The 454952-nt window shown below is 71.4% G+C and carries 435 protein-coding genes, 1 tRNA gene, 4 pseudogenes and 1 riboswitch (2 of these 441 running past the window's edge); of the genes and pseudogenes, 304 read left to right on the top strand and 136 right to left on the bottom strand.

Translation table 11 applies throughout. From position 1 onward, the window contains the following. On the bottom strand, positions 1-857 hold the 5' portion of the coding sequence (locus ABLE53_RS02740; RefSeq protein WP_348857060.1) for an acetoacetate decarboxylase family protein. It extends 31 nt beyond the left edge of the window; only the first 857 of its 888 coding nucleotides appear in the window; the start codon lies at positions 855-857; its stop codon lies off the left edge, out of view. 190 nt (positions 858-1047) lie between these two features. After that, positions 1048-1635, bottom strand: coding sequence for a TetR/AcrR family transcriptional regulator (locus ABLE53_RS02735; protein ID WP_348857059.1), 588 nt, complete (start codon positions 1633-1635; stop codon positions 1048-1050). Between the two features lie 215 nt (positions 1636-1850). On the opposite strand from ABLE53_RS02735, the gene ABLE53_RS02730 reads away from it, so the two are divergent. Further along, positions 1851-2783 (top strand): NAD-dependent epimerase/dehydratase family protein, encoded by a 933-nt coding sequence (locus ABLE53_RS02730; RefSeq protein WP_348857057.1) that lies wholly within the window; start codon positions 1851-1853, stop codon positions 2781-2783. A 189-nt stretch (positions 2784-2972) separates the two neighbouring features. Here ABLE53_RS02730 and ABLE53_RS02725 read toward each other — a convergent pair whose 3' ends face one another. From ABLE53_RS02725 to ABLE53_RS02700, 6 genes are all read right to left on the bottom strand, one after another. After that, on the bottom strand, positions 2973-4112 hold the full coding sequence (locus ABLE53_RS02725) for an ABC transporter substrate-binding protein (protein WP_348857056.1): 1140 nt from the start codon (positions 4110-4112) through the stop codon (positions 2973-2975). A gap of 47 nt (positions 4113-4159) precedes the next feature. Continuing rightward, a complete protein-coding gene (locus ABLE53_RS02720) occupies positions 4160-5026 on the bottom strand; it encodes an amidohydrolase family protein (RefSeq protein WP_348857055.1) in 867 nt (288 codons plus the stop codon). A 79-nt stretch (positions 5027-5105) separates the two neighbouring features. After that, positions 5106-6002, bottom strand: a complete 897-nt coding sequence (locus tag ABLE53_RS02715) for a substrate-binding domain-containing protein (protein WP_348857054.1) — start codon at positions 6000-6002, stop codon at positions 5106-5108. Positions 6003-6171: 169 nt separating this feature from the next. Next, positions 6172-6888: a GntR family transcriptional regulator gene (locus ABLE53_RS02710; protein WP_348857053.1), complete on the bottom strand. Its 717-nt coding sequence runs from the start codon at positions 6886-6888 to the stop codon at positions 6172-6174. Positions 6889-6928: 40 nt separating this feature from the next. Beyond that, positions 6929-7783, bottom strand: a complete 855-nt coding sequence (locus ABLE53_RS02705) for an amidohydrolase family protein (protein ID WP_348857052.1) — start codon at positions 7781-7783, stop codon at positions 6929-6931. A 23-nt stretch (positions 7784-7806) separates the two neighbouring features. Continuing rightward, complete coding sequence (locus tag ABLE53_RS02700) at positions 7807-8775, bottom strand: substrate-binding domain-containing protein (protein WP_348857051.1); 969 nt, start codon at positions 8773-8775, stop codon at positions 7807-7809. Positions 8776-9078: 303 nt separating this feature from the next. Between ABLE53_RS02700 and ABLE53_RS02695 the strand changes: the two genes are divergently transcribed. The 8 genes from ABLE53_RS02695 to ABLE53_RS02660 all read left to right on the top strand — a co-directional run bounded on the left by ABLE53_RS02695 (position 9079) and on the right by ABLE53_RS02660 (position 18517). After that, the gene (locus ABLE53_RS02695; protein ID WP_348857050.1) at positions 9079-9657 is read left to right on the top strand and encodes an SRPBCC domain-containing protein; all 579 of its coding nucleotides are present in this window, start codon (positions 9079-9081) and stop codon (positions 9655-9657) included. A 1-nt stretch (position 9658) separates the two neighbouring features. Then, the gene (locus ABLE53_RS02690) at positions 9659-10510 is read left to right on the top strand and encodes an HpcH/HpaI aldolase family protein (protein WP_348857049.1); all 852 of its coding nucleotides are present in this window, start codon (positions 9659-9661) and stop codon (positions 10508-10510) included. A 38-nt stretch (positions 10511-10548) separates the two neighbouring features. Further along, positions 10549-11640 carry an amidohydrolase family protein gene (locus ABLE53_RS02685; protein WP_348857048.1) on the top strand — a complete coding sequence of 364 codons (1092 nt, stop codon included), beginning with the start codon at positions 10549-10551 and terminating at the stop codon, positions 11638-11640. Then, positions 11637-13298: a thiamine pyrophosphate-binding protein gene (locus tag ABLE53_RS02680; protein WP_348857046.1), complete on the top strand. Its 1662-nt coding sequence runs from the start codon at positions 11637-11639 to the stop codon at positions 13296-13298. The genes ABLE53_RS02685 and ABLE53_RS02680 overlap by 4 nt, the downstream gene beginning before the upstream one ends. Positions 13299-13348: 50 nt before the next feature. Beyond that, positions 13349-14251 carry a hypothetical protein gene (locus ABLE53_RS02675; RefSeq protein WP_348857045.1) on the top strand — a complete coding sequence of 301 codons (903 nt, stop codon included), beginning with the start codon at positions 13349-13351 and terminating at the stop codon, positions 14249-14251. Between the two features lie 81 nt (positions 14252-14332). Beyond that, positions 14333-15454 (top strand): ABC transporter substrate-binding protein, encoded by a 1122-nt coding sequence (locus ABLE53_RS02670; RefSeq protein WP_348857044.1) that lies wholly within the window; start codon positions 14333-14335, stop codon positions 15452-15454. Positions 15455-15571: 117 nt separating this feature from the next. After that, entirely contained in the window at positions 15572-17353 is a 1782-nt protein-coding gene (locus ABLE53_RS02665) for an ABC transporter permease (RefSeq protein WP_348857043.1), read from the top strand. A 3-nt stretch (positions 17354-17356) separates the two neighbouring features. Continuing rightward, on the top strand, positions 17357-18517 hold the full coding sequence (locus tag ABLE53_RS02660; protein WP_348857042.1) for an ABC transporter ATP-binding protein: 1161 nt from the start codon (positions 17357-17359) through the stop codon (positions 18515-18517). Between the two features lie 41 nt (positions 18518-18558). On the opposite strand, the gene ABLE53_RS02655 is transcribed toward ABLE53_RS02660, so the two are convergent. Continuing rightward, entirely contained in the window at positions 18559-19281 is a 723-nt protein-coding gene (locus tag ABLE53_RS02655) for a GntR family transcriptional regulator (protein WP_425474832.1), read from the bottom strand. 396 nt (positions 19282-19677) lie between these two features. On the opposite strand from ABLE53_RS02655, the gene ABLE53_RS02650 reads away from it, so the two are divergent. The 4 genes and pseudogenes from ABLE53_RS02650 (at position 19678) to ABLE53_RS02630 (ending at position 23745) form a co-directional block, all read left to right on the top strand. Continuing rightward, positions 19678-20466: an ABC transporter ATP-binding protein gene (locus ABLE53_RS02650; RefSeq protein ID WP_348857040.1), complete on the top strand. Its 789-nt coding sequence runs from the start codon at positions 19678-19680 to the stop codon at positions 20464-20466. Beyond that, positions 20463-21685 (top strand): annotated as a pseudogene (locus ABLE53_RS02645) (DUF3500 domain-containing protein). The gene ABLE53_RS02650 and the pseudogene ABLE53_RS02645 overlap by 4 nt, the downstream one beginning before the upstream one ends. A gap of 84 nt (positions 21686-21769) precedes the next feature. Further along, complete coding sequence (locus tag ABLE53_RS02635; protein ID WP_348857037.1) at positions 21770-22822, top strand: ABC transporter substrate-binding protein; 1053 nt, start codon at positions 21770-21772, stop codon at positions 22820-22822. 47 nt (positions 22823-22869) lie between these two features. Next, positions 22870-23745 carry an ABC transporter permease gene (locus tag ABLE53_RS02630; protein ID WP_348857035.1) on the top strand — a complete coding sequence of 292 codons (876 nt, stop codon included), beginning with the start codon at positions 22870-22872 and terminating at the stop codon, positions 23743-23745. Between the two features lie 57 nt (positions 23746-23802). On the opposite strand, the gene ABLE53_RS02625 is transcribed toward ABLE53_RS02630, so the two are convergent. Then, positions 23803-24693: a methylenetetrahydrofolate reductase gene (locus tag ABLE53_RS02625; protein ID WP_348857034.1), complete on the bottom strand. Its 891-nt coding sequence runs from the start codon at positions 24691-24693 to the stop codon at positions 23803-23805. Then, a complete protein-coding gene (locus ABLE53_RS02620) occupies positions 24675-26189 on the bottom strand; it encodes a PucR family transcriptional regulator (RefSeq protein ID WP_348857032.1) in 1515 nt (504 codons plus the stop codon). The genes ABLE53_RS02625 and ABLE53_RS02620 overlap by 19 nt, the downstream gene beginning before the upstream one ends. 126 nt (positions 26190-26315) lie before the next feature. On the opposite strand from ABLE53_RS02620, the gene ABLE53_RS02615 reads away from it, so the two are divergent. The 4 genes and pseudogenes from ABLE53_RS02615 (at position 26316) to purU (ABLE53_RS02600) (ending at position 29485) form a co-directional block, all read left to right on the top strand. After that, the gene (locus ABLE53_RS02615) at positions 26316-27701 is read left to right on the top strand and encodes a hypothetical protein (protein WP_348857031.1); all 1386 of its coding nucleotides are present in this window, start codon (positions 26316-26318) and stop codon (positions 27699-27701) included. Beyond that, positions 27698-28576 (top strand): methylenetetrahydrofolate reductase, encoded by an 879-nt coding sequence (locus ABLE53_RS02610; RefSeq protein WP_348857030.1) that lies wholly within the window; start codon positions 27698-27700, stop codon positions 28574-28576. The genes ABLE53_RS02615 and ABLE53_RS02610 overlap by 4 nt, the downstream gene beginning before the upstream one ends. Next, positions 28573-28758 (top strand): annotated as a pseudogene (locus tag ABLE53_RS02605) (ACT domain-containing protein); the annotation flags it as partial. The gene ABLE53_RS02610 and the pseudogene ABLE53_RS02605, both read left to right, overlap by 4 nt. A 103-nt stretch (positions 28759-28861) precedes the next feature. Further along, the gene (gene purU, locus ABLE53_RS02600; RefSeq protein WP_348857028.1) at positions 28862-29485 is read left to right on the top strand and encodes a formyltetrahydrofolate deformylase; all 624 of its coding nucleotides are present in this window, start codon (positions 28862-28864) and stop codon (positions 29483-29485) included. Between the two features lie 124 nt (positions 29486-29609). Here the strand turns inward: purU (ABLE53_RS02600) and ABLE53_RS02595 are convergent, their stop codons facing one another. Both ABLE53_RS02595 and ABLE53_RS02590 read right to left on the bottom strand, forming a co-directional pair. Continuing rightward, positions 29610-29807 (bottom strand): hypothetical protein, encoded by a 198-nt coding sequence (locus ABLE53_RS02595; RefSeq protein ID WP_348857026.1) that lies wholly within the window; start codon positions 29805-29807, stop codon positions 29610-29612. 115 nt (positions 29808-29922) lie between these two features. Next, positions 29923-30630: a GntR family transcriptional regulator gene (locus ABLE53_RS02590; protein WP_348857024.1), complete on the bottom strand. Its 708-nt coding sequence runs from the start codon at positions 30628-30630 to the stop codon at positions 29923-29925. A gap of 394 nt (positions 30631-31024) precedes the next feature. On the opposite strand from ABLE53_RS02590, the gene ABLE53_RS02585 reads away from it, so the two are divergent. The 4 genes from ABLE53_RS02585 (at position 31025) to purU (ABLE53_RS02570) (ending at position 35206) form a co-directional block, all read left to right on the top strand. Next, positions 31025-31954 (top strand): LacI family DNA-binding transcriptional regulator, encoded by a 930-nt coding sequence (locus ABLE53_RS02585; RefSeq protein WP_348857021.1) that lies wholly within the window; start codon positions 31025-31027, stop codon positions 31952-31954. 134 nt (positions 31955-32088) lie between these two features. Continuing rightward, on the top strand, positions 32089-33432 hold the full coding sequence (locus ABLE53_RS02580; RefSeq protein ID WP_348857019.1) for a hypothetical protein: 1344 nt from the start codon (positions 32089-32091) through the stop codon (positions 33430-33432). A gap of 8 nt (positions 33433-33440) precedes the next feature. After that, positions 33441-34310 carry a methylenetetrahydrofolate reductase gene (locus ABLE53_RS02575; RefSeq protein WP_348857017.1) on the top strand — a complete coding sequence of 290 codons (870 nt, stop codon included), beginning with the start codon at positions 33441-33443 and terminating at the stop codon, positions 34308-34310. Beyond that, positions 34307-35206 (top strand): formyltetrahydrofolate deformylase, encoded by a 900-nt coding sequence (purU, locus tag ABLE53_RS02570; protein ID WP_348857015.1) that lies wholly within the window; start codon positions 34307-34309, stop codon positions 35204-35206. Before ABLE53_RS02575 ends, purU (ABLE53_RS02570) begins: the two co-directional genes overlap by 4 nt. A gap of 8 nt (positions 35207-35214) precedes the next feature. Here the strand turns inward: purU (ABLE53_RS02570) and ABLE53_RS02565 are convergent, their stop codons facing one another. Beyond that, positions 35215-36600 carry a DUF3500 domain-containing protein gene (locus tag ABLE53_RS02565; RefSeq protein WP_348857014.1) on the bottom strand — a complete coding sequence of 462 codons (1386 nt, stop codon included), beginning with the start codon at positions 36598-36600 and terminating at the stop codon, positions 35215-35217. 129 nt (positions 36601-36729) lie between these two features. Beyond that, the gene (locus ABLE53_RS02560; protein WP_348857013.1) at positions 36730-37185 is read right to left on the bottom strand and encodes a MarR family transcriptional regulator; all 456 of its coding nucleotides are present in this window, start codon (positions 37183-37185) and stop codon (positions 36730-36732) included. A gap of 74 nt (positions 37186-37259) precedes the next feature. Here ABLE53_RS02560 and ABLE53_RS02555 point away from each other — a divergent pair, with 74 nt between their 5' ends. Continuing rightward, on the top strand, positions 37260-38810 hold the full coding sequence (locus ABLE53_RS02555) for an MFS transporter (RefSeq protein ID WP_348857012.1): 1551 nt from the start codon (positions 37260-37262) through the stop codon (positions 38808-38810). A 40-nt stretch (positions 38811-38850) separates the two neighbouring features. Here ABLE53_RS02555 and ABLE53_RS02550 read toward each other — a convergent pair whose 3' ends face one another. Together ABLE53_RS02550 and ABLE53_RS02545 are read right to left on the bottom strand one after the other, a co-directional pair. Continuing rightward, positions 38851-39339: a DUF421 domain-containing protein gene (locus tag ABLE53_RS02550; RefSeq protein ID WP_348857011.1), complete on the bottom strand. Its 489-nt coding sequence runs from the start codon at positions 39337-39339 to the stop codon at positions 38851-38853. Between the two features lie 54 nt (positions 39340-39393). Then, positions 39394-39912, bottom strand: a complete 519-nt coding sequence (locus tag ABLE53_RS02545; RefSeq protein WP_348857010.1) for a hypothetical protein — start codon at positions 39910-39912, stop codon at positions 39394-39396. A gap of 192 nt (positions 39913-40104) precedes the next feature. Between ABLE53_RS02545 and ABLE53_RS02540 the strand changes: the two genes are divergently transcribed. Beyond that, the gene (locus tag ABLE53_RS02540; RefSeq protein WP_348857009.1) at positions 40105-40275 is read left to right on the top strand and encodes a hypothetical protein; all 171 of its coding nucleotides are present in this window, start codon (positions 40105-40107) and stop codon (positions 40273-40275) included. A gap of 28 nt (positions 40276-40303) precedes the next feature. Here the strand turns inward: ABLE53_RS02540 and ABLE53_RS02535 are convergent, their stop codons facing one another. After that, positions 40304-42403 (bottom strand): transglycosylase domain-containing protein, encoded by a 2100-nt coding sequence (locus ABLE53_RS02535; RefSeq protein ID WP_348857008.1) that lies wholly within the window; start codon positions 42401-42403, stop codon positions 40304-40306. Between the two features lie 189 nt (positions 42404-42592). Here ABLE53_RS02535 and ABLE53_RS02530 point away from each other — a divergent pair, with 189 nt between their 5' ends. Continuing rightward, positions 42593-43558 (top strand): FKBP-type peptidyl-prolyl cis-trans isomerase, encoded by a 966-nt coding sequence (locus ABLE53_RS02530; RefSeq protein ID WP_348857006.1) that lies wholly within the window; start codon positions 42593-42595, stop codon positions 43556-43558. Positions 43559-43615: 57 nt separating this feature from the next. Here ABLE53_RS02530 and ABLE53_RS02525 read toward each other — a convergent pair whose 3' ends face one another. Beyond that, positions 43616-44719, bottom strand: coding sequence for an LCP family protein (locus ABLE53_RS02525; protein ID WP_348857005.1), 1104 nt, complete (start codon positions 44717-44719; stop codon positions 43616-43618). A 137-nt stretch (positions 44720-44856) separates the two neighbouring features. On the opposite strand from ABLE53_RS02525, the gene ABLE53_RS02520 reads away from it, so the two are divergent. Genes ABLE53_RS02520 through ABLE53_RS02505 form a run of 4 tightly spaced genes read left to right on the top strand, consistent with a single transcriptional unit; the run spans position 44857 to position 47862 of the window. Beyond that, positions 44857-46362: an Ada metal-binding domain-containing protein gene (locus tag ABLE53_RS02520; protein ID WP_348857004.1), complete on the top strand. Its 1506-nt coding sequence runs from the start codon at positions 44857-44859 to the stop codon at positions 46360-46362. After that, a complete protein-coding gene (locus ABLE53_RS02515; protein WP_348857003.1) occupies positions 46362-46841 on the top strand; it encodes a methylated-DNA--[protein]-cysteine S-methyltransferase in 480 nt (159 codons plus the stop codon). Before ABLE53_RS02520 ends, ABLE53_RS02515 begins: the two co-directional genes overlap by 1 nt. A 46-nt stretch (positions 46842-46887) precedes the next feature. Beyond that, positions 46888-47433 (top strand): NUDIX domain-containing protein, encoded by a 546-nt coding sequence (locus tag ABLE53_RS02510; protein ID WP_348857002.1) that lies wholly within the window; start codon positions 46888-46890, stop codon positions 47431-47433. 27 nt (positions 47434-47460) lie between these two features. After that, entirely contained in the window at positions 47461-47862 is a 402-nt protein-coding gene (locus tag ABLE53_RS02505) for a RidA family protein (protein WP_348857001.1), read from the top strand. A gap of 16 nt (positions 47863-47878) precedes the next feature. Here the strand turns inward: ABLE53_RS02505 and ABLE53_RS02500 are convergent, their stop codons facing one another. Both ABLE53_RS02500 and ABLE53_RS02495 read right to left on the bottom strand, forming a co-directional pair. Then, positions 47879-48925, bottom strand: coding sequence for an LCP family protein (locus ABLE53_RS02500; protein ID WP_348857000.1), 1047 nt, complete (start codon positions 48923-48925; stop codon positions 47879-47881). Positions 48926-49005: 80 nt separating this feature from the next. Further along, complete coding sequence (locus tag ABLE53_RS02495; RefSeq protein ID WP_348856999.1) at positions 49006-49728, bottom strand: IclR family transcriptional regulator; 723 nt, start codon at positions 49726-49728, stop codon at positions 49006-49008. Between the two features lie 136 nt (positions 49729-49864). Between ABLE53_RS02495 and leuC the strand changes: the two genes are divergently transcribed. Next, positions 49865-51277, top strand: coding sequence for a 3-isopropylmalate dehydratase large subunit (leuC, locus tag ABLE53_RS02490; protein WP_348856998.1), 1413 nt, complete (start codon positions 49865-49867; stop codon positions 51275-51277). 49 nt (positions 51278-51326) lie between these two features. Then, positions 51327-51926: a 3-isopropylmalate dehydratase small subunit gene (gene leuD / locus ABLE53_RS02485; RefSeq protein WP_348856997.1), complete on the top strand. Its 600-nt coding sequence runs from the start codon at positions 51327-51329 to the stop codon at positions 51924-51926. A gap of 81 nt (positions 51927-52007) precedes the next feature. On the opposite strand, the gene ABLE53_RS02480 is transcribed toward leuD, so the two are convergent. Further along, entirely contained in the window at positions 52008-52439 is a 432-nt protein-coding gene (locus tag ABLE53_RS02480; RefSeq protein WP_348856995.1) for a GNAT family N-acetyltransferase, read from the bottom strand. Between the two features lie 30 nt (positions 52440-52469). Beyond that, positions 52470-52688 carry a hypothetical protein gene (locus ABLE53_RS02475; RefSeq protein ID WP_348856994.1) on the bottom strand — a complete coding sequence of 73 codons (219 nt, stop codon included), beginning with the start codon at positions 52686-52688 and terminating at the stop codon, positions 52470-52472. Positions 52689-52836: 148 nt separating this feature from the next. On the opposite strand from ABLE53_RS02475, the gene ABLE53_RS02470 reads away from it, so the two are divergent. Then, positions 52837-53712, top strand: a complete 876-nt coding sequence (locus tag ABLE53_RS02470) for an HU family DNA-binding protein (RefSeq protein ID WP_348856993.1) — start codon at positions 52837-52839, stop codon at positions 53710-53712. A 63-nt stretch (positions 53713-53775) separates the two neighbouring features. Here ABLE53_RS02470 and cofC read toward each other — a convergent pair whose 3' ends face one another. Then, positions 53776-54441 carry a 2-phospho-L-lactate guanylyltransferase gene (gene cofC, locus ABLE53_RS02465; RefSeq protein WP_348856992.1) on the bottom strand — a complete coding sequence of 222 codons (666 nt, stop codon included), beginning with the start codon at positions 54439-54441 and terminating at the stop codon, positions 53776-53778. A 62-nt stretch (positions 54442-54503) separates the two neighbouring features. Here cofC and ABLE53_RS02460 point away from each other — a divergent pair, with 62 nt between their 5' ends. Together ABLE53_RS02460 and ABLE53_RS02455 are read left to right on the top strand one after the other, a co-directional pair. Continuing rightward, positions 54504-55271 carry a lysophospholipid acyltransferase family protein gene (locus tag ABLE53_RS02460; RefSeq protein ID WP_348856990.1) on the top strand — a complete coding sequence of 256 codons (768 nt, stop codon included), beginning with the start codon at positions 54504-54506 and terminating at the stop codon, positions 55269-55271. Next, positions 55268-56272 carry an NAD(P)H-dependent glycerol-3-phosphate dehydrogenase gene (locus ABLE53_RS02455; protein WP_348856989.1) on the top strand — a complete coding sequence of 335 codons (1005 nt, stop codon included), beginning with the start codon at positions 55268-55270 and terminating at the stop codon, positions 56270-56272. The genes ABLE53_RS02460 and ABLE53_RS02455 overlap by 4 nt, the downstream gene beginning before the upstream one ends. A gap of 11 nt (positions 56273-56283) precedes the next feature. On the opposite strand, the gene ABLE53_RS02450 is transcribed toward ABLE53_RS02455, so the two are convergent. The 3 genes from ABLE53_RS02450 to ABLE53_RS02440 form a co-directional block, all read right to left on the bottom strand. After that, on the bottom strand, positions 56284-57726 hold the full coding sequence (locus ABLE53_RS02450; RefSeq protein ID WP_348856988.1) for a DHA2 family efflux MFS transporter permease subunit: 1443 nt from the start codon (positions 57724-57726) through the stop codon (positions 56284-56286). Positions 57727-57804: 78 nt separating this feature from the next. Further along, positions 57805-58875, bottom strand: a complete 1071-nt coding sequence (locus tag ABLE53_RS02445; protein ID WP_348856987.1) for a trans-sulfuration enzyme family protein — start codon at positions 58873-58875, stop codon at positions 57805-57807. Positions 58876-58889: 14 nt separating this feature from the next. Further along, complete coding sequence (locus tag ABLE53_RS02440) at positions 58890-59168, bottom strand: hypothetical protein (RefSeq protein WP_348856986.1); 279 nt, start codon at positions 59166-59168, stop codon at positions 58890-58892. Positions 59169-59333: 165 nt separating this feature from the next. On the opposite strand from ABLE53_RS02440, the gene ABLE53_RS02435 reads away from it, so the two are divergent. The 5 genes from ABLE53_RS02435 (at position 59334) to ABLE53_RS02415 (ending at position 64286) form a co-directional block, all read left to right on the top strand. Continuing rightward, positions 59334-60107: a sensor histidine kinase gene (locus ABLE53_RS02435; RefSeq protein WP_348856985.1), complete on the top strand. Its 774-nt coding sequence runs from the start codon at positions 59334-59336 to the stop codon at positions 60105-60107. Next, complete coding sequence (locus ABLE53_RS02430; protein ID WP_348856984.1) at positions 60104-60817, top strand: response regulator; 714 nt, start codon at positions 60104-60106, stop codon at positions 60815-60817. The genes ABLE53_RS02435 and ABLE53_RS02430 overlap by 4 nt, the downstream gene beginning before the upstream one ends. A gap of 68 nt (positions 60818-60885) precedes the next feature. Continuing rightward, a complete protein-coding gene (locus ABLE53_RS02425) occupies positions 60886-61623 on the top strand; it encodes an alpha/beta fold hydrolase (RefSeq protein WP_348856982.1) in 738 nt (245 codons plus the stop codon). Continuing rightward, the gene (locus ABLE53_RS02420; protein WP_348856981.1) at positions 61620-63134 is read left to right on the top strand and encodes a Mur ligase family protein; all 1515 of its coding nucleotides are present in this window, start codon (positions 61620-61622) and stop codon (positions 63132-63134) included. Before ABLE53_RS02425 ends, ABLE53_RS02420 begins: the two co-directional genes overlap by 4 nt. A 30-nt stretch (positions 63135-63164) precedes the next feature. After that, positions 63165-64286 carry a D-alanine--D-alanine ligase family protein gene (locus ABLE53_RS02415; protein ID WP_348856980.1) on the top strand — a complete coding sequence of 374 codons (1122 nt, stop codon included), beginning with the start codon at positions 63165-63167 and terminating at the stop codon, positions 64284-64286. A gap of 84 nt (positions 64287-64370) precedes the next feature. Here ABLE53_RS02415 and pip read toward each other — a convergent pair whose 3' ends face one another. From pip to ABLE53_RS02400, 3 genes are read right to left on the bottom strand one after another with little or no spacing between them, the layout of a single operon-like run. Next, positions 64371-65321 carry a prolyl aminopeptidase gene (gene pip / locus ABLE53_RS02410; protein WP_348856979.1) on the bottom strand — a complete coding sequence of 317 codons (951 nt, stop codon included), beginning with the start codon at positions 65319-65321 and terminating at the stop codon, positions 64371-64373. Further along, on the bottom strand, positions 65321-66277 hold the full coding sequence (locus ABLE53_RS02405) for a D-alanine--D-alanine ligase family protein (RefSeq protein WP_348856978.1): 957 nt from the start codon (positions 66275-66277) through the stop codon (positions 65321-65323). Before ABLE53_RS02405 ends, pip begins: the two co-directional genes overlap by 1 nt. 14 nt (positions 66278-66291) lie before the next feature. Beyond that, entirely contained in the window at positions 66292-66528 is a 237-nt protein-coding gene (locus ABLE53_RS02400; protein ID WP_425474831.1) for an Lrp/AsnC family transcriptional regulator, read from the bottom strand. 119 nt (positions 66529-66647) lie between these two features. Between ABLE53_RS02400 and ABLE53_RS02395 the strand changes: the two genes are divergently transcribed. After that, the gene (locus ABLE53_RS02395; RefSeq protein WP_348856977.1) at positions 66648-67607 is read left to right on the top strand and encodes a thiamine-phosphate kinase; all 960 of its coding nucleotides are present in this window, start codon (positions 66648-66650) and stop codon (positions 67605-67607) included. 101 nt (positions 67608-67708) lie between these two features. Here ABLE53_RS02395 and rpmB read toward each other — a convergent pair whose 3' ends face one another. Next, positions 67709-67894 carry a 50S ribosomal protein L28 gene (gene rpmB / locus ABLE53_RS02390; RefSeq protein WP_348856975.1) on the bottom strand — a complete coding sequence of 62 codons (186 nt, stop codon included), beginning with the start codon at positions 67892-67894 and terminating at the stop codon, positions 67709-67711. A gap of 204 nt (positions 67895-68098) precedes the next feature. Between rpmB and ABLE53_RS02385 the strand changes: the two genes are divergently transcribed. From ABLE53_RS02385 to ABLE53_RS02365, 5 genes are read left to right on the top strand one after another with little or no spacing between them, the layout of a single operon-like run. Continuing rightward, positions 68099-69712 (top strand): DAK2 domain-containing protein, encoded by a 1614-nt coding sequence (locus tag ABLE53_RS02385; protein WP_348856974.1) that lies wholly within the window; start codon positions 68099-68101, stop codon positions 69710-69712. A gap of 16 nt (positions 69713-69728) precedes the next feature. Continuing rightward, entirely contained in the window at positions 69729-71975 is a 2247-nt protein-coding gene (locus ABLE53_RS02380; protein ID WP_348856973.1) for an ATP-dependent DNA helicase RecG, read from the top strand. Further along, on the top strand, positions 71972-72538 hold the full coding sequence (gene rsmD, locus ABLE53_RS02375; protein ID WP_348856971.1) for a 16S rRNA (guanine(966)-N(2))-methyltransferase RsmD: 567 nt from the start codon (positions 71972-71974) through the stop codon (positions 72536-72538). The genes ABLE53_RS02380 and rsmD overlap by 4 nt, the downstream gene beginning before the upstream one ends. Before the next feature lie 22 nt (positions 72539-72560). Further along, on the top strand, positions 72561-73067 hold the full coding sequence (gene coaD / locus ABLE53_RS02370; RefSeq protein WP_348856970.1) for a pantetheine-phosphate adenylyltransferase: 507 nt from the start codon (positions 72561-72563) through the stop codon (positions 73065-73067). After that, entirely contained in the window at positions 73067-73792 is a 726-nt protein-coding gene (locus ABLE53_RS02365) for a class I SAM-dependent methyltransferase (RefSeq protein ID WP_348856969.1), read from the top strand. The genes coaD and ABLE53_RS02365 overlap by 1 nt, the downstream gene beginning before the upstream one ends. Here ABLE53_RS02365 and ABLE53_RS02360 read toward each other — a convergent pair. After that, positions 73779-74639, bottom strand: a complete 861-nt coding sequence (locus tag ABLE53_RS02360) for a lysylphosphatidylglycerol synthase domain-containing protein (protein ID WP_348856968.1) — start codon at positions 74637-74639, stop codon at positions 73779-73781. The two genes, ABLE53_RS02365 and ABLE53_RS02360, sit on opposite strands and share 14 nt — an antisense overlap. An 89-nt stretch (positions 74640-74728) precedes the next feature. After that, positions 74729-75748 carry a glycosyltransferase family 2 protein gene (locus ABLE53_RS02355; RefSeq protein WP_348856967.1) on the bottom strand — a complete coding sequence of 340 codons (1020 nt, stop codon included), beginning with the start codon at positions 75746-75748 and terminating at the stop codon, positions 74729-74731. Positions 75749-75925: 177 nt separating this feature from the next. Here ABLE53_RS02355 and ABLE53_RS02350 point away from each other — a divergent pair, with 177 nt between their 5' ends. The 9 genes from ABLE53_RS02350 to ABLE53_RS02310 all read left to right on the top strand — a co-directional run bounded on the left by ABLE53_RS02350 (position 75926) and on the right by ABLE53_RS02310 (position 85164). After that, positions 75926-76483 (top strand): YceD family protein, encoded by a 558-nt coding sequence (locus ABLE53_RS02350; RefSeq protein ID WP_348856966.1) that lies wholly within the window; start codon positions 75926-75928, stop codon positions 76481-76483. 77 nt (positions 76484-76560) lie between these two features. Continuing rightward, complete coding sequence (rpmF, locus tag ABLE53_RS02345; protein WP_192681317.1) at positions 76561-76746, top strand: 50S ribosomal protein L32; 186 nt, start codon at positions 76561-76563, stop codon at positions 76744-76746. Next, the gene (gene rnc / locus ABLE53_RS02340; RefSeq protein WP_348856964.1) at positions 76688-77488 is read left to right on the top strand and encodes a ribonuclease III; all 801 of its coding nucleotides are present in this window, start codon (positions 76688-76690) and stop codon (positions 77486-77488) included. Before rpmF ends, rnc begins: the two co-directional genes overlap by 59 nt. A 1-nt stretch (position 77489) precedes the next feature. Then, positions 77490-78425 carry a bifunctional DNA-formamidopyrimidine glycosylase/DNA-(apurinic or apyrimidinic site) lyase gene (gene mutM, locus ABLE53_RS02335; protein WP_348856963.1) on the top strand — a complete coding sequence of 312 codons (936 nt, stop codon included), beginning with the start codon at positions 77490-77492 and terminating at the stop codon, positions 78423-78425. A gap of 89 nt (positions 78426-78514) precedes the next feature. Next, positions 78515-79351 (top strand): DUF6576 domain-containing protein, encoded by an 837-nt coding sequence (locus tag ABLE53_RS02330; RefSeq protein ID WP_348856962.1) that lies wholly within the window; start codon positions 78515-78517, stop codon positions 79349-79351. Positions 79352-79605: 254 nt separating this feature from the next. After that, a complete protein-coding gene (locus ABLE53_RS02325) occupies positions 79606-81570 on the top strand; it encodes a glycosyltransferase family 4 protein (RefSeq protein WP_348856960.1) in 1965 nt (654 codons plus the stop codon). Positions 81571-81740: 170 nt separating this feature from the next. Next, positions 81741-82820, top strand: a complete 1080-nt coding sequence (locus ABLE53_RS02320) for a hypothetical protein (RefSeq protein WP_348856959.1) — start codon at positions 81741-81743, stop codon at positions 82818-82820. Continuing rightward, the gene (locus ABLE53_RS02315) at positions 82805-83824 is read left to right on the top strand and encodes a hypothetical protein (RefSeq protein WP_348856958.1); all 1020 of its coding nucleotides are present in this window, start codon (positions 82805-82807) and stop codon (positions 83822-83824) included. Before ABLE53_RS02320 ends, ABLE53_RS02315 begins: the two co-directional genes overlap by 16 nt. Next, positions 83824-85164, top strand: a complete 1341-nt coding sequence (locus tag ABLE53_RS02310) for a methyltransferase (RefSeq protein WP_348856957.1) — start codon at positions 83824-83826, stop codon at positions 85162-85164. Before ABLE53_RS02315 ends, ABLE53_RS02310 begins: the two co-directional genes overlap by 1 nt. A gap of 9 nt (positions 85165-85173) precedes the next feature. On the opposite strand, the gene ABLE53_RS02305 is transcribed toward ABLE53_RS02310, so the two are convergent. Together ABLE53_RS02305 and ABLE53_RS02300 are read right to left on the bottom strand one after the other, a co-directional pair. Beyond that, positions 85174-86337, bottom strand: coding sequence for a hypothetical protein (locus tag ABLE53_RS02305; RefSeq protein ID WP_348856955.1), 1164 nt, complete (start codon positions 86335-86337; stop codon positions 85174-85176). A 238-nt stretch (positions 86338-86575) separates the two neighbouring features. Next, on the bottom strand, positions 86576-87664 hold the full coding sequence (locus tag ABLE53_RS02300) for a hypothetical protein (RefSeq protein ID WP_348856954.1): 1089 nt from the start codon (positions 87662-87664) through the stop codon (positions 86576-86578). Positions 87665-87967: 303 nt separating this feature from the next. Here ABLE53_RS02300 and ABLE53_RS02295 point away from each other — a divergent pair, with 303 nt between their 5' ends. The 3 genes from ABLE53_RS02295 (at position 87968) to ABLE53_RS02285 (ending at position 90308) form a co-directional block, all read left to right on the top strand. Beyond that, positions 87968-88168, top strand: coding sequence for a hypothetical protein (locus tag ABLE53_RS02295; protein WP_348856953.1), 201 nt, complete (start codon positions 87968-87970; stop codon positions 88166-88168). 137 nt (positions 88169-88305) lie between these two features. Beyond that, positions 88306-89778, top strand: a complete 1473-nt coding sequence (locus tag ABLE53_RS02290) for a purine-cytosine permease family protein (protein ID WP_348856952.1) — start codon at positions 88306-88308, stop codon at positions 89776-89778. Next, the gene (locus tag ABLE53_RS02285; protein WP_348856950.1) at positions 89775-90308 is read left to right on the top strand and encodes a cysteine hydrolase family protein; all 534 of its coding nucleotides are present in this window, start codon (positions 89775-89777) and stop codon (positions 90306-90308) included. The genes ABLE53_RS02290 and ABLE53_RS02285 overlap by 4 nt, the downstream gene beginning before the upstream one ends. On the opposite strand, the gene ABLE53_RS02280 is transcribed toward ABLE53_RS02285, so the two are convergent. From ABLE53_RS02280 to ABLE53_RS02270, 3 genes are read right to left on the bottom strand one after another with little or no spacing between them, the layout of a single operon-like run. Continuing rightward, positions 90277-91131, bottom strand: a complete 855-nt coding sequence (locus ABLE53_RS02280) for an arylamine N-acetyltransferase family protein (RefSeq protein ID WP_348856949.1) — start codon at positions 91129-91131, stop codon at positions 90277-90279. The genes ABLE53_RS02285 and ABLE53_RS02280 overlap by 32 nt on opposite strands. Next, a complete protein-coding gene (locus ABLE53_RS02275; protein WP_348856948.1) occupies positions 91128-91796 on the bottom strand; it encodes a phosphotransferase in 669 nt (222 codons plus the stop codon). Before ABLE53_RS02275 ends, ABLE53_RS02280 begins: the two co-directional genes overlap by 4 nt. 48 nt (positions 91797-91844) lie before the next feature. Further along, complete coding sequence (locus ABLE53_RS02270) at positions 91845-93284, bottom strand: MFS transporter (protein WP_348856947.1); 1440 nt, start codon at positions 93282-93284, stop codon at positions 91845-91847. A 95-nt stretch (positions 93285-93379) separates the two neighbouring features. Between ABLE53_RS02270 and ABLE53_RS02265 the strand changes: the two genes are divergently transcribed. The 9 genes from ABLE53_RS02265 to ABLE53_RS02225 all read left to right on the top strand — a co-directional run bounded on the left by ABLE53_RS02265 (position 93380) and on the right by ABLE53_RS02225 (position 105906). Next, entirely contained in the window at positions 93380-94123 is a 744-nt protein-coding gene (locus ABLE53_RS02265; protein WP_348856946.1) for a TetR/AcrR family transcriptional regulator, read from the top strand. Between the two features lie 153 nt (positions 94124-94276). Beyond that, the gene (gene smc / locus ABLE53_RS02260) at positions 94277-97828 is read left to right on the top strand and encodes a chromosome segregation protein SMC (RefSeq protein ID WP_348856945.1); all 3552 of its coding nucleotides are present in this window, start codon (positions 94277-94279) and stop codon (positions 97826-97828) included. Positions 97829-97913: 85 nt separating this feature from the next. Next, entirely contained in the window at positions 97914-99902 is a 1989-nt protein-coding gene (locus ABLE53_RS02255) for a DUF6077 domain-containing protein (protein WP_348856943.1), read from the top strand. Between the two features lie 80 nt (positions 99903-99982). Further along, on the top strand, positions 99983-101026 hold the full coding sequence (locus ABLE53_RS02250) for a TylF/MycF/NovP-related O-methyltransferase (protein WP_348856941.1): 1044 nt from the start codon (positions 99983-99985) through the stop codon (positions 101024-101026). A 127-nt stretch (positions 101027-101153) separates the two neighbouring features. After that, the gene (locus tag ABLE53_RS02245) at positions 101154-101372 is read left to right on the top strand and encodes a hypothetical protein (RefSeq protein WP_348856940.1); all 219 of its coding nucleotides are present in this window, start codon (positions 101154-101156) and stop codon (positions 101370-101372) included. Between the two features lie 102 nt (positions 101373-101474). Continuing rightward, positions 101475-102224, top strand: a complete 750-nt coding sequence (locus ABLE53_RS02240; RefSeq protein ID WP_348856939.1) for a sulfotransferase — start codon at positions 101475-101477, stop codon at positions 102222-102224. A 114-nt stretch (positions 102225-102338) separates the two neighbouring features. Further along, entirely contained in the window at positions 102339-103262 is a 924-nt protein-coding gene (locus ABLE53_RS02235; RefSeq protein WP_348856938.1) for an NAD-dependent epimerase/dehydratase family protein, read from the top strand. Positions 103263-103414: 152 nt separating this feature from the next. Then, positions 103415-105154 carry a glycosyltransferase family 4 protein gene (locus ABLE53_RS02230; protein WP_348856937.1) on the top strand — a complete coding sequence of 580 codons (1740 nt, stop codon included), beginning with the start codon at positions 103415-103417 and terminating at the stop codon, positions 105152-105154. Further along, positions 105151-105906 carry a glycosyltransferase family 2 protein gene (locus ABLE53_RS02225; protein ID WP_348856935.1) on the top strand — a complete coding sequence of 252 codons (756 nt, stop codon included), beginning with the start codon at positions 105151-105153 and terminating at the stop codon, positions 105904-105906. Before ABLE53_RS02230 ends, ABLE53_RS02225 begins: the two co-directional genes overlap by 4 nt. 72 nt (positions 105907-105978) lie before the next feature. Here ABLE53_RS02225 and ABLE53_RS02220 read toward each other — a convergent pair whose 3' ends face one another. Continuing rightward, entirely contained in the window at positions 105979-108015 is a 2037-nt protein-coding gene (locus ABLE53_RS02220) for a phosphoadenylyl-sulfate reductase (RefSeq protein WP_348856934.1), read from the bottom strand. Positions 108016-108365: 350 nt separating this feature from the next. Between ABLE53_RS02220 and ABLE53_RS02215 the strand changes: the two genes are divergently transcribed. The 8 genes from ABLE53_RS02215 (at position 108366) to ffh (ending at position 118199) form a co-directional block, all read left to right on the top strand. Further along, positions 108366-109766 carry a serine/threonine-protein kinase gene (locus ABLE53_RS02215; RefSeq protein ID WP_348856933.1) on the top strand — a complete coding sequence of 467 codons (1401 nt, stop codon included), beginning with the start codon at positions 108366-108368 and terminating at the stop codon, positions 109764-109766. Beyond that, on the top strand, positions 109763-110548 hold the full coding sequence (locus tag ABLE53_RS02210; RefSeq protein WP_348856932.1) for a glycosyltransferase family A protein: 786 nt from the start codon (positions 109763-109765) through the stop codon (positions 110546-110548). The genes ABLE53_RS02215 and ABLE53_RS02210 overlap by 4 nt, the downstream gene beginning before the upstream one ends. 42 nt (positions 110549-110590) lie before the next feature. Beyond that, a complete protein-coding gene (ftsY, locus tag ABLE53_RS02205) occupies positions 110591-111754 on the top strand; it encodes a signal recognition particle-docking protein FtsY (RefSeq protein ID WP_348856931.1) in 1164 nt (387 codons plus the stop codon). 209 nt (positions 111755-111963) lie between these two features. Then, complete coding sequence (locus ABLE53_RS02200; protein WP_348856929.1) at positions 111964-113244, top strand: ammonium transporter; 1281 nt, start codon at positions 111964-111966, stop codon at positions 113242-113244. Continuing rightward, entirely contained in the window at positions 113241-113579 is a 339-nt protein-coding gene (locus tag ABLE53_RS02195) for a P-II family nitrogen regulator (protein ID WP_348856927.1), read from the top strand. The genes ABLE53_RS02200 and ABLE53_RS02195 overlap by 4 nt, the downstream gene beginning before the upstream one ends. A gap of 186 nt (positions 113580-113765) precedes the next feature. Next, positions 113766-114104, top strand: a complete 339-nt coding sequence (locus ABLE53_RS02190; protein WP_348856926.1) for a P-II family nitrogen regulator — start codon at positions 113766-113768, stop codon at positions 114102-114104. Between the two features lie 45 nt (positions 114105-114149). Continuing rightward, a complete protein-coding gene (locus ABLE53_RS02185; protein WP_348856925.1) occupies positions 114150-116363 on the top strand; it encodes a [protein-PII] uridylyltransferase in 2214 nt (737 codons plus the stop codon). 246 nt (positions 116364-116609) lie between these two features. Beyond that, positions 116610-118199, top strand: a complete 1590-nt coding sequence (ffh, locus tag ABLE53_RS02180; RefSeq protein ID WP_348856924.1) for a signal recognition particle protein — start codon at positions 116610-116612, stop codon at positions 118197-118199. Positions 118200-118212: 13 nt separating this feature from the next. On the opposite strand, the gene ABLE53_RS02175 is transcribed toward ffh, so the two are convergent. Continuing rightward, positions 118213-118569 carry a PPOX class F420-dependent oxidoreductase gene (locus ABLE53_RS02175; protein ID WP_348856922.1) on the bottom strand — a complete coding sequence of 119 codons (357 nt, stop codon included), beginning with the start codon at positions 118567-118569 and terminating at the stop codon, positions 118213-118215. Positions 118570-118626: 57 nt separating this feature from the next. Here ABLE53_RS02175 and ABLE53_RS02170 point away from each other — a divergent pair, with 57 nt between their 5' ends. The 5 genes from ABLE53_RS02170 to ABLE53_RS02150 all read left to right on the top strand — a co-directional run bounded on the left by ABLE53_RS02170 (position 118627) and on the right by ABLE53_RS02150 (position 124765). Further along, positions 118627-118995: an NYN domain-containing protein gene (locus tag ABLE53_RS02170; RefSeq protein ID WP_348856921.1), complete on the top strand. Its 369-nt coding sequence runs from the start codon at positions 118627-118629 to the stop codon at positions 118993-118995. A gap of 68 nt (positions 118996-119063) precedes the next feature. Next, complete coding sequence (locus ABLE53_RS02165; RefSeq protein WP_348856920.1) at positions 119064-120893, top strand: FHA domain-containing protein; 1830 nt, start codon at positions 119064-119066, stop codon at positions 120891-120893. Between the two features lie 183 nt (positions 120894-121076). Continuing rightward, the gene (locus ABLE53_RS02160) at positions 121077-123089 is read left to right on the top strand and encodes a glycoside hydrolase family 3 protein (RefSeq protein ID WP_348856919.1); all 2013 of its coding nucleotides are present in this window, start codon (positions 121077-121079) and stop codon (positions 123087-123089) included. Positions 123090-123174: 85 nt separating this feature from the next. Further along, positions 123175-124248, top strand: a complete 1074-nt coding sequence (locus tag ABLE53_RS02155) for an amidohydrolase family protein (RefSeq protein ID WP_348856918.1) — start codon at positions 123175-123177, stop codon at positions 124246-124248. A gap of 70 nt (positions 124249-124318) precedes the next feature. Next, positions 124319-124765: a hypothetical protein gene (locus ABLE53_RS02150; protein WP_348856917.1), complete on the top strand. Its 447-nt coding sequence runs from the start codon at positions 124319-124321 to the stop codon at positions 124763-124765. Here the strand turns inward: ABLE53_RS02150 and ABLE53_RS02145 are convergent. After that, positions 124762-125991, bottom strand: a complete 1230-nt coding sequence (locus ABLE53_RS02145; protein WP_348856916.1) for an MFS transporter — start codon at positions 125989-125991, stop codon at positions 124762-124764. The genes ABLE53_RS02150 and ABLE53_RS02145 overlap by 4 nt on opposite strands. 63 nt (positions 125992-126054) lie before the next feature. After that, entirely contained in the window at positions 126055-126933 is an 879-nt protein-coding gene (locus ABLE53_RS02140) for a VanW family protein (RefSeq protein WP_348856915.1), read from the bottom strand. Positions 126934-127157: 224 nt separating this feature from the next. Here ABLE53_RS02140 and rpsP point away from each other — a divergent pair, with 224 nt between their 5' ends. Next, complete coding sequence (gene rpsP, locus ABLE53_RS02135) at positions 127158-127664, top strand: 30S ribosomal protein S16 (RefSeq protein WP_348856913.1); 507 nt, start codon at positions 127158-127160, stop codon at positions 127662-127664. 5 nt (positions 127665-127669) lie between these two features. Then, positions 127670-127912 carry an RNA-binding protein gene (locus tag ABLE53_RS02130; protein ID WP_348856912.1) on the top strand — a complete coding sequence of 81 codons (243 nt, stop codon included), beginning with the start codon at positions 127670-127672 and terminating at the stop codon, positions 127910-127912. An 82-nt stretch (positions 127913-127994) separates the two neighbouring features. On the opposite strand, the gene ABLE53_RS02125 is transcribed toward ABLE53_RS02130, so the two are convergent. Further along, on the bottom strand, positions 127995-128432 hold the full coding sequence (locus tag ABLE53_RS02125; RefSeq protein ID WP_348856911.1) for a pyridoxamine 5'-phosphate oxidase family protein: 438 nt from the start codon (positions 128430-128432) through the stop codon (positions 127995-127997). 148 nt (positions 128433-128580) lie between these two features. Between ABLE53_RS02125 and rimM the strand changes: the two genes are divergently transcribed. From rimM to ABLE53_RS02090, 7 genes and pseudogenes are all read left to right on the top strand, one after another. Then, positions 128581-129132 (top strand): ribosome maturation factor RimM, encoded by a 552-nt coding sequence (gene rimM / locus ABLE53_RS02120; protein ID WP_348856910.1) that lies wholly within the window; start codon positions 128581-128583, stop codon positions 129130-129132. After that, positions 129129-129797, top strand: a pseudogene (gene trmD / locus ABLE53_RS02115) (tRNA (guanosine(37)-N1)-methyltransferase TrmD); the annotation flags it as partial. The gene rimM and the pseudogene trmD, both read left to right, overlap by 4 nt. A 93-nt stretch (positions 129798-129890) precedes the next feature. Then, the gene (locus ABLE53_RS02110; RefSeq protein ID WP_348857757.1) at positions 129891-130283 is read left to right on the top strand and encodes a GNAT family N-acetyltransferase; all 393 of its coding nucleotides are present in this window, start codon (positions 129891-129893) and stop codon (positions 130281-130283) included. Between the two features lie 216 nt (positions 130284-130499). Further along, positions 130500-130850 carry a 50S ribosomal protein L19 gene (rplS, locus tag ABLE53_RS02105; RefSeq protein ID WP_348856909.1) on the top strand — a complete coding sequence of 117 codons (351 nt, stop codon included), beginning with the start codon at positions 130500-130502 and terminating at the stop codon, positions 130848-130850. 35 nt (positions 130851-130885) lie between these two features. Next, positions 130886-131725 (top strand): signal peptidase I, encoded by an 840-nt coding sequence (gene lepB / locus ABLE53_RS02100; RefSeq protein WP_348856908.1) that lies wholly within the window; start codon positions 130886-130888, stop codon positions 131723-131725. Positions 131726-131742: 17 nt separating this feature from the next. After that, positions 131743-132489, top strand: a complete 747-nt coding sequence (locus ABLE53_RS02095) for a ribonuclease HII (protein ID WP_348856907.1) — start codon at positions 131743-131745, stop codon at positions 132487-132489. Between the two features lie 79 nt (positions 132490-132568). Beyond that, positions 132569-132877 (top strand): DUF2469 domain-containing protein, encoded by a 309-nt coding sequence (locus ABLE53_RS02090; RefSeq protein WP_348856906.1) that lies wholly within the window; start codon positions 132569-132571, stop codon positions 132875-132877. Here ABLE53_RS02090 and ABLE53_RS02085 read toward each other — a convergent pair. Both ABLE53_RS02085 and ABLE53_RS02080 read right to left on the bottom strand, forming a co-directional pair. Next, the gene (locus tag ABLE53_RS02085; protein WP_348856905.1) at positions 132874-134907 is read right to left on the bottom strand and encodes a hypothetical protein; all 2034 of its coding nucleotides are present in this window, start codon (positions 134905-134907) and stop codon (positions 132874-132876) included. The two genes, ABLE53_RS02090 and ABLE53_RS02085, sit on opposite strands and share 4 nt — an antisense overlap. Further along, complete coding sequence (locus ABLE53_RS02080) at positions 134904-135356, bottom strand: TadE family protein (RefSeq protein WP_348856904.1); 453 nt, start codon at positions 135354-135356, stop codon at positions 134904-134906. The genes ABLE53_RS02085 and ABLE53_RS02080 overlap by 4 nt, the downstream gene beginning before the upstream one ends. 178 nt (positions 135357-135534) lie before the next feature. On the opposite strand from ABLE53_RS02080, the gene ABLE53_RS02075 reads away from it, so the two are divergent. The 16 genes from ABLE53_RS02075 to ABLE53_RS02005 all read left to right on the top strand — a co-directional run bounded on the left by ABLE53_RS02075 (position 135535) and on the right by ABLE53_RS02005 (position 145933). Then, entirely contained in the window at positions 135535-136377 is an 843-nt protein-coding gene (locus tag ABLE53_RS02075) for an NAD(P)-dependent oxidoreductase (protein ID WP_348856903.1), read from the top strand. Positions 136378-136515: 138 nt separating this feature from the next. Next, complete coding sequence (locus ABLE53_RS02070) at positions 136516-136884, top strand: YraN family protein (protein ID WP_348856902.1); 369 nt, start codon at positions 136516-136518, stop codon at positions 136882-136884. 1 nt (position 136885) lies between these two features. Then, complete coding sequence (locus tag ABLE53_RS02065) at positions 136886-137839, top strand: ATP-binding protein (protein WP_348856901.1); 954 nt, start codon at positions 136886-136888, stop codon at positions 137837-137839. A 342-nt stretch (positions 137840-138181) separates the two neighbouring features. Beyond that, positions 138182-138403 carry a helix-turn-helix domain-containing protein gene (locus tag ABLE53_RS24760; protein ID WP_425474830.1) on the top strand — a complete coding sequence of 74 codons (222 nt, stop codon included), beginning with the start codon at positions 138182-138184 and terminating at the stop codon, positions 138401-138403. Then, the gene (locus tag ABLE53_RS02060) at positions 138400-138624 is read left to right on the top strand and encodes a hypothetical protein (protein WP_348856900.1); all 225 of its coding nucleotides are present in this window, start codon (positions 138400-138402) and stop codon (positions 138622-138624) included. Before ABLE53_RS24760 ends, ABLE53_RS02060 begins: the two co-directional genes overlap by 4 nt. A gap of 369 nt (positions 138625-138993) precedes the next feature. Then, positions 138994-141108: a phage/plasmid primase, P4 family gene (locus tag ABLE53_RS02055; RefSeq protein WP_348856899.1), complete on the top strand. Its 2115-nt coding sequence runs from the start codon at positions 138994-138996 to the stop codon at positions 141106-141108. Positions 141109-141656: 548 nt separating this feature from the next. Further along, positions 141657-141866, top strand: coding sequence for a hypothetical protein (locus tag ABLE53_RS02050; protein WP_348856898.1), 210 nt, complete (start codon positions 141657-141659; stop codon positions 141864-141866). Then, positions 141863-143164, top strand: coding sequence for a hypothetical protein (locus ABLE53_RS02045; RefSeq protein ID WP_348856897.1), 1302 nt, complete (start codon positions 141863-141865; stop codon positions 143162-143164). Before ABLE53_RS02050 ends, ABLE53_RS02045 begins: the two co-directional genes overlap by 4 nt. Then, entirely contained in the window at positions 143161-143445 is a 285-nt protein-coding gene (locus ABLE53_RS02040) for a hypothetical protein (RefSeq protein ID WP_348856896.1), read from the top strand. The genes ABLE53_RS02045 and ABLE53_RS02040 overlap by 4 nt, the downstream gene beginning before the upstream one ends. Beyond that, entirely contained in the window at positions 143438-143860 is a 423-nt protein-coding gene (locus tag ABLE53_RS02035) for a hypothetical protein (protein ID WP_348856895.1), read from the top strand. The genes ABLE53_RS02040 and ABLE53_RS02035 overlap by 8 nt, the downstream gene beginning before the upstream one ends. After that, positions 143854-144198 carry a hypothetical protein gene (locus ABLE53_RS02030; protein WP_348856894.1) on the top strand — a complete coding sequence of 115 codons (345 nt, stop codon included), beginning with the start codon at positions 143854-143856 and terminating at the stop codon, positions 144196-144198. The genes ABLE53_RS02035 and ABLE53_RS02030 overlap by 7 nt, the downstream gene beginning before the upstream one ends. A gap of 66 nt (positions 144199-144264) precedes the next feature. After that, the gene (locus ABLE53_RS02025) at positions 144265-144693 is read left to right on the top strand and encodes an Lrp/AsnC family transcriptional regulator (protein WP_348856893.1); all 429 of its coding nucleotides are present in this window, start codon (positions 144265-144267) and stop codon (positions 144691-144693) included. After that, positions 144690-144881 (top strand): hypothetical protein, encoded by a 192-nt coding sequence (locus ABLE53_RS02020; protein WP_348856892.1) that lies wholly within the window; start codon positions 144690-144692, stop codon positions 144879-144881. Before ABLE53_RS02025 ends, ABLE53_RS02020 begins: the two co-directional genes overlap by 4 nt. Before the next feature lie 95 nt (positions 144882-144976). Next, positions 144977-145162 carry a hypothetical protein gene (locus ABLE53_RS02015; RefSeq protein WP_348856890.1) on the top strand — a complete coding sequence of 62 codons (186 nt, stop codon included), beginning with the start codon at positions 144977-144979 and terminating at the stop codon, positions 145160-145162. An 8-nt stretch (positions 145163-145170) separates the two neighbouring features. Further along, on the top strand, positions 145171-145554 hold the full coding sequence (locus ABLE53_RS02010; protein ID WP_348856888.1) for a hypothetical protein: 384 nt from the start codon (positions 145171-145173) through the stop codon (positions 145552-145554). A gap of 145 nt (positions 145555-145699) precedes the next feature. Continuing rightward, positions 145700-145933 (top strand): hypothetical protein, encoded by a 234-nt coding sequence (locus ABLE53_RS02005; protein WP_348856887.1) that lies wholly within the window; start codon positions 145700-145702, stop codon positions 145931-145933. Positions 145934-145949: 16 nt separating this feature from the next. Here ABLE53_RS02005 and ABLE53_RS02000 read toward each other — a convergent pair whose 3' ends face one another. From ABLE53_RS02000 to ABLE53_RS01980, 5 genes are all read right to left on the bottom strand, one after another. After that, positions 145950-146681, bottom strand: a complete 732-nt coding sequence (locus ABLE53_RS02000; protein WP_348856886.1) for a hypothetical protein — start codon at positions 146679-146681, stop codon at positions 145950-145952. After that, positions 146678-146881, bottom strand: a complete 204-nt coding sequence (locus ABLE53_RS01995; RefSeq protein ID WP_348856885.1) for an excisionase family DNA-binding protein — start codon at positions 146879-146881, stop codon at positions 146678-146680. Before ABLE53_RS01995 ends, ABLE53_RS02000 begins: the two co-directional genes overlap by 4 nt. Before the next feature lie 199 nt (positions 146882-147080). Further along, on the bottom strand, positions 147081-147293 hold the full coding sequence (locus ABLE53_RS01990) for a hypothetical protein (protein WP_348856884.1): 213 nt from the start codon (positions 147291-147293) through the stop codon (positions 147081-147083). A gap of 56 nt (positions 147294-147349) precedes the next feature. Next, positions 147350-148636: a site-specific integrase gene (locus ABLE53_RS01985; protein WP_348856881.1), complete on the bottom strand. Its 1287-nt coding sequence runs from the start codon at positions 148634-148636 to the stop codon at positions 147350-147352. Continuing rightward, the gene (locus ABLE53_RS01980; RefSeq protein WP_348856880.1) at positions 148633-150207 is read right to left on the bottom strand and encodes a recombinase family protein; all 1575 of its coding nucleotides are present in this window, start codon (positions 150205-150207) and stop codon (positions 148633-148635) included. Before ABLE53_RS01980 ends, ABLE53_RS01985 begins: the two co-directional genes overlap by 4 nt. Before the next feature lie 21 nt (positions 150208-150228). Here ABLE53_RS01980 and ABLE53_RS01975 point away from each other — a divergent pair, with 21 nt between their 5' ends. From ABLE53_RS01975 to ABLE53_RS01965, 3 genes are all read left to right on the top strand, one after another. After that, positions 150229-150888: an ATP-binding protein gene (locus ABLE53_RS01975; RefSeq protein ID WP_348856879.1), complete on the top strand. Its 660-nt coding sequence runs from the start codon at positions 150229-150231 to the stop codon at positions 150886-150888. Beyond that, positions 150885-152054, top strand: a complete 1170-nt coding sequence (dprA, locus tag ABLE53_RS01970) for a DNA-processing protein DprA (RefSeq protein WP_348856877.1) — start codon at positions 150885-150887, stop codon at positions 152052-152054. Before ABLE53_RS01975 ends, dprA begins: the two co-directional genes overlap by 4 nt. A gap of 74 nt (positions 152055-152128) precedes the next feature. Continuing rightward, positions 152129-153028, top strand: a complete 900-nt coding sequence (locus tag ABLE53_RS01965; protein ID WP_348857756.1) for a tyrosine recombinase XerC — start codon at positions 152129-152131, stop codon at positions 153026-153028. A gap of 21 nt (positions 153029-153049) precedes the next feature. Here ABLE53_RS01965 and ABLE53_RS01960 read toward each other — a convergent pair whose 3' ends face one another. Further along, positions 153050-153700 carry a murein hydrolase activator EnvC family protein gene (locus ABLE53_RS01960; protein ID WP_348856876.1) on the bottom strand — a complete coding sequence of 217 codons (651 nt, stop codon included), beginning with the start codon at positions 153698-153700 and terminating at the stop codon, positions 153050-153052. A 415-nt stretch (positions 153701-154115) separates the two neighbouring features. On the opposite strand from ABLE53_RS01960, the gene rpsB reads away from it, so the two are divergent. The 5 genes from rpsB (at position 154116) to ABLE53_RS01935 (ending at position 158371) form a co-directional block, all read left to right on the top strand. Continuing rightward, on the top strand, positions 154116-155072 hold the full coding sequence (rpsB, locus tag ABLE53_RS01955; RefSeq protein ID WP_348856875.1) for a 30S ribosomal protein S2: 957 nt from the start codon (positions 154116-154118) through the stop codon (positions 155070-155072). Positions 155073-155122: 50 nt separating this feature from the next. Beyond that, positions 155123-155932 (top strand): translation elongation factor Ts, encoded by an 810-nt coding sequence (tsf, locus tag ABLE53_RS01950; protein ID WP_348856874.1) that lies wholly within the window; start codon positions 155123-155125, stop codon positions 155930-155932. A 162-nt stretch (positions 155933-156094) separates the two neighbouring features. Then, the gene (gene pyrH, locus ABLE53_RS01945) at positions 156095-156808 is read left to right on the top strand and encodes a UMP kinase (protein ID WP_348856873.1); all 714 of its coding nucleotides are present in this window, start codon (positions 156095-156097) and stop codon (positions 156806-156808) included. An 80-nt stretch (positions 156809-156888) separates the two neighbouring features. Further along, complete coding sequence (gene frr, locus ABLE53_RS01940) at positions 156889-157443, top strand: ribosome recycling factor (RefSeq protein ID WP_348857755.1); 555 nt, start codon at positions 156889-156891, stop codon at positions 157441-157443. A gap of 13 nt (positions 157444-157456) precedes the next feature. Beyond that, complete coding sequence (locus tag ABLE53_RS01935) at positions 157457-158371, top strand: phosphatidate cytidylyltransferase (RefSeq protein ID WP_348856872.1); 915 nt, start codon at positions 157457-157459, stop codon at positions 158369-158371. A gap of 4 nt (positions 158372-158375) precedes the next feature. On the opposite strand, the gene glpK (ABLE53_RS01930) is transcribed toward ABLE53_RS01935, so the two are convergent. Both glpK (ABLE53_RS01930) and ABLE53_RS01925 read right to left on the bottom strand, forming a co-directional pair. Next, positions 158376-159887 (bottom strand): glycerol kinase GlpK, encoded by a 1512-nt coding sequence (gene glpK, locus ABLE53_RS01930; RefSeq protein ID WP_348856871.1) that lies wholly within the window; start codon positions 159885-159887, stop codon positions 158376-158378. Further along, on the bottom strand, positions 159884-160633 hold the full coding sequence (locus ABLE53_RS01925) for an IclR family transcriptional regulator (protein WP_348856870.1): 750 nt from the start codon (positions 160631-160633) through the stop codon (positions 159884-159886). The genes glpK (ABLE53_RS01930) and ABLE53_RS01925 overlap by 4 nt, the downstream gene beginning before the upstream one ends. A gap of 241 nt (positions 160634-160874) precedes the next feature. Between ABLE53_RS01925 and ABLE53_RS01920 the strand changes: the two genes are divergently transcribed. From ABLE53_RS01920 to ABLE53_RS01875, 10 genes are all read left to right on the top strand, one after another. Beyond that, positions 160875-161744, top strand: coding sequence for an MIP/aquaporin family protein (locus ABLE53_RS01920; RefSeq protein WP_348856869.1), 870 nt, complete (start codon positions 160875-160877; stop codon positions 161742-161744). Positions 161745-161804: 60 nt separating this feature from the next. After that, positions 161805-163322, top strand: coding sequence for a glycerol kinase GlpK (glpK, locus tag ABLE53_RS01915; RefSeq protein ID WP_348856867.1), 1518 nt, complete (start codon positions 161805-161807; stop codon positions 163320-163322). 15 nt (positions 163323-163337) lie between these two features. Further along, entirely contained in the window at positions 163338-165056 is a 1719-nt protein-coding gene (locus ABLE53_RS01910) for a glycerol-3-phosphate dehydrogenase/oxidase (protein ID WP_348856866.1), read from the top strand. A 23-nt stretch (positions 165057-165079) separates the two neighbouring features. Beyond that, positions 165080-165628: a histidine phosphatase family protein gene (locus ABLE53_RS01905; protein ID WP_348856865.1), complete on the top strand. Its 549-nt coding sequence runs from the start codon at positions 165080-165082 to the stop codon at positions 165626-165628. After that, entirely contained in the window at positions 165625-166017 is a 393-nt protein-coding gene (locus ABLE53_RS01900) for a hypothetical protein (RefSeq protein ID WP_348856864.1), read from the top strand. The genes ABLE53_RS01905 and ABLE53_RS01900 overlap by 4 nt, the downstream gene beginning before the upstream one ends. Before the next feature lie 55 nt (positions 166018-166072). Beyond that, positions 166073-167374, top strand: a complete 1302-nt coding sequence (gene rlmN / locus ABLE53_RS01895) for a 23S rRNA (adenine(2503)-C(2))-methyltransferase RlmN (protein WP_348856863.1) — start codon at positions 166073-166075, stop codon at positions 167372-167374. Positions 167375-167414: 40 nt separating this feature from the next. Next, the gene (locus tag ABLE53_RS01890; RefSeq protein WP_348856861.1) at positions 167415-168206 is read left to right on the top strand and encodes a GNAT family N-acetyltransferase; all 792 of its coding nucleotides are present in this window, start codon (positions 167415-167417) and stop codon (positions 168204-168206) included. Positions 168207-168217: 11 nt separating this feature from the next. Beyond that, complete coding sequence (locus ABLE53_RS01885; RefSeq protein WP_348856859.1) at positions 168218-169003, top strand: GNAT family N-acetyltransferase; 786 nt, start codon at positions 168218-168220, stop codon at positions 169001-169003. A gap of 9 nt (positions 169004-169012) precedes the next feature. Then, positions 169013-169834 carry a GNAT family N-acetyltransferase gene (locus tag ABLE53_RS01880; protein WP_348856858.1) on the top strand — a complete coding sequence of 274 codons (822 nt, stop codon included), beginning with the start codon at positions 169013-169015 and terminating at the stop codon, positions 169832-169834. Between the two features lie 98 nt (positions 169835-169932). Continuing rightward, positions 169933-171114, top strand: coding sequence for a glycosyltransferase family 4 protein (locus ABLE53_RS01875; RefSeq protein ID WP_348856857.1), 1182 nt, complete (start codon positions 169933-169935; stop codon positions 171112-171114). 36 nt (positions 171115-171150) lie between these two features. Here ABLE53_RS01875 and ABLE53_RS01870 read toward each other — a convergent pair whose 3' ends face one another. Together ABLE53_RS01870 and ABLE53_RS01865 are read right to left on the bottom strand one after the other, a co-directional pair. Then, a complete protein-coding gene (locus tag ABLE53_RS01870; RefSeq protein ID WP_348856856.1) occupies positions 171151-172236 on the bottom strand; it encodes an LOG family protein in 1086 nt (361 codons plus the stop codon). Between the two features lie 10 nt (positions 172237-172246). After that, the gene (locus ABLE53_RS01865; protein WP_348856855.1) at positions 172247-173104 is read right to left on the bottom strand and encodes a serine protein kinase RIO; all 858 of its coding nucleotides are present in this window, start codon (positions 173102-173104) and stop codon (positions 172247-172249) included. Positions 173105-173306: 202 nt separating this feature from the next. On the opposite strand from ABLE53_RS01865, the gene ABLE53_RS01860 reads away from it, so the two are divergent. Beyond that, entirely contained in the window at positions 173307-175049 is a 1743-nt protein-coding gene (locus ABLE53_RS01860) for an alpha-amylase family glycosyl hydrolase (RefSeq protein ID WP_348856853.1), read from the top strand. Here ABLE53_RS01860 and ABLE53_RS01855 read toward each other — a convergent pair. Together ABLE53_RS01855 and ABLE53_RS01850 are read right to left on the bottom strand one after the other, a co-directional pair. Continuing rightward, a complete protein-coding gene (locus ABLE53_RS01855) occupies positions 175040-176422 on the bottom strand; it encodes an NAD(P)/FAD-dependent oxidoreductase (protein ID WP_348856852.1) in 1383 nt (460 codons plus the stop codon). The genes ABLE53_RS01860 and ABLE53_RS01855 overlap by 10 nt on opposite strands. Then, positions 176422-176892, bottom strand: coding sequence for an Lrp/AsnC family transcriptional regulator (locus ABLE53_RS01850; RefSeq protein WP_348856850.1), 471 nt, complete (start codon positions 176890-176892; stop codon positions 176422-176424). Before ABLE53_RS01850 ends, ABLE53_RS01855 begins: the two co-directional genes overlap by 1 nt. 185 nt (positions 176893-177077) lie before the next feature. On the opposite strand from ABLE53_RS01850, the gene ABLE53_RS01845 reads away from it, so the two are divergent. The 5 genes from ABLE53_RS01845 to ABLE53_RS01825 are packed head-to-tail and all read left to right on the top strand — an operon-like array spanning position 177078 to position 182950. Then, positions 177078-178283: a polyamine ABC transporter substrate-binding protein gene (locus ABLE53_RS01845; protein WP_348856848.1), complete on the top strand. Its 1206-nt coding sequence runs from the start codon at positions 177078-177080 to the stop codon at positions 178281-178283. Continuing rightward, entirely contained in the window at positions 178267-179406 is a 1140-nt protein-coding gene (locus ABLE53_RS01840) for an ABC transporter ATP-binding protein (protein WP_348856846.1), read from the top strand. Before ABLE53_RS01845 ends, ABLE53_RS01840 begins: the two co-directional genes overlap by 17 nt. Then, positions 179406-180263 carry an ABC transporter permease gene (locus ABLE53_RS01835; RefSeq protein ID WP_348856845.1) on the top strand — a complete coding sequence of 286 codons (858 nt, stop codon included), beginning with the start codon at positions 179406-179408 and terminating at the stop codon, positions 180261-180263. Before ABLE53_RS01840 ends, ABLE53_RS01835 begins: the two co-directional genes overlap by 1 nt. Then, on the top strand, positions 180260-181558 hold the full coding sequence (locus tag ABLE53_RS01830; RefSeq protein WP_348856844.1) for an ABC transporter permease: 1299 nt from the start codon (positions 180260-180262) through the stop codon (positions 181556-181558). The genes ABLE53_RS01835 and ABLE53_RS01830 overlap by 4 nt, the downstream gene beginning before the upstream one ends. Positions 181559-181561: 3 nt before the next feature. Beyond that, on the top strand, positions 181562-182950 hold the full coding sequence (locus tag ABLE53_RS01825) for an NAD(P)/FAD-dependent oxidoreductase (protein ID WP_348856843.1): 1389 nt from the start codon (positions 181562-181564) through the stop codon (positions 182948-182950). A gap of 172 nt (positions 182951-183122) precedes the next feature. Here ABLE53_RS01825 and ABLE53_RS01820 read toward each other — a convergent pair whose 3' ends face one another. Continuing rightward, the gene (locus ABLE53_RS01820; RefSeq protein WP_348856842.1) at positions 183123-184511 is read right to left on the bottom strand and encodes an aspartate aminotransferase family protein; all 1389 of its coding nucleotides are present in this window, start codon (positions 184509-184511) and stop codon (positions 183123-183125) included. A gap of 116 nt (positions 184512-184627) precedes the next feature. On the opposite strand from ABLE53_RS01820, the gene ABLE53_RS01815 reads away from it, so the two are divergent. The 7 genes from ABLE53_RS01815 (at position 184628) to ABLE53_RS01785 (ending at position 192398) form a co-directional block, all read left to right on the top strand. Continuing rightward, entirely contained in the window at positions 184628-186235 is a 1608-nt protein-coding gene (locus ABLE53_RS01815; protein WP_348856840.1) for an amidohydrolase, read from the top strand. 102 nt (positions 186236-186337) lie between these two features. Further along, on the top strand, positions 186338-187783 hold the full coding sequence (locus tag ABLE53_RS01810) for a gamma-aminobutyraldehyde dehydrogenase (RefSeq protein ID WP_348856838.1): 1446 nt from the start codon (positions 186338-186340) through the stop codon (positions 187781-187783). Positions 187784-187865: 82 nt separating this feature from the next. Further along, complete coding sequence (locus tag ABLE53_RS01805) at positions 187866-188948, top strand: ABC transporter ATP-binding protein (RefSeq protein WP_348856836.1); 1083 nt, start codon at positions 187866-187868, stop codon at positions 188946-188948. Next, positions 188948-190153, top strand: coding sequence for an ABC transporter substrate-binding protein (locus ABLE53_RS01800; protein ID WP_348856835.1), 1206 nt, complete (start codon positions 188948-188950; stop codon positions 190151-190153). Before ABLE53_RS01805 ends, ABLE53_RS01800 begins: the two co-directional genes overlap by 1 nt. A 3-nt stretch (positions 190154-190156) precedes the next feature. Then, positions 190157-191011 carry an ABC transporter permease gene (locus ABLE53_RS01795; RefSeq protein WP_348856834.1) on the top strand — a complete coding sequence of 285 codons (855 nt, stop codon included), beginning with the start codon at positions 190157-190159 and terminating at the stop codon, positions 191009-191011. After that, positions 191008-191808, top strand: coding sequence for an ABC transporter permease (locus ABLE53_RS01790; protein WP_348856833.1), 801 nt, complete (start codon positions 191008-191010; stop codon positions 191806-191808). Before ABLE53_RS01795 ends, ABLE53_RS01790 begins: the two co-directional genes overlap by 4 nt. Positions 191809-191903: 95 nt before the next feature. Continuing rightward, on the top strand, positions 191904-192398 hold the full coding sequence (locus ABLE53_RS01785) for a mycothiol transferase (RefSeq protein ID WP_348856832.1): 495 nt from the start codon (positions 191904-191906) through the stop codon (positions 192396-192398). Between the two features lie 71 nt (positions 192399-192469). Here the strand turns inward: ABLE53_RS01785 and gabT are convergent, their stop codons facing one another. After that, entirely contained in the window at positions 192470-193813 is a 1344-nt protein-coding gene (gene gabT / locus ABLE53_RS01780) for a 4-aminobutyrate--2-oxoglutarate transaminase (protein ID WP_348856831.1), read from the bottom strand. Between the two features lie 66 nt (positions 193814-193879). On the opposite strand from gabT, the gene ABLE53_RS01775 reads away from it, so the two are divergent. From ABLE53_RS01775 to ABLE53_RS01745, 7 genes are all read left to right on the top strand, one after another. Next, positions 193880-194986 carry a 1-deoxy-D-xylulose-5-phosphate reductoisomerase gene (locus ABLE53_RS01775; protein WP_348856830.1) on the top strand — a complete coding sequence of 369 codons (1107 nt, stop codon included), beginning with the start codon at positions 193880-193882 and terminating at the stop codon, positions 194984-194986. Then, positions 194983-196296, top strand: coding sequence for a M50 family metallopeptidase (locus ABLE53_RS01770; RefSeq protein WP_348856829.1), 1314 nt, complete (start codon positions 194983-194985; stop codon positions 196294-196296). The genes ABLE53_RS01775 and ABLE53_RS01770 overlap by 4 nt, the downstream gene beginning before the upstream one ends. An 18-nt stretch (positions 196297-196314) precedes the next feature. Beyond that, a complete protein-coding gene (ispG, locus tag ABLE53_RS01765) occupies positions 196315-197466 on the top strand; it encodes a flavodoxin-dependent (E)-4-hydroxy-3-methylbut-2-enyl-diphosphate synthase (RefSeq protein ID WP_348856828.1) in 1152 nt (383 codons plus the stop codon). A 146-nt stretch (positions 197467-197612) separates the two neighbouring features. Next, entirely contained in the window at positions 197613-198458 is an 846-nt protein-coding gene (locus tag ABLE53_RS01760; protein ID WP_348856827.1) for a GNAT family N-acetyltransferase, read from the top strand. A gap of 82 nt (positions 198459-198540) precedes the next feature. Continuing rightward, positions 198541-200292 (top strand): proline--tRNA ligase, encoded by a 1752-nt coding sequence (locus ABLE53_RS01755; RefSeq protein ID WP_348857754.1) that lies wholly within the window; start codon positions 198541-198543, stop codon positions 200290-200292. After that, positions 200289-201800 carry a succinyl-CoA:acetate CoA-transferase ScpC gene (gene scpC, locus ABLE53_RS01750; protein ID WP_348856826.1) on the top strand — a complete coding sequence of 504 codons (1512 nt, stop codon included), beginning with the start codon at positions 200289-200291 and terminating at the stop codon, positions 201798-201800. The genes ABLE53_RS01755 and scpC overlap by 4 nt, the downstream gene beginning before the upstream one ends. A 43-nt stretch (positions 201801-201843) precedes the next feature. Next, positions 201844-202548: an HAD family hydrolase gene (locus ABLE53_RS01745; RefSeq protein ID WP_348856825.1), complete on the top strand. Its 705-nt coding sequence runs from the start codon at positions 201844-201846 to the stop codon at positions 202546-202548. Positions 202549-202845: 297 nt separating this feature from the next. Here ABLE53_RS01745 and ABLE53_RS01740 read toward each other — a convergent pair whose 3' ends face one another. After that, entirely contained in the window at positions 202846-203268 is a 423-nt protein-coding gene (locus ABLE53_RS01740) for a ferritin-like domain-containing protein (RefSeq protein ID WP_348856824.1), read from the bottom strand. Next, the gene (locus tag ABLE53_RS01735) at positions 203265-203702 is read right to left on the bottom strand and encodes a hypothetical protein (RefSeq protein ID WP_348856823.1); all 438 of its coding nucleotides are present in this window, start codon (positions 203700-203702) and stop codon (positions 203265-203267) included. Before ABLE53_RS01735 ends, ABLE53_RS01740 begins: the two co-directional genes overlap by 4 nt. Positions 203703-203894: 192 nt before the next feature. On the opposite strand from ABLE53_RS01735, the gene ABLE53_RS01730 reads away from it, so the two are divergent. From ABLE53_RS01730 to ABLE53_RS01660, 15 genes are all read left to right on the top strand, one after another. Then, positions 203895-204734, top strand: a complete 840-nt coding sequence (locus ABLE53_RS01730; RefSeq protein ID WP_348856822.1) for a DeoR/GlpR family DNA-binding transcription regulator — start codon at positions 203895-203897, stop codon at positions 204732-204734. Next, positions 204731-206239 (top strand): rhamnulokinase, encoded by a 1509-nt coding sequence (locus ABLE53_RS01725; protein ID WP_348856821.1) that lies wholly within the window; start codon positions 204731-204733, stop codon positions 206237-206239. Before ABLE53_RS01730 ends, ABLE53_RS01725 begins: the two co-directional genes overlap by 4 nt. 147 nt (positions 206240-206386) lie before the next feature. Further along, on the top strand, positions 206387-207415 hold the full coding sequence (locus tag ABLE53_RS01720; RefSeq protein ID WP_348856820.1) for an autoinducer 2 ABC transporter substrate-binding protein: 1029 nt from the start codon (positions 206387-206389) through the stop codon (positions 207413-207415). Positions 207416-207480: 65 nt separating this feature from the next. Next, complete coding sequence (locus ABLE53_RS01715) at positions 207481-209031, top strand: sugar ABC transporter ATP-binding protein (RefSeq protein ID WP_348856819.1); 1551 nt, start codon at positions 207481-207483, stop codon at positions 209029-209031. Then, complete coding sequence (locus tag ABLE53_RS01710) at positions 209028-210026, top strand: ABC transporter permease (protein WP_348856818.1); 999 nt, start codon at positions 209028-209030, stop codon at positions 210024-210026. Before ABLE53_RS01715 ends, ABLE53_RS01710 begins: the two co-directional genes overlap by 4 nt. Next, positions 210023-211135: an ABC transporter permease gene (locus ABLE53_RS01705; protein WP_348856817.1), complete on the top strand. Its 1113-nt coding sequence runs from the start codon at positions 210023-210025 to the stop codon at positions 211133-211135. The genes ABLE53_RS01710 and ABLE53_RS01705 overlap by 4 nt, the downstream gene beginning before the upstream one ends. After that, positions 211132-211920 (top strand): class II aldolase/adducin family protein, encoded by a 789-nt coding sequence (locus tag ABLE53_RS01700; protein WP_348856816.1) that lies wholly within the window; start codon positions 211132-211134, stop codon positions 211918-211920. The genes ABLE53_RS01705 and ABLE53_RS01700 overlap by 4 nt, the downstream gene beginning before the upstream one ends. Then, the gene (locus ABLE53_RS01695; RefSeq protein ID WP_348856815.1) at positions 211917-212624 is read left to right on the top strand and encodes an HAD family hydrolase; all 708 of its coding nucleotides are present in this window, start codon (positions 211917-211919) and stop codon (positions 212622-212624) included. The genes ABLE53_RS01700 and ABLE53_RS01695 overlap by 4 nt, the downstream gene beginning before the upstream one ends. Next, positions 212621-214048, top strand: coding sequence for an FGGY-family carbohydrate kinase (locus tag ABLE53_RS01690; protein ID WP_348856814.1), 1428 nt, complete (start codon positions 212621-212623; stop codon positions 214046-214048). Before ABLE53_RS01695 ends, ABLE53_RS01690 begins: the two co-directional genes overlap by 4 nt. A gap of 23 nt (positions 214049-214071) precedes the next feature. Further along, positions 214072-215235: an L-rhamnose isomerase gene (gene rhaI / locus ABLE53_RS01685; protein ID WP_348856813.1), complete on the top strand. Its 1164-nt coding sequence runs from the start codon at positions 214072-214074 to the stop codon at positions 215233-215235. 2 nt (positions 215236-215237) lie between these two features. Then, complete coding sequence (gene rhaD, locus ABLE53_RS01680) at positions 215238-217292, top strand: bifunctional rhamnulose-1-phosphate aldolase/short-chain dehydrogenase (protein WP_348856812.1); 2055 nt, start codon at positions 215238-215240, stop codon at positions 217290-217292. Between the two features lie 5 nt (positions 217293-217297). Further along, the gene (locus ABLE53_RS01675) at positions 217298-218158 is read left to right on the top strand and encodes a sugar phosphate isomerase/epimerase family protein (RefSeq protein ID WP_348856811.1); all 861 of its coding nucleotides are present in this window, start codon (positions 217298-217300) and stop codon (positions 218156-218158) included. Positions 218159-218260: 102 nt separating this feature from the next. Continuing rightward, a complete protein-coding gene (gene rimP, locus ABLE53_RS01670; protein ID WP_348856810.1) occupies positions 218261-218746 on the top strand; it encodes a ribosome maturation factor RimP in 486 nt (161 codons plus the stop codon). Between the two features lie 9 nt (positions 218747-218755). Beyond that, positions 218756-219736: a transcription termination factor NusA gene (gene nusA, locus ABLE53_RS01665; RefSeq protein WP_348856809.1), complete on the top strand. Its 981-nt coding sequence runs from the start codon at positions 218756-218758 to the stop codon at positions 219734-219736. Between the two features lie 43 nt (positions 219737-219779). Next, positions 219780-220568, top strand: a complete 789-nt coding sequence (locus tag ABLE53_RS01660) for an acyl-CoA thioester hydrolase/BAAT C-terminal domain-containing protein (RefSeq protein WP_348856808.1) — start codon at positions 219780-219782, stop codon at positions 220566-220568. Between the two features lie 21 nt (positions 220569-220589). On the opposite strand, the gene ABLE53_RS01655 is transcribed toward ABLE53_RS01660, so the two are convergent. Then, on the bottom strand, positions 220590-221378 hold the full coding sequence (locus tag ABLE53_RS01655) for a glycoside hydrolase family 16 protein (protein WP_348856807.1): 789 nt from the start codon (positions 221376-221378) through the stop codon (positions 220590-220592). A 70-nt stretch (positions 221379-221448) separates the two neighbouring features. Here ABLE53_RS01655 and ABLE53_RS01650 point away from each other — a divergent pair, with 70 nt between their 5' ends. From ABLE53_RS01650 to ABLE53_RS01615, 8 genes are all read left to right on the top strand, one after another. Further along, a complete protein-coding gene (locus ABLE53_RS01650; RefSeq protein WP_348856805.1) occupies positions 221449-221793 on the top strand; it encodes a YlxR family protein in 345 nt (114 codons plus the stop codon). Between the two features lie 137 nt (positions 221794-221930). After that, a complete protein-coding gene (gene infB, locus ABLE53_RS01645; protein WP_348856804.1) occupies positions 221931-224771 on the top strand; it encodes a translation initiation factor IF-2 in 2841 nt (946 codons plus the stop codon). 73 nt (positions 224772-224844) lie between these two features. Continuing rightward, positions 224845-225309 (top strand): 30S ribosome-binding factor RbfA, encoded by a 465-nt coding sequence (gene rbfA / locus ABLE53_RS01640; RefSeq protein WP_348856803.1) that lies wholly within the window; start codon positions 224845-224847, stop codon positions 225307-225309. A gap of 9 nt (positions 225310-225318) precedes the next feature. Continuing rightward, positions 225319-226203, top strand: a complete 885-nt coding sequence (truB, locus tag ABLE53_RS01635; RefSeq protein WP_348856802.1) for a tRNA pseudouridine(55) synthase TruB — start codon at positions 225319-225321, stop codon at positions 226201-226203. Positions 226204-226278: 75 nt separating this feature from the next. Further along, a complete protein-coding gene (locus tag ABLE53_RS01630; RefSeq protein WP_348856801.1) occupies positions 226279-227217 on the top strand; it encodes a bifunctional riboflavin kinase/FAD synthetase in 939 nt (312 codons plus the stop codon). Then, positions 227214-228236, top strand: a complete 1023-nt coding sequence (locus ABLE53_RS01625; protein ID WP_348856800.1) for a hypothetical protein — start codon at positions 227214-227216, stop codon at positions 228234-228236. The genes ABLE53_RS01630 and ABLE53_RS01625 overlap by 4 nt, the downstream gene beginning before the upstream one ends. Before the next feature lie 40 nt (positions 228237-228276). Next, positions 228277-229470 (top strand): sulfite oxidase, encoded by a 1194-nt coding sequence (locus tag ABLE53_RS01620; protein WP_348856799.1) that lies wholly within the window; start codon positions 228277-228279, stop codon positions 229468-229470. Positions 229471-229527: 57 nt separating this feature from the next. Further along, positions 229528-230196, top strand: coding sequence for a hypothetical protein (locus tag ABLE53_RS01615; protein WP_348856798.1), 669 nt, complete (start codon positions 229528-229530; stop codon positions 230194-230196). 19 nt (positions 230197-230215) lie between these two features. Here the strand turns inward: ABLE53_RS01615 and ABLE53_RS01610 are convergent, their stop codons facing one another. Genes ABLE53_RS01610 through ABLE53_RS01600 form a run of 3 tightly spaced genes read right to left on the bottom strand, consistent with a single transcriptional unit; the run spans position 230216 to position 232789 of the window. Beyond that, the gene (locus tag ABLE53_RS01610) at positions 230216-230983 is read right to left on the bottom strand and encodes a L,D-transpeptidase family protein (RefSeq protein ID WP_348856797.1); all 768 of its coding nucleotides are present in this window, start codon (positions 230981-230983) and stop codon (positions 230216-230218) included. A 34-nt stretch (positions 230984-231017) separates the two neighbouring features. Further along, positions 231018-231659, bottom strand: coding sequence for a LuxR C-terminal-related transcriptional regulator (locus ABLE53_RS01605; protein WP_348856796.1), 642 nt, complete (start codon positions 231657-231659; stop codon positions 231018-231020). Beyond that, the gene (locus ABLE53_RS01600) at positions 231611-232789 is read right to left on the bottom strand and encodes a sensor histidine kinase (RefSeq protein ID WP_348856795.1); all 1179 of its coding nucleotides are present in this window, start codon (positions 232787-232789) and stop codon (positions 231611-231613) included. The genes ABLE53_RS01605 and ABLE53_RS01600 overlap by 49 nt, the downstream gene beginning before the upstream one ends. A 142-nt stretch (positions 232790-232931) precedes the next feature. Here ABLE53_RS01600 and ABLE53_RS01595 point away from each other — a divergent pair, with 142 nt between their 5' ends. From ABLE53_RS01595 to ABLE53_RS01580, 4 genes are all read left to right on the top strand, one after another. Next, positions 232932-235115 (top strand): MMPL family transporter, encoded by a 2184-nt coding sequence (locus tag ABLE53_RS01595; RefSeq protein ID WP_348856794.1) that lies wholly within the window; start codon positions 232932-232934, stop codon positions 235113-235115. 180 nt (positions 235116-235295) lie between these two features. Next, positions 235296-235571, top strand: coding sequence for a 30S ribosomal protein S15 (rpsO, locus tag ABLE53_RS01590; RefSeq protein WP_348856793.1), 276 nt, complete (start codon positions 235296-235298; stop codon positions 235569-235571). Between the two features lie 390 nt (positions 235572-235961). Beyond that, positions 235962-238208 carry a polyribonucleotide nucleotidyltransferase gene (locus ABLE53_RS01585; RefSeq protein ID WP_348856792.1) on the top strand — a complete coding sequence of 749 codons (2247 nt, stop codon included), beginning with the start codon at positions 235962-235964 and terminating at the stop codon, positions 238206-238208. Between the two features lie 10 nt (positions 238209-238218). Further along, positions 238219-239586: a M16 family metallopeptidase gene (locus ABLE53_RS01580; RefSeq protein ID WP_348856791.1), complete on the top strand. Its 1368-nt coding sequence runs from the start codon at positions 238219-238221 to the stop codon at positions 239584-239586. Positions 239587-239603: 17 nt separating this feature from the next. Here the strand turns inward: ABLE53_RS01580 and ABLE53_RS01575 are convergent, their stop codons facing one another. Together ABLE53_RS01575 and ABLE53_RS01570 are read right to left on the bottom strand one after the other, a co-directional pair. After that, the gene (locus ABLE53_RS01575) at positions 239604-240119 is read right to left on the bottom strand and encodes a class I SAM-dependent methyltransferase (protein WP_348856790.1); all 516 of its coding nucleotides are present in this window, start codon (positions 240117-240119) and stop codon (positions 239604-239606) included. Positions 240120-240200: 81 nt separating this feature from the next. Next, positions 240201-240773, bottom strand: a complete 573-nt coding sequence (locus tag ABLE53_RS01570) for a DUF4232 domain-containing protein (protein ID WP_348856789.1) — start codon at positions 240771-240773, stop codon at positions 240201-240203. A 39-nt stretch (positions 240774-240812) separates the two neighbouring features. Here ABLE53_RS01570 and dapB point away from each other — a divergent pair, with 39 nt between their 5' ends. Then, positions 240813-241556 (top strand): 4-hydroxy-tetrahydrodipicolinate reductase, encoded by a 744-nt coding sequence (gene dapB, locus ABLE53_RS01565; RefSeq protein ID WP_348856788.1) that lies wholly within the window; start codon positions 240813-240815, stop codon positions 241554-241556. Positions 241557-241584: 28 nt separating this feature from the next. On the opposite strand, the gene ABLE53_RS01560 is transcribed toward dapB, so the two are convergent. Then, positions 241585-241806: a hypothetical protein gene (locus ABLE53_RS01560; RefSeq protein WP_348856787.1), complete on the bottom strand. Its 222-nt coding sequence runs from the start codon at positions 241804-241806 to the stop codon at positions 241585-241587. 289 nt (positions 241807-242095) lie between these two features. On the opposite strand from ABLE53_RS01560, the gene ABLE53_RS01555 reads away from it, so the two are divergent. The 6 genes from ABLE53_RS01555 to ABLE53_RS01530 are packed head-to-tail and all read left to right on the top strand — an operon-like array spanning position 242096 to position 249872. Further along, positions 242096-243748: an ABC transporter substrate-binding protein gene (locus tag ABLE53_RS01555; RefSeq protein ID WP_348856786.1), complete on the top strand. Its 1653-nt coding sequence runs from the start codon at positions 242096-242098 to the stop codon at positions 243746-243748. A gap of 24 nt (positions 243749-243772) precedes the next feature. Continuing rightward, positions 243773-244726, top strand: a complete 954-nt coding sequence (locus tag ABLE53_RS01550; protein ID WP_348856785.1) for an ABC transporter permease — start codon at positions 243773-243775, stop codon at positions 244724-244726. Continuing rightward, on the top strand, positions 244723-245616 hold the full coding sequence (locus ABLE53_RS01545; RefSeq protein ID WP_348856783.1) for an ABC transporter permease: 894 nt from the start codon (positions 244723-244725) through the stop codon (positions 245614-245616). Before ABLE53_RS01550 ends, ABLE53_RS01545 begins: the two co-directional genes overlap by 4 nt. Positions 245617-245631: 15 nt before the next feature. Next, complete coding sequence (locus ABLE53_RS01540) at positions 245632-247458, top strand: gamma-glutamyltransferase family protein (protein ID WP_425474829.1); 1827 nt, start codon at positions 245632-245634, stop codon at positions 247456-247458. After that, the gene (locus ABLE53_RS01535) at positions 247442-249049 is read left to right on the top strand and encodes a dipeptide ABC transporter ATP-binding protein (protein WP_348856782.1); all 1608 of its coding nucleotides are present in this window, start codon (positions 247442-247444) and stop codon (positions 249047-249049) included. The genes ABLE53_RS01540 and ABLE53_RS01535 overlap by 17 nt, the downstream gene beginning before the upstream one ends. Continuing rightward, complete coding sequence (locus ABLE53_RS01530; protein ID WP_348856781.1) at positions 249030-249872, top strand: GntR family transcriptional regulator; 843 nt, start codon at positions 249030-249032, stop codon at positions 249870-249872. Before ABLE53_RS01535 ends, ABLE53_RS01530 begins: the two co-directional genes overlap by 20 nt. Here ABLE53_RS01530 and ABLE53_RS01525 read toward each other — a convergent pair. Next, a complete protein-coding gene (locus tag ABLE53_RS01525; protein ID WP_348856780.1) occupies positions 249835-250428 on the bottom strand; it encodes a DUF3043 domain-containing protein in 594 nt (197 codons plus the stop codon). The two genes, ABLE53_RS01530 and ABLE53_RS01525, sit on opposite strands and share 38 nt — an antisense overlap. Before the next feature lie 147 nt (positions 250429-250575). Here ABLE53_RS01525 and ABLE53_RS01520 point away from each other — a divergent pair, with 147 nt between their 5' ends. From ABLE53_RS01520 to ABLE53_RS01470, 11 genes are all read left to right on the top strand, one after another. Then, entirely contained in the window at positions 250576-251349 is a 774-nt protein-coding gene (locus ABLE53_RS01520) for a PspA/IM30 family protein (RefSeq protein WP_348856779.1), read from the top strand. Further along, a complete protein-coding gene (pspAA, locus tag ABLE53_RS01515; protein ID WP_348856778.1) occupies positions 251346-251624 on the top strand; it encodes a PspA-associated protein PspAA in 279 nt (92 codons plus the stop codon). Before ABLE53_RS01520 ends, pspAA begins: the two co-directional genes overlap by 4 nt. Positions 251625-251683: 59 nt before the next feature. After that, positions 251684-252613, top strand: coding sequence for a zinc metalloprotease HtpX (htpX, locus tag ABLE53_RS01510; protein WP_348856776.1), 930 nt, complete (start codon positions 251684-251686; stop codon positions 252611-252613). 10 nt (positions 252614-252623) lie between these two features. Continuing rightward, positions 252624-253214, top strand: coding sequence for a PspA-associated protein PspAB (gene pspAB / locus ABLE53_RS01505; RefSeq protein WP_348856775.1), 591 nt, complete (start codon positions 252624-252626; stop codon positions 253212-253214). A 209-nt stretch (positions 253215-253423) separates the two neighbouring features. Beyond that, on the top strand, positions 253424-254686 hold the full coding sequence (locus ABLE53_RS01500) for an efflux RND transporter periplasmic adaptor subunit (protein ID WP_348856774.1): 1263 nt from the start codon (positions 253424-253426) through the stop codon (positions 254684-254686). Next, the gene (locus ABLE53_RS01495; RefSeq protein ID WP_348856773.1) at positions 254683-255378 is read left to right on the top strand and encodes an ABC transporter ATP-binding protein; all 696 of its coding nucleotides are present in this window, start codon (positions 254683-254685) and stop codon (positions 255376-255378) included. The genes ABLE53_RS01500 and ABLE53_RS01495 overlap by 4 nt, the downstream gene beginning before the upstream one ends. Continuing rightward, on the top strand, positions 255375-256604 hold the full coding sequence (locus tag ABLE53_RS01490; protein ID WP_348856772.1) for an ABC transporter permease: 1230 nt from the start codon (positions 255375-255377) through the stop codon (positions 256602-256604). Before ABLE53_RS01495 ends, ABLE53_RS01490 begins: the two co-directional genes overlap by 4 nt. A 26-nt stretch (positions 256605-256630) precedes the next feature. Then, a complete protein-coding gene (locus ABLE53_RS01485; RefSeq protein WP_348856771.1) occupies positions 256631-257545 on the top strand; it encodes a DUF5666 domain-containing protein in 915 nt (304 codons plus the stop codon). Further along, positions 257542-259944 (top strand): efflux RND transporter periplasmic adaptor subunit, encoded by a 2403-nt coding sequence (locus tag ABLE53_RS01480; RefSeq protein WP_348856770.1) that lies wholly within the window; start codon positions 257542-257544, stop codon positions 259942-259944. The genes ABLE53_RS01485 and ABLE53_RS01480 overlap by 4 nt, the downstream gene beginning before the upstream one ends. 53 nt (positions 259945-259997) lie before the next feature. Continuing rightward, positions 259998-260723: a response regulator transcription factor gene (locus ABLE53_RS01475; RefSeq protein WP_348856769.1), complete on the top strand. Its 726-nt coding sequence runs from the start codon at positions 259998-260000 to the stop codon at positions 260721-260723. Between the two features lies 1 nt (position 260724). Continuing rightward, a complete protein-coding gene (locus ABLE53_RS01470) occupies positions 260725-262128 on the top strand; it encodes a sensor histidine kinase (protein WP_348856768.1) in 1404 nt (467 codons plus the stop codon). Between the two features lie 105 nt (positions 262129-262233). Here the strand turns inward: ABLE53_RS01470 and nadA are convergent, their stop codons facing one another. Next, on the bottom strand, positions 262234-263418 hold the full coding sequence (gene nadA, locus ABLE53_RS01465) for a quinolinate synthase NadA (protein ID WP_348856767.1): 1185 nt from the start codon (positions 263416-263418) through the stop codon (positions 262234-262236). 35 nt (positions 263419-263453) lie between these two features. Next, the gene (locus ABLE53_RS01460) at positions 263454-264320 is read right to left on the bottom strand and encodes a GNAT family N-acetyltransferase (protein ID WP_348856766.1); all 867 of its coding nucleotides are present in this window, start codon (positions 264318-264320) and stop codon (positions 263454-263456) included. Positions 264321-264355: 35 nt separating this feature from the next. Between ABLE53_RS01460 and ABLE53_RS01455 the strand changes: the two genes are divergently transcribed. Together ABLE53_RS01455 and erpA are read left to right on the top strand one after the other, a co-directional pair. Continuing rightward, positions 264356-265429 carry a glycerate kinase family protein gene (locus ABLE53_RS01455; protein WP_348856765.1) on the top strand — a complete coding sequence of 358 codons (1074 nt, stop codon included), beginning with the start codon at positions 264356-264358 and terminating at the stop codon, positions 265427-265429. A 102-nt stretch (positions 265430-265531) separates the two neighbouring features. Then, entirely contained in the window at positions 265532-265900 is a 369-nt protein-coding gene (erpA, locus tag ABLE53_RS01450) for an iron-sulfur cluster insertion protein ErpA (protein WP_348856763.1), read from the top strand. Between the two features lie 106 nt (positions 265901-266006). Here erpA and ABLE53_RS01445 read toward each other — a convergent pair whose 3' ends face one another. After that, positions 266007-266273, bottom strand: a complete 267-nt coding sequence (locus ABLE53_RS01445) for a hypothetical protein (protein WP_348856762.1) — start codon at positions 266271-266273, stop codon at positions 266007-266009. An 83-nt stretch (positions 266274-266356) separates the two neighbouring features. Here ABLE53_RS01445 and ABLE53_RS01440 point away from each other — a divergent pair, with 83 nt between their 5' ends. After that, entirely contained in the window at positions 266357-267340 is a 984-nt protein-coding gene (locus ABLE53_RS01440; RefSeq protein ID WP_348856761.1) for a carbohydrate kinase family protein, read from the top strand. Positions 267341-267343: 3 nt separating this feature from the next. Here ABLE53_RS01440 and ABLE53_RS01435 read toward each other — a convergent pair whose 3' ends face one another. Together ABLE53_RS01435 and ABLE53_RS01430 are read right to left on the bottom strand one after the other, a co-directional pair. Then, positions 267344-267580, bottom strand: a complete 237-nt coding sequence (locus tag ABLE53_RS01435; protein WP_348856759.1) for a sulfurtransferase TusA family protein — start codon at positions 267578-267580, stop codon at positions 267344-267346. Next, positions 267577-268716, bottom strand: a complete 1140-nt coding sequence (locus ABLE53_RS01430) for a cysteine desulfurase family protein (RefSeq protein WP_348856758.1) — start codon at positions 268714-268716, stop codon at positions 267577-267579. Before ABLE53_RS01430 ends, ABLE53_RS01435 begins: the two co-directional genes overlap by 4 nt. Positions 268717-268821: 105 nt before the next feature. Between ABLE53_RS01430 and ctaC the strand changes: the two genes are divergently transcribed. The 4 genes from ctaC to ABLE53_RS01410 all read left to right on the top strand — a co-directional run bounded on the left by ctaC (position 268822) and on the right by ABLE53_RS01410 (position 273338). Then, positions 268822-269805 (top strand): aa3-type cytochrome oxidase subunit II, encoded by a 984-nt coding sequence (gene ctaC / locus ABLE53_RS01425; protein WP_348856756.1) that lies wholly within the window; start codon positions 268822-268824, stop codon positions 269803-269805. Beyond that, positions 269806-271506 carry an aa3-type cytochrome oxidase subunit I gene (gene ctaD, locus ABLE53_RS01420; RefSeq protein ID WP_348856754.1) on the top strand — a complete coding sequence of 567 codons (1701 nt, stop codon included), beginning with the start codon at positions 269806-269808 and terminating at the stop codon, positions 271504-271506. A gap of 5 nt (positions 271507-271511) precedes the next feature. Further along, positions 271512-271928, top strand: coding sequence for a cytochrome c oxidase subunit 4 (locus ABLE53_RS01415; RefSeq protein WP_348856753.1), 417 nt, complete (start codon positions 271512-271514; stop codon positions 271926-271928). Positions 271929-272069: 141 nt separating this feature from the next. After that, positions 272070-273338, top strand: a complete 1269-nt coding sequence (locus ABLE53_RS01410) for a L,D-transpeptidase (protein WP_348856752.1) — start codon at positions 272070-272072, stop codon at positions 273336-273338. A 16-nt stretch (positions 273339-273354) separates the two neighbouring features. Here the strand turns inward: ABLE53_RS01410 and ABLE53_RS01405 are convergent, their stop codons facing one another. The 5 genes from ABLE53_RS01405 to ctaE all read right to left on the bottom strand — a co-directional run bounded on the left by ABLE53_RS01405 (position 273355) and on the right by ctaE (position 279018). Further along, complete coding sequence (locus ABLE53_RS01405) at positions 273355-274425, bottom strand: LLM class flavin-dependent oxidoreductase (protein ID WP_348856751.1); 1071 nt, start codon at positions 274423-274425, stop codon at positions 273355-273357. Positions 274426-274549: 124 nt separating this feature from the next. Then, positions 274550-276277, bottom strand: coding sequence for a cytochrome bc1 complex cytochrome b subunit (qcrB, locus tag ABLE53_RS01400; protein ID WP_348856750.1), 1728 nt, complete (start codon positions 276275-276277; stop codon positions 274550-274552). Further along, the gene (gene qcrA / locus ABLE53_RS01395; RefSeq protein ID WP_348856749.1) at positions 276274-277446 is read right to left on the bottom strand and encodes a cytochrome bc1 complex Rieske iron-sulfur subunit; all 1173 of its coding nucleotides are present in this window, start codon (positions 277444-277446) and stop codon (positions 276274-276276) included. The genes qcrB and qcrA overlap by 4 nt, the downstream gene beginning before the upstream one ends. Then, on the bottom strand, positions 277443-278321 hold the full coding sequence (gene qcrC / locus ABLE53_RS01390) for a cytochrome bc1 complex diheme cytochrome c subunit (RefSeq protein ID WP_348856748.1): 879 nt from the start codon (positions 278319-278321) through the stop codon (positions 277443-277445). The genes qcrA and qcrC overlap by 4 nt, the downstream gene beginning before the upstream one ends. A gap of 31 nt (positions 278322-278352) precedes the next feature. Next, complete coding sequence (gene ctaE / locus ABLE53_RS01385) at positions 278353-279018, bottom strand: aa3-type cytochrome oxidase subunit III (RefSeq protein WP_348856747.1); 666 nt, start codon at positions 279016-279018, stop codon at positions 278353-278355. 150 nt (positions 279019-279168) lie between these two features. On the opposite strand from ctaE, the gene ABLE53_RS01380 reads away from it, so the two are divergent. Then, positions 279169-279588: an Rv3143 family two-component system response regulator gene (locus ABLE53_RS01380; RefSeq protein ID WP_348856746.1), complete on the top strand. Its 420-nt coding sequence runs from the start codon at positions 279169-279171 to the stop codon at positions 279586-279588. Next, a complete protein-coding gene (gene trpD / locus ABLE53_RS01375; protein WP_348856744.1) occupies positions 279585-280613 on the top strand; it encodes an anthranilate phosphoribosyltransferase in 1029 nt (342 codons plus the stop codon). The genes ABLE53_RS01380 and trpD overlap by 4 nt, the downstream gene beginning before the upstream one ends. A 109-nt stretch (positions 280614-280722) precedes the next feature. On the opposite strand, the gene ABLE53_RS01370 is transcribed toward trpD, so the two are convergent. Beyond that, positions 280723-281001, bottom strand: a complete 279-nt coding sequence (locus tag ABLE53_RS01370; protein ID WP_348856743.1) for an Lrp/AsnC family transcriptional regulator — start codon at positions 280999-281001, stop codon at positions 280723-280725. Between the two features lie 9 nt (positions 281002-281010). After that, positions 281011-282831 carry a DEDD exonuclease domain-containing protein gene (locus ABLE53_RS01365; protein WP_348856742.1) on the bottom strand — a complete coding sequence of 607 codons (1821 nt, stop codon included), beginning with the start codon at positions 282829-282831 and terminating at the stop codon, positions 281011-281013. A gap of 167 nt (positions 282832-282998) precedes the next feature. Here ABLE53_RS01365 and ABLE53_RS01360 point away from each other — a divergent pair, with 167 nt between their 5' ends. Continuing rightward, positions 282999-284264 carry an NYN domain-containing protein gene (locus tag ABLE53_RS01360; protein ID WP_348856740.1) on the top strand — a complete coding sequence of 422 codons (1266 nt, stop codon included), beginning with the start codon at positions 282999-283001 and terminating at the stop codon, positions 284262-284264. 3 nt (positions 284265-284267) lie between these two features. Here the strand turns inward: ABLE53_RS01360 and ABLE53_RS01355 are convergent, their stop codons facing one another. Beyond that, positions 284268-285659, bottom strand: coding sequence for a hypothetical protein (locus ABLE53_RS01355; protein ID WP_348856739.1), 1392 nt, complete (start codon positions 285657-285659; stop codon positions 284268-284270). A 94-nt stretch (positions 285660-285753) separates the two neighbouring features. Between ABLE53_RS01355 and ABLE53_RS01350 the strand changes: the two genes are divergently transcribed. The 4 genes from ABLE53_RS01350 (at position 285754) to ABLE53_RS01335 (ending at position 289792) form a co-directional block, all read left to right on the top strand. Continuing rightward, on the top strand, positions 285754-285987 hold the full coding sequence (locus tag ABLE53_RS01350) for a hypothetical protein (RefSeq protein WP_348856738.1): 234 nt from the start codon (positions 285754-285756) through the stop codon (positions 285985-285987). 156 nt (positions 285988-286143) lie between these two features. Beyond that, positions 286144-286324, top strand: a riboswitch (cyclic di-AMP (ydaO/yuaA leader). A 12-nt stretch (positions 286325-286336) separates the two neighbouring features. Beyond that, on the top strand, positions 286337-287323 hold the full coding sequence (locus ABLE53_RS01345; protein WP_348856737.1) for a C40 family peptidase: 987 nt from the start codon (positions 286337-286339) through the stop codon (positions 287321-287323). Between the two features lie 283 nt (positions 287324-287606). After that, positions 287607-288584 (top strand): hypothetical protein, encoded by a 978-nt coding sequence (locus ABLE53_RS01340; protein ID WP_348856736.1) that lies wholly within the window; start codon positions 287607-287609, stop codon positions 288582-288584. Continuing rightward, positions 288581-289792: a M48 family metalloprotease gene (locus tag ABLE53_RS01335; RefSeq protein WP_348856735.1), complete on the top strand. Its 1212-nt coding sequence runs from the start codon at positions 288581-288583 to the stop codon at positions 289790-289792. The genes ABLE53_RS01340 and ABLE53_RS01335 overlap by 4 nt, the downstream gene beginning before the upstream one ends. 75 nt (positions 289793-289867) lie before the next feature. Here ABLE53_RS01335 and ABLE53_RS01330 read toward each other — a convergent pair whose 3' ends face one another. From ABLE53_RS01330 to ABLE53_RS01290, 9 genes are all read right to left on the bottom strand, one after another. Beyond that, positions 289868-290059, bottom strand: a complete 192-nt coding sequence (locus ABLE53_RS01330; RefSeq protein ID WP_348856734.1) for a Flp family type IVb pilin — start codon at positions 290057-290059, stop codon at positions 289868-289870. 309 nt (positions 290060-290368) lie between these two features. After that, positions 290369-291028 (bottom strand): response regulator transcription factor, encoded by a 660-nt coding sequence (locus tag ABLE53_RS01325; RefSeq protein WP_348856733.1) that lies wholly within the window; start codon positions 291026-291028, stop codon positions 290369-290371. Continuing rightward, entirely contained in the window at positions 291025-292605 is a 1581-nt protein-coding gene (locus ABLE53_RS01320) for a sensor histidine kinase (RefSeq protein WP_348856732.1), read from the bottom strand. The genes ABLE53_RS01325 and ABLE53_RS01320 overlap by 4 nt, the downstream gene beginning before the upstream one ends. Beyond that, positions 292605-293519: a type II secretion system F family protein gene (locus tag ABLE53_RS01315; protein WP_348856731.1), complete on the bottom strand. Its 915-nt coding sequence runs from the start codon at positions 293517-293519 to the stop codon at positions 292605-292607. The genes ABLE53_RS01320 and ABLE53_RS01315 overlap by 1 nt, the downstream gene beginning before the upstream one ends. A 1-nt stretch (position 293520) precedes the next feature. Continuing rightward, positions 293521-294507, bottom strand: coding sequence for a type II secretion system F family protein (locus ABLE53_RS01310; RefSeq protein WP_348856730.1), 987 nt, complete (start codon positions 294505-294507; stop codon positions 293521-293523). Beyond that, positions 294504-296090: a TadA family conjugal transfer-associated ATPase gene (locus ABLE53_RS01305; RefSeq protein ID WP_348856729.1), complete on the bottom strand. Its 1587-nt coding sequence runs from the start codon at positions 296088-296090 to the stop codon at positions 294504-294506. The genes ABLE53_RS01310 and ABLE53_RS01305 overlap by 4 nt, the downstream gene beginning before the upstream one ends. Positions 296091-296096: 6 nt before the next feature. Then, positions 296097-297278, bottom strand: a complete 1182-nt coding sequence (locus tag ABLE53_RS01300; RefSeq protein ID WP_348856728.1) for a CpaE/TadZ family protein — start codon at positions 297276-297278, stop codon at positions 296097-296099. A gap of 7 nt (positions 297279-297285) precedes the next feature. Then, positions 297286-298104 (bottom strand): Flp pilus assembly protein CpaB, encoded by an 819-nt coding sequence (gene cpaB / locus ABLE53_RS01295; RefSeq protein ID WP_348856727.1) that lies wholly within the window; start codon positions 298102-298104, stop codon positions 297286-297288. Between the two features lie 124 nt (positions 298105-298228). Continuing rightward, positions 298229-300052 carry an AMP-dependent synthetase/ligase gene (locus tag ABLE53_RS01290; protein WP_425474828.1) on the bottom strand — a complete coding sequence of 608 codons (1824 nt, stop codon included), beginning with the start codon at positions 300050-300052 and terminating at the stop codon, positions 298229-298231. A 153-nt stretch (positions 300053-300205) separates the two neighbouring features. On the opposite strand from ABLE53_RS01290, the gene ABLE53_RS01285 reads away from it, so the two are divergent. Genes ABLE53_RS01285 through ABLE53_RS01265 form a run of 5 tightly spaced genes read left to right on the top strand, consistent with a single transcriptional unit; the run spans position 300206 to position 304232 of the window. After that, positions 300206-300655 carry an SRPBCC family protein gene (locus ABLE53_RS01285; RefSeq protein ID WP_348856726.1) on the top strand — a complete coding sequence of 150 codons (450 nt, stop codon included), beginning with the start codon at positions 300206-300208 and terminating at the stop codon, positions 300653-300655. Next, positions 300655-301875, top strand: coding sequence for an ArsA family ATPase (locus ABLE53_RS01280; RefSeq protein ID WP_348856725.1), 1221 nt, complete (start codon positions 300655-300657; stop codon positions 301873-301875). Before ABLE53_RS01285 ends, ABLE53_RS01280 begins: the two co-directional genes overlap by 1 nt. Further along, a complete protein-coding gene (locus ABLE53_RS01275) occupies positions 301872-302246 on the top strand; it encodes a hypothetical protein (RefSeq protein WP_348856724.1) in 375 nt (124 codons plus the stop codon). The genes ABLE53_RS01280 and ABLE53_RS01275 overlap by 4 nt, the downstream gene beginning before the upstream one ends. Then, positions 302243-303190: an ROK family glucokinase gene (locus tag ABLE53_RS01270; protein WP_348856723.1), complete on the top strand. Its 948-nt coding sequence runs from the start codon at positions 302243-302245 to the stop codon at positions 303188-303190. The genes ABLE53_RS01275 and ABLE53_RS01270 overlap by 4 nt, the downstream gene beginning before the upstream one ends. 1 nt (position 303191) lies before the next feature. Next, positions 303192-304232, top strand: a complete 1041-nt coding sequence (locus tag ABLE53_RS01265; protein WP_348856721.1) for an ROK family protein — start codon at positions 303192-303194, stop codon at positions 304230-304232. Here ABLE53_RS01265 and ABLE53_RS01260 read toward each other — a convergent pair. Both ABLE53_RS01260 and ABLE53_RS01255 read right to left on the bottom strand, forming a co-directional pair. Then, positions 304180-304650 carry a hypothetical protein gene (locus ABLE53_RS01260; protein ID WP_348856720.1) on the bottom strand — a complete coding sequence of 157 codons (471 nt, stop codon included), beginning with the start codon at positions 304648-304650 and terminating at the stop codon, positions 304180-304182. The two genes, ABLE53_RS01265 and ABLE53_RS01260, sit on opposite strands and share 53 nt — an antisense overlap. Before the next feature lie 33 nt (positions 304651-304683). Next, positions 304684-305460 (bottom strand): alpha/beta hydrolase, encoded by a 777-nt coding sequence (locus ABLE53_RS01255; RefSeq protein WP_348856719.1) that lies wholly within the window; start codon positions 305458-305460, stop codon positions 304684-304686. A gap of 69 nt (positions 305461-305529) precedes the next feature. Here ABLE53_RS01255 and ABLE53_RS01250 point away from each other — a divergent pair, with 69 nt between their 5' ends. From ABLE53_RS01250 to ABLE53_RS01230, 5 genes are read left to right on the top strand one after another with little or no spacing between them, the layout of a single operon-like run. Then, complete coding sequence (locus ABLE53_RS01250) at positions 305530-306258, top strand: lysophospholipid acyltransferase family protein (protein ID WP_425474827.1); 729 nt, start codon at positions 305530-305532, stop codon at positions 306256-306258. Positions 306259-306314: 56 nt separating this feature from the next. Beyond that, the gene (locus tag ABLE53_RS01245) at positions 306315-306815 is read left to right on the top strand and encodes a flavin reductase family protein (protein WP_348856718.1); all 501 of its coding nucleotides are present in this window, start codon (positions 306315-306317) and stop codon (positions 306813-306815) included. Then, positions 306812-307669 carry an arylamine N-acetyltransferase family protein gene (locus ABLE53_RS01240; RefSeq protein ID WP_348856717.1) on the top strand — a complete coding sequence of 286 codons (858 nt, stop codon included), beginning with the start codon at positions 306812-306814 and terminating at the stop codon, positions 307667-307669. The genes ABLE53_RS01245 and ABLE53_RS01240 overlap by 4 nt, the downstream gene beginning before the upstream one ends. Next, positions 307666-308139 carry a GNAT family N-acetyltransferase gene (locus ABLE53_RS01235; RefSeq protein WP_348856716.1) on the top strand — a complete coding sequence of 158 codons (474 nt, stop codon included), beginning with the start codon at positions 307666-307668 and terminating at the stop codon, positions 308137-308139. The genes ABLE53_RS01240 and ABLE53_RS01235 overlap by 4 nt, the downstream gene beginning before the upstream one ends. After that, entirely contained in the window at positions 308132-309028 is an 897-nt protein-coding gene (locus ABLE53_RS01230) for a hypothetical protein (protein WP_348856715.1), read from the top strand. Before ABLE53_RS01235 ends, ABLE53_RS01230 begins: the two co-directional genes overlap by 8 nt. A 6-nt stretch (positions 309029-309034) precedes the next feature. Here the strand turns inward: ABLE53_RS01230 and ABLE53_RS01225 are convergent, their stop codons facing one another. Both ABLE53_RS01225 and ABLE53_RS01220 read right to left on the bottom strand, forming a co-directional pair. Then, complete coding sequence (locus tag ABLE53_RS01225) at positions 309035-309781, bottom strand: FGGY family carbohydrate kinase (RefSeq protein WP_348856714.1); 747 nt, start codon at positions 309779-309781, stop codon at positions 309035-309037. After that, the gene (locus ABLE53_RS01220) at positions 309778-310608 is read right to left on the bottom strand and encodes a DUF1028 domain-containing protein (protein WP_348856712.1); all 831 of its coding nucleotides are present in this window, start codon (positions 310606-310608) and stop codon (positions 309778-309780) included. Before ABLE53_RS01220 ends, ABLE53_RS01225 begins: the two co-directional genes overlap by 4 nt. A gap of 156 nt (positions 310609-310764) precedes the next feature. On the opposite strand from ABLE53_RS01220, the gene ABLE53_RS01215 reads away from it, so the two are divergent. Then, positions 310765-312435 (top strand): APC family permease, encoded by a 1671-nt coding sequence (locus ABLE53_RS01215; protein ID WP_348856711.1) that lies wholly within the window; start codon positions 310765-310767, stop codon positions 312433-312435. A 16-nt stretch (positions 312436-312451) separates the two neighbouring features. Here ABLE53_RS01215 and ABLE53_RS01210 read toward each other — a convergent pair whose 3' ends face one another. Then, positions 312452-313234, bottom strand: coding sequence for an endonuclease/exonuclease/phosphatase family protein (locus ABLE53_RS01210; RefSeq protein WP_348856710.1), 783 nt, complete (start codon positions 313232-313234; stop codon positions 312452-312454). 30 nt (positions 313235-313264) lie between these two features. Here ABLE53_RS01210 and ABLE53_RS01205 point away from each other — a divergent pair, with 30 nt between their 5' ends. Further along, the gene (locus ABLE53_RS01205; RefSeq protein ID WP_348856709.1) at positions 313265-313858 is read left to right on the top strand and encodes a hypothetical protein; all 594 of its coding nucleotides are present in this window, start codon (positions 313265-313267) and stop codon (positions 313856-313858) included. 87 nt (positions 313859-313945) lie between these two features. Beyond that, entirely contained in the window at positions 313946-315322 is a 1377-nt protein-coding gene (locus ABLE53_RS01200) for a class II 3-deoxy-7-phosphoheptulonate synthase (protein ID WP_425474846.1), read from the top strand. Here ABLE53_RS01200 and ABLE53_RS01195 read toward each other — a convergent pair. The 4 genes from ABLE53_RS01195 to pknB all read right to left on the bottom strand — a co-directional run bounded on the left by ABLE53_RS01195 (position 315319) and on the right by pknB (position 319643). Continuing rightward, positions 315319-315786 carry a GNAT family N-acetyltransferase gene (locus ABLE53_RS01195; RefSeq protein ID WP_348856707.1) on the bottom strand — a complete coding sequence of 156 codons (468 nt, stop codon included), beginning with the start codon at positions 315784-315786 and terminating at the stop codon, positions 315319-315321. The two genes, ABLE53_RS01200 and ABLE53_RS01195, sit on opposite strands and share 4 nt — an antisense overlap. A 36-nt stretch (positions 315787-315822) precedes the next feature. Beyond that, the gene (locus ABLE53_RS01190) at positions 315823-316650 is read right to left on the bottom strand and encodes a zinc-ribbon domain-containing protein (protein ID WP_348856706.1); all 828 of its coding nucleotides are present in this window, start codon (positions 316648-316650) and stop codon (positions 315823-315825) included. A gap of 74 nt (positions 316651-316724) precedes the next feature. Continuing rightward, complete coding sequence (locus ABLE53_RS01185) at positions 316725-317630, bottom strand: deoxyribonuclease IV (RefSeq protein ID WP_348856705.1); 906 nt, start codon at positions 317628-317630, stop codon at positions 316725-316727. A gap of 18 nt (positions 317631-317648) precedes the next feature. After that, the gene (gene pknB, locus ABLE53_RS01180) at positions 317649-319643 is read right to left on the bottom strand and encodes a Stk1 family PASTA domain-containing Ser/Thr kinase (protein ID WP_348856704.1); all 1995 of its coding nucleotides are present in this window, start codon (positions 319641-319643) and stop codon (positions 317649-317651) included. A 123-nt stretch (positions 319644-319766) separates the two neighbouring features. Between pknB and ABLE53_RS01175 the strand changes: the two genes are divergently transcribed. From ABLE53_RS01175 to ABLE53_RS01165, 3 genes are read left to right on the top strand one after another with little or no spacing between them, the layout of a single operon-like run. Continuing rightward, a complete protein-coding gene (locus ABLE53_RS01175; protein ID WP_348856703.1) occupies positions 319767-320141 on the top strand; it encodes an Rv2175c family DNA-binding protein in 375 nt (124 codons plus the stop codon). 13 nt (positions 320142-320154) lie between these two features. Further along, the gene (locus ABLE53_RS01170) at positions 320155-320652 is read left to right on the top strand and encodes a guanyl-specific ribonuclease (RefSeq protein WP_348856701.1); all 498 of its coding nucleotides are present in this window, start codon (positions 320155-320157) and stop codon (positions 320650-320652) included. A 16-nt stretch (positions 320653-320668) separates the two neighbouring features. Continuing rightward, the gene (locus ABLE53_RS01165; RefSeq protein WP_348856700.1) at positions 320669-321082 is read left to right on the top strand and encodes a barstar family protein; all 414 of its coding nucleotides are present in this window, start codon (positions 320669-320671) and stop codon (positions 321080-321082) included. Between the two features lie 18 nt (positions 321083-321100). On the opposite strand, the gene ABLE53_RS01160 is transcribed toward ABLE53_RS01165, so the two are convergent. After that, entirely contained in the window at positions 321101-322180 is a 1080-nt protein-coding gene (locus tag ABLE53_RS01160; RefSeq protein WP_348856699.1) for a polyprenyl synthetase family protein, read from the bottom strand. Between the two features lie 63 nt (positions 322181-322243). Between ABLE53_RS01160 and metF the strand changes: the two genes are divergently transcribed. After that, complete coding sequence (metF, locus tag ABLE53_RS01155) at positions 322244-323134, top strand: methylenetetrahydrofolate reductase [NAD(P)H] (RefSeq protein WP_348856698.1); 891 nt, start codon at positions 322244-322246, stop codon at positions 323132-323134. A 13-nt stretch (positions 323135-323147) separates the two neighbouring features. Here the strand turns inward: metF and ABLE53_RS01150 are convergent, their stop codons facing one another. From ABLE53_RS01150 to ABLE53_RS01140, 3 genes are read right to left on the bottom strand one after another with little or no spacing between them, the layout of a single operon-like run. After that, the gene (locus ABLE53_RS01150; RefSeq protein ID WP_348856697.1) at positions 323148-324467 is read right to left on the bottom strand and encodes a phytoene desaturase family protein; all 1320 of its coding nucleotides are present in this window, start codon (positions 324465-324467) and stop codon (positions 323148-323150) included. A 10-nt stretch (positions 324468-324477) separates the two neighbouring features. Then, a complete protein-coding gene (locus ABLE53_RS01145) occupies positions 324478-325071 on the bottom strand; it encodes a DUF4126 domain-containing protein (protein ID WP_348856696.1) in 594 nt (197 codons plus the stop codon). A 21-nt stretch (positions 325072-325092) separates the two neighbouring features. Beyond that, entirely contained in the window at positions 325093-325566 is a 474-nt protein-coding gene (locus ABLE53_RS01140; protein ID WP_348856694.1) for a YbaK/EbsC family protein, read from the bottom strand. Positions 325567-325648: 82 nt separating this feature from the next. On the opposite strand from ABLE53_RS01140, the gene ABLE53_RS01135 reads away from it, so the two are divergent. From ABLE53_RS01135 to ABLE53_RS01115, 5 genes are all read left to right on the top strand, one after another. Then, positions 325649-326197, top strand: a complete 549-nt coding sequence (locus tag ABLE53_RS01135; RefSeq protein ID WP_348856693.1) for a hypothetical protein — start codon at positions 325649-325651, stop codon at positions 326195-326197. Between the two features lie 161 nt (positions 326198-326358). After that, the gene (locus ABLE53_RS01130; protein ID WP_348856692.1) at positions 326359-326829 is read left to right on the top strand and encodes an SAV_6107 family HEPN domain-containing protein; all 471 of its coding nucleotides are present in this window, start codon (positions 326359-326361) and stop codon (positions 326827-326829) included. Positions 326830-326856: 27 nt separating this feature from the next. Next, a complete protein-coding gene (locus ABLE53_RS01125) occupies positions 326857-327579 on the top strand; it encodes a class I SAM-dependent methyltransferase (RefSeq protein ID WP_348856691.1) in 723 nt (240 codons plus the stop codon). Positions 327580-327597: 18 nt separating this feature from the next. Continuing rightward, positions 327598-328785 (top strand): DNA polymerase IV, encoded by a 1188-nt coding sequence (gene dinB, locus ABLE53_RS01120; protein WP_348856690.1) that lies wholly within the window; start codon positions 327598-327600, stop codon positions 328783-328785. A gap of 88 nt (positions 328786-328873) precedes the next feature. Further along, the gene (locus ABLE53_RS01115; RefSeq protein ID WP_348856689.1) at positions 328874-329254 is read left to right on the top strand and encodes a DUF3040 domain-containing protein; all 381 of its coding nucleotides are present in this window, start codon (positions 328874-328876) and stop codon (positions 329252-329254) included. 19 nt (positions 329255-329273) lie between these two features. On the opposite strand, the gene ABLE53_RS01110 is transcribed toward ABLE53_RS01115, so the two are convergent. Genes ABLE53_RS01110 through ABLE53_RS01100 form a run of 3 tightly spaced genes read right to left on the bottom strand, consistent with a single transcriptional unit; the run spans position 329274 to position 333898 of the window. Beyond that, complete coding sequence (locus ABLE53_RS01110) at positions 329274-331616, bottom strand: transglutaminase TgpA family protein (protein WP_348856688.1); 2343 nt, start codon at positions 331614-331616, stop codon at positions 329274-329276. Further along, the gene (locus ABLE53_RS01105) at positions 331616-332944 is read right to left on the bottom strand and encodes a DUF58 domain-containing protein (protein ID WP_348856687.1); all 1329 of its coding nucleotides are present in this window, start codon (positions 332942-332944) and stop codon (positions 331616-331618) included. Before ABLE53_RS01105 ends, ABLE53_RS01110 begins: the two co-directional genes overlap by 1 nt. A gap of 3 nt (positions 332945-332947) precedes the next feature. Beyond that, positions 332948-333898 carry an AAA family ATPase gene (locus ABLE53_RS01100; protein WP_425474845.1) on the bottom strand — a complete coding sequence of 317 codons (951 nt, stop codon included), beginning with the start codon at positions 333896-333898 and terminating at the stop codon, positions 332948-332950. A gap of 284 nt (positions 333899-334182) precedes the next feature. Between ABLE53_RS01100 and mraZ the strand changes: the two genes are divergently transcribed. The 6 genes from mraZ to ABLE53_RS01070 all read left to right on the top strand — a co-directional run bounded on the left by mraZ (position 334183) and on the right by ABLE53_RS01070 (position 340564). Then, positions 334183-334614 (top strand): division/cell wall cluster transcriptional repressor MraZ, encoded by a 432-nt coding sequence (gene mraZ / locus ABLE53_RS01095; protein WP_348856684.1) that lies wholly within the window; start codon positions 334183-334185, stop codon positions 334612-334614. 173 nt (positions 334615-334787) lie between these two features. Next, positions 334788-335765, top strand: a complete 978-nt coding sequence (gene rsmH, locus ABLE53_RS01090) for a 16S rRNA (cytosine(1402)-N(4))-methyltransferase RsmH (RefSeq protein WP_348856683.1) — start codon at positions 334788-334790, stop codon at positions 335763-335765. Between the two features lie 42 nt (positions 335766-335807). Beyond that, positions 335808-336311 (top strand): cell division protein FtsL, encoded by a 504-nt coding sequence (ftsL, locus tag ABLE53_RS01085; RefSeq protein ID WP_348856682.1) that lies wholly within the window; start codon positions 335808-335810, stop codon positions 336309-336311. Positions 336312-336452: 141 nt separating this feature from the next. Next, complete coding sequence (locus ABLE53_RS01080) at positions 336453-338261, top strand: peptidoglycan D,D-transpeptidase FtsI family protein (protein WP_348856681.1); 1809 nt, start codon at positions 336453-336455, stop codon at positions 338259-338261. Between the two features lie 64 nt (positions 338262-338325). Then, complete coding sequence (locus ABLE53_RS01075; protein WP_348856680.1) at positions 338326-338757, top strand: MarR family winged helix-turn-helix transcriptional regulator; 432 nt, start codon at positions 338326-338328, stop codon at positions 338755-338757. Positions 338758-338824: 67 nt separating this feature from the next. Continuing rightward, positions 338825-340564, top strand: coding sequence for an MFS transporter (locus ABLE53_RS01070; RefSeq protein ID WP_348856679.1), 1740 nt, complete (start codon positions 338825-338827; stop codon positions 340562-340564). An 18-nt stretch (positions 340565-340582) separates the two neighbouring features. On the opposite strand, the gene ABLE53_RS01065 is transcribed toward ABLE53_RS01070, so the two are convergent. From ABLE53_RS01065 to ABLE53_RS01030, 8 genes are read right to left on the bottom strand one after another with little or no spacing between them, the layout of a single operon-like run. Beyond that, positions 340583-341890 carry an ABC transporter substrate-binding protein gene (locus ABLE53_RS01065; RefSeq protein ID WP_348856678.1) on the bottom strand — a complete coding sequence of 436 codons (1308 nt, stop codon included), beginning with the start codon at positions 341888-341890 and terminating at the stop codon, positions 340583-340585. Positions 341891-341904: 14 nt separating this feature from the next. Beyond that, a complete protein-coding gene (locus ABLE53_RS01060) occupies positions 341905-343035 on the bottom strand; it encodes a branched-chain amino acid ABC transporter permease (protein WP_348856677.1) in 1131 nt (376 codons plus the stop codon). Further along, positions 343032-343964, bottom strand: a complete 933-nt coding sequence (locus tag ABLE53_RS01055; RefSeq protein ID WP_348856676.1) for a branched-chain amino acid ABC transporter permease — start codon at positions 343962-343964, stop codon at positions 343032-343034. Before ABLE53_RS01055 ends, ABLE53_RS01060 begins: the two co-directional genes overlap by 4 nt. A gap of 13 nt (positions 343965-343977) precedes the next feature. Beyond that, a complete protein-coding gene (locus ABLE53_RS01050) occupies positions 343978-344694 on the bottom strand; it encodes an ABC transporter ATP-binding protein (protein WP_348856675.1) in 717 nt (238 codons plus the stop codon). Next, complete coding sequence (locus ABLE53_RS01045; RefSeq protein WP_348856674.1) at positions 344691-345467, bottom strand: ABC transporter ATP-binding protein; 777 nt, start codon at positions 345465-345467, stop codon at positions 344691-344693. Before ABLE53_RS01045 ends, ABLE53_RS01050 begins: the two co-directional genes overlap by 4 nt. Beyond that, positions 345460-347025, bottom strand: coding sequence for an aldehyde dehydrogenase family protein (locus tag ABLE53_RS01040; protein ID WP_348856672.1), 1566 nt, complete (start codon positions 347023-347025; stop codon positions 345460-345462). The genes ABLE53_RS01045 and ABLE53_RS01040 overlap by 8 nt, the downstream gene beginning before the upstream one ends. Positions 347026-347027: 2 nt before the next feature. Then, positions 347028-347759, bottom strand: coding sequence for a nuclear transport factor 2 family protein (locus ABLE53_RS01035; RefSeq protein WP_348856671.1), 732 nt, complete (start codon positions 347757-347759; stop codon positions 347028-347030). A gap of 41 nt (positions 347760-347800) precedes the next feature. After that, the gene (locus tag ABLE53_RS01030; protein WP_348856670.1) at positions 347801-349246 is read right to left on the bottom strand and encodes a carotenoid oxygenase family protein; all 1446 of its coding nucleotides are present in this window, start codon (positions 349244-349246) and stop codon (positions 347801-347803) included. A 200-nt stretch (positions 349247-349446) separates the two neighbouring features. Between ABLE53_RS01030 and ABLE53_RS01025 the strand changes: the two genes are divergently transcribed. From ABLE53_RS01025 to ABLE53_RS00930, 20 genes are all read left to right on the top strand, one after another. Then, a complete protein-coding gene (locus ABLE53_RS01025) occupies positions 349447-350193 on the top strand; it encodes an IclR family transcriptional regulator (RefSeq protein WP_348856669.1) in 747 nt (248 codons plus the stop codon). Positions 350194-350227: 34 nt separating this feature from the next. Further along, the gene (locus tag ABLE53_RS01020) at positions 350228-351757 is read left to right on the top strand and encodes a UDP-N-acetylmuramoyl-L-alanyl-D-glutamate--2,6-diaminopimelate ligase (RefSeq protein ID WP_484555207.1); all 1530 of its coding nucleotides are present in this window, start codon (positions 350228-350230) and stop codon (positions 351755-351757) included. Between the two features lie 121 nt (positions 351758-351878). After that, positions 351879-352967, top strand: a complete 1089-nt coding sequence (gene mraY / locus ABLE53_RS01015; RefSeq protein WP_348856668.1) for a phospho-N-acetylmuramoyl-pentapeptide-transferase — start codon at positions 351879-351881, stop codon at positions 352965-352967. Next, positions 352949-354412, top strand: coding sequence for a UDP-N-acetylmuramoyl-L-alanine--D-glutamate ligase (gene murD / locus ABLE53_RS01010; protein WP_425474826.1), 1464 nt, complete (start codon positions 352949-352951; stop codon positions 354410-354412). Before mraY ends, murD begins: the two co-directional genes overlap by 19 nt. Before the next feature lie 25 nt (positions 354413-354437). Further along, positions 354438-355667, top strand: coding sequence for a putative lipid II flippase FtsW (gene ftsW / locus ABLE53_RS01005; protein WP_348856666.1), 1230 nt, complete (start codon positions 354438-354440; stop codon positions 355665-355667). A 13-nt stretch (positions 355668-355680) separates the two neighbouring features. Next, the gene (gene murG, locus ABLE53_RS01000; protein WP_348856665.1) at positions 355681-356766 is read left to right on the top strand and encodes an undecaprenyldiphospho-muramoylpentapeptide beta-N-acetylglucosaminyltransferase; all 1086 of its coding nucleotides are present in this window, start codon (positions 355681-355683) and stop codon (positions 356764-356766) included. Then, on the top strand, positions 356763-358202 hold the full coding sequence (murC, locus tag ABLE53_RS00995; RefSeq protein ID WP_348856664.1) for a UDP-N-acetylmuramate--L-alanine ligase: 1440 nt from the start codon (positions 356763-356765) through the stop codon (positions 358200-358202). The genes murG and murC overlap by 4 nt, the downstream gene beginning before the upstream one ends. Continuing rightward, entirely contained in the window at positions 358195-359025 is an 831-nt protein-coding gene (locus ABLE53_RS00990) for a cell division protein FtsQ/DivIB (protein ID WP_348856663.1), read from the top strand. Before murC ends, ABLE53_RS00990 begins: the two co-directional genes overlap by 8 nt. Before the next feature lie 221 nt (positions 359026-359246). Next, a complete protein-coding gene (ftsZ, locus tag ABLE53_RS00985; RefSeq protein WP_348856662.1) occupies positions 359247-360458 on the top strand; it encodes a cell division protein FtsZ in 1212 nt (403 codons plus the stop codon). A 24-nt stretch (positions 360459-360482) separates the two neighbouring features. Beyond that, the gene (pgeF, locus tag ABLE53_RS00980) at positions 360483-361199 is read left to right on the top strand and encodes a peptidoglycan editing factor PgeF (RefSeq protein ID WP_348856661.1); all 717 of its coding nucleotides are present in this window, start codon (positions 360483-360485) and stop codon (positions 361197-361199) included. Beyond that, complete coding sequence (locus ABLE53_RS00975) at positions 361196-361897, top strand: YggS family pyridoxal phosphate-dependent enzyme (protein ID WP_348856660.1); 702 nt, start codon at positions 361196-361198, stop codon at positions 361895-361897. The genes pgeF and ABLE53_RS00975 overlap by 4 nt, the downstream gene beginning before the upstream one ends. A gap of 39 nt (positions 361898-361936) precedes the next feature. Further along, complete coding sequence (locus ABLE53_RS00970; protein ID WP_348856659.1) at positions 361937-362443, top strand: cell division protein SepF; 507 nt, start codon at positions 361937-361939, stop codon at positions 362441-362443. Positions 362444-362571: 128 nt separating this feature from the next. Further along, positions 362572-363339: a DivIVA domain-containing protein gene (locus ABLE53_RS00965; protein WP_348856657.1), complete on the top strand. Its 768-nt coding sequence runs from the start codon at positions 362572-362574 to the stop codon at positions 363337-363339. Positions 363340-363788: 449 nt separating this feature from the next. Then, positions 363789-364217, top strand: coding sequence for a TraR/DksA family transcriptional regulator (locus tag ABLE53_RS00960; protein WP_348856656.1), 429 nt, complete (start codon positions 363789-363791; stop codon positions 364215-364217). Further along, entirely contained in the window at positions 364190-364783 is a 594-nt protein-coding gene (gene lspA, locus ABLE53_RS00955) for a signal peptidase II (RefSeq protein ID WP_348856655.1), read from the top strand. The genes ABLE53_RS00960 and lspA overlap by 28 nt, the downstream gene beginning before the upstream one ends. Further along, the gene (locus tag ABLE53_RS00950; protein WP_348856654.1) at positions 364780-365721 is read left to right on the top strand and encodes an RluA family pseudouridine synthase; all 942 of its coding nucleotides are present in this window, start codon (positions 364780-364782) and stop codon (positions 365719-365721) included. Before lspA ends, ABLE53_RS00950 begins: the two co-directional genes overlap by 4 nt. Continuing rightward, positions 365699-366199: a GNAT family N-acetyltransferase gene (locus tag ABLE53_RS00945; RefSeq protein WP_348856653.1), complete on the top strand. Its 501-nt coding sequence runs from the start codon at positions 365699-365701 to the stop codon at positions 366197-366199. The genes ABLE53_RS00950 and ABLE53_RS00945 overlap by 23 nt, the downstream gene beginning before the upstream one ends. 248 nt (positions 366200-366447) lie before the next feature. Next, positions 366448-370017 carry a DNA polymerase III subunit alpha gene (dnaE, locus tag ABLE53_RS00940; protein WP_348856652.1) on the top strand — a complete coding sequence of 1190 codons (3570 nt, stop codon included), beginning with the start codon at positions 366448-366450 and terminating at the stop codon, positions 370015-370017. Continuing rightward, complete coding sequence (locus ABLE53_RS00935) at positions 370002-370610, top strand: hypothetical protein (RefSeq protein WP_348856651.1); 609 nt, start codon at positions 370002-370004, stop codon at positions 370608-370610. Before dnaE ends, ABLE53_RS00935 begins: the two co-directional genes overlap by 16 nt. Before the next feature lie 9 nt (positions 370611-370619). Next, a complete protein-coding gene (locus tag ABLE53_RS00930; protein WP_348856650.1) occupies positions 370620-372344 on the top strand; it encodes a hypothetical protein in 1725 nt (574 codons plus the stop codon). Positions 372345-372356: 12 nt separating this feature from the next. Here the strand turns inward: ABLE53_RS00930 and ABLE53_RS00925 are convergent, their stop codons facing one another. Next, a complete protein-coding gene (locus tag ABLE53_RS00925; protein ID WP_348856648.1) occupies positions 372357-373019 on the bottom strand; it encodes an LON peptidase substrate-binding domain-containing protein in 663 nt (220 codons plus the stop codon). An 82-nt stretch (positions 373020-373101) separates the two neighbouring features. On the opposite strand from ABLE53_RS00925, the gene hisD reads away from it, so the two are divergent. The 7 genes from hisD to ABLE53_RS00890 all read left to right on the top strand — a co-directional run bounded on the left by hisD (position 373102) and on the right by ABLE53_RS00890 (position 379555). After that, the gene (gene hisD, locus ABLE53_RS00920; protein WP_348856647.1) at positions 373102-374424 is read left to right on the top strand and encodes a histidinol dehydrogenase; all 1323 of its coding nucleotides are present in this window, start codon (positions 373102-373104) and stop codon (positions 374422-374424) included. After that, complete coding sequence (locus ABLE53_RS00915; protein WP_348856646.1) at positions 374421-375557, top strand: histidinol-phosphate transaminase; 1137 nt, start codon at positions 374421-374423, stop codon at positions 375555-375557. Before hisD ends, ABLE53_RS00915 begins: the two co-directional genes overlap by 4 nt. Then, positions 375554-376162: an imidazoleglycerol-phosphate dehydratase HisB gene (gene hisB / locus ABLE53_RS00910; RefSeq protein WP_348856645.1), complete on the top strand. Its 609-nt coding sequence runs from the start codon at positions 375554-375556 to the stop codon at positions 376160-376162. Before ABLE53_RS00915 ends, hisB begins: the two co-directional genes overlap by 4 nt. Then, positions 376159-376809 carry an imidazole glycerol phosphate synthase subunit HisH gene (gene hisH / locus ABLE53_RS00905; protein WP_348856644.1) on the top strand — a complete coding sequence of 217 codons (651 nt, stop codon included), beginning with the start codon at positions 376159-376161 and terminating at the stop codon, positions 376807-376809. Before hisB ends, hisH begins: the two co-directional genes overlap by 4 nt. Next, entirely contained in the window at positions 376809-377546 is a 738-nt protein-coding gene (gene priA / locus ABLE53_RS00900; RefSeq protein WP_348856643.1) for a bifunctional 1-(5-phosphoribosyl)-5-((5-phosphoribosylamino)methylideneamino)imidazole-4-carboxamide isomerase/phosphoribosylanthranilate isomerase PriA, read from the top strand. Before hisH ends, priA begins: the two co-directional genes overlap by 1 nt. Next, positions 377543-378325, top strand: a complete 783-nt coding sequence (hisF, locus tag ABLE53_RS00895; RefSeq protein ID WP_348856642.1) for an imidazole glycerol phosphate synthase subunit HisF — start codon at positions 377543-377545, stop codon at positions 378323-378325. The genes priA and hisF overlap by 4 nt, the downstream gene beginning before the upstream one ends. A gap of 108 nt (positions 378326-378433) precedes the next feature. Further along, positions 378434-379555: a lactonase family protein gene (locus ABLE53_RS00890; RefSeq protein WP_348856641.1), complete on the top strand. Its 1122-nt coding sequence runs from the start codon at positions 378434-378436 to the stop codon at positions 379553-379555. Here the strand turns inward: ABLE53_RS00890 and ABLE53_RS00885 are convergent. Further along, the gene (locus tag ABLE53_RS00885) at positions 379509-380429 is read right to left on the bottom strand and encodes an RNA polymerase sigma factor (RefSeq protein ID WP_348856640.1); all 921 of its coding nucleotides are present in this window, start codon (positions 380427-380429) and stop codon (positions 379509-379511) included. The genes ABLE53_RS00890 and ABLE53_RS00885 overlap by 47 nt on opposite strands. Before the next feature lie 71 nt (positions 380430-380500). On the opposite strand from ABLE53_RS00885, the gene ABLE53_RS00880 reads away from it, so the two are divergent. Both ABLE53_RS00880 and ABLE53_RS00875 read left to right on the top strand, forming a co-directional pair. After that, on the top strand, positions 380501-381664 hold the full coding sequence (locus ABLE53_RS00880; RefSeq protein WP_348856639.1) for a hypothetical protein: 1164 nt from the start codon (positions 380501-380503) through the stop codon (positions 381662-381664). 45 nt (positions 381665-381709) lie between these two features. Then, positions 381710-383065: a hypothetical protein gene (locus ABLE53_RS00875; protein WP_348856638.1), complete on the top strand. Its 1356-nt coding sequence runs from the start codon at positions 381710-381712 to the stop codon at positions 383063-383065. Between the two features lie 12 nt (positions 383066-383077). On the opposite strand, the gene ABLE53_RS00870 is transcribed toward ABLE53_RS00875, so the two are convergent. Next, the gene (locus ABLE53_RS00870) at positions 383078-383614 is read right to left on the bottom strand and encodes a DUF1697 domain-containing protein (RefSeq protein ID WP_348856637.1); all 537 of its coding nucleotides are present in this window, start codon (positions 383612-383614) and stop codon (positions 383078-383080) included. A gap of 3 nt (positions 383615-383617) precedes the next feature. Beyond that, positions 383618-384244: a TIGR03085 family metal-binding protein gene (locus tag ABLE53_RS00865; RefSeq protein WP_348856636.1), complete on the bottom strand. Its 627-nt coding sequence runs from the start codon at positions 384242-384244 to the stop codon at positions 383618-383620. On the opposite strand from ABLE53_RS00865, the gene ABLE53_RS00860 reads away from it, so the two are divergent. The 6 genes and pseudogenes from ABLE53_RS00860 (at position 384234) to ABLE53_RS00835 (ending at position 389026) form a co-directional block, all read left to right on the top strand. Further along, positions 384234-385457, top strand: a complete 1224-nt coding sequence (locus ABLE53_RS00860) for an ABC transporter transmembrane domain-containing protein (protein WP_348856634.1) — start codon at positions 384234-384236, stop codon at positions 385455-385457. The genes ABLE53_RS00865 and ABLE53_RS00860 overlap by 11 nt on opposite strands. Then, positions 385451-386113 (top strand): annotated as a pseudogene (locus ABLE53_RS00855) (ATP-binding cassette domain-containing protein); the annotation flags it as partial. The gene ABLE53_RS00860 and the pseudogene ABLE53_RS00855, both read left to right, overlap by 7 nt. Then, positions 386110-387933 (top strand): ABC transporter ATP-binding protein, encoded by a 1824-nt coding sequence (locus ABLE53_RS00850; RefSeq protein WP_348856633.1) that lies wholly within the window; start codon positions 386110-386112, stop codon positions 387931-387933. The pseudogene ABLE53_RS00855 and the gene ABLE53_RS00850, both read left to right, overlap by 4 nt. Then, positions 387921-388271: a phosphoribosyl-AMP cyclohydrolase gene (gene hisI, locus ABLE53_RS00845; protein ID WP_348857749.1), complete on the top strand. Its 351-nt coding sequence runs from the start codon at positions 387921-387923 to the stop codon at positions 388269-388271. Before ABLE53_RS00850 ends, hisI begins: the two co-directional genes overlap by 13 nt. Further along, positions 388268-388783: a Trp biosynthesis-associated membrane protein gene (locus tag ABLE53_RS00840; RefSeq protein WP_348856632.1), complete on the top strand. Its 516-nt coding sequence runs from the start codon at positions 388268-388270 to the stop codon at positions 388781-388783. The genes hisI and ABLE53_RS00840 overlap by 4 nt, the downstream gene beginning before the upstream one ends. Before the next feature lie 42 nt (positions 388784-388825). Then, positions 388826-389026, top strand: a complete 201-nt coding sequence (locus ABLE53_RS00835) for an HGxxPAAW family protein (protein ID WP_348856631.1) — start codon at positions 388826-388828, stop codon at positions 389024-389026. Between the two features lie 25 nt (positions 389027-389051). Here ABLE53_RS00835 and ABLE53_RS00830 read toward each other — a convergent pair whose 3' ends face one another. Then, positions 389052-389399: a hypothetical protein gene (locus ABLE53_RS00830; RefSeq protein WP_348856630.1), complete on the bottom strand. Its 348-nt coding sequence runs from the start codon at positions 389397-389399 to the stop codon at positions 389052-389054. Between the two features lie 198 nt (positions 389400-389597). Here ABLE53_RS00830 and trpC point away from each other — a divergent pair, with 198 nt between their 5' ends. The 8 genes from trpC (at position 389598) to pyk (ending at position 401735) form a co-directional block, all read left to right on the top strand. Then, entirely contained in the window at positions 389598-390386 is a 789-nt protein-coding gene (gene trpC / locus ABLE53_RS00825; RefSeq protein ID WP_348856629.1) for an indole-3-glycerol phosphate synthase TrpC, read from the top strand. A 10-nt stretch (positions 390387-390396) separates the two neighbouring features. Further along, a complete protein-coding gene (trpB, locus tag ABLE53_RS00820) occupies positions 390397-391662 on the top strand; it encodes a tryptophan synthase subunit beta (RefSeq protein ID WP_348856628.1) in 1266 nt (421 codons plus the stop codon). A gap of 8 nt (positions 391663-391670) precedes the next feature. Beyond that, on the top strand, positions 391671-392516 hold the full coding sequence (trpA, locus tag ABLE53_RS00815; RefSeq protein WP_348857748.1) for a tryptophan synthase subunit alpha: 846 nt from the start codon (positions 391671-391673) through the stop codon (positions 392514-392516). Continuing rightward, positions 392513-393127 carry an SCO family protein gene (locus tag ABLE53_RS00810; RefSeq protein ID WP_348856627.1) on the top strand — a complete coding sequence of 205 codons (615 nt, stop codon included), beginning with the start codon at positions 392513-392515 and terminating at the stop codon, positions 393125-393127. Before trpA ends, ABLE53_RS00810 begins: the two co-directional genes overlap by 4 nt. Further along, entirely contained in the window at positions 393124-394011 is an 888-nt protein-coding gene (lgt, locus tag ABLE53_RS00805) for a prolipoprotein diacylglyceryl transferase (protein WP_348856626.1), read from the top strand. The genes ABLE53_RS00810 and lgt overlap by 4 nt, the downstream gene beginning before the upstream one ends. 187 nt (positions 394012-394198) lie before the next feature. Then, positions 394199-398755: a glutamate synthase large subunit gene (gltB, locus tag ABLE53_RS00800; protein WP_348856624.1), complete on the top strand. Its 4557-nt coding sequence runs from the start codon at positions 394199-394201 to the stop codon at positions 398753-398755. Continuing rightward, positions 398748-400214, top strand: a complete 1467-nt coding sequence (locus tag ABLE53_RS00795) for a glutamate synthase subunit beta (protein WP_348856623.1) — start codon at positions 398748-398750, stop codon at positions 400212-400214. The genes gltB and ABLE53_RS00795 overlap by 8 nt, the downstream gene beginning before the upstream one ends. Before the next feature lie 51 nt (positions 400215-400265). Then, positions 400266-401735: a pyruvate kinase gene (gene pyk, locus ABLE53_RS00790; RefSeq protein WP_348856622.1), complete on the top strand. Its 1470-nt coding sequence runs from the start codon at positions 400266-400268 to the stop codon at positions 401733-401735. Here pyk and ABLE53_RS00785 read toward each other — a convergent pair. Then, the gene (locus tag ABLE53_RS00785) at positions 401732-402634 is read right to left on the bottom strand and encodes a LysR substrate-binding domain-containing protein (protein ID WP_348856621.1); all 903 of its coding nucleotides are present in this window, start codon (positions 402632-402634) and stop codon (positions 401732-401734) included. The genes pyk and ABLE53_RS00785 overlap by 4 nt on opposite strands. A 131-nt stretch (positions 402635-402765) precedes the next feature. On the opposite strand from ABLE53_RS00785, the gene ABLE53_RS00780 reads away from it, so the two are divergent. Genes ABLE53_RS00780 through proC form a run of 4 tightly spaced genes read left to right on the top strand, consistent with a single transcriptional unit; the run spans position 402766 to position 409783 of the window. Continuing rightward, positions 402766-406245: a proline dehydrogenase family protein gene (locus ABLE53_RS00780; protein WP_348857747.1), complete on the top strand. Its 3480-nt coding sequence runs from the start codon at positions 402766-402768 to the stop codon at positions 406243-406245. Continuing rightward, positions 406245-407282 (top strand): zinc-binding dehydrogenase, encoded by a 1038-nt coding sequence (locus tag ABLE53_RS00775; protein ID WP_348856620.1) that lies wholly within the window; start codon positions 406245-406247, stop codon positions 407280-407282. Before ABLE53_RS00780 ends, ABLE53_RS00775 begins: the two co-directional genes overlap by 1 nt. Before the next feature lie 2 nt (positions 407283-407284). After that, positions 407285-408952 carry a CocE/NonD family hydrolase gene (locus tag ABLE53_RS00770; protein ID WP_348856619.1) on the top strand — a complete coding sequence of 556 codons (1668 nt, stop codon included), beginning with the start codon at positions 407285-407287 and terminating at the stop codon, positions 408950-408952. A gap of 33 nt (positions 408953-408985) precedes the next feature. After that, the gene (gene proC, locus ABLE53_RS00765) at positions 408986-409783 is read left to right on the top strand and encodes a pyrroline-5-carboxylate reductase (protein WP_348856618.1); all 798 of its coding nucleotides are present in this window, start codon (positions 408986-408988) and stop codon (positions 409781-409783) included. Positions 409784-409804: 21 nt separating this feature from the next. Here proC and ABLE53_RS00760 read toward each other — a convergent pair. Next, positions 409805-409877, bottom strand: a tRNA-Leu gene (locus ABLE53_RS00760). A 60-nt stretch (positions 409878-409937) separates the two neighbouring features. Here ABLE53_RS00760 and ABLE53_RS00755 point away from each other — a divergent pair. The 6 genes from ABLE53_RS00755 to ABLE53_RS00730 all read left to right on the top strand — a co-directional run bounded on the left by ABLE53_RS00755 (position 409938) and on the right by ABLE53_RS00730 (position 415665). After that, positions 409938-410588 (top strand): ANTAR domain-containing response regulator, encoded by a 651-nt coding sequence (locus ABLE53_RS00755; RefSeq protein WP_348856617.1) that lies wholly within the window; start codon positions 409938-409940, stop codon positions 410586-410588. 167 nt (positions 410589-410755) lie between these two features. After that, entirely contained in the window at positions 410756-411895 is a 1140-nt protein-coding gene (locus tag ABLE53_RS00750) for a branched-chain amino acid ABC transporter substrate-binding protein (RefSeq protein WP_348856616.1), read from the top strand. Between the two features lie 109 nt (positions 411896-412004). Beyond that, a complete protein-coding gene (locus ABLE53_RS00745; RefSeq protein WP_348856615.1) occupies positions 412005-413006 on the top strand; it encodes a branched-chain amino acid ABC transporter permease in 1002 nt (333 codons plus the stop codon). Next, a complete protein-coding gene (locus ABLE53_RS00740; protein WP_348856614.1) occupies positions 413003-414118 on the top strand; it encodes a branched-chain amino acid ABC transporter permease in 1116 nt (371 codons plus the stop codon). The genes ABLE53_RS00745 and ABLE53_RS00740 overlap by 4 nt, the downstream gene beginning before the upstream one ends. Before the next feature lie 4 nt (positions 414119-414122). Next, positions 414123-414956 (top strand): ABC transporter ATP-binding protein, encoded by an 834-nt coding sequence (locus ABLE53_RS00735; RefSeq protein WP_348856613.1) that lies wholly within the window; start codon positions 414123-414125, stop codon positions 414954-414956. Continuing rightward, entirely contained in the window at positions 414943-415665 is a 723-nt protein-coding gene (locus tag ABLE53_RS00730; protein ID WP_348856612.1) for an ABC transporter ATP-binding protein, read from the top strand. The genes ABLE53_RS00735 and ABLE53_RS00730 overlap by 14 nt, the downstream gene beginning before the upstream one ends. A 64-nt stretch (positions 415666-415729) precedes the next feature. Here ABLE53_RS00730 and ABLE53_RS00725 read toward each other — a convergent pair whose 3' ends face one another. From ABLE53_RS00725 to ABLE53_RS00715, 3 genes are read right to left on the bottom strand one after another with little or no spacing between them, the layout of a single operon-like run. After that, on the bottom strand, positions 415730-416494 hold the full coding sequence (locus ABLE53_RS00725) for an amino acid ABC transporter ATP-binding protein (RefSeq protein WP_348856611.1): 765 nt from the start codon (positions 416492-416494) through the stop codon (positions 415730-415732). Further along, complete coding sequence (locus ABLE53_RS00720; protein WP_348856610.1) at positions 416491-417285, bottom strand: amino acid ABC transporter permease; 795 nt, start codon at positions 417283-417285, stop codon at positions 416491-416493. Before ABLE53_RS00720 ends, ABLE53_RS00725 begins: the two co-directional genes overlap by 4 nt. 14 nt (positions 417286-417299) lie before the next feature. Further along, the gene (locus tag ABLE53_RS00715; RefSeq protein ID WP_348856609.1) at positions 417300-418088 is read right to left on the bottom strand and encodes a transporter substrate-binding domain-containing protein; all 789 of its coding nucleotides are present in this window, start codon (positions 418086-418088) and stop codon (positions 417300-417302) included. 293 nt (positions 418089-418381) lie between these two features. Here ABLE53_RS00715 and ABLE53_RS00710 point away from each other — a divergent pair, with 293 nt between their 5' ends. Then, positions 418382-418942, top strand: coding sequence for a GNAT family N-acetyltransferase (locus tag ABLE53_RS00710; RefSeq protein ID WP_348856608.1), 561 nt, complete (start codon positions 418382-418384; stop codon positions 418940-418942). Positions 418943-418948: 6 nt separating this feature from the next. Here the strand turns inward: ABLE53_RS00710 and ABLE53_RS00705 are convergent, their stop codons facing one another. Beyond that, on the bottom strand, positions 418949-419401 hold the full coding sequence (locus tag ABLE53_RS00705) for a hotdog fold thioesterase (RefSeq protein WP_348856607.1): 453 nt from the start codon (positions 419399-419401) through the stop codon (positions 418949-418951). Between the two features lie 16 nt (positions 419402-419417). On the opposite strand from ABLE53_RS00705, the gene polA reads away from it, so the two are divergent. After that, complete coding sequence (gene polA, locus ABLE53_RS00700; protein WP_348856606.1) at positions 419418-422141, top strand: DNA polymerase I; 2724 nt, start codon at positions 419418-419420, stop codon at positions 422139-422141. A gap of 18 nt (positions 422142-422159) precedes the next feature. Here the strand turns inward: polA and ABLE53_RS00695 are convergent, their stop codons facing one another. Beyond that, positions 422160-423407, bottom strand: coding sequence for a lipopolysaccharide biosynthesis protein (locus ABLE53_RS00695; protein WP_348856605.1), 1248 nt, complete (start codon positions 423405-423407; stop codon positions 422160-422162). 52 nt (positions 423408-423459) lie between these two features. Beyond that, positions 423460-424290, bottom strand: coding sequence for a class I SAM-dependent methyltransferase (locus tag ABLE53_RS00690; RefSeq protein ID WP_348856604.1), 831 nt, complete (start codon positions 424288-424290; stop codon positions 423460-423462). A gap of 264 nt (positions 424291-424554) precedes the next feature. On the opposite strand from ABLE53_RS00690, the gene rpsA reads away from it, so the two are divergent. After that, positions 424555-426033: a 30S ribosomal protein S1 gene (gene rpsA / locus ABLE53_RS00685; RefSeq protein ID WP_348856603.1), complete on the top strand. Its 1479-nt coding sequence runs from the start codon at positions 424555-424557 to the stop codon at positions 426031-426033. 205 nt (positions 426034-426238) lie between these two features. Here the strand turns inward: rpsA and ABLE53_RS00680 are convergent, their stop codons facing one another. Continuing rightward, entirely contained in the window at positions 426239-426457 is a 219-nt protein-coding gene (locus tag ABLE53_RS00680) for a hypothetical protein (RefSeq protein WP_348856602.1), read from the bottom strand. Positions 426458-426546: 89 nt separating this feature from the next. Between ABLE53_RS00680 and ABLE53_RS00675 the strand changes: the two genes are divergently transcribed. Beyond that, entirely contained in the window at positions 426547-427527 is a 981-nt protein-coding gene (locus ABLE53_RS00675) for a helix-turn-helix domain-containing protein (protein WP_348856601.1), read from the top strand. Between the two features lie 58 nt (positions 427528-427585). On the opposite strand, the gene ABLE53_RS00670 is transcribed toward ABLE53_RS00675, so the two are convergent. Further along, a complete protein-coding gene (locus ABLE53_RS00670) occupies positions 427586-430663 on the bottom strand; it encodes a M36 family metallopeptidase (RefSeq protein ID WP_348856600.1) in 3078 nt (1025 codons plus the stop codon). A 171-nt stretch (positions 430664-430834) separates the two neighbouring features. Next, entirely contained in the window at positions 430835-432706 is a 1872-nt protein-coding gene (locus tag ABLE53_RS00665; protein WP_348856599.1) for an ABC transporter ATP-binding protein, read from the bottom strand. Positions 432707-432773: 67 nt separating this feature from the next. On the opposite strand from ABLE53_RS00665, the gene ABLE53_RS00660 reads away from it, so the two are divergent. The 8 genes from ABLE53_RS00660 to coaE all read left to right on the top strand — a co-directional run bounded on the left by ABLE53_RS00660 (position 432774) and on the right by coaE (position 439729). Beyond that, on the top strand, positions 432774-433184 hold the full coding sequence (locus ABLE53_RS00660; protein WP_348856598.1) for a MarR family winged helix-turn-helix transcriptional regulator: 411 nt from the start codon (positions 432774-432776) through the stop codon (positions 433182-433184). A gap of 124 nt (positions 433185-433308) precedes the next feature. Next, positions 433309-433596, top strand: coding sequence for a hypothetical protein (locus ABLE53_RS00655; protein ID WP_348856597.1), 288 nt, complete (start codon positions 433309-433311; stop codon positions 433594-433596). Between the two features lie 53 nt (positions 433597-433649). Next, positions 433650-434384 (top strand): GntR family transcriptional regulator, encoded by a 735-nt coding sequence (locus ABLE53_RS00650; RefSeq protein ID WP_348856596.1) that lies wholly within the window; start codon positions 433650-433652, stop codon positions 434382-434384. A gap of 96 nt (positions 434385-434480) precedes the next feature. Then, complete coding sequence (locus tag ABLE53_RS00645) at positions 434481-435830, top strand: sugar ABC transporter substrate-binding protein (protein ID WP_348857745.1); 1350 nt, start codon at positions 434481-434483, stop codon at positions 435828-435830. 24 nt (positions 435831-435854) lie between these two features. Continuing rightward, a complete protein-coding gene (locus ABLE53_RS00640) occupies positions 435855-436814 on the top strand; it encodes a carbohydrate ABC transporter permease (RefSeq protein WP_348856595.1) in 960 nt (319 codons plus the stop codon). After that, complete coding sequence (locus ABLE53_RS00635; RefSeq protein ID WP_348856594.1) at positions 436811-437647, top strand: carbohydrate ABC transporter permease; 837 nt, start codon at positions 436811-436813, stop codon at positions 437645-437647. The genes ABLE53_RS00640 and ABLE53_RS00635 overlap by 4 nt, the downstream gene beginning before the upstream one ends. Further along, a complete protein-coding gene (locus ABLE53_RS00630) occupies positions 437644-439122 on the top strand; it encodes a glycoside hydrolase family 3 protein (protein WP_348856593.1) in 1479 nt (492 codons plus the stop codon). The genes ABLE53_RS00635 and ABLE53_RS00630 overlap by 4 nt, the downstream gene beginning before the upstream one ends. 4 nt (positions 439123-439126) lie before the next feature. Continuing rightward, entirely contained in the window at positions 439127-439729 is a 603-nt protein-coding gene (gene coaE / locus ABLE53_RS00625; RefSeq protein WP_348856592.1) for a dephospho-CoA kinase, read from the top strand. 28 nt (positions 439730-439757) lie between these two features. On the opposite strand, the gene ABLE53_RS00620 is transcribed toward coaE, so the two are convergent. Together ABLE53_RS00620 and ABLE53_RS00615 are read right to left on the bottom strand one after the other, a co-directional pair. After that, entirely contained in the window at positions 439758-440711 is a 954-nt protein-coding gene (locus tag ABLE53_RS00620; protein ID WP_348856591.1) for a sigma-70 family RNA polymerase sigma factor, read from the bottom strand. A 192-nt stretch (positions 440712-440903) separates the two neighbouring features. Then, positions 440904-443054 carry a S9 family peptidase gene (locus ABLE53_RS00615; protein WP_348856589.1) on the bottom strand — a complete coding sequence of 717 codons (2151 nt, stop codon included), beginning with the start codon at positions 443052-443054 and terminating at the stop codon, positions 440904-440906. 24 nt (positions 443055-443078) lie between these two features. On the opposite strand from ABLE53_RS00615, the gene ABLE53_RS00610 reads away from it, so the two are divergent. From ABLE53_RS00610 to ABLE53_RS00600, 3 genes are all read left to right on the top strand, one after another. After that, a complete protein-coding gene (locus ABLE53_RS00610; protein ID WP_348856587.1) occupies positions 443079-443807 on the top strand; it encodes a 5-oxoprolinase subunit PxpA in 729 nt (242 codons plus the stop codon). Between the two features lie 457 nt (positions 443808-444264). Continuing rightward, a complete protein-coding gene (locus ABLE53_RS00605) occupies positions 444265-444873 on the top strand; it encodes a 5-oxoprolinase subunit B family protein (RefSeq protein ID WP_348856586.1) in 609 nt (202 codons plus the stop codon). Next, entirely contained in the window at positions 444870-445751 is an 882-nt protein-coding gene (locus ABLE53_RS00600) for a 5-oxoprolinase subunit C family protein (RefSeq protein ID WP_348856585.1), read from the top strand. The genes ABLE53_RS00605 and ABLE53_RS00600 overlap by 4 nt, the downstream gene beginning before the upstream one ends. On the opposite strand, the gene ABLE53_RS00595 is transcribed toward ABLE53_RS00600, so the two are convergent. Then, the gene (locus ABLE53_RS00595) at positions 445723-447075 is read right to left on the bottom strand and encodes a DNA polymerase IV (protein WP_348856584.1); all 1353 of its coding nucleotides are present in this window, start codon (positions 447073-447075) and stop codon (positions 445723-445725) included. The genes ABLE53_RS00600 and ABLE53_RS00595 overlap by 29 nt on opposite strands. Before the next feature lie 100 nt (positions 447076-447175). Here ABLE53_RS00595 and ABLE53_RS00590 point away from each other — a divergent pair, with 100 nt between their 5' ends. From ABLE53_RS00590 to ABLE53_RS00575, 4 genes are all read left to right on the top strand, one after another. Next, on the top strand, positions 447176-447820 hold the full coding sequence (locus ABLE53_RS00590) for a dihydrofolate reductase family protein (RefSeq protein ID WP_348856583.1): 645 nt from the start codon (positions 447176-447178) through the stop codon (positions 447818-447820). A 101-nt stretch (positions 447821-447921) separates the two neighbouring features. Beyond that, on the top strand, positions 447922-448863 hold the full coding sequence (locus ABLE53_RS00585; protein ID WP_348856582.1) for a DUF4192 domain-containing protein: 942 nt from the start codon (positions 447922-447924) through the stop codon (positions 448861-448863). 60 nt (positions 448864-448923) lie between these two features. Continuing rightward, entirely contained in the window at positions 448924-450054 is a 1131-nt protein-coding gene (locus ABLE53_RS00580; RefSeq protein WP_348856581.1) for a glutamate--cysteine ligase, read from the top strand. A gap of 56 nt (positions 450055-450110) precedes the next feature. Then, positions 450111-451607 (top strand): glutamate-cysteine ligase family protein, encoded by a 1497-nt coding sequence (locus ABLE53_RS00575; RefSeq protein WP_348856580.1) that lies wholly within the window; start codon positions 450111-450113, stop codon positions 451605-451607. A 25-nt stretch (positions 451608-451632) separates the two neighbouring features. Here ABLE53_RS00575 and ABLE53_RS00570 read toward each other — a convergent pair whose 3' ends face one another. Then, positions 451633-452085, bottom strand: a complete 453-nt coding sequence (locus ABLE53_RS00570; protein ID WP_348856579.1) for a hypothetical protein — start codon at positions 452083-452085, stop codon at positions 451633-451635. A gap of 94 nt (positions 452086-452179) precedes the next feature. On the opposite strand from ABLE53_RS00570, the gene ABLE53_RS00565 reads away from it, so the two are divergent. The 4 genes from ABLE53_RS00565 (at position 452180) to ABLE53_RS00550 (ending at position 454114) form a co-directional block, all read left to right on the top strand. After that, positions 452180-452593, top strand: coding sequence for a universal stress protein (locus ABLE53_RS00565; RefSeq protein WP_348856578.1), 414 nt, complete (start codon positions 452180-452182; stop codon positions 452591-452593). Between the two features lie 63 nt (positions 452594-452656). After that, complete coding sequence (locus tag ABLE53_RS00560; protein WP_348856577.1) at positions 452657-452872, top strand: DUF7218 family protein; 216 nt, start codon at positions 452657-452659, stop codon at positions 452870-452872. Positions 452873-452934: 62 nt separating this feature from the next. Continuing rightward, positions 452935-453489, top strand: coding sequence for a methyltransferase (locus tag ABLE53_RS00555; RefSeq protein WP_348856576.1), 555 nt, complete (start codon positions 452935-452937; stop codon positions 453487-453489). A 52-nt stretch (positions 453490-453541) separates the two neighbouring features. Further along, positions 453542-454114, top strand: coding sequence for an HhH-GPD-type base excision DNA repair protein (locus tag ABLE53_RS00550; RefSeq protein WP_348856575.1), 573 nt, complete (start codon positions 453542-453544; stop codon positions 454112-454114). A 12-nt stretch (positions 454115-454126) separates the two neighbouring features. On the opposite strand, the gene ABLE53_RS00545 is transcribed toward ABLE53_RS00550, so the two are convergent. Further along, positions 454127-454952 carry the 3' portion of a tyrosine-type recombinase/integrase gene (locus tag ABLE53_RS00545; RefSeq protein ID WP_348856574.1) on the bottom strand. The gene runs 302 nt beyond the window's last position, so 826 of the gene's 1128 nt are visible here — the last part of the coding sequence; its start codon lies beyond the right edge, outside the window; the stop codon is at positions 454127-454129.

The following is a 454952-nucleotide window of genomic DNA, read 5'->3' as shown; positions in this document are numbered from 1 at the left end:
GGCATGTGCAGGGCGAGCTGGCCCTCGGTGACGACGTCGAGTCGGATGGTGCGGATCGGCTCGAGCGAGCGGAGGTCCTCGCTCATCCGGCCCTGGCCGAGCCGCAGGTCGACTCCGCGCGGGAAACTGGCGCCACCCGCGATGAGGGCATTGGTCTGACTCAGCGTGCAGTGCCAGGCCCCGTTGATCGAGGTGTACGAGGTCAGGGTTGACACCATCTCGCCGCTGCGGCGCGTGGTCTGGTGAGGGCTGGATGCCGAGAGGGCGAGGTCGGTCTCGCCGGCGTCGTTGGCCACACGCCCGGTGACGCGGTCGCCGTTGATATCCACGTCGACCTCGGTGACCCATTTCGGGAATCCGTACCCGTCGTGACCGCGGACCTGGGCGATCTCGGTGTTGACCGGCAAGGACAGGACGTAGGAGTGCAGGTCGTCGTTCACCAACGCCGTGGCCAGATCGATCGCGCCGAAGCGGCCGTGCCGGGCCGGCCGGACGGCCACGCCGACGGCGGCCTCGTTGTAGGAGTCGATGTCGCACACGTCGTAGCGGAACAGCATCACCGAGACCAGCCCGAGTCCCGGGGCGATCTCGAGCGGGGCCAGCTCGCGTGGCAGACGGGCCCTGATCGCCCGGGACCGGGCGAGCATCGTCACCCTGGCCGAGGACATGCGGTAGTAGAAGTTCGGGGTGAGCGTCGGACCGATCGGCGAGTCGACCCTGGCCTTGGGCAGGGGCCGGAAGAAGTCGACGCCGCTGACACGGGGATCCTCGGCGATCTCGTCGAGATCGGCGTCCATGCGGTAGCGGTCGTACAGGCCACCCTTCGGCACCCTGACCAGGCGGCCGCCCAGATCCACCTCGACGGTCTCCGCTGTGGTTGCGGATGCTGCAGTTGTCCGGGTTGCCGACGGCATCAAGCCAACTCCTCCGATGTGTACAGTGCTCACATTCACTGTAGACGTGGGTTGTAAGCACTGTCAACACGCGGGAAGCGCCCGATCGCCCCGCCCCAGCCGACACCGATGCCAGCGAGAGGCGCGGCAAGCACTACTTCTGAGTCGCCCCTTGCGCGGAGAAGACGGCGAGGAACGACGAGCGCACCTGCTGAGCAACCTCGTCGGCTGAGCTGCTGGTCAGCTTGCGGTCCAGGTGCAAGAACGCCAGTCCGTGGACCAGGGCCCAGCCGGCAACAGCGAGCGCGACCGGGTCGGAGTCGGGAAATACGCCGATGATCGCGGCGGCCAGCAGCTCGTGGATCTCTGCAGCAGCGCGGACCCGGTCGTCGTTCTCGGTGTCGCACTCGTTGCCGAACATCAACCGGAACAACGCCGGCCGGCGCAGCGCGAAGTCGACGTAGGCGACGCCGAACTCGGCCAGCTCCGCCACCGTGGTCGGCATCTCCCGGTCGCGAGTCAGGTCCGCCTTCAGATCGCGTAGCCCCTCGGCCGCGAGGGCCGACTCCAGCGCCTCGCGGTCCGCGAAGTGACGGTACGGGGCCGCGGCGGAGACGCCTGCATCCCGGGCCACCGCGCGCAGGGAGAACGGCTCACCTCGCTCGAGCATCCCCATCGCCGTCGTCAGCAACGCCGCCCGCAGATCGCCGTGGTGGTAGCTGGCCCGCGCCGAAGTTGACATCGCTAACACTGCCTCCTATCGTCATGTGAACACTGCAAACATAGCGCACCGAACGTCTACTCGAGGATTCCGGAGCCGCCTGCGTGTCTGGTGGCAAGCCCGTGTCCGAGCACCCGGCGGTCGAGAGCCGACAGAGGGTCCGCGACGCAGCGCCCTCACCAGGTGCGGCGCTTGCCGCGCAAGGTGCCCGATATCCGACCCGAGACGAGGACCGAATGCAGACCGTGCTTGGAGCCAACGGCCAGATCGCCGAGGAGCTGACCCGCGACCTCCATCGGAACTTCACCCAGGACATCCGCCTGGTGAGCAGGAATCCGCGCAAGGTCCACGAGACCGACCAGCTCGTCCAAGCGAACCTCATGGACGCGGCAGCGACGGACGCGGCGGTCGAGGGCAGCGAGGTCGCGTACCTGACCGTGGGTCTGCCCATCGACTCGCGCCTCTGGGAGGAGCAGTTCCCGGTGATGATGGCGAACGCCATCGCCGCCTGCCGCAAGCACGACTGCAAGCTGGTCTTCTTCGACAACACCTACATGTATCCACGAACCTCTGCGCGTCAGGTGGAGGACACCGTCTTCGAACCGGTTGGCCGAAAGGCCACGGTGCGCGCGCAGATCGCGACCATGCTGCTCGAGGAGATGCACGCAGGCACGATCGAGGCGGCGATCTGCCGCGCCCCGGAGTTCTACGGCCCCGGCAAGACCAAGAGCCTCACCAACGCGGTCATCTTTGACCGGATCAAGCAGGGGAAGCGCCCGATGGTTCCGCTCAGCGCCCACACCCGACGGACCCTCATCTGGACGCCGGACGCCAGCCGGGCCATGGCGCTCATCGGCAACACCTCCGATGCCTACGGGCAGACCTGGCACCTGCCCTGCGACCCGGAGCGCCTGACCTACCAGGGCATGATCGACGTGGCCTCGGAGGTCACGGGCAGGAGGATCCCGTACACCACGGTGCCCTTGCCGGTCTTCAAGATCGGGAGCCTGTTCAACCAGTCGGTCAAAGAGGCCTCGGAGCTGCTGCCGCGCTACCAGACGGACAACATCTTCGACTCCTCGAAGTTCGCCGCACGCTTTCCCGACTTCGAGGTCACGACCTACCGCGAAGGCATCGCCGCGATCCTCGTCGACATGCCCCACGGATAGCGGCTCAGGCCGTGGCCAGAGCTGGAGCAGGCGTCGAGTTCGCGTACCAGTTCGGCTGCGCGGCGCCGGCGGGGGCGGAGGCGGCGAAGGTCTAGGAGGTCGTGCCGAAGAACTGGATCCCGTTCATTCCTGCCCGTCCGGCCTCGCGTTCGACCGCATGGTCGACGTGAACCTCACGCCACCGTTGGCCTAGCTCACGTCCGTACCGAGCGCCTGCTCCGCCTTGGCGAAGAAGTCCGTGAGCGTGTTGTAGTCCGCGAGGGTCGCGGTGGGGAACCACTTCAGGTTGGCCTTGCAGATGGCTTGGAGCACCGCGTTCTCACCGGGGTCGGAGCAGTCGGTGCTGACGGGGATGCGCGAGTTGTACGTCTTGGCGAGGGCAGCCTGGGCCTGGTCCGAGGACAGGAACGAGGTGAGCAGCGCCGCTGCCGCCGGGTGAGGCGCGCCCTTCGGGATGTAGAGGTAGGACTCGTTGGCGTTGGTAGGGGAGAGGGGCGCGACCGCCACGGGTGCGCCGTTCTGCTGAGCCTCGAGGACGAGGTTGATGAGACTCGTGCCGATGCTGACCTGGCCGGATTCGATCGGGGCCTCGGACTGCGTCGTGTTCGGCGTGAAGTGTGGCTTCTGGGCGGCGAACTTCTTGGCCCAGGCAAGCGCCTTGTCCTCACCCAACGTGGGGTCGAGCGCCCAGACCGTCATGAAGGAGGCGCGTGACTCCGCGGAGATCTGGCCACCGGACCACCTGGGATCCAGCAGGTCGTCCCACGTCTTCGGGGCATCGGCGGCCTTGACCTTGTCGGTGTTGTAGGCCCAGACCTTCGGCACGGCCCAGATGTAGACGAAGTTCTTGGCGAAGATGTCCTCGCTGTCGATGCCGTACTCGGACCAGTCGACGTCCGCAGCCAGCGACGCAGACGGGACGACGGTGAGCCCGCCGGCGTTGGCGACGTCGACCGACACCTTGCCGGCAGCCTCCTCGACCTTGAGCTGGCTCACCTGGTCGGGGGCCTTGGTGTTGGTGTACTTGACCTTGATGTCCGGGTACTTCTTCTCGAACAGGTCGATCGCCGGCTGCATCTGCTCCTGCGGCTTCGGCGCGGACCACTCGACCTCGCCCTCGCTCTTGGCCTGCTTGACCAGCCCCGCCATCGAGCCAGGCAGGTCGGCGCTCGCGCTGCTTCCACCGCAGCCCGTGAGTGCGGCACCAGCGGCGAGAAGGGCAGCGGCCGCGACCGCCAGTCGGCGCTGACCCGATCCGACGGTGAACCTGCGGGTGAGACGCTGCGCGGAGGGCAGCCGGCGGTCGTACGTGTTCGAAGTGTGCTTCATTGCGGTTTCGTCCTCGGGATGGCGGCGCCCCTGCGGGTGCCGGACTGTTAGTTGTCGTCCCCGGCTACGCCGTAGACGCGGGCGGCGTTACCGCCGAGGACGCCGGCGAGTTGCTGGTCGTCCATGCTCGGGAGCCGATCCAGGATGGTGTCGCGCAGCTCCCGTAGCTCCCCGGCGGACGCGGGGAAGTTCGAGCCCCACATGACGTGGTCGGCACCGAAGATGCCTGTCAAGCGCGCCAGGACCTCGGTGGGATCGACGCCCGGCTCGTTCGCCAGCCGGTGCAGCGCCGGCGGGGTGATCTTCAGATGGACGCCCTGGAAGCGGGCCAGCTGTCCGAGCTCGACCAGATGCGGGTACTCGGGCCCGCCGGTGGCGTCCGGCCGCCCGGCGTGGTCGAGGAGCACCGTGAGCGTCGGATGCGCCTCGAGCACCTCGGCCAGCTTGGCGGCGTCCTTGGAGTGCATCTGGATACACACCGGGAGACCCCGCTTCTCCACGTAGTCCCACACGGCGCCCATCCGCTCGTCCGTCACCCCAGAGCCCGGCGTGGGGACCTTCGTCGTCCCGTCCGAGACGCGGATCCGTACGCCGCTGAAGCCGCGCTCCTCGACCCAGTGCTGGAGGTCGTCCACGGCGGAGTCCGAAAGGAAGTCGACGCCGCAGACGCCGACCAGACGGTCGGGATGCTTCGCCAGGGCGTCGGCGGCATAGCGGTTGTCGAAGCCGTACACCGTGGACGCGTGGACGAGGGCAGCACGCTCGACCTCCGCGTCGTCGAGGCTGCGGAGCAGGCCGTCGACGTCGACGGCGCGGGTCTTCGACCACTCCGACCGGGTCCCCCCGAGCGGCCGGACCGGATACGCGGTCGCGTCATCGGAGACCGCGTGGGTGTGGGTGTCGAAGTAGAGCATGCGTCCTCCTCGGGGACAGTGTGGACTGGGGGAGTCGTGGCGGAGCGCCTGTCGGGGCGTGCTGACGGGATCGCGGACCTCAGGTCGCTCCGACGTACCGCTCGAAGTCGGCGAAGAGATCGGCGGGGCGGATGTCACTGGTGATGACCTCCTGCTCCCGGGCGTACCGGATCGCGGTCTCCACGGTCGCCACCAGTCGGTCGGTGACGCCGTAGTCCACGACCAGCTCGCGCGTGGACCCTGTGGGCTGCGACGGACGGGCGGCGTCGATGCTCTGGGCGAAACCCTTGTAGAGCGCCCGGACGAGATCCGGCTGCGAGACGAGGACATCACGGCGTACGACCGCGAGGTGGTTGATCGGCACCCAGCCGTGCTCGTCGAGGAACGCCTTCTGCTGCGTCTGCCAGTCAGTGATCACCGGAACGAGACCGTCGACGTGGTCGGCCGAGCGGGTTCCCATGACCACGGCGTCGACGTCGCCGGCCCGGAGGGCGTCGACCAGCCGTCGGTCCGTGCGTACGACGAAGGGCGGCTCGACCACGCCGGCGACGTGTGGTCCCTCGGTGGTCACCCAGGTGACGTCCTGGGCGCGGACGCCGTACGTGTCGCTGAGCACGCCACGGACCCACAGCCCGGTGGTCTGGCTGTAGGCACGGACGCCGACCCGCTTGCCGACGAGGTCGGCGGGCCGCAGCTGGCCCTCGCCGCCCCAGACCCAGATCGAGCGGTGATGGAAGTTGCCGTGGAGGACCACGGGGATCGCGGCCACCGGGACGCCGGCCTCGAACGCCTGGAGCAGCGTGGCGATGGCGAGCTCCGAGATGTCGTACCGCTGTTCGCGGACCATCGGCGCGAAGGCGTGGTTGATGGGCTCGACCTCGGGGAACTCGAGCTGGCAGCCGGGGATCTCCACGGCGCCGTCGAGGAGTGCCTCGGTGTGCGGGTACCGACGCAGCGCGGCCGTCAGCCTCGTCATCGGCCCTCGTGCCTGCCGCGTGTGCCCGCCTCTCGGCGGAAGACTCTGGTCACCTCGACGCTCTCCTTCGGCTCAAGTTGTCAAACAATATAGCGAATCTAGCAGTGGCCTCGGTCACATGCAAGGGCAGCGGGCGCAAGATCGTTAGACAAAACGACGAGGAATGTCTTCAGCGGTCCGAGCGTCGGCGGTCGTCGACAGCGTGTCCGTAGGCCCTCTCGGCGGCGCCGGCGTTGAGCAGCAGGGCGCGGCGCGCAGAGGACACGTGGTGGCGCATGGCGGCGGCTGCCGCCTCCCGGTTGTGCGTCTGCAGCGCGGCGAGAATCGCCAGGTGCTCGCTGAGGGAGTCGGCCCGCGGATGAGGAGTGGTGAGATCCCGGTACTGACGCATCACCAGCGGGTAGACGAGTGCGTCGACGAACGCGTTGAGGATCGGCTGACGCGCGATCGTACGGATGTGCTGATGGAACCGGCGGTTGAGCCGGGAGTACTCACTCGCGTCGTGGGCGTACTCGGCGGCGCGCATCTCGTCGCCGATCGCCGCCAGCAGGTCGAGCTCCCCGGCTGTGGCGCGCTCGGCGGCCTTGCCGGCCAGAGCCGACTCGAGGACCTCGCGGGCCTCGAGGATCGCCGCTGCCTCCTCGACGGTGAAGAACCTGGTCCGGACGCCCCGGTTCGGCTCGCTCATGAGGTAGCCCTCGTGCGTGAGCCGAACCAGGACGGACCGGATGGTCCCCCGTGAGACGTCGAGGAGGCTGGTGAGCTCGGCCTCGGTCAACCGTATATTGGGTTCGAAGTATCCCGAGATGATCAGGTTCCGCAGGTCCTGATAGGCCTTGTCGAACCTGGACGACGCGTCGCCCGCCCTCGGTGCCAGCTCGGTCATGGGCCGCACACTCCTCGTGAGGCAGTTCGCGAGTCCGCGCTCAGGGGGTCGCGAGCGCGGGGTAGAGCCGACGGGTGGAGCCCGTCATGATGCCGGCGCGATCCTGCGGGGACACCAGACGCAGCACGCCGGCCCCGAGCTCCACGAGCTCGTCCAGAGGCTGCTCTGCGGCTGGGCAGTTCGAGCCCCACGCGATCCTGTCGTGACCGAACGCGGCCAGCGTCGGCGACAGGAACTCCACGGCGGCGTCGCCCAGGTCTCGGAGACCTTCGAGTGTGCGATGCGTCAGCTTGAGATGCAGGCCCGGGTAGGCGGCCATCGGGGTCAGCTGCGCGGCTGCCTCGGAGGGCGAGCGGCGTACGTCCGGATACCCACAGTGGTCCAACAGCACGATCGCGTCGGGGTGTCGTCGGAGAAGGCCGTCCAGCGCCGGGATCGTCTCGGCCCCCAGGCGGAGCTGGAGGCAGACCGGGAGGCGCGCCGCGGCGGCCGCGTCCCAGAACTCGTCCGTGGCCTCGTCGGCGAACCACAGCCCCTGCTCTGAGACCGTGCTCCCCGTCGTGAACAGCCGCACCCCGCCGAGACCGGACTCGATGGCGGCGTCGAGACGCTTGGCCGCCTCCGCGCTCAGCGGGTCGAAGGTGCCCACGGCGACGAAGCGATCGGGGAAGCGATGGGCGGAGTCCAGCACATAGCTGTTGTCGTAGCCGTAGGCGGTGGTGGCCTGGACGAGGACGGCCTGGGCGATCCCGGCCGCGTCCATACGCTCGAGCAGCTGCTCCGCCGTGAGCGGTCGCTCGGTGGCCCACACCGATTGCTTGCCACCCAGAGGCGACCGCGGGTACCTGGTCGTGTCCGGAGACAGGATGTGGCAGTGAGCGTCGACGATGGTCATCTCGTTCCTCTCTGGTTCGTTGCTCAGTGGTCCGGGTAGGTGCCGTCGGCGAAGACGGAGCCTTGAACGTCGTGGTCCAGAAGCCACTGGTCTCGGCTGTAGCGCTCAAGCGCGTCGATCGTGGCGACGTTGCTCTCGATCCCGTAGGGCACGGGGTCGCCGCCGATCCGGCGGTGCTGGGAAGCCAGGTGGGGCTGGCTCTCCCACCCCGGGTCCCTCCGGACCTGCAGCTGCTTGGCCTCGGCGAAGGCGGCGTAGAGCCTGCTGGGGAGGTCGGGATCCTTCTCGATGAGCTCATCGCGGAGGACGATGACCGAGTGCGCGGGGTAGATCCCCGTCCGGAGATACCAGTCGCGCTCGATGACGTCGCTGTGTGGGAACAGCGGGTAGATCTCGCCGGTTTCGTGGTCGGAAGGCTGGGCCTCCCACCCTGCCTGCGGGGCTCCGGCGCGGCCGGTGCCGGCGTTCCCGGTGAAGGCTGCCGTGAGAGCGCCCGCCTTCAGCATGCTCCCCAACGACCGCCCGTCGGTGACGCGCTCGACGTTCGCCGGCACGTGGCCCTCGACGTGGTCGTCGTCGTCCACGACCCAGGTGAGCGTGCCGAGATCGACGCCGTAGTCCTCCTTCAGGATGCCGCGGCCCCATACGCCGGTGCTGACGGAATAGGCCCGCACGCCGATCCGACCGCCTTCCAGGTCTTTGGGTGCCGTGATGCCGGATCCCGGCGCGCACTGGATGTCGCCGTGATGGAACCGACGGTTCAGGAAGACCGGGATGGCGCTGATCGGCACACCGGCTTCCCGGGCCATCAGGTACGAGACCGGCGCGAGCTCGCAGACGTCGAACTCGAGGTCGCGGATCATCCGCCGGTAGGCCGCGATGATCGGCCGGACCGTGACGGACTCGAAGGCATACCCGTCCGGGGCGACTGCACCCTGCAGCAGGGGTTGCACGTGGGGATAGTCGCCGAGCGCGACGGTGAGCACGTTCATAGAACCTCCAGTGTGGATTGACGAACAATCCACGGAACCGTAGCACGGTCTGACGGTGGTCCCACCTCCTCGAGCAATGCAATGACCCCGTAGTTCTGAGCGGCAATCCCGCGGGCGACTGGCGATCTGGCGCGAATTTGGTGACGCCCTTCACAGCGGGGGATTGCGGTGCTACGGTCTCGTTTTGTTCGACAAAATGCCGCTGGCGCGTGGTCAGATCTCGCGACGTACTTCGTCGAGATCCCGCATGTCGCAGGTAGAAGCCCCGTCCATCTCGCCACACCGTCTGACTGGAGTTGCTGCGTGATCACGATCTCCGAGCGCGTGCAGGTGCCGCACTCGCCCGACCTTGTCTGGAGCGTTCTCTCCGACCCGAAACGGGTCGTGGGGTGCATCGAAGGCTCCGAGCTGGGCGAGTACCACGAGGACGGGAGCTTCGACGCGCGCCTCGCGGTGAAGTTCGCCGCGATCAAGGTCGCCTTCGCTGCTCGCGCGTCCCTCGACCTCGACGAGGCGGCGCGGGTCGGACGTCTGGAGGCGCAGGGTGCCGACGCGCGGGGCTCGACCCGGGTCAAGGGCCATGCGACGTTCGAGGTCCGTCCGGACGGAACGGGATCGGTCGTCGACCTCGACGGCAACGTGGACATCACCGGGCAGCTGGCGTCGCTGGTCACCACCGGTGCCGCCGTCGTCGTGGCCCGGATGACGCGATCCTTCGCCGCGGAGCTGACCGCCACCTGTGACGAGCTGGCCGGCGTCAAGCCTGTGACGGCGTCCGGACCCACGCTCGGACAGCGCCTCCTGGCCGCGGTCCGAGCGTGCGGGGCATGGTTCCGACACCTTGTTGCGCGCCGCGATCGCAGTGCGATCGGGAGGGGCTGACGTGAGCCGTCTGAACGGGATCATCGATCTGCTCGACGCCGGCGCGCCGGTCATCGGCACGTTCGCGGCCGCGGAGCCGTCCTCGGCGGCGGCGCTACGCGGCGCGGGCTACGACGCGGTCGTGTTCGAGGCGGAGCACAAGCCTTGGGACGCGCCGCTGCTGCGCGACTCGATGCAGTACCTGCTCGACCGCCGAGAGATCCAGGCCGCGGACGGGTTGGCCCCTGCGATCACGCCGCTCGTCCGGGTCCCGCCCAACGGCGGCGAGCGCTCGCAGTGGCAGGCGAAGCAGGCGCTCGATCTCGGTGCGTACGGTGTGGTGTGGCCCCATGTCGACACCGTCGAGGACGCTCGCAACGCGGTCGCTTCCTGTCGCTATCCCGCTCTCAACCGCGGCGCGGGCGACCCCGGTGGCGTCCGGGGTGACAGCCCGGCCTGGGCGGCTCGGTACTGGGGCGTCCCGGTCGCCGAGTACTACCGGCGCGCCGGCGTGTGGCCGCTCGACCCGGACGGCGAGATCCTCGTCGCCCTCATGATCGAGAGCGTCGAGGCCATCACGAACCTCGACGACATGCTGACCGAGGTCGGCGGGATTGGCCTGGTCATGGTCGGCGAGGGCGATCTGAGCCAGGAGCTCGGTGTGCCGCGCCAGTACGAGCACCCGACCGTGATGGCACACAAGGAGCGGATCCTCGAGATCTGCGCGGCGCACGGCGTCGCCGTCGGCCACCCGCATGTCACGGAGAAGAACGTCGACGAGGTGCTCGAGCAGGGCTATCGGCTCCTGCTCACAGCCCCTGTCGTCTCGTACCCGGGCCTGGAACGCGCCCGCACCATCACCGGCCGGCCATGACCCCGGTATCCGAACACCCGTCCCCAGAGGAGGAGCCCATGTACGTCGACTGTCACGCCCATTTCACGACTGTCCCCAACGCACTCAAGGAGTGGCGTGACCGACAGATCGAGGAGTTCGAGCAGCGCGGGAAGCACCTGCCCCCCGACGGTATCGAGATCGCCGACGAGGAGATCGCCGATGCGTTGAGGAACGGCCAGCTCGCGCTACAGGCCCAGCACGGGATCGACGTCGCGCTGCTGTCGCCGATCGCCGGCAAGATGGCCCACCACTACGGCGACCAGGAGACCAGCCTGACCTGGACGCGCCTGTGCAACGACACGGTCCACCGGGCCGCCAGCCTCTTCCCCCAGAACTTCGTCGGCGTCGGCCAGCTGCCGCAGTCGCGGGACGGGGACATCCGGACCTGTGTCGCCGAGGTTCGCCGGTGCGTCGCCGAGCTCGGCTTCGTCGGGTTCAACCTCAACCCCGACCCCTCCGACGGCTACTGGCAGGCGCCGCCGATCACCGACCCGTACTACGACCCCCTGTGGGCCGTCGTGGTCGAGCTCGACGTCCCCGTCATGGTGCACAGCTCGATGTCGGCCAACCCGGCGGTCCACGGAACCTGCGCGCACTACCTGAACGGCGATGTCACTGCGTTCATGCAGCTGTGCCAGTCAGACCTCTTCCGGCGGTTCCCCGAGCTCCGCCTGGTGATCCCGCACGGCGGCGGCGCCGTGCCGTACCACTGGGCGCGCTACCAGGGTGTGATGTACGACCAGGGTCGCGGCGACCTGCTCGACATCATCGGCGACAACATCTACTTCGACACCTGCGTCTACGGCCAGCGAGGGATGCAGCTCCTCGTCGACACGGTTCCTGCGAAGAACCTCCTCTTCGCCTCCGAGATGATCGGCGCCGTCCGCGGGGTCGACCCCACCACCGGCCGCCGCTTCGACGACACCCGCTCGCTGCTGGAGTCGACGACCGGCCTCTCGGCGGAGGACCGCGAGGCGATCGCGTCGGGCAACACGCTCAAGGTCTACCCCCGCCTCACGGCGGCCCTAGACGGGAAGCAGTCACCGCTCGCCGCAGCAGTCTCCGCCGGTGTCGCCACGAACGACACGAACGAGAGGAGCCACGCATGACCAAGGTGTACGAGGCGATGGCGGAGGCGTTCCTCGCCGAAGGGGCCACCCACGTCTTCGGGATGATGGGCGACGCCAACATGCACTGGATGAACGCCATGGCCGAGCGCGGCGCTGAGTTCTTCGAGGCGCGACACGAGGGCTCCGGCCTGGCGATGGCCGACGGCTGGGCGCGAGGTGCCGGCCGTCCGGGTGTCGCGACGACGACCAGCGGTCCGGGGGTGACCCAGCTCGCCACCAGCCTGGTGTGCGCCAGTCGAGCGCGTACGCCGCTGGTCGTGATGTGCGGTGAGGTCGGCCTGGGTGACACGGGAGCCGTGCAGTACCTCGACCAGCGCCGGTTCGCCGAAGCGGTCGAGTGCGGGTTCGTGCAGGTCTCGAGCCCGTCACAGGCCCAGTCGGCGGTGCAGCGCGCGTTCTGGCTCGCCCGCACGGCCTCTCGCCCGGTGATGGTCAGCGCGCCCACCGACATCCAGCAGCAGGAGTACGACGGGGGCTTCGAGTACGTCACCTCGACCGGCTTGATCGACGACGCCCCGCGGCCGGCGGACCCGGAGCGGATCCGCCGGGCGGCGGAGATCCTGGCGGAGAGCGAACGCGTGGTCGTCCTCGTGGGCAAGGGCGCCCGCAGCGACGACGTCGGGGAGCTCGTCCTGCAGCTGCAGGACAAGACCGGCGCGCTCCTCGCGACGACGCTGCAGGTCAAGAACTGGCTACGCGACCGTACGCCGTACTACGCCGGCATCTCCGGGCTCTACGGCACCCAGACCGCGCACGAGCTGCTCCAGGAGGCCGACTGCCTGGTCGCGGTGGGTGCGAGCCTCAACCACTTCACGACCGAGCACGGCTACCTCTATCCGATGGCACGGGTCATCCACCTGGACCGAGCCGACCAGGTCGTGACGGGCACCGGGCGCCCGGCCGACTGCTACGTCCGCGGCGACGCGAGCGAGTCGCTCCGCCAGCTCGTCGCGGCCGTCGCGGCCGTCCCGACCGGGCGCGGCGGCACCGGCTACCACACGGCCGACGTCGCCGATCGCCTGCGGACCGCCGACGCCCTGTCGGAGCCGTTCCACCAGGAGGCCGACCGGCTGGACCCGCGGGAGGTGATCCTGGCGCTCGACGAGCTCGCCCCGGAGGAGCTTCCGCTCGTGCTCGGCAGCGGCCACCAGACCGATTTCGGCACGATGCTCTTCACCAAGCCTCGCGAGATCGTCTCCAACTACGGACTCTTCGGAGCGATCGGCCAGGCGCCCCTGCTGACCATGGGGTGGAGCCTCGCGCGCAACCGCCAGCCGACCTTCGTCGTCGAAGGAGACGCGAGCTTCATCATGCACCTGGCCGAGTTCGACACCGCGTGCCGCTACGGCTGGCCGGTGCTGATCGTCGTGATGAACGACGAGGCCCTCGGTGCCGAATACCACAAGTCTGCGGCGCACGGCCTCGCCGCCGACCTCTCTGCGATCCCCTCACCCGACCTCGGCTCGGTCGCGACGGCCATGGGCGGCTCCGGAGCGACGGTCCGCACCATCCCGGAGCTCGAGAAGGTCGTCCGCGAGTTCCTGGCCAACCCTGCGCCCACGGTGCTCGACGTCCGCATCACCCGCGAGGTCCTCAGCGTGCCGTACCGGCGCCTCTGGTACGCCGAGGAGGTCTGATGACGCGGTCCGACGCATCACGCAACCCCCGAGAGGAGGGACGGCCGTCCATGACGTCGATCCCGGTTGAGCTGCTCATCAACGACAGTGAGCTCGAGCCTACGGCGCTCGACGCGCTCCGGGGCGACCCGGCGGCGGGACCGGTGACGGCCTCTCCGCTGCGTCCCGTGCACAACGGGTTCCGGGCGTTCATCAACGCCGAGCGCTTCGACGTGAGCGAGATCGCGATCGTGACGCTGCTGCAGGCCGTCGCCAGCGGCAAGAAGGTGCTCTTCCTTCCGCTCACGGCGCTCGGCCGCTACCAGCATCACACGCTGATCTCCACCAAGGACCTCGGCGTCGAGGACCTGCCCGGCCGGACCGTCGGTGTACGAGCCTGGAGCCAGACGACGGGGGTATGGGTGCGCGGCTTCCTCGCCGAGCAGTACGGCATCGATCTCACGACCGTGGGGTGGAGGACCTATTCGGCCGGCCACGTGCCCGAACAGCCCGAGCCCGCCTGGGTCACCCGGGCCGCCGAGGGCCACCAGCTCGCCGGCGACCTGCTCTCGGGCGCGGTCGACTTCGCGATGATGGGCAACGACCGGCCCGACGCGGCCGGCGTCCACAGCGTGATCGATTCGCCCGACACCGTGGCGCGGGACTGGGCCACCCGGGTGGGCTACATCCCGGTCAACCACGTCTTCGGCGTCAGCGAGGCGCTGGCCGGCGCGCTGCCGCGGGCGGTGTGCGCGGCGTACGACGCGCTCGCCGAGCGCCTCGCGGTTCGCAACGCCGACGCGGACGGGCTCCCGATGTTCCCCTTCGGGTTCGCCGGCCTGCGGCCCGCGGTCACCGCCGCCGCGAGGTTCGCCTGGGACCAGGGGTTGCTGCCACGCCAGGTGGAGTACGACGAGCTCGTCGACCGGACCTGCGCCGCGCTCGGGGTGAGACCCGATCGCCTCGGCGGCTAGCCGAGGCCGGTTCCCGCGCGCCGATTTCCTGCATCCCACCGTCGGACACCGTCCGAAAGCCCTCGAGGAGGAGGGGCAGACATGACATTCAGCATCAGGATGAAGAGCCCGAAGGCCCGCGCCGTATGCACTGCCGCGGCCGTACGGCGGCGGGTGACTGCGGCGGTCGCGCTCGGAGCGGCGGTCGCGTTGGTCGCGACCGGGTGCGGCGGCCAGGTCTCGAGCGCCGACCTTCCGACGACGATGAGCGACCTGGTCAAGCAGGCCAAGCAGGAAGGTGAGGTCTACTGGGTCTCGTGGCTCCCGGAGTCACAGATGGAGCCGGTGATCAAGCTGTTCGAGAAGAAGTACCCCGGCATCGACGTCAAGTACACCAACATCAAGGCGCCCGACCAGATCAGCCAGATCAAGACCGAGCAGGCCGCGAGGAAGGTGTCGATCGACGTCGCCAACGCCGGCGGTCTGACGATGACGCCCGCTGTGTCGCTGGCGAGCGACGTGGACTGGTCGAAGTACGGCGTCGGCACCGACGACGTCTTCGCCAAGAACTTCGTCTACATCTTCGCGAGCCCGAAGGTCTGGGCCTACAACACCACCAAGGTGAAGCCTGCCGACGTACCGAAGAGTTGGGACGACCTCCTCGATCCGAAGTGGTCGGGAGGGAAGATCTCGGCGGAGTCCCGGGCATCCTTCATGACCGTGTGGGACATCGACCCGTCGCTGGGGGAGACGAAGGGACTGGACTGGGCGACCAGGTTCGCGGCCCAGAAGCCGCACTACGCCACCAGCCTCACGCAGTCGGAAGCCCCGGTCGAGACCGGTGAGGTCTCGGTCGGCACCTCGTTGGCCAACCTCGTCCTCGCCGCCCAGGACAAGGGCGTTCCGGTCCAGATCGCACCGATCTCGCCGACCACTGCCAACAAGTCGTTCCTCTACGTCCCGAAGGGTGCTCCGCACCCGGCGGCGGGAGTGCTCCTCACCTCGTTCCTGTCGTCGGATGAGGCCCAGTCCGCGCTGGCCAAGGTCTACAACTCCCGGATCCCGGGCAAGACGGACTGCTCGGACCCGGGCGGCGTGCCGGTGCTCCGAGCGCTTTGCAAGAGCAAGATCACGTGGACCGAGGTCGAGACGCTCGCGGAGTACAACAAGCTCTCGGAGTTCTATCCCAAGGTCGAGAAGGCGTTCGGCACCGATGTTGGCTGATGAGTGGGCTCAGGACATGGACGTACGCCGCAGGCGAACGCCTTGGGACGCGACCGCGCCCCTGAGGCTTCCATCGGATCCGACCGGAGAAAGCAGCTCCAGAAGTGGGGGTCAACGATGGACCTGACGACCGCCGAGCCGGCCCGGATGCCCGCCGCAACGCCACCGCCCAGAGGGAAGGCGCCCGCCCGGGTGCCGACGGGGAGGAAGGTGGCGCCCGCCGCCGGCACGGTCGTGAACCTCGTGATGATCGTGCTGGTCGGTTACCTCGTCCTGGTCCCGCTGGCGATCCTGCTCTACAGCAGTCTGAAGCCGTCCACCACCGAGCTGCCGTTCGACGTCCCTGGGTTCTCGCTCGACAACTTCCGCACGGTCTTCGAGTCGAGCAGGATCGGATCGGTCTCACTCAACACCCTGGTTTACGTCGTGGGCTCGCTCGCGGTCGCCCTGGTGCTGAGCCTGTGCCTGGCCTACCTCTTCGAGCGGACCGACATCCCGGGACGACGCGTGCTCGGCCCCCTGGCCCTGGCTCCTATGGCCATTCCCGTCACCGTGATGGCGATCGCGTGGGCACTCGTGGCCAACCCGGTCAACGGTCCGCTGGCCGTGGCGATCCACAAGATCCTCGGGGTCCACCTCGACATCTACTCGCTCGGCGGCATGATCGTCGTGACCGGGATCTTCGGCTTCCCGAGCATGTATCTCATGATCGCCCCCGCACTCGGCCGGCTGAACCCGGAGCTCGAGGAGGCTGCGGCAGCCGTCGGGGCCCCGATGTGGCGCCGCCTCCGGCTGATCGTCGTCCCGCTGGTGACGCCCGCCGTCGCCGCTGCGTCCATCTTCATGGTGGTCGTGGCCCTGGAGGGGTTCGCCATTCCCGCGGTCCTGGGCCTGCCGGACCAGATCTTCGTGTTCAGCAGCCTGATCCAGTACTCGATGCAGCCACCGAGCGGCGTACCCAACTACGGCCAGGCGAGCACGTACGGCGTCATCATCCTGGTCCTGTCGCTGATCCTGCTCATGATCTACCGGCGGCGTGTCCGCGACACCAACCGCTTCCGCGTGGTCGTCGGCAAGGGATACCGCCAGACCCGTGTAGGGCTGGGGCGGTGGCGGATCCCGATCTTCGTCGTGGTCTGCCTGTACATGTTCATCGGCATCGTCCTGCCGCTCCTGGCGCTGCTGTGGACCAGCCTCTCGTCGTACGCGCGGCCGATCAGCTGGGCGGGACTGCGGTCGATGACCCTGACCAACTACAGCGACCTTCTGTCCGTGCCCGACATCGACAAGATCCTGCTGAACACCGCCGAGGTCGTGCTGGTCACCGCCACGGTCACGACCGCGATCTCCGTGTGGATCGCGGTGGCGGCGTCGCGGCGTCAGTTCCCGGGCAGCACGCTCCTCTTCGAGGCGACCTTCCTCGTCTACGGCGTGCCGAGCGTCGTCCTCGGGGCGGCGGTGCTGTTCCTCTACCTGTACATCCCGGTGGGGATCTACGGCACGGTGTGGATCATCGTGGTCGCGCTCGTGACGCGGTTCCTGCCGCGGGGGTCGAGGATGGTGCAGACGGCGCTGATGCAGCTCGACGACGGCTTGATCGAGGCTGCCCGCGTCACCGGGGCCTCGCCCACGACGGTCACGAGGACCGTCTTGCTGCCTCTCCTCAGGCCGGCGCTCTGGAAGTGCTGGCTGTGGATCTTCGCCCACGCCCTGGGCGAGCTTCCGATCGCGCTGCTGCTGACCGGTTCCGACAACCGCACTCTCGTGGTGCTGCTGTGGGACACCTTCACCTCCAGCGTCGACTACCCGACGGCGAGCGCGCTTGCCGTCATCCTTGTCCTGATCTCGACGATCGCGGTCTGGCTCGTCAACAGGCGCAGCACCGTGGAAGAGGTATGAAAGATGACTGAGACAGCGAGCCCCACAACGACCGCGACCGAGTCCACGGAGTCGATTGTGATCACCGAGCTCCGCAAGTCCTACGAGCGAGCGGCTGGCACCAGCTCGACGTACGCCGTCGACGGCGTCTCCTTCGACGTCCCCAGGGGAAAGTTCGTGACCCTGCTCGGGCCGAGCGGATGCGGGAAGACGACCACCCTCCGCTGTGTCGCGGGGCTCGAGCGCGCGTCGGAGGGCCGCATCGAGATGGCCGGGTCGGTCGTCTTCGACGGGAGAAGGAAGATCTTCGTACGACCCGAGGAACGGCCGATCGCGATGGTGCCCCAGTCCTACGGGATCTGGCCCCACATGACCGTGCTCGACAACGCCGCCTTCCCGATGCGGCACGGCCGCAACCGACGTCGCGGCCGGGACGTCCGCAAGCGCGCGATGGAGATGCTGGAGCAGGTGGGCCTCGCACCCATGGCCGACCGGTGGGCGACCCAGCTCAGCGGTGGGCAGCAGCAGCGTCTGGCCTTCGCCCGTGCGCTGCTCGGGGACCCGGAGGTCCTGCTCCTCGACGAGCCGCTGTCGAACCTCGACGCGAAGCTGCGCGCGAGGCTCCGACACGAGCTGCGGTCGTTCCAGGAGCAGTTCGGCGTCACGGCGCTGTACGTCACTCACGACCAGTCGGAGGCGCTCGCCCTCTCCGACACGGTGGTCGTGATGAACCAGGGGCACGTCGAGCAGATCGACGCCCCCGAACGGCTCTATGCCCACCCGCGCTCGTCCTTCGTCGCGGACTTCATCGGCAGCGCCAACCTGCTCCCCGTCCATGACGTGTCCCGGGGACGTGACGGCGTGGTGGCCAAGACCGACATCGGCCCGGTGCTGTGTGGTCGTGACGAGACCGAGGAGCACGGCAATGGCGCCGGCGGCTTCGTGTGCGTGCGCCCGGAGCACGTCGAGGTACGAGCCGCGGACCGGGAGCCGATCGCCATGGCCGAGACCGAGTTCCTCGGCACCGTGGTGTCCTCGGAGTTCCTCGGCGACCGGCTCGAGCTCGTCCTACGGGTTGCCGATGTGACGATGACGGCGTCCGCTCCGGCCAAGCAACCCTGCCGCCCCGGTGACAGCGTCGTCGTGCGGCTCGATCCCTCTGCCACCAGCTACCTGGCGAGCTGAGGCCCCGAGCAGCTCGGCCTCCTCGACAACCGCGTGGTCGCCTACGGGCGCGATGACCGTCGGCGTGTCCGGCCGCGCTCGGAGGGCTCGCCCTCGGCTTCGGCGCGCGCGAGGAGAGCACGACGCCCGGAGGCTATGTGGTGGCGCATCGCGGCGGCCGCGGCGTCCCGGTTCCGGGTCTGGAGGGCCGACAGGATGGCGCGGTGCTCGATGAGCGTCGTCTGACGAGGGCCGACGTGCGCCGGGTCGCGATACTGCCGCATCACCAGCGGGTACGCGAGCGAGTCGGCGAAGCCCGACAGGACGGGTTGGCGCGCGGAGTCCCGGATCTGCTGATGGAAGCGCCGGTTGAGCTGGGTGTAGGCGGGCTCTGACTCGACGTATTCCGAGGCGCTCATCTCCTCGCAGATGGCTGCGAGAAGTCCGAGCTCCGCCTCGGTGGCGCGCTCGGCGGCCTTCTCGGCCAAGGCGGACTCGAGGGCCTCTCGAGCCTCTAGGACGGCCAGCGCCTCCTCGAGCGAGAACGAGCGTGTACGAACCCCGCGGTTGGGCTCACTCGTGAGGTAGCCCTCTTGGACCAGGCGAACGAGGACCGACCGCACAGTCCCTCGCGAGACTTCGAGTTTGTTGGTCAATTCGGCCTCGGTCAGTCGCGTGTTGGGCGCGAAGTGCCCACCCAGGAGCAGGCTGCGAAGGTCGTCGTACGCCTGGTCGGAGCGGCCGGGTGCGTGTGGGGTCCCTGCCGCGGCATCGTGCCCGTTCAACGCAGGTCTCCAGTCCTCGTCGGCATTCCGGTGGTTGCGCGCAGTCTGGACCTCAAGGGCTGCTGCTCCTTGTCCGTTCTCCGTCAGTCACACCCGTAGTCGTCCTCGGGGAAGCCTCCGATGGTCCGCTCGGATTGTAGGGCAATCTACCGGTAACAGTGCCTGGTCGCCCCTTGAGGTGGATGCGCCGCAGCCGGATGCGCGCATACCCGACGTGGGCCGATGGCCGGTGACATCCACTCGCCTTGTCTGCTGGCCGCTCCGCACAGCGGATCGTTAGACAATTTCCAGACCTGGCAGGGTTGCTTGTGACTAGCGTCACTGCTAGCGTCGCCGTGTTGTTAATCAATCTACCGGCTCATGTCACCGACCCCCGTAGTGGCGAAGGAGGCGGAAGTGTCCGCTCAGCAGCTCGAGGCCCAAGCAGAGGCGCTTCGTTTCGACGACGTGACCCTCGAGTTCCCCGGCAGCCACAGGCCGGCGGTGGAGGAGGTCTCCTTCAGCGTGAGACGAGGTAGCTTCGTCGCCGTCATCGGTCCTAGTGGCTGCGGCAAGAGCACGCTCCTCAACATGGCAGCCGGCCTACTGAGCCCGACGGTCGGGCAGGTCTCGTTCAACGGCCAGCCGATCAGATCGGTGAACGCCGAGGCCGCCTACGTGACGCAGAAGGCCAATCTCCTGCCCTGGTTGACCGTGAAGGCCAACATCGGCCTTGCACTCCGGTTCCGGAAGGTGCCCAAGGAGGAGCGCGAGGCACAGATCGATCGATGGGTGAAGACGGTAGGCCTTCAGGGGTTCGAGAACCACTTTCCGCGCGAGCTGTCCGGAGGCATGCAGAAGCGCTGTTCGATTGCGCGCGCGCTCATCTACAACCCGTCGATCGTGCTCATGGACGAGCCCTTCGGCCCACTCGACGCGATCACCCGGCTCAATCTCCAGCAGGAGCTGCTCAACCTGTGGGAAGAGCAGGAGGGAACCCTCATCTTCGTCACCCACGACCTGAACGAAGCGCTCTACCTCGCTGACGAGGTCGTGGTCATGTCGGACGGCCCCGGCACGGTTCGTCGCGTCGTGCAGGTGCCGTTCGGACGACCGCGGCAGATCAACTCGGTGATGGAGTCAGAGGAGTTTGCGGAGATCTACAACGAACTCTGGGGCTTCTTCTCGGCCGAGGTTCACGCATGACCTCGGCCCTGGACCCCGCGTCGCGGCCGCATGCGGTCCGTGCAGGCCTGACCTCGGCCGGGAGGCAGACAGCGACCGGTGTCCCCGGGCTCAGGCATCGGCCTTCGGCTCCGACCCGTCGTCCGACGACCTGGACCCCCGAGCTCCTGGAGAAGGTCGAGTGGCGGGCACGTGCCGCTGCCGAGCCGTTTCGGGGTGTGACGTCGCCCGATGGCTTGGTGGAGGCCCTCTTTCCTCTGCGCCCGACCGGGATCGACATGCGACCAGTGCGGACCGCTGCCGAGGCCTATCTGGCCGCACTCACCCATGACGAGCTCCGGCGGGGCTTGCTGCCCATGGGCGACACCACGTGGCGCCAATGGGCCAACGGCGCGCGCTACTTCCTGCGACACGGCCTCTGTCTGGAGGAGCTGGCACCGGAGAAGCGCAGCCTGGCCCTGGCGATGGTCCGGGCAAGCTTGAGCGACGCCGGCTTCCTGCAGGTCCTCGACCTGATGCATCTCAACCTCACCGTCGGCGAGCTCCGCCGCGAAGAGGACCTACTGAACGAGTGGCTCTACTGGGTCACCGTCTACGGCAGTCCCGACGACGGCGTGTGGGGATGGCAGCTCGACGGACATCACGTCAACATCAACTGCGTCTTCGTCGGAGACCAGATGACTCTCACGCCCACGTTCCTGGGTGCCGAGCCAGTGCACGCGGACGCCGGAAAGTACGCCGGCACGACCGTCTTCCGACCCGAGGAATCGATCGGTCTGGAGCTCTTCACCAGTCTCTCGGCACGACAGCGCGCCTCAGCCGTCATCGCCGAGCAGATGCCCGAGGACCTCTTCGTCGGCGCCTTCCGTGACAACTTCGAGCTCCGTTACGAGGGCCTGCGGCTCGCCGAAATGACATCCACACAGTCGCGAACGGCCGCCGAGCTCATTGGTCTCTACGTCGACCGCGCGCCGCGTCGGCACGCTGAGGTCCGGATGGACGAGGTCACGGCGCACTGGGGCGAGACGCACTTGCCTGGGTGGGAAGCGAGGCTCCTGACGGGGTCTTCTACTACCGCGTCCACAGCCCCGTGATCCTCATCGAGTTCGAGCATCAGACCGGCGTCATGTTCGACAACGACACGCCTTCGCGCAACCACATCCACACGATCGTCCGGACACCCAACGGTGGTGACTACGGCGCCGACCTGCTGCGTCAGCACCATGAGCGCTTCCACTGACGGACATGTCACCCGCAAACCCAGCCGAGCAGCACTGCCGTGGGTACGAAGCCGTACCCGCGCTGACCTAGCAGGAGGATCTCAATGAGAAGTCACGGCCACGATCCGGTCCGCGCACGCAGCGGCGTGCGGTGGAGGCCGAAGGCCGCGCTTGCACTCGTGGTCGCAGCGGTCGTAGGTGCTGCCACGCTGAGTGCATGTGGCTCGAGCGCCGGCGCGAGCAGCACGGTCAAGATCGGGGTCCAGGGCAACATCTACGACCTGCCGATCCAGGTGGCCGAGGCTCAGGGCTACTTCAAGGACGAGGGCATCAGCGTCAAACTGGTGACGATCACGGCGTCGACCGGCACCTCGGCGCTGCAGTCGGGGTCCGTCAGCCTGCTTCACGCGAGCCCCAGCACCCTTGCGGCGGCGGTTGGGCAGAAGATCCCGCAGCAGGCGATCGGTGTCGACGCGGTCGGTAACCCGCTCGGGATCGTGGTCAGCAGCGACTTCGCCAAGGAGCATGGCCTCAGCGCGAGCTCCTCCGGGGCGGAGGTGGCCAAGGCGCTGCGAGGGTCGAAGGCAGGGGTCAGCTCGACGAACACGCAGGCGGAGGCCTCCGTCTTCCTCAAGGCCCAAGGACTCGACCCCAGCAGCGACGTCAAGTGGGCGACTCTTCCGAGCTCCTCCGCTGACCAGGCAGCCCTCAAGAACGGTCAGATCGACTGGTTCATCACCTCAGAGCCCTTGCCCTACCAGGTCCAGGCGGATGGCGACGGCGTCGTCGTCGCAGGGCCGAAGAACGTCTCGCAGTGGGCTGTCCCCTCCTACAGCGAGGTGGTCATGGCCACGAAGAGCTATCTGCAGGAGAACGGTGCCACGGCGACGAAGTTCATGAAGGCCATCCAGAAGGCGACGGCCTACATCAACAGCCACGAGGGCAGCAGCGACCTGGAGAAGATCGTCGCCGACGCCTACCCCAACTTCTCGTCCGACGCCATGAAGGCGAGCATCGCGGAAGTCGACTGGCCGACCTCGGCCGAGATGGACGACAAGGGGTGGAAGACGACCCTCGACTTCCTGGACTCACTCGGCACCATGCCGGATGGAGCAACGATCTCGAACGATGACTGGACCAACTCTTACCTGGGCTGATCCAGCGAGCCGGGACCGGGAAGGACAAGCGATATGAGGAGTAGAGGATGGTGACGGCCACGTACGCGGGCACAGCCACCAGGAAGCCGAGGAGGACGCGCCGGAGTCGACGCGCGTCGAGGAGAGGTGCCGTCATCATCGCCCTGCGGCTCGGCGTGCTGGCTCTGATCGTGGTGCTCTGGCAGGTCTTGAGCGGCCGGCTCCTCCCCGAGTACGCCGTGAGCAAGCCCACCGACGTGGTGAGGGTTCTCGGTGACACGCTGAGTTCGCAGCAGGGCTGGCTCGACATCAAGACCACGGCCGTCGAGATCCTCGCCGGCTTCGCGTTGGGGACGGCGGTCGGCAGCTTCATGGGGCTCGTTCTCGGGTCGTTCCCGCTGCTCGGGCAGGTGCTCGAACCCTTGATCGCCGCACTGAACGGCATTCCGAAGATCGCCCTGGCGCCCTTGTTCCTGTTGTTCTTCGGGATCGGGGAGTGGTCCAAGATCACGATCGCAGCCACGGGGGTTGCCTTTGTGGTCTTCTACAACCTCTACATGGGCCTGCGACTGCGAGAGCGCGAACTGGTCGAGAGCGTGCAACTGATGGGGGGACGGACACACCACGTCCTCGGCTACGTCACGCTGCCGACGCTGGTGTCGCCGTTCTTCACCGCGCTGAAGACCGCCGGTCCGTTGGCGATCATCGGCGTCATCGGGGGTGAGTTCGTGGCGTCCTCCGAGGGGGTGGGTCACCAGCTCTTCACCGCCGCGACGAACCTCGATGCCGCGGCCGAGTTCAGTGGGCTCATCATCCTCGTGGTGATGACGCTCGTTCTCAACGGCATCCTGAACCAGCTGGACGCCTTCGTCATCCGGCGTCTCGGGCTGGCTGACGGACGTACGAAGGGCCGCTCGTCCGCGCGTGGCAATGTGTCGACGTGAGCGTGCCTGCGTGCACCGCCCGTGACGTCAAGCGGCTGATGGCAACCCAGGCGATGATCACTCCGGGACGGACGCGGCGAGCGACGACCTGATCTGCCGAAGCAGGCCAGGTCGATCATGACGCGACAGGATCACTCCGCGGGTGGCGCGGCCGGCCTCGAGAGCGATGTCCAGAGCGATCCGATCGGCCTCGACGGCGACGCGGTCTGCCGCTTGCTCGAGCCTTCGTACCAGGTCCATGGGGACGCAACCGGGTGGGAGCTCGTCGTGCAGCGTGGCGGCCTCGGCCGCGGAGCGGAGCGGATGCACAGTCGCGATGACCGGGACGTCGCCGTCCACGACGTCGAGCAACGGCTCGAGCGCCTCGGGTCGGTAGACCGGACTGGTCACGATGAAGTGCGCACCTGCCTCGATCTTCCGTCGGATCCGCGAGCGGTCGGTGGCGGCGAGTCGCGGGGCCGCACGGATCCGGACGCCGATCTGGAAGTTCGTCGGTGACTCCAGCCGCAGTCCGTACCTGTCGATGCCGTCGTTCAGGCTGCGAAGGAGCTCGATGAGCTCGACGACGTCGACAGCCCAGCGACCCCTCACGCGCAGATCCCGATGGCTCGGGGCGCTGCCGTTCCCACAGACCAGTCGGGTGATTCCCCGGGCATGCCCGCCGAGCAGATGCGCCTGGAGGGCCATGACGGTCCTGCTCCACGTGGTAACTGTTGCCACAGCCGGGATCCCGGCGCGCTCCTGACAGGCCGCCGCCAGATCGATGGCTTGGTTCGTGCTCGTGTAGCGGGAGCGCTCAGGGCCGGAGGTGGCGGTGACGACGAGGTCGGCGCCGTCTGCCGCCGCAGCGACAGCGTCTCCGGCCGCCGACTCGCGGTCGTCTGCGACCGGTACGACGTAGGCGCCTACCAGCGGAGCGCCCTGCCTGCTCATGACGAGGTCGTACATGCGTCCTCTCCCATTCCGGCCAGGATCTCGAGGGCGACCTGGACCGCAAGACGGTCGGTGTAGGACCCCAGGTCCATCCCCGTGATCTCCTCGGCGCGGCGCACTCGGTACGCGATCGTGTTCGGGTGAGTATGGAGACGCGACGCGGCTCGCTGTGGGCTCGCGTTCTCCTGGAAGTACACGTGGATCGTCCGGCAGTAGTCGGTCCCGTTGCTCCGGTCGTAGTCGGCGAGCGGACCGAGAACCTGGCGTGCGTACGCCGTCAGCTCTGCCGTGCCGCGGACGTGCGCGAGCAGGCGATGGACTCCCAGGTCCGCGAAGACGACGACATCGGAGGAGAGACCGGGCATCATCCAACCGATCTCCGCCGCCCGCCTCGCCTCGGCGTACGAGACGCTGATACGCGAAGCGCCGGTATGAGGATCGCTCAAACCGGCGACCAGGCGCACTTCCGGGTATCGGCTGGTCGCGGCTCGTCGGCAGAGCCTGGCCAGCTCCACCAGCCGTCGGCCGAGGCCTGCGTCGTCATCGCCCGGGACAAGCGCAACGACCTCCGTGTCGCGGTTGACGACCGTCGCGTCCGGAAGCCTCGTGACGATCAGGCTCTCGATGAGATCGGTCACGGCTGGGGCCACGGCTGCACCCGACGGATCCAGGGCCACCAGCAGGATCCGGTGGCGGTGGTCGGGCTCGATGCCGAGATGACGAGCCCAGCCATCCACGTCCGCGACCGTCCGATCACCGACGAGCACCAACCCGTCGAACAGCTCTCGGCGCGCTCGTCCCGCCGCGATCGTGACCACCCGCCGCCTGCCCAGGATGACGGCGCTCACCATGGCGGCGTGCTCGGTCACCATGATCCGGGTGTCCTCGTCGGTCTCGCCGACGTCGTGACCCGCAGTGAGGAAGTAGGCCACGGAGTCGTCGCCGACCAGGATCGGGGCGACCGCCAACGACGCGGCATCGACTCCGAAGGCCGGCAGCGAGAGGGCGCGACGCATCGTGGCCGCGGCAGAGATGAGCTGGGAGACGGCGTGCTCCTCGCTCCTCAGCACGTTCAACAGACGCTCGGTCTCGAACGGTTCGATCCCACCGTCGGCCGCCAACACCGATGCCGTGTCGTCGACGACGGCTGCCCAGACGCCGGCGCGGCGCGCCACCAGGGATACCACCTGGCTGAGATCTCCGATGTCGGACGTTGCCAGGCTGGACAGCTCGCTGCACAGGGCGACGACGTGATGAAGGTCGGTGACCTCGTTCTTCGCGAGGTTCATCGGCGCGGAGTCCCGAGACGGGGCAGCGAGGCGAGACGGAGCCGGCCCGCTCCTCCTACCGGTTGGTGCCTCAGCATTCGAATGAGTCCCATCAGACGGCCAAGCCCCGCGGTCGACCGAACGTCGACCCGTCCCGGACGGCTTCGGCAGCAGCTCTTGCAGGGGCTGCTGGCACCCGCTAGCCCGGGTCAGTCCAGTATCGGGTGATTTGTGCTTCAGCACAATCGACCGGCGACGTCTTTGGCGTGGATGACGGTGCCCGGAAGCGCTCGACTTTGCGACCGTGGAGGTGTTGCGCGGTGCTTCGCCATCCGCCTCCGATCCGCGCACCTCGTCGAAGGGAACAGCATGAGCAAGGCAGCAACCGAGACCCTCCAGGACGCGATCGACCGAGCCGGAAATCCCATCGAACTCATGCGAAACCAGGCGCGCCGACCGTTCTCTCATGGCTTCGGCTTCGTCCCCAGTGAGTTCACGAACTGGCGGGACGAGGCGCTCGCGTGGCATGAGTCGTGCGCGCTGATGGATCAGTCGCACCACATGGTCGACCTGTTCGTGGACGGGCCCGACACGATCCGACTGCTGGAGCACCTCGGTGTGAACAGCTTCGCCACGTTCGGAAACAACAAGGCCAAGCAGTTCGTGGCTGTCAACAAGGACGGCTACTACATCGGCGACTGCGTCCTCGTAGGGCTCAGCGACACCTCCGCCGACCTCGTCGGTCGCCGGACCGCCCTGGACTGGATCGAGTACCACGCGCTCACCGGCGACTGGGACGTGACCGTCGAGCGCGACCCGCAGTCCGTGGAAAGGGGCGGCCGTCCGCCCAGGCTGTACCGGTATGAGATCCAGGGGCCCGCGACGGCGGCGATCGTCGAGAAGCTCACCGGTGAGCCGATGCCCGATGTGCGGTTCTTCGGAATGGCGACGTTCGTCATCGCCGGCAGGGAGGTCCGCGCCATCCGCCACGGCATGGCGGGCCAGATCGGATTCGAGATCTTCGGGCCGTGGGAGGACGGCCCCGCCGTGCACGGGGCGATACTCGGCGCGGGGGAGGAGTTCGGACTCAAGCAGGTCGGCTCGCTCGCGTACTCCACGGCGAACCTGGAGTCCGGCTGGATCCCCGGTCCGATGCCGGCGATCTACACCGATGAGACCCTGGTCGAGTATCGGCGCTGGCTGCCGGCCAACAGTGCCGGCTCGCTCGCCGGAAGCCTCAGCTCGCTGGACGCGACCGACTACTACGTCACGCCGTATGACCTCGGCTACGGAAAGCATGTCAAGTTCGACCACGAGTTCGTCGGCAGGGACGCGCTTCGCGCTCGCGCCGACGGGCCGCACCGTCGCAAGGTGACGCTGGTGTGGAACGCCGAGGACGTCGGGCGGATCTTCACCTCGCTGTGGACCCCCGGACCGACCTTCAAGTACTTCTCCCTGCCGAAGGCTCGCTACGGCCAGTTCCAGATGGATGAGGTCCTCCGCGACGGTCGCCGTGTCGGCATCTCGATGGACTGCGGCTACGTCGTTCGCGACCAAGCGGTCGTCTCACTCGCCGTCGTCGACGAGGAGGTCGCCGAACCAGGTACTCAGGTCCGCGTGGTGTGGGGTGAGCACCCCGTCTCGGCCAAGCCCGCGGTTGAGGCGCACGACCAGTTCGAGGTCCGGGCCACCGTCGAGCCCGCACCGCTGGACAGCTTCGCCAGGACTCGCTACCGCAAGGTGCTGTCAGCATGAGTGCCGCGCGGGCCGACACGGCTGCCCGTCGGGAGCTGTTCGTCGATGTGTCGCTCGAGATGACGGGCAAGGATGTCGACCTATTGCTCGGGGCCAGCGGCACCATTCCGCCTGGGAGCCGGGTCAATGTCACGTACCTCGAGAACGAGACGCTCGAGATGCGGGTCGCCGCAGCGAGGACGGCCAGGAAGCTGGACCTCGTGCCGGTGCCGCACCTGTCGGCGCGGCGGCTGAGGTCCCTCGGCATGCTTCAGGAGACACTGGCGGCGCTCCACGCCGTAGGCGCGACCGACGACGTCTTCGTGGTCGGGGGCGATCCCTCCGTGCCGTACGGTCCGTACGACGACGCGCTCTCGTTGATCCGTTCCGGCCTGCTCGAGTCCTATGGTGTCGCGCGAGTCAGCATTGCCGGCTATCCCGCAGGGCACCCGGAGATCAGCTCGGCCCGGTTGTGGACGGCCCTGGAGGCGAAGGCTGCGGAGCTGGCCCGGCGGGACGTCGCCGGGGACATCATCACCCAGTTCGGCTTCGACGTGGATCCGGTGATCGCCTGGATCGAGCAGGTCCGCCACCGCGGCATCAGCATGCCGATCCGGGTGGGCGTCCCCGGCCCCGCCGGGATACGCCGGCTGTTGCGCTACGCCGCCCGGTTCGGGGTCGGCACCAGCGCGGCGATCGCGAGGAAGTACGGGTTCGCGATCACGAACTTGATGGGTACCGCTGGTCCCGACCGATTCATCGGCGAGCTCGCCGATCGTCTCGACCCCGGAGTGCACGGGCAGATCAGACTGCACTTCTACACCTTCGGAGGGCTGCAGACGACCTCGGAGTGGGTCGCCGCGTCCAAGGCTTCGTGGACTGAGGGGCGCCGATGACGGCTTCGCAGCCCGCACCGCCGCCGACGCGCGCTGCTCCGAGCAGGACCGGGCAGGCATCGCTGGTCGTTCGGGGTAGTGATCGTCCGGGGATCGTGGCGACGATCGCGTCCATCCTGACCGAGCACGGGGCGAACATCGTCTCGCTCGACCAGTACTCCGACGACCCCTGGGGTGGCGCCTTCTTCCAGAGAACGATCTTCGGTCTGCCGGACCTGCCGGTGGCGTTACCACGGTTGAAGGACGATCTGCGCGGGGCTCGAGGAATTCGGCCTCGAGTTTCGGTTGCGCGATCTGTCGGTGCCCCTGCGGGTGGCGATCTTCGCCTCGAAGTCGGACCACTGCCTGTTGGACCTGTTGTGGCGTCATCGGCGGGGCGAGCTGGCACCGGATGCGACGGTCATCGTGGCGATGGTGGTTTCCAACCATCCCGACATGGCGGAAGAGGTGCGGTCCTTCGGTGTGCCGTTCTTCCACGTTCCCTCGGCCGGCACGGACAAGTCGGCGGCCGAGGCTGAGCATCTTCGGTTGCTGAAGGGCAACGTCGACTTCGTGGTGCTCGCGCGCTACATGCAGATCTTGTCCGGTGGGTTCATCCGGGATGTCGGCGTGCCGATCATCAACATCCACCACTCCTTCCTCCCGGCGTTCATCGGTGCGGGTCCTTATGCGAAGGCCAAGGACCGCGGAGTCAAGCTGGTGGGAGCCACAGCGCACTACGTGACCGAGGATCTGGACGAGGGACCGATCATCGAGCAGGACGTCGTCCGGGTCAGCCACGCCGACACCGTCGCCGACCTGCAACGCCGTGGAGCGGACGTGGAGCGGGCCGTGCTGTCACGCGCGGTCGCCTGGCATGCCGACGATCGAGTCATCCGTCACGGAAACCACACAATCGTCTTCGTCTGAGCGAGCGGCCTTCGGTGGCGTCTCGGACCGCACGCGACCGAGCGTGTCCACACGCACGGAACCGGCGTCGGCGATCGGACCAGGTGCGCACACACGTGTCTGGTCGCGGGTACGACGCTGTGACCTAGGTGGAGAGACCTCCCAGATGCCGATGCATCGGCTCGATCTCGAGGAACTCCAGCTCGCAGGCAAGAACGAGCACCCCGTCCTCCGGGGTCCGCACGACGCCGGCGTCCTGCCGAAACACGGTCGTCAGCGCATCTGCCAAGCGCGCCAGCAACCGGCCAGACGGCTTCGCCTGCCGGTGAAATCGCTTGAACATCGCGCTACCTCTTTCGCCGGTTGTCTTACAAGACGCGAATCTAACAGTGGCGCGTCTCACATTCAATCGGAGTGGAGCTCTGTGATTGTTGAGCAATGTCGGACGGCGGAGGGTTCTAGTGGCACGGCAATTCGCCGACCTTCCCCTGAGCTGTCGCGCCGTTGCCCTCGAGGAGCGAACGTCGGCCTGACGCGATGTGGTGACGCATCGACGCTGCGGCGGCTTCTCCGTTGCGGGTCTGGAGGGCCGAAAGGATCGCGCGGTGCTCGATCAAGGTCGTACGACGCGGGCTGGTGCTCGTCAGGTCGCGGTACTGGCGCATCACCAGCGGATAAACGAGTGAGTCGGCGAAGCCGGCCAGGATCGGCTGCCGGGCCGAGTCCCTGATCTGCTGGTGGAAGCGCCGGTTGAGCCGAGCGTACGCAGACTCGGACTCGACGTAGTCCGTCGCACCCATCTCGTCGCAGATCTCGGCGAGGAGCTCGAGCTCGTCGTCGGTCGCGCGCTCTGCGGCCTTCTCCGCGAGCGCCGACTCGAGCGCCTCGCGCGCCTCCAGCACCTCGAGCGCCTCCTCGAGCGAGAAGAAACGAGTGCGTACGCCGCGGTTCGGCTCGCTCGTGAGGTAGCCCTCCTGGACCAGTCGGACCAGCACCGCGCGCACGGTCCCGCGCGAGACCTGGAGCAGGCTCGTCAGCTCGGCCTCCGTCAGCCGCGTGTTGGGCGGGAAGTGCCCGCCGAGCAGCAGGTTGCGAAGATCCTCGTACGCCTGGTTCGAGCGACTCGAGCTCTGCGCCTCGCTTGCCGCGGATTCGTGTTCGGTCAACGGATCCGTCCGGCGTCCGGGACCGACATGGCCATCAGATGCGGTCGGTGTCCCATGCCGATGCTGTTCCTCCCCGCGTGAGGGTCTGTCCGGGACCCTCGGGCCTTGGTCGTCGATCTCTTCCTGAGCGCAGCAGGCGTGCGCCGATTGTTGGGCAATCTACCGCCAACAGTCGCGGACGCCGCAGTGGCGCGGCGTTTCGACACCGAGGATCGCTCCGGTTGGGCGATCGGCTCTGCTTCGCGTGAGCGCGCCCCGCGCCGTCTCGCCCAGGCGGACGTCACCGACGACGCGAGCCGCCGGCTGCTTCGACGTCGTCATCGGCGCCGATGGCGTCCACCGGGAAGGTCCGGCGCTACTGCGGTGAGGCAGACTTCGGGTGGAAGGAGGGGCCGTGACCGACCGGGTGACGATGCAGGACGTGGCGGACGCGAGCGGCGTCTCCCGCGCGACCGTGAGCTTCGTGCTCAACGACGTCGGGAACCAGCGGATCTCCGCCGAGACCCGTGAGCGGGTGCGGGCGGCGGCGGAGCGGCTCGGCTACCGGACGCACGGCATCGCCAGGGCGCTGCGTGAGGGGACCTCGAGGATCGTCGTGCTCTACATGGATGCGGGTGCCGAGGGGCACTACTCACGCTCCTTCGTCGACGGCCTCGACGACGAGCTGGCCCGGCACGGCCACGTGTTGCTCGTGCGCCACCGCGGTGCGAACGAGGACGAGCGGCGTCGGGTTGCTGAGGCCGTCGTCCCGCGGGCCGTCGTCGACTTCGCGGGCTCCTACGCCCGCCCCGGCCACGAGCTCGACGACGCCGGCGCCGGCTGGCAGGACGGCCTGGCCGCCCACGCGGCGGCCCAGGTCGGCTATCTGATGGAGCGCGGGCACAGTCACATCGCTATGGCGCTTCCCCCCAGGCAACCGCCCGTCGTGGCGGCCAGGCTGGCCTTCAGCCGCGAGGTCGCGATCCGGTTGGACATCGCGCCGATCGAGGCCCTCGTCGTACCGACACCGCGAGACGAGGCCGCGGCCGCGCTGCGGGTGCTCCTGGACCAGCACCCGGAGGTGACGGCCGTCGCCGGCTATAGCGACGATGTCGCCCTGCGCGTGCTGGCGGCCGCTGACGATCTGGGGCTCGCTGTTCCCGATCGGCTCGCCGTGATGGGCTACGACGCCACCGACTACTCCGGCCTGGTCTCACCGGCGCTGACCACGCTGCGCATCGATGCGGAGGCGCACGGTCGCCGGGTCGCGCGGCGGCTGCTGGGACTCGACGAGGCGGGGCTGGTCCTCGAGCCGGCCAGGGTGATCGCGCGCGCATCGGCCTGACCGTCCGCCGCCGGCCGGCGGGCAGTGCAGGAGCGGCGATCACAGGTTTTCGCGCCGTGGGCGCCGACTTGGTTGTGGCGTCGGTCACGGGACCCTAAGGTGTACTTAATCGATTTAGCACCAGGAGGAGCCCCATGGTCACACCCAGCGTTCAGGACGGACTCGACCAGGCCGGATCGGCGGTCGCTCTGCTGTGGAAGCCCGACGCTCCGCCCTGGTTCCCCGAGGTCATCGAGCCCGAGTACGCCGGCTGGAAGGTCGAGCAGGCCGCGTGGTACGACACCGTGACGATCGCCGACCTGTCCCACCACATGTCCGACACGTTCATCGAGGGACCCCAGGCGACCGAGATGCTGACGGCGGTGAGCGCCAACAACTACGAGAGCTTCGCGATCGGCCAGGCCAAGCAGTTCGTGCCCGTGGCCGAGGACGGCAACATCATCACCGACGGCATCCTGCTGCGCACCGGCGAGCAGACCTACACGCTCAGCGGGGTCTCGGCGGCGCAGAACTGGGTCAAGTACCACGCCCAGCGGATGCGCTACGACGTGTCCTTCGAGACCAACCCGGAGACCTCCGTCCGTCAGCGGATGGGCGGCGGAGAGCCCGCACTCTTCCGCTACCAGATCCAGGGCCCCCTCGCCGGAGCCCTGATCGAGGAGGTGTTCGGTGGCCCGCTCCCACCGACCAGGTTCTTCCACTCGACGCCGGTCGAGCTCGAGGGCCGGCGCTTCAGGGCGCTGCGCCACGGCATGGCCGGCCAGGCCGGCTTCGAGTTCATCGGCGACTGGAAGGACGGCGCGTTCGTCAAGGAGGCCCTCCTGAAGGCGGGCGAGCACTACGGTCTGGTCCACCAAGGTGCGTGGTCCTATCCGACCGCGAGCCTCGGCAGTGGCTGGATCCCGTCGCCGACCCCGGCCATCTACACCGACCCGGCGCTGGAGGACTACCGCCGCTCCGTGTCGCTGTTCTCGTACGAAGGCCAGAAGCCGCTGCAGGGCAGCTACTTCTCGCCGAACATCGAGGACTACTACTGCTCGCCGTACGAGCTCGGCTACGGACGCTCGATCTCCTTCAACCACGACTTCATCGGACGGGCCGCGCTGGAGAAGGCCAAGGACGAGGCGCCGCGTACGAAGGTCACGCTGGTCTTCGACCGAGACGACGTCACCCGGGTGCTGGGCGAGGACCCAGGACTTGTCCACCACTACTGGCGCAACCGGGTCGAGGTCGGCGGCGAGCTGGTCGGCGTCACATTCCAGACCGGCTGGCTGGACCCGGTCGGCACCGTCATGGCGCTCACCCTCGTCGACAAGGCCCACGCCGCGACCGGGACCGAGGTCGAGGTCGTCTGGGGCCAGCACCCGGGCGCCGGGACGGATCCCGACGCCGACCTCGGGTTCCCCCGGCTGCGCGCGACGGTGCACCCCGCGCCGTACAACGAGGTGTCGCGGACCCTCTACCGCGCTCGGGCGTGAGGGCGCGGATGACCGTCGAGACCGCTCCTTCCGAGGTGCTGCGCGCCCTGCTCTCCGACGCGTCCTTGGAGATGACGGGCAAGGACGTGCCCGCCCTGCTGGACGCGCACGCCGGGATTCCGCCCGGAACCCGGATCAACGTGACGTTCCTCGAGAGCGAGGACCTCGAGACCAGGCGGGAGGCCGCCCGGACCGCCAAGGCACTGGGGTTCGTTCCAGTGCCGCACATCTCTGCCCGGCGGCTGCGCTCGGAGGCGGCGCTGGAGGAGCTCCTCGCCGCCCTGCAGGCCGACGGCACCGGCGAGAGCGTCTTCGTGGTCGCGGGTGACCCGTCGACGCCGCACGGTCCCTACGGCGACGCGATGTCGGTCATCGGCAGCGGCCTCCTGCCGGCGTACGGCGTACGCCGGGTCAGCATCGCCGGCTACCCGGAGGGCCATCCCGACATCGACGACGCGGAGCTGTGGCGGGCACTGGAGGCCAAGGCGACCGAGCTGGCGAGGCACGACCTCGCGGGCGACGTGATCACGCAGTTCGGCTTCGACGTCGACGCCGTCATCGGCTGGATCGAGCAGGTGCGCGAGCGCGGCATCGGGCTCCCGATCCGCGTCGGGGTCGCCGGCCCGGCGGGCATCCGGCGGCTGGTCCGCTACGCCTCGCGGTTCGGGATCGGCACCAGCGCCGGCACCGCCCGGAAGTACGGCTTCTCGCTCACGAACCTGATGGGCACAGCCGGGCCGGACCGGTTTCTACGGGAGTTGGCGGGTCGGTATGTGCCCGCGCGGCATGGGGCGGTGAGGCTGCACTTCTACACGTTCGGCGGGCTGCGCGCCACCTCGGAGTGGCTCACCGACTTCACCGAAGGAGTACGACGATGACCCTGACCCAGGCTCGGCCCGCGCAGTCGGCCGGCGTACCGGGGACCGACCACGCCTCCCTCATCGTGCGAGGACGGGACCGGACCGGGATCGTCGGCACGATCGGGGGCGTGCTCAGCGGGCACGGCGCCAACATCGTCTCGCTCGACCAGTACTCCGACGACCCGGAGGGCGGTGCGTTCTTCCAGCGGACGGTCTTCGGGATGCGGGACCTCAAGGCCGCGCTGCCGCGGATCGAGGAGGACCTGCGCTCGGCGCTGGGAGAGTTCGGGTTGGAGTTCAGGCTGCGGGACCTCTCGGTGCCCAAGCGGGTGGCGATCTTCGCCTCGAAGTCCGACCACTGCCTGCTGGACCTGCTGTGGCGGCATCGGCGCGGCGAGCTGGCGGTCAACGTCGCGATGGTGGTCTCGAACCATCCCGACACCGCCGAGGAGGTGCGGTCCTTCGGGATCCCGTTCTTCCACGTGGCCTCCTCGGGTCCGGACAAGTCCGCCGCCGAGGCCGAGCACCTGCGGCTGCTGAAGGGGAACGTGGACTTCATCGTGCTGGCCCGCTACATGCAGATCCTCTCCGGGGACTTCATCCGCGAGGTCGGGGTGCCGATCATCAACATCCACCACTCCTTCCTGCCCGCCTTCATCGGCGCGGGGCCCTATGCGAAGGCGAAGGAGCGCGGGGTCAAGCTCATCGGGGCGACCGCGCACTACGTCACCGAGGAGCTCGACGAGGGCCCGATCATCGAGCAGGACGTCGTCCGGGTGACCCACGCGGACACGGTCGCCGACCTGCAGCGCCGGGGCGCCGACGTCGAGCGGGCGGTGCTGTCCCGGGCCGTCGCCTGGCACGCCGAGGACCGCGTGATCCGCCACCGCAACCACACCATCGTCTTCGCCTGATCCCGGGGTCAGTGGTCGAGCTCGAGGTGCAGGGCGAGCAGGCTCTTCCCGTAGTCGTTGCCGTTCGGCGTACGGATGATGGTGTGGATGTGCCGCTGGCTCATGCCGGCGTCCCAGCCGGCTGCCTCGCCGACGGGGCCGAGGTCCTGGCAGTCGAGCTCGATGAGGACCACCGGGCTGTGGACGCGGTAGTAGATCGGGGCATCGTCCTCGGTGGTGCCGTGCCAGGAGAAGTGGGTCTCGTCCTTGTGCTTCCTGACCTCGGCCATCTTGACCCTGGCGTGGCCCTCGTCGACGTTGCCGACGTAGAGCTCGACGAGCTTCCACAGCTTGGCCAGCTGTGAGCCGCTGAGGTCGGTGGCCTTGATGCCCTCGTACGGCAGGACCTTGTTGTCGGAGTACGCACCCGCAGAGAGATCGCTGGGAGTGCCTTGGACGATCGCGACCGACTGCTGGTCCTCGTCCAGGGAGCGTACGACGTCGTAGCCGGCGGCGAGCTCCTCGGTGAAGATCCTCGTCCCCTCGTACTTGCTGTCGATCTTGTACTTGGCGATCGTCGGCTCGGATCCCATGAACGTCGGCGTCATCACGACCTGGTCGCCGAGCACGAAGTAGTTGATCACCAGGTGGTGGCCCTCGAACTGGAACCCCCACGGCTCGGTCATGGACGGCCTCCCCATGATGACCAGCCAGTAGAGCTCGTCGTTGAACCGGTCGGTCGTGTCGGTGAGCTGTCCGCCGTACAGGTTGAGGTGGCGCACCTTGTCGGCGTTCTCCAGCCCGCGTGCGCTCATGCCCGCCTTCAGGATGGCCATCGCCTTGGCGCGCTGGGTGCTGGTCATGTCCTGCAGGCTCATGCCGTCGCTCCGGTCGCCGTCGACGTTGGTCCACAGCCGCCACTGGTCCTTGGTGTAGTCGGCCGCGCTGACCGGGAAGGTGACCGCCTTGCGCTGCGCGGCGGTCAGCGAGCCGAGCCAGGCCTTGGCGGCCGCCACGACCGGTCGGGTGCTCACGCCGGTCCTGTGGATGCTGAACAGGTCCTCGATCACGGTGCCGTCGGTGGTGACGCCGACGAACTTGTCGGTGATGCCCGGGCCGCCGTCCGCGCCACCGCCACCCCCGGGACCGCCACCACCCGGCCCGCCGCCGCCCGGCCCCTCGCCACCTGGCCCGCCGTACCCGCTCGGCGCCTCCGAGGACGAGGTCAGCGACGTGGACGAGCCGCTCGACCCGCACGCGGCGAGCATTCCGGAGAAGGCGGCGACTCCTGCCGCCGCGAACGCCTGGGTGATGAAGCGCCGACGTGCGACGAATCCCGGAGACCCGGGCTCGTGATGGCGGTGTCCGTGGGCGTGCGGGTGGTCGTCGCGGTGGTCGGCGTGCTCTCGGGTCACAGGCTGCTCCTCGGTGCTTGTCTGGATCGCCGCCACGCTATGAACGCGGTCTTTGCGTCGGCTGTGCAGAGTCCAAGCGCCTGCGACGAGCCCGGGGCGGGGGCGCACCGGACCGGCCGGCGCGGGGCGTCACTCCGCGAGTGCGTCCCCGAGCCGGCGTAGGACGTCGAGGGCGGCGACGCCCTCGATCAGGAGTGCCGGATCGAGCTGGCCGAGCCGCTGTGCCCAGTACGCGCGGAGGCGCTCGATGTTCTCGGTGGCGAGCTCGGTGGCGACGAGCTCGACGGCGCGCCCGTCTCCGGCGGGGTGCTCGCGGACGACCATGCCGCGGGCCTCGAGGCTCCGGATGGCGGTGCTGACGTTGCTTCGCTGCAGCCCGGTGGCGGTGGCGAGCTGGGTGGGGCTGATGCGCGGGGTCCGCTCGATCTGGCGGATGACGGCGACCTCCGTCCCCGTCAGCGGTACGACGTCGCGCACCTCGGGCCGGCGTACGTCGAGCTTGCGTGCCAGCTCCAGGACGGCGTCAGCCAGCTCGGCGAGCGCGGCGTCGGTCACCGCCGGTGATGATCTGCGGCGTGCTGGCATGCATCGATCCTACCGAGCATGTATTGTTTCATAAACATAATCTTTGTCTTCCGCCATCCTAAGGAGCCCTCCTCGTGAGCTCGCCCGTGGCCAGCGCCGCGACCACCCCGACCGACCCGACCGACGCCGGACGGGTGGGCCGCCCCGGCCTGACCCTGGTGGCCGTCTGCTTCGGCCTGTTCATGGTCGGCCTGGACTCGACCGTCGTCCATATCGCCAACCCCGCCATCCAGGCCGACCTCGGCGCCTCGTTCGCCGAGCTGCAGTGGATCATCAACTCCTATCTGCTCGCCCTGGCGGTCCTCCTCGTCCTCGGAGGCAAGCTCGGCGACCGGCTCGGTCGCAAGCGGCTCTACCTCGGCGGTGTCGCGCTGTTCGGCCTGTCCAGCGTCGGCATCGGCCTGATCGGAAGCGTCGAGGGCGTGATCGCGCTGCGGGCCCTGCAGGGCCTGAGCGCGGCGATGCTGATGCCGCAGACGATCGCGCTGCTGCGTGCCACCTTCCCCCGGGAGAAGTTCGGGATGGCGGTCGGCATCTGGGGAGGCGTCTCCTCGGTGGCGATCGCGGCCGGCCCGCTGGTGAGCGGAATCCTGGTCGAGCGGCTCGGCTGGGAGTGGGTCTTCTACATCAACGCCCCGATCGCCGTCATCGGGCTCGTGTTCGGTGCGCTGGTGCTCCGGGAGACCGAGCGGCAGCGCGAGGGCCGCTTCGACCTCGCCGGCGTCGTGCTGCTGGCGGTGTTCCTCTTCGCGCTCGTGTTCGGGGTCGTCCAGTCCGAGGCATGGGGATGGGGGAGTGAGAAGACGCTCGGCACCCTCGTGCTCGCCGTCGTCGTGCTTGCGGCGTTCGTCGTCGTCGAGAGCCGGATCGAGAGCCCGCTGCTGCCGATGCACCTGTTCCGCTCGGCCGGGGTGAGCGTCGGCGGGCTGGTCTTCATCGCGAACTTCTTCGCCATTCTCGGCATCACCTTCCTCATCACCCTCTACCTGCTCAACACCCTCGGCCACACCACCATCGGTGCCGGCCTGCGGATGCTCCCGCTCAGCGCCTTCTCGATCCCGGCTGCACCGCTGGGTGCCGCCCTGACCGCCAAGGTCGGCCCCCGCCGCGTCGCAGCCCTCGGCCTCCTCCTCATGGGTGTGGCGCTGCTCGCCCTGACCCGGATCGACCCCGGGTCCTCGTACTGGCTGATGGCCGTGCCGTTCGTGGTCCTCGCCTTCGGGTCCGGGTTCGCCATCCCGTCCGGCGCCGACCTCATCGTCGGTGGCGCTCCGCTCCACCTCGCCGGCGTCGCCAGCGGCTTCCAGACCACCTGCATCCAGGTCGGCGGTGCGATCGGCACCGCGGTCCTGTCCGCGATCGTCTCCGGCCGGGTGGCCTCCGGCCTCGCCGGCCTCGACCTGAAGCCGGGCGCCGACGAGGCGGCCGCCGCGGGCCTGCCGATCGCCGGGCTCCCGCAGGCCACCGAGGGCTTCATGAGCGGCCTGCACACCGGCATGGTCGTCTGCGCACTGCTCGCCATCGTGGTCGCCGGGCTGGTTCTCCTCCTGGTCCGGGACCCGGCCCGCCACGACTTCGAGACCGTCCTGGAGGAGACCGTCGAGGGCGAGGCCGGCCACCTGTAAGGGGTCCGGCGAGTCGTGCCCTGGCGGGGGCCCGCCGAGCTCAGGTCTCGGGCGCCGTCTCCGGGGCGCCGCTCTCCTCCGCCGGGTCGGCGTCACGGGTGAAGAACGACAGGCGGCCGTCGGCCTCGAGTACGGCGTACTCGATCTCCGCTGTCCGCCGGATGCCCTGCTCGCGGGCCGCGACCAGGACGTCGGCGACGGCGAGTCGCTGCTCCCGCATCGCGTCGTCGACCGGAATGCCGTCACGCCACACCAGGAGGGGCCGACCCGCCGTGACGGGCCGTGTGCGTGGGAAGCGCCATTGGAGCCAGGAGAGCGCGACGGTGAGGAGCGCGAAGGTGCTGATGGCGAGGATGCCGGCGGTGAGGGAGTAGTCCTGCTGGGTGACGGCCTGCTGGACCAGGTCGCCCATGGTGACGTAGAGCAGGAGCTCGAAGGTGCTCAGCTCGCCGAGTGTCGAGCGGCCGACGGCTCGCGTGATCAACCAGAGGAAGCAGAAGATCACCAGTGCGCGGATCACGATCTCCATGCGGTCATCTCCATCCGATTGCGCGCCGTCGCGCTGGGTCTGTCCGGCCGGTCGTCATGGCAGCAACGAGGTCTTGAAGTCGACGCTGGCCGCGATGCTGCCCTTGTCGAGCACCCGCACCGTGCCGCTGCGTCCGCGCTGGCTGGAGGGCTGGACGTAGACGTCGAGCGAGATCACCAGCGTGTCGCCGGATGGTGGATCGAAGCTCAGCCGCCACCACGTGCCGTCCCGGGTCTCCTGCGACGGCTCGGGGGAGATTCCTTGCGACTCGAAGATGTCGAAGTAGGCACCGCTGGCCTCGACGACCACCGGTCCGGAGAAGCCGCCCGGGTGGGTGACGGTGACCTGCCAGGGGACGTCGAGCCCGGCGCGTGCGATCCGGGGATAGTGCAACGAGAGCCGGTAGCCGTCCGCGCTTGCGGAGGTCGTCGCGGCACGAACCCCCAGGACGCCGCACAGCCCCGCGACCACGAACCCGAAGATGACCAGCAGGAAGACCCGACGCGACCATGCCGCGAGCCGGTGCCGGGTCCCGGTGGTGACATCGTCGAGTGACGAATCAGGGGCCTCCACGCAGAAAGGCAACCACGCCGAGCGCCACCGAGGTCGCTGCTGCGTCGCGTGTCGCGCCAGATCGATGCTCGCTGCCGTCACGTCGACGCGGACGTCCTCCGGTGGTCACAGGGAGATCACAGTGGCGACCGAGAGCCGCCCCAGCGGCGCTGGAGACGCTGGGCCTCCGAGGTCGAGCAGCCGGAGGTCACCATGGACAGCGTCCCTTGCGTCATCACCCGACCCGTCGCCGCGACTCCCCAGCGCGACGACGTCCCGACCGTCGGCATCGCGCCCGCGCTGCCGGTGCTCTTCACCGATCGCCTCGTGGTCGGCGACGAGCCCGGCCACGTCTGGTACCGCGTCCCTTCGCCGGCGAAGTAGCAGCGGACCCTGCGACCCGCTGCTCCCGCTACGGACTGGGCGCGGTGAAGTCGGTCGGGTCGAGGTAACCCTCGATCGCGTGCATCGCGTCGGCCCACATCGGTCCGGCGAATCCCGACCCGGACGGGTCGTGGTAGGTGCCGGCGACGGTGATGCTGCCGAGCGGGATCGGCGTACCGGCCTGGTTGGCGCCGGCGATCATGGCCGCGGTGGCGATCTGCGGCGTGTAGCCCATGAACCAGACGGACTTGCCGTCCTGGGTGGTGCCGGTCTTGCCGGCCGACGGGATCGTCTGACCGGTGTCCGGGTCGGAGAGGTTGGTGCCGTTCGAGTAGCCGAACCCGCCCGGCTCCTGGACGCCGCGCAGGACGTCGTTGACCGAGTCGGCGGTCGACTCCGGCATCACCTGGGTGCACTTCTTGTGGTAGGTGCGTACGACGTCGCCGGAGGCGTCGAGGATCTTGGTCACCGGGTGGGGCTCGCAGTATGTCCCGCGGGCGGCGAACGTGGCGTACGCGCCGGCCATCTCGAGCGGGCTGACGTCGGCGATGCCCAGGGTGAAGGTGGGGTAGCGCTCGGTGGCCGGATCGGTCAGCTCGATGCCCATCGACTTGGCCAGCTCGTACGGCTTGCAGACCCCGGTCTTCTCCTCGAGCTGCGCGAAGTAGGTGTTGACCGACTCCCGCGTCGCCTTGTAGGCGTCCATGACGCCGTCGATGGTGGAGTTGCTGACCGTCCAGTAGCCGCTGTACGGCGAGGAGCCGGCGCAGTTGGCGTAGCTGCTCTCCGGGATCGTCATCGTGTGCTGGGCGTTGAACGTCGTCGAGAGCGGGATTCCCTGGTTGAGCGCGGACGCGAGCGTGAACACCTTGAAGGTCGAGCCTGCCTGGAACCCGGGCGCGTTGCCGACCTCCTTGGGGATCGTGTAGTCGATGTAGGTCTCGCCCTTCTTGGTGTCGGCGCCCATCGGCCGGGACTGCGCCAGCGCGAGGACGTTGCCGGTGCCGGGCTCGACCTCGGCGATGGCGCCGATCGCCTGGTCGGTGGACCACACGTGGCTCTTCACCGACGTGGCGGCGGCGTTCTGGAAGGCCGGGCGCAGCGTGGTCTGGATGGTCAGGCCACCGGAGTACAGCAGCTTCTTGCGCGCCTCGCGGGTATCGCCGAGGGCGTCGTCCTGGAGCAGGTAGTTCACGACGTAGTCGCAGAACCACGGCGCGGTGGAGTTCACGCAGCCGTTCCGGCTGGTGGTCACGTGGAGCCCCAGGCCCCGCTTCGACAGCTTGTCGGCCTTCGCCTGCGGGATGACGTGGAGCTCCGCCATGCGGTCGAGCACCACGTTGCGCCGGGCGATGGCCGCGTCGGGGTACGACGTGGGGTTGTAGCCGCTGGGGTTCTTCACCAGGCCCGCGAGGGTGGCCGACTGGCGCCAGTTCAGCTCGTCGGCGTCGACGCCGAAGTAGTGCTTGGCGGCGGCCTGGATGCCGTAGGCCCCGTCCCCGAAGTACGCCGCGTTGAGGTAGTGCTCGAGGATCCAGTCCTTGCTGTGGTTCTGCTCGAGCGCGACGGCGTAGCGCAGCTCCTTCAGCTTGCGGGCGTAGCTGTCAGCGGTCGCCGCCTTCTGCTGTGCCTTGGTCTTCGCGTTGTAGAGCAGCGTCATCTTCACCAGCTGCTGGGTGATCGACGACCCGCCCTGGACGACGCCGTCGTTGGCCTCGTTGGTGATGAACGCCCGCAGGGTGCCTTCGAGGTCCAGCGCGCCGTGCTGGTAGAAGCGGTAGTCCTCGATCGCGAGGATCGCCTTGACCATCTTGCGGGAGATCTGGCCCAGGGGGCGATAGACGCGGTTCTGGTCGTACAGGTTCGTGATCAGGTCGCCCTTGGCGTCCAGGATCTTCGTCGTCTGGGCGAGGTCACCGACCTCGAAGTCGGCCGGCAGGTTCTGCACGGCCTTGGCGGCATCCCGGGCGCTGAGCCCGACGAGACCGGCGACCGGAGCGATCAGGCCCGCCGTCACCACGCCGAGCACACCGGCTACGACGCACATCATGAGGAGCTGCCTGGGCACCCTGCCCGCGGCGAGGAACGGGCTCAGCATCGTCGGGACCTCACCTCCGCTGTCGGTCATCGGTCGTGTGGGACTGGCCTGACGCTAAGGACCGGCTCTATGTCCCTGCTGTGCAGACGCCCAGGAGTGCCGACGAGTTGCGTCGGAGCGCTCAGTGGCGGGCTGCCGGACGCACAGCGCCCGCACAGGGGCGGTGGCTAGCGTGGCGCGGCCATCCTCGGCTCCCAGACCTACCAGAAGGCCCCACCTGTGCTCAGACGTTTCAGTCCCTCCGCGGTCGCCCTGATCTCCGCCCTCCTGCTACCGGCCCTCGCGGCCTGCGGCGGAGGCGCGAACGACGACGCCGACCCGGCCGGGGGAGGAGGGCTCTCTGCGGTCTCCTTCACCGGCAAGGTCGGCGACAGCCTCAAGGCGACCTGGCACGCCAAGCTCGCCAAGCCGAAGTCGACCACCGTCACGACCCTGGTGAAGGGGACGGGCGCGAAGGTCGCCAGCGGCGACGCGGTCAGCACCTACCTCTGGCTCGCCGACGGCACGACGAAGAAGGTCGCCTACAGCGACTACTCCAACGGCGCCGCCGAGTCGCTCCAGAACGACGGTCAGCTGGGGGACGTGTTCGACAAGATCTTCAGCGGCGCGACGTACGGCTCCCGCGTCGTCGCGGTGACCAGCGCGAAGGAGCTGCTCGGCTCCGCGTCCGCCGGCACGCAGCTGGGCATCGGAGCCAACGACAGCGTCGTCGTCGTCGCTGACCTCGTGAAGAAGGCGGCGACCTCGCCGACGCCGTCGGACGCCAAGGTGCACGACGTGCCGGCGAGCGAGATGCCGAAGGTCGTCGTGAAGAAGGGGAAGCCCACGGGGCTCACTTGGACCGGCATCGACAAGCCCGCGCTGACCACGCCCGTCCGCCGCGTCATCCTGAAGCGGGGCAGCGGTGCGACGGTGAAGGCGTCGGACACGGTGACCGTCAACTACCTCGGTGAGACCTACCAGGCGAAGAAGCCGTTCGGCGAGAGCTACACGACGAAGACCTTCACCCAGTCGCTGAGCGGCCTCATCCAGGGCTGGAGGATCGGCTTGTCCGGTGTGAAGGTCGGCAGCCGGGTCCTGCTGGAGATCCCGCCGGCGTACGGCTACGGAGCGCAGGGGAGCGGGTCCGCGATCCCGGGCAACGCGACGCTGTGGTTCGTGATCGACGTCGTCAAGGCGAAGTAGCGACCGCCAGGCCCACCTGAGCGGTCCGTGAGGCGGTACGGCGTACGCCGTACCGCCTCAGGCGCACAACCCGTTCTCGGCGGCCTGCTGCTTGGAGGACTTGCCGGGCTTCTTGGCGCTGATGGCACCGGACCCGAGCCGCTTGCCGAGCGGCTGGTCCTGGCTCATCCGCTTCCACAGGCGCTTGGCGGAGGGGAGGATCCGCAGGCGGCCCCAGTTGGGGCTGTCCTGCGAGTAGGCCACGTTCGGCACCGTCGTGAACTTCACGTGCGCGAGGTCGGCGTCCTTGAGCTGGGTGGCGAGGTCGACGAGGTCGCTGACGTGGTCGACGTCGGTGGTGATCGACTGGGTGAGCTCGTTGGCGAACCGGTAGAGCCGGTCCGGCCTGGTGAGCATGCCGGCCGAGACGACCTTGTTGATCATCTGGGCGATGAAGTACTGCTGCCGCTTCATCCGGCCGAGGTCCGAGTTCGGGGTGGAGTAGCGCTCGCGCACGTAGTTGAGCGCCTGCTGGTCCTTGAGGTTGTGGGTGCCGGCCGGAAGGTGGATGTTGTGGGCGCTGTCGTCGACCTCCTCCGGGATGCAGACGGTGACCCCCCCGATCGCGTTGACCATCCCCTTGAAGCCGGCGAAGTCGAGCGCGATGTAGTGGTCGATGTGCAGCCCCGTCAGCAGCTCGACCTGCTTGGCGGTGCAGCCGGCGCCGCCGAGCGCGTACGCCGCGTTCCACATCGCGGCCCGGGAGCCCGGGATCTCGTCGCCGGCCTCCGTGGTGCACGCGGGCCGGCGTACGAGGGCGTCACGGGGGATCGAGACGCCGTACGCCGACTTCCGGTCCGCGGCCACGTGGAGCAGGATCGTGGTGTCCGAGCCGCCCTCGCCCGACTCCTTGTCGATGCCGCAGCCGTCGCAGTTCCTGGAGTCGGTGCCGAGCAGCAGGATGTTGAGCGGCTGGTCGGACTGCCCCGCCTTCCGCTGTGCCTCCGGCACCAGGTGGTCGATGTCCTGCCCACGGCGCAGGTTGCCGTCGAGGTGGCGGTAGAGGAAGAAGACGGCGAGTCCCGTGACGAGGGCGAGCACGACCAGCGTCACGGTGACCGTCTTCAGCACGGTGCGGCGGTTCGCCGCGAGCTGCCCGGTCGAGTCAGAGGCGAGGGGCATGTCCGGATCCTTCCAGCATCGGCTGAGAGATCGATGAAGAACCAACCGGATTCGTTGCCTGTGTCGCGCAGATCTTGCGGAGCAGCCGTGTCCGATTCCCGCGAGAGCCTGTCGGTGGCGGGGTGGATGATGGGGACATGACCAGTCCGGAGACCACCGCCGCAGGACTCGACCGCGAGTCCTGCTACCGCGCGGTGAAGTCCCGCGACCGGCGCTTCGACGGGGTCTTCTACACCGCCGTGCGCACGACCGGGATCTACTGCCGGCCCTCCTGCCCGGCGCGTACGCCGGCGTACGCCCACGTGACGTTCCACCGCACCGCGGCCGCCGCCCAGGCGGCCGGCTACCGCGCCTGCAAGCGGTGCCAGCCCGACGCGACGCCCGGCAGTCCGGACTGGGACGTCGTGGCGACGGCGGCCGGCCGGGCGATGCGGCTCATCGCGGACGGCGTCGTCGACCGCGAGGGCGTGGAGGGTCTGGCCCGGCGGGTGGGCTACTCCGCGCGCCATCTGACCCGGCTGCTCACCGCCGAGCTGGGCGCCGGACCGCTGGCACTCGCCCGCGCCCGCCGCGCGCAGACCGCCCGGACACTCGTCGAGACGACCGATCTCGGCTTCGCCGACATCGCGTTCGCGGCGGGCTTCACCAGCGTGCGGCAGTTCAACGACACCGTCCGCGAGGTCTACGCCGCCACGCCGACCGAGCTGCGCGGGCGCCGTCGCGCCCCGCGGGCCGCCGACGGCACGGTCGCGATGCGCCTCGCCGTCCGCACCCCGTTCGCCGGCCGCGCCCTGCACGCCTTCCTCCGCGACCACCTCGTGCCGGGGGTGGAGGCCGCCGGTGACGGCTGGTTCGCGCGCACGCTCGACCTCCCGCACGGGCCCGGCACGGTGCGGCTCGAGCTCGCCGACCTGTCGACGGTGGGGGAGACCGGCTTCGTGCGCGCCACGTTCCGGCTCGCCGACCTGCGCGACATGGGTGCCGCGGTGGAGCGGGCCCGGCGGCTCGTCGACGCCGACTGCGACCCCTGCGCCGTCGGGGAGGCGTTCGCCGGCGACACGGTCATCGGGCGCCTGGCCCGCTGTGTGCGGGGCCTGCGCGTCCCCGGCAGCGTCGACGGCGCCGAGCTCGCCGTACGCACCGTGGTCGGGCAGCAGGTCAGCGTCGCCGGCGCCCAGACCGTCCTCGGCCGGATCGTCGCCGCCCACGGCACGCCCGTCGAGACCGGCCCCGAGCTGAGCGCCGCCGGCCTCACCCACCTCTTCCCCTCGCCGGCGACGCTCGCGGAGGTCGACCCGACCTCCCTCCCGATGCCGCGCGCCCGCGGCCGTACGATCGCCACCCTCGCATCGGCCGTCGCGGGCGGCGAGCTCGCCCTCGACCGCGGCGCCGACCGCGACGACGTACGCCGTCGGATGCTGGCACTGCCCGGCGTCGGGCCCTGGACCGCCGACTACGTCGCGCTGCGCGCGCTCGGCCACCCCGACGTGTTCCTGCCGACCGACGTCGGCATCAGACGCGCACTCGCCGCGCTCGGGGCGGCGGACGTCGAGCCGGCCCGCTGGCGGCCGTGGCGCTCCTACGCCCTGCTCTACCTGTGGACCTCACTCTCACCCGATCTCACCCACCCGGAGATGCCCTGATGTGGACGATCATCGACTCACCTGTCGGACAGCTGCGGCTCGTCGAGCGCCACGGCTCGATCACCGCCATCGACTTCCACCCCTTCACCTACGCCGACGGGCGCCCGCGCGGCGACCGCGACGACACCCACCCGCTGCTCGTGGAGTGCGCGCGCCAGCTGGCCGAGTACTTCCGCGGTGAGCGCACCGACTTCGACCTCCCCCTTGCGCCCGCCGGGACCGAGTTCCAGCAGCGGGTGTGGAAGGAGCTGCTCTCCGTCGGCTACGGCCGCACGGCGTCGTACGGCCAGATCGCCGGCCGCCTCGGCCTCACCGGTCACGGCGCCCGGGCGGTCGGGCTGGCCAACGGCCGCAACCCGATCCCGATCGTCATCCCGTGCCACCGGGTGGTCGGGGCCAACGGCTCCCTGACCGGGTACGCCGGCGGCGTCGAGCGCAAGCAGCTGCTGCTCGACCTGGAGTGCGACTCGCTGTTCTGAGCGGCGCGTCCGCGGGCGGCGGGACGGGTCGGGTTTACTGGCCGGCGTGACCGGCTGGCAGACCCACGCGTCCCGCACCGTCTACGAGAACCCATGGATCCGGGTGCGCGAGGACGAGGTGACCCGCCCGGACGGCAGCGACGGGATCTACGGGGTCGTGGAGCTGCAGCATCCGGCGGCCTTCGTCGTGCCGGTGACCCACGCCGGCGAGGTGGTCCTGATCCGGATGTACCGCTACACCCTCGGCCGCGAGTCGCTCGAGGTGCCCGCCGGTGGAACCGACGGCGAGGACCTGCTCACCGCCGCGATGCGCGAGCTGCGCGAGGAGACCGGGTACGCCGCCGCCGACTGGGAGCAGCTGGGCCTGATGCACGCGAACGACGGGGTCGCGCACGCGCCGGCGTACGTCTTCCTGGCGCGTGGTCTGTCTCTCGCTGACGAGGCGCACGAGATGGCCGAGGAGGGGATCAGCGAGGTCCTCACCGTGCCGTGGCCCAGGGTCCTCGAGCTCATCACGTCCGGCGAGCTGCACGACTCGGAGTCCATCGCCGCGCTGGCGTACGCCGCGATCGCGCTGGGCCGGATGACGTGACGCGGGGAGCGTGCGGGAGGATCAGGCGTGAGCAAGAGCCGTGAGTCGAGGTCCTTCCCGACCGAGTCGGGCGTCCCGCCCCAGGTCGGCCCCTTCTCCCACGCGACCAGATGGGGAGACCTGCTGTTCGTCACCGGCCAGATGCCGACCGACCCCGCGACCGGCGAGCTGGTCGAGGGTGACGTGGTCGCGCAGGCGCGACAGGTGCTGGCGAACCTCGCCGCGGTGCTCGCGCACTACGGCGCCACGCTCGACGACTCGCTGATGGTGCGGGTCTACCTCACCGACTTCGACGACTTCGACCGGTTCAACGCGGAGTACCGAACCTGGTTCTCCGAGCCGCTCCCGAGCCGCACCTGCGTCGGGGTCACCGGGCTTGCCGTCGGCGCGGCCGTGGAGATCGACCTGGTGGTCGGGCTCTGCTCTTGAGCGGCTGGTAGACGCCTCACTCCGCGGCCGTGATGGCACCGGCACCGAACGGACCCAGCGGCCTGTCCCGTATGACCCGACGCCACAGTCGCGAGGCGGCCGGTGTGAAGGCAAGGCGGCCCCAGTTCGGGTCGCCCTTGGGAAACGCGATGGTCGGCGCCGTGACGAACTGGATGCCGGTGAGTTTGGCGTGCCTGAGCGAGGTGGCTAGTTTGACCAGCGCGGGGACGCGGGCCAACTCTGGGTCGGTGCGGAGGGAGCCAGTGAGGGCATCCGCGAAGCGGTAGAGGCGAACCGGTCGGGCAAGCGTGCCGGCCGAGAGCACCTTGCGCGTCAGCGAGGCGATGAATGCCTGCTGCCTCCGCAGTCGGCCGAGGTCCGAGCCGTCGCCGACCGCGTGCCGCTCACGGACGTAATCTAGCGCGCGGACGCCGCCCAGCGTCTGTGTGCCAGCGGCGAAGTGGATGTGGGCGAAGTGGTCGTCGATCTCCGTCGGGATGTGGACGCGCACGCCGCCGACGGCGTCGACCATGCCCTTGAACCCGCCCATGTCGAGCGTGACGTAGTCGTCGATGCGGATGCCGGTCACCGCCTCCACTTGCTCGACCGTGCACTCCGGACCGCCGAGCGAGTACGCGGCGTTGAACATGGCACGCCGCGCTCCCGGGATCACCGGGCCGTCCTCGGGATGGCAGTCAGGGCGGTCGACGAGCACATCCCGTGGGAGCGAGATGGCGTACGCCGACCTGCGGCCGTCCCGCACGTGAATGAGGATCGTCGTGTCGGATCCGTCCTCGCCCTTCTCCTTGTCGATCGCGCAGCCCGCGCACTGCCGAGTGTCGGAGCCCATCGCGAGAATGTTGAGCGCGGAGTCCGGGAGGTCGGGATGGGATCTCGGAGCGTGGTGGTGAATCCGGTCGCCCGCCTGGATGCGGTGATCGAGGTGCCGATAAGCTACGTACACGCCTGTGGCGGTCGCAGCGGCGAGGACGACCAGTGTCACCACGATCGTCGTCAGGACGGCCCGTCGGCTGGCCTGCCCGGTCTCCGAGACGAGTGGCATGGCCGCATCCTCGCACCCTACTGGCCCCGTCTGCCATGGTGACGAGGCCGTCGCGGCCGACGGCCTCGCCCTCGGGGGCCTTACTCCGCGGCGGCGCGGCGCAGCGACTCGGAGAGCCGGTCGGCGGCGGCGAGGACCGCCGGCGCGTGCATCTTGCCGGGCTGGCGGGTGAGCCGCTCGAGCGGACCGGAGACGGAGACGGCGGCGATGACCTTGCCGCCGGGCGAGCGCACCGGGGCCGACACGGAGGCGACGCCCGCCTCGCGCTCGCCGACCGACTGGGCCCAGCCGCGACGGCGGATACCGGAGAGGGCGGCGGCGGAGTAGGCGGCGTTCTGCAGGCCGCGGTGCATGCGCTCGGGGTCCTCCCAGGCGAGCAGGACCTGTGCGGCCGAGCCGGCGCGCATGGTGAGCTGGGAGCCGACCGGGATGGTGTCGCGCAGGCCGGAGGGGCGCTCGGCGGCCGCGACGCAGACGCGGTAGTCGCCCTGCCGGCGCCACAGCTGGGCGGACTCGCCGGTGATGTCGCGCAGCCGCGCGAGCACGGGGCCGGCGGTGGCGAGCAGCCGGTCCTCGCCGGCCGCGGCGGAGAGCTCGGCCAGGCGGGGGCCGAGGACGAAGCGGCCTTGCATGTCGCGCGCGACGAGCCGGTGGTGCTCGAGCGCCACCGCGAGACGGTGGGCCGTCGGTCGGGCCAGCCCGGTGCCGGCGACGAGCCCGGCGAGGGTGGCGGGGCCCGACTCGAGGGCGGTGAGCACCAGGGCGGCCTTGTCGAGGACGCCCACTCCGCTTGAGTTGTCCATATGGCAAGACTAACTTCTCACAAACTGAGATGCAATCGTACAGTCGTGTGACGTACGACGAAGGTGCGGACGCTTGACGCGCCGTCGCACCATGGACGTGCGGTCAGCGCCGATTTGCAAGTGGATGGAGATCGTCATGGGCAGGACCCTGTCGGAGAAGGTGTGGGACGAGCATGTCGTCCGGTCGACCCCAGGGGAGCCCGATCTCCTCTACATCGATCTCCACCTCATCCACGAGGTGACGAGCCCGCAGGCCTTCGAGGGCCTGCGCCTGGCCGGCCGGAAGGTCCGCCGCCCCGACCTCACGATCGCGACCGAGGACCACAACATCCCCACGGTCGACTGGGACAAGCCGATCGCCGACCCGGTCAGCCGCAAGCAGGTCGAGACGCTGCGGCAGAACGCCGAGGAGTTCGGCGTACGCCTGCATCCGCTGGGCGACGTCGAGCAGGGGATCGTCCACGTCGTGGGGCCTCAGCTCGGGCTGACCCAGCCGGGCATGACGATCGTCTGCGGCGACTCCCACACGAGCACCCACGGCGCCTTCGGCGCGATCGCGTTCGGGATCGGTACCTCCGAGGTCGAGCACGTCCTCGCCACCCAGACCCTCCCGCAGGCGCAGCCGAGGACGATGGCCGTCACCGTCAACGGCAGCCTGCCGGCCGGCGTCACCGCGAAGGACCTGATCCTCACCCTGATCTCCAAGACGGGCACGGGCGGCGGCCAGGGCCACATCGTGGAGTACCGCGGCCAGGCCATCCGCGAGCTCTCCATGGAGGCCCGGATGACGATCTGCAACATGAGCATCGAGTGGGGCGCCAAGGCCGGGCTGATCGCCCCCGACGAGACGACGTTCGCCTACATCGAGGGCCGCCCGGAGGCGCCGAAGGGCGCGGACTGGGACGCCGCCGTCGAGCACTGGAAGACGCTGGTCACCGACGAGGACGCGGTCTTCGACAAGGAGATCGTGCTCGAGGCCGAGGAGATCACGCCGTTCGTCACCTGGGGCACCAACCCGGGCCAGGGCGTGCCGCTCGGCGCGAGCGTGCCGAGCCCCGACGACTTCGAGGAGCCCGACACGCGGGTCGCCGCCGAGAAGGCGCTCGCCTACATGGACCTCGAGGCCGGCACCCCGATGCGCGAGATCAAGGTCGACACCGTCTTCCTCGGCTCCTGCACCAACGGCCGGATCGAGGACCTCCGCGCGGCCGCCGAGGTCATCAAGGGCCGCCACGTCGACGAGAACACCCGCTTCCTCGTGGTCCCGGGCTCGGCACGGGTGCGCCTGCAGGCCGAGTCCGAGGGGCTCGACATCGTCTTCAAGGAGGCGGGAGCCGAGTGGCGCGGTGCCGGCTGCTCGATGTGCCTGGGCATGAACCCCGACATCCTCCAGCCGGGCGAGCGCAGCGCCTCGACCTCCAACCGCAACTTCGAGGGCCGCCAGGGCAAGGGCGGCCGCACCCACCTCGTCTCGCCGCTGGTCGCGGCCGCGACCGCCGTACGCGGCACCCTCTCGTCCCCCGCCGACCTCGCGCCGATCGGTGGTTGAGGAGGTCGCGCTGCGACCGTCTCGAAACCACCATCACGAAGGAACTGACATGGAGAAGTTCACCACCCACACCGGCGTCGGCGTCCCGCTGCGCCGCAGCAACGTCGACACCGACCAGATCATCCCGGCGGTCTACCTCAAGCGGGTCACCCGGACCGGCTTCGAGGACGGCCTGTTCGCCGCGTGGCGCAACGACCCGACCTTCATCCTCAACAACGAGGCGTACGCCGGCGGCTCGGTCCTTGTGGCCGGCCCCGACTTCGGCACCGGCTCCTCGCGCGAGCACGCCGTCTGGGCGCTGATGGACTACGGCTTCAAGGTTGTCATCAGCCCGCGGTTCGGCGACATCTTCCGCGGCAACTCCGGCAAGGCCGGCCTGCTCGCCGCGCAGGTCGACGAGAAGGTCGTCCAGAAGCTGTGGGACTACCTCGACGACAACCCTGGCGCGGCGATCACCGTCGACCTCGAGTCGCGGACCGTGCGCGCCGGCGACGGGGTCGACGCGATCGAGGACTCCTTCGACATCGACGACTACACCCGCTGGCGGCTGCTCGAGGGGCTCGATGACATCGGCATCACGCTGTCCCACGAGGACGACATCGAGGCCTTCGAGGCCGCCCGGCCGAGCTGGAAGCCGGCGACGCTCTGAGAGCTTGCCTCTCCTGGTGGGAACTGGTGCCGTTCGGCGCGTGATCCGCTCCGCATCCCGCCGGGTGGCGCCAGTTCCGTCTCACGCGCGCACCGCCAGCTGGGTGCAGTAGCGCTCGAAGCCGAGCCCGCCAGCGATCGCTAGCGAGGCGCCGTTGGTCGTCAGCGCGCGCCAGCGGGCGAGACCGGACCGCTCGACGGCGTACGCCGTCGCGTGCCGCCCCAGCAGTCGGCCGAGCCCTCGGCCGCGCGCGTGCGGGTGGACGAGGAGCCCGACGTCGCGGGGCGCCCCGGCGAACTCGGTCAGGTTCGCGGCCGCAGCGACCTCGCCGTCCTCGACGAGCGCGAAGGCCGGATCGGCGGAGGGGTCGAGACTTTCGAAGCCGGACTCGCTCCACTCCTGCGCGGTGACCGCCGCCCGGAGGCGGGCCAGCTCGCCGGGCGCGGCCGGCGCCACGCCGTCGACCGCGCCGGGGGAGCGGTCGAGATAGGCGTGGCACGACGGTCCGATCACGCGGAGGCCGCGGCCGCCGGCGTACTCCTCCTAGGCCATCGCATCGGTCAGGCCGACCGGCACGTCGTCGAGGCCGCTGCCCGGCGGGGCGGAGACGTGCGCGACGCTGTGCCGCCAGGCGACGTACCACCCCTCGTAGTCCCCGAGCATCGAGTGGTGCCGGACCGTCGGGTCCCGCCACAGCCGATCACGGCGTACGCCGAACAGCTCGGCCCACCACTGCTCGACGAGGTCCGCGGTCCGCTCCATCCGGCCATGATCGCGGCGGCCGCGACCCGGGGCGACGGCTTTCTCACACCTGACTTCCGGTGCGCGTCATTGTGGGCGGTGACCGAGATGTCTAGCGTGCGGTGTACGTCGGGCGTTCGCTCGACCGCTCTTCGGCGAAAGGGAGATCGTGAAGAAGTCTCAGCTCATCGACTCGCTCGCGAAGCGGTTCGACGGGAACAGGAGGGCCGCCGCGCACGCGCTCGACGCTGTCGTCGACACCATCACTCGTGAGGTCGCGAAGGGGGAGAGCGTGGCCATCAAGGGGTTCGGGACCTTCGAGCGCGTCCTCGCCAAGAAGGCCCCCGCGAAGAAGGGGAAGGCCGCGAAGAAGTCGTTCGTGCCCTCCTTCGTGCCCGGCAAGGAGCTCGCCGGCGTCGTGTCCGGGAAGGTCAAGCTCCCCAAGCTGGCCGTACCCGCCAAGGCCGGCGCCTTCGCCGACATCATCGAGGAGCAGGTCAGGGAACGGCTCGCCAAGAGGGCTCCCGCGACGACCGCGAAGGCCACCCCGTCCACGCCGCGCAGGGCCACGCCGGTGAAGAAGACGAACCCGGCCGCCAAGAAGACGACCACCGCGAAGTCCACCGCCGCGAAGTCCACCGCCGCGAAGTCCACCGCCGCGAAGTCCACCGCCGCGAAGTCCACCGCCGCGAAGAAGTCCGCGGGCACGTCGACCACGGCGAAGAAGACGGCGACGCCCGCCAAGAAGACGACCGGCACGGCTGCCAAGAAGACGACCGGCACGGCTGCCAAGAAGTCCTCGACCCCCGCGAAGACCGCCTCCACCACGGCGAAGAAGACGACGGGCTCGGCCGCCAAGAAGACGACCACGCCCAGGAAGACGACCGCGAAGAGGACGACGACGGCGAAGAAGACGACCCCGAGGAAGACGACGGCGAAGAAGACGACGCCGCCGGCGTCGGCGACCCCGCCCGCGGCGCCGATGACGCCCTCGACGCCCGAGCCGGCACTGCCAGATCCGGAGACGCCGCCGACCGGCTCCTGAGCCGCGGGACGTCATACACCCCGCGGGGCGACGAGCCGCCGTCCGTATGACGTCGCGCGAAGACTAGAGCGCCACACCGGCCTGGAGGGCGGCGAGGAGCGTGCGGGGACCGAGGCCGTACGCCTTCACCGCCCGCAGGTCGTCCAGCGTGTCGACGTCGTGGCGGAGGGTCTCGAGCACGCCGTCGAGCGCGAGCGCGCCGCCTTCGTGGTGCAGCCTCGCCGAGTCCGGTCCGAAGCGCGGGGCGAAGCCGTCGTACGCCGCGGTGTAGAGCGTCGTGCCGGTGCCCACCGCGTCGACGACGTACGCCGCCGTCCCGGGCGTCACGGACGCGAGCGCCTCCTCGAGGTCGGCCGGCCGCAGGGCAGGCAGGTCCCCGCAGAGGGCGACCGGGACGAGCTCCGGCCACCGGCGGTGCGCCTCCGCGGCGGCCTGGACGAGGGCGCCGTTGAGGTCGCCGCTGACGCCGTCGGGGATGACGGCGCAGCCGAGCCGGCGTACCTCCGATGCGAAGAACGCGTCGTCGGTGGCGACGAGGACCGCCCCGACGCCGCCGGCGGTGAGGCAGGCCTCGGCGGTGTCGAGCGCGAAGGCGCGCGCGAGCGCGGTGCGGGCCTCGTCGGCGAGCCCGACGAGGCGCGACTTGCCGCGGGCCGGGGGCTTGACGGGGAGCAGGACGGCGTGGGTCGGGGCAGGCCCGGTCCGGGGCGCCTGCGAGGAGCTGGGCATCACCGATGATCCTGACACGCCACCGCAGGCGTCGGCTGCCGAGGGACCGGTAGCCTGCAGCCGTGGGTAAGTACCGGAAGCTTCAGCACAAGCGAGGGTGGGCGTGGACGCTCGCCGTCGGCGTCGTCAAGCCCGTCCTGCTCGCCACTACGAGGCAGCAGTGGGAGGGCGGGGAGAAGATCCCGGAGACCGGTGGCGCCATCCTCGCGCTCAACCACGTCTCCCACATCGACCCGCTGACCGCCGCCCACATCACCTGGGACTACGGCCGCGAGTCGCGCTACCTCGCCAAGTCGGGGCTGTTCAAGAACAAGTACTTCGCCCACTTCCTCCGCTCCGCCGGCCAGATCCCCGTCGACCGCGGTGCCGGCGCCGGGTCCCTGAACGAGGCGATCGAGGCGGTCAAGAAGGGCGAGCTGGTGGTCGTGTACGTCGAGGGCTCGATCACCAAGGACCCCGAGGGCTGGCCGATGAAGGGCAAGACCGGCGCCGCCCGGATCGCGCTCGAGACCGGCTGCCCGGTGATCCCGGTCGGGCAGTGGGGCGCCCAGGAGCTGCTGCCGGCGTACTCCACCAAGCCCAACCTCAAGGGCCGCAAGCTGATCAGGATGAAGGTCGGCGACCCCGTCGACCTCAAGGACCTCGAGGTCCAAGAGCACACGAACGCCGTCATCAACGAGGCGACCGACCGGATCATGAAGGCGATCGTGGCCCTGGTCGGTGAGGTCCGCGGCGAGGATCCGCCGGCGGAGCTCTACGACCCGCGCAAGCACGGCGTGAGCGCGACCGGCAACCCCAACAGGAAGCGGTCCACCGGAGAAACCGCGTGACGGCGAAGGTCGCCGTCTTCGGTGCCGGCTCGTGGGGCACCGCGTTCTCGATCGTGCTGGCCGACGCCGGCAACGAGGTCACGCTCTGGGCGCGCCGCGAGGAGCTCGCGGAGGCGATCAACAAGGAGCACGAGAACGCCGAGTACCACCCCGGCGTACGCCTGCCGGAGGCGGTCACCGCGACCCACGACGTCGAGAAGGCGGTGTACGCCGCCGACCTGGTCGTCTTCGCGACGCCGTCGCAGACGCTGCGCAGCAACCTGACGGAGTGGGCGCCGTACCTCCCGAAGGGGGCGCCGCTCGTCTCGCTCATGAAGGGCGTCGAGCTCGGCACGCTGGAGCGGATGAGCGAGGTGATCGCCCACGTCACCGGCGCCGCCCCGGAGCGGATCGCCGTCGTCAGCGGTCCCAACCTCTCGCCCGAGATCGCCCGCCGTGAGCCCGCGGCCGGGGTCGTCGCCTCCGCGGACGAGCAGCTCGCGAAGGCGATCCAGGACCGGATCCACAGCCCGGCCTTCCGGCCCTACACCTCCACCGACGTCATCGGCTGCGAGCTCGGCGGCGCCTACAAGAACGTCGTCGGCATCGCGGTCGGGATGGCGGCCGGCCTCGGCTTCGGCGACAACACCCGGTCCTCCCTCATCACCCGTGGCCTCGCGGAGACCGCCCGGCTGGCGACCAACCTCGGCGCGAACCCCATCACCCTGATGGGCCTCGCCGGGCTCGGCGACCTCGTCGCCACCTGCTCCTCGCCGCTCTCGCGGAACCGGACGTACGGCGAGAAGCTCGGCCGCGGCATGACCACCGAGGAGATCCTCGCCTCGTCCCACCAGGTCGCCGAGGGCGCCAAGTCGAGCCACTCGCTGCGCGAGCTCGCCGCTCGCCAGGGCGTCGACGCGCCGCTCGCGGTGTACGTCGACCAGGTGGTCTCGGGGGAGAAGACCGTCGCCGCGGTGATGGACGAGATGCTCGAGCGGCCGACGAAGGCCGAGACGGACTGACGCTCGGGCCCTCAGGCCGCGACCAGCTCCTCCGTCGCCTCGTCGGCGCCCGCCGCCGCACGAGCGGGCCGAAGGAACACGAACCCGACGACAGCGGCGAGGAGGGCGAACCCGGCGCCGCCGGCGAAGCCCCACTGGAAGCCGCCGTCGAGCGCGGCGACCGGGTCGGTGCCGCCGGCGGCCAGCGCCTCGGTGTGGCTGGTGGCGACGCTGACCAGCACCGCCAGCCCGAGTGCGCCGCCGAGCGAGAAGGAGGTGTTGGCCAGGCCGGACGCGAGCCCGGCCTCCTCGGGCGGCACCTCGCTCATCGCGACCAGCAGCACGGGGCTGAGCGCGAGGCCCGCCCCGAGCCCGGAGAGGACCATCGCCGGGAGGACGTCGGTCGCGTAGTGGCCGTCGACCGGCGCCAGCGCGAGCAGCCCGAGCCCGACCGCGACCAGGGTGAGCCCCGCGGTCATCGGGGCCCGCGGCCCGTACCGCATGACGATCCCGCCCGACCAGCGCAGCGACACGTACGCCATCGCGACGCAGGTCGGCAGGAACGCCAGCCCGACCTCGACGGCGCTGTAGCGCAGGACCTGCTGGAGGTAGAGCGAGGCGAGGTAGAAGGTCGCGAACATCGCGCCCGACCACAGGATGCCGACGACCTGCGCGACGACCAGGCTCCGGATGCGGAACATCCGCAGCGGCATCAGCGGGTGGGTGGCGCGCGCCTCCCAGCCGACGAAGGCGGCGAGCAGGACGGCACCGGAGGCGAGTACGCCGAGGGTCCGCCCGGAGGCCCAGCCGTGCTCGGAACCGCCGACGACGGCGTACACCACCAGCACCAGGGCCGACGTCACCAGCACCGCGCCGGGGACGTCGAGCCTCGTACGGGCGGCGGGCCGCCGGTCCTTCGGCAGGACCCGGGCGCCGAGGACGCCGACGGCGAGCCCGATCGGGACGTTCACGAGGAAGACCCAGTGCCAGGTCAGGAAGCCGGTGAGCACGCCGCCGAGGAGCACGCCGACGGCGCCGCCGCCCGACATCACGAAGCCGTAGAAGGCCATCGCCTTCGCCCGCTCGGCCGCGTCGTCGAAGAGCGCGGTGATGAGGGCCAGCGCGACGGCCGAGACGAACGCGCCGGCCACGCCCTGCAGCCCGCGGCCGCCGACGAGCGCACCGGCCTGGGGCGCCGCGGCGCACAGCGCGCTGGCGGCGGTGAACGCGACCACGGCGCCGAGGAAGACCCGGCGGTTGCCGAACAGGTCGCCGAGCCGGCCGCCGAGCAGCAGGAAGCCGCCGAAGGTCAGCATGTAGGCGTTGAGCACCCACGCCAGCGCCGACGGCGAGAAGCCGAGGTCGCCCTGGATGGCGGGCAGCGCGACGTTCACGATGTTGGTGTCGAGGACGATCATCAGGTCGCCCAGGCAGAGCACGTAGAGCGCCAGCCAGCGGGCCTTCGTCGAGTTCATGTCGGTCTCCTTGTCGAGGTCTCTCACGAGGACCACGAAGCCGGGAGGCCGGATTCGACAGGACGGCCCGGAAATCCCCTAGAGCCCGTCGAGCGCGCCCTTCAGGTCCGCCCACAGGTCGTCGACGTCCTCGATCCCGACCGAGAGCCGGACCAGCCCCTCGGGGATCGTGGGCGCCTCGGCCTTCCAACGGCGCCGGCGCTCGAACGTCGACTCCACCCCGCCGAGCGAGGTGGCGTGGACCCAGAGCGACGTCGCCCTGACGAGTACGTCGGCGGGGCCGGCGCCACCCGCCACGACCACCGACACCATGCCGCCCATGCCCGGGTAGCGGACCTCCTCGATGCGCGGGTGCTCGGCGAGCCGCCGGGCCAGCTCGGCGGCGTTGGCGGAGGCCCGCTCGACGCGGAGCGGCAGGGTCCGCAGGCCGCGCAGGGCGAGCCACGCCTCGAACGGGCCGGGGATCGCGCCGGTGAGGTCACGCCGGCCCTTGAGGACGTCGTACAGGCTCGGTTCGGCGACGACGATCGCGCCCATGAGCACGTCGGAGTGACCGGCGATGTACTTCGTCGCGGAGTGGACCACGATGTCGGCGCCGAGGGCGAGCGGGTTCTGCAGGACCGGGGTGGCGAAGGTGTTGTCGACGACGACCTGTGCGCCCGCGGCGCGGGCGGCGGCGACGATCGCGGGGATGTCGGCGACCTCCATCGCGGGGTTGGTCGGCGACTCGAACCACACCAGCGCGGTGTCCTCGTCGATCGCCTTCACGACCTCGTCGGTGTCGGTGACGTCGACCAGTCGGCTCTTGATCCGGCCGCGCGCCTCGAGGTCGGCGAGCACGCCGAGGGTGCCGAGGTAGGAGTGCCGCGCCGCGACGACCACGCTCTCCTGGCCGACCAGGTCGAGCAGCGCCGTCACCGCCGCCATGCCGCTCGAGAAGGCCAGCGCGCGACCGCCCTCGAGCGCTCCGAGGGCCTCCTCGAACGCGGTCCAGGAGTCGTTGGTGTAGCGGCCGTACTCCTTGCCACCACCCGCGACGTAGGTCGACGCCATCGTGATCGGCGTGTTGAGCGGCTGGTCGGGCTCGTGCGGCGGCCGGCCGGCGTGGACGGCGACGGTGGCGGGCTTCAGCGGCTTCTCGGACGTCACGCCTCGACCCTAGATCAGCCCGCGCGGACGCTCCTGGCGGGTGCGGGCTCGAGCGAGAACGCCTCGATCGGGAAGGCGGCGAAGCCGAGCTCGGCGATCGCCTCGGCCGCCCGGACGTCGCCCCGGCCGGGTCCGCGCAGGACGACCCGCAGCGACCTCGGGTCGAGGCCGCACTCGACCGGCTCGCGGAGGACGTCCTCCAGCAGGGCGGCGACGCGCGCCCGCACGGTCGCGTCGGCGACCCGGACGTGCAGGACGGGGGCTGAGGTGACGATGGTCATGGCTCGGTACATGGCTCGATCGTTCCCGGATCCGGCCGCCCGGTCGTCGTACGGCGGGACCGGATCGGCCCGCCACCCGACGCGGACGCGGGCGCGTCGGGCTACTCCGTCGGGAGTACGCCGCAGCTACGGCCGAAGGCGGATGCCGCCGGCGCCGTCGCGGCCTACTGTCGGCACATGCAGAGAGTGCACGGGCGCAAGCCGCTCGTCGCCGCCGGCTTCGTCGCCGGCTGGGCGACCTCGGCGGTCATGGCGTACGCCAGCTGGCGGATGAGCCTGCAGCGGACCGCCGAGGCCGAGGCCCGTGCGGCCGAGGCGGAGCGGACCCGGGAGGAGACGGCGAAGCGGCGCGCGGTGGAGGAGCGGCTGCGGATCGCGCGCGACCTGCACGACTCACTGACCCACAGCATCTCGGTCATCAAGGTCCAGGCCGGCGTGGCGGTCCACCTCGCCGAGAAGCGCGGCGAGGAGGTCCCGCCCGCGCTCAGGGCGATCAGCGAGGCAAGCTCGGAGGCCGCGCGCGAGCTCCGGGCGACGCTCAGCGTGCTGCGCGACGGCACCGGGCCCAACCGTGGCGGCCTCACCGAGGTCGACGGCCTCGCCGCCGCCGCCCGCGAGTCGGGCGTCGCCGTACGCCTGCAGGTGGCGGGGGAGGAGCGGCCGCTGCCCGACGCGGTCGACCACACGGCGTACCGCATCGTGCAGGAGGCGCTCACCAACGTCTGCCGGCACGCGGCGCCGGGCCCGGCGACGGTGGACGTCGAGTACGCGCCGGACGCGCTGGTCGTCCGCGTCGACAACGACGGACCGGTGCTGGCCGATCGCCCGACACCGGGCTGGGGGCTGATCGGGATGCGCGAGCGGGTGACCGAGCTCGGCGGGAGGCTCGAGGCGGGCCCGCGGCCGACCGGCGGGTTCAGCGTGCGCGCCGAGCTTCCGGCACCGGCATGACCGGGGGCACGGACGGCGGTGCCCGCCGGGTGTTCGTGGAGCCGATCAGGGTCGTCCTCGCCGACGACCAGGCCCTGATCCGCAGCGGGATCCGGGCGCTGCTCGACGCCGAGGACGACATCGAGGTCGTCGCCGAGGGCGTCGACGGCGCCGAGGCCGTCCGGCTGGCCGCGGAGCACCGTCCCGACATCGTCCTCATGGACGTGCAGATGCCGGTCCTGGACGGCATCGGGGCGACCCGGCGGATCGCCGAGGACGAGGGCCTGGCCGGCGTACAGGTGGTGATGCTGACCAACTACGGCGACGACGAGTACGTCTTCGACGCGCTCCGCGCGGGCGCCAGCGGGTTCCTGCTCAAGGACACCGCGCCCGCCGACCTGCTCCAGGCGCTGCGGGTGGTGATCCGCGGCGACGCGCTGCTGTCGCCGGCGGTGACGCGGCGGCTGATCAGCGAGTTCGTCGCCCGCCCGGCCGATCTCGCCCCCGCCGACGCGCTGCGCGCCCTCACCCCGCGCGAGCTCGAGGTGACCGCTCTCGTCGCCCACGGGCTCAGCAACGACGAGATCGCGGAGCGGATGGTGCTCAGCCCGACGACCGTGAAGACCCACGTCAGCCGCGCGATGACGAAGCTCGCGGCGCGCGACCGCGCCCAGCTGGTCGTGATGGCCTACCAGTCGGGGCTGGTCGCCGGCCGCGCGGGGACGCCCTGACCGCGACATCCCGCGCGAAGGCGGCGCGAAGTCGGATGATGCCCCCACCCCCTTATAGGGTTGCCGCCGTGTTGACGACGCTGTTGGACGGGACCGCCTTCGCCGAGAGGTTCGGCCAGGGCTCACCCGCCGTCGTCGCCATGCACGGCTGGGCGCGCAACCGCAGCGACTGGACGACCACGCTCGAGCGGTACGACGCGCTGGCGCTCGACCTGCCCGGCTTCGGTGCCACGCCGGCGCCGGAGAGCGGCTGGGGGAGCCAGGAGTACGCCGAGTGGGCGGCCGGGATCCTCAAGGGGCTCGACCGGCCCGTCGTCGTCGGCCACAGCTTCGGTGGCCGGGTCGCGGTCCAGCTCGCCGCGCTCCACCCGGACCTGCTCCGCGGGGTCGTGCTGACCGGCGTACCCCTCTACCGGCCGCCTTCCTCGGGCGGGCCGCGGCTGTCGTTCCGGGTCGCCCGGGCGCTGCACAAGCGCGGGCTCATCCCGGAGGGCCGGATGGAGGCGATGCGGCAGAAGTACGGCTCCGAGGACTACCGCAACGCCCGCGGCATCATCCGCGACGTCTTCGTGAAGGTCGTCAACGAGGACTACACCGAGCAGCTCGCCGCGATCCCGCAGGACCTGCCGGTGCGGATGGTGTGGGGGGAGCACGACACCGCGGCGCCCGTGTGGATGGCCGAGAAGGCGCTCGGGCAGCTCGGAGACCGCGCCGCGCTCGAGGTCGTCGCCGGCTCCGCCCACCTCCTCGACGCCGGCCTGGTCGCCGCCGTCCGCGCCGCGATCGACGAACTGAAGGTGGCATGAGCATCGTCCTCCCCGTCGTGATCGGCCTGGTCACGCTGCTGTCGTACCTCCGCTGGCTGCGCGTCGCCCAGCGGGAGCACTACGAGCCCGGGCGGCTGTTCGCGATCGCGGGGATCTGGACGAGGTCGCGGCCCGTGGAGCTCGTGCTGCTGCTCGCCGTCGTGGCCGTCTGCGTCGCGTCGTTCTGGCTGCCGTGGGGCGGGATCGTCGGCGCGCTGCTCTGGCTCGGCTGGCCGGCGGGGATGAGCTTCGTCGGCGCCAAGCGGCTCGTGTTCACCGACCGGGTGCGTCGGCTGGCTGCGGTGGTCGTCGTGCTCCACGTGATCGCGGCGGTCGTCCTCGCTCTGGTGCCGTCGCACGCGGTCGTCGTTCTCCCGCTGCTCGTGCTGCCGATCGCCGAGGCCGGGCTCGCGATCATGGCGCCGGTCGAGCGCCGGCTGGCCAGGAAGTGGCAGGTCCAGGCGGCCGCGAAGATCCGCAGGGTCAGCCCGCGGGTGGTGGCGATCACGGGGTCGTACGGCAAGACCTCGACCAAGAACTACGCCACCCACCTCATGCAGGGCCGCTGGTCGACGCTCGCCTCGCCGGCGTCGTTCAACAACGTGATGGGCCTCTCCCGCGCGGTCAACGACCGGCTCGAGCCCGGCACCGACGTCTTCGTCGCCGAGATGGGCACCTACGGCCCCGGCGAGATCAAGGCGCTCACCGAGATCTTCCCGCCCGAGGTCTCCGCCATCACCACGATCGGCGAGGCCCACCTCGAGCGGATGAAGACGCGCGCGACCATCGTGAAGGCGAAGTCGGAGATCCTGCCGCCGGCGCGGGTCGTCGTGCTCAACGTCGACGTCCCCGAGCTCGCTCGGATCGCCGACGAGCTCACGGCCACCAAGAAGGTGGTGCGCTGCTCCACGGAGCCGGGCAGCCAGGCTGACGTGATCGTGTCCGCCGGAGCCGATCACGACGTTGCGAGAGTCATCATCTCGGGAGTCTCGTACGATGTCGTTCTGCCCGACGAGGTCGGCCACCCGATCAACGTGGCGGTCGCGGTGGGTCTCGCGCTCGCCGTCGACGTCCCGGTGGAGACGATCCTGCAGCGGCTGCCGGGCGTGCCCGCGACGCCGCACCGCGCCGAGGCCGCGCAGACGCCCGGCGGCGTGTGGGTCGTCGACGACACCTTCAACTCCAACCCGACCGGCGCGGCGGCCGCGCTCGCCAAGGCACAGCGCCTGGCCGGTGAGGCGGGCACGGTCTGGACGATCACGCCCGGTATGGTCGAGCTCGGCTCCGAGCAGGCCGCGCGCAACGCTGACTTCGCCAGGGCCGCGACCGCCACCGAGCGGCTGCGGCTGTGCATCGTGGGGCGGACGAACCGCAAGGCCCTGCGCGCCGGCGACCCCGGGCGCACGCTCGAGTTCGACAGCCGGCAGGCGGCGGCCGACCACGTCCTCACCCATGCCGGGGCGGGGGACGTGGTGCTGTACGAGAATGACCTGCCCGACCATTACGCATAGCCGGAAGTTGTAGGGAGAATCGAGCACGTGGTGAGCAAGGCGACCGTGGTCTTCGGGGGCCCCTCGGCGGAGCACGACATCAGCATCCTGACCGGGCTGCAGGCCGAGCGGATCCTCGCGGGCGCCGGGGTCGAGGTGCAGTGCCTCTACTGGGCGCGCAGCGACAAGTGGTTCCTCGTCCCGAACTCGCTCGAGGCCCGCGACTTCCTCGGCGGGGAGCCGAAGGGCTCCAAGGCGGTCGAGTTCCGGCTCGGCGCGTCCAAGGGCGACGGCTTCTACCTTCCCGGCGGTCTCGGCGGCGGCAAGCTCCTGGAGACCGGGCCGGTCCTGAACTGCTTCCACGGGGGCGCCGGTGAGGCCGGCGGCATCCAGTGGCTCTTCCAGCTCGCCGGGCTCAAGGTCACCAGCGGCGACCCCGGCGCGGCCGCGCTCGGCATGGACAAGCTGGCCTTCGGGGCCGTCATGCTGGAGGCCGGCCTGCCGTCGCTGCGGCGCGAGCTGCTGTCGGCGCACACCCCGCCCTCGTTCGACGGCCCCTACATCGTCAAGCCGCGCGCCGGCGGCTCCTCGATCGGCATCGAGGTCGTCGAGGACCACCAGACAGCCCTCGCGCTCCTGCAGACCTCGCCGCACCTGCGTGGTGGCGCGGTCGTCGAGCCGTACCGTCCCGACCTCTTCGACCTCAACATCTCGGTCCGCACCGCGCCCGAGCTGCTCGTGAGCGACATCGAGCGCCCGCTGCGCCCCGAGGACGGCTCGATCTACGACTACGGTGCGAAGTACGTCCACGCCGAGGGCCTCTCCGCCGCTCCCCGCGAGTTCCCCGCGCAGCTGCCCTCGGTGCTGACCGCGCGGATCAAGGAGCTCGCCGCGCGGGTCGTCGAGCTGACCGCCCTCACCGGCATCATCCGGATCGACTTCCTCTCCGACGGCAAGGAGGAGGTCTACGTCAACGAGGTCAACGCCCCGCCGGGCGCCCTCGCGCTCTACCTCTGGCCCGACACCCCGACGGCCGACATCCTCGTCGCGGCCCTCGAGGAGGCCGAGCGCCACGTCCCCCAGGTGACCCGCAACTACGAGGAGGGCGTCGCCCTCCGCGCCGCCGGCGGCATCGCCGGCAAGCTCGCCGGTCTCCCCACCAACCGCAGTTGACTCGGGGCTTGTGACCGGTCGAGTCGGGGCTTGTGGTCGGTCCGCTGACCCGAACCCCCGACTCGACGGGCCCGAACTCCCGACTCAACCGGTGGCGAAGCGGTCCAGCGCCGCAACGAGTCGTTGGAGGGTGTCGTCACCGGCACCGTGCGCGTCCGCCTCGACGACGTCGAGGGTGGCGAGGGGGAGCGCCTCCGCGATCTCGTACGCCGCCCGTAGCCGCGAGGCGATGTCGAGCCGGCCGCGGAGCAGGTAGGCGGGGATCGCGGAGATCCGGTCCAGCCGGCCCACGATCGCGTCGTCGTCGAGGAAGGCGTGGTGCCCGAAGTAGTGGGTGACCAGCCGCGCGAAGCCCAGCCGGAACCGTGGGTCCTCGTAGCGCCGGCTCGGCACGACCGGTCCGGAGAGCGTGGCCAGCCGGTCCTCCCAGGCGCACCACGCCCGAGCGGCGGCGTCGGCGACGGCGGGGTCGGGGGAGCGGAGAAGCCGGTTGACGGCGAGCGGGACGTTGCCGTCGCGCTGCTCCGGAGGGAGTACGCCGAGGAGCTCGTCGTACTCGGCCGGGTACAGCTCGCCCATCGTCCGGGTCAGCCACTCGATGTCGACCGCGCGCGTCGTGACGACCGCCCAGAGGACCAGCTCGCTGACCGCCTCGGGGTGCTCGACGGCGTACGCGAGGCCGAGCGTCGACCCCCACGAGGCCCCGAAGACGAGCCAGCGGTCGATCCCGAGCTGTGTGCGCAGCGCCTCGAGGTCGGCGATGAGGTCTGCGGTGGTGTTGTGGTCGAGCGCGCGCAGGTCGTCGCCGGCGTGGGGCCGGCTGCGGCCGCAACCGCGCTGGTCGAGCAGCACGACCCGGTAGCGATCCGGGTCGAAGAACTGCCGCCACCACGGTGTCGCACCCGACCCCGGCCCGCCGTGGAGCACGACCGCCGGCTTGCCGTCCGGATTGCCGCAGACCTCCCAGTAGACCTCGTGCCCGTCGCTCGTGACGAGGTGGCCGGCGGCGTACGGCTCGGTGGCCGGGTAGGCCATCAGCGGGCGAGCGCCCGCTTGAGCAGGTCGAGGGCGACCGCGCCGAGGGAGGTGCCGGCGGCGGTGCAGGCGTAGGGGAACACCGAGGTCTCGGTGGTGCCGGGCGTGATGGCGACCTCGAGGATCACGAAGGAGCCGTCCGGCATGACGATGAAGTCGCTGCGGGACAGGTCGCGCAGCCCCAGCACGTCGTGGGCGCGGCAGGCGGTCTCGCCGATCCGCCGGAGCAGGTCCTCGGGCAGGTCCGGCGTCGAGAGGCCGACGAACTCGGCCGTGTAGCGCGCCGCGAAGTCGAACTCGTGGCCCTTGGTGAAGTCGACCGCGATCGGCGGGAGCGGGGAGAGCCCCTCGTCGGTCTCGCGGACGACGACGGAGACGTCGATCCCTGCGTAGAAGCGCTCGATGAGCGCCTCCTCGCAGTAGGCGTAGGTCTTGACCAGTGCGGCGGGGAGCAGCGAGAGGCCGTCGACGCCGGTCACGCCGAGCGCGGAGCCGCCGCGGGACGGCTTGACGACGACCCGCTCGCCGAGGTGGTCGATGACGTGCTCCATCAAGGCACCGGCGCCGATGTCGCGGAAGGTCTGGGCGGACAGCTCGACGGAGTCCGGCACCGGCAGCCCGCCGCGGCGGAGCAGCTCGCGCGCGGAGCCCTTGTCGTAGGCGACCCGGCAGGCGCGGGACGGCGAGCCGACGTACGGCATCCCGATCAGCTCGAGGAGGGTCTGGATCTCGCCGTCCTCGCCGAACTGGCCGTGCAGCGCCGGCAGGGCGACGGCCACCTTGTCGCGCTCGAGGTTGGAGAGCAGACCGCGGTCGAAGTCGTACGCCGCCGCGTCGACCCCGAGCGCCCGCAGCTCCCGCACGAGGTTGCGCCCGCTGGCCAGCGAGACGTCACGCTCGTGGCTCAGGCCGCCGGCGACGACGGCGACGAGTCCGGGGAGCTCGGGGGAGGTCATGGCAGCCCTTCGGGTCAGATGTGGACGACCGGGCAGGTCAGGGTGCGGGTGATGCCCTCGAGGACCTGCACCTTCGCGACCACGAGCTTGCCGAGCTCGTCGACGTTGCGGGCCTCGGCGCGCACGATGACGTCGTAGGGGCCGGTCACGTCCTCGGCCAGGGTCACGCCCTTGATCTTGGCGATCTCGCCGGCGACCTCCGCCGCCTTGCCGACGTCGGTCTGGATGAGGATGTAGGCCTGGACCACCATCGTGCTCTCCTTCGCGTCGCGGGTGCCCTCGTTGGCACCCGTCCGCCCGTCAACCTATCGCGCGACGCGGTCCGGCCCCTAGCCGCGGCCGCTCGGTGGACTCCTGTTGGATAGGGGACATGACGGTCCCGCGCGACGCCACCCTGGCCGACGTCGGCGAGTTCGGCCTGATCGCCGAGCTCGTACGCCGCTTCCCGCAGGGCGAGCAGGTGCTGGTCGGGCCCGGTGACGACGCGGCTCTCCTGCGGGTCAAGCAGGGTCACGTCGTCGTCTCCACCGACCTCCTGGTCGAGGGCCGGCACTTCCGCCGCGACTGGTGCGGCCCGGGCGACGTCGGCCACCGCGCGGCCGCCCAGAACCTCTCCGACATCAACGCCATGGGCGGCACCGGCCACTCGCTCACCGTCGGCCTCGCCGCGCCGCCCGACCTGCCGGCCCACTGGGCGCTCGACTTCGCCGAGGGGTTCGCCTCCGAGTGCGGGCTCGTCGGCGCCTCGGTGGTCGGCGGCGACCTGACCGCCGCCGACCAGATCGTCGTCGCGGTGACGGCCGTCGGCGCCGTGACGCAGGCGCCGGTGCTCCGGTCGGGGGCGCGGCCGGGCGACGTGCTCGCCCTCTGCGGTCGCCAGGGCTGGGCCGCCGGCGGCCTCGCGATCCTCAAGCGCGGCTTCCGGTCACCCCGGGTGCTCGTCGAGGCCTACCGCCGCCCGCAGCCGCCGTACGCCGCCGGGCCGGCGGCCGCGGCTGCCCGAGCCACCGCGCTCATCGACGTCTCCGACGGGCTCCTCGCCGAGGCGCGGCACCTGGCCGAGGACTCGGGAGTCGCGATCGACGTACGCACCGATGCCCTCGACGTCCCCGAGCCGCTCCACGCCGTCGCGTCAGCCACCGGCCAGGACCCGCTCAGCTTCGTGCTCGGCGGCGGGGACGACCACGCCCTGCTCGCCACCTTCCCGGCGGGCACCGCTCTGCCCGAGGGGTTCACTCCCATCGGCTCCGTCATCGAGCCCGGCGAGGCGCCGCTGGTCACCGTCGACGGCGAGGAGTACGACGGCCCCACGGGGTGGACGCACTTCTGACCGACCGATCGGCGCCGGACACGATCCCGCAGGGGTGCGTACGACGACGAAGGCCGCCGCCCTCGCGGGCGACGGCCTTCGTCGACGAGTGGATCAGCGCGTCAGCGGCTGACCTTGCCCGCCTTGAGGCAGGAGGTGCAGACGTTCAGACGCTTCGGGGTGCCGTTGACGGTGGCCCGCACGCGCTGGATGTTGGGGTCGAAGCGACGCTTCGTGATCTTGCGGGACCACGGCCGGTTGTTGCCGAAGCCCGGCTTCTTGGCGCAGATGTCGCAGACGGCAGCCACCGTGAACTCCTGGGATCGAATCGTATGTCTAGGTCGAGGGTGCACCAGCAGGCAAGGGTCCGGCCGGGCAACCACATGATGGTATCCGCTCAGCCACCGACCCACGAAATCGGAACGCTCCTCTACCCTGTGGGCTCACGTGCCCGCGCGGGTGCAGGATGCTGGGCAGGACAAGAGTAGGTGACGATCGACGACGGAGGTGGCATGACGACGCTCGACCTCCGACTGATCCACAGCTTCGCCGACCTGGCGACCGACGCGCTGGCGGCCCACCGCGAGGAGATCGACGCCCTCAACGTCTACCCGGTGCCCGACGGCGACACCGGCACCAACCTCTACCTCACCATCGCCGCCGCGCGTGACCGGTTGCGCGAGGAGGCGCCGACCGACCCGGCCGAGGCGATCCGGGTGTTCGCGAAGGGGGCCCTGCTCGGTGCCCGCGGCAACTCCGGCGTCATCCTCGCCGAGATGGTGGGCGCCCTCATCCGGCGGTACGGCGAGGCGGGCGAGGACGAGTGCCATGCCGCGGTGCTCGCGGCCGCCCTGCGCCAGGCCACCGAGGCGTCGTACGCCGCCGTGGGCGAGCCCCAGGAGGGCACGATGCTCACCGTGCTGGGCGCCGCGGCCGATGCCGCCGAGCGGGCAGCCGCCGACGGGCGGCGTCGTACGCGCGAGGTCGTCGCGGCCGCGGCGAAGGCGGCCCGGGAGTCGCTCGCCCACACGCCCGAGCAGCTCGCGGTCCTCGCCGAGGCCGGTGTCGTCGACGCCGGCGGACGCGGCATCAGCGTGCTGCTCGACGCGTACGAGACGGCCGCGACCGGCCGCCGGCCGGTCCCCGGCGACGCCAGCCCGGGCACCCACACCATCCCCGTGCCCGTCGGCCACACCGAGCTGAGCCCGGACGGGCCGGCGTACGAGGTGATGTACCTCCTCGACGCCGAGGACGGCCAGATCCCCGCGCTCCGCAAGGCGCTCGCCCCGCTCGGGGACTCGCTCGTCGTCGTCGGCGGAGAAGGGATCTGGAACGTCCACGTCCACGTCGACGACGTCGGGGCGGCGATCGAGGCGGGCATCGCCGCCGGACGGCCGCACCGGATCCACGTGACCCACTTCGCCGAGCAGGCCGCCGAGCGTGCCCCGGTCGGGCGCAGCGGCCGCCGCGTCGTCGCCGTCTCGGCAGGGCCCGGGCTGACCTCGCTCTTCGAGAGCGCGGGCGCCGTGGTCGTCGAGGGCGGCCCGCGCCGTCGCCCGTCGAGCAGTCGGCTGCTGTCGGCGATGGTCGACTGCGGCGCGGCCGAGATCATCGTCCTCCCCAACGACCACGACTCGGTCCGCGCCGCCGAGGCGGCCGCCCGGACCGCGGAGGAGGACCACGGGATCAAGGTCGCGGTGGTTCCGACGGTGGCGCAGGTGCAGGGGCTGGCCGCGGTCGCCGTCCACGAGCCCGGGCGCACGTTCGACAAGGACGTGCTCGAGATGACCGCGACCGCCCGCCACGCCCGCCATGGCGCCGTCACGCTCGCCACCAAGCGCGCCATCACGATGGCCGGGCCGTGCCTCCCGGGCGACGCGCTCGGCGTCATCGACGGCGACTTCGTGAAGGTCGGTCATGACCTCGCCGAGGTCGCGTCGTTCATCCTCGGACGGCTCATCGGCGGCGGTGGCGAGCTGGTCACCATCGTGTCCGGGCAGGAGGACGCCGACGGTGAGCTCGCGGCTGCCGCCGCCGCCTGGGTCGAGGCGCATCACCCGACTGTCGACGCCGTGGTGTACGACGGTGGGCAGGAGCGCTACCCGTTGCTGGTGTCGGTGGAGTAGCCGGAGAGGAGCCCCGATGGCGATCACGCTCGACTCCCCGGTCGAGTCGGTGCTCGGCGCCAGCAAGCAGGCCGAGCGGTTCACCAAGGGCCTTGGTCTGCGCACCGTGGGCGACCTGCTCCACCACTTCCCGCGGCGCTACCTCCGGACCGCCGAGCTGACCGAGGTGCCCGAGCTCCACGAGGGCGAGATGATGACGGTCCTCGGCGAGATCGTCCGCAGCGACCTGCGGCCCTACACCGACCGGCGTACGGGCCGGACCGCCTACCGCGTCGAGGCCGTCCTGCAGACCAACGGCCCGGCGCTCCGGATGACGTTCTTCTCCAAGTCCCAGCACATCGCCCAGTGGCACAACCGCAAGCTCTCGCCCGGCACCCGCGGCGTCTTCGTGGGCAAGGCCGGCGCGTTCAAGGGACAGTGGCAGCTCACCAACCCGCAGATGGTGCTCTTCGGCGACCCCGAGGAGGACGCCGAGACCGAGCTCACCGTCGAGGCGATCCGCGACCTCTTCCCGATCTACCCGCTCACCAACGGACTCCAGCACTGGGACGTCATGCGGGCGGTCCGGTTCGCGCGCGAGGTGGTGAGCGGGCTGTGGGACCCGCTGCCCGAGGAGCTGCGTGGGCGCTACGACGTGCTCGACCTGCGCCGCGCCTTCGACTGGATCCACGCGCCCGACGACTTCGGCCAGGTCCGCGCCGCGCAGCGCCGCTTCCGCTTCGAGGAGGCGCTGACGCTGCAGCTGGTCCTCGCACGCCGCCGCCGGGCGCTGATGGCGCAGGGCGCCCAGGCGCGCACCGGGGGAGTGACCGACCTGCTCGCGGCGTTCGACGCCCGACTCCCGTTCGAGCTGACCGCGGGCCAGAAGGAGGTCGGCCAAGAGATCGAGGCGGACCTCGCCCGGCCACACCCGATGAACCGTCTCCTGCAGGGCGAGGTCGGCTCCGGGAAGACCCTCGTCGCGCTCCGCGCGATGCTCCGCGTCGTCGACTCGGGCGGCCAGGCCGCGCTGCTCGCGCCGACCGAGGTGCTCGCCCAGCAGCACTACCGCTCCATCACCGCGATGCTCGGCGACCTCGCGGCCAACGGCATGCAGGGCGGGCTCCTCGGTGGCGCCGAGGAGACCACCCAGGTCGAGCTCCTGACCGGCTCGATGACCAAGACCCAGCGCAAGGAGCCGCTGAGCCGGATCGCGACCGGCGAGGCCGGGATCGTGGTCGGCACCCACGCTCTGCTGCAGGAGCACGTCCAGTTCTACGACCTCGGCCTCGTGGTCGTCGACGAGCAGCACCGCTTCGGCGTCGAGCAGCGGGCGGCGCTCACCGACAAGGCGGGAAGTCCGCCGCACGTCCTCGTCATGACGGCAACCCCGATCCCGCGCACGGTCGCGATGACGGTCTTCGGTGATCTCGAGGTCTCCACCCTCACCGAGCTCCCGGCGGGCCGCGCGCCGATCCAGACCAACCTCGTCCCCCTCGCCGAGCGCCCCGGCTGGATCAACCGGGTCTGGGAGAGGGTGCGTGAGGAGGTGGAGAAGGGCCACCAGGTCTACGTCGTCGCGCCCCGCATCTCCGGCAACGAGCACGAGCAGGGCGAGACCGACCAGGTCGACTACGACGCGGAGGGGCAGGAGCTCAAGCCGCCCGAGTCCCAGCTCGCTGCGGTCGTCGAGGTGGCGGACGAGCTGGCTCGCGGCCCACTCGCCGGCGTACGCCTCGCCGTGCTGCACGGCAAGCTGCCGCCCGAGGAGAAGGAGCGCACCATGCGCGACTTCGCCCGCGGCGAGCTCGACGTGCTCGTCGCCACCACCGTCATCGAGGTCGGCGTCGACGTGCCCAACGCGACGACGATGGTCGTCCTGGACGCCGACCGGTTCGGCGTCTCCCAGCTCCACCAGCTCCGCGGCCGGGTCGGCCGCGGCGGCCTGCCGGGGCTCTGCCTCCTGGTCAGCGGGGCCGAGGCGGGCAGCCCGGCCCGCGTGCGGCTCGAGGCGGTCGCCGGCACCACCGACGGGTTCGAGCTCTCCCGCGTCGACCTCGAGCAGCGCCGCGAGGGCGACGTGCTCGGCGCCTCCCAGTCCGGCTTCCGCTCCAGCCTGGAGAACCTCCGCGTCCTGCGCGACGAGGAGACGATCGTCGAAGCGAGGCGTGCGGCCGAGGAGCTTCTCGGCGAGGATGGCGACCTGCAGTCCGCGCCGTTGCTCGCCCAGAAGGCCGCGGAGATCGAGCAGTCGGTCCAGGCGGCCTACATGGAGAAGACGTGACGCGGATCATCGGTGGTGCCGCCGGCGGACGCCGCCTCGCCACCCCGCGAGGTGCCCAGACCAGGCCCACGAGCGACCGCGTGCGGGAGGCCCTCTTCTCGGCGATCGAGTCGTGGTGCGGCTCGCTCCACGGGCTCCGCTTCCTCGACCTGTACGCCGGCAGCGGCGCCGTCGGCCTCGAGGCATGGTCGCGCGGGGCCGGGGTCGTGACGCTGGTCGAGTCCGACCGGCGTACGTCCTCGCTGATCTCCGCCAACGCCAAGAGCCTCGGGTTCCCCAAGGCCAACGTCGTGACCGCCGCCGTCTCCAGCGCCCTCGCCAAGCCACCGGCGGCGCCGTACGACATCGTCTTCCTCGACCCGCCCTACCCGCTGGGCGACGACGCGGTCGCCAAGGACCTGGGCGCACTGGCCACCTACGACTGGCTGGTCCCGGGCGCGATGGTGGTCGTCGAGCGGTCCTCCCGCAGCCCGGCGCCGGCCTGGCCGGACGGCTTCACCGACACCCGCAGCCGCAAGTACGGCGAGACCGCGCTTTGGTACGGTCACGCCGGTCCTGCCTGAGCCCCGAGACGAGGGAGTGCACGTGGTACGTCGGGCCGTCTGCCCGGGATCGTTCGACCCGGTGACCAACGGACACATCGACATCATCGGACGGGCCGCGGCCCTCTTCGACGAGGTGATCGTCGGGGTCGGCGTCAACAGGTCGAAGTCGGCCTCGTCGAGCAAGCTCTTCACCGCCGACGAGCGGATGGCGATGATCCGCGACGCCGTCACGCCCTGGCCCAACGTCCGCGTCGAGGGGTTCAGCGGGCTCGTCACCGAGTTCTGCCGGGAGGTCGGCGCGGTGGCCATCGTCAAGGGCCTGCGCGGTTCCAGCGACTACGACTACGAGCTCCAGATGGCGCAGATGAACTCCCATCTGACCGACGTCGAGACGGTCTTCCTGATGACCGACCCGGGCATGTCCTTCGTCTCCTCCAGCCTGGTCAAGGAGGTCGCCTCCTTCGGCGGCGACGTCGCCGACTTCGTGCCGGCCCACGTCCTCACCGCGCTCACCCAGCGGCTCGCCGAGCGGCGGGAGCAGGGCTGATGGCCTCGGGACGCAGCGCGCTCGGCTCCGCCAAGCGGGCGTACGCCGCCTCGCTGCGCACCCTCGGCACCGGTCTGACCCGGGCCGGGCTCGCCGACGACGAGCCGCCGCCGCTCGACCAGCGCTGGAGGCACTGGGCCCACAGCCTGACCCGCGTCCACGACTCGCTGGCGATGGCTCGCCTCGACGTCCCCTGGTGGACCTACGCCGCGATCGCCGAGGTCGACGCCTGGCTCGCCGCGCGCGAGCGACCGGTCCGGGTGTTCGAGTACGGCTCCGGCGCCAGCACCCTCTGGCTCGCGCGGCGCGCGCAGCAGGTGCACAGCGTCGAGCACCACCGCGGCTTCGGCGAGATGATGCGGGCCGAGCTGGCGGCGTATCCCCAGGTCTCGCTGCGCATCGTCGAGCCGGTCCGGAGCGACCACCCCGCGATCGGCTCGCGCAAGGAGGGCCACGCCGGCCTCGACTTCGCGGCGTACGTCGCGGCGATCGACGACGTGGCCGGCGACTTCGACCTCGTGGTCGTCGACGGGCGTGCCCGGGAGGCGTGCCTGCGGGCGGCGATGGGACGGCTCGCGCCGGACGGCCTGATCGTCTTCGACAACAGCCGCCGGCGGCGCTACCGCGACGCCATCGCCGCCTCCGGGCTCTCCGAGCGGGTCCTGCGCGGGCTCACCCCGACGCTGCCGTATCCCGAGCAGACCTCGCTGCTCACCAAGGGCTAGGCCGAACCCGCCGCCACAGCGCGCCGACGACGGCGAGCAGCACGTCGGCGAGCAGCAGCAGCACCCGCGACGCGAGGGCGATGGCGAGCGCCGGGGTGCCTCCGACCAGCGGGCCGAGCGTCAGCACCAGCACCCCCTCGCGCACTCCGGCCCCCGCAGGGGCGGGCACGAACGCGATCCCCGCGGCCCACGCGAACGCGATGCCACCCGTGGCGGCCGCAAGGGCGGCGGCCCGTACGCCGTCGTACGGCGCCATCAGGACCAGCAGGTGTACGCCGAGGACGAGCCAGGTCACCACCGACCACGCAACCGCGGCGGCCAGCCCCCGACCCGTCACGCCTACGCCGAGTGGCTCGCGGCCGAGCCTCCGCAGCGCGAGATCGAGCACGGCCGGCACGAAGCGCGGGTGCAGGCAGGGGAGCAGCGCGAGGAGGAGGACCAGCAGCCACCAGTACCGGGTCAGCCCGCCGGGGCTCGACCACGGCAGCAGCACGGCGCCGACGGCGATCCCGCTCGCGGTGACGACGCCGAGCAGCAGCACCCCGGCTGCGAGCATCACCCGCCGCGGCGCTCCCCAGCGCCGTCCGAACTGCATCTGCGCCACGAGCGGCCAGACCGACCCGGGGACGTACTTCCCGAGCTGGCTCACGAAGAAGACCGCCTCCGCGTCGCGCGCCCCGGCACGGACGCCGAGCCCCACCAGCAGTGCGTACCAGATCCGCTCGACGAGGTAGGCCCCGACCACCGCGAGCACGCCCGACGCGACGACGCGGCCGGCGCTGAGCCGGCGCACGGCCGCGCCCAGGTCGTCGGTCTCCCGCCAGACCAGGGTGGCCCCACCGAGCACGACGACGGCCGCGAGCAGCAGGCGGAGCGCCCGGCGCCCGGCGCCCGTCCGCTCAGTGGGCGGAGCGGTGCTCTCGGTGACGTGACCGGTCAGTGGACGTCCGATCGGGCTGCGGGCAGGTCGAACTCCGGTACCGACGTCTGGTCGCGCAGCATCTCGGTCCCCGACTTCCCGAAGCGCGCCTTCTTGGTGTGCTCGAGGTCGTCCTCGATGAGGATCCGGTTGGTGCGGATCAGGTCGGCGATCACCCCGAGCATCGCGCTCATGCAGGCCAGGATGATGAGGAGGGAGCCGAGCAGCAGCGACTGCACGTGGCCGCGGGCGTCGTACTGGAACCACAGCACGAGATAGCGCACGAACGGGATCAGCCCGAGGATCCCGAAGAACAGCGTGGCCCAGAAGAAGATGACGTACGGCTTGTACATCATGAACGACCGGATGATCGCCGCCGCCGACTTCAGGATGTGCTCCGGGGTCGACCGGAACAGCCGCGACTCCCGGGTCTTGGCGTTCGTGACGACCGGGACGCTCTCGATCCGCAGCCGCTTGTTGCCGGCCTGGATGATCGTCTCCATGCAGTAGCTGAAGCGTGTGATCGTGTTGAGCAGCATCAGGCTCTCGCGGGAGTACGCCCGGAAGCCGCTGGCAGCATCCGGGAGCTCGGTCCCGGCGGCCCTGTTGACGACGGCGCTGCCGATCTTCTGCAGCCGCTTCTTCAGCGGCGAGAAGTGCTCGACCAGGTCGACCTGCCGGTCGGCGATGACGATGTCGGCGCGGCCCTGCACGATCGGCCGTACGAGGTCGGTGATCCGGTCCTGCGGGTACTGGTTGTCCCCGTCGGTGTTCACCACGATGTCGGCGCCGAGCTCGAGAGCGCGTACGATGCCGTCGTGGAAGGACCGGCCCAGCCCCTGGTTCCGTGCGTGGTGCACGAACTCGCGTACGCCGTGCTGCCGAGCGACGCTCACGGTGCCGTCGGTGCACCCGTCGTCGACGACCAGGACGATGATCTCGTCGATGCCCGGGATGCGCCGTGGGATCGACCGCAGGACGGCCGGGAGGGTCGCCTCCTCGTTGAGGCACGGGATCTGTACGACGAGCTTCACCATCACCTCTTCTCGCAGGCGCTGTCCTGCACGCGTCGGCCCTACGCTGCGAGACGGTAGGAAGGCCGGTCGTCGGGGTCGTGAACCGCGAGTGACGTGTCGCCGTCGGGTTTTGGTCGCCCACCCCCCGGACAGCTAGGATTCTTCTGATCTGTCGTGCCCTCATCCGGAAGTGAACCAGTGACCAGCCTGGACCCGAGAGCGCCGCTCGTGCTCGACACTCGCGAGCTCGGCCGCCGCCCGGGGTCCCAGCGGGAGCTGTCGCTGACGGTGCCGGCGCCGGCGGATCTGGGCATCGAAGTCCTCCGTGTCCCCGAAGGTTCGCCGGTCGAGCTCGACCTGCGGCTCGAGGCGGTCATGGAAGGGGTTCTGGTCACGGGGACGGCGCAGGTCGGCCTCGAGGGCGAGTGCGTGCGGTGCCTGGAGCCGATCGAGGACGAGACCGAGGTCGGGTTCCAGGAGCTGTTCGTCTACGACGACACCCGCTCGGGCCAGGACGCCGATGAGGACGACGAGGTCAGCATGCTGGAGGGCGACCTGCTCGACCTCGAGCCTCTGCTGCGGGACGCGGTGGTGCTCGCACTGCCGTTCCAGCCGATGTGTGAGGATGACTGTCCTGGTCTGTGTCCCGAGTGCGGGGCGCGGCTGAGGGACGAGCCGGATCACTCGCACGAGGCGCCGATCGACCCGCGGTGGGCCCAGCTGGCCGCGCTCAAGCAGGACTCCGAGAAGGACTGACGGGCCGGCTGCCGCCGGCCCGGAGCAGAGAAGACGTGGCCGGTGGAAACCACCGGTCCTGGTGAGAGGAACTAACAGTGGCTGTCCCGAAGCGGAAGATGTCGCGCAGCAACACGCGTCACCGTCGTTCGGCCTGGAAGGCCGTCGCCCCGACGCTGGTCACGTGCGCGAACCCCGCCTGCGGTGCCAAGCACCTCCCGCACCGTGCGTGCGCGGAGTGCGGCCAGTACGGCGCGCGCGCCGACCGTCGTCAGGTCCTCTGACCGGACCGGTCTCCTGACCAACTACGCCGAGCTGCGCGCGGCGCTCGGGGATCCCACCCTGGACCCCGAGCTGCTCGAGCGCGCGCTCACCCACCGGTCCTACGCCTACGAGCACGGCGGCCTCCCGACCAACGAGCGACTCGAGTTCCTGGGGGACGCCGTGCTCGGCGTCGTCGTGACCGAGACGCTCTACCTCAAGCATCCCGACCTCCCGGAGGGCAGGCTCGCGAAGCTGCGGGCAGCGGTCGTCAACGCCCGCGCCCTCGCGGAGGTCGGTCGTGCGATCGGCCTCGGCCAGCAGATCAAGCTCGGCCGGGGCGAGGAGGCGACCGGCGGCCGCGACAAGGCCTCGATCGTCTCCGACACCGTCGAGGCGGTCATCGGCGCCGTCCACCTCTCCGGCGGCATCGAGACCTCCAGCGCGCTCGTCCACCGGCTCTTCGACCCGCTCATCGAGCAGGCCTCGGCCCTCGGCGCCGGTCTCGACTGGAAGACCTCCCTCCAGGAGCTCGCCGCCGAGCGCGGCCTCGGCGTCCCCGACTACGTCATCGAGGACACCGGTCCCGACCACATGAAGACCTTCACCGCCCAGGTCCGGGTGGGCGAGCGGCTCTACGGCAACGGGGTGGGCCGCTCCAAGAAGGAGGCCGAGCAGGCCGCCGCGGAGACGGCGTACGGAGAGATCCTCGCCGCGACCGCCGCACGGGCCTCCTCCGCGGGCTCGACCAGCAGCAAGAGCTGACGTGCCGGAGCTGCCCGAGGTCGAGGTCGTCCGGGTCGGCCTCGAGCGCCACGTCGTCGGCTCGACGATCACCGCCGTCGAGGTCCTCCACCCACGCCCCGTACGCCGCCATCCGACCGGGCCCGCTGGCTTCGCCGCCGCCCTGACCGGCCGGACGCTGGTGGGCGCCTGCCGCCGCGGCAAGTACCTCTGGCTCCCGCTCGCCCCGCTGGACTCCGGGCCGGGGGACGCGCTGATGGCCCACCTCGGGATGAGCGGGCAGCTGCTCGTCCAGCGCCCGGACGCGGCGTACGAGCGACACCTGCGGGTCCGGTTCACCCTGGACCGACCGGACACCGAGCTCCGGTTCGTCGACCAGCGGATGTTCGGGGGACTCTCGGTGAGCACCGGGGGAGCGGAGCTGCCGCCGGAGATCGCCCACATCGCCCGCGACCCGCTCGACCCGCTCTTCGACGAGGCACTCTTCGTGAAGCGCGTACGCCGCTCAGCCTCCGGCATCAAGCGGATCCTGCTGACCCAGACCGTCATCAGCGGCGTCGGCAACATCTACGCCGACGAGGCGCTCTGGCAGGCCCGGCTCCACGGCGAGCGGCCCGGAAAGCGGCTGACCGCGACGCAGGTCCGGGAGCTCCTCGGCCACGTCCGGGCCGTGATGAACGACGCGCTGGGCCAGGGCGGGACGTCCTTCGACGCGCTCTACGTGAACGTCAACGGCGAGTCCGGCTACTTCGACCGCTCCCTGCACGCCTACGGCCGCGAGGACGAGCCCTGCGAGCGCTGCGGTACGCCGATGAGGCGGGTGGCGTTCATGAACCGCTCCTCCTTCTTCTGCCCGGTCTGCCAGCCGGCTCCGCGGCGTACGACGGCGTCCCGATCCCGTGCCGGATCATGCGCCGGATCAAGTAAGACCACCCCTGCCGCGGCAACCACACGCTGACTAGGCTCATCGTCGTGCGAGGACGCTTCCGACTGACCCCAGGTGGCAGACACCCCCAGGAACCCTGGTTCCACATCGGAACCCTGGAGGTGACGACGACATGGCTGGTCGTCCTGCTCGGGATCGCGGGTCTCCTCGTCTTCGCCGGTGCCCACGGTGAGTGGACCTCGACCAACATGGCGCTCTTCCCGGACTGGGTCTACGACGGCCGCGTCTGGACGCTGCTGACCTGGCCGTTCGCAGTCATTCAAGGGGCCGACGTCTTCTGGACGGTTCTCACGATCTTCTTCTTCTGGTACTTCGGCTCCGACCTCGAGCGCAGCGCCCTCGGCAAGAAGCGGTTCCTGTGGATGCTGCTCATCTGGACCGTCGCGCTGGGGCTCCTGCTGCTCGCGATGAGCGAGCTCAACACCCCGGACGCGATCTACGGCCTCAACCTGCTCGAGCTGATGGTGCTGCTGCTGTGGACCGCCGAGTGGCCGACCCGGATGTTCTTCTTCAACATCCCTGCCTGGCTGATCGGCCTCGTGCTCGCCGGCATCCAGGTGATCGCCTACCTCGGCGACGGCCGCTGGACCCTGCTGCTCGTCTTCCTGTCCGGGGCCGTCGTCTGCGGCTTCGTGGCGCGTCAGTTCGGCATGCTGGCCGAGTACCCCTGGATCCCCAAGCTCGGCGCCCCGCACCGCCAGCCCCGCCCGCCGCGGCCCGCCAAGCCGCGCAAGCGCGACTTCGACCCCGGCCGGCCGACCGTCGTCTCCGGGCCGTGGACACCGCCGGCGAGCCGACCCGCGCCGCCGCCGTCCCGCGACGAGCAGCGGATGGACGAGCTGCTGGAGAAGATCCACGAGTCCGGCACCGCGTCCCTCACCGAGGCCGAGCAGGCGGAGCTGCGCGAGCTCAGCGCCCGGCGTCGCCGCCAGTCCTGACGCCCGGCCTGGCCGTCGGTGGGCCGGATGCGATCGGCGTTCGCGGCGCCGCGACCGCCCGCCCTCCATCCGGAGTCGTGGGTGCGGTAGGGGTTCAGCGGCACGTTTCTTGCCAAGAGCCTCGCGTCGTGCCTTACTTTGCAAAGAAGGAGTTGGTGACTCGACCGTTTCGGGAGACGCTCAGAGTGTCTAGTCCAGTTTCGCCCTTCTCGGTTCCGGCGCTGTCGGCCCGGGTCCGCTGTTGAGGGACTCGCTTGCAACGCGACGACTTCGAGGTCAGAGCCTTCCCGGGCATCGACACGGTCCCGCTGGGCGAACACACCGGGCGGCTCCGGGTCGCGATCGTGACTGAGGAGATCCTCGGTCCGGTCCGCAACGGCGGCATCGCCTCGACGTACCACCACCTGGCGAAGGGGCTCGCCGCCCAGGAGCACGAGGTACACGTGCTGTTCCTCAAGGGCCCGGTCGTCCAGGACGAGACCCCCGAGCACTGGGTGGAGACGTACGCGCGGTTCGGCGTCGCACTGCACTATCTCGAGGTGGGGGATCGCCCCCTGTGGGCGGCGGCGGAGCAGTGGCAGCGCCGATACGCCGCGGCGTACGAGTGGCTGCGCGACCAAGATCCCTTCGATGTCGTCCACACCTCGGAGTGGCGCGGTGGCTTGGTCTACGCGCTGATGGCCAAGCGGCTGGGCCTGGCGTTCCGGGATACCTTGTTCGTGGTGAAGGCCTCCTCGCCCTACATCTGGAACCGGCACTACCAGATGCAACCGATCACCCAGACCCACCTCGTCGCGGCGGCGCACGCCGAGCAGAAGTGCGTCGAGCTCGCCGATGTCGTGGTCGGTGGTTCGGCTCACCTGATCTCCTTCATGGGCCGGATCGGCTACGAGCTCCCGACGTCCCACGTCTTCGTCCAACCCAACATCGTCGACTTCTCCGGTGTCTCGGTGGACGACCGCCGGCCCGGGCCTCGCAGTCCGGGCGACCTGGTGCGATCCCGAGATCTCGTCTTCTTCGGCCGCCTGGAGGAGCGGAAGGGCCTTGAGATCTTCTGCAGTGCGGTCGATCTCCTCCACGAGCGCGGAGAGCGACCGGACTCCGTGACCTTCCTCGGCAAGTGGGGCGCCGCCTTGCCCTCGGGCCTGACGCCCGAGGCCTACGTCCGTGCCAAGGCCGAGACATGGGACTGCCCGGTCGAGGTGGTCACGGATCGGGACCAGTCCGAGGCGTTGTCGCTCCTATGCGAGCGCGATGTCATCTCCGTCATGCCGTCCCTGATCGAGAACTCCAGCATGGCGGTCTACGAGGCACTCGAGCAGCGCGTGCCGTTCGTCGCGACCGCTGTTGGCGGTACGCCGGAGCTGATCGCCGAGGAGGACCAGATCGCATGCCTCGTGCAGCCTACTGCTCAGGCACTTGCGGATCGGCTCGAGCGGGTCCTGCGTGAGGGACAGGTCATTGCACGTCCGCGCTTCTCCAACGATGAGAACCTCAAGGTCTGGTACGACTTCCACGCGCGCCTCGGCGGACTGATCGAGGAGCAGGGGCGCGGTGCGGCGGTGGCGCACGTGATGCAGGGGCGTGACCGACCGGGTCCGCCGGTCCGGACGGTCAGCTACGTCGGGCTGGTGCGGGCGGGGGAGACCGTGGAGGACCTGACGAAGGCCTTCCACGAGGAGATGCCGGACGAGATCGTGTTGGGCTATACGGACACCAGCGTCCGCACCGAGATGGAGAAGGCCGAGTGTTCGCTCGCGGACCTCGGAGCGCGGGTCACGATCGTGAACGCGCTGGGCCGTACGGCGGGGGAGGCCCTCAGCCTCATGGTCGAACAGCAGGGCTGCGACGCGCTCGTCATGGCGGGTGGCGTATCGGTCGTTCCCCAGACCGGGTTCTTCGGAGCCGTACGCCAGGGGCTGACTCACCGACCGGGAGCACTCCTCACCACCTTCTTCGATGCGGAGGAGGCTACTGTCGGGATGCCGTTGGGAGGCGACGTCGCCTCCCAGATCCTGACGTCGCGTGCGTACGGGCCCGAGCTGGTGGCACTCCGTCGGGAGACGCTGCTGGACACGGGTGGGCTGGAGCCGTACGACGCACGGTACGGGATCGTCCATGCCTACGTCACCCGAGCGGTCGAGGCCGGACACGACCTACTGGTAGTGCCGGAGCGGCTGCTCGCCTGGCCCGAGGCCGCCGAGGAGGCCGGGCCCTAGCCACGGATCCGCTGTACGCCTACCTCAAGGCGAAGCCGCTCATCGACGGTTCCGATCTCCCTCGTCGGAAGGTACTACTCGCTGCTCTCAACCAGGCCGGCGGCCGCGGTGGCGTGGAGGAACACCAGCTGCGCGGTCCGCAGGGAGACGGGGCCGAGAGCCATTGGCTCATGCCGGCGACCTGGGATCGGGAGAACGTCACCGCAGCCCGGCACCGCCGTCTCATCGTGGCGCTCGACGCAGAGGCGGATCAACTGTGGTTCTACGCCCGCGGTCCGGGCGAGCGTCGCCTGACGATTCGAGGCGAAGAGCAGTCTCTTGTGCCGCTCGCCAGCCACGGGGAGGAGGGCACGGACGACCACATCACCGTCTCGACCTTCCAGGTGCCGAGCACGTGGGCCCAGGGCCGTTCCTATCCGCTGATCTGGGGCTTGTACGACGGAGCCGAAAAGCTGCGCACTCTCTTCTTGCGGATCAACAAGATCGGTGCCGCCACGTACGCGATGTCGGGCCGTAACGTGGTGTTGTCCTCCGGTGCTCTCAGCGAGCTAGTCGACCAGCGCACCGTGCCGAGGCAGAAGGAGGAACAGCCGCAGCAGGCTGAGCCGAGCGGCGCGGCCGGTGTCGCAGCCCCGATCCCTCTCGGCAACGTGGTCGGTGGTGTCGCGGCCGGCGACGCCGGCGCAGGGGTCGCGAGCGATGCGACAGAGGAGTACATCAACCAGGCGGTCGCGGCGGCACGGCGTTTCGTTCGCCGCAAGAGCGTGGCAGACCCGGTGCGGGTCGTCATGCGCAGCCGTTCCCTGCTGGCGCAACCTCCCTCACAGATGCCACTACCGATCAGCCCCCGGTCAGGTCTGAAACCGCCTGACCTCCGCGACGGCTGGCTCGTGGGCGATTGGCTGCTCGGCTGGGCCTGGGACCGGGAGGACCGGGAGCGCACCCTGCATGTCGCCGTGATGTGTGGGGGGAAGCCGCTCATCATGGTTCCCGCCGAAGCTGTCGACCGGTCACTGAACGACGTCCCGGGTCGCGGGCTGCACGCCTTCCAGATCCCAGTCATGCTCGAGTACTTCGAGGCGGACCGACTGCATCTGGAGATCGTGGAGGGCCACGTCCCGGTTCACCAAGCCCGCCTCTACGTGGATCGTGCCGGCAAGCCGATGCTGCGCCGCGCCCGCCCCGCTCCCGAGCCGGTCCAGGCACGCGACATCAGGAGAGGGAGGAAGTGGAGATGGTGGAGACGATGATGCCGGAGCGCCTCGGGCGGGGCATCCTCGGCGGGCCCTTCCTTGCTTCGCTCGACGTTCCCGGTGTCGCCGCGACCATGCGGGAGGGGCAGGTCGCGCCCGGAATGCTGTCCTTCGCGGAGCGGGCGATGCTGCAGCAGCTCGTTCGCCTCACCTGGCGCGGGGACGGCGCGATCGTCGACGGCGGCAGCTTCTTCGGCTCCTCCTTGGTCGCCGAGGCCGTCGGGATGCGGGCGGGCCCCGCACTGGAGACGGTGCCGGCAGACCGGTTCCCCGACGGCAAGCCGATCCATGGGTACGAACTGGGCTACCTGCCGGCACCGAAGAGCGACAAGGTCGACCGCCGGCGCGTGTACGCGGGAGTTGAGTATCTCCTCGGGGATGACTTCGTACCGATCCTGGAGAAGACGATCGCCCCGTACGACGATCTCATCGAGCTCCACATCGGTGATCTGAACCAGGAGTCCTGGGACGGCTGGCCGATCGAGATCGCCTTCATCGACGTGTGCAAGACCACGAGACTCAATGCCCACGTGTCGAAGGAGTTCTTCCCGGCCCTGCTCCCCGACGCCACCCTCATCAACCAGGATTTCTTCTTCGACCGGCTCCCTTGGATCAAGGTCACGATGGGATACCTCAAGGAATACTTCTCCTGGGAAGGGCAGGTCCGAACCAGCTCCATCTACCGGACCCTCAAGCCGGTGCCGGCCGATGTCGCCGCGGTGGACCCGTTCATCGAGGGCACCCTAGCCGAGTGTCTCGAGCTTCACGACGCCGTGCAGTTCCCCGGTCTCGAGCCAACCTATCGGTACTGGATGGCGCTCTCACGTGCGTACCTGATCGCGCTGAAAGGCGCCAAGGACGATGCCCTCGACACGTTGCGTACCGTGGCCGAGACTCACGGTGAGCTGCTCGAGGACCACGACAACCCCCGCGGCAACCGGTTCCGGCTGGACCGGGCGACCCGACAGATCACGAACGGCAACATCTTCAAGGTGTCCTGATGACCACCACGAACGAACTCGAGACTGCCAAGAAGGCGATCCAGGACAAGGACTGGGAGACTGCACGTCGCCTACTGGCCCCGGTCGTTGCCGAGAACCCGCATGGGACAGGTGCCTTCCATCTGGCTCGCGCGGAGTTCGAGCTGGGCCGACCCGAGGTGGCCGCGCCGTTGGTCGCGGCCTTCCGCTCCTGGCGACCGAAGCACGTGGGGGCCCGCGTGCTGGGAGCCCGGGTGCACCTCGCCAACGGTGACCTCGCTGAGGCGGAGGCCGAGGCGCGGACTGCGCTCGAGCTCGACCCGGACCGGGCCGCCGCACGCCACCTGATCCCGCGGATTGCGGCCGCCCGGGCGGCCGCCGACGTCGAGGACCACATCCGGGTTCTCGACGCCGCTTACCTGGATGCGCGCGCCACCGGGCCAACCCCGGAGATGCTGCATGCCGCACGCACGCTGCAACAGCTCGAGCCGGACGAGAGCTGGATGCGCGACCCGCGACAGGCCACCATTGCCTATTTCCACCACGCCAGCGATCTCGAATGGGCGCTGCGCAACTACGACCCGCACCTGATCAAGATCTCAGCGGAGTTCGACTACATCGCCTGGCCCAAGCGGATCCAGGAGTACGTCCGGGGTCGGGCAGTCCTGGACGTGGGTTGTGGATTCGGCGGGTTCGGGATGGGCTTCCTGATCGCCGGCACGAAGGCGTATACCGGGCTCGACCCGGCCATGGACCTCGACAGCACCCGGGCCAAGAACAAGCGGGTCAGAAAGTGGGCCGACATGGGGGTCACCCCGCGCCGGATCACCGAGACGCTGCCGGCCATCCGACTGTTCCAAAGCTCGTCGGAGGACAGCTCGTTCACCGAGACCTTCGACACCATCGCGCTGCACAATGTCACCGAGCACCTGCTCGACCTGGAGACGGTGATCCAGGGACTCACGCGGTTGTGCACGCCGGACACCGCGGTCGTCTTCCATCATCACAACTTCTATTGCTGGAACGGGCACCACCTTGCGCCGAACCGCCCCGAGCAACTCGACGAGGACGACCCGAAGCACCAGCAGGTGTACGACTGGCAGCACATCGACCTCGTGCCCGGCCTCCCGGACGATCACTACATCATGACCAACCTCAACCGGGTCCGGATGGACGAACTCCGCGACGTGGTCGAGAGGTACTTCGAGATCGAGCGGTGGGAGGAGATTCCGTCCTCTGAGTCGACGCTGTCACGGCTGACTCCGGAGATCCTCGAGCGAGTCCGGGGGATCATGCCGGAACTCACCGAGCGCGATCTCGCCGTCAACGCCGTTCTCGGGGTGGCCCGGCCGAAGCGGTGAGCGCCTCCATCATTCGCCGAAGCAGACCAGCGAGATCTTCCGGTTGGTCGAGGTGTCGCAGGAACTCCCTTGAGCTGCCGCGTCGCGCCAGAACATGACCTTGTCAGGGTGCGGCCCGTTCGCGTGCAACAGGTCGTGCAGCCAGCGCGCGTCATCCAGCGTGGTGCCGGGGGCACCGAGTTGGAAGTTGACGACCAACCGGTCATGGTCGCCGTCGGCGAGCGGTCCGAGCATCCCCACCTGTGCGTTGTAGGAGGCCGGCACGCTGTGGCGGGGGTCACCTGCCCACAAAGACACGCCCATGTAGTCGACGACGTCGAAGATCGCGGGGAGGTTTTCTTCGGTGCACCCGGTGTACCGCTGGGTGGGTGCGTCGAAAGCGTTCGTCAGGAAGAAGAACGACTTTCCGGTGCCGTCGAAGTCGTGGGCGAGCTCGCGCACGAACGCCTCGGTGATCTCCGGACGTCGTCCGTCCTGGACTTCGTAATCGAGGACCACTCCGACCCGGTTCTCGGCGTTGGGCCCCTCGGTCAGGCGCGCGGCCGGGAGAAGCACCCTGTCTAGCATGACCCGGTATGCCTGGTCCTTCCACGTGGTGTTCGTGCGGCAATAGTCTGCTGGCCGCTCGCGGAAGTCGGAGTCTGAGATGAAGTCGGCCGAGGATGCTCCCTCGCGCAGCCGGAGCCAGGGCTCCTGGTAGTGCGCGGGCGGCATGCCGAGCAAGTAGCGGAGCTGGCATCGGGTGGCGGCGTTCGCCTTCGCATGTGAGGTGAAGACTGCGCGGCACTCCAGGGGACCCACCCTCTCACGTGGGGCTGGCAGCGGGTTCGGCTTCTTGTTCCAGGCCGATCCGTCATTGCGCCGGTTCGCCCAGACGAAGGCCCAGATGTTTCCTCCTGTCCAGGTGGAGCGGTTGATGTCCTGGGACGTCGCTGCATCGGTGCACGGCCAGTAGAGGTAGTTAGCGTCCGCCGCGTCGTCTACGGGCGGGAAGGCCTGCTGGAAGACCCGGAGGCCGTTGAGGCGCCGTTGATCCTCGGCTGCGGTAAAGCAATGGGCACTGACGGTCGGGCCGTGACTGTCGTCGTCGGAAAGACAGCCTGATCCGACGGCGACGCCGGCGAGTGCGCCGCCGGTCAGCAGGGTTCGACGAGTCAACCTGCTCGTGCCCACGGCTTCACCGTAGCGGAGCGCCGCCGCGACGGCTCGTCGTCGGCGACCCGGGCAGGGTGCCGGCTCATTCCCGGGCTACGTTTGCTCGACCGATGGCTTTGGGCGGCCAAGCGCCTCGTAGGGTCGGTTGCCCGGGCTCCGCGAGCTCAGCGCCCGCCGTCGCGGCCAGTCCTGAGCCGGGCCGGGCCGTCGTACGCCGGTCTCCAGGCCGTCGCCTCGTGCCGAGAGACGTGGTCGCTCAGCGGGTCCGAGCGGCCTCGCGCTCGGCGATACGCCGCAGAGGAGGATGTTGCTCGATCGGGATCCGGAGCAGCTCGAGGTAATGGTCGAGCCGGGCAGGATCGAGTCGCTGGACGGGCGTGGTGTTGCGGGTCTTGCGCGGCGCGTGGAAGAGCTCGTCCTCCCCGAGGTACTCCCGTGCGACGACCCGGTTGGAGGCAGACCAGCGCTCCATGAATCGGTCGAGCAGATCGTCGGAGAGGGTGAGGGTGGGTCCGCCGGTGGGGCTCTCGCGCAGAGCGCGTACGAGCGCCCGGTTGTCGATGAGGTAGGGCGTGGCTCCCTCGTGCTCGACGCGGTAGATGTTGAGCAGCCGGATGAACTCCGCGGACTCGACATCGATGCTCTCGTTGCGGGCTGAGACCTGCTCGAAGTCCTCAGCACAGGCGTCGATGCCGATGGCACCGAGGAAGTCCTGATAGAGCGAACCACCCTCGAAGCGGCCGGGCTCGTAACGGCGCAGGACGACGCGGGCGGGCTGCAGGACGCGCTGCCAGCGGGAGAGCTGCATGCCGTAGTCGTATTTCCAGGCCCAGTCCCGGGCGGCGTACTCATCGAGACGGGCGGTCTCGCCGATCTTCACCGCCTGTTGGTAGCGGCTGACCATGTGGTCGTCCTGGCGGCGTACGTAGGCGACGAGGCGTACGCCGGCGGCGAGCCGCCCCATCAGCCGACGCATCCGGGTGACCGCCTGTTCCGAGGAGCTGAACAGGTCCTCGTCGGTGAAGAGAGCGCGAGGGAGACCGGACTTCACGATCTCGCGGCGGAGCCGACGACGGAACCGCTGCCGCCATTCGTCGGGCGACTCGATCCCGAGACGCTGCCACTCGATCGTACGCGCGAGCTCCCTCCGGGTCTTGACGAAGAAACCGAGCTCGGTGTGACGTTGTCGCCCGGCGGAGACCGGGTTGAGGACGCCGAGCTCCGCGAGCCGGTCGCGGTTGCGGAAGAGGAAGAACTGCACCGAGGTGGTGCCGCACTTCCCCAGCCCGATGTGCAGGACGGCTTCCTGCAGCGGCGGGTCGGCCGGGGGCGGCGAGGGTTCCATCGGGGTCCTGGCGAGGAGGCGTAGAGCGAGCGACGCCACTGTGCCACAGCGGGTGACCATCAGGCGCAGCTGACACAGCCTGGTGTGGGTTCGGCAGCGGTCACTCCGTGTCCAGCGTCGATCACCAGACCCGTGGCGGTCTCCGAAAGCCGCGGACACACCGAAACGCTCCCGACACGCCGACGACACGCCGATATGGTGCCCAGGCGCCCGTGGGGAATTGACCCCGCGCGTTGGTGGTGGGACTCTTGAAGACGGCCCGGCGACCCGGGTCTTCCCCTATCCAGCCAAAGGAAATGATCCATGGCCAAGGCGCTGATCGGTTACATGAACAGCGACCTGCGGACTCCCGTCCACCTCACCGTCGAGAACGCTCGACTGCGTGCGCGTGTCCGGGAGCTCGAGGAGCTCGTGCTCTCGCTCAAGCAGGAGAACGAGTCACTGGTCGAGGCCCACGCCGCCGACCTGCTCGAGTCCTCGATGCAGGAGATGCAGCCCGCCTGAGCCGCGGGCTACACACAACCGCATGACCAAGGACGGGTCCGCCCGTCCTGCTGAACCGACTCCGGGGCTCTGCCCGGAGTCGGTTCTCTGCGTTTAGGCCCCGATCCTCCGGTCGCCGACACCCTAGGATCCGGGGCATGACGACCTTGCCCGACCGGCCGGACCCCGTCACTGCGGTCCCCGCCGGCCTCGCCGTCGAGCTCAACGCGCTCAACCCGATCCCGGAGAGCGAGCGGCACGGACGACCGGCGAGCCTGTTCTGGCCGTGGTTCGGGGCCAACGTCTCGGTGCTGGGTCTCGGCTACGGCTCGTACGTCCTCTACTTCGGCGTCTCCTTCTGGCAGGCGCTCGTCGTCGGGGCCGTCGGCATCGTCGTGTCGTTCCTGCTGTGCGGCTTCGTCTCGCTCGCCGGGCGCCGCGGGTCGGCCCCGACGATGGTGCTCAGCCGGGCGGCGTACGGCGTCGAGGGCAACCGGCTGCCCGCTGTCGTCTCCTGGATGCTGACCGTCGGCTGGGAGACCGTCCTCGCGGCGTTGTCGGTGCTGGCGACGTCGACGGTCTTCCGTGAGCTCGGCTGGGGCGGCGGGACCGGTACGAAGGTCGTGGCGCTGATCGTGACCGTGGTCGTGGTCATCGCGGCCGGTGTCTTCGGCTTCGGCCTGGTCATGCGGCTGCAGGTCCTCATCACCGTCGTGACGGGCCTGCTGACCGTCGTCTACGTCCTGCTGGTGCTCGACCACATCCACTGGAGCACCGTCTCCGCGCTGCCGAGCGGCGACGCGCCGGCGGTCGTCGGCGCGCTGATCTTCATGATGACCGGCTTCGGGCTGGGCTGGGTCAACGCCGCCGCGGACTACTCGCGCTACCTGCCGCGCCACGCCTCCGGCCCGGGCATCGTCTGGTGGACGACCTTCGGCGGCGCGCTCGCGCCGGTCATCCTGCTCCTCTTCGGGCTGCTGCTCGCCGGCTCGTCGACCGACCTCATGGACGCGATCGGCGCAGACCCGATCGGGGCGCTCTCCACGATCCTGCCGACCTGGTTCCTCGTCCCCTTCGTCGTGGTCGCGGTGCTCGGCCTCGTCGGCGGCGCGGCCCTGGACATCTACTCCTCGGGGCTCGCCCTGCTGGCCGCAGGGCTGCCGGTTCCGCGCTACCTCGCGGCCGCGATCGACGGCGTCATCATGACGATCGGCGCGATCTACATCGTCTTCGTGGCGGACAGCTTCATCGGCCCGTTCCAGGGCTTCCTCATCACGCTCGGGGTGCCGATCGCGGCGTGGTGCGGCATCTTCCTGGGCGACCTGGCGCTCCGGCGCGCGGACTACGCCGACACCGAGCTCTACGATCGCCGTGGCCGCTACGGCAGCGTGCGCTGGTCCGCGGTCGTCACGATGGTCGTCGGCACCGTCGTCGGCTGGGGCCTGGTCACCAACACCTACGCCGGCTGGCTCAAGTGGCAGGGCTACCTCCTCGACCCGTTCGGGCTCGGTGGGAAGGACGGCCGCTGGGCGGGCGCCAACCTGGGCGTGCTCGCCGCGCTGGTGATCGGGCTGGTCGGCGCGCTTGTCGGCGCCGCCGCCGTACGCCGGCAGGAGGCGCGGGCCTCGTGAGCGACCCCTGGCTCGTCGTCATCGACATGCAGCGGGTCTTCGCGTACGACAGCCCGTGGGCCTCGCCCGACTACGCCACCGCCGCGGACGGGGTGGAGCGGCTGCTCCCGTCGTTCGGCGAGCGGGTGGTGCTCACCCGCTACGTCGCACCCGCGAGACCCGAGGGCGCCTGGGTGCCGTACTTCGAGCAGTGGCCCTTCGCCCTCGTGCCCGACGACGACCCGCTCTACGAGCTGGTGCTCGACCCGGGCGACCACCCGGTCGTCACACGTACGACGTTCGGGAAGTGGGGACCCGAGCTCGCGGAGGTCACGGGGGGAGCGGGCGAGCTGGTGCTGACAGGCGTCTCGACCGACTGCTGCGTGATCTCGACCGCCCTCGCCGCCGCCGACGCGGGGATCCGCGTCCGGGTCGTCGCCGACGCCTGTGCCGGTGCGTCTCCCGCGGACCACCGGCGGGCGCTGGACGCGATGGCGCTCTACGCCCCGCTCATCGAGATCACGACCGTCGCAGGGGTGCTGCGGGCGTGAGGCGCGCGACCGTCTCCAGGAGGCGGTCGGTCTCCTCGACCGTCAGGCCGAGCCCGAGCTCGCCGAGGAACCCGAGGAGCTCGCCGTCGCGCAGCGGCCGGTGCTCGGTGGGCTCACCGGGCCGGCGTACCGTCACCGTCTCGCCCGTCACCGTGACGTGGCGGCCGGGCAGGTGCCTGGCGGCCATCAGCCCGGTCGTGAAGTGCGAGGCGGGCGACGTGCTGGTGAAGTGGTGGCCCATCGCGACGTCGACCGGGTGGACCGGGAGCTCGTCGGTGGTGTGGAGGAGCTCCCAGCCCTCCTCCCGGAGCCGGTGCAGCTGCCAGCCGGCCTGGCCGGGCCCGAGGTCGACGCGCGTCACGCGGTAGGCCCAGCCGCCCTGGTCGTCCGTCGCGCCGTCCCGCAGCGGGACCGGGCGCAGCAGGCTCATCCCGAAGCCGGGATCGGCGAGCAGCTTCTCGCCGTCCACGGAGACCACGGCGACGAAGTGTGTGCGCCCGTTGGTCATGCCCGGCCGGTGGACCCGGCCGAGGTGCCGCCGGACGGCGTAGCCGAGCCTCTCGAGCGCCGCCGAGAAGAGGGAGGTGTGCTCGAAGCAGTAGCCGCCGCGGCCGCGGCCGACGAACTTCGCCGACACCGCCTCGAGCGCGACGCCCGGATGCCGCCGGAGGAGTACGTCGACGTTGTCGAAGGCGAAGGTGCGTACGTGCGCCTCGTGGAGCTCCTCGAGCGCCGCGCGGCCCGGCGTACGAGCGGGCAGGCCGAGGCGGTGGAGGTAGCCCTCGAGGTCGAGCGCTTCCACGTTCCAGCTGTCAGGTGTCACTCCTCGGACGCTAGCGCCTCCGCGCGCTCGGCCGCCTCCTTCAATCGGCTCAGCTCCTCACCGGTCTGGTTCGGGTCTCCGCGCCGGAACTCGACGGCCTCGTCGATCTGGTCGACGTACGGCGCGGAGACCGCTGCCACGAAGGTCCGCAGGAACTCGTCGAGCCTGGGGCGGAGGCCCTCCTCGAGGTCCGGCTGGGACGGAAGCATGCCGGGCGAGATCTCGAGCTGGGCGAGGATCAGGACGGTCAGCGCGACGTCGAGGCCGGGGTCGCCGGGCCGCGCGTTGGACCAGTCGACCACCACCGGGCCGTCGGGGCTGAGGATGACGTTGAGCGGGTGCAGGTCCAGATGGAGGAGTACGCCGTCGGGCCAGTCGATCGCGTGCAGCCGGTCGTGCAGCTCGGCGAGGAGCGTCGCCCCCTCGGCCACGGTGACGTCACCGGCGACCATCGCCTCGGCGAGGGTCGGCCCCTCGACCCGCTGGAGGACGATCTCGGGCCCTGAGACCCGGTGCACCTTCGGGACCGGATAGCCCGCGCACGTGAGGCGGCGCATGACCTCCGCCTCCTCGCCCGCGGGCCGGCCGTCCCGGTAGCGCCGCAGCACCAGGCCCTCGGCGTACGCGTAGACGTTGGCATCGCGTCCCGAGCCGATCAACTCCATGTGCGCCCACGCTAGCGGGGATGCCGTCGACCCGGTGTGAGCGCGACCTCAGTGCGCCATCGCGTCCTCGCGGGGGCGCATCGGCAGCAGGAACGCCGCCAGGAAGCTCACGGCGTAGCAGCCGAGCGTGACCCACGTGATCCACTCCGTCGCCTGTGACCAGCCGTGGGCTGGGAGCCAGTGGAAGAAGACCGTCCCGAGGACCGCGACGCCGAGCGCGCCGCAGAACTGCTGCGCGGCGTTGAGCAGGCCGGAGCCGGAGCCGACCTCGCGGTCACTGAGCTCGGCGAGGATGAAGTCGAACAGCGGGGCGAAGATCATCCCGCTGCCGAATCCGGCGACGAGGAAGGGACCCGCGAGGTGCCACGCGCTGGCGCCGTGGTCGAGGCCGGCGGCGGTGGTGCCGAACCACAGCATGCCGAGGATCGCGATGCCGACGCCGAGGTGGAGCACGTGTCGGCCGAGCCTCGGCCCGAGCAGCGCGGCGGACAGGACGGTGCCGAGGACGATGCCGAGGGCGTACGGCGTCTGGGCGACCCCGGCGTGCCGCGGCGTGTAGCCGAGCCCGAGCTGCATGAAGAGGTTCATGACCAGGCCGAGCCCGACCATCGAGACGAAGAAGGTCCCGAGGAAGACCATGCCGGCGAGGAAGCTGCGGTGCCGGAAGAGGCCGGGTTCGATGACCGGGTGGTCGCTGCGCCGCTCGCTCCAGGCGAAGACCACGAACAGGACGAGCGCGCCGGCCATCAGCGCGTACGTCCACGCCGGCCAGCCGAGCTCACGGCCCTGCACGAGCGGGTAGATGAGCGCCGCGCAGGCGACGGTCACCAGCACCGAGCCGAGCGGGTCGAGCCGGGTGCCCGCGTCGCGGGGGACGGTGGGCAGGTAGCGCACCGCGATCGCCGTACCGACCACGCCGATGGGGATGTTGATCAGGAAGATCATCCGCCAGCCGGTGCCGAACAGGTCGGCGTCGATGAGGAAGCCCGCCAGGATCGGGCCCAGCACCGCGGAGAGGCCCATGATCGGGCCGAACGGGACGAACGCCTTCTGCAGGTCCTTCGGCGGAAAGGACTGCTTCACCATCGCCAGTCCCTGCGGGATCATCGTGGCTCCGCAGAGCCCCTGCAGCGCTCGGAACGCGATCAGGGTCCCGGGGCTCGGCGCCAGGCCGCAGGCCAGGGACATGACGGTGAAGCCGGCCATGCCGGCGATGAACATCGGCCGCCGTCCGATGATGTCGCCGAGGCGGGCCGAGGTGATCAGCCCGACCGCGAAGGCGAGGGTGTACGCCGCCAGGATCCACTGCAGCGTGCTCTCGCCGCCGCCGAGATCGCGCCGGATCGAGGGCCCGGCGAGCTGGGCGACGGTGGCGTCGACGAGGTCCATGACGTCGGCGGCGATCACCGCGGCGATGACGAACCAGCGGTAGCGGTAGCCGGTCTCCGACACGCCGGTGTCGGTGGTGGGTGCTTCCGAGGTGGCCACGGGCCCCTCCTCCCTGCGAGATGACGAACGGTGTTCGACTCGAACGAACACTGTTCTAAGACCGAACGCTGTTCGTGTCAACTACATTGGGAGGCATGGCGAAGAGCGAGAAGACGTGGAGCGCCGGCCCGCTGAGGATCAGGGTCACGACCGACGTCCCCGAGTCGGCGCCCCGGGAGCGGCTGACCCGCGAGCGGATCGTGGACGTGGCGCTCGCACAGATGAAGGAACGTGGCTACGAGGCGGTGAGCATGCGCTCGATCGCCAAGGAGCTCGGCACCGGTCAGGCCTCGCTCTACGCCCACGTCGCCAACCGCGAGGAGCTCGACCAGCTCGTCGTGGATCGGATCGCGGCGCTGATGCCGCACCCCGAGCCGGATCCGGAGCGGTGGGACGAGCAGGTCGTCGACTTCCTCCACGACGCCCTGGCCATCTATCGCGAGCACCCTGGGTCCGCCCGGGCTGCGATGGGGATGATCCCGACCATGCCAGGCGCCCTCCGCAACGCAGAGGACCTGATGGGCATCTGCCTGGCAGGCGGCGTACCGGAGCAGTACGCCTCGTGGGCGTGCGACATGTTCGCGCTCTACGTCGGTGCGGTCGCCGTGGAGGAGGACATCTGGGCCGACCGTCTGCGGACCGGGCCCGAGGGGCGGTCCTACAGCGAGGAGGCGGTCGTCGCCGCCGTACGCGAGCACTTCGCCGCTCTGCCTCCCGAGCAGTACCCCATCCTGAGCTCACTCGCCGAGGTGATGACGACCGGGACCGGCGAGGAGCGCTTCGACTTCGGCGTACGCCTGCTCGTGGCGGGGCTCAAGGCGGTCTCGCAGCGCTCCTGACGCGCTGACAGGCCCGGGCCGGGGTCCCACGGTCGGCGCTCGCCTCAGGTTAGGGTGGGCGCGCTGAGCTTCCCCCGCGCAGCCTCACGTAGATTGCGTGTCCGCTCGACCTCAATCGACATCCAGCGAACCGACCAAGGTGGGGGGCCGCCGTTGTACCTGAAGAGCCTGACCCTGAAGGGGTTCAAGTCCTTCGCGTCCGCGACGACCCTGCAGCTCGAGCCCGGGATCACCTGCATCGTCGGGCCCAACGGCTCCGGCAAGTCCAACGTCGTCGACGCCCTCGCCTGGGTGATGGGGGAGCAGGGCGCCAAGTCGCTGCGCGGCGGCAAGATGGAGGACGTCATCTTCGCCGGTACGTCGGGCCGCCCGCCGCTGGGTCGCGCCGAGGTGGCCCTGACGATCGACAACACCGACGGCGCGCTCCCGATCGAGTACGCCGAGGTGACGATCTCGCGCACGATGTTCCGGAACGGCGGGTCGGAGTACGCCATCAACGGACAAGCCTGCCGCCTGCTCGACGTGCAGGAGCTGCTCAGCGACTCCGGCATCGGCCGGGAGATGCACGTCATCGTCGGCCAGGGCCAGCTCGACTCGATCCTGCACGCCACCCCGGAGGACCGGCGCGGGTTCATCGAGGAGGCCGCCGGCGTACTCAAGCACCGCAAGCGCAAGGAGAAGGCGCTGCGGAAGCTCGACTCCACCGAGGGCAACCTCAACCGGCTCAACGACCTGCTGTCCGAGATCCGGCGCCAGCTGAAGCCGCTCGGCCGCCAGGCGGAGGTGGCGCGGCAGGCGGCGACGGTCCAGGCCGACGTACGCGACGCGAAGGCCCGCATCCTCGCCGACGACCTCGTCCAGGCGCAGTCGGCGCTGGAGCAGGAGCTCGCCGACGAGTCGGTGCTGCTCGAGCGGCGCGCCGACGTCGAGCGCCGGCTGGAGGAGGGCCGCCGCCAGGAGTCCGAGCTCGAGGCGGCGCTTCGCGAGGAACTGCCGGCGCTGGCGCGGGCCCAGGAGACCTGGTTCGCGCTCTCGGGGCTGCGCGAGCGGCTCCGTGGCACGCAGTCGCTCGCGGCGGAGCGCGCCCGCAACGCCCAGGGCAGCGACGAGGTCGAGGAGCGCCGCGGCCGCGATCCCGAGGAGCTCGAGGCCGAGGCGGAGCGCGCCCGCGAGCAGGAGCGGGCGATCGAGACCGAGGTCGAGACCCTCCGCCGCGGGCTCGAGGAGTCGGTGGCGGCCCGCAAGCGGGCCGAGGACGCCGCGGCCGAGGAGGATCGCCGCATCGCCGCCCTCCAGCGGGCGGCCGCCGACCGGCGGGAGGGGCTCGCGCGGCTCACCGGCCAGGTCAACGCGCTGAAGTCGCGGGTCGCCGCCGCCGACGACGAGGTCGGCCGGCTCTCGCTCGCCCGCGAGGAGGCGCTCGCGCGGGTCGAGCGCGCCCAGCGCGACTTCACCGCCCTGGAGACCAAGGTCGCCGGTCTCGATGCGGGGGAGGAGGGCCTCGACGCCGAGCACGAGGCCGCCACCGCCGCGCTGGAGGACATCGAGGAGAGGCTCGCGAAGCTGCAGGCGGAGGCCGCCGAGGCGGACCGCGAGCGGGCCTCGCTCGCGGCGCGCAAGGACGCGCTCGAGCTCGGCCTCAACCGCAAGGACGGCGCCGGCGCGCTCCTCGCCGCCGGCGCCGAAGGCAGCATCCCCGGCGTGATGGGGTCGGTGGCCGCGCTGCTGACCGTCAGGGCCGGCTACGAGGCCGCGGTCGCCGCGGCTCTCGGGTCGGTGTCCGACGCGGTCGTCGTCGACGGTGCCGGCGCGGCCGTGGGCGCGATCGCCCACCTCAAGGAGGAGGACCTCGGCCGGGCCGGGCTGCTTCTCGGAGGCGCTCCCGCCGAGTCGGCTCCGCGCCCGGAGCTGCCGGGCGACGCGACGTACGCCGCCGACGTCGTCGACTGCCCCGACTCCCTGCGACCCGCCGTGGCCAGGCTGCTGGCCGGGGTGGCGGTGGTCGACAGCCTCGACGCGGCCCGTCGGCTGGTGTCCGGCTCACCGGGCCTGGTGGCGGTCACGTCCGACGGCGACGTCCTCGGCGGCCACTTCGCATTCGGGGGCTCCTCGTCGGCGCCCAGCCTGCTCGAGATTCAGGCGGCGGTCGACGAGGCGACGGCGCAGCTCGAGGAGGCCGCCGCCGCGTCCGAGCGGGCGACGTTCGAGACCTCCCGGCTCGAGGCGGAGCGGCTCGAGGCGCAGAAGCGCGTCGACGTCGCGCTCGCGAAGCTCCACGAGTCCGACGCGACCCTCGCCGCGGTGGCGGAGGAGCTCGGCCAGTTCGGCGCCCAGGCCCGGGCCGCACGGGGTGAGGCCGAGCGACTCGAGGCGGCCATCGCCAAGGCGGAGGAGGCGCGCGAGCAGGCCTCCAACGGGCTCGCCGAGCTCGAGCAGCGGCTCGCCAGCGCCGAGGGCGCGCCCGAGGAGGAGCCCGACACGGGCGCCCGCGAAGAGCTCGCCGAGGCCGCCCGGGCCGCGCGCCAGGCCGAGATGGACGCCCGGCTCGCGCTGCGCACCGCCGAGGAGCGGGCCCGGGCGCTGCACGGCCGGTCCGACTCCCTGCTCCGAGCGGCCCGGCAGGAGCGCGAGGCACGGGCGAAGGCTGCCGAGCGGCGCGAGCGGCTGCGTCGCGAGGGCGCCGCAGCGCGCGCCGTCGGCGTCGCCATCAGCCAGGTGCTGGAGCGGCTGGAGACCTCCGTGCAGCGCGCCGCGGAGGCACGCTCGGCCGTGGAGCAGTCGCGGGCGGGTCGCGAGCAGGAGCTCCTCGGCTGCCGCGCCACGCTGCGCGAGCTCGGCAAGGAGCTCGAGGAGCTGGTCAGCTCGGTCCACCGCGACGAGATGGCCCGCGCCCAGCAGCGGATGCGGATCGAGCAGCTCGAGGAGAAGGCACTCGCCGAGCTCGGCCTCGACGCCGCCGCGCTGGTCGGCGACTACGGCCCGGACAAGCCGGTCCCGCAGCCGCCGCTCGAGGACGGCACCGAGCCGGAGCCCGTCGCCTACGTCCGCGAGGAGCAGGCGGCCCGCCTCAAGAAGGCGGAGCGCGCGCTCAACCAGCTCGGCAAGGTCAACCCGCTGGCGCTCGAGGAGTTCGCGGCGATGGAGGAGCGCCACAAGTTCCTCACCGAGCAGCTCGAGGACCTCAAGCAGACCCGCAAGGACCTCCTCGACATCGTCCGCGAGGTCGACGCCCGCGTCGAGCAGGTCTTCACCGATGCGTACGCCGACGTCGAGCGGGCCTTCGAGCACGTCTTCACCCGGCTCTTCCCGGGCGGCGAGGGCAAGCTCGTCCTCACCGACCCGGACAACATGCTGACCACCGGCATCGAGGTCGAGGCCCGGCCGCCGGGCAAGAAGGTCAAGCGGCTCTCGCTGCTGTCCGGTGGAGAGCGGTCCTTGGTCGCGGTCGCGTTCCTGGTGGCGCTCTTCAAGGCCCGGCCGTCGCCGTTCTACATCCTCGACGAGGTCGAGGCCGCGCTCGACGACACCAACCTGGGCCGGCTGCTGGAGATCTACGAGGAGCTGCGGGAGAACTCCCAGCTCCTCGTCATCACCCATCAGAAGCGGACCATGGAGGTCGGCGACGCCCTCTACGGCGTCACCATGCGCGGCGACGGGGTTTCCACCGTGATCTCCCAGCGACTCCGGGAGGCTGAGCCCGCCTGACTGGTCTAACGGCCGTTTCATCGCTGGGTCCATGCGATCAGCGCGCCTCACTGCGGTCGGGCGCCCGGATGATTGGATCGGGCGCATGAGACCGCCCCGTGGGCTGACGGCGTGGATCGATCGTGCCTACGACGTCGGAGTCGTGGTCTTCGCCGCCTGGACGATCGCCTATCACGTGTGCCTCGCGCTGCGGCTCGGCGTTCCGTGGGCCTGGGCAGTCACCGCGGTGTGCCTGATCGGCTGGTGGTTGGTTCAGCGGCGACTCCCGGACACGCCCTCGCCCGACAGCACCATTGCGCCCTCGTACGACGGCACCGCTGCTCACGCGGCCGCCCGGCCGCTGCTCCGACGGGAGTGGACCGCCGTCCTCACCGTGCTCGCGGCGGTGGTGACGGCGTTCGGGATGGCGTTCAGCGCGCCGTGGTCTCTGGTCTGGATCGGCTGGCTGGTCACCGCGGTCATCGGCACTCTGACGGCATGGCGTTGGCTGCGCAGACCTGCCGAACCACCGGGAGACACCGAGACGCTCCTCGAGCGCTGGTCGCCGGTGATCGCGCTCGGCTGGGCGATCGGGATCGCCGTCGTCTCGCTGTGGACCATGTCCCCGAGCGGCGACGACGTCTACTACGTCAACCTCTCGCAGTGGGTCGCGAGCCACGGTGAGTTCCCGATCCGGGACACGCTGTTCGCCGACCTCGAGTACCCGATGTCGAACTGGCCGCCCGTCGCGTCCTACGACGCGCTCGTCGGTGCCGTCGCGGCGCTGGTGGGCGCGAAGGCGGGGACGATCGCCTACCTCGTCGTCACCCCGGTGGCGTCCTTCCTCGCGGTCCTGGGGCTGTGGCGCCTGCTCCGCGCCTGGCGGGTACGCCCGGCGATCGTGGCGCTCTCGGTCGTGCTGCTGGGCCTGCTCGCCGGTTCCGACGCGCATCACACGGCCGGCGGAGGCCTCGTCGTGCGGATCTGGCAGGGCAAGTTCATCTTCGCCTGGGTGCTGATCCCCTGGCTGCTCGTCCACCTCGTCCGCTACTTCGACCGGCCGAGCCGGCGCCAGCTCCTCTCGCTCTTCGCGGGCGGCACCGCCGCGGTCGGCCTCAGCACGACGGGGATATTCGTGGTGCCGGTGATGGCGCTCGCCGGCTCGGTGCCGCTGCTGCGCAGATCATGGCGGCAGGCGTGTGCGTGCTTCGCGGCCACCGCGGTCTATCCGATTGGCGCGGGCCTCGTCACCAAGGCGCTCGGTGGTCGCTCGGCTGACCTCTTCGGTACGCGGAAGCTCTACCGCTTCGATGCCGACCACATCGGCCACAGCTTCTTCGCCACCGGGCCGTACGCCGTCGTGCTCGTCCTTGCCGTGCTGCTCGGTGTCCTGCTCATCCCGCATCGCGGCGCGCGCGTGACGACCGGGGTGATGGCCCTCGCGCTCGGCGTGGTCTTCGTCCCAGGCGTGACTCACCTGTCGTACGACGTCGTGGGGCTCGGCCCGACGATCCGGCGGATCAAGCACGGTCTCGACTTCGTCGCGCTCGTCGGCGTGACGGCGGTCTGGCTCGGCACGCTCCTACGCCGATGGCGCGGCCTCGGCCTCGCGGTGGTCGCGCTCGCGGCGACAGTCTTCTTCGCGGCCTACGGCACGCCGATGAGGGCCCAGGTCTCGACGTGGCAGCGGCCGTTCCACTGGCAGCGCCTCGACGACGAGAGGGTCGCGGTCGCACGCCTCGTCCGGGCCGGCCCGCTCCACGGCCCGCTGCTCGCGCCCACGGGGCTCTCGGTCACAACCGCGCTCACCACGACGTCGATCAAGGCGGTCGTGCCGCGCGACTACTACATGGACTACCTGCGTGACGACCCGACCTTCCACTACGACCAGCGCCACTTTCTCGGGGGGTTCGTGAACAGCGCCGGGCCGTGGGACAGGAGCGGCCAGCGGACGCTGGACCACGCGCTCGCGGTGGTTCACGTGGGGGTGGCTTGCGTCTTCGCCGGCGCCGACCAGCGGGCCCGCGCTCTTGTGAGGGCCGGCTTCAGTCCGTTCTTCGTCACTCCGAGGTATCGCTGCTTCCATCACGCGTGACGCTTGAGGGGCCACCGAGGAATGCGCTGCGCTCGAATTGACGCGAGGACCCCCTCGGCGGGTGTGCTTGGATGCGTGCCATGAGCTTGAAGGTCGCCGTCAACTCTGCGCTCTATCGGGTCACGGGATACACCCTGACGCGCGAGACGCCGTCGCAGCGTCAGGAGGCGATCCGCCAGGCTGCCCGCGCGGCTGCCGAGCGCGCGAGGCAGCAGACAGCGGAGTGGCATCGGAGGCGGGCCGCTGAGCGCGCGGCGCAGTGGAAGGAACGGCAGGCGGAGCGTCGTCGGGCCGAGCGGGCGAAGCGGGCCGAGGCCGTTCTCCGCGCCGAACGCCGCGGCGTCCGTAACGAGCGCAAGCGCCAGGCCGAGCTGCGAGCCCAACGCAAAGCAGAGAGGGATGCCGCGGCGGCGCAGCGCAAGGCCATGCGGGAGGGGCATTACGACGAGGAGGCAAGGGCGATCCTCGAGCGGGTCTCGCCTCGCACGATGACCGGGGGGCCGAAGGTGTGGTCCCTGATCGAAGCCACCCGCTACGTCGTACGCCACCAGATCCCCGGCGACGTCGTCGAGTGCGGCGTGTGGCGCGGCGGGAGCATGCAGGCGGTGGCGCTCACGCTGCTGTCGCTCGGTGAGAGCTCGCGCGAGCTGCACCTCTTCGACACCTTCGAGGGAATGCCGCCGCCGTCCGAGGAGGACACCCGGACGCTCGATGGGGAGAAGGTCACGGCAGAGCAGATGCTTGCCACCTCCGACAAGGATTCCAAGCTGTGGGCGGTCGCCGGTCTCGAGGACGTCAAGGAGGGAATGGCCGATACCGGCTATCCCGCGGAGAAGGTGCACTTCCATCCGGGGCTCGTCGAGGACACGACGCCGGCAGAGGCTCCTGAGCAGATCGCGATCCTCCGCCTGGACACGGACTGGTACGCCTCGACCAAGCACGAACTCGAGCACCTCTACGAACGACTCAGCCCCGGAGGCATCCTCGTCATCGACGACTACGGCGACTGGGAAGGCGCGAGGAAGGCGGTCGACGAGTTCCTCGACAAGACCGGCGAGGCGCTCTTCCTGTGTCCGATGGGCACGGGACGGATCGCGATCAAGCCTTTCGAGCGCAGGGACTGACCTGCGGGGCGGGTCGTCGCGACGGGGCGCGGCGTCGGCGTGAGGCCCCGGCTCGTGGCTGGTGTCAGGCCGGGCGGGTACCTGTGACAAGGTAGAGCCCGTTCTGACCGCCTCGGGAGGGGAGACCGTGCTAGCCATCGCCGTCGTGATGATCGTGATCCTGGTCCTTGCGGCCCTGGTCTTGATCTATGTCGCCTACCCTCACCGCGGCGAGGAGATGCCCGCGGCTCCCTGGCTCGGAGAGGCGATGGAGAAGGCGGCCGACGCGGCCCCGACCCTCGCGCCGGAGGATGACCACGTCGGCGACAGCTCCTGGTTCGGCTCCGGCTCGACCGGCGGCGCGTAGCACCGGGGCGAGCCGAAGATGACAGACGATTGACCTGCTTCCTGCGTCCGGCCTGAGCAGAGTTGGACCGGGGGCGGGCTCGGTCTCGGCTAGGGTTCGGCCATGCCCAACCCGGACAACGTCGACGCGCCGGTGACCTTGGTGGGCCCCGGCCGCTCCGGGACGACGCTGGTCACCCAGATCTTCCGGCGGCACTCATGCTTCTTCGCCGTCGGCGAGTCCGCGAGCCTCGTCTACACGACCTACAAGCAGCTCAACAGCTATCTCCGCAACACCGGCAGGATCCCCGGCGACCGTACTGTCCCGGACGCCGCCCGGGACGCGGTCTACGCGATGCTGTGCTCGGCGTACCCCTCCGAAGAGGAGCGCTGGTTCCAGAAACCGATCTTCCTGCCGACCGTCAACCGTGCGTTCGAGACGCCCGAGGAGTTCGGCTCGTGGTACTGGGAGGCGTCCTGCCATCTCTTCCCGCGAGGCAGATGGCTGACCGTCGTCCGCGAGCCCGTCAGCACCGCCGCCTCGATCATGGTCCGCTGGGGCAACACCGAGGAGCACGCCTTCCGCCGGATCGAGAACAGCTTCCGACTGATGCTCCACCCGGCCAGCCGGCTCGGCATGGTGATGCCGTTCGAGTTCCTCCAGGCCAAGCCGAGAAGGGCCGTACGCGCGCTCCTCGGCTTCGCCGACGTGCCGTTCGAGCAGCCGTGCATGGGTGCGTTCAGGGCCAATCAGGCGCGCAACCCGGACGTCCCACGGCCGACCGGACTCGTCCCGCCCCGCAGCGTCATGGACCTCTACGAGCAGCTCCTCGACCGGGCGGACTCGGCACATCTCGCCGCGACCGCCGACTAGCTGCCCCAGGATCGTCCCAGGATCCTCGGAGTGTCCGGCGGGACCGACCGCGGCCGGACCCGGTCGCGACGTTAAGGTAGGCGCGACATTCGGGTGCGAGCGGAAGAGTACGACGTGAAGAAGGTCCTGATCACGGGCGGTGCGGGCTTCATCGGCCGGCATCTGTCGGATCACCTGATCCAGCACGGTGACTACGAGGTCACCGTCCTCGACAACGAGTCGCTCGGCGACCGCAAGCACCTCGACCTGGCCAAGGTCAGGTTCCTCGAGGGTGACCTGCGCAGCCGCGACGACGTGCGCTCGGCCGTCGAGGGCCAGGACGCGGTCGTCCACCTCGCTGCCGACACCCGAGTGATGGACAGCATCGAGAACCCCGCCAACAACTTCGAGAACAACGTCGTCGGCACGTTCAACCTGCTCGAGACGATGCGCAGCCTCGGGGTGAGCCGGATCGTCGCCGCCTCGACGGGCGGCGCGATCGTCGGCGACGTCCCGCCGCCGGTGCACGAGCGGATGGCGGCGCAGCCGACGTCGCCGTACGGCGCCTCGAAGCTGATGCTCGAGGGCTACCTCAGCGCCTACAGCGCCGCGTTCGGCATGCCAGGGTGTGCGCTGCGGTTCTCGAACATCTACGGACCCCGCTCCTTCCACAAGGGCTCGGTCGTCGCCCACTTCTACAAGCAGATCCTCGCCGGTGAGCCGCTGGTGGTCTACGGCGACGGCAGCCAGGCGCGCGACTTCCTCTACGTCGGCGACCTGGTGGAGGGCATCCGGGTCGCGATCGACAGCGGCGCGACCGGCGCCTACCAGCTCGGGAGCGGGAGGCCGACCACCGTCAACGAGCTCATCGACGCCATGCGCAGGGTGACCGGCCGTGAGCTCGAGGTCATCTACAAGGACTTCCGTCCAGGCGAGGTGCGGCTGACGTGGTGCGAGATCGACAAGGCCAGGGAGGGCTTCGGGTTCGACCCGTCGACACCGCTCGAGGACGGTCTCCGCACGACCTGGGAGTGGTTCGCCGCTCAGCAGACAGCGTGACGGGAGCTCCACTGATGACGAGCGACGACCGCGCGATCCGCCGGGCCGGCCGACGTGCCCGCAGACTCCTCGGTCGGGTTGCCCGCAAGACAGGTCTTCGGCCGACCGTCCCGGCGCCGCCACCGCCGCCCCGGTACGGTCCGAAGCCCGAGGTGGTCCTCGACGAGACCAACTACGGCCCGATGATGGATCGGATCGTCGAGCGCGCACGCCGCAACCAGCGTGCGCTGAGGGTCAACCCGGACTACGACCTCGTCCGCCAGCACTTCGACCACTACAACTTCATGCTGTCGGCGGTGGCGCTCCAGGACGAGCCCGGCTTGGACCCGATCCGGGTGTTCCTGCACAACGGCGCCGAGGCGATCAACAGCCCCGACGTCAACTTCTCGATGAGGAACTACCTGGTCCGGTACCCGGAGCACGCCGAAGGTCCCGAGCGGAGCCCATATCTCGAGTGGCTCAAGCGGGGGAAGGAGGCTGGCGAGATCGCAGACCCGGCTCCCGGCATCGAGAGCATGGCCACGGTGCTCGGCTTGGAGCCAGCGCGCGTGGTCGAGCTGCTCGTCGAGACCCGTACCGACCTGCAGCATCGGCTCCGGTACGGCGTCCTGGGGGAGATGATCGCGAAGGCCGCCGAGATCGAACCGCTCATCGGCGCGGTTTGGTCAGAGACGACCAAGGCGAAACAGCTGCCGTTCGGCTCGCCGCTCGTCGTGGCGCAGGTCGCCGCCGTGCACGCGTGCCAGGAGATGGCTGGCTTCCGGCGCGCACGGTTGCTCCTCGTCGTCAACAAGCCCCGTTGGGGTGGTGGTCGCCGGATGGAGGGCCACATCGCCCACGCGCTGATGGACCGGATCGCGCCCGAGGACATCGTCGTCATCTACACCGATGAGGGTGGCCGGGCGCCGGAGGGGCGGTTCCCGGCCGGCGTACGCGAGGTCGACTTCGCGGCTGCCGTGGGGGAGATGCCGACCGAGAGCGCCGGGCTGAGCCTGGTGTCGCTCATCCGCTCGTTCGAGGCCGACGCGGTCGTCAACATCAACTCGCGGACCCTCTACACCGCGCTGACGGCGTACGGCAGGGCCCTCGCGGCCTCGGAGCGGATCTTCCTTGCCTTCTTCTGCAACGAGCAGCGCGCCCAGGGCAACTGGGAGGGCTGGAGCCTCAAGTGGTTCTACCGCGCCTTCGACTTCGTCGAGGCTGTCCTCACCGACAGCGACTACCTCCGTGACTGGCTCGCCGACGCCTACCAGCTCGGCGACGACGACCGGTCCCGGATCCACGTCCTGCGGGCCCCCGTCGAACCCGAGCTCGGCCGACTCGCGGCGACGGAACCGGCCGCGCTCTCGGCCGAGCCGGGCCGTCGGCCGCAGGTGTTCTGGGCGGGTCGCTGGGACCGCCAGAAGCGGGTCGATATCGCGCTCGTTGTCGCCACGCGCATGCCCGATGTCGACTTCCGACTCTGGGGCGAGGCCGTCCTGCAGGAGGGCGGTGTCGGCGCCCTGCCCGACAACGTCTCTCTCGAAGGTCGCTACGGCCACATCTCCGAGCTCGACATCGCCCAGGCCGACGCGTGGCTCTACACCTCGGCCTGGGACGGCGTCCCGAGCCTGCTCCTCGAGGTCGCGATGGCCGAGGTGCCGATCGTCGGCAGCCTCGTCGGCGGGACCGGCGAAGTGCTGTCCGAGGAGGACTCCTGGCCGATCGCCGCCTGGGAGGACCCGGAGGCGTACGAGAAGGCGCTGCGCGACGTGCTCGCGGATCCCGCCGGAGCCCGTCGGCGCGCCGCTGCGCTCCGGGAGCGCCTCGAGCGCGACCGCACCCAGCAGGCGTACGCCGAGACGGCCGCTGGCCTGCTGCTGGTCGACGACCCACGGAAGGGCGACCGATGACCGACCTCACCCTGATCGTGACGGCCCACAACGAGACCGTCGTGTGCGGGCCGACCATGCGCGCGGCCGACCTCGCGGTCGACGCCGCCCGCGCGCGGGGGTTCACCGTGGAGCCGATCATCGCCCTCGACGCCGCGACCGAGGCGACGACGGCGTACTTCCACCAGCCGCGCTTCGACCACTGGGAGCGGCGGATCATGCAGGAGGGCGACCTCGGGCGGGTCCGCAACGCGCTCGTGCCGGAGACCGACGGCGACTTCATCGCCTTCCTCGACGCCGACGACCTGTTCAGCGAGAACTGGCTGGCGGAGGGGCTGACGACCCTCACGGAGGCCCGTGACCGGGGCGAGCGGGTGATCGCCCACCCCGAGCTGAACATCATCTTCGACGGCGGCAAGACGGTGCTCCGCAACGTCGACCAGGACTCGCCCCTGTTCACGCCGCACTTCTTCTACGTGCGCAACTACTACGACTCGTTGTGCCTGACGCCGCGCGAGGCCCACCTGCAAGTTCCCTACATCCACCGGGACATTCCGAACGGGCTGTCCTTCCAGGACTTCCAGTTCAGTATCGAGACGATGTCGCGCGGCTGGAAGCACGTCGTCGTCAAGGACACCATCATCTTCAAGCGTCGACGCGACTTCTCGCTCGTCGTCGAGAGCAACAACCGCAAGGCGATCGTCCGCTCGCTCCCCGAGATGGCGATCGACAAGGTGCGTGACCTGAGCCGGATCAGGGCCGCCCGGGCCTGATCCACCACTGCAACGGACGAGGCCCCGCGACACATGTCGCGGGGCCTCGTCCGTTGCTGCCGGAGGTGCTGCTCAGACGGCGGCGGGGGTGGTGCCGGCGGGTACGTCGGGGGCCTCGACCTTGTGCTCCTCGTTCCACGCCGAGAGCGCGGGGATCTTGGAGAGGTCGCAGCGGTCGGCGTACTTCTTGGTGATCTCGGTGACCTCCTCCATCAGGCCCTCGGAGAGAGTGATGGGGGTGAGACCCAGGTGGAGGAACCGGTCGTTGGCGACGTGGAGCTCGTTCTCGTCGGCCTCGTTGCGGGGGTTGGGCTGGTTGTGGACCTTCACGCCGGTGCGGTCGGAGATCATCTTGGCCAGGTCGCGGACCCGGTGGGTCTCGGTCATCTGGTTGAACACCGAGACCCGGTCGTCCTTGGCCGGCGGGTTGTCCAGCGCGAGCTGGATGCACTTGACGGTGTCCTGGATGTGGATGAACGCCCGGGTCTGGCCGCCGGTGCCGTGCACGGTGAGCGGGTAGCCGATCGCGGCCTGCATCAGGAACCGGTTGAGCACGGTGCCGTAGTCACCGTCGTAGTCGAACCGGTTGATCAGCCGCTCGTCGAGCTTGGTCTCCTTGGTCTGGGTACCCCAGACGATGCCCTGGTGGAGGTCGGTGACCCGGATCCTGTCGTTCTTGTTGTAGTAGGCGAACAGCAGCTGGTCCTGGGTCTTCGTCAGGTGGTAGATCGACCCCGGGTTGGCCGGGTAGAGGATCTCCTGCTCGATGACGTTGCCCTCGTCGGTCAGCACCTGGACGGTCAGGTAGCCCTCGGGGATCTTCATCCCTGCGGTGCCGTAGCCGTAGACCCCCATCGTGCCGAGGTGGACCACGTGGATGTCGAGTCCGGACTCGACGACCGCGGCGAGCACGTTGTTGGTCGCGTTCAGGTTGTTGTTGACCGTGTAGCGCTTGTGCCGGCTGGACTTCATGGAGTACGGCGCGGCGCGCTGCTCGGCGAAGTGCACCAGCGCGTTGGGCTTGAAGTCCTCGAGCAGGTCGAGCAGGCGCTGGTAGTTGATCGCGACGTCAATGTCGTGGAAGGCGATGTCCTTGCCGGACACCTCCTTCCAGGCGCGCAGCCGCTCACCCATCGGCCGGATGGGGGTCAGCGACGACACCTCGAGCTCGATGTCGATCTTGCGCCGGGAGAGGTTGTCGACGATCGCGACCTCGTGCCCCTGCGCGGACAGATGCAGAGCGGTCGGCCAGCCACAGAAGCCGTCCCCGCCAAGGATGAGTACCCGCATTGGTTTCCCTTCGTGCGTATCAGCCGCGGAGAGCGGCACAACAGGAGCGAGACCCGGCATTTCGTCGGATCGGTCAGAGGTGGGCTCGCTCGTGACGGCGGCTGGGGCGGGCTTCCGGGTCCGCTCCAGCCGGCCGGTCTCGGGGTTGAGATGGATGCCGCACTCTTTCACGGCGTCCATCTCCCACCACCATCGACCCGCCCTCACGTCCTCGCCGGGCGAGATCGCCCGGGTGCACGGAGCGCAGCCGATGCTGGTGTAGCCGTGGTCGTGCAGCTTGTTGTACGGCACGGCGTGATCGTGGATGTAGGCCCACACCTGGTCGTGGGTCCAGTCGAGCATCGGGTTGAACTTGACCAGCCCGTGGGCCTCGTCCCACTCCTTGACCTCGAGGTCGCGGCGGGTGGAGGCCTGCTCACGGCGCAGGCCGGTCAGCCACGCCTTCTTGTCCGCCAGAACTCGATTGAGCGGTGCGACCTTGCGTACGCCGCAGCACCCGTGGCGCTGCTCCACGCTGTCGTAGAAGCCGTTCTGGCCGTTCGCCGCGGTCCACGCGGCGACCTCGTCGGGGTCGGGGCTGACCATCTCGATGATCGGGCCGTAGCGCCGGTGGACGCTGTGCGCGAGCGCGTGCGTCTCCTCGGGCAGCCGCCCGGTGTCGAGGCTGAAGATCGAGATGTCGAGATCGTGCGTCGCGATCAGGTCGGTCATGACCATGCTCTCGGGACCGAAGGCGTTCGCGAGCACGGCAGGGCTGTAGTCGGAGGCGATCTCGCGCAACAGGGTCAGAGTGTCGGCGAGCGCGTCGCGATAGTCCACGACTGGACGGCTCCCATGCTATGGAGGGTCAGAGGGGGTTCCCGGACCGCGTTGGTCCCGGTGTCAGAGTTTCCGCGATGCTAACATCGGCCGGCGGCCGAACCGTGGCACCACGACTCTGACACCGGGACTTAACCAGTCGTTTCCCTGGAGGTCCCAGGGTGGCACGGCCAGTCCGCGGGCCCCGCGTGGGCCCACGTCATCCCAACCGGCAGAGGTACCCCACACCGATGAAGTCGTTCAGGCGCTGGGTCAGCCCTTCCCATGGCTCCCGCGGCGCCGAGTCGTCCGCCGCGCCGAGACCGACGGAGCGGCGGCCCGAGGGGCCCGATACCCCGCCGGCCGCACTGATGGAGCTCCTCGTGGGCCTGCCGGACGCCCGGCCGCGCCAAGTCTGGGACCGGCTCCGGCTGTGCACCCACCCGCGCCTCTACGCCGCACAGCTCGACGCCGAGGAGCTGGCGGCGTACGGCAGGACGCTCGACGTCGACACCGCGATCGCGCACTACCTTGCTCACGGCGCGCGCGCCGGGAAGCGGATCAGCGTGGTCTTCAACCCCGGGTGGTACGCCGACCGGCTGACCGAGCGCGGGATCGAGCTGCCGGACGGCGCCGCGCCTTTCCTGCACTGGCTGAGTGTCGGCTGGGACGAGCGGATCGTGCCGACGCCGCTCTTCGACGAGGACTGGTACCGCGCGAAGCACCCCCTCATCGGGCACCAGTGGGCGTTCGTCCAGTATCTCAACCGAGGTCTCTACGAGCCGTATTGGAGGCCCAGTCCCCTCGGCAAGCACCATTCGGGCGGCCCGGTCCCGGACGCGGCCGACCAGCACGCCCCCCTGCTGCTGCCCGAGATGCTCCACCGGGCCGAGGACCACGACCTCACCCGGACCAGCTGGCTCGAGGAGGGCTGCCTGCGCTCGCTCGACATGCGGGCAGCCCTGCGCTCCGCGCGCATGCAGGACCTCATCGCGAAGGCGGCGGCGATCGAGCCGCTGGTCGACGACGGGCGCCCGGACGACGTCCCGATGACCTGTCCGCCGTACCGCGCGCCGCGGCTCTACATGGCCGCCCAGGCCGAGGCCGTGCGCAGCCGGGTCGCGGCGACCCATGTCGACACGGTGATCGTGGTCGCCGACCTCGATGCCGGCACGCTCGCCGGGCCGGCCGGCCTGCTGGCCGCGGGCCTGCGCGAGGCCGAGCGGTCGTCCTCGGTCCTGCTGGTCGCAGCTCCGGCGACCACCGCGACGGTGCCTGCGGAGACGGCGCTGCCGGCCGCGCTGCCGGAGGGCGTGGAGGCGCTCGACCTGGCGCCGTACGCCCAGGGCTTCGACGAGGACCGCCGGGTGGACCTCCTGCTGGACCTGGTGCGCGGGCTGCGGGTCGACCGGGTGGTCGCCGCGGACAGCACGATCGGGTGGCGCCTGTTCGCCGGCTATGCCCGGCAGCTGGCCGAGTTCGCCTCGCTGGGGGCGTGCCTGTCGCCCGCGGCGAGGACCGAGCACGGCAACCTCGCCGGCTTCGCGGTGAGGGAGTTCCAGGAGTCGTTCGCCGACCTCGACTGGGTGCTCGTCACGACGCCGGAGCTGGCCGAGGACCTGACCGCGCGCTATGTGCTGCCTGCCGCGTCGCGGCAACGGCTGCTGACGGCGTACGCCCCCGGCGAGCCGCGGCGGCTCGACCCCGCGGCCGTCAAGCACATCGTCGCCGACCGTGAGCGGCGCCAGCCGGACGAGGGAGCACAGCGGTGAGCGTGCAGCAGCCGGACAGCCCGACCGGGGCCGGACCGGACATCACGGGGGTCATCATCGGCCACGACGAGGGGACCCTCCTCGGCCTCTCGCTGCGCAGCCTGCTCGACGCGGCGGCGTACGCCCGCGACCACGGGCTCACCGTCGAGGCGCTCGCCGTCCTCGACAGCGCGGACGACGCCACCCGGGCCGCGCTCGCCGACGCGGGCGAGCACGACTGCCGGGTCGTGGAGGTGGCGTACGCCGACCACGGGCTGGCGCGCAACGAGGCGATCCGGCTCGCCTCGGGCCGCTACGTCGCGTTCCTCGACGGCGACGACCTGTGGTCGGAGAACTGGCTGGTCGACGCGCACGCGATGTGCGAGACCGATCCCGGCCGGGTGATCGCCCACCCGGCGATCAACTGGATCTTCGACCAGGGCAGCTACTGCTACGTCCTGCCCGACCAGGCCGACCCGGCCTTCGACCCGGCGTTCCTGCGCGTCGCGAACGCCTGGGACCAGCTGTGCATGGCGCCGGCCGAGGTGCACCAGCGGCACCCGTACCGGCGGCGCGAGCTCGACCGGGGATTCGCCTATCTCGACTGGACCTGGAACCTCGAGACCATCGAGGCCGGTCTCGTCCACCGCACCGTGCCGGAGACGATCCACTTCAAGCGGCGTCGGACGTCCTCCCAGTTCACCCAGGCCCGGGCCAACAAGTCGCTGCCGTTCCACAGCGCGCTGCACGACTACTCGTGGTGGACGGCGCGGGACGCCGCGGAGGCGCACGAACCGGCCTGATCCGTCGGCCGGACGGCTCGGCCGCTCTGGTTGGATGGAGTCATGCTCGTCACGCTCATCGTCGTCATCGCGGTCGTCGTCCTGGCCCTCGTCGGGCTGACGGTCGGGCTGGTCGGCCGGCGCCGGAAGGCGGCGCCGCCGTCCCGCCCGGTCCCGCCCGTCGTCGTACCCCCCGAGGAGGGGGTCTCCGACGGCGGTACGACGGTCGCGGAGCCGGAGGCGCCGCCGGCGGAGCAGCCGGTGGCCGAGCCGGTCGTCGAGCCCGCGGCGCCGACGCTGGAGAAGCCGGAGAGCACGGCCTCCCGGCTGGTGCGGCTGCGGCAGCGGCTCGCCGGCTCGCAGTCGGGCCTCGGCCGCGGCCTGCTCTCGCTGCTCTCGCGCGACCGGCTCGACGAGGAGACCTGGGAGGACATCGAGGACCTGCTCCTCACCGCCGACGTCGGCGTCGCCCCGACCCAGGAGCTGGTGGAGAAGCTGCGTACGCGGCTGCGCGTCGAGGGCTCGGCCGCCGGCGACCCGCGCACGGTGCTCCGCGAGGAGCTCGTCGAGCTGGTCGGGCCCGGTCTCGACCGGCGGCTCCAGATCAGCGGTGCCGACGGCAGGCCCGGCGTCGTCCTCGTCGTCGGTGTCAACGGCACCGGCAAGACGACCACGGTCGGCAAGATCGCCCGCATCCTGGTGGCCGAGGACCGCAGCGTCGTCCTCGGCGCGGCCGACACCTTCCGCGCCGCCGCCTCCGAGCAGCTCACGACCTGGGGCCAGCGGGTCGGCGTCGAGGTCGTCCGCGGCCCGGAGGGCAGCGATCCGGCCAGCGTGGCGTTCGAGGCGGTCAAGGACGGCATCGACAAGGCCGTCGACACCGTCATCGTCGATACCGCCGGCCGGCTGCAGAACAAGGCCGGCCTGATGGACGAGCTCGGCAAGGTCAAGCGCGTCATCGAGAAGCAGACCCCGGTCAGCGAGGTGCTCCTCGTCCTCGACGCGACGACCGGCCAGAACGGCCTCATCCAGGCCCGGGTCTTCAGCGAGGTCGTCGACGTCACCGGGATCGTGCTGACCAAGCTCGACGGCTCCGCGAAGGGCGGCATCGTCGTCCAGGTGCAGCGCGAGCTCGGCGTACCCGTCAAGCTCGTCGGCCTCGGGGAGGGCCCGGACGACCTCGCTCCGTTCAGCCCCGAGGCGTTCGTCGACGCGCTCCTCGGCTGATCCGTCCGCCCGCCGCTCCGCTCGAGCGCGCTCGAGAACGACAAGCTGCCGTAACAGAACCCGCCGACTCGTTACTTGCCCGAAACATGTGACAAGCGGCACCGAAACGTCGGACCACCAAGGTTGCTCCGAATGAAGGCGGGTGCGGTAGCGCACGACGACGAGGTCGTGGCCCCTCGCCTCCCGAGATGCGAATCCATGGAGGTTCTGTGGACGGCTACTACGCCTGGATGATCGTGGCCACGGCGCTCGTACTGATGATGACGACACCGGCGCTGGCCCTGTTCTACGGCGGCATGACGCGGTCGAAGTCCGTGCTCAACATGATGATGATGTCCTTCACGGCGATGGGCGTCGTGGGGATCGTCTTCGTCCTGTGGGGATGGTCCGAAGGTTGGAACGGGATCGGCAACGGCAAGCTGATCGGAAACCCGTTCGACCTGTTCGGGCTCAATGACGTCGACTGGACCAGCTACATCGGTGTGATGTTCCAGATGACCTTCGCCGTCATCACCGCCGCACTGATCAGCGGCGCCATCGCCGACCGCGTCAAGATGTCCTCCTGGATCGTCTTCATCATCCTGTGGGTGACGCTGGTCTACTTCCCGATCGCTCACAACGTGTGGGGCGGTGGCTGGTTCTACTCGCACTTCCCGAACCTCGACTACGCGGGCGGCACGGTCGTCCACATCAATGCCGGTGTGGCCGGCGGCGTACTCGCCCTGCTCATCGGCAAGCGCGTCGGCTGGCCCCGGGAGATCAGCCGCCCGCACAACCTGACCCTCACCATGATCGGCGCCGGCCTGCTGTGGTTCGGCTGGTACGGCTTCAACGTCGGTTCGATCGTCTTCGCGGCCGGTGACGGCGGCTCCAAGGACACCGCCCAGTTCATGTCCGAGACCGGGGTCACCTTCGTCAACACCACCGTCGCGACGATGGCCGCCATGCTGGGCTGGCTGCTGATGGAGCGGATCATCCACGGCAAGGCCACCTCGCTCGGCGCGGCCTCCGGCGTCGTCGCCGGCCTGGTCGCGATCACCCCGTCGTGTGGTGCCGTCAACACCGTCGGCGCGATCGTCGTCGGTGCGGTCGCCGGCCTGCTGTGCGCGCTCGCGGTCAACCTGAAGTACAAGATCGGGCTCGACGACTCCCTCGACGTCGTCGGTGTCCACCTCGTCGGCGGCATCGTCGGTGCCGTCCTGATCGGCCTCGTCGGCACCGTGAAGTCCCCGACCGGCGAGGACGGCTTCTTCCCGGACGGCAGCAACGGTCTCTTCTACGGTGGCGACCTGACGCTGCTCGGCCACCAGATCGCCGGTGTCCTCTTCACCGTCATCTGGTGTGGCGTCTGGACCCTGATCATCGGGCTCGCGATCAAGTTCACCATGGGCTGGCGGATCACCGAGGAGGCCGAGGTCGAGGGCATCGACGGCGACCAGCACGGCGAGTCGGCGTACGACATCGTGCCGGGCACGGGGGTCTTGTCGTGAAGCTCGTGACCGCGGTCATCAAGCCGCACAAGTGGGAGGACGTCCGGGAGGCGCTCGAGACCTTCGGCGTGACCGGCATGACGGTCTCCGAGGTCAGCGGCTACGGGCGCCAGAAGGGCCACACCGAGGTCTACCGCGGTGCGGAGTACGACATCGCCCTCGTCCCCAAGATCCGGATCGAGATCGTCGTCGAGGACGGTGACGCGGACGACATCGTCGGCCTGATCGTCAAGACCGCCCAGACGGGCCGGATCGGCGACGGCAAGGTCTGGGTCAGCCCCGTCGAGACGGTCGTCCGGGTTCGTACCGGCGACCGCGACTCGGCGGCCCTGTAAGTCCGGTCAGCGTCATCTCGATTGATCCGAGGGCAGTGCGGCCCGGCTTCCCCGACCGGGGAGGCCGGGCCGTTCTCCCACCGGGGCGGGCCCGCAGCGTCCGCTCCGTGCGGCATGATGCGAGTAGCCGGATGAGCCGGCTGTCACCGTGAGTGCCGCTCTCGACCGCACCCCGTCGGAGGAGAAATGAAGCTCGTCACCGCAGTCATCAAGCCCCACAAGTGGGAGGACGTCCGCGTCGCTCTCGAAGCCGTGGGCGTCACCGGAATGACCGTCTCCGAGGTCAGCGGCTACGGACGGCAGAAGGGGCACACCGAGGTCTACCGCGGCGCCGAGTACGACGTCGCCCTCGTCCCCAAGATCCGCATCGAGATCGCCGTCCCCGACGGCGACGTGGAGGCGGTGGTCGGCGCCATCGAGACCTCCGCCAAGACCGACCGGATCGGCGACGGCAAGGTCTGGGTCTCCCCGCTCGACACCGTCGTCCGGGTCCGCACCGGCGACCGCGACGACGCGGCGATCTGATCGGGCCGCACGGCACCAACAGGGATTGGGGGGCTCGGGACTTCCGTGACAGCCGAGGAGAGGGCGCGGCGGACCGCTGAGGCCGATGCCCTGTGCGCGAAGGCGTACGACGAGAAGGGCGGCCCCGACACCGGGGCCGCCCTTGTCGCAGTAGGGGGCTACGGACGCGGGGAGCTGGCGCCGTACTCCGACTGGGACGTCGTCCTCGTCCACGACGACGGAGTGGAGCCCGGCGACTTCGCGGTGCAGCTGTGGTACCCGTTGTGGGACGTCGCCGCCCGGCTCGACCACGCGGTGCGATCGTTCTCGGAGATGCTCGAGGCCGCCGGCGCCGACCTGCGGGTCGCGGTCGGGCTGCTCGACATCCGCCACCTCGCCGGCGACCCCAACCTCACGCTCAGGCTGCGGGCGACGATGCTCGCCCATTGGCGCCGCCAGGCGCGGCAGCAGCTGCCCGCGCTGAAGCGGATGACCTTCAGCCGGCACGAGCTGATGGGCGAGCTCGCCCACGTCTCCGTGCCCGACGTCAAGGAGGCCGGGGGAGGGCTCCGCGACGCCGTCGCGCTCAAGGCGCTGGTCGCCAGCTGGTTGGTCGACGTCCCCCACGGCGAGCTCGATCGGTGCAAGACCGCGCTGCTCGACGTACGCGACCTCGTGCAGGAGCTCGCCGGGCGGGCGAGCGACCGGATCGCCCCCGAGATGTGGGACGGCCTCGCCGAACGACTCGGTCTCGAGGACGCCCGGGCGGCCCAGGTCCACGTGCGCGAGATCGGCCGCCGGATGATCCACCTGACCCGGCTGACCTGGCGTCGGGTCGACGCCGCGCTGGAGCGTACGCCGGCGGTCGGGCCGCGCCGGCCGGCGCTGACGCCGCTCGACGACGGTGTCGCGCTGGCGTACGGCGAGATCGTGCTCGAGCGCGGCGCGAAGCCCGCCGAGGACCCGCTGCTGCTGCTCCGCGCGTCGGCGGAGGCGGCCGAGCGGGGCGTCGTGCTGGCCCCGCCGACGGCCGCCCGGCTGGCGCGGGAGGTGGCGCCGCTCCCGGAGCCGTGGCCCGCCGAGGCCAGGCAGCTACTGGTCCGGCTGCTCGCGTCCGGGCGCGGGCTGCTGCTCGTCTGGGAGACGCTCGAGGAGACCGGGGCGCTCGCCCGGATCCTGCCGGAGTGGGAGCGGATCATGCTGCTCCCGCACGCCTCTATCGTCCACCGCTTCACCGTCGACCGGCACGTCGTCGAGACCTGTATAGAAGCGTCCCACCTCATCCGCGACGTCGCGCGGCCCGACGTCCTGCTCCTCGCGGCTCTGCTCCACGACATCGGCAAGGGCAGCCTCACCGAGCACAGCGTCGCCGGCGCGCCGATCGCGCGCGACGTCGCGCTGCGCGTGGGATTCGACGAGGAGACCGCCGACCTGATCGCCCACCTCGTCCGCTGGCACCTGCTCCTCGCCTCCACCGCGACCACACGCGACCCCGACGACCCCGTCACCATCCGACAGGTGGCCGAGACCGTCGGCAGCGCCGAGGCGCTCGAGCTCCTCACCGCGCTCACCGAGGCGGACGCGCGCGCGACCAGCCCGAAGGCGTGGTCGGCGTGGCGCTCGCGGCTCGTGCTCGACCTGGCCGGCCGGGTGCAGCGCGCGCTCGACACCGGCAGCGCCCCCAGCGAGCGGCCGCCGGCCGAGGTCGAGATCCCCGCCGTCGTACATTCCGGGCAGCCGTACTTCCACGTCGAGCCGCTCCCGGACGGCTCGCGGGTCACCGCGATCGCGCCCGACCGGCTCGGTCTGTTCGCCGACCTCGCCGCCACCTTCGCCTTCCAGCGGACCCCGGTGCGGGCGTGCCGGGCATGGCCGCAGGGGCCGTACGGCGTCACCGTCTGGGACGTCGACGACCAGCACCTCGACGCCGCCGTGCTGCGCTCCCGCTTCGAGGCGATCAGCGAGGGACGCCTCGACGCCGGCGCCCGGCTGCGCCCCGGAGAAGCGCATACGACGCTCGCGCCGTCCGTCGTCGTACGCCCCGAGGCGTCCACGCAGGCCACCGTCCTCGAGGTCCGCACCGCCGACCGGCCCGGCATCCTCTATCTCGTCTGCCATGCCCTCTCGCAGCTCGAGGTGGCCGTCCGCTCCGCCCACGTCGACACGCTCGGCCCGCAGGCGGTCGACGTGTTCTACCTCCAAGAGGCCCACGCCGCCGCCCTTACCGACCAGCGGGCCGCCGAGGCCGCGCATGCCGTGCGTGCGGCGCTGACGGGGTAGTCGACGGTCGCTCGGGTCTGGTCGGGTGGGAGGGCGCCTCAGGATTCCCCGGCTGGCAGGGGAAATCCGACCTTGTGGGGCATTCAGACACCCCACAAGGTCAGGTTTCCCCGGCCGACCGGGGAAACCCAGCTCGCCGCCGCCCACTCCGCCAGTCCCCGCCGCCCCGCGCCGACGCGGCCCGGATGGGGTCGGCCGGTTAGTCTTGACCCTCGACACGATCCATCAGCGTTTGAGGACCTGCACTTGTTCGCCACGCTCTCCGACCGGCTCGCCTCCACGTTCAAGAACCTGCGGGGCAAGGGGCGGCTCTCCGAGGCCGATATCGACGCGACCGCGCGCGAGATCCGCATCGCCCTGCTCGAGGCGGACGTCGCGCTGCCGGTGGTGCGCGAGTTCGTCGCCAACGTCAAGGAGCGCGCCCGCGGCGAGGAGGTCAGCCAGGCGCTGAACCCCGCCCAGCAGGTCGTCAAGATCGTCAACGACGAGCTGGTCAAGATCCTCGGCGGCGAGACCCGCCGGCTGCGTTACGCCAAGACCGGGCCGACGGTCATCATGCTGGCCGGCCTGCAGGGCGCCGGGAAGACGACGCTGGCCGCGAAGCTGGCGCTCTGGCTCAAGGAGCAGGGCAAGCAGCCGGTGCTCGTGGCGGCCGACCTGCAGCGGCCCAACGCGGTCAACCAGCTCCAGGTCAACGGCGAGCGCGCCGGCGTACCCGTCTTCGCACCGGAGCCCGGCAATCCCCACGGTGTCGAGCACGGTGGGGACCCGGTCGCGGTGGCGCGGCAGTCGATCGACGAGGCCAAGCGCAAGCTGTACGACGTCGTCATCGTCGACACCGCCGGACGGACCGGCGTCGACGCCGAGATGATGAAGCAGGCCGCTGACATCCGCGACGCGGTCCAGCCCGACGAGGTCCTCTTCGTCGTCGACGCGATGATCGGGCAGGACGCGGTCAACACCGCGCAGGCCTTCCTCGACGGCGTCGGGTACGACGGCGTCGTACTCACCAAGCTCGACGGCGACGCCCGCGGCGGTGCCGCGCTATCGATCGTCCAGATCACCGGCAAGCCGATCATGTTCGCCTCCAACGGCGAGAAGCTGACCGACTTCGACCTCTTCCACCCCGACCGGATGGCGTCGCGCATCCTCGACATGGGCGACGTGCTCACCCTGATCGAGCAGGCGGAGAAGGCCTTCGACCAGGAGGAGGCGCAGAAGGCCGCCGAGCGCCTCGGCACCGGGGAGTTCACGCTCGACGACTTCCTGAAGCAGATGCAGCAGCTCCGCAAGCTCGGCTCGATGTCGAAGCTGATGGGGATGCTGCCCGGGATGGGGCAGTTCCGCGACCAGCTAGAGAACTTCGACGAGCGCGAGATCGACCGGATCCAGGCGATCATCCAGTCGATGACCCCGGCCGAGCGGGCCAACCCGAAGATCCTCGACGGCTCCCGCCGCTCCCGCATCGCGAAGGGCTCCGGCCGCCAGGTCTCCGACGTCAACCAGCTCGTCGAGCGGTTCAACGAGGCCAAGAAGATGATGACGCAGCTCGCCCAGGGGGGCGGGCTCCCGGGCATGCCCGGGATGCCGGGCGCGGGCTTCGGCAAGCGCTCCGGCGCCAAGCAGGCCCCGAAGCAGAAGAAGGGCAAGGGCGCGCGCCGCTCCGGCAACCCCGCCAAGGCCGCAGCGCAGGCGAAGGCCGCAGCCGAGAAGCAGGCGGAGAAGAAGCCGGCCAACCCCTTCGGCCTGCCGGACGGTGAGGAGCAGGAGGTCGACTACGAGGCCGCTGCCGCGCAGCTCAACCTCCCGAAGGACTTCTCGAAGTACCTCAAGTGACGCCCCGCTCGAGCTAGACGCCGACGGCGATCACCCGCGCGGGCGTGATCCGGATCAGCTCGCCGGAGAAGCCCGGCGGCGTCTCCTGGTCGGTCAGCGTCTCGGCGGTGCCGCGGATCTCGACCATCCGCGGCCGCCAGGGGTCGACGGACGCCAGGTCGTCGACGACGAAGGCGACCTGGGGGTGGTGGCGCACGTTGCGGTACTTCTGGCTCTGCCCGAGCCGGTGCCCGCCGATGACGATCCGGCGCTGGTCGTCGATCCAGAAGCCGACCGGATTGTTCTGGACGTCGCCGTCGGGACGGACGGTCGCCAGCCGGCCGAGTCGCTGCGATCGGAGGTAGGCGAGCTGATCGTCGGTGAGAGCCATGGCTCGATCGTCCGACCTCGAGCGCGGTTGAGGTCAAGGACGCCCTACGCTCCTCCCATGTCCACGGTTCTCGTCATCGACGGCGCCAACGTCGTCGGTGCCCGTCCCGACGGTTGGTGGAAGGACCGGGCGGGCGCGGCGAGACGCCTGCACGAGTCGCTGCTGATCGCCGACACGGCGTACGACGAGATCGTGCTGGTCCTCGAAGGAGCCGCGAAGGGCGGCGTACGCGCCGGCCGGGACGGCCACGTCACCACCGTGCACGCGCCGCGCGACGGCGACGCCACGATCGTGGCCGAGGCGAGGGCGGCCGCCACCCGCGGCGCGCAGGTCGTGGTCGTCACCGCCGACCGGATGCTGCAGGCGCGGGTCTGGGGGACGGGCGCGACCACGGTGAGCCCGCAGTGGCTGCTGGACCAGCTCTGAGCTGATCGGCCGAGTGGTCCAGACCGTTCCGCAGGTTTGACCGGACCCCGTCGGGGCATAGCGCGGCCATGACGATGCTGCGTATCGAGGTCGACGGCCGTGCCCTCAGCTTCCCGCCCGACAAGGTGGTGAGGATCGGGCGCTCCATCGACGCCGACGTGGTCCTCTCCGCGACGTCGGTCTCCCGTGCCCACGCCGAGCTCAGACCGGGACGATCCGGGTGGACCCTCGTCGACGTGGGCAGCTCCGGCGGCACCTTCGTGGACGGCAGGCCGGTCAGGGAGCAGCCGATCACCGGCCGCACCCTCGTCCAGTGCGGGCCCGCCGGACCCGGGTCGAGCCTGACGGTGGACCCGGAGGTGCAGGGCGCCACCCCGCCGCCGCCCGCCCCCCGGGCACCCGGTGCCGCCGCGGCCGCACCGCCCGAGCAGTCGATGCCCGCCATGCCGCCCGCCCCCGCGCCTCCGCCGGCCGGCGCCGCGGCAGTGTCGTACCCGCCGCCCACCGGCGCGCCCGTCGCCGGGTCGGGAGTCCCCGGCTCGCCGGCCCCGGCCGCCGCTGCGCCCGCCGGCGCACCCGGCGTACCCGACGCATCCGGCGCACCCGGCGCACCCGGCGACGCGGCGTACGACGTGACCATCGCCCCAGGCAAGGCGGCGCCGATCGTCGCGCCCGGGATGCCACCGGGCGCCACGCCACCGCCGTCGGGCCCGGACCTGCTGGTGGTCGCGGAGGGCAGGGAGTACCGCTTCCGCCACCCGGCCACGGTCACCATCGGCCGGCTCCCCGAGAACGACATCGCGATCAACGACCAGGGCGTCTCGCGCCAGCACGCCCGGATCATCGCGAAGCCGGGCGGCTGGGTGTTCCAGAACGGCTCGCAGTCGGGGTCGTATGTCAAGGGCAAGCCGGTGACGAACCTGGAGTTCGACGAGACCACCGACGTACGCCTCGGCCACCCGGTCGCCGGCGAGGCCGTCTCGCTGGTCCCGATCCTGAGCGCCGAGGAGGAGGTACGCCGGTTCGCGCGCAAGCGCCGCAAGAAGATGCTGACCATCGGCGCGATCGCCGCGGCAGTGATCGTCCTCGTTGGTGGCGGCGTCACGGCGTCGGTCCTCCTCGGCGGCGGCTCCGACGAGCCGACCGACACGATGGCGACGCTGACCCAGGCCGAGCAGGACCGCGCCCAGGCGGCGACGGTGCTCATCTCGTACGAGGTCCACACCTCGCAGGGGGACGGCCTCGTGACCGGCTCGGGGTCGATCATCGGGAGGAACGGGCTGATCCTCACCAACGCCCACGTCGCCGAGCCGGAGGCCGACGGGCTGTCCGACATCTACGGGCCGAGCTCGCTGCCGAACCCGGACTACCTCGAGATCCACCTGACCGACCCGGACAACAACTACTACACGAGCGACGCCGACTACCGCGCCAAGGTCGTCGAGGCCGACGGCCACCTCGACGCGGCCGTGATCCAGGTCTACGCCGACGCCTCCGGCGACCCCGTCGACCCCGACACTCTCGACCTGCCGACGATGCCGATCGGCGACTCCGACGCGATGCACACCGGCGACGACGTGACGATCCTGGGCTTCCCGGGCATCGCGCGCTCGGGCGACACCGACCCGTGGGACGAGCACCCCGAGGTGACGGTCACGAAGGGCGTGATCTCGACGTTCATCGACACCGAGCGGCTCGGGAAGCGCTCCGAGATCGACACCGACGCGCGGATCGCGCCCGGCAACTCCGGCGGAGCTGCGATCAACAACGACGGCGAGCTCATCGGCGTACCCTCCGCCACCTTCAAGGAGGAGGAGAACGGCGAGTCGAGCGGCAGGATCCGCCCGCTGGCCTACCTCACCGACCTGATGGACGAGGCGAAGTCGGAGGCGCAGTAGGCGTCACCGCTGCGGGTGAAATGCGCGTGCCCGCGGATGTTACGCACGGGTCGCTGTTGACGTGACGCGCGTCACATTTTTACCTTGAGGGGCGCGCCGCGCATCCGGCCACCGTCGGGCCGCGGCTCCGGTGCGGCCTCGACGGGGAGGCCGGGCGAACCTCGCTCGGGCTAGGAGACCCCTGTGCCGCACCGCTCTCGCCTCGTCAGCTTCCGCCATCTATTCCGTCGTACGCCGCTGCTCGCCTCGGCCGCCGCCGGCGTCCTCGCCCTCGGGCTGGTCCCGTCCGCGACAGCCCACACCGCACCGGTCGCCGGCGCAACCGCCCGCCACAGCGCCGCGGCTCCGGCGTACCTCAACGCACGGCTCCCCGTCGAACGCCGGGTCAGCGACCTGCTGAGCCGGATGACGCTCGCCGAGAAGATCGGCCAGATGGCGCAGGCCGAGCGGGCCGACGTCACCGCCGACCCCGGTCTCATCACCAGTCTCCGCCTCGGCAGCGTGCTCTCCGGCGGCGGGTCGGTGCCGGACCCGAACACGCCGGAGGCCTGGGCCGACATGGTCGACACCTTCCAGAAGGCCGCGCTCGGCACCCGGCTCCACATCCCGATCCTGTACGGCGTGGACTCGGTCCACGGCCACGGCAACCTGTACGGCGCCACGGTCTTCCCGCACAACATCGGGCTCGGTGCCACCCGTGACCCGCGGCTGGTCGAGCAGATCGAGCACATCACCGCGATCGAGACTCGGGCGTCCGGGCCGCAGTGGGTCTTCGCCCCCTGCATCTGCGTGGCGCGGGACGACCGCTGGGGCCGCACGTACGAGTCCTTCGGCGAGGACCCGGCGCTCGTGAAGCGGTTCGAGACCGCGATCGACGGGTTCCAGGGCACGTCGCCCAAGGACCTGGCGGCCCGTGACCACGTGCTCGCGACCGCGAAGCACTTCGCGGGCGACGGGCTCACGTCGTACGACCCGTCGAAGGCGCTCTCCAACACCGCCTACCCGATCGACCAGGGCGTCGACGAGGTCTCGCACGCCGAGTTCGCCCGGCTCGCGCTGGCGCCGTACGTCGACGCGATCCGCCGCCACGGCGTGCAGTCCGTCATGCCGTCGTACTCCAGCGTCGACTGGACCGAGGACGGTCTGGGCAACCCGATCAAGATGAGCCAGAACAAGCAGCTCATCACCGGCTGGCTCAAGCACACGATGCGCTTCAAGGGCCTCGTCATCTCGGACTGGCAGGCGATCCGGCAGTTGCCCGGCGACTACGCGAACCAGGTCGCGCTCGGCGTCAACGCCGGCATCGACATGTTCATGGAGCCCAACTCCGACGGCGTCGGCACCCCGCAGTTCATCGCGACGCTGACCGACGACGTCAACGACGGGCTGGTGCCGATGAGCCGGATCGACGACGCGGTCTCGCGGATCCTCCGGGTGAAGTTCGAGCTCGGCCTCTTCGAGCACCCCTACACCGACCGGTCCCTCATCAACACGATCGGCAGCAGGGCCCACCACGCCGTCGCCCGCAGGGCGGCCGCCGAGTCGCAGGTCCTGCTCACCAACCGCGGCGGGACGCTGCCGCTGAGCGGGCGGCAGCCGGTGTACGTCGCCGGCGGCAGCGCCGACAGCTACGGCAAGCAGGCCGGCGGATGGACGCTGCAGTGGCAGGGCGACCCTGACAACGTCATCCCCGGGACCACGATCCGCGCCGGCATCGAGGAGGACAGCAGCGGGCCGGTGACCTACAGCGAGGACGCCAGCGCACCGGTCCCGAGCGACGCCAACGGCATCGTGGTCGTCGGTGAGACGCCGTACGCCGAGGGCCCGGGCGACTACAACGGCCCGCTGTGGGCGCCCAACGGGGTCCAGAAGATGACGCTCTCGGACGCCGACGCCCAAGCGGTGAGGACGGTCTGCTCCCAGGCCGCGACGTGCACGGTCGTCGTCGTCTCCGGCCGGCCGCTGATCCTGCCGCCCGACCTCCTCTCGCAGGTCGACGCGCTCGTCGCCGCCTGGCTGCCGGGCAGCGAGGGAGCCGGGGTCGCCGACGACCTCTTCGGTCTGCACCCCTACACGGGCAGGCTGCCGGTCACCTGGCCGCGAACGCTCGACCAGGAGCCGATCAACGTCGGCGACCGGGACTACGACCCGCTGTTCCCGTACGGCTGGGGCCTCACCACACGCGTACGCCACTGAGCCGGCCCGCGGGACGTCATACCGGACGAGCGGGGGGACCGACCTCGTCCGTATGACGTCCCGCGGCGCCTGTAACGTGCCTCACGTGACTGCCCTCGCCTTCTCCGGACCGGTTCTGCCCGACGGCGAGCCGCGCGACCTGTACGTCGTCGACGGCCGCATCACCTACGAGCGGCCGGCCGGCGCGGAGACCGCGGCGCGCGGCTGGATCGTGCCCGGGCTGGTCGACGCCCACTGCCACATCGGGCTGGGGATGGACGGGGCGGTCGACGAGGCGACCGCCGAGCAGCAGGCGATCGAGGACCGCGACGGGGGAGCGCTGCTGCTGCGCGACTGCGGCAGCGCCGCCGACACCAGCTGGATCCACGAGCGCGAGGACCTGCCGCGGCTGATCCGGGCCGGTCGCCACATCGCGCGGACGAAGCGCTACATGCGCAACTACGCCGAGGAGGTCGAGCCCGAGGACCTCCGCCAGGCGGTGGCGCACCAGGCCCGCCGCGGCGACGGGTGGGTCAAGCTCGTCGGCGACTGGATCGACCGGGCCGAGGGCGACCTGCGGCCCAGCTTTCCGGCCGAGGACTTCGCCGCTGCGGTCAAGGTCGCCCACGACCACGGTGCCAAGGTGACCGCACACTGCTTCGGCCGCGACGTCCTCCCCGGGCTGATCGAGGCCGGCATCGACTGCATCGAGCACGGCACCGGCCTGACCCCGGACCTGATCGAGCCCATGGCGGAGAAGGGCATCGCCCTCGTGCCGACCGTCCTCCAGTTGGAGATCTTCCCCAGCCTGGCCGAGCAGGCCGGCGCCAAGTTCCCGGCGTACGCCACCACCATGACCGACCTCTTCGCCCGCCGCCGCGAGACGATCATGAGCGCGTACGAGGCGGGCGTCGCTCTTTACGCCGGCTCCGACGGCGGCGGGGTCCAGCGCCACGGCATCCTCCACTCGGAGGTACTCGCGATGCACCAGCTGGGGCTGCCGGCCCACTACGCCCTCGGCGCCGCCAGCTGGCGCGGCCGAGAGTGGCTGGGCTGGAACGCCGGGCTCGAGGAGGGCGACCCCGCCGACTTCGTGGTGTACGACGCCGACCCGCTCGCCGACCTCAGCGTGCTCGCCCGGCCGGCCGCCGTCGTGCTCCGCGGCCGGGTCGTCGGGTAGGGCCTGCACCACCACCGGTCGGGGTGGTCGCACGGTCGTCATCCATGGCCCGACGGCCGAGCCTGGAGGCATGGTCCTCACTGACACTGACACCGCCACCGTCCCGCGCGCCGTCGAGATCTCCTTCCGCCTCTGGCTCCTGGCCGTCGCCGCCGGCCTCTTCGAGACCGTCCTTGTCGTCACCGACGGACTGGTCGAGCACACTCTCTCCGGCGGGGCGATCGTCTCGGGCGCCGGCGTACGCCTCGTGGTCTTCGCCGTTGCGCTCGTCCTGGCGTTCCGGATGCGGGCGGGCTCCCGGGCAGCATCCCTCGCACTCACCGTGCTCCTCGGCGTCCTCGGGCTCGCCTCCCTGCTGGTCGGGCCGCTGGAGTGGCTGGCCGACGGCGCCCCCGACCCGCACCTGCGGCCCGTCGAGTGGGTCTTCGCCGGCAGCCGCGTCGTCCACGTGGCCGCGGTGCTCGGGGCGGTCGCCGCGATGTACGCCGCCCGCGCGCGCCGGTGGTTCCGTGGCTAGGACTCCGCCGGCTCCCGCACGTCGCCGCGGGACGGGACGTCGCCGGCGTGCCGCGGGTGCGGCAGATGGACCGCGCGCAGCCCCGCCCGCGACGCGACGAGCACGCCGAGGAGCGGCAGCATTGCGACCGCCGCGAAGGACCCGATCGCGGGCACCGCGCCGATCGTGTCGGCCAGCGGCGGGGCGAGGACCGAGCCGACGAGCGCGGCCGCCACCATGGCGGTGTCGGCGAGGCCGAGCAGCCCGGCGCGGCGGTCGTCGTCGGCGTACTCCTGGATCGCCGCGGTCGCCGCCGACTCCACGACGACCGTGGACGCGCCCACCAGCGCGAGCGGTGCGAGCGCCCACCAGACAGACCCCGAGACGACGACCAGGCCGAGGCCGCCGGCGACCAGGAGGAAGCCGAGCCGGGCGCGCGAGACCGGGCCGCGGGCGAGCAGCGAGAGGAGCGGGCCGCCGAGCGCGCTGAACCCGAGAGCGGCCACGGCGGGGCCGTACGCCCCGTCGCCGCCCCACTCCGCCTTCGCCAGCGGAAGCACGCCCACCGCGACCGCGGAGTCGACCAGGTTGACCAGCATGAGCACCGCCAGCGCCCGACGGAGCGGGCTGCCGAGTGGGCCGCCCAGGGCGCGGTTCGGACCGCGATGCCCTGACGGCGGCGCAGCCAGGCGGCCGGGTGCGGGCCTCGGCTGTCGTACGCCGGCATAGGCGGCGACAGCGCCGAGGGAGAGTACGACGGAGACGGGGCCGACCAGCCACGGCACCCCGAGCAGCAGCCCGCCGATCGCCGGCCCGACGACCCACCCGGCCACCTCGATGGTGACCAGGAGGTCGGTGGCCCGCTCGCTGTGCGCGCCGGCGAGTCGCGGCATCCCGGCGGCCAGGGCCGGGTAGGCGGGGGTCGCTGCGGCGATCGCCAGCGTGGCGAGGACGACCCCGAGGACCGCGTGGTCGGTGGCCAGGGCGAGCATCGTCGCGGTGAGGAGCCCGAGCCGGGCGATCAGGGTCACGCGCACGATCAGGTCGCGGCGGTGCCGGTCGGCGAGGCGCGCGACCCACCACGAGAGCACCACGTACGGGAGCATCCGTGCGCCCGCTGCGGCACCCAGCACGAGGCCGTCGCCGTACTCGTCGAAGATACGGAGCAGCAGCAGCGGCCACACCAGCGACATCGCCGTCGACGCCAGCGCGTGCGAGCCGAGCACGCGCAGCGTGGTGCGGGACATGGCTGACCTCCGGGGCAGGCGGCGATGGACAGGAGTGCCCCGCCCCAGCGCTGATACCCGGGCTCAGCGGAGGTCGGTGATGCGGGACGCCTCCGGGACGTACTTCACGAGGGCGCAGTTGCGCTTCACGCACTCCTCGCCGATCCGGTCGCCGGTGCGCTTGTCGACCAGCGTCCGCCAGATCTCGTTGCGGCGGTATACGCGGCCTGACGTAGTCCGGACGAACTCCTCGCCGCGGGCCTCCACCTTGTACGAGACGGCGGTGGGCCGGTCGGCGCGTAGCTCGCCGCGCAGGTGCTTGCGGGCGACGCGGACCCGGAGCTGGAAGGTGATCGGGGTGTCGTTGCGTACGACGAGGTCGACGTAGTTGTAGACGATCGAGCAGCCGACGCCCCACGGCAGCACCCGCCTGCTGTCGGGGAAGGGGTCGAAGCTGTGCTCGGAGCGCTCGACGACGGTGAGCGGGGAGTGCAGGAACATCCAGTGCAGCAGGTTGGCGAGCTGGCAGATGCCGCCGCCGACGCCGCTGGTCGCCTCGCCGTTGGAGAGCCGCATCCCCTCGACGTACCCCTTCCGGCGGGTGCAGTTCCCCACCACCTTGTTGAAGCTGAACGTCTCGCCCGGGCGGATCAGCAGGCCATCGACGCGGCGGGAGGCGAGGCGGAGGTTGACGACCTTGTTGTGCTGGAGCCGCATCTGCGCGCCCTCGAGCTGTCGGAGCAGCAGCGAGCCGTGGCGCTTGACCAGCACCGGGAGGTCCTCGTCCGAGCGGTCGGCGGCCCAGCGGGCGTCGGAGAGCAGCCACGACACGCTGCGGCGTACGCGGTGGGCGCGGACCGCCCACGGATAGAGCCACGGGTGGCGCCGGCTGAGGGGCAGGCGCGGCGGGGCGTCGTACGTCGGCTCCCGGCGTACGACGGGGCGTTCCTCGAGGACGGTCACACCGGGGTTGACGCGAGCCGGGGCGGGTTGGTTGCCTGGCGGTCCCCGGCGCCGGCCGTGGATTTCTCGTGGCCCCGGGTGTCTGGCAGACTTGGCCGTCGAGTCCTGCGCGCCCGGACCCTCTCACCCGGACGACGCAGAGCCCATCGAAGCGACCTGCCGGTGTCCCCACTCCGGACGCGGTCCCTTCACCCGAATTCGATTCCGAAGGAATACCACCGACAGTGGCCGTCAAGATCCGCTTGAAGCGCCTGGGCAAGATCCGGGTGCCGCAGTACCGCATCGTCGTCGTCGACTCCCGCAAGAAGCGCGACGGCAAGGTGATCGAGGAGATCGGCAAGTACCACCCGAAGGAGGACCCGTCCCTCATCGAGGTGGCCTCCGAGCGTGCGCAGTACTGGCTCGGCGTCGGCGCCCAGCCGTCCGAGGCCGTCGCCGGCCTGCTCAAGATCACCGGTGACTGGCAGAAGTTCAAGGGCCTCCCCGGCGCCGAGGGCACGCTGAAGACCGCCGCTCCGAAGGCGGACAAGCTCGAGATCTTCAACAAGGCGCTCGCCGAGGCGCACGGCTCCGCCGACACCGAGGCCGTCACCAAGAAGGCCTCGAAGAAGGCCGAGCCCAAGGCCGAGGCGAAGGCCGAGGAGGCTCCGGCTGCCGAGGCTCCCGCCGAGGCCGCGGCCGAGGAGGCTCCGGCCGAGGAGGCTCCGGCCGAGGCTGAGGCCGAGGCCTGATCCGGATGCTGGCCGAGGCTCTCGAGCACCTCGTCCGCGGGGTCGTCGACCACCCGGACGACGTGGTCGTGCGCGACAAGCAGCTGCGCCGCGGCTCGGTCCTCGAGGTGCGCGTGCACCCCGACGACCTGGGCAAGGTCATCGGCCGCGGCGGCCGCACCGCCACCGCGTTCCGCACCGTCATCGGCGCGCTCGCCGGCAAGGGCGGCGCGCGGATCGACTTCGTGGACGTCGACCGGCAGCGCTGAGCCCGCGGCCCACCTAGCACAGACGAACGGGCGTCACCCTTTCCGGGTGGCGCCCGTTCGGCGTCCCCGGCCGCCCCTCAGCTCACCCCTCGTGCCGCATCATGTGCAGCCAAGGCCGGTCGAGGCGGAACGCCCGACCGGTGAGGACCTCGGGGGAGATCTCGACGACGTCGTACTTCTCCGCCCCGACCCACGGCCGCAGCGGCACGAACTCGGCGCGGTGGGCCTCGTCCTCACCCAGCAACCGTGCGGTGCCGCGCAGGACGACGCTCTCGGCGTGCTCCTCGTCGAAGCGGTCCACCTCGAAGGCGATCTTGCCGCCGAGCATGACGGCCAGCAGCTTGTCACCGGGGGCGGTGCGGAAGAGCAGGGTGTGCTCGTCGACGGCGTAGTTGATCGGCACGATGTGGACGTCGTCGACCATCCGGAAGGCGAGCCGACCGAGCTCCTGGGACCTCAGGAACTCCCAGCACTCGTCCTCGGTCAGCTCCCGCATCAGCTCGTCGGTCCCGCTGGTCATCTCTGCCTCCCGTGGTCGGTTACCTCCACCGTAGGCCCGTGCGGTCACGACCGGGAGTGACCTAAGTGAGGGTCGAAGGTCCGGAGGCGGATCTACCACCTGATCCGCGGTTCACGGCGCCGCCGTCGTACGCCCTACGCTCTCCACCGTGGAGTCCATCGAGGTCCTGGTCGGGAGGATCGGCAAGCCGCACGGCGTCCGCGGCTTCGTGACCGTCGACGTACGCACCGACGAGCCGGAGCGGCGCTTCGCCGCCGGCTCGGTGCTGCGGGCGCAGCCGCCGAGGGGCTCGTCGTACGCCGTGAAGGAGCTGACCGTCGAGGGCGCCCAGTGGCACCAGACGAGGCTGCTCGTCGCGTTCGAGGAGATCACCGACCGCAACGACGCGGAGTCGGCGCGAGGCACGATGCTGTACGCCGAGCTGCCCGCGGACGAGAGCCCCGAGGATCCCGACGAGTACTACGACCACCAGCTCGTCGGCCTCGCGGCGTACGACGAGGACGGCCGCGAGATCGGCAGCATCACATCGCTCGTCCACGGGGGTGCCCAGGACCTGCTCACGATCCGTACGCCGGACGGTCGCGACGCGCTGGTGCCCTTCGTCAAGGCGCTGGTGCCCGTCGTCGATCTCGACGGCGGGCGGGTCGTCGTCGCGGACCGGCCGGGGCTGGTCACGCCGCTTCCCGAGGACGAGCAGTGAGACTGGACTACCTGACGATCTTCCCGGACTACCTCGAGCCGCTGCGGCTGAGCCTGCCCGGCAAGGCGGTCGAGCGGGGCCTCATCGAGCTGCACGTCCACGACCTGCGGCGGTGGACCCACGACCGGCACCGCACCGTCGACGACACGCCGTACGGCGGCGGCGCCGGGATGGTGATGAAGCCCGAGCCGTTCGGCGAGGCCTTCGACGAGCTGGCGATCGACGGCGCGACGCTGGTGGTCACGACGCCGTCGGGTGCGCCGTTCACGCAGGCCGCCGCCCGCGAGCTGGCGAGCAAGGAGCGGCTCGTCTTCGTGATCGGCCGCTACGAGGGAATCGACCAGCGCGTGCTCGACCACGCCGCGACCCGGGCCGAGGTGCGCGAGATCAGCCTCGGCGACTACGTGCTCAACGGGGGAGAGGTGGCCGCGCTGGCGATCACCGAGGCCGTCGTACGCCTCCTGCCGGGGTTCATGGGCAACGCCGAGTCGCTCCTGGAGGAGTCGCACGAGGACGGCCTGCTCGAGTACCCCGTCTACACCAAGCCCGCCGAGTGGCGCGGCCTCGGCGTACCCGACGTCCTGCTCTCCGGCGACCACGCGAAGATCGCCGCCTGGCGGCACGAGCAGGCGGTCGAGCGGACCGCTGCCCGCCGGCCGGACCTGCTCCACCCGAGCCGCGTCGCGGGGGAGTGGGAGATCGTCCGCGCCACCCGCGGCGACGCCGGCGAGATCCTCACCCTGCAGCGGGCCTGCTGGATGCAGGAGGCGATCATCAACGATGACCTGAAGATCCCGCCGCTGCACGAGACGCTGGCGGACCTCGAGGAGTCGATCGGCACCTGGGACACCTACGTCGTCAGGAAGGCCGGGCGGCTCGTCGGCTCGGTCCGCGGGCGGCTGGTCAACGGCGACGAGTGGGAGATCGGCCGGCTCATGGTCGCGCCCGACCTCCAGGGCGGCGGGCTCGGGCGGACGCTGCTCGAGCACATCGAGGCGGTCGCGCCGTCGAGCGTGAGGCTGTTCTGGCTGTTCACCGGGGCGAAGAGCGAGCGCAACCACCGGTTCTACAAGAGGGCCGGCTTCCGGCTGCGGCCCGACCTGCCCTCGCCGGGCCCGACCGCGGTCACGCTGACGAAGGCGCGTCGCTGACGGCGCCGGTCAGCGATTTTCGGGCCGTACGACCGCTGTGGCAGACTTTGTCTTCGGTCTCGTCGGCCGAAGGACCGCTCCGGAGCAAGCGCGCGGAGGGTCTGCGTCGGGCTCCTGCCACAGGGGGAACCGTACGCCGCCGGCCACACGACGCGACCCACACCTGAAGATCCACTCGAATACCGCGGCTGACCTGTGGCACTCGCGAGGAGAGACATGAGCAACGTTCTCGCCGAGCTCGGCAACTCGATCAAGCGCGACGACCTCCCGGAGTTCCGGGCCGGTGACACCGTCAAGGTGCACGTGAAGGTCGTCGAGGGCAACCGGTCCCGCATCCAGGTCTTCCAGGGCGTCGTGATCCGCCTCCAGGGCGCCGGCGTCTCCCGCTCCTTCACCGTCCGCAAGGTCTCCTTCGGCGTCGGGGTCGAGCGCACCTTCCCGCTGCACTCCCCGATCTTCGACACGATCGAGGTCGTCACCCGTGGTGACGTCCGCCGCGCGAAGCTGTACTACCTGCGCAACCTCCGCGGCAAGAAGGCCAAGATCAAGGAGCGCCGCGAGGCCTGAGCGCCCCGCACGGTCAGGGTCCCTAGACTCTGCGCGTGACTTCCGACGACCGCGATCCATCCAGCGTCGAGGTCGAGCCCGACGGGCTCGAGCCGGACGACCGGGAGGGGTCGCGGTCTTCGCGTTCGGAGGCGCGTACGGGCAGGTCCCACCTGCCGCTGTGGCAGGAGACGATCCTCCTCGTCGTGATCGCGGTCGTCGTGGCGGTGGTCGTCAAGCAGTTCTTCCTGCAGGCGTTCTACATCCCCTCGGAGTCGATGGAGCCCGGCCTCGTCGACAACGACCGGATCCTGGTCGAGAAGCCGTCGTACTGGCTCGGCGGCGAGCCGCAGCGCGGTGACGTCGTCGTGTTCAGCGACCCGGGCGGCTGGCTCGACGACGAGACGGCGGGGCAGCCCGGGAGCGTGCTGACGAAGGGGCTGGCGAAGATCGGGCTCTACCCGACCGGCGGCCACCTGGTGAAGCGCGTCATCGGCGTCGCCGGCGACACGATCAGGTGCTGCGACAAGCACGGCCGCATCGAGGTCAACGGCAAGCCGCTCGACGAGCCGTACGCCAGGCCGGGGCGTACGCCCACGACCGGCGCCAAGGGCGGCGTGCCGTGCTACGGGCCGATGCCCGGGATCCTCAACGGCTCCTGCTCGTGGAAGGCGGGGCCGGTGCCGAAGGGCTACGTCTTCGTGATGGGGGACAACCGCGCCCACTCCGCCGACTCGACCGTCCACCTGTGCACGGACCAGGTGACCGAGTGCTCCGACTCGCCGTACGTGCCGGTCCACGACGTCGTGGGCAAGGTCTTCGCCCTCGCCTGGCCACTCGGCAGGGCACACTGGGAGCATCGGCCGAAGACCTTCGACTCCGTCCCCAACCGATGACCCAGCAGAGCCAACGGATGAGCGCCACCCGATCGAACCCGATGAGCAAGCCGCCGAGCCTGCGTGTCGAGCGGGCCATGCTGCGCGACGGCCTGACCCACCTCGCCGCCTGTGACGAGGTCGGCCGCGGTGCGCTGTGCGGACCTGTCACGATCGGGGTGGTCGTGATCTCCGAGGCCACCCGCACCGCCCCGCAGGGCGTCCGCGACAGCAAGCTGCTCACCCCCGAGGCGCGGCTGCGGCTGGTCCCGAAGATCCGGCGGTGGGCGCTCTGCTCTGCCGTCGGTCACGCGACGCCCGCGGAGATCGACGACATCGGGATCATCGCCGCGTTGCGCCTGGCCGGCCAGCGGGCGCTCGCGCAGCTCACCGTGGCGCCGGACGGCGTACTCCTCGACGGGAACCACGACTACCTCTCGCCGCCGCAGCAGGCCGGGCTGTTCGGCGAGCCGGAGGAGCGCTACCCCGTCGGCGTACGCGTCCCTCCGGTGACCACGATGATCAAGGCCGACCTCAAGTGCGCGGCCGTCGCCGCGGCGTCCATCCTGGCCAAGACGACGCGCGACGCGCTCATGGTCGAGCTGCACGACGAGCACCCGGACTACTGCTGGGCGGAGAACAAGGGGTACGCCTCGCCCGCCCACATCGACGCCCTCTCCCGCCTCGGTCCGTCGGCCCACCACCGTCGCTCGTGGAGCCTGCCCGGGGTGGACCCGGACGTCGATGTCGAGGCCGTCCTGGCCGGTCTAGAGTCTGACGCATGAGCGAGCGTCAGCGAGCGACCATCGGATCTCTCAGGCCGCCGCGTCCGTATTCTTTCTGTCCTTCCACGGAGGCGGCGGCATGAGCGCCGAGGATCTCGAGAAGTACGAGACCGAGATGGAGCTGACCCTCTACCGCGAGTACCGCGACGTGGTCGGCATCTTCAAGTACGTCGTCGAGACGGACCGACGCTTCTACCTGTGCAACCAGGTCGACGTGAAGGCGCGCACGGACGCCGGTGACGTCTTCTTCGAGGTCACCATGAACGACTGCTGGGTCTGGGACATGTACCGCCCCGCCCGGTTCGCGAAGTCCGTCAAGGTGCTCACCTTCAAGGACGTCAACGTCGAGACCCTCACGCCCTCCGAGATCGACCTGCCGAAGGACTAGCCCACCGGCAGGTTCATCAGCTTCACGCCGGTCGTCACCTGGCTCAGCGCGGTGATGAAGATCGGGGCCAGGTCATCGCCCTGGGCGGCGCAGAAGAAGAAGTCTCCGTCGCCGTTCTCGACGTTGCGGTTGGTGCCGTCGCAGGCGTCGGCCGCGGCCGATCCCGAGCCGGCGCCGTCCGGGCCGCTCGCCGCGGCGCCGAGCACTTGCGCGACCGACTCGTCCGGTTCGCGGTTCACGTTGGTCGTCGTCGTCACGGTCCTGTCGGCGGTGTAGGTGATCGTCGCGTTCGCCGAGCACTTCGTGTTCTGCTGGTACGGGTCGGCGGCCGTACCCGATCCGCCGCTGATGCACTTGGTCGGGGTGATGGCGCTGATGTACGGAGTACCGCTGTAGGTGGTGTTGCTCGTGGTATGCGGAAGCGATCCACCGTTGTTGTAGTCGGCGCAATACTTCCCGTCGAGGTTGTAACCGATCGTGATGAGCAAGACGCCCGCCGCCTTGGCCAGATCGGCGATCTGCTTGAAGTTGTCGCAGGCCTGCTCGCCGCCGTACCAGGTCGTGCTGGTCGTCTGGTCGGTCTCCGTGCCGGTCTGATTGTAGGTGTACTTGTAGTTGTTGTACTTCGACGGATGCTGCTGGGGGTTCACGCCGTCCGGAAGCCCGGTGGCGGTGTACGGCGAGGTCGACTGCTGGGTCGTCTGATCGGTGTGGTCGGTGTCGTTGGAGAAGACATCGGTCGAGTTGTCGAGCGAGAGTGCGCTGGCGGAGGACGAGGTCTGTGGCTCCCACGGTTGGCCGTCGGTCTCGAAGATCAAGACCTTGCGCGGTAGTCCCGCCCGGTTCGCCCCGCCGAGAGCTGAGACGTTGTTGTCCTCACCCGGCTTGTTGAGCAGGTAACGCGCGGCGGACTTCAGCGACGCCGCGAGTGCCGTGTGTGTGCCCGGGTTGGCCTGGCTGAGGCAGCTGATCGCCTTGTAGAGCGCGTTGTTGGTGTCGAGCGTCCTTGCACCGTTCGAGTTCATGGTGCTGTAGTCGTCGTGGAACTGGATCGGGACCCAGGATCCTCCGCTGGCGACTGTCTCGGACGTGCTGGGGTAGATCAGCCCCTTGTCACCGCTCGTGCAGGACTTGGACTCCGGCGATTCAGTGCGCTTGAGCGCACTGGGGCCCAACGCGCCGAAGGCGACGTACTGCTGCTCCGGCGTCATCACCTGCAGCATTCCCTTGATGCCGTCGGCGAGTTGCGAGCGATAGTCGGTACGGCCGTCGATCATCGACATCGTCCGGTCGGCCATGACCACGACGTCCATCGGGTTCGGCGAGATGGCCCCGCAGGGACCCTTGCACGCCACGGCCACCTGAGCCCCCGTCGAGCCCTTGTCCACGCCGATCACGGGCGCGAAGCTGAACGGCACGTCCTGGTCCGCGCCGACGCGGATCGTGTTGCAGGTGATCGGCAGGCCGTTGTACGCCGACGTACCAGGGCTCGAGCCGTCGCTGGCGTCCTTCAGCCCGCACGGGATCGCGCACAGGGTCTTGTTGCACGTCATCGAGAACGTCGCACCGTCCCAGGCCCGCACCCGGTTCTGGTACTCCGACTGCTTCCACTGGGTGGCGCTCGAGGTGGCGTCCGGGTTGCAGACACCGGCGGTCTGGCCACCGCTCGGGATCTGGTAGTCGGCGACCATCGGCGTGCTGAACGGAGTGCCGTCGCCGTTCAGCTTCCGGCCGACCACGCACCAGAAGCTGACGTCGTCAGCGTCCAGGCTGCCCTCGCCGTTCTGCTCGAAGAAGGTCGACGCCTTGTCGACGGCCTGCTGCAGGCCGTTCGTGCCCGTGTCGAGATAGAAGGCCGCAGCGGTGGCGGCGGCGTCGAGCTGGTTCTTGAGCAGGTGCTTGCGGTCGACCTGCTTGGCGATGTCGACGCTGATCGCCGCCGACGCGAACAGAACGATCGCCAGGACCGCGACCAGGATGGCCACCGCCCCGCGCTCGTCGCCCCGGCGGGACGCGAAGTACCTGATCATTCCCTCACCATCTCCGCGGTGCGGGTGAGCGTGATCGTGTCGCCCGTGCACCTGTCTCCGAACATGCTGCACATGGCTCCGATCGGGGTCAGCCAGTGGTGGACGTAGCTGACGGTCACCTTGACCGTCGAGCCGGACTTGGCGGCGCCGTCGTACGACGAGCCGCAGCTCCCGTCCGCGCAGATCGTCACCGTCAGCCCCGAGCCGCTGATGCCGACGTCGCCGAGCTCGTCGTCGACCGTCTGCTGGATCGTGGCGTAGTCGCCGTCGAGGCTCGCGACGCGTGCGGCGTCGCGGGCGGCGTTGTTGATGACGGAGTCGCGGTTGAGCATGTAGCCGAAGTCGATGATCCCCATGACGAGCATGAGCAGGATCGGTGCGAGCAGGGCGAACTCGAGCACGACGGAGCCGAGATCGTCGCGCGTACGGTCACGTACACGCTGCAGCATCCGGTCCCCCTCCCAGGCGTGCTTCGCAGGGAACGTAGACGCCCGCGACCACCTCCCACGCCCGGTTCGAGTGAGAACCACCCGAACGGACAACCCGGATGACCGATTTGGCCCACCCACCCCTAGTCCGGACGACGGGAGAAGGAGGGTGCGATGACCGTCTGGCTACAGTCGGATCATGCGCGTTGCCGTACTCGGAACCGGGATCATGGGCTCTGCGATGGCCCGCTCGCTCCGCCGTGAGGGGCACGACGTCGTCGCCTGGAACCGCACCGCGGCCAAGGCGGAGCCGCTGGCCGCCGACGGGATCGAGGTGGCGGGCAGCGTCACGGACGCGGTGACGGAGGCGGACGCCGTCATCACGATGCTCTTCGACACCGACGCGACCCTGAAGGTCAAGGACGAGCTGGTCGCCGCGCTCGGGCCTGAGGCGGTCTGGCTGCAGATCGGCACCGTCGGACCCGATGGGGCGAAGCGGCTCGCGGAGGGGGTGGACCGCTTCGTCGACGCTCCGGTGGTCGGGACGAAGGCCCCCGCCGAGAGCGGCACGCTCGTCGTACTCGCCTCCGGTCGGCCCGACCTCGTCGAGCGGGCGAGGCCGGTCTTCGACGCGATCGGCAGCAGGGTCGTCGTGGCCGGCGAGGAGGTCGGCCGGGGGAGTGCGCTCAAGCTCGTGGTGAACTCCTGGGTCGCTCTGATGGCCGGCGGGATCGCCCAGTCGATGACGTTCGCGCGGGCGCTCGGCCTCGATCCCGCGCTCTTCCTCGAGGCGGTGGACGGCGGCCCGACCGGTGCGCCGTACGTCAAGCTCAAGGGGGAGAGCATCCTCAACGGCGACTACGCCACCTCCTTCGCCGTCGACGGCGTCGTGAAGGACGTCGGGCTGATGATCGAGACCGCTCGGTCCGTCGGCTTCCCGACCGAGCTGCTCTCGACCGTGCGGGAGCTGTACGCCGCGGCCTCCGACTTCGGTCACGGCGGCGAGGACATGGCCGCCGTGACGTACGCCTTCGAGCGCTGAATCGCGCCAGACCGGGCCACCTACCGTCCACAGCCCCGCTTCGGGCAGGGCTCCTCCACAAGGCGTCTCGTACGCCCTCGTCGTCGTCCCCGCTGCCGCCGATGCTGGTCGGCGCAACCACACGGCACGGAGGACGCCATGACGACAACCGCACTTCAGAAGCAGGCGCTGGGGAGGTACGGCGAGACGGTCGCCGAGCGCCATCTCGTCGACCAGGGGATGCTTGTGCTCGACCGCAACTGGCGCTGCGACGAGGGCGAGATCGACCTCGTCCTGCGCGACGGCGACGTCCTCGTCGTCTGTGAGGTCAAGACCCGCAGCAGCGACCAGTTCGGGTCGCCCCACGAGGCGGTCGACGACGCCAAGGTCGAGCGGCTGCGACGGCTGGCCGACCGCTGGAAGACAGAGCGATCGCTCACCAACGTCCCCGACGTGCGGTTCGACCTGGTCGCGGTGCGCCACACACCCAAGGGTGCCGCCCTCGTCGACCACGTGAGGGGGCTCTGAGGTGTTCGCGACGGCTCATACCGTCGCCCTCCGCGGCGCGGTCGGCCACCTCATCGACGTCCAGGCCGACGTGTCACCCGGACAGGTCGGGTTGACCCTGGTCGGCCGGGCCGACGCGGCTCTCACCGAGGGCCGCGACCGAGTGCGCATGGCGATCATCAACAGCGGCTTCGACTGGCCGGCCACCAAGCGCATCACCGTGCTCCTCTCGCCGGCGGACCTCCCGAAGAACGGCAGCCACTACGACCTCGCGATGGCCGTCTCGATCCTCGCTGCCTCGGAGTCGGTCCATCCCGGCGCGGCGGAGGGCACCGCCTTCATCGGCGAGCTCACCCTGGACGGTGGCCTGCGCTCGGTCACCGGGGTGCTCCCGATGGTCCTGGCGGCCGCCCAGCGCGGGGTCTCCAGGGTCATCGTGCCGGAGCCTCAGGCGCGCGAGGCGGCCATGGTGCCCGGGATGGAGGTCCTGGGGTTGCGCTCGCTGGCGCAGGTCGTCGCCGTGCTGCGCGGCGAGCAGGTCCCCGAGGCTCCACCGGTGCCGCTGGTCACCGGCGGCCACGTCCTGGGCTGGCGCGGTGACGACCGCCTCGAGGAGGTCGACATGGTCGAGCTGCTCGGCATGCACGAGGTGAGGTACGCCGTCGAGGTCGCTGCGGCAGGGGGCCACCATCTCCTGCTCAAGGGGCCGAAGGGGTGCGGCAAGACCTCCATCGCCGAGCGCATCCCGACCGTCCTCCCCGATCTCGAGCGTGACGTGTCGGTCGAGGTCATGGCGGTGCAGTCGCTCGCGGGAGCCCTCGACCCGACGAAGGGACTGGTCACGCGGCCGCCGTTCGCTGCTCCGCATCACGATGCGAGCCGGGTGAGTCTGGTCGGTGGGGGAGGCGGTCGGGTGCGGCCCGGCGAGATCTCGCTGGCCCACGGCGGCGTGCTGTTCCTACACAACAACACCTAACCCGCTTCTGATCCTCCGCCATCCAGCGGCCACGCGGCCGAGGTGTCGCCCCGCACCACCCCGCCGAGCGCGTATGGTGCCGGGCCGCGCTCGGCCGAGCACGAGCCGACCGCCGAGGAACGCGACGAGGGGTAGCAGAGGGTCCGCGCTGCGAACTTTTACCTTCCGCCGGGAACCACAGGTAACCACAGGTAATCGGCGTCCAAACTGACCGCTAGCAACCCGTTGTAGCCGGGGCCGTTGTGGGTTTTTGTACCCATAAACGCCAATGGACGGGCCCCGGTCCTTGCTTGCCGGCTCAGCCGGGGCCCGCCGCCTCTACGGAAAGGCGGTCACCAGCCTATGCGCACCACGCCCGCGGACCAGGGACAGCCCAGCGGCTCGCACGCCGACTCCTACGTTCGACTCAGCCTCGCCGCGCAGATCGTGGACGTTCACCCGGAGACGCTGCGGCGAGCCATCCGGGATGGTCGCCTCACCGCCTCGCGCACCGGTCCCGGAGGGAGCGCAGGTCACTATCGCGTTCGGCTCGCCGACCTCGACCGCTGGTTGGCGGGGCGATGAGCAGACTCCCCGACCCCCACGACCTGGTGGACCCGGACGTCTACGACGCCTGGGAGCAGCGGCAGCTCGCCGCTGCACCGCCCATGAGCCAGCGCCAGCGGGAGGACATCGCCAAGATCCTGGCCGGGATCGAAGCCCGGCTGGTCGCCAAGCAGGCCGAGGCGTCCGCGGACCACCGCGGCGCCGCCCGGCTCGGCGATGCCGGCAGCGAGCAGCCCTGAGACGCACGACGGCGGCCGGGACTCCCGGCCGCCGCCCTGAACGGGGTGCCGACCCCGCCGACCTCTCACCACCGCCGAGTGGAAGAAGACGAAACTGATGTTAGACCACCACCACACCGCCGGCGGTCGGCCGCGCCGAACTGGACGGCGTTCAGGCTGCCCGTGGGGCTGCGAACTTGGCGGCCCCCACCAGGAGCCCTGCCCGCTCGCCGAGCGCCCCGGCAACGGCTGCGCCGGGTGCCCGTGCTGCGTTGTGCCCGAGGCCGAACCCGACGAGCACGGGAACCTCGTCTGCTGCCTGCACGGCGGCTTCGCAGCATCGTGCCGGGTCTGCTTCCACGACCTGGGCGACCCCTGGGCGGGGGCGGCATGACGCCGGCCTACGACCGGCTGCTCGCCGACCTGGAGGCCCACGGCTGCCGAGTGGTCCCGAACGGAGCAGGCAGCGCGATGGCGACCTGCCCGGCCCACGAGGACGGCGACCCGTCGTTGTCGATCAGGAGGATCGAGGGCTCGGTCCTGATCTTCTGTCACGCGGGCTGCGACTACCGCGACGTGCTGGCCGCCCTCGGCCGGAGCCCCCGCGACCTCTACGACACACCGGGCAAGCAGGAGTACGTCTACGAAGACCGCACCGTCACCCGGCGGGTCACCGCCAGCGGCAAGAAGTTCGCGCAGAAGATCAGCGAGGACGCCAAGGGACGGCCGGCGCTGCTGTACCGGCTCGACCGTCTCCGGGCTGCACCCGAGGCCGCGGTCTATCTGGTCGAGGGCGAGAGGGACGTCCTCGCCATCGAGTCCCTCGGCTCGGTCGCCACCACCGCGCCGATGGGCGCCGGCAACATCGACAAGTGCGACCTCTCCCCGCTGCACGGCCGCCACGTCGTCGCCGTGGTCGACCGGGACCCCGCCGGGGACAAGTGGGCCACCACGGTGCGGGCCCTGCTCACCGGACGCGCGGCCACTCTCCGGTTCGTCCGCGCAGCGACCGGGAAGGACGCCGCCGACCACATCGCCGCCGGGCACAGCCTCGATGACTTCATCCCCTACACCACGTTGTCGGCCGCGCCGGATCATCCGGTGGAGCCGCCGGCGCTCGCCTCGGTGCCTGTGCCCAGGCGCGGCGTCGAGGACATGGACCCGATGCCCGAGGAGATGTGGACCGAACTCGGGTTCGCCCGCCGCCTCGTGGCCAGCTACGGCGACCAGCTACTCCACGTCAGCGCATGGCGCCGATGGCTCGTGTGGGACGGCACCCGCTGGGCCCACGACACCACCGGCCAGGCCACCCGATGGATGAAGGCCACCGCCAGGGCCATGACCGCGATCGCGTACGCCCAGGGCGAGAAGGACAGGATCAAGTTCGCCCAGCGGGCCGAGTCCTCCGGCGGCATCCAGGGCATGCTCAGCCTCGCCTCCACCGAGCCCGGGATCGCCGTCGACCACCGCGACCTCGACGCCGACCCGCTGCTGCTCAACTGCACCAACGGCGTCCTCGACCTGCGCACCGGCGAGCTGCTGCCCCACGACCCGGCGCGGCTGATCACCAAGATCACGAACGCGGCCTACGACCCGAGCGCCGGCGGGACCACGTTCACGACGTTCCTGGAGCAGATCCAGCCCGACCCCGACATGCGCGACTACCTCGCCCGCCAACTCGGCCACACCCTGGAGGGGCGGGTCATCGAGCACGCCCTGTCGATCTGGGACGGCGACGGTGCCAACGGCAAGTCCACGCTGATGAACGCCGTCATCACGGCGCTGGGCGACTACGCCGCCTCGGCCGATCCCGGCCTGCTCATCGCCCGCAGCTTCGACGCCCACCCCACCGGCGTCGCCGACCTGTTCGGCGTCCGCCTCGCCGTCATCCACGAGGTCGACGCCGGGCGCAAGCTCGCCGAGGGCACCGTCAAGCGGCTCACCGGCGGCGACGAGGTGAAGGCCCGCCGGATGCGCGAGGACTTCTGGCACTTCACCCCCTCCCACTCCTTCGTGATGATCACCAACCACAAGCCGGTCATCACCGGCACCGACGAAGGCATCTGGCGGCGCATCAAGCTCGTGCCCTTCAACGTCGTCGTCCCGCCCGACCAGCGCGACGACCACCTCGGCGACAAGCTCGCCCTGGAACTCTCCGCCGTCCTCACCTGGATGATCGAGGGCCACCGGGCCTGGAAGACCCGCGGCCTGGACGCACCCGCCTCGGTCATCGAGGCGACCACCACCTACCGGGCCGACTCCGACGCCCTGGGCCGCTTCATCGCCGAACGCTGCCAGACCACCGCCAGCGCCTCGGTGCTGTCCTCGGTGCTGTTCCGGGCCTGGAAGGAATGGACCGCCGTCGAGGGCGAGGAACTCCTCGCCACCAACAAGAGCTTCTCCGAGGCCGTCGAGCGCGCCGGCTACCTCAAGAAGCGCACCAACCACGGCGCCATCTTCCGCGGCATCATGCTCGCCGGCGACCACGGCGGTGACGGGTCGTGACGTCACCACAGAACTATCGCCCCCGCGCGCACGCACGCGGCCGGTCAAGGTGGCAACCCGTCACCACCCGTCACACCCGTCACCCCGGAGTGACGGGTGACGGGTTGTGCCGGGTCAACAGGTTGACCCGCATAGGGGCATCCGGCCGGACACCAACCCGTCACAACCCGTCACTTCCGCGGCGGCGGAGCCGACGAACAGGAGCACCGTGATGCCCACCTGCATCTGCGCGCAACTCGCCGGACGGTGCCCGATCTGCCGAGGCCCCATCACCCCCGGGCAGACGATCTGGCGGGGCAAGCGCCTCGCCCCCGGGTGGGTGCATCGGGCCCGCGTCGGCGGAGGCGAGATAGCAGTCGAGGAACCCGCGAGTGGCCCTCGCTCGGCCTCGCGCGTGCGCGTGCGTGGTTCGTGCTCGTGGCCCTCGCCGGGCGGCCCTTCTGGCGCCGTACTTAACCGGTTGTTACATACCGAACCCCGGTTGACCTGCGGAAACGCGCTGGCTCTCACGCCTGCTCTAACGGTGACGCGAGGAAAGGGCGGAGATCGTGCCTGAGCAGATCGTGACGTGGCCGTCGCCGTCCTGGTCGAGGATCGCGGCCTACCCGTGCGAGCGGCACGACGCCGTATCGGGTGACCCCTGCTGGGGAGCGGTCGCCGAGTCCGCGGCCGGCGGGTCCGGCCTGTGCGGGGCGCGGATGCGGGCGGCCGGCTTCCCTGCCGTGGCCGTCCACTCGACCCGGAGGGAGACGACATGAACGAGTCCGACGAGCTGCCGCCGGCGTGGGTGAGCAGCTACCTTCGGCGGCTCGCCCGCAACCGGACCGCCTACGCCGAGGCGCTGCGGTTGAGGGACGTGCCCCTCGACCGGCACCGGGTGATGACCTGCCCGTGCGTGGCCTGCCACGCCGCGAGGGTCGCCGCCCCCGACGCCGCCTTCGCCGCCCTGGGGGCCGCCGAGGACCGCCCCGGGGCAAGTACCCCGCCCCGTCCCTGTTCGCCCGCCCAAGCCGCGACGGGCGCGCCGTGCGGGGCCGCTAGCCAATCACCCACCGACACCACTACCGACGAGAAGGATGGAACCGCCATGCCACGTACCAAGACCGCCCCGACGCCCACGGCCGCGCAGACCTGCGCGTGCCGGTTGTGCGGCGTCCCGACCGACTACACCCCGCCCGCCCGGGACGCGATCACGGACCCGGGCTGGCCCGCCTGCCCGGCCTGCTCGGCGATCCTCGCGACCGGCCGGGCACGCCGTGCCCACGTCGCCGAGGTGGGGCTGCTCAGCGCCGCCCTCGGCGAGCCCCTCGACCCGGAGGACCCCGCGGCCCGCCGCGTCGCCCGTGACCTGACCCCGGCCCGCGACCTGCCGCAGTTCGCCGCCGTGCCCTCCCCGCAGGTGGTGGCCGCCGGGTTGGCCGACCCGGTGCCGAGGCCGAGGGTGGGCGCGGGGTCGAAGCGCCCGTGGGCGCACATCGACGCCAAGGCGCTGCGGAAGGCGCTGGAGTCCGAGCGTCGTCGGCAGGCCCGTGGCCCGGGGGTGACCTGCTCGCAGGCCGAGTTCTGCTCCGGCTGCGGCGTCCACCGGGCGCGCCGCTGGACGGTGACCCGCCGGGAGGTCGAGGGCCGCCGGATCGTGCTGTGCGACGGCTGCTTCCCGCTGTGGTCGCTGGCGGGCTGCTCGACCGGCTGGGGCACCGACTCCCGCCGCAGGTTCGCCGACCGGTTGGCGACCGTCGCCCTCCGGGTCGTGGGCTGGAACGAGCACCCGCAGGCCTGGCACGCCCCGGAGGGGATCGCGGAGACGTTCGGCTTCCGGCCGTTCTACAGCGCCCACGCGGCCAGCGGCGGGCAGGCGTGGGACTACCTGGGCCCGCAGTTGGAGCAGGCCCGGCGGGCGGCGTGGGAGCGGTGGCCGTCCCGGGCACCCGCGGAGTACCAGCAGCGTCGCCGCAGGCTGCGGGCCGCTGAGGCCCGGATGCGGGCGAGTGCCCCGGCAGCGCCGCCTCCGCCGCCGTTGATCCTGCCGGTGGCGCATGGGGGTGGGTCCCGGTGAGCGTCGAGGCCGTGAACGTTGCTGCTGTGCCCGAGCCTTCTGGACCGGAGTGGTCGAACCTCGTGTTCGCCGTGAACAGGGAGGTTCCCCTCGGCGTGCTCACCGTCCCCGAGGTGTTGTCGCTGCTGGGCTCCGCCGAGAACCTGGCGGATGACTGCCGCCGCGAGTTGGAGCGGAGGCACCCTCGCAATGAGGCGATGCTGCGGACGTTGCGCGATCGACTGGAGCACGCCGAGTGGAGGTGGCGCCGTGAGGCGGTCGGGGGTGGCGACGATGGCTGAGGCGCAGGGCCGGGTCCACCCGGACGTGGCCGCCGTGCTGGAGGAGCGCCGCGCCGAGCAGCGTCGTGCCCGGGTGGAGGCTGCGGCCGAGCGCATGGCGGTCGCCTCCGCAGCGGTGCGTGCTCGCCGGGTCGAGGTCGCCGAGGAGCGGGTGCTGCGCCCGTACCGGGCCGCGTCGCGGGCTGTGGCCCGGTCGGCGGGCGTGAAGGTGACCGAGGAGGTGCTGCGCCGTCAGGTGCGGGAGGCGCTGGCCCGGTCGAGGCAGCAGCAGGCGGCCCGTCCGAGGCCACCGGCCCGGCGCTCGGGCAGGCTGTCCGCGACGCTGGGTGACCGGGCGGTGCGGCCGTCTGAGTCGGCCTCGCCGTACGCCGAGTGGTTCCGCCGCCACGGGGACGGGGAGGGGCCGGGATGGTGAACGTGTTCGTCATCGAGCCGCCGGACCCGGCCGTCTACCGCGACTGTTGGGGTCGCGAGTCGAAGGTTCCGGTCGGCGGGCGGGCGGTCCCTCGTCCGCCGGCCGGTCGGGTGCTGGTGGAGGTGGGCAGGGGTCCGAACGGGCTGCGTGCGTTCCGGGCGGTGGATCGGCTGCTGGCCGGGCCGACCGAGCACATGAACGTCCGGTTGCCGGGGCCGCTGGTGGAGGCGATGGACGCGGCGGCGGCGGCCGTGGGCCTCTCGCGCCGGGAGTGGCTGGAGGCTGCCCTGGTCGAGGCGGTGCGGGCGGGGCCGGTGTCGGGCGCCGAGCCGTGGTGACACCTGCTGGCACCGTGTGACACCCGACGGGTGCCGTCGGGGTCGTGAAGGAAAGAAGGCAGGACGATGACGCAGGAGCCGTTGGAGCCGGACGCCGGGGACGAGGACGGCCCGGAGGTCGGGCTGGACGACCTGGACCGGAAGATCATCGCCGCCCGGGCGGCGGGGCTGACGCTGGAGAACACCGCGGAGGCCGCCGGGTGCAGCAAGTCCACGGTGCTGCGCCGGTTGCGGAAGCCGGGGGTGGACCGGGCGGTGGCCGAGGAGCGGGAGGCCCAGGTCGCCCAGGTGGTGGACGTGCTGACGAAGGTGCTCCCGGCGGCGGTGTCGCGGCTGGCACGCATCCTGTCCTCGTCGGCCACCTCCGATCACGATGCGGTCGCGGCGGCACGGATCGTGCTCGCGGAGGGCCGGGCGTGGCGGGACCACAAGTGGACCGAGGACCGGCTCGCGGAGGCCGAGGCGCTGATCAGGGAGCGGGGGCTGGGGTCGTGACGTGGAAGGAGCGGGCGCGGCGGCTGAACCCGCCGATCACCCCGGCGACCCGGCTGCGGTGCGAGGCCCTGCTCGATCAGGTCGAGGACGCCCTGGCGGTGCTGCCCCCGGACAGCGCCGCGGCCCGGGAGTTGGCCTCGGGGCTCGCCGACCTGCTCGCGGACCTGGAGGCGATGCGCCGCCGGTGACGCCCGGTCTTCTTCGGCGTTCTCCCCGAAATTGTCGGTGGGTTGGTGTTTGCTGTAGGAGCATGACGAACAGGGACAGAGGAAGGGGTCGCGCGATGACGGTTGTCCTGGAGCCCACGGTCGAGGATCTGGACCGCGAGCGGGCCGAGCTTCTGGATGAGATCCGGTTCACCGAGGCCGAGCTTCGCGACCGGGCGGCGAGCTACCGGCTCACGACGGACGAGGCGCGGGTCCTGCGGCGCCTCGATGAGATCGCCTACCTGCTCGGCGACGACGACTGACTCCGCGGGTGGATACCGCCCCGACTCTGCGGGAGCGCGCCGAGGAGTTCGCCCAGGAGTTGACGGCCACCTTCACCGGCGTCCTCGGCCCCGACGTTCCCCGGTTCGTCGCCGAGCCGTCACCCCGCAAGCGTGGCCAGTCGGTCAGGGTGGTGGTCCGCACCGTGGACACTGCCGATATCGAATTGATGATCGCCGGGACGCACGCCTTGTCGATGGTGTGCGACTACCGGTGTGAGTGGGACACGTCGGCGACGTTCCTCAAGGTGCGGGTGGCGAACTTCCACGTCCTGCCGGTCGACCAGGCCACGCCGTTGTTCCGCTACGAGTTCCAGGCCGACAAGAGCGAGCACTACCCGTGCGCCCATCTGCAGCTTCACGCCCACCCGTGACGAGTTCCTCTACACCATGCTGCGAGCCGAGCGCGGCAAGCCGGCGGCCCGTCGTGCGGCTGCCGTTGGTGAGCCGGGGGCCGGCGCGGTGCCTCGTCTGGCCGACGTCCACTTCCCGCTCGGCGGCCCCCGGATGAGGCCATGTGTGGAGGACGTCCTGCAGATGCTGATCACCGAGTTCGGGGTCGACACCCAGCCCGACGCGCAGCAGGTGATCGAGGAGGGCCGCGCCCGGTGGCGTCGGCGTCAGACCGCGGCGATCGTTCGGGACGCGCCGGCGGAGGCGGTCCGGGTCCTTCGCGAGGAGCTTGGCTATCAGGTGATCGAGCCGACCACGGGGCCGGCTGACGAGCGTCTGGGGAACCTGACCCGGTTCTAGGACTCCACGGACGGCCTCACGCCTCCTCCGCAGCGGTGGGGATTTCCCCGGCCAAGGTGGGGAGGTCCCCACTTGCTGCGGGGAGTTCCCCGACCTGGGCGCGGACCTTCGCGACGGTCTTGTGGTCCACGCCGATGAGTCGGCCGATCTCCCTGTCCGACCTGGAGCCATCGGTGCCGAGGGCCTTCAAGATCGCCCGCCGCTTCGCCTCGCGGCCCGACTCGATCACGGCCAGCGGCTGCTCCTCGACCGGGCCGATGATGTCGGTGACCGCCGGAAGCGCCTCGGTGACCTCGGGCAGCATCGCCATCAGCGCCTCCGCGTCCTCCGGGGTGAGCACCTTCGTTGCGAGCGCCGTCAGGGCCTCGTACTCCCATGCCTCGATTTCGGTGATGCGCCGCTCGACGGCGGCCTCGACCTCCACCCTGGCCTTGCGGCGCTCCTCGCTGCGGTGCGCCGGTTCCCGTGATCCACCCGGGTGGTATCCGAAGTAGATCCGGCCGCGGAGGTCGCGGGAGACCCCGAGTGCATCGAACCGGGCGTCCAACTCGCGTCGCAGCGCCTCGACCTTCTCCTCGACCTGCTCAGCGATCTTCTCCACGCCGAGGTCTTCCAACTGGAACCGGCGGTCCAGTTCGGCGTCGGCGTTGGCGATCAGTTGGGCGCCGTGGGCCTTGGCCTTCTGCTTCTCGACCTTGACCCGCTTGGCGATCAGTGACTTCTGGAGCGCGATCTGGGAGGCGTTCACGACAGCCGCTCCAGGTCGCCGGAGGTGACGTCCCGGCCGAGCCGGTCCACGTCCTCGGGGCGGATGCGGATGAGGCGGGAGCCGAGGCGGCGGGCGGGCAGTTCGCCGGTCTCGATCAGTTTGCGGATCGTCTTGGGGCTCACGCCCTTGCGGGCGGCGGCCTCCCTGATGGTGATGTCCGGTTCCGGGTCCTGCGGCATGGCGTACCTCCGGGGTGTCTAGGGCCGTTGTGGGACCTATAGGACACCGCCGGCCACCCCGGTTGTCATGGCTGCTAGCACGGGCGCTTGTGGATAACTAAGGGGTCTACGGGGTCCGCCATGCCGCCCATCCGCCCCACCTGAGCGTGGAAGACCCGCGGGCGAGGGCCACCACCGGACTCACGAAAAGTCGCCGCGGCTACCGCCCCTCACGCTCCCCGGCGCCTGGCTCGTGCTCGCCGAACGCGGCCTCGGTGCCGGGGTCGCCGTCCGCCCCGAGCGCCTCGGCCTCGGTGAGCAGCCCGGCGTCCACCAGCGCCGCGAGCACCGAGCCCCCGGCCTGCCGTGCCCGGTCGCGGGTGGTGAGGAACGCGGCGTCGTACGCCTCGGGCTCGTCGGTCGGGCCGGCCATGCGGGTGAGCGTACGAGGTCCAGACGCCGGCGGCCCGGCAACCGCGAGCTTGAACGCTATCCCTCCGCGGCGTGGCCGAGCGCCGCCGCCGCCGCCGCGATCCCCGAGGCCCCGGAGGCGGGCAGGTAGGTGCGGAGGTGGACGTCCACGGTGTGCCCGAGTAGCGCGGCGGCGTCCGCCGGGGTCACCCCGAGGGAGTGCAGCCAGAACGCCAGGCTGTGCCGGACGCTGTGCAGCCGGATGGGCGGCACCCCGGCCTCGGCGCACAGGACCGCGAACCTCGCGGAGTAGTCCCGCGGCGACGTCGGCCGCCCGAGGGCGTCAGCCGCCACCAACCCCGTGTCCCGCCACCGGCTCCCGGCCGCCAGCCGGGCCTCGGCCTGCCGGGCATGCAGAGACCGCAGCATCCCCGCGGTGCCGGGGTGGATCACCTCCACCGGCACCGTGCGGCGGCGCTGGGCGGACTTCGGCTCATCGGTCGCGGTGCCGGACCCGTGGACGACCCGGCCCTGCGCCACGGTCACGGTGCCCGCCTCCAGGTCTACGTCGCACCACCGCAGGCCCATCACGTCCGCCCGGGTGAGCCCGGCCAGGGTGAGGCGCCACAGGGGCGCCCACTCATTCCGGTCGGAGGTCTCGCGGAAGGTGAGCAGTTGCGCCGGGGTCCAATGCTCCAGGTCCGTGCCCACCCGTGCCCGGGTGCGAGGCTTGCGGGCGATGCGCACCGGGTTGGCGGGCATCATCCCGTCACGCACCGCGAGGTCGAAGGCCCCGGCCAGCGGGATCAGGACGGCCCGTACCGACCCGGGGGCCAGCGGCCTGCCGCCCCGCCCACCGCGCTCGGTCAGGGTCACGGTCAGGTGCTCGATGTCACGCACCGTCACCTCCGCAGCCACCCTGTGCCCGATCACCCGCAGCGCGGGGGCGGCCCAGGCTGCGTACCCGTCCCGGGTCACCGCTCGCACGTCGGTGCGGGAGGCCACCCACCGGCCCACGAGGTCGGCCACCGTCTCCCGGGACGGGGCGCTGCCCTGGCTACGGACCAGGGCCACCCACTCCCGGGCCTCGGGCAGCGTGGGGAAGGTGCGGGTGTGCTGGCGCCGGGTCCCGCCAGGCGGGGTGACCCCGACGACGGCCCGGAACCGCACCTGCCCGGCCAGGTTGGGGGCCAGGCGCCGGATGGGCTCGGCGTAGGTGGGGCAGGCCGGGCAGGTGACGGAGACGGCCACGCCGTCCCGCACCCGGAAGGTCCAGCCCACTCGGCGGCTGCGCCGCGGGGTCCCGCAGGAGGCGCAGGCCCGGGTGCCGCTCGTGGTCGTCGCCGTGCTCGTCGCGGCGCTCATCGGGTCACCGCCTCGTCCTCGGCTCCGGCGTCATCGTCCCGCCAGACCACCTCCAGCCGATCCGGGGTGAACCGGGCGCCCCGGTAGGCGGCCCGCCCAACGACCACGGCCTCCACGACCCGCTCCAGTGCCGCCCGCTGTGCGTCCGTGTCGCCAGCCCTCAGCGCCTCGGGGTCCATGTCCCGCGCCCTCGGCGTCGAGGTGGCGATCAGGAACCTGCTCCGGGCGGCCTTCAACTCGTCGCGTTCGGCCTCCAGTGCCGCCACCTGCGGGAACACCACGGCCCCTGACAACTGGCTGGCGTTGTAGGCGTCCATCAGCTCGGCGATCTTCCCCGGAATCTCACGCAGCCGCCCCTCATGCTCGAACTCGGCGGCCGGTCGCGGCGCCTTCAGGCGCTCCGCGGTGACCCTCTTGATGGCGAGGTCCAGGATCGCGGCGTCTGTCGGTATCCCCGCGATGCTGTTGACGTGCTCGCCCTTCACGCCGGGGCCGGAGTTGCGGCAGACGTAGGCGTGACCCGTGGGCGTCGGCCCGGCGTACATCCGGCTGCCGCACACGCCGCACCGGGCCACCCCGCTCAGCAGGTACTTGCGCGCCCCCCGCCGGCCACCACGACCGGGGGTCCTCGAACTCAGCGCGAGCTGGAGCCGGTCATAGGTGTCCTGGTCCAGGATCGGCTCCCACACCCCATGCACCGGCTCCCCACCGGAGTCGGTGGCGACCCTGCCCTGATGGACGCGCCACCCCGCCAGCCGTGGGCCGCGCAGCATCTGCCGCAGCGCCCGGTGGTCCCACTCGTTCCCCCTGGCGGTGCGGACGCCCTGCTCGTTCCACTCGCGGACGATCGCGCGCAGGCCGATGCCGCTGATGACGTCGGCGGCGGCCTTCTCGATCAGCGCCGCCTCGCGGGCGTTCTTCGTGGTCTTGTCCGGCATCCAGCCGAACGGCCTGCCTCCGTGGTTCACTGCTCCGCTCCTCGCTCGGGCCAGGTGGGCGCGCTTCACACGTCGGGACGTGTCGGCGCTGGACTTGTTGGCGATGTTGACCATGAAGCGGGCCGTCAGCCGGCCGCTCTCGGTCATCAGGTCGATCTCACTGGCCGTGGCGGAGATGATGACGGCGCCGTAGTACTCCACGGCCTCGATGGCGTCCTCCAGGTCGTACGGGTCGCGGGCGAGCCGGTCGAGGTCGTACACCATCAGGGCGTTGATCCGCCCGGCCCGCAGGTCGCGGAGCGCCGCACCCCACTTGGGCCGGATCACCCGGTAGGCGTCCCGTGTCTCCCCGTACTGGTCGGTGATGGTCACCCGGCGCTTCTTGAAGGCGCCGGTGTCGTTCTCCACCCGCATCCGGTTCACGTCGGCCCGGTCGGGCGGGATGGCGCCGAGGCGCAGGATCGCGTCCTCGATGTCCTCGACCTGGCGGGTGACGCCGAGGCGCTCGTCGTCGGGGTCCTCGGAGATGCGGGCGTATCCGCCGAACACGAGGTCGGCGTAGCTGCGTGCTGCCGGGTTGCGCGGTGCTGCGGCACCCCGGCTCGCCGCTGGCTTGGTGGCGGTGATGGTCATACCCACATAGTACGTGTTTAAGTGGTTTTTTTCCTGGACGAGTTCCCGATGTTCCGCGCGGATGCGATCGAGGCGCTCCGCGAACCGTTGGAGAGCGGCGACATCACGGTCGCGCGAGCCGAGGAGACCGTCACCCTGCCGGCCCGCAGCATCGTCGTCCTCGCGGCCAACCCGTGCCCGTGCGGCAACTACGACGCCGATGTGGTCAACAGCGGCTGCAACTGCCGTCAGCTCGAGCGCGAGAACTACCTGAGGAAGGTCACCGGACCGATCACCGACCGGATCGACATCACGCGGCACGTGAGGCCGCTTCGTCCCCACGAGTTCGATCCGTTGGCCCGGCCCGAGAGCAGCGCGACGGTCCGGGTGCGCGTGACTGAGGCGCGGCGCCGCCAGGAGGAGCGGTACGCCGGCACGGGCTGGCGTCTCAACGGCCACGTCTCCGGTGCCGCGCTCCGGGAGCGGTGGCCGCTGCCGGACCCGGCGCAGGTGATCGTCGACAAGCTGGTCTATGCCGGGAAGCTGAGCCGCCGGGGCGCGGTCCGGGTCCACCGGCTCGCGTGGACGGTCGCCGACCTCGCCGGCACTCCGCGTCCCGGCGTACCCGAGATCCGGACCGCGCTGCGGCTGCGCACCGGTGAGGCCCTGCAGGTGTCCGACTACGAGCGGAGGTCCGCATGAGCTCCCCGGTCCTGACGGCACCGGAGCAGGAGCGCGAGCGCCTGGCCCGGGTCGCCCTCAACCTGCTGTTCGAGCCGGGCGACCGACGCCTCGACGGCTTCATGGCCGGCATGGACGCCTACGAGCTGTTCTGTGCTCTCCGGGCGACGCCGCATGACCAGCGCCTGCGTGACGCCCGTGACGACGTGGCGACGCGGCTGGACTCGATGAGGCCGGACCAGGTCCTCGACGACGCCGACCGGCTCGGGATCCGCTTCGTGATCCCCGGCGACGCCGAGTGGCCCGCGCAGGTCGAGGACCTCTTCGGCCAGGAGCCGGTCCAGGAGCGGACCGGCGTGCCGCTCGGACTGTGGGTGAAGGGCCCGCTCCGGCTCGGCGACCTGGACCGCTCGGTGGCCGTCGTGGGGTCTCGTTCGGCGACGAGCTACGGCGTCGATGCCGCCGGCCAGATCGCCTACGGCATCGCCGACAAGGGGTTCGTCGTCGTCTCCGGCGGGGCGATCGGGATCGATGCCGCCGCCCATCGCGGCGCCCTCGCAGCCCGGGGGAGGACCGTCGCGGTCCTCGCATGCGGCGTGGACCGGTTCTACCCGAAGGAGAACATGCGTCTCCTCCAAGCGGCGCTCGACACCGGGGCTCTCGTCTCCGAGCTGGCTCCCGGCCTTCCGGTCACCCGGATGCGGTTCCTGGCGCGCAACCGGGTCATCGCGGCGCTCGCTCGGGGCACGGTCCTCGCCGAGGCCGCGCCCCGCAGCGGCGCGCTCAACACCGCCAACTGGACCACGAAGCTCAACCGCCAGCTGATGTGCGTCCCCGGGCCGATCTCCGCCATCCAGTCCCTCGGCGTGCTCGAGCAGGTCAGGTCGGGGAAGGGGATGATCGTCACCCGCGGCGAGGAGGCACTCGAGCTGGTCTCGCGTCCCGGGGAGTTCCTCGTCGAGGAGCGCCGCGGACCCGAGCGGAAGCGGGACCGGCTCTCCACCAGACACCGGCAGGTCCTGGACGGCGTGCCAGCCGGCCGGGGTGGATCGTCGCTGTCGATCAGCCGGTCCTCGGGAGTCGCGTTCGCCGAGGTCGCGTCGGCGCTGCTCCACCTGGAGAAGGCCGGGCTCGTCGAGCGCGTCCCGGACGGCTGGCAGCTCACGGCGGAGGCGATTCGCTCGTGACGACCGGTGCTCCGTCCTAGACTCGTGCTGTGACCAGTGAGACTGGTGAGACCACCGATGCGCTGCCTGAGGGGATGGCGCGCGTGCTCGGTGACTACGAGCGCCACCTCGTCTCCGAGCGCGACCTGACGCGGCACACCGTCCGTGCCTACGTCGGCGACATCGCGGGCCTACTCGAGCACGCCGCGCGGCTCGGGATCGAGGACGTCGGCGACCTCGACCTGCGGACGCTGCGCAGCTGGCTGGCGAAGCAGCAGACCCTCGGCCGCTCGCGCACCACCCTTGCCCGCCGGGCGACCGCGGCCCGGGTGTTCACCGCCTGGCTGGCCCACACCGGCCGCGCGACGACCGACGCCGGCGCCAGCCTCGGCTCTCCGAGGGCCTACCGCACGCTGCCGCCCGTGCTGCGTGCGGACGAGGCCGAGGACCTGCTGCGGGCCGCCTCCGAGCTCGCCGACGACGGCAGCCCCGTCGGTCTCCGCGACGCCGCCATGCTCGAGCTGCTCTACGCCACCGGGATCCGGGTCGGCGAGCTCGTCGGGCTCGACGTCGACGACCTCGACCGGGAGCGCAACGTCGTGCGGGTGCTCGGGAAGGGCCGCAAGGAGCGCACCGTGCCGTATGGCGCCCCGGCCGCCCACGCACTCGACGCGTGGCTCACCCGGGGCCGTCCCGGCCTCGTCGCCCCCGGCTCGGGACCGGCGCTCTTCCTCGGTGCCCGCGGCGGCCGCATCGACCAGCGGGCAGTGCGGGCGCTCGTCCACCGGCGGATCGCCGATGTGCCTGGTGCGCCCGACATCGGCCCGCACGGACTGCGCCACACCGCGGCGACGCACCTGCTCGAAGGCGGCGCCGACCTGCGGTCGGTGCAGGAGCTCCTGGGACACGCCTCGCTGGCGACGACGCAGCTCTACACCCACGTCAGCACGGATCGGCTCCGCCGGGCCTACCAGCAGGCGCATCCGCGCGCCTGAGACCGGTTGGCAGAGCGCGGGTCAGAACCCGAGCCCGGTGGCCGAGAGCCAGCGGCCGTGGACCGGAGCGACACCGCTGCTCACCGGCGTAGAGCGCCAGAGCGGCAGCAGGCGGACCGGCGCCGGGCCGCCGACCAGCCGCAACGGGTCGAGGTAGACGTCGTCGGCGTTGCGGATCCACCCCCAGTGCAGGCAGGCGCGAGGGAAGCAGTGCGACTGGACGATCTCCAGTCGCCCGAGCACGGCCCCGGCGGCCACCGAGTCGCCGACGCCGACCGAGGCGGCCACCGGCTCGTAGGTCGTCCGGGTGGCCCCGTGGTCGACCACGACCACCCCGCGGCCGGCGAGCACGCCGGCGTAGGTCACCGTGCCGGGCAGCGCCGCGTGCACCGCGGCGCCGACGCTGCCGAGCAGGTCGACGCCGCGGTGGCCGGGACCCCAGGTGGACTCCGGCGGGTCGAAGCGGCGGACCACCTCCGGTGTCGGGCGCAGCGGCCACTGCCCGACAGGATCGTCCCCGACCGCGCTCGGGTCCGCGCCGTGGCCGACGGCCGCCGGTGTGGCGGCGCCGGCGCTCGGGACGCCGGTCGCCCACGGCGTCGCCAGGACGACGAGGAGGGCCACGACGAGGACACGACCGCGGTCGGGGAGACTCGGGATTCGCAGTGCCATGAGCCCAGGCTCGCCGAGGGGAGGGACGGTGGGCAGGGCCCGGCGTACGCCCTGTGGAGAGGACGCACGGGGGAGGCGGTTGTGGACGACTACCGGCCCGACCGGCGCCGCGGCGGCGGAGATTCGCCCGGCCCGGGCGTGAGCGACTACTCTGGGTGTCGCAACCCGTATGGGTTGACTTCGCACGTCCGCAGACCGCGACGCCCAACCCTTGTGAAGGGCGACCACCCGTGGGCGACGGCTCTCAGTCCCGAACGCGTGTCGGGTCGGGCCGCGCGCAGGCGTCAGGGTCCACCACCCGGTGGACGCGAACTGAAAACCGACCGGACCCCGGTCACCGGCACGTCCTCGACACGAGCACGAGGCAAGGACGAGCACCACGGTGCGCGGGGCCCACCACAAGGAGAAGAACACCATGGCAGTCGTGACCATGCGCCAGCTCCTCGAGAGCGGCGTCCACTTCGGGCACCAGACCCGTCGCTGGAACCCGAAGATGAAGCGCTTCATCATGACGGAGCGCAACGGCATCTACATCATCGACCTGCAGCAGTCGCTCGCCTACATCGACCGCAGCTACGCCTTCATCAAGGAGACCGTGGCCAAGGGCGGCACGATCATGTTCGTCGGCACCAAGAAGCAGGCCCAGGAGGCCATCGCCGAGCAGGCGACCCGCGTCGGGATGCCCTACGTCAACCAGCGCTGGCTGGGCGGCATGCTCACCAACTTCTCGACCGTGCACCAGCGGATCAACCGCCTCAAGGAGCTCGACGAGGTCAACTTCGACGACGTCGCCGGCTCCGGCCGCACCAAGAAGGAGCTCCTGCAGATGAAGCGGGAGCGCGACAAGCTCGAGAAGACCCTCGGCGGCATCCGCGAGATGGGGCGTACTCCGAGCGCCGTCTGGATCGTCGACACCAAGAAGGAGCACCTCGCCGTCGAGGAGGCCCGCAAGCTCCGGATCCCCGTCATCGGCATCCTGGACACCAACTGCGACCCCGACGAGGTCGACTTCCCGATCCCGGGCAACGACGACGCCATCCGTGCCGTCGGCCTGCTGACCCGCGTGGTCGCCGACGCCGTGGCCGAGGGCCTCATCGCCCGCTCCGGCGCGAAGACCGAGGGCGCCGAGGGTGCCGCGGAGGAGCCGCTGGCCGAGTGGGAGCGCGAGCTGCTCGAGCAGGGCAACGCTGCCGAGGCCCCGGCTGCCGAGTCGACCGAGGCTCCCGCTGCGGAGTCGACCGAGGCTCCCGCTGCCGAGGCCACCGAGTCCACCGAGACCCCGGCCACCGAGACGGCCGAGACGGCCGAGTCGACCAAGGCCACCGAGGCCACCGAGGCCACCGCCGAGGCGGAGACCCCCGCCGAGGCCTGAGCCGCCGGTCGACGTACCCACTCCCGAACCAGCAAGTCAGAGGAACACACATGGCTTTCACCGCTGCTGACGTGAAGAAGCTTCGCGACCTCACCGGCGCCGGCATGATGGACTCGAAGAAGGCCCTCACCGAGGCCGACGGCGACTTCGACAAGGCCGTCGACATCCTCCGGACCAAGGGCGCCGCCAAGGCGGCCGCCCGCGGTGCGGAGCGTGAGGCCACCGCCGGTCTGGTCGCCAGCTCCGGCGGCGCGCTCATCGAGCTCAAGTCGGAGACCGACTTTGTCGCCAAGGGCGAGGACTTCGTCGCGGCAGCCCAGCAGATCGCCGACGCGGCCGACGAGGCCAAGGCCGGCGACGTGGAGACCCTCAACGAGGTCAAGATCGGCGACAAGACCGTCGCCGAGATCGTCCAGGGCCTCGCCATCACCATCGGCGAGAAGATCGAGCTCGGCGGCGTCGCCTACTTCGACGGCCCGGTCTCGGTCTACCTGCACAAGCGTGCGGCAGACCTGCCGCCCGCGATCGGCGTCCTGGTCGAGTACGACGGCTCCGAGGCCGGCGCCCAGGGGGCCGCGAAGCAGATCGCGGCGATGCGCCCGCAGTACCTCACCCGCGACGAGGTCCCCGCCGAGATCGTCAAGCACGAGCTCGAGATCGGCGAGGCCACCGCCCGCGAGGAGGGCAAGCCGGAGCACATCATCGGCAAGATCGCCGAGGGCCGCCTCAACGGCTTCTACAAGGAGGTCGTCCTCCTCGAGCAGCCGTCGGTGACGGAGAACAAGAAGAGCGTCAAGCAGGTCCTCGACGCCGCCGGAACCACCGTCAAGCGGTTCGTCCGCTTCGAGGTCGGCGCCTGAGGCGCTCGGCACGCACGCACCGAGCACCTCAGGATCGGATAGGTTCGGCCTGACGACCGACGCGACATCAGAGGAGGCCGGTTCGATGGCACGCACAGTGATCATCGGACCGGCCCCCTTCTCATTTGGCACCCCTGAGCACCCCACCCGGAAGGACGGCAAGTGACCGGATACAAGCGCGTACTCCTCAAGCTCTCGGGCGAGGTGTTCGGAGGCGGCCAGGTCGGCCTCGACCTGGACGTCATCAACGCCATCGCGGGGGAGATCGCCGACATCGCCCGGTCCGGGGTGCAGGTCGCGATCGTCGTCGGCGGGGGCAACTTCTTCCGCGGTGCCGAGCTGCAGCAGCGCGGGATGGAGCGCGCCCGCGCCGACTACATGGGGATGCTCGGCACGGTCATGAACTGCCTCGCCCTCCAGGATCTCATCGAGAAGCACGGCGTCGAGACCCGCGTGCAGACGGCGATCACGATGGGCCAGGTCGCCGAGCCCTACATCCCCCGCCGCGCGATCCGCCACCTGGAGAAGGGCCGCGTCGTCATCTTCGGGGCCGGCGCCGGCATGCCGTTCTTCTCCACCGACACCGTCTCCGCCCAGCGCGCGCTCGAGGCGCGCTGCGAGGTCATGCTCATGGGCAAGCAGGGCGTCGACGGGGTCTACGACTCCGACCCGAAGAAGAACCCCGACGCGGTCATGTTCGAGACCCTGACGTACGACGAGTTCCTCGGTCGCGACCTCCGCGTCGCCGACGCGAGCGCGATCAGCATGGCCCGCGACAACAACCTCGAGATCGTCTTCTTCAACCTCTCGGTTCCCGGCAACATCGCCCGTGCGGTCCGGGGTGAGAAGATCGGTACGACGGTCTCCCGGGCCTGACCCCGGGCCACCGCCACCGTCACGAACAGACGCCACAGAAGTACGCAGCGAAGCGACCCACAGCTAGGAGCGATCCCGTGATCAACGACATCCTCAACGAGGCCGACGCCAAGATGGACAAGTCGGTCGAGGCGACCCGTGAGGAGTTCGCGGCGATCCGGGCCGGCCGTGCGCACCCCAGCATGTTCAACAAGATCCTGGTGGACTACTACGGCACGCCCACCCCGATCCAGCAGCTGGCCAGCTTCACCAGCCCCGAGCCGCGGATCATCATCATCTCGCCGTTCGACATGGGCGCGATGGCCAACATCGAGAAGGCGATCCGCGACTCCGACCTCGGCGTGAACCCCGCCAACGACGGCAAGGTCCTGCGGTGCGTCTTCCCGGAGCTGACCGAGGAGCGCCGCAAGGAGTACATCAAGGTCGCCCGCGCCAAGGCCGAGGAGGGCCGCGTCGCCGTCCGCAACCTGCGGCGTACCGCCAAGCAGAGCCTCGAGAAGCTCGAGAAGGACGGCGAGGTCGGCAAGGACGACGTCACCGGCGCCGAGAAGCGGCTCGACGCCACCACGAAGAAGCACACCGACACGATCGACGAGCTGCTCAAGCACAAGGAATCCGAGCTCCTCGAGGTCTGAGGACGCCGGAGACATGACGGACATCTCGATGCCCGCCTCCACGCCGCCGCCCGAGCCGGCGGCTCCCGAGCCTCCGGGCAAGCAGAAGGACTACGGCCGGGCGGGCCGCAACGTGCCGGTGTCGATCGCGTCGGCGGTCGTCCTCCTCGGCGTCGCCGCGGCCAGCCTGCTCATCGTGAAGACCGCCTTCATGGTGGTCGTCGCGGTCGCCGTCGTCGTGGCCGTCTGGGAGCTGCGCCGCGGCATGCTCGCCAAGGACATCGACCTGCCCGAGCAGCCGCTCATGGCCGGGGGCGTGGTGATGGTCGTCGTCGCCTACTTCTGGGGCTCCGACGCCCTCGTCACCGCGACGGCGGTGACCGGGCTGTCGATCATGCTGTGGCTGCTCCACCGCGGCGTCGAGGGCTACGTGCGTACGGCGACGGCCTCGGTCTTCACCGTCCTCTACGTGCCGTTCCTCGGCTCGTTCGTCGCGCTGATGCTCAGCGAGGGCGGCGGCCCGGGCGCCGGCGGGTTCGACGACGACGGCGTCAAGGGCATCATCGCGTGGGTCCTCGTCACGATCGCCTCCGACATCGGCGGCTTCGTGGCCGGGGTGCTGTTCGGCAAGCACCCGATGGCCCCGGTCATCTCCCCGAAGAAGTCGTGGGAGGGCTTCGGCGGGTCGTTCGTCTTCACGGTGGCGGTCGGGATCGTGGTGGTCACCATGCTCCTCGACGGCGACTGGTACGTCGGGGTCGCGCTCGGCGTGATCGCGGTCGTCATGGCCGTCCTCGGCGACCTGTGCGAGTCGGTCATCAAGCGCGACCTCGGCGTGAAGGACATGAGCCAGGTCATCCCGGGCCACGGCGGCCTGATGGACCGGCTCGACTCGCTCCTCGCCACCATCGCCCCGGTCTGGCTGCTGCTCCACTACGCGGTGTTCTGACCGGTCACCGGTCCTCGTCGACGATCCAGTGCAGCGTGCGCTCCACGGCGCGGCTCCACGCCGCCCGTCCGCGAGCGCGCAGGGCCTCGGTCATCCTCGGCTCCCACAGCGCGGCCCGGTGCCAGTTGCCGCGCAGGACCTCGAGGTCGGGCCAGTAGCCGACCGCGAGGCCGGCGGCGTACGCCGCGCCCAGCGAGACCGACTCCGAGACGAGCGGACGCTCGACGGGGACGCCGAGGAGGTCGGAGACGAACTGCATCAGCAGGTGGTTGGCCGTCATCCCGCCGTCGACCTTGAGCCGGGTGAAGGCGAGCCCCGAGTCGGCGGCGATCGCATCGACGACCTCGGCGGTCTGGTAGGCCGTGGCCTCGAGGACGGCGCGGGCGAGGTGCGCCTTCGTGACGTACGACGTCAGGCCGACGACGACTCCGCGCGCGTCCGGCTGCCAGTGCGGCGAGAACAGCCCGGCGAACGCCGGGACGATGTAGCAGCCGCCGTTGTCCTCGACCTGTCTCGCGAGCGTCTCGATCTCGGGCGCCGACTTGATCATCTCCAGGGAGTCGCGGAACCACTGGACGAGCGCCCCCGCGACCGCGATCGAGCCCTCCGTGGCGTACGTCGGCGGCTCGCCGTCCCGGGCGTACGCGACGGTCGAGAGCAGGCCGTTGCGGGAGGGCGCGATGTGGTCGCCGGTGTTCATCAGCAGGAACGCGCCGGTGCCGTACGTGCACTTGGCCTCGCCCTCGTCGAAGCACGTCTGGCCGAACAGCGCGGCCTGCTGGTCGCCGAAGGCCCCGCCGATCGGTACGCCGGGCAGGCCGACCCGGCAGGTGCCGTACACCTGCACGTTCGGGCGGATCTCCGGCAGGATCTCCGTCGGGATGTCCAGGGCGTCGACCAGCCGCTTGTCCCACTGCAGAGTCCTGATGTCCATCAGCATCGTCCGGCTGGCGTTGGTGACGTCCGTCAGGTGCTCGCCGCCGTCCGGCCCTCCGGTGAGGTTCCAGATCAGCCAGGACTCGATGGTCCCGAAGGCGATCTCGCCCGTACGACAGCGCCGCCGGAGCCCGGGCACGTGGTCGAGCAGCCAGCGCAGCCGCGGTGCCGCGAAGTAGCCGGCGGGGCGCAGGCCGCAGACCTCCTCGAAGAGGCTCGCGACGGGGTCGTTGTTGAGCTCCTCGACGAGGGCGGCCGTCCGGGTGTCCTGCCAGGTGACGGCGGGCGCGACCGGGCGGCCGGTGAGCCTGTCCCAGACCACTGTCGTCTCGCGCTGGCTGGCGATCCCGACCGCGGCGATGTCGCTGACCTCCAGGGATGCGCTCCGGAGGGCCTCGGGCAGCACGCGGAGGGTGTTCTGCCAGATCTCCGAGGCGTCGTGCTCGGCCCAGCCGGGCAGCGGGAAGTGCTGCCGGTGCTCGTGCTGGGCCACGGCCACCATGCGGCCGGCGTGGTCGAAGACGAGACACCGGGTCGAGGTCGTGCCCTGGTCGATCGCGGCGACGAAACGGCCGGTCACAGTCGCTCCTCGAGCGTGCTCGACACCGACCGCGCGGTGGTGGAGACGAGCTCGGGAAGCGACGGGCGCGGCTCGCCGCCGACCCCGACCACGCTGGTGCTGGGTCCCACCACGGCCAGCGCGCCGACGACGGCACCGCCGTGGTGGCGGATGGGCGCCGCCAGGGCTGCCACGCCCGGGGCGAGCATCCCGTCGACGAGCGACCAGCCGCGGCGCTGGGTCCGGCGTACGTCGCGGGCGACCTCGCCGCCGACGGCCGCGTCGAGGTTGCGTGCGTCGACCGGCAGGTGCCGCGAGACGACGGGGGAGAAGGCGAGCAGGACGTGGCCGAGGGCCGTGGCGTGGAGCGGCTGCAGCTCACCGACCCGGAGCTTCTGGGGCGAGCCGTCTGGCCGGAAGACGTGGTGGATCAGCTCCACCGCGGGACCCTTCGGGATGCCGACCTGGACCTCGAGCCCGGTGCGGGCGGCGAGCCCGTCGGCCCAGTTCACCGAGCGCGACCTCAGCAGGTGGGGGTCGAGCGGCGCGCCGATGGCGGCGAGACCGGCGCCGAGGTGGTAGCGGCCGGAGCCCGGCTCCTGCGCCACGAACCCGACACCGCACAGCGTGCGGAGGATGCCGTGGGTGGTCCCCTTGGCGAGGCCGAGCATGCGGGACAGGTCGCCCAGCGTCACCGGCTCGCCCACCGCCCCGAGGAGGCCGAGCACCGCCGCTGCGCGTTCGATGGACTGGATTCCATGGGGCACGGCCTCGAGGCTACGCCGCGCGCTTTACCTTCCCGAGGCGATGACGCCCACGGCGCGACAGGGCCCGCTCGTGCCGTCTCCGGTGCCGTTCGGCCATGCCGACCGATCGTTCGACATGGCCGAACGCCCGCTCTGGCGCCCGACGCGACCGCCTGGACATCGTGTGACGTACGACACAACAGACCCGCTCATCGACACGTGCGGCCGCCCTCGTGGCCGCACCGGGCATGTGGAGGACAGCATGAAGGACAAGCGGCTCATCGGAGAGCTGTGCGCGGAGTTCGCCGGGACGATGATCCTGATCCTGTTCGGCTGCGGAGTGGTGGCGCAGGTCATCACCAGCAAGAACGGCAGCCTCGGGGACCACGACTCGATCGCCTGGGCCTGGGGGCTCGGCGTCACCCTCGGCATCTACGTCGCGGCGCGGCTCTCGGGTGCTCACATCAACCCCGCGGTGACGCTGGCGCTCGCGGTCTTCAAGGGCTTCGAGTGGCGCAAGGTCCTGCCGTACTGCCTCGCGCAGTTCCTCGGCGCGTTCGTCGCGGCCCTGATCGTGCGGGCGGCGTACGCCGAGCTCATCGGCGCGACCGATCCCGGCCACACCATCGCCACCCAGGGGATCTTCTCGACCCTGCCGGGCAACGGCACCGGCCACGTCGACATCGGCGGCGCCTTCCTGGACCAGGTCGTCGGCACCGCCATCCTGGTCTTCGTGGTCTTCGCCGTCACCACCGAGCTCAACAACCCGCCGCTCGCCAACCTCGGGCCGGTGATCGTCGGGCTCCTCGTGGTCGGCATCGGGATGGCCTGGGGCGCCAACGCGGGCTATGCGATCAACCCCGCCCGTGACTTCGGGCCCCGGCTGGCGTCGCTCATCACCGGGTACGGCGGCGCGATGCGGGACCAGCACGGCGACCTCTACTTCTGGCTGCCGATCGTCGCGCCCCTCGTGGGCGGTCTCGTCGGGGGCGGCGCCTTCAAGCTGCTCGTCGAGCGGCACCTCGACGGGCTCCCGCCCGAGCAGCCGCCGGGCCGGACGCCCGACAGCGCGCGGGTTCCCTCGGCGAGGGGGGAGGATTCCGCCGTAAGCGAGCCGATCCCCAACGCGTGACCGACCAGCGCACCCGACCGAACCACGACACCCACGAGCAGCAACCAGCAGGAGGACACGATGGCTGACTACGTCGGCGCCGTCGACCAGGGCACGACCAGCACGCGGTTCATGATCTTCGACCACGACGGCCGGGAGGTGGCCCGGCACCAGCTCGAGCACGAGCAGATCATGCCGAAGCCCGGCTGGGTCGAGCACAACCCGGTCGAGATCTGGGAGCGCACCAGCTCCGTGATCCAGTCGGCCCTCGGGAAGGCCCGTCTCAACGCGGGCGACCTCGCCGCCGTCGGGATCACGAACCAGCGCGAGACCACGCTGGTGTGGGACCGGAACACCGGCCGGCCCTACTACAACGCCATCGTCTGGCAGGACACCCGCACCGACCGGATCGCGTCGAAGCTCGAGCGCGACGGCCACGGCGACCTGATCCGGCAGCGCACCGGGCTCCCGCCGGCGACGTACTTCGCCGGCGGCAAGATCAAGTGGATCCTCGAGAACGTCGACGGCGTACGCGAGGCCGCGGAGCGCGGCGACGCGATTTTCGGGACCACCGACTCCTGGCTGGTGTGGAACCTCACCGGCGGCACCGACGGCGGCGTCCACATCACCGACGTCACCAACGCCAGCCGCACGATGCTGATGGATCTCGAGACCTGCGAGTGGGACGACGAGCTCCTCGAGGTCTTCGGCATCCCGAGGGCGATGCTCCCCGAGATCAGGTCGTCGAGCGAGCCGGACGGCTACGGCAAGACCCTGCGGAGCGGGCCGCTCCGCGGCGACGTCCCGCTCACCGGCATCCTCGGCGACCAGCAGGCCGCGACCGTCGGGCAGGTGTGCTTCGCGCCGGGGGAGGCGAAGAACACCTACGGCACCGGCAACTTCATGCTGCTCAACACCGGCACGGAGCTGGTCCGCTCCAAGGCAGGACTCCTCACCACGGTCTGCTACCGGTTCGGCGACGACGCCCCGGTCTACGCGCTCGAGGGGTCGATCGCCGTCACCGGGTCCGCGGTCCAGTGGCTGCGCGACCAGCTCGGCATCATCTCCGGCGCGGCGCAGAGCGAGATCCTCGCCCGCCAGGTCCCGGACAACGGCGGGATCTACTTCGTGCCGGCGTTCTCCGGTCTGTTCGCGCCGTACTGGCGCTCGGACGCCCGCGGGGCGATCGTCGGTCTGAGCCGCTTCAACACCGACGCCCACATCGCCCGGGCCACGCTGGAGGCGATCTGCTACCAGAGCAAGGACGTCGCCGAGGCCATGGAGCAGGACTCCGGGGTCAGGCTCGAGGTGCTCAAGGTCGACGGCGGCGTGACCGCCAACGAGCTGTGCATGCAGATCCAGGCCGACATCCTCGGCGTCGAGGTGAGCCGCCCGGAGCTCGCCGAGACGACCTGCCTCGGAGCGGCGTACGCCGCCGGGCTGGCCGTCGGCTTCTGGAAGGACACCGACGAGCTGCGTGCCAACTGGCACGAGGGCCAGCGCTGGTCGCCGCAGTGGGACGACGAGAAGCGCGCCGAGGGCTACAAGGGCTGGAAGAAGGCCGTCGAGCGCACCGTCGGCTGGGTGGACGTCGAGTAGGTCGACCGGAACCAGATGAGAGCGACAGCACTGTCCCCGGCGTACCGCGCGGAGGCGTTGGGCCGGCTCGCGGGCGAGGAGCTCGACGTCCTCGTGATCGGTGGCGGCGTCGTCGGCGCCGGGGTCGCGCTGGACGCCGTCACCAGGGGACTGCGGGTCGGCCTGGTGGAGGCGCGTGACTTCGCGTCGGGCACCTCGAGCAGGTCGAGCAAGCTCGTCCACGGCGGGCTTCGCTACCTGGAGATGCTCGACTTCGGCCTGGTCGCCGAGGCGCTCCGGGAGCGCGGCCTGCTGATACAGCAGCTCGCACCCCACCTGGTGCACCCGGTGCCGTTCCTCTACCCGCTGCAGCACCGCGGCTGGGAGCGGCTGTACGCCGGCGCGGGCGTCGCGCTCTATGACGTCATGGCACGGGTGTCGGGGCGCGCGGGGGTGCCGTTCCACCGCCACCTGACCAGGCGCCACGCCCTCAGACTGGCGCCGTCGCTGCGCAAGGACGCGCTCGTCGGCGCGCTGCAGTACTACGACGCCCAGGTCGACGACGCGCGGCACACGATGTTCCTCGCGCGTACGGCGGCGTCGTACGGTGCGGCCGTCGTCTCCCGCGCACGCGTCACCGACTTCGTCCGCGAGGGCGAGCGCGTCACCGGGGCGGTCGTCGTCGACCTCGAGTCCGACGTCCCGCTCACCGTCCGGGCCCGCCAGGTCGTCAACGCCACCGGCGTCTGGACCGACGAGACCCAGTCGCTGGGCGGGCAGCGCGGGCAGTTCCATGTGCGTGCGTCGAAGGGCATCCACCTCGTGGTGCCCAAGGACCGGATCCGGTCGGAGACCGGCATCATCCTCCGCACCGAGAAGTCGGTGCTGTTCGTGATCCCATGGGGTCGGCACTGGATCATCGGCACGACCGACACCGACTGGAACCTCGACAAGGCCCACCCGGCGGCGAGCGAGGCCGACATCGACTACCTGCTCGACCACGTCAACGCGGTCGTGGCTACGCCGCTGACGCGGGAGGACGTCGAGGGTGTGTACGCCGGCCTGCGCCCGCTCCTCGAAGGCGAGTCGGACGCGACGTCGAAGCTCTCCCGCGAGCACGCCGTGGCGCACCCGGTGCCGGGGCTCGTGGTGGTCGCCGGCGGGAAGTACACCACCTACCGGGTGATGGCGAAGGACGCCGTCGACGAGGCGGTCTTCGGCCTCGCCGCCCACTTCGACAAGCGGATCCCCGGCTCGGTCACCGAGCGGATCCCGCTGCTCGGCGCGGAGGGCTACGAGGCGCTCTGGAACTCGCGCAACGTGCTCGCGCAGCGGCACGAGCTCCACGAGGTGTGGATCGAGCACCTCCTGAAGCGCTACGGCTCGATCGTGCACGAGATCCTCGCCCTCATCGATGCCGACCCGGCGCTCGGGAAGCCGCTCGCGGGCGCCCCCGACTACCTGCGCGCGGAGGTGGTCTACGCCGCGTCCCACGAGGGGGCCCGGCACCTCGACGACGTCCTCACCCGGCGTACCCGGATCTCGATCGAGACCTTCGACCGCGGCACCGAGGCGGCCGAGGAGGCCGCCTCCCTGATGGCCCCGGTCCTCGGCTGGAGCGAGAACCAGCGCTGCCTCGAGGTGGACCACTACCTCAAGCGGGTGGATGCGGAGATCCAGAGCCAGCGGATGCCCGACGACCAGACCGCCGACGCCGCGCGCCTCGGGGCGGCCGACGTGGTGCCGCTCAGCTGACGGTGCCCTAGAGTCGCGTTCCCGTGGCACTCTTCCTGGTCCGGCACGGCCGGCCCGCGATCGACCGCACCCGCCCGGCGTCGGAGTGGGAGCTCGACCCGGCATCCTTCGACGAGGTGTGGGCGCTCCGCGACCGGCTGCCGGCAGGTGCGGCCTGGTACTCCTCCCCGGAGCCCAAGGCCCGGCAGACCGCCGGGCTCCTCACCGACGGGGAGGTCGGCGTCGTCGACGGGCTGCGGGAGCACGTGCGGCCGGCGGGCTGGCTCGACGACTTCGACGCCGTCGTACGACGGGCCTTCGAGGAGCCGTCGCTGCCGGCGTACGACGGCTGGGAGCCGCTCGCCGCCTGCCGCGACCGCGTCACGGCCGCCGCCCACGGCATCCTGTCCGCGCACGAGGGGGACGACGTGGTCCTGGTGGGCCACGGCACCGCCTGGACGGTTCTGGTCGCCGAGCTCACCGGTTCGGCGCCCGACCTCGCCCGCTGGCGCGCGCTCGCGATGCCGGACGTGATCGTGGTCGACGCGGCTCCCGGCCTCCCGGCCGCAGAGCGGCTACGGTGGTGGCGATGAGCGACGACGTCTCCACCGTCACGGAGCCCGACGTGCCAGCGGGCGGCGGTCACCTGCCTCCGGCCGACCGCGGCCACCGGCACTGGTGGAACTGGTGGCAGGGCTCCCACCCGACCTTCGCCGCGCTGACCGGCTTCTACGCGGGCCTGGTGTTCATCATCCTCGTCCCCGGCCTGGCCACGGCGATCCTGGCGTGGGTGTTCGGGCAGGAGAAGGCCGAGGACTACTTCCCCTACGTGCTCATCACGCTCGTCGTACCTCTCGCCCTGCTCATCCCGCGGAAGACACGGCGGTTCGCGGAGTTCGTCTGGCTCGGGATCGTCTCGACGTTCGTCGTCGTGGTCGGCGTCGCCTCGCTGGTGCTCTGGATCCTCATCGAGCACGCCTGAGCGGCGACCGCGCCGTTTAGGCCGCGGCGTACGCCGATGGGAGAATGGAGGCGTCATGTCCGAGCCCTCCCCGCACTCGCCCGAGGCCGAGGCCGCCGCCCAGGCCGGCCGCGCGCTTCCGCTGGTGATGAGCGCACCGCGCGGCCGCGCGAAGCCCCCGCGCCACCTCGCCGACCTGACCCTGGCCGAGCGACAGGAGGAGGCGAAGCGGCTCGGTCTGCCCGGCTTCCGGGCCAAGCAGCTCTCGGTCCACTACTTCGAGCGGCTCGTCGACGACCCCGAGCAGATGACCGACCTCCCGGCGGCCCAGCGCGCCGAGCTGGTCGAGGGCTTCCTGCCCCACCTGATGACGTCCCTGCGCACCCTCGAGGCGGACAGGGGCACCACGCGCAAGACGTTGTGGAGGCTCTTCGACGGCGCGCTCGTCGAGTCGGTGCTCATGCGCTACCCCGACCGCACCACGATGTGCGTCTCCAGCCAGGCCGGCTGTGGGATGGCCTGCCCGTTCTGCGCCACCGGCCAGGGCGGACTACAGCGCAACATGTCCACCGCCGAGATCGTCGAGCAGGTCGTCGCCGGCGCCCGCGCGCTCGCCCGCGGCGAGGTCCCGGGAGGTCCCGGCCGGGTCTCGAACGTCGTCTTCATGGGGATGGGGGAGCCGCTCGCCAACTACAAGGCGGTCATCGGCGCCGTTCGCCGGCTCACGGCTCCCTCGCCGGAGGGGCTCGGCATGAGCGCGCGCGGCATCACCGTCTCCACCGTCGGCCTCGTCCCACGGATCAGGCAGCTCGCAGACGAGGGCATCCCGGTCACCCTGGCGCTCAGCCTGCATGCGCCCGACGACGAGCTCCGCAACGAGCTGGTCCCGATCAACACCCGCTTCTCGGTCGCCGAGACCGTCGAGGCGGCGTGGGAGTACGCCCACAAGACCAAGCGCCGCGTCTCCATCGAGTACGCCATGATGCGCGGCATCAACGACCAGGCGCACCGCGCCGACCTGCTCGCCGACGTCCTCAACTCCTATGGCCGCCGGCAGCGTGGCGCGGAGCGACACGCTCGGCCAGATCCAACGGGCCGGCAGCGTGGCGCGGAGCGACACGCTCGGCCAGATCCAACGGGCCGGCAGCGTGGCGCGGAGCGACACGCTCGGCCAGATCCAACGCAGTGGGGATGGGTGCACGTGAACCTGATCCCGCTCAACCCGACGCCGGGCTCGAAGTGGACCGCCTCCGACCCGGCCGACGAGCGTGAGTTCGTCCGGCGACTCGAGGCGAAGGGCATCCCCACGACCGTCCGCGACACCCGCGGCCGCGAGATCGACGGCGCCTGCGGGCAGCTGGCGGCGGTCGAGAAGTAGCCCGCGACACCGCGACGCTAACTTGCTAGCATCGCGGTCCGTGACCGCCTTCGACGCCGCCGCGGTGGCGGCCGCCAGCAACGCCTGGATCTGGTACCCCGACGACGCCACCGTCGTCGACACCGCCGACTACCTCCTCGTGCGGTATCCCGACCACTACACCCATCGGCTCGAGCTGCAGCGGTTCTGCCCCGCCGCGCCGGCGGAGAAGGCGCTCGACGAGGTCGTCGAGAAGGCGCACAGCTTCGGCCTGCCGCAGCTCCACGCCTGGGTCAAGCTCGACGCCCCCGAGGGCTTCGAGGAGCTCCTCCGTGCGCGCGGTGGCACGCTGCTCGAGACCACCGACGTCCTCGCCCGACCGCTCACCGACCCGCCCGACCTCGCCGTACCGGAGCGGGTCGAGACCCGGTGGCGGACCGACCTGCCCACCGCCGTCGACTGCAACCGGGTCTTCGTCGAGGCCTGGGAGGAGGGCGAGCTCAAGCCGGAGGAGGAGCTCCGCGCAGTGGCGGCGGACTCCGCGGAGGAGTACGCCGCGGGGCGCGGCGGTGCGGTCGTCGCGTACGTCGACGGCCGCCCGGTCGGTGCCGGCGGCGTGAGCCTCGTCGACGGCGTCGCCCGGTTCTGGGGCTCGGCGGTCGTGACGGAGGCCCGGCACCGCGGCGCCTACCGCGCGATGGTCGCCGCCCGCCTGGCGTACGCCGTCGAGCACGGCGCCTCGATGGCGCTGGTCAAGGGCCGGGTGTCCACCAGTGCGCCCACGCTCCGGAGGGCCGGCTTCGAGGCGTACGGCCAGGAGCGCTCCTACCTGCTGCCGCTGGGCGAGGGGTGAGGGCCGTGCCCGTGTCCCCTGACACCGCCGCCGCGGCCTTCGGCCGGTGGCTCTGGATCCCCGACTTCGCGCAGACCGTGGAGACCGAGGAGTACCTGCTCGTCCGGTTCCCCGACTACTTCATCCACCCGCTCGAGCTCGCCCGGCTGCGGCCGCGCGGCCGCGCCACCGGGCAGGTGCTCGACGAGGCGCTCGCGCGGGCCCGCGAGCTCGGGCCGCCGAGCCTCAACGCCTGGGTCAGGCTCGACGCGCCCGCCGGCCTCGACGAGGCGCTGCGGGCCCGCGGCGGCGAGCCCGAGGAGACGCTCGACGCCTTCGCGCTCGACCTCTCCGCCGGCGTACCCGACCTGGAGCCGCCCGAGCTCGAGCTGCGCTGGTTCGTCGACCTCGCGACCGTCCGGGACGGCCAGCGGGTCGAGGTCGAGGTGTTCGGCGGGACGATGCCGCCCGAGGAGCGCCTGGCCCGGATCGTCGAGGAGGAGTCCGAGGCGTACGCCGCCGGCCGCGGCGGCCGGGTCGTCGCCTACCTCGACGGCGAGCCGGTCGGGACCGGCGGCCTCGTCGTCGCCGGGAGCGACGCGCGCCTCTGGGGCGGCGCCGTCGTCGAGAGCGCCCGCGGGCGAGGCGTCTACCGCGCCGTCCTCGCCGCCCGGCTGGCGTACGCCGCCGACCACGGCGCTACGATCGGCCTCGTCAAGGGCCGGGTCGAGACGAGCGGCCCGATCCTGCGCCGGGCCGGCTTCGAGGTGTTCGGGCAGGAGCGGTCGTACGTCGTACCGCTCGGGCAGGCTCGCTAGCCTGCAGCGGTGAGCTCCCTCGACGACGCCGACGTCCGGGCCGCCTTCGCGCGGTGGCGCTGGGTGCCGCCGGGCGCGCCACGGGTCCAGACCGAGGAGCTCCTCATCGTCAGGCTGCCCGACCACTTCCCGAACCCGCTGCAGCTGCTCCGTGCCCATGCCCTCCGGCCGGTCGCCGACCTGGTCGACGAGGCGCTCGCGCAGGCGCGCAGGCTCGGCGACGGACTCCGTGACGACGCGCTCACGGTCTGGGTGCGCCTCGACGCCCCGGCCGGCCTGGAGGAGGAGATCGTGGCCCGCGGCGGCCGGCTCGACGAGGCCGTGGACGCGTTCGCGCTCGACCTCGCCGACGGCCACCGCCTCCCCGAGACGCCCGAGACCACCGAGACCCCCGGGACGCGGAGCCGCGTCGAGCTGCGCTGGGTCACCGATACCGCCGCCGCGCGCGACATGGGCCGCCTCGCCGCCGAGATCTTCGGTGGCGACCCGCCGACCGAGGCCGACGCGGCCGACGACGGCCGCCACGGTGCCGCCAGCCAGCGCACGGGCACCGGGGGAGCGGTCCTGGCCTACGTCGACGGCCGCCCGGCGGCGTACGGCGGGCTGACGATCGCGGGCCGCGACGCCCGGCTGTGGGGCGGCGGTGTGCTCGAGCCCTACCGCGGCCGCGGGCTCTACCGCGCGATCCTCGCCACCCGGCTGGCGTACGCCGCCGAGCACGGGGCGCAGGTCGCCCTCGTCAGGGGCCGGACCGGCACCAGCGCGCCGATCCTGCGCCGGGCGGGCTTCGGCGCCTACGGCCAGGAGCGCTCGTACCGTCTTTCCCTCTAGACGCGAAGCGTCTCGCGTGCACCTCTTGCCACACGAGATTCACCGACACGTCAACTCGGCTCACCGTTTCGTTGCGCCGAGCCGACGAGCATCGGAGCATGACCAGTCAGCTCGAGCTCACCGCCACGACCGCCGGCAACGGCGACCGGCTGCGCGTGCTGGTCGTCACCGAGTCCTTCCTCCCGCAGATCAACGGCGTCACCAACTCCGTCCGCCGCGTGCTCGAGCACCTCGCCGCCGAGGGGCACGAGGCCGAGCTGGTCGCGCCGACCGGCCCGGAGGAGTACGCCGGGTTCGCCGTCGTCCGCGCGCGCGGCGCGAACCTGTGGTTCTACCGCGAGTTCCGGATCGGCCTCGAGACCCGTCGTCGGCTCCGGCAGGTCATGCTGCGCTTCCGCCCCGACGTCGTCCATGTCGCCTCGCCCGCCACCCTCGGCTACCAGGCTCTGCGGGTCGCGAACGAGCTCGACATCCCGACCGTCGCGATCTACCAGACCGACCTGGTCGGCTTCGCGGCGCGCTACAACATCGCCGGCGGCGTGCGCGCCGCCGCTGCGCTGACCCGCCGCATCCACGCCGGCGCCGCCGACCGTACGCTCGCCCCGAGCACCGCGAGCCTCACCCAGCTCGACCGGCTCGGCATCCTCCGCACCGCGCTGTGGCCCCGGGGCGTCGACGTCGAGACCTTCCACCCCTCGCGCGTCGACCACGAGCTGCGCCGCAGCATCGCCGCGGACGGCCAGACGATCGTCGGGTACGTCGGCCGGCTGGCCGCCGAGAAGGAGCTCGAACTCCTCGCCCACCTCGACCACGACGACCGCTACGCGCTGGTCCTCGTCGGAGGCGGGCCCGAGGAGCAGCGGCTCCGCGAGCTGCTCCCGCGTGCCCGCTTCCTCGGAGTGCTGCACGGCGAGGAGCTCGGAGCGGCGTACGCCTCCCTCGACGTCTTCGTCCACACCGGCCGCCACGAGACGTTCTGCCAGTCGGCGCAGGAGGCGCTCGCGTCCGGCGTACCCGTCGTCGCGCCACGCTCCGGCGGTCCCGTCGACATCGTGCAGGACCGGGCGACCGGGTTCCTCTACGAGCCCGGCGACGGGCTCGAGCTCGCGGCGTACGTCGAGCGGCTCCACCGCGACCCGTGCGAGCGGCGCAGGATGGGTCGCAACGGCCGGATGAGCGTGGCCGGAAAGTCGTGGAAGAACGTCAACGACGCCCTCGTCGGCCACTACCGCGACGTCATCGCGGAGCGGGCCGAGAGCGCGGCGCGGCTCGTCGTCTGAGCGCACTCTGACAGCGCTCGGACGACGGCCGGCCGTTCACGCCTCGAGGACGCCGGGCACCTCGTCGAGGCGCTCGACCAGGTGCACCCGGCCCTCCATCGGCCGGCCGCGGGCGAGCGAGCGCAGCAGCGGCCACGCGGGCAGCTCCTCGGTCCAGTAGCGGGTGCCGACGAGCACCATGGGCGCGACCGCGGACGGGTCCGCGTAGTAGTTCTCGCAGGCGTCCTGGAAGACCTCCTGGACGGTGCCGCCGGCGCCCGGCAGGAAGACGATGCCGGCGTCGCAGACCTCGAGGAGGATGGCCTCGCGGGTGGCGTTGCGGAAATACTTCGCGATCGCCCCGGAGAACACGTTGGGCGGCTCGTGGCCGTAGTGCCAGGTCGGGATGCCGAGCGACCGCGCGTCGTCCCCGGACAGCCGCCGGCGTAGGTCGAGGGCGACGCGGACCCAGTCCTGGACCGAGGGGCGGTACGACGGCACCGCGGCCAGCGCTGCCAGGGCGCCGTCGAGGTCGCCCTCCGGCCGCCCCGCGAGCCAGGCGCCGAGGTTGGCGGCCTCCATCGCGCCTGGGCCGCCGCCGGTGGCGACGACGAGATCGCCGCCCAGCAGGCGACCCAGCCGGGCGGCGTCGGCGTACGCCGGCTCGCCGCGCCGCAGGCCATGGCCACCCATCACGCCCACGATCGGCTTGCCGTCGATCCAGGTCCGCAGCGCCTCGTCGACGGCGTGGTCGTGGAGCGCACGGGCGAGGGTGGCCTCGGGGTCGGCGTGGGTCTGTGACCACGAGTAGGCGTGGGCGTCGAGCGTGTCGGCGTACGCCTCGGCGTCGTACAGCTCCTCGGCGGTGTAGAGCCCGGAGCGGTAGACGTCGACCGGCACCTTCCGGATCGCGGGCAGCACCAGCGCGCCCTCGGCCTCGGCGCGGGCCGCGTCGCCGGGGGCGAAGGTGCAGCCGAGGAAGGATGCGCCGCGCAGCTCCAGCCGGTGGAGCTCGGCGGAGTAGCCGGTGAGATCGAGGCCGTGGAGGCGCCACCCGCGAAGCGAGGTGGCGCCCCCGGCGAACCTGCTGTCGAGCTCGGCCGTGGACTCGACGTCGATCAACCGGCCGCGGTGGTGCTTCACCTGGCCGACTCTAGAAGGCCTGGGCCATCAGCTCGCCGAACACCTCCTGCTCGTCCACCTCGAGCCCGCGGGAGCGGAACCAGCGGCACACGTTGGTCACGTCGCGCAGCAGGTAGTCGAAGCCCTGCGGGTTGCCGACGAGGTCGACCATCTGCGGCAGGTCGATGATCACGAGGCGCTCGCCGGCGGCGAGGATGTTGTACGCCGACAGGTCGCCGTGCACGAGACCGGCCCGCGCCATGGTGGCCAGCGCGTCGCGCAGCTGCTCGAACCAGCTCGCGAGCAAATCCGGTCCGGGGCGGGCCTGCGCCAGCCGCGGGGCCGTCTCCCCGTCGACGCGGATCCACTCCATCAGGATCTCGGTGCCGTCGATCTGGACGGGGTAGGGGACGGGCGCGCCGAGCTCCCAGCACCGCACGAGCGCCGACCACTCCGCTGCCGCCCACTCGGTGTTGGCGACCTCGCGGCCGAACGTCGACTTGCGCTTGATCGCCCGCTCGTCGCGGGAGCGCTTCATGCTGCGGCCCTCGGTGTAGGCGGCGGAGCGGTGGAAGGTGCGGTGGTCGGTCGTGCGGTAGCGCTTCGCGACCATCACGACCGACTGGCCGGGGTCGTGTGGGTCGGTGCGGTCGACCAGGAAGGCGTCGGCCTCCTTGCCGGTCTTGAGGACGCCGAGCTCGGTGTCGACCGCGCCCTGGGAGGTCACCACCCAGTCCGGGCGGGGCTCGGGGCCGCGCGAGAGCGGCTCGACGGAGAGCCAGGTCGACCAGCGCTGGCCGTCGGCGAGGTCGTCGTACGCGGTGAAGTCGAAGACGAACCGGGGGTCGATCCCGGCGAACGAGTCAGGTGAGGAGTGCTCCTCGGTCACGATGGGTGCTCCTGAGGTGAGAGGGACGGTCTGCGGACAGGCAGACGACGACAGTCGTGGACATGTCACTGCTCCTCTCACTCGGGTGCCCGGGCGTTCGCGCCCGGAGGCGGACCCGACCGCGGGTCGGACCGGCACCGGCCTAGCATCGGTGGTGGGTCGGACGCTGTGCAACCGAGAATTCGCGAGCGAGAGGTCGAGAGTGCCGAGCAGGAGCCCCAGCCACGCAGAGACGGTCGGCGAGAGGCTGGAGGAGCACCTGCGGCGCATCTACCCGACGGAGGCGCAGCGACGCGCGGCGTACGACGGGCTCGGCGCGCTCCTCGAGGCCCGCCGCCCGGGCGCGCTGGGAGAACCGCACCGCTCGACGTACGCCGTCCCCGACCAGGCGACAGTCGTCATCTCGGCCTATCCCGACCACGTCCGCGCCGCCGAGGGCACTGCCCCGCTCCGGACGCTGGGCGACTTCCTCACCCGCCACTGCGCCGGGCTGGCGAGCCACGTCCACCTGCTGCCGTTCCATACCGCGACCAGCGACGACGGGTTCGCGGTCGCCGACTACGACGGCGTGGACCCGGCGCTCGGCGACTGGGCCGATCTCCGCCGTCTCGGCCCGTTCGGGCTGGTGGTGGACGCGGTCGTCAACCACGTCTCGGCGTCACACCCGTGGGCGCGGGCGCTGCGCGCCGGCGAGGCCGCGGGAGAGCGGATCGCCACCGCGCGGCCCGGTGCGGACCTGAGCGCCGTCGTACGCCCCCGCACCTCGCCGTTGCTGCTCGACGTGGAGACCGCCCGCGGGACCCGGCAGGTGTGGTGCACGTTCAGCCACGACCAGTGGGACCTCGACTACGGCAACCCGGACACGCTGGTGGCGATGACGGGCGTGCTGGCGAACTACGTCGACCGGGGCGCCGCCGTCCTCCGGCTCGACGCCGTCGGCTTCCTCTGGAAGGAGGAGGGCTCGCCGTCGATCCACCTCGCCCAGACCCACGAGGTGATCCGGCTGTGGCGCACCGTGCTCGACGCGGTCGCCCCCGACGTCCTGCTGCTGACCGAGACCAACGTGCCGTACGCCGACAACGTGAGCTACCTCGGCCGCGACCAGGCCCAGCTGGCCTACCACTTCTCGCTCCCGCCGGTGATGCTCGACGGCTACCAGCGCGGCGACGCCTCGCACCTGGTGGGCCTGCTCGGGCAGGCCGCCGGCCTGCCGGACGGGTGCTCGCTGCTCACCTTCCTCGCCTCCCACGACGGCATCGGGCTGCGCGGCGCCGAGGGGATCCTCGGCGCCGAGGAGGTCGCTGACCTGGTCACCCGCACCGAGGGCCACGGCGCCCTGGTGAGCTACCGCGCGGGCCGGGACGGCCCGGTGCCGTACGAGCTCAACACCACCTACTTCGACGCCCTCGTCGGCGCGGACACCGCCGACCCGGACGACGAGGACCTGCGACGGTTCGTCGGCGCGCACGCCGCGATGCTCGCGCTGCCCGGCGTCCCGGCGATCTACCTGTCGTCGTTCTTCGGCGGCCGCAACTGGACGGACGGTCCGGCGGCCACCGGCCAGAACCGCTCGATCAACCGCGGCCGGCTCGACCCGGCGGCGGTCGACGCCGCGCTCGACGACCCCGGCTCGACCCCGAGCCGGGTGCTCGCCGCGCTCGGCGACCTGCTTCGGGCCCGACGTACGACCGACGCGTTCCGGCCGGATGCGCCCTGCGAGCCGCTCCCGGCGCCCGCCGAGGTGCTCGCGGTCGAGCGCCGGTCGCCGTCGACCGACACGCGGGTCCTCTGCCTCCACAACATGAGCGGGCGGCGGGTCGAGCTCACGCCCGAGCTCGTCGCGGAGTCAGCTCCGGGGAGCCGGCTGCTGGCGGGCGGCGTGGCCGAGCCGGACCCGCGCGCGCTCGGGCCGTACGAGTACCGATGGGTCGCCCGTCACGCGTGACCCAGCAGCGGCGCCATCGCCCGGGCGACGAGGCTGGAACGCCCGGTGGCGCCCTCCTCGGCATCGGCGAAGGTCATCGCGCGCAGTCCGGCGTTGACGCCGAGCCAGCGCAGTGGCTCCGGCTCCCACCGCGGGGAGCGGTGGTTGACCCAGGGCAGTCCGGTCAGGCTCGTGCTGTCGCCGAGGATCAGGTCGCGCAGCGTCCGACCGGCGAGGTTCGTCGTGGACACGCCATCGCCGACGTACCCGCCGGCCCACGCCAGCCCGGTCGGCTCGTCGAGACCGACCGACGCGCACCAGTCGCGCGGGATGCCGAGCGAGCCACCCCAGGCGTGGGTCACCTTCGTCCCGCGGAGGACCGGGAACATCTCCAGCAGCGTGGCGTAGAGGTGCCGATGGGTGCGCGACTCGCGGTCGACGGCCGGGTCGATCCGCGAGCCGAAGGAGTACGGCGCCCCGCGGCCGCCGAAGACGAGGCGGTCGTCGGCGGTGCGCTGGCCGTAGACGATCAGGTGGCGGTGGTCGGAGAAGGTCTCCCGCTCTCGCAGGCCGATCTCGTCCCACACCGCCGCGGGCAGGGGGGCGGTGCCGATGACCAGCGAGTGGACGGGGATGCTCGCCCGCTTCAGGCCGGGGATCTGCGAGGTGTAGCCCTCGGTCGCGCGGACCACGACGTCGGCGGTCACGGTGCCGCGGTCGGTCCTCACCCGGTGCGGCTCGATGGCCGTCGCCCGGGTGTGCTCGTGGATCGTGACCCCGCGTGCCTCGACGACGCGGGCGAGGCCGCGGGCGAGCCTGGCCGGGTGGATGGCCGCGCAGTCGGGGGTGTAGGTCGCGCCGAGGGTGCCGGCGGCGTCGAGGCGGGCGCGGGCGGACGCCTCGTCGAGGAGGACGACGTCGTCCTCGCCGCGGCCCCACGAGCGGGCGTCGGCGACCTCGGCGCGGGCCCGGTCGAGCTGGACCGGGGTGCGGGCGAGCACGACCGTGCCGCCCTTGACGATGTCGGCCTCGATGCCCTCGGCCGCCGCTACCTTGACCACCTCGTCGACGGTCGCCCGCATCGCGGCGTGCTGCGCGAGTGCGGCCTCGCGGCCGCCCATCCGGGCGAGCGTGTCGAGCGAGGCGGGGAAGAGGGCCGAGCACCAGCCGCCGTTGCGGCCGGACGCCCCGAACCCGGCCACCTCCGCCTCCAGCACGACGATGCGCAGGTCGGGGCGTGCGCCGGCGAGGTAGTAGGCGGTCCAGAGGCCGGTGTAGCCGGCGCCGACGATCGCGACGTCGGCCGTCACGTCGCCGGGAAGCGCCGGGCGCGGCCGCCACGGGTCATCGGCGGTGGCGTGCCACAGCGACAGGCCGTCGTACGCCTCCGGCATCAGCGCACCCCCCAGGCGTAGGTCTGCTTGCGGAGGCCGAGGTACATGAACGTCTCGGTCTGGGCGACGCCCTCGAGGCTGCGGATCTTCGTGGAGATCAGGGTCAGGAGGCTCTCGTCGCTCTCCGCGACGACCTCGATCAGCAGGTCGTAGGCACCGGCGGTGATGACGACGTAGTCCACCTCCTCCAGCTCGGCGAGCTTGTCGGCGATGGGCTCGATCGGGCCGTTGACCTTGACGCCGATCATCGCCTGGCGGGCGAAGCCGAGCTCCAGCGGGTCGGTGACGGCGACGACCTGCATCACGCCGCCGTCGATGAGGCGCTGGACCCGCTGTCGTACGGCGGCCTCGGACAAACCCACCTCCTTGCCGATCGCGGCGTAGGAACGGCGCCCGTCCTGCTGCAGCTGCTCGATGATCCTCTTGCTGACGTCGTCGAGGTGGGCGCCCGGGCCCCGCTTCCTTGTCATGGCGTCAGTTTTCCGTTGGACGCGCCGGATCGGCAACTCGAAGACGGCCTCTGATACGACGAAATTCGTTGCGTTCGCGTTAATTCGCGACGCGATCGCTTGTTTCGCTGGGCGATGGATGACAGGATCCACGCCGATCGAGAGAGAGACATACGCTCTCGGGGGAGAAATCTGGAAGGAGTCGGATGAGGGTGCACCCGACGCCGCGGCGCGGTCCGATCACCCGCCGCGGCCTGCTCACCGGAGCCGGCGGCGTGGCGGTCGCCGGGATCGGAGCCGCGGCGCTGCCGTTCTTCTCCACCCCCGACCGGCACCAGGACCCCGCCACCTGCCGGGCGACCGACGTCTCGGCGAGCGACAAGCGGCTGGTGATCAGCAACTGGCCGCTCTACATCGACGCCGACATGCCCAAGCAGCACTACGTGTCGACGAAGACGGAGTTCGAGAGGCACTACGGCGTCAGCGTGAAGTACAGCACCGACGTCACCGACAACGTGATCTTCTTCGACAAGGTCGTCAACCAGCTCGGCTCATGCACCTCGACCGGCCGCGACATGTTCATGCTGACGGACTGGATGGCCGCGCGGATGATCCAGATGGGCTGGATCCAGCCGATGGACCCGGCGAAGGTCCCGAACCTCCACAAGAACATCATCTCCTCGCTCAAGGCCCCCGACTGGGACCCCGAGCGGAAGTACTCCGCACCGTGGCAGGCCGGCTTCACCGGCATCGGCTACAACAGGAAGTACCTCAAGAACCCCCCGAGGACGATCAAGGAGCTGCTCACGCGGCCCGATCTCAAGGGCAAGGTCGCGGTCCTCACCGAGATGCGCGACACGATGGGCCTCGTGCTCCTCGGCCTGGGCTACGACCCGGAGAAGTTCACCCAGGCCCAGTGGGACGAGGCAATCGCCTTCCTGGAGAAGGCCAAGTCCAGCGGTCAGATCCGCGCCTTCTCCGGCCAGGAGTACACCGACGACCTCACCGCCGGGAACACCGTCGCGTGCCTGGCGTGGTCCGGCGACATGGCGGCCTCGGAGAACCCGAACCTGAAGTACCTCGTCCCCGAGGAGGGGATGATGGTCTGGTCGGACAACATGCTCATCCCCAACATGGCCCAGCACAAGACCATCGCCGAGGAATGGGTCAACTGGTACTACGAGCCGGAGAACGCCGCCAAGCTCGCCGACTACAACTACTACGTCAGCCCCGTGCAGGGCATCCGGCCCTTCATGAAGGAGCTCGACCCGGGCGTGCTCTCCGACCCGGCGCTCTCGAACCTCATCCTCCCCGACGCGACCTACCTCAAGCAGACGCACGGATTCATGGCGCTGCAGGAGTACCAGATCCGTGACTACGAAGGAGACTTCTCCCGTGTCTCAGGCGCCTGAAACCCGCGACCTCCGCCTCAGCCAGCTCGAGAAGCAATACGGCAGCTTCACCGCGGTGCACCCTCTCGACCTGGTCATCCCGCAGGGGAGCTTCTTCGCGCTGCTCGGCCCGTCCGGGTGCGGAAAGACCACGACGCTTCGCATGGTCGCCGGTCTGGAGACCCCGACCGCCGGGGCCATCTCGATCGGCGACGTCGACATCACCTACGAGAAGCCCTACAAGCGGCCGGTCAACACGGTCTTCCAGAACTACGCGCTCTTCCCGCACCTCACCATCGCGGACAACGTGGCGTTCGGCCTCAAGCGGCGCGGCATCAAGGACACGAAGAAGGCCGTCGCGGACATGCTCGACCTCGTCGAGCTCGGCTCGCAGGCCGGCAAGAAGCCGGCGCAGCTCTCCGGTGGCCAGCAGCAGCGTGTCGCCCTCGCCCGGGCGCTGATCAACCACCCCGAGGTGCTCCTGCTCGACGAGCCGCTCGGCGCCCTCGACCTCAAGCTCCGCCGCGCCATGCAGCTGGAGCTGAAGCGGATCCAGACCGAGGTCGGCCTCACCTTCGTGCACGTCACGCACGACCAGGAGGAGGCCATGACCATGGCCGACACCATCGCTGTCATGAACGCCGGCCGGGTCGAGCAGATGGGCTCCCCGGCCGAGCTGTACGACAACCCGAACACCACGTTCGTCGCCAACTTCCTCGGCCAGTCCAACCTCATCGCCGGCGTGGTCAAGGGCAAGGACACCCTCGACGGCGAGACCGTCATCAAGGTCGACACCCAGGGCGTCGTCGTCTCCATCCCGGAGCAGCGCGCCCACGTGACCTCGGGCAAGGCCTGGGTCGGCGTACGCCCGGAGAAGGTGCTCATCGCCCCCGCCGGCGAGCCGATCGACGCCCCCGGCAACCACATCGAGGGCGGCGTCATCGTGGACACCAGCTTCATCGGCGTCAGCACGCAGTACGTCGTCAAGATGCCGTGGGGCCAGGAGATCGCGGTGTACGAGCAGAACACCGGCGCGCGGCCCGTGATGGCGCCCGGCACCGTGGTGGACATCTCCTGGCGGCCGGAGTACGCCTTCCTCCTCGACGCGAGCCAGGACGCGAGCGCCGGCATCGAGGAGGAGTGATGGCGGCGACCAAGAAGTCGCGGGCGCTGCCGTACTGGCTCATCCTGCCCGCCGGGCTCTGGCTGCTGCTGTTCTTCCTGATCCCGTTCCTGTCGCTGATCGCGACCAGCCTGTACGACCCCGACGGCTCCGTCCTCACCGGCTACCACATGAGCTGGCACGTGGGGAACTTCGGCCACGTGCTCACGACGTACGGCGCCCACCTGTGGCGCTCGGTGTGGTGGGCGCTCATCGCGACCGCGCTGTGCCTGGTGCTCGGGTACGTCCTCGCCTACACGATCGCGTTCAAGGCCGGCCGCTGGAAGAACCTCGTGCTGGTCATGGTGGTCGCGCCGTTCTTCACCAGCTTCCTGATCCGCACCGACGCGTGGAAGCTGATCCTCGCCGACCGCGGCTGGGTCGTGAACGCGCTGCAGTACGTTCACCTGCTCTCCGACGACGGCCGCATCCTGGCGACCCCGGTCGCCGCCATCGCGGGCCTGACCTACAACTACCTGCCGTTCGCGATCCTGCCGCTCTACACCAGCATCGAGAAGGTGGACCACCGGCTCATCGAGGCCGCCGGTGACCTCTACGCCAACCCGATCAAGGCGTTCGGCAAGGTGACGCTGCCGCTGACGCTCCCCGGCGTCGTCAGCGCGACCCTGCTGACCTTCATCCCGGCGGTCGGCGACTACATCAACGCCCAGCTCCTCGGGAGCACCAACGACCGCGTCATCGGCGCCGACATCCAGGCTCTCTTCACCAGCTCCCAGGACTACGCCTCGGCGGGCGCGCTGTCGGTGATCCTGCTCGTCGTCATCCTGGTGTCGACGCTCGTCTACGTCCGCAAGGCCGGCACGGAGGAGCTGCTGTGACCACGACCCTCGAGCCCCAGCACGGCCTGGACCTCGACACGCCGCCGGAGCGCAAGCCCCGCAGCCTCGTGCTCGGCGTCGAGCTCGGACGCGTCCTGTCGGGCATCGCGGCCTTCGGCCTGCTGCTGGCGGTCTTCGGCTTCTCGATCCACCGCTACGCCGTACCCCACACGAAGCTGAACGTCGCCGGACCCGCCTTCGCGTTCTTCATCCTCGTCCTGCTGGCGCTCGCCGTGGTGGCGGCGTTCGGCGTCCGCGCCGCGGCCCGGACGCTGGCCGACGACACCGGCGCCCGCGATCAGCTCTTCGGCTACGGGGCCGCTGCCGCGGTCATCGCCGCTCTCGTGACGTGGGGCCTGTTCGCCGGACACCACCTCGCCGCCGCCTGGACCGGGGTGGCCTGGGTCGTGCTCACTGTGGTCTCGCTGGTGCTGATGTCGACCCGCGCGGCGAGCGAGTGGCTCGAGGGTCGCGCGCCGGCGCTCAACGTGCTCGGCTGGGTCCGGGCCAACTCGGTCGGGTTCGCCGGTGTGCTGGTGATCGCCTTCCTCTACATCCCCAACGTCGTCGTGGCCGCCATGAGCTTCAACCACGAGGTCGGCAAGAAGACGACGTACCAGTGGTACAGCTTCACCACCGACAACTGGACGAACGTCTGCGCGCCCGAGGGGATGTGCCACTCGGTGGTGACCAGCCTCTGGATCGGCCTCGTGGCGACCATCATCGCGACCCTCCTCGGCACGCTGGCGGCGTTCGCCCTGATGCGCCACGACTTCGTCGGGCGCAGCTCGACCAACACCGTGCTGTTCCTGCCGATGGCGACCCCCGACATCGTCATGGGCACGTCCCTGCTCGCCTTCTTCATCGCCTTCCGGGTCGGCGGGCACCTGGGTCACACGACGATCATCATCGCCCACGTGACGTTCTGCCTGTCGTACGTCGTGGTCACGGTCAAGGCGCGCCTCGCCGGGATGGACTCCACGCTCCAGCAGGCGGCGATGGACCTCTATGCCAACGAGACCCAGACCTTCTGGCGGGTCACCTTCCCGCTGGTCTTCCCAGGCATCCTGGCGGCCTCGCTGCTGAGCTTCTCGCTCTCCTTCGACGACTACATCATCACCAATCTCAACGCCGGCACGGTCTCGACGTTCCCGATCTTCGTCTGGGGCGCCGCGCTGCGTGGCCTGCCGATGCAGGTCAACGTGATCGGCACCCTGATGTTCGTCCTGGCGATCGCCCTAGTGGTCACTGCCGACCTGTTCGGCCGGGCCCGGGCGAGGGGCAAGGCGGCCTGAGCGGTGTCCGACGTACTCGCCGGCGCGCGTCCCGCCGTCTACTGGCTCGACGACCCGGACCGGCCGGCGCCGCTCCCGCCCCTGCTCGGGCAGGCGGAGGCCGACCTGGTGGTCGTCGGGGGCGGTTACAGCGGACTGTGGACGGCGCTGCTGGCCCGCGAGCGCTTCCCCGACTGGTCGGTGGTCGTGCTCGAGGCCGGGCAGTGCGGCGACCAGGCCTCCGGTCGCAACGGCGGGTTCGCGTCGGCCAGCCTCACCCACGGGTTCGGGAACGGCCTCCAGCGCTGGCCCGACGAGCTGGACGAGCTCGACCGGCTCGGCGCGGCCAACCTGGAGGAGATCGGCGAGACGATCGCCCGGCACGGCATCGACTGCGACTGGCAGGTCACCGGCGAGCTCAGCGTCGCCACCCAGCCCCACCAGGTCGACGAGCTGGGCGAGCTGGCCGAGGAGCTGGCGAAGCGGGGCGTGGAGCACCGGCTGCTGGACGCCGTCGGCGTACGTGACGAGGTCGACTCGCCGACGTACCTCGCCGGCCTCGAGATCCCCGGCGAGACAGCGCTCGTCGAGCCCGCGCGCCTCGCCTGGGGGCTGCGGCAGGCCTGCCTCGACGCGGGCGTCACCGTCCATGAGGGCAGCCGGGTCACCGGTCTCGAGCGCGACGGCGCCGCGATGCGCGTCACCACCGATGCGGGCTGGGTGCGTGCCGGGAGGGTCGCGCTGGCCACCAACGCGTTCCCGCCGCTGCTGCGTCGGCTGCGGCTGATGACGGTGCCCGTCTACGACTACGTCCTCATGACCGAGCCGCTCTCGGCCGAGCAGCTGAAGTCGGTCGGCTGGGCCGGCCGGCAGGGACTGGCCGACTCCTCGAACATGTTCCACTACTACCGGCTCACCCGGGACGACCGGATCCTGTGGGGCGGCTACGACGCCGTCTACCACTACGGCTCGCGGATCTCGCCCGAGCTGGAGACCGCCGGGCGCACGCACGCGCTGCTCGCGGAGCAGTTCCGCGAGACGTTCCCCCAGCTCGAGGGCCTCGGCTTCAGCCACCGCTGGGCCGGCGTCATCGACACCTGCACGCGGTTCTCGGCGTTCTTCGGCTCGGCGTACGACGGCAGGGTGGCCTACGCGCTCGGCTACACCGGTCTCGGGGTCGCCGCGACCCGCTTCGGCGCCCAGGTCATGCTCGACACGCTGGCCGGCGAGGAGACCGAGCGGACCCGCCTGCAGATGGTGCGCACCAAGCCGCTGCCGTTCCCGCCCGAGCCGGCTCGCTACGTCGGCATCAAGCTCACCAACCGGGCCATGGAGTCGGCCGACCGCAACGGCGGCCGCCGCAACCTCTGGCTGCGCACCCTCGACCGTTTCGGCCTCGGCTTCGACAGCTGAGGGGGCGCGCCGCCGGGCGCGCTCGCCGGGCCGCGCCGGGCCAAAGTGTCACGGTGACACGAGCCGTGGGCGACAGGGCGGAAGTGTCACTGACCGCGCGAAGGGTCACGGTGACACTTTGGGACTGTCACCGTGACCCTTCCCGCGCGTGGCCCCCTGGGCCTGGTGGCCGTCAGATGAGGCTCATGCCCTTCTCGAGCACGACGCGGAGGATCTGCTCCATCTCGTCGAAGTGGGACTGGTCGCAGATGAGCGGGGGAGAGACCTGGATGACCGGGTCGCCGCGGTCGTCGGCGCGGCAGTAGAGGCCCTCGTCGAAGAGCGCCTGGGACAGGAAGCCGCGGAGGAGCTTCTCGGACTCCTCGTCGCTGAAGGTCTCCTTGGTGGCCTTGTCCTTCACGAGCTCGATGCCGTAGAAGAAGCCGTCGCCGCGGACGTCGCCGACGATGTCGAGGTCGAGCAGCTTCTCCAGCGTGGCGCGGAAGTCGCCCTCGCGCTCGCGCACGCCCTCGAGGATCCGCTCCTCCTCGAAGATCTGCAGGTTGCGGAGCCCGACGGCCGCCGACACGGGGTGACCGCCGAAGGTGTAGCCGTGGTAGAAGGTGTTGGTCCCCTCCAGGAACGGCTGCATGAGACGGTCGGTGGCGATCATCGCGCCCAGCGGGGAGTAGCCCGAGGTCAGCCCCTTGGCGCTGGTGATGATGTCGGGCTGGTAGCCGTAGCGCTCCGAGCCGAACATGTGGCCCAGTCGGCCGTAGGCGCAGATGACCTCGTCGGAGACGAGCAGGACGTCGTACTCGTCGCAGATCTCGCGCACCCGCTGGAAGTAGCCCGGAGGCGGCGGGAAGCAGCCGCCGGAGTTCTGGACCGGCTCGAGGAAGACGGCGGCGACGGTGTCGGGACCCTCGTTCTCGATCGCGACGGCGATCTGGTCCGCGGCCCAGCGCCCGAACGCCTCCGGGTCGCTGCCGTCGAGGAAGCCCCCGGTGATCTCGGCGGCCCGGTAGAGGTTGGTGTTGGGCACCCGGAACGTCGAGGGGACCAGTGGCTCGAACTGCTTCTTGATGTCGGCGAGGCCGGTGATCGAGAGCGCGCCCTGGGTGGTGCCGTGGTAGGCGATCGAGCGGCTGATGACCTTGTGCTTCATCGGCTTGCCGGTGAGCTTGAAGTAGTTCTTCGCCAGCTTCCACGCCGTCTCGACGGCCTCGCCGCCGCCGGAGGTGAAGAAGACCCGGTTGAGGTCGCCGGGGGCGTACGACGCGACCTTCTCGGCCAGCTCGATCGCGGCCGGGTGGGCGTAGGACCACAGCGGCATGAAGGCGAGCTCCTTGGCCTGCGCGGCCGCGGTCTCGGCGAGCTCGGTGCGCCCGTGGCCGAGCTGGCTCACGAAGAGACCACCGAGCGCGTCGAGGTAGCGCTTGCCGTGGGCGTCGTAGATGTAGGGGCCCTCACCGCGGACGATGATCGGCACGTCGTGCGACCCGTAGACCGAGTGGCGCGTGAAGTGCATCCACAGGTGCTCCTTGGCCGCCCGCTGCAGGTGGTCGTAGTCCAGGCTCATGTGCCCATGATCCCTGGCGACTAGCAACAAATGCAAGTGAATCCGCGGCGACGTCGCAAAATCGCAACGGAATCCGTTGTGACACGGGTGTTACGCGGTACTGATAGGAATCAGCCATGACGACCACGGTGTTCCGCAACGGCTCCCTCTTCGACGGCTGGCGCTACCGGGGCCGGGTCGGCGCCGTCGTCGTACGCGACGGCCGGATCGAGGCGGTGACCGACGAGCCCGCGGGAGGCCCCGCCGACCGGGTCGTCGACCTCGACGGCGGCCTGCTCACCCCCGGTTTCGTCGACGCGCACGTCCACGCCGTCCAGGGTGGCCTCGAACGGATTCGCTGCGACCTCTCCGAGCTGGAGACCCGGGAGGAGTACCTCGCCGCGGTGAAGGCGTACGCCGACACGCACCCCGGGCTGCCCTGGATCCTCGGCGGGGGCTGGTCGATGGCCGCCTTCCCCGGCGGCACCCCGACCTGTGAGGACCTCGACAGCGTCGTGCCGGACCGGCCGGTCTTCCTGCCCAACCGTGATCACCACGGCGCCTGGGTCAACAGCCGCGCGCTCGAGCTGGCGGGGATCAGCCGCGACTCCCCGGACCCCGACGACGGGTACGCCGAGCGGGACGCCGACGGCCGCCCGACGGGCACGCTCCACGAGGGCGCGATGGGGGCCGTCGCACGGCTGGTGCCCGCGACCACCGCTGACGAGCTGCGCGCGGGCCTGCTCGCCGGCCAGTCCTACCTCCACTCGGTCGGGGTGACCGGCTGGCAGGACGCGATCATCGGCGCGTACGCCGGGATCGACGACCCCGGCCCGACCTATGCGGCCGCGGCGAGCAGCGGCGACCTGACGGCGTACGTCGTCGGGGCGCTGTGGTGGGACCGCAACCGGGGCCTCGAGCAGATCCCCGACCTGCTCGCACGGCGGGCCGACTACACGGCGGGGAGGTTCCGCGCGACCAGCGTGAAGGTCATGCAGGACGGCGTCGCCGAGAACGGCACGGCGTCGCTGCTCGAGCCCTACCTCGACCGCTGTGGCCACCCGACCCGCAACAGCGGCCACTCCTTCGTCGACCTCGCGATGCTCGCCGCGGCGGTGCCGGCGCTGGACGCCGAGGGGTTCCAGGTGCACGTCCACGCCATCGGCGACCGCGGCGTACGCGAGGCGCTCGACGCGTTCGAGCGGCTGGCCGACCCGTCTGCCGGACGTCACCACATCGCCCACCTGCAGCTCGTCCACCCCGACGATGTCGCGCGCTTCGGGCGGCTCGGCGTGGCTGCGAACATCCAGGCGTTGTGGGCGGCGTACGAGGAGCAGATGACGGAGCTGACCATCCCGGTCCTCGGCGAGGAGCGGGCGCGGTGGCAGTACCCCTTCGCCGGCCTCGCCGCCGGTGGCGCGCGGCTGGTCGCCGGTAGCGACTGGCCGGTGACCAGCCCGGACCCGTGGGAGGCAGTCCACGTGGCAGTGAACCGGATCGCGCCCGGCGAGGACGAGCCGCCGTTCCTGCCGGAGCAGGCGCTCACCCTCGAGGCGGCGCTGGCGGCGTACACCTCCGGGAGCGCGTGGGTGAACCACCGCGACGACGCCGGCACGATCGAACCGGGCAGGGCGGCCGATCTCGTGGTCCACGACCGGGACCCGTTCGCCGGGCCGGCGGCGGCGATCGCAGAGACGACGGTGGTGTCCACCTGGGTCGACGGGCATCCCGTCTACGGGGCCTGAAGCGGGCCGAAATGCCCGCGTAATCGGATCGTTGCAACGGATTCCGCTGTGTGGCGTCACCGGGCCTACAGATTCCGTTGGATACCGTCTAGGCTCCGGGACATGGCCGACCAGACCTTCAAGAACGTCATCAACGGCGAGCTCGTCGACTCCGCCTCCGGCGCGACGTACGACGTCGTCGACCCCGCGACCGGCGAGGTGTACGCCCACGCCCCGCTGTCCGGACCCGAGGACGTCGACCGGGCGTACGCCGCTGCCGCGACCGCCTTCGAGACCTGGGGCGAGACCACCCCGCGCGAGCGCTCCGAGGCGCTGCTGAAGCTCGCCGACGCGATGGAGGCGCGCATCGAGGAGCTCACCCGGGTCGAGGTCAAGGACACCGGCAAGCCGTACGCGATGACCCTGAGCGAGGAGCTGCCGCCGACCATCGACCACTTCCGGTTCTTCGCCGGCGCGGCCCGCATCCTCGAGGGACGGTCCGCGGGCGAGTACCTCGCCGACCACACCAGCTGGGTCCGGCGCGAGCCGATCGGCGTCGTCGGCCAGGTGACGCCGTGGAACTACCCCCTCGCCATGATGTCGTGGAAGATCGCGCCCGCCCTCGCCGCCGGCAACACCGTGGTGGTCAAGCCGTCGGACACGACCCCCGCGAGCAGCACCCTGCTCGCCGAGCTCGCCCAGGAGTTCCTCCCGCCGGGCGTCCTCAACGTCATCACCGGCGACCGTGACACCGGCCGCGCGCTGGTCGCCCACAAGACCCCGCAGATGGTCGCGATCACCGGCTCGGTCCGGGCCGGCATGGAGGTGGCCGCGTCGGCGGCGCAGGACGTCAAGCGGGTCCACCTCGAGCTCGGCGGAAAGGCGCCGGTCATCGTCTTCGACGACGCGGACATCGAGAAGGCCGCGGCCGGGATCGCCGAGGCGGGGTACTTCAACGCCGGCCAGGACTGCACCGCCGCCACCCGCGTGCTCGTGCAGGCGGGCGTCCACGACGAGTTCGTCGCCGCCCTCGCCGAGGCCGCCAAGGCGACGAGGACGGGCCTGCCCGACGACGAGGACGCCTTCTTCGGCGCGCTCAACAACCCCGACCAGCTCGCCCGGGTCAAGGGCATGGTCGACCGGCTCCCGGACCACGCGACCGTCGCGACCGGCGGTGACCTCGCGAGAGTCCCCGGCGGCGAGGGCGGCTACTTCTACCAGCCGACGGTCCTCGCCGGCCTGCAGCAGGACGACGAGCAGATCCAGCACGAGATCTTCGGGCCGGTCATCACCGCGCAGAGGTTCACCGACGAGGCCGAGGCGCTGCGTTGGGCCAACGGCGTGGAGTACGGCCTCGGCTCGAGCGTGTGGACCAGGGACCACGGCACCGCGCTGCGGGTCTCGAAGCGGCTCGACTTCGGTGTCGTCTGGATCAACACCCACATCCCGTACATGTCCGAGATGCCGCACGGCGGGTTCAAGCACTCCGGCTACGGCAAGGACCTGTCGGTCTACGGCTTCGAGGACTACACCCGGATCAAGCATGTGATGTCCTACTACGGCGAGTAGAGACGTTTCCGACATCGAAATTCGCCGTTTCGTGACCCTGCCACCGATGAATCCGAACCGGGGGTCGGCTAACTTGCCGCGCATGTCCGCCGCCATCGCGCTCACCGGATTGAGCAAGCACTACGGCGAGGTGCGCGCCGTCGACGGCCTCGACCTGGAGATCGCCGACGGCGAGTTCTTCTCGATGCTCGGCCCGTCCGGCTCCGGCAAGACCACCGTCCTCCGGCTCGTCGCCGGCTTCGAGCAGCCCACCGCCGGGGTGATCGAGCTGGCCGGCGAGGACGTGACCCGGCGGCCGGCCCACAAGCGGGACGTCAACACGGTCTTCCAGGACTATGCGATCTTCCCGCACCTCTCCGTACGCCAGAACGTCGAGTACGGCCTGCGGGTCAAGAAGGTGCCGAAGGCGGAGCGGCGGGAGCGGGCTGAGGAGGCGCTCGCGACCGTCCGCCTCGAGGGGTACGGCGACCGGCGGCCGCACCAGCTCTCCGGCGGCCAGCGGCAGCGGGTCGCGCTGGCCCGGGCCCTGGTCAACCGGCCGCGGGTGCTGCTCCTCGACGAGCCGCTCGGCGCCCTCGACCTGCAGCTGCGCAAGCAGATGCAGCTCGAGCTGAAGCAGATCCAGCGCGAGGTCGGCATCACCTTCGTGTTCGTCACCCACGACCAGGAGGAGGCGCTCACGATGAGCGACCGGATCGCGGTCTTCCGCGACGGCCGCATCGAGCAGCTCGCCACTCCGCGGGAGCTCTACGAACAGCCCGCGAGCGCGTTCGTGGCCGGCTTCGTCGGCACCTCCAACCTGATCGAAGGCGACGCGGCCGAGAAGCTGGTGGGGGAGGCGGGCACCTTCGTGATCCGCCCCGAGCGGCTCCGGCTCGCGGCCGAGGACGCGGCACCCGGCGACGGGGAGACGGCGGCCGCCGGCGTCGTACGCGAGGTCGTCTACCTCGGCGCCAGCACCCACACCGTCGTCGAGCTCGACGCCGGCCCGACGCTCACCGCGTCCCACCCCAACACGGAGACCGCCGACGCCGCGCTGGAGCGGCGCGGCACCCGGGTCGCCGTCGTCTGGCGCCGCGAGCAGCTGGCGTCGCTCGCCGGCACTGACGCAGGTCCGCCCACGGATTCGCAGGGAGCGCTCGGGCTCCCGGAGATGGAGGAATGATGAGGAGTTCGATCGCCCGGCTGGGTGCCGTGGTGGCGGCCGGCGTACTCGCGCTGAGCGGGTGCGGCAGCAGCGGGGGAGACTCGGGCACGAGCACGCCCGGCACGAAGGGGTTCACCCCGCCGGACGTGCCGATGGCGAAGTCGCTCGGGAAGAACGAGGGGTCCGTCGACATCCTGGCCTGGCCGGGCTATGCCGAGGACGGCTCCAACGACAAGACCGTCGACTGGGTGACGCCGTTCGAGAAGCAGACCGGCTGCCAGGCGAACGTGAAGTACTTCGGCACCTCCGACGAGGCCGTGCAGCTGATGAAGACCGGCCAGTACGACGTCGTGTCGGCCTCCGGGGACGCCTCGCTGCGGCTCATCGCGTCCGGGGACGTCGCGCCGGTCAACACCGACCTGTTGAAGAACTACAAGGACATCGAGCCGTTCCTCAAGGACCGCGACTGGAACTCCGTGGACGGGCAGATGTACGGCGTCCCGCACGGGTGGGGCGCGAACCTGCTGATGTACAACAAGAACGTCGTCAAGCCCGCCCCGACCAGCTGGGGCGCGGTCTTCGACGACGCGTCGAAGTACCAGGGCAAGGTCACGGCGTACGACTCGCCGATCTACATCGCCGACGCCGCGCTCTACCTGATGAAGACCCAGCCGGACCTCGGGATCAAGAACCCGTACGCGCTCGACCAGGACCAGCTCGACGCCGCCGTCGACCTGCTCAAGAAGCAGAAGGAGAACGTCAGCGAGTACTGGTCGGACTACCTCAAGGAGGTCGAGTCCTTCCAGTCCGGCGACTCGGTCATCGGCACCACCTGGGAGGTCATCAAGCAGGTCGCCCAGGGCGAGAAGGTGCCCGTCGACGCGATCCTGCCGAAGGAGGGCTCGACCGGCTGGTCGGACACCTGGATGATCTCCTCGCAGGCGAAGCACCCCAACTGCGCCTACGCGTGGATGGACTACATCACCTCACCGAAGGCGCAGGCCGCCGTCGCGCAGTACTTCGGCGAGGCGCCGGCGAACGGCAAGGCCTGCGCGATCACGGGCAAGAAGTTCTGCGCCGACTACCACGTCACCGACGCGTCGTACGCCGACAGGATCTGGTACTGGACCACGCCGATCAGCCAGTGCCTCGACGGGCGTACCGACGTGGAGTGCACCGACTACGGCGACTGGACGCAGGCCTGGACCGAGATCAAGGGCTGAGACGTGACCCTGTCGTCGGCCGGACGTCGCGACGCGCTGCGGGCGGGCCTCCTCCTCACGCCACCGATGCTGTGGCTGGGGGTGGCCTACCTCGCGGCGCTCGCGACGCTCTTCATGACGTCGCTGTGGATGCAGGACGACTTCACCGGCGACATCGTGAAGGTGTGGACGACGGAGAACTTCCACGACCTGCTGACCATCCCTGTCTACCGCACCATCGCGCTGCGGACGCTGGGGATCGCGCTGGTCGTCACGGTCGTCGATGCCGCGCTGGCCGTGCCTATCGGGCTCTACATGGCGAAGGTGGCCTCGCCGCGGGCGCAGCGCTGGCTCGTCATCGCCGTCCTGATGCCGCTGTGGGCGTCGTACCTCGTCAAGGCGTACGCCTGGCGCGGCATCTTCGCCTCCGACGGGCTGCTGTCCTGGATCGCGTCGCCGTTCGGCGCAGGCACGCCGGGCTACGGGCTGGTCGCCACGACCGTCACGCTGGCCTACCTGTGGCTGCCCTACATGATCCTGCCGGTGTACGCCGGCCTGGAGCGCCTTCCGGGGAGCCTGCTCGAGGCATCGGCGGATCTCGGCGCAGGCTCGTGGACGACGCTGCGGCGGGTGGTCCTCCCGGTCGTCTTCCCGGCCGTCGTCGCGGGGTCGATCTTCACGTTCTCGCTGACGCTGGGCGACTACATCGCCGTCCGGATCGTCGGCGGGACCTCGCAGCTCCTCGGCAACGTCGTCTACGACAACCAGGGGACCGCCAACAACCTGCCGTTCGCCGCGGCGGTCGCGACCGTCCCGGTCGTCGTCATGTTGCTCTATCTCGCCGCGGTGCGGCGTACGGGAGCTCTGGAGAACCTGTGACGCTCTCACCCGGTCTGCGCCGGCTGCTGCTCGCGACGACGGTCGTCGTGCTGGTCGTGGTCTACGTGCCGCTGCTGCTGGTGCTGCTCAACTCCTTCAACACCGCGAAGACGTTCGCGTGGCCGCCGTCGGGGCTGACGCTGCACTGGTGGGGCCAGGCGTGGCACAGCTCCGGCGTACGCCAGGCGCTGTGGCACAGCGTCGAGGTCGCCGTCCTCGCCACGGTGATCGCGCTCGTCCTGGGGACGCTCGCGGCGATGGGGCTGCGGCGCACCCGCTTCTTCGGCCGCAACGTGATCTCGCTGCTCATCATCCTGCCGATCGCGCTGCCCGGGATCGTGACCGGCCTGGCACTGCAGAACGCGTTCCGCACCATCCTCGGCGTGCAGCTCTCGCTCTTCACGCTCGTGGTCGCGCACGCGACGTTCTGCATCGTCACCGTCTTCAACAACGTGCAGGCGCGCTTCGCGCGGCTCGGGAGCGGCTACGAGCAGGCCTCCGCCGACCTCGGGGCGGGACCGTTCACGACGTTCCGGCTGGTCACCTTCCCGATGCTGCGCTCGGCGCTGCTCGCCGGCGCATTGCTCTCCTTCGGGCTCTCCTTCGACGAGATCGTCGTGACCACCTTCACCGCCGACAACGCCCACCAGACGCTGCCGCTGTGGATCTTCAACAACTACTTCCGGCCCAACTCGGCGCCGGTCGTCAACGTGGTCGCCGCGGTCCTCGTGCTGCTCTCGGCGGTCCCCATCTGGTTGGCGCAGCGGCTCTCGGGCGGCGAGTCCGTCTCCCATTGAGTCGCCAGTTCTGACCGCTCGAGTCGCGGGTTGTGGCGTGTCGAGTCGGGGGTTCCGGCTCCGACGTACCTCCGACACCGACCCAGGAGGACGCGATGACCGCCCACCACCCGTTCCTGCTCGAGAGCCTGGCCTGGAAGCGCGCACACGTGCTCGACGCGCTCGCCGGGCTCGACGAGGAGGCCCTGAACACGTCGTACGTCGCCTCCGGCTGGACGCCGCTCGACCTGGTCCGGCACCTGACCGTCGACGTCGAGCGCTACTGGTTCCGGGCCGTCGTGGCCGGCGAGCCCGAGGCCGTGGCGTTCGCCGCTGGTGACGGCACCGGCTGGCGGCAGGCCGCTCCGGTGTCGTACGACGACGTGGCGGCCGCCTATCGCGAGGAGGCCGCCCGCTCGGACGAGATCATCGCCTTGCGCGCGCCGGATGCGCCGATCGCCTGGGAGGCCGGCTCGAGCTGGCCCGGGGCGCCGCGCGACCTGGCGGACGTACTGGTGCACGTGCTCACCGAGACCGCTACGCACGCCGGGCACCTGGACATCGTCAGGGAGCTCGCTGACGGCCGGCAGTACCTCGTCGTGCACCCCTGACCGGGGCCGCAACCCCCGACTGAACGAGCCACAACCCCTGACTCGACGGGCCACAACCCCCGACTCGACGGTCAGGCGGTCGCGGCGAAGGCCTCCGCAACCACGTCGAAGGCCTCCTCGAGGAGGTCGTCGCCGATCGAGAGCGGCGGGAGGAAGCGGAAGACGTTGCCCCAGGTGCCGCAGGTGAGGACGACGACGCCCCGGCTGTGGCAGTAGGCCGCGACGGCCGCCGTACGCGCGGCGTCGGGCTGGGTGGTGCCCGGGACACAGAGCTCGATCGCCATCATCGCGCCACGGCCGCGGACCTCGGCGATGACGTCGTAGTCGGCCCTCAGCTTGTCGAGCCGGGTCTGCATGATCGCGCCGATCTCTCGGGCGCGGGCGGCGAGGTCGTGGGTGCGCATCTCCTCGATCGAGCCGAGGGCCGCGGCGCAGGCGACCGGGTTGCCGCCGTACGTCCCGCCGAGGCCGCCGCCGTGGACGGCGTCCATGATCTCGGCGTGGCCGGTGACGGCGGCGAGCGGGAGGCCGCCCGCGATGCCCTTGGCGGTGGTGACCAGGTCGGGGACGACGCCCTCGTGGTCGACGGCGAACCAGTCGCCGGTTCGGCAGAAGCCGGCCTGGATCTCGTCGGCGACGAAGACGACGCCGTTCGCGCGGCACCACTCGGCGACGGCGGGCAGGAAGCCGTCGGCCGGGACGATGAAGCCGCCCTCGCCCTGGATCGGCTCGATGACGACGCAGGCGACCTGGTCGCCGCCGACCTGCTTCTCGATGACGTCGATCGCGCGGGCCGCCGCCTCGGCGCCGGAGAGTCCGCCGTCGTGGAGCGGGTACGACATCGGGGCGCGGTAGACCTCGCCCGCGAACGGCCCGAAGCCGTGCTTGTAGGGCATCTGCTTGGCGGTCATCGCCATCGTGAGGTTCGTGCGCCCGTGGTAGGCGTGGTCGAAGACGACGACCGCGTCGCGGCCGGTGTGGACGCGGGCGATCTTCACGGCGTTCTCGACCGCCTCGGCACCGGAGTTGAACAGCGCCGACTTCTTCGGGTGGTCGCCGGGGGTGAGCTCGGCGAGCGCCTCGCAGACGTCCACGTAGCCGTCGTACGGCGTCACCATGAAGCAGGTGTGGGTGAACGCGTCGAGCTGCGCCTTGGCCCGCTCGACGACCTTCTCCGCCGCGTTGCCGACGGTGGTCACGGCGATGCCGGAGCCGAGGTCGATGAGGCTGTTGCCGTCGGCGTCGAGAAGCACGCCGCCGCCGGCCGCGGTCACGAACACGGGCAGCGTCGTCCCGACGCCGTCGGCGACGTACGTCTTCTTGCGCTCGAGCACCGCCCGGGACGCGGGGCCCGGGATCTCGGTGACGAGGTTGCGCTGCTGGGGGAGGGACGGCCCGCCGACGATCTCGGTCATGCGGCAAGACTAGGACCCGCGGGACGCGCCGCGCACCGGCCCCACCCCAACTGGGAGGATGGGGCCGTGAGAGACGTCGTGATCCTCGGGTCGACCGGCTCGATCGGCACCCAGGCCCTCGAGCTCGTACGCCGCAACCCGGGCCGCTTCCGGGTGGTCGGGCTGACCGCTGGAGGCTCCAACCAGCGGCTCTTCGAGCAGCAGGTCGCGGAGTTCCGGCCGGCGTTCTCCGGGCTGGGGGAGGCCGCCTCCGTCGAGGCCGCAGGACAGCCGGCCGACGTCGTGCTCAACGGCATCACCGGCGCCGTCGGCCTGCGGCCGACCCTCGCGGCCCTCGAGGCCGGCAACACGCTGGCGCTCGCCAACAAGGAGTCCCTCATCATCGGCGGCCCGATCGTCACTCGGGTGGCCAAGCCCGGCCAGATCGTGCCGGTCGACTCCGAGCACAGCGCGATCGCGCAGAGCCTGCGCGCCGGAGGCTCTGCAGAGGTACGCCGGCTGGTCGTGACCGCCAGCGGCGGGCCGTTCCGCGGGCGGACCCGCGCGGAGCTCGACGGGGTCACCCCCGCCGAGGCGCTCGCCCACCCCAACTTCGCGATGGGCCGGGTGATCACGACCAACTCGGCGACCCTGGTCAACAAGGGGCTCGAGGTGATCGAGGCGCACCTGCTCTTCGATCTCCCCTTCGACCGGATCGACGTGGTGGTGCACCCGCAGCAGTACATCCACTCGATGGTCGAGTTCCACGACGGCGCCGTCGTCGCCCAGCTCGGACTGCCGACGATGATGGTCCCGATCGCGATGGGGCTCGCCTGGCCCGACCGGATCCCCGACGCGGAGACGCCGATCGACTGGTCGAAGGCCTCCGACTGGCGCTTCGAGCCGCTGGACGACGAGGCCTTCCCCGCCGTACGCCTCGCCCGGCTGGTGGGGGAGCGGGGAGCGACCTACCCGGCCGTCTACAACGCCGCCAACGAGGTCTGCGTCGACGCCTTCCACGACGGGCGGCTGCCGTTCACCGGGATCGTCGACACCGTCGCGGCCGTGGTCGACCGCCACGTTGGGGCCCGGGACGTAGGCTCTGCCGCGCACGACCTCACCGTCGAGGACGTGCTCGCCGCCGACGCGTGGGCGCGCGAGGAGACGACCCGACTGCTGGAGACCACTGCATGACCGCCCTGCTCTACCTCCTCGGCGTCGTGATGTTCGTGATCGGGGTCGCTGTCTCGGTCGGGCTGCACGAGCTCGGCCACCTGATCCCCGGCAAGCTCTACGACGTCAAGGTCACGCAGTACTTCATCGGCTTCGGCCGGACGCTGTGGTCCAAGCGCAAGGGCGAGACCGAGTACGGCGTCAAGGCGATCCCGCTCGGCGGCTACGTCAAGCTCGTCGGGATGATCCCGCCCGGCAAGGGCGAGGACCCCTCGAAGGTCCGCAGCCGCAACACCGGCATGTTCGCCCAGCTCGTCGACGACGCCCGCAGCGCCGAGTACGAGCACGTCGGCCCGCACGACCACGACCGGCTCTTCTACAAGCTGCCGTGGTGGAAGCGGATCGTCGTGATGGGCTCGGGCGTGACCATCAACCTGGTCCTCGCCTTCGTCCTCTTCGCGATCGTCTTCATGGGCTACGGCGTCAACGTCCCGCAGACGTCCGTCGGCGCGGTCTATAAATGCGTCAAGGTCGTCCACAGCGGCGAGGACGCCGGCTCCTGCACCAGCAAGGACCCGGAGTCGCCGGCCCACGCGATGGGGCTGAAGCCCGGGGACCGGATCGTCTCCTTCAACGGCCGCCGGATCTCGTCGTACGACGAGCTGCAGTCGGCGATCCGCGCCAACGAGGACGCCTCGGCGACGCTCGGCGTCGTACGCGACGGCAAGGAGCTCACCCTCCACGCCAACACCGTCGTCAACACGCTGCCCTCGCTCGACGACTCGGAGAAGTCGGTGAGGGCGGGCTATCTCGGGATCTCGCCGACCACCGAGCGGGAGCGGCAGGGGCCGGGCTACGTCGTCAGCACCATGGTCGACGGCACCTGGGCCACGCTGAAGGCGATCGGCTCGCTGCCGCCGAAGGTCTACCACGTCGCCCGGGCCGCGGTCGGCCTCGAGGAGCGCGACCCCAACGGCCCGCAGAGCGTCGTCGGCGCCGGCCGGGTCGCCGGAGAGCTGGCCTCCGAGCACGAGGCCCCACTCGCCGCGCGGTTCTTCTCGATCCTGCTCATCCTGGCCGGGCTCAACCTCTTCCTCGGCCTGCTCAACCTCGTCCCGCTGCCGCCGTTCGACGGGGGCCAGATCGCGACCACGCTCTACGAGGTCGTACGCCGGCGCCTCGCCCGGCTGCGCGGGCGGCCGGACCCGGGCGGCGTCGACGCCGCCAAGCTGCTGCCGGTCACCTACGCCATGGCAGCGGTGATCCTGGTCGTGAGCGTGATCCTCATCTATGCCGACCTCGTCGTACCGATTCACCTGTCGTCCAACTGAGAGGACTAACCTGCAAGCATGACTGCGATCTCCTTGGGGATGCCCGCTGCGCCGCCGCCCGTCCTGGCCCCGCGTCGTCCGACGCGCCAGATCCAGGTCGGGACCGTCGGGGTCGGCAGCGACCACCCGATCTCGGTGCAGTCGATGACGACGACGCTCACCGCCGACGTCAACAGCACCCTGCAGCAGATCGCCGAGCTGACCGCCGCGGGCTGTGACATCGTCCGGGTGGCCTGCCCGAGCCAGGACGACGCCGACGCGCTCCCGGCGATCGCGCAGAAGTCGCAGATCCCGGTCATCGCCGACATCCACTTCCAGCCGAAGTACGTCTTCCAGGCGATCGAGGCGGGCTGCGCGGCGGTCCGGGTCAACCCGGGCAACATCAAGAGGTTCGACGACCAGGTCAAGGAGATCGCGCAGGCCGCGAAGGACCACGGCACCGCGATCCGGATCGGCGTCAACGCCGGCTCGCTCGACAAGCGGCTGATGGAGAAGTACGGCAAGGCCACCCCCGAGGCGCTGGTCGAGTCGGCCATCTGGGAGGCCTCGCTCTTCGAGGAGCACGACTTCCACGACTTCAAGATCTCGGTCAAGCACAACGACCCGGTCGTGATGGTGCGGGCCTACGAGCTGCTCGCCGAGAAGGGCGACTGGCCGCTCCACCTCGGTGTCACCGAGGCCGGTCCGGCCTTCCAGGGCACGATCAAGTCCGCCACCGCCTTCGGCGCACTGCTCTCGCGGGGCATCGGCGACACCATCCGGGTCTCGCTCTCGGCGCCGCCGGTCGAGGAGGTCAAGGTCGGCCTGCAGATCCTGGAGTCGCTCAACCTGCGGCCACGCCGCCTCGAGATCGTCTCCTGCCCGTCCTGCGGCCGGGCCCAGGTCGACGTCTACAAGCTCGCCAACGAGGTGACCGCCGGTCTCGACGGCCTCGAGGTACCGCTCCGCGTGGCAGTCATGGGCTGCGTCGTCAACGGCCCGGGCGAGGCCCGCGAGGCCGACCTCGGTGTCGCCTCCGGCAACGGCAAGGGCCAGATCTTCGTCAAGGGCGAGGTCATCAAGACCGTGCCCGAGTCGGCCATCGTCGAGACGCTCATCGAGGAGGCGTTGAAGATCGCCGAGGGCATGGAGCCCACCGAGGGCGCCGCCGCCGAGGTCAGCGTCTCCTGAGCCGCTCCGCGGGGCGGCCATTCGTCAAGGTATGCAGGCGAACGCGCACTCCCCACGCGGAACTCCGCCAGGGGAGTGCGCACCCGGCTGCATCCCTTGACGAACATGCACGTCCGGCCGCCGCGCCGACACCGTAGGCTCGTCCCATGCTCACGACGCGCCAGGGGATCCGGCCGCTGAACGCCGCCGATCTCCCGGCCTTCCTGGAGCTCACCGCACGCGATCCGGTCGTCAACGTCTTCGCCGAGTACCGCGCCCGCACGACCAGCCTCGAGCCGCGCTGGCTGGGCGGGGAGATGTGGGGACGCTGGGACGGCGGTGAGCTGGTCGCGGCCTGCCACGTCGGCGCCAACCTGGTGCCGGTGCAGGCCGACCGGGAGGACGCCGTCGCGTTCGGCGAGCGGGCGCTGGGCCGCGGCCGGACGGTCTCGACGATCGTCGGCCCGCAGGGTCCGGTGCGCGCGTTCTGGGACGTCGTCGGCTCCTCCTGGGGACGGCCGCGCGACATCCGCTGGGAGCAGCCCCACCTGGAGCAGCAGCTGGCCAGCCAGGTCGACCCCGATCCGTGCGTACGCCGTACGACCCGGGAGGACCTCGAGCTCCTCTACCCGGCCTGCGTGGCGATGTACACCGAGGAGGTCGGCGTCTCGCCCGAGTGGGGAGGCGGCAGCGACCTCTACCGCGCCCGCGTGATGCAGCTGATCTCCCGCGGCTGGTCGTTCGCCCGCTTCGACGACGGCGAGCTGGTGTTCAAGGCCGAGGTCGCCTGTGCCACGCCGTCCGCCGCGCAGATCCAGGGCGTCTTCGTCCCGCCGGACCGCCGCGGCCAGGGGCTCGCGGCGAGCGGCATGGCCGCGGTCGCCGAGATCGTACGACGGGAGATCGCACCCGCCGTCTCGCTCTACGTCAACGAGTGGAACGCCCCCGCCCGGCGGGCCTACGAGCGGGCCGGCTTCGTCGAGACGAGTCGGTTCTCGACAGTCATGTTCTGAGCCGTGTCCTGAATCCGCATCTGGTTCGCGGGCCGTCCGGGGCCCGCCGTAACCTTCTCCCATGACCGCACAGCTCGCCCGGATGTCGACCCTGTTCCTCCGGACCCTGCGCGAGGACCCGGCCGACGCCGAGGTCGCCAGCCACCGGCTGCTCGTCCGCGCGGGCTACATCCGCCGTGCCGCTCCGGGCATCTACACCTGGCTGCCGCTGGGCCTGCGGGTCCTGCGCAAGGTCGAGGGGATCGTCCGCGAGGAGATGGCCGCGATCGGCGCCCAGGAGGTCTCCTTCCCGGTGCTGCTGCCGCGCGAGCCCTACGAGGCGACCGGCCGCTGGACGGAGTACGGCGACGGCATCTTCCGGCTCAAGGACCGCAAGGACGCCGACTACCTCCTCGGCCCGACGCACGAGGAGATGTTCACCCTCCTCGTGAAGGACCTCTACGGCTCCTACAAGGACCTGCCGCTGTCGATCTACCAGATCCAGAACAAGTACCGCGACGAGGCCCGCCCCCGCGCCGGGCTGCTGCGCGGCCGCGAGTTCATCATGAAGGACTCCTACTCCTTCGACTACACCGACGACGGCCTCGACAAGAGCTACCAGGCCCATCGCGACGCCTACGTCCGGATCTTCGACAAGCTCGGCTTCGAGTACGTCATCGTCTACGCCCACGCCGGTGCGATGGGCGGCTCCAAGTCGGAGGAGTTCCTCGCCAAGTCGCCGATCGGCGAGGACACCTACGTCGAGTGCAGGGCCTGCGGCTACGCCGCCAACGTCGAGGCGGTCAGGATCCCGGCCCCCGACCCCGTCCCGTACGACGACGCCCCGGCCGCCCACGCCGAGAACACCCCCGACACCCCGACGATCGAGACCCTCGTCGACCACCTCAACGCGGCCTTCCCGCGCGAGGACCGCCCCTGGCACGCGAGCGACACCCTCAAGAACGTCGTCTTCATGCTCACCCACCCCGACGGCACCACTGAGCCGCTCGCGATCGGCGTCCCCGGCGACCGCGAGATCGACGAGAAGCGGCTCGAGGCGGCGGTCTACCCGGCCGAGTTCGCCCCGTTCACCGAGCAGGACTTCGCCCGCTACCCGATGCTCGCGAAGGGCTACATCGGGCCCGGTGCGCTCGGGGAGACCAGCGAGTCGAAGATCCGCTTCCTCCTCGACCCGCGCATCGTCGAGGGCACCCGCTGGGTCACCGGCGCCGACGAGCCCGGAAGGCACGTCCTCGACCTCGTCGCCGGCCGCGACTTCACGGGCGACGGCACCATCGAGGCAGCCGAGGTGTGGCCGGGCGACCCCTGCCCCAACGGCGACGGCGTCCTCGAGACCGCCCGCGGGATCGAGATGGCCCACGTCTTCCAGCTCGGCCGCAAGTACGCCGACACCTTCGGCCTGCAGGTCCTCGACGAGAACGGCAAGCTCGTGACCGTCACCATGGGCTCCTACGGCCTCGGTGTCACCCGGGCGGTGGCGGCGATCGCCGAGGGCACGCTGGACGACATCGGCCTGTGCTGGCCGCGCGACGTGGCGCCGTACGACGTCCACCTCGTGGCGACCGGCAAGGACCAAGCCGTCTTCGAGGCGGCCGCGAGGCTCGCCGACGACCTCGTCGCCGCGGGCATCGAGGTGCTCTACGACGACCGCGAGAAGGTCAGCCCCGGCGTGAAGTTCAAGGATGCCGAGCTGATCGGCGTCCCGACGATCGTCACGGTCGGACGCGGCCTCGTCGACGGCAACGTCGAGGTGAAGGACCGCCGCACCGGCGACCGCACCGACGTGCCGCTCGCCGACGCCGTGAGCAGCATCGGCGCTATCGTCCGCGCATGACCTCCGGGCGGATCCTCGACCGCGTCCTCGCGCAGCGGGTGATGACGGCCGAGGAGGCCGTCACGTTCATCTCGCCGGGCAACACGGTCGGGATCAGCGGCTTCACCGGTGCCGGCTACCCGAAGGCGGTGCCGAGCGCGCTGGCGGTCGAGATGACCTCGTCGTACGCGCGCGGCGAGGCCTTCCGTGTCCAGGTCTGGTCCGGCGCGTCGACCGCTCCGGACCTCGATGGCGTCCTGGCCGGCTCCCACGGGGTCAGCAAGCGGATCCCGTACCAGTCCGACCCCACCCTGCGCCGCCAGATCAACGACGGCGAGGTCGAGTACGTCGACGTCCACCTGTCCCACGCCGCGCAGCACACCTGGTTCGGGTTCTACGGCGACCTCGACGTCGCGGTCGTCGAGGTCGCGGCGGTGCTGCCCAACGGGCTGCTCGTCCCGAGCAGCAGCGTCGGCAACAACAAGACCTGGCTCGAGCACGCCGAGCGGGTGATCCTCGAGGTCAACAGCTGGCAGCCGCGCGAGTTCGAGGGCTTCCACGACGTCTACTACGGCACCCGGCTGCCTCCGCAGCGTGCGCCGATCCAGCTCACCTCGCCGCTGCAGCGGATCGGCGACCCCTATCTCCGGGTCGACCCTGCCAAGGTGGTCGCCGTCGTCGAGACCGACCACCCCGACCGCAACAGCCCGCTGGCGCCGATCGACGACCACAGCCGGGCGATGGCCGAGCAGCTCGTCGACTTCCTCCGCCACGAGATCCGTCGCGGCCGGATGCCGAAGAACCTCCTGCCGCTGCAGTCGGGCGTCGGGAACGTGGCGAACGCCGTCATGGACGGGCTGCGGCAGAGCGAGTTCGAGCAGATGACGTCCTACACCGAGACCATCCAGGACGGTCTCCTCGACCTCCTCGACGCGGGCAAGCTGACCGGGGTCTCGGCCACCTCGTTCGGGCTGTCGCCCGACGGCGTACGCCGGTTCAACGAGAACGTCAACGACTACAAGGGCCGGATCCTGCTGCGCAGCCAGGAGATCTCCAACCACCCCGAGGTCGTACGCCGGCTCGGCATCATCGCGATCAACGGGATGATCGAGGCCGACATCTACGGCAACGTCAATTCGACCCATGTCGCCGGCAGCTCGATCATGAACGGCATCGGCGGCAGCGGCGACTTCGCCCGCAACGCCTACCTCAACTTCTTCGTCTCGCCCTCGACCGCCCGCAACGGCGCGATCTCCGCGATCGTGCCGTTCGCCAGCCACGTCGACCACACCGAGCACGACGTCCAGGTCCTCATCACCGAGCAGGGCCTCGCCGACCTCCGCGGGCTCTCGCCGCGGGCCCGGGCACGCCGGATCATCGACCACTGTGCCCACCCGGACTTCCGGGACCGGCTCGAGGACTACTTCCAGCGCGCGCAGAAGGCCCACCCGCACGGCCTGCACACCCCGCACCTCCTCGACGAGGCGTTCTCCTGGCACCTCTCCTACCTCGACACCGGCCACATGTGAATCCGGTGCGCGTCTGTCGGCGGCGTGGCCTAGGGTCGCGGGCATGGCGATCGACGCGGTCATCTTCGACTGGGGCGGCACCCTCACCCGCTGGCACGACGTGGACTTCCATGCGGAGTCGCTGGCCCTCGCCGAGGCGGTGAGGGGCGCCTGCGACGACGACCATCCGGTCAACGCCGCCCGCCTCCACGAGGCCGGCGCCGCCGTCTGGGGGCGCTCACGCGACCACCAGGAGAGCGCCACGATCGGCGACCTGTTCACCGAGGCCGGGCTGGAGCACGATCCCGACCTGCTCACCGCCTACTACGAGTTCTGGGTGCCCCACACCGAGACCGACGCCGACGTGCGGCCGATGTGGGAGGCGCTGCGGGCCGACGGCGTCAGGGTCGGCGTGCTGTCCAACACCATCTGGCCGCGCGAGTGGCACCGCGGCTTCTTCGCCCGCGACGGCGTCGAGCACCTCATCGACGGTGACGTCTACACCTCGGAGGTGCCGTGGACGAAGCCCTCGGAGAAGGCGTTCCGGGCGGCGATGGACGCGGTGGGCGCCACCGATCCGTCGCGCTGCGTCTACGTCGGCGACCGGCTCTTCGACGACGTCTGGGGGTCCCAGCACGCCGGCCTGCGCGCGATCCACGTCCCGCACAGCAACATCCCGGCCGAGCAGGTCGGCCACTCCGAGGGCATCCCGGACGCGGTCGCCCACCGCCTCGCCGACGTCCTCGGGATCGTGCGCGCCTGGGGCTGAGACCGGCACCCCAGCAGGGGCTGGAATGCAGGTTTATGCAATGCACAACCATGAGCCAGCGTTTCGCTGGCGCCCCTGGAACGGCCCGTTGCAGACTTATGCACGAGAACGAACCCCGTCGGTCCCCACTTTCGAGGCGGAGTTCTCAGCAACGGCCTCGTGTCCAGGCCTTCCAGCCCGCGAGCCGACCCGGTTTCGGGGAACATCTCGGGAGTTCCCCGCACCGGGCGGCTCGCGGGCCCATTCTTTTTCGGCCTCGTTTCTAACCTGCGCCGCCCGCCCTTGTCCCGGGTCGTTCTACCCCTTCGTGCCGGGAAAGGTCTCGGGACCTCCGCCGAACGACAGCTCGCGCACGGCGGCGTCGCCCAGGGCCGTGACGAGGAACCGCCGGAGCTCACCGGCGACCGCGGGCACCGCGTCGAGATAGGTCGCCGCGCAGCTGCGCTCGATCGCCAGCGCGGCGCGGCGCACGCCCGCGGCGGAGTCGATGCCGTGCGGCAGGTCGTACGCCGCCGCCGAGCCGACCGGGTCCGCGCCGGCGGCCACCACGTGCTCGACCAGCGCGTCCCGCGCGGCGACGTGGTCGTCGTACGCCGCCTGGAGGGACGCCGCCAGGTCGGGCTGGTCGCCGCGCGACGTACGCCCGCCGAGGACGCCGTAGAGGTAGACGGCCGCGTGCTCTGAGGCGAGTGCCCTCTGCAGCGCGGAGATCCCGCTCATGCAAGCCCCCGGGCGCGGAGCAGCTGGCGCTGGGCGGCGGCCATCGAGGCGAACAGCCGCACAAGGTCGGCGTCCCGCGCGGTGACCGCGGCGTCCTCGAAGGTGGCGACGAGCCCCTTCTCGAGCGGCTGCCAGCGCTGCTTCCCCGACTGGAGGGTCGCGGCCTTGGTGTCGGGGTAGCGCCGGAGCTGCCGTTTGCGCAGCTTCGTGAACGGAGGCGGGGCGAGGTCGTCGGCGGACAGGAACGCCGACGCGACCCGCGACGCGAGCCTCAGGTCGGCATTGCCAGGCGCCGCCGGCGTCGACGGCGTCGGCGCCTTCAGCGAGTCCACGGTCGACTCCACCGAGCAGCCGGCCAGCCCAGTCGCGGCGGCCAGGCCGGTGAGGCCGAGCGCCGTACGCCGGGAGAGCGGGCCGGGCGACTGCTGGAGCACGGACCAGACCCTAAGGCATCGCCCCGGGGCCGCTGCCGAAGCCCGGAACGCAGCGGTTCGAAAGCGGAGATCTTCCGCTTCTTTTCGATCCCTTGACCATCCGGGTTGCGGAGTGACACGTTTCACAGCACCCGTAACGCGGTGGAAACGTACGGGCCCAGTCGTGTGAACGGAACGTGCGTGGGAGGTGCGATGGCCGGTCTCGACGAGTTCGAACGGGAGCAGGCGATCCTCCTCGCGCTGGAGTCAGCGGGCCGCGTCCAGGTCAACGAGCTGGCAAGCAGGTTCGGCGTCTCGGCCGTCACGGTCCGCAAGGACCTCGACGCCCTCGAGCGGCGCTCGCTGCTCCGGCGGATCCGCGGCGGCGCCGTCAGCGCCGGCAACGCCGACGAGGGCGCCTGGGGGATGCGGGTGCGCCACGGCGTCGAGGCCAAGCAGGCCATCGCGCGAGCCGTCGCGCCGCTGGTCGTCAACGGCGACGTGATCGCGCTGGACTCCTCGACGACCGGCTACCACCTCGCCCGCGAGCTGCTGGACCGGCGCAACCTGGTCGTCGTCACCAACGGCCTGCGCACGGCCCAGCTCTTCATGCAGGAGAGCACCGCGATGGTGCTGATGCCCGGCGGCATCCTGCGCCGCTCCTCGGAGTCGATGGTCGGCCCGATCGGTGACCTGCTGGCCGGGCGCGGCCGGATCGACAAGGGCTTCTTCGGGCTGGTTGGCCTCTCCACCACGCTCGGCCTGCTCGAGGTGAGCGTCGACGAGGCGCACACCAAGTCGTTCATCGCCGGCGTCTGCAACGAGGTCTACGGCCTCTTCGACTCCTCGAAGGCGACCCGGTTCGCCGTCCACCCGTTCGTGCCGGTCGAGCGGGTCACGGCGCTCTACACCGACGCCGGCATCTCGTCCGACTTCGTCGCCGAGTGGAGCCGCGCCGGGGTGGAGACCCGGGTCGCATCGGCCTCGGAGACCACCAGCGCCGCCGAGGCGGCCGACGCCACCGTTCGCCCGATCCGGCGGGACCGCGCATGAGCGCCCGGACCGTCGCAGCCGTCGACCTCGGCGCCGAGAGCGGCCGCGTCGCAGCGGTCTCCTTCGACGGCGAGCGGCTCGAGCTCGAGGTGGTCCACCGGTTCCCTCACACGACGCGGGTCGAGGACGGCATCCTCCGGTGGGACATCGACACCCTGTGGCGGGGCGTCCGCGACGGGCTTGCCCTCCTCGACGCGCGGGAGACGCCGGTCGACGCCGTCGGGGTCGACGCCTGGGGCGTCGACTACGGCCTGTTCGGCCGCGACGGCCGGCTCGTCGACACCCCGACCTGCTACCGCGACGCTCGCAACGTCGGGGCGATGCGGCAGGCGCTCACGCTGGTCGCTCCGGCCGAGCTGTACGCCGCGACCGGGGTGCAGCTCATCCCGATCAACACGCTCTTTTCGCTGTTCTCCGACGTACGCGACCATCCCGGCCGGATCGCTGCCGCCGACTCGCTGCTGATGATGCCGGACGTCTTCCATCACCTGCTGTCGGGCAGCACCGCGACCGAGTACACCGCCGCCTCCACGACCGGCGCCCTCGACATGCGCACCGGCACGTGGGCGTGGGACGTGCTCGACCGCCTCGGCATCCCGAGCCGCATCCTGCCCGAGGTGGTCGCCCCCGGCACGGACGTGGGCCCGCTGCGGAGCTCGTACGCCGGCGCCCTGGCGGGCGCGCGCGTCATCGTGCCGCCGGCCCACGACACCGCGAGCGCGGTGGTCGGCACGCCGTTCCGGCAGCCCGGCGAGCTCTTCGTCTCCTCGGGCACCTGGTCGCTGGTGGGAGTGGAGCGCGGCGACGCGGTCGTCACCGACGGGTCGCGGCGGGCCAACCTCACCAACGAGGGCGGGTACGCCGGCACCATCCGGCTGCTGCGCAACGTGATGGGGCTGTGGATCCTGCAGAACTGCCGCCGGCAGTGGGCGAGCGAGGGCGTCGAGCTGGACTACCCGCAGATCGCGGCGCTGGCCGCCCAGGAGCCGGGGCTGGCGAGCATCGTCAACCCCGACGCGGAGGTCTTCCTCGCGCCCGGCGACATGCCGGCGCGGATCCGGGACTACTGCCGCGCGACCGGCCAGCCCGTGCCCGACGGCGTCGGCGCGGTCGCCCGGTGCGTCATCGACTCGCTGGCGCTCGGCTACCGCAGCGTCGCCGAGGACATCGCCCGGGTCACCGGCACACCGCCGCCCGCGATCGGGATCGTCGGCGGCGGGTCGAGCCACGCGCTGCTCTCGCAGCTCACCGCCGACGCCACCGGGTTGCCCGTGCGCTGCGGCCCGGTCGAGGCGACGGCGCTCGGCAACGCCGCCGTACAGCTGGCGGCGCTCGGGGAGCTCGGCGGCCTCGACGACATCCGGCGGGTGATCGCCGCCTCGACGCGGCTGGCCGAGCACGAGCCGCGGCCCGGCGGCGACTGGGACGCCGCCGCGGATCGCTTCGCCGAGCTCGTCCACGCCGACCTTGCCGCCACCGGCCTCGCAGGGGCCGCGCCGGCCTGACCACGACACACGACACACGACACACGACGTACGACGGCGACCGGGCGCCGAGCAGCACGGCACAACTCGATCAGCAGGAGAAGGACCCACCAGGACGGTCCGCCGGCACAGGAGCCGGACGGGCCCGCGGGGAATCAGGAGAGGAACATGCGCAGAACCAGAAAGACCTCGGCCCTCATCGCCCTCGGTCTCGTGGCCGCGGTCGCGGTGACGGGATGCAGCAAGAAGGGCTCGGGCTCGAGCGCGTCCCAAGGCGGCGGCGACACCTACACCGTCGCGTTCGTGCCCAAGCTCCAGGGCATCCCGTACTTCGAGGCGATGAACGCCGGCGGCAAGCAGGCCGAGGAGGACCTCGGCAACGTCAAGTGGCTCTACCAGGGCCCGACCACCGCGGACGCCGCCCAGCAGGCCCAGATCGTCCGGTCCTACATCCAGCAGAAGGTCGACACCCTCGTCGTCGCGCCCAACGACCCCGACTCGATGGCACCCGTCCTGCAGCAGGCGAAGTCCGCCGGCATCCACGTGATGACCTCCGACACCGACGCGCCCGACTCCGTCCGGGAGGCGTTCGTGAGCCAGGCGTCCACCGAGGGCATCGGCGAGGCGCTGACCGACGAGCTGATGAAGGCGATGGGCGGCAAGGGCAAGTACGCCATCGTCTCCTGCGGCGAGACCGCGGAGAACCTGAACTCGTGGATCGCGGTGCAGAAGAAGTACGCCGCGAAGAAGTACCCCGACGCCCAGCTCGTCGGCATCGTGTACGCCGGCGAGGACCAGGCCAAGTCGACCCAGATGGCCACCGATCTGATGAACGCCCACCCCGACCTCAAGGGGCTCGTCGGCGAGTGCACGTCCTCGGCGCCGGGCGTCGCGCAGGCGGTCAAGGACGCCGGGAAGATCGGCAAGGTCTTCACCGTCGGTCTCGGCACGCCGCAGTCGATGAAGCCCTACCTCGAGAGCGGGGCCTCGTCCGGCTCGATCCTGTGGGACGTCGAGAAGCTCGGCTACCTCACCGCCTGGGCCGGCGGCCAGCTCGCCGCAGGCAAGAGCCTCGAGCCCACCGACGAGCTCAAGGCCAAGATCCCGGACGTCAGCTGGGACGCGTCGTCGAAGACGCTGCTCCTCGGTCCGCCGCTGGAGATCACCAAGAAGAACGTCGACCAGTTCAACTACTGACCGCTCGCGGGGTGGCGCCGTCGTACGCCGGCGCCACTCCGCCCTCGAAACCCGGAGGAAGGCCGATGGCCGAGCTGACGGAGCAGCAGCCCCGGCTGGCGATGCACGGCATCTCGAAGCGGTACGGCGCGGTCCGCGCCATCCGCAGCGCGGACCTCGTCGTCCGCCCCGGCACCGTCCACGCCCTCGTCGGCGAGAACGGCGCGGGCAAGTCCACGCTCATCAAGATCCTGTCGGGCGCGGTGCGCCCCGACACCGGCGACGTCGAGTTCGACGGCCGCCCGGTGCAGATCGCGACGACCAACGACGCGCTCTCGCTCGGCATCGCGACCGTCTACCAGGAGCCGCAGCTCTTCGCCGAGCTCACCGTCGCCGAGAACATCTACCTCGGCCGCGAGCGACGCAAGGGGCCGCGGATCGACTGGGCCGCCCAGAACGAGCGGGTCGTGGAGCTCCTCGAGCTGCTCGGCCTCTCACCCGACCTGAGCACCCGCAAGGTCGGAGACCTCTCGATCGCCACCCAACAGCAGATCTCGATCGCGAAGGCGCTCTCGCACGAGGCCCGGCTGCTCATCCTCGACGAGCCCTCGGCGATCCTCACCGACGCCGAGATCGAGGTGCTCTTCGACGTCGTACGCCGGCTGACGGAGTCCGGGGTCTCCGTCATCTACATCTCCCACCGGCTCGACGAGCTGTTCCGGATCGCCGACGAGGTGACGGTGATGCGCGACGGCTCCACGATCGGCACCTACCCGATCGACGAGCTCGACGTCCGCAAGATCGCCGAGCTGATGGTCGGCGGCGTCCTGCAGGAGTACGCCGCCGCGCGCGACGTCCCCGAGAAGGACCCGGTCCTCGAGCTGCGCGGCCTGACCCGGTCGGGGGAGTACCACGACGTCGACCTCGTCCTGCGGCCCGGCGAGATCGTCGGGCTCTACGGCCTGGTCGGCTCCGGCGCCGCCGAGATCGCCGCGACGGTGTACGGCGTGACCCCGGCATCCTCGGGCGAGATCAGGCTCGACGGCCGGCCGGTCGCGCCCCGCAGCCCGCGGGAGGCGCAGCGGCTCGGGATCGCGCTGCTGCCGGCCGACCGCAAGCAGCAGGGGATGTTCTCCTTCCAGTCACTGGCGTTCAACATCTCGGTCGGCCACCTGGGGTTGCTCTCGCACGGCGGCACCTGGATGGACCGCCGCCGCGAGCGGAAGGTGGCCGAGCAGCTCATCGCGCGGCTCTCGGTCCGCACCCCCAGTCCGCGCCAGCCGATCGGCGCGATGTCGGGCGGCAACGCCCAGAAGGTCGTGCTCGCCCGCCAGCTGGTCGAGCGCCCGAGGGTCCTCGTCCTCGTCGAGCCGACGCAGGGCGTCGACGTCGGCGCCAAGGAGGAGATCCACCGCATCGTCACCGAGCTGGCCGACGAGGGCACCGCGGTCCTCGTCGTCACCGCGGACCTGGCCGAGGCGCTCCGCATCGCCGACCGGCTCGTCGTCGTACGCAACGGGACGACGACGCGCGAGTTCGCCCCCGGCGCCTCGCAGGTCGACGTCCTCGCCGCGGCGGCCGGCGCCGACGACGCCGGCACCGAGCCCGGGACCGACTCGATGGAGGTGCACGCGTGAGCGGTCTTTCCCTCGCCGTACGCCGGCAGCGGATCATCGCGCCGCCGGTCTCGGGGCAGGAGCTCGTCCTGCTGGTCGTGATCGCCGCGCTGTGGGTGGTGCTCGGGCTGACCACGCCGGCGTTCCTGACCTCGGACTCGATCCGCCCGCTCTTCGTCCAGGTCGCGCCGATCGCGCTGATCGGGGTCGGGATGACCTTCGTGATCATCGCGGCCGGCATCGACGTCTCCGTCGGCAGCTCGCTGATGGTGTGTGCCGTGGTGGCCGCCAAGCTGCTGGTCGACCAGGGGGCGGCCGGACCGCTCGCCGTGCTGGTCTCGATCCTGCTCGGCGCGCTGCTCGGCGCCGTCAACGGCGTGCTCATCGCCTGGGGGCGGGTGCACCCGATCATCATCACGTTCGGCACGCTCAACGTGTTCCAGTGGATCGGCCGGCAGGTCTTCGGCTCCTCGACGGTCAACGGGATCCCGGGCACCTTCGACGTCTTCGGCCGCGGGGACGCGGGCAGCACGCTCGGCATCCCGCACTCGTTCCTGCTCACGCTGGTGATCGCCGCCCTGGCGTGGTGGTACCTCCGCCAGACCCCCGGCGGCCGGCACTACTACGCCATCGGCGGGGACCCGGTGGCGGCCGACCTCGCCGGCGTGCGCGTACGCCGGCGGGTGGCCGCGGCGTACGTCCTGACCGGGGCGCTCGTCGGACTCGCCGCGGTCTTCACCATCGCCGCCGGCACCAGCACGCTCGACCAGTCCGTCGGCTCGGGGCTCGAGCTCGAGGTGATCGCGGCGGTCGTCATCGGTGGCACCTCGATCGTCGGTGGGCGCGGGTCGGTGCTGGGCACCCTCCTCGGCGCCCTGCTGGTCCAGACGGTCACCTCAGGCGTCACCCAGCTGGGCTGGCCGACCCAGCTGTCCAGCTTCTTCGTCGGCGTCTTCGTCGTCATCGCCGTCGGCGCCGACCTGGTCCGCGAGCACACCCGGAGGAGGGCCGCATGACCGCCTCGCCACTCCCGACCAACACCACCGCGGGCTCCGGCCCGCAGCCGCCGACGCCGGCCGAGCGCGCGCCCGGGCTCGGCGCCCGGATCCTGCGCGCGGTGCTGACCCAGCGGGAGATGCTGCTGGTCGCGCTGATCGTGATCGTGCTCGCCTACATGAGCTACGAGAGCTACGCCGGCTACCTCACCGCCGACTACGACGTCGACTACATCGCCGGCGCGATGATCGACCTCGTCCCGCTCGCCATGCTGGCGCTCGCCGAGCTCGTCGTGATCGTCTCCGGGCGCGGCGGCATCGACCTCTCCGTCGGCTCCATCGCCTCGCTGTCGGGGATGGTCTTCGGCTTCGCGTACGGCGAGTGGAACTGGCCGCTCGGGCTCGCGATCGCGCTCGCGGCCGTCGTCGGCGCCGCTCTCGGAGCGGTCAACGGCCTGCTGGTGGCCTACCTCGGCTTCCCCGCGCTGATCGCCACGCTGGCGACGTACTACGCCTACAGCTCGATCGCGATCGTCATCCACGACCAGAAGCCGATCAGCACGACCGAGATCCAGCAGATGTACTCGCTGACCCGCTCGGTCGAGATCCCCGGCCTCGGCTCGGTGCTGCCGTCGATCCCCCTCGGCGTGTTCACCTTCCTCCTGCCGACGGTCGTCGTGGTGTGGCTGGCGCTCAACCGGACGACGTACGGCCGGCGGCTCTACGCCATCGGCACCAACGACACCGCCGCCACGTGGAGCGGCGTGCACGTCGCCCGCACCAGGCTGACGGCGTACGTGGTCGCGGGGCTGGTCTCCGGACTGGTCGCCGTCTACATCACCGCGCAGTTCGCCTCCGCCCGGCCGGACGCCGGGACGTCGGGCAACGGGCTGGCGCTGCCGGCGATCACGATCGCGGTGCTCGGCGGCGTCGCCATCACCGGCGGCATCGGCCGGGTCTCGGGCGTGGTACTGGCCGCGCTGCTGATCACCTGGCTGGACGCGGGGATCCTGCTGATGTTCGAGGGCAACGAGGGCACCCAGGCCCAGCTGCTCGCGCTCGGGGCCGTGCTGATCTTCGCCGCGCTGCTCAACGCCTACACGACCCGCCGCTACGGGGGCACGAGATGAGCGTCGAGCACCGCCCCGACCTCGTCGGCGAGGACCTCCTCGCCCTCACCCGGTCGCTCGGCCGGCCGGAGCGGGACCTGGTCATCCTCGCGGAGGGCAACACCTCCGAGCGGCTCACCGACGGGCGGCTGGTCGTCAAGGCGTCGGGCGCCCGGATGCGGGACGCCACCGCGGAGGACTTCGTGGTCGCCGAGGTCGAGCCGCTGGCCGCGCTGATCGCGGACCCCGCGGCGACGCAGGACGACCTGACCGCCGCGCTCGACGCCGGCGTCGTCGACGGCCGGCGCCGGCGGGGCTCGATCGAGACGCTCGTCCACGTGGCCGTCCACGCGGTCGCACCGGCGGCGTACCCGGCCGGCTTCGTCGCCCACACCCACCCCACCGAGGTGGTGGGCCTGCTCGCCAGCACGTACGCCGAGGACGCCTTCGCGCGGGCGGCGTACTCCGACGAGGCGGTCGTCCTCGGGACGCCGCTCTTCGTGCCGTACGCCCAGCCCGGCCTGGACCTGGGCCGGGTCTACCTGCAGTGCCTGCGGGAGTACGCCGACCGCGAGGGGGCGCTGCCGCGACTGGTGCTGCTCGCCAACCACGGGATCGTCGCGATCGCGCCGACCGCCGATGGAGCCGACGGCATCACGGAGATGGCGGTCAAGGCCGCAGCGGTCCGCCGGATCGCCTACTCCGTCGGCGGGCTGGCGCCACTGAGCACCGAGGCGGTCGCGAAGTTCGTCGCCCGCGGCGACGTCACCGAGCGCCGCTCCAACATCACGGCGGGGCTGCTGTGAGCCTGCGCCCCGGCATCCGCGCGGTCTTCCTGGACATCGGGGGCCCGGTCTACGACGACGAGAACTTCCTGCGCGCGGTCCTCGCCGCGCTCGACGAGCTCCTCGCCGAGGCCGGCCGTCCGCCCGCGGACCGGGACGCCGTCCGCGCCGTCTACGACCGGGTCCGCGCGACCCAGGCGGGGTCGCTGCGGTCCGCGCTCGCGGCCGAGGTCCTCGGCGACGCCGGACTGCGTGGCACGCTCCACGAGCGCACCCGGCGGCACTGGGTGCACCCGCCCGGCACGATGTACGCCGACGTGCGGCCGCTCCTCGAGGCGCTGCACGGCCGGGTCGCCGTCGGTGTCCTCGCCAACCAGGAGGCGACGGTCGTCGACGCGCTGCGCCGCGACGGGGTCGCCGACCTCGTCGACGTGTGGGGAGTCTCGGCGCTCGTCGGCCACGAGAAGCCGAGCCGCGAGCTGTTCGAGTGGGCGCTGGACCAGGCCGGCACCGACCCCGAGCACTCCGTCCATGTCGGCAACCGGCTCGACACCGACGTCCGCCCTGCGGCCGCGCTCGGCCTCGGCACCGCCTGGGTGCTGCGCGGCGAGGCACCGCCCGAGCCGACGCCCGCCCAGCTGGCCGAGCCGGACGCCGTCGTACGCGACCTGGTGGAGCTGCGCGACCTGCTCCTGCCCCTGCTCGACGCGCGGAGCCGGCGATGACCACCGTCGCGCTCGGGCTCGACCTCGCCACGGCGGCGGCGCGGCTGCTGGCCGTGACCGACGAGGGCGCCGTCGTCGCCGAGCGGACCGCAGCGCTCGCGCCGGTCGAGAGCCCGGCCGCGGGCCACCGCGAGCAGCGCCCGGTCTATCCGGAGGTCGCCCGCCGGCTGCTCGCCGCCGTCGTCGCCGACCTCGGGCCGCTCGCCGCGCGGGTCCGAGCGCTCGCGACCAGCGGCACGTCCGGCACCGTCGTGCCCGCGGACGCGGCCGGCGCCCCGATCGGGTCGGCCGTGCTCTACTCCGACCAGCGCGCCGGCGCCGAGGCGGCGGCGCTGCGGTCCGCCGGACGGCCGTCGACCTCCACCTCACCGCTGGCCCGGATCGGCTGGCTGCACCGGCACCGGCCGGCCGCGCGCTACGAGTTCACCCCCGACACCGTCACCGCCGACCTTCTCGGTCGGCCGGCGCCGACCGACACCTCCCACGCGCTCAAGGCGGGCATCGATCCGACGGGTGCGACCTGGGACCCCGACGCGCTCGCCGCCGTCGGGGTGGACCCCGCCACGCTGCCCGACCTCGTCCACCCCGGCACCGTCCTCGGCGAGGTCGCCCCCGCGGTCGCTCGTGCGGTCGGGCTCCCCGCCGGCGTCGCCGTGGTCGCCGGCATGACCGACGGCTGCACCGCCCAGATCGCGGCCGGCGCCGTCGTGCCCGGCGACACCGTCGGCGTACTCGGCACGACCCTGGTCTGGAAGGGCGTGAGCGACGTCCCGGTCACCGGGTTCGACGGCGCCCTCTACTCCCACCTCGCCCCGGACGGGCGGTGGTGGCCGGGCGGCGCGTCCAACGTCGGCGCAGGCCCGGTCCGCGACGAGTTCGGCGGCGCCGACCCCGGCCGGCTCGCCGAGCTGGAGGCGCTCGCCGCCGCCCACGGGCCGGCGGAGGCGGTGCGCTACCCGCTGCGCGGGACGGGCGAGCGGTTCCCGTTCGCCACGCCGGCCGCGCGGGGGTTCCTGCTCGGGGAGGTGCCGGACGAGTCCGGGGCCTACCGTGCGCTGCTCGAGGGCGTCGCGTACGTCGAGCGGCTCGGCCTCGAGGCGCTCGCCGACCACGGCGTCCCCGTCCGGCGCCATCACCTCGCCGGCGGCGCCAGCCGCAACACGCTGTGGAACCGGATCCGGGCGACGGTCCTCGACGTCCCGGTCGTCCGGCCCCGCCGCTCCGGGAGTGCGTACGGCGCCGCCGTGCTCGCGCTCGCGGCGGTCACCGGCTGCGGGCTGGGCGAGGCGCTGGCGAGGACGGGGGCCGGGGACGACCCGGTCGAGCCGCTGCCGGGGGAGCGGGAGCGGCTGATGGACGGCTACGCGCGCCTGCGGGCCGAGCTCGCCAGGCGCGGCTACCTCGGGGTCGCGGCCCCGACGTGAGAGTTCGAGAGAGGGAACGAGAGATGGACACCGATCAGGTCCGCGCGGTCCTCGCGCGGCAGCACATCGAGACCCCGTCGTGGGCCTACGGCAACTCCGGGACGCGGTTCAAGGTCTTCGGCCAGCCGGGCGTGCCGCGGACGGCGTACGAGAAGATCTCCGACGCCGCCACCGTGCACCGCTTCACCGGCGTCGCGCCGAGCGTCGCCGTCCACATCCCGTGGGACAGGGTGGACGACTACGGCAAGCTCGCCGCCCACGCCCGCGACGAGGGGGTGGCGATCGGGGCGGTCAACCCCAACACCTTCCAGGACGACGACTACAAGCTGGGCAGCGTCTGCCACCCGGAGCCGCGGATCAGGCGCAAGGCGACCGACCACCTGATCGAGTGCATCGACATCGCCCGGCAGGTCGGGTCGCACCACCTGTCGCTGTGGTTCGCGGACGGGACGAACTACCCCGGCCAGGACTCGATCCGGGCCCGGCAGGACCGGCTCTCCGAGGCCCTCGCCGAGACGTACGCCGCGATGCCCGCGGACATGACGATGCTCGTCGAGTACAAGTTCTTCGAGCCGGCCTTCTACCAGACCGACCTGCCCGACTGGGGCACCTCGCTGCTGCACTGCCTCCACCTCGGCCCGCAGGCGAAGGTGCTCGTCGACACCGGCCACCACGCGCCCGGCACCAACATCGAGATGATCGTCGCGACGCTGCTGCGCGAGGGCCGCCTCGGCGGCTTCCACTTCAACAGCCGGTTCTATGCCGACGACGACCTCATGGTCGGCGCCGCGGACCCGTTCGGGCTGTTCCGGATCATGTTCGAGATCGTCCAGGCCGATGCGGTCCTGCCCGAGGCCGGCGTCGCCTTCATGCTCGACCAGTGCCACAACATCGAGGCCAAGATCCCGGCCCAGATCCGGTCGGTGATGAACGTCCAGGAGGCGACGGCCAAGGCGCTGCTCGTGGACGCCGACGCGCTCGCGACGGCGCGCGCCGAGGGCGACGTACTCACTGCCAACGCGATCGTCATGGACGCCTACAACACCGACGTGCGGCCGCTGCTGGCGCAGGTCAGGGAGGACATGGGGCTCGATCCCGACCCCGTTCGGGCGTACGCCGCGAGCGGCTACCAGCAGCGCATCGAGGAAGAGCGAGTAGGCGGCGAGGCCGCCGGGTGGGGGGCGTGACGATGGCAGACCAGCAGACCGACGCGGGCACCAGGGCGGTCCAGGAGCTGCTCGCCCGCTCCAACCGGCTCGGCTCGGACCCGGCCGTGACCAACTACGGCGGTGGCAACACCTCGGCGAAGGCCACCGTGACCAGCCCGGCGACCGGCGAGCCGGTCGAGGTGCTGTACGTCAAGGGGTCCGGCGGCGACCTCGGCACCCTGAAGGCCGAGGGCCTCGCGGTCCTCGAGCGGGACCGGCTCGTCGCGCTCGACAAGGTCTACCGCGGCGTCGAGCACGAGGACGAGATGGTCGGGCTGTTCCCGTACTGCTCCTTCGGGCAGGGCGGCGCCGCCCCCTCCATCGACACCCCGATGCACGGCCTGGTCGATCTCCCGCACGTCGACCACCTGCACCCGGACTCGGTCATCGCGCTGGCCTGCGCCGCCGACGGCGAGCGGCTGGTGCGCGAGATCTGGGGCGGTGCCGTCGCCTGGGTGCCGTGGAAGCGGCCGGGCTGGGAGCTGGGCCGGTCGATGGCGGAGCTCGCCCGCGACCCCGACGTGATCGGCGCCGTCCTGGGCGGCCACGGACTCACCGCCTGGGGCCGGACCAGCGACGAGGTCGAGGAGCGCTCGCTGCGGATCATCCGGGAGGCGGGGGAGTACCTCGCCGCCCACTCGGTCTCAGAGCCGTTCGGTCCCGTCGTCGCCGGGCGGGAGGCCCTGCCCGCCGAGCAGCGCCGGGCCCGTGCGGCGGAGCTCTTCCCCCATCTGCGTGCCGTGGCGTCGCAGGACCGCCGTCAGGTCGGCCACTTCACCGACTCCGACGTCGTCCTCGACTTCCTCTCCCGGGAGAAGCTCGAGCACCTGGTGTCGCTCGGCACCTCCTGCCCCGACCACTTCCTGCGGACGAAGGTCCGTCCCCTCCTGCTCGACACCCCGGTCGACGCGCCGCTCGACGCGCTGCTCGACCGGCTCGGCGAGCTGCACGAGGAGTACCGCAAGGAGTACGCCGCCTACTACCACCGGCACGCCACCCCCGACAGCCCGCCGATGCGCGGGGCGGACCCGGCGATCGTGCTCGTGCCCGGGGTCGGGATGTTCTCCTTCGGCGCCGACAAGCAGACCGCCCGGGTGGCGGGGGAGTTCTACGTCAACGCGATCAACGTCATGCGCGGGGCGGAGGGCGTCTCGTCGTACGCCCCGGTGACGGAGGCCGACAAGTTCCACGTCGAGTACTGGCAGCTCGAGGAGGACAAGCTCAAGCGCCGCCCGAGGCCGAAGGCGCTCGCCGGCCGGGTCGCGCTCGTCACCGGTGCGGCGTCCGGCATCGGGCTGGCCACCGCGCGGCTCTTCGCCGAGCACGGCGCGAACGTCGTCGTGGCCGACCTCGACGCCGACCGGTGCGCCGACGTCGCGGCCGACCTCGGCAGCAGCGACGTGGCGGTCGGGGTCGGGGTGGACGTCACCGACCCGGAGGCCGTCCGCGCCGGCGTCGAGGCGGCGGTCCTCGCCTTCGGCGGCGTCGACCTCGTCGTCAACAACGCCGGCATCAGCCGGGCCGGCTCGCTCGCCGACACCTCGCTCGAGGACTGGGACCTGCAGTACTCCATCATGGCCCGCGGCTCCTTCCTCGTCGCCAAGGCCGTCGAGCCGGTCCTGCGCGCCCAGCGGCTGGGCGGCGACATCATCAACGTCTGCTCCAAGAACGCCGTCTTCGCCGGCCCGAACAACGTGGCGTACTCCTCGGCGAAGGCCGCCCAGGCCCACATGGTCAGGCTGCTCGCCGCCGAGCTCGGCGACATCGGCGTACGCGTCAACGGGATCAACCCCGACGGCGTCGTCCGGGGCTCCGGGATCTTCTCCGGCGGCTGGGGCGCGTCCCGCGCCAAGACGTACGGCGTCGCCGAGGAGGACCTCGGCAAGTACTACGCCCAGCGTACGGTGCTCAAGCAGGAGGTCCTGCCCGAGCACGTCGCGTCCGCGGCGCTCGCGCTGACCAACGGCACGCTCCCGATCACGACCGGCCTGATCATCCCGGTGGACTCCGGGGTGCCGCAGGCGTTCCTGAGGTGAGCGGGATGTCCAACCGGTTCGGCGTCCACGCCCTGGTCTGGGTCGGCGGCTGGTCCGAGGAGCAGGCCCGGCGGGCGATCTCGTCCTCGAAGAACGCCGGCTACGACCTCATCGAGCTGGCCGCACTCGACCCGTGGTCCTTCGACACCGCGATGACGGCCCGGCTGCTCGCCGAGCACGGCCTCGCGGCCGCGGTGTCGCTCGGCCTGGGCGAGGACACCGATGTGTCCAGCGAGGAGCCCGAGGTCGTGGCCGCCGGCCGGCGCCTGCTCGGGCAGGCGCTCGCGCTCGTCCGCGACGTCGGTGGCGACTACCTCGGCGGCGTGGTCTACAGCCGGCTCGGCCGCTACGCCCGGCCGGTCAGCGAGCGCGGCCGGGCCAACTCCGTCGAGACGATCGCCTGGCTCGCCGACCAGGCCGCCGCGTCCGGCATCACGATCGGGCTGGAGTTCTGCAACAGGTACGAGACCAACGTCCTCAACACCACCGAGCAGACCCTGGCGTTCATCGACGACGTCGGCCGCGACAACGTGGTCGCCCACCTCGACACCTACCACATGAACATCGAGGAGACCTCGTTCCGCGAGCCGGTCCTGGCGGCTGCGGCGGCCGGCCGGCTCGGCTACGTCCACGTCGGCGAGTCGCACCGCGGCCAGCTCGGCACGGGGACCGTCCCGTGGGCCGAGTTCTTCGCCGCGCTCCACGAGGTGGCGTACGCCGGCACCATCACGTTCGAGTCGTTCTCCTCGGAGGTCGTGCACCCGCAGCTGTCGAGCGATCTGGCGATCTGGCGCAATCTCTGGGACGACGGGATGGAGCTCGCGACCGGGGCACGGGAGTTCCTGCGGAAGGAGTACGGCGGGTAGCGCTGCGGGGAAGTCTCGTGGGCCGCCGGAGCGGTTAAGGTTGGCGGGAACAACCGCATCCCACAACAGCACCCCACAACAGGACAGGGAGGTCGCCCCGCCGTGAGCCAGGCCCGGAAGGACGCGATCGCGAGCAGCATCGAGAGTGAGCTCGCCGCCCCCCTGCGTGCTCTCGACCTCGACGTCGAGGCGGTGGAGGTCACCCCGGCCGGGAAGCGCCGCATCCTGAGGGTCGCTGTCGACAAGGACGGCGGTGTCACGCTCGACGACGTCGCCGAGGCCACCCGCGAGGTCAACCGTGTCCTCGACGCCTCCGACGTGATGGGCGAGCAGCCCTACACGCTCGAGGTCACCTCGCGCGGCGTCGACCGGCCGCTCACGCTGCCCCGTCACTGGCGCCGCAACGCCAAGCGCCTCGCCAAGGTGACCCTCGCCGACGGCTCGACGTTCACCGGCCGGATCGGCGACTCCGACGAGGAGTCGGTGACGCTCGACGTCGGCGGCACGCCACGGGCCGTGCCGTACGCCGAGGTGACGAAGGCGCTGGTGCAGATCGAGTTCAACAAACGGTCGGACGAGGACGAGTAGGAGACTGGGATGGACATCGACCTGAGCATCCTGCGGATGCTGGAGCGCGAGCGGGAGATCTCCTTCGACGTCCTCGTGGAGGCGATCGAGCAGGGACTGCTGACGGCGTACCACAAGACCCCGGGCGCCCAGCAGGAGGCGCGCGTCGTGCTGGACCGCAAGACCGGCCACGTCAGCGTCATGGCCGCCGAGATGGACGAGGAGGGCAACGTCGTCGGGGAGTACGACGACACGCCCGAGGGCTTCGGCCGGATCGCGGCGACGACGGCCAAGCAGATCGTGCTGCAGCGGCTCCGCGACGCCGAGGACGACGTGAAGTTCGGGGAGTTCTCCGGCAAGGAGGGCGACATCGTCTCGGGTGTCATCCAGCAGGGCCGCAACCCCGACGACGTGCTCGTCGACCTCGGCAAGCTCGAGGCGATCCTGCCGGTCAGCGAGCGGGTGGCGGGGGAGAACTACGACCACGGAACCCGGATCCGGGCGCTCGTGATGAGCGTCCGCAAGGGCATGCGCGGCCCGCAGATCACGCTGTCGCGCTCCCACCCGAACCTCGTCAAGAAGCTGTTCGCCTTCGAGGTTCCGGAGATCGCCGACGGCACAGTCGAGATCGCCGCCATCGCCCGCGAGGCCGGCCACCGGACCAAGATCGCGGTCCGCTCGACCGTCCCCGGCGTCAACGCCAAGGGCGCGTGCATCGGCCCGATGGGCCAGCGCGTCCGGCAGGTGATGTCGGAGCTGCAGGGCGAGAAGATCGACATCGTCGACTGGTCCGACGACCCCGCCACCCTCGTCGCCCAGGCCCTCTCGCCGGCGCGGGTGAGCTCGGTCGAGATCGTCGACGAGGCCACCAAGTCGGCGCGGGTCATCGTGCCCGACTACCAGCTCTCGCTCGCCATCGGCAAGGAGGGCCAGAACGCCCGCCTCGCCGCCCGCCTCACGGGGTGGAGGATCGACATCCGCTCCGACGAGGAAGCGCCCAGCGAGGCGTGAGGGACGCAGTCGCGGGAGCGGGTCGCACCCCGGTGGTGGCCGGGTGACGGGCCGCCAGGAGATCCTCGTCGAGGGCGGGGCGGACGTCGGCGTACTCGTCCTGTCCGGCTCCTCGGGCCGGGTGGAGACCGCCCGCTGCCGACTGCTCGCTGAGCAGGGCATGACCGCGCTGTCGTACCGCTGGTTCGACGGCGCCGTCGACCGCGTCCCCCTCGAGAGCTTCGAGGAGCCGCTCGCGACGCTCCACGAGCGGTGCGACCGGCTCGCCGTCCTCGGCACCTCCCGGGGCGCGGAGGCCGCGCTGCTGCTCGGCGCGCTCAACCCCGAGATCGACGCGGTCGTCGCGCTCTCGCCGAGCGACGTCGCCTGGGCCGCGCTGACCACCGAGCGGCCACAGCGCTCGTCGTGGACCCGGCGGGGCGAGCCGCTCCCGTTCGTGCCGTACGACGACGACTGGACGACCGAGCAGGAGGACGGCCCGATCGCGTTCGTGGAGCTGTACTGCCAGTCCCTCGAGACCTACGCCGACCGGGTCGCCGCCGCACGGATCCCGGTCGAGCGGATCGCCGGCGAGGTCGTCGTCGCGGCCGGCGAGGACGACCAGCTGTGGCCGTCGGTGCTCTTCGCCGAGTTCATCCGGCGCCGGCGGGCGGCCGCCGGGCTGGCGACCGAGGTGGTGACCCATCCCCGCGCCGGCCACCGCGTGGTCCTGCCGGGGGAGGAGCCGCTGCCGCCGCACGCCGGCCGCGCCTACGGCGGCTCCGACGAGGCCGACGCCGAGCTCGGCGCCGCGGTGTGGCCGGTGCTCCTCCGCGCTCTCCGCGGGAGCTGACCGGCGACCGTGACGAACCGATCAGGACCGGCCGGAGATCTCCTCGACCACCAGGCGCGGAACGAGGTGGCGATCGCCGGTCGGCCGGTCCGCCGGTCCCTGGGTAGGGAAGTCGAAGACGGCGACCATCAGCTGCATCGGGTACGTCGGCGGAGCCGCGCAGCGGCGTACGACGGCCCCGTCCACGGTGAACACCGCCTCGTCGGCGTCCCACTCGACGGCGTACGTGTGCGGCTCGGCGACGTCGAGGGGCAGCCGGGGGGCCGCGAAGTCGTCGCGCAGCGCCGGGTCGCGGAACGGCTTGATCCCGACCCCGACCTCGGCCGATGCTGTGGGCTCGGTCTGCAGCGCCCGGCCGAACACCTCGACCACGCACAGCTCGCCGCACCGGATCTGCTCGGGGTCGTCCTCGAAGCCGCTCAGCCACAGCGCCGCCATCGAGCGCGCCGAGAGCTCCATCCGCGCGCGGACCGCGACCCGGCCGGTCGCCGGTAGCCAGCCCTCGAAGCGGGGCTGCTCCTCGGCGACGCGGAGGCCGTCGCGGAACCGCTGCTGCCCGCGGGTGCTGCCCACCGGCCCGGACCAGCTCCCCGACTGGATCCCGGAGACCCGCAGCGGCGGCTCGTGGAGGCCGGGACACCACCGCGGATGGTCCGGCGGGATCTCGAGGACGAGGCCCTCGTCGCCGAGCCGGTACGACGCCGCGGTCGCCGCCCGCGAGGACCACGCGGGCAGGTAGTACGGGAACCATTTCGTCGTGTCGAGTGTTGACCTGTCGAAGCGGTCAGCGAACCCCCCGGCGGCAGGCATGTCACCGACGGTAACGACGGCGCGCCCCGGTTCGGAATCCCCGGGCCGGAGGCGGTAGGGTTGTACCTCGGTGGCACGCCAAGACATTTCCCCCACGGCACGGCCCGTCCGAACCTGTGTGGGATGCCGGAAGCGGGCCGCCAAGCGCGAGTTGTTGCGGGTGACCGCCGGCTCGGACCACGAGGGCAACCCCGCCGTCGTACCCGATCCGACAGCCACCGCACCCGGACGTGGGGCGCACCTGCACCCCACCAGGGAGTGCTACGACCTCGCGGTGCGCCGGAAGGCGTTCACCCGGGCCCTCAGGCTCGAGGGTGGGCTCTCCAGCGCACCGGTGGGGGACTACCTCGACGAGCGCCGAACACCGACCGCCCCGGCGGTCACACGACAACGACCGTCGCCGACGGTCGACTGACCAGGAATTGGAGCAACAGCTCATGAGCACTCGATGAGTACTTCGCGATGAGCGCCCTTTCTTTGTTTGCTCAGCACCAACCACTAGTGGTCGCAGGTTAATTGCCCGGAATCGGGTCTGTGGCCAGAAGGAGAAGCGTGGCTAAGACCCGAGTCCACGAACTCGCCAAGGAGTTCGGCGTCGAGAGCAAGTTCGTTCTCGAGAAGTTCAAGGAGATGGGGGAGTTCGTCAAGTCGGCGAGCTCGACCATCGAGCTCCCTGCGGAGATGCGGTTCCGCAAGGAGATCGGTCCCACCCTGAAGGGTGGCGACCAGCAGGCCGAGAAGCCTCAGGCCCCGGCGAAGAGCGCCGAGAAGCCTGCCGCTCCGAAGGCGCCCGCGGCGCCGGCCCCCGAGAAGCCGGCCGAGAAGCCCGCGGAGACGCCCGCGGCCAAGACCGAGAAGCCTGCGGAGGCCCCGGCCGAGAAGGCCGCTGCGCCGAAGCCGGCCGCCCCGAAGCCGGCCGCCCCGGCCGCCCAGACGCCGGCCGCCCCGTCGGCTCCGTCGGCGCCCAGGCCGGCCGCGCCGAAGCCGGCCCCGAGGGCCCCGCGTCCCGCGGCGCCGAAGCCCCAGGCGCCCGCCGCCCGCGGTGGTTCGCCGAAGCCGGCGCCCCGCCCGGTCGGCAAGCCCGGTGCCCCGCGCCCCGGCAACAACCCGTTCGCCCCGAGCCAGGGGATGGGACGTCCGGCCCGGCCGCAGCGCGACGGCGGTGCCCCGGGCGCCGGTGACCAGCGTCCGCCGCGGCCGCCGGCCTCGCGTGAGGGCGGTGCACCCGGCCGCCCCGGCATGCCGCGCCCCAACCCGGCGATGATGCCCAAGAACCCGGCCGCGTTCGGCAACCGCCCCGGTGGCGGTGGCCCCGGCCGTCCGGGGGCACCTGCCCGCGGTGGTCAGGGCGGCCGTCCCGGCGCCCCCGCCCGCAGCGGTGGCGGCGGCGCTCCGGGCCGCGGTGGCTTCGGCCCCGGTGGTGGCGGTCGTCCCGGCGGTGGTCGTCCGGGTGGTCGGGGGTCCACGCAGGGCGCGTTCGGGCGCCCCGGTGGCCCGTCGCGTCGTGGCCGCAAGTCGAAGCGGGCGCGTCGCCAGGAGTTCGAGGCCATGGAGGCCCCGACGATCGGCGGCGTGCGCGTCCGCAAGGGCAACGGCGAGACCATCCGTCTGCCGCGCGGTGCCTCGCTGACGGACTTCGCGGAGAAGATCAACGTCGACGCCGCGCAGCTCGTCCAGATGCTGTTCAGCCTCGGCGAGATGGTCACCGCGACCGAGTCGGTCAACGACGAGACCCTCGAGCTGCTCGGTGAGGAGCTCAACTACGTCGTCGAGGTCGTCTCCCCCGAGGACGAGGACCGCGAGCTGCTCGAGTCCTTCGACATCGAGTTCGGCGAGGACGAGGGCGACGAGTCCGACTGGGTGGTCCGTCCGCCGGTCGTGACCGTCATGGGTCACGTCGACCACGGTAAGACGAAGCTGCTCGATGCGATCCGCAACGCCAACGTCGTGGCCGGCGAGGCCGGGGGCATCACCCAGCACATCGGTGCCTACCAGGTCTCGACCGAGGTCGACGGCGACGACCGCGCGATCACCTTCATCGACACCCCGGGTCACGAGGCCTTCACGGCCATGCGTGCCCGCGGCTCGCAGTCGTCCGACATCGCGGTCCTCGTGGTCGCAGCCGACGACGGCGTGATGCCGCAGACGATCGAGGCGCTCAACCACGCCAAGGCGGCGGGGGTCCCGATCGTGGTCGCGGTCAACAAGATCGACAAGCCGGAGGCGGACCCGACGAAGGTCCGCGGCCAGCTGACCGAGTACGGCCTGGTGCCGGAGGAGTACGGCGGCGACACCATGTTCGTCGACGTCTCGGCGAAGTCGATGACCAACATCGACGGGCTCCTCGAGGCGATCGTCCTCACCGCCGACGCCTCGCTCGACCTGCACGCCAACCCGAACCAGGACGCCCAGGGTCTCGTCATCGAGGCCCACCTCGACCGTGGCCGCGGCCCGGTCGCGACCATCCTGGTCCAGCGCGGCACCCTGCGGGTCGGCGACTCGATCGTCGCGGGCCCGGCCTTCGGCCGCGTCCGGGCGATGCTCGACGAGTACGGCAACGAGCTCGACGAGGCGCCCCCGTCCCGGCCGGCGATGGTGCTCGGTCTGTCCGCCGTCCCCGGCGCGGGCCAGAACTTCATCGTCGTCGAGGACGACCGGATGGCTCGCCAGATCGCCGAGAAGCGCGAGTCCCGCGAGCGGGCCGCCATGCAGGCGAAGCGGCGCGTACGCCGTACGCTCGAGGACTTCATGGCCTCCATGGAGAAGGGCGAGAGCCAGGAGCTCAACCTCATCCTCAAGGGCGACGTCTCCGGTTCGGTCGAGGCACTCGAGGACGCGCTGTCGAAGATCGACGTGGGTGGCGACGAGGTCTCCATCCGGGTCATCGACCGCGGTGTCGGTGCGATCACCGAGACCAACGTCGACCTGGCCGCCGCCTCCGACGCGATCATCATCGGCTTCAACGTCCGCCCGCAGGGCAAGGCGACCGAGCTGGCCGAGCGCGAGGGCGTGGAGATCCGCTACTACACGGTGATCTACCAGGCGATCGAGGAGATCGAGGCCGCCCTCAAGGGCATGCTCAAGCCGGAGTACGAGGAGCGCACCCTCGGCCAGGCCGAGATCCGGGCACTGTTCCGCAGCTCCAAGGTCGGCAACATCGCCGGCTGCATGGTCACCGAGGGTGTCATCCGGCGCAACGCCAAGGTCCGGGTCATCCGCGACGGCTCTGTCGTCGCCGACAACCTCGACCTGGCCTCGCTGCGCCGCGAGAAGGACGACGTGGCCGAGGTCCGCGAGGGCTTCGAGTGCGGTCTCGTCCTGCGGAACTTCCAGGACATCAAGGAGGGCGATGTGATCGAGGCCTTCGAGATGGTGGAGATCCCGCGCGGCTGACGCAGGTGACGTCCTGGCGCCGCCACAGCCCGACGGCTGTGGCGGCGCCGGCAGTTTTGAGAGAGTGAGAGACATGAGCAACCCGCGCGTACGCCGGATCGCCGACCGCATCAAGGTGATCGTGGCGCAGATGCTGGAGCGGCGGGTCAAGGACCCGCGGATCGGCTTCGTCACCGTCACCGACGTCCGGGTCTCGGGTGACACCCAGCAGGCGACGATCTTCTATACCGTGCTGGGCGCCGACACGGAGGCCCAGCTCGCCGGCACCGCCGCGGCGCTGGAGTCCGCGAAGGGGCTGATCCGATCAGAGGTCGCCAAGCAGCTCGGGATGCGACACGCACCGACGCTGGACTTCATCCACGACGCGCTCCCGGAGTCGGCCCGTCACCTCGAGGAGGTGCTCGCCCGCGCCAAGGAGCAGGACGAGGCGGTCGCCGCCAACCGCGGCACGACCTACGCCGGCGACGCCGACCCCTACAAGAAGCCCCACGAGGACGAGGACATCCTGGGCCTCGACGAGACGGACGACGCGGAGTGAGCCCGGCCGATGGCTGAGTCCGGGCTGGTCGTCGTCGACAAGCCCGGCGGTATGACGTCCCACGACGTGGTCGGCCGGGTGCGCCGCCTGGCAGGCACGCGCAAGGTCGGCCACGCCGGCACCCTCGACCCGATGGCGACCGGCGTGCTGGTCCTCGGGGTCGAGCGCGCCACGCGGCTGCTCGGCCACCTGATGCTCACCGACAAGGCGTACGACGCCACCGTGCGCCTCGGCCAGACGACTACCACGGACGACGCCGAGGGCGAGCTGCTCGCCTCGGTGCCGGCGGATGGTCTCGACGAGGTCGACGTCCGCGCCGCCTTCGCCGCCAAGGTCGGCGAGATCGACCAGGTCCCGAGCTCCGTCTCGGCGATCAAGGTCGACGGCAAGCGCGCCTACAGGCGCGTCCGCGAGGGCGAGGACGTCGCCCTCGAACCGCGCCGCGTCACGATCCACGACCTGGCCGTCCACGTGCTCCGGCCGGTCTCGACGGACTCGACCACAGGGCTGCTCGACGTCGACATCTCGGTGCGCTGCTCGAGCGGCACTTACGTGCGCGCGATCGCGCGCGACGTCGGTGCGGCGCTCGGGGTGGGCGGCCATTTGACCGCGCTGCGGCGTACGGCCGTCGGACCGTACGCGCTCGACGTGGCCCGCACCCTGGACGAGCTCGCCGAGGGCCTCGCCGTGCTGCCCCTGGCCGAGGCAGCGCGCGCCGCGTTCCCGGCGTACGACCTCGACGACGCGCAGACGCGCGACGTCCGCCATGGCCGCAGGCTGGCGCTGCCGCTCGAGGCCCTGAGCGCCGTCTTCGCCCCCGACGGGGAGTTCCTCGCGCTCTACGAGCCCGTCGGCGACGGCAGCGCCAAGGCGGTCGCGGTCTTCGTCGGCTGACACCCCGGTGCGACCCGGCAAGGGCGGCGGGATGCCACCCACGGCCGCCAACGGCCGACCGATAGTCTGACCGGCGTGCAGTTGTGGCGAAGCCTCCAGGACGTGCCGGCCGACCTCGGCCGCACGTGCGTCGTGATCGGGAACTTCGACGGCGTCCACCTCGGCCACCAGCATGTGCTCCGCAGGGCCCGCGAGCTCGCCGACGAGCAGGGCCTGACCCTCGTCGCGGTCACCTTCGACCCGCACCCGATGGCGGTCCTGCGGCCCGAGCACGCGCCGGGGACGCTGACCACCATGGAGGAGCGGGCCGAGCTGCTCGGCGAGGCGGGCGCCGACGCCGTCCTCGCGCTGCCGTTCGACATGGAGATGGCCAACTGGGAGCCCGACGAGTTCGCCCAGCGGGTGCTCGTCGACACCCTCCACGCCGTACAGTGCGTCGTCGGCGCCAACTTCCGCTACGGCTGCCGTGCCGCCGGTGACGTCGCCGACCTGCGGGCCTACGGCGCCGGCCACGGCTTCGACGCCGAGGGCATCCCGCTCGACGGCGGCCCGCAGGTGTGGTCCTCCACCTACGTCCGGACCTGCCTGGCAGCCGGCGACGTGGCCGGGGCGGCCGAGGCGCTGGGCCGCCCGTACTTCGTCCGCGGCATCGTCGTGAAGGGCGACCAGCGCGGCCGCGAGCTCGGCTTCCCGACGGCCAACGTGCCGACCGACCTGCTCACCGCGGTCCCGCCCGACGGCGTGTACGCCGGCTGGCTGACCCGCCGCGACACCGGGGAGACCTTCCCGGCGGCGATCAGCGTCGGCACGAACCCGACGTTCGAGGGCGTGACGGTGCGCCGGGTGGAGGCCTACGTCCTCGACCGCACCGACCTCGACCTGTACGGCGTGGAGGTGGACGTCGCGTTCGTCGAGCGGCTCCGCGGCATGGTGGCCTTCGACTCGATCGAGGAGCTCATCAGCCAGATGCACGCCGACGTGGGCCGGACCCGCGAGGTCCTCGGGGTCGCGTGAGCGAGTCCGATCTCGCTGCGACGCTGCAGAGGACCGACCAGTGGTTCCTGCGGCACGGCCTGACCTACTTCGTCCCCGAGCAGCGGGCCGCCGTCCGGGCGGCGCTGCGGCCCCGGCGTACCGCGCTCCCGACGGTCCTCGGCTTCGTCGTCGCCGCGGTGCTGGGCGTACTGCTCGGCTGGGCCACGGGCCAGGCCGGCACCGGCGTGGCCCTGCTGCTCACGGTCGGCGCCCTCGGCGTGGCGTGGTACGCGCTGACCGCGCTCCGCTTCCGGCCGATCCTGGCCTGGGCCCTCGGGCGCACCTTCGGCTCGCTCGCCCGGCTGCTGCCGATGGTGTCCCGGGCGCTGCCGCTGCTGCTGCTCTTCGTGACCTTCCTCTTCATCAACGCCGACGTGTGGCAGATGTCGGCCTATCTCGAGCCCGGCACGCTGTGGCTGACCGCGCTGCTCTTCGCGGTGTCGGCGATCGCGTTCCTGCTCGTCCGGCTGCCCGAGGAGGTCGACCGGGTCGACGACGACGTCGACGGCGCCTTCCTCACCCGGGCGTGCCGCGGCACGCCGCTCGAGGGCCCGTGTGCCGAGCTGCTCGCCGACGCGGAGGCGGGCCGCGGTCCGGACCCTGCGGCGTACGCCACCATCACCGGGTACGAGCGCTGGAACCTCGTCCTCGCGCTGCTGGTCATCCAGGCCGTCCAGGTGCTGCTCATCGCGGTGGCGGTCTTCGGCTTCTTCGTCGTCTTCGGTGCGCTCGTCCTGGACGACGCGGTCCAGCAGGCCTGGACCGGGCTCGACAACGTCCACAGCCTCTCCTGGCTGCCGAGCGTCTCGGTCGAGCTGGTCCAGGTCTCGGTGTTCCTCGCTGCGTTCTCGCTGCTCTACATCACCGTCTCGACCGTCACCGACGAGACCTATCGCGCGCAGTTCTTCGGCACCGTGCTGCGCGAGCTCGAGCGAGCGGTGGGGATGCGGGCGGTCTACCTCGCGCTGCGCGCCCGCGACCGGGACACACGGGAATGAAGATATAGACAAGAAACTTACTTCACTTTAGTCTCGGCGAATGACCGCAGACCTGAGCCGCCGATCGTTCCTCACCCTCTCCGCCGGCGGTGCCGTCGGTGCCGGCTCGCTGAGCGTTGCCCAGCTGCTTCCGTCGCTCGCCGAGCGCGCCGTCGCCGGCGCGCCGGCGATCGTGAAGCCGCTGCCGCCGGAGTGGTTCATCGACTACGGCAGCAACGCGGAGATGCGCTGGGACTCGGTCGACCCGCGGGTCTACGACACGCCGGCCGCGCGGCTGTTCGTGCGCGACCACACCTCCACGCCGACGGTCGACGCCTCGACGTACGCGCTGCGCATCCACGGCGACGGCCTGAAGGATCCGGACGGCGTCACGCTCTCGCTCGCGCAGATCAAGGCGTTCCGGCACCACGAGGTCACCTCCGTCCACGAGTGCACCGGCAACGGCCGCAGCTTCTTCGGCACCCAGCAGGGCCAGGCGGCCACCGGGACCCAGTGGACGCTCGGCGCCGTCGGGACGGTTCGCTGGACCGGCGTACGCCTGCGCGACGTGCTCGGCGCGGTCGGCGTGCGCCGCGACGCGGTCTCGATCATGGCGACCGGCCTCGACCCGAACTACGTCGACAAGGGAACCGACTACGGCCCGGTCCGGCGGCCCTTCCCCATCGAGAAGGCGTACGACGACGCGCTGCTCGCCTGGGCGATGAACGGCGACCCGCTGTTGCCCGACCACGGCTTCCCGCTGCGGCTCGTCCTGCCGGGCTGGGTCGGGATCGGCTCGATCAAGTGGCTCGGCTCGCTGGAGGTGTCGACGACCGAGCAGACCTCGCCGTGGAGCACGACGTGGTACACCCTCGACGGCGAGCCGCTGACGGTGAACCCGGTCCGCTCGGCGTGGGAGCTCGCCTGGGACGGCGAGATCCCGGCGGCGCGCCGGGTCGTGCTGACCGGCCGGTCCTGGTCCGGGGCGGCTCCCATCGCGCGTGTCGAGGTCAGCACCGACACCGGCGCGACCTGGCACCGCGCGACGCTGCACGCGCCCGGCCGCGCGACCGCGGGGGAGGGTCACGGCTGGACACAGTGGTCCTACACCTGGCACGACCCGCAGCCGGGCGCGCACACGCTGCTCGCCCGCGCCACCGACGCCCTGGGGAGGACGCAGCCGGACGAGACGCCGTACAACGCCAACGGCTACTTCTTCGACGCCGTCGTGAGGCACCCGGTCACCGTGGTCTGAGGTGGTCCAGACACCCGCTGTCATGCGGCTCACGCCGTTCGGGTACAACAATCCGCCATGGATTCCGATACCGCCCTGATCCCGACGACCGGTAAGCCCGCGCGCGGCCGCGGCTGGGTGCCCGCCCTGGTGGCGTCCCTGCTGACCGCTGCCGGGCTCTGGGCCCTCCAGCTGCTCTCCGACGTCGCTCCGCTCGCGGGGCTGCGGGACGACTACCGGAACGACACCGGTGATGTCTGGACGAGCCTCCTCGGCGGCAAGCTGACCTTCTTCGGGTCCGACACGGGCGCCCTGTTCGGGGGCGGCGACGACATCGTCCGGGTGGTGGCGATGACGGCCGCGGTCTACGTGGTGGCCTACGTCGTCACCTGGCTCGGCACCGTCGGCGTACGTCCGCGGGCGGTGCTGCCGCTCTTCTGGGTCGCCTGGCTCGGTGCGGTGCTCGGGGGCGCGGCCGGGATCGTGGCGGGCTACGTGGCGGAGTACGTCAGCTCGGGCGGTGAGGACTCGTTCCTCTCCCGGCTCGGTGCGCTGATCGACTACGGCGGCGCGTACGGACTCACGTACGGCTGGATCCCGGCCCTGGTCGCCGCGCTCTTCTGGGCGGCGGCGCCCGGCAAGCAGCCGAAGGGGGCGCGGGACGAGCACGAGGTCGACGGCGCGACGGCCGGCGACGACGCGCCGACGCAGCGCTCGCTGCTCGACGACCTCAGCGGCACGGAGTGACGCCGGCGGCCCCCAGGCCTCAGAGGTTCTGGACGACGCGCGGCTCCGCCTCCGGCCGCAGCCACCGCAGCACCCAGCGCATGTCGGCGGGCCGGCCGAGCGAGGTGCACCCGTCGGTCGGCTCCCAGCGGTGACCGGGCCGCGCCGTGTGGTAGAAGATCCCGCTCCCGGCCGTCGGGTCGGGCGCGGGGCCGGCGCCGGGCCGCAGACGGACGTGGTTGTAGTCGACGATGAAGCCGTACCTCATCGCCGGGCGGTCGCCGTCGGTGCGGCCGGGCTCCTCGATCCAGGTGTTGTAGAACGGCCCGTGCTCGTCCGAGACCGTCGAGGTCGGCAGCCGGCGCCGCCACGGCATCGCGCCCGGGTTCTGCTCGCCGGTCGAGAAGGTCACGACGATCCGGAACACGCCGTAGGGCGAGCGCTGGTCGTTCTCATGGGTCTTGCCCCAGCCGCGCGGGCCGATCGTGGAGCGGAACTGCCGCAGCATCGTCCACGTCCCGCTGCGCCTCTCCCACGCCTGGGTCACGGTGCAGTAGACGCGCGCGCAGTAGCGGTGGTCGGAGACGGTCCGCACCACCTGGGTGGTCCGGGACGGCAGCCGCGACGCCCAGCGCGGCCCGGGGTGGGCCGCCGGCGCTGTGGGCGACGTGGCGGCCGTCGCGGTGACCTCCGCGCCGGGCGCCGGCGCGCTGCGGGTCGAGGTGCCGCCGCAGCCGGCCGCGCACACCGCGAGGCCCCCGACCACGGCGGTCAGGAGCAGCCCCGAGGGACGGCGTACGCCGGACACGCCACCGATCGTGGCACACCCGCGTCCGCGCCCCCTACAGGTGCAGCCAGGCGAGCACGGCGCGCACCCGGCGGTGGTCGTCCTCGCCGACCGGCAGGTCGAGCTTGGCGAAGATCGAGTTGATGTGCTTCTGCACCGCCTTCTCCGTGACGGTCAGCCGCTGGGCGATCGCCGCGTTGGAGCGCCCTTCGGCCATCAGCCCCAGCACTTCCCGCTCGCGCGGAGTGAGCCGGTCCAGCGGCTCCTCGCGCTTCGCCGCGAGCACCGCCGAGACCACCTCGGGGTCCAGGACCGTGCCGCCCGCCGCCACGCGGCGTACGCCGTCGACGAACTCGGCCACGTCGGAGACCCGGTCCTTCAGCAGGTAGCCGACCGCGCCAGCGCCGGACGCGAGCAGCTCGCGGGCGTAGAGGCGCTCGACGTACTGCGACAGGACCATCACCGGGAACCCCGGTCGCTCCTCGCGGATCGCGATGGCGGCCCGCAGGCCCTCGTCGGTCTGCGTCGGCGGCAGGCGTACGTCGAGCACGGCGGCCTCCGCCTCCGGGTCCCGCAGGGCGCCATGCAGCTCCGGGGCGTTGTCGACCGCGTGCAGGATCGTGAAGCCGCGGTCGGCGAGCAGCTCGATCAGCCCGGCGCGGAGGAGCGCGTGGTCTTCGGCGAGGACAAGTCGCACGGGACCTCCAGGGTGACGAGGGTCGGTCCGCCGGGCGGGCTGGAGACCGACAGTGTGCCGTCGAACGCCGCCAGCCGGCGCATGACGCCCAGCATGCCCGTCCCGTCCTCGGGGGAGGCGCCGCCGCGCCCGTCGTCACCGACGACCGCCCGGAGGATGCCGTCGCGATGGGCCAGGTGCACCCACGCGCGGCTCGCACCGGCGTGCTTGCCGACGTTGGCGAGGCACTCGGCGACGCCGAAGTAGACGGCCGACTCCACCGGTGCCGGGGGTCGCCCGGGCAGGTTGGTCTCGACCTCGACCGGCCCGCCGGGCAGCGACATGTCGAGCGCGAGCGCCTCGACGGCGCCGCCGAGCCCCCGGTCGGCGAGCACCGGCGGGTGGATGCCGCGTACGACGGAGCGGAGGTCGCCGATCGCCGCCGCCGTCGTCTCGCGGGCGTCGCCGACGAGGCGCCGGGCCTTCTCGGGGTCCTCGTCGAAGGCCTCCTCGGCGCGACCGAGGCTCATCGAGAGCGCGACCAGCCGGGCCTGGGCGCCATCGTGCAGGTCGCGCTCGAGCCGGCGCAGCTCGGCGGCGGAGTGGTCGACCAGCTCGGCCCTGCTCTCGGTGAGGGCCTGCACCCGCTGCTCGAGCCGCTCGGTGCGGCTGTAGGCCAGGAAGAAGAGGTCGACCCGGGACCGCAGCTGCAGCAGGGGACGCACGGCGTACCACCACAGGACGGTCGTCACGACGCCGAGCAGCAGGATGGTCGTCAGCAGCGCGAGGGTGAACCCGACCGTCACCGCGGCGAGCGCCCAGGCCAGGTCGCGCCACGTCATCGGGTCGCCGAGCACCCCTTGCATGCGGGCGAGCAGCCCGCCGTCGAGTGGCCGGTAGGGCCGCTGCACGGGCTGGCCGAGCGTGTCGGCGGCCATCCGGCGGTGCGCGGTCGCGACCGCGCGCAGCGCGACGCCCACGCCGACGACGAGCGGCACGCCGACCCAGACGACGACGAGCACGCCCGCCACCCACCACAGCGCGAACAGCAGGAGCACCGGCACGGCGAGCAGGAGCTGGGCGAAGGCGTACGCCGCCAGCCGGACCCGACCAGCGGGTCGGCGCGCCTCGCCGGCGGCGTTCGTGCTCATACCGCCATCCTGCCGCGCCGAGCGGCGGCGCGCAGTGGTGCTGGCACCACCACGGGACGGGTGCGAGGGCCCCTGACGGCGGCGGTCCCGGACGGGACCGTGGAGGAGCCCGGTGGACACGAGAGCCGTAGGAGGCACAGACATGGGCAACCCACTGACTGCAGTACCGATGCGCGCGGCGCGCTGGAGCGCCCGCCATCCCTGGCGCGCGATCCTGGCCTGGGTCGTGTTCGTGCTCGTCGCGGTCGGCTGCGCGACCGCGATCCCGACGAAGGAGACCTCCGACGCCGACTACCGCGTCGGGGAGTCCGGCCGGGCCGACGCCCTGGTCGCGAAGGCCGGCCTCGAGGGCGGCGACTCCGAGAACGTCCTGCTCACCGCCCGCGGCGGCAGCCTCGACCTCGCCGACGCCCGTGTCGCGTCGACCCAGTTGCGCGACCGCGCCGGCGACCTGCCCGAGGTCGCGCGGGTCGGAGCGCCGGTGGTGAGCCCCGACCGCAGCGCGGTGCTGGTGCCGGTCGAGCTGACCCGCGACGCCGACGAGCTGGGCGAGATAGCCGGCCTGCGGGCGGCCGTGGCCGGCGTACAGCACGAGCATCCGGACCTCCGCGTCCGCGAGGCGGGCGACGTCACCGTCGACGCCGCGATCAACGACCGGGTCGGCAGCGACCTCGGGTCGGCCGAGACCAGCAGCCTGCCGGTGACGCTCGTGCTGATGCTGGTCGCCTTCGGCGCGCTCATCGCGGCCGGCATCCCGGTGCTGCTCGCGGCCACGAGCGTGGCCGCCACGATCGGACTGCTGGCGCCGCTCTCGCACCTGATCCCGGCCGACATGACGACCTCGAGCATGATCGTTCTCATCGGCATGGCCGTCGGCGTCGACTACTCGCTCTTCTACCTCAAGCGCGAGCGCGAGGAGCGGCTCGCCGGGCGTACGACGCGGGACGCGGTCGACATCGCCGCCGAGACGTCCGGCCACTCGATCCTGGTCTCCGGCGGCGCGGTGATCGCGGCGCTCGCCGGGCTGTTCGTCATCGACGACGCCACGTTCAACTCGCTCGCCGCGGGCTCGATCGTCGTCGTGGCGGTCGCGGTGCTCGGCTCGATCACCGTGCTCCCGGCGCTGCTGGTGAAGCTGGGCCGCTGGGTCGACCGGCCGCGGGTGCCGCTGCTGTGGCGGCTCAACCGGCGCATCGGCCGTGGCGGCATCAGCAGCCGCCTGCTGCGCCCCGTCGTACGCCGGCCGCTCGTGGCGGTGCTCCTCGCCGGCGTCGGGATCGCGGCCCTGGCCGTGCCGGCGCTGGGGATGCGCACCCACTCGGCGACCCTCGACACGCTGCCCCGCGACATCCCGGAGGTGGCCACCTACCGGGCGATGGCGGCGTCCTTCCCGAGCGACAGCGAGTCATCGGCCCGGGTCGTCCTGCGCACCGACGGCACCCCGGGTGCCGCGCAGGAGGCCTACGACCGGCTCGTCCGCGAGGCGGTCGCGACCGGCGACTTCGTCGCCCCCTCGCAGCCGGCGCAGACCTCCCGCGACGGGCGTACGGCGGTGCTCACCCTCGGGCTGCCGTGGGACGAGGCGGACGACCGGACACCGGGCGCGATCCGGCAGCTGCGCGGCGAGCTGCTCCCGCAGGCCCTCGCCGGCGACCGGCACGTCGTCGACCACGCCGTCGGCGGCGACCCCGCGGAGAGCCTCGACTTCGCCGACAAGCAGAGCGGACGGCTGCTGCTGGTGATCGGGTTCGTCCTCGCGCTGACGATGCTGATCATGGTCGCGACGTTCCGGAGCATCGTCCTCGGGTTGCTCTCGACGCTGCTCAACCTCGGCTCCGTGGGCGCCGCCTTCGGGGTGATGACGCTCGTCTTCCAGCACGGCTGGCTGGAGGCAGCACTGGGCTTCCACTCGCCGGGCTTCGTCATCGACTGGCTGCCACTGTTCGTCCTGGTGGTGCTCGTCGGGCTGTCGATGGACTACCACGTCTTCGTGATCAGCCGGGTCCGCGAGCACGTCGACCGCGGCCTGCCGACCCGGCTCGCCGTCGAGAAGGGGATCGCCGGCAGCGCCGGCGTGGTCACCAGCGCGGCGGCGGTGATGGTATCGGTGTTCGCGATCTTCGCGAGCCTCTCGATGCTCGAGATGAAGACCATGGGGGTGGCGCTCGCGGTGGCGATCCTGCTCGACGCGACCGTCGTACGCCTCGTCCTGCTCCCCGCCGCCCTCGTGCTGCTGGGGGAGCGGGTCTGGTGGCCGCGTCGTCGGCCCGGCGTACGCGGCGAGGTCGTGGAGGAGCCCGAGCCGGCGTACGCGGCGGCGGACTGACCGGTGGTCGTCCGCGATTGGGTCGGGCAACCGGCGGCGGGATAGAGTTGTCCGGTTGCCACCCCGGTCCGTCCGGGTGGGCGACACGCCGTCACAACGGCCGCGGATCCAGAGTGCCCCGGTGAACGGGCCCGGGCGCGCCGCGCAACGAGTGGCTCGCAGAGCCGGAAGGAGACCCGTATGTCGATCGGTACCGACGCGGAGACCAAGAAGAAGATCATCGCCGAGTACGCCACGACCGAGGGCGACACCGGCTCGCCGGAGGTGCAGATCGCGCTGCTGAGCCACCGCATCTCGCACCTGACCGAGCACCTCAAGGAGCACAAGCACGACCACCACAGCCGTCGTGGGCTCCTGCTGCTCGTCGGCCAGCGCCGCCGCCTGCTCAACTACCTTCAGAAGAAGGACATCGAGCGCTACCGCTCCATTATCGAGAAGCTCGGTCTGCGTCGTTGATCAGCGCCGGCCGGCGGAGCATCCGCTGCGTTGTCGGGCCTTGACGGCCCGCTCCGCTTGAAGGCCGCCTTCGGCCCTCCGCCTTGCGGCCGCACGCGCCGGCCAACGCTGATCTCACGCTTCGACGGACGAGCGGTCACCCTGCGGGGTGGCCGCTCGTTCTGCGTTTCGGGTGGGTGACCGATAGGCTGCTCCTGCGTGCGATGCGGCACTCGCCGTCGTACGCGGACAATCACATCACCAGGAGCGACCCGCCCCGTCCGGCTCGGTCCTCGGTAGTGGCTTCCAGGATCCCTTCGGGCCCGTGACCGGGCCGGGACCCTGAGGGCCTCGATCGAAGACCGGCCATGTGAAGGCGGGTGCGCTCCGAGACAAGACAAGGAACAAGTCTTGACCGAACCCGTCATCTCCGCCGTCGAGACAGTCATCGACAACGGCAAGTACGGCAAGCGGACCGTCAAGTTCGAGACCGGGCTCCTCGCCCGCCAGGCCGCCGGATCGGTGACCGCCTACCTCGACGACGAGACCATGCTGCTGTCCGCCACGACGGCCTCGAAGCAGCCGAAGGAGCACTTCGACTTCTTCCCGCTCACCATCGATGTCGAGGAGCGGATGTACGCCGCCGGCCGCATCCCCGGCTCCTTCTTCCGTCGCGAGGGCCGCCCCTCCGAGGACGCCATCCTCACCTGCCGCCTCATCGACCGCCCGCTGCGCCCGACCTTCAAGAAGGGCCTGCGCAACGAGGTCCAGGTCGTCATCACCGTCCTGGCGCTCGACCCCGACACGCCGTACGACGTGCTCGCGATCAACGCCGCCTCGATGTCGACGCAGCTCTCCGGCCTGCCGTTCTCCGGCCCGGTCGGCGGCGTGCGCGTCGCCCTCATCGACGGCCAGTGGGTGGGCTTCCCGACTCACAGCCAGCTCGAGGACGCCGTCTTCGACATGGTCATCGCCGGCCGCGTCACCGAGACCGGCGACGTCGCCATCATGATGGTCGAGGCCGAGTCCACCGAGTCCACCTGGGAGCTGGTCACCAGCCAGGGCAAGCAGGCCCCGACCGAGGACGTCGTCGCCGGCGGCATGGAGGCCGCGAAGGTCTTCATCAAGCAGCTGTGCGAGGCCCAGGTCGAGCTCGCCAAGCAGGCCGCCAAGCCGGTCCAGGAGTTCCCGATCTTCCTGGACTACCAGGACGACGTCTACGCCGCCGTCGAGGCCGCCGTCGCGACCGAGACCGCCGAGGCACTGACCATCGGCGGCAAGCAGGAGCGCGAGGAGCGCATCGACGAGATCAAGGCCGCGCTGCTCGACAAGATCGGTGCCGACTTCGAGGGCCGCGAGGGCGAGATCGGTGCCGCCTTCCGCGCGCTCAACAAGAAGCTGGTCCGCGAGCGGGTGCTGCGCGACAAGGTCCGCATCGACGGTCGTGGTCTCGCCGACATCCGCCCGCTCCACGCCGAGGTCGGCGTGATCCCGCGGGTCCACGGCTCGGCGCTGTTCGAGCGCGGCGAGACCCAGATCCTCGGCGTCACCACGCTCAACATGCTCAAGATGGAGCAGCAGCTCGACACGCTGTCGCCCGAGACGCACCGGCGCTACATGCACAACTACAACTTCCCGCCGTACTCCACCGGTGAGACCGGCCGGGTCGGCTCGCCGAAGCGCCGCGAGATCGGCCACGGTGCCCTCGCCGGCCGCGCCCTCGTGCCGGTGCTGCCCACGCGCGAGGAGTTCCCCTACGCCATCCGCCAGGTCTCCGAGGCGATGGGCTCCAACGGCTCCACGTCGATGGGCTCGGTCTGCGCCTCGACCATGTCGCTGCTCTCAGCCGGCGTGCCGCTCAAGGCGCCGGTCGCCGGCATCGCGATGGGCCTGATCTCCGGCGAGATCGACGGCAAGACGTCCTACGTCGCGCTGACCGACATCCTCGGCGCCGAGGACGCCTACGGCGACATGGACTTCAAGGTCGCCGGCACCAAGGACTTCGTCACCGCGCTGCAGCTCGACACCAAGCTCGACGGCATCCCGGCGGAGGTCCTCGCCCAGGCCCTCAACCAGGCCAAGGACGCCCGCCTGACCATCCTCGACGTCATGGCCGAGGCGATCGGCGGCGTCGAGGAGATGTCGCCGTACGCCCCGCGGATCATCTCCGTGAAGGTCCCGGTCGACAAGATCGGCGAGGTCATCGGCCCGAAGGGCAAGGTGATCAACCAGATCCAGGACGACACCGGCGCCACGATCTCGATCGAGGACGACGGCACCGTCTACATCGGCGCCACCGACGGCACCTCGGCCGAGGCCGCGCGGTCGGCGATCAACGCGATCGCCAACCCGCAGATGCCGGAGGTCGGGGAGCGCTACCTCGGCACCGTCGTCAAGACGACCAACTTCGGTGCGTTCGTCTCCCTGCTCCCGGGCAAGGACGGCCTGCTCCACATCACCAAGCTGCGCGCCCTCAACGGCGGCAAGCGGGTGGAGTCGGTCGAGGACGTCGTCGAGGTCGGCCAGAAGATCCAGGTCGAGATCGTCGAGATCGACGACCGCGGCAAGCTCTCGCTGGCTCCCGTCCTCGAGGAGACCGAGGGCGAGCCGGCCGAGGCCGCCGAGGCCGAGACCGCCGACGCCGCGTCGGAGGAGTGACGTAGCCGAGATGGCTTCACGCAACACCCGGACGACCGGCCGGCAGATCCCTGCCGGCCGGTCGTCCGGTTCTTCACAGGCCCCCGGGACGACCGTCACGCTGGAGCGGGCGGTCGACCCGTCGGGCGTGGTGACCTCGCTCGTACGCCGTACGGTCCACCCCAGCGGGCTGCGCATCGTGACCGAGCAGATGGCCGGCGTACGCTCCGCGGCGGTCGGGGTCTGGGTCGGCGTCGGCTCGCGGGACGAGTCGGCCGAGCTCCACGGCGCGTCGCACTTCCTCGAGCACCTGCTCTTCAAGGGCACGGCCGACCGGAGCGCGCTCGACATCTCGGTCGCGCTCGACCGCGTGGGCGGGGAGTTCAACGCCTTCACGGCGAAGGAGTACACCTGCTTCCACGCCCGCGTCCTCGACGACGACCTGCCGCTGGCGATCGACGTGCTCAGCGACATGGTGACCTCCTCGCTGATCACCCCCGAGGACGTCGAGGCGGAGCGCGACGTCATCCTCGACGAGATCGCGATGCACGACGACGACCCCGACGACGTCGTCCACAACCTCTTCGCCGCCCAGGCGTGGGGCGAGGACACGCCGCTCGGTCGCGGCATCGCCGGCACGGAGGAGTCGATCTCCGCCCTGGACCGCGACGCGATCCACGCCTTCTACCGCGAGCGCTACCGCCCCGAGCAGATCGTCGTCTCGGCCGCCGGCAACCTCGACCACGAGACGGTGGTCGCGGAGGTCGTCGACGCCTTCGGCCGGGCGGGCTTCCTCGAGCGCCGGGCCACCCCGGTCGCGCCGCGCGGCGGCAGCCCGCTGCCCGTCATCCCGGGGCAGGTCGAGGCGCAGCGGCCGTTCGAGCAGGTCAACCTGGTGCTCGGCATGGAGGGGCTGCGCCGCGACGACGACCGTCGGTTCGCGCTCGGCGTGCTCAACACCGCCGTCGGCGGCGGCACCTCGAGCCGGCTGTTCCAGGAGGTCCGCGAGCGCCGCGGGCTGGCGTACTCCGTCTTCTCCTTCACCAGCAGCCACGCCGAGACCGGCCTCGTCGGCGTCTCGGTCGGCTGCCTGCCGGCCAAGCTCGACGACGTGCTGGAGACGGTGCGCGCCGAGCTCGCCCGGGTCGCCGAGGAGGGCATCACCCTCGACGAGCTCGAGCTCGGGAAGGGGCAGCTCCGCGGCGGCCTCGTCCTCGGTCTCGAGGACTCCGCCTCCCGGATGTCCCGCATCGGCAAGGCCGAGCTCGTCCACGACGAGCTGCTCACGATCGACGACGTGCTGGCCCGGATCGACGCCGTCACCCTCGAGGACTGCGCCAAGATCGCCGCCGAGGTCTTCGGCCGGCCCGAGCTGCTCGCGATCGTCGGGCCCGCCTGACCGCCGACTCGGCGGGATCAGCGCTTGCCGATGATGCCGACGGCGGCGGGCTGCTTGCTGTCGACGATGGAGACCCGGAAGCCTGCCTCGACGAGGGTCTTGGAGGTCTTCTCGATCATCTCCGGCACTGCCTCGCGGCGGGTGGCCTCGTAGAAGATGTTGACGGTGCCGCCGGGGAGCACGCGCTCGTGGAGCAGGGCGACCTCGGCGGAGGCGTCGCGCACCCAGAACAGGTTGACGTTGAACGCGAACACCTTGTTGAGCCGCTTCACCGGCACCCGCAGGGTGGCCAGGTCGATCTGGCGGACCGTGAGACGGCCGGCCTCGATGAACCTCGCGCAGCGGCGCTTCGTCCGGTCGACCCCCGACTCCGAGCGGTCGATGGCGAACAGCTTCCCGGTCTCGAGGCGGCTGCAGATCAGCTCGGCACCGGCGCCGGGGCCGCATCCGACCTCCAGGATGTGGTCGTTCGGCTGGACGTCCATGAAGTCCACGGCCCAACGGATCCGTGCCGGAATCGTCTGCACCACCATGGTCCCAAGCCTGCCAGACTCCGCCACCGATGCGCCTCCACCCCTGCACAGGGACAGCACGGAGCCGGGCACGGCGGCGCGTCAGCCGGTACGACGGCCGCGGAGGCCGCTGGGATGGAGCGACTGCGACACGAAGACCGGCGTCGCACCGCCCCCTGGTTCGCCGTAGCAGGACGGGCTGCGGCCGAGGCCGGCCGCCTCGACCACAGCGCCGCCGACGTCGACGAGCAGCCCGTCGACGTGGACGGGCGCCGTGCACCAGCCGTCGCTCCAGCCGACCTGGAAGGTGGCCGTCCGGGCGCCACGCAGCACGACGGGCCTCCGGTAGCCGGAGACTCCGGTCGCGTCGTCCCTGACCACCTGCACCGGGACCGGCACGCCCTCGACCGTGTGCGGGGTGAGGGTCGGGCGCCCCCGCACCGAGCAGACCGGGCCGGCGACGCGGCGTACGACGTAGTTCACGTAGACCGTGCCCATCGCCGCGCCCGCCTCCGCCCGCGTCACGCGGAGCTGGTCGGCGCGGCACGAGGGCGCCCGCTCGGCGTCGGCGGTCGGCGACCTGCCCGCCTCCGGCGTACGCGCGTCGCCGCAGGCCGCGAGCGGCACGAGCGGAAGCAGGAGGAGTACGACGAGACGTCTCGCGGTGGCTGCCACACCCCTGCGACGCGCGCGGCGGCTAGTAGGTTGAGGCGCGTGACGAAGGTCGGAGTGCTGGGAGCGAAGGGCAAGCTCGGAAGCGTCATCTGCGAGGGGATCGGGGCCTCCGACGACCTCGAGCTCGTGGCCCGGATCGGCTCACAGGACACCCTCGACACGCTCGTCGAGGCGGGCGCCGAGGCGGTCGTCGACGTGACAACGCCGGCCGCGGTGATGGACAACCTGCGGTTCTGCGTCGAGCACGGCATCCACGCGGTCGTGGGTACGACGGGCTTCGACGACGAGCGGCTCGCCACCCTCCGCGGCTGGCTCGCCGACGCGCCGGGCGTCGGCGTCCTGATCGCCCCCAACTTCTCGATCGGCGCGATCCTGATGATGCAGCTGGCGGCGAAGGCGGCGCCGTACTTCGAGTCCGTCGAGATCGTCGAGCTCCACCACCCGACGAAGGCCGACGCCCCGTCCGGCACCGCCCAGCGGACCGCCCACCTGATCGCCGAGGCGCGTCGCGCCGCCGGGGCGGGCGCCGTCCCGGACGCCACCGAGACCGCCCTCGACGGCGCCCGCGGAGCCGAGGTGGACGGCATCCGCGTCCACGCACTGCGCATCCGTGGCCTGGTGGCCCACCAGGAGGTGGTCCTCGGCGGCGTGGGGGAGACCCTCACGATCCGGCACGACTCGCTCGACCGGGCCTCGTTCACCCAGGGCGCGCTCGCCGGCCTGCGGGCGGTCTCCGACCACCCCGGCCTCACCGTCGGCCTGGAGCACGTCCTCGGTCTCTAGGGGCCACCGGCTGGCGACCCCTGCTCGCCTAGTGGCGGCGCACCCTGAGCCGGTGCGCGTGAGGGCGGTGCCGCTCGTGCACCAGGGCGTACGCCGTGAGGACCCCGACGACACCGCCGACGCCCGCACCCACCGGACCCGCGACCTGCAGGGCGGTGAAGTGGGCGACCCACAGCCCCGCCAGCACACCCACGACCAGGCTGGTCACGACGACCAGGGCCTGGTGCAGCACGGGAAGACGACCGAACATCGAACGCCACCTCTGTGTCGATCTCGCCCATGGTCGCGTCGGCGGTCTTGCCGACGCCTAGGGCGGCCGTCGTACGACGGCGAGATCCATGGTGACCCACGCCACACGGATTTCAAGAGGCGCGCCGCGACAGCCCCCGATTCGGCGTACGCCGGCGAGCCGGATCGCTCGCCGGCGCCACACCGGCACGAGTTAACAGAACAGGAACAGGCCGTATACGAAGACGTCTGTTTGCTCCTACATTGTATACAACTGCCCGTTCACCCCTCACCAACTCGGGACCCTGACCATGCCTCGTACCCCCATCCCCGGGCGGCGCCTGCTGCTGCCCGCAGCCGCGGTCCTCCTCGCCCTCGCCGCCACCGGCTGCAGCGAGACGCAGACGACCTCCCACAAGTCCTCCGACGAGGTGGCCGGCAAGTCGGTCACCACGCTGCCGATCGGCGACAAGAAGGTGAAGGAGGGCGGCACGCTCACCATGGGCCTGTCCGCCGACCCCGACGGCCTCGACCCCACGACGTCCTCGTCGCTCTACACGAGGTACGTCATGGAGACGATGTGCCAGAAGCTGTACGACATCGACGCCGACGGCCAGATCGTGCCGATGCTCGCCACCGCACTGCCGAAGCTGAGCGACGGCGGCAAGACCGCCACCTTCCCGGTGAAGGAGGGCGTGAAGTTCGCCGACGGCACGCCGTTCGACGCCGCCGCGGTCGTCACGACGCTCAAGCGCGACATGACCAAGCCCGACTCGGCCCGCGCCAGCGAGCTCGGCACGCTGACGTCGATCAAGGCGACCGGCAAGTACGAGGTCACCCTCGGCTTCAAGGAGCCGTTCTCGCCGCTGACCGCCTCGCTCGCCGACCGCGCCGGCATGATCATGTCGCCCACGGCGCTGGCGAAGGAGGGCGACCACTTCGCCGACCACCCGGTCTGCGTCGGGCCGTTCAAGTTCGTCGACCGGGTCCCGGCGACCTCGATCACCGTCGAGAAGGACCCGAACTACTACGACGCCGACAGCATCCACCTCGACAAGATCGTCTACAAGATCATGACCGACCCCTCGATCCGGGCGGCCAACCTCAAGTCCGGCGACGTCCAGATCGCCGACTCGATCGACCCCTCCGACGTCGAGGACCTGCGCAGCCAGAAGGACCTGACCGTCATGCAGGTGCCGTCGTACGGCTACCAGGGCATCCAGGTCAACATCGCCAACCAGAAGGGCGTCGGCGAGCCCCCGGTGCAGATCGACACGCCGCTGGCGAAGAACCCCGTCGTACGCCAGGCGCTGTCGATGTCCATCAACCGTGAGCAGCTCGTGCAGAGCGTGTTCCAGGGCTACTACGACCCGGCGTGCTCGCCGATCGCGCCCGGAACCGACTTCGCGACCGAGGCCAGCAACGCCTGCCCGGCGTACGACCCGGCGAAGGCGAAGAAGATGCTGCAGGACGCCGGCGTGAAGGTGCCGCTCACGATCCACATGCAGACCTCCAACACCTCGGGCAGCCTCGAGCTCGCCCAGGCGCTCCAGGCGCAGGTGAAGGAGGGCGGCTTCGACCTGAAGATCGACCCGGTGGAGTACACCACGCTGCTCGACAACGATTCGGCCGGGAAGTACGAGACCATCCAGCTCGGCTGGTCGGGCCGCGTCGACCCGAACGGCAACACCTACAACTTCCTGACCACCGGGGCCGGCAACAACTACTCGTCCTACAGCAACAAGAACGTGGACACCTGGCTCGCGCAGGCGGCGGCGACGACCGACACGGCCAAGCGGGCCGAGCTCTACGGCAAGGCGGTCACGCAGGTCCAGAAGGACAACCCGATCATCTACCTCTACCGCCAGCGCAACATCACCGGCGTGTCCGACTCGATCGCCGGGGTGTCGGTCTTCTCCGACGGCGTCGTCCGCATCAGCGGCGCGGCGTACGTCGCGGACTGAGCGCGCGGGACCGGAAGCAGACCGATGGGGCGCTACCTCCTCACCCGCCTGTGGCACTCGGTGGTCACGGTCGTCATCTCCTCGATCGTGGTCTTCGTCGGCGTACGCCTCCTCCCCGGCGACCCGGCGGTGTCGCTGGCGGGGGAGGAGGCCACGCCGGAGCGGCTCGCCGCCGTCCGCGCCGAGCTCGGGCTCGACCGGCCGGTCTGGGTGCAGTACGGCAAGTTCGTGTGGCAGTACCTCCACGGCGACTTCGGCCGCTCCCTGCGGACGGACACGCCGATCGGCCACCTGATCGCGACCACCCTCCCGGTGACGCTCTGGCTGGCGGCGTACGCGCTCCTCGTCGCGGTGGTCGTCGGGCTCGCGCTCGGCGTCCTCGCGGAGAGGTTCCGCGGCCGCTGGCCGGAGTGGGGAGCCAACATGGTCGCGATGGTCGGACTGTCGGTGCCGAGCTTCTGGCTCGGGCTGCTCGCGATTCTCTTCCTCTCCGTCCAGCACCACGTCTTCCCGGCGTCGGGCTACGTCCCGATGACCGAGAACCCGGTCGACGCGCTCTACCACCTCACCCTGCCGGCGGTGATCCTGGCGCTCGCCCTGGCCGCGGTGGTGATGCGGCAGACCCGTGCGTCGATGATCGAGACGATGCAGTCCGACTTCATCCGCACGGCGCGGGCGAAGGGCCTCGGCCGGGCGCGGGTGCTGCTGAGGTACGGCGTCCGCAACTCGCTCATCGTGGTCGTGACCATCGTCGGGCTGCAGCTCGGCGGGCTCATCTCCGGCGCGGTGGTGACCGAGAGCATCTTCGGGCTGCCCGGCTTCGGGAAGCTGACGCTCAACAGCGTCTTCACCCGCGACTACCCGGTGATCGAGGCGGTCGTCCTGCTCATCACCGTCGGCTACGTCGTCATCAACCTCGCCGTCGACGTGCTCTACTCCGTCCTCAACCCCCGGATCCGCGTGGCAGGTGCTGCATGACAGTTCTCGGAACCCCGGTCGCCGCGACGACGTCGGCGCCCGACGCCGTACGCCCGCGGCGGTGGTGGCGCGGCCTGCTCCGCCACCGCAGCGGCATGGTCGGCGCGGTGCTGCTCGCGGTGGTCATCCTCGCCGCCCTGCTCGCGCCGCTCCTCGCGCCGTACTCGCCGACAGCCGTGCACTTCGACGTGCCGTTCCAGAAGCCCGGCACCGTCGGCTATCCGCTCGGCACCGACAACCTCGGCCGCGACATCCTGTCCCGCACGCTGTACGGCGCCCGCACATCGCTCGAGGTGGGGATCCTGGCCGTCGTGGTGTCGACCGTCGTGGGCGTCCCGCTGGGGCTCGTCGCCGGCTACTGGCGCCGGGCCGACGCGGTGGTCTCCCGGCTCACCGACGTGGCGCTGGCCTTCCCGTTCCTCATCCTCGCGGTCGGCCTCGCCGCGATCCGCGGCGCCAGCCTCTCCAACGCGGTGCTGGCGCTCGGCATCGCCCACATCCCGCAGATGATCCGGGTGGTGCGCGGCGAGACGCTGCGGATCAAGTCGACCGACTTCGTCGTCGCGGCCGTCGCGATGAACGCCAGCAGCCTGCGGATCGTCGGCCGCCACGTCCTGCCGAACTGCCTGTCGGCGATCATCGTGCAGGCGACGATCATCATGCCGGGCGCGGTGCTGGGGGAGGCGATCCTCTCCTTCCTCGGCCTCGGCATCCAGCCACCCATGCCGAGCCTGGGGGTGATGCTCTCCGACGCGCAGCAGTACCTCTCGCAGGACTCCTGGCTGGCGGTCTTCCCCGGCGCCGCGATCGCCCTCATCTGCCTCGGCTTCAACCTCTTCGGCGACGGGCTGCGGGACAGCCTCGACCCGGTCTCCGACGCCCGGAAGTGACTAGGAAGTGACCTCGTGACCTACACCCCTCCGTCCGACTTCCTGACCCGCCCCGACCTGCTCGGGCGGTTCGGGATGGTGGGCTCGACCCACTGGCTCGCGAGCGCCTCCGCCCAGGCGGTGCTCGAGCGCGGCGGCAACGCGTTCGACGCGGCCTGCGCCGGCGCGTTCGTGCTCCACGTCGTCGAGCCGCATCTCAACGGCCCCGGCGGCGACCTGGTCGGCATCTTCGCCACCGCCGACGCACCCGATCGGCCGACGGTCCTGATGGGCCAGGGGCCGGCGCCGGCGGGTGCGACCCGGGAGCACTTCCTCGCCGAGGGGCTCGAGCTCGTGCCGGGCTCCGGCCCGCTGGCCGCGGCCGTGCCCGGCGCCGTCGACGCCTGGCTCCTGCTCCTGCGCGACCACGGCACCTGGGAGCTCGCCGACGTGCTCGCGTTCGCGATCGACTACGCCCGCCACGGCCACCCGGTGCTCGGACGGACCGTCGCCACGATCGCCGCCGTCGCCGACCTCTTCCGCGAGCACTGGCCCACCTCGGCCGACCACTGGCTCGTGGACGGCGAGCCACCCGAGCCCGGCACGATGATCCGCAACGAGGCCTACGCGCAGGTGCTCGACCGGCTCGTCGAGGCCGGTGCGCGTGAGACCAGCCGGGAGGGCCGCGTCGAGGCCGCCCGACGGGCCTGGAAGGAGGGCTTCGTCGCCGAGGCGATCGAGCAGTTCGTGAAGACGCCGTACCGGCACTCCTCGGGGACCGACCACGCCGGCGTCATCACCGCCGCCGACCTGGCCGGCTTCTCGGCGGCGTACGAGAAGGCGGTGACGACCACCTTCCGCGGCCACGTCGTCGCGAAGGCGGGGCCGTGGTCGCAGGGCCCGGTGCTGCTGCAGGTGCTCAACCTGCTCGAGCCGCTCGACGACGTACTCCTCGACCCGTGCAGCCCCGAGGGCGCCCACACCATCCTCGAGGCCATCAAGCTGGCGTTCGCCGACCGCGACGCCTACTACGGCGACGCCGAGGCCGTCGACCTGGGGACCCTGCTGTCCAAGGAGTACGCCGCCGGGCGTCGCGCGCTCATCGGCACGGAGGCGTCCGCGGAGGTCCGCCCGGGGCTAGCGCCGCAGGCGCCGTTCCCGCCGCTGCGCGAGGAGTACGTCCCGCCGGCCGGCGACGCCGGCTCGGCGGTCGGGGAGCCGACCGTGGGCGAGCCGACCGTCGGGGAGCCGACCGTCTCGCCCACCGGCGAGACCCGCGGCGACACCTGCCACATCGACGTCGTCGACCAGTGGGGCAACATCGTCTCGGCGACGCCGTCGGGAGGCTGGCTGCAGTCCTCGCCGACCATCCCCGAGCTGGGGTTCTGCCTCGGCACCCGGCTGCAGATGACCTGGCTCGAGGAGGGGCTGCCCTCGACGCTGCGTCCCGGCCGCCGCCCGCGGACGACGCTCACCCCGACGCTCGTCCTGAAGGACGGCCAGCCCGTCACCGCGGTCGGCTCGCCCGGAGGCGACCAGCAGGACCAGTGGCAGCTGCTCTACCTGCTGCGGACGATCGTCGGCGGCTACAGCCCGCAGGAGGCGATCGACGCGCCGGCCCTGCACTCCACGTCGTTCCCCGGGTCGTTCTGGCCGCGGACCTGGGAGCCGGCCGGCGCCGTCGTCGAGGACCGTCTCGGCGAGGAGCTGGTCGCCGCCCTGGAGGAGCGCGGCCACGTCGTACGCCGGGCGGGGGACTGGTCCCTCGGCCGCCTCTCCGCCGTCACCCGCGACCCGGAGACCGGGACGCTGTCCGCCGCCGCCAACCCGAGAGGGGCGCAGGGCTATGCCGTCGGACGCTGAGAAGCTGCTCGAGGTCACCGGCCTCACCGTCGCGTTCGGGTCGACCGAGGTGCTGCACGGCACCGACCTGACCGTCCGCCGCGGCGAGCGGGTGGCCGTCGTCGGCCAGTCCGGGTCGGGGAAGTCGACCCTGGTCGCCGCGATCCTCGGCCTGCTGCCCGGCGCCGGCCACGTCACCGGCGGCTCGATCAGGCTCGGCGGCGATGAGCTCGTCGGGCTGCCCGAGCGGTCCTGGCAGGGGATCCGGGGCGCCCGCGTCGGGCTCGTCCCCCAGGATCCGGGCACTAACCTCAACCCGTCGATGAAGGTGGGCGCCCAGATCGCCGACGCCCTCGCCGCCGGCGGCCTCCGCGGCGCCGCGGTCCACGAGCGGGTCGTCGGGCTGATGACCGAGGCCGGGATCCCGGACGCGGAGCGGCGGGCGGGGCAGTACCCCCACGAGTTCTCCGGCGGCATGCGCCAGCGGGTGCTCATCGCCATCGCGCTCGCCCGCAACCCCGAGCTGCTCGTCGCCGACGAGCCGACCAGCGCCCTCGACGTGACCGTCCAGCGGCGCATCCTCGACCACCTCGAGTCCCTGGTCGAGGCCCACGGCACGGCGCTGCTCTTCGTCACCCACGACCTCGGCCTGGCCGCCGACCGGGCGGACCGGGTCGTGGTGATGTACGACGGCGACGTCGTGGAGGCCGGTCCCGCCGCGGAGATCCTGCGCCACCCGCAGCACGACTACACCAAGGAGCTCCTCGCCGCGGCGCCGTCGCTGGAGGCGCGCTCCGCCGAGGGCGGGCCGGAGCCGAGCGCCGCGAGCGACCCGATCCTCGTGGTCGAGGACCTGGTCAAGGAGTTCCGCCTGCGCGGCCGGCGCGGAGAGACGGTGCTCGCCGCCGACCACGTCTCGTTCACGGTCGAGCGCGGCACCACGACGGCCGTCGTGGGTGAGTCAGGCTCCGGGAAGTCGACCGTGGCGCGGATCGTCCTGGGGCTCGAGGCGCCCACCTCCGGCACGGCGCTCGTCGACGGCCACAGCATCTCGACGGCGTCGCGTGCGGACCGGCGCGCCCTGCGCCGCCGCGTGCAACCGGTCTTCCAGGACCCCTACGCGTCGCTCGACCCGACCTACACCGTCGAGCAGCTGGTCGGCGAGCCGCTGCGGATCTTCCGCACCGCCGACCGGATGGGGCGGCGCCGTCGCGTCGCCGAGCTGCTCGACCAGGTCGCGCTTCCGTCGGCGATCGCGGGGCGGCGCCCCAACGAGCTCTCCGGCGGGCAGCGGCAGCGGGTCGCGATCGCCCGCGCGCTGGCGGTCTCGCCCGATCTCGTCATCTGCGACGAGGCCGTCTCCGCCCTCGACGTACTCGTCCAGGACCAGATCCTCCGGCTGCTCGCCGACCTCCAGGCCGACCTGGGTCTGAGCTACCTCTTCATCACCCACGACCTCGCCGTCGTACGCCAGATCGCGCATAAGGTGGTCGTCATGGAGAAGGGGAGGGTCGTCGAGCACGGCACCGTGGACCAGATCTTCACGTCACCGACGTCGGCCTACACCGCCGACCTGCTCGAGGCGATCCCCGGTGCCACGCTCGCGAGCTGAGCGCGCCGACCCGGTGCGACCCAGCGGCGCCCTCGTCGACGCCGTACGCCAGGACATCGTCAACGGGCAGCTCGAGCCGGGGACGCGCGTCACGGAAGCCTTCCTGGCGCAGCGCTACGGCGTCTCGCGGGTCCCGGTCCGGGAGGCGCTGCGCGCCCTCGAGGCGGAGGGGTTCATCGAGTCGCGGCCCCATATCGGCTCCCGGGTCGCGTTGATCCCGTTCGACGAGGCGGACGACCTCTTCGCCGTCCGGGAGGCGTTGGAGATCGCGACCGCCCGGCGCGCGGCCGAGCGGGCCCGGACGCTCTTCGACGACGCGACGCCCAACGAGGAGTGGTTCCGGACCCGGCGCGAGCTCGCGCAGATCCTCGACGAGGGCGACGCGTACGTCGAGCGGGACGACCTCGAGCCGCTGGTGGCGCTCAACGACCGCTACCACCTGCTGGTCGCGGAGCTGAGCGGCAGCCGCACGCTCGCGACCCTGCTGCGTCAGCTCTCGCACAAGATCGAGTGGCTCTACGCGCTCGACACCTTCTCCCGCGGCAAGCGGCTGTGGCCCGACCACCGGGTCATCCTCGGCGCCATCGACGCCGGGGACTGCGACCGCGCCGCCGAGCTGATGGGCTGGCACGTGCGCGAGTCCCGGATCGGCTACGCGCTCCGCAACGCGCCGCTCGAGCGGGTGGAGTACCTCCGCACCAACCCGCCCGTGCCGGGTGCGGGAGAGTCGCCGGCCGAGCCGCCGCCCGGCGAGCCCGCCGTACGCCGCGGAACGGGCGGTCGGGTCAGCGGTAGGTCTTCGGGAGCTCGGCGCCGATCTTGACCTGCGGCTTCGGCAGCCGCAGGAAGCGCAGCTGCATCGCGCGCATCACGGCGTAGTAGGTCGTGCCCTTCCAGGGGGCCTGGTCGGGGAACCGCTTGCGCATCTCGCGGCGGAGCGCGAACCGGACCAGGACCAGGTTGACCGCCACCACGACGATCATCACGAGGACGACCAGCTCGCCGAAGATCGCGAGCTGCCGGTTGCCGACGTAGCCCAGCACCATCGCGACGATCAGGATCGGCAGGATGATCTCGGCGACCGTGAAGTGGCTGTCGATCCAGTCCCGCACGAACCGCTTGACCGGGCCGCGGTCGCGAGCGGGGAGGTAGCGCTCGTCGCCGGTCCGCATCGCCTCGCGCATCTTCGCGCTGCTCTCCGCGCGCTGGGCGCGGGACGCGGCCGACTGCTCCTTGCGGGTGCGCGTCTGCTTCAGGCGGGCCTTGCGGGCGGCCTCGGCCTCCTTGCGCGACGGGGTGGGACGGCCCTTGCCGCCCTCCTTGACAGGGGTCTCCGGCTCGGTGACCTGGGGGCTGGACTGGGACTTGCGACCGAACAAGGGGACCTCGGAGTGACGGGTTTGGACAGATCGTGCAGCGCACAGACTATCGAGGTCGTGGCCGGTTGTTGTGATCGCGCCGTAGGGTGACGCGTAGAGCCGTCCGACGCGCGCCGGCATCATGAGCAGAGAGGCGTTTGAGTTTCCATGAGTCTGATGAAGCGCTTGAGCCTGATCTTCAAGGCGAAGGCCAACAAGGCCCTCGACAAGGCCGAGGACCCGCGCGAGGTGCTCGACTACAGCTACCAGAAGCAGCTGGAGATGCTCCAGCAGGTGCGTCGCGGCGTCGCCGACGTCGCCACCAGCCGCAAGCGGGTCGAGCTGCAGATCAACCAGCTCAACCAGCAGTCGCAGAAGCTCACCGACCAGGCCAAGAAGGCCATCGAGGTCAACCGCGAGGACCTCGCGCGCGAGGCGCTCACCCGCAAGTCCGGCCTCACCGCCCAGATCGGCGACCTCAGCACGCAGCACGCCCAGCTCCAGGCGGAGGAGGAGAAGCTCACCCTCGCCCAGCAGCGGCTGCAGGCCAAGGTCGAGTCCTTCCGCACCAAGAAGGAGACGATCAAGGCGACCTACACCGCGGCCGAGGCCCAGACCCGCATCAACGAGGCGGTCTCCGGCATCGGCGAGGAGATGGGCGACATCGGCCTGGCGATGCAGCGCGCGGAGGACAAGACCGCCCAGATGCAGGCCCGCGCCGGCGCCATCGACGAGCTGATCGCCTCGGGCGCGCTCGAGGACGTCACCGCGGCGCCCGGCGACGACATCGCCCGCCAGCTCGACTCGCTCAGCTCCCAGTCCGACGTCGAGGCCGAGCTCGCGGCGCTCAAGGGCCAGGGTGCCCCGCAGGCGATCAGCAGCGGCGACTCCGAGCCGATCATCGACGTCGCCTCCACGGAGCAGCAGAAGGAACAGTCATGATCATCCGGATCCTGGGGGAGGGGCAGTACGACGTCGCCGACTCCGCCCTGGACCGGCTCAACGACCTTGACGCGGGCGTGGAGTCCGCCGTCGGCGCCGGCGACGAGGAGGCCTTCCGCGCCGCCCTGGCACGGCTGCTCGACGGCGTACGCACCGTCGGCGTGCCGCACCCTCTCGACGCCATCGACGAGTCCGACCTGATCCTCCCCGGCGGCGACGCCAGCATGGAGGAGGTCTCGGAGATGCTCTCCGACGAGGGGCTGATCCCGGGCTGATCGGGGCCGCTTCGGGCGGTTCTCAGGAACCTGTTGGACGAGTGCGCCACAATCGCCACATGGCACGCACGCGTTTCGTCGGCGACGCCGGGCTGACCGCCCGGATGACGACGGTCATGTTCCTCCTCGGCGCGATCTTCGTGGCGCTGATCGTCGCGCTGATGTTCATCTTCGGCCGAAACAGCCCGGGGATCGCGGTCATCATCGGACTTGTCGGCATCGGCATCGCCTGGTGGCAGTGGTACAGCTCCGACACCATCGCGATGAAGGCGATGCGCGCGCGTGAGGTGACCCCTCAGCAGGCCCCCGAGCTGCACGCCATGATCGACCGGCTGTGCGCGCTCGCCGACATGCCGAAGCCGCGCGTGGGCGTCGCCGACACGGACATGCCCAACGCGTTCGCGACGGGCCGCTCGCCGAGCCGCTCGGTCGTGGTGGTGACGACCGGGATCCTGCGCCGCCTCGACGCCGAGGAGCTCGAGGGCGTCCTGGCCCACGAGCTCTCTCACGTCGCACACCGTGACGTGCTGGTCATGACCGTCGCCTCCTCCGCCGGGATCATCGCCGGCATGCTGGCGAGAGGCTCGCAGTACGGCGCGATGTTCGGCGGCGGCCGCGGCCGCGGCAACAACAACAACGGGGTCCCGGTCTGGCTGCTCGTCCTCGTCGTCTCGCTGCTGGTGTACGCCGTCAGCTTCATCCTGCTCCGGCTCCTCTCGCGCTACCGCGAGCTGTCGGCCGACCGGGCCGGCGCGCAGCTCACGATGAAGCCCCGTGCGCTCGCCTCCGCGCTGCAGAAGATCACCGGCGACATCAACGCGATCCCGCAGCGCGACCTGCGCCAGGCGCAGACCATGAACGCCTTCTTCATCGCTCCCGCGATCCGTGGCGTCTCCCTCAAGACGCTCACGTCCACCCACCCCTCGCTGGAGCAGCGCCTCGAGCAGCTCGCCCGGATCGAGGCCGAGCTCGGCCGGCCGGCGGCCTGAGGCGGGCCGGATGGGGTTCTGGGACGTCGTCACTGGCCGGTCGCGGCCCAAGCAGGCCAAGCTGGACGCGCTCTTCGCCGTACCCGGCGCCGCCGTCACCCTCCAGGCCGCCCTCGGCCTCGTCCCGACCGGTGACGGCTCGGTCTGCTACCGGGCAGCGCCCGGGGCGGGCTTCGCCGGCACCCAGCAGGACATCCTCGCGCTGCTGCAGGCCTCGGACGGCGCGCCCCGGGTGACCACCACCCAGGACTCCTACGGCTTCACCTGGCTCGAGGTCGACCACGACCCGATCGACCCGGCCAACCCCGACCTGACCGGCCTGTGCACCGACCTGCACGGCGTCAACACGACCCTCGAGCTCAACGGCTACGGCTCAGGCCTGCTCTGCTCCGTTATCCCGTTCACCTCGCCGGACCGCCGCAGCGTCGGTCTCGTCTACCTCTACAAGCAGGGCACGTTCTACCCGTTCGCCCCCTCCGGCCCCGACCGTCGCGACAACCTCCTCGAGATCTCGGTCCGCGACGCCGTCGGCGGCGAGCTGCCCCTGGAGAAGGACCTCTCCCGCTGGCTCGCGCTCTGGGGTGCCCCCGGCCTCGGTTGAGTCGCCAGTTCTGCCCCGTCGAGTCGCCAGTTCTGCCCCGTCGAGTCGCCAGTTCTGCCCCGTCGGGTCGCCACTTGTGACCGCGCCCGACGGCGTACGTCGACCAACCACACAGGTTCGTCACAGCATCACCCGACGACCGCCACAGTCACCCTGAGCAGAGTCCGTGCCGGCGCGCCGCCGAGGCGCGCGGAGCGGAAGGGCGAAGCGTGGCGAAACGCAAGAGGTGGCTCGCGGCCACCGTGGCAGGGCTGGTGGTTGCCGGCGGGGTCGGCGGCTGGCTGCTGACCAGGGGCGACAGCTCCTCGGCGACGACGGGGGCGATGACGGTGCAGGTGACCTCGGGGACCGTGAAGGACACGGTCTCCGCGTCGGGGACGATCGAGGCGGCGAAGACGGCCGACCTCGACTTCTCGGTCTCCGGCACCGTGACGAAGGTGTACGTCGACGAGGGCGACCGGGTGCGGAAGGGACAGGCGATCGCTCGGATCGACGACAGCGCCCTGGTCGCCACCCGTGACGCCGCGGCGGCCTCCCTCACCGCGGCCGAGGAGCAGCTGGACGACGACGAGGACGCGGACGCGTCCGACGTACAGCTCGCCGCCGACCAGACCGCCGTCGTCTCCGCGCGGGCGACGCTCTCCGACGCACGGCAGGATGTGAAGGACGCCGTCCTCCGGTCCACGATCCGCGGCACCGTCGCCTCGCTCGACCTCGAGGTGGGTGACGTCGTCGGCAGCGGTTCGTCGGACTCCACCGGGTCCTCGGGCTCGTCGGGCTCGTCGGGCTCGTCCGGGACAGGCGCCTCCTCCACTGCCTCGACGGGGTCGAGCAGCAGCTCGTCCTCCGACACCAGCTCGAGCTCCGCGGTCACGATCGTGTCGACGAACCGGTTCATCGTGGACGGCACCGTCAGCGCCGACGACGCGTCGAAGGTGAAGAAGGGGCTCCAGGCGGAGATCACCGTCAGCGGTGTGAGCGACACCGTCTACGGCACGGTCTCGGACGTCGGCCTGGTCGCGGAGGCCAGCTCCAGCGGGTCGGCGGTCTTCCCGGTGACGATCGAGGTCACGGGCGCCAGGAAGGACCTGTACGCCGGCACCAGCGCCACGGCGACGATCACCGTCAAGCAGCGCTCCGACGTGCTGACCGTGACGAGCCGGGCGATCCGGAGCGACGGCGACTCGGCGTACGTCGAGAAGGTCGTCGACGGCGCGACGGTGAAGACCCCGGTGACCGTGGGTGAGGTCTACGGCGCGACCACCGAGATCACCAAGGGGCTGAAGGCCGGCGACACCGTCGAGGTCCCCGGGTTCACGGTCGGAAGCGGCTCCGGCGGCTCCGGCGAGCGCGGCGGCTCCGGTGGCGGCGAGGGCTTCTCCGGTGGCGGCGAGGGCGGCTTCCCCGGTGGGGGTACCGGTGGAGGCTTCCCCGGCGGCGGCATGCCCGGCGGAGCAGGGGGCCAGCAGTGACCGCCGTCGTACACCTCGAAGGGGTCCGCAAGACCTACCGCTCCGGCTCGATCGAGTTCGAGGCCCTGCGTGGGGTGGACATGAGCATCGCCGAGGGCGAGTACGTCGCCGTGGTTGGGCCGTCCGGCTCGGGCAAGTCGACGCTCATGAACATCCTCGGCTGCCTCGACGTACCGACCGACGGCAGCTACCACCTCGGCGGCGAGGACGTCTCGACGATGACCGAGACCGAGCTCGCCCACGTCCGCAACCGCCGGATCGGCTTCGTCTTCCAGCAGTTCAACCTGCTTCCGAGCCTGCCCGCGTGGCGCAACGTCGAGCTGCCGCTGGTGTACGCCGGCGTGGCCCGCGCGGAGCGCCGCGACCGTGCCCAGGCGGCGCTCGCGCGGGTGGGGCTGGGCGACCGCGTCGCCAACCGCCCCGGTGAGCTCTCCGGAGGCCAGCAGCAGCGGGTGGCCGTGGCCCGGGCCCTGGTCACGGAGCCCGACATCATCCTGGCCGACGAGCCGACCGGCAACCTCGACTCGGCGTCGACGTCGGCCGTCCTCGGACTCCTGGACGAGCTGCACGAGAGCGGCCGGACCATCGTGCTCATCACCCACGAGCACGAGGTCGCCGCCAGGGCGTCGCGCAACCTCACGATCCGGGACGGGCTGATCACGGCCGACGAGCCGGTGGTGATCGCCTCATGACGTGGACAGAGACGCTGCGCACCGCCTGGGACGCGGTCCGCTCGCACCGGCTCCGCTCGGCGCTCACGATGCTCGGGATCGTCATCGGCATCGCCTCGGTCGTGCTCACCGTCGGCCTCGGCCAGGGCGCACAGGACGAGGTGAAGAAGCAGATCAGCGCCCTCGGCAGCAACCTGCTCATCGTGTCGCCAGGGAGCAGCACCAGCTCCTCCGGCGTACGCGGCGGGTTCGGGTCCGCGTCGACGCTCACCCTCCAGGACGCCGACGCCATCGCGGACGATGAGACCGTCCCCGACGTCGCCGCCGTGGCTCCGGTGACGTCCAGCAACACCGAGCTCGACACCAGCAGCACCAACTGGACGACCTCGCTCGTGGGAGCGACGACCGACTGGCCCGACGTACGCAAGCGGACCGTCGCACAGGGCCGCTTCTTCACGGCCGAGGAGGTCCAGAACGCCGCCAAGGTGGTCGTCCTCGGCCCCGACACCGCCTCGGAGCTGTTCAGCGGGCCGACCAGCCCGGTCGGGCAGACCGTCACGGTGGGCGGGACGCAGCTGACCGTCATCGGGGTGCTGTCCTCGAGCGGGTCGTCGTCGAGCGGGAGCACGGAGGACGACACCGCGGTCACGCCGATCGGCACCGCCAAGGCGCTCACCGGCTCGACCAGCTCGTCGGTGTCGACCATCTACGTCGAGGCGTCCTCGGACGACACCCTCTCCGCGGCGTACCAGGAGATCAACGCGCTCCTGCTCAACCTCCATGACGTGACCGCCGACGAGGCCGACTTCAGCATCTCCAGCCAGGACTCCCTGGTCGACACCGCCAACGCCACGAACAAGACGCTCACGGTCCTGCTCGGCGGGATCGCGGCGATCTCCCTGCTGGTCGGCGGCATCGGGGTCATGAACATCATGCTCGTCTCCGTCACCGAGCGGATCCGCGAGATCGGGCTCCGCAAGGCGCTCGGGGCGACGCCCCGGGTGATCCGACGGCAGTTCCTCGTGGAGGCATCCCTCCTCGGCCTGGCCGGGGGAGTGATCGGCATCCTCATCGCGTACGCCGGCGCGCGGCTGCTCCCCGACCTCATCGACCAACCCGTCTCGCTGTCCGCGGTCGCCACCGCCGCGGCCCTCGGCACCGCTCTCGCGCTCGGCATCGGCTTCGGGGTCTACCCCGCCAGCCGGGCCGCGCGCCTCACCCCGATCGACGCACTCCGCAGCGAGTGACGCTCCCGACGTACGAAGGAACTCTCGTGAACCGCACCATCCTCCCGCTCCTCGCCCTCGCCTCTGCCGGACTGCTCACCCTGTCCGCCTGCGGCTCCGACGGCTCGTCCACGACGGCGCAGTCCGCCCAGGGCGGCTACGGCTCCGGCGGCACCGGCGCCTCCGGTGGCCCCGGTGGTGCCGGCGGCTCCTCCGGCGGTGGCTTCCCCGGTGCCTCCGGGAAGGTCGCCGCGATCAGCGGGAAGACCCTCCAGGTGCAGGGCAGCGACTCGCAGGTCGCCGTCACCTACACCTCGAAGACGTCGTTCACCCGGGAGGTCACGACGTCCGTCTCTGCGATCAAGGTCGGCGACTGCGTGGTCGTCATGCCGTCGGACGCGTCGTCGGACGGCACCGACAGCACCGACAGCACCGACACGGACACGGACGGGCCGGTCACCGCCGGCACCATCCGCCTCACCGCGGCGAGCGGCGGGAGCTGCGACGAGCGCGGCGGTGGCTTCGGTGGCGGCGCGAGCGGGAGGCCCAGCGGCATGCCCAGCGGGATGCCCAGTGACATGCCCAGTGGGATGCCCAGCGGCGGCCCGTCCGGCGGCCCGTCCGGCGGCCCGTCCGGCGGTCAAGGCCGCGGCGGATTCGGTACCTCCGGCGAGGTCACGGCGGTGACCGCCGGCGGACTCACGGTGAAGGCGACGACTCCCGGCTCCTCGGCCACCACGAGCGTGAGCGTGAAGACGACCGGAGACACCTCGGTCATCACGACCCAGAAGGCGAGCGCAGCCGCCCTCTCCGTCGGGAAGTGCGTGTCGGCGAACGGCGACACCGACGACACCGGCGCCGTCACTGCAGAGCGGATCACGATCAGCGAGCCGGTCAACGGTGAGTGCACCGGCGGCTTCGGCTTCGGCGGCCGCGGCGCGAACGGCGAGGGGGCCCAGTGAGGCCTCCCGCCCGCCGCTGGATCAAGGCGGCCACCGCGAGCGTCCTCGTCGTGGCGATCGTCGGGGGCGGCTACGCGACGTACGCCGCCACGGCCGGCGGCCCCGCGGGCTATCGCACGGCGTACGCCGAGACCGCCGACGTCGAGGAGACGCTCGCGCTGTCGGGCGCCGTCGAGCCGGTCGGTCGCAGCGACCTCGCGTTCGGTGCCAGCGGCACCGTCGCGATGGTCGTCGAGCAGGGCACCCGGGTGCGCAAGGGCCAGGTCGTGGCACGGCTGGACCGGCACGACCTGCGCAAGGCGCTGGTCGAGGCCAAGGCATCGGTCGCCGCCGCCAAGGCGCAGCTCGAGTCCGACGAGGACGCGCAGGCGGACGCGGTGACCGAGTCGGCCACGGGCGGCAGTTCGTCGTCCACGGCGGGCACGGGCTCCTCCGGCTCGGGCGGCGGGTCGGCGCCTTCCGGGGCCAGCGGCAACGGCTCGGCGGGCTCGGGCGCTTCGGGATCGGCCGGCGCTGGAAGCCCGGGCGGCGCCGGGAACAGCGGGTCGGGAACGGCCCAGGGAGGTGACGCCGGTACGTCGTCCGCGGACGCTGCCGAGCTCGCCGCGCTGAAGAAGACGCTGAACAAGCTCACCAGCCAGCAGAGGAAGGTGACTGAAGCTCAGAAGAAGGTCTCGGGTGACATCGACACCCTTGCCGCGTACGTCGGGGGCACCAAGCTCGACGGCACCGAGGTCACCTCCGGCTACGTCCAGCAGTACTGCTCCGCCGACGACTCCACGACCGACGACCCCGGCACGGATGATCCGGGCACGGACGACCCCGGCACCGACGACCAGGACAACACCAACGGCCAGGACAACGCCGACGGTTCGAGCACCGCGAACGGCCAGGACAACACGAACGGCCAGGACAACGCCGGCGGTTCGGGCACCGCGAACGGCCAGGACAACACCGGCGGTTCGAGCACCGCGAACAACCCAGGCGGCTCCGAGCAGCCAGACGCGTCCGGCACCGAGACGCCTGAGCCGTCCGAGGGTTCCTCGACTGACACCTCGGGCTCGTCCGGCGCGGACTCGAGCACCACGACCTCGGAGTCGACGACATCCCCGAGCGTGGCGCTCTCCGGCGGAACCGTGTCGACGGCCGCGTACGTGACGACGGTCGACAGCGACGCGCCGACCGACTGCGCCACGGCCCTTTCTGGAGCGACGGCCGCGCAGAAGGCGCTGGAGGAGCACTACAAGACGCTCGACAAGGCGATCACCGCGCTGACGGAGACCCTGAGCGGCTCCGGGTCGGCGGGCGGCTCGACGCCGAACGGTGGTTCGCAGGGCGGCAATGCCCAGGGCGGCACCAAGGGCAGCGGCACCAAGGGCAGCGGCACCAAGAGCAGCGGCACCAAGAGCAGCGGCACCAAGAGCAGCAGCACCAAGAGCAGCAGCACCAAGAGCAGCAGCACGAAGGGCAGCAGCACGAAGGGCAGCGGCACGAAGGGCAGCGGCACCACGGGTGGCAGCGCGCCGACCGGCGGCTCCGGCGGCGCGTCGACGGGTACGGCCACCGACCAGAGCAGCACCGCCTCGACCGGAACCGACGGCGGGACGGGGACAGGATCCGGGAGCACCTCCGGTGGCGGCTCCGGCAGCACCTCCGGTGCGACCGGCACCGTGACGGCGGCGACGCTGGCGAGCGACGAGGCGCAGATCGACCAGGCGAAGGCCGACCTGGTCTCTGCCCGACAGGCCCTGGAGGGCGCGACACTACGAGCCCCGGCGGCCGGCCGCGTGGCCTCGGTCGACGTGGACCAGGGCGACACTGCGAGCGCCGGCACCGACGCGATCACCATCGTCGCGAAGGGCCTGGTCACCGTGGAGGTCGATGCCAGCGACACCCAGGTGCGCGAGCTGAAGGTCGGTCAGAAGGCCACCGTCACGCCGGCGGGCTCGACCGCCGACCTCGCGGCCACCGTCACCGCGATCGGAGCCGTGCCTGACACGTCCTCGGGGAGTACGACGTACCCGGTGACCATCACCCTCGACAAGCGCGACCTCGACCTGCTCACCGGTACGACGGCGTCGGTCGACGTCGTGGTCGGATCGGCCGACGACGTACTCACCGTCCCGACCTCCGCCGTCTCCAACGGCACCGTCACCGTCCTCGCGGGTGGGAAGACCTCGGTGGCACGGGTGACGACCGGGATCGTGGGGCGGAGCCGTACGCAGGTCACCGAGGGGCTCGAGAAGGGGCAGGAGGTCGTCCTCGCCGACCTGTCCGAGCCGCTCCCGACCGGTGACTCGACCAGTCAGGGGCGCAGCGGCGGGTTCGGCGGCGGCAGCCTGGGCGGGTTCAGCGGCGGTGGCATGCCCGGGGGTGGTGGTCCCGGCGGAGTCGGATGACCACCACAGAGGACTCACAGGAATCGCACAGCCTGACGGCGCACGATAGGAGCATGACGTCCGCCGCCCCTGAGCTGAGCCGCCCCGACGGTACGCCGCTGCGCGTGCTCGTCGTCGACGACGAGGTCAACATCGCCGAGCTGATCACGCTGGCTCTCCGCTACGAGGGCTGGGAGGTGGCCTCCGCCCACACCGGCAGCAAGGCGGTGACGGCGGCCCGTGAGTTCGCGCCGGACGCGATCGTGCTCGACATGATGCTGCCCGACTTCGACGGGCTCGAGGTGCTCCGCCGGGTGCGCAGCCACGCCCCCGACGTACCCGTCGTCTTCCTCACCGCGAAGGACGCCGTCGAGGACCGGGTGGCGGGACTGACCGCCGGCGGGGACGACTATGTGACCAAGCCGTTCTCGCTCGAGGAGCTGGTGGCGCGACTGCGGGCGCTGATGCGCCGGGCGGGCGCGGCACGGGTCGAGGAGCGGTCGGTGCTGCGCGTCGGCGACCTCGAGCTCGACGAGGACAGCCGCGAGGTGTTCCGTGCGGGCCAGGAGATCACGCTGACGGCGACGGAGTTCGAGCTGCTGCGGTTCCTGATGCGCAACCCGCGCAGGGTGCTCTCCAAGGCGCAGATCCTCGACCGGGTCTGGCACTACGACTTCGGCGGCCAGGCCAACGTCGTCGAGCTCTACATCTCCTACCTGCGCAAGAAGATCGACGCCGGCCGCGAGCCGATGATCCACACGATGCGCGGGGCGGGCTACGTCCTGAAGCCGGCGACCTGACGTGAAGCTCTTCGCCACCCTCACCTCCCGCCTCGTCGTCACCGCCGTCGCGCTGGTCCTCCTCGTCTGCGTGCTCATCGGGACCATCACGGCGGTCGCGATGCACCGGTCGCTCATGGCGCGGCTCGACAGCGACGTGCACGACCTCGCGCAGACCGGCCCGCCCGGACGTCTCGACACCCGCAACCTCCCGCCCAAGTCGCTCCTCGTCTTCCTGTACGCCGACGGCACCGTCCGTGGCGGCGTCATCGGCGCCGAGCCCGGCCAGGTCGACAACGTCTCCGACAGCGGGATGCAGGCGGTCGCCGACGTACGCCCCGACGCGCGGGCTCACACGCTCGACGTCGCCGGGTACGGCGACTACCGCGTGATCTCGGAGGTCGCCCACGTCGAGCAGACGGGGGAGACCGTCACCGTCGTACGCGGCCTGCCGACCAGCGACGTCGAGGCCACCATCCACAACCTCGTGTGGTGGGAGGCGGCACTGACGTTCCTGGGCGTCCTCGCCGCCGCGGGCGCCGGGACGTACGTCGTACGCCGGCAGCTGCGGCCGCTGCGCGAGGTGGCGGCGACCGCGCACACGGTGGCCGCCCTGCCGATGGCCTCGGGCGAGGTCGAGGTCAGCGAGCGGGTGCCCGAGCGGCTCACCGACGCGGGCACCGAGGTAGGCCAGGTGGGCGCTGCCCTGAACACGCTCCTCGACCACGTCGAGACCTCGCTGGCCGAGCGCCACCGCAGCGAGCAGCAGGTGAGGCAGTTCGTGGCCGATGCCTCCCATGAGTTGCGTACGCCGCTGACGACCATCCGGGGATACACGGAGCTGGCGCAGCAGCGTCCTGCGGCGGTCGCGACCGCACTGGCGAAGGTCGAGGAGGAGTCGGGCCGGATGACGGCGATGGTCGAGGACCTGCTGCTGCTGGCGCGCCTCGACCAGGGCCGCCCGCTCGAGCGGAAGCCGGTGGACCTCACGCGGCTGCTGCTGGAGGCGGTCGACGATGCGCGGGTCGTGGCGCCCGACCACCAGTGGCACCTCGCCCTGCCCGCCGGCGCGGACCCCGAGGAGGACGCCGCGGTCGTCGTCGACGGCGACGAGCAGCGGCTCCACCAGGTCATCACGAACCTGCTCACCAACGCGCGCGTCTACACGCCCCCGGGGACCACCGTCACTGTGACGCTGCGCCCGGACGGCTTCACCGTCCACGACGACGGGCCAGGCTTCCCGCCCGAGCTCGTACCCCACGCCTTCGAGCGCTTCACCCGCGGTGACGCCGCCCGCAACCGCACCGGCGGCGCCGGTCTCGGGCTCTCACTGGTCCACGCCATCGTCACCTCCCACGGCGGCAGCGTCACCCTCTCCAGCCGCCCGGGTGACACCACGATCGGCGTACGCCTCCCGCGGGGTTGAATCGGGAGTTCTGACCCCTCGAGTCCGGAGTTGTGTACGTCGGCGGGGCGCAAACCCCGACTCAACGGGGCGAAACGCCCGACTCAACGGGGCGAAACGCCCGACTCAACGGGGCGAAACGCCCGACTCAACCTCGGTGCGGCCCGGGAGGTCGAGCATGCGCTGGAGCGCGACGCGGGCGTGGTGCTGGGTGTCGGGGTCGACAGTGATGCGGTTGACGACGACGCCGTCGACGAGCGACTCGAGCGCCCAGACGAGGTGAGGGAGGTCGATGCGGTTCATCGTGGAGCAGTAGCAGACGGTGCGGTCGAGGAAGACGATCCGCTTGTCGGGGTGCTTCGCGGCGAGCCGCTTGACCAGGTTGAGCTCGGTGCCGACCGCCCAGGCGGAGCCCGGCGGTGCCTCCTCGATGGTCCTGATGATGAACTCGGTCGAGCCGATGAGGTCGGCCTTCAGGACGACCTCGTGACGGCACTCCGGGTGCACCAGGACGCGTACGCCGGGAATCTCGGCGCGCAGGTCGTCGATCGTGTCGGGGGAGAACCGGCCGTGCACCGAGCAGTGCCCCTGCCAGAGGATCATCGTCGCGCCGCGCAGCTGCTCGGCGGTGAGGCCGCCGCCGGGCAGGCGTGGGTTCCAGACCACGCAGTCGTCGAGGGAGAGCCCGAGCTTGAGCACGGCGGTGTTGCGGCCGAGGTGCTGGTCGGGGAGGAAGAGCACCTTGGTGCCCTGCTCGAAGGCCCACTCGAGCACCGCCTGCGCGTTGGAGGAGGTGCAGACGACACCGCCGTTGCGGCCGCAGAAGGCCTTGATGTCGGCAGAGGAGTTCATGTAGGTGACCGGGACGACCTGATCCTGGATCCCCGCCGCGGCCAGCGCCTCCCAGGCCGCCTCGACCTGCTGCAGCCGGGCCATGTCGGCCATCGAGCAGCCGGCGGCGAGGTCGGGCAGGACCACCTGCTGCCGGTCGCTGGTCAGGATGTCGGCCGACTCGGCCATGAAGTGGACGCCGCAGAAGACGACGTAGTCGGCCTCCGGCCGGGCCGCCGCGTCGCGCGCGAGCTTGAACGAGTCGCCGGTGACGTCGGCGAACTCGATGACCTCGTCGCGCTGGTAGTGGTGGCCCAGCACGAAGAGCCTGTCGCCGAGCTTCTCCTTCGCCGCCCGCGCCCGTGCGACCAGGTCGGGGTCGGAGGCCGGAGGCAGGTCGCCCGGGCACTCGACGCCGCGCTCGGAGTCGAGGTCGGTGCCACGGCCCAGCGGGAGGAGGGGCAGGTCGACAGTCGTCATGGCGCTGAATCCTAGGTGCCGGAGGCCGGAGCCTTTCACAGGAGTGCGCCGTTGTGAACGTACGGCGCCGGCGGGGCCATTCCGCGGACGCCGAGATACCCCTCGGTGTGCAGCGCGAGCCCGGCGGCGAGCCCGACGTCGACCGCCCACTGGTTGGCGGCCGTGACGTGGCGGACCTGCGGCTCGTCGCCGCCACGGGCGAGGCACTCCCACAGCAGGCGTACGGCGGCGTCCTCGTCGATCGCCGCGACGATCGCGGGACCGCGCCGCTCGGCGTACGCATAGCCCCGGCCGCGTACGTCGACGACCAGCTCGCCCATGGACGCGAGCGCCCCGTGGTCCGGGCCGTGGCCAGCCCCGCGCAGCTCGCGGTCGAGCGAGTCGAGCAGCTCGACGTCGTCGGGCGTCCCGTCGCGCAGCCCGTCGACCGCCGGGATCGCCGATCGGTCGAGCCCGCCGGTCAGCGACATCATCGGGTGCAGGTCGAACCCCGCGAGGCGGTACCTCCTCGCGGCCCTCGCGTCCCCCGACGCCGACAGCATCCACCGGTCGCAGCCCTCGCCGTAGGCGAGCGCGGTGTCCAGCAGCCGCTTGCCGGTGCCGCGCCCCTGGAACCCCGGCCGGACGGCGTACGTCGCCAGGCACCACAGCGTCGACTCGCGCACGAAGCTGGTCGCGAAGCCGAGCAGGCCGCCCTCGTCAACGGCCACCCAGCAGCCGCCCGGGTCGGTCTCGAGGAAGCTCGCCGTCCGGGCGATCCAGCCCGTGCGCCGCGACTCGGGCCGGTGCTCGGGCGGCGCCCACGACGGCGGGAAGGTCTGCAGGTCGAGCTCGTAGAACGCCTCGTCGCTGAGGCGTTCGGCGGCTGCGAGGTCGTCGTGCTGCATCGGGCGGATCTCCACGCTCCACACCCTAGAGAGCCAGTAGGTTGACCGGCATGCGGGTTCTCGTCGCGCCTGACAAGTTCGCCGGCACCCTCACTGCTCCCGAGGCCGCCGAGGCGATCGGCGCGGGCTGGCGCCGCAGGGCGCCGGGCGACGAGGTCGACCTGGTCCCGATGGCCGACGGCGGCCCGGGATTCGTCGACGTCCTGCACGCCTCGCTGGGCGGGCGGGTCGTGCCGGTCACCGTGAGCGGGCCGTACGGCGACGCCGTCGACGCGAGGCTGCTCGTCGACGGCGACACCTGCTACGTCGAGTCGGCGCAGGCGTGCGGCCTCCACCTCACCCGCGGTCGTGACCCCGAGCGCACCACGACCTACGGCGTCGGCGGGCTCCTCCTCGCCGCCCGCGACGCCGGCGCGCGCCGGGTCGTCGTCGGCCTCGGCGGCAGCGGCACGAACGACGGGGGAGCGGGCCTGCTGGCCGCGCTCGGGGCCACCGGCGACCGGCCGCTGGACGCCGGCGTCGCCGGTCTCGAGGGCATCACCCGCGTCGACCTGCCGACGTACGACGGGGTCGAGCTGGTCGCCGCCAGCGACGTCGACAACCCGCTGACCGGGCTGTTCGGCGCGACCAAGGTCTTCGGTGGGCAGAAGGGCATCCGCGAGGAGGAGATGCCGCGCTGGGACGCGGCGCTGGAGGCGTTCGCGGCGGCCACCGACAGGTTCACCGCCGCGGGCGAGGGTGCCGGCGCCGCCGGGGGCCTCGGGTTCGCGCTCCTGCTCCTCGGGGCGACGAGGCGCCCGGGCGTCGAGGTGGTGACGGAGGCGGTCGGCCTCCCGGAGCGGGCGGCCAAGGCCGACCTGGTGGTCACCGGGGAGGGCTCGTTCGACCCGCAGAGCAGCGGCGGCAAGGCTCCCGCCGGAGTCGCGCGGGTCGCCGGCGAGGCGCTCCGGCCGTGCATCGTGCTCGCCGGCCGGGTCGCGGTGGGCGTCCGGGAGATGCGGGCGCTGGGGGTCGAGGCGGCGTACTCCCTCCTCGACGCCGTCGGCGAGGAGCGTGCCTTCGCCGAGCCGGCGGCCGCGCTCGCCGAGCTGGCCGAGCGGGTCGCGCGCACCTGGTCGCGCTGATCCGGCTCCACTCGCGCGAGCTCTGCCGGGAATAACCACCGGTGTGCGAGGATTGGCGCTAGAGACAGACCTCCGCACCCCATGCACAGGGAGCCCACCGACATGACTGAGCAGACAGCGTCCACTCTCCAGGGCGAGCGCCGCGCCGACAGCATCAACCTGAGCCCGGTCGCGGCCGCCAAGGTGAAGAGCCTCCTGGATCAAGAGGGCCGCGACGACCTCAACCTGCGCATCTCGGTGCAGCCGGGTGGCTGCTCCGGCCTGCGCTACCAGCTCTTCTTCGACGAGCGCAGCCTGGACGGTGACGTGATCACCGAGTTCGACGGCGTCAACGTCGTGGTCGACCGGATGAGCGTCCCCTACCTCAACGGTGCGCTGATCGACTTCGTGGACACGATCGAGAAGCAGGGCTTCACGATCGACAACCCGAACGCCACCGGCTCCTGCGCCTGCGGCGACTCGTTCCACTGAGATCGTGACGAAGACAGCCCCCGCCGGGATTCCCCGGCGGGGGCTTCGCCTTCCGGTGGGAGGGGAGGGTCGGAAGGCCTCGTCCCAGGCTGGGCCCTGGGCGCGTTCAGTCCTGGGCCAGCGACAGCGTGTGCGCCAGCCGGTGGGCGGCGGCCAGCAGGTCGATGTCGCGCTTCGGCAGGCCCTGGGGGTAGTCCTCGAAACGGATGCTCGGAGCAGGTCGCCGCACCGAGCGGGCCGCCCGGTCCAGCGCCAGGGCGCGGTCGGCGGCCCGGCAGTCGGCGCACAGCTCATGGGGCGTCGCCGGGTCGTCGTACGCCATCTTGGTGAAATCGCTCGTGCCGCGCGGAGTCGACGCGGTGATCTCGGTCATACTGCGACGCTACGCACTACCGATGGGTAGAAGAAGCAGGACCGCCCGGTAACTTGACCGCCCCCGCCGGTAGGGTTCACGGCATGTCCGGATCCCTCCTGATCGCCGGTTCGATCGCCACCGACCATCTGATGACCTTCGGTGGCAAGTTCGCCGACTCCCTCGTCGTCGACCAGCTCGACAAGCTCTCGGTGAGCTTCCTCGTCGACGACCTCGAGATCCGGCGCGGCGGCGTCGCGGCCAACATGAGCTTCGGGCTCGGCAAGCTCGGCCTCCGGCCCGTGCTCGTCGGGGCGGTGGGCGAGGACTTCGCCGACTACCGCTCCTGGCTCGAGCGGCACGGCGTCGACTGCAGTCACGTCCACGTCTCCGAGACCCGCCACACCGCGCGCTTCGTCTGCACCACCGACCAGACGATGGCGCAGTTCGCCAGCTTCTACCCCGGGGCGATGAGCGAGGCCCGGCAGATCGAGCTCGCGCCGATCGTGAAGGAGGTCGGCAAGCCGGCGTACGTCCTCGTCGGCGCCGACGACCCCGACGGGATGCTGCGCCACACGGAGGAGTGCCGCCAGCGCGGCTACCCGTTCATCGCCGACCCGAGCCAGCAGCTCGCCTTCAGCGGCGGCGAGCTGATCCGCGACCTCATCGACGGGGCGGCGCTGCTGTTCTCGAACGAGTACGAGTCGCACATGATCGAGCAGAAGACCGGCTGGTCCGCCGACGAGATCCTCGAGCGGGTCGGGATCCAGGTCACCACGCTCGGCAAGGACGGCGTCCGGATCACCCGCAAGGGCGAGGACCCGATCGTCCTCCACGCCGCCAAGAACGTCACCGCGATCGAGCCGACCGGCGTCGGCGACGCCTTCCGGGCCGGCTTCCTGGCAGCGCTCGCGTGGGAGCTCACGCTCGAGCGGGCGGCGCAGGTCGGCTGCGTCCTGGCGGCGTACGTCGTCGAGACCGTCGGCACGCAGGAGTACTCCTTCACCCCCGAGCAGTTCGTCGGTCGGGTCCGGGAGTCCTACGGCGACGCCGCGGCCGACGAGATCGCCCCGCACCTGCGCGGCTGACGGCTACTCGAGCCTCCGCACCAGGTAGCGCGGCACGCCGTCGGCGGCCGCGTCCTCGCCGACGTACTCCTGCCCGCGCATGCGGCACCACGCCGGGACGTCGTGACGTGCGGCGGGGTCATCGGCCACGACCGCCAGGACCTGCCCGACCCCGACGTCGCGGAGATGCCTGCCGAGCTCGATGATCGGCTGCGGGCACGGCCGCGCGCGGCAGTCCAGCTCGAGGGCGGCGACGCTCATGCGATCCCGACCTGGGCCCGGATCCGGGCGACGACGGCCGGCAGCGCGTCGAGGAGCGCCTCGACCTGTGCCCGCGTGGTGTCGCGGGTGAGCGAGAGCCGGGCGTTGCCGTGCGTCAGCGCCCCCATCGCCGTGAGGACGCGGGACGGCTCACGCGTGTCGCTCGCGCACGCAGAGCCGCTGGCGAGCCCGAACCCGAGTCGGTCCAGCTCGGTCACCAGCGCCTCGCCGTCGACGTACAGGAACGAGAAGGTCACGAGGTGTGGCAGCCGATCGTCCGGGTCGCCGACCACGTCGACGTCGGGGATCGCGGCCACCCGGGCGCGGACCAGGTCGATGAGCTCGCGCTGACGCCTGCCGACCTCGTCGCGCTCGGCCACGACGGCACGGAGCGCCGCGGCCGCCGCCAGGGCGCCGGGGACGTCGGTGAAGCCGTGCTCGGTGCGGGCCACGGGGTCGTCGGTGGGGTAGGGGCGGGCCCACCACGCCCGGCGGCGGACGACCAGCACGCCGACTCCCGTCGGTCCGCCCCACTTGTGGGCCGAGCCGGCCAGCGCGCTCCAGCCGTCCGGCAGCGGCAGCCTGCCCATGGACGCGCAGGCGTCGACGAAGAGGGGTACGCCGCCGAGCCGCTCGGCCACCTGCTCCACCGGCTGGACCGTGCCGACCTCGTGGTTGGCGTGCTGGACCGCGACCACCCCGGTCGCCTCCGGCGCACCCGTCGCGGCCGCCTCAGCGACCGTCTCCGGGTCGACCCGGCCGAGCCGGTCGACCGGCACCGTCCGCACCACCCGCCCGTGCCAGCCGGCGGCGTCGGTGACGGCCTGGTGCTCGACGGCGCTCACGACCGCCGGTGCGGTCTCGGTCCGGACCAGGCCGAGCAGGCCGAGCTGGACGGCCTCCGTGCCCGAGGAGGTGAAGACGACCTCGTCGCGGGCCACCGCGAGCGATTCAGCGACCACCTCCCGCGCGTTGTCGATCAGCAGCCGCGCGTTGCGGCCGGGTCCGTGGAGGCGTCGCGGGTCGGCGTACCCCTGGTCGACGGCGGCGAGCAGGACGTCGCGGGCGGCCGGGTGCAGGGGCTCGGAGGAGGCCGCGTCGAGGTAGGCGTACCCGTCGCCAGCGCCGATTCCCACACGCCAAGGCTAGAGGCCGACCCTCCCTCTCGCCTCGCTGACGATTCCGATAGTCTGCGAGCATCCCGTGATTGCTTGAGAGAGAGGCTCGTAGTGGGTCTGCACGTGCCAGGACTGCACTCACCAGCAGCCAAGCGGTTGCGTCCGGCGGGCAGCGGTGTACGCCGCGGTGCCCTGCTGGCCACGCTGGCGGCCGGCTCCGTCCTGCTGGCCGGGTGCTCCGGGGAGGCCGAGCGGCTCGGCATGCCCGACCCGAAGTCGGAAGAGGGCGAGCACATCCTGCACCTGTGGCAGGGTGCCTGGATCGCCGCGCTGATCACCGGCGTGATCGTCTGGGGCCTGATCTTCTGGGTCATCTGGCGCTACCGCCGCCGGAGCGAGGCCGACGTCCCCGTCCAGACGCGCTACAACCTGCCGCTGGAGATCTTCTACACGATCGCCCCCGTCCTGATGGTGATCGTGTTCTTCTCCCACACCGTCAAGGCGCAGAACGCCGTCCTCGACGACGACATCACGCCCGACAACGTCATCGAGGTCACCGGCCAGCAGTGGCAGTGGACGTTCAACTACGGCCTCGGCAGCCTGGACAACAGCGCCGACGACGACCTCACGGACGACACCTACCCCTACAGCAACTACGCGTTCGACAGCGGCACCGGCTCCCACATCCCGGTCCTGGTGCTGCCGGCGGGCAAGACGACCCGGTTCAACCTGCACTCCGCCGACGTCATCCACGACTTCGGCATCCCCGACTTCGACATGAAGATGGACGTCGTCCCCGGTCGGGTGAACCACTACGCCATCACGACCAAGTCGCCGACCGCTGTGTTCGACAGCTCGCAGCCCGACCTGCTGAAGCCCGCCTCGTCGAGCCAGCCGGCCACCTTCCGCGGTGCGTGCTACGAGCTGTGCGGCCTCTACCACGGTCGGATGATCTTCAGGGTCGCCATCCTGAGCGCCTCCGACTACCAGTCCTACGTCCAGGCCCTGTCCGACAAGGGCTTCGAGACCGGCGGCGCGCCGTACACCGGCGGCGGCAAGTCCACGCTCCCGGCCGACCTCAACGCTGAAGGAAGCGAGGCAGAGTAAGTGACCGCCACTGCAGCGAGCCCCACGACGTCAACGGGCGGCCGCAAGCCCTTGGGCCAGCAGGTCTACCGCCTCCTGACCACGACCGATCACAAGCTGATCGGGAAGATGTACCTCACGACCTCGTTCGCGTGGTTCCTCATCGGCGGGATCATGGCGCTGCTGATCCGCTCGGAGCTCGCCTTCCCGGGCCAGCAGATCGTCAACGACGAGCTCTACAACCAGCTGTTCACGATGCACGGCACCATCATGCTGCTGCTGTTCGCGACGCCGCTGTTCTTCGGCTTCGGCAACGTGGTCATGCCGCTCCAGATCGGCGCCCCCGACGTCGCGTTCCCGCGACTCAACATGTTCAGCTACTGGCTGTTCCTGTTCGGCGGCATCATCGCCGCCTCGGGCTTCTTCACGCCGAACGGAGCGGCCGACTTCGGCTGGTTCGCCTACACGCCGCTCTCGACGGCGCAGTACTCCCCGGGCGTCGGCGGTGACCTGTGGATCATGGGTCTCTACATGGCCGGTCTCGGCACGATCCTCGGCGCCGTCAACTTCATCACGACGATCATCTGCATGCGCGCGCCCGGCATGACGATGTTCCGGATGCCGATCTTCGTCTGGAACACGCTGATCACGTCGCTGCTGGTCCTGATCGCGTTCCCGGTGCTCGCCGGCGCGCTGCTGATGCTCGAGTCCGACCGCCAGTTCGGCTCCCACGTCTTCGACGCCGCCCACGGCGGCCCGATCCTGTGGCAGCACCTGTTCTGGTTCTTCGGCCACCCCGAGGTCTACATCATCGCGCTGCCGTTCTTCGGCATCATCTCGGAGATCCTGCCGGTCTTCTCCCGCAAGCCGATCTTCGGGTACGTCGGCCTGGTCGGCGCGACCCTCGGCATCGCGATCCTCTCGGTGGCCGTGTGGGCGCACCACATGTTCGTCACCGGTGCCGTCGACCTGCCGTTCTTCTCCGGCATGACGTTCCTCATCGCGGTGCCGACGGGCGTGAAGTTCTTCAACTGGATCGGCACGATGTGGGGCGGGTCGGTCAGCTTCGACACACCGATGCTGTGGTCGATCGGCTTCCTGACGACGTTCCTCTTCGGTGGCCTGACCGGCATCATCCTGGCCAGTCCGCCCCTGGACTTCCACGTCTCCGACTCCTACTTCGTGGTCGCGCACTTCCACTACGTGGTCTTCGGAACCGTCGTGTTCGCGATGTTCGCCGGCTTCTACTACTGGTGGCCGAAGATGACCGGCCGAATGCTCGACGAGCGCCTCGGCAAGGTGCACTTCTGGCTGCTGTTCATCGGCTTCCACACGACGTTCCTGGTGCAGCACTGGCTGGGCGTCGAGGGCATGCAGCGCCGTATCGCCGACTACCTGCCCTCCGACGGCTTCACGACCCTCAACCAGGTCTCGACCGTCGGCGCGTTCATGCTGAGCCTGTCGATGCTGCCGTTCTTCTACAACGTCTACATCTCCCGCAAGGCGCCGCAGGTCACCGTCGACGACCCGTGGGGCTGGGGCCGCTCCCTCGAGTGGGCGACCTCGAACCCGCCGCCGCGCCACAACTTCCACAACCTGCCCCGGATCCGCTCCGAGTCCCCGGCCTTCGATCTCCACCACCCGGAGATCGCGGCGCTCGAGTTGGGCCCGGAGGCCGAGATCGCCGGTGTCGGCCGCTCCTCCGACGGCAAGGAAGGCTGAGCACGATGAAGTCCGAAGCCTGGATGTTCGCAGCCTGCACCGTGTTCCTGGTGCTGGTCACCCCGGCGTACTGGTTCGTCACCGCGGCCAGTGAGCACGGTGGCGACTGGACCGGCACCTCCGCACTGGTCATGTGCACGCTCCTGACGCTGATGATCACGCTCTACCTCGGGTTCCACGCCAACCGGATGGACCCGCGGCCCGAGGACCGCAAGGACGGCGAGATCGCCGACGGCGCGGGGGAGCTCGGCTTCTTCCCGCCGTTCTCGTGGTGGCCGCTGTGGACGGCGCTCACGATGGCCGTCAGCGTCTTCGCCGTCGCGATGGCCGCCTGGTGGCTGCTCATCATCGCCGCCGTGGTCGGCTTCATCGCCCTGGCCGGCTGGAACTTCGAGTACTACCGGGGCCAGTTCAAGCACTGAGACACGCCCTGTGACGAACCCCGCGCACCGAGGCAACCGATGCGCGGGGTTCGTCGTCTGACTGGTGTCACCAGTTACCCTTGGGTGCGGCCGGCCGACGGGGGGCGGCCCACCTTCGATAGACGCACTTGGAGTCCACGCATGTCCCTGGTCCGCCGCTCACGTCGTACCGCGCCTGCTCAGGCACGTCGGTCCGGACCCCTGATCGCTGTCGCTCTCGTCTCCGCCGTGCTGCTCGCGCTGAGCGGCTGCGGCGCGAGCTCGTCGAGCGACGACCAGGGCAGCGCCCCGGTCGGCTCCGCCGACGACGCGCAGGGGGCCGGCGAGACGACGGCTCCGCCCAAGCCGGCCGTCACCGTGACGTCCAACATCGCACGCGGCGCGCACGGCGTCGCCGTCGACAAGGTCGTCAAGGTCTCGGCCAAGAACGGCACCGTCGAGGACGTCGCCGTCACCACCGGCAAGGGTGCCCGGGTCGCAGGCACGGTCTCCGCGGACCGTACGACGTGGACCGCCACGCAGCTGCTCGAGCCGGGGACGGCCTACACAGTCAGGGCGACGGGCGTCGACGCCGACGGGAAGGCGCTCACGACGAAGTCGCGGTTCTGGACCAAGGACCTCACCCTCGACGAGCAGACCTACCCCTCCGTCGCGCCGCTCAACGGCGAGACCGTCGGGATCGGAATGCCGGTCATCGTCACCTTCGACGTGCCGGTGACCGACAAGGCCAACTTCGAGAAGCACATGCACGTCGACTCCAAGCCCGCCCAGCAGGGCAGCTGGTACTGGGTGAGCGACAAGGAGGCGCACTGGCGCCCCAAGACCTACTGGAAGGCCGGCACCGACGTCTCCGTGCACGTCGACGTCAACAGCGTCGCGGCCGGTGGCGGCATCTTCGGCCAGGAGGACCGCGACGTCAGCTTCCACGTCGGCGACGCCCACATCTACAAGGTCAACACCCGGACCGACGAGATGAAGGTCTTCTCCAACGGCAAGCTGCTGCGCACCATCCCGGTGACCACCGGCAAGCCCGGCTTCACCACCCGCAGCGGCGTCAAGGTGATCATCGAGAAGTTCGCGAAGCACACGATGAACTCCGAGACCATCGGCATCGGCAAGAACAACCCGGAGTACTACGACATGAAGGACGTCCAGTGGGCGATGCGCATGACGTACTCCGGCGAGTTCCTCCACGCCGCCCCGTGGTCCGTCTATGCCCAGGGTCATGAGAACGTCTCCCACGGGTGCACGGGCATGAGCACCGCCGACGCGTACTGGCTCTATCAGATGACCCGGCGCGGCGACGTCGTCGAGACCGTCGGCACCGACCGCCCGATGGAGTTCGGCAACGGCTACGGCGACTGGAACATGTCCTTCGCCAACTACAAGAAGGGCTCCGCCCTGGCCTGACGGGGCTGGCCGGCGATCAGGGGGCCAGCAGCTCTCGGACGCGCGGGACGACCTTGGTGCCGTAGAGCTCGATCGACCGCATGAGCTGCTCGTGGGGCATCGTGCCGTTGGAGTACTTCAGGTCGAAGCGCTGGGCGCCCAGCGTGCGGACGGTGCGGGCGATCCTCTGGGCGACCGTCTCGGGCGTGCCGACGTAGAGCGACCCGTGGTCGGCCTCGCGGCGGAACTCCGCCTCCGAGGTGGGCGGCCAGCCGCGCTCGGCGCCGATCCGGTCGCGGTTGGCCTTGAAGTGCGGGTAGAGGAGCCGGCGGGCCTCGTCCTCGTCGTCCCAGACGAAGCCGGGGGAGTGGACCCCGACCGGCAGGTGCTCTGTGCCCGCGCCGAAGTCGTCGGGGTGGAGCTGGTCGAGGGCACGGTGGTAGAGGTCGACGTACGGCGCGAACCGGGCCGAGTCGCCGCCGATGATGGCGAGCATGAGCGGGAACCGCAGCCGGGCGGCGCGCACGACGGACTCGGGCGAGCCGCCGACGCCGACCCAGGCGGGGAAGCCGGGGCGTCCGTCCTTCGGCGCGCTCTTGGGGAAGACCTCCGCGTCGAGGGGCCCGCGGACCGTGCCGCTCCAGGTGACGTGGCCCTCGCTGCGGAGCGCGGCGTACAGCTCGAGCTTCTCCTCGAAGAGGACCTCGTAGTCGGCGAGGTCGAAGCCGAAGAGCGGGAAGCTCTCGGTGAACGACCCCCGGCCGAGGGTGACCTCGGCGCGGCCGTGCGAGAGCGCGTCCAGGGTCGCGAAGCGCTCGTAGACGCGCACCGGGTCGTCGGAGGAGAGCACCGTGACGGCGGTGCCGAGGGTGATCTGCTCGGTGCGGCCGGCGAGCGTGCCGAGGACGACCTCGGGCGCGCTGACCGCGAAGTCCCGGCGGTGGTGCTCGCCGACGCTGAACGCGTCGATCCCGACCTGGTCGGCGAGGACGCCCTCCTCGACGACGTTGCGCAGCACCTCCCAGTGGGGGAGCGGCGCACCGCTCTCGTCGACGGTCACGTCACCGAAGGTGTCGAGCCCGAACCGCACCGTGCTTGCGTCTGTCATCGCGTACTCCTCGTTGTTGATCGCTCAACATCATCGCCCGCGGCGGCATTCCGACGTACGACGAGGGCCCCGGGGCGGTCTGCCCCGGGGCCCTCGGCCGTCGCTCAGCGTGCCGTCGGCCGGCTCAGTGGTCGCCGCGGAGCGGCTCGTCGTCGGTCAGGTGGTGACCGTCGAACTGGTGGCCGTCGGCGGAGTGCCCCTCGAGCGCGGCGACCGCGTGCGCCTCGTGCTCGGCGTGGTGGTGCGCCTCCTCGAGCTCCTCCGTGGTCGGCTTCTGCACCTCGTCGTCGTAGTAGAGCGTGCGGAGGCGGCCGCGGAGCGTTGGCTTGCCGTCCGGCCGCAGCTCGTCGTCGTCACCGGCGCGGCCGCGATCGCGGACGGTCATGGCGTACGCGCGAGCCGGGTCGAGCGGAAGGTGGCGCTCGGAGTACTCACCCTCGGGGGACCGCATGATGATGCCGGTCTCGTAGCCGTGGAGCAGCGTCTCGTTGTCGTGGCGCTGCAGCGAGATGCACCAGCGTCGGGTGATGTAGAACGCCACCACCGGCGCGACGAACACCAGCGCCCGCAGGGCGTAGCTGATGTTGTTGATCGAGCTGTGCAGCTTGATGGCGATCAGGTCGTTGCCGCCGGCGAGCCAGAACATGGAGTACAGCGTCATCAGCGCGACCATCGTGGCCGTCCGGGTCGGGGCGTTGCGCGGCCGCTGGAGCAGGTGGTGCTCGCGCTTGTCACCGGTGATCCACGACTCCAGGAAGGGCAGCAGCAGGAGCACGGTGAACAGCAGGCCGGGCAGCACGATGACCGGAAGGAAGATGTTCCACGACCAGGTGGAGCCCCAGAAGTGCGACTCCCAGCCCGGCATGATGCGCAGGGCCCCGTCGGGCCAGCCCATGTACCAGTCCGGCTGGGATCCGGCGGTCACCTTGGTCGGGTCGTACGGCCCGAACTTCCACACCGGGTTGATCGACAGGACGCCGCCCATGATCGCGGTGACGCCGAAGACGGTGAAGAAGAAGCCCGTCATCTTCGAGATGTAGTTCGGCAGCATCGGGTAGCCGACGACGTTGGTCTCCGCGCGGCCGGGGCCGGCCCACTGGGTGTGCTTGTGGTAGACGAGCAGCAGCATGTGGGCGGCGATGAGGCCCAGCAGCAGGCCCGGGATCAGCAGCACGTGGATGACGTAGAGGCGCGGGATGATCGAGTCGCCCGGGAACTCGCCTCCGAAGAGGAAGAACGAGATGTAGGTGCCGACGATCGGGATCGACTTCATGAAGCCGTCCGCCGCGCGGATGCCGGTGCCGGAGAGCAGGTCGTCGGGGAGCGAGTAGCCGGTGAAGCCCTCGAGCGTGCCGAGCAGGAGCAGCAGCGAGCCGATGACCCAGTTGAGCTCACGCGGCTTGCGGTGGGCGCCTGTGAAGAACACGCGCAGCAGGTGGACCATCATGCCGGCGATGAAGATCATCGCCGCCCAGTGGTGCATCTGCCGCATGAGCAGGCCGCCGCGGACCTCGAACGAGATGTGCAGGGTCGAAGCGTACGCGTCGGACATCTCGATGCCGCGCAGCGGGGCGTACGACCCCTGGTAGGTCGTCTCGCCCATCGACGGCTGGAACCACAGCGTCAGGAAGACGCCGGACAGCAGCAGGACGACGAAGCTCCACAGCGCGATCTCGCCGAGCATGAAGGACCAGTGGTCCGGGAAGATCTTGCGGAGGTTCTTCTTGCCCATCGCGGCGAGGCCGAGGCGCTCGTCGGACCAGGTCGCGAGGGCGCCGAGCCTGGAGGGCCGGCTCGCGGTGGCGGCGGTGGTGCCGTTGCTCGAGGCAACCTTGGAGGTGTCGACGCTCACAGGTCCGTCTCCTTGTAGCCGTACTGCTCAGCGGCCTGGCCGTTCTCGTCCTGCCAGTCCTCGAAGATGTCGCGGACGGAGTGCGTGTTGCGCTCCCAGTAGCTGGGGCCCACAGGCTCAGGGTAGTCCGACAGCGCGACGAGGAAACCCTCGTCGTCGATGCCTAGCGGGAGCTGGGGGAGATGCCGGCCCGCGGGGCCGAAGATCACCTTGCCGGAGTCGGCGAGGTCGAAGGTCGACTGGTGGCAGGGGCAGAGCAGGTGGTGGGTGGTGCGCTCGTTGAGCGAGATCGGGCACCCGACGTGGGTGCAGATCTTGGAGTAGGCGACGATCCCGTCGACCGACCAGTTGCGGGTCTCGGGGCTGACGATGTCGTCGGGGTTCATCCGGAGCAGGACGGTCGCCGCCTTCGACTTCGCGATCTGGAGCGGAGCGCCCTCGAGCACCTCGGACTCCTCCAGCGAGACGCCCTTCTCCTTGCCGAAGATGATCTCCGGCTCGGCGTTGACCAGGTCGCCGATCTCCAGGTCGCCCGGGCGGATCGGCGTACCGACGACGTCACGGACGACCCGCATGCCGGACTTCCACACGGTGTGCTCGAGCCCGGCGCCGGCGTACGGCTGCGACTCGGTGACGTCATGGTTGGTGGGGCCGAGGTCCTTGAGGAACACGACGGCGGGTACGCCGAGGAGCCCCACGGCGCCGATGAGGCTGTTGCGGATCAGCGGGCGGCGACCGATGCCGGACTCGTCGAGGCTGGCCTGCAGTGCGGCGACGGTCGTGGCCTGGTCCTCCTTGCTGGAGGAGGCCGAGTGGCGCAGCTCGACGAGCTCCTCGTCGGCCATCAGCTTGCGGGCGTACTGGATGATCCCGGTGCCGATGAAGAGCAGCGCACCGCCGACGGTGAGGCCGAGGGTGAGGTTGGAGGCACCCCAGCCGAGCCAGACCTGGCCGTCGGTGCCGGTCTTGAGCGTGACGTAGGAGACGACGAACAGGATCGTGCAGATCGCCGACAGGGTGAACAGCGTCGCGACCTGGCGCTCGGCGCGCCTCTCCGCCTTGGGGTCGACGTCGGTGGGACGCCAGTGGTGCTCCTCCAGGCCGGGGTCAGGCAGCAGCTCGTCGGCGTATGCCTGGATCTCGTGGGAGCCGTCGTGAGGCTCGGTCACTGCGCCGTTCCCTTCTTCTTCGTCGAGCGGGTGGTGTGCGCGGCGATCCAGACGGCGAAGCCGACCAGGACGCCGATGCCGACTACCCAGGCGAACAGGCCCTCGGACACCGGACCTAGACCGCCGAGGCTGAAGCCGCCGTAGCCGGGCTGCTCACGCATGGACTCGATGTAGGCGATGACCGCCTTCTTCTCCTGCGGGCTGATGTTGCCGTTGGAGAAGGTGTCCATCGACTGCGGGCCGGTGAGCATGGCCTCGTAGATGTGCTTCGGGTCGGTGTCGAGCAGGCGGGGCGCGTAGCCACCGCGCGGCATCGCGCCGCCCGCACCGGTGAAGTTGTGGCACGCGGTGCAGTTGGTGAGGAAGATCTGGCCACCGAGGGTGACGGCCTCCTGCTTGGCCTTGTCGCTCTCGTAGGTGCTCGGGTCGTAGTCGTTCTTGCTCGGGATCGCCGGGCCGGCGCCGAGGCTGGCGACGTACGCCGCGAGCTCGTCGATCTCGTCCTGGCTGAAGCTGGGGTCCTTGGCCTGGACCTGGGCGCCCGGCTGGGCCATCGGCATGCGGCCGGTGCCGACCTGGAAGTCGACGGCGGCCGCGCCCACGCCGATGAGCGAGGGGCCGAGCAGCTTGCCGTCCTGGGTCTTGAGGCCCTCGCCGTTCTGGCCGTGGCACGTCGAGCAGGACACCAGGAAGAGGGCCCGGCCCTTCGCCGCCTTGTCGGCCTCGGTCTGGTCGGACTGGGCCGACGACGCGGGGGAGAGGAGGGCGTACAGGCCGCCGGTGAGTGCCAGCGCGAGGAGCAGCAGCACGAGTCCGGCGAAGGGGCGGCGACGGTGCCGCGAGAGACGACCGACGGAGCGGTTCAGGAAACGCACATTCAGTCCTTGTTCTTCGACGGTCGGGTAATCACTTGATCAGGTAGATGGTGGCGAAGAGCCCGATCCAGACCACGTCCACGAAGTGCCAGTAGTAGGACACGACGATCGCGCTGACGGCCTGCTCATGGGTGAACCTCTTGGCGACGAACGTGCGGCCCAGCACGAAGAGGAAGGCGACCAGGCCGCCGGTGACGTGGAGCCCGTGGAAGCCGGTGGTGAGGTAGAAGACCGTGCCGTACGGGTCGTTCGGGCCCAGGGCGCCGGAGTTGAGCTTGATGCCCTCCTGGATCAGCGAGGCGTACTCCGTCGCCTGTCCGGCGATGAAGATCGCGCCCATGATGTAGGTGAGGATGAACCACTCGCGCAGGCCCCACTTGGCCACGTTGAAGACCGTGCCCTTGCGGCCCACCTGGCCTCGCTCGGCGGCGAAGACGCCGAGCTGGCAGGTCAGCGACGACAGCACCAGGACCGTGGTGTTGACGGACGCGAACGGGACGTTGAGGTGGGTCGGGTCCTCGGCCCACACACCCGGGCTCACCGCGCGGATCGTGTAGTAGGCAGCGAAGAGGGCCGCGAAGAACATCAGCTCGCTCGAGAGCCAGATGATGGTCCCCACGCTCACCATGCTCGGACGGTCGTGATGACCGTGCAGCCGGGATGCAGGAATCGTCGAAACTGTCGCCACGGGCGCCATTATGTCGTGACCCTTCGGTGACGGCACCCCGACCCCCTGGTGGGCGGGGAGAACCGGTCGGGAACATGGGCGGACACGTCATGAGACACCGCCGGCGGCGCATCCGTGACAGCCTGCCCGGGTGAGGTGGAGGGGCGGTAGCATCGCCGCGTGACCGCCTCCACCTCACGTCCGGACCAGCCGCTCAAGGTGCTCGTCTACAGCGACGACGTCGACGTGCGCAAGCAGGTCATCCTCGCGCTCGGCCGTAGGCCGCACCCGGACCTGCCCGAGGTGGAGTACGTCGAGGTGGCGACCGAGCCGGTCGTGATCGAGAACATGGATGCCGGCCACATCGACCTCGCGATCCTCGACGGCGAGGCCGTCCCCGCCGGCGGGATGGGGATCGCGAAGCAGCTCAAGGACGAGCTGCGGCACTGCCCGCCGATCGTCGTGCTCACGGGCCGTCCCCAGGACGCCTGGCTGGCGACCTGGTCGCGCGCGGAGGCCTCCGTCCCGCACCCGATCGACCCGGTGGAGCTCGCGCGGACCGTCGTCGGTCTGCTGCGGCCCGCTCCGGCGCACCTGTGACCAGCTGGCCGGAGGTTCTCGGCGCACTCGTCGACCGACAGGACCTGAGCGCCGACCAGGCTGCCTGGGCGATGGGGGAGATCCTCTCCGGCGATGCCACGCCGGCCCAGATCGCCGGCTTCGCGGTGGCGCTGCGGGCCAAGGGCGAGACCGTCGAGGAGCTGTCCGGCGTGTCGGCCGGCATGCTCGAGAAGGCCAACCCGATCTCCGTCCCCGGCCGGCTGCTCGACATCGTCGGCACCGGGGGAGACCGGTCCTTCTCGGTCAACATCTCCTCGATGTCGGCGATCGTCGCCGCCGGCGCCGGGGCGCTCGTCGTCAAGCACGGCAACCGCTCGGCGTCGTCCAAGTCAGGCTCCGCCGACGTCCTCGAGGCGCTCGGGATCCGGCTCGACCTGCCGACCGAGCGCATCGCCGAGGTCGCGCTCCGGGCCGGCATCACGTTCTGCTTCTCCGCAGCGTTCCACCCGGCGATGCGGTACGCCGCGGTCCCGCGCCGCGAGCTCGGCATCGCCACCGTCTTCAACCTGCTCGGGCCGCTGACCAACCCCGCCCGGCCGCAGGCCTGTGCCATCGGCTGCGCCGACGTGCGGATGGCTCCGACCATGGCCGGCGTGTTCGCCGGCCGCGGCACCGACGCCTGGGTCTTCCGCGGCGACGACGGGCTCGACGAGCTCACCACCACGACCACCTCGCAGGTGTGGCGCGTCCGCGGCAGCGCGGTGACCACCCACACCGTCGACCCGCGCGACTTCGGGATCTCCCTCTCGACGGCCGACGACCTGCGCGGCGGCGATCCGGCGTACAACGCCGACGTCGTACGCCGCCTGCTCGCCGGCGAGAAGGGCCCGGTGCGCGACGCGGTCGTGCTCAATGCCGGCGCGGCGCTCGCGGTCTACGAGACCGATGCCGGCGACGACCTACGCGACGAGCTGTCGGCCGGGATGGCCAGGGCCGCCGAGGCGATCGACTCCGGCGCCGCCCAAGGGGTCCTCGACCGCTGGGTCGCCGCGACCGCAGGCTGATCCTCGGGATCAGAGGTCGAGACGAACTCCCGGCTGTTGCGCTTCACGTCGTCGGATCCGCACCGGGGCGATGTCGCAACAGCCGACGAGATCGAGCCAGCCCAAGACGTCAGTCGAGGCCGAGGGAGAACGCGGACTCGAGATCGTGCCTGGAGTAGGTCCGGAACGCGATGTGGGTCTCGGTCGAGGTGACGCCGGGGACCTTGTTGACCCTGTCGGCGATCACCGCGGCGACGTCGTCGTGGCTGCGGACCCGCACGATGGTGATGAGGTCGATCTGGCCGGTCACGGAGTAGACCTCGCTCACGCCGTCGATACCGGCGATCGTCTCGGCCACCTCGGGGATGCGTGCGACGTCGGCCTTCACGAAGACGATGGCTGTGATCACGGGGTCACGTTAGCGGGTCGGCTGGTGCACGGTGGTCAGCGTGCGCCGCTCGTCGAACGGCACGAGGGTCTTGCGGGACTCCTCGACGGCGTCGTGGAGCGCGAGGTGCCGGCTCGCGCCGCGGATCGGGCAGGCCCACTCGCCATCGACGTCGACGAGGCGGATGCCGGGCGACTCCAGCCAGCGCAGCACGATCTCGGTCTCCTCGGCGCTCGCCGCGGGGATCGGCCCAGGCGCCTCCGGGACCGTCTCCGCCGAAGCGCGGAGCGACGCGACGTAGGCATGGGCGTCGGCTCCGGGCGGGATGACACCGGCGGCGGCCAGCCGCCCGCGGCGGATCACGTGGACAGCCCAGCGGCCGTCGTCCTCGCGTCGGGCCGCGACCACCTCCGGGCAGCGGGTGAGCGCCGAGAGTCGCTGGGTGCGGGCCGCGGCACGGACGAAGGCGGCGAGGCGATCGCGGTGGACGCCGGCCTCCTCGAACCGCTCCTCCTCCGCGAGCGCGAGCATCCGCCGGTTGATCGACTCGACCACCTCGTCGGGCCGGTGGAGCAGCGTGTCGCGCAGCTGCCGCACCAGTGCGGAGTACGTCGCCTCGTCGACGCTGCCGTCGCACGGGCTCAGGCAGCGGCCCATCTCGGCGAGGACGCACGGCGTCTTGCGGGGATGACGACCGAGCCGGTCCGAGCACTGCCGGACCGGGAAGGTGTCGTGGAGCGCCTGGAGCGCCTTCTCGGCGACCTTCTTGGAGCTGAACGGTCCGAGGTAGTCCGCGTCGTCGTCCAGCACCCGCTTGACCATCGAGAGCCGGGGCCAGGGCTCGCGGGTGAGCTTCACGAAGTGGACCCGCTCGGGAAACCGGGAGCGGCGGTTGTAGCGCGGCTTGTGCTCCGCGATCAGCCGCAGCTCGCGGACCGCCGCCTCGAGCGCCGTCGCGCACTCGATCCCGTCGACGGTCGCCGCCAGGCCGACCATCTCGCCCATCCGGGAGCGGGTCTCCGAGGCGGTGAAGTAGGAGCGCACCCGGGTGCGGAGGTCCTTCGAGGTGCCGACGTAGAGCACCCGCGACCGGTCGTCGCGGAAGAGGTAGACCCCCGGCGCGTGGGGGAGGGTCTCGGCCAGGTGGCGCTTCTTGCGCTGGGCAGCGCTGACGCGGGACGAGAAGGTCTGCAGCTCCTCGAGCGTGTGGACGCCGAGGTTGCCGAGCCGCTCCATCAGGCCGTGAAGCACGTCGACCGTGGCACGCGCGTCGGCGAGGGCGCGGTGGTTGGGCGTCGTGGCGGAGCCGAACGCGACCGCGAGCGACCCGAGCTTGCAGTTGGGCGCGTCGTCGCGCGTGATGACGCGTCGGGCGAGCTTCGCGGTGTCGACCACCTCGAAGGCGGGCCACGGCCGCCCCTGCTTCGCGGCGAAGAACTTCAGGAAGCCGACGTCGAACGGCGCGTTGTGGGCGACCAGGACGCAGCCCCGGGCGAACTCCAGGAACGCGGGCAGCGCCGACTCGATCCCGGGCGCGTCGGCCACCATGGTGTTGCTGATCCCGGTCAGCACCGCGATGAACGGCGGAATCTCGGTGTGCGGGTTGACGAGGGTCTGGAACTCTCCGAGCACCTCGCCGCCGCGCACCTTCACGGCTCCGATCTCGGTGATCATCGAGCCGCCCTCGGCGGAGCCGCCGGTGGTCTCGAGGTCGACGACGCAGAAAGTGAGGTCGCGCAGCGGCCGGCCGAGCTCGTCGAAGCTGCGCTGGGCCTCCCACCGGCCGATCCGCCGGCCGAGGGCCTTCTTCCTCAGCTCCTGGCGGGCGGCTCGGACCAGTGCACTGCTCATGTCTGCGACGGTAGGGCCGGGCACCGACAGTTCCGCGTCGGAAACGCGGAGGAGCCCGCACATGGCCCGCCTATCCTTCACGGCATGAGCGAGCGCCAGCGAGCGACCATCGAGCTTGTCAGGCCGCCGCGTCCGTATTCTCTCTGTTCTTCCACGGAGGCGGCGGCGTGACAGACCCCGCCATCACCGACCTCCCGGATCCCGTCCGGGCCAAGGTGGTCGCGCTCGTGGCCGGGGTGCTGCCCGAGGTCGTGCGCCTGCCGGCGCCGTTGAAGCGGGTCGCGTCGTTCGCACCCGCAAGGCGCGCGAAGGCGGGCGGTACGGCGATCGTGGCGGCGCTCGCCGACGACGAGGAGGGAGAGCTCCGCGACCGGCTGGCCGCGCAGCTCACCGCCAGGATCCCGTACGCCGCCGGCGACCCGCCCGCTGACGCCGACCCGTCCGAGGTGGCCGCTCTCGCCTGGCTGGTGCGGCCGGAGGGCTGGGCAGGCCTCCTCACCGACGCGGTGACCCGGGTCGTCGCGGCGGCCGTGCCGGCGGCGGAGGAGGAGACCGAGCGGCTGCGCGGCCGGCTGGAGGCGGTGGAGCGGGAGCTGCGCGACGTCCGCGCCGACCGCAAGGCCCGCCTCGAGGAGCTGAAGGCAGAGAACGCCACGCTGCGGCGCAAGCTCGGTGAGGCGCGCGCGAGCGCGCGCGCGGCCGGCAGCGGCCAGGAGGAGGCGCTCGAGGAGGCACGCGCCGCCCGGGCGCGGGCGGAGGAGCTCGCCGCCGAGCGGGACCGGACGGTCCGGCAGCTGCGGCAGCAGCTCGAGCGGCTCGAGTCGGAGGTCGGCGCGCAGCGCCGCGCCGTACGTTCTGAGCGGGAGGACGCCAGCCTCCGGTCCCGGCTTCTGCTCGACACGCTGCTCGACGCGGCCAACGGGCTGCGTCGCGAGCTCGCGCTCCCACCCGTGACCGGGGCTCCCGGCGACCGGGTCGAGGCCGAGCTCACCGGCGGCCAGGCCTCCGACGCGGGGTCGGTGACGAGCGCTGCGCACCTGGAGCAGTACCTCGCCATGCCACGTGCCCGGCTCATCATCGACGGCTACAACGTCAGCAAGACGCTCTGGCCGAGCTCCGCGCTCGACGCCCAGCGGGTCCGGCTCCTGCAGGCCCTCGCGCCCCTGGCCGCGCGCACGGGGGCGGAGACGACGGTCGTGTTCGACGCGGCGGCGCTGCAGAAGCGGCCCGTCGTCGCAGCGCCTCGGGGCGTGAAGGTCGTGTTCAGCCCGGTCGGCGTCATCGCCGACGACGTCATCCGTGACCTCGTCGCCGCGGAGCCGCTCGGACGCGTCGTCCTGGTCGTCAGCGACGACCAGGAGGTCGTCCGCGACGTACGCCGCGACGGCGCCCGCTCGGTGCCCGTGACCGCGCTCGGTGGACTGTTGTCCTGACCGCTACAGGCGTCGCTCGCCCCACGCCTGCGCCGCCAGGGCGCCGATCGCGACCATGAGCGCCGTGTAGACCGCGAGGATCGGGGCGCCGTGGAGAAGGTGGAGGAACGCGTTGGCCCGCCACGCGAGCCCGTCGGAAAGGAATGGCGGCTCGAGGAAGCCGCCGAGAGAGAAGGCAGCCAGCTGGAGGCCGAGCACAGGGCCGAGGAGCATGCGTACGCACCGACCGGCGCGGATCGCCGAGACCGCGTAGAGCGGAGTAAGGCACAGCAACGTCTCGAGCGTCAACCGGTAGCCGTAGAAGTTGTAGCCCCCGCTGAAGCCGTTCATCAGTCCCTGGATGACGAGGTAGACCAGCCCACCCGCTGCCAGCAGCCGGGTCCAGTCCGGTGCCTGCCGCCAGTGGCGTACGACGGCGGGCAGGAGCAGCAGCAGGACCGGCGTCCACACGAGCAGGCCCCGGTCGGGCGCCACGAGCAGGCCGAGCTGGTTGACCAACTGATCGAGGTGGTTGCCACTGGCGGCCTTCTCCGCGTACTGGCTCGGCGGGGCGTAGCCGCCCGTGGGGCTGAGGTGGCCGTACATCAGCCACGACCACACCGAGGCGAGGCCGAGGAAGACGCCACTGACGAGGCCCATCTCGACGGCGATGCGTGGTCTCCGCCGCCACGCGGCGAGGCCGAGTCCCACGATCGCGACGATGACCGCGGCGTGCAGTCGGCCCCAGAGCGCAATTCCGCCGAAGACCCCGGCGAGCCACCAGCGCTCGCGGCGTACGGCCCACGCCAGTCCGGCGAGGCCGGGGAGGGTGACCGTGTGCGTGTACATGCCATCGGCGGCGATGCTCCACACGGGGGTCGTCAGCGCGACGGCCAGGACAGCGAGGAGGCGCCGACTCTCGCGGAGCAGGCCGTCGAGCGAGAGCCACAGGAAGAGCATCGCCAGTGCCGTCAGGAGCGACGCCATCAGCCCGCCCGGCAGGTAGGAGAACCACGCCGGATCGTTCGCGTGCCCATTCACCAGTCCGGCGATGAAGTACGCCGGCACGCCAGCCGCGATCACACCCGGCGAGCGGGACACCGTGGTCTGCCCGTCCGGACCCTGAGTGAGCCAGAGCCTGTCGACCTCCACATGTGGCAGGGCCTGGAGGTGCACGCCGTCCAGCCAGGGCGTGCCGGTCCCGGCCAGACGCCAAGAGGCGACCTCGGCCGAGAAGACATCGTTGATGACGTACCCGCGGGCCGCCGTAGCGGCGAAGACCCCGAACAGCGCGATCAGGAGCACGGCGCCGATGGTCCGCGTCGAGACACGTGCGCGAGCATGCGCCAGCGCCTGCGACACGCCGTCGGCCGGCACGGTCGCAGGTCGGCGTACGACGGCCATCGGCTCCCCCACGAGGAGCGATTCTGGTGGATACGGAGGAGCTCGACACGCCGAACGCCGAAACTCGCGAAGGAAACTGTCGGTGCCGCCTGCGAGCGTCGTGGGCATGACAACGAGAATCGACTGCGACACCTGCGCGGTCCGGGGGCTGGCGTGTCACGACTGCGTGGTGACCGTGCTGCTGGGGCCGCCGCCCGAGCTGACCTTCGACGACGAGGAGCGCCGCGCCCTCGACGTCCTCGCCGCCGGCGGGCTGGTGCCGCCGTTGCGACTCGTGCAGCCCGTCGACCCGCCGCGCGAGGAGGATCCAGGGTCCGACGACGGGCTCGCGTTCGGGTGAAACCGAGACAGATGCTGCCGCCAGGTGGGAGCCTGACCACGTTCTCCACAAAAATGCGGGGAGGGATTGGCAAGCCGCCCGTCGGCTCCGCTACTGTGCAGGGCACTTGGTGCCTGTGGAAGTGGACCAACCGGTCCGCGCGGGCACCGCGTCGAGTTTCGGTCCGCATCGGGGTGGATCGGGAGCCGGGGAACCATCCGGCGTCGTTCGCGGCGCCACCTGGGGTGTATCCCCCACGAGGGGACGCCTCCCGCAGGGGAGGGGTCACGGAGTGGGGGTAGGGCATGTCGTGCCCGAACCCGTCAGCTCACTCGGTAGACGTACGACAAGCAAGGGAGACCGCCCGCTCGTGTTGAACGGTCGGAAGCGACTCGTCGCAGGCCTCGCAGCCGCCGCCGTCGTCGGAGTGTCCGGGATGATCCCGGCCCCGAGCGCCCAGGCGAAGCCCAGCATCAAGGATGTCCAGCAGCGCGTCGACACCCTCTACCACCAGGCGGAGGAGGCGTCGGAGCACTACAACAACGCGAAGCTTCGCCTCAAGGACCTTCGCTCGGAGCTGAAGGACCTCAAGGCCGACCAGCGCCGCCAGACCAAGGCGCTCAGTGGCATCCGGGAGCAGCTCCGCGACTCGGTGCTCGAGCAGTTCGAGGGCTCCGGGATCTCCGCCGTCGGCCAGGCCGCGTTCTCGAGCGACCCCAAGGAGTTCCTCGCCGGCATGACCACCGTGTCGGCCTACAACAGCGTCCAGGGCGACCTGCTCGACCGCTACAACACCGAGGTCAGCGCGCTCGACATCCGGCGCAAGGCGACCCAGAAGCGCGCCGACCAGGTCGCCGAGACCGAGAAGCAGCTCAAGGACGACAAGGACGCGATCGACGACAAGCTGTCGTCGGCCAAGGGGCTCCTCGCCAACCTCAAGGAGGAGGAGCGCCAGGAGATCCTCTCCCGCAACGAGCCGCGCGTGCCGACGAGCGACGTCCCGGTCAGCGGACGCGCCGGTGCCGCCGTCTCCTACGCGATGGCCCAGGTCGGCAAGGCCTACGTCTACGGCGCCGCCGGTCCCAGCGCCTTCGACTGCTCGGGTCTCACCATGATGGCCTGGGCCCAAGCCGGCGTCGCGCTGCCGCACTCGTCGTCCGCTCAGTACGGCACCGGGCCGCACATCGCCGAGTCCGATCTGCGCCCCGGCGACCTGGTGTTCTACTACAGCCCGATCAGCCACGTCGGTATGTACATCGGCAACGGCCTCATCGTGAACGCCGAGAACCCCTCGGTCGGCGTCAAGGTGACGAGCCTCCACTCGATGCCGTACGTCGGCGCCGTACGCCCCGGCTGATCCAGAGCCGGGAGCCACCCAGCTGGCCGACCAGACGCCGAAGGCCGGCCGCCCACGATGGTGGGCGGTCGGCCTCGCGTCGTTCCTGGCCCTGGTCATCGCGGCGATCGTCGTCTGGCGGCTGACCGGCTCCGGCGAGTACGTCGCCCCCAAGCCGAGCCCCGGACCCTCTCGTGAGGCCGACACCGGCGCGGCCAACGAGGCGCTGCAGGAGCTCGTCGCCGACGTCGACGCGGGCCGGAGGACGGCGTCGGGGCCGTCCACGGACGCTGCTGTCACGACCGTGCTCCGCAACGCGGCGGCGCTCCACGTCGCCGACTTCTCGGCGCGCTACGTCGCCGAGGACGGCGCGGTCGCGGCCGACGGCTCGTGGACCGCCGACGTCGAGATCGGCTGGCGCTTCGCCGGCTTCGACTCGCGCGCGGTGAGCGAGGAAGTGGGCGTCGAGTTCGCCCCGGCCGCCGGCGGCGTACGCATCGCCGGGTTCGGTGGGGGCGACGAGAAGCTGCCGGTCTGGCTCTCCGGGGCGGTCACGGTCCGACGTACGCCCCAGACGCTCGTGGTCGTCCGTGGAGGAGCGAAGAAGGCAGCGGAGTACGCCGACCTGGCTCGCACCGCCGTCGTGACGGTGCGGCGGGTCGTGGACTGGCGGCGGCCCCGCCTCGTCCTCGAGGTGCCCGAGAACCAGGGCGGCCTGGAGTCGGCGCTGGGCGCGGACCCCGGGACCTACGGCGGCGTCGCGGCGGTGACCGCGACCGTCGACGGCTCCGGAAGGTCGTCGGTGCCGGTGCACGTGTTCGTGAACCCCGACGTCATCGGGACGCTCGACAGCCAGGGTGCCCAGGTCGTCATCAGCCACGAGGCGACGCATGCCGCCACCGGCGCCGCCACCAACACCCACCTGCCGATCTGGCTCTCGGAGGGCTTCGCCGACTACGTCGCGCTGCGCGACGTGAAGCTGCCGCTGTCGACGACCGCGGGCCAGATCCTGAAGGACGTACGCCGCCACGGCCCGCCCGCCCATCTCCCGGACCAGTCCGACTTCAACTCGCAGTCCTCGACCTTCGGCGAGGAGTACGAGGCCGCGTGGCTTGCCTGCCGCGTCGTGGCCGAGCTCGGCGGCGAGGACGGGCTGGTGCGGCTCTACGACCGCGTGGAGGTTGGAGCGCCGCTCGGCCGGACGCTGCAGTCCGTCACCGGTCTCGGCGTCAAGGGCTTCACGAAGGCCTGGCAGGAGCATTTGTCAGACTGGGCGGCGTGATCCGGCGCTCGTGGCTCGTGCTCGGCCTCGGGGCCGTCGCCTTCGTCCTCCTCGCCTGGCTGCTCGTGCCCTGGCACCCCTATCCCGGCGGGAGCCTGGACCTGCCGTCGGCGACCTCGGTCTTCAGCCCCGCCCAGATCGAGCGGGCCACGGCGTACTCCCACGTCGCCCGCTGGCTCTCCCGCGGCGCGCTGATCGTCTCGCTGGTCGTGCTGTGCCTGCTCGGCTTCACCCGGGTCGGGAGGTGGGTGACCGCTCGGCTGCCGGGACCGTGGCCCGTGCGCGCGGTGCTGGCGGTGCTGATCGTGGTCGTGATAGGTCGGCTGTGCACGCTGCCGCTCGACGTGGCATACCAGCACGAGGAGCGGACTTACGGGCTCTCCGAGCAGGGCTGGGGGCCGTGGCTGCGCGACCAGGGCGTCTCGACACTGGTGACGGTCGTGGCGACCGCCCTGGCGGTGCTCGCCCTGCTCGCCTGCACGCGGCGGTGGCGGCGCTCCTGGCCGATCGTGGCGGGCGTGGTGCTCGCCGTCCTCGTCGTGCTCGGCTCCTTCGTCTACCCGGTCCTCGTGGAGCCGCTCTTCAACCACTTCCGGTCGCTGCCCGACGGGCCGCTCCGCACGCAGGTGATGGCGCTCGCCGACAAGGAGGGCGTGCACGTCGACGACGTCCTGGTGGCCGACGCGTCCCGGCGTACGACCACGCTCAACGCGTACGTCACCGGCTTCGGCAGCACCCGGCGGGTCGTCCTGTACGACACCCTCCTCGACGCCGCGGACCGGCGCGAGGTGCTGTCCGTGGTCGCCCACGAGCTCGGCCACGCCAAGCACGACGACGTGGCGATCGGGACCGGACTGGGGGCGTCCGGCGCCTTCGTGGGGGTCGGGCTCCTCGGGCTGCTGGCCGGTCGGAGGCACGCCGGCCTCACCGACCCTCGTGCCGTGCCGCTGCTGCTCGCGCTGTTCGCGCTCGGTGCGGCTGTCGCGACCCCGGTGGAGAACGTCATCAGCCGGCAGATCGAGACTCGTGCTGATGTCGAGGCGCTGCGCACGACCCGCGACCTGGATGCGTTCGTCGAGATCCAGCGGGCGCTCGACGTACGCTCGCTCACCGACCCCACACCTCCCGCGTTCTCGCAGTGGTGGTTCGGGTCCCATCCCACCTCGCTGCAGCGGATCGCCGTCGCGCATCGGGTGCTGGGTGAGTAGTCGGGAATTGCGCCGAAATGGGCGAAGGCGCTGCAGCCCCCTCGCTGCAGCGCCTTCGCGTGAACTGCTGTCGGATCAGTGGCTCGTGATGCCGGTGTTGACGTCGTCGAACATGCCGGCGATGTTGTCGCCGAGCGTGAAGACGATCGTGATGATCGCGACCGCGATGGCGGCGACGAGGAGGCCGTACTCGACGGCGGAGGCGCCGCGCTCGTCCTTGAGACGGGTGAGGATCAGTGCGCGCAGGTAGTCGATCTTGCTCTGCATGGTGGTTTCTCCTGTGAATGACCGGGTCCGGGCCCGGGGCGTGTGTCCGTGCGAGGACACTCGCCCCGCGTGACAGTGAGTCTTCCGGGAACAGGAGCCCGGCGAATCGGGCGAGCGGACGGACCGGGGTGGTCAGTTGGGACTAGACCGGACTGGCTCACCTGAGAGTGGACGGGGGGACCTTGGTCCATGGCCAGTTCCTGAGCGTGAAAACGCGGTGATCTGCACGTTAACCGCGGAGCAGTTCGAAGACAAGAACGACCCGCCGACGGTCGTCGGCGGGTCGTCGAATGAGCTGCGGAAGGCGGTCTAGACGCCGGTTGGCTGGACGCTCGAGAGCAGGCCGATCCGCATCGCGGTGACCAGCGCCTGGGCGCGGTTGGTGGCGCCGAGCTTCTGGTAGATCCGGGCGATGTGGGACTTGGCCGTCGACTCCGACAGATACAGCCGGCTGCCGATCTGCTGGGCGCCGAGGCCGTCGGCGAGAAGCACCAGGACCTGGTGCTCGCGCTCGGAGAGTCGGGTGGACTCACCGGACGCTCGCCGCATCATGGCACCGGCCAGACCCGTGCAGACGAAGGACCGCGGCGAGACCGACGCGTGCCGGACGGCGCGGACGACCTCCATCGCCGGTGCATCCTTGCCCACGAACCCGGAGGCGCCCGCCTCCATCGCGGCGAAGATCTGGTCGTCGCCTGAGTGCATCGTCAGGATGATGATCCCGGTCGTGCGGCTCCGGCTGCGAATGGCCCTGACGATGTCGAGCCCGGTGCCGTCGCGAAGCTGCAGGTCGGCGACGACGACGTCCGGCCGGAGCTCGTCGTAGGCCGCGACCGCGTCGGCGACGCTGCCCGCCTCGCCGGTGACCTGCAGGTCGCCCTGCTGGTCGAGGACGCCGGCCAGTCCCGCACGGAGCAGCTCGTGGTCGTCGGCGAGCAGGACGGAGGTGGTAGCCGTGAGCGTGGTCATGAGTCAGCTCCTTGGTAGGAGGGAATCCGAGCGCCGGCGCTGTCGACCCGTGGCGCTGGCAGGGAGACAGTGACGGTGAACCCGCCGCCAGGCGTTGGACCGAGGTCGAGGTCTGCGCCGATCAGCCGGGCGCGCTCGCGCATGATAGAGAGCCCGTGCGAGCCCCGGCGCGGGCCCTGGAAGCCCTGTCCGTCGTCCTTGACGGTGATCCGAGCGGCTGGTGCGCGCACCTGGCAGTGCACGTCGATGCCGCTTGCCCGGGCGTGCTTCACCGCGTTGTTCATCGCCTCCTGGGCGATGCGCAGCAGTTCGCCCTCGATCTCGGGGCGGAGCCTGTCGGTGTGCTCGTCGAGCGTGACGTGGATCGGCACGCCGGACACCTCGGAGAGGCTCCGCGCCACCGAGCTGAGCGCGGCGCCGAGGCTCTCGCCCGGCGCGACGCTCGTGCGAAGGTTGACCAGCGAGCGACGCACCTCGGTCACGATCGCACTGATCCGCTCGCGTACGACGTGTAGACGCGCAGGGTCCACCGGGCCGCCAGCACTGAGGGCGTCGACGAGGTAGCCCAGCGACGCGAGGTCCTGCGCCATGCCGTCGTGCATCTCCCGGGCGAGACGTCGCCGTTCCTCTGTCGTCGCCGAGTCACGGAAGGCGGCGAACAGCAGCGCGGTGTCCAGGTGAACGGCCCGATCCTTGAGACGATCCCCGAGCCGCTTGATCGTCCCGCTCAGGTCGACGTCCTCTGGCTGGGACCGGCTCGAGAGTGCACCGACGACGACGGCGACGAGGCCGGCCTCCGTGCGGAGCGGGAAGGCGAAGTAGCGGCCCGACACCATCGCGAGCCCGGCATCCCACGAGGTGAGGGCAACCTCCTCACACACGCCGAGCTGCTCATTGCCGAGTGAGCGGGTCAGCAAGGGAGTGAGGGTGTTGTCCCGGGGCACATAGAGCGCGAGCGAAGTCGTCGGGAGATCGTTTCCCACGGTGGTGAGGATGTCGCCGCCGAGCCCGACCGGGTCGAGACCGGAGTCGAGGCCGTCGGAGATGGAAATGAGCCGACGAAGGAGTCCCTGCGCGTGGTGATAGGGGGCGAGCGGGTCAGCAGCGCGACCGAGCAGACCGTGGACGAAGGCGCCGATCAGCCCCAGACCGAGTGCCGTGAGCAGCCAGCTGAACAGTGAGGTCATGTCGTTCGCGTCGGGCGAGCGCCAGGCGGCCAGCAGGACCGCGGCGAGCGCCACGGTCTCGCCGGAGAGCGCGCGGAGCAGGCCGGCGACTCCTTCATAGATGCCCGCTACGAAGACGGGGACCACCAAGGCGCCGAGGATCGCCTGTGTGTGGTCGAGACTGGCGCCGCAGACGGCGCCGACTCCGATCGCCTCCAGGACGGTGAGCGACCCGGAAACGTTCCGAGGCCGCAGCTCGGCCGCGGTTGCCACCGCCCACACCGTCGCGATCGCGAGCAGCGCGAGGAGCGCAGCCATGTCCCTGGCCCACAGCACCGGCACGAGAAGCGCTGCGAGCACGAACACGCGCGCGGCAGCAGTGACGCGGAGATGGAGACGGTCGGGAGCCATCAGAAGCTGTCCATGATCCGTAGCGCAGCCGGACCCATGATCATGACGAAGAGGCAGGGAAGGATGCAGAAGATCAGCGGAATGGTGATCTTGACCGGCACCTGCTGGGCCTTGGTCTCGGCCCACTGCCGCTTCTTGATGCGCATCTCCGAGGCCTGAACACGGAGAACCTGGCCGACCGGGATGCCGAACGAGTCGGCCTGGACCATCGCGCTCACGAAGGAGCGGACATCGTCCAGGTTGGTTCGCTCGCCCAGGCCGCGTAGAGCCTCCGAGCGCCCGGCGCCGAGCTGCATCTCGCGCAGCATGCGGGCGAACTCTTCGGCAAGCGGACCCTCAGTGTTGAGCGAGACCTGCTGGACGGCCGCGTCGAAGCCCAATCCGGCCTCCACGCTGATGGTCATCAGGTCGATGGCGTCGGCGAGCGCTCCCTTCATCTTGTCGGTCCGTTCGTAGGTGCGCTGGTAGAGGAACAGATCCGGGGCGAAGAAGCCGACTGCCGCTCCGAGGATCGCCGTGAGGAAGGCGGTCATCATCGCGAACCCGAGCATGATCGCGAACCCACCACCGAACAGGAGGCCGAGGCCAGCGGCGAGGACCTTGCCAGAGACGTATCGGTCGACGGTCCAGCCGGCTGGGTTGCCGGCGAGGTCGAGCTTCCGTCGAACTCGCTCCGCGCTGTCGGAGCCCCCGATGCGGCGGCCCAGCTTCAGCGCGCGATCGCGTAGCGGCTCGATGATCCGGTCGGCGAAGGAGGGCGTCAGCTCGTCGGTCAGCTCCTTCGGCGCGTCCGCGAGTGCCTCGAGCACGGCGAGCGAGCGCGCGACTCCGCTCTGTTTCGGCTGGAGCGAAATCGCGAGAAGGGCGAGGGCAGTGCCGATGCACACGAAGCCGAGAAGCAGGAGGAGAATCACTTCACACCTCCACCTTGACGAGCTTCTTCATCCAGAAGCTCCCGACGCCGAGCCAGCCGAAGCCGAACACGAGCATCACGATGCCGCGAGGGTCCGAGTACAGCGGCGCGACGTAGGACCTGTTCGTCAGCAGCAGATAGACGAGGAACAGCGGAGGAAGCGCGCCGATCACGATGGCGGACAGCTTCCCCTCGGCAGCGAGCGCAGCGACCTGGCGCCGCAGGTACTGCCGCTCGCGCATGGTGGCGGCGACGGTGTCGAGCAGCTCGGCGAGGTTGCCGCCGACCTGACGCTGGATCCTGATGGCCATCACCACCCACGCGAAGTCCTTGCTGGAGAAGCGTTCGGCAATCCCTTCAAGGGCGTCCTCGAGTGAGACCCCGAGACGGTTCTCGACCAGTACCCGCTTGAACTCCGCCGCAATCGGCTCCTGACCTTCGCGTACGACGGTGTCGACCGCCTGCGCGAGCGACAGCCCCGCAGAGAGGGAGCCGGCGACCAGCTGCAGCGTGTCGGGCAGGACGTTGTCGAACCGCTTGCGCCGACGAACCCGCTGGAAGCCGAGGTAGAACCACGGCGCGGCCGCGCCGAGGGCCACGAACAGCAGCCCGACGACGATGTTGCCGCGGCCGAGCAGCAGCCCGACGGCGCCGCCGGCGAGCACGACGGTGAGGTGCAGGATCAGCCACTCGGCCGGCTTCAGCTCGCTGCCGGCCGCCTCGAGGCGGCGCGAGATCCGTTGCTCGAGGCTCTTGTTGCGGCGCAGCAGGTCGTCGGCCGCCTTGCGGGTCGCGGAGACGGCGAGCTCGGTGTCTGACCGGTTGTCGGCCGCCGACGGCGGACGCGCGTGCCTGGCGGTGTAGGACTCGATCCGGTCCGTCGGCGACATCGTGCCCCTGCGCGGCACGAGCGCGAGGCCGAGCAGCAGCAGGGCGAGGCCGACCGCACCCGCGGCGACGTACACGGTCCAGTCGGGCAGCTCGGTCATAGCCGGTCCGTCACGAAGGTCAGCGGGTCCACGGTGACGTTGGCATCGGCCATCTTGTCGAGGACCTTCGGCCGCAGCCCGGTCGGGCGCAGGTGGCCGAGCACCCGGCCTTCGCCGTCGAAGCCGGCGCTGGTGTCGAACACGAAGAGGTCCTGCAGGGTGATGACGTCGCCCTCCATCCGCTCCACCTCGGTGATGTGGGTGATCCGGCGGGTGCCGTCCTTGAAGCGGGTCTGGTGCACGATGAGGTCGACCGCCGAGGCCACCTGCTCGCGGATGGCGCGCACCGGCAGGTCCATGCCCGCCATCAGCACCATCGTCTCCATGCGGGCGAGGGTGTCGCGCGGGCCGTTGGAGTGCAGGGTGCAGATCGAGCCGTCGTGGCCGGTGTTCATCGCCTGCAGCATGTCCAGCGCCGAGGCGTCGCGGACCTCGCCGACGATGATCCGGTCCGGTCGCATGCGCAGGCTGTTGCGTACGAGGTCGCGGATCGTGATCGCGCCCTTGCCCTCGATGTTGGCGGGCCGCGACTCGAGGCGTACGACGTGGTCCTGCTTGAGCTGCAGCTCGGCCGCGTCCTCGATCGTGACGATCCGCTCGTCGTCGGGGATGAAGCTCGACAGCACGTTGAGGGTGGTCGTCTTCCCGGCTCCGGTCGAGCCGGACACGATGATGTTGAGCCGTCCTCGCACCGCCGCCTCGAGGAACTCCCGGCTCTGGTGGGTCAGCGACCCGTACTTGATCAGGTCGTCGATCGTCAGCGGGTCGGCGGCGAACTTCCGGATGGTGAGCGCGGAGCCGTCCACCGCGAGCGGGGGTACGACGGCGTTGACGCGGCTGCCGTCGGGGAGCCGGGCGTCCACCATCGGGCTGGACTCGTCCACCCGGCGGCCGATGCGGGAGACGATCTTGTCGATCGTTCGCCGCAGGTGGGCCTCGTCGGAGAAGTGCGCGTCGGCGCGCACGAGCCGGCCGCTGCGCTCGAGCCAGATGTCGGCGTACCCGTTCACCATCACCTCGGAGACCTCGGGGTCACGAAGGAACGGCTCGATCGGGCCGTAGCCGAGGATGTCGTCGGTGATCTCCTGGCTGATGCGCAGCCGGTCGCCGGTGCTCAGCGGCCGGTCCTGCCCGGCGATCACGTCAGCGAGGACGCTCCGGACCTGCTTGTCGAGCTCCTGCGAGGTCATCTCGGCGTCGTACAGCCGCGGGCCGAGCTGCTTCAGCAGCTCGCTGTGGACGCTCGACTTGAGCTCGCCGATGCGGTTCTCCTGCTGGCTGCCGAACGTACGCCGAGGGTCGTGCTCGTCGCCGGCGAGCGGCGACACCTTCACCACCGGCGCCTCGGCGCGCGCGTCCACAGCGCCCGCGGCAGCCGCACCGGCCGGGTCTATCCGCGGCCGCGGCGGCACCGGCGCCATGTGGTCGACCGGTACGTCGGCGCGGCGCTTGCCGATGTAGGTGCCGATCGTGTGCTCGAGCGTGCCGACCGGCTCGGGGGCGAAGACACCGCCGTCGGGCTCGGACCCGTCGTCGGGACGGGTCGTGCCGCGGACCGCGGCGAGACGCTCGGAGAGGCTCATGGACTACTACTTCCGCTTCCAGCGCCGGCGCGACGGCGCCGGCTCCTCGGACTGCTCGACGGTGACGGGCGGGGCGATGTCCTGGCCGGCGAGCCGTGTCGCCAGGTCCAGGACGGCCACGCTGGTGGGGTGCTTCGGGCTGCGCGTGACGATGGGTACGCCGGCGTTGGTGGCCGCCGCGACGTCGACCGACGAGCCGACCCGGGCGACCGGCTTCATCCCGAGGATCGACTCGACCCGCTCCGGGCCGAGGCCGACCTCGTCGTCGGCCCGGTTGAGCACGAGATGGCGATGCTCGGGCGCCAGCCCGAGCAGGTCGAGCGTCTCGAGGGCGACCTTGACGTTCTTCAGCGTCGGGACGTCGAGCGTCGCGACCAGCACGATGTCGTCGGTGGCGTCGAGCGCGGTCAGGGTCTGCTCGTCGAACGACGGCGAGGTGTCGACGACGACGTAGTCGCAGGTTTCCCGCAGCGTCTTCAGCACCCGCCCGACGAGGACCGGCGACACCTGCTCGCGTACGTCGGGGTGCGTCGGCGCCGCCAGGACGACGAGCGAGTCGGCGTGGCGGGTCAGCAGCCCGTCGAGCAGCTCGGCGTCGAGCGAGCCCTCCGCCCCGATCGCGTGCTCGATCGTGTGGGTCGGGAAGAGCTGCATCGTGATCGCGACGTCGCCGAAGGCGAGGTCGAGGTCGACCAGGCAGACCCGGCGTGCGCCCTGCTCGGTGAGCGCGAGGGCGAGGTTGACCGCGACGGTGGTCTTCCCGACGCCGCCCTTCGGCGACCAGACGGTGATGACCTTGCCGCGCCGCGCCGCGCCGGTCGGCCCGCGCAGCGCGCTGAAGAGCTCGTACGCCCGCTCGACCGCCTTGGTGAGCAGCTTCGGCTCGTCGAGGGGTACGACGTCGCGCGCACCGGCCTGCATCGCCGCCGTCAGCGCGTCGGCGCCGATCTCCTCCTCGCGGGCGACGAGGACCACCGACACGGTGGGGTGCGACGTACGCAGGGTGTCGCAGACGGCGAGCGCGTCGCCGAGCGGGACGGAGGGACCGACCACGACGACGTACTCGTCGTGGTGCTGCGCCAGCCAGGCGCGCATCCGGTCGACGGTGCCTACGGCCTGGGCGCCGGCGGGCAGGCCGCGGAGGATCTCGGGGACCAGTTCCTGGTCGGGTTCGATGACAACAGGCATGGGTGCCTCACTCGAAGAGGTTCCCGAGATCGGTCTGCGGGGCAGCGCCGATGTGGCTCCCGCGGGAGAGGAGCCCGAAGGCCAGAGCGCCGTTCTGCTGCGCGAAGAGGACCTTCTGGGCCTCCTTCTGGCTGACGGCGAGCGTGATGAGCGTGTTGGGCAGGGTCTCGGCGGGGGCGTCGCCGCCACCGTCGGTGTCGGTGGTCGTGGTCGACCCGGCGACCGGCGTGGAGCCGACCCCGAGGACGGTGACCTTGGGCAGGAGCAGCCGGGTGAACGGCGTACCGCCGGCGTCGGTGCCGTTGAGGAACACCGCCACCTGCGAGCCGGGCTCGACGTACCCCGCCACCCGGGCGGGGTCGGTGAGCGTCACCGAGATGGCCACCTTCTTGGGCGGGATCGGCAGGTCGGTGGTCGCCGCGGCGAGGGACTGGTCGCCGAACTCCGCGGAGACGACCTGCTCCCCGGGGTAGATGGTGGCCAGCGCCGCCTTGCCCGCGAGCGAGCTGGCGCCGTCAGGTCCGACGGAGTCGGGTACGACGTCGTCGGCGACAACCGTCTTGTAGCCGAGCTTGCCGCTCTTGACCGCCTGCTCGTACGTCTCGCCGGCGCTGATCTCCTGGTTCGCCGTCAGGACCTGCTTGGTCTCGTAGTGCTGCTGTGCGCGGTGGTCGGCACCGCGCACGTAGACGAGCACCATCACCGCCCCCAGCGCTGCGATCAGTGCCGCGGCGACGACGAGCAGCCTGCGTCGCTCCATGACGACCTCCCCCATATGGAGGCGGCCGGGGATCCGGCCGTCCTCCTCGTGCGCAATGGGGCGCACACCCTTTCCTCGTCGTGAACCGTAGTTGCGCGCAATCGGTCCGGGATGCGTTTTCGGATCCCACGAAAGGGTGGTCTTGGGGGCGTCGGCCTAGTCCGTCCGGACTAGGGTCGGGCGCTGTGGCTCAGCGGTAGAGCGCCTCCACCTCGTCGCGGAACTCCCGCATGACGACGCTGCGCTTCAGCTTGAGGCTCGGCGTGAGCTCGCCGCCCTCCTCGGTCCAGGCGTCGGGCAGGACGGTGAACTTCCTGATCGACTCCGCCTTGGAGACCGCCCTGTTGGCGTCGTCGACCGCGGTCTGGATCTCGGCCCGCAGGTCGGCGTCGTCGACGAGGTCCTCGATCCGCTCCGACTTGCCGTGGGTCTTCGCCCAGGTCGGCACCGACTCCGGATCGAGCGTGACCAGCGCGCCGATGAAGGGCTCGCCGTCGCCCACGACCATGCACTGGTCGACGAGCACGTGGGCGCGCAGGCGGTCCTCGAGGACGGCGGGCGCGACGTTCTTGCCGCCGGCCGTCACGATGATCTCCTTCTTGCGGCCGGTGATCCGGACGAAGCCCTCGTCGTCGACCTCGCCGAGGTCGCCGGTGTGGAACCAGCCGTCGGGCGTGAGCGCGTCGGTGGTGGCGTCCTCGTTCTTCCAGTAGCCGGCGAACACCTGCCCGCCCCGGAACAGCAGCTCCCCGTCGTCGGCCACGCGGACGGAGGTGCCGCCGATGGGGCGGCCGACGGTGCCGATCTTCATGGCGTCGGGCAGGTTGACCGTCAGCGCGGCCGTCGACTCGGTGAGGCCGTAGCCCTCGAGGACGGTCAGCCCGATGCCGCGGTAGAAGTGGCCGAGCCGGTCGCCGAGCGGTGCGCCGCCGGAGACGGCGTACGCGCAGTGGCCGCCGAGCGCGGCGAGGAGCTTGCTGTAGACCAGCTTGCTGAAGAGCGCGTGCTGGGCCCTCACCCGCAGCGGGACCTTGCCGGCGTCAAGGGCACGGGAGTACGCGATCGCGACGTCGGTCGCGATGCCGAAGATCCGGCCCTTGCCGTCGGCGACCGCCTTCTGCGAGGCGGTGTTGTAGACCTTCTCGAAGACCCGCGGCACCGCGAGGATGAAGGTCGGCTGGAACCCCTGCAGGTCGTCGAGGAGGTTCTTGATGTCGGGGCTGTGGCCGAGTCGGGTGCGGGACTTCACGCAACCGACCTGGATGACCCGGGCGAAGACGTGGGCGAGCGGCAGGAAGAGCAGCGTGCTGGCGCCGTGGGTGTCGAAGAGCCGGTCGAGCTCAGTGACCGCCGCGGTGAGCTCGGACATGAAGTTGCCGTGGGTGAGGATGCAGCCCTTGGGCCGGCCGGTCGTGCCCGAGGTGTAGATCAGCGTCGCGATCGAGTCGGCCTTCGCGGACGTACGCCGCTCCTCCAGCTGCTCGTCGGAGATGTCCGCACCGAGCTTGACCAGGATCTCGACGGCGTTGTCGGCGAACGACCAGACGTGGTGGAGGTCCTCGAGGTCCTCCCGGACCTCGGTGACCCGGGCGACGTGGTCGGCGCCCTCCGCGACGATCGCGTGGACGGCGGCGTCGGAGAGGATCCAGTGGACCTGCTCGGCGGAGGAGGTCTCGTAGACGGGGACGGTGATGCCGCCGGCGAACCAGATCGCGTAGTCCAGCAGCGTCCACTCATAGCGCGTCTTCGAGAAGAGGGCGACCCGGTCGCCGGGGTTGATGCCCGCGGCGATGAGGCCCTTGGCGACACCCGAGACCTCGGCGAGGAACTGGGCAGCGGTCACGTCCTCCCAGGAGCCGTCGAGGGCGGGTCGGCTGAAGACGACGTCGTTCGGCGCCTCGGCGGCGTTCCTGACGACGTCGTCGGTCAGGTTGCCGTCCGAGGGGACCTCGAACGTCGCCGGCGTGGAGAACTCGCGCACAAGTGCCTCCGCATACTCCTGGTAGGTGAACACAGTGAGGTTACCCCGGTCACACGTCGGGCGGTCACCGGGGACCTCATCCGGTACGCTCCCAGACCGGTCGACCAGACCGATCCCGGCAGCGCGCGCCCCGTAGTGTCCACGCTGCCGCCGCTCCCCGCAACGATGCCGTCCGAAGGATCTTGCATGGCAGACCAGACCACGTCCTCGATCGTCATCGAGGCCGCGCCCGCCGCCGTGATGGAGGTCATTGCCGACTTCCCGGCCTACCCGGTCTGGGCCAAGGGGATGAAGAGCGCGACGCCGTTGTCGACCGGCCCCGACGGACGGGCCGAGCAGGTGCGGTTCGTGCTCGACGTCCCGCCGATCAAGGACGACTACACCCTGGCCTACACCTGGGACCGCGACCGCGAGGTGAGCTGGAGCCTGGTCGAGGGCACCCTGCTGCGGGCGCTCGACGGCTCCTACACCCTCCGCGACCTCGGCACCGGGTCCACCGAGGTGACCTACCGGCTCTCCCTCGACGTCTCCATCCCGCTCATCGGGATGCTCAAGCGCAAGGGCGAGAAGATGCTGATCGAGACGGCGCTCCGGGGGCTCAAGACGCGCGTCGAGCAGCTCGGCTCGTCGGCCTGATGCGGATCATCCTCTTCACCGGGAAGGGCGGCGTCGGGAAGTCGACGGTCGCCGCCGGTACGGCGGCCCTGGCGGCCGCCTCGGGGCAGCGCACCCTCGTGCTGTCCACCGACGCGGCGCACTCGCTCGCCGACGCGTACGGCGTGACCGGGATCGGCCCGGAGCCGACGGAGGTCGCGCCCGGGCTGTTCGTGGAGCAGGTCGACGCCCAGCTCCGCTTCGAGCAGTCCTGGGCCGACATCCAGCGCTACCTGCTGTCGGTGCTCGAGGTCGTCGGCGTCGACCCGGTGGCCGCCGAGGAGCTGACCGTGGTCCCCGGCGCCGAGGAGGTCTTCGCGCTCCTCGAGCTCCGCCAGCGGGTGCGGTCGGGGGAGTGGGACGCCGTCGTCGTCGACTGCGCGCCGACCGCCGAGACGCTGCGGCTGCTCGCCCTGCCCGAGGCGCTGGGCTGGTACATGCAGCGCGTCCTGCCCCTGCAGCGCCGCATCGTCAAGACCCTCAAGCCGGTCCTCACCCGCGCCTCCGGGGTGCCCATGCCGGGCGACTCGGTCTTCGACGCCGTCGTACGCCTCCACGACGAGCTGGAGGACGTGCGCGAGATCCTCGCCGGCCCGGAGGCGTCGGTGCGGCTCGTGCTGACCCCCGAGCGGGTCGTGCTCGCCGAGGCGCGCCGCTCGTGGACGACGCTCTCGCTCTACGGCTACCGGGTCGACGGCGTGGTCGCCAACCGAGTCTTCCCGGCGGAGGGCGCCGACGACTGGCGGGCCGGCTGGGTCAGCGCCCAGGACGAGGTGCTCGCCGACGTGGCCGCGTCCTTCGCCGGGCTGCCGGTGTGGCGGTCGGTCTACCGGACCGGCGAGCCGGTCGGCGTACCCGCCCTGGAGACGCTGGCGCGCGAGGTGTACGCCGACAGCGACCCGCTCGCGCCGCCGAGCGGCGACGGGCCGTTCCGGGTCAGCCGTACGCCGGCGGCCCGGATCGTCCGGCTCGCGCTGCCCGGCGTGGCCGGCGGGAGCGGCTGGATGGACCGCGACCAGGTGCATCTCGGCCGCAACGGCGACGAGCTCGTCGTGACCGTCGGGTCGTATCGTCGTCTCCTCACCCTGCCCGCCGGGCTCGCGCGGCTCCGTGTCGCCGGCGCCCGGGTCGAGCAGGGTGAGCTGCAGGTGAGGTTCGTCGAGACCCGTGGACCCGGAGCCGAGAGCGAGGAGCAGGAGTGAGCGAGGGACCGTCCGACCCCGAGCAGCCCCGCGAGGAGCCCGTCGGCAGCGCCGCCGAGGAGGCGGCGAAGCTGCTCGGCTCCCTCGGGGACTGGGCCCGAGAGAACCTCGGCGAGCACCTCGCGACCGGTGCGCCGGAGTGCACCTACTGCCCGATCTGCCGCACCGTCCACGTCGTACGCGAGGCGAGCCCGGAGGTGCGGGTGCACCTCGCGAGCGCGGCCGCGTCGCTGATGCAGGCCGCGGCAGCGGTGCTCAACGCGGTCGCCACGCCGCCGCGGTCCTCCGCCCGCGGTCCTGAGGTCGAGAAGATCGACCTGGACGACAATGGTGCCGACGACGGCTGGCCCGACCCCGAGGAGGATCGATGAGTCACGGCTTGTCCTGCGGCGTCGACGTGGGCGGCACCAAGATCCTCGGTGGCGTGGTCGACGAGAACGGCACGATCGTCGACGAGGTCCGGGTCGACTCTCCTGCGACCGACGTCGCCGCGATCGAGACGGCGATCGCGACCGTCGTCGACGAGCTGTCCGCGCGCCACGAGTTCGGGACGGTCGGCGTGGGCGCGGCCGGCTACATCGACAAGGCGCGGAGCACGGTCATGTTCGCGCCCAACATCGCCTGGCGCGACGTGAACCTGCGCGAGCGCCTCGAGAAGCAGGTCGGCCACACCGTCGTCATCGAGAACGACGCCAACGCCGCCGCCTGGGGCGAGTTCGTGTACGGCGCCGGGGCCGACGTCGACGACCTGCTGCTGATCACCGTCGGGACCGGCGTCGGCGGCGGGCTGGTCCTCGACGGCGAGCTCTACCGCGGGGCGTTCGGGGTCGGCGCGGAGATCGGCCACATGCGGGTCGTGCCGAACGGCCTCCTCTGCGGGTGCGGCAACCGGGGCTGCTTCGAGCAGTACGCCTCAGGCTCGGCCCTCGTCCGCGACGCCCGCGCGGCCGCGCGCGGCGGCTCCCTGCTCGCCCGCAGCCTGCTCGACCGGGCCGACGGCGACGCGCAGCGGATCAACGGCCCGCTGATCACCGAGGCGGCCCGGGACGGCGACCCGTTCGCGACCGAGGCGCTCACCACCCTCGGGATCTGGCTGGGCGAGGGGATCGCCTCGCTCACGGCGGTGCTCGACCCGGCCGTGGTGGCGGTCGGCGGCGGCGTCGCCGACGCCGACGACCTCCTGCTCGGGCCGGCGCGGCGCGCGTTCGCCGCCCAGCTCACCGGCCGCGGCCACCGTCCCGTCCTCGAGATCCGCAAGGCCTCGCTCGGCAACCGCGCCGGGCTCATCGGCGCCGCGGACCTGGCGAGGCGCTGACATGCAGATCGGGGAGCTCTACATCGGCGTCGACATCGGCGGCACGAAGGTGCTTGCCGCCGAGGTGACCCCGGCCGGGGTCGTACGCCGCACCGCCCGTCGTACGACGCCGGGACGGCGGGTCGACGTCACCCTCGTCGAGGACGCGCTCACCGAGGCGGTCATGGAGGTCGCCGCCGGGCGCCGGATCGACGGCGTCGGGCTCGCGGCGGCCGGCTTCGTGGACGCGCAGGGGGAGCGGGTCATGTTCGCCCCGCACCTACCGTGGCGCGGCGACCCGACCCGGTCGCGCCTGGAGGCCCGCTGGGGCACCAGGGTCGCGCTCGACAACGACGCCAACTGCGCCGCCCGCGCCGAGCTCGCCCTCGGCGCCGCCCGCGGCGTCGACGACGCGCTGCTGGTCACGATGGGCACCGGCATCGGCGGTGCGGTCGTGCTCGGCGGGACGTTGCTGCGCGGGCAGAACGGCATGGCCGGCGAGTTCGGACACATGCAGGTCGTGCCCGACGGGCTGCCCTGCGAGTGCGGCGGCACCGGCTGCTGGGAGCAGTACTCCTCGGGCAACGCGCTCGTCCGCTACGTCCGTGCGCGGATGGACGTGGCCGAGCACGGCCCGACGCTCGTCGAGGACCTGTGCGACGGCGACCCGGCGCGGCTGACCGGCCAGATGGTCACCTCGGCGGCCGAGCAGGGCGACCGGCTCGCGCGCACGGCGTTCGCCTCCGTCGGGGAGTGGCTGGGCGTCGGCCTGGCCAACCTCGTCGCGGCGTTCGACCCCGGGCTGCTCGTCGTCGGCGGAGGGGTGTCCGCGGCCGGCGACCTGCTCCTCGGCCCGGCCCGCGAGGCGCTCGCGGAGTCGCTCGTCGGGGCCCAGCACCGGCGGGTGCCGCCGATCGTCCAGGCCGCCTTCGGGCCGGAGGCGGGTGTCGTCGGGGCCGCCTCGATGGCGCGCTCGGGCGAGCCGTCGGCCGTGGAGACGGCCCGGTGGGCTAGACGCGCGCGCCGTCGTCCCAGGGGTCGCCGGGGTCGCGCGACATGGTGACGAGCAGGTAGCCGAAGCCGCCCAGGAACGCGAGCACGAGGAACGCGATCACCCAGCTGGGGAAGTCGAAGCCGGTGACGGTGTGGATCGTGACGAGCAGGACCGCGATGACCGGGGTGCCGAGCACGCCCAGCCACGCCATGAAGCGCTCCGGCGTCGTGCGAGGCAGCGCCGGGGTCGGCGGCACGAACTGCTCCGACTCGGCGAGGTCGAGGGGGTTCTCGCCGTCGACCTCGTCCGGCGCGGAGCCGTCGTCGCCGAAGGAGAGGATGACGGAGTCGTCGGTGACCGGGTCGTCGGGCTCCTCGAGCACCCGCTCGCCGTAGTTCGCCACGATCTCGCGCCAGGCCGCCTCCTCGGCGGACTCGGTCGCAGGCTCGTCGGCGCGAGGCTCGTCGGCGCGGTCGTCTTCGTGCACGTCACCAACAGTAGACATGCGAAGAGGTGGCGCCTAGCCCGCGGGCACGACTCGCCGTACGAACTCGGCGGTCTCGGCGTAGATCCGCGGCGCGTCGTGGTCGATCGTGGCCACGTGGTAGCTCTCCTCGAGCCGGCGTACGGTGACGTCCTTCGAGCCGATCCGAGTGGTGATGAGGGCCTCGGAGAGGTCGTCGACGACGTGGTCCTCGGTCGAGCGGAAGTAGAGCAGCGGTGCGGTCATGTTCGGCAGGTCGGCCACCAGCGGCGGCCACGCGCGCATCATCGAGTGGGTCGCCTTCAGCGGCGTACGCGGGTAGCTGCGCTCGTCCACGCCCGGCTTCTTGATGTCGTTGCCGATCCCCGGGAAGGACGGCACGAGGTGCTTGAGCAGCGGGAGGAGTCGTACGTCCCTGCGGCGGGTCGCCAGCGCCGGGTTGACCACGACGACGCCCGAGACCAGGTCCGGGTGGTCGGCGGCCAGCCGCAGCGCCAATGCACCGCCCATCGAGAGCCCGCCGACGACCACCGCGTCGTGGTCGAGGCAGAGCTGGTCGAAGACGCGGCCGACCTCGCCGTACCAGTCCTCCCAGGTGGTCGCGTTGAGGTCCCGCCACGAGGTGCCGTGGCCGGGCAGGCGGGGCACGGCGACGCCGTACCCCTGGTCTCCGAGGGACTCGCCCCACGGCCGGACCGAGGCGGGCGATCCGGTGAAGCCGTGGGAGAGCAGGATCCCGATGCGAACTCCACCCGTCAGCTCCGGGCGCGCAGGGATCGTGAGCGGCTGCGTCGACACCTCCGGCTCGGTCACGCCAGGCATTCTGCCGCGCCGGGTCCCGGGACGTTAGGCTCCTCCTTGGTCCCGACGAGGGGCCGCATCATGGACGTGGACTGTGCTCGCGCGGCTGGAGGAGGCAGGTTGTACGAGGGGTTCTTCTACTGGCTGATGAAGTGGGTCGTCATCGGTCCGTGGCTCAAGCTCGTCTTCCGGCCGAGGATCCGCGGGCTGGAGAACGTCCCCGAGGAGGGCCCGGCGATCCTCGCTAGCAACCACCTCTCCTACGCCGACTGGCTCTTCATGCCTCTCTACGTGCCGCGGATGGTGCGCTTCGTCGCCAAGGCCGAGTACTTCACCGGCCGCGGCCCCAAGGGCTGGCTCCAGCGCACGTTCTTCCGCGGCACCGGCAACGTCCCGATAGACCGGTCGGGCGCCTCCGCGGCCGAGGGCGCGATCATCTCGGCCAAGCGGGTGCTCGAGAGCGGCGAGCTCTTCGGGATCTACCCCGAGGGCACCCGCTCGCACGACGGCAAGCTCTACCGCGGCCGCACCGGCATCGCCCGGATCGCGCTCGCGACCGGCGCCCCGGTCATCCCCATCGCGGTCCTCGAGACCGACCGGATCGCCCCGCCGGGCAAGAAGTTCGGCCGCCTCACCCGCCCGGTAGTCATCTTCGGAAAGCCGCTCGACTTCTCCCGCTACGAAGGGATGGAGAACGACCGCTTCATCCTGCGCGCGGTGACCGACGAGATCATGTACGAGATCCTCAAGCTCTCCGGCCAGGAGTACGTCGACGTCTACGCCTCGGAGGCGAAGAAGCAGGCTGCCTAGCCGTGGGTCGGCGGCCGCGACCGGCGGCACAGGCAGCGATCTCCTACGCTCGTCCCGTGACGATCCACGCCGGTCACCCGTTCCCGACCCCCGAGGACCCCGTACGCCGGCTGCGGGCGCGACTGGGTGGGCAGGTGTCGCTGTGGACCGCGAGCGGCGAGGGGGAGGAGTGGGCCGGGCTGACGGTCACCTCGCTGATGGTCGCCAACGGCGAGCCGGCGCGGCTGCTCGCGCTCGTGGACCCGGACAGCGACCTGCGTGACGCGCTGGACGACAGCGGCGCGGCCGTCGTGTCGCTGCTCGAGTGGCGCCACCGCCAGCTCTCGGAGGCGTTCGCCGGGACGGCGCCGGCCCCCGGCGGCCCGTTCCGGACCGGGGACTTCGAGCCGACCGAGTGGGGGCCGCGGCTCGCCGACGCTCCCACGTGGGCGGGCGTGCGCGTGGAGTCGACCGCGGAGGTGGGCTGGTCGGTCCTGGTGACGGCGACCATCGAGCACCTCGAGGTGGGCGCCGACGAGGAGCCGCTGATCCATCGGCGCGGGAGGTACGTCCAGTGAGCCCTGCCGTCGACCGGGCCCGGGACACCGACGCCTACCTGGCGCGGCTGGGACTCGTCGTACGACCGGGGCCGACGCTGGACACGCTGCGCGAGCTGCACCGCAGGCACACCGCGACGATCCCGTACGAGAACCTCCATACGATGCTCGGCAGCCCGCCGCCGGTGGACCGCCACCTGACCCTGGCGCGGGTCGCGCGCGGCGGCAACGCGGGCTACTGCCTGCACCAGAACGGCCTCCTCGAGGAGGTCCTCACCGAGCTCGGGTACGACGTCGTGCGGCTGTGGGGCCACAACTGGGAGGACGAGGCGGAGCGCGCGGACGTCCATCTCGGGCACCTCGTGGTCTACGTCCGGGGTCTGCCGACCTCGGACAACCCCGGCGGTGCGTGGTGGCCCGACCTCGGCTTCGGCGACGGCATCCGCGACCCGCTGCCGCTGGTGACGGGGGAGCACCAGCAGGGGCCGTTCGGCTACCGGCTGCTCGTCCACGAGGGCGGCTGGACCTTCCACCATGACCCGCAGGGCAGCTTCCACGCCGTGGACGTCTTCGCCAGCACCCCCGGCGACGGCGAGCTCCGCGAGGCGCACGCACGGCTGAGCGGCCCGGACGGCGACTACTCCCGCCTGCTGGTGGTCCAGCGTCGTCTGGCCGACTGCACCGAGACGCTCCGCGGCTGCCTCTTCACCCGGGTCGGGGCCGGCGCGGAGCGCACCGAGCTCACGGCGTACGACGCCTGGCGGGTGCGCCTCGTCGAGCTCGGTGCCTCCCTGGTCGACGTCGACGAGGACGCCCTGCGGGCGCTCTTCGACCGCAGCCTGGTCGCGCACCGGGAGTGGGTGACGAGCCGGTGACCGGCTTCCCGACCGTCTTCCGAGCCGCGACCGAGGCGGACGTCGAGGCGCTCACCGACCTCGAGCAGGCGGCCAACGAGAAGTCGCTCGGTCACCTCTTCGGTGGCCGTCCGTTCCCGCGAGACGACGTCGCGGCCACCTGGCGCACGCGGCTCGGCGAGCCGGCGACGGTGGTCGAGGTCGTGGAGGAGCCGGGCGGCGGTCTGGCGGCGCTCCTCTGCTACGACGCCGAGCGGCTGCAGCACCTCGCCGTGCACCCCGACCGATGGGGGAGCGGCCTCGCCCGCGCCGCGGTCGAGCGGGCGGTCGCGGCGATCCCGGGCGACTCGGTGCTGTGGTGCCTGGAGGACAACACCCGGGCCCGCGGCCTCTACGAGCACCTCGGCTGGGTGCTGAGCGGGCGGACGAGCCGCAGCCAGTACCCGCCGTACCTCCCCGAGGTCGAGTACGTCTGGAGGCGCCGTGGCTGACGACGCCGGCGGGGAGGAGCTGCTCGCGATCGCCGAGGAGCTCTACGGCCTGCCGCTCGCCGACTTCACCCCCGCACGGGACGCGAAGGTGCGCGAGTTGAAGGGGACCGACCTCGCCCCGGCGGTCAAGGCGCTCAAGAAGCCGTCGACCGCGGCGTGGGTGATGGACCTGCTGGTGAGGTACGAGACCGAGCAGGTCGACCAGGTCCTCGCCGTCGGCGCCGCGCTGCGGGAGGCGCAGGTGGGGATGGACGCCGCGCAGCTGCGCGAGCTGACGAAGCAGCGGCGGCAGCTCACCGCCGCGGTCACCCACCGTGCCCGCGCGCTCGCACGCGAGCACGGGCTGCGGGTCACCGACGCCGTCGCCGAGCAGGTGGAGGCGACCCTCACCGCCGCCATGGTCGACGTCGGGGCGGCGAAGGCCGTACGCAGCGGGCTGCTGGTCGCGGCCCTGACCGCGACCGGGGTCGGCGAGGTGGACGCCGCGGCCGCGGTGGCGCTTCCGGACGCGCTCGGCTTCGAGGCGTCGGCGGTCGAGGAGCAGCCGCCCGTGCCGCTCCACGCGGTGCCCGACCTCGAGCCGGACACCCGCGCGCTGGACGAGGCCCGGGAGCGGCTCGAGGAGGCCGAGCGTGCGCTCGCCGACGCGCAGTCCGAGCGCGACGAGGCCGCGGCCGACGTCGACCGGCTCGAGGCGCGCTCGCTCCAGGTCCAGTCGGAGATCGAGGAGCTGCGGCGTCGGCTCGCCGACCTCGAGGACACCGCCCAGCAGGTCGACGACGAGCTCTCCGAGGCCGAGGAGGCCCGCGACGACGCCGACGCGGTCCTCGCCGAGGCCCGCGAGGCCCGGGAGGCGGCCGCAGCCGACGTACGCCGCCTCGAGGGCTGAGCCGGGTCAGCCCTCGCCGAAGAGCGCCGCCTGCTGGTCGGCGGCGATCCCGGCCACGGGGAGCGAGAGGCCGAGGAAGGACCGGGCGTCGGTGACGATGCCGGTGCCCCAGTCGCGGACGAGCTCGGGCAGCGCATCGCGCGGTACGCCGAACAGCGAGCACAGCTCCTCGGACCAGTCGCCGGCACCGACGTCGAGCAGCAGCGTCCGCGCGGCGCTCGAGACGTCGCTGACGTGCCAGGTGCCGCGGGTCATCCGGGCGACGAGGTAGGAGTCGACCGTGCCGACGGCGTACCGCCCGGACACGACGTTGGCCCAGGTGTGCGGCTCGTTCTCGCGGATCCAGGCGAGCTTCGGGCCGGGGAGGCGCGGGTCGAGCCGGAGTCCGGTCAGCTCGGTGATGCGGTCCTCGTGCGGGGCCAGGGCTGCGCAGAGGCCCGTCGTACGCCGGTCCGGCCAGCCGATCGCGGGCCGCGGCGAGCCCAGCGTCTCGCGGTCCCAGAGCACGACCGGCCCGTGTCGGTCGGCGATGCCGACCCCGGCGACGTCCGCAGCGTCGAACCCCTGCAGTGCGGTGCGGCAGGCATCGAGCGTGGTGCGCACGATCTCCTCGGGGACGTGCTCGACCCGGCCGGGTCGGGGGACGTGCTGCGGGAGCTCCGCCCGCCCACGGCCGAGGACCTCGCCCTCGGGCGTCACGAGGACCGCGGTGACACCGGTGTCGCCGGCGTCGATCGCGAGGACCGCGCTCATCGACCGCCGCGCACGATGCGGAGGATCCGGCGGTCGATCCAGGCGAGGTCGGGGGCGACCCGCATCTCGTAGTTCTCGGTGCCGACCCAGGCGTGGAAGTCGGCCGCCCCCTGGGCCTTGGCGAACTCCTCCAGCTCGGCTTCGAGCTGCGGGGTGACCGGCACCTTCTCCTCCTCGGTCGAGGCGGTGAGGTAGAGGTCGTTGAGGCCGAGCAGCCGGCCGAGCTCCTCGATCGGTGCTGTGTGGTCGTCGACGCGCAGGTCCACCGCGACGTCGTCGCCGCCGCCGTACCCCGCCTCCTCACGTACGACGAGCAGGGCGGCGCTCTGCCGGCCCCGGCTGTCACCCCCGGCGTTGTCGCCGGCGGCCAGGGCGGTGAGCAGCCGCCGGGCGAGGACCGGCTCGTCCGCGGAGGCCAGCCAGGCCTCCTCCATCGCCTCGACCACCTCGGAGCCGGTGAGGATGTTGCCCTGGATCGCGTAGCCGTCCCCGGTCAGCGACCCGGCCCAGTCCAGGCAGGCCTGCCCGGTGTGGGACGCCGCCCGGCCCTCGACGTCGACGATCCCCACCTGCCGGTGGTCGCGACCGTCGTCCTCCTCGAGCAGCCGCTGCAGCGCGACGTCGGCGGTGGCGCCGTCGTCGAGATGGGAGAGCGCCAGCCCCTTGTAGGCGACGTTCGCGTCGGCCTGGGTGGCGATGGCGCCGACCCCGGCCACCGCCGCCGGCACGACCGCGCCGACGGCGAGGAACCTGGAGGCGACGGCCACGCCCCACGACGGTTCGCCGGTGACCGGGTCGACGGTGCGGGCCACGATCGAGAAGGTCATGGCGCCGACCTTAGAGCCTGGCCCGGCGGGACGACGTCGCGGCGCGTACGGCGCGTCCGTTCCCCTGGCGCCCCTCCGGGACTACGGTTCAGTCACCGGCAACGTAGCCAACCTATCTATCTCCGCTCGGGACGAACCCACGGAAGGACGGGGCCCATGGCTATCGACTACTCGACGGAGCCGCACGAGCAACCGAAGGGCAGCGCCTCGCTCGCGAGGGAGATCGGCATCGTCGGCCTGCTCTGGGCCTCGATGGGCTCCATCATCGGCTCGGGATGGCTCTTCGGCGCGCAGCGCGGGCTCCTCAACGCCGGCCCGGCGGCGATCATCTCGTGGGTGGTCGGCGGGGTCTGCATCCTGGTGCTCGCGCTGGTCCACGCCGAGCTGGGCGCGATGTACCCGCTCTCGGGCGGCTCCGCGCGCTTCCCGCACTACGCCTACGGCGGCGTCGCCGGCGCGGCGTTCGGCTGGTTCTCCTGGCTGCAGGCGGTCACGGTGGCGCCGATCGAGGTGTCGGCGATGATCCTCTACCTCACCCACTACGACTTCGCGAAGGACTGGCTGCGCTCCGACGAGACGCTCACCCACACCGGCCTCGTCGTCGCCATCGTGATCATGGCGGTCATGTGCGTCGTGAACTACTTCGGCGTGAAGGTGCTCGCGACGACCAACAGCATCATGACCTGGTGGAAGGTGCTGGTCCCGGTCCTCACCGTCCTCGTCGTGCTGATCTTCAGCAAGGACGGCCTGCACGGCTCCAACCTGCACGCGGCCGACGGGTTCAGCCCGGACGGGTTCAAGGGCATCCTGGTCGCCATCCCCGCCGCGGGCATCATCTTCTCCTACCTCGGCTTCGAGCAGGCCGACCAGCTGGCGGGCGAGAGCAAGAACCCCAAGCGCGACATCCCGGTCGCGGTGATCGGCTCGATCCTGCTCGGCCTCGTCATCTACATCGGGCTGCAGGTCGTCTTCCTGTTCGCGCTGCCGCCGGACATGATCGGCTCGCACTGGAGCGACGTGACGCCGTCGACCGTCTTCGGCTCCTTCGGGGGTCCGTGGGCGGAGATCGCCTCCGGCGTCGGGCTCGGCTGGCTCGCCAGCATCCTGTACGCCGACGCGGTGATCTCACCCGCCGGCACCGGCCTCATCTACACCGCCGCCGGCGCGCGGGTGTCGTACGGGCTGGCCCGCAACAGCTACTTCCACTCCGTCTTCGCGAAGCTGACCGACTCGAAGGTGCCGTGGTTCGGCGTACTCGTCTCCTTCATCGCCGGCTGCGTCTGCTTCCTGCCGTTCCCGAGCTGGCAGTCGCTGGTCGGCCTGATCACGAGCGCCTCGGTCCTGATGTACGCCGGCGCGCCGCTCTCGTTCGGTGCGTTCCGCAAGCGGCTGCCGGAGGCGGAGCGGCCCTACACGCTGCCGTTCGGCGGGCTGTTCGCGCCGATCGCGTTCGTGGTCTCCACCTGGATCATCATGTGGAGCGGCTGGGAGACCGCCTGGAAGCTGGGGGTCCTGATCATCATCGGCTGCCTGCTGATCTTCAACCGCGAGATGCGCCCCGAGCACATGAACTGGAAGGCCGCCTCGTGGCTGCCGCCCTACCTCGTCGGCGTCGGCCTCATCACCTTCTTCTCCACCTTCAGCGGGCGGACCAACGCCTCACACCAGATCGGGCTGTGGACCTCGCTCGGCGTCAGCGCGGTGTTCGCGCTCGTCATCTACTACTGGGCGATCAACGTCGCACTTCCGACCAAGGTCATCGAGGACATGATCGCCGAGGTCGTCGTGCCCGAGGAGGACGAGCTCGCGGTCCCCGCCGGGCACTAGGTCGTACGCCGACGGGTCACCCGTCGAGGTCGGCCACGAGGGCGAGGTGGTCCGAGACGGGCAGCCGTCGGGTCGTCGTACGCGCGCGCAGGGCCGGATCGGCCAGGACGTGGTCGATCTGCTCCCGCGGCGCATCGGCGGGGAAGGTGAGCCGGGCGCCGAGCGCGGTGAGCCGGGAGCCGGCCAGGGCGCGCTCGGGACCCATGTTCAGGTCGCCGACGAGCACCAGCGGCCGGGGCAGCGGGGCCAGGGAGCGCATCAGCAGGCGCAGCTGGCGGCCGTTCCACCACCGGATGAACGACAGGTGCGTGTTGGCGACCGTCAGCGGCCCGATCGGCGAGTCGATCCGGGCGGCGACCGCGACCCGCGGCTCGTCCCGCTCCAACGACGGCAGCATCCGGTCATGGTGGCGCCACGGCGCCGGGAACGGCACCGGGGGCAGCCGCACCGTCTCCCAGGCGGTGACGGGGTGACGGGACAGCAGCGCGATGCCGTACGCCGCCGACGCGGGCTGCTCCTCCCCGGTGGCGGCCGTCCAGGTCGCACCGGGCGTGCCGGAGAGGGCCGCGACGAACCGGTGGTCGACCGCTCCCATCGCCTCGGCCGCGACGGCGGTCAGGTCCGCGCCCGCGGAGCGCGGCTGGTTCCGGTCGACCTCCTGCAGGGCGAGCACGTCGGCGTCGAGGCTCTTGATCGCGTCGGCGTACGTCGTCAGGTCGACCTCGTGCCGGTCCGGTGCCCGTCCGTTGAGGATGTTGAAGGTCACCAGGCGCAGGGTCGGACGCTGGGGCGTGCGCATGGCGGGTCGGTACCCGGGTAACGACGTGGAATGCCGGACGACGTGCAGCGCGGCCTGCGGGAGGCCCTCAAGGTGGTGGCGGTGACGCTCAAGGAGAGCGACGCGCCGTTCGCGCTCACCGGGGGCTACGCGCTATGGGCGCGGGGCGGGCCCGAGCCCCAGCACGACGTCGACTTCATGGTCGCCGAGGAGGACGCCCCCGGGGTGATGGCTCGGCTGGCCGAGCAGGGCCTGCAGGTCGTCCAGCCGCCCGAGGACTGGCTCTCCAAGGTCTTCGTCGGCGCCGGCTCCGACGCCGTGGCCGAGGACGCACCCGACGCGGCGATGGTCGACGTGCTCTTCCGGAGCGCCGGCGTACCCATCGAGCGGAGCCACTTCGACGGCGCCGACGAGCTCGAGGTCGAGTCGGTCTCGATGCCCGTGCTCTCCGCGACCACGCTGATCACCGACAAGCTCAACGCGCTCGAGGAGCACTCCTGCGACTTCGGCTCGGTCCTGCCCGCCGCGCGCGCCGTACGCGAGCAGGTCGACTGGGAGCAGGTCCGCTCGGCGACGAAGGCCAACGACTTCGCCGCCGCGTTCCTGTTCCTGCTCGAGCGGCTGCGGGTCGTCGAGCCGGGCTGAGGCAGGCGTGGGCTCGGTGCGTCTCGCAGGACCGACAACGATGCGGCCACCGCCGCCTGCGCGCGTACCCTGAGACGCGTGACACCTCTGGACCCCGCCACCCCCGCAGGCTCCGCGGCGGCAGTGCCGTCGCTCGCGGAGCTGCACGCCCTCGGTGCAGCCCAGCAGCCGGCCTACCCCGACCGGGCGGCCGTCGACGCGACCGTCGACCGGCTGCGCACGATGCCGCCGCTGGTCTTCGCGGGCGAGTGCGACGAGCTGAAGGACAAGCTGGCCGCGGTCAGCCGTGGCGAGGCGTTCGTGCTCCAGGGCGGCGACTGCGCGGAGACACTGGCCGGTGTCACCGCCGACAACGTACGCGCCAAGCTGCGGGTGCTGCTGCAGATGGCCGTCGTGCTGACCTACGCCGCCTCGGTGCCGGTGGTGAAGGTGGGCCGGCTGGCCGGGCAGTACGCCAAGCCGCGCTCCTCCGACACCGAGACCCGGTCCACGCCCGGCGGCGACCTGACCCTGCCGGCCTACCGCGGGGATGCGGTCAACGGCTACGACTTCACCGCCGAGGCCCGGGTGCCGGACCCGCACCGGCTGCTCGACGTCTACAACGCCTCGGCCGCGACCCTCAACCTCGTGCGCGCCTTCGCCAACGGCGGCTACGCCGACCTGCGCCAGGTCCACACCTGGAACACCGACTTCGTCAAGGGCTCGCCGCTGGGCGCCAAGTACGAGGCGCTGGCCGGTGAGATCGACCGCGCGCTGACCTTCATGAACGCCATCGGCGTGGACTCCGAGACGCTGTCGCGGGTCGACTTCCACAGCTCGCATGAGGCGCTGATCCTGGAGTACGAGCACTCGCTGACGAGGATCGACTCCCGCACCGGGCTGCCCTACGACGTCTCCGGCCACTTCGTCTGGATCGGGGAGCGCACCCGCCAGCTCGACGGCGCGCATGTGGAGTTCATGTCCCGGATCCAGAACCCGATCGGGATCAAGCTCGGCCCGACCACCACGCCGGACGACGTGCTGGCCTACGCCGCGCGGCTCAACCCGCACAACGAGCCCGGCCGGCTCACTTTCATCACCCGGTTCGGTGCCGGCAAGATCCGCGAGGGCCTGCCGCCGCTGATCGAGAAGGCCGCCGCCGAGGGACTGCAGGTGGCCTGGATCTGCGACCCCATGCACGGCAACGGCTTCACCGCGCCGTCGGGCTACAAGACCCGCCGCTTCGACGACGTGCTCGACGAGGTGCAGGGCTTCTTCGACGTCCACCGCGCCCTCGGCACCTGGCCCGGTGGCCTCCACGTCGAGCTCACCGGCGACAACGTCACCGAGTGCCTCGGCGGTGGCGAGGAGCTCACCGACGCCGACCTCGCCAACCGCTACGAGTCGGTCTGCGACCCCCGCCTTAACCGAGTCCAGTCCCTCGAGATGGCCTTCCTGGTCGCCGAGATGCTGAGGAAGGCCTAGCCGGCCGACCAGACGAGCTGCATGATCTCGTCGCCATCCTGCAGCTTCGACCGGTTGCCGGTGTCGACGAAGCCGGTGCCGAGGTAGAGCCGCTGGGCGCGCCGGTTGTCGGTGCGCGTCCACACGCTCAGCCGCCGCCACTGGCGCCGCTGCAGGTCACGCAGCAGCGTCGTCCCCACCCTCGAGCCCCAGACCGCCGGGTCGACGAACACCATCGAGACGTGGCCGACGTCGGGGTCGGGCACGCCGTCCTCGACGTACGTCTCCGCCAGCAGCATGCCCGCCGGCCGGGTGCCGTAGTGGGCGACCAGCAGCAGCTCGGCGGACTCGACCTTGTGGCGTACGCGTTCGGCGCGGAGCTCGCCCGCCGGACGCGGCCGGGCGGCGTTGGCCGCACGCCAGATCTCCATCGCGAGGTCGCGCAGCTCGGGCGTGTCTGCGACGGAGACCGGGATCCGGGGCACCCCCGTGAGGATAGCCGCGCGTCCCGCTGACTCCGGTCAGTGGCTGAGGAGCCACACCCCGGCTGCCAGCACGAGCACCAGGAACACGCACAGCACCCACAGGGCCACGACCCACGCGGTCGGCTCGCGCGCGTCCTCGTCGTACGCGTCGTAGGTGTCGTCGGAGTCCGCGGCGTCGAGCATCGGGTCGAGCGAGGCCTCCGCCTCCGGCTCCTCCTCGAGGTCCGCGGCCGCGGCCGCGGCCGCGGGGTGCACGGCGGTCTCGGCCAGCGACGGGACCTTGGGGAGTATGGCGGTCTCCTCCACCAGCCGCAGCGCCGGGCGCGGCACGGTCTGCTCCGCAATCGGCTCAGGCTCCGGCTGCGGCTGCGGCTCCGGCTGGGGCTCTGGCTCGCGCTCGACGGCGGGCGCGGGCTCGGGCGCAGGCTCGGGCTCCGGCGGAGGAGCCGACGGCTCGCGATGGCGGCGCGGTCGCCGGATCGCGGTCTCCTCGGTGATGGGCGTGCGAGGCGCGGTCTGCTCGGCGGCGTCCTCCGCGACCGGCTCGGGTGCGGTATCGGCCGGGACGTCGGGGGTCGCCGCGGGCTCGTCGGCGAACAGCGGGTAGCGGGCACTGCCCGGCGGAGACGCCGAGGGCGGCGGACCGGGCGGCGGGCCCGACGGTGGGCCCGGCGGCGGGGGAGCAGTGGGCCCGCCGTGCACGCGCACACGCTCGACGGTCTGCTCGGCGGCCGGCTCGCTCGCCGGTGCCGCCTGCTGAGCGGCCTGCTCGGCGGCCTGCTCGGGGCGGACCTCGAAGCCGCAGTTGCTGCAGAAACGGTCGTCGGCAGCGACCGGGCTGCCGCACTGTCCGCAGTACTTCATGTCACTCCTCGCCGATCCGGAACAGCCCCAGACTAGGGGAGCGGGGCCGTCGCGCCCGAACCGCGAGCGGGCTCTCAGGCGTACGCCGCCTCGCGCAGCGTCCGCAGCCGCGGGAAGCAGGTGCTCTCCGGATCGCGGGAGCCCGGCGTCTCGAGCACGAAGGGCACGCCCTCCGTGGCGGGATGCGCGAAGAGCTCGCCGAAGGCCGCGGTGCCGATGTGGCCGTCGCCGATCCGCTGGTGCCTGTCCTTGAACGCGCCGCGTACGTCCATCGAGTCGTTGGCGTGGATCAGGCGCAGCCGACCGGGCCCGCCGATCTCGACAATCCGGTCGACGGTCGCGGTCGCGCCGCCGATCTCGTCGAGCGGCGCGCCGGCGGCGAAGACATGGCAGGTGTCGAGACAGATCCCGGCCTTGGGGTGGAAGTCGAGGACGTCGAGGTACGCCGTGAGGTCCTCCACGCCGGCGCAGAGCGACCGACCCTGCCCGGCGGTCGGCTCGAGCAGCAGCCACGGAGCGTCCTCGTCCGCGAGCTCGTCCAGCACGGGGAGCAGCGCCTCCCGCACCTGCGTCATCGCGGCGGCGTACCTCTCCTCCGGCGTCGTCGGGTCCTCCTCGGACGGCGGAGTGACGAAGGAGCCGGTGTGGACGACGACCCCCTCGACGCCGAGGTCGGCGGCACGGCGCAAATTGTGGGCCACCGCGGCTGCCGAGCGCTCGTACGTCGCCGGGGTGGGCGACCCGAGGTTGACCAGGTAGGGCGCGTGGATGAAGGCGCGCATCCCGCGGGCCTCGATCGCGCGCCGGAACTCCTTGTCCTCCTCGGGCCTGCCCGGCGAGAGCGCCCAGCCGCGCGGGTTGCCGACGAAGACCTGCAGCGTCTCGCAGCCGAGCGCGTCGGCGCTGGCGACCGCTCCCTTGACGAGACCCTTCCCGACCTGGACGTGGGTGCCGATCGGGTTGCGCTCGTGCGGTGTCACAAGGCCGAGCGTACGGGCTCAGCTGACGTAGAGCGTGATCGAGGAGCCGTACGGCACCTTGTCGCCGGACGGGTCCTGCTCCATGACGTAGCCGAGCCCGAAGTACGGGCTGAAGTGGTCCACCTCGACCGAGAAGCCCTTGTCCTCGAGCTCCTTCCGGGCGTCCTCGATGCCCTTGCCGGTGACGTTGGGCACGTCGACGAGGTGCGGACCCTTCGAGACCAGCAGCGACACCGTGTCGCCGCGGTGGAGCGTCGTGCCGGGGTCGGGGCTCTGGTTGATGACGTGACCCTTCGCCACGTCGTCGTCGTAGTCCTCGTCGAGATCGACCTGGAGGTGGTGCCGCTCGAGCGCGCGCTCGGCGAGGGTCGCCGACCGGCCCTCCCAGTCGCCGACGGTGATCGGCTGGCGGCCCTTGCTGACGACGACCCTCACGGTGTGGCCGGGGCGGAGCACGGTGCCGGCCTTCGGGTCGGTGCGGATCACGTGCCCCTCGGGCACGGTCTCGGACCAGCGCTCGACCGGTCCGCCGAGCTTCATCTTGATCTCGTCGAGCGCGTTCGACGCGGCCTCGAGGCTCTTGCCGGCGAGCTTGGGCAGGGAGTACTGCTCGACGCCGCGGCTCACCGTGATCGTCACGGTGCCGCCGTCGAGGACCTTCTCCGCCCGGCCCGGGTCGGAGGAGATCACCTCTCCCTTGGGGACGGTGTCGGAGAACGCCGTCCGGGCCGACACGTCGAGCCCGGCGGTCTGCAGCTTGGTGGCCGCGGCGGCCTTGCTGAGGCCCACGACGGCCGGGGTCCGGGTGTAGCGGCCCTCGAGCAGCCACCAGCCGCCCACGGCGAGCGCAGCGACGAGCAGGAGTGCCAGCACGATCCGCACGATCCGGCCCGTACGCCGGCGGCGCGGCCGCGGCGGGGACCCGGCCGGCTCAGCGCTGAGCGCCGGCCGCGGCAGCCGCTCAATCGTCGGCGGTGCGGTGTGGAGGGCGGTCGTGCGCTCGGCTCCGAGGGGCGCGGGAGCCCACTCGTCGCCGACGTCGTACGGCTCGGTGTCCTCCTCGCCGTGGACGGGCAGGGCGAGGTCCTCGGTGAGGACCGGGTCGTCGGCGGCGCCGGCGGCGAGCGCGTTGGTCACCCGGTGAACCTGGTGGAGCAGCACGCCGGCGTCGGAGGGGCGCAGGTCGCGGTCGCGGGCGGTCGCGCGGGCGACCAGCGCGTCGACGTACGGCGGCAGCCCGGGCACCTCCCGCGAGGGCGGCGGGACGTCGTCGTGGACGTGCTTGTAGGCCACCTGGATCGGGGTCTCGCCGGTGTGCGGCTTGTGACCGGTGAGCAGCTCGTAGAGCATCACGCCGACGCTGTAGACGTCGGCTCGGGCGTCGGCCCGACCCTCGACGACGAGCTCGGGGGCGATGTAGGAGACGGTCCCGATGAGGCCGCCGGTGGAGGTGTGCTGCGTCTCGGCGGTCACGGCGCGGGCCAGGCCGAAGTCGGCGACCTTGACCCGGCCCACCCCGGAATTCGGCTCGTCGGCGATGAGCACGTTCTCGGGCTTGACGTCGCGGTGGATCAGGCCGGCGCGGTGCGCGGCTGCGAGCGCGGCGAGCACGGGCTCGACGTACCTCATCGTCCTGGCCGGCGACAGCGGCGACTCGGCGGCGATCACGTCACGCAGGGTGCGGCCGGGAACGTACTCCATCGCCAGGAAGACGGTCCCGTCGTCGTCGCCCTGGTCGTAGACCGCGACGACGTTGGGGTGGGAGAGCTTCGCGGCCGCGCGCGCCTCGCGGACGAACCGGGCGGCGAAGGCGTCGTCGTCGCCCATCCCCGGGTGCATCACCTTGACGGCGACGGTGCGGTCGAGGCGCAGGTCGTGGGCCTCGTAGACGCTGGCCATCCCGCCGCGGGCGATCCGGTCGGTGATCTCGTAGCGGCCGTCGAGCACCCGCCCGAGCAAGGGGTCGCCGAATCGCGCAGAGTCCTCTGAGCGGGTCTCCCGTTCAGCTCGCAAGTCGGCCCTCCTACGTCCGGCAGGTGGTGCGGCCGGAGCCCTCAGGATACGGAGCCGGGCGCCGAATCCCCGACTTTGCGGCCGCGACACGGGGGTGTCGGCTGCCGTCCTAGAGTTGGCCCCATGACCGACATGCCTCTGGCTGAGCACGACCTGGCGGCCCTGGTGCCGGAGTGGATCGACTGGGCGGAGGCCGCCCGCCGGCTCGGCGTCACGGTCGCGAAGGTGCGGACGATGATCCGCGACCACGAGCTCGCGGCGGCCGTGCCGAGCCCGGGGGAGAAGGGGCAGAAGATCCCGGCCGACCTCATCCAGGACGGCCTGCCCGTCAAGGGCCTGCCGGGGCTGCTGACGCTGATGCACGACGGCGGCTACGACGACCGCGAGTGCATCGCCTGGCTCTACCTCGACGCTGACCTGCCCGGCCGGCCGATCGACGCGCTGCGGGAGAACCGCGGCTCGGAGGTCAAGCGCCGGGCGCAGGCGATGGCGATCTGACCCGGGACCGAGCGTGAGCAGGCGGACGCTCTCGACCATCGGCTCGGCGCTGGTCGTGGTCGTCGTCGCGCTCGTCGTCGCCTGGACCCAGAACGGCTCCGACGACCCCGACGAGGGGAGTACGCCGGCCGGCGGCTCGTCCTCGCAGGCGGCCGCGCCGCCGTCGTACGAGCCGGGACCATCGGGCGGCTCGACGACCCACGGGAACGACGCCACCGACCCCGCGAGCGGGCTGCCCTGGATCGCGGTCGCCGACCTGCCGCCGGAGGCGCGGCACACGCTCGACCTGATCGACGCCGGCGGGCCCTACCCGTACCCGGAGCACGACGACCAGACGTTCGGCAACTACGAGGGGATCCTGCCCGACGAGCCGCGCGGCTACTACAAGGAGTACACCGTCGAGACGCCCGGCTCCTCCGACCGGGGCGCCCGGCGGATCATCGCCGGCAAGGGCGGGGAGCTCTACTACACCGACGACCACTACGCGTCGTTCTCGCGGATCGACCGGTGACCCGAAGGATGGCGGCATGAGCGGACTCGCAGGACTCCTCGCCGGCCACACGCCGGCCGGCGTCTACCGCTGGCACGCGGCGTTCGACGCCGACGAGCTCGCCCGCACGGTGGCGGTCGCCGGCTGGGGCTGCGCCCACCTCGACGGGGTCGTCGAGAGCCGCGAGGAGGCCCTGGCCGCGCTGGGCGAGGTGCTCGAGTTCCCCGAGCACTACGGCCGCAACCTCGACGCGCTCTGGGACTGCCTGCGCGACGTCGGGCCGACGCTGCTGCTGTGGGACCACTGGGGCGTGCTGGCGTACGCCGACGAGCCGTTCACCGCGCGCCTGCTGGGGCTGCTGCGCGAGCGGGCGGCCGATCCCGAGCGGCCGGCGTTCGGCGTGCTGCTGCGCGGCGACGGGCCCGACCTCGGCCTGCCCTGGCTGGACTGACTGGACTGAGCCGCGGCGTCAACGGGCCCGCTCCGTCGCGGCAGCCGCCAGGCTGCGGAGCACCCCGGCGGCGTACGCGTCGAGCAGGCCGTCGCCGACGGCCCGGTCGAGCGCCGAGAGCGAGCGCGCGGCGAGGGCTGAGATCGCCTCCTCGACCTGGGCCTCGGCGCCGGAGTCGCGGATGACCCGGCGCAGCTCGGCCACCTCGGTCTGGTCGAGGCTGGTGCCGAGCCCGGCGTCGAGCCGGGCGGCGTCGGCGGGCTTCGCGGCGTCGAGCGCGAGCGCGACCAGCACGGTGCGCTTGCCCTCGACCAGGTCGTCGCCGGCGGGCTTGCCCGTCGCGTCGGGGTCGCCGAAGACCCCGAGCAGGTCGTCGCGCAGCTGGAACGCCTCCCCGAGCGGCAGCCCGTACGCCGAGAGCGCGGCGAGCTGCTCCTCCGAGGCGCCCGCGAGCGCGGCGCCGATGTGGAGCGGCCGCTCGACGGAGTACTTCGCCGACTTGTAGCGCAGCACCGTCATCGCGGCGTCGACGTCAGCGCTCCCGCGGGCCTGCACGGAGATGTCGAGGAACTGGCCGGCGATCACCTCGGTGCGTGTCCGGTCGAACAACGACAGCGCCGCCGCGGTCGGCGCGACGGCGAACCCGGCCCCGCGCAGCAGCTCGTCTGCCCAGGCCTGCAGCAGGTCGCCCAGGAGGATCGCCCCGGCGGCGCCGTACGACCCGGGCGGGCCGGACCACCCGGCGGCCCGGTGCTCGGCCTCGAGGGCGCGGTGGGTGGCCGGCCGGCCGCGACGGGTGTCGGAGTCGTCCATCAGGTCGTCGTGGACCAGCGCCGAGGCGTGCAGCAGCTCGAGCGCCGCGCAGGCGCGCACGAGCGCCTCCTCGTCGTCGGGCGCGGGCTCGACGGCGCGGTGGCCCCAGTGGCAGAACGCCGCCCGGAACCGCTTCCCGCCGGCGACCGAGACCCGCCCCTGGGCCAGGAGCCGCTCGGCGTCGGGACCGAGCGGGGCGAGGAGGCCGGCCTGCTCGTCGAGGAACCCGTCGAGCGCCGCCTGGACGCGCCGGCGGAAGTCGGCCCCGTCCCACCCCTCGGTCACCCGATGAGGGTAGATCGTGGACGATTCGCTGATCCGGCCGCCCCGCTCCCTACACTGACGCGTATGACCCAGCCGACCGTGCGCCGCATCGGCGACCTCATCCGGGAGGGCGAGCACTCGTTCTCGTTCGAGTTCTTCCCGCCCAAGGACGAGGCCGGCGAGGCGCAGCTCTGGGACGCGATCCGCGCCCTGGAGCCGTACCGGCCCACCTTCGTCTCCGTGACGTACGGCGCCGGCGGCTCCACGCGCGACAACACGGTCGGCATCACCGGCCGGATCGCCCGCGAGACCTCGCTGGTCCCGATGGGCCACCTCACCTGCGTCGGGCACACCCGCGACGAGCTCGAGGCGACGCTCGACGCCTTCGCCGTCGCCGGGGTCGTCAACGTCCTCGCTCTCCGCGGTGACCCGAAGGACGGTCCGCACTCGGAGTGGACGCCGACCGAGGGCGGGTTCACCTACGCCGTGGAGCTCGTCGAGCTCGCCGCCAAGCGCGGCGACTTCAGCATCGGCGTCGCCGCGTTCCCCGACGGCCACCCGGCCGCCGCGTCGCTGGAGCAGGACGCCGAGGTGCTGCTGGCCAAGCAGCAGGCCGGCGCCGAGTTCGCGATCACCGACATGGTCTTCCGCGCCTCCGACTACGCCGCGCTCGTCGAGCGCGCAGCCCGGATCGGCGTCGACATCCCGATCCTGCCGGGCATCATGCCGATCCTGAACCTCCGACAGATCACCCGCATGGCCGAGCTCTCCGGGCGGGAGATCCCGGCGGAGGTCGTCGCCCGCGTCGAGAAGTACGCCGACGACCCCGCCGCGCTCCGCGCCGAGGGCATCGCCATGGCCGCCGAGCTGTGCGAGCAGCTCCTCGCCGGCGGCGCCCCGGGGCTGCACTTCTACACGCTCAACCGCTCCAAGGCGACGCTGGAGATCTTCGCCGCGCTGAACATGACGGTCTGACCTCGGTACGGCACTACGCCGGTCCGACCACCTGCGCGACGAGCGCGGCGCCGAGCCCCACGAACGGCAGCCCGGCGCCCGGGGTGGCGTGCGCCCCGGCGGCGTACACGTTGGGCAGCGGGGTGCGTGGGCCGAGCCTGCGGCGGACCGTACGCCGGCCGGCCCAGCGCACGCCGAGCGGCGACCCGCCCCATCGGGCGACCAGCTCGGCGGCGCCGAGGTCGACCCGGGCGACGACGTGGTCGCGTACGTCGAGGCCGTGCCGGGCGAGCGCGACGGTGACGTCCTCGAGCAGCTTGCCGTAGGCGTGGACGGTCCACGCGGCGCCGGCCGGGTCGCCGGCGGGCGCCCGCCCGAGGGTGCGTACGACGAGCGTCGGCTCGCCGTGGAGGACCAGCTCGGCGGGGAGGCCGGTGAGCTCGTCGGGCAGGTCGGCGAGGCCGAGGTGGACGGTCGGCGGGGGGATCGCGGGCACGGTGCGCGCGACGTAGGCCGCGAGGGCCGGCATCCGGCGCGGGTCGACGGCGCAGACCACGACGTCGGCGTCGAGGTCTCCGGCGGTGGTGGACACGGCCACGGCCGCCCCCTCGCGGACCACCAGGTCGATCGCGGTGGTGGAGGTGAGCGTCTCGACCCTCCGGGTCGCGAGCCGCCGGGCGAGCGCGGCGGCCAGCTCGCCGGTGCCGCCGGCGACGCGCCAGACGCCGAACCGCTGCTCGAGATAGGCGGTGAGCCCCGCCCAGGCCGGTACGTCGCGCAGCTCGTGGCCGGCGGCGGTGAACGGGTGGCCGGCGACCAGCCGGAGCCGCTCGTCGCGGAAGGACCGCTTGAGCCGGCGGGCGAGCATCTCGCGCGAGTCGAACCGGTCGGTCAGCGCGCGGGGGAGCGCGGCGGGGTTCCACGGCGTCTCGAAGTAGTGCTTGCGCAGCGCCTCCCAGTCGTCGGCGTACGCCGCGACGTGGTCGGCCCACTGCCGCCCGAGCCCGTCCCCGAGCGCGTCGAAGGCGGCGACCTGCGCCGCGCGCGACCCGCCCGGCAGCCGCACCGACGAGCCGTCGGCGAAGCGGTGCTCCCGGATCACGTCGAGAGGCTCGAGGTCGACCTCCCGCTCGAGCGGGCGCCCGGACTTGCGGAACAGGTCGCGCACCACGGCCGGCAGCAGCGTGGCGTGGGCGGAGGAGTCCCACGAGAAGCCCTCGTCGACGACCGGCCGGAGCGCGCCGCCCACCTCGGGCGCCGACTCGACGAGCGTCACGCCGTGTCCCAGCTTGGCGAGCCGGACGGCCGCCGCGAGACCGCCGTACCCTCCGCCGACCACCACCACGCGCGCCACGCGCGGCACCCTAGCCGGGCGCGGGCAGCGGCCTGTCCTTGCCCTTCCACCTGCGCCAGCCCTTCCGCACCAGACGGAAGAGGAGGACCAGGACGACGAGCCCCAGGACGAGCAGGACGGCCGCGATGATCGCGGCCGCGACCGGATGCTCGGTCGCCAGCCACACGACGCCGAGCACGCCGAGGTCCTCGACGCCGCTGGCGGTGACGTTGGTGACCGGCTCGGGGGAGGCGTTGAGCGCCAGCCGGTTGCCGGCCTTCACCAGGTGGGACGCGAGCGCGGACCCGCCGCCGACGACGCCGCCGACGGCGTCGTCGAGCGACGTCGCCTCGCCGGCGAGGAGGACGCCGATGACCGCGCCGATGGTCGGCCTGATGACCGTCGAGACCGAGTCCCACGCGGAGTCGACGTAGGGGATCTTGTCGGCGACGAACTCCCAGACGTACAGCACCGCTGCGGCGATCAGGACCGGCCACGAGCCGAGCGCGTCGGGGACCTGCTGGAGGTCCGCCACGCGGTCGGCGATGCCGAGGACCAGGACCACCAGGTAGGCGTTGATGCCGCTGGCCCACCCGCTCGAGAAGGTCAGCGCGAGAGCGTCCATGGGCTCATCCTGCGCCCGCGGTCACTCCACGTCGATCTCCGACCCGTCCGTGAGCGCCAGCAGCTCGTCGTACGTCGTCGAGAAGACCGCTGCCGGATGGCCGGCCGCCGCCCACACGACCGGGTGGCGGCGCAGCCAGGAGTCGACGTACGTCGGCACCGGCGCGGGATGACCGATCGGGGAGACGCCGCCGATCCGCTGGCCGGTGTGCTGGTGGACGAACTCCGGACCGGCCCGCTTCAGGCGCTCGACGCCGATGGTCGCCGCGGCCTTGGCGGTGTCGACCCGGTGCGCGCCCGAGGTGAGGATCAGGACCGGCGTACCTCCGGCGTCGAACAGCAGGCTGTTGGCGATCGCGCCGACCTCGCAGCCGAGTGCCTCGGCCGCGAGTGCGGCGGTGTGGACCGAGTCGGGCAGAATGACGATCTGACCGGAGCCTCCACGCTCCTCGTGCGCGGATCGGAACGCTGCGATCGAGGGGTGCTCGGTGGGCATGCGGCGACCATAGCGGCCGGCGCCGGCCGGTCCGTAGCAGGTTTCCCGCTGCTCGGCGGGTGCACAGCAGACAGGAGGGCGCATGGCGCAGGAGCACGAGGTCGTCACGGCGGACGAGGCCCGTCCCGCCTCGCTGACATGGGCGCTGCGCGCGCTGCTCGCCCTCATCGCCTTCGGCGCTGTCGTGGTCGCGCTGATCGTCATCCGCCACGACGATCTGCTGCGGGTGTGGGCCGAGGGCAACCCGAGCGCCAGGCGGATCCTCGAGACCAAGGGCCTCGAGGCGATCAAGCACCCGGGGGAGTACGACATCAAGCCTCCCCACTTCGTCGCCCCGGCGCTCACGCTGTGCGGCGTCATCGCCTCGCTCGTGGCGGTGATCATGGTCTACCTGCGCAACGGGTTCGAGTGGGCCCGGGTGGTCCTCACCCTGCTGCTCGCCTTCACTGCTGTCGCGAGCATCGGCGGCATCATGACCGGCCCGCCGTTCCTCTTCGTCGTGCTCACCGTCATCGAGATCGCGATCGGCGCGGCCGCCGTCGTCTTCATGTGGATGCCGGCGACGACGCGCTACATCCACCCCCGCGCCGGCGCCGAGGTCGAGCGACTGCGCGAGCACGTCGGCCTCTGACCGCGTTGAGCGTCGCCCCCTAGCGGCGCCCACCCCTTTGGCGGCCCTTGTGGCTGTCGGTGGGCGGGTGTAACTTTCTGCTCGTTCGAAAGTGTGTTCGAACCGCCGGGCGGAGACGACCTCGACCCGGGTGTGGAGCGCAAGCAGCCTGGAGGACGCCCATGACGCCGTACGACGACCGCCGCGTGCGCGGCACCCCGCACGTCCAGCACACCCTTCCCGCAACCACCCACTCCTACCTGCTGCGGGCCGCGGAGTCACTCGCCGATGCGATCGCCGCCACCGACGTGCCGAGCCGCTACGCCTGTGCCCACGTCGCCGCCCTGCGGGCCGCCGCTGCCCTCATCGCCGCACGGGCCACGCCGGTCGAGCCAGGGCGGCGGCGACGGCAGAAGAACGCCTGGGTCCTCCTCACCGACGTGGCCCCCGAGCTCGCCGAGTGGGCCACCTTCTTCTCGGCCGGGGCGTCGAAGCGTGCGGCCGCGGAGGCCGGGTCGTCCCGGGCGGTCACCGAGCGCGAGGCCGACGACCTGATCCGCGACGCCGACAGGTTCCTCGCCGTGGTCGAGCACGCCCTCGGCCTGGTCCCACACCCGTCCCTGTCCCGGGAGCCGATCCGCCGTGTGGGCTGATGCCGGGCTCCCCCTAGGGTTAGGGCCATGTCAGCGAGCGGGCGGCCGGGCGAGCGGCGGGCCAATGCCCGCACGGCCGTCGTCTGGGACGCCCTGCGCCCCATCCTCGAAGGCGAGCCGCTGGATGTCGTCGACATCGGCGGCGGCACCGGCGTCTCGGCGGTGCGGGTCGCCGAGGCGGGCCACCGGGTCTGCGTCGTCGACCCGAGCCCGGACGCGCTCGCGGCGCTCGCCCGACGAGCACGCGAGGTGGGCGTCGAGGTCGACGCCCGCCAAGGCGACCTCTCCGGCCTTCTCGACGTCGTCGGCGTCGGCAGCGCCGACGTCGTGCTCTGCCACGGCGTCCTCGAGGTGGTCCCCGACCCGGCCGCCGCTCTCGGCGCCATCCACGACGCGCTGCGACCCGGCGGCCACCTCAGCCTGCTGGTGGCGCAGCGCTCCGCCGCCGTTCTCGCGCGGGCCATGGCGGGCCATTTCGCCCAGGCCAAGGCGCTCCTGGACCAGACCACGTCCGTGGGGCGCTCCGGACGCCGGTTCTCCCAGGACGAGGCGGCCGCGGCGCTGGCCGCCGCCGGGTTCACCATCACGGCGGTCCACGGGGTCCGGGTGTTCACCGACCTCGTCCCCGGCTCGCTGCTCGATCTCGAGCCGGGAGCGACGACCGACCTGGTCGAGCTCGAGCAGGCGGTCGCCGGCCGTGCCGACTACCTCCCGCTCGCCACACAGCTGCACTTCACCGCCCGCCGCTGACGCCGGCCGGGGGTGACGATGTCGACCGTCGACACGCCGATCCTGCACGTGGACATGGACGCCTTCTTCGCGTCGGTGGCCATCCGGGACCGCCCCGAGCTGTGGGACGTGCCGGTGGTCGTCGGCGGCGGGCCGCGGGGCGTGGTCACCTGCGCCAACTACGCTGCGCGGGCCTACGGCGTCCGCTCCGCGATGTCGGGCGCTCAGGCCCGCCGGCTCTGCCCGCAGCTGGTCTCGGTGCGGCTCGAGCCGGGCGCGGTCTCTGAGGTGTCGACGGCGGTCCGCGACATCTTCCGCCGCGTGACCCCGCTCGTGCAGGTGGTGAGCGTCGACGAGGCGTTCCTCGACGTCAGCGGGGCCGGACGGCTGCTCGGCAGCCCCCGGAAGATCGCCGACCGGATCCGCGCCCAGATCCACGACGAGCAGCGGATCACCTGTTCCGTCGGCGTGGCCGGCAGCCCGAGCGTGGCCAAGGTGGCGAGCCGCCATGCCAAACCGGACGGCGTGGTCGTCGTGCCCCCGGACGGTCTGCCGGGCTTCCTCCACCCGCTCGACGTCGGCGAGCTCTACGGCGTCGGGCCGAAGGCGCGGGCCCGGCTCCACCGGCTCGGGTTCGTCACCGTCGGCGACATCGCCCGCACGCCGCTCGACACGCTCCAGCAGATCCTCGGCGAGGGCCAGGGCACGCGGCTGCACCACCTCTCCCACGGCATCGACGGCCGTGACCTCACGCCGCGGCGTGGTCCGCAGGAGCCGGACCGCTCGATGGGCGCCCAGGAGACCCTCGGCCGCGACCACGACTACCACGCCGACCGCGAGCCGATCGTCCGCGAGCTGCTGCGCCTCAGCGCGAAGGTCACCCGGCGGCTCCGGGCCGGCCGCGTCGTCGGCCGGACGGTCACCCTCAGCGTCCGGTTCACCGACTTCGTGACCATCACCCGCTCCCGCACCCTGCCGCAGGCGACCGACGTGACGCGGGAGGTCCACCAGACCGCCGTGGCGCTCTACGACGCCCTGGCGCTGCGCCGCGCCCGGCTGCGCCTCGTGGGGGTGCGCGTCGAGGGCCTGCTCCCGCGGGACCGGGTCCACCGGCAGGGTGTTCTCGGCGAGCCGCTGCACGGCTGGCGCGACGCCGACCGCGCCGTCGACCTGGCCGTGGAGCGGTTCGGCAGCCGGGCCGTTCGGCCGGCGAGCCTGCTGGGGTGACCGCGGGCCACGAATTTTGGGCTGCTCACTACCGCGCCCCGGGACGGCTGCCTAGACTGGCAATGTCCGACGGACCCGGGAGGAAACGGTGCCACTCTCCGAAGAGGAGCTGCGACTGCTCGAACAGATGGAGCGCGCCCTCTCCGAGGAGGACCCGAAGTTCGCCTCCGCCCTCCGCGGCACCGCCCTGCGGCGTGCCCAGCGACGACGCGCGATCCTCGACGGCGTCCTCCTGGCCGGAGGTGTGGCGCTCCTGATGACCGGGGCGGTCACCGAGATCTGGGCGCTCGGCATCCTCGGGTTCGTGGTCATGCTCTTCTCCGCGAGCAGCGGCCTCTCCGCGCTCCGCGGGCGCCCGGCCGCCTCGCTGCGGCCCCATCTCCATCACCGCACGGCCGCGCGCGCGTCGTTCCTCGACCGCGCCGAGCAGCGCTGGCGCCGCCGGCGGCACGACGGCACCGACTGGTGACCGGGCCGCTGACGCTGTCTCAGCCCATGTGATCGACCAGGTGGTGCTCCACCTGCTCGGGCTGCTGGACCGCGCGCACCCTCCGCCGCGGGGCCACGACCGACCGCGGCCACAGCAGCAGCCGCCGGCGTACGCGTGGATCGGCGCTCTCCGCCAGCGCCTCGACGACGGCGCGCACGTCCTCGCCGACCGGCTCGCGTGACGCGACCCGGGCGTACCTGCTCCGCTCGACCGCGACGACGACCCGGTCGAGCGCGGCCCGGGCCTGCTCGCCGATGACGCTCGCCGCGAGCTGCCTGCCGGAGGCACGCGGGGAGAGGTCGTCGGACCACGGCAGTCGCAGGTCGCGGGCGGTGTCGCGGATCTCGGCCCAGCCCTCCTCGGGGCCGCCGGCGAGCCTCCGCGAGCGGCGTCGCAGCCGCACCCAGAGAGGTACGCCGACCGCCACGCCGCCGAGGGCGAGGACGCCGACCACGCTTACGAGCGCGATGACCCCGGCATGCCCGTGGTCGCCCGCGTCGGCCTTGTCCTTGTCCGCCTGCCCCTGCTGGTCCCCACGCTGCTGGAGGTCGCCGGGCCGCGGCGGCCGGGCCGTCTGCGTCGGACCGACGCTCGGAGCCTCGGTCGCCTCAGGGGCGGTGCCGGTGCCGTCACCGCCCAGCACGCCGATGGTGTACGCCGGCAGGTCGGTGTCGATCCCGGGGCCGTTGGGGGTCGGCTCGAAGCGCACCCACCCGACGCCCTGGAACCACAGCTCGGGCCAGGCGTGCATGTCGCGGCCGCGGAAGACGTAGCTGCCGTCGGAGGCGCGCACCGGGTGGAGGAAGCCGACCGCGACCCGGGCCGGGATGCCGAGCTCGCGCGCCATCGCGGCCATCGCCGTGGCGAACTGCTGGCAGTAGCCGACCTTCTGGTCTGTCACGAAGTGCAGCAGGTCGTTGCCGCCGGTGCCGCCGGGCCGGTTGAGGCTGTAGCGGAACTCGCCGCTGTCGTGGAACCAGCTCTGCAGCGCCACCGCCTTGGCGAACGGCGAGGTCTGGTCCGCGGTCTTCTCCCGGGCGATCCGGCCGAACTGCGCGGGTAGGTCGGGCAGCGAGGTGTAGAGCGAGGGCACCCCGCCGGTGCTGAACGGCGCGTCGAGCAGCGCCTGCTCGCTCGGCGAGACCGGCGCCGCGGTGAGCGTCCAGGTCTCGCCGGCGGTCGACAGCTGGTTGCTGGTGTCGCCGGAGATGAAGTCGAGCGTGTCGGAGTCGTAGCGCCAGTCGCCGGCGGCCTCGATCTGGGTCGTGTAGTAGAAGGTCGGCAGCCACCGCGAGTCGAACTCGTTGGTCGCCGTGAGTCGGTAGGTCGACGACGCGCCGAGCAGCTTGGCGTCGCCCTCCGGCGGGCTGAACCTGGTCCGCGCGGTGTGGTCGGGCGGGATGCTGCGCCCCCCGGGGCTCCACTCCGAGCCGTTGAACGAGGTCAGCGTCGCGATGCGGAGGTACGACGGTGCGACGTCGGCACCGTCGGTGACCCGGACGTCGACGAGCGCCGTGTCGGACTGGTTGCGCAGGTCGTCGTACATCCCGACGGTGGGGTTGGTCACCCGGATCGGCCCAGAGCCGCTGCCGCCCGGTCCGAAGCCGCTCAGGTCGAGGTGGAGCGTCGGGACGAAGACGGGGACGACGACGGCGAGAGCGGTCGCGACCAGCCCGATCGCCCCCGGCCCGGCCGAGAAGGCGCTGCCGAGCACGCCGTTGTCGGGCGCGATGCCGGCGACCGACCGGTCGTCGAGCCGGCGGCCCCACCGCGACACCCGCTCGCTCTCCTGCAGCACCAACAGCCCGAGGAACCCGGCGGCGGTCAGCGCGAAGACCCACCACGCCACGCCGCCGCCCACGATGCTGAACGGGACGCTGAAGATCGCCAGCAGCACGAGCCCGGCCAGCGGCGGCCTGCGCAGTGCGCGCACGAGCAGGTCGGCGAGGAGGAAGGCGGCCGCGGCGCCGAGGATGAGGTACGGCGCGATGCCCCCGTCACCGACCGGCACGGGGAGCGGGGCCCGCATCACGGTGTCGTACGCGGTGTTGAAGACGTCGACGACGTGCTCGCGCGCTCCCGACCCGATGGGGACCGGGTTGCCGAACACCGCGACGTCGGTGGCCGCCCCACCGATCACCACCTGCGCGAGCAGCGCCAGCGGGCGGCGCAGCCGCAGCAGGTCTCCGGCGTACCCGACGCCGACGATGATCGCGCCGACCACCGCCGACGGCACGACGTACGCCGGGGGGTCCGCGGTGAAGCTGCGCCACGAGAGCAGCGCGAGAAGCACGGTCAGCCAGGTGACGAGAGCGACCAGGGCGCCGTGGAGGCGGGGCATCAGCGGTCCTCCCCGGTCGTCACGGGAGGCGCAGGCTGCGCCGCCACGATGCCGTACGTCGCCGCGGCCGCGCGGGTGCCGAGCTCGGTCCAGGCCCGGTCGATGCGATCGTCGGGACCGAGCGAGGCCGCCTTCCAGCCGTGGACGGTGAGCAGCCCGAGCCCGCCGGGCGCGGCGTCGGAGCCGGGCTCGGCCGGCGGCGGAGCGGCTGAGCGGGGCGGCGCGGACGCCCACCGGTCGACGTCGAGCGCGATCGCGAGGGCGGCGCCGGCGTGGTGCCGCACCCGCCGGAGCACGGCGACGTCGCCGTCGTCCACGGAGCCGAGGACGGCCACGGTCACGCCGCTCTGACCGGCCTCGCCGACCCAGGACGCGTCGACGCCCGGCAGCGGCGTGAGCTGGACGAGGGCGAGCGCCTCGAGCAGGCCGCTGGTGTCGGTGTCGCTCTCCCGGGTGTGCCAGGGGGACGCCTCACCGGTCGAGGTGACCAGCCGGACGGTGAAGCCGCGCTGCCGCAGGTGGACGGCGACCGACGCAGCGGCGACCACGGCGGCCTCGAACGAGGAGGCCGCGCCCTGGCCGCGGTGGGCGATCCGGCGGTTGTCGAGGAAGACGGTGGCCCGTGCCTGCCAGGGCTGCTCCTCGCGGCGCACCATGAGCTGGCCGACCTTCGCCGAGCTGCGCCAGTGGACCCGGCGCAGGTCGTCGCCGCGGCGGTACTCCCGCACGGTGACGTCCTCCGCGCTCCCGCCGGAGAAGGACCGCGGCCGGGAGTCGCCCGACGCGGTCGCGGTGCCGCTGAGGTCGATGGGGGAGAGCGGGTACGTCCGCGGCGTCACAGTGAACGGGGTGGTGGTCTGGAACGCCCGGCCGAGCTCGACGAGCCCGAACGGGTCGGCCACTTTGACCGTCATCGGACCGCTGTCGAACCGGCCGCGCACGTCGGAGCGCAGCTGGTAGGTCACCTTCCGCCGCCATCCGTGGCCGATCCGGTCGACCACGAAGCGCGGCCTGCTGCCCAGGGTGTAGGGGAGCGCCTCCTCGAGCAGCAGCGTCCCGGTCGGGATCCAGCCCTCGTTCGTCATCGTCAGCTCGACCCGGGCCGGCTGGCCGGCCTCGGTGAGCTGAGGCGCGATCGTCCGCACCAGCGAGAGGCGGTAGCGACCCCGGCCTACCACGAAGGCGGTGACCAGCGGCAGCGCGACGAGGAGTACGCCGACGCGCACCAGCGCGCGCTGGTCGAGCACGATCGCGCACGCGATCGCCGTGCACCCGGCCGCCAGGAACGCCCGTCCGCGGACGGTGAGCCCCGCCAGCGCCTCACGCATGGGTCACCGGGCGGTGGTGGGCGGGAACGACGGCGGCACCGGCACCCCCGCGACCAGCGAGGCGAGGATGTCCTCGACCGCGCGGCCGTTCATCGCGGCCTGGGCGCTGGGCAGGAGCCGGTGGGCGAGCACCGGGACGGCGAGCACCCGGACGTCGTCGGGGAGGACGTAGTCGCGCCCCTGCAGCGCGGCGGACGCCTTGGCCGCCCGCAGCAGGTGGAGCGTCGCCCGTGGTGAGGCGCCGAGGGCGAGCTCCCCGCTCGTGCGGGTCGCGGCGGCGAGCGCCACGGTGTACTGGCGGACCGCGTCGGCGACGTACACCTGGTTGACGATCCCGATCAGCTTGCGGATCTCGGCGCTGTCGGTGACCGCCTCGAGGTCGTCGAGGGGGTTGGCGCCGGTGTGGCTGGCGAGCATGGCGACCTCGGCGGCGGTCGGCGGGTAGCCCACCGACACGCGCGCCATGAACCGGTCGCGCTGCGCCTCCGGCAGGGCGTAGGTGCCCTCCATCTCGACCGGGTTCTGGGTCGCGATCACCATGAACGGCGGCTCGAGCTGGTAGGTGACGTTGTCGACGGTGACCTGGCGCTCCTCCATGCACTCCAGCAAAGCCGACTGGGTCTTGGGGGAGGCGCGGTTGATCTCGTCGCCGACCACGATGTTGGCGAAGACGCCACCGGGGCGGAACTCGAACTCGCGGGTGTTCTGGTTGAACACCGAGACCCCGGTGACGTCGGAGGGCAGCAGATCGGGCGTGAACTGGATGCGTCGCACCGAGCAGTCGATGCTGCGGGCCAGGGCCTTGCTCAGCTGGGTCTTCCCGACCCCGGGGACGTCCTCGATGAGGAGGTGACCCTCGGCCAGAAGGACCACGAGCGTCGAGAACACGACGTCGGACTTGCCCTCGATCACCTTCTCGACGTTGGCGCGCACCTTGGCCGTCACACGTGCCACCGTCTCCAGGTCGGCCCCGCCCGAGGGGACATGCGTCGGCGTACTCACTGTGGTCCTTCCAGGCTCTTCGACGGGTGCCCACGACCCGACGGCGATGGTGCCTCCCACCGTACGGCGTGCGTGGGTACGCCGTCTCCCTCCTGACCAGGCACGTACCCGGTGCCGCGTGGGGGCTGCGACACGGCATCTTCGCCGTGTATGTGTTTGCGGGTGGGGGAAAGTGGGGTACGGTGGTGCGAAGTGGAGGAAGATCCCACTGAGTCGAGTCAGGCGGGGGCGAGCCGATGTTCTTCATGGGCACGTACACGCCGAGGCTCGACGAGAAGGGGCGGCTCTTCCTCCCGGCCAAGTTCCGGGACCGACTCGCAGAGGGGCTCGTCGTGACACAGGGTCAGGAGAACTGCCTGGTCGTGTGGCCCGAGGACGTCTTCATGCAGGAGGCCGCGCGGGCCCAGCAGACGCCGATGACCTCGCGGGGCGCGCGCGACTACGCCCGCGTCCTCTTCGCCGGGGCCGAGCAGGGCACGCCGGACAAGCAGGGGCGGATCGTGATACCGCCGCTCCTGCGGGCGTACGCCGGGATCACGAAGGACGTCGTCGTCATCGGCGTCATGGACCGGATCGAGATCTGGGAGCCGGCCCGGTGGGCGGAGTACTCCGCCGCCGCCCAGGCCAAGTTCGCCGAGCTCGACGAGGACGCACCGCAGAACAGCTGACAGATCAACAACGGGTCCGCAGGACGAGGTCTCAGTCCCGCTCTCACGACGCCCGCCGACGCACCTTCCCCGGCGCCGGACGCGTCACTTCCCCGGGAGCGGGCATGAGACCTGGCTCTGCGGACCCGGCCTTTCCAGCAGCACGAGCAGCACAGCAGTCCAGCGCCACAGCGATGGGGGTCGAACAGGTGGCACGCCAGCAGCACGTCCCGGTCATGCTCGACCGCGTCGTCGCCCTGCTGGCCCCCGCGATCGACCGCGACGTCCCCGGCGGCACCGTGATGGTGGACTGCACCACCGGTCACGGCGGGCACAGCGAGGCCGTGCTGCAGCGCGTCGCCGGCGTACGCGTCGTCGGCATCGACCGCGATCCCACCGCCCTCGCGCTGGCGGGGGAGCGGCTGGCGCCGTTCGGGGAGCGCTGGGTCGGCGTCCACGCGGTGTACGACGAGCTCCTCGACGTGCTCGCCGACCAGGGTCTCGACCACGTCGACGCGGTCCTCTTCGACCTGGGCGTCTCCTCGATGCAGCTCGACCAGCGCGAACGCGGGTTCGCGTACGCCGAGGACGCCCCGCTCGACATGCGCATGGACGCGACCACCGGCCCGACGGCGGCCGATGTCCTCAACACCTACTCCGCCGAGGAGCTGACCCGGATCCTGCGCGAGTACGGCGAGGAGCGGTTCGCCAAGCGGATCGCCGGCGCCGTCGTGCGGCGCAGGCAGAGCGAGCCGTTCACCACCAGCGCAGCCCTGGTCGAGCTCCTGTACGCCGAGATCCCGGCCCCGGCCCGGCGTACCGGCGGCCACCCGGCCAAGCGCACCTTCCAGGCACTCCGGATGGAGGTCAACGACGAGCTCGGCGCCCTGCGCCGCGCCCTGCCCGCCTCGCTCGAGGCGATCGGCGTCGGCGGGCGGGTCGTCGTCGAGTCCTACCACTCGCTCGAGGACCGGCTCACCAAGCAGGTCTTCCAGCGCGCGACGAAGGTCGACGTCCCGCCCGACCTGCCATTCGTCCCGCCGGAGGCAGAGCCGGCCTTCCGGCTCGTCACCCGAGGCGCCGAGCAGGCGAGCCCCGCCGAGATCGAGGAGAACCCCCGCGCCGCCTCCGTCCGGCTGCGCGCCGTCGAACGCGTCCGACCCGCCCACTAGCCACCCAGCACCACCACCTTCCTTCCCCGAGGAGCAGCCCAGATGAGCAGCACCGCCGCCCAGCGAACCCCAGCCCAGCAGGTCCGGTCCCGGCTCGCGCCGTGGCTCGACGCGTCCGCCCGCCGCGCCCGTCTCCAGGTCGTCCCGAACCGACGTACGGCGGCGGCCCGGCTGCCGTTCGTCGCGCTGGTGAGCCTCATCCTGGTCGGCGGTGTCGTGGGACTGCTCTGCTTCAACACCTCGATGCAGCAGGCCGCCTTCGCGGAGAACGAGCTGCAGGACCAGGCCACCAACCTCGCCGCCCGCCAGGAGACGCTGAGCATGCAGCTCCAGCGGCTGCAGGACCCGCAGAACATCGCGCAGCGCGCACAGCGGCTCGGCATGGTCATCCCCGGCACGCCGGCGCTGCTCCACGTGCCCACCGGCAAGGTCGACGGGCATGCCGTCCCCGCCGACGGCAACGCCACGCCTCCGCTGTGGGCGAAGATCCCGAACCCCTACCCGACCGCGAAGGGCAAGGCGGCGGACGCGAAGCAGCAGCACTGAGCCGCCCGGCCGGTCGAACTGCACGGCCGACACGCGCCTGGGTGACCGGCCGCGGCGGCGTACGACCGGTAGACAGGGAAGCACACCAGTCACACTGATCACACGAGTCACAGAAGTATGCGGCAGGCAGGGGAGGAACGCGTGGGTCGGACGAGGTCGAGGCGGGGGCCGCTCGCGCGGTTCCTCGGGATCGGCGGGGGCCGCAGAGGCGGCCCGGGCGCGCGGCTCGACGTACGCCTCCGGGTCGGCTTCATCGCGATCGCGATGGTGCTCTCCCTCTTCGGTGCCCGGCTCGTCCAGCTGCAGGGCTTCGACCCGCACTCGTACGCCGCCGCGGCCGCGCGGGAGAACCTCGTCGACGTCGTGCTCCCGGCCGAGCGCGGTGACATCCTCGACCGCAACGGCGAGCCCCTCGCCGACTCCGTCGACGGCCTCATGGTGATCGCCGACCCGTCGCTGACTCGTCGCTACGCGCCGCAGCTCGCGACCCTGCTGTCCAAGCGGCTCGACGTCGACTACGCGACGACACTGACGAAGCTGCGCAAGCCCGGCAGCCGCTTCCAGTACGTCGCCCGGCGCGTCCCGGCCACGATCGCGACGGCGGCGGTCAACGCCGCCGAGAAGCAGGGCTACAAGGGGCTCACGACCGAACGCGACCCGGTGCGTGACTACCCGGCCGGGGACGTCGCCGCCAACATCGTCGGGTTCGTCGGCACCGACGAGCCGCTCGCCGGCCTCGAGCGCTCCTTCAACGGCTACCTCGCCGGCAAGGACGGCAAGGCGTCGTACGAGGTCGACAAGGCAGCCGGTGGCACCCGCATCCCGCTCGGCAAGAGCACCCGGGTCAACCCGGTGGACGGCAAGACGCTCAAGCTGACCATCGACCGCGACCTGCAGTGGTACTCCCAGCGGGTCCTCATGAAGGCCATCGAGGACGCCAACGCGGAGTCGGGGATGGCGGTCGTGCTGGACTCGAAGACGGGCGAGATCCTGAGCCTCGCCGACTACCCGACGTACGACGCCTCCGACCCGGCCGCGAGCCCGCGGAAGCAGCGCGGCATCCCGTCGCTCTCCGACCCGTACGAGCCAGGCTCGGTCGAGAAGGTGCTCACCCTCTCCTCCCTCATCGACGCTGGCAAGGTCACCGACCGGACCCGGCTGACCATCCCGGGGGAGTACAAGAGTGGCGATGCCTACATCCACGACTGGTGGGCGCACGGGACCATCAAGCTGACCCTGGCCGGCGTCATCGCGCAGTCGTCGAACATCGGGACCGTGCTCGCGTCCAACAAGTTCAAGCACGGCCAGCTCCGGAGCTATCTGGAGAGGTTCGGCCTGGGCCAGAAGACGAACGTCGGCGTCAGCGACGAGTCCGCCGGGCTGCTCCCGTCGAAGGCGGTCTGGAACGACGCCGACGAGGACCGCATCGACTTCGGCCAGTCGCTGTCGGTGACCGCGCTGCAGGAGGCCGCGGCGATCAACACGATCGCCAACGGCGGGGTCAGGATCGACCCGAGCCTGGTGCTCGGCAAGGCCGAGACCGACACCGGCCAGGAGGTCGGCACCGACGTAGCGACCCGCCGCCGCGTGGTGAGCTGGGGCGCCGCCCACCAGATGACGCTCATGATGGAGAAGGTCGTCGGCGCCGACGGCCTCGCCCCGGGCGCGGCCGTCCCCGGCTACCGCGTCGCCGGCAAGACCGGCACGGCCCAGCGGGTCAGCACCAAGTGCCACTGCTACGACGGCACCTTCACGGTCTCGTTCGCCGGCTTCGCGCCCGCCGACCACCCGCGCTTCACGGTGTACGTCGTCGTACACAACCCCCGCAACGGCGGCGGCGGTGGCTCGGTCGCCGGCCCGGTGTTCTCCAAGATCATGGGCTTCGCACTGCGGCGTTACGGCGTGGCACCGACCAACACCACGCCGCCGAAGCTGGCGACGACCTGGTAGCGGCGGGCGGGCCGACCGCCCCGCCCCGCTCGACTGATGCATAACGCCGTGATATAACGGCATTATGAAAACCAGCCAGATCTCCGGGACCGAGCTCTCGCTCGCCCTCGAGCGGCTGGTCAGGCTGATCCGCGAGATCTCGGCTGGCGGAGGCGTCTCGCCGACCGCGGCCACGGTGCTGAGCCGGCTGCGGCGCATGGGACCGACCCGGCTGACCGAGCTCGCCCGCGCCGAGGGACTCTCGCAGCCGGGGACGACCCAGCTCGTCACCCGGATGGAGCGGGACGGGCTCGTCCACCGCACCGCGGCCGCCGAGGACCGGCGCGCCGTGCTCGTCGAGATCAGCGACGAGGGGCGGGCGGTGCTCGACGAGCGCCGCGCCCACCGCGCCGCCGTACTCGACGACCTCCTCGCTCGTCTCGACCCCGACGACCAGGCCGCCATTGCGGCGGCGCTGCCCGCCCTCGACCGCCTCGTCGACGGCGTCTCCGACTGACCTGCACCCCGCCGGGCGGCGCTGCCCGGCTCCGACACGTCTCACGAACAGAAGGAACCCACTGCACATGAGTGCACCCCACGGCCACGGAACCCAAGCCAACCCGTTCAGGCAGCCGAAGGCCGTCTGGGCGGTGGCGTTCGCCTGCGTTGTGTCCTTCATGGGCATCGGCCTGGTCGACCCGATCCTCCCGGTCCTCTCCACCGAGCTGCACGCCACCCCGGCGCAGGTGTCGCTGCTGTTCACCAGCTACCTGGTCGTCACCGCGGTGATGATGCTCGTCGTCGGCTGGATCTCCAGCCGCATCGGGGCCAAGTGGACCCTCATCGTCGGCCTGGTGCTGATCGTGGTGTTCGCCGGTGCCGCGGGATCGGTGAACTCCGTCGACGGCATCGTCGGCTTCCGCGCCGGCTGGGGCCTGGGCAACGCGCTGTTCATCTCGACGAGCCTCGCCGTGATCGTGGCGAGCGCCTCCGGCGGCTTCGCCGGCGCGATCATCCTGTACGAGGCCGCCCTGGGCCTCGGCATCGCGGCCGGCCCGCTGGTAGGCGGCGTGCTGGGCGGAATGTCCTGGCGCGGCCCGTTCTACGGCGTCTCGATCCTGATGTTCATCGCCCTGCTGGCGACCGTGCTCTTCCTCCCGGCCACCCCCAGGCCCGAGAAGAAGACCCCGATCTACGCGCCGATCGCAGCACTGCGCCACCGCGCGCTGCTGACCATGGGCATCATGGCCCTGCTCTACAACTGGGGCTTCTTCACCCTGCTCGGCTACGCGCCGTACCCGATGGACCTCTCCAAGCCGGTCCAGCTCGGCTACGTCTTCTTCGGCTGGGGCATCCTGGTCGCGGTCATGTCGGTGTGGGGCGCGCCGTGGGCCCAGCGCCGGTTCGGCACCGCGCCGACCCTCTACTTCAACCTGGTCGGCCTCGCCGTCCTCCTGGTCGCCATCGGCATCGGCGCCTGGAAGGGGTCGCCGGCCACCGTCATCGTCGCGGTCGTCCTCTCCGGCATCTTCGTCGGTCTGAACAACACCCTCACCACCCAGGCGGTCATGCTCGTCGCCCCGGTGGAGCGCCCGGTCGCCTCCTCGGCGTACGGCTTCGTCCGCTTCATCGGCGGCGGCCTGGCGCCCTGGGTGGCCGGCAAGATCGCCGAGGCGTCGAGCCAGCCGGTTGCGTTCTACGTCGGTGCCGCGGCGTTCCTCATCGCGATCCCGGTCCTCGCCAGCGGCCATCGGCTCATCAGCGCGGCGGAGTCCGGCCTCGAGCCCGAGGAGGTCGCCCAGACCCCGTCGCTCGAGCCCGTCGGCTCGGCGGCCGCCCCCGGCGGCACCCCGCTGATCGTCGCGGTCGGTGCCACCGATGACGCGGCCGCGATCGTCGACCAGGCCGCGGCCATCGCCGAGGGCGAGGGCATCCCGCTCGAGGTCGTCCACGTCCGCGAGACCGACGTGATCGAGGAGTTCGCCGTCGACGCCGAGGAGCCCGACGCCGCCGTCGCGACCGTCCGGGCTCACCTCGACCGGCTCGCCCGCCGCGGCGTCGCGGCCTCGGGCCTCGTCCTCCACAGCGTCGGCGACCACGCCACCGCCGGCCGGGTGCTCGCCCTCCATGCCAGCGAGGTCGACGCCCGCGCCGTGGCCCTCGGTCGCTCGCCGCGCGGCCCGGTCGCGCAGTTCGCCGACGGCAGCATCACCGCCGCGCTCACCGAGACCACCGACCGGCCGGTGCTGCTCCTCGTCGCCGGCGAGGAGCCCCGCACCGTCACCGGAGAGTCGCTCGACGAGCTGCGCCGGCGCTACGCCTGACGACGCAGCACGCCGGGATCAGTGGCGCCCGTCCCAGGTGTTGCTGATCCCGGTGGGCTTCCACGTCTGGCCGACAGCGTCCCAGGTCTGCACGGCCACGTAGTTGATAATGTAGGGATCCTTGTCACCGTTCATCGACTGGTCGGGCTCGAGGAACTCCGTACGCCTGATCTTCGCCGACCAGGCCGCGTCGATCAGATTCACCCTGGTGAGGCCACCGTCCATCTTCGCCGCGTCCCGCAGGTTCTGGATGAGAAGCTCGGCCGCGGTGTAGCCGTTCAGCGTCATCGTGACGGTCGGGTCGGTGTGGGGCATGTACGTCGCGAGGTCGCTGAAGTACTGCTTCAGGCCGGGGTCGTCCTTCGCGCTCGCGACGCTCGGGTCCTTCTGGAAGAACAGCGAGGCCACGCCGTCGGCGGCCTTGCCGATGGGCATCATGTTCTGCTTCGCGCCGTTGCAGGCCGAGGTCACGAGAACCACGCCCTTGAAGCCGGCCTTGGCGAGGCTCTGCATCATCGGGATGCACTGCGCCCCCGCGAGCTCGCCCACCACGGCGTCGGCCCCCGAAGCCGTCAGCTTCGCGGCCTGAGCGTCGAGGTTGGTCGCCGTCGGCGAGATCGTCTGCACGTCGAGCAGCGACAGCCCGGCGGCCTTGGCGGCGCGTGGGAACGAGGCGGCCCAGTCCTCACCGATGGTCGCCTGCTGGCGGAACTCCATCACCTTTCCGTGCGGGACGGTCTTCGCGAGGTACTTGACGCCGGCCGCGGCCTCCGCGGCGGCCGGTGGGATCGCCACCGTCGTCCAGGCGTGCTTCACCGGGTCGGAGGAGTCCTCGTGCGCGCTGATCGACCCCAGCTGCGGAACGCAGGCCTGCTCGTAGAGCGGGCGCGTCGCGGAGATCGAGGCGTCGGAGATGGCGAGGATCGAGGCCATCACCTTGTCCTTGCCGATGAACTCCTGCGCGTTGGCCGTGGCCCGCGCGGCGTCGTACGCGTCGTCCTTGAGCACGAGCTCGATCTTGTGCCCGTCGACCCCGCCGCCGGCGTTGGCCGCCGCGAGCGCGGCCTTGAAACCATCGGCGTTGGGGGCGCCGATGGCAGCCAGCGGCCCACTGAGCGCCATGCTCATGCCGATCTTGATGGGCGCGCCGTCCGGGAGCGCCTCGGTGGCGTCCGGCGGGCAGCCCTTCGCGTCGACGACGAAGGCGCCGCCACCGGCGCGCTCACCGCCACGGGCGTCGGCGCTCTGTCCGCCGCTGCAGGCCGAGGCCAGGAGGCAGGCCGCGGCGAGCGCTGCGACCGAGCCGTGCCGAACGTGGAACTTCATGGGTCCTCCAGCTGTCAGGTTGAGGCAGTCTCACGACGGACTGCGGGTGAGGCGGTCTCCGAGGGCTCCCTCGGGCGCGGTGGGTTGCCGGACTGCGGACCCTCGAGACCGGGCGGCACGAACCGGATCACCCGCTCGCGCAGGCGGGTGGCGAGCGGCATCAGGCCGCGGGGCACGAAGAGGACGAAGACGACGAGGATCACGCCGTACAGGACCGTCGCGAGCAGCCCGGGCTGGGGAAGCGCGGCGAGGCTCGGCACCTTGAGCGCCATGTCCGAGGTGAACGTCGGCAGGTAGACCATCATCAATCCGCCGACGACCGCCCCGGAGACGCGCTCCTCGCCGCCGATGATCATGGCGGTGATGAAGAGCAGGCTCAGCGGGAACCCCACGCTGTCGGGGCTGACGATCGGCACCATCAGCATGAACAGACCGCCGCCGACCGCGCCGAGCATGGTGCTGAAGGCGAACGCGCCGACCTTGACGCCGGCGGCACGGATCCCGGCGGCGACTGCAGCGGTCTCGAAGTCGCGTACGGCGATGAGCGCACGCCCGACCCGGCTGCGCACGAGACGAGTGGTGACGACGAAGATGCCGACCGCCGTGAGCGCGAGCATCGAGAACCGGAACCCCACCGCGGTCACGTCGAGCGGGAACCACGACGGCTTGACGAACGAGAGCAGGATGGGCTTGCCGCTCGCGCCGCCGGAGCCGAGGTCGCGACCGAACGGCTGCACGAGCAGCAGCGGGAACGCGGTGACGACCGCGATCGTGACGATTGCGAGATACAGCCCGCGCAGCCGCAGCGCGGGGAGGCCGACGACGACGCCCACCGCGAGCCCGAGGAGACCCGCGGCGATGATCGCGGCCGCCACCGGGAAGCCGTGGTCGCCGACGAGGATCGCCGTCGTGTAGGCGCCGACCCCGAACATCGCGCCGTGGCCGAGCGAGATCTGGCCGCTCATGCCGGAGACCACGTTCAGCCCGAGGAGCGCTACGGCGTACGCCACCGCCTGGCCGAGCTGGGTGAGGCGGTAGTCGTCGAAGACCAGCGGGAGCGTGACCGCGCCGGCGACCAGGGTCACCAGCCCCGCCGACTGCCAGGCGCGGTGGACCGGCGACCCGACGGCGAACCGCGCGCTCACACCCGCTCCAAGCGCTTGGTCCCGTAGAGCCCCTGGGGTCTGACGAGCAGCGTGAGGAGGACGAGAACCAGGGCGATGATCAGCCCGAGGTCACCGGACACCGCAGTCAGGACCCCTGGAACGAGCTCGACGACGATCCCCAGTGCGAGCCCGGCGATCACGGCGCCTCGGATGCTGTCGAGGCCGCCGACCGTGGCGGCGGTGAGCCCGAAGGCCAGCATCGGCGTCATCATCTGGAAGTCGATGCTTCCGTTGCGTACGCCGACGAGGAACGCCGTCATCGCGGCGATCGCCGTCGAGACCGCCCACCCGGCCATGTACATCCGGCTCAGTGGGATGCCCGAGAGGCTGGCCGAGAGCCGGTTGGACGCGACGGCTCGGTACGCGAGGCCGAGCTTCGTGCGGTGGAGGCCGATCGTGATCGCGCCGACGACGACGGCCAGGGTCCCCAGGGCCAACAGGTCGCCGTAGGTGAGGTAGGCGCGGGGTGGTCCGTCGAGCAGGACCAGCTGCCCGCCCGAGCCACCGGCGAACGGGCTCGGCGCCTGTCGCGCCTGAGTGCCCCACAGCAGGCCGACGGCCGCATTGACGACGAGGTAGACCGCGAGCGTCGTCAGGACGACCGCGAAGATGCCGCGACGGTCCGCCGGCCGGATCAGCGTGTGCTGCAGCAGGGCGCCGCCGCCGAGCGACGCGACGAGTACGACGGCGAGAGCCGCCCAGACGCCGAACCCCAGCGAGGTGGTGAGGGAGGCCATCGCGAAGACGGCGAGTGAGCCGAGCTCGCCGGCGGCGAGATTGAGGTGCGAGCTGGCCTTCCAGACCACGACGAAGCTGACCGCGAACAGGGCGTACAGCGCGCCGGTCGAGAGGCCGCTGAGCAGGAGCTGGAGCAGGTAGGCGACATTGCCGACGTCGGAGTCGAGCACGGGCACTCCTTCCCTAGTATCCGAGGTAGGCGCGCCGCATCGCGTCGTCCTCGTGCAGGCTCTCGGCGGAGCCGCTGACCTCGATGCGGCCTGACTCGATGACGTAGGCACGGTGCGCGACGTCCAGCGCCAGCTCGGCGTTCTGCTCGACGAGCAGCATCGCCGTGCCCTCCTTCTGGTTGATCTCGCGCAGCGTGGCGAACACGTCGAGGGTCACCAGCCGAGCGAGCCCGAGTGACGGCTCGTCGAGGAGCAGCAGGCGCGGACGTGACATCAGGGCGCGCGCGATCGCGAGCATCTGCTGCTCTCCACCGCTGAGGTACGCCGCCGCCTGGGTCCGCCGCTCACGAAGACGCGGGAAGACGTCGTACCACCGGCCGATGTCCTGCTCGACCGAGGTGGTGTCGGAGCGGGTGAACCCACCCACCCGGAGGTTCTCCTCGACCGTCAGATCGCCGAAGACGCCGCGGCCCTGCGGCACGTGGCCGATCCCGAGCCGGACGACCTGCTCAGGGGTGCGTCCGCCCAGCGAAGTCCCCGCGAACGCGATCGACCCCCGCGTCGCCAGCAGCCCGGAGATCGCGCGCAGGACGGTGGTCTTGCCGGCGCCGTTCGCGCCGAGCAGGACGACGATCTCGTGCTCGTCGACCGCGAGGTCGACGCCCTGGAGCGCCTGGGTGCGTCCGTAGAAGGCGTCGAGGTCGCGGATCTGCAGCAGCGGCTCGCTCACGCAGCCCTCCCGAGGTAGGCCTCGAGCACGACGGGGTCGGACTGCACCTCTGCCGGGGTGCCGAAGGCGATCCGCCTCCCGAAGTTGAGCACCGCGACGACGTCGCTGATCCCCATCACGAGGCGGAGGTGGTGCTCGACGAGGACGATGGTCAGCCCGAAGTCGTCCCGGATCCCGCGGATGAGGTCGCCGAGGGCAGCGACCTCGGTGTGGTTGAGGCCGTTGGCCGGCTCGTCGAGCAGCAGGAGCCGGGGGTGCGACGCGAGCGCTCGCGCCAGCTCGACCCGCTTCATCGTCCCGAACGGCAGGTCGCCCACCGGCCGCAGGGCGACATCGGTGAGCCCGAGGCGGTCGATGATCGCCAGCGTGTCGGCCGAGGCTGCACGCTCCGAGCGAGCAACGACCCCCGGGAGGAAGGCGGTCAGCCAGCCGCCCGCACAGCGGCTGTGGGCGCCGACCAGGACGTTCTCGTAGACCGACATGCTGGGGAAGAGGGCGAGGTTCTGGAAGGTCCTGGCCACGCCGATCCGGCTGATCCGGTGCGGGGGAGTGGAAAGCAGATCGGTCCCGTCGAGGTCCACGGTCCCCGAGGCCGCGTCGTACACCCTGCTGAGGACGTTGAACATCGTCGTCTTGCCCGCGCCGTTGGGACCGATCAGGCCACAGACCTGCCCCTCCTGCACCTGGAAGGAGAGACCGTCGAGCGCTGTGACGCCTCCGAACCTGACCGAGACCGAATCGACGTCCAGGAGCGGTCGGGATCCCTCAGACACGGCCGGGCTCCTTCCTCGACAGAGCCGACCAGCGGTCGAGTCCGGGCAGGCTCCTGGCCGCGTCGTCGAACCGGATCACGGCGTGCTCCTCGGTGCAGGCGGCGAAGGAGTAGGCGCCGTGGTTACGCCCGAGGCCCGACTGCTTCCACCCGCCGAAGGGCACCGATCCGACCGAGGCGCCGATCCGGTGGACGTTGACGAAGGTGTTGCCCGCCTCGATCCGACGCGCGACCGCTTCGGCGTGGGCGACGTCCCTGCTCCAGACGGAGGAGCCGAGGCCGTACTCCGTACGGTTCGCCCGCGCTACCGCCTCGTCGTCCTCGTCGAATGGCAGCACCGGCAGGACAGGTGCGAACTGCTCCTCCAGCACGAGCGGCGCGTCGGGAGGGACACCGGTCACCAAGTGCGGGTCGACGAAGTAGCCGTGCTCCCAGGCCGCCGAGCTCGCGCGCCGGCCGCAGCGCTGGACCTTCGCGCCGCACGCGTCCAGCTCGGCCAACAGCCGACGGGTGCGGGCGTGCCCGGCCTCGGTCGTCAGCGGGCCGATGTGTGCCTGCGGGTCGAACGGATGCCCGACCACCAGATCGGAGAGCATCTGCGAGAGCCCGTCGACGAGCTCGTCGTACATCGACCGGTGGACGTAGATCCGCTTGACGTTGTAGCAGATCTGGCCGGTCGAGCTGAACGAGCCGGCGATCAGCTCGCGAAGGAGCGTGTCGTCCACGACCGCGGAGTCCAGGACGACGGCAGGGTCGTTGCCGCCGAGCTCGAGGTGGACCTTCTTGACGGTCTCCGAGGCCAGCGTCAGCACTCGCCGTCCGGCCACGACACCTCCGGTGAAGAGCACCGCTCGGACGGCCGCGTGCGAGACGAGCTGCTCACCGACCGGCGCGCCCGGCCCCTGGACGACGTTCACGACCCCTGGCGGCAGCATCGCAGCGAGTCGCTCGAGCAGCGCCGTCACCGCCAGCGGCGCTGCCTCCGGCGGCTTGACGACGACCGGGCAGCCCGCGGCGAGCGCCGGCGCCGCCATGTTCACGGTCAGGTACGCCGGGGTGTTCCACGGCGCGATGACGGCCACCGGGCCGACCGGCGCCCGATGGAGCACCGCGGCGTCGGCTGGACGGGTCGCCGGATCGGCGGTCAGGTCGACCGGGGCCATCGCCGCCTCTGCCTGTGCCGCGAAGCCCTCGAGCAGCCGGGCCGCGCCACCGGCGTCTACCGCGCATTCCGCCTCGACCTTCCCGACCTCCATTCCGATGACGCGGGCCGCGAGCGGCGCGAGCCTGGCGAGCTCGGCGGCCGCCACCGACAGCAGCGACGCCCGCCCTGCCGCACCCAGGTCGCGCCACGCAGGAAAGGCACGTACGGCGGCACCGACGGCTGCCTCTACCGCGTCGGGGGACGACACGGCGTGCTCCCCGATCACCATCCGGGTGTCGGCAGGGCTGTGCACCGGCCACCACACCCCGTCGCTCCAGCGACCACCGTCGAGGACCGTGGCGGCTCGGCTCCCGTCCAGGAGCTCCGCGACCTCGCGGGCGGCGTACGACGCCATCGTCAGCTCAGCGCGCGGCCGGACTCGGGGTCCCAGGCCTCGCCGGTCACCGGATGCGGGTAGTGGAACGGCACGGTGTCCGTGTGCGGGAACAGCTGGAAGTCGCCGGTGAGCTCGTCGGGTCCCAGCGGGTCCTTGGGGTAGGTCGTCGTCGGGATCACCGACGACATCGGGTCCGTCTTCGCCCAGCCCTTGTCGTAGTCGCCGTGCCAGAACGGCCGGTACTGCAGGCGCCGGAACTTCCAGACCCCGTCCTCCTTGACGTACTCGTTCTCGTAGATCCCGCCCTCCCACCACTGCTCGTACGACGTGGTGCCGGGGAAGGAGTCCTTCGCCGAGTAGTGCAGGCCGGCCTGCATCACGGAGCGGAACCGGCCGTGGGCGCTGAGCCCGTCCTCGGCGACGGTGACGACGTCCTGCATCTGCGGATGGTCGAGCAGGAACCCGAACACCGGGCCGTTGTGGCCGGCGACGAACCGCTTCCCGAACCGACCCATGTAGAGCCGGTCGATGCCGGCGCGGCCCTTGTAGAGACCGCCGCAGAAGTACACCTCGCCCTCGTCGCTGAAGAGCTGCGACACCTCGCGGTAGTGGCACTTGTCGAGGTAGTAGCCGTACTTGTGCTGGAGTGTCCGGATCTCCTGCTGGGCCTCCAGCCGGTCCAGCCGCAGCTGGAGCGCGGCGACCTGGGTCGTGAGGTCGGTCCCGGTGGCCTGGTCTGCGATCTGCGTCATGGCTCTCCTTGATCTGGGTGGGAAGGGGATGAGGTGGCGTCTCAGGCCACCCGCGTGGCGAGCTCGGTCTGGTCGACCCAGTTGCCGTGCACGCCCATGCGGATCCGCATCGGGAGCGAGAGCGTGCACACCGGGGGAGCGTCGAGACGCTGCGCGTCGAGGATCACGAGGTCGCTCCGCATCTGGTCCCGGCGCGCGACGATGACGAAGACGTAGCCCACGCCTGGCGGGGCACCCGGGGCCGCCGGCACGAAGATCGGCTCCGCGACCGTGGCGTGGTCGCCGGGGTAGTAGATCTGCTGGCGGCCGGTCTCGACGTCGATGGTGCTGACCCACCGGAAACCGCCGCCGGGCGCCGTCCGTCCCGGTACGTCGCTGAGCGCCATGACGCCCCAGCGGTACGGCAGCGTCTCCTGCCGGTCGTCCATCCGCGGGAACTCGCCGGGTGTGTCCGTGAGCTTCCGCTCGGTGAACGTCATGCTCGGGTCGTGCGTGTCGATCGTCCAGCGCGACAGGCAGCCGCGCGCCTTGGACGGGTCGTACGGCGCCCCCGTGAGGTCCGGGAACCAGGGGAAGTAGTTCGACTCGCTGACCGGCGTGTCGATGTGGATGAACCGGCCGTCGTCGCTCGCGCCCATGATGTGGCTGGCGAACCTGTTGCCGCCCTTGTACCAGCGCACGTCCTTGGCCGAGCCCTTGCGCGGGAGCACGCCGAGGTAGACGTCCTCGTCCGGGTCCCACTTGAAGTGGACCTCGCCACGCTTCAGCCACTCGATGTCGCTGCGGAGCGGGATGATCGGGAAGACGACGAAGTTCTGGGTGACGACGAAGTCGTGGACCATGCTGGAGTACGGCGCGTCGAACCACGCCTCGTGGATCAGCTTGCCGCGCTTGTCGGCCTCGTAGTAGACGATGTCCGGCGTCGCCTCACCGCTCGCCTCGTAGCCGAAGAAGACCATCTCGCCCGTCCGTGGGTCGAACTTCGGGTGCGCGGTGGAGCTACGCGAGCGCAGCGCCCCCTCGAAGTCGTAGCTGCCGACCGTGGCCAGGGTGTCGGGCTCGACGATGATCGGCGGCGAGTCCTCCTTCGCGACGTACAGCAGGCCCGCGTGGTAGAAGACGTTCGTGTTCGCCAGCCCGCGGCTCAGGCCCTGCACGGTCGGGTCGTCGGTGAACGGGTTGCGGTAGACCCCGAAGAGCGACCGGCCGGCCTTCCCCTCCGCCTCGAACCGCTCGGTGTGGACATAGCGTGACTTGAAGTCGACACGGCCCTTGTGGAAGCGGAACGAGATGAGCATCCCGTCGCCGTTGAAGAGCTCGATGTCGTTCTCGACGAACGACGGCCACTGCCGGTCGACGACGCACTTGAAGTACGTGCCTGACAACTGCTCGGGTACCTCGCCCTGCGTCACCTGTACGCCGCGGATGTCCGCCTCCACCCGCATCGGGGCGTCGAACGGGTCGCTGGGCTCGGGGAACCTGACCATGTCGCTCCTCCTCGGTCCTCCGTGACACCGCTGATGTGTGATCGGCGTCACAGAGGAGTGAAGGGCCGGAGGCGTGGAGTGGCAATCGACCGGCACCGCTGTTCGGCCATGTGGAACAGCGGTCGCGTCGATCTGGGCAGGTCTTCCGCACCGCCGAGATCCCGTTGTCGCGCGGCATGCTCCATCGTCAGGCTGAGCCGGTGAGCTCCTCCCGGGTGACCTTGCAGGCGGTGAACCTCGTCGCCGAGCGCGGGGAGATCACCGTCAAGGAGCTCGCGCTCGCCCTCGGTCTCGCGCCGTCGACCGCCCACCGGATCCTGCAGGACTGCCAGGCGTGCGGCTTCGTACGCCAGGACCAGCCCCGCGGTCCGTATGTCCGCGGGCCCGCCATGCTCGAGATCGCCCTCCTGGCCAGCCGCTCGCTGCGGCTGCGCGACGCGATCGGACCTGTCCTTCAAGAGCTGTTCGAGGAGGTCGACGACACGGTCGGCGTACTCGTCCTGGAAGGGCGCAGCGCCCGCGTCGTCCAGAGCCTGACCCGAGACAGAGCCGGCGCGGTGGTCTCCCGCGTCGGACGCACGTTCCCGGCCCATTCGGTCGCCGGAGGGCGGGCGATGCTCGCCGTCGAGACGGCCGAGAAGCGCCGACGCCGGCTCGGCGCGGTCCCGCCGTCCATGACGGACGGCACGCGGCTGACCTGGGAGCAGCTGGACCGCGACCTCGACACCGTGCGCCGCCGCGGCTGGGCGTACGGCGTCTCGCAGAGCGACCCCAGCATCGGCGCCGTCGCCGCCGCGGTGTGTCTCTCCAACGGCGATCCGGTCGCCGCGATCAGCGTGCTACGGCCGCGGTCGAGGCTGAGCACGCGGGCGGAGGTCGACTGCCTCGCGCCGCACGTCGTGTCGGCCGCGAACCGGGCCCAGTCGCGCCTGCGCGGCGGGGAATGAGGCCCGGCGGGCGGCACGGACTACCCTGCCCGGCGTGACAAGCCAGGAGAGCGCCGCGACGCGTCCGCGCCACCCGGAGCGGATCCGGGTGGACGCGATAGCGGCGGCGCTGGCGCCGGCGGTGACCCTGCACGGGAGCGGGGAGGTGGAGGTCACCGGCGTCTCGCTGAGCTCCCAGCGGGTCCGGCCCGGCGACCTCTACGCCGCGCTGCCCGGCAGCCGGGTCCACGGCGTCGAGTTCCTCGCCGGGGCACTGGAGGCTGGCGCGGTCGCGGTCCTGACCGACGCCGTCGGCCTGGAGCGGATGGGCGAGCCGCCCGTCCCCGTCCTCGTGGCCGAGCGGCCGCGATCGGTGCTCGGCCAGCTGGCGCGGACGGTGTACGGCGACCCCGCGTCGAGCATGCGGATGATCGGCGTGACCGGCACCCAGGGCAAGACCACGACGACCCGCCTCGCCGAGGGCGCGCTGCAGGACGCCGGCGTGAAGGCGGCCGTCGTCGGCACCGTCGGCACCCGCATCGGTGGCCGCGACATCAAGACCACGCTCACCACTCCCGAGGCGCCCGACCTGCACGGCCTGTTCGCGCTGATGCGCGAGGAGGAGGTGCGCGCCTGCGCGATGGAGGTCTCCAGCCACGCGCTGGTGATGGGCCGGGTCGACGGCGTGGTGTTCGACGTCGCCGTCTTCCTCAACCTCGGCCGCGACCACCTCGACTTCCACGAGACCGTCGAGGACTACTACCGGGCCAAGGCCTCCCTCTTCACCCCGGAGCGTGCCCGGCGCGCGCTGATCAGCATCGACGACGACCACGGACGGCGGCTCGCGGCCGAGGCGCCGATCCCGGTCCGCACCTTCTCGGCCAGGGGCGCCGACGCCGACTGGACCGCCACCGACGTCGTGCTCGGCCCCGACGGCTCCGACTTCACCGTCCGCGGACCCGGTGGCGTACGCCTGCGTGTGCGCTGCCCGCTCCCGGGCGACTTCAACGTGAGCAACAGCCTCGCCGCCCTGGCCGCGATCGCCGAGGCCGGCCTGCCGGAGCCGACCGTGGAGGCGGCCGCTGCCGCGCTCGGCCGTAGCGCCGGCGTACCCGGCCGGCTCGAGCGGATCGACGAGGGCCAGGACTTCACCGTGGTGGTCGACTACGCGCACAAGCCGGACGCGGTGCAGGCCGCGATCGGCACCCTCCGTCCGCTGACCGAGGGTCGGGTGATCGTCGTGCTCGGTGCCGGCGGCGACCGCGACCCCGGCAAGCGGCCGATCATGGGGGAGATCGCGGCCCGGCTCGCCGACGTGCTCATCGTCACCGACGACAACCCCCGCACCGAGGACCCCGCGGCGATCCGCGCGGCGGTCCTCGCCGGCACCGCCGACGGCGCGGCCGAGGTCGTCGAGATCGGTGACCGGCGGGCGGCGATCGCGGAGGCCGTACGCCGCGCCGCCCCGGGCGACATCGTCCTCGTGGCCGGCAAGGGACACGAGACCGGCCAGGAGGTCGGCGGCGTCGTGCACCCGTTCGACGACCGCGAGGTCGCGCGCGAGGTGTTGCTCACACGGCGTTGAGGGCCGTACGGCGGGGCATCACGGCCTCGCCGTACGCGTAGGGAAGAATGCCGAAGGCCGGTCCGGCGCCAAGGACCGGTCGTCCGACGAGGGACGAGCTGCTAGGAGGCACCGGGCTGACATGAGAGCGATTCTGCTGAGCGGGGCGATCTCCCTACTCCTCTCGTTGCTCGGCACCAGGCTCGCCATCCGGCAGTTCACGAAGTGGGGCTACGGCAAGGAGATCCGCGAGGACGGGCCGACGACCCATCGCACGAAGCGCGGCACGCCGACCATGGGCGGCGTCGCGATCATTCTCGCCTCGGTCATCGGCTACTTCGCCGCCAAGCTGCTCACGACCGACAAGCCCTCGGCCTCGGCACTGCTGCTGCTCTTCCTCTTCGCCGGAGTGGGCCTGGTCGGCTTCGTCGACGACTTCATCCAGATCTACAAGCAGCGCAACCTCGGACTGCGGAGCGGGGCGAAGATGATCGGCCAGGCGGTGGTCGCGATCGTCTTCGGCGTGCTCGCGCTCCTGCCCGGCCTGAAGAACGCCCGCGGGATCGAGCCGGCCTCCCACGAGATCTCGTTCATCCGCGACCTCGGCTGGACGCTGCCGACGGTGATCGTGATCGCGCTGATCTGGCTGATGGTGACCGGCACCAGCAACGCCACCAACCTCACCGACGGTCTGGACGGGCTGCTCACCGGCTCGAGCGCGATGGTCTTCGGCGCCTACACCATCGTGAACATCTGGCAGAACAACCAGCGCTGCGGCCGGCCGTCGGTCGAGATCGGCACCTGCTACGACGTCCGCGACCCGCTCGACCTGGCCATCGTCGCCTCGGCGATCACCGGCGCGTGCTTCGGCTTCCTGTGGTGGAACGCCTCCCCGGCGAAGATCTTCATGGGCGACACCGGCTCGCTCGCCCTCGGCGCCGCGCTGGCCGGGCTGGCTGTCCTGTCCCGCACCGAGCTTCTCCTGATCGTCCTCGGCGGGCTCTTCGTCATGGTGACGGTCTCGGTCATGCTCCAGGTGAGCTTCTTCAAGCTCACCCGGCACTTCACGGGAACGGGGCGGCGGATCTTCCGGATGACACCGCTCCACCATCACTTCGAGATGCTCGGCTGGGAGCAGATCACCGTGACGATCCGGTTCTGGATCATCACCGGCCTGTGCGTCACCACCGGCCTCGGCATCTTCTACGCCGAGTGGGTGGCAGGCATCTGATGAGCCCCGCGTCGCTGGGCCGCCACGACTCCTGGGAGGGCGTGAAGGCGGTCGTCGCCGGCTTCGGCGTCTCCGGCTTCGCCGCGGCCGACAACCTCACCCACCTCGGCGCCTCGGTGATCGCGCTCGACGAGTCCGAGGGCGACGGCGAGCGGCAGGAGAAGGCACAGCTCCTCGAGGTGCTCGGCGCCGACGTACGCCTCGGCGCGGGCGCCACCGCGACGCTCCCCGACGACGTCGACGTCGTCGTGACCTCGCCCGGCTGGAAGCCGACCGCGCCGCTGCTCGCGCAGGCCCGGGAGCGGGGGATCCCGGTCTGGGGGGAGGTCGAGCTCGCCTGGCGCCTGCGCGACCCCGACCACCTCGCTCCGTGGCTGGCGGTGACGGGCACCAATGGCAAGACCACCACGGTGCAGATGCTCGACTCGATCCTCCGGGCCGCCGGGCTGCGGTCCGCCGCTGTCGGCAACGTCGGGCGCCCGATCGTCGAGGCGGTGATGGATCCCGCGGCGTACGACGTCTTCGCGGTCGAGCTCTCGAGCTTCCAGCTGCACTACACCGACTCGATGGCGGCGGAGTCCGCCGCGGTGCTCAACGTCGCCGAGGACCACCTCGACTGGTACTCCTCCATGGACGACTACGCCCGGGACAAGGGCCGGATCTACCAGCGCGTCTCCCGGGCCTGCGTCTACAACGTCGCCGATCCGACGACCGAGCAGCTCGTGCGCGAGGCCGACGTCGTCGAGGGCGCCCGGGCGATCGGCTTCACCCTCGGCATGCCCGGCGTCGGCATGCTCGGCCTGGTCGAGGAGATCCTCGTCGACCGCGCCTTCATCGAGGAGCGGCAGACGAGCGCCGCGGAGCTCTGCACCGTCCGCGACCTGGCCAGCGACGCGCCGCACTACGTCCAGAACGCCCTCGCCGCCGCGGCCCTTGCCCGGGCCCACGGGGTCAGCCAGGCAGCCTGCCGCGACGGGCTGCGCGCGTTCCGCCCCGACGGCCACCGGATCGAGGTCGTCGCGACCCGGGGCGGCGTCACCTGGGTGGACGACTCGAAGGCCACCAACCCGCACGCCGCCCGGTCCTCCCTGCAGGCCTACGACCCGGTCGTCTGGGTCGCCGGCGGGCTCGCCAAGGGCGCCCACTTCGACGACCTCGTCGAGACCGTCCGCGACCGTCTCCGCGCCGTCGTCCTGCTCGGCCGGGACCGCTCCGTCATCGCGGACGCACTCGCGCGACACGCGCCCGATGTGCCCGTGATCGAGGTGCCCGACGGCGAGACTGGTGCCGCAGTCATGGAGCAGGCCGTGGAGGCCGCCGCCGGGCTCGCGCAGGACGGCGACACCGTCCTCCTCGCGCCCGGCTGCGCGTCCCAGGACCAGTTCCGCGACTACAAGGCGCGGGGTGACGCGTTCGCCGCCGCCGTACGACGAAGGTCCGGCTAGCCACACGCAGGAGGGGGAGCCACGCATGACTGCGGTCAGTCCTGACGAGGTCCCCCGCCGACGCCCGCGCCCCGGCGCGTGGTTCACGGCGCTCAAGGAGGCCCTCGACCGGCCGCTGAGCTCCTACTACCTGCTGCTCACCTCGTCGGCGCTGCTGCTGACCATCGGGCTGATCATGGTCCTCTCGGCGTCGAGCGTGTGGTCCTTCACCACCTTCGACAACTCCTACTACGTCGTCGAGCACCAGCTGGTCTGGGTCGCCGTCGGCGTGCCGTGCGCACTCGTCGCGTCGCGGATCAGCCAGCGCTGGGTGAGGCGGCTGGCATGGCCGGCGTACCTCTTCTCGTGCGTGCTCCTGCTCGCCACCGTCTTCCTCGGCCACTCCGAGAACGGCAACCAGAACTGGCTCGGCGTCGGCGCGCTGTCGATCCAGCCGTCCGAGATCGCCAAGCTCTCGCTCGTGCTGTGGGGCGCGCACGTCTACGCCCTCAAGGAGCGCCGCCTGCGCTCGCTCCACGAGGTGCTGGTGCCGGTCGTGCCCGGGTTCGTCACCGCGACCGCGCTCGTGCTCGCCGGCCGCGACCTCGGCACCGCGCTGGTCTTCTTCGCGATCCTGCTCGGCATGCTGTGGGTCGTCGGCGCGCCCGGGCGGCTCTTCGGCCTGGCGCTGTCGATCATCGGCGTCGCCGTGATCTTCTTCATCGGCACCAACCCGGAGCGGCTGGGCCGCATCAACAACTTCGTCGACCCCTTCAAGGACTTCCACGACGCCGGCTGGCAGCCCGCCCACGGGCTCTACGCCCTCTCGAGCGGCGGCCTGTTCGGGCAGGGCATCGGCGCCTCGCAGCAGAAGTGGGGCGACCTGCCGGAGGCCCACACCGACTTCATCTTCGCGGTGCTCGGCGAGGAGCTCGGCCTGGTCGGCACGTTGCTCGTGGTCGCGCTGTTCCTCACCCTCGCCTACGCCTGCGTGAAGGTCGCCCGGCAGACGAAGGACCCGTTCGCGCGCTACCTCACCTTCGGGGTGGTGGTCTGGCTGATCGGCCAGATGATGATCAACGTGGGCATGGTGCTCACCCTGCTGCCGGTGATCGGGATCCCCCTCCCGCTGGTCTCCTACGGCGGCTCGGCGCTGCTCCCGTCCCTGGTCGCGCTGGGCCTCGTGGTGGGCTTCGCGCGCCGCGAGCCCGAGGCCGCCGCGGCCCTCGCCCAGCGCAGGAAGTCCCGCTCCGCGGGTGTCAGCGCCGGTCGGTAGATTTCGCATCACGATGAAGGTCCTTCTCGCGGGCGGCGGATCCGCCGGCCACACCTCGCCCCTGCTCGCCACCGCCGACGCGCTGCGCCGGCTCGACTCCACCGTCGAGGTCACCTGCCTCGGCACCCCGCGCGGGCTGGAGACCACCGTCATCCCCGCCGCGGGCTACCCGCTCGAGCTGATCCCGCCCGTGCCGCTGCCGCGGCGGCTCTCCGGTGAGCTGCTGCACGTGCCGGCCAACCTGCGCGGCGCCGTCAAGGCGACGTACGCCGTCTTCGACCGGGTCGAGCCCGACGTGGTCGTCGGCTACGGCGGCTACGTCTCCGTCCCGGCCTACCTCGCCGCCCGCAGGCGGCACGTCCCGATCGTCGTCCACGAGGGCAACGCCCTGCCCGGCATCGCCAACAAGATCGGCGCCCGGGCCGCCACTCGCGTCGCGGTGAGCTTCCCGGAGACCAAGCTCCCGAAGGCGGAGTACGTCGGTCTGCCAATCCGGCGGATGATCTCGGCGCTCGACCGCGCGGCCCTGCGCGCCGAGGCGCGGGACTTCTTCGGGCTCGACGCCGACCGGCCCACCGTGGTCGTGACCGGCGGCTCCCAGGGCGCCCGCCGGCTCAACGAGTCGATCCTCGCCGCGGCCCCGGCCTTCGCCGAGGCCGGTGTCCAGGTCCTCCACGTCGTCGGCCCCAAGAACGAGGCGGCCGCGCCCCACACCGGGGTGCCCTACCGCGTCGTCAACTACGTCGACCGGATGGACTACGCCCTCGCCGCCGCCGACCTGATGGTCTGCCGGGCAGGGGCCAACAGCGTGACCGAGGCGGCCGCGGTCGGCCTGCCCGCCGTCTTCGTCCCGCTCCCGATCGGCAACGGCGAGCAGGCGCTCAACGCCAAGCCGGTCGTCGACGCCGGGGGCGCGGTGCTCGTGGCCGACGCGGAGCTGACCCCGGAGTGGGTCGCCGCGCGCGTCCCGGCGCTCGCCGCCGACCCGGAGCGGCTGGCTGCGATGTCGCGGGCAGCGAGCGCGCTGATCCCGCGCGACGCCGACGACAAGCTCGCCCGGATCGTCGTCGAGGCCGCGTCGGCCGGGGGAGTCAAATGAGGATCCCCGTCCCGGAGACGATCCTGCCCGCCGAGCAGCTCGGTCGCGTGCACTTCATCGGCATCGGCGGCGCGGGACTCTCGGCGATCGCCCGGATCATGCTCGCGCGCGGCATCGAGGTGTCCGGCAGCGACGGCGCGGACAGTCCCGTCCTCGACCATCTGCGCGAGGCGGGAGCGACCGTCCACGTCGGCCACGCCGCCGAGCACGTCCGCGACGTCGACACCCTGGTCGTGTCGACAGCGATCCGCGAGGACAACCCCGAGTACGTCGAGGCACTCCGCCTCGGCCTCCGCGTCTACCCGCGCTCGGCGGGGCTCGCCTCGGTCATGGCGGGCCGGCGGGTGCTGGCCGTCGCCGGCACCCATGGCAAGACCACCACCACCTCGCTGCTCACCGTCGCGCTGCAGGCGGCCGGCGCCGACCCGACGTACGCCGTCGGCGGCGAGCTGTCGGCGAGCGGCACGAACGCCGCGGAGGGCGGGTCGGACCTCTTCGTCGCCGAGGCCGACGAGAGCGACGGCGCGTTCCTCGTCTACAAGCCGTACGCCGCGATCGTCACCAACGTCGAGGCCGACCACCTCGACCAGTGGGGCACGGAAGAGGCCTACCGCGAGGGCTTCGCGCAGTTCGTCGGCCGCATCGACCCCGACGGCTTCGTCGTCGCGGTCGTCGACGACCCGGGCGCCGCCGACCTGCGCCACGTCGCTGCCTCGCTCGGCCGCAGGTTCGTCGGGGTGGGGGAGTCCGACCTCGCCGACGTCCGCGCCGTCGACGTCGTGCAGCGCGGGACGACCACGGCGTTCACCGTCGTCGATCGCGGCGTGCCCCCGGACTTCTACGGCGAGCTCGGCCGGGTCACCCTGCAGATCCCCGGCCGCCACTACGTCGCCGACGCGCTGGCGGCGCTGACCGTGGGCCTGAGGCTGGGCTACTCCTTCGACCTGCTCAAGGCCGGGCTGGAGAGCTTCACCGGGACCCGGCGTCGGATGGAGCACAAGGGCGAGGCCGGCGGCGTACGCGTCTACGACAGCTATGCGCACCACCCCGCCGAGATCGCGGGTGACCTCGCGGCCGCGCGCGGCGTCGCGGGGGAGGGGCGCCTCGTGGTCGCCTTCCAGCCCCACATGGTGTCGCGCACCAGGATCTTCGGCGAGGAGATGGGCCGGGCACTGGGCGCCGCCGACGAGGTCGTCGTCCTCGACATCTATCTGGCGCGCGAGGAGCCCGACCCGGACGTCACCGGGCAGCTGGTGGCCGACGCCGTGCCGCTCCCCGCCGAGCACGTGGCGTTCGTACCCGGCGTCGCGGAGGCCGCGGAGGAGCTGGTCCGTCGGGCCGCACCCGGCGACCTCGTCGTCACGCTCGGCGCCGGCAACGTCACCGACGTCGGGCCGCGCGTGCTCGAGCTGCTGCAGCGGGAGGGGCGTGGCTAGGAAGCGCTGGTCGAAGGGGGCCCGTGACGCCGGAGCGGCGTCGGGGGGATCGGTGGCGGTCGAGGGCGGCAAGCCCGCGGTCGACAAGGCGACGCTGCGCAGCCGGCGGCGGTTCGCGCGCCGGCAGTGGCGACGCCGCTTCCTGGCCTGGAAGTGGGTCATCGCGCTGCTGCTCGTCATCGTGCTGCTCTGCGTCGGCATCTGGGCGGCCTACTTCTCGAGCTGGCTGCAGGTCAAGGGCGCCGACGTCGAGGGCGACCTCACGATGGCGACTCCCGCGCAGGTCGAGCAGTTCGCCGACGTACCCCTCGGCGACCCGCTGCTCACCGCCGACCTCGACGGCGTACGCCTCCGGGTGCTCGCCAACCTCCCGGTCGTGAAGTCGGTCGACGTCTCGCGCGAGTGGCCCGACAAGATCCTCATCAAGGTCACCGAGCGGACCCCGGTCGCCGTCGTCTCGATCGGCGGCCGGCTGCGCGCACTGGACAGCAGCGGCGCGGTGTTCTGGCACTACGCGAAGGCACCCGCCGGCCTGCCGCGGGTCACGAGCAGCACCGGGACCGACTCCCAGGCGCTCAGCGAGGCGGCCAAGGTAGCCGCCGCCCTGCCGCCCGCCCTCGACCAGCGGGTCGACCACGTCCTGGTGACCACCGTCGACGACATCTCCCTCTCGCTCCGCGACGGCCGCACCGTGGTCTGGGGCGGCGCGACCGACTCCGACGCCAAGGCGGCGGTCCTGCTCGCGCTGCTGAAGTCGAACCCCAAGGCGGGGAAGTACGACGTCTCCGTGCCGGGCCAGCCGGTCGTCACGCCCGGCCAGTAGCACGGCGTACGCCGGATCCGTCGGCCGATCTCGGGTCGTGCCCGCGTGTCGCGCCGATGCGACGGCGTGCGTCTGCCTACTGTTCTGAACACGGCGAGGTTGACATAACTATAACCCTCAGGCTGAGGGTAAGGGTTGAGGGACACGCCGACGAGACGCAGGGAAACAAGCACCCAAGCAAGAAGCAACACCAGCGCAAGAGGATCGAAGGGGCGACCACCGTGGGAGCTGCACAGAACTACCTGGCGATCATCAAGGTCGTCGGCATCGGTGGCGGTGGGGTCAACGCCGTCAACAGGATGATCGAGGTCGGCCTCAAGGGGGTCGAGTTCATCGCCATCAACACCGACGCCCAGGCGCTGTTGATGAGCGACGCGGACGTCAAGCTCGACATCGGCCGGGAGCTCACCCGCGGCCTCGGCGCCGGCGCCAACCCGGACGTCGGCTCGAAGGCCGCCGAGGACCACGCCGACGAGATCGAGGAGGTCCTCAAGGGGGCCGACATGGTCTTCGTGACGGCCGGCGAGGGCGGTGGCACCGGCACCGGCGGCGCACCCGTCGTCGCGCGGATCGCCCGGAGCCTCGGCGCCCTGACGATCGGTGTCGTCACCCGCCCGTTCGCGTTCGAGGGGAAGCGGCGCGCGAACTCCGCGGAGGACGGCATCGCCCGGCTCCGCGAGGAGGTCGACACCCTCATCGTCATCCCGAACGACCGGCTGCTGTCGATCAGCGACCGCAACGTCTCGGTGATGGACGCCTTCCGCCAGGCCGACCAGGTGCTCCTCCAAGGTGTCTCCGGCATCACCGACCTGATCACCACCCCGGGCCTGATCAACCTCGACTTCGCCGACGTGAAGTCGGTGATGTCCAACGCCGGCTCGGCACTGATGGGCATCGGCTCGGCCCGCGGCGACAACCGCTCGGTCGAGGCGGCCGAGATGGCCGTGAGCAGCCCGCTCCTCGAGGCCAGCATCGACGGCGCCCACGGTGTGCTCCTGTCGATCGCCGGCGGCTCCGACCTCGGCCTCTTCGAGATCAACGAGGCCGCTGCGCTGGTGGCCGACGCGGTCCACCCGGAGGCCAACATCATCTTCGGCGCGACCATCGACGACGCGCTCGGCGACGAGGTCAGGGTCACGGTCATCGCCGCCGGCTTCGACGGCGGGATGCCGAAGCGTCGCGAGGGCCAGAGCGCGCTCGGCCAGATGACGCAGGCCCGGCCGCAGCAGAGCCAGGAGGAGACCCGCGCGGCCGTCGCGGCGGTGGCCACCAAGCGCAGCGAGGACACCGCCCAGCGCCCGGCGTCCAAGCCGGCCGCGCCCAGCACCCCGCCGCCCGCTCCGGCACCCGCGGCGACCAACCCGCCCAAGCGGCCCGCGCCGTCGGTCGACTTCGACGACGACGACCTCGACGTCCCGGACTTCCTGAAGTAACCAGCACCCGGGTATCAGGAGAGTATGTACTCCTTCCGCACCAGCCTCGGCCCCGTCGACCTGGCCTTCACCGACAGGTACGGCGGGGTCAGTGCTGCGCCCTTCGCCGAGCTCAACCTGGCGGTCTCGGGTCCCGACGACGAGGTCGCCAAGAAGGAGAACCACCGGCGGCTTCTCGCCGACTTCGCTCCGGGAGCTCGGCTGGCCGACCTCTACCAGGTCCACGGCAGCGAGGTCGCGCTGGCGGCCCCCGGCACCCGGCCGCACTGCGACGGGATCGTCACCACCGATCCTGACGTCGTGCTCCTGGTCAGAGCCGCCGACTGCGTGCCGGTCCTGCTGGCGGACGAGACGGCGGGCGTGATCGGCGCCGTCCACTCCGGCCGCCCCGGCCTCGCCAAGGGCGCGGCCACCGCGACCGTGTCACGGATGCGCGACCTCGGCGCGGAGGAGATCACCGCGTGGGTCGGGCCACACGTCTGCGGCCGGTGCTACGAGGTTCCGCAGGAGATGCAGGACGAGGTCGCCGCGATCGAGCCGGCCAGCCGGGCGACGACCTCGTGGGGCACTCCCAGCCTCGACATCGGAGCCGGCGTACGCGCCCAGTTGGAGCGGGCCGGGGTGACCGTGGTCGACGCCGCACGCTGCACCCGGGAGTCGCCCGACCTCTACTCCTACCGGCGCGACGGCGCCACGTCCGGTCGTCTCGCCGGCGTCATCCGGCTGCGGAGCGCCTCGTGACCGCACGCTCCGAGGAGATCGCCGCCGGCCTGGCCGCCGTCCGGGAGCGGATCGAGACCGCCGCCGACAAGGCCGGCCGCGCGCCGGAGGAGATCGGGCTCGTCGTCGTCGCCAAGTTCTTCCCAGCCTCCGACGTCCGCATCCTCGCCGACCTCGGCGTCACCGACGTCGGCGAGAACCGCCACCAGGAGGCGCAGGCGAAGGCCGCGGAGTGCGCCGACCTGGCGCTGCGGTGGCACTTCATCGGCCGGCTTCAGAGCAACAAGGCGGCCGCGGTGGCGTCGTACGCCGACGTCGTCGAGTCGGTCGACCGGCTCAAGCTGGTCGGCGGCCTGCAGCGAGGAGCCCACGAGCGGTCCCACCCGGTGGACGTGCTGCTCCAGGTGAGCCTGGACCCGCCGGACCGCGAGGGCCGGGCCGGTGCTGCACCCGAGGACCTGCCGGCCCTGGCGTCGGCCGTCGAGGAGGCCGGGATGCTCCACCTCGCCGGCCTGATGGCGGTGGCGCCGCTGGGGGAGGACCCCGACGCGGCGTTCGCCCGTCTGGCAGAGATCAGGGCCGAGTTCGTCGGCCAGCACCCCGCAGCGACCCGGCTCTCGGCCGGGATGAGCGGCGACCTCGAGCAGGCGATCGCCCACGGCGCGACACACGTGCGTGTCGGGTCTGCGGTGCTCGGTTCGAGGCCGCCTGTCAAGTAGTGTCCGAAACAGTTCCACCAGACCGGAAGTGAGACAGCCATGAGCGGCGCGATGCGCAGGATCGGTGAGTACCTCGGCCTGCTCGAGGACACGGGCCGGTACGACGACGAGTTCGACGCCTACGAGGGCAGCGAGGACCACACCCACGTCCAGGAGCCGGCGGCTGTCGCGCGCACCAGCGCCCGGGCACCCCGCGAGCCGCGGCCCGCTCCGGTCGCCGACATCGCCGAGCGGCGCCGCCCTCAGGTCGTGCCGTCGGTGGCCGAGCTCTCCCGGATCGTCACCCTGCACCCGACGACCTACAACGAGGCGCGGCAGGTGGGTGAGAACTACCGCGAGGGCACTCCGGTGATCATGAACCTCAGCGAGATGGACGATGCCGACGCCAAGCGGCTCGTCGACTTCGCGGCCGGCCTGATCTTCGCGACGCGCGGCGACATCGAACGGGTCACCAACAAGGTCTTCCTGCTCTCGCCTCCCAACGTGACGGTCGCGGCGGAGGACAAGCAGCGCCTCGCCGAGGGCGGCTTCTTCAACCAGAGCTGAGCCCCGCAGGCCGACCGTCGACTCCGGCTGCCCCAGCAGGCGCTAGAGTTTCGACAAGCACGACCCGTGCCGCGCCATCCGAGCGCGTCACACCGACGTACACAACCGAGCAATGAATGGGTGAGGTCATGCCACTGACGCCAGAGGACGTGAGCAACAAGCGCTTTACTCCCGTCCGGCTCCGTGAGGGCTATGACATGGGCGAGGTGGACCAGTTCCTCGACGAGGTCGAGGCAGAGCTGGCGCGCCTCACCAAGGAGAACGACGACCTCCGGTCCAAGCTCAGTGCGGCCCAGTCCGGTGGCAGCGCCTCGTTCGCGCCGACCCCGGCGCCCGAGCCCACGCCCGCGCCGAAGCCCGCCGCCCCCGAGCCCGTCACCGCGCCGACGACTCCCGCCGGCGCCGCGACCGGAGCCGTGGAGACCATCCGGGTCGAGACCGTCCCCGAGGCCTCCAACGCCGCCGCCCGGCTCCTGGAGCTCGCGACGCGCAACCACGACGCGCTCATCGAGACGGCCAAGAACGACGCGGACAAGATCGTCGGCGAGGCCCGCACCAAGGCCGAGCGGCTCGAGGCCGAGTCCAAGGAGAAGGCCGACCGGATGGAGGCCGACGCCCGCACCCGCGCGCAGATGCTCGACTCGGAGACCGCCGAGCGCCGCCAGCAGCTCTTCGGTGACCTCGAGCGCGAGAAGGACAAGCTCACCGCCGAGGTGGAGAACCTCCGCTCCTTCGAGCGCGAGTACCGCTCCCGCCTGAAGAGCTACTTCACCCAGCAGCTCGAGGCGCTCAACAACTCCTCCGGCGACAGCCAGGCTCCCAGCGGCCAGGCCACCGAGGACGCCCCGCCGGCGCCCAAGCGCCTCCGCTCGATCCTCGGCGAGGAGGAGGGCTGACGCCCACCCGCTGACCCACCCAGCACCGACCGGCCCCACGGGGCCGGTCGGTCGCATTTCAGCCCTGCAATTCCACCGCTGCATTTCACCCCTCGGACAGCGGTGCGCCGTTCCCGGCGAGTTGGTTGAGTGGCGCTCCGCTAGCGGCTACCCTCCCCGCACGCTGTCTTGCGCATCGGGGCGAGGGCAGCCACGGCAGGAGGGAGGGGGTTGCCATGGCCCCTAGGCGCACGTTTGCAGAGGGCCGAGCCGCCTCGGCCGCCGCCAAGAAGACCGCCGCCAAGAAGACCGCCGCCAAGAAGACCGGTGCGAAGAAGGCGGGGAGCGGGAACAACCGGACCGGTGCGCGGGTTGGAGCGCGCGGGACCGCTCCGGGATCAGGAAAGTCGAGCAGTTCCACCACCCCAGCGCGGAGCCGGAAGGCCGCGCCGACCAAGAAAGCGAGTGCCGTGGCGAAGAAGGCGACCACCGGTGTGGTCTCTCCGGAGTCCCTCAAGGTCAAGGACGGCGAGGAGCCGTGGACCCAGGAGGAGCTCGACGAGGTCATCGCCGAGTTGAACCAGATGCGCACCCACAGCCTCGAGGTGCTCGCGGCGCAGGAGGCCGAGCTGTCGGGCCTCATGCGCGACTCGGGTGACGGCGCCGGACAGGACCAGGCCGACGTCGGCTCGGCGACCTTCGAGCGCGACCACGAGCTCACCGTGGTCAACAGCGAGCGCGACAAGCTGGCCCAGATCGAGCGTGCGTTCACCTACCTCGCCGACGGCACCTACGGCATCTGCGAGTCGTGCGGGGAGCCGATCGGCAAGATGCGGCTGATGGCTTTCCCGCGTGCGACACTGTGCATGACATGCAAGCAGCGAGAGGAGCGTCGCTGAGCGACGCGGACGGCACCGACGAGACCGACACCAGCACCCCGACCGTACGCCGGCCTCAGGCACGGCTGCTCTTCGTCACCGTCGCCGTCGCGCTGCTGGCGGTCGACCAGCTGACGAAGGTCTGGGCGGTGGCCTCGCTGACGCCGGGCCACCCGCAGGAGGTCGTCGGGTCGCTGCTGCGACTCGACCTCACCCGCAACCCGGGGGCCGCGTTCAGCACCGGCACGTCCCACACCGGGTTCTTCACGGCGCTGGCGATCGTGGCCGCGATCGTGACGATCTACTTCGCGATGAGGGCCGCCAGCCGGGCGTGGGGCGTCGCGCTGGGCTTCCTCTTCGCCGGCATCGTCGGCAACCTCGTCGACCGGGTCGCGCGCGAGCCGCGCTCGTTCCATGGTCACGTCGTGGACTTCCTGGAGCTCCCGCACTGGCCGATCTTCAATGTCGCCGACACCTGCATCACGGTGGCGGCAGTCCTCATCCTCGTGCTCGCCTACCGCGGGGTCAGGTTGGGTGGTGACGCCGCGCGGCCGGACGTGACGGACGGCGAGGAGGGCCACCGGTGAGCTTAGGCCACGCCGACCAACGCACCCTGCTGGTCCCCGAAGGTCTCGAGGGGGAACGGGTCGACGCGGCCATCGCCCGGTTGTTCGGCCTCTCCCGGACCAGGGCGGCAGAGCTCATCGCTGCCGGCACCGTGCTCGTCGACGGCGCGTCGGTCGCGAAGAGCGACCGCGTGATGGCGGGCTCGATGCTGGAGGTGACCATCCCGGCCGCCGTCGACCCGCTCGCGGTGGTTCCCGAGATCGTCGAGGGCATCAAGATCATCCACGACGACGACGCCATCGTCGTGATCGACAAGCCCGTCGGCGTCGCCGTCCATCCCTCGCCCGGGTGGACCGGCCCGACCGTCGTCGGTCACCTCGCCGGCGCCGGCTTCCGGATCTCGACGAGCGGTGCCAGCGAGCGGCAGGGGATCGTTCAGCGGCTGGACGTCGGCACGTCGGGCGTCATGGTGATCGCGAAGTCGGAGCACGCCTACTCGGTGCTCAAGAACGCCTTCCGGCACCGCACCGTCGACAAGACCTACCACGCCCTCGTCCAGGGCCATCCCGACCCCCTCGAGGGCACCATCGACGCCCCGATCGGGCGGCACCCGAGGTACGACTACAAGTTCGCGGTCATGGCCGATGGCCGGCACTCGGTCACTCACTACGAGACGCTCGAGGCACACCGGTTCGCGAGCCTGCTGCAGATCCACCTCGAGACCGGCCGCACCCACCAGATCCGGGTCCACATGAGCGCGTTGAAGCATCCGTGCGTGGGCGACCTGACGTACGGCGCCGACCCGGTGCTCGCCCGCAAGGTGGGTCTGGAGCGGCAGTGGCTGCACGCAGTCCGGCTCGGCTTCGAGCACCCCGAGACGGGTGACTACGTCACCTACGAGTCGGCCTACCCCGACGACCTCCAGCACGCGCTCGATGTCATCCGCGACAGTCATTAGACCCGCCGAGCCCGCCGACGCGGATCGGGTCGCCGACGTCCACCTGGCGGCTCGCCAGGACGCCGTCGTACGCGGTGCGATGCCGCCGGGCGTCCATCCCGACGAGGAGGTGCGCGACTGGCTCGCCTCGCGGCTCCGCGTCGACGAGACGTGGGTGGCCGAGGTCGACGGCGAGGTCGCGGCGTACGCCCGCTTCACCTCGACCTGGCTGGACGACCTCTACGTCCGCCCGGACGCGCAGGGCGCCGGGCTCGGTGGGGCCCTGCTGGACCTGGTGAAGTCGCTGCGCCCGGACGGCTTCGGGCTCTGGGTCTTCGAGACCAACGCGCCGGCGCGGGCGTTCTACGCCCGCCACGGTCTGGTCGAGGTCGAGCGCACCGACGGCTCGGGCAACGAGGAGAGGCAGCCCGACATCCGGATGGAATGGCGGTGCCCCGGTCCGGGGCGCTCGGGAACCACGAACCGGGGCACTCCCTGACGAAGGTAGACCCGGCCGCGCTCCGGAGCCCGGTTTCTCGGTGACTCTTCAGCAGATCCACAGGATCCCTATGTGAGGCGCGGTCGCGGAAACTGTCGGTGCTCCCTGACACGCTCGGCAATGGCGCCACGACGAGTGCTCGGACGATAGTGTGAAGCCCTTCCCCCAGGACGCTCGTCACGGCCCAGTGACACCCTGCCGCCGCACCCGCTCCGCCCAACGAACGACCTCGAGGAGGCGCCCGCTCCATGTCGGCCGGATCCAAGGACTCCTTCGTCCACCTCCACGTCCACACGGAGTACTCCATGCTGGACGGCGCTGCGCGGCTCGGCGCCATGGCGGACCGGGCGGCGGAGCTCGGGATGCCGGCGATCGCGATGACCGACCACGGCAACCTGTTCGGGGCCTACGAGTTCTACACCAAGGCCAGGGCCGCGGGGGTCAAGCCGATCATCGGCATCGAGGCCTACTTCACGCCCGGCATCAGCCGGTTCGAGCGCAAGGGCGTCAACTTCTACGACGGCGGGCCCGACGACGTGTCGGCACGCGGCGCCTACACCCACATGACGCTGCTGTCGGAGTCGACGGCCGGCATGCACAACCTCTTCCGGCTCTCCACCGGGTCATGGCGGGACGGCTACTTCAAGCAGCCGCGCATGGACCGCGAGCTGCTCGCCCAGCACAGCGAGGGGATCATCGGCACCACCGGGTGCCCCTCCGGCGAGATCCAGGTCCACCTGCGCCACGGCAACTACGACGCGGCCCGCAAGGCAGCCGGGGAGTTCCAGGACATCCTCGGCAAGGACAGCTACTTCCTCGAGCTGATGGACCACGGTCTCGACATCGAGAACCGTGTCCGCGACGACCTGCTGCGGCTCGGCAAGGATCTCGGTATCCCGCTGCTCGCGACCAACGACTCCCACTACGTCATGCGGGAGGACGCGGCCGCGCAGGAGCACCTGCTGTGCATCAACTCCGGCTCGACGATGGACATCCCGGCCGGCGACGGCCCCGGCCAGCGGTTCGCCTTCTCCGGCGACGGCTACTACGTGAAGTCCGCCGAGGAGATGCGCGCCCTCTGGGTCGACAAGTACGACCTGCGCGAGGCCTGCGACAACACCCTGTGGATCGCCGAGCGCTGCGACGTCGAGTTCTCCGAGGGCGTGGGGAAGTACATGCCTCGCTTCCCCTGCCCGCCGGGGGAGAACGAGGACTCCTGGCTGGTCAAGGAGGTCGAGAAGGGGTTGCACTTCCGCTACCCCGACGGCGTCCCGGACCGGGTGCGCAAGCAGGCCCAGTACGAGCTCGGCATCATCACCCAGATGGGGTTCTCCGGCTACTTCCTGGTGGTCGCCGACTTCATCAACTGGGCGAAGGACCACGGCATCCGGGTCGGTCCCGGCCGTGGCTCCGGGGCGGGCTCGATGGTGGCGTACTGCATGCGCATCACCGACCTCGACCCGCTCGAGCACGGGCTGATCTTCGAGCGCTTCCTCAACCCCGACCGCGTCTCGATGCCCGACTTCGACATCGACTTCGATGACCGCCGCCGCTCCGAGGTGATCCGGTACGTCACCGAGAAGTACGGCGACGACCGGGTGAGCTACATCGTCACCTACGGCACCATCAAGTCGAAGCAGGCGGTCAAGGACTCCAGCCGCATCCTCGGCTACCCGTTCGCGATGGGTGACAAGATCACCAAGGCGATGCCGCCGGCGGTGATGGGCAAGGACATCCCGCTGCCCAAGATCTTCGACCCCGAGCACCCGCGCTACGGCGAGGCCGGCGAGTTCCGGCAGCTCTACGACGCCGACCCCGACGTCAAGCGGGTCGTCGACACCGCCATGGGCATCGAGGGCCTGAAGCGGCAGTGGGGCGTGCACGCGGCCGGCGTCATCATGTCGAGCGACCCGATCATCGACATCATCCCGATGCTCAAGCGCCCCTCAGACGGCGCCATGATCACGCAGTTCGACTACCCGACCTGCGAGACCCTCGGGCTCATCAAGATGGACTTCCTGGGGCTGCGCAACCTCACGATCCTCCAGGATGCCCTGGTCAACATCGAGATCAACCGCGACGAGCAGGTCGTCCTCGAGGACCTCCCGCTCACCGACGAGAACACCTACAGGCTGCTCCAGCGGGGCGACACGCTCGGCGTCTTCCAGCTCGACGGCGGGCCGATGCGCGCGCTGCTCCGGGCGATGCAGCCGGACAGCTTCGAGGACATCTCCGCGGTGGGCGCGCTCTACCGCCCGGGCCCGATGGGCGCCGACTCCCACAACAAGTACGCCCGACGCAAGACGGGCAAGGAGGAGGTCGTCGCGATCCACCCCGAGCTGGCCGAGCCACTCGAGGACATCCTGGGCGAGACCTATGGCCTGATCGTCTACCAGGAGCAGGTCATGGCGATCGCCCAGAGGCTCGCCGGCTACAGCCTCGGACAGGCGGACATCCTCCGCCGCGCGATGGGCAAGAAGAAGAAGGCCGAGCTGGACAAGCAGTTCGAGGGCTTCTCGGCGGGGATGCGGGAGCGCGGCTACTCCATGGACGCCGTGAAGACGCTCTGGGACATCCTGCTGCCGTTCTCCGACTACGCGTTCAACAAGGCGCACTCCGCGGCCTACGGCCTGGTGTCGTACTGGACGGCCTACCTCAAGGCCAACTACCCACAGGAGTACATGGCGGCCGTGCTCACCTCGGTGGGCGACGACAAGGACAAGTCGGCGATCTACCTCAACGAGTGCCGTCGGCTCAAGATCCAGGTCCTGCCCCCCGACGTCAACGAGTCCCAGCACAACTTCACCCCGGTGGGCAACGACATCCGGTTCGGCCTCGGCGCGATCCGCAACGTCGGCGCCGGCGTGGTCGACGGCATCGTCCACGCCCGCGAGGAGAAGGGCCGCTACGAGGACTTCAACGACTTCCTCGACAAGGTCCCGCAGCAGGTCTGCAGCAAGCGGGTGGTGGAGTCGCTCATCAAGGCGGGCGCCTTCGACGACCTCAAGCACAAGCGGCGCGCGCTCATCGCCGTCCACGAGACCGCGATCGACCAGTACGTCGACATCAAGAAGAACGAGGCGATCGGCCAGGACTCGCTCTTCGGCGGGCTCGACGACGGCGGCGGCAACGGCTTCGGCGTCTCGGTGACGATCCCCGACCTCGACGAGTGGGACAAGATGACGCTGCTCGGCCACGAGCGCGACATGCTGGGGCTCTACGTCTCCGACCACCCGCTGCTCGGCCTCGAGCACGTCCTCGCCAACGGCACCGACTGCACGATCGGCGAGCTGATGCTCGATGAGGACCGGCCCCACAACACGACCGTGACGGTCTGCGGCCTGATCACCGCCGTCAACCGCAAGATCACCAAGCGCGGCGACGCGTGGGCGACCATCACCCTCGAGGACCTCGACGGCGCGATCGAGGTGCTGCTCTTCCCGAGCAACTACCAGCTTGCGGCTCCGCACCTGGTCGAGGACGCGATCGTCCGGGTCAAGGGCCAGCTGTCCCGCGACAAGGACCAGCCGGAGCTGCGCGGCCAGGAGGTGACGGTGCCCGATCTCACCGGCGGGCCCGGCGGTCCGAGCGGGCCGGTGGTGATCAGCCTGCCGTCCACGCGCTGCACGCCCCCGGTGGTGTCCTCGCTGCGTGACGTGCTGGCCACCCATCCTGGCGTGACCGAGGTCCGGCTACGGTTGCTGACGCGGGAGTCCACCCGGGTCATGAAGCTCGACGACCGGCTGCGGGTGACGCCGACGCCCGCGCTCTTCGCCGATCTCAAGCAGCTTCTTGGACCCGGATGCCTGACCAGTTGACAGCACCACCGCCCCCGCCGATCGCGGCCGAGGGCGGCCCTCCGTCCCGGTTCCGGCTCTCGCGTCCCGTCGCGCTCCAGGTCCTCGCCGTCCTCGTGCTGGGCGCGGTGCTCGGCGCCGCCGGCGGCCTGCTGGTCCACCTGCTGTGGTCGCCGCCGGACGGCATGGTGGTCAACCACGTCTGGTACCGCGGGCTCCGCTCCACCGATCCGGTCATCCTCGCCCAGAACACCGACCAGGCGGTCTTCTCGGGCGTGGGCTGGTTCGTCGTGGTCGCGGTCGCCGCCGGGGTCCTGCTCGGTGCGGTGGCCGCCTTGTTCCTCGACCGCGAGGAGTACGCCACGCTGGCCGCGGTCGTCGTCGCCTCGGTGGGCGCGGGCCTGCTGGCGTACGCCGTCGCGACCGGCTTGGCGGCCGCGAACCCCGACCCGCTCGCCCGCTCGGCGCCCGACGGCACCGTCCTCCCCGACACGCTGCGGCTGGGCTCCCGATGGATCGTGCTCGCCTGCCCGGCGGGCGCTCTCATCGCCCTGATGGCGGTCTTCCTGTTGCTCCGCCCGAAACGGAGGGTTGAGGGGTCTCGCGCGGGGTAGGCTCCGGACGTGTCCGACCAGCAGCCTCCGTTCGGCCCGCCGCCGTACGGTCCACCATCGGGTCCACCATCAGGTCCTCCGCCTGGACCGCCGCCGGGTTCCTCGCCCGAGTACGCGTCGTTCGGCGGCGGTGGCCAGCGCGGCCCACGCAACACCCGGAAGTGGCTGATCGGGACCGGCGCCGTCGTGGCCGCTGCCGCCCTCGTTGGTGGCGGGGCGTTCGCCGCCGCGTCGCTCCTCGGCGGCGACGACCCCACGCCGGCCGATGCGCTGCCGGCCTCGACGTTCGCGTACGCCGGTGTCGACCTCAGCAAGGCGGGCGGCGCGATCTCGCTCCTCAAGAAGTTCCCCGGCCTCGCCGACGACGCGGACCTGGGAGACCTCGGGGACGGCACCGACCTCGGGCAGAAGCTCGTGACGTCGATGCTCGACGATGCCGGCGACGTGTGCGACGGGCTCTCCTGGGAGAAGGACTTCGCGCCGTGGCTCGGCCACCAGGCGGCAGTCGCCGGCGTCGACGTGAGCGGCGACCCGGTTCCGGTCGCGGTGGTCGCCTCGACCGACGACGACAAGGCGAAGGACGAGCTGACCAAGCTGAAGGACTGCAGCTCCGGCAAGCTCGCCGGTGAGGTCACCGACGGCTGGGTGGTCGTCAGCAAGGACCAGGCCAGCCTCGACAAGGTCGTCGACGCGACCGACTCGGCCAAGCTCTCCGACGACGACACGTACTCCGACTGGATGGACAAGGTCGGCGACCCCGGTGCGCTCACCGCCTACGCCGCGCCGGACGCCGGGGAGATGGCGTCCAAGGCGCTCGACGAGTACTCCGGTCTGCTCGGCGAGCTCTCCGACGGGACGCTGGACGACGACTACGGGACCGACTACTACGGCGACAGTCAGGGCCCCGACGCCCTGATGGGAGAGGCCTGCCCGGGGCTGGAGGACGGCAAGGGTGCGATCGCGAGCCTGAAGAGCTCGCTCGAGAGCTTCCAGGGCGCCGCCGCGACCCTCCGCTTCGAGGACGACGGCGTCGAGCTCGAGGCCGCCTCCGACCTCGGCAAGACCAGCGGCGCGAGCGACGAGGCCGGTGACCTCGTCGGCGGCCTCCCCGACGACACCGCCGTCGCCCTCGGCATCAGCGTCGACGGCGACTGGTTCGACCAGCTCATCTCGAGCATCGGCTCGATGTGCGGCGATGGCTTCGACGCCGGGTCGATCGAGGACCAGCTCTCCCAGCAGACCGGTCTCGCGATCCCCGACGACATCAACACCCTGCTCGGCGACGGGCTCACCCTCGCAGTCGGCAGTGACTTCGACCCCGACAACGTCTCCGGACCCGAGGACCTCCCGTTCGGGCTGAAGATCAAGGGCGACCCCGACGGCATCAAGAGCGTCATCGAGAAGATCCGCGACTCGATCGGCACCAGCGACGAGGGCTTCCTCGACTCCGACAGCGACGGCGACATGATCGCCATCGGCCCGAGCTCGACGTACCGCAAGTCCCTGCTCGACGACGGCGGGCTCAGCAGCACGGCCGCGTTCAAGGACGTCGTACCCGACGCCGACAAGGCCACCGCGGTCCTCTTCATCGACTTCGACGCCTTCGACAGCGTCGTCGAGAAGGACGGCAGCGCCGACGACGTCGCCAACTACAAGCCGCTCAAGGCGCTGGGCCTGAGCAGCACGTACGACGGCACCACGGTGCACTCGTTCCTGCGGCTGAGCACCGACTGACCGAGGACCCGCTCAGTTCGGGGACCAGCGGGTCCGGGCCACCTCGGTGGCGGGCAGCGAGGGGATGACGTTCATCGCCCGCAGCTCGGTGCGGAGCAGGCCGGTCACCATGGCGAGGCGTACGCCGGCGTCCTCGGCCTCCAGCAGCGCCTGCCGCTCGCTCATGGGCAGGGGAGTGGTCGCCGAGAGCGTCCACGCGAGGTACTCGGGGTCCTGCGGCAGCGAGCCCGAGAACGGGTCGGTGCGGAACTCCTGAATCGCCGCGCGGTACGCCGTGAACGTGGCGCGCGCCCGCTCGACCGCCTCGGGCGGGACCTCGACCTCGGGCTCGCCGAGTTCCTCGACCTCGGCGACGGGATAGGTGCCGGACGGGTCGAGCCGGTCCATCCGGATGCGGCCGCGGCCCAGCGCGACGATCTCGAAGGAGCCGTCGGGGTTCGCCTCCGCCTCGGTCAGCTGCAGGAGCACACCGACGCGGTAGAGCGACTGGGCGCCCTGGTCGCCCACCTCGTACCCCTCGCGGATCGCCACCGAGCCGAAGAGCCGCTCGGCCGGGTCCTCGATGCGGAGCAGGTGGTGGACGAGCGCGCGGTAGCGGTCCTCGAAGACGTGCAGCGGGAGGGACACACCCGGATAGAGCACCGTGTTGAGCGGGAACATCGGCAGCCGGGTCACGTCTGCCAACCTATCGGCCGCCGGTGTCCAGCAGCCGTCACCGGCTCGGCGCTCGCGTGCCGCGCCGCCTAGACTTGGGCCCATGATCCGCCGCATCGACCTCCGCGACGCCGGCCTCGGTTCCGGGGCAGCGTCTGTCGACTACCGCGCCGTCGTCCCGCGCGCCGAGTTCGACGTCGAGGCGGCCAGCCATCAGGTCAAGCCGATCACCGACGCGGTCCGCGACCGCGGCCTCGACGCGATCCTCGAGTTCTCGGCGCGGTTCGACGGCGTGGAGCAGACCGACATCGCGGTCCCCACCGAGGCGCTCACGAAGGCCCTCGACGAGCTCGACCCCGCCGTACGCGCGGGTCTGGAGGAGTCGATCGCGCGGCTGCGCGCGGCCAGCACGAACGAGCTCGAGACCGACGCCGTCACCGAGTTCGGTCCGGGCGCGACGGTGACCCACCGCAAGGTGCCGGTCGGTCGGGTCGGCCTGTACGTCCCGGGCGGGCTCGCGCCGCTGGTCTCCAGCGTGCTGATGAACGTCGTCCCCGCGCAGGTGGCCGGCGTGGGCTCGATCGCGCTCGCGTCGCCGCCGCAGAAGGAGTTCTCCGGCCTCCCGCACCCGACGATCCTCGCGGCCTGTGCGCTGCTCGGCGTCGAGGAGGTGTACGCCGTCGGCGGCGCCCAGGCGATCGCGATGTTCGCCTACGGCGCCGGCCCGTGCCGGCGCGTCGACCTCGTCACCGGCCCCGGCAACATCTACGTCGTCACCGCCAAGCGGCTCCTCAAGGGGCAGGTCGGCATCGACTCCGAGGCGGGTCCGACCGAGGTCGCGATCCTCGCGGACGAGACCGCGGAGGCGCGCTACGTCGCCGCCGACCTGGTCTCCGAGGCCGAGCACGACCCACTGGCGGCCGGAGTGCTGGTCACCGACAGCCTCAGGCTCGCCGACGACGTCGAGGCCGAGCTCGACAAGCAGGTCTCGGCCACCCGGCACGGCGAGCGGGTCCGCGCTGCCCTGGGCGGCAGCCAGTCCGGCATCGTGCTGGTCAGGGACCTCGACCAAGGCCTCGACGTCGTCAACGCCTACGCCGCCGAGCACCTCGAGATCCAGACCCAGAACGCCGACGTGCTCGCCGGTCGGGTGCGCAACGCGGGCGCCGTCTTCCTCGGGGCCTTCGCGCCCACCTCGGTCGGCGACTACTGCGCGGGCTCCAACCACGTGCTGCCCACCGGCGGCTGCGCCTGCCACTCCTCGGGGCTCTCGGTCCGCGCCTTCACCAAGTCCGTCCACGTCGTCGACTACGACCGCGAGGGGCTCGCGAAGGTCGCCGACCACGTCATCGACCTGGCCGAGGCCGAGGACCTGCCGGGCCACGCCGACGCCGTACGCGTGCGGTTCGAGCGGGCCGGGCGATGACCGCGAGCGAGCTTGCGAGCGGGCTGTCGGCGTGGCCGCCGATCCGGCCGGAGCTGGCCGGCATCGAGCCCTACGGTGCCCCTCAGCTCGACGTCCCCGTGCAGCTCAACGTCAACGAGAACCCCTACCGTCCCTCGGCCGCGTGCGTCGCCGACATCGCGGCGGCGGTCTCCGAGGCGGCGGTGACGCTGAACCGCTATCCCGACCGGGAGTTCACTGCCCTGCGCACGGCGCTCGCCGACTACCTCAGCCGGGACGCGCCGGTCACGCCGGAGATGGTGTGGGCGGCCAACGGCTCCAACGAGGTCATGCTGCAGCTGCTGCAGGCGTTCGGCGGACCGGGCCGCACGGTGGTGAGCTTCGCGCCGACGTACTCGATGTATCCGGAGTACGCCCGCGACACCCTCACCGAGTGGGTGGCCGGCACCCGCGAGGAGGACTTCTCGCTCGACCTCGGCAAGGCCCGCGCCCTCGTCGAGGAGGTCCGGCCGAGCGTCGTCCTGCTTCCGAGCCCCAACAACCCGACCGGCACCGCGCTGCCGCCCGAGGCCGTCGGCGTGCTCTGCGAGGCCGTCGGGCAGGACGGGATCGTCGTCGTCGACGAGGCGTACGGCGAGTTCCGGCGCGCCGGGGTGCCGAGCGCCCTCGAGTCGCTCGCGTCCCACCGCAACCTCGTCGTGACCCGCACCATGAGCAAGGCGTTCGCGGGCGCAGGGCTGCGGCTAGGCTACTTCGCCGCCGACCCCGCGATCGCCGACGCCGTGCGCGTCGTACGCCTGCCCTACCACCTCTCCTCCGTCACCCAGGCGGCCGCGCTGGCGGCGCTCCGCCACGCGCCGGAGCTGCTCGCGAAGGTCGACGAGCTGCGCGCCGAGCGGGACCGGACGGTGGGGTGGCTGCGCGACAACGGGCTCGAGGCGGCCGACTCCGACGCCAACTACGTGTTGTTCGGCCGGTTCGCCGACCGACATGCTGTCTGGCAGGGGCTGCTCGACCGCGGCGTGCTGATCCGGGAGACCGGTCCCGAGGGGTGGCTCCGGGTCTCGGTCGGGACGCCTAGCGAGATGGCGGCCTTCGAAGGCGCGCTGACCGACGTGATGGCAGGACCGATGGCAGAAGTGGTGGAGCGATGAGCAGGACAGCCCGCATCGAGCGGCAGACGTCCGAGTCGAAGGTGATCGTCGAGGTCGACCTCGACGGCACCGGTCGCCACGACGTCTCGACCGGGGTCGGGTTCTACGACCACATGCTGGTCTCGTTCGCCCGGCACGCGCTGGTCGACCTGACGGTCCAGACCGAGGGCGACACCCACATCGACGCCCACCACACCGTCGAGGACACCGCGATCGTCCTCGGCCAGGCGCTCCGCGAGGCGCTCGGCGACAAGAAGGGCGTACGCCGCTTCGGCGATGCCACCGTCCCGCTCGACGAGGCGCTCGTGCAGGCGGTCGTCGACGTCTCCGGCCGGCCCTACTGCGTCCACACCGGCGAGCCCGAGGGTCAGCAGTACGTCGCTCTCGGGGGCACCACGCCTGCCTACCTCGGCTCGCTCACCAGGCACGTCTTCGAGACGATCGCCTTCCACGCCCACCTCGCGCTCCACGTCCGCGTGCTCGCCGGCCGCGAGCCGCACCACATCGTCGAGACACAGTTCAAGGCGTTCGCACGCGCGTTCCGCGACGCCATCGCGATCGATCCGCGCGAGACCGGGGTCCCGTCGACCAAGGGCACGCTGTGACCGCGAAGGTCGTCGTCCTCGACTACGGCTCGGGCAACCTCCGCTCCGCCGTACGCGCCGTCGAGCGCGCCGGCGCCGAGGTGGAGCTCACCGGCGACCTCGACGCCGCGATGGAGGCCGAGGGCCTCGTGGTGCCCGGCGTGGGCGCGTTCGAGGCCTGCATGACCGGCCTCAGGGCGATCCGCGGCGAGCGGATCATCGGCCGGCGGCTCTCGGGCGGGCGACCCGTGCTCGGCATCTGCGTCGGCATGCAGATCCTCTTCGAGCGCGGCATCGAGCACGGCGTCGAGACCGAGGGCTGCGGCGAGTGGCCGGGGGTCGTGGAGCGGATCCAGGCGCCGATCGTGCCCCACATGGGCTGGAACACCGTCGAGACGCCCGCCGAGACGCGGCTCTTCGCCGGCCTGGAGGACGAGCGGTTCTACTTCGTGCACTCCTATGCCGTCCGGGACTGGAGCCTGATCACCAACGACCGCACCCCCGACAGCCACCAGCCGCTGGTGACCTGGGCCGAGCACGGCGGCGACCGGTTCGTCGCGGCCGTCGAGAACGGCCCGCTGTCCGCGACCCAGTTCCACCCGGAGAAGTCCGGCGACGCCGGCGCCTCCCTGCTGCGCAACTGGGTGCAGTCGGTGAAGGCCGCCTGATGAGCGACTATCTCGAACTCCTCCCGGCGGTCGACATCAAGGGCGGCCAGGCCGTCCAGCTCGTCCAGGGCGTCGACGGCACCGAGAAGCGCTTCGGCGACCCCATCGAGGCGGCGCTGCGCTGGCAGGAGGCGGGCGCCGAGTGGATCCACCTCGTCGATCTCGACGCCGCCTTCGGCGCGGGCAGCAACCGGGAGCTGCAGGCCAAGATCGTCGGCACGCTCGACATCAGGGTCGAGATGAGCGGCGGCATCCGCGACGACGACTCGCTCGAGGCCGCGATGGCCACCGGCTGCCGCCGGGTCAACATCGGGACGGCGGCGCTGGAGAACCCGGAGTGGACCCGGAGGGCCATCGCGACGTACGGCGACCGCGTCGCCGTCGGCCTCGACGTGCGCGGCCGCACCCTCGCGGCCCGCGGCTGGACCAGGGACGGCGGCGACCTGTACGAGACGCTGGCGCGGCTCGACGCCGAGGGCTGCGCGCGCTACGTCGTCACCGACGTCAACAAGGACGGCATGCTCCAGGGGCCGAACCTCGACCTGCTCCGCGACGTCTGCGCGGCCACCGACCGGCCGGTCGTCGCGAGCGGGGGAGTGACGACGATCGACGACATCGCCGCTCTCATGGACCTCGTGCCGCTCGGCGTCGAAGGGGCGATCGCCGGCACCGCCCTCTACACCGGCTCGCTGTCGCTGCAGGAGGCGCTCGAGCTGACCCGGGCGGTCGCGTCGTGAGCCTCGCCGTACGCGTCATCCCCTGCCTCGACGTCGACGCCGGGCGCGTGGTCAAGGGGATCAACTTCCGCGAGCTCCGCGACGCCGGTGACCCGGTCGAGCTTGCCAGGACGTACGACGCGGAGGGCGCCGACGAGCTGACCTTCCTCGACATCTCGGCGTCCCACGAGGGCCGGGCGACGACCCTCGAGATCGTCTCGGCCACCGCGGAGCAGGTGTTCATCCCGCTCACCGTCGGCGGCGGGATCCGATCGGTGGAGGACGTCGACCGGATGCTGCGCGCCGGCGCCGACAAGATCGCCGTCAACACCGCCGCGATCCACCGGCCCGAGCTCGTCGCCGAGATCGCCGACCGGTTCGGCAACCAGGTCCTCGTGCTCTCCCTCGACGCCCGCCGCGTCCCGACCGCCGCGGCCGACGGATGGCGGCCGCCGTCGGGCTTCGAGGTCACCACGCACGGCGGCCGGAAGTCGGCCGGTCTCGACGCGATCGAGTGGGCCGTGAAGGCCACCGAGCTCGGGGCGGGGGAGATCCTGCTCAACGCGATGGACGCCGACGGCACCGAGAGCGGCTTCGACCTCGAGCTGATCCGCGCGGTCCGCAAGGAGGTGACGATCCCGGTGATCGCCTCCGGGGGCGCCGGCCGCGCGGAGGACTTCCCGCCGGCCATCGACGCCGGCGCAGACGCCGTACTCGCCGCCACAATCTTCCACTTCGGCAAGGTGCGGATCGCCGAGGTCAAGGACGCGCTCCGCACCGCCGGGCACCCGGTCCGCTGAGGCGGGCGGCCCCGGCACCATCGAGAAGTTTCGCGCCGGGAGGTAAGACGCGCGCGCCGGCGGGCGCAGAGGAGGGAGGAATCCCACCCCTGACCCGAAGGAGCGTCCATGAGAACCACCCGACTCGCCGCCCTCGCCGGGGCGGCGCTGGCCGTCGCACTCGCCACCGTCGGCGTCCCGGCGGCGGCCCAGCCGCCGGCGCCACGCCCGTCGGCGCACCCCGTCTTCGTGCAGAACGACGACCCCGCCGGCAACACCGTCATCGCGTACGACCGGACGCCGTCCGGCGCGCTCGTGCGGGCCGGGGCCTACCCGACCGGCGGGAAGGGCGGCGTCCTCGACGGGTCGGTCGTCGACCACCTCGCCTCCCAGGGCTCGCTGGCGTACGACGGCGGCCTGCTGTTCGCGGTGAACGCGGGCAGTGACACGGTGACGACGTTCGCGGTCCACGGCGACCGCCTCGTCCGCCGCCAGGTCGTGCCGTCGGGCGGGGACTTCCCGGTGAGCGTCACGGCCCGCGGCAGCCTGGTCTACGTGCTCAACGCCCGCGGCGGCGGCTCCATCCAGGGCTACCTGCGCGTCGGCAGCGGGCTCGTGCGCATCCCGAGCTGGCACCGCGCGCTCGGCCTCGACCCGGACCAGACCCCGGAGTTCACCAGCACGCCCGGTCAGATCGGCCTCACGCCCGGCGGGCGTCAGCTGGTCGTCACGACCAAGAACGGTGGCAACAGCGTCGTCGTCTACCCCGTCGGCCGGTTCGGCCCGGGCGCACCGCGGGTCAACCCGCTGCCCGGCGCCGTCCCGTTCGGGTTCGCGTTCGACGCCCGTGGGCACCTGGCGCTGACCGAGGCCGGCCCGAACGCCGTCGCCACGTTCGTCGTACGACCCTCCGGTGCGCTGCTCCCGCTCGACAGCGTGCCGACCGCCCAGGCGGCGACCTGCTGGGCCGTGGCCGCGGGCAGTGATGTGTACGCCGCGAACGCCGGCAGCGGCACGCTCTCCGGCTACCGCGTCGGCATCGGCGGAGCGCTGCGCCCGCTCGCAGTCACGCCGACCGGCGCCGGGACCGTCGATGCGGCGGTCTCCCGCGACGGACGCTTCCTCTACGTCCAGACAGGCGTGGCCGGCGGCGTCGACGCCTTCCGGATCGGCCGCGACGGCACCCTCGTCGGCGTCGGCTCGGTCATCGTCCCGAACGCGGTCGGCGGCGAAGGAATCGTCGCCCTCTAGCCTCGGGCCGCCCCTCCGGGGCACCCGGGCCTCCCGGGTCCCCGGAGATGGCGGTGAGGAGTCCGGCGTAGTCGTCCCCGCACGGCCCGCAGGCCGCGAGGTGGGCGACGATGCCGGGGTAGCGCCGCTCGGCGCCCCGGCGGTCGGCGCTGACGAGGTCCGCGTAGACGTGCAGGAGTCGCAGTGCCTCCTCGCAGCCGACGTCCGCCGGGTCGGTGCGCAGGAACCGGTCCAGCTCCACGCCGACCCCCTTCCTCGCCCGCCTCCGTGACGGGACCGCCTCGAGATGGCCCTGCTCCACGAGCGCCTCGCGCAGGTTGCGACGGGCGTCGAACAGCGCCTTGTAGACCGCACCGCGGGTCACGCCCATTCTCTCCGCGAGCGCGTCGAGCGGAACCCCGTCGACCACAGCCGAGACGAACACCTCACGCTGGTGCGGCGTCAGCCGCGCCTCGACCGCGTCGCGTACGGCGGCCGCGAGCTCCGCCGCCTCCGCGTGCCGGTGCGGGTCCAGGCCGAAGCGGTCCGGGAACCGGTCCCAGTCGTGGGCGTCGTGCGGCCTCGCGTGCCGCCAGTGATGACGTCCCAGCCGATGGGAGACCTCGAGCATCACGAAGCGGTAGGCCCAGGTCGTGAAGCGGCTCTCGCCGCGGAAGGTCGGCAGCTTGGCCAGCACGGCGAGCAGCGCGTCGTCGGCGGCCTGGTCGGCCAGGTCGTCGAGCTCGGGTCCGGTGATCGCCGGGGAGGTGTGCCTCCGCCTGGTCTCGCGGCGGGCGACCGCGACGAGCCTCTCGTGGAGGCGTACGACGGCCGCCTCCCTCTCGTCGCCGTCCCCGGACAGGGCGCGGATCCACTCCGCGGACTCGGGATCCACGGCAGGACACCCTATCCACAGATCGCCGAAGTGGTCTGGTGAAGCGCCCTCCGGCGGCGCAGGGTTCTGCCATGCCTCGACACACTTCCGGCGGCTTCCGCCGCCTCCGGCGCGTCGCCGACGACATGACTCCCGAGCTCTTCGCATGCGTGGAGCGCGCCCTCGCCGCCGAGCGCGCCGGTGACGTCGCGGCGGCGCTCGAGTGGCACCAGTCGGTCCCGATGTTCCGCAAGGGGCGACATCGCGCCCTGATGGAGCAGCTGGCCGGGATCGGCGACGACCTCCCGGACTGGGTCTGGGCACGCTGGATGGCGTATCAGTCCCTGCGCTGCGAGGACGGCGTCACCGGAGCCCTGGTCAGAGGTCGGCTCCGGCAGGTGACCGAGGAGCTCCACGCCGATCTGCTGGCCCACTGCTATCGGCGTCAGGACGACCCGGTCCGGGTGATTGCCCGCGTGCTCGGGGAGTCGTGGGCGTTCCACCAGCTCGCCGCACATGAGGGAGGCGGGCTCGCCGCCTTCGTCGACGAGTTCGCGACGGCGCGACTCGCGGAGCACGCGGCCCTCGCGCGGCGCTGGGTGGGGGCGCGGTTGACCGGCTACCGGCTCGGGAAGGGCCGCCCCGGGCCGCGGCTCCCCGTCCGTGAGGCGAACGACGACGAGTGGATCGAGGTGCTCGACCTCGGTGCCACGTCCTGCGCTGCCGGGGGCTGGGTGCTCGGGCGCCTCGTGCCGAGCGGCGTCGGCGACCTGCTCATGTTCGACATGCCGCCCCTCGGTGTCCCCGAGGAGGTCGCCACGGAGATCGCGGCCCGCGCGGACGGCGACTGGTGGAGTGTCCTGACCTCGGTCAAGGACCGCGAGGGGCTGTCTTCGGAGCTCTTCCTCCGGGAGGACTACGCGCTGGTCACTGACGTCCTCGATCTCGAGCTGCTGAGGTTCGGGACCCGTCCCCGTGACCTGGATCGGGTCATGCAGCAGCTTCGGGAGGGCCGCGACGAGGTGAGCCGAGCGGCCTACCGTGTCCTCGAACGCGCCCGGCTTGGTGACGTGGCGGCGGCCGACCACACGTACGTCGGCGCCGCGGCCCTCAATCTCCGGGCCTTCGAGGACGCGCGACGGCAGACCGCGCGGGCGGTCGAACCTGACTGCTGGGCCACGTGGGCCGATCGCGTCGTGGAGCCAGCACGCGATCGCTTCCTTGCGCTGGCGCGGCTGGGGCGCCCGGCCGCGTAGGCGTGCGCCTGCTCACCTGGGCGCCGCCGCGCGCGAGGCGCCGGTGTGCGCGGGGTGACGTTCACCGCCGACCTCACACCCCGGGAGCTGCTCGACAGCGCCGGGGATGCGCTGCGCGCTCCTCGCCGCGCCGAGGTCGACGATCTCCTCGTCGCGCTGGCGTGGGCTGATCTCCACGGTGGACCACCGGCCACCGACGTGCCGGGCGGGGACAGACTGGTCCGGCTCGGCGGGGACGGTACGCCGAAGGTCCGCGACCTGTGCCTCGAGGAGCTGTCCGTGGCCCGGCAGGCCCACGTGGCGAGCACCCGAGCGGCGATGGCCGACGCGCTCGACCTGCGCCATCGGCTCCCGAAGGTCTGGGCGGCGATGCAGGAGCTGGTGTGCGAGCCCTGGGTGGCCCGCAAGGTCGCCCGGATGTCCCGTGACCTCGCCCGCGACAAGGTCGCCCTGGTGGACACGGCGGTCGCGGCGGCGCTGCACCAGGCGCCGTCCCGGGTCCTCGCGATCGCGGAGGCCAAGGTGATCGAGGCCGACACTGCGGCTCATGAGGCCGACCTGGCCGCGCGCGGACGTGAGCGTGGCGTCTGGCTGGGGCGCACGACACCGGCCGACCCCGAGGATCCGACCTCCGGTCGCGGCAGCCGGTCGCTGTTCGCCAAGCTCGCCGCCGAGGACGCCCTCTGGGTCGACACGATGATCGACGAGGTCGCCGATCTCCTGGCCGACAGCCCGGCGCTCCGCGCCCAGCACCACCCCGACCTGGGCGACGACCCCACCCGTGACCAGCTCCGTGCCGCCGCCTTCGGCTGGGTCGCCCGGCCGACCGAGCTGTCGGAGCTGCTCACCCACGGCTCCACGAGCGACCAGACCGAGCACCGTCGCCAGAGGGCGGTCGTCTACATTCACCTCTCTGAGGCCGCCCTGGAGGCCGGATCCGGTGTCGCCCGCGCCGAGGCCCTCGGACCCGTGCTCGTCCACCGGCTCGCCGAGCTCCTCGGCCACGCCCACATCGACCTCAAGCCGGTGATCGACCTCAACACCGGGGCAAGCGTCAACGGCTATGAGCACCCGAGCGCCATGAAGGAGCGGACCTTCCTGCGCAGCCTCGGGGACGTCTTCCCCCACGCCGCGGGCCTGGGTCGACGCGTCGACATCGACCACGCGGTGCCCTACGACCGGGACGGTCCACCCGGCCAGACCTCGGACGCCAACGCGGCACCCCTGGCGCGCCGCTCGCATCGGGCGAAGACGCACGGGCGCTACACCGTGGAGCAGCTCGGCCTCGCGTCGTACCTGTGGACCACACCTCACGGGCTGATACGCCTGGTCACGCCCGACGGGCCCCGGCCGCTCGGCGAGCTGAGGGTCGAGCTCCACCGCGCCTACCGCGCCGCCTGACCGCGCTCGTCCTCAGCCGCGCGCGACGATCCGCTCGAGCGTGCCCCAGCCGCGCGCGGTGGCGGGCAGGCCGGTCCCCCGCTGGAGCAGCACGTTGCCGTGTGGACGGTTGCCACCGGTGGGTGGGCGGGCGGTGACGAGCTCGAGGGCTCGTACGTCGAGGACGCGCGTCCGGCCGGCGTCGCCGATCAGGGCCGGGTCGATCGGTGCGGCGTCGTGACGCAGGAACGACACCTCCATCGCCCAGGCCCCCGGGTCGAGCCCCGCGAACGGATCGGTGGCGAGCAGATCGGCGAGGTGCTCCAGCGACCTGACCGCCACCACCTCGCGTCGCCCGAGAACGGCGGAGACGGCGTCCTCGAGCCGCAGCGTGATGGCGTCGACCTCGTCCGGTGAGGCGTCGAACGTGACGTTGCCGGTGGTCAGCAGCGACCGCGGGTCCCGCCCGCCGGCAGCCTCGACGGCGCCGAGGAGCGTGTCGCGGTCGAGCCCCTCACGGCCCACCATCACGTTGCGGACCAGGCCTGCCCAGCGCACGGTGCCGGCCACGACTCAGAACCCGAGGGTCGCCTGTTGCAGCCGGTCGACCTTCTCCTGCGGCCCGTCGAAGGAGAGCCCGGCGACCTGGCGGCGACCGAGCAGGAAGAGCGTCAGCTCCGAGACCGGCCCGGTGACCGTCACCGGGCGCTCGCCGCGGCCCAGGGTGAGGCTCGTGGTGCCGTCGGTGACCACGACCGGCGCGCCCGCCGACCGCACCGCCATCCGACCGAGGAACCGCAGTGCCCGCCACAGCTGACGCTCGTCCTCCGGCGCCAGCTCCCGCCGCGACCAGCCCGGCCGGCCGCGCCGGATGTCCTCGTGGTGGACGAAGAACTCCACGGTGTTCATCGCACGCTCGACCGGCTGGAGTGCCGTCGGCAGCGGTCGCGGGTCGCGGAGCCGGTCGGCAAGCTCGGCGAGCGGCCGCCCGGCGTACGCCGCCCCCGCCCGCTCGGTCAGCGGCGCCAGCCGCTTGACGAAGATCCCGGCGGCCGCCCACGGTCGGCGCTCCCGCACCAGCAGGTGTACGACGAGGTCCTCGACGTCCCAGCCCTCACAGAGCGTCGGAGCATCGGGTCCGGCCGCGAGCGCGTCGTCGCACAGCGCCAGCCGCTCCCGCCTCGCGAATGTGGTCGCCACGCCACAGAACCTTAGGCTCTGGGAAGTGAGCGGTGCAGAGCGGCGCGCGTCCACGGCGGACGGCCTGAAGGTCCTGTGGGTGGCGATCAAGCGCGAGCCGTGGATCTTCACCCTCTCGACCATCGGCAGCGCCCTGTTCGGCGCGCTCACCGTCGCCGACGCCTGGGTGCTCGGCTGGTCGACCGACCACGTCCTGCTGCCTGCCTTCCGCGATGGCAGCATCGGCACCGGCTGGCTGATCGCCGTGGTCGCCCTCTTCGTCGGCGTCGCGATCCTGCGCGCCGTCGGCGTCGTGGCCCGCCGGCTCGGGGCCGGCGTGATGCTCTACCGGATGCAGGAGACGACGAGGAGGGCCGTCACCCGGAAGTACCTCGAGCTCCCGCTCTCCTGGCACCACCGCCACCCGACCGGCCAGCTGCTCTCGAACGCGAACTCCGACGTCGAGGCGGCCTGGGCGCCGATCTCGCCGCTCCCGATGGCCGTCGGGACGATCGCGATGATGGTCATCGCGGTCGTCGAGATGTTCCTGGCCGACGTCGTGCTGGCTCTCGTGGGGATGCTCGTCTTCCCGGCCGTGATCGCCGCCAATCTCGCCTACCAGCGACTCAGCTCGCCGTTGATGACCCGCGCCCAGCAGCTGCGCGCCGAGCTGAGCGAGGTCGCCCACGAGTCCTTCGACGGCGCGCTGGTCGTCAAGACGCTCGGCCGTGAGACCGAGGAGACCGACCGCTTCGCCGCCAAGGCCAGGGCGCTGCGCGACGTCAACACCCGGGCCGGGCGGATCCGGGCCGCCTTCGACCCGACGCTGGCCGCGTTGCCCGACGTCGGCGTCCTCGCCGTCCTCGCGGTCGGCGTCTACCGCGTCCTCCACGGGGCCGCGGCCGCCGGCGACGTCGTACAGATCGGCTACCTGCTCACCATCGTCGCCTTCCCGATCCGCTCGCTCGGCTGGCTGCTGGGGGAGTTCCCGCGCAGCGTCGTCGGCTACCGCCGGGTCCAGGCGGTCCTGCGCAGCACCGGCGCGATGGCGTACGGCGGCGCCCGGGCGCCGCACCGCACGACCGGCGCCCGGCTGACCGTGGAGGGCCTCGCCTACCGCTACCCGACGGACGGTGCGACGGGGTCGGCGCTGCTCCGTGACGTCGCTTCACCGTCGAGCCCGGCCGCACCACCGCGGTCGTCGGCGCGACCGGTGCCGGCAAGAGCACCCTGACGATGCTCCTCGCCAGGCTCGTCGACCCCGACGCCGGCCGGATCGCCCTCGACGGCGTCGACCTGCGCGACCTCGCGCCCGGCGAGCTCGCGAAGGTGGCCGCGCTGGTCCCGCAGGCGGCATTCGTCTTCGACGACACGGTGCGCGGCAACGTCGCGCTCGGTGCGGACGTCACCGACGAGGAGATCTGGGAGGCGCTGCGGACCGCCCAGGCCGACGGCTTCGTCACGGCGCTCCCGGACGGGCTCGACTCCCGTCTCGGCGAGCGCGGCACCAGTCTCTCCGGAGGGCAGCGGCAGCGGATCTCCCTCGCCCGGGCGCTCGTACGCCGGCCACGGCTGCTCGTCCTCGACGACGCCACCTCCGCGGTCGACCCGCAGGTCGAGCAGCGGATCCTCGCCGCGCTCCGGCAGGGTGTGGCCGCAACGGGCCCGGCCAGCGGCGCGGGTGCGACCGCGACGACCCTGGTGCTCGTCGCCTACCGCAAGGCCACGATCGGGCTGGCCGACGAGGTGGTCCACCTCGAGAACGGCGTGATCGTGGACCGCGGCACCCACGAGGAGCTGCTGGCCCGGGACGCGTCGTACGCCCGGCTGGTCAACGCCTACGAGCAGCCGCGTGCCGAGGTGGAGGACGAGGAGGTGGCGCCCCGATGAGCACCGTCGACACCGGCGAGACCCTCGGCGCGGTGGAGACGATCCGCCGCGGCCTGAGCTACTCACCCGAGCTCACCGAGGGCATCTGGACGACCCTCGCGCTCGCGGTCGTCGCGAGCATCGGCCAGGTCGTCGTCCCGGTCACCGTCCAGCAGACGCTCGACCACGGCCTGCAGGGCGACCACGGCGCCGACGCCGGCTTCGTGCTCCGAGCCGGCGTGGTCGCCGCCGTCGCGATCGTGGTCACCGGCTGGGCGTCGTACGCCATGACCCGGCGACTCTTCACCGCCGCCGAGCGCGGTCTCGCGACCCTGCGGACGAAGGCGTTCCGCCACGTCCACGACCTGCCGCTGCTCACCCAGTCGACCGAGCACCGCGGCGCCCTGGTGTCGCGGGTGACGAGCGACGTCGACCAGATCAGCCAGTTCCTCGTCTTCGGCGGGCTGCTGCTGGTGGTCAGCGTCGGGCAGATGCTGATCGCGACCGTCGTCATGGTCGTCTACTCCTGGCAGCTCGCGCTCGTCGTGTGGCTCTGCTTCGGCCCGCTGTTCGCGACCCTGCCGTACTTCCAGCGCCGGCTCTCCGCGGCCTACACGCAGGTACGCCGCCAGGTCGGCTCGATGCTCTCCGCGATCGCCGAGCCGGTGGTCGGCGCCGCCGTCGTCAAGGCGTACGCCGTCGAGCGGCGCACCCAGGACCGCATCGACGCCGAGGTGGAGGCGACCAAGGTCGCCCAGACCCACGCCCAGGCGCTCACCGCGACCTTCTTCAGCCTCGGTGGCCTCTCCGGCGGGCTCGCCAACGCGGGCGTGATCGTGGTCGGGGTGCTGCTCGGGCTCGGCTTTCTCGCGAGCGGCGGCGACATCACCGCCGGCGAGGTGCTCGCCTTCGCGTTCCTCGTCTCGCTGTTCGTGGGGCCCGTCCAGATGGGCACCCAGATCCTCACCGACGGCCAGAACGCCGTCGCCAGCTGGCGCCGCGTCGTGGGCATCCTCGACACGCCCGCCGACCTCGTCGACCCCTGCGAGGAGGGCGAGGCACTCCCGCACGGCCCGGTGTCGGTGACCTTCGACCACGTCACGTTCGCCTACCCGGGCGGCAAGCCGGTGCTCCACGACGTCACCCTCGACCTCGTCCCCGGCAGCCGGGTGGCGGTGGTCGGGGAGACCGGCTCGGGCAAGTCGACGATCGCCAAGCTGCTCACCCGGCTGATGGACCCGACCGACGGCGAGGTGCGCCTCGCCGGCGTCGACGTACGCAGCGTCTCCCACGCCTCCCTACGGCGCAGCGTCGTCATGGTGCCTCAGGAGGGGTTCCTCTTCGACGACACCCTGGCCGCGAACGTCCGCTACGGCCGCCCGCAGGCGACCGACGAGGAGATCGAGTACGCCGCCGGCGTACTCGGACTCGGCGACTGGCTCGCCTCCCTGCCGCTGGGCGTACGGACCCGCGTGGGACAGCGCGGCGAGTCGCTCAGCGCGGGGGAGCGGCAGCTGGTCGCGCTGCTGCGCGCGCAGCTCGCCGACCCCGACCTGCTCGTGCTCGACGAGGCCACGTCGGCGGTCGACCCCGCCCTCGAGATGCGGATCGGCCGGGCGCTCGAGCGGCTGATGGCCGGCCGGACCTCGGTGACCATCGCCCACCGGCTCTCCACCGCCGAGGCCGCCGACGAGGTGATCGTCGTCGACGCGGGGCGGATCGTCCAGCGCGGTCCGCACGCGCGGCTGGTGGAGGAGCGGGGCTCGGTCTACGCCCGCCTGCACGCCTCGTGGGTCGCCCAGCAGGGGTCGCCCGGCAGCGTGGGAGAATCGACGTCGTGAGCACCACCCTCGACCCCGCGATCGCCGCCCGCCTGAAGCGCAACGCCGACGGCCTGGTCCCGGCGGTGGTCCAGCAGCACGACACCGGCGAGGTGCTGATGCTGGGCTACATGGACGACGAGGCGCTCGCGCGCACCCTGAGCACCGGCCGGGCGACCTACTGGAGCCGCAGCCGGCAGGAGTACTGGGTGAAGGGCGAGACCTCGGGCAACCGGCAGTGGGTCAAGGAGGTCCGCCTCGACTGCGACGGCGACACCCTCCTGGTGAAGGTCGAGCAGGAGGGGCCGGCCTGCCACACCGGCGACCGCACCTGCTTCGACGCCGGCCTGCTCCCGTGAGGAGCCGCAGCTTCGGTCCCGTCGTCCTCCTTGGGCTCGCGGGCGCGGCCGGCACAGCCGTCGCCGGCACGAAGGACTGGGTCCACAGCGACGAGTCGGTCGCGATGCGCCAGGCCACCGGCGTCGCCCTCGACGCTCCCGGCGTGACCGCGCTCGGCCTGGTCGCGCTCGCCGCCTGGGGCGTCGCCCTGGTCACCCGCGGGTGGGTCCGCCGTGGCGTGCTCGTCCTCGCCGGCCTGGCCGCGGTCGGGGCCGTCCCGGTCGCCCTCGTGGGCCGCCCGGACGGCGACCCGACCGCCTGGCCGTGGATCGCGCTGGCCGCCGCGGTCGTCGCCGCCGCGGCGGCCGTCGCCGGCGTACGCCTCGCGAGGGGCTGGCCCGAGATGGGCCGGAGGTACGACGCCCCGACCAGCGGTCCCGCGACCGAGGCGCCGCTCGAGGAGCAGTCCAGCCTCGACCTGTGGAAGTCCATCGGCGAGGGCCGTGACCCGACGGCCGATGGACCTGAATAGACTGCGGTCCGCAAGGCCGCACCACGACTGGAGGAGACCCGCATGTCCGACAACCACGGCAACACCCCGGCCGCCTGGAGCGCCGTCGTCGTGGGCCTCCTCGGCTTCATCATCGGCAGCGTGGGTCTCATGCTCGACCCGATCAACTGGGTCATCTTCTGGGTCGGCGTCGTGGTGACCGTCGCCTCCGGGCTCGTCTTCGTGGTGCTGGCCAAGCTCGGCTACAACACCGAGGGCCACTGAGCCCTGCCGGGCCGCCGAGCCCGGCTCAGCCCTGGTACGGCGGAGGCGTGCCGTACGACGGCGGGGTGCCCGGAGCACCGTACGACGGCGGCGTCGGCCCGCTGAAGCCGGCACCGGCAGGCGCGGTGTTCGCGGAGATGTTCACGAGCATCCGGAGCGTGTGCTCCAGCCAGCCGAACATCACCCAGAACATCAGGCAGTAGAGCGCGCCGCCGATCAGGAAGACCAGCCCGCTCGCAGCCGCCGCGCCGCCTTGGGCGAACATCGCGATCGCGCCGATCACCGCGACGAGCCCGATGAGCCCGATCACGATCCACTTCAGCGTCCCGAGGGTCTGGGCGACCCGGTTGGCGTCGGAGGGGTTGTTCAGCATGGTGACTCCTGTCGTCGTCCGCGGCGCACCGGCGTGGGCGCCGTCCTGTCGGGCGTCATCTCCACTTCGCCGGTGTTCGAAACCAGGGACGGATTCAGGCGGCCCACCCCGGGCGTGACAGACTCGGGGGAGCCGGCGCCGCGCGCGCCCGCGACACCCGCGACCAGCCTGGGACCAGAACGAGAGGGGGCGATGTCGGTGGCCACCGATGTCCTCGAGCAGATCATCGAGGGCGTCCGGATCGACCTCGCCGCACGGCAGGCGACGACCAGCGTCGCCGACCTGCGTGCCGCCCTGGCCGACGTGGACCCGCCGCGCGACCCGATGCCGCACTTCCGTGCCGCCGGCAGCAGCGTGATCGCGGAGGTGAAGCGGAGGAGCCCGAGCAAGGGCGCCCTCGCCGACATCCCCGACCCCGCCTCCCTCGCGCAGCAGTACGCCGCCGGCGGCGCCGCCGCGATCAGCGTGCTCACCGAGCAGCGCCGGTTCGGTGGCAGCCTCGACGACCTGCGCGCCGTGCGGGCGGCCGTGGACACCCCGATCCTGCGCAAGGACTTCGTCGTCGACTCCTACCAGCTGCTCGAGGCGCGCGCCGCCGGCGCCGACCTCGCCCTCCTGATCGTCACGGCGCTCGCCGAGGACGACCTGCGGCGGCTCCACGACGAGGCCCGCGAGCTCGGCCTGACCGTGCTCGTCGAGGCCCACGACGAGGCCGAGACCGAGCGCGCCGTCGCTCTCGGCGCCGAGCTGGTCGGCGTCAACGCCCGCAACCTCAAGACCCTCACCGTCGACCCCGACGTCTTCGGCCGGCTCGCGCCGCTCATCCCGGACGATCGGGTCAAGGTGGCCGAGTCGGGCATCTTCTCCTCCGCTGACGTGAAGCGCTACGTCCTGGAGGGCGCCCGCGCCGTCCTCGTCGGGGAGGCGCTGGTGAGGGACGGCGACCCCGAGGCCGCCGTACGCGAGATGACCGGGCTGTGTGCATGAAGGGGCTGGCATGACGACCCACATCAACGAGACGACCAGCTTCGACGCCGACGCGCTGGGCTGGTACGGCGGCGCCGCCGAGGGCTTCGGCGGCCGCTACATGCCCGAGGCGCTGATGAGGGCCCTCGACGAGCTCGACCACGCCTGGCGGGACGCCAAGGCCGACCCCGCGTTCGTCGCGGAGTTCGACGCGATCCTGCGCGACTACGCCAACCTGCCGAGCCCGCTCTACCACGCCGCCCGGCTCTCTGAGCACGCCGGCTGCCGCATCCTGCTGAAGCGCGAGGACCTCAACCACACCGGCGCCCACAAGATCCGCAACGTGCTCGGACAGGCGCTGCTGACCCGGCGGATGGGCAAGACCCGGGTCATCGCCGAGACCGGCGCCGGCCAGCACGGCGTCGCGAGCGCCACCGCTGCGGCGTACTTCGGCCTCGACTGCACCGTCTACATGGGCAGCGTCGACACCAAGCGGCAGGCGCTCAACGTCGCCCGGATGCAGCTGCTCGGCGCCGAGGTCGTCGCCGTCGACTCCGGCAGCGCGACCCTCAAGGACGCGATCAACGAGGCGCTGCGCGACTGGGTGGCGAGCGTCGAGACGACCGCCTACCTGTTCGGCACAGCCGCCGGCCCGCACCCGTTCCCGACGATGGTCCGCGACCTGGCCCGCGGCATCGGCGACGAGGCCCGCGAGCAGGTGCTGGAGCAGTACGGCGGGCTCCCCGACGCGGTGGCCGCCTGCGTCGGCGGCGGGTCCAACGCGATCGGTCTCTTCACCGCCTTCCTCGACGACACCGACGTCGAGATCCTCGGCTTCGAAGCGGGCGGCGACGGCTTCGAGACCGGCCGTCACGCCGCCACGATCCAGGCCGGCGACCCCGGCGTGCTCCACGGCGCGCGGACCTACGTCCTGCAGGACGAGGACGGCCAGACGATCGAGTCGCACTCGATCTCGGCCGGCCTCGACTACCCCGGCGTCGGGCCGCAGCACGCCTGGCTCGCCAAGATCGGCCGGGCGTCGTACCAGAGCATCACCGACACCGAGGCGATGGAGGCCTTCGCGCTCCTGTCCCGCACCGAGGGGATCATCCCGGCCATCGAGTCCGCCCACGCGGTCGCCGGCGCCCTGAAGGTGGCGCCGCGGCTACGCGAGGAGAAGGGGCCTGACGCGACCATCCTGGTCAACCTCTCGGGTCGCGGTGACAAGGACATGGGGACCGCCATGGAGTGGTTCGGGCTGGGGCAGGAGCAGCACCACCAGGGGAGGGCCCAGTGAGCGGCACAGTGAGCACGCGTGTCGCCTTCGAGAAGGCGAAGGCCGACGGCCGCGCCGCGCTGGTCGGCTACCTCCCGGCGGGCTTCCCCGACGTCGAGGGCGCGATCGACGCGCTGAAGGCGATGGTCGCAGCCGGCTGCGACGTCATCGAGATCGGGCTGCCCTACTCCGACCCGGTCATGGACGGCCCCACGATCCAGGCCGCCGCCCAGCAGGCGCTCGACGGCGGCGTACGCACCCGTGACGTGCTCCGCACCGTCGAGGCGGTCGCCGCCACCGGCGTACCCACCGTGATCATGACCTACTGGAACCCTGTGGTGAGCTACGGTCGCGCAGCGGGCCGTAGCCATGGGCGCAGCGGCGTGGAGCGCTTCGCCACCGACCTCGCCAACGCCGGGGGAGCGGGGCTGATCACGCCCGACATCACCCCCGACTACGGCCAGGAGTGGATCGCCGCGGCCGACGCCCACGGCCTCGACAAGGTCTTCCTGGTCTCGCCGTCGAGCACCGACGAGCGGCTCGAGATGACGACCGCCGCCTGCCGCGGGTTCGTCTACGCCACCGCCGTCATGGGCGTCACCGGCGCCCGGGAGAAGACCTCCGAGCTGGCCGGCCCGCTCGTCGCCCGGACGAAGGCCCTCGCGCCCGCGGGACTGCCGGTCGCGGTCGGGCTGGGCGTCAGCAACGGCGACCAGGCCGCCGAGGTCGCCGCCAAGGACGGGATCGGTGCCGACGGCGTGATCGTCGGCTCGGCGTTCGTCCGCGCGATGCTCGACAACGCCGGTGAGAGGGCGGCCGCGCTCCGCGCGCTGACCTCGCTCACCGAGGACCTCGCCTCCGGAGTACGCCGGTGAGGAAGCTGCTCGCGGGGATGCTCACAGTCCTCGCCCTGGCCGCAGCGGCCTGCGGCTCCGGCTCCGGCAGTGGCAACAGCGCGCAGTTCACCGGGATCGAGCACGCGCCGTACACCCTGCTCAAGGCGTCGCTCACCGACACCGACGGCAAGCCCTACACGCTGGCCGCAGATGCGGACAAGCCGCTCACCCTGGTCTTCTTCGGCTACACCCACTGCCCGGACCTGTGCCCGCTGGTCATGCAGTCGCTGTCCGCGGCCATGCAGCTGCTCGACGACGCCGACCGCATGGACGTGGACGTCGTCTTCGTGACGACCGACCCCGGGCGTGACACGACCGACGTGCTGCGGAAGTACCTCGACCGCTACGACCCGTCGTTCGTCGGCCTCACCGGGAAGCTCGACACGATCGTGAGGCTCGGCGAGTCGATGAAGATCTTCGTGGGCTCCGGCCAGAAGCTCCCCAGCGGCGGCTACGACCTCACCACCCACGACACCCACGTCTCGGCGGTGAGGCCGAACGGCAAGGCGACCGTGCTGTGGAGCATGGACACCTCGCCGCGGCAGTTCGCCGGCGACATCCACACCCTCCTGCAGAAGGTGCGCGCATGACCGCGGACGCGTTGGCCGGACTGGTCCCGCTCTCCATCCCGAGCCCGCACGACGGCGTGTGGGACCTCGGGCCGATCCCGATCCGCGGCTACGCACTGGCCATCGTGCTGGGCATCATCGTCGCGGTGTGGATGTCCGAGCGACGCTGGGTCGCCCGCGGCGGCAGGGCGGGGGAGATGCAGGACCTCGCGCTGTGGGCCGTCCCGTTCGGTCTCGTCGGCGGCCGGCTCTACCACGTGATCACCGACCACGACCTCTACTTCGGCGAGGGCAGGAGCGCCTGGGCGGCCCTCTACGTCTGGCGCGGCGGCCTCGGCGTGTGGGGCGCGATCGCCCTCGGCGCCGTAGGCGCGATCATCGCCGCCCGCCGACGCGGGATGCGGCTGTGGCCGGTCCTCGACGCCATCGCCCCGACCTGCCTGCTCGCCCAGGGCATCGGCCGGTGGGGCAACTGGTTCAACCAGGAGCTCTTCGGCAGGCCGACCTCGCTGCCGTGGGGTCTCGAGATCGACCCCGACAAGCGGCCGCCGGGCTATGAGCAGTACGCCACCTTCCACCCGACGTTCCTCTACGAGTTCATCTGGGACGTCATCATGTACTTCGTCGTCGTACGCCTCGACAGGCGGTTCAACCTCGGCGGCGGCCGCGTGCTCGCGCTCTACGTGATGACCTACTGCTTCGGGCGAGGCATGATCGAGCTCCTGCGCATCGACACCGTGGAGCTCCACGACGTGCTCGGCCTGCGCTGGAGCGACTGGATGTCGATCATCCTGTTCGTCGCCGCCGCGGCGTACTTCGCCTGGGCGACCTACCGGGGCCGCGGCCACCGCGAGGAGAGCGTGTACGTCGACGGCCGTACCCCGCAGGACGCCGAGGCCGCCTGAGCCGGTGTCCGGCGGGTGAACGCCGGATGGAACGGTCTTGTCACACGGTGGTAACGTACCGGCATCGCGCGGGCCAACGCCGTCCCCTGCACCACTGACATCCCCCATCCCGCGGACCGCGCACCCATCGAAGGCTCCTCACGGGGCCCGGGCCGCGCTCTGCGCACGGACACGACGGGAGAACTCGGTGCCCTACGAGCACTCGTTTCCTTCCCCCCAGGGGCTCTACGACCCTCGCTTCGAGAAGGACGCCTGCGGCGTCGCCTTCGTCGCGACCCTGACGGGCGTCCCGAGCCACGAGATCGTCCAGCAGGGCATCCGTGCCCTGCTCAACCTCGACCACCGCGGCGCCGCCGGGGCCGAGACGAACTCCGGCGACGGCGCCGGCATCCTCATCCAGGTGCCCGACGCCTTCCTGCGCGAGGTCGTCGACTTCGAGCTGCCCGCCAAGCGGTCCTACGCCGTCGGCACGGCGTTCCTCCCGGGCGACCCCGAGCATGTCGAGACCACCGCGAAGCAGATCGAGGAGATCGCCGTCGAGGAGGGCCTCGAGGTCCTCGGCTGGCGTGACGTGCCGGTCGTCCCCGACTCGCTCGGCGCGACGGCGCTCGCGGTCATGCCGACCTTCCGCCAGATCTTCGTGGCCGGCGCCAAGCAGCGGGTCGCCGGGATGGCGCTCGAGCGGATGGCGTTCTGCCTGCGCAAGCGGGCGGAGCGCGAGACCGACGTCTACTTCCCGTCGCTGTCCTCGCGCACGCTGGTCTACAAGGGCATGCTCACCACGGTCCAGCTCGCGGAGGTCTACCCCGACCTCCTCGACGATCGGATCGAGTCGGCGATCGCCGTCGTCCACTCGCGCTTCTCGACCAACACCTTCCCGAGCTGGCCGCTGTCGCACCCGTTCCGCTACATCGCCCACAACGGCGAGATCAACACCGTCATGGGCAACCGGAACTGGATGCAGGCCCGTGAGGCGCTGCTCGAGTCCGACCTGATCCCGGGCGAGCTCGAGCGGCTCTTCCCGATCTGCACCCCGGGCGCGTCCGACTCGGCGAGCTTCGACGAGGTCCTGGAGCTGCTCCACCTCGGCGGCCGCAGCCTGCCCCACGCCGTGCTGATGATGATCCCGGAGGCGTGGGAGAACCACACCGAGATGCCCGAGAAGCTGCGGGCGTTCTACGAGTTCCACGCCTCGCTGATGGAGCCGTGGGACGGCCCCGCGTCGGTCGTGTTCACCGACGGCGCCCAGGTCGGTGCCGTGCTCGACCGCAACGGCCTGCGCCCCTCGCGCTACTGGGTGACCGACGACGGCCTCGTCGTCCTCGCCTCCGAGGCGGGCGTCCTCGACGACATCGACCCCGCGAAGGTGGTCCGCAAGGGCCGCGTGCAGCCGGGCCGGATGTTCCTCGTCGACACCGACGAGCACAGGATCATCGAGGACAACGAGATCAAGACCAGGCTCGCCGAGGAGCACCCGTACGACGAGTGGCTCCACGCCGGGCTGGTCCACCTCAAGGACATCCCCGAGCGCGAGCACATCGTCCACACCCACGCCTCGGTGACCCGCCGTCAGCAGGTCTTCGGCTACACCGAGGAGGAGCTGCGGGTCCTCCTCGCGCCGATGGGCAACACCGGTGCCGAGCCGATCGGCTCGATGGGCACCGACTCGCCGATCGCTGCGCTGTCGAGCAAGCCCCGGCTGCTGTTCGACTACTTCAGCCAGCTCTTCGCGCAGGTGACCAACCCGCCGCTGGACGCGATCCGCGAGGAGCTCGTGACCTCGCTGTTCGGCACCATCGGCCCCGAGGCCAACCTGCTGAAGCCGACCCCGGCCTCGTGCCGCCAGATCGTGCTCCCGTTCCCGGTCATCTCCAACGACGACCTCGCCAAGATCCGGCACGTCAACCGCGACGGCGACATGCCGGGCTTCGCGGTCCACGTCTCGCGCGGTCTGTACGACGTCGACGGCGGCGGCACGGCCCTCGCCGTACGCCTCCGGGAGATCTGTCAGGAGGTCTCGGACGCGATCGCCAAGGGCGCGCGGATCATCGTCCTCTCCGACCGGCACTCGACGGCCGAGAAGGCGCCGATCCCGTCGCTGCTGATGACTGCCGCGGTCCACCACCACCTGGTCCGCGAGAAGACCCGCACCAACGTCGGCCTCATCGTCGAGGCCGGCGACGTGCGCGAGGTCCACCACGTGGCCCTGCTGATCGGCTACGGCGCGGCGGCGGTCAACCCCTATCTCGCGATCGAGTCGGTCGAGGACCTCGCCTACGAGGGCTACTTCGTCAAGAGCGACCCCGAGAAGGCGATGGCCAACATCATCAAGGCGCTCGGCAAGGGCGTCCTGAAGGTGATGTCGAAGATGGGCGTCAGCACCGTCGCGTCCTACACCGGCGCGCAGATCTTCGAGGCCGTCGGACTGTCCCAGGAGCTCGTCGACAAGTACTTCACCGGCACGACCTCCAAGCTCGGCGGTGTCGGGCTCGACGTCATCGCCCAGGAGGTCGCGAAGCGGCACGCCACGGCGTACCCCCGCGACGGCGTGGCCCCCGCCCACCGCGAGCTGCCGATCGGCGGCGAGTACCAGTGGCGCCGCGAGGGCGAGCCGCACCTGTTCGACCCGGAGACGGTCTTCCGGCTCCAGCACTCCACCCGGACCGGGCGCTACGACATCTTCAAGCAGTACACCGACCGGGTGAACGAGCAGTCCGAGCGGCTGATGACGCTGCGCGGGCTCTTCCGGCTCAAGGACGCCGGCGAGACCGGCCGCCAGCCGGTGCCGATCGACGAGGTCGAGCCGGTCGAGTCCATCGTCAAGCGGTTCAGCACCGGCGCGATGTCGTACGGCTCCATCTCCAAGGAGGCGCACGAGACCCTCGCCATCGCCATGAACATGCTGGGCGGCAAGTCCAACACCGGCGAGGGCGGCGAGGACTCCGACCGCCTGTACGACGCCGAACGGCGCTCGGCGATCAAGCAGGTCGCCTCCGGCCGCTTCGGCGTCACCAGCGAGTACCTCACCAACGCCGACGACATCCAGATCAAGATGGCGCAGGGCGCGAAGCCCGGCGAGGGCGGCCAGCTGCCGGGCCACAAGGTCTACCCGTGGGTGGCCAAGACCCGGCACTCCACCCCGGGCGTCGGCCTGATCAGCCCGCCTCCTCACCACGACATCTACTCGATCGAGGACCTCGCGCAGCTGATCCACGACCTGAAGAACGCCAACCCCGAGGCCCGCGTCCACGTGAAGCTGGTCGCCGAGGTCGGCGTCGGCACGGTCGCGGCCGGCGTGAGCAAGGCGCACGCCGACGTCGTCCTCATCTCCGGTCACGACGGCGGCACCGGCGCCTCCCCGCTGACCTCGCTCAAGCACGCCGGCGGCCCCTGGGAGCTCGGCCTCGCCGAGGCGCAGCAGACGCTGCTCCTCAACGGCCTGCGCGACCGGATCGTCGTCCAGACCGACGGCCAGCTCAAGACCGGCCGCGACGTGGTCGTCGCCGCGCTGCTCGGCGCCGAGGAGTTCGGCTTCGCCACCGCGCCGCTGGTCGTCTCGGGCTGCATCATGATGCGGGTCTGCCACCTCGACACCTGCCCCGTGGGCGTCGCGACGCAGAACCCCGTCCTGCGCGAGCGCTTCACCGGCAAGGCCGAGTACGTCGTCAACTTCATGCGCTACATCGCCCAGGAGGTGCGCGAGCTCCTCGCCGAGCTCGGGTTCCGCTCGATCGAGGAGGCCGTCGGCCACGCCGAGGTGCTCGACACCCGCGCCGCGGTCGACCACTGGAAGGCGTCCGGGCTCGACCTCGCACCGGTCTTCCACACCGTCGAGATGCCGGAGCAGTTCGTCGGCCAGGACCTGCACCACACCAAGCCGCAGGACCACGCCCTCGAGAAGTCGCTCGACGTCACCGAGCTGCTGCCGCTGGCCGCGCCCGCGCTCGAGCGGGCCGAGCCCGTCCGGGCCCAGCTGCCGATCCGCAACGTCAACCGCACCGTCGGCACCATCCTCGGCCACGAGGTCACCAAGAAGTACGGCGGCGAGGGGCTCCCCGACGGGACGATCGACCTGACCTTCACCGGGTCGGCCGGGCAGTCCTTCGGTGCGTTCCTGCCGCCGGGCATCACGCTGCGGCTGGAGGGCGACGCCAACGACTACGTCGGCAAGGGCCTCTCCGGAGGCCGGATCGTGATCCGGCCCGACCGCGCCGCGACGTTCAAGCCGAACGAGCACATCATCGCCGGCAACACCATCGCCTACGGCGCGACCTCCGGGCAGATCTTCGCCCGCGGCGGCGTGGGGGAGCGGTGCTGCGTCCGCAACTCCGGTGCCACCGTCGTCACCGAGGGCGTGGGTGACCACGGCTGCGAGTACATGACCGGCGGACGGGTCGTCGTCCTCGGCAAGACCGGCCGCAACTTCGCGGCCGGCATGTCCGGCGGCATCGCCTGGGTCCTCGACCTCAAGCACTGGCGGGTCAACCCCGAGCTGGTCGAGCTGACCGAGGTGGACGCGAAGTTCCATGAGGAGCTCGAGGCCATCGTGCGCGCCCACCACGAGGAGACCGGCTCCGCGGTCGCCGGCGACCTGCTCGCCGACTGGCCGACCGCCCTGACCCGCTTCACGCAGGTCATGCCCAGCGACTACAAGCGCGTGCTCGAGGCTCAGGAGGAGGCCCTCGAGGAGGGTCTCGACGAGGACGAGGCCGCGCACCGGATCATGGAGGTGCTCCATGGCTGATCCCAAGGGGTTCTTGAAGCACGGCCGCGAGGTCGCCGCCCGTCGGCCGGTGGAGGAGCGCGTCCACGACTGGAACGAGGTCTACCCGGGCGGTGCCGGCCGGGCCCTGCTGCCGATCATCACCACCCAGGCGGGTCGGTGCATGGACTGCGGCATCCCGTTCTGCCACCAGGGCTGCCCGCTCGGCAACATCATCCCGGAGTGGAACGACCTGGTCTGGCGCGACGACTGGGAGGGCGCGATCGAGCGCCTCCACGCGACCAACAACTTTCCGGAGTTCACCGGCCGGCTGTGCCCTGCGCCGTGCGAGACCGCCTGTGTCCTGGGGATCAACCAGGACCCGGTGACCATCAAGAACGTCGAGGTCGCGATCATCGACAAGGCCTGGGACGCCGGCTACGTCAAGCCGCAGCCGCCCGAGTGGCTCTCCGGCAAGGCGGTGGCGGTCATCGGCTCCGGCCCGGCCGGCCTCGCCGCGGCGCAGCAGCTCACCCGGGCGGGCCACACCGTGGCGGTCTACGAGCGCGCCGACAGGATCGGCGGCCTGCTGCGCTACGGCATCCCCGAGTTCAAGATGGAGAAGAAGCAGGTCGACCAGCGGCTCGCGCAGATGCGCCGGGAGGGCACCGTCTTCCGCGCCGGCGTCAACGTCGGCGTCGACCTCACCGGCAGCCAGCTCCGCGACCGGTACGACGCCGTCGTGCTCGCGATCGGGTCGACCGTCGCGCGCGACCTGCCCGTGCCCGGCCGGGAGCTCGCCGGCATCCACCAGGCGATGGAGTACCTCCCGCAGGCCAACCGGGTCGCGCTCGGCGAGACCGTCGAGGACCAGATCGTCGCCACCGACAAGCACGTCGTGATCATCGGCGGCGGCGACACCGGGGCGGACTGCCTCGGCACCGCCCACCGCCAGGGCGCGAAGTCGGTCACCCAGCTCGAGATCATGCCCGAGCCGCCGACCGACCGCCCCGGGGCGCAGCCGTGGCCGACGTACCCGATGGTCTTCCGCGTCTCCTCGGCCCACGAGGAGGGCGGCGAGCGTGTCTACAAGGCGTCGACGAAGGAGTTCCTGGGCGACGCCGAGGGCCACGTCCGCGCGCTGAAGCTGGTCGAGGTGGAGTTCCAGGAGGGCAAGCTCGTCGAGATCCCCGGCACCGAGCGGGAGATCCTCGCCGACCTGGTGCTCTTCGCGATGGGCTTCGTCGGCCCCGAGCAGCCCGGCCTCGTCGAGCAGCTCGGCGTCGAGCTGGACCAGCGCGGCAACATCGCCCGCGACGCGTCGTACGCCACCAGCGTGCCCGGCGTCTTCGTCGCCGGTGACGCCGGCCGCGGCCAGTCGCTCATCGTCTGGGCGATCGCCGAGGGGCGTGCGGCGGCGGCCGCTGTCGACACCTTCCTCACCGGCTCCAGCACCCTGCCGGCGCCGATCAAGCCGACCGATCGGCCGCTGGCGGTCTGACGGCCCGGGCGCCGTGGGTTGGATCGTTCAACCTCGCTACAGTGGTGCCCCGTGAGGAGAGCGAAGATCGTCTGTACGCTCGGTCCGGCCGTCGGCACGGAGCGACGCATCCGCGAGCTGGTCTATGCCGGCATGGACGTCGCCCGGCTCAACATGAGCCACGGCGACCAGGAGGAGCACGCCGAGCGCTACCGGCTGGTCCGCGAGGCCGCCGACGCGAGCGGTCACGGGGTCGGGATCTTCGCCGACCTCCAGGGGCCGAAGATCCGGCTCGAGACCTTCGCCGACGGGAAGGTCACCCTGCGGCGGGGCCAGCCGTGGACGATCACCACGCGTGACGTCGCCGGCGACGCCTCGATCTGCGGGACGACCTACAAGGGCCTGCCCGGCGACGTCAACGTGGGGGACCCGATCCTCATCGACGACGGCAAGGTCAGGCTGCGCGTCACCGACGTCAAGGACGGCACCGACGTGGTGACGGAGGTGCTCGTCGGCGGGCCGGTGAGCGACCACAAGGGCATCAACCTGCCCGGGGTCGCCGTCTCCGTGCCGGCGCTGTCGGACAAGGACGAGGCCGACCTGCGGTTCGCGCTGAAGCTGGGCGTCGACATGGTCGCGCTGAGCTTCGTCCGGAGCGCCGACGACGCCGAGGACGTACGCCGGATCATGCGCGAGGAGGGCCGGCTGGTCCCGATCATCGCGAAGATCGAGAAGCCGCAGGCCATCGACAACCTCCCCGAGGTCATCGACGCCTTCGACATGTTCATGGTCGCCCGCGGCGACCTCGGCGTGGAGTGCCCGCTGGAGGAGGTGCCGTTCCTCCAGAAGCGGATCATCGAGCTGGCCCGGCTCAACGCCAAGACGGTGATCGTGGCGACCCAGATGCTCGACTCGATGATCGCGAACCCGTCGCCGACCCGCGCGGAGGCCAACGACGTCGCCAACGCCGTCCTCGACGGCGCCGACGCCGTGATGCTCTCGGCCGAGACCAGTGTCGGCGACTACCCGGTCCACACCGTCGAGACGATGGCGCGCATCATCACGGCCACCGAGACCCACGCCTTCGCCGCCGGCGGCAAGGGCGTCGGCCACCTGAGCCAGATCGACTGGGACCCGCACACCCGCTCCGGCGTGATCGCCAAGGCGGCCGAGGAGGTCGCCGAGCGGGTCGGCGCGAAGTACCTCGTCGCGTTCACCACCTCGGGCGACTCCGCCCGCCGCCTCTCCCGCCTGCGCGGGCCGATCCCGCTGCTCGCCTTCACGCCGTTCCCGGACGTGCGGTCGCAGCTGGCGCTGAGCTGGGGCGTCGAGACCTTCCAGGTGGAGGCCGTCGAGCACACCGACGAGATGGTCACGCAGGTCGACGAGCAGCTGCTCAAGATCGGCCGGGTCCAGGAGGGCGACCTCGTCGTCATCATCGCCGGCTCGCCCCCCGGCATCCCCGGCTCCACCAACGCGCTGCGCATCCACCGGATGGGCGACGCGGTCAACGAGGTAGCGCCGGCCTACCGCCGGGGCTAGCCGTGGTCGGCGCCGACCGCGGCGGCCAGCGCCGCGCGGCACGCGACGATCGGGGGAGTGGCCGCGATCGACGTACGCGTCGCGGTGAAGACCGTACGCCGGGGCGACCCGGGCAGGTCGACCATCCGCGCGTCCGGGCGGCGGCGTACGGTCATGAGCCCTGGCAGGATCGCGACCGCGTTGCCGGCCTCGATCAGCGCCACGTGGGCCTCGAGGTCGGCGGTCTCGAAGCGGACGTCGGGCTCGAACCCCGCCGACCGGCACATCTGCTCGGCCCAGTGCCGGGACGCGGCGCCTTTGGGCTCCATCACCCACGGCACGCCCGCGGCGTCGCCGATCGACGCGATCGCGTCCCACGGCTCGCCGGCCGGCGGCACCGCGAGCCGGAGCGCGTCGGTCGTCAGCGGCTCGCGGTCGAGCTCGGGGTGCCAGGGGGCCGCGTGGTCGGGGTACTGCTCCGCGATCACCAGGTCGAACTCGCGGACCCAGGTCTCGTACAGCGCCTCCTCCGGCTCGCGCTGCGACATCGTCACCCGAAGCCGCGGGTGGCCCCTGGCCAGGTCGGCGAGCATCCGCGGCATGAACGCCAGCGCGGCGGACTGGAACACGGCGATCCGCACCGTCCCCGAGGCCTCGTCGCCGAGCGAGGCGAGCTCGGACTCGGCGCGCTCGAGCCGCTCGAGGATGGCCACGGTGTGCTCGACGAGGAGCTCGGCCGCCGGGGTGAGCTGGACCCGGCGACCGACCTTGCGGAGCAGGTCCACGCCGACCTCGCGCTCGAGCTGGGTGAGTTGCTGCGAGACCGACGAGGGGCTTTGATGGAGGGCGTCGGCCACCTCCGCGAGCGTCCCGCGGACGCTCAGCTCCCGCAGGAGTCGCAGCCGTCGTACGTCGAGCATCGCCGCTCCAAACACTTCGGGTCCGCTTACGATTAAGCGTCGGAAAACATCACTGTATCTTACGCGAATTTCGACGGATACTTGCCGCGACAGCTCCGTCATACGTCCGCAGAGGTTCACCCGTGACCAACATGATCGACACCGCCGGCACCGAGCTGGTCGAGGAGGTCGAGACCCAGGTGAAGGCCTGGCTCGACGTCGCCGCCACCAAGCCGGTCCACCCCTCGGCGAAGCGCCTGGCCGACGTCCTCAAGGACCCCGCCGGCCTCGAGTTCACCGTCGGCTTCGTCGACCGCGTGATCCGGCCAGAGGACCTCGGCGTCGCCGCGCAGAGCCTGCGCGAGCTGGTCGCGATCGCCCCGAGGTTCCTCCCGTGGCACCTCAAGCTCGCCCTCAAGCTCGGCGCGATGCTCTCCGTGGTCGCTCCCTGGTTCGTCATCCCGGTCGCGCGCAAGGCGCTGCGCCGGATGGTCGGGCACCTGCTCATCGACGCGACCGACGACAAGCTCGGCGCCTCGATCGCCCGCATCCGCGACCGCGGCGTGAAGCTCAACATCAACCTGCTCGGGGAGGCGGTGCTGGGCGAGGCGGAGGCCAACCGGCGCCTCGAGGGCACCAAGAAGCTGCTCGCCCGGCCCGACGTCGACTACGTCTCGATCAAGGTCTCCTCGCCGGTCGCGCCGCACTCGCCGTGGTCGTACGACGAGGCCGTCGAGCACGTCATCGAGCGGCTCCTGCCCCTCTACCAGTACGCCGCCACCGCGGGGACTCCGAAGTTCATCAACCTGGACATGGAGGAGTACCACGACCTCGACATCACGATCGACGTCTTCACCAGGATCCTCGACCGTGAGGAGCTGCTCGGCCTCGAGGCCGGGATCGTGCTCCAGGCCTACCTGCCCGACGCGCTCGCCGCGATGATGCGCCTGCAGGAGTGGGCGGCCGCGCGCCGGTCCCGCGGCGGCGCCGCCATCAAGGTCCGCCTGGTCAAGGGCGCCAACCTGCCGATGGAGCGGGTGCAGGCCTCGCTCTACGGCTGGCCGCTCGCCACCTGGGGCAGCAAGCAGGAGTCCGACACCAACTACAAGCGCGTGCTGCACTACGCCCTCACCCCGGAGCGGACCGGCAACATCCGCCTCGGCGTCGCCGGCCACAACCTCTTCGACATCGCCTACGCGTGGATCCTCGCCGGCAGGCGCGGCGTACGCGACGGCATCGAGTTCGAGATGCTGCTCGGCATGGCCGAGGGCCAGGCCGAGGCGGTCCGCGAGACCGTGGGCGGGCTGCTGCTCTACGTCCCGGTCGTCCACCCGAAGGACTTCGACGTCGCGATCGCCTACCTCGTACGCCGGCTGGAGGAGGGCGCCAGCCAGGACAACTTCATGTCCGCCGTCTTCGACATCCACGAGGACACCGCGCTCTACCGCCGCGAGCGCGAGCGCTTCCTCGCCTCCCTCGCGGCCGCGGACGCCGATAGCACTGGAGGGGGGGTCCCGACCCCGAACCGCACCCAGGACCGCCGCAGGCCGGTGAGCGACGAGCCCCTGACCGGCGGCTTCCGGAACACCCCCGACACCGACCCGTCGCTGCCGGGCAACCGGGAGTGGGGCCGCCAGATCACCGAGCGGATCGCCACCTCGACCCTCGGCGAGCAGCTGGTCGCCGACCACACCGTGACCGATGTCGCCACGGTCGAGACGCTCATGGAGAGCGCAGCGGCCGCGGGCGCCGAGTGGGGTCGCAAGCCCGCCGCGGAGCGGGCCGCGATCCTTCGCACCGCCGCCGTGGAGTTCGAGAAGCGCCGGGCCGAGCTGCTCGAGGTCGCCGGCAGCGAGTGCGGCAAGACGCTCGACCAGGGCGACCCCGAGGTCTCCGAGGCGATCGACTTCCTCAACTACTACGCCGAGCTCGCCGAGGGCCTCGACTCCGTCGACGGCGCCACCCACATCCCGGTGCACCTCACCCTGGTTACCCCGCCGTGGAACTTCCCGCTCGCCATCCCGACCGGGGGCATGGCCGCGGCGCTCGCCGCCGGCTCGGCCGTGGTGATCAAGCCCGCCCCGCAGGCGAAGCGGTGCGGCTCGCTTCTGGTCGAGACCCTCTGGGCCGCCGGCGTACCCAAGGACGTCCTGCACCTCGTCCACGTCCCCGAGAACGAGGTCGGCAGGGCGCTCGTCGCGAGCCCGTACGTCGACCGGCTCGTCCTCACCGGCGCGTTCGACACCGCGCAGCTGTTCCGCTCGTTCCGCCCTGACCTGCCGCTGCTCGCGGAGACCTCGGGCAAGAACGCCATCGTCGTCACCCCCAGCTCCGACCTCGACCTGGCCGCCAAGGACCTCGTCTACTCGGCGTTCGGCCACGCCGGCCAGAAGTGCTCGGCCGCGTCGCTCGGCATCCTGGTCGGCTCTGTCGCGACCTCGGACCGCTTCCGCGACCAGCTCGTCGACGCGGTCCGCTCGCTCAAGGTGGGCTACCCGAGCGACCCGCGGGTCCAGGTCGGCCCGATCATCGAGCCGGCCTCCGGCAAGCTCGAGCGCGCCCTGACCCAGCTCGCCCCCGGTGAGTCGTGGCTGGTCGAGCCCCGTCCGCTCGACCCTGTGTCCGACGGAGGACAGGGCCGGCTCTGGTCGCCCGGCGTGAAGACCGGCGTGAAGCGCGGCTCGGAGTATCACCTGACCGAGTACTTCGGCCCCGTCCTCGGCCTCATCGCGGCCGAGGACCTCGACGAGGCGATCGAGATCCAGAACCAGGTCGACTACGGCCTGACCGCGGGTCTGCACTCCCTCGAGCGCGAGGAGCTCGAGACCTGGATCGACCGGGTCCAGGCCGGCAACGTCTACGTCAACCGCACGACCGTCGGCGCGATCGTGCGCCGGCAGCCGTTCGGCGGCTGGAAGAGGTCGGCGGTCGGCGCCGGCACCAAGGCCGGAGGCCCGAACTACCTGATCGGGCTCTCCGACTGGGCGCCTGCCGCAGCGTCGAGGCTCGGTACGCCGGCCGGTGCGGCGCGCGCGATCGTCGACGGCGCCCGCAGCCTCGGCCTCGCCGGTGCCGACCTGGTCGAGCGGGGCGCCGGCTCCGACGCCGTCGCCTGGGCCGAGGAGTTCGGCGTCGCGCGCGACGTCAGCGGGCTGCTCGCCGAGCACAACGTGCTCCGCTACCTGCCGGTGCCAGCCACCGTCCGCCTCGAGGGCACCGGGTCGACCGACGTCGCCGGCATGCTCCGGGTCGTGGCCGCGGGCCTCGCCGCCGGCGCGCCGGTGACGGTCTCCGCGTCGACCCCGCTCGACTCGCCGGTCGCCGATCTGCTCGGCCGCGCCGGTGCGTCGTACGCCGTCCAGGACGACGCCGCCTGGAGCGCGACGCTGGCCGGGCCCGATGCCCCCGGACGTGTGCGCCTCATCGGCGGCAGCCGTGGGGCCTTCGCCGCCGCCAGCGACGGCCGGGCCGACATCGCCCTCTACGCGCAGCCCGTGGTCGAGGCCGGCCGGATCGAGATGCTGACCTTCCTGCACGAGCAGGCGGTCGCGGTCACCGCCCACCGCTTCGGCTCGCCGACCTCGCTGACCGAGGGACTGTTCCCCAACGAGGTCACGGAGGCGACCGCCTGATGCGCGCCATGGTCATGGACGAGATCGCGGGGCCGCTCGAGGTGCGCGAGGTGCCGGAGCCGGTCGCGCCCGACGGCGGCGTCGTCGTCCAGGTCCACGCGACCGGGCTCTGCAAGAGCGACTGGCACGCCTGGGTCGGCCACGACGAGATCGCCCTCCCGCACGTGCCCGGGCACGAGCTGGCCGGTGTGGTCTCCGCGGTCGGCGCGGGCGTCGAGAGGTGGTCGGTGGGCGACCGGGTGACGGTGCCGTTCGTGGAGGGCTGCGGCCGCTGCGAGTGGTGCCTGTCCGGCAACGCGCAGGTCTGCCCCGACCAGCAGCAGCCCGGGTTCACCCACTGGGGCTCCTTCGCCGAGTACGTCGGCCTGTACGCCGCCGACACCAACCTCGTCGCGGTCCCCGAGACCGTGTCGTTCGAGGCGGCCGCGAGCCTCGGCTGCCGGTTCGCGACCGCCTATCGCGCGCTCACCGGGCGCGGTGGCCTCGCCGCCGGCGAGTGGGTCACGGTCGTGGGCGCCGGCGGTGTCGGGCTGAGCGCCGTGATGATCGCGAAGGCCCTCGGGGCGCACGTGGTCGCCGTCGACCGTCACAAGGGCGCCCTCGACGCCGCCGCCGAGCTCGGCGCCGACCACGTCCTCGTCAGCGACGGCGGCGACATCCCCGCGCAGGTCCACGACCTGACCGGCGGCGGCGCGCACGTGGCCGTCGACGCCGTCGGCAGCGAGCAGACCTGCGCGGACTCGATCATGAGCCTTCGGCGCCGCGGCCGGCACGTCCAGGTCGGCCTGCTGCCGCCCGTCGGCGGCCACCCGCGCGTGCCGATGGCCCGCGTGATCGGGTGGGAGCTCGACGTCCTCGGCAGCCACGGGATGGCCGCCGCCGACTACCCGGGCATGCTCGCGCTCATCGAGAGCGGGGCCCTGCGCCCGCAGGCGCTCATCGAGCGCGTCGTCGACCTCCAGGAGGCCACCGGCCTCCTGCCGGCGATGGACACCGCCTCGCCCGCCGGCATGACGATGATCGACCCGCGACGCTGACCGTGCCTGCTCTGCCCATCACCCGGGTGGGGCCCGCGCCGGTCCCCGAGGGCGCGGTCCCCGTCGAGGTGCCGATGCGCGACGGCGTACGCCTCGCCGCGTCGGTCCACCTCCCCGACGGCGACGGGCCGTTCCCGACGGTGCTGGTGCGGCTGCCGTACGACAAGGACGGCGCGATGGCCTACCTCCCGCTCGTCGCGCGCCGCTTCACCGCCGCCGGGTACGCCGTCGTGGTCCAGGACGTCCGCGGGAAGTTTCGCTCCGGCGGCGAGACGATGTTCGCCGTCCACGAGCGCGACGACGGCCACGACGCCCTCGACTGGGTCGTGGCCCAGCCCTGGTGCGACGGCGACGTGGTGATGTGGGGCGACTCCTACTACGGCATGACCGCGCTCGCCGCCGCGGCATCGGGCCATCCGGCGCTGCGGGCGATCGCCCCGCGCGTCACCGGCACCGAGATCGGACGGGTGTTCCCCACCCCGGGCGGCGCCACGAGCGTGGAGCCGACGATGCGCCGCGCCTACCTCGCGTTCCACATGGTCGACCGGGCGGCGTACGACTGGCCGCTGGACTGGTCGGCCCGGCCCCTCGCCGACCAGTTCGAGCGGTTCTTCGACGAGCTCGGCCACCGGAGCCCGAGCTACGACGCCGACGTGCGCGAGCCCGGCAGCCTGCGTCCACCGTCCGTCGAGGAGCTCCTCGACGCGCCGCCCGTGCCGACGCTGTGGACGATCGCGTGGTACGACAACGTGGCCGCCGCCTCCTCGTGGCGCGACGTGCGGCGGCTGCTCGCCGACGCCCGCTGGGGTCCGGTGACGTGGCTGCGGGTCGAGGCGAGCGACCACAACAACAACCGGCTCGCCGACGCGCCCTTCGCGGTACACGACCAGACGCCCGCGGAGGTCGAGCGGATCGCGGCGGGGGTCACCGCGCCGGCGATCGATTTCTTCGGCCACTGCCTGCGCCGCGGCGGGGAGCCGCCCGCCAAGGTCGCCTACGAGGTCTGCCGAGGTGGGTGGGCCACCGCTGCAGCGTGGCCGCCGCCCGAAGCACGGCCCCTCGTCCTGCACGCCTGTGCCGACACCGGCGGCCTCGCCCCGGTGCCGCCGGAGAGCCCGGGCTCGGTGCGCTGGACCTCGGACGGCGTCGACCTGGTGCCGTCGGTCGCGTCGCGGCCCTTCGACGTCGTACGCGAGCTGCACGACCTCGCGCCGGTCGCGAAGCGTCCCGACGTGGTCACGCTCGACACCGAGCCGCTCGCGGCACCGCTGGTCCTCGCCGGACCCGCCGAGGTCACCGGCACCGTGCGCTCCGACCAGCGCAGCACCGACCTGTTCGCCCGGCTGCTCGACGTGACGCCGACCGGCGAGGCCTGGCCGATCACCCACGGCGAGGTACGCCTGGCCGTCGGGGCGGGTGAGCGGGGGTTCACGATCCCGGTCCTGCCGACGGCGTACCGTCTCGGGCGGGGGCACCGGCTCCGGCTCCACCTCGCCTCGACCGACTTCCCGGAGTTCCTGTTCAACACCGGCGACGGGTCGGACGCGTGGCACGCCGAGCGTGCCGCGGTGACCACGACGACGGTGAGCACCGGGCCGGCCGGCGGCCTGGCGCTGCGCCTGTCGGTGCTCCCGGGCGGGACGGGGGAGGATGGACCTGCAACGAGCTGAGCCGCCGGGCGGCGGCCAACGAGGAGGACACGCGTGGAGATCGTGATCATCGGCGTCGGCAACATGGGGGGCGCGGTGCTCTCCGGGCTGCTGAAGGCCGGCCATGCGCCGGAGTCGGTCACAGCCGTCGTACGCCGGGAGGAGCGCGCGGCCGAGATCGCCTCGACGTACGGCGTCCGCTCGCTGCCCGCCGAGGCGGCCGTCGCGGCGGCCGACGTGGTCGTCCTCGGCGTCAAGCCGTACGGCGTCGTCCCCGTGCTGGAGTCGGTCAAGGACTCCCTGCGCCCCGGGACGCTCGTCGTCTCGCTGGCCGCGGGGATCACCACCGCCCAGATGGAGGCCGCGGTGCCGGACGGCGTCGACGTCGTACGCGTCATGCCCAACACGCCGGCTCTCATCGGCCAGGGCATGTCGGTGCTCGCCGCCGGGGCCCACTGCCGTGCCGAGGCCCTGGCCACGGCCGAGGAGCTGATGGGGGCGGTCGGCGAGGTCGTCACCGTTCCCGAGTCGAGCGTCGACGCGGCCGGCGCCCTGTCCGGCTCGGGGCCGGCCTACGTCTTCCTCGTCGCCGAGGCCCTCATCGAGGCCGGCGTCCACCTCGGTCTCACCCGTGCCGACGCGACGACCCTGGTCACCCAGACCCTCGTCGGCTCCTCGCAGCTGCTCGCCGACACCGGCACCCATCCCGCGCTCCTGCGCGAGCAGGTCACCTCGCCCGGCGGCACGACGGCCGCGTCGCTGCGGGTGTTCGAGGAGCGCGGACTGCGCGCCGCCTTCCTGGAGGCCACCCGCGCCAACCGCGATCGCTCGCGCGAGCTCGCCGCCGACTAGAGGCGTACGCCGGCCGCGCTGTGCCCCGGGTCGGATTCGAACCGACACTGTATGTGGTTTGAGCACATCGTCTCTGCCGTTGGACTACCGGGGCCGGGCGAGCGCCTAACCTACCGGAGCGCCGCACCATCACCCCAAGCGCGTGCACGCGCGGATGCCCTACCCTGTGCGCGTGACCCAGAGCAGCCCCGCCCCCAGCCAGAGCTCGAGCCACACCGACGTGCGCCGGACGGTCGTGATCGCAGAGGACGAGGTCCTGATCCGCATGGACCTCAAGGAGATGCTCTCCGAGGAGGGCTACGACGTCGTCGGCGAGGCCGGCGACGGGCAGGCGGCGATCGACCTGGCGACCGAGAAGCGGCCGGACCTGGTGATCCTGGACGTGAAGATGCCCGTGCTGGACGGCATCGCCGCCGCCGAGACGATCGCCAAGGAGCGGCTCGCCCCCGTGGTGATGCTCACCGCGTTCTCCCAGCGCGACCTGGTCGAGCGGGCGCGCGACGCGGGCGCGATGGCCTACCTCGTCAAGCCGTTCAACATCACCGACCTGGTGCCGGCGATCGAGCTGGCGGTGAGCCGGTTCCAGGAGCTCACCCAGCTCGAGAAGGAGGTCGCCGGTCTCAGCGACCGCCTGGAGACCCGCAAGGCCGTCGACCGGGCGAAGAGCATCCTCCAGACCGGGCTCAACCTGAGCGAGCCCGACGCGTTCCGCTGGATCCAGAAGACGGCGATGGACCTGCGTCTCTCCATGCGCCAGGTCGCCGAAGGTGTCATCGAGCACGGTCCAGGCGGCGGAAAGGCCTGATCCTCCAGATTTGGTGGACTCATTTACGGCGGTGTAACAAATTCGCCTCATACGAGGCGACATTGGGGGAGAGGCTGCCCCGCAGCCCGTCGCCAAGGATAAGGTTTGTCGCCATTCGACGCCGCCACGTCCGACGGGGTCGATTGAAATCACTATGGAGGACACCCATGAAGGGATTCAGCAAGTCCGGGAGCCTGCTGGCGATTGCCGCAGCGTCCGGTCTGCTTCTCACCGCCTGCGGCACCACCGGCGGCGACAGCGACTCGTCCGCGAGCGGTGGCTCGTGCAACGTGACGCTGGCCTACCTCGGCCCGACGACCGGTGACTACGCGAACCTCGGCCTCAACATCGCCGGTGGCGCCCAGGTCGCCATCGACGAGTACAAGGACAAGGGCGGCAAGTGCACGGTGAGCCTGAAGAAGTTCGACTCGCAGGGCGACCCGACCAAGGCCACGCCGCTGGCCAAGACGATCATCGACGACGAGTCGGTCGTCGGTGTCGTGGGTCCCGCCTTCTCGGGTGAGTCCGACGCGACCGGCGCCGCGTTCAACGAGGCCGGCCTCGTCACGGTTTCGGCCTCGGCGACCAACCCCGACCTGACGAAGAACGGCTGGACCACCTTCCACCGCGTGCTCGGCACCGACTCCGACCAGGGCCCGGGTGCTGCCAAGTACATCACCGACACGGTCAAGGCCAAGAAGGTCTTCGTGATCGACGACGCCTCCGAGTACGGCAAGGGCCTCGCCGACAGCGTCGCCGACACCCTCGGCAGCGCCGTGACCGCCCGCGACACCGTGCAGCAGAAGCAGACCGACTTCTCCGCCACCGTCACCAAGGTCAAGGCCTCCGGTGCCGACGCCGTCTTCTACGGCGGCTACTACGCCGAGGCGAGCCTGCTCAAGAAGCAGCTCACCCAGGCCGGCTGGAACGGCACGTACGTCACCGGCGACGGCTCGCTCGACCCGCAGTTCGTCAAGGCCGCGGGCGCCAAGGCCGCTGAGGGCACCGTCTTCACCTGCCCGTGCGCCCCGTCCCCGGCGGACTTCACCAAGAAGTACGAGAAGGTCAACGGCGGCAAGGAGCCCGGCACCTACTCGGCCGAGGGCTACGACGCCACCAACGTGCTCCTCGCCGGCATCGACGCCGGTGACGCGACCCGGGAGAAGCTGCTCGACTTCGTCAACTCCTACGACGCCGACGGCCTGACCAAGCACATCAAGTTCACCGACGGTGACGTGTCCGAGGTCGTCATCTACACCTACGTCGTCAAGAACGGCCAGATCGTTCCCCAGGGCGAGGTCAAGTGACCGATCGCATCCGCGATCATCACTGACTGACCACTCATGATCGGCTGCGGCCGGGCTCGCCCGGCCGCAGCCGCTTCACGGGTGGCCACGAGTAAGGAAGCACCCCACCTTGTCTGACAATCTGGACTTCTTCGTCCACAACTTCTTCGCCCTGTCGATCACAGGGCTCGCGCTCGGCGCTGTCTACGCCCTCGTGGCCCTGGGCTACACGATGGTCTACGGCGTCCTGCAGCTGATCAACTTCGCCCACTCCGAGGTGTTCATGTACGGCACCTTCGCGGTCGTGTGGGTCTTCACGGCGTTCCACGTCACCGACAGCTCGGGCGCCGGCACCGTCATCGGCGTACTCCTGCTCGCGCTGCTCGCGGCGATGGCGGTCTCAGGCGGCGTGGCCCTTCTGATCGAGCGGGTGGCCTACCGCCCCCTGATCAAGAAGAGGTCGCCGAAGCTGATCGTCCTGATCGCCGCCATCGGCGCCTCGACCGTGCTCTCGGAGTCGATGGGTCTTCGGGACCGGATCGCCGCGTGGTTCGGCCTCGACGACAACCTGAGCAGCTACGTCCAGGCGGCCCGCGACAACAGCAGCCTGCCCTTCACGCTCGACCCGAAGGGCCTCTTCACGATCGGCGACTACCGGGTCACCGACATCGACCTGGTCGTCATCTGCGCGTCGCTGCTGATGATGATCGGCCTCGACCAGTTCGTCCGCCGGAGCAAGACCGGCCGCGGCATCCGCGCGGTGGCGCAGGACCCGGAGTCCGCGTCACTGATGGGCGTCAACTCGACCCGGGTCGTCCGGATCACCTTCCTCATCGGTGGTCTCATGGCCGGCGTCGCGGCGACGCTCTACATGCTCCGCATCGGCACGACCCGCTACGACGCCGGGTTCATCCTCGGCATCAAGGCGTTCACCGCCGCGGTCATGGGCGGGATCGGCAACCTCCGCGGGGCGCTGCTCGGCGGCCTGGTCCTCGGCGTGGCCGAGAACTGGGGCTCCGCGCTGATCGGCACGCAGTGGAAGGACGTCGTGGCGTTCGTGCTGCTGCTGGTCATCCTGCTGTTCCGTCCCTCCGGCCTCCTCGGCGAGGCGCTCGGGAAGGCGCGCGCATGACAAGGATCCAGAACCTCAACAAGCCGACCAAGATCGTCCTCCTGGTCATCGCGGCGCTGTTCGTCTACGCACTGCCGCTGCTGAACCCACCGTTCCTGTCCACCCCGGACATCGACTTCGGCGGTGTGCTCTTCACCTGTGCGGCGTACGCCCTGGTGGCGCTCGGCCTCAACATCGTGATCGGGTACGCCGGCCTGCTCGACCTCGGCTACGTCGGGTTCTACGCGGTCGGCGCCTACACGGTCGGCGTCCTGACCGTCTACCACGGCTCGTGGCCCTTCTTCCTGGTCCTGCCGGTGGCCATCGTCGTGACGATGATCTCCGGCGTGATCCTCGGCGTTCCGACGCTGCGGGTGCGCGGTGACTACCTCGCGATCGTGACGCTCGGCTTCGGCGAGATCATCCGCCTGGCGGTCACCAATACCGACTGGGTCGGCGCGTCACGAGGCATCTCGAACATCCCGTCTCCGCCGAGCATCCCCCCGGGGGACAACAGCGACGGCCTCTTCGAGATCCCGCACATCGCGTGGGTCAACGGCCAGCCGCTGATCGACCTCGACCACAAGACCAAGTTCCTGGTCTTCGGCGTCCTGGACACCGTGCCGTTCTACTGGATGATCCTGACGGCGCTGATCCTCGTCCTGATCGGCGACTACCTCGTCAAGCGCAGCCGCGTCGGCCGCGCCTGGGAGGCGACCCGTGAGGACGAGGACGCGGCCGAGCTGATGGGCGTCCCGACGTTCAAGTTCAAGCTGCTCGCGTTCGCGCTCGGCGCGTTCATCGGCGGCCTGTCCGGCGCGATGTTCGCCACCCGGCAGAGCCACATCGACCCGATCAGCTTCCCGCTGCTGCTCTCGATGCTGTTCGTCGCCTCCGTCGTCATCGGCGGCTCCGGCAACCGCTGGGGCGCGATGCTCGGTGGCGTCCTGGTGGCGTACCTGCCGGAGCGGTTCCGGGACTTCTCCGACTGGCGGATGCTCGTCTTCGGCATCGCGCTCATGGCGATGACGATCCTGCGTCCGCAGGGCCTCATCCCACCGATCCGGACGAGACGGGCCAAGAGGGCCCAGCAGGAGATCGCCGAGCTGGAAGGGGAGGAGAGCGTTGCCTGACGCGATGACCCTCGGCACGACCGAGGAGACGAGGCAGCCGGGCCGGCCGATCCTGGTGCTCGACGACGTGACGCTGAAGTTCGGCGGTGTGACCGCGCTCGACGGGGTCTCGTTCGAGATCCGCCAGGGCGAGATCCTCGGACTGATCGGCCCGAACGGCGCCGGCAAGACGACGTGCTTCAACGTCATGACCGGCGTCTACCAGCCGACCAGCGGCAAGGCCCTCTTCGACGGTGAGCCCCTGGCCGGGCTCAAGCGGCACCGCATCACCCGCCGCGGCATCGCCCGTACGTTCCAGAACATCCGTCTGTTCAACTCGATGACGGCGCTCGAGAACGTCATGGTCGGCGCCGACGCCCGCAGCAACGTCGGGCTGCTCAGCGCGCTGTTCCGTACGCCGCGCTACCGCACCCAGGAGACGGCCGCCCGCGAGGCTGCCAAGGAGCTGCTGGACTTCGTCGGCATCGGCGACCGGGGCGACGAGCTCGCCGCGAACCTCTCGTACGGCGACCAGCGCCGCCTCGAGATCGCGCGGGCGATGGCCACCCGGCCGAAGCTGCTCTGCCTGGACGAGCCCGCAGCGGGCTTCAACCCGGCCGAGAAGGCGAGGCTCATGGAGCTGATCCGGAAGGTGAGGGACCAGGGCTACACCGTGCTGCTCATCGAGCACGACATGCGACTGGTCATGGGAGTGACCGACCGCATCGTGGTGCTGGAGTTCGGGCGCAAGATCGCCGAGGGCGCCCCGGCCGAGATCCGGGACAACCCGGCGGTCATCGCGGCCTATCTCGGTGTCGACGAGGAGCAGATGGAGGAGGGCGACGATGACGCTTCTTGAGGTCGAAGGGCTCTCGGTCAACTACGGCCACATCGAGGCCATCAGGGACATCTCCTTCTCGGTCGAGGAGGGCACCGTCTCGACCCTGATCGGGGCGAACGGCGCCGGCAAGACGACGACGCTGAAGACGATCTCGGGCCTGCGCGGCGTCCGCGACGGCAAGATCGTGTTCGACGGCAAGGACATCACCCACCTGCCGCCGTACGAGCGGGTCAAGCTGGGCCTCAGCCAGTCGCCGGAGGGACGCGGGATCTTCCCGGGCATGACCGTCCGGGAGAACCTCGACATGGGCGCCTACGTCCGCAAGGACGTCGGCTCGGCGTCCTACCGCGAGGACGTGGACCGGGTGTTCAACCTGTTCCCGCGGCTGCAGGAGCGCGAGAAGCAGGCGGCCGGCACCATGTCCGGCGGCGAGCAGCAGATGCTGGCCATCGGCCGGGCGCTGATGGCGAAGCCGCGGCTGCTGCTCCTCGACGAGCCGTCGATGGGGCTCGCGCCCAAGCTCATCCAGCAGATCTTCTCGATCATCTCCGAGATCAACGAGCAGGGCACGACCGTCCTCGTCGTCGAGCAGAACGCCGCCCAGGCGCTCAAGCTCGCCGACAGCGCGCACATCCTCGAGACCGGCGAGATCGTCCGGTCCGGGGGCGGCGCGGAGCTGGCGGGTGACGACTCGGTCAAGGCCGCCTACCTCGGCGGCGACGTCTGAGCCACCGGCGTACGCAAGAAGGCCCCTGACGCATCGTCAGGGGCCTTCTTCGTGGTCTCGACGGCTACAGGACCTTCGAGAGGAACGCCTGCGTGCGCTGGTGCTGCGGGTTGCCGAGCACCTCGCGCGGGTCGCCCTCCTCGACGATCACACCGCCGTCCATGAAGACCAGCTTGTCGCCGACCTCGCGCGCGAAGCCCATCTCGTGGGTCACGACCATCATGGTCATGCCCTCGGCGGCGAGATCCTTCATGATCGCGAGCACGTCGCCCACCAGCTCGGGGTCGAGCGCGGACGTCGGCTCGTCGAAGAGCATCATGTCGGGGTTCATCGAAAGGGCGCGGGCGATCGCCACACGCTGCTGCTGCCCGCCGGAGAGGTGGGCCGGGTAGGCGCCCTCCCGGTCGGCCAGGCCGACCTTGGCGAGGTTGGCGCGGGCGACCTCGACCGCCTCCGCCTTCCCACGCTTGAGCACCTTCTGCTGGGCGATGCAGAGGTTCTTGAGCACGGTCATGTGCGGGAACAGGTTGAACTGCTGGAACACCATCCCGATCCGCGCACGGACCTCGTCGACGTCGGTCTCCGGGTCGGTCACGTCGATACCCTCGACGAGGATCCTCCCGGACGTGGGCGCCTCGAGGAGGTTGACGCAGCGCAGCAGCGTCGACTTCCCCGACCCCGACGGCCCGATGACGCAGACCACCTCGCCGTTGTCGACGTGGAAGTCGATGCCCTTGAGCACCTCGTTGTCGCCGAAGTACTTGTGCAGGTCCGAGACCTGGATCGCGGGTACGCCGGCGGCCGGCTGCTCCGTGGACAGGGCGCTCATCGGGCCCTCCTCTGCTTCTTCTCCATCCACGCCACCAGACGGGTGAGCGGCAGTGTGATCACGAGGTAGAGCACCCCGGCCATGGTGAGGCTGGTCGCCGTCCCCGCTGACGCACCGGAGGTCATCATGTCGCGCGCGACGTTGGTGAGCTCACGGGAGCCGACCGTCGCACCGATGAACGCCAGCAGGGAGGTGTCCTTGATGAGGAGCACCATCTCGTTGGTCAGCGGCGGCACGATGATGCGGAATGCCTGCGGGAGCACGATCCAGGTCATCGTCTTGCCGCTGCTCATGCCGAGCGACCGCGAGGCCTCCGTCTGTCCCTTCGGGACCGCCTGGATGCCGGCCCGGATCGTCTCCGCCATGTAGGCGCCCGCCACCAGGACCAGGCCGATGAGGCCGGCGCCGAGCGTGCCGCCAGGTGGGCGCCAGCCGAAGGCGATCGGGAAGCCGAAGCCCATCGCCAGGATGGTGACCAGGGCCGGCAGCCCGCGGAAGAACTCGATGTAGACGGTCGCCAGCCAGCGGTAGATCCCGACCTCGGACAGCTTCATCAGCGCCAGGACGACGGCGAGCACGAGGCCGGCTGCGAAGGCGATGGCCGTGTAGATGACGGTGTTCTTGACGCCCGTCACGACCAGGTCGTGCCAGTTGTGCTTGAGACCCTCGGTGTTGAAGAAGGTCTGCTGCACCGAGGACCAGTCCAGGGTGAAGCCCAGCACCAGGACGACGGCCAGGAGCAGGACGTACAGACTGCCGTGCCGCAGCCGCCGCCTCGTGGATCGCTTCATCGCCACGACGCCGTTCAGCTCAGCTTGAAGTACTTGTTGTAGATCTTCTGGTAGTCGCCGTCCTTCTTCAGCTTGTCGAGCTGCTCGTTGACCGCGTCGATGAGCGCGGTGTTGCCCTTCTTGGCGGCGAAGCCGTACTCCTCGTCGGTGTCGAACTGCTGCACGATCGTGAAGCCGCCGGCCTGCTGGTGGGTGAGGTTGACCGGGAGGTCCTGCAGCAGCGCGTCGACCTGGCCGGCCTTGATGGCCTGGAACTCCTCGGCGTCACTCGGGAAGGTGACGATCTCGGCACCGTCGGCGTTCTCCTCGGCGTACGCCTTCCCGGTGGTGCCCTGCTGGACGCCCACCTTCTTGCCGTCGAGGTCGTCGATGCCCTTGATCGCGGAGCCCTCGGGCACGAGCAGCGACTGCTTGGAGTCGTAGTAGCCCTCCGAGAACTCGAGGTTCTTCTTCCGGTCGTCGGTGATCGTCATCGCGCTCGCGACGAGGTCGCAGGTGCCGGCGTTGAGCGTCAGCCCGCTCTGCAGGCCGTCGAAGTCCTGGTCCTGGATCTTGAGGTCGAGGCCCATGCCCTTGGCGACGGCGGAGACGATGTCGACGTCGAAGCCCTTGAAGCCGAGGGAGGAGCTCTTGTCGAAGTCCTCGAACGGGGCGTAGGGGACGTCGCTGCAGACGGTCAGGGTGCCGTCCTGGACGAGGTCGAGGCCGGAGGAGGACGAATCGCCGCCAGAGCTGCCGCAGCCGGCAGCAGCGAGCGAGACGACCGTCAGAGCGGCCAGGGACACGAGCGAGCGCTTGATCATGGGGCCGCACTGTAATGGCATCGGGGCCCGCGCCGCGCTTCGGCGACGTGCGGTTGCCGGAATGAAACGCCCGTGTAACACCCTTGCTCCGACCTGCTCGTTCTCTGTACCGCGGCCTCCCGGTGGGCGTACTCTCACCGCCGAAGGGCACGTCCGGGGGGATGGCGGAGCGGGACTGGCGTGGAGAGGGCCGGGGCTATGAAGCACGGAGTGCACGACATGGCTGCAGGGATCGTCCTGACAGCAGGGATCGTCGTCGAGGGCGGGCCGGCGGGGGCACTCCGGTGACCCGCGTGACGCTGCGCGAGGCGCACGTCGGCGATGCGCCGTTCCTCCTCGGCGTGTGGCAGGACAGCCTGAGGATGGCCGATCCCCAGGACCAGCTCGCCGATCTGGAGTTCATCATCAAGGCCGCCGCCCAGTCGGCCGAGGAGCGGCTCGTGATCGCCGAGTGTGACGGCGAGCGGGCCGGCGCGGTCTTCCTGCGCGCCACCACCTTCGGTCCGCTCAACCTCGAGCCGACATTGCAGGTGCACTCGCCCCACGTCGCCCCCGAGTTCCGCCGCCGTGGCATCGGCCACGCCCTGATGGAGGCGGCCGCCTCGTTCGCGGAGTCGCTCGGGATCGGCCACATCGCGTCCGCCGCTGCCTCCGGCTCGCGGGACGGGAACCGCTACCTCGCCCGGCTTGGCTTCGGGCCGCAGGCGGTCTTCCGGGTCGCGCCCACCGCCACGATGCGCGGCCGGCTGACGGCGTCGCTTCCCGCCACCCAGCGCAGCGCGCGCAGCCGTGGCAACCTGGGCCAGGTGCTCGCGGCCCGGCGCTCGATGCGCCGCTCCCAGCCGACCGGCTGAGCGGCCCTACGCGAACCGACCGGCGTCGACCAGCGAGCAGGTGATCCGGGAGGTGCAGACGCGCTTGCCGTTCTCGTCGCTGATGACGACCTCGTACGTCGCCGCCGACCGCCCCAGGTGGACGGCGGTCGCCACCCCGGTGACCAGCCCGGCGGTCGCCGACCGGTGGTGGGTGGCGTTGATGTCGACCCCGACCGCCAGCTTGCCGAGAGCCCGTGCGTGCACGCCGGCGCCCATCGACCCGATGGTCTCGGCCAGCGCCGCCGACGCACCACCGTGGAGCAGCCCGTAGGGCTGGGTGTTGCCCTCGACCGGCATGGTCCCGACGACCCGCTCCGCCGACATCTCGGTGATCACGACGCCGAGCTTCTCGTTGAGACCGCCCATGCCGTGCGGCATGGCCGCGATGTAGTCCTCAGGGGTGGTCATCTCCGGGCCGCTCTCGGTCGTGTCGGTCATGGCCACATGGTGGCAGATGCGCCGAAGACCGCTGTCGGCGGTCACGGATAGGCTCGGAGGCGTGGAAGGTACGACGCGCCCCAGGCTCCTCCTGCTCGACGGCCACTCCCTGGCCTACCGCGCGTTCTTCGCGCTCCCGGTGGAGAACTTCTCGACGGTGACCGGCCAGCACACCAACGCCGTCTACGGCTTCACCTCCATGCTGGTCAACGTGCTCCGCGACGAGCAGCCGACGCACGTGGCCGTCGCGTTCGACCTGTCCCGGCAGACCTTCCGGATGGAGGAGTACGCCGACTACAAGGCCAAGCGCAACAAGACGCCCGACGAGTTCAAGAGCCAGCTGCCGCTCATCGAGCGGCTGCTCGACACCTTCCGGATCCGCCACCTCACCTACGCCGGCTACGAGGCCGACGACATCATCGGCACGCTGACCACCGACGCCCTCGCGGAGGGCATGGAGGTGCTCGTCCTGACCGGCGACCGCGATTCGCTGCAGCTGGTGACCGAGGACGCCACGATCCTCTACCCGATGCGCGGCGTCTCCGACCTCGCGCGGATGACGCCCGAGGCCGTCGAGGCGAAGTACGGCGTGCCCCCGCACCGCTACCCCGAGCTGGCCGCGCTGGTGGGGGAGGACTCCGACAACCTGCCGGGCGTCCCCGGGGTCGGGCCGAAGACGGCGGCCAAGTGGATCGCGACCTACGACGGCCTGGACAACGTCATCACCCACGCCGACGAGATCAAGGGCAAGGCGGGCGACAACCTGCGCGAGCACCTCGGTGACGTGATCCGCAACCGGCGGCTCAACGCCCTGGTCTGCGACCTCCCGCTCGGCATCGACCCGGCCGAGCTCGAGCGCGGGGAGTGGGACCGGGCGGCCGCGCTGGAGCTGCTCGACGAGCTGGAGTTCCGCGGCGAGCTGCGCACCCGCATCCTGGACGTCCTCGCCCCCGAGGAGGACGAGCCGATCGCCGACACCGGCTTCGACCTCGACGGTCGCACGCTCGGGCCGGGCACCGTCGCCGCGTTCCTCGCCGACGTCGGCCCCGACCCCGTGGGCGTGCACGTGCGCGGGGCCTGGGGCTCGGGCACCGGTCGCGTCGACGGCATCGCGATCGCCGAGGCGGACGGGTCGGCGGCCTACCTCGACGTGGCGACGCTGACCCCGGACGACGACGCCGCGCTCGCGGCCTGGCTCGCCGACGACGCCCGGCCCAAGGTGCTCCACGACGCGAAGGGGCCCGAGCTGGCGCTGTCCGCCCACGGGTGGGCGCTCGGCGGCCTGGCGAGCGACACCGCCCTGGCGGCCTACCTCGTGGCCCCCGACCAGCGCTCCTACGACCTCGCCGACCTCACCCTGCGCCACCTCAAGCGCGAGCTGAGGCAGGAGACCGACGACGACCAGGGCGCCCTCTTCGACGAGGGTGACGAGGTCGCCGAGACGGCGATGCTCCACGCCCGTGCCGTGCTCGACCTCGCCGCCGAGCTCGACTCCGCCGTCGAGCGGGCCGGGGGCAGGAGGCTGCTGACGGAGGTCGAGCTGCCGCTGCTCCACCTGCTCGCCCGGATGGAGCAGACCGGCATCGCCGTCGACACCGACCACCTCGACGCGCTCGAGCGGCACTTCGCCGGCGAGGTGAAGCAGGCCGCCGAGGGGGCCTACGCCGTGATCGGCAAGGAGATCAACCTCGGCTCGCCCAAGCAGCTGCAGGTCGTGCTCTTCGACGAGCTCGACATGCCGAAGACGAAGCGCACGAAGACCGGCTACACCACCGACGCCGACTCGCTTCAGCAGCTCTACATCAAGACCGAGCACCCGTTCCTGCTCGCGCTGCTGCGCCACCGCGACGTCACCCGGCTCCGGGTGACGATCGAGGGGCTGCTCAAGACCGTCCAGCCGGACGGCCGCATCCACACCACCTTCAACCAGACGATCGCGGCCACCGGCCGGCTGTCCTCGACCGAGCCCAACCTCCAGAACATCCCGATCCGCACCGAGGAGGGCCGCCGGATCCGTGAGGGGTTCGTCGTCGGCGCCGGGTTCGACTGCCTGATGACCGCCGACTACAGCCAGATCGAGATGCGGATCATGGCCCACCTCTCGCAGGACGCCCTGTTGATCGAGGCGTTCAAGTCCGGCCGCGACTTCCACTCGATCACCGCGGCCCGGGTCTTCGACGTCGACGCCGACGCCGTCACCCCGGCACAGCGGGCGAAGATCAAGGCGATGAACTACGGCCTCGCCTACGGCCTGTCCGCGTTCGGGCTCTCCCAGCAGCTCGGGATCGAGCCGTCCGAGGCCCGCGGCCTGATGGAGGAGTACTTTCAGACCTTCGGCGGCGTCCGCGACTACCTCCGCGGCCTCGTCGACGAGGCCCGCAAGACCGGCTTCACCGAGACGATCATGGGCCGGCGCCGCTACCTGCCCGACCTGACCAGCGACAACCGCCAGCGCCGCGAGATGGCCGAGCGGATGGCGCTCAACGCCCCGATCCAGGGGTCGGCGGCCGACCTGATCAAGGTCGCCATGCTCCGCGTCCAGGGCGCCCTCGACGAGGCGGGGCTCACCTCGCGGATGCTGCTGCAGGTCCACGACGAGCTCGTCTTCGAGGTCGCCCCCGGCGAACGCGAGGAGCTCGAGGCGCTCGTCCGTCGACAGATGGGCGGTGCGGTCGAGCTCGCCGTACCCCTCGACGTCTCGGTCGGCACCGGCCGGTCCTGGCACGAGGCCGCCCACTGACGGTCGCAGCCGGTCGGATCAGGCGGCCTCCGGCTCCGGCGCCACCCGCAGCTGCCACAGGCTGAGCCCGAGCAGCGAGAGCATGAGCACGGCGTCGACGCTTGCGACGGCGACGAGGAGCCCGGTGAGCGACCCGGTGGCCGCGCCCGCGGCGACGAGGACGATGACGGCGGCCCAGACGAGGTACGCCGAGGAGCGGTGCTGCCTGGCGAGGACGGAGTAGACAAGCAGCTGGAGCACGGCGAGGAAGGTGCCCAGCACGGCGAAGAGCCAGAGCCGGTGCTCGATCGCCGCGTAGTCGGACCCGCCGATGAAGATCATCGCGACAGGCGAGAGCAGCCAGGCACCCAGCGTCGAGAGCGCCCCGCAGCCGCCGACGGCGGCGAGGCTGAGCAGCAGCGCGCGGCGACGCTCCGAGGCCTCCGACAGCGACGGGAAGGCGACGACCACCACGAACTGCGGGAGGAACAGCACCGCCTTGGTGAGGATCAGCCCGGCGGCGTACAGGCCCGAGGAGTGGTCGGAGAGCACGTTGCGGGCGACGACGATGTCGGCGTTGGAGAGGACGAAGAAGCCGAGCAGGGCGAAGGAGCCGTGCAGCGTCTCCACGACGGCCGCGCGTACGCCGTCGGCGCGCTGCGGGGCGCGGTCGCGCCGGCGCAGCACCCACCACCCCACCAGCGCGGGCGCGAACTGCGCGGCGGCGACGCCGGCCATCGCCGCCGCCTCGGTCGGGCGGATCAGGATGCACACGGTCCCGACGGCGAGCCGGGGGAGCCCCAGCGCGAGGTAGACGGCCGCGAGTCCGAGCCAGCGACGCTCGCCCTGCAGGATGCCGGCCTGTCCGCCCATCACCGTGAGGGGCACGGCGCAGACCGCGACCAGCAGGGCCGGCACGATGCTGTCGAGCCTGAGCAGGTGCCAGACGAGCGGCGACAGCACGAGCATCAGGAGCCCGACCACGGCGCTGGCGCGGTAGGTCACCGTCAGCATCAGCCGCTCGATCTCGCGGCCACGGCCAGGGTCGGCGGCGACCCTCCTCGCCGCCGTCGCCTGGAGTCCCAGCTGGATGACGCCGACGACCAGCAGGAGCGCCATCATGCCCGCGACCCCGCCGTACTGCTCCGGGCCGAGCAGGCGCGCGGAGACGATCTGGAACCCGTACGTCGCGACGTTCATGACGACGATGCACAGCGCGAGGAAGGCGCTCCCGTGGACGAGTCCGCGCAGTCGGCCCTGCGGCGCGCGCTCCACCGTCGTCGTCACGAGAACCGAGCCTAGGACAGCCCCTGAAGCGCCTCTGAAGGGCCGGCCCGGGTCAGCCGTTCAGCGTTGCCCCGAAGATCGCGGTGCCGGGCGTCAACAGCCCGCGCGTGCGTGACCAGCCGCCCCAGACCCGGTGGTTGCGGCGCGGCCACTCCGGCTCGACCAGGTCGGTGATCACGAACCCCGCCCCGGAGAGCAGCGACACCCAGTCGCCGAGGGTCCGGTGGTGCTCGACGTACGACACCACGCCGGTCTCCTCGTCCACCTCGACGTACGGCGTCCGGTCCCAGTAGCTCTGCGACGCGAACAGCCCGGCCTCGGTCGGGTCGTCGGGGAACATCCACCGGGTCGGGTGCGTGATCGAGAACGCGAACCGGCCGCGGGACCGGAGGACCCGGACGGTCTCCGCGATCGCCACCTCGATCTCGCTGACGAACTGCAGGGCCCCGAACGAGCAGAAGACGATGTCGAAGGAACCGTCGGCGAACGGGAGCGCGGTCGCGGTGCCCTGGACGGCGGGGACGACGACACCCGTCTCGAGGTCGATCCGCCGGGAGTGCTGCAGCTGGCGGTAGGAGAGGTCGAGCCCGACCGGGCGGCCGCCCCTCGTCGCCACCCACCGGGAGCACTGGCAGGCGCCGGAGCCGACCTCCAGCACGTCCCTGCCGGCGACGTCGCCGAGCACCCCGAGCTCCTCCTCGGTCTGCCCCTCCGGTCCCCAGACGAAGCCGGTGTCGCCGAGGAACGCTCCATGGGTGGCCTGGTACTCGTCGGCGTACCTGTCCCAGTCCGGGCCGTTGGCCCTGCGAGACTCCTCCTCGGTGACGGTCCGACGCTCCGCCTGCACGGGCCGTTCCGGTGGGAACGGCGAGGTCTGCTCCACGTCTCGCGAGCATAGCCCCGGCCCCCGGGAGCGGGGCTCTCTCGGTTGGACGGGGCCACCGCGCGCGGCGTACTCTTGGAAACTGCGTCAGAAGTCTGCCTGCGTCCCGGACGGAGCGGACCCCGGCTCACTGTTGATACGCCGTCGTGACCGCGCTCTGCAGACACTCGGGGCGCGCTCCGCAACCTAGGGGCGAATCGGTGGTGAAACAAGGCTTCCGTCGCGCCCGCACGACATCTGCCCACCAAGGAAAACCACTCCCTTATGACGAGCACCATCTCCACTCTTCCGGCCAACTTCGATGTAGCCGGCGACGCGCCCCAGGTGGCCGTCAACGACATCGGGTCCGAAGAGGACTTCCTCGCCGCGATCGACGAGACCATCAAGTACTTCAACGACGGTGACATCGTGGATGGCACCATCGTCAAGGTCGACCGGGACGAGGTCCTGCTCGACATCGGCTACAAGACCGAGGGCGTCATCCCGTCGCGCGAGCTCTCGATCAAGCACGACGTCGACCCCTCCGAGGTCGTCGAGGTCGGCGACAAGGTCGAGGCCCTGGTGCTCCAGAAGGAGGACAAGGAGGGTCGCCTGATCCTGTCCAAGAAGCGCGCTCAGTACGAGCGTGCCTGGGGCACGATCGAGCAGATCAAGGAGGAGGACGGCGTCGTCGAGGGCACCGTCATCGAGGTCGTCAAGGGCGGCCTCATCCTCGACATCGGTCTCCGCGGCTTCCTCCCCGCCTCGCTGGTGGAGATGCGTCGCGTCCGCGACCTCCAGCCCTACGTCGGCCAGACCCTCGAGGCCAAGATCATCGAGCTCGACAAGAACCGCAACAACGTGGTCCTGTCGCGCCGCGCCTGGCTCGAGCAGACCCAGTCCGAGGTCCGCCACGGCTTCCTGACCCAGCTCCAGAAGGGCCAGATCCGCAAGGGCGTCGTCTCCTCGATCGTCAACTTCGGTGCGTTCGTCGACCTCGGTGGCGTCGACGGCCTCGTCCACGTCTCCGAGCTCTCCTGGAAGCACATCGACCACCCGTCCGAGGTCGTCGCCGTCGGTGACGAGGTCACCGTCGAGGTGCTCGACGTCGACATGGACCGCGAGCGTGTCTCCCTGTCGCTGAAGGCGACCCAGGAGGACCCGTGGCAGCACTTCGCCCGCACCCACCAGATCGGCCAGATCGTGCCGGGCAAGGTCACCAAGCTGGTGCCGTTCGGCTCGTTCGTCCGCGTCGAGGAGGGCATCGAGGGCCTGGTCCACATCTCCGAGCTGGCCGAGCGCCACGTCGAGATCCCGGAGCAGGTCGTCCAGGTCAACGACGACGTCATGGTCAAGATCATCGACATCGACCTCGAGCGTCGCCGGATCTCGCTGTCCCTCAAGCAGGCCAACGAGACCACCGCGGCCGCGGACGTCGAGGAGTTCGACCCGACCCTCTACGGCATGCCCGCGAGCTACGACGAGCAGGGCAACTACCTCTACCCCGAGGGCTTCGACGCCGAGACCGGCGAGTGGCTCGAGGGTTACGAGGAGCAGCGCGCGGCCTGGGAGGAGCAGTACGCCAAGGCCCACGCCCGCTGGGAGGCCCACGTCAAGCAGCAGCAGGAGGCCAAGCAGGCCGCTGCCGAGGCCGGCGAGGCGACGTCGTACTCCAGCGCCCCCGAGGTCGAGGAGGGCTCCGGCTCCCTCGCGTCCGACGAGGCTCTCCAGGCTCTTCGCGAGAAGCTGACCGGCGGCAACTGATCCCGCCCGCCTGAGATCGACGAAGGCCGGCCACCCGCGAGGGTGGCCGGCCTTCGGCATTTCGTGGCGTACGCCGGCGGTGGTCAGTCGAACCAGGGTGGCGGCACGTGGGTCGAGAAGCTGTCGTGGCGGACCCAGACCCACAGGGCGTAGGTGGCGGCCACCAGGAGCAGCAGGACGAGGATGCTCATCGCGGTACCTCCTCTCAGGCGGCGCGGGAGGCGGGGCGCGTCTCGGTGTGCGGGTCGGCGGCGTCGTCGCCCGCGTGGTCCGTGGGGCCGGCCGGGAGAGACAGCACCGGCGCCGGCTCCTTGTGTCGCGGCGCCGGCGGCCGGGGTCGCTCGGCGAGGGCGGCGAGGTCGAGCACCACCCAGGCGAGCCCGGTCATGACCGATGCAGCGAGGATCGTCAGCAGCAGTTCCATGGCACAAATCCTGCGCCGGTCGAGATCCCGCCACCATTGGCAGAAATGCCTATCTTGCGCAATTTCCTGCCAACTGGCACGCTTCTAAGGTGCTCACCAACGTTGCCGCCGTCGTCTACGACGGCGTCGCCCCCTTCGAGCTGGGCCTCGTCTGCGAGAGCTTCGGGATCGACCGGACCGCCGAGGGGGTGCCGTCGATCGACTTCGCCGTCTGCTCCGAGGGCGGTGCCGCGGTGGAGAGCACGATGGGCTTCACCATCGCGCCCGAGTTCGACCTCGACCGGGTCGCCGAGGCCGACCTCGTCGCCGTCCCGGCCGCTCCGCGCCCGCGCTGGAGCGCCTCGCTCGCGACCCCGGTCGCCCCCGCTCCGATCGTCGAGGCGGTGAAGGCGGCGTACGACCGCGGAGCGCGCATCCTCTCGGTCTGCAGCGGCGCGTTCACGCTCGGCGCCGCAGGCCTGCTCAACGGCCGCGAGTGCACGACCCACTGGATGTACACCGACGAGCTCGCCGACCGCTTCCCGGAGGCGAAGGTCGTGCCCGAGGTCCTGTACGTCGACTCCGGCCAGGTCGTCACGAGCGCCGGCACCGCGGCCGGCCTCGACGCCTGCCTGCACATCTGGCGGCAGGAGTACGGCGCCGCCGTGGCCAGCACCATCGCCCGGCGGATGGTCGTGCCGCCGCAGCGCGACGGCGGTCAGGCGCAGTTCATCGCACGGCCGGTCGTCGAGTGCGAGGCGGAGACGCTCGGGCCCTTGCTGGGCTGGATCGTCGCGCACCTCGAGGAGCCGCTGGACGTCGAGACGCTCGCGCGGCGCTCGCTGATGTCGCCGCGCACCTTCGCGCGCCGGTTCCGCGCCGAGACCGGGGCGACGCCGCACGCCTGGGTGACCGCCCAGCGCATCCTGCGCGCCGAGCAGCTGCTCGAGCAGAGCGACCTCTCGGTCGAGAGGATCGCCCACGAGGTCGGCTTCGGCAACGCCGCCGCGCTCCGCCACCACTTCGTCCGCGCGCGCGGCATCAGCCCGCAGGCCTACCGGCGCCGCTTCACCTGCGCCGAGCCGGCCTGACGGACGACGGGCCGGCCCGTCGGCGTGGAGGAGCCGGCCGGCCGGCGTACGACCGGGGTCAGGAGCTGGGCGTGCCCAGCACGGCGATCTCGGTCATGTCGGTGTAGAGGCAGCCTCCGAAGTACCCGCCCCAGGTGTCGGCGTCGCAGGCCTCGGCGAAGGTGTAGGTGCCGTAGCCGTACTCCTCGAGCACGTCGGTGAGCTGGTTGCCCTCGATCGTGAACCGGACGTACTTCACCCCGGTGGCCGGCACGTCGGGCGTCACGCTGTTGAGCTGGCCCTGCGTGTCGAAGCCGAGGTGGTCGTCCTTGACCGTGGTCCAGGACGAGCCGTCCGCGGAGACCTCGATCTTGTAGTCGCCGGTCGCCGAGTCGACGTCGTCGCCGCAGGTGCCGTCGGGGTCGAGCCCGAACGACGTCACGTCCACCGCCTGCGGGAGCTCGATCACGATCGACTTCGGCACGAACGTCTGCGTCGGATCGCCCGCGTCGTCGCCCGACGTGCTGCCCCAGCCGGAGCCGAGCTTCGTGTCGACGGCACCGCCGGGACCGCAGCCGTAGTCGGAGTAGTCCGGCCCGTCGTACGACGTCACCGACGCTCCGCCCCCGGTGGCGGCCCAGTCACGGTCGATCGTGAAGTCCTGCTCGGTGGACTCGCCCTTGGTCACGGTGACCGAGACGGTGGCCGGCAGGTAGCCCGGCCCGGAGACGACGACCTTCGGGTAGGTGCCCGGAGGCAGGTCGCCGTCGGCGCCCAGCGTGTAGTGGCCGGTGGCGTCGGTGACCGTGGCGTACTGGTCGCCGAGGCCGGCGATCTTGACCGTCGCGCCCGCGACCGGGTCACCGGTGGTGCCCTCGGTCACGACGCCGGAGACGGTCCCGGACCCGGCCGAGGCCGGCGGCGGGGTGTGGAAGTCCTCGGCGACGTCGAGGTCGGCACCGTCGACCGAGCCCGCGAAGAAGCCCATGCCGCGGTTGGCGAAGATCGACCAGATCTGCTTGGCGTGCCGGCCGTGGTAGGCGACCTCGTCGGCCTGGAGGATGCCGTTGCGCATGTCGAGCATCGACGGGTCGGCCGCCGAGAGCGACATCCCGCGCGTGATGATCGTGTCCGCGACGGTGTGACCGAACGCCTTGCGCAGGTCCCACAGGGTCTGTGCCCAGACCTCACCGGAGGAGTGCACCTCGGCCGAGCCGCCGATGTCGACGAGGTCGCCGTAGGTGTAGCCGCCGTCGGGCGTGGCGCCCGGGTTGTAGGTGTTCACGCAGCTCGGGCTGCTCGAGCCGACCGGACAGTCGATCGCCATGCTGCGGAACGGGACCGGGTTGCCGTCGGCGTCCTTCTGGCCGCCCATGAGGTACTCGCCCTCGAAGACCTCGCCGTCGGCGTCGGTGTCCTTCACGAAACCCTTGGTGACGAGGTAGTCCATCGCGTAGTAGTCCGACCACGCCTCGCCCATCGAGCCGGCCTGCAGGCTGTTGAGGGTGGAGTTGCCGTCGGCATCGACGACCAGGCGGTTCGAGAGGCCGTGGGTGTACTCGTGGAGGAGCACCGAGGCGTCGAACGCGCCGCTCGTCGGGGTGAACCCGTCGGCCGACCGCCACAGGTACATCTGCATCGTCGGCGAGGTGCCGTCCGGCGGGGTGCTCATGTTCGCGTTGTCCTCGTGGCTGCTGTCCGGCAGGCCGTCGGCGGTGTCGGCGCCGTCGAGCACCTGCTGCAGCACCGGGTCGCCGTCGTCGGCGGAGAAGTTGCCCGCCGCCTTCGTGAACCGGATCGCCCGGTCGCTCTGCAGGTAGTCGTGGTAGTTGCTGGCGAGGTAGAACGCGTTGGTCGCGTCCGCGTTCATGTTCGTCTTCCAGGAGTACGCCGTGTTCTCGTCCCAGGTGCAGACGAAGCTCGGCGAGCACAGGTCGGAGGAGTCGAACGGCGTCAGCTCGAACCCGGGCTTGCCGTCGGCGCCGGGGACCGCCGTGGTCTCGCCGCTGTCGATCCCGTCGTTGTCGTTCACGTCAGCCCAGGTGACCACCGTGGAGCCGTTGAGATAGGCGGCCCTCTTCGACAGCCAGCCCTTCTTGACCAGGTTGACCAGCTTCGGCGTGCCGCCCTTGGCGGCGCCCGGGTGGTAGTCGTAGACGTAGGCCTGGCCGACCGTCTTGGACTTCTTGCCCTTGCCGGTCCTCTTGGTCGCGGCCGCCGTCTTCACGGTCGGGGTGGACGCCGCGAGGTCGGCGATCGTGGAGCGCCGGAAGAGCGCCTTGCCGGAGGTGGAGTCGATGACGTGCTGGTAGGCCGCGTCGGCGCCGGTCTGGGTGTAGGTCGACCAGCCGAGCCGCAGGCCCTGCGGGGTCAGGAACCACACCTTCTGGGCGTAGTCGTTGTTGCTCCACGTCGTATGCGCCGCGGCGCCGGTGGTCCGCGACGAGACCGAGGCCGTGGCGACCTTGCCGCGGACGTCGGACGCGGCGTGGTCGCGCGCGGCCGCGGCCGACAGCGAGCCCGCCTTCGCGGCGGCGGCCTTCTCGGCCAGCCCGGTCACCGGCGAGCCCTGGACCGACAGCACCCGGCCGTCGGAGGTGACCCGCACGATGAGGCCGTTGCCGAAGACGGGCGTGCCGTCCACCTGCTGGCTCCAGGAGAGGTTGTGGAGGCCGAGGTTGTCGACGTAGTCCTTGCGGAACACCAGCGTCGACAGGTCGTCCTCGGTGAGGCCGAGGAGGCCGAGGTGGGCCTTGACGAAGCCGAGCGCGATCGAGCGGGCGTCACCGGACGCGGGCTCGGTGAGGTAGCCGTCGAGGCGGGTCAGCTGGCGCACCGTGTGGGTCAGCGGATCCATGTCGGCGATGCCCTGAGGGCCGAGGTCCTTGACGAAGTCGGTCGCCTTGGCACCGCGGCTCTGCACGATGGCCTTGTCGGCCTTCGCCTCGGCGCGCGCGCCGAGGTCGCGGCTGTCGAAGTCGCCGGGGGTGCGCAGGTCGGCACCTGCGCCGAAGGCGCCCGGCCGGGACGGCGTGGTGGCGTCGTGACCGCCGCGGCCGCCGGAAGCGGCGGTCGCGGGGACACTGGTCATGGTGAGGGCGACGACGGCAGAGCCGACCGCGGCCGCCGCGAGCGGTCGGGAGAGTGAGGGTCTCACGCGAGTTCCTTGTCCGAGCGATCCGAGAGCGGCCGCAGGAAGACGGCCGGTCCTAGTGGGCCGACCCTAGGACGGAGGACTTCCCGCGTCCATCCCTCCGCGCAGGCGGATCTGCGACCGGCTCGAGCGGCGACGTAAATGCGACAGGCCGTCCGGGCAGGCGTACGACGCTCAGGCGGCGGCGCTCGCGAGTCCGCCGCGGACGAGGTCGGCGTACGCTCCACCGCGCAGCAGCAGCTCCTCGTGGGTGCCGAGCTCGACCACCCGGCCGCCGTCGAGGACTGCGATCTGGTCGGCGTCACGGACGGTGCTGAGCCGGTGGGCGATCGTGATGGTCGTACGCCCCTGGGCGAGCTCGTCGAGTGCGGCCTGGACCTCGCGCTCGGTGGTGTTGTCGAGTGCGCTGGTGGCCTCGTCGAGGACGAGGACGCGCGGGTCACGGAGCACCGTCCGGGCGATCGCGAGGCGCTGCTTCTCGCCACCGGAGAAGCGGTGACCCCGGGAGCCGACCATGGTGTCGTAGCCGTCGGGCAGGCCGACGATCAGGTCGTGGATCCGGGCCGCCCGTGCGGCCTTCTCGATCTCCGCGTCGCTCGCGTCGGGCCGCGCGTGGCGCAGGTTGTCGCGGACGGTCGCATGGAGCAGGTACGTCTCCTGGGTGACCACGCCGACCGCGTCGGCCAGGTCGGCCAGGGTGAGGTCGCGGAGGTCGACGCCGTCGAGCAGGACCCGGCCGGCGGTCGGGTCGTGCAGCCGGGCGACGAGCCCGGCGAGCGTGGACTTGCCCGAGCCGGTCGCTCCGACCAGGGCGAGGCTGCTCCCGGCCGGCACGTGGAGGGCGATGTCGTCGAGGACCGGGTGCGTGCCGTCGTACGAGAAGGAGACGGAGTCGAAGGTGACCTCGCCGCGTACGCCGTCGCGCGCGAAGGGCGTCGGGTCGGCGGGGTCGTCGATCTCGACCGGAAGGTCGAGGTACTCGAAGATCCGGCTGAACAGGGCCAGGCTCGAGGTGACGTCGACGCCGACGTTGAGGAGCCCCATCAGCGGACGGAACAGCGAGCCCTGCAGCGACACGAACGCGACCAGGGTGCCGATGGTCAGGCCACCGCTGGTGACGGGGAACCCGGCGGCGAGGTACAGCGCGGCGGGCACGGCGGCGAAGACGACCTGCATGGTCGCCATCCGCCAGCGGCCGGCCAGCTGGCTGCGGACCTCGAGGCCGATCAGGTCACGGCTGGTGTCCTCGAAGCGGCGGGCGAGCGCCGGGGCCGCGCCGAGGGTCTTGGTCAGCAGGATGCCGCTCACGGAGAGTCCCTCCTCGACCTGCACGTGGAGGTCGGCCAGCTTCGCCTGGCGGGCGCTCGTCACGGCGTACCGCATCCGTGCCACCTTGCGCGTCGTCCACACCGCCGGCGGAAGGACGACGAGGGAGATCAGCGCCAGTCGCCAGTTGAGCGCCACCATCGCCGCGATCGTGCCGATCACGACGGTGACGTTGGCGGCGATGCTCGTCGCGGTGCTGGTCACGACGCTCTGCATCGAGCCGATGTCGTTGACCATCCGCGACTGGACCTCGCCGCCGCGGGTGCGGGTGAAGAAGTCCACCGACTGGCGCTGCAGGTGGGCGAAGAGGTCGGTCCGCAGCCGGTGCATGACGCGCTGGCCGACCTCGGTGGACAGGAGGGTCTGGAGCACGCCGATCGCCGCGCTCGCGACCGCGACGGCGACCATGCCGCCGACGCAGAGGAGCAGCAGCGTCGTGTCACGCCGGGGGAGGGCCTGGTCGATGACGTGCTTGACCAGGAAGGGCTGGGCCAGCCCGATGACCGAGCTGGCGATGATCAGACCGACGACGACCGCGAGCCGCGCCTTGAAGGGCGCGAAGAGGCGGGCGATCCGGCGCAGCGAGACGGGTGCGTCTGCGAGCTGCTGTCGGTCGGCCTTGTTGTTCGTGGGGTCGCGGCCGTCCCGGCCGCCGGTGGCCTCGAGGGCGGCACGGCGTCCGCCGCCCGTCGGGCTCCTGAAGCTGTTGAGGTCACTCACGCAACCACCTCCATTACTGAGGTTAGCTCACAATGAGGCTAACACTCAAGCAGGTATGGTTGTTCCCGTGGACGGCACCGGCGACCTGCTGATGAGCGCCGCGCGCGCGTTGCGCCGGCGGTTCGCGACGACCCTCGCGCAGTGGGAGATCACGCCGGCCCAGGGCCGGGCGCTCCGCATCGTCAGCTCGGCGCAGGAGCCTCCGCGCCTCTCCGAGATCGCCGAGCGGCTCCGGATCGTTCCCCGCTCGGCGACCGAGGTCGTCGACGCGCTGGAGCAGCGCGGCCTCGTCGTACGCCAACCGGATCCGGGGGACCGGCGCGCTACCTGCGTCGTCGCCACCGCCGAGGGCGAGCGGCTGGCCGGGATCATCGAGGAGGCGCGTTCGGGGGCGGCCCGCGAGTATCTCTCCGTGCTGCCCGCCTCCGACCGGCGGGAGCTCGCCCGGATCCTGGAGAAGCTGGTCGCCGAGGGATGAGACGGGCCATCCGTGCCCCTGAACGGATGACGCCTGCCGCCGCGACACGGCGGCGATGGTCCGCAGAACGGTCGCCGTCGGGCCCTACCGTGGGTGACGAGGCACCCGATGGAAGGAGACGACCGTGACCACGCTCGCGACGGCTCCCGAGCCCGAGGTCCGTACGTGCAGGGAGCTCAAGGCGCTGCTCGGCTGTCGGACCGACGACGACCTGGCCAGGCTGCTGTGGCAGACCCACGACCTCGAGGTCGTGGTGGAGGACTGCCCGGCCGACGACGATCCCGGCGGCGTCCTGCGGCTCCGTGTCGGCGACTGCGGGATGGTGCTGGGCTTCCCGACCAGCGTCGCCGAGTTCTGGGCCGAGGTCGACGCGCTCGAGGCGTGTGCGCTCGAGGAGCGGCTCGTCGCCTGACCGGCGCGCGGACGGCGGTGGACCGCCGTACGCCGGTGTTGTACCAATGGTCTATGCCTGCGTCCGAGACGGGCTCCGCCCTGCCGAAGCGGCAACGGGTGCGCGAGCGCCTCGAGGAGCTCGTCGCGCAGCTCGGCGCCGGTGACCCGCTGCCGGCGGAGCGGCTGCTCGCCAGCGAGCTCGGCGTCGCCCGGATGACGCTGCGGCGCGCCCTCGACGACCTGGTCGTCGAGGGTCGCCTCGTACGCCGGCGCGGCGCGGGCACGTTCGTCGCCGGCGGCAAGGTCACCCAGCAGCTCACCGCGACGTCGTTCTCCGATGACATGCGCGCCCGCGGTCTCACCCCCGGTAGCCGGACGCTCGGCAGCCGCCGGCTCCGTGCGGGCCTGATGCTCGCCGGCGTCCTCGCCGTCCCGCCCGAGACCGAGGTGCTCGTCGTACGCCGACTGCGGCTCGCCGACGGAGCCCCGATGGCGCTGGAGGACCTGCACGTGCCGACCATCGCCGTCCCGGGCCTGTCGGGGGAGGACCTCGACGGGGCGTCGTTCTACGAGCTGCTGCGCGAGAGGTACGAGGACCCGGTAGTCGCCGGCACCCAGACGGTGGAGCCGGCGCTGGCCGATGCGGAGACCGCGGCGCTGCTCGACGTCCCCGTGGGCGACCCGGTGTTCAGGTTCGAGCGCACGTCGCGGGCGCGCAGCGGGCGCGTGATCGAGTTCGTCCGCTCGACCTACCGCGGCGACCGCTACCGGCTCGTCGTCGACATCCTGCCGCCGCAGGTCCCTTGACGCCCCAACCCGGGGTGACGAGAATCTGCGGCTTAGACCTTTGGTACACCTGTCCGCCTTCTCGGGCGGGCTTCTCGGACGACAGGCGGTGCGGTGATGCGGGTGCTCGGCAGGCCATCGGGGGTCAAGGCATCGAGGACGAGGTGGGGCCGGCTCGTCGCTGGCCTCGCGGTGGTCACGCTGCTCGCGACCGCCTGCGGCAGCGGAAGCGGTGCTGAGTCGGCCGGGATCACCGACCCGACCGGCACCCCGAACGGCGATGGCGAGAAGCTGACGGTCTGGATCATGGAGGGCACGAACCCCGACCCGAAGCCGTACGTCGACGAGCTGAAGACCGCCTTCAAGAAGGAGACCGGCGCGGACCTCGACGTGCAGTTCGTGCAGTGGGCGGAGGCGCACGACAAGTTCGTGAGCGCGATCGCCGGCGGCACGACGCCCGACGTCGCCGAGGTCGGGACCACCTGGACCCCGGAGTTCGCCGAGGCGGGTGGGCTGATCGACCTGTCCGAGGCGGTGAAGAAGTCCGGGCTCGAGAGCGACCTCGTGCCCGGCCTCGTCGAGGCGGGGACGATCGACGGCAAGCTCTACGGCATGCCGTGGTACGCCGGCGTCCGCTCGGTCATCTACCGCACGGACGTCTTCAAGAAGGCGGGCGTCGAGCCGCCGACGACCTGGGACGAGCTGGTGCAGGCCGGCGAGAAGATCAAGGCCGCGTTCCCGAAGATGATCACCTTCCCGGTCCCCGGCGACAGCGAGTACGGCGTCGACCCGTTCATCTGGGGTGCGGGCGGCGACATCGCCACCGAGAAGGACGGGACCTGGTCGAGCGGGGTGGACTCCGCGGCGGCCCAGAAGGGGATCTCGTTCTACACCGGCCTCGCCACAGAGCACGGCTTCTCCAGCCCGGCCGCGACGACGTGGGACGAGGCCGACCTCTCCGACGCCTTCAGCCGGGGCCAGGTCGCGATGATGATCTCCGGCAGCTGGACGCCCGGCGCCCTGATCGACGCCAACCCCGATCTCAAGGGCAAGATCGGCGCCTTCCCGATCCCGGGTCCCGACGGCGGGATGTCCCCGTCGTTCCTCGGCGGCTCCCACCTCGGCATCTTCGAGACCGCGAAGGACAAGAACCTCGCCTGGGCGCTGGTGCGGATGATGACGACCGGCGAGTTCGCCCAGAAGTGGAGCGAGCAGTCCGGATTCTTCCCGGGGACCAAGTCGCTGCTGAAGAAGGTGCAGCAGCAGAACGACCCGCTGGTCGCGCCCTTCGCCAAGCAGATGTCGGAGGCCGGGGCGAGCCTGCCGGTGACCGAGCTGTACGGCCAGATCCAGGGCAAGAAGACGATGGCCGCGATGCTGGAGTCGATCCTGTCGAAGAAGAAGTCCGTCGCCGACGCCACCAAGGACGCGGCGGCCGAGATGGACGACATCTTCTCCAAGGGCTGACCCGAGGCGAGCACAGCAGACCGCGTGACCCAGACGATCCCGACGACCGAGCCCGCCGCCGGCGTACGACCACCGGCGGCGGGCCGTCGTCTCCGCCACACCCCCCGCTGGCTGCCGTGGGCGCTGGTGCTTCCGGCGCTCGCGGTGCTCGGGCTCCTGCTGATCTACCCGCTCGGCTGGGTCGGCGTGCTGTCGTTCCAGGACTTCGGCCTGCGAGAGCTGGTGACGGGGGAGCGGTCCTGGCTCGGCCTCGACAACTTCCGCGACGTCTTCCACGACCCGCTGCTGCGCACGGCGCTGCCCAACACCGTCGTGTTCGCCGTCGTCAACGTCGCGCTGACGGTCGCGGCCGGTACGGCGGTCGCCCTGCTGATCGCCCAGCTCGGACAGGTCGCCCGGGCGATCGCGGTCGGCGCGATCATGGTCGCGTGGGCGATGCCGGCCGTCACCGTGACGTACGTCTGGGTGTTCCTCTTCGACGCCCGTGACGGCTTCTTCGTCGAGCTCGCGGGCCACCTCGGGCTCGTCGACCCCGACCAGACCAACTGGTTCACCGAGCGGCTCGCCTTCTATGCCATCGCGACGGTCAACGTCGTGCAGCACGGCTTCCCGTTCGTGGCCGTGACGGTCCTCGCCGGCCTCTCCACGGTGCCGCGCGACACCCTCGAGGCGGCGGTGCTCGACGGCGCCGGTGCCTGGCGGCGGTTCTGGCACGTCACGTTCCCGCTGCTGCGGCCCGTCTTCGCGGTCGTGACGATCCTGTCGACGATCTGGGACTTCAAGGTCTTCACCCAGATCTACCTGATGCCGGGCGGCAACGGCACCAACCGCGACGTCCTCAACCTCGGCACCTGGTCCTACATCACCGCGATCTCGCAGAACCGCTACGGGCTCGGCGCGGCGATCGCCGTCCTCCTCACCCTGATGCTCCTCGCCATCACCGCCGTCTACCTGCGCACCCTCTTCCGGCAGGAGGAGCTGTGAGCGGTCTCGGACCGCGCAGCCGAAGCCAGCGCGCCGCGGTCGGCATCGGGTTCGTCCTGGTCCTGGTCTTCAGCCTCGGCCCGGCGCTGGTGATGCTCTCGACGGCGTTCAACGCCCGCGCCAACGCCGGCTCCCGCTCGGTCGTGGCTTCGCAGCTCACGCTCGACAACTTCCGGTTCGTGCTGGACGAGGGCCACTTCGGCACCTACCTGCGCAACTCGCTCGTCGTGGCGCTGGGCACGATCGTGGTCAGCGGGGCGCTCGCGCTGCTCGCCGCGGTGGCCGTGTCGCGCTTCCGGTTCCGGTTCCGCACGGCCATCCTCGTGATGGTGCTCGTCGTACAGATGGTGCCGGTGGAGGCGCTGGTCATCCCGCTGTTCATCGAGGCGAAGGGCCTCGGCCTCCTCAACCACCTGGTCGGGCTGGTCGCGGTCTACGTCGCCTTCTCGCTGCCGTTCGCGATCTGGACCCTGCGCGGGTTCGTCGCCGGGATCCCGCGCGAGCTCGAGGAGGCGGCGTACGTCGACGGTGCGTCCTGGCCGCGGATGTTCTGGCACGTGCTGTTCCCACTGGTGGCCCCGGGGCTGATCGCGACCAGCGTCTACTCGTTCATCACCGCGTGGAACGAGTTCGTCTTCGCGATCACCTTCATCAACGACGACAGCAAGTTCACCGCCGCGGCGGGGCTGCGCCAGTTCTTCACGCAGTACTCCACCAACTGGGGCGCCGTCATGGCCGGCTCCACCCTGCTCACGGTGCCGGTGATGGTCTTCTTCCTCCTCGTCCAGCGCCGACTCGGCGAGGGGATGGTCGCCGGGGCGGTGAAGGGATGAGCGCCGCGGGCGACCTGCGGCGGCTCGCGCTCGAGGTGGTGATGCCGGGCTTCGTCGGTACGACGCCGCCAGACTGGCTCCTCGACGCGACCGAGGCCGGTCTCGGAGGCGTCGCGCTCTTCGGCCAGAACGTCGGGTCCGAGGAGCAGGTGCAGGCGCTGACCAGCCGGCTGCACGCGGCGGGGCCGGTGCTGGTCGCCTCCGACGAGGAGGGCGGCTCGGTGACCCGGCTCGACCTGCACGGCGGCTCGCGGTGGCCGGGTGCGGCCGCGCTCGGCGTGCTCGACGATGTCGATGCCACCCACGAGGTCGCCCGCGGCCTCGGCCTGCAGGCCCGGGCGGCGGGCGTCGACCTCGTCCTCGCCCCGGTGCTCGACGTGAACTCCGAGCCCGACAATCCCGTCATCGGCGTACGGTCGTTCGGCGCCGACCCCGCCCTGGTCGCGCGGCACGGCGCCGCCGCCGTACGCGGGCTGGCGGAGGCGGGCGTGGCGGCCTGCGCCAAGCACTTCCCCGGCCACGGGGACACCCGCACGGACTCCCACGTCGGGCTGCCGGTCGTCGGCGTCGACGAGGCGACGTGGCGGGCGCGCGACCTGCCGCCCTTCGCCGCCGCGGTGGCGGCGGGTGTCCCGTGCGTGATGACCGCCCATCTGGTGCTCTCGTGGCTCGACGAACGGCCGGCCACCCTCAGCGCGCCGGTGCTCCGGGTGCTGCGCGAGGAGCTCGGCTTCGCGGGCGTGATCGCCACCGACGCGCTCGACATGAAGGCAGTCTCGGCGCGGACGGGGCGTGGTCCTGCCGCCGTCGCGGCCCTCGCCGCCGGCGCCGACCTGGTCTGCATCGGCAACCCCGCCTTCCCCGAGCCGTACGACGACGGGTCGGCGCTCGAGGAGGTGGTGGCCGCGATCGTGGCGGCGGTGGCGGACGCCTCCCTTCCCGCGGATCGCCTCGAGGAGGCCGCGGGCCGGGTCGCCGCCCTCGCGGCCACCGTCGGTGCCGGCGATCCGGCTCCCGCGGAGCGGGTCGACGAGCAGACCCAGCGTTCGCTCGGAGCGAGGGTTGCAGCGAATGCCCTGACCACCACCGGCGACGTACGCCTGCGCGGCGACGCCGTCGTCCTCGCGCCGGCGGCCGCGCTCGGCTACGCCGCAGGGCGGCGCCCGTCGGAGCTCCTGGCGGAGCTGGCCCGCCGCCGCCCCGGGTGGCCGGTCGTCGACGTCACCGACGCCGCGGCCGCGGCGGCCGCCGCCCGAGCCGCCGCCCCGGCCCGTGAGGTGCTGGTCGTCGTCGAGGGCAACGACCCGCGACACGACCTCGTCGGCGCCGTGCTGGCGCAGGTGCCGGACGCCGTGGTCGCCTACGGCGGGCTGGCCCGCCCCGACGACCCGGGCGCACGCACGCTCCACACCCACGGCACCGGCGCGGCGACGGCGGTCGCCGCGGCCGACGTACTCCTCGGCCCACTACGGTGACGCCATGCGCATAGGACTGACCGGCGGCATCGCGTCGGGCAAGAGCACCGTGTCGTCGATCCTGTCCGAGCTGGGCGCCGTCGTGGTCGACGCCGACCGGCTCGCCCGCGAGGTGGTCGCGAAGGGCACGCCGGGGCTCGTGCAGGTCGTCGAGGCCTTCGGGCCCGACGTCCTCACCTCCACCGGCGAGATGGACCGGCCGAAGGTCGGGGCGATCGTCTTCGCCGACGAGGGCAAGCGGAAGGTCCTCGAGGGGATCATCCACCCGCTCGTCCGGGCCCGCGGCGCCGAGCTGGAGGAGCAGGCCGGGCCGGACGCGATCGTGGTGCACGACATCCCGCTGCTGGTGGAGACCGGCCAGGCGGACCGGTTCGACGCAGTGATCGTGGTCGACGCCCCGACCGAGGCGCAGGTGCAGCGGCTCGCCCGCGACCGCGGGATGTCGGAGGACGAGGCCCGCGCGCGGATCGGCGCGCAGGCGACCCGCGAGCAGCGCCGCGCGGCGGCCGACCGGCCGGGCGGCTACGTCATCGACAACACCGGGACGCTCGAAGACCTCCGCCACCGGGTGACGGAGGTCTTCGAGTCCCTGCGACGGGCCGGCTGACCTCGAACAGCCGACCAGGGGAAGCCCCTCAGGCCGCCAGATCGGGGTCCGCGAAGCGGCGGAGCTTCTGGAGCGCCTCCCGCTCCAGCTGGCGGACCCGCTCGGCGGAGATGCCGTGCTTGAGGCCGATGTCGGCGAGCTTGTGCTGGCGCCCGTCGACCAGGCCGTAGCGGCTGCGGATGATGTCGGCCGCGCGATCGTCGAGCCGGCTGACCAGGCTGTTGAGCCGCTCGCGCGACTCGACGTCGATGAAGTTGAGGTCGGGGCCCGGGGCGGTCTCCTGCGCCATCAGGTCACCGAGCGAGGTGTCGCCGTCCTCGTCCACGGGGGAGTCGAGGCTGACGTGCTCGCGGCCCCACGCCATCAGGTCGAGGACGCGGTCGAGTTCCATCCCCAGCTCCGTGGCGATCTCCTCGGGCTCCGGCTCGCGGCCGAGCTGGCGCTCGAGCGTGCGGCGCGCGCCGCCGACCTGGTTGAGCTCCTCGACCACGTGGACGGGGAGCCGGACGACCCGGGCCTGCTGCGCGATGCCGCGCGTGATGGCCTGGCGGACCCACCAGGTGGCGTAGGTCGAGAACTTGTAGCCCTTGGTGTAGTCGAACTTCTCGACCGCCCTGATCAGGCCGGTGTTGCCCTCCTGGATCAGGTCGAGCATCGGCATCTGGGCCCGCCCGTACTTCCGCGCGATCGAGACGACCAGGCGCAGGTTGGCGGTGATGAACGTGTCGACGGCCTTGCGGCCCTCCTCCGCGAGCCACTCCAGCTCAGCGCGGGTGGCGCCACCGGGGGCCTTGCGGCCCACACGGCCCTCGGCGAGCAGGTGCTCAGCCATCAGGCCGGCCTCGATGGCCTTGGACAGCTCGACCTCCTTGGCGGCGTCCAGCAGCTCGTTGCGCGCGATCTCGTCGAGGTACAGCCCGACGCTGTCGCGGCCTTCGATCTCACGGCCCTTGGGAGCAGGTGGTGCGGTGCGTGTCGCCATGGGATCCTCCTTACGTGTGAGACACAGAGGCCTCACGGGGATGTCAACGCATGAGGTGACCGGAGGATTCCCCCGGTATGCGTCGATCTCTTGTCCCGAAGGACGAGCGACGGTCCCCGGGAGTTGCGCCGGCGGGCCAATCTCAGGGTCTTTTCAGGGCTGTTCCTGACACGGCACAGGAACGGCGCCGGTTCAGACGTCCGCGAGACCCATCCGGTCGAGGATCCACGCGAGGCTGAACGCACGGTCCTGCCAGGCCTTGTAGCGCCCCGAGACGCCGCCGTGGCCGGCCGACATCTCGGTCTTGAGGAGGACATCGGCGCCCGCCACCGCCCGCAGCTTCGCGACCCACTTCGCCGGCTCGACGTACAGCACCCGGGTGTCGTTGAGCGAGGTCTCGGCGAGGATCGGCGGGTACTTCTGCGCTGTGACGTTGGTGTAGGGGTCGTACGACGCCATGTAGTCGTACGCCGCCGGGTCGGCCTCGGGGTTGCCCCACTCGTCGTACTCGGTCACGGTCAGCGGCAGGCTGGAGTCGAGCATCGTCGTCAGCGCGTCCACGAACGGCACCCCCGCGACGATCCCGCCGAACGCGTCGGGCGCCTGGTTGGCGACCGCGCCCATCAACAGCCCGCCGGCGCTCGCGCCCTCGGCCACGATCAGCTCGGGGCGGGTCCAGCCGGCCTCGACGAGGCGACGGGCACACGCGATGAAGTCGCCGAAGGTGTTCTGCTTGTGGAACAGCTTCCCGTCGTCGTACCAGTGCCTGCCCATCTCCCCGCCACCGCGGACGTGGGCGATCGCGAACGCGGCACCGCGGTCGAGCATCGAGAGCCGCGGGACGGAGAAGTAGGGGTCCATCGACGCCTCGTACGAGCCATAGCCGTAGAGCAGCACGGGCACCGGGCCCCTCGCCCTGGCGTCCTTGCGTACGACGAGAGAGATCGGCACCTCGACGCCGTCCTCCGCGGTCGCCCAGAGCCGGTGCTCCTCGTAGTCGTCGGGGTCGTAGCCGCCGAGGACGGGAGCCCGCTTGCGCAGGGTCAGCTCGCGGGTGCGGACGTCGTAGTCGTAGACCGAGCTCGGGATGCGCATCGTCGTGTAGCCGAGCCGGACGACCGGGGTGTCGAACGACGGGTTGCCGCCGGAGCCGATGGTGTACAGCTCGTCCTCGAAGCCCACGAGATAGTCGTCGGTCACGCCCGCGGGCCCGAGCTCCAGGATCCGGAGCTGGGTGAGCCCCTCGCTGCGCTGGTGGACGACGAGGTGGCCGGCGAAGGCGTCCACGTCCTCGAGGCGTACGCCGGCGACGTGCGGGATGAGCGGCGTCCACTGCTCGCGCGGGGTCGGCGCGACCGGCGTGATCGCGAGCTCGAAGTCCGGGTCGGTGGCGTTGTGCATCACGAGGAAGACGTCGTCGCCGCCGACGACCGCGTGCTCGAGGCTGTACTCGACGCCCTCCTCGCGGGCGGCGAACACCTTCCACACCCCGTCGGGGGCGTCGAGGTCGAGGAAGCGGTACTCGGAGGTGATCTTCGCGCCGCTGGCGATGATCATGAACCGGTCGCTGCGGGAGCGGCCGACGCCGACCCAGAACCGCTCGTCGGCCTCGTGGAGGACCAGCTCGTCCTCGGACTGGTCGGTGCCGAGCCGGTGCCGCCAGACCTTGTCGGAGCGCCAGGACTCGTCCGCGGTGGTGTAGTAGAGCCACTGCGCCGCGCGGTCCCAGGTGACGCCGCCGCCGTGGACGTTCTCGATCACGTCTGGGAGGAGCTCGCCGGTGCGGAGGTCCTTGACCCGCACGGTGTAGCGCTCGTCGCCGACGACGTCGGTGCCGTACGCGAGCAGGCGGGTGTCGGGGCTGACGGCCGAGCCGCCGAGGCTGAAGAACTCGTGGCCCTCGGCGAGCGCGTCGAGGTCGAGCAGCACCTCCTCGCCCGGCAGCGCGGGCTGGTCGGGCGCGACGTCGGCGGGGGTCGGCGGGGTCCAGTCGCCGTCGTCGGCGACCGGGACGCGGCAGCTCGCGCCGTACTCCCGGCCCTCGAAGGAGCGGCCGTAGTACCAGTAGCCGCGGCTGCGGGTCGGCACCGAGAGGTCGGTCTCGAGGGTGCGCTCCTTGATCTCCTTGAAGATCTGCTCGCGCAGGCCGGCGAGGTGCGCCGTACGGGACTGCGTCCAGGCGTTCTCGGCCTCGAGGTAGGCGCGGACCTCGGGGTCCTCCTTGCGCCGCAGCCACTCGTAGTCGTCGGTGCGGACGTGGCCGTGCAGCTCCCGGCTGGTGGGCTTCCGGGGCGCGACCGGCGGGGCCTGGATCTCCTGCGTCGTCTTCTGGGCCTGCGACATGCGGCCGACCCTATCCTCGGAGCCATGACGGGATCCGATGGCCGTGACAGCGCCGGCGCCGCCGTCGACCTCAACGCCGACCTCGGCGAGGAGGTGACCGACGACGCCGGGCTGCTGGCGATCGTCACCTCGGCCAACGTGGCCTGCGGCTACCACGCCGGCTCGCCGGCGATCATGCGCGCGGTGTGCGCCGAGGCGGCCGTGCGCGGGGTGGCCGTCGGGGCCCAGGTGTCGTACGCCGACCGGCCGAACTTCGGACGGGTCGCGCTCGACGTCGCCTACGACGTGCTGCGCGAGCAGATCGCGGACCAGGTCGGGACACTCGCCGAGATCGCCGCCTCGGAGGGCGTGCGAGTGAGCTACGTGAAGCCGCACGGCGCGCTCTACCACCGCACGATGGACGACGCCGAGCAGGCGCGGGCCGTCCTCGACGGGTCGGTCATCGACGGACGCGGGCTGCCGGTGCTGGGCATGGACGGCGAGCTGCTCGCCCGGGCCCGCGAGGCGGGCCGGGAGGTGTGGCACGAGGGCTTCCCGGACCGCGGCTACGGCGAGGAAGGGCGGCTGGTGCCGCGCGGCGAACCGGGTGCGCTGGTCGAGTCGGAGGATGGCATCGTCGCGCAGGCGCTCGAGCTCGCCGGCCGGGTCGACTCGCTCTGCCTGCACGGCGACTCGCCCGGGGCGGTCGCCCACGCCGCCGCCGTACGCCGCGAGCTCGAGGCCGCCGGCTGGTGGCTGCGTCCGCTCGGGTGACCAGGCGGTCGGGCCTCCGGACCGGACCGGGATCTCCACAGCCTGGGAGTTCCGGCTGTGGAGATCGGGCCCAACCTGTGCATGACGCGCACGTTTCTGTGGAGGAAACTGTGGGTTTCCGAATCTCGGTAAATTCCTCGCGCGAACCTCTTGCGCGGCGGTTCGGCCCGGGCGTAGGAATGGGGCATCGATCAGCTGACCGGCCGCAAGGCCACCAGGTTGACCGAGTCGCCGGGAAGGTGCCGGGGCGAGAGCCCAGGGCGATCTCGACGAGTCAGCGCAGGCAGAGGATCTCCGGATCCGACGCAGCACTGACGAAACCGAGGGCCTCGTTGATGCTCATACCACCAACGAGGCCCTCACCTTTTCCACGCCCATGGTCGCGACCGCGGGCCCGCGAGCGCAAATCGACACGCGGGGCGACGCGGCGATTCTCCACCTCCGCCACACTGGTCCCATGCGTGCGCGTGAGTTCGGGCCCCGGGCGCTCCTCGTCGAGGTCGGCTCCGCCGTCGAGGCGGCGGAGCTCGCCGGCTGGGCCCGGGCGGTGCCGGTCGCGGCCGGCGAGATCGTGCCTGCCGCCGCCACGGTGCTCTTCGACGACGTGGCCTCGCCGGACGCGCTGCGCGCGGCGCTGGCCGACTGGACGCCGTCCGGCGCCGTGCCGGCCGGCCCGCTGGTCGAGCTGCCGACGGCGTACGACGGCCCGGACCTGGCGTTCGTGGCCCGGCACTGGGGCGTCGGCGACGCTGAGGTGGTGGAGCGGCACACCACGCTGGAGTTCACCTCCGCGTTCTGCGGCTTCGCGCCCGGGTTCGCCTACCTGACCGGCCTCCCGGAGGAGTGGGTGGTGCCGCGCCTGGAGTCGCCGCGGCCGCGGGTGCCCGCCGGCTCGGTCGGCCTGGCCGGGCCGTACTGCGGTGTCTATCCCTCCGCCTCGCCCGGCGGCTGGCGGCTGCTCGGCCGCACCGAGGTCCCGCTGTGGGACCTCGCCCGCGACGAGCCCGCGCTGCTGGCGCCCGGCGTACGCGTCCGGTTCACCGACGCCTCGGCGGCGGGGTCGTGAGCCTCGAGGTCCTGGCCGCCGGCGTACTCACGACGGTGCAGGACGCCGGTCGCCCCGGGTACGCCCACCTCGGCGTGCCCCGCGCCGGCGCGCTCGACGCGCCGGCAGCCGCCCTGGCCAACCGGCTGGTCGGCAACGAGCCGTCGGCCGCGGTCCTCGAGGTCACGCTGGGCGGGCTGCGGGTGCGCAGCGACGCCGGCCTGTGGGTGGCCGTCACGGGCGCGCTCGCCTCCGTCACGGTCGGCGGCGCGGCGCGCGGCCACGGCCGGGCCGAGTGGCTGCCCGCCGGCGGCGTCCTGGAGATCGGCGTCCCGGCGACCGGCGTGCGCTCGTACGTCGCCGTCGCCGGCGGCATCGCGGTCGAGCCGGTCCTCGGCTCGCGGTCGACCGACACGCTCGCGGGGATCGGCCCGGCCCGCGTCGGCGAGGGCGACGTGCTGCCGGTGGGAGGGCCCACGGGTACGCCGGCCTGGGTCGACACCCCGCCGAGGCGGACGGCGGACGGGCTCCGCGTCCATCCCGGGCCGCGGCCGGAGTGGTTCGCCGACGACGTGGTCGCGCGCCTCTGCGCGGGAGAGTGGACGGTGCTGCCGGCGTCCGACCGGGTCGGCCTCCGGGTGGCCGGCGAGCCGCTGCCGCGCGAGCCCGGTGAGCTGCTGAGCGAGGGGATGGTGCTCGGCGCGGTCCAGGTGCCGCCCGACGGCCAGCCGGTGGTCTTCCTCAACGACCACCCGACCACCGGGGGCTACCCGGTCGCGGCGGTCGTCGACCCGGCCGACCTGTGGCAGTGCGCGCAGGCGCGGCCGGGGGAGCGGGTCAGGTTTCGAGACGCCTCGTCCCTCGGCTCCTCTACCCAGGGCTTTCGAGTGGCTCGCTGACCGGCGGCTGCCAGGGCTCGAGGTCGGGATCGTCGGCGGCGTAGCTGCGCACCGGCCCCGCCGGCGTCTCCGCCGTCTCGAACCTGACGGTGACGACGCCGCGCCCCGAGCCCCACACCCAGCCGCGGCCGAGCTCGGCGTGGACGACGTCCATGCCGGGCTGCCAGCCGGACCGCGAGCGCCGCTCGAGCTCGGGGACCGGGGCGTCCCGCTCCGGCTCGTCGCCGGCCTCGTCGAGGGTGTCGCCGAAGAGGTCCTCCTGGATCCAGTCCGCGAGGCCCGAGACCCCGACGCCGAGGAGGCGTACGCCGCCGGAGGTGTCCCCCTTGTCGATCACGTCGGTGAGCAGGCTGCGCGCCAGCCGGCCGATGGTGCCGGCGTGGTCGGTGGGCGCCGGGAGCGTGGCCGAGCGGTTGAGGGTGGTGAAGTCGTAGAGCCTGACCTTGATCGTCACCGTCCGCCCGGAGAGGCCGCTCTTCTTGAGCCGGGCGGCCACCTCGGCCGCCTGGCGGGTCAGGAGGTACTCCATCAGCGAGCGGTCGGTCAGATCGGTGTCGTAGGTGCCCTCCACGCTGACCGACTTCGCCTCGCGCGCGGCGACGACCCCCCGGTCGTCCTGCGCGCGGGCGAGCGCGAAGAGGCCGGCGCCGTGGGCCTTGCCGACCAGCCGGACGAGCTCCTCGAGGCTCACCGCCTCGAGGTCGGCGACGGTGGTGATGCCGGCCCGGCGCAGCCGCTCCGCCGTCGCGGGCCCGACGCCGGGGATGACGGTGACGTTCATCGGGCGGAGCAGGTCCTGCTCGGTGCCGGGAGCGACGACCACCAGGCCGTCCGGCTTGTCGAGGTCGCTGGCGATCTTGGCGATGAACTTCGAGGTGCCGATCCCGACGCTCGCGGTCAGCCCGCCGGTCGCCTCCGCGACCCGCGCCCGGACCTCCTCGGCGACGCCGGTCACGGTCCCCACCCGGAGGTCGGGCAGCTGCGCCTCGGCGAGGTCGACGAACGCCTCGTCGAGGGAGAGCGGCTCGACCAGCGGCGACACGCTCCGCAGGATCCCCATCACGACGTCGCTCACCGCGCGGTAGGCCTGGAAGCGCGGATAGAGGAACGCGGCGTGCGGGCAGCGCGAGCGTGCCTCGCGGGTCGACATCGCCGAGCGCACGCCGTACTTCCTCGCCTCGTACGACGCCGTCGAGACCACCCCGCGCCCGCCGACGCCCCCGACGACGACCGGCTTGCCGCGCAGCGACGGCTTGTCGCGCTGCTCGACCGAGGCGAAGAACGCGTCGAGGTCGAGGTGCATCACCGACGCATGGGGCCGCATGGCTGCAACCTAGCCGCGACCGCCGACTAATCCTGGTTGCGCTCCGCCCGAAGCGACTCTAGCGTGCTGATTGCATCTTGCAAGCACTAAGGAGCTGGTCATGTCGAAGGTGCGGGTCCAGAACTTCTCGATCTCGCTCGACGGCTTCGGGACCGGTGACGGACAGGCGCTCGAGACGCCGTTCGGCCACGCCGGCGAGCGGCTGCACGAGTGGATGGTCGCGACGTCGTTCGGGAGGGCGCTGTTCGGTCAGCAGGGCGGGAGCACCGGGGTCGACGACGCCTTCGCCCAGCGCTTCGAGCCGGGGATCGGCGCCGAGATCATGGGTGCCGGCAAGTTCGGGCCTCCCGGCTGGCAGGACGACCCGGAGTGGACGGGCTGGTGGGGACCGAACCCGCCCTTCCACACCCCGACCTTCGTCCTCACCCACCGTCCGCGGCCGCCGGTGGAGATGGAGGGCGGGACCACCTTCCACTTCCTCGACGCGAGCCCGGAGAAGGCGCTCGCAGCCGCGCGTGAGGCGGCGAACGGACTCGACGTACGCATCGGCGGCGGGGTGTCGGTGCTCCGCGACTACCTGGCGGCCGGGCTCGTCGACCACCTGCACGTGGTCGTCGTACCGATCCTGCTCGGTCGCGGCGTACGGCTGTGGGACGGGCTGGAGGGCCTCGAGGAGCAGTACGCTGTCGAGTCGGTGTCCAGCCCGTCCGGGGTGACCCACGTGGTCTTCCAGCGCATGCTCTGACGGGTCGGTTCCCGTCCACAGGCAGGGCTCGCGCAGGCGTTGTCCACAGCTGCTCACCGGGCCCCGGTAGCTCGTCGGCGGATCCGGGAAGCGTGGCCGGCATGACCACGACCCTCACAGCCAAGCGCCCCGAGGACCTCCTCGCGGCCGTGCCTCTCGTCCTCGGCTTCGAGCCGGAGGACTCCCTGGTGATGCTCACGTTCGGTGCCGACCACCAGTTCCACGCCCGCCTCGACCTGCCCCGCGAGCGCGACCATCTCGAGCCCTGCGTCGACGCGCTGCTGAGACCGGCGATCCGGCACCGGGTCCAGGCCGTCGTCTTCGTGGTGTACGCCGACGGCGGCCCGCTCGTCCGCCGGCTCGCCCAGCAGCTGAGCAGACGGTTCCGCCGCTCCGGCATCCGGGTGATCGACTGCCTGCGCGCCCACGAGGGCCGCTGGTTCGCGCTGCCGCCGCGGGCCGACGTGCCTGCCCACGGGGTGCCCTACGACGTCTCCGGCCACGAGTTCCGGGCCGCGGCGGTCTACGACGGCCGGGTGACCCTCGGGTCGCGGGCCGAGCTCGTCGCGGGCGTCGCAGGGGACCCGACGGCGGTGGCGGAGACCGAGCGCGCCCTCGTCGCGGCCGAGCCGCTCAACCTGGCGGGATTGATCGGGCTGGTCTCGCGCAGCCTGCCGCACGGCAGGGTCGCCGACACGGACGACCTCGCCTCGCTGCTGCTCGCCCTCGCCGACGACAAGCTGGCCCACCAGGCGTGGAGCGGGATGAGGCGCGACGAGGCGGCCGCCCACGTCACGCTCTGGACCGACGTCGTCCGGCGCGCTCCGGACGGGCTGGTCGCCGACCCGGCCGCGATCCTGGCCCTGGCCGCCTGGCTGGCCGGCGACGGCGCGCTGGCCTGGTGCGCCCTGGACCGCTGCCTGCCGCGGGAGCCGGGCCACCCGCTCGGCACCCTGATGTCCACCATCCTGACCGAGGCGGTCCCGCCGGCCACCTGGGAGGAGCGCAACGACCCGGAGGAGTGGTGCGAGGAGGGTGCCTAGCGACGTTCGTCACGATGCGACGGCGGCTGCGTCCGGGCCCGAGGTGGGTATCGGTCCGCCATGGACGCCACCCGCACCGTGGGCGTGGAGGAGGAGCTCCTCCTCGTCGACCCCGAGACCCGCACGGTCAGCGCCCGGGCCGTCGAGGTCCTCAAGGCCAACCGCGAGCACGGCGGTGGCCGCGACCCGCACGCCGCGAGCGACGAGCTCGACAAGGAGCTCTTCCTCCACATGCTGGAGACGCGGACCGACCCGAGCGCCTCGCTCGACGACATCGAGGCGCAGCTCGTCGCGGCTCGTCGTACGGCCGGGGAGGCGGCGCGCACCGCCGGCGTCGCCGTCGCGGCGGCCGGCGTCGTCCCGCTCGACGGGGTCGAGCCGGCCGTCTCACCCGACGACCGCTACCGCGCGATGGTCGAGACGTTCGGCGAGGCGGCGCGCACCAGCCAGACCTGCGGCTGCCACGTCCATGTCGCCATCGACTCCCCGGAGGAGGGCGTCGGGATCATCGACCGGATGACGCCGTGGCTGCCGGTGCTGGTGGCGCTCGCGGCGAACTCGCCGTACTTCGAGGGCCGCGACACCGGCTACGCCTCCTGGCGCACCCAGGCCTGGAGCCGCTGGCCCAGCGCGGGCGCGACCGAGGCGTTCGGGTCGCTGGCTGGCTACGAGGAGACCTCGCGGCTGCTGAGGATGACCGGTGCCGCACGCGACGACGGGATGCTCTACTACGACGCCCGGCTCTCGCGGACCCAGCCCACGGTCGAGGTCAGGGTCCTCGACGTCTGCACCGACGTCGCCGACGCCGTGCTCGCCGCCGCGCTCGTGCGCGGCCTGGTGGAGACCGCGGCCGAGGAGTGGCGGGCCGGAGGGCCGCTGCCCGGCTGGCGGGCCGAGATCCTGCGCGCCGCGACGTGGCGGGCCTCCCGGATGGGTCTGGCCAACTCGCTCGTCCACCCCGCCGAGCGCGAGCTGGCGCCCGCCCGCGACGTGCTCACCGCGCTGGTCGACCACGTCCGGCCGCGGCTCGACGCCGCCGGCGACCTAGACCGGGTCACCGAGGGCGTCGAGCGGGTCCTGCGCTCGGGCGGTGCGACCCGGCAGCGCGCCGCCTACGAGCGGAGCGGCACCGTGGAGGGAGTCGTCGACGACCTCGTCGCCCGCACCGAGCAGAGCTGGCAGGACGCGTGATGACGCGCCCGCACCGGACCATTCCCACCACCCCCGAACGCTTCTAGGTTGGCCCCATGGGAGACGAGGTCGAGCAGCAGGAGTTCACGAGGGAGGACCGCACCCGCTACCGCGAGAAGGTGCGGCGCAACCTCGACGTCTTCGCACGCATGCTCCGCGAGGAGCGGTTCGAGGCCGCCGACCCGATGACCGGCCTTGAGGTCGAGCTCAACCTCGTGGACGACACCGGCGACCCCGCGCTGAAGAACGCCGAGGCGCTGGCCGCGATCGCCGACGAGGCGTTCCAGACCGAGCTCGGCCTGTTCAACATCGAGATCAACGTCCCGCCACGTCGGCTGCGGGAGGACGGCCTGACCGAGTTCGAGAAGAGCCTGCGCGCCAGCCTCAACCACGCCGAGGAGCGCTCGGCCGCGATCGGCGCCCACCTGGTCATGATCGGCATCCTGCCGACGCTGCGCGACGAGCACCTCGGCCTCCACACGATCAGCGCCAATCCGCGCTACCAGCTGCTCAACGACCAGGTGCTGGGCGCCCGCGGCGAGGACATCGCGATCTCCATCGGCGGCCGCGACCGGCTCGAGCAGACCTCCGACACGATCATGCCGGAGGCGGCCTGCACGAGCACGCAGTTCCACGTGCAGGTCCGGCCGGAGGAGTTCGCGGCGTACTGGAACGCCTCGCAGGCGATCGCCGCGGTGCAGCTGGCCGTGGGCGCCAACTCGCCCTACCTCCTCGGCCGGGAGCTGTGGCGCGAGACCCGGATCCCGCTCTTCGAGCAGGCGACTGACACCCGCAGCGAGGAGCTCAAGGTGCAGGGCGTGCGCCCGCGGGTGTGGTTCGGCGAGCGCTGGATCACCTCGGTGTTCGACCTCTTCGAGGAGAACGTCAGGTACTTCCCGCCGCTGCTCCCCGTCCTCGAGGAGGAGGACCCGCTGGCCGTGCTGGACGCCGGCGGCACGCCCGCGCTGCCCGAGCTGCGCCTGCACAACGGCACGATCTACCGCTGGAACCGCCCGGTCTACGACGTCGTCGACACCGACGCCGGGAAGGTGCCGCACCTGCGCGTCGAGAACCGCGTCCTCGCCGCCGGGCCGACCGTGGTCGACACGATGGCCAACGCGGCCTTCTACTTCGGGCTGGTCCGCGCGCTGGCGCGCAGCCCACGGCCCCTGTGGTCCGCGATGTCGTTCCAGGCCGCGGAGGAGAACTTCCACGAGGCCGCCCGCTTCGGCATCGACGCCCAGCTGTTCTGGCCGGGGCTCGGCCAGGCACCGGCCACCGAGATCGTCCTGCGCAGGCTGCTGCCGCTGGCCCAACTCGGCCTGGCGTCGTGGGGCGTCGAGTCCGAGGTCGCCGATCGGCTGCTCGGCATCATCGAGCAGCGCTGTCTCTCCGGCACCAACGGCGCCGAGTGGTTCGTCGCCCGCGTGCACGAGCGCGCGGGCACGGCGACGGGGGAGAAGAGGTACGACGCGCTCCGGGAGACGCTGCTCGACTACCGCGCCCACATGCACCGCAACGAGCCGGTGCACACCTGGGACCCCGCGGACTGAGACGCTCCCCGACGGTCGCCCGGCGTCAGTCGCTGCGCGGGCGGAGTCGCTTCCAGTCGCGGCGTACGCCGGTGCGCGGGTCGCGCCAGCCGTGCCGGTTGACCACGACGAACACCAGCGGCACCCCGGCCTCGGCGTACGCCTGCCGGGCTGCGGCGAGCCAGCGGGCGTCGACGTCCTGCAGGTCGAGATCGCCGGCGCGGGTCAGCCAGACCAGCGGTGTCGGCGGGCCGGTCCGCAGCCGCATGGCAGCGACGACGTCGGCGTCGAGCGCCTGGTCGATGCTCTCCCCGGGCAGCAGCGGGAAGACCAGCTCCCGGCCGCCGGGCACGCCGACGTGGAGCAGCGCCTGGTGCTGGCGCCGCCGCTCGCCGGAGGCGTGCGCGAGCACGGCGCGCCGCAGCAGCCGTTCGACCCCGCGGTCGACCGGCTCCTGCAGCCCCTCGATCCGCGTTGTGGTCGGCAGGGGAGTCGGCATGGGACCAGCCTGCCCCGGGAACGGGAGCGGCGTGGGCGTCCGTCCACAAGCGGTACGGTGCCCGGAACGACATCCAGCGAGCGGAGGAGGAGTCATGTCGGCGGTGGTCGTCGGTTACGTCGCCAAGCCCGAGGGGGAGGCCGCCCTGCTCCGGTCGGTGGAGGAGGCGCGGCTGCGCGGCCTCCCGCTGGTGATCGTGAGCTCCCTGCGCGAGGAGAGCGAGGAGGAGTGGCTCCGCAAGACCGAGGCCGACCTGGCCGCCGCCCGTGAGCGCCTCGACCGCACCGGTGTGCCGTACGAGATCCGGCAGACCGTGGCCGGCGTCGGCGCCGCCGACGACCTGGTCGAGATCGCGGAGGAGGTCGACGCCGACCTGCTCGTCATCGGCGTACGCCGCCGCTCGCCGGTCGGCAAGCTGATCCTCGGGACGCAGGCGCAGCGGATCCTTCTCGACGCTCCCTGTGCGGTGCTCGCGGTCAAGGACTCAGGACTAACAACTGGGGACTGAGCCTGCCCCGGCGGTGGGTACCTGCTCGGTGACGACGCAGTCGACGACCACGAGGAGGCACCGATGCCCAGCAAGTCGGCGAACGTGAAGAACGAGAGGCAGTACGAGGCCCTCAAGGACAAGGGCATGTCCAAGGAGCGCGCCGCGCGGATCGCCAACGCGAAGGACTCCTCCAAGCACGGCGGCAAGCAGTCCGGCAAGGGCGGCGACAGCTCGCAGGGCGGCACCACCGCGCAGAAGAAGAAGGCCGGCCGCAAGGGCGGGAAGGCGAGCCACTGAGCGAGACCGCGCTCACCCGGACGACACGGTTCGAGCACCTGACCATCGCGTACGACGGCCGGGTGCTCGAGCCTCGTCCGTGGACCGCCCAGCAGTCCCGCTGGGCGGCCGGGCTCATCGCCACGGCCCCGCCGGGGCCCGTGCTGGAGCTCTGCAGCGGGGCCGGGCACATCGGCCTGCTGGCGATCGCGCTCGAGCCGCGGCCGTTGGTGTGCGTCGACGTCTCCCCGGTGGCGTGCGACTACGCACGCGCCAACGCGGAGGCCGCCGGGCTCGCCGACCTGGTCGACGTGCGTGAGGGTCGCCTCGAGGAGGCGGTCCGGCCCGACGAGCGGTTCGCCGTCGTCGTCGCCGACCCGCCCTGGGTCCCGACCGCAGAGACCTCGCGATTCCCGGAGGACCCGCCGCTCGCGATCGACGGCGGCGCCGACGGGCTCGATCTCGCCCGGCTCTGCCTCAGGGTCGCGGCGGCCCACCTGCTGCCCGCCGGCGACGTCCTCCTCCAGGTCGGCACGCGCGCCCAGGCCGACCTGATCGCGGGGGAGTGCCGCGCACTGACGATGGTCGAGGTGCGCACCGGCGAGCGCGGCGTACTGGCGCGCTTCCGTCGCGACTGACCGCCGGAGCATCTCCGGTGCGCCTGCTGCGCGGCTGCGGCAAGATGAGGCCATGCCCGCGCTGCAGATCACCGGTGACCCCGCTGCCGACAAGGTCCTCTCCGAGGACCCCTTCGCCCTGCTCGTGGGGATGATGCTGGATCAGCAGTACCCCATGGAGCACGCCTTCCGCGGCCCCGCGAAGGTGCTCGAGCGGTTCGGCACCCTCGATCCCGCGACGATCGCGGCAGCCGACCCCGAGTCGTTCGCGGCGCTCTGCGCGCAGCCGCCGGCGATCCACCGCTTCCCCGGCTCGATGGCCGCGCGGCTCCAGGAGCTCGCGGGCATCGTCGAGCGGGAGTACGCCGGCGACGCCTCCCGGCTGTGGACGGAGGCCTCGTCGGGCGCCGAGCTGCTCAAGCGGGTGCAGGCGCTGCCGGGGTTCGGCAAGCAGAAGGCGCAGATCTTCGTCGCGCTGCTGGCCAAGCAGCTCGCCGTACGCCCCGAGGGGTGGGAGAAGGCCGTGGGCGACTACGCGCTCGAGGGCCACCGGTCGGTGGCCGACGTCGTCGACGAGGCGTCGCTGCAGAAGGTCCGCGACTACAAGAAGGCCAAGAAGGCGGCTGCAAGGGCAACCCCCGTCTGACCTGCCCAGACGCTATCCACGGGCCTCAGCCGTCCGCGTACTGTCCGCAAGAGGCGCGAGGGCCTCGTCGAGAGCCGTGCGGATCCGCTCCTCGTCGCCGGGGAAGAGATGGGCGTAGACGCGCAGCGTGGTCGCCGCGTCGGCGTGGCCGAGGAACTCCTGAACGGCCTTGACGCTCGCTCCGTGGGAGATCAGGGCCGAGGCCGCGTAGTGCCGGAAGGAGTGAGACGTGAGGCTCGCGCCCGCGGCCGTCGTGGCGTCGGTGAGCAGCGTCTTCCATCGCCGGTAGGTCAGCGGCTGCCCGAGCTCGTCGACGAAGAGTGACTCCTCGCCGGCGGGGTAGGCCTTCAGGTGTGCCGCGAGGGCGTCGAGCATGACCTGGCCGACCTGCACCGTGCGCGAGCGCTTGCCCTTGGTCGGCGTGATCGCGTTCGCCTGCGTCCGCTGACGCTCCACGCGGATCGACCGCTTCAGGAAGTTGACGTCCGCGACCCTCAGGCCGAGCAGCTCGCCGATCCGGAGGCCCGACCCGGCGAGCACCGTGACCACGGCCCGCCAGCGCTCGTCGAGCGCCGCGCGCACCTTCTCGATCTCCTGCACGGTCGGGATCACCGCCTCCTCGGAGGCGCGGGGGAGCTTGATCTTCCGGCACGGCGTCGCCGGGATCACCCGGTCCTCGATCGCCGCATCGAACATCGTGCGTACGACGGTGTAGTGGTTGCTGATCGTCGAGGCCGCCAGGCCCTTCTCCTCGAGCGCCTTGACCAGCCCAGCGATGTGGGAGCGCTGCACCTTGCCGATCGGCAGCGACCCGATCACCGGCAGGACGTGCAGGCGG

The organism is Nocardioides asiaticus (assembly GCF_040049175.1).
Classification (GTDB): domain Bacteria; phylum Actinomycetota; class Actinomycetes; order Propionibacteriales; family Nocardioidaceae; genus Nocardioides; species Nocardioides cheoyonin.
This window is presented reverse-complemented; position numbering and strand designations above follow the sequence as displayed.

What these genes read in the sequence shown, in the direction of transcription:
- ABLE53_RS02735 (WP_348857059.1), bottom strand. Translation starts at nt 1,635, where the DNA reads ATGTCAACTTCGGCGCGGGCCAGCTACCACCACGGCGATCTGCGGGCG.
- ABLE53_RS02730 (WP_348857057.1), top strand. Translation starts at nt 1,851, where the DNA reads ATGCAGACCGTGCTTGGAGCCAACGGCCAGATCGCCGAGGAGCTGACC.
- ABLE53_RS02725 (WP_348857056.1), bottom strand. Translation starts at nt 4,112, where the DNA reads ATGAAGCACACTTCGAACACGTACGACCGCCGGCTGCCCTCCGCGCAG.
- ABLE53_RS02720 (WP_348857055.1), bottom strand. Translation starts at nt 5,026, where the DNA reads ATGCTCTACTTCGACACCCACACCCACGCGGTCTCCGATGACGCGACC.
- ABLE53_RS02715 (WP_348857054.1), bottom strand. Translation starts at nt 6,002, where the DNA reads ATGACGAGGCTGACGGCCGCGCTGCGTCGGTACCCGCACACCGAGGCA.
- ABLE53_RS02710 (WP_348857053.1), bottom strand. Translation starts at nt 6,888, where the DNA reads ATGACCGAGCTGGCACCGAGGGCGGGCGACGCGTCGTCCAGGTTCGAC.
- ABLE53_RS02705 (WP_348857052.1), bottom strand. Translation starts at nt 7,783, where the DNA reads ATGACCATCGTCGACGCTCACTGCCACATCCTGTCTCCGGACACGACC.
- ABLE53_RS02700 (WP_348857051.1), bottom strand. Translation starts at nt 8,775, where the DNA reads ATGAACGTGCTCACCGTCGCGCTCGGCGACTATCCCCACGTGCAACCC.
- ABLE53_RS02685 (WP_348857048.1), top strand. Translation starts at nt 10,549, where the DNA reads ATGTACGTCGACTGTCACGCCCATTTCACGACTGTCCCCAACGCACTC.
- ABLE53_RS02680 (WP_348857046.1), top strand. Translation starts at nt 11,637, where the DNA reads ATGACCAAGGTGTACGAGGCGATGGCGGAGGCGTTCCTCGCCGAAGGG.
- ABLE53_RS02675 (WP_348857045.1), top strand. Translation starts at nt 13,349, where the DNA reads ATGACGTCGATCCCGGTTGAGCTGCTCATCAACGACAGTGAGCTCGAG.
- ABLE53_RS02670 (WP_348857044.1), top strand. Translation starts at nt 14,333, where the DNA reads ATGACATTCAGCATCAGGATGAAGAGCCCGAAGGCCCGCGCCGTATGC.
- ABLE53_RS02665 (WP_348857043.1), top strand. Translation starts at nt 15,572, where the DNA reads ATGGACCTGACGACCGCCGAGCCGGCCCGGATGCCCGCCGCAACGCCA.
- ABLE53_RS02660 (WP_348857042.1), top strand. Translation starts at nt 17,357, where the DNA reads ATGACTGAGACAGCGAGCCCCACAACGACCGCGACCGAGTCCACGGAG.
- ABLE53_RS02635 (WP_348857037.1), top strand. Translation starts at nt 21,770, where the DNA reads ATGAGAAGTCACGGCCACGATCCGGTCCGCGCACGCAGCGGCGTGCGG.
- ABLE53_RS02630 (WP_348857035.1), top strand. Translation starts at nt 22,870, where the DNA reads ATGGTGACGGCCACGTACGCGGGCACAGCCACCAGGAAGCCGAGGAGG.
- ABLE53_RS02625 (WP_348857034.1), bottom strand. Translation starts at nt 24,693, where the DNA reads ATGTACGACCTCGTCATGAGCAGGCAGGGCGCTCCGCTGGTAGGCGCC.
- ABLE53_RS02615 (WP_348857031.1), top strand. Translation starts at nt 26,316, where the DNA reads ATGAGCAAGGCAGCAACCGAGACCCTCCAGGACGCGATCGACCGAGCC.
- ABLE53_RS02610 (WP_348857030.1), top strand. Translation starts at nt 27,698, where the DNA reads ATGAGTGCCGCGCGGGCCGACACGGCTGCCCGTCGGGAGCTGTTCGTC.
- ABLE53_RS02595 (WP_348857026.1), bottom strand. Translation starts at nt 29,807, where the DNA reads ATGTTCAAGCGATTTCACCGGCAGGCGAAGCCGTCTGGCCGGTTGCTG.
- ABLE53_RS02580 (WP_348857019.1), top strand. Translation starts at nt 32,089, where the DNA reads ATGGTCACACCCAGCGTTCAGGACGGACTCGACCAGGCCGGATCGGCG.
- ABLE53_RS02575 (WP_348857017.1), top strand. Translation starts at nt 33,441, where the DNA reads ATGACCGTCGAGACCGCTCCTTCCGAGGTGCTGCGCGCCCTGCTCTCC.
- purU (WP_348857015.1), top strand. Translation starts at nt 34,307, where the DNA reads ATGACCCTGACCCAGGCTCGGCCCGCGCAGTCGGCCGGCGTACCGGGG.
- ABLE53_RS02560 (WP_348857013.1), bottom strand. Translation starts at nt 37,185, where the DNA reads ATGCCAGCACGCCGCAGATCATCACCGGCGGTGACCGACGCCGCGCTC.
- ABLE53_RS02550 (WP_348857011.1), bottom strand. Translation starts at nt 39,339, where the DNA reads ATGGAGATCGTGATCCGCGCACTGGTGATCTTCTGCTTCCTCTGGTTG.
- ABLE53_RS02540 (WP_348857009.1), top strand. Translation starts at nt 40,105, where the DNA reads ATGGACAGCGTCCCTTGCGTCATCACCCGACCCGTCGCCGCGACTCCC.
- ABLE53_RS02535 (WP_348857008.1), bottom strand. Translation starts at nt 42,403, where the DNA reads ATGACCGACAGCGGAGGTGAGGTCCCGACGATGCTGAGCCCGTTCCTC.
- ABLE53_RS02525 (WP_348857005.1), bottom strand. Translation starts at nt 44,719, where the DNA reads ATGCCCCTCGCCTCTGACTCGACCGGGCAGCTCGCGGCGAACCGCCGC.
- ABLE53_RS02520 (WP_348857004.1), top strand. Translation starts at nt 44,857, where the DNA reads ATGACCAGTCCGGAGACCACCGCCGCAGGACTCGACCGCGAGTCCTGC.
- ABLE53_RS02515 (WP_348857003.1), top strand. Translation starts at nt 46,362, where the DNA reads ATGTGGACGATCATCGACTCACCTGTCGGACAGCTGCGGCTCGTCGAG.
- ABLE53_RS02500 (WP_348857000.1), bottom strand. Translation starts at nt 48,925, where the DNA reads ATGCCACTCGTCTCGGAGACCGGGCAGGCCAGCCGACGGGCCGTCCTG.
- ABLE53_RS02495 (WP_348856999.1), bottom strand. Translation starts at nt 49,728, where the DNA reads ATGGACAACTCAAGCGGAGTGGGCGTCCTCGACAAGGCCGCCCTGGTG.
- leuC (WP_348856998.1), top strand. Translation starts at nt 49,865, where the DNA reads ATGGGCAGGACCCTGTCGGAGAAGGTGTGGGACGAGCATGTCGTCCGG.
- leuD (WP_348856997.1), top strand. Translation starts at nt 51,327, where the DNA reads ATGGAGAAGTTCACCACCCACACCGGCGTCGGCGTCCCGCTGCGCCGC.
- ABLE53_RS02475 (WP_348856994.1), bottom strand. Translation starts at nt 52,688, where the DNA reads ATGGAGCGGACCGCGGACCTCGTCGAGCAGTGGTGGGCCGAGCTGTTC.
- cofC (WP_348856992.1), bottom strand. Translation starts at nt 54,441, where the DNA reads ATGCCCAGCTCCTCGCAGGCGCCCCGGACCGGGCCTGCCCCGACCCAC.
- ABLE53_RS02450 (WP_348856988.1), bottom strand. Translation starts at nt 57,726, where the DNA reads ATGAACTCGACGAAGGCCCGCTGGCTGGCGCTCTACGTGCTCTGCCTG.
- ABLE53_RS02440 (WP_348856986.1), bottom strand. Translation starts at nt 59,168, where the DNA reads ATGTACCGAGCCATGACCATCGTCACCTCAGCCCCCGTCCTGCACGTC.
- ABLE53_RS02435 (WP_348856985.1), top strand. Translation starts at nt 59,334, where the DNA reads ATGCAGAGAGTGCACGGGCGCAAGCCGCTCGTCGCCGCCGGCTTCGTC.
- ABLE53_RS02430 (WP_348856984.1), top strand. Translation starts at nt 60,104, where the DNA reads ATGACCGGGGGCACGGACGGCGGTGCCCGCCGGGTGTTCGTGGAGCCG.
- ABLE53_RS02420 (WP_348856981.1), top strand. Translation starts at nt 61,620, where the DNA reads ATGAGCATCGTCCTCCCCGTCGTGATCGGCCTGGTCACGCTGCTGTCG.
- pip (WP_348856979.1), bottom strand. Translation starts at nt 65,321, where the DNA reads ATGGCCTACCCGGCCACCGAGCCGTACGCCGCCGGCCACCTCGTCACG.
- ABLE53_RS02405 (WP_348856978.1), bottom strand. Translation starts at nt 66,277, where the DNA reads ATGACCTCCCCCGAGCTCCCCGGACTCGTCGCCGTCGTCGCCGGCGGC.
- ABLE53_RS02400 (WP_425474831.1), bottom strand. Translation starts at nt 66,528, where the DNA reads ATGGTGGTCCAGGCCTACATCCTCATCCAGACCGACGTCGGCAAGGCG.
- ABLE53_RS02395 (WP_348856977.1), top strand. Translation starts at nt 66,648, where the DNA reads ATGACGGTCCCGCGCGACGCCACCCTGGCCGACGTCGGCGAGTTCGGC.
- ABLE53_RS02385 (WP_348856974.1), top strand. Translation starts at nt 68,099, where the DNA reads ATGACGACGCTCGACCTCCGACTGATCCACAGCTTCGCCGACCTGGCG.
- ABLE53_RS02380 (WP_348856973.1), top strand. Translation starts at nt 69,729, where the DNA reads ATGGCGATCACGCTCGACTCCCCGGTCGAGTCGGTGCTCGGCGCCAGC.
- ABLE53_RS02365 (WP_348856969.1), top strand. Translation starts at nt 73,067, where the DNA reads ATGGCCTCGGGACGCAGCGCGCTCGGCTCCGCCAAGCGGGCGTACGCC.
- ABLE53_RS02355 (WP_348856967.1), bottom strand. Translation starts at nt 75,748, where the DNA reads ATGGTGAAGCTCGTCGTACAGATCCCGTGCCTCAACGAGGAGGCGACC.
- ABLE53_RS02320 (WP_348856959.1), top strand. Translation starts at nt 81,741, where the DNA reads ATGCCGGCGACCTGGGATCGGGAGAACGTCACCGCAGCCCGGCACCGC.
- ABLE53_RS02315 (WP_348856958.1), top strand. Translation starts at nt 82,805, where the DNA reads ATGGTGGAGACGATGATGCCGGAGCGCCTCGGGCGGGGCATCCTCGGC.
- ABLE53_RS02310 (WP_348856957.1), top strand. Translation starts at nt 83,824, where the DNA reads ATGACCACCACGAACGAACTCGAGACTGCCAAGAAGGCGATCCAGGAC.
- ABLE53_RS02300 (WP_348856954.1), bottom strand. Translation starts at nt 87,664, where the DNA reads ATGGAACCCTCGCCGCCCCCGGCCGACCCGCCGCTGCAGGAAGCCGTC.
- ABLE53_RS02295 (WP_348856953.1), top strand. Translation starts at nt 87,968, where the DNA reads ATGGCCAAGGCGCTGATCGGTTACATGAACAGCGACCTGCGGACTCCC.
- ABLE53_RS02290 (WP_348856952.1), top strand. Translation starts at nt 88,306, where the DNA reads ATGACGACCTTGCCCGACCGGCCGGACCCCGTCACTGCGGTCCCCGCC.
- ABLE53_RS02275 (WP_348856948.1), bottom strand. Translation starts at nt 91,796, where the DNA reads ATGGAGTTGATCGGCTCGGGACGCGATGCCAACGTCTACGCGTACGCC.
- ABLE53_RS02265 (WP_348856946.1), top strand. Translation starts at nt 93,380, where the DNA reads ATGGCGAAGAGCGAGAAGACGTGGAGCGCCGGCCCGCTGAGGATCAGG.
- ABLE53_RS02255 (WP_348856943.1), top strand. Translation starts at nt 97,914, where the DNA reads ATGAGACCGCCCCGTGGGCTGACGGCGTGGATCGATCGTGCCTACGAC.
- ABLE53_RS02250 (WP_348856941.1), top strand. Translation starts at nt 99,983, where the DNA reads ATGAGCTTGAAGGTCGCCGTCAACTCTGCGCTCTATCGGGTCACGGGA.
- ABLE53_RS02240 (WP_348856939.1), top strand. Translation starts at nt 101,475, where the DNA reads ATGCCCAACCCGGACAACGTCGACGCGCCGGTGACCTTGGTGGGCCCC.
- ABLE53_RS02225 (WP_348856935.1), top strand. Translation starts at nt 105,151, where the DNA reads ATGACCGACCTCACCCTGATCGTGACGGCCCACAACGAGACCGTCGTG.
- ABLE53_RS02215 (WP_348856933.1), top strand. Translation starts at nt 108,366, where the DNA reads ATGGAGCTCCTCGTGGGCCTGCCGGACGCCCGGCCGCGCCAAGTCTGG.
- ftsY (WP_348856931.1), top strand. Translation starts at nt 110,591, where the DNA reads ATGCTCGTCACGCTCATCGTCGTCATCGCGGTCGTCGTCCTGGCCCTC.
- ABLE53_RS02190 (WP_348856926.1), top strand. Translation starts at nt 113,766, where the DNA reads ATGAAGCTCGTCACCGCAGTCATCAAGCCCCACAAGTGGGAGGACGTC.
- ABLE53_RS02175 (WP_348856922.1), bottom strand. Translation starts at nt 118,569, where the DNA reads ATGGCTCTCACCGACGATCAGCTCGCCTACCTCCGATCGCAGCGACTC.
- ABLE53_RS02170 (WP_348856921.1), top strand. Translation starts at nt 118,627, where the DNA reads ATGTCCACGGTTCTCGTCATCGACGGCGCCAACGTCGTCGGTGCCCGT.
- ABLE53_RS02165 (WP_348856920.1), top strand. Translation starts at nt 119,064, where the DNA reads ATGACGATGCTGCGTATCGAGGTCGACGGCCGTGCCCTCAGCTTCCCG.
- ABLE53_RS02150 (WP_348856917.1), top strand. Translation starts at nt 124,319, where the DNA reads ATGGTCCTCACTGACACTGACACCGCCACCGTCCCGCGCGCCGTCGAG.
- ABLE53_RS02145 (WP_348856916.1), bottom strand. Translation starts at nt 125,991, where the DNA reads ATGTCCCGCACCACGCTGCGCGTGCTCGGCTCGCACGCGCTGGCGTCG.
- ABLE53_RS02130 (WP_348856912.1), top strand. Translation starts at nt 127,670, where the DNA reads ATGCTGGCCGAGGCTCTCGAGCACCTCGTCCGCGGGGTCGTCGACCAC.
- ABLE53_RS02125 (WP_348856911.1), bottom strand. Translation starts at nt 128,432, where the DNA reads ATGACCAGCGGGACCGACGAGCTGATGCGGGAGCTGACCGAGGACGAG.
- ABLE53_RS02110 (WP_348857757.1), top strand. Translation starts at nt 129,891, where the DNA reads ATGCAGGAGGCGATCATCAACGATGACCTGAAGATCCCGCCGCTGCAC.
- rplS (WP_348856909.1), top strand. Translation starts at nt 130,500, where the DNA reads ATGAGCAACGTTCTCGCCGAGCTCGGCAACTCGATCAAGCGCGACGAC.
- ABLE53_RS02095 (WP_348856907.1), top strand. Translation starts at nt 131,743, where the DNA reads ATGAGCGCCACCCGATCGAACCCGATGAGCAAGCCGCCGAGCCTGCGT.
- ABLE53_RS02090 (WP_348856906.1), top strand. Translation starts at nt 132,569, where the DNA reads ATGAGCGCCGAGGATCTCGAGAAGTACGAGACCGAGATGGAGCTGACC.
- ABLE53_RS02085 (WP_348856905.1), bottom strand. Translation starts at nt 134,907, where the DNA reads ATGATCAGGTACTTCGCGTCCCGCCGGGGCGACGAGCGCGGGGCGGTG.
- ABLE53_RS02080 (WP_348856904.1), bottom strand. Translation starts at nt 135,356, where the DNA reads ATGCTGCAGCGTGTACGTGACCGTACGCGCGACGATCTCGGCTCCGTC.
- ABLE53_RS02075 (WP_348856903.1), top strand. Translation starts at nt 135,535, where the DNA reads ATGCGCGTTGCCGTACTCGGAACCGGGATCATGGGCTCTGCGATGGCC.
- ABLE53_RS02070 (WP_348856902.1), top strand. Translation starts at nt 136,516, where the DNA reads ATGACGACAACCGCACTTCAGAAGCAGGCGCTGGGGAGGTACGGCGAG.
- ABLE53_RS24760 (WP_425474830.1), top strand. Translation starts at nt 138,182, where the DNA reads ATGCGCACCACGCCCGCGGACCAGGGACAGCCCAGCGGCTCGCACGCC.
- ABLE53_RS02060 (WP_348856900.1), top strand. Translation starts at nt 138,400, where the DNA reads ATGAGCAGACTCCCCGACCCCCACGACCTGGTGGACCCGGACGTCTAC.
- ABLE53_RS02055 (WP_348856899.1), top strand. Translation starts at nt 138,994, where the DNA reads ATGACGCCGGCCTACGACCGGCTGCTCGCCGACCTGGAGGCCCACGGC.
- ABLE53_RS02045 (WP_348856897.1), top strand. Translation starts at nt 141,863, where the DNA reads ATGAACGAGTCCGACGAGCTGCCGCCGGCGTGGGTGAGCAGCTACCTT.
- ABLE53_RS02035 (WP_348856895.1), top strand. Translation starts at nt 143,438, where the DNA reads ATGGCTGAGGCGCAGGGCCGGGTCCACCCGGACGTGGCCGCCGTGCTG.
- ABLE53_RS02030 (WP_348856894.1), top strand. Translation starts at nt 143,854, where the DNA reads ATGGTGAACGTGTTCGTCATCGAGCCGCCGGACCCGGCCGTCTACCGC.
- ABLE53_RS02025 (WP_348856893.1), top strand. Translation starts at nt 144,265, where the DNA reads ATGACGCAGGAGCCGTTGGAGCCGGACGCCGGGGACGAGGACGGCCCG.
- ABLE53_RS02015 (WP_348856890.1), top strand. Translation starts at nt 144,977, where the DNA reads ATGACGGTTGTCCTGGAGCCCACGGTCGAGGATCTGGACCGCGAGCGG.
- ABLE53_RS01995 (WP_348856885.1), bottom strand. Translation starts at nt 146,881, where the DNA reads ATGCCGCAGGACCCGGAACCGGACATCACCATCAGGGAGGCCGCCGCC.
- ABLE53_RS01990 (WP_348856884.1), bottom strand. Translation starts at nt 147,293, where the DNA reads ATGGCCGGCCCGACCGACGAGCCCGAGGCGTACGACGCCGCGTTCCTC.
- ABLE53_RS01985 (WP_348856881.1), bottom strand. Translation starts at nt 148,636, where the DNA reads ATGAGCGCCGCGACGAGCACGGCGACGACCACGAGCGGCACCCGGGCC.
- ABLE53_RS01980 (WP_348856880.1), bottom strand. Translation starts at nt 150,207, where the DNA reads ATGACCATCACCGCCACCAAGCCAGCGGCGAGCCGGGGTGCCGCAGCA.
- dprA (WP_348856877.1), top strand. Translation starts at nt 150,885, where the DNA reads ATGAGCTCCCCGGTCCTGACGGCACCGGAGCAGGAGCGCGAGCGCCTG.
- ABLE53_RS01965 (WP_348857756.1), top strand. Translation starts at nt 152,129, where the DNA reads ATGGCGCGCGTGCTCGGTGACTACGAGCGCCACCTCGTCTCCGAGCGC.
- ABLE53_RS01960 (WP_348856876.1), bottom strand. Translation starts at nt 153,700, where the DNA reads ATGGCACTGCGAATCCCGAGTCTCCCCGACCGCGGTCGTGTCCTCGTC.
- rpsB (WP_348856875.1), top strand. Translation starts at nt 154,116, where the DNA reads ATGGCAGTCGTGACCATGCGCCAGCTCCTCGAGAGCGGCGTCCACTTC.
- tsf (WP_348856874.1), top strand. Translation starts at nt 155,123, where the DNA reads ATGGCTTTCACCGCTGCTGACGTGAAGAAGCTTCGCGACCTCACCGGC.
- ABLE53_RS01935 (WP_348856872.1), top strand. Translation starts at nt 157,457, where the DNA reads ATGACGGACATCTCGATGCCCGCCTCCACGCCGCCGCCCGAGCCGGCG.
- ABLE53_RS01920 (WP_348856869.1), top strand. Translation starts at nt 160,875, where the DNA reads ATGAAGGACAAGCGGCTCATCGGAGAGCTGTGCGCGGAGTTCGCCGGG.
- glpK (WP_348856867.1), top strand. Translation starts at nt 161,805, where the DNA reads ATGGCTGACTACGTCGGCGCCGTCGACCAGGGCACGACCAGCACGCGG.
- ABLE53_RS01910 (WP_348856866.1), top strand. Translation starts at nt 163,338, where the DNA reads ATGAGAGCGACAGCACTGTCCCCGGCGTACCGCGCGGAGGCGTTGGGC.
- ABLE53_RS01900 (WP_348856864.1), top strand. Translation starts at nt 165,625, where the DNA reads ATGAGCGACGACGTCTCCACCGTCACGGAGCCCGACGTGCCAGCGGGC.
- rlmN (WP_348856863.1), top strand. Translation starts at nt 166,073, where the DNA reads ATGTCCGAGCCCTCCCCGCACTCGCCCGAGGCCGAGGCCGCCGCCCAG.
- ABLE53_RS01875 (WP_348856857.1), top strand. Translation starts at nt 169,933, where the DNA reads ATGACCAGTCAGCTCGAGCTCACCGCCACGACCGCCGGCAACGGCGAC.
- ABLE53_RS01855 (WP_348856852.1), bottom strand. Translation starts at nt 176,422, where the DNA reads ATGCCGGAGGCGTACGACGGCCTGTCGCTGTGGCACGCCACCGCCGAT.
- ABLE53_RS01850 (WP_348856850.1), bottom strand. Translation starts at nt 176,892, where the DNA reads ATGACAAGGAAGCGGGGCCCGGGCGCCCACCTCGACGACGTCAGCAAG.
- ABLE53_RS01845 (WP_348856848.1), top strand. Translation starts at nt 177,078, where the DNA reads ATGAGGGTGCACCCGACGCCGCGGCGCGGTCCGATCACCCGCCGCGGC.
- ABLE53_RS01835 (WP_348856845.1), top strand. Translation starts at nt 179,406, where the DNA reads ATGGCGGCGACCAAGAAGTCGCGGGCGCTGCCGTACTGGCTCATCCTG.
- ABLE53_RS01820 (WP_348856842.1), bottom strand. Translation starts at nt 184,511, where the DNA reads ATGAGCCTGGACTACGACCACCTGCAGCGGGCGGCCAAGGAGCACCTG.
- ABLE53_RS01815 (WP_348856840.1), top strand. Translation starts at nt 184,628, where the DNA reads ATGACGACCACGGTGTTCCGCAACGGCTCCCTCTTCGACGGCTGGCGC.
- ABLE53_RS01810 (WP_348856838.1), top strand. Translation starts at nt 186,338, where the DNA reads ATGGCCGACCAGACCTTCAAGAACGTCATCAACGGCGAGCTCGTCGAC.
- ABLE53_RS01805 (WP_348856836.1), top strand. Translation starts at nt 187,866, where the DNA reads ATGTCCGCCGCCATCGCGCTCACCGGATTGAGCAAGCACTACGGCGAG.
- ABLE53_RS01800 (WP_348856835.1), top strand. Translation starts at nt 188,948, where the DNA reads ATGAGGAGTTCGATCGCCCGGCTGGGTGCCGTGGTGGCGGCCGGCGTA.
- ABLE53_RS01785 (WP_348856832.1), top strand. Translation starts at nt 191,904, where the DNA reads ATGACCGCCCACCACCCGTTCCTGCTCGAGAGCCTGGCCTGGAAGCGC.
- gabT (WP_348856831.1), bottom strand. Translation starts at nt 193,813, where the DNA reads ATGACCGAGATCGTCGGCGGGCCGTCCCTCCCCCAGCAGCGCAACCTC.
- ABLE53_RS01770 (WP_348856829.1), top strand. Translation starts at nt 194,983, where the DNA reads ATGACCGCCCTGCTCTACCTCCTCGGCGTCGTGATGTTCGTGATCGGG.
- ispG (WP_348856828.1), top strand. Translation starts at nt 196,315, where the DNA reads ATGACTGCGATCTCCTTGGGGATGCCCGCTGCGCCGCCGCCCGTCCTG.
- ABLE53_RS01760 (WP_348856827.1), top strand. Translation starts at nt 197,613, where the DNA reads ATGCTCACGACGCGCCAGGGGATCCGGCCGCTGAACGCCGCCGATCTC.
- ABLE53_RS01755 (WP_348857754.1), top strand. Translation starts at nt 198,541, where the DNA reads ATGTCGACCCTGTTCCTCCGGACCCTGCGCGAGGACCCGGCCGACGCC.
- scpC (WP_348856826.1), top strand. Translation starts at nt 200,289, where the DNA reads ATGACCTCCGGGCGGATCCTCGACCGCGTCCTCGCGCAGCGGGTGATG.
- ABLE53_RS01745 (WP_348856825.1), top strand. Translation starts at nt 201,844, where the DNA reads ATGGCGATCGACGCGGTCATCTTCGACTGGGGCGGCACCCTCACCCGC.
- ABLE53_RS01740 (WP_348856824.1), bottom strand. Translation starts at nt 203,268, where the DNA reads ATGAGCGGGATCTCCGCGCTGCAGAGGGCACTCGCCTCAGAGCACGCG.
- ABLE53_RS01730 (WP_348856822.1), top strand. Translation starts at nt 203,895, where the DNA reads ATGGCCGGTCTCGACGAGTTCGAACGGGAGCAGGCGATCCTCCTCGCG.
- ABLE53_RS01725 (WP_348856821.1), top strand. Translation starts at nt 204,731, where the DNA reads ATGAGCGCCCGGACCGTCGCAGCCGTCGACCTCGGCGCCGAGAGCGGC.
- ABLE53_RS01720 (WP_348856820.1), top strand. Translation starts at nt 206,387, where the DNA reads ATGCGCAGAACCAGAAAGACCTCGGCCCTCATCGCCCTCGGTCTCGTG.
- ABLE53_RS01715 (WP_348856819.1), top strand. Translation starts at nt 207,481, where the DNA reads ATGGCCGAGCTGACGGAGCAGCAGCCCCGGCTGGCGATGCACGGCATC.
- ABLE53_RS01705 (WP_348856817.1), top strand. Translation starts at nt 210,023, where the DNA reads ATGACCGCCTCGCCACTCCCGACCAACACCACCGCGGGCTCCGGCCCG.
- ABLE53_RS01700 (WP_348856816.1), top strand. Translation starts at nt 211,132, where the DNA reads ATGAGCGTCGAGCACCGCCCCGACCTCGTCGGCGAGGACCTCCTCGCC.
- ABLE53_RS01690 (WP_348856814.1), top strand. Translation starts at nt 212,621, where the DNA reads ATGACCACCGTCGCGCTCGGGCTCGACCTCGCCACGGCGGCGGCGCGG.
- rhaI (WP_348856813.1), top strand. Translation starts at nt 214,072, where the DNA reads ATGGACACCGATCAGGTCCGCGCGGTCCTCGCGCGGCAGCACATCGAG.
- rhaD (WP_348856812.1), top strand. Translation starts at nt 215,238, where the DNA reads ATGGCAGACCAGCAGACCGACGCGGGCACCAGGGCGGTCCAGGAGCTG.
- ABLE53_RS01675 (WP_348856811.1), top strand. Translation starts at nt 217,298, where the DNA reads ATGTCCAACCGGTTCGGCGTCCACGCCCTGGTCTGGGTCGGCGGCTGG.
- nusA (WP_348856809.1), top strand. Translation starts at nt 218,756, where the DNA reads ATGGACATCGACCTGAGCATCCTGCGGATGCTGGAGCGCGAGCGGGAG.
- ABLE53_RS01655 (WP_348856807.1), bottom strand. Translation starts at nt 221,378, where the DNA reads ATGCCTGCCGCCGGGGGGTTCGCTGACCGCTTCGACAGGTCAACACTC.
- rbfA (WP_348856803.1), top strand. Translation starts at nt 224,845, where the DNA reads ATGAGCAACCCGCGCGTACGCCGGATCGCCGACCGCATCAAGGTGATC.
- truB (WP_348856802.1), top strand. Translation starts at nt 225,319, where the DNA reads ATGGCTGAGTCCGGGCTGGTCGTCGTCGACAAGCCCGGCGGTATGACG.
- ABLE53_RS01620 (WP_348856799.1), top strand. Translation starts at nt 228,277, where the DNA reads ATGACCGCAGACCTGAGCCGCCGATCGTTCCTCACCCTCTCCGCCGGC.
- ABLE53_RS01615 (WP_348856798.1), top strand. Translation starts at nt 229,528, where the DNA reads ATGGATTCCGATACCGCCCTGATCCCGACGACCGGTAAGCCCGCGCGC.
- ABLE53_RS01600 (WP_348856795.1), bottom strand. Translation starts at nt 232,789, where the DNA reads ATGAGCACGAACGCCGCCGGCGAGGCGCGCCGACCCGCTGGTCGGGTC.
- ABLE53_RS01595 (WP_348856794.1), top strand. Translation starts at nt 232,932, where the DNA reads ATGGGCAACCCACTGACTGCAGTACCGATGCGCGCGGCGCGCTGGAGC.
- rpsO (WP_348856793.1), top strand. Translation starts at nt 235,296, where the DNA reads ATGTCGATCGGTACCGACGCGGAGACCAAGAAGAAGATCATCGCCGAG.
- ABLE53_RS01580 (WP_348856791.1), top strand. Translation starts at nt 238,219, where the DNA reads ATGGCTTCACGCAACACCCGGACGACCGGCCGGCAGATCCCTGCCGGC.
- ABLE53_RS01575 (WP_348856790.1), bottom strand. Translation starts at nt 240,119, where the DNA reads ATGGTGGTGCAGACGATTCCGGCACGGATCCGTTGGGCCGTGGACTTC.
- ABLE53_RS01560 (WP_348856787.1), bottom strand. Translation starts at nt 241,806, where the DNA reads ATGTTCGGTCGTCTTCCCGTGCTGCACCAGGCCCTGGTCGTCGTGACC.
- ABLE53_RS01555 (WP_348856786.1), top strand. Translation starts at nt 242,096, where the DNA reads ATGCCTCGTACCCCCATCCCCGGGCGGCGCCTGCTGCTGCCCGCAGCC.
- ABLE53_RS01550 (WP_348856785.1), top strand. Translation starts at nt 243,773, where the DNA reads ATGGGGCGCTACCTCCTCACCCGCCTGTGGCACTCGGTGGTCACGGTC.
- ABLE53_RS01545 (WP_348856783.1), top strand. Translation starts at nt 244,723, where the DNA reads ATGACAGTTCTCGGAACCCCGGTCGCCGCGACGACGTCGGCGCCCGAC.
- ABLE53_RS01535 (WP_348856782.1), top strand. Translation starts at nt 247,442, where the DNA reads ATGCCGTCGGACGCTGAGAAGCTGCTCGAGGTCACCGGCCTCACCGTC.
- ABLE53_RS01520 (WP_348856779.1), top strand. Translation starts at nt 250,576, where the DNA reads ATGAGTCTGATGAAGCGCTTGAGCCTGATCTTCAAGGCGAAGGCCAAC.
- pspAA (WP_348856778.1), top strand. Translation starts at nt 251,346, where the DNA reads ATGATCATCCGGATCCTGGGGGAGGGGCAGTACGACGTCGCCGACTCC.
- htpX (WP_348856776.1), top strand. Translation starts at nt 251,684, where the DNA reads ATGGCACGCACGCGTTTCGTCGGCGACGCCGGGCTGACCGCCCGGATG.
- pspAB (WP_348856775.1), top strand. Translation starts at nt 252,624, where the DNA reads ATGGGGTTCTGGGACGTCGTCACTGGCCGGTCGCGGCCCAAGCAGGCC.
- ABLE53_RS01490 (WP_348856772.1), top strand. Translation starts at nt 255,375, where the DNA reads ATGACGTGGACAGAGACGCTGCGCACCGCCTGGGACGCGGTCCGCTCG.
- ABLE53_RS01475 (WP_348856769.1), top strand. Translation starts at nt 259,998, where the DNA reads ATGACGTCCGCCGCCCCTGAGCTGAGCCGCCCCGACGGTACGCCGCTG.
- nadA (WP_348856767.1), bottom strand. Translation starts at nt 263,418, where the DNA reads ATGACGACTGTCGACCTGCCCCTCCTCCCGCTGGGCCGTGGCACCGAC.
- ABLE53_RS01455 (WP_348856765.1), top strand. Translation starts at nt 264,356, where the DNA reads ATGCGGGTTCTCGTCGCGCCTGACAAGTTCGCCGGCACCCTCACTGCT.
- erpA (WP_348856763.1), top strand. Translation starts at nt 265,532, where the DNA reads ATGACTGAGCAGACAGCGTCCACTCTCCAGGGCGAGCGCCGCGCCGAC.
- ABLE53_RS01445 (WP_348856762.1), bottom strand. Translation starts at nt 266,273, where the DNA reads ATGACCGAGATCACCGCGTCGACTCCGCGCGGCACGAGCGATTTCACC.
- ABLE53_RS01440 (WP_348856761.1), top strand. Translation starts at nt 266,357, where the DNA reads ATGTCCGGATCCCTCCTGATCGCCGGTTCGATCGCCACCGACCATCTG.
- ABLE53_RS01435 (WP_348856759.1), bottom strand. Translation starts at nt 267,580, where the DNA reads ATGAGCGTCGCCGCCCTCGAGCTGGACTGCCGCGCGCGGCCGTGCCCG.
- ABLE53_RS01415 (WP_348856753.1), top strand. Translation starts at nt 271,512, where the DNA reads ATGAAGTCCGAAGCCTGGATGTTCGCAGCCTGCACCGTGTTCCTGGTG.
- ABLE53_RS01410 (WP_348856752.1), top strand. Translation starts at nt 272,070, where the DNA reads ATGTCCCTGGTCCGCCGCTCACGTCGTACCGCGCCTGCTCAGGCACGT.
- ABLE53_RS01405 (WP_348856751.1), bottom strand. Translation starts at nt 274,425, where the DNA reads ATGACAGACGCAAGCACGGTGCGGTTCGGGCTCGACACCTTCGGTGAC.
- ctaE (WP_348856747.1), bottom strand. Translation starts at nt 279,018, where the DNA reads ATGGCGCCCGTGGCGACAGTTTCGACGATTCCTGCATCCCGGCTGCAC.
- ABLE53_RS01365 (WP_348856742.1), bottom strand. Translation starts at nt 282,831, where the DNA reads ATGAGCAGTGCACTGGTCCGAGCCGCCCGCCAGGAGCTGAGGAAGAAG.
- ABLE53_RS01350 (WP_348856738.1), top strand. Translation starts at nt 285,754, where the DNA reads ATGACAACGAGAATCGACTGCGACACCTGCGCGGTCCGGGGGCTGGCG.
- ABLE53_RS01330 (WP_348856734.1), bottom strand. Translation starts at nt 290,059, where the DNA reads ATGCAGAGCAAGATCGACTACCTGCGCGCACTGATCCTCACCCGTCTC.
- ABLE53_RS01325 (WP_348856733.1), bottom strand. Translation starts at nt 291,028, where the DNA reads ATGACCACGCTCACGGCTACCACCTCCGTCCTGCTCGCCGACGACCAC.
- ABLE53_RS01320 (WP_348856732.1), bottom strand. Translation starts at nt 292,605, where the DNA reads ATGGCTCCCGACCGTCTCCATCTCCGCGTCACTGCTGCCGCGCGCGTG.
- ABLE53_RS01310 (WP_348856730.1), bottom strand. Translation starts at nt 294,507, where the DNA reads ATGACCGAGCTGCCCGACTGGACCGTGTACGTCGCCGCGGGTGCGGTC.
- ABLE53_RS01305 (WP_348856729.1), bottom strand. Translation starts at nt 296,090, where the DNA reads ATGAGCCTCTCCGAGCGTCTCGCCGCGGTCCGCGGCACGACCCGTCCC.
- ABLE53_RS01300 (WP_348856728.1), bottom strand. Translation starts at nt 297,278, where the DNA reads ATGCCTGTTGTCATCGAACCCGACCAGGAACTGGTCCCCGAGATCCTC.
- ABLE53_RS01285 (WP_348856726.1), top strand. Translation starts at nt 300,206, where the DNA reads ATGGCAGACCAGACCACGTCCTCGATCGTCATCGAGGCCGCGCCCGCC.
- ABLE53_RS01280 (WP_348856725.1), top strand. Translation starts at nt 300,655, where the DNA reads ATGCGGATCATCCTCTTCACCGGGAAGGGCGGCGTCGGGAAGTCGACG.
- ABLE53_RS01270 (WP_348856723.1), top strand. Translation starts at nt 302,243, where the DNA reads ATGAGTCACGGCTTGTCCTGCGGCGTCGACGTGGGCGGCACCAAGATC.
- ABLE53_RS01265 (WP_348856721.1), top strand. Translation starts at nt 303,192, where the DNA reads ATGCAGATCGGGGAGCTCTACATCGGCGTCGACATCGGCGGCACGAAG.
- ABLE53_RS01250 (WP_425474827.1), top strand. Translation starts at nt 305,530, where the DNA reads ATGGACGTGGACTGTGCTCGCGCGGCTGGAGGAGGCAGGTTGTACGAG.
- ABLE53_RS01225 (WP_348856714.1), bottom strand. Translation starts at nt 309,781, where the DNA reads ATGAGCGCGGTCCTCGCGATCGACGCCGGCGACACCGGTGTCACCGCG.
- ABLE53_RS01220 (WP_348856712.1), bottom strand. Translation starts at nt 310,608, where the DNA reads ATGACCTTCTCGATCGTGGCCCGCACCGTCGACCCGGTCACCGGCGAA.
- ABLE53_RS01215 (WP_348856711.1), top strand. Translation starts at nt 310,765, where the DNA reads ATGGCTATCGACTACTCGACGGAGCCGCACGAGCAACCGAAGGGCAGC.
- ABLE53_RS01210 (WP_348856710.1), bottom strand. Translation starts at nt 313,234, where the DNA reads ATGCGCACGCCCCAGCGTCCGACCCTGCGCCTGGTGACCTTCAACATC.
- ABLE53_RS01205 (WP_348856709.1), top strand. Translation starts at nt 313,265, where the DNA reads ATGCCGGACGACGTGCAGCGCGGCCTGCGGGAGGCCCTCAAGGTGGTG.
- ABLE53_RS01190 (WP_348856706.1), bottom strand. Translation starts at nt 316,650, where the DNA reads ATGAAGTACTGCGGACAGTGCGGCAGCCCGGTCGCTGCCGACGACCGT.
- ABLE53_RS01175 (WP_348856703.1), top strand. Translation starts at nt 319,767, where the DNA reads ATGACCGACATGCCTCTGGCTGAGCACGACCTGGCGGCCCTGGTGCCG.
- ABLE53_RS01165 (WP_348856700.1), top strand. Translation starts at nt 320,669, where the DNA reads ATGAGCGGACTCGCAGGACTCCTCGCCGGCCACACGCCGGCCGGCGTC.
- metF (WP_348856698.1), top strand. Translation starts at nt 322,244, where the DNA reads ATGACCCAGCCGACCGTGCGCCGCATCGGCGACCTCATCCGGGAGGGC.
- ABLE53_RS01145 (WP_348856696.1), bottom strand. Translation starts at nt 325,071, where the DNA reads ATGGACGCTCTCGCGCTGACCTTCTCGAGCGGGTGGGCCAGCGGCATC.
- ABLE53_RS01140 (WP_348856694.1), bottom strand. Translation starts at nt 325,566, where the DNA reads ATGCCCACCGAGCACCCCTCGATCGCAGCGTTCCGATCCGCGCACGAG.
- ABLE53_RS01135 (WP_348856693.1), top strand. Translation starts at nt 325,649, where the DNA reads ATGGCGCAGGAGCACGAGGTCGTCACGGCGGACGAGGCCCGTCCCGCC.
- ABLE53_RS01130 (WP_348856692.1), top strand. Translation starts at nt 326,359, where the DNA reads ATGACGCCGTACGACGACCGCCGCGTGCGCGGCACCCCGCACGTCCAG.
- ABLE53_RS01125 (WP_348856691.1), top strand. Translation starts at nt 326,857, where the DNA reads ATGTCAGCGAGCGGGCGGCCGGGCGAGCGGCGGGCCAATGCCCGCACG.
- dinB (WP_348856690.1), top strand. Translation starts at nt 327,598, where the DNA reads ATGTCGACCGTCGACACGCCGATCCTGCACGTGGACATGGACGCCTTC.
- ABLE53_RS01110 (WP_348856688.1), bottom strand. Translation starts at nt 331,616, where the DNA reads ATGCCCCGCCTCCACGGCGCCCTGGTCGCTCTCGTCACCTGGCTGACC.
- ABLE53_RS01105 (WP_348856687.1), bottom strand. Translation starts at nt 332,944, where the DNA reads ATGCGTGAGGCGCTGGCGGGGCTCACCGTCCGCGGACGGGCGTTCCTG.
- mraZ (WP_348856684.1), top strand. Translation starts at nt 334,183, where the DNA reads ATGTTCTTCATGGGCACGTACACGCCGAGGCTCGACGAGAAGGGGCGG.
- rsmH (WP_348856683.1), top strand. Translation starts at nt 334,788, where the DNA reads ATGGGGGTCGAACAGGTGGCACGCCAGCAGCACGTCCCGGTCATGCTC.
- ftsL (WP_348856682.1), top strand. Translation starts at nt 335,808, where the DNA reads ATGAGCAGCACCGCCGCCCAGCGAACCCCAGCCCAGCAGGTCCGGTCC.
- ABLE53_RS01075 (WP_348856680.1), top strand. Translation starts at nt 338,326, where the DNA reads ATGAAAACCAGCCAGATCTCCGGGACCGAGCTCTCGCTCGCCCTCGAG.
- ABLE53_RS01070 (WP_348856679.1), top strand. Translation starts at nt 338,825, where the DNA reads ATGAGTGCACCCCACGGCCACGGAACCCAAGCCAACCCGTTCAGGCAG.
- ABLE53_RS01065 (WP_348856678.1), bottom strand. Translation starts at nt 341,890, where the DNA reads ATGAAGTTCCACGTTCGGCACGGCTCGGTCGCAGCGCTCGCCGCGGCC.
- ABLE53_RS01040 (WP_348856672.1), bottom strand. Translation starts at nt 347,025, where the DNA reads ATGGCGTCGTACGCCGCCCGCGAGGTCGCGGAGCTCCTGGACGGGAGC.
- ABLE53_RS01035 (WP_348856671.1), bottom strand. Translation starts at nt 347,759, where the DNA reads ATGACGCAGATCGCAGACCAGGCCACCGGGACCGACCTCACGACCCAG.
- ABLE53_RS01030 (WP_348856670.1), bottom strand. Translation starts at nt 349,246, where the DNA reads ATGGTCAGGTTCCCCGAGCCCAGCGACCCGTTCGACGCCCCGATGCGG.
- mraY (WP_348856668.1), top strand. Translation starts at nt 351,879, where the DNA reads ATGAGAGCGATTCTGCTGAGCGGGGCGATCTCCCTACTCCTCTCGTTG.
- ftsW (WP_348856666.1), top strand. Translation starts at nt 354,438, where the DNA reads ATGACTGCGGTCAGTCCTGACGAGGTCCCCCGCCGACGCCCGCGCCCC.
- murG (WP_348856665.1), top strand. Translation starts at nt 355,681, where the DNA reads ATGAAGGTCCTTCTCGCGGGCGGCGGATCCGCCGGCCACACCTCGCCC.
- murC (WP_348856664.1), top strand. Translation starts at nt 356,763, where the DNA reads ATGAGGATCCCCGTCCCGGAGACGATCCTGCCCGCCGAGCAGCTCGGT.
- pgeF (WP_348856661.1), top strand. Translation starts at nt 360,483, where the DNA reads ATGTACTCCTTCCGCACCAGCCTCGGCCCCGTCGACCTGGCCTTCACC.
- ABLE53_RS00970 (WP_348856659.1), top strand. Translation starts at nt 361,937, where the DNA reads ATGAGCGGCGCGATGCGCAGGATCGGTGAGTACCTCGGCCTGCTCGAG.
- ABLE53_RS00965 (WP_348856657.1), top strand. Translation starts at nt 362,572, where the DNA reads ATGCCACTGACGCCAGAGGACGTGAGCAACAAGCGCTTTACTCCCGTC.
- lspA (WP_348856655.1), top strand. Translation starts at nt 364,190, where the DNA reads ATGCAAGCAGCGAGAGGAGCGTCGCTGAGCGACGCGGACGGCACCGAC.
- ABLE53_RS00945 (WP_348856653.1), top strand. Translation starts at nt 365,699, where the DNA reads ATGTCATCCGCGACAGTCATTAGACCCGCCGAGCCCGCCGACGCGGAT.
- dnaE (WP_348856652.1), top strand. Translation starts at nt 366,448, where the DNA reads ATGTCGGCCGGATCCAAGGACTCCTTCGTCCACCTCCACGTCCACACG.
- ABLE53_RS00935 (WP_348856651.1), top strand. Translation starts at nt 370,002, where the DNA reads ATGCCTGACCAGTTGACAGCACCACCGCCCCCGCCGATCGCGGCCGAG.
- hisD (WP_348856647.1), top strand. Translation starts at nt 373,102, where the DNA reads ATGATCCGCCGCATCGACCTCCGCGACGCCGGCCTCGGTTCCGGGGCA.
- ABLE53_RS00915 (WP_348856646.1), top strand. Translation starts at nt 374,421, where the DNA reads ATGACCGCGAGCGAGCTTGCGAGCGGGCTGTCGGCGTGGCCGCCGATC.
- hisB (WP_348856645.1), top strand. Translation starts at nt 375,554, where the DNA reads ATGAGCAGGACAGCCCGCATCGAGCGGCAGACGTCCGAGTCGAAGGTG.
- priA (WP_348856643.1), top strand. Translation starts at nt 376,809, where the DNA reads ATGAGCGACTATCTCGAACTCCTCCCGGCGGTCGACATCAAGGGCGGC.
- ABLE53_RS00890 (WP_348856641.1), top strand. Translation starts at nt 378,434, where the DNA reads ATGAGAACCACCCGACTCGCCGCCCTCGCCGGGGCGGCGCTGGCCGTC.
- ABLE53_RS00880 (WP_348856639.1), top strand. Translation starts at nt 380,501, where the DNA reads ATGCCTCGACACACTTCCGGCGGCTTCCGCCGCCTCCGGCGCGTCGCC.
- ABLE53_RS00850 (WP_348856633.1), top strand. Translation starts at nt 386,110, where the DNA reads ATGAGCACCGTCGACACCGGCGAGACCCTCGGCGCGGTGGAGACGATC.
- ABLE53_RS00835 (WP_348856631.1), top strand. Translation starts at nt 388,826, where the DNA reads ATGTCCGACAACCACGGCAACACCCCGGCCGCCTGGAGCGCCGTCGTC.
- ABLE53_RS00830 (WP_348856630.1), bottom strand. Translation starts at nt 389,399, where the DNA reads ATGCTGAACAACCCCTCCGACGCCAACCGGGTCGCCCAGACCCTCGGG.
- trpB (WP_348856628.1), top strand. Translation starts at nt 390,397, where the DNA reads ATGACGACCCACATCAACGAGACGACCAGCTTCGACGCCGACGCGCTG.
- lgt (WP_348856626.1), top strand. Translation starts at nt 393,124, where the DNA reads ATGACCGCGGACGCGTTGGCCGGACTGGTCCCGCTCTCCATCCCGAGC.
- ABLE53_RS00795 (WP_348856623.1), top strand. Translation starts at nt 398,748, where the DNA reads ATGGCTGATCCCAAGGGGTTCTTGAAGCACGGCCGCGAGGTCGCCGCC.
- ABLE53_RS00785 (WP_348856621.1), bottom strand. Translation starts at nt 402,634, where the DNA reads ATGCTCGACGTACGACGGCTGCGACTCCTGCGGGAGCTGAGCGTCCGC.
- ABLE53_RS00780 (WP_348857747.1), top strand. Translation starts at nt 402,766, where the DNA reads ATGATCGACACCGCCGGCACCGAGCTGGTCGAGGAGGTCGAGACCCAG.
- ABLE53_RS00775 (WP_348856620.1), top strand. Translation starts at nt 406,245, where the DNA reads ATGCGCGCCATGGTCATGGACGAGATCGCGGGGCCGCTCGAGGTGCGC.
- ABLE53_RS00755 (WP_348856617.1), top strand. Translation starts at nt 409,938, where the DNA reads ATGCCCTACCCTGTGCGCGTGACCCAGAGCAGCCCCGCCCCCAGCCAG.
- ABLE53_RS00750 (WP_348856616.1), top strand. Translation starts at nt 410,756, where the DNA reads ATGAAGGGATTCAGCAAGTCCGGGAGCCTGCTGGCGATTGCCGCAGCG.
- ABLE53_RS00740 (WP_348856614.1), top strand. Translation starts at nt 413,003, where the DNA reads ATGACAAGGATCCAGAACCTCAACAAGCCGACCAAGATCGTCCTCCTG.
- ABLE53_RS00735 (WP_348856613.1), top strand. Translation starts at nt 414,123, where the DNA reads ATGACCCTCGGCACGACCGAGGAGACGAGGCAGCCGGGCCGGCCGATC.
- ABLE53_RS00730 (WP_348856612.1), top strand. Translation starts at nt 414,943, where the DNA reads ATGACGCTTCTTGAGGTCGAAGGGCTCTCGGTCAACTACGGCCACATC.
- ABLE53_RS00725 (WP_348856611.1), bottom strand. Translation starts at nt 416,494, where the DNA reads ATGAGCGCCCTGTCCACGGAGCAGCCGGCCGCCGGCGTACCCGCGATC.
- ABLE53_RS00720 (WP_348856610.1), bottom strand. Translation starts at nt 417,285, where the DNA reads ATGAAGCGATCCACGAGGCGGCGGCTGCGGCACGGCAGTCTGTACGTC.
- ABLE53_RS00715 (WP_348856609.1), bottom strand. Translation starts at nt 418,088, where the DNA reads ATGATCAAGCGCTCGCTCGTGTCCCTGGCCGCTCTGACGGTCGTCTCG.
- ABLE53_RS00705 (WP_348856607.1), bottom strand. Translation starts at nt 419,401, where the DNA reads ATGACCGACACGACCGAGAGCGGCCCGGAGATGACCACCCCTGAGGAC.
- polA (WP_348856606.1), top strand. Translation starts at nt 419,418, where the DNA reads ATGCGCCGAAGACCGCTGTCGGCGGTCACGGATAGGCTCGGAGGCGTG.
- rpsA (WP_348856603.1), top strand. Translation starts at nt 424,555, where the DNA reads ATGACGAGCACCATCTCCACTCTTCCGGCCAACTTCGATGTAGCCGGC.
- ABLE53_RS00680 (WP_348856602.1), bottom strand. Translation starts at nt 426,457, where the DNA reads ATGGAACTGCTGCTGACGATCCTCGCTGCATCGGTCATGACCGGGCTC.
- ABLE53_RS00650 (WP_348856596.1), top strand. Translation starts at nt 433,650, where the DNA reads ATGCCTGCGTCCGAGACGGGCTCCGCCCTGCCGAAGCGGCAACGGGTG.
- ABLE53_RS00645 (WP_348857745.1), top strand. Translation starts at nt 434,481, where the DNA reads ATGCGGGTGCTCGGCAGGCCATCGGGGGTCAAGGCATCGAGGACGAGG.
- ABLE53_RS00630 (WP_348856593.1), top strand. Translation starts at nt 437,644, where the DNA reads ATGAGCGCCGCGGGCGACCTGCGGCGGCTCGCGCTCGAGGTGGTGATG.
- coaE (WP_348856592.1), top strand. Translation starts at nt 439,127, where the DNA reads ATGCGCATAGGACTGACCGGCGGCATCGCGTCGGGCAAGAGCACCGTG.
- ABLE53_RS00620 (WP_348856591.1), bottom strand. Translation starts at nt 440,711, where the DNA reads ATGGCGACACGCACCGCACCACCTGCTCCCAAGGGCCGTGAGATCGAA.
- ABLE53_RS00615 (WP_348856589.1), bottom strand. Translation starts at nt 443,054, where the DNA reads ATGTCGCAGGCCCAGAAGACGACGCAGGAGATCCAGGCCCCGCCGGTC.
- ABLE53_RS00610 (WP_348856587.1), top strand. Translation starts at nt 443,079, where the DNA reads ATGACGGGATCCGATGGCCGTGACAGCGCCGGCGCCGCCGTCGACCTC.
- ABLE53_RS00605 (WP_348856586.1), top strand. Translation starts at nt 444,265, where the DNA reads ATGCGTGCGCGTGAGTTCGGGCCCCGGGCGCTCCTCGTCGAGGTCGGC.
- ABLE53_RS00595 (WP_348856584.1), bottom strand. Translation starts at nt 447,075, where the DNA reads ATGCGGCCCCATGCGTCGGTGATGCACCTCGACCTCGACGCGTTCTTC.
- ABLE53_RS00590 (WP_348856583.1), top strand. Translation starts at nt 447,176, where the DNA reads ATGTCGAAGGTGCGGGTCCAGAACTTCTCGATCTCGCTCGACGGCTTC.
- ABLE53_RS00585 (WP_348856582.1), top strand. Translation starts at nt 447,922, where the DNA reads ATGACCACGACCCTCACAGCCAAGCGCCCCGAGGACCTCCTCGCGGCC.
- ABLE53_RS00580 (WP_348856581.1), top strand. Translation starts at nt 448,924, where the DNA reads ATGGACGCCACCCGCACCGTGGGCGTGGAGGAGGAGCTCCTCCTCGTC.
- ABLE53_RS00575 (WP_348856580.1), top strand. Translation starts at nt 450,111, where the DNA reads ATGGGAGACGAGGTCGAGCAGCAGGAGTTCACGAGGGAGGACCGCACC.
- ABLE53_RS00570 (WP_348856579.1), bottom strand. Translation starts at nt 452,085, where the DNA reads ATGCCGACTCCCCTGCCGACCACAACGCGGATCGAGGGGCTGCAGGAG.
- ABLE53_RS00565 (WP_348856578.1), top strand. Translation starts at nt 452,180, where the DNA reads ATGTCGGCGGTGGTCGTCGGTTACGTCGCCAAGCCCGAGGGGGAGGCC.
- ABLE53_RS00560 (WP_348856577.1), top strand. Translation starts at nt 452,657, where the DNA reads ATGCCCAGCAAGTCGGCGAACGTGAAGAACGAGAGGCAGTACGAGGCC.
- ABLE53_RS00550 (WP_348856575.1), top strand. Translation starts at nt 453,542, where the DNA reads ATGCCCGCGCTGCAGATCACCGGTGACCCCGCTGCCGACAAGGTCCTC.